The organism is Rhizobium sp. WCS2018Hpa-16 (assembly GCF_031843705.1).
Taxonomy (GTDB): Bacteria; Pseudomonadota; Alphaproteobacteria; order Rhizobiales; family Rhizobiaceae; genus Agrobacterium; species Agrobacterium tumefaciens_C.
In genome coordinates this window covers 113,360-574,732 of the sequence record NZ_JAVTIX010000003.1, presented here as the reverse complement: position 1 = coordinate 574,732, position 461,373 = coordinate 113,360, and the positions used below count along the sequence as shown (strand labels likewise).

Sequence of the window (461,373 nt, the reverse complement as noted above, 5' to 3'; positions counted from 1 at the left end):
TCAGCGATATTTGTCATTGTCATTTCCTTACGCGGCGAGACCGCCGAAGCACACATATTTGAGTTCCATGAATTCCTGCAGGCCGTGGCGCGAACCCTCTCGCCCCAGACCCGATTGTTTCCAGCCGCCGAACGGAATAGGCGCGCCGGTGAAGGACGGCGTGTTGATGGCGACCATTCCGTATTCGAGCGTGTCTGAAAGGCGCATCGCGCGGTTGAGGTCGCGGGTGTAGACATAGGCCGCCAGCCCCATCTCGCTGTCATTGGCCCGGGCCAGCACCTCATCTTCGGATGTGAAACGAATGACCGGGGCAACCGGCCCGAAGGTCTCTTGCGAGGCAATCAGCATGTCGTGCGTGACATCGGCCAACAGGGTCGGAGCAACGAAGTTACCGGCTGCCGGATCAGGGATTTCACCAACGAGCATCCGTGCGCCTTTATCGACTGCGTCCTGAATGTGGAGGCGGCATTTCTCAACGACGGATTTTTTCGTCATCGGCCCGATATCGACACCGGCCTCAAACCCCTGCCCCATTCTCAGGCGGGCAACGCGGCTCTGAAACTTTTCCAGAAAGGCATCATAGACACCGTCCTGCACATAGATGCGGTTTGCTGCGAGGCAATCCTGACCGGATGTTGCGAATTTCGCGCCGACGCATCCATCGACAGCGGCATCGAGATCGGCGTCATCGAAGAGAATGAAGGGCGCATGGCCGCCCAGTTCCATCGAGATTTTTTTGACGGTGGAGGCTGCCTTTGCGAGCAGCAGGCGCCCGACTTCGGTTGATCCTGTAAACGAAAACGCCCTGACACGTTCGTCAGCGAGAAGTCCGCCTGTTAAAAGCGCTGGCTCGCCGGTCACGACCTGAAAAACGCCGCGTGGGAACCCGGCGCGGTGGGCAAGCTCAGCCAGCGCCAATGCAGATAAAGGTGTTTCGGGCGCAGGCTTGACGATGACAGGACATCCCGCAGCCAGTGCGGCAGCCGCTTTTCTGGCGATCATGGCGCTTGGGAAATTCCACGGCGTTACCGCCGCGCTGACACCGACGGGCTGCATGGACACGAACAGGCGGCTGGCGGCCTTGTGGCTGGGGATCGTTTCGCCATAGGCACGCTCGCCCTCAGCCGCAAACCACTCGATGAAACCGACACCGTAAAGGATTTCCGCCTCGGATTCGGCAAGCGGCTTTCCCTGCTCTGCGGTCAAGATCGTGGCGAGGTCTCCAGCATGCTGACGAATGAGCGAAGCCCAGGACAGAAGATATTGGCTGCGCTCGCGGGCCAGAAGAGCCCGCCATGTCTTGAAGGCGCTTTGCGCTGCATCAATGGCTTGATCGAGAATGCCCAGATCACAGTCGCCAACGCGGGCAATCTCATCCCCTGTGGCAGGGTCTGCGACACCAGTTGAGGCAGTCGTTTCGTGCCAAAACCCGGCAATGTAAGGCTTGAAGCGCAAGAGGTTCGGATCGTTCAGATCATTGAGAGCGCGTCGCGCTGTCTTCTCCATGTGTAACATTTAACGATCCCTTAACTCTGCACATAACGAAGTCTAGGCCGGTTCCTACGCAGGATTTGGTCTTCTAATCTGGTCAACACGCAGAAATCCTGCTTTATAACGGCACTCAACGACGAAATTATGCGGATAACTCAATGGACCTGGATCGCTTCGACGCTCGACTTCTCAGTCTGCTGCAAAACAACAACCGCCAAAGCAGCGAAGAGTTGGGCGCCATTGTCGGCCTCTCGGCCACCGCCGTCCAACGGCGGTTAAAGCGGTTACGCGAAAAAGGGGTCATCGAGGCCGATGTCTCCATTGTCACGCCGAAAGCGGTTGGACGCCCTATCGCGATGCTTGTTCTGGTTTCGCTTGAGCGGGAAAGAGTCGACATCGTTGACCGCTTCAAACAATCCATTCGCCAGACGCCAGAAGTGATGAATGGCTACTATGTCACGGGCGATTCAGACTTCGTTCTCATCGTAACGGCCGAGAGTATGGAAGATTACGAAGCCTTCACCCGGAAGTTTTTTTACGAGAACCCTGACATCAAAGGGTTCAAAACCATGGTGATCATGGACCGTGTCAAAACCGGTTTCTCTGTTCCGATTGATGTCGAGGCCTTTACTTAAGGCCCGACTTGTTAAAGCGAAAACTGAAAGAGCTCGTTACGGTTTAACCGAGCTTTCGCAAGCGGATATCGCCAGAAGCTGAGATGTTAGGTCTGCGCCTTGTGCGGGAAATTTGCCGTCCAGAGCGGAGGTGCCGACGGTGAAACCGGCAGCGCCAGATCTGCGGATCGTGTCGATTTGCTCGGGCCTATCGACAGACCCTGCAACGATGACCGGCTTGGATACAGCGCGACATACGGCCTGCATCAGCGCTGGCACGTCACCCTTCGAGCGGTAGGCGAGAAGATCGAGGCCTGAGACGCCATCACGGCTGGCCAGATTGACGGCGCTTGCAACGATGTCTTCCTGCGAGCCTTCAAGAATGCTGGGATGCCCGACGATGCGACCGGGGAAAGGATAGTAGCGAATGGCCGTTCCTTCCAGAAGCGGAAGCACATCGTCCACATGCGTGCCTCCTAGGAGATAATCCACCCCAAGCTCGACTGCCGATTTGACAGAGCGAATTTCGCTTTCCCGGTCCAGCGATACGACTTCGAGATAGGTGTTGGCACCGCCCTTACTGATCTGCTTTTTGAGGCCAAGGAGCTCTTCGAATGGCAAACCGATATCTTTAAAGCCGATGTGGCGGATGCCTGCCTGAAGTGCGGTTTCGACGTGAACGGCAGCGTCGGCAACGGTGCGGTCGTTGCGTGTCAGCATGAAAATGAAGTCAAAATCAGTCATAGCGTTTGAGCTTTCGAGTTGGAGAGAGCGGCCTTCAGCGTGACAGCGTAGTCGAATGCGGTCTCAAGACTGGTCGGGTCGGCTTTGCCGGACCCTGCAATATCAAAGGCAGTGCCGTGATCAGGGCTGGTACGCACGAATGGCAGACCGAGCGTGATGTTCACGCCGCGATCAAGCCCCATATATTTAACTGGAATAAGACCCTGATCATGGTACTGGGCGACTACAACATCGAAACGGCCTGTTCGAGCCTGCATGAAGACCGTATCACCCGGCCATGGGCCGGATGCGTCGATACCTTCGGCACGTGCGGCTTCAACCGCAGGCCGGATAATGTTGATTTCCTCATTTCCAAACAGCCCGCCTTCGCCCGCATGGGGGTTCAGTCCGGCAACGGCGACGCGTGGCTTGGCAATGCCGAGCGCTTGAGCGCCGGTATGGGCGAGCCTGATCGCGTCCATCTGCGCTGCAAAGTCACCCTTTGCGATCGCTTGCGACAGCGAGCAATGGATGGTGACGAGAACTGTGCGGATATCTTCATTTGCCAGCATCATGGCGACCTTTGGCGCACCACCGTAATCGGCCAATATTTCCGTATGCCCAGGATATTTCACACCAGCGGCAGAGAGCGCCTCCTTATGGATGGGCGCGGTGACGATGCCACTCACCTGCCCGTCTTTCGCGAGGCCAATCGCAGCCACAATCGCATCGAAAGCCGCCTTGCCGCTGATGGCCGACACTTCGCTGACAGGGGGCAAGGCTGAAAGATTTGAGGAGCAAAAGACGTTGATGGTGCCATCATCAAACACGGCCTGATCCAGCGTTGCGATGGGCCTGACCTGCACTTGGGCACCCAGAACTTCAAAAGCGCGGCGCATCACCAAGGCATCGCCAATAACGACCCAGTGGCGATTGTCGGGACGGCTCAGAAACATCTTTGCCACGATTTCGGGACCGATGCCCGAAGGATCTCCCATGGTGACGGCGAGCGGCATTTGATGGAGCGTCATGGATCATAACCCTTGTGAAAGCGGATTGGCCAAAAATGTTTTGGCGGCATCGAGCAGAGTGGATGGTGAACCGAACCCGCCAGCCTTCATGGCAATGCTGAGCGCTGCGCCATCCGGCAAGCGGGTTTTGCCGACGGGAAAGCCGGGCTCCAGCTCACGCGAGAGGAAGAAGCGGTTGATTTCGAGACGGTCGAGAATTGCAGCCATGGTTTCACCACCGGTGGCAATCACGACGTCAAAATCCCGCCGGGCAACGGCAGACGAAGCCTGCGCGGCAAGGTCTGACACCACGGCTTCTGCGCTGGCCTGCAGGAGAGACGGCGCACGAAGGCAAACCACGCGCGCATCCACAGGAGCATCGGCAAGCTGCGTGACGACAGGCACGCCATGTTCCTGCAAAACATCGCACTGCTGATGCGTCACGGCATTGGCGCTTCCAGCCACAATCAACACCCGGCTGGAAGCTTCGCCTGCTGCCGGGTGTTGGGTCGGCACGGGAGGAACAAGTGATGATAAGGCGATGGCCATTCCCGGAGACCCTACCCACAGAACGGATTGCGGATCCGGTATGCGAGCGACCTGTCGGTTGAGTGCGCTCTGGCTATCGGCATCGAGAATGAGGATGGTCTCGTTCGATGGCGGTTCACTATCTGAAGCAACGACGACCGCTTTACCCAGCGATGGATCGACCAGATCGGCGATGTTCGATGACCTAGCGGGATGAACCGGATCTCGGCCGTATGAACTTTCACTGACGGGGATGCCGTGGACCGCTTGAATGCCGCCAATGGTCAGGCGACCTGCCTCGGCAAAGGCTGGTGCAATGACAAGTCTGCTGCGGCCACTGGCACGAAACGCCGCAGCGATTTCCTGACATATGTGGCCGCGCAATGTAGAATCTATCGTCTTGAACAGAAAGTGTGCATTCGCAAGCGACGCGGCTGCTTCACCACTCACACGACTGGCCTCTGAAGCGGACAAGGCGCGGCTGTTCGTGTCTATGGAGATGACAGGCGCAGTGTCCTCAGCTGCATCGAGGGCTTTGATGAGTGGGACATATCCCTTCAACAGAAAGGCTCCGGCACCATCCGTGGCGCTGGTGAGGTCGTCTGCGATGATGCCGACTAGCGGTGAAACATTGTTGTCCATGACGGAAACATTATCAGATCGGCCACCGGAGATAATGCATATGATCTGACGAGTATTGGTGATATAGGATCACCAATGAAAAGATCAGAACTCCCATCTCTGGATGATTTGCGGGCCTTTCAAACCGTTGCCCGGCTCGGTTCCGTGCGCGCAGCGGCAGCGGAACTCGTGTTGACGCATGGGGCGATCAGCAGGCGTGTTTCAAAGCTATCCGCAGATCTCGGCCTGCAATTGCTTGAAGCGGATGGGCGCGGTGTTCGCCTGACGCCTGTTGGCGAGCGACTGGCAGAGGCGACAGGGCGGGCGTTTGCGACCATCACCGATACGCTCGCAGAGATCAGATCGAGTTCTGCTCCGGGGCCGATCATTCTGTCCTGTGAGCGATCGCTCGCGATGCGTTGGCTTATTCCGCGCCTATCGGGGTTTCAGGACCGGCACCCGGATGTCGAAGTGCATCTCTCCACGGGCGGTGGCGGCATCGATTTTGCGCGTGATCGTGTCACGCTTGCCATCCGCCGCCTCGATTTCTTGATCGATCCGGACTGGACAATCATCAAGCTGATGCCGGAGCGTGTCGGGCCGGTCATGGTGCCGTCTCTGCGCAAAGGGTTCGATGCCGGGAATTATGTTGCGCTCGGCTCCAGAACACGTCCGCATGCCTGGGAAAGCTGGTTTGCGCAGCACCCCGAAACGCCGCGCCCCCGCGCAAGCCAGCTTCTGGATCACCATTTCCTGATGGCAGAAGCTGCCCTTGGGGGCCTTGGGGTTGCGCTGGCGCCGCAGGCGATTGCCGCTGACGATGTTACCAATGGACGATTGGAAGCCCCGCTCGGCTTTGCACCTGACGGGACCCATTACGGGCTTATTCATCCCAAATCCATGCTCCTATCGACAGGCGTTCAGGCATTGAAGGACTGGCTGACCAAGGAATCCCAAACATGCGGTTCGTAAGATTGTAGCCTTGCGCTTCAGGCGCTTCCAACCTCAACGAGCGCGCGCTCGATGCTTCCGAGGAACTGGTCAACGTGAACACCCTCACAGATCAGCGGCGGGCGGATTTTGAGGGAATCTTCGTTGGCACCCGTGGTACTGACAAGGACGCCATCATCTCGCATGGCATTGACCACATCCAGAGCGAGCGAGCGTCTGCGCATCGCAGTGTCTCCCTCAAACCCTAGATCGACGCCGAAGAAGAGGCCTGCATTTCGGATGCCGCAAATTCCTGGCGTCTGAAGTGCTATTTTCTCCAGCCCGGCTCTCAGCCGCTGACCCATGGCAAGCGCGTTCTGGGCAATATGGTCGCGCTGAATAATTGTCAGCACGGCATCTGCGGTTGCTATTCCGATCGTGTTGCCCGCAAATGTATTGGAATAGCGAGCGGTTGCGCCGAATTGGTCTACGGGTGCTTTGCGCCCTACCACGGCACCGATTGGGAAGCCATTGCCCATGGGTTTGCCGAGGGTGACGAGGTCAGGGACGATACCGTGTCGCTCAAAGCCCCACATATGCGCGCCGGTTCGGCCAAAGCCCGGCTGGACTTCGTCAGCGATAACAAGGCCACCGGCCTCACGAACGGCAGCGACGCCTTTTGCGATGAAACCGGGAGGATCAACCCAGACACCATCGCTGGAGAAGATGCTGTCGATGAGAAGCGCCGCGACACCGGTGCCACGACGGTTCAAATCTGTGATGGCAGCACGAACCTGCGCCTCGAAAAAATTCGCTGCCTGCGATTCTGGTATGCCTTCTGGCCCATGCAGGGAGACCATGCGCACGGAGGGGCTGAGCTTGACCGCGGCGCCAAGGTTTGGTGACACGGCGGCGGTTGCGGCACTGGTGCCGTGATAGGCATAGGACGAGACAATCACGCCATCATTGCCGCTTGCCAGACGTGCGATACGCAACGCCAAATCATTGGATTCACTGCCCGTGCAGGTGAAAACGACACGGTCCAGCTCCGTCGGAAAGGTTTGGACCAGACGTTCGGCAAAATCGACGAGGTTCGGCTCCAGATAGCGTGTGTTGGCGTTGATCCGACCCGCCTGCTCTGCCATCGCCGCGTTCACTTCGGCGTTGCAATGCCCGAGAGACGGCACATTGTTGTAAAAATCGAGATAGGCGCGCCCGTCTGGATCGTAGAGCCACATGCCTTCACCCCGGACGAAATGGACGGGGTTGCGATACTGAAGGCGGTATGATGCACCAAGGACCTTGTTTCGACGCTCGATAAGCTCGGCCTCGCGGGCAGGAAGAGGAACTTCGCCGGGGACGTAGCGATTGGGCATGAGGTCTGTCGACATGTTCTTCAACCTGTTTGAAAGAGGACCGTAAGCAAGAGGAGCAATGTTCCGTTTATACCGGCGATGGATGGGGCAACGCCATCGCAGCCAGAACTGCCGCCTCCGCCTCATCGGCACTCAGAGTGGTTAGAATGGAAAGTCCGCGTTCGGCACGCGGCACGTTCTTGTTGATGTATTCGGCTTGCTCTGGGAAAAGATGCGTTCTCCAAGCGTTGACCAGCAGAAGTGCGCTTTGCCGTGCCCGCATCAATCCCACAAGGATTTTTGCCTCTACCGGCGACAGCGGGATGACGGAATGATAACCCGCAATCACATAGTCCGCGCCGCCCAAGGCGACCGTCGCGTTCTGGACCATGTGGCTGGCTGCCACGGCTAGGTCCTGTATTCTTGGGCCCCAGCAACCATCGCCAAAATCGATGAAGCCGATACCGCGATCGGTCAACAGCATATTGTGGGGGCTCGGGTCGTTATGGGTGATCTGCCATGCCACCTCGGCAAGGTGCGGTTCAACACATTCGGCATAGTTATCCATCGCTGCACGGACCTGTTCGGCGATATGTTGCGATGGCAGATATTGGCTGAACTCCATCAACCGCGACCAGCACTCAACATGCAAGAGAACGGGCCGCTGGCTAGATGATGCGCGCACGCCATCAAGCGCCAGATCCAGCCCGGCAAGCGAACATCCGATCTGGAACAGCAGGTCGGGCGTCATCGCAAGCTTGTGTAATGGAGTGCCATCGATCAACGTTTGCAGATATCCGCACGCGCCGTCTTCCTTAAACATCACCTCACCGCCATTCGTGCGCATGATCTGCGGTGAAACGAAGCCCGCAGCACCCTCCACTCCACTGATGGCTTCGGCCTGAAAACGGAAACTGCTTGATGTCTGCGGCCGTGTCGATGTTTTGAGAATGAGCCGCCGCCCGTCCGGCAGGGTGACCTCTTCCGTGCATTCAACCTCTGACGACAGGGTGGCGACAACTCCCGACAAGCCGTAGTGACGGTTGAGAAGTTTCGCGGACTGTTCGACGTCAGCAGGCATGGGATGCGCAGACAGTGTTGTCTTTGCAGCATGATAATTGGCTTCGCTCGAAGCCTTTGACCCCACCGCCTCGGGGTGGATAGTGTCTATGCCGGGATCGATAGGCAATTGCGGTCCTCACCTGATGAAGGTCGTTGCTCTCGGTATAAGCTGACCGAGAGCAGGCGTCGGACTGCTGCCGATGGCAGCAGTCCCTTGGATGTCAAAGCCCCACGACACCGGCAAGGCCTGAAATGTCCGAGATTTCGGTATAGCCATAATAGGGGTTTGCGGGTTCGTGGCCACGATTGACCCAGACCTTGTTTTTAATGCCCATATCGTGCGCCGACATCAGATCGTAGCGGAATGAGGAGGAGCAATGCAGGATCTCCTCCGGGCCGCAGCCGAGCATATCCAGCATATATTCGAATGCCTTGAGGTTGGGCTTGTAGGACTGCGCCTGCTCCGCCGTGTAAACCGCGTGGAACGGTGCGCCCAGTTTCTCGACATTCGACATGATCTGCGAATTCATGGCGTTGGACAGAATGACCAGGGGTATCTCTTTGGCAACCTTGGCAAGCCCGGCTGGAACGTCCGGGTGTGGGCCCCAGGTCGGTACGCGCTCATAAACGGTTTGCGCGGCTTTCGGATCGAAGGTCACGCCATTGCGCTTGCAGGTTCTTTCGAGCGCGTTGTGGAGAATTTCATTGTACGGCTTCCAGTCGCCCAGAACTTCATCAAGGCGATAGGCCGAGAAGTTCTTGATGAACTCCACCATGCGCGGCTCATCGAGTTGATCACCGTAGATGTCACGCGTTGCTTCCGCCGTCTGGAAGTTGATCAGCGTGCCATAGCAATCGAAGGTAATGTATTTCGGGCGAAAGTGAGCCATTGTTCGGTCCTGACTTATTGGTTTTCGTCTGAGACCATCCTAGGGGCATTGCGTGGCATAAACCGAACTGAAATCAGGATTGCCAAAGCACATTCTCTTATATCCAAAGCAGGCTTCGACAGATTGTGCGCCGGGCGCTTATTTCAGGTTTTTTGAATCAAGCCTTATCAGCCAGACCAAACATGATTCCGTTGGTAATTGCTTTCAACCGACATCAATTAAATTGACTTAAAATATCATATTTACTAAATCAGCGGCATCTCAACCTCTGGATCATTATCATGAAATCAATAATTAGCGGTCTCGCTGCAGTGCTGTCAGTCTTCGTATTTGCTGCGCCTGCAATGGCAGAAGTGAAGACGATTACCGATGTTATCGGGCGCGAGGTGAAGGTTGACCTGCCTGCAAAGCGTGTCGTGCTAGGCTTCTATTTTGAAGACTACATGGCTGTCGGTGGCGAGAAGGCGTATGATTCTGTCGTCGGCATCTCCAGAGAAGCATGGGTCGGCAAAATTCCAGCCAACTGGAAGATGCACGTGGCGCACCGGCCATCGCTTGCTGACATAACAGATGTTGGCGAAGTGGACACGCAGACCTTCTCCGTCGAAAAAGTCATGAGCCTGAACCCTGATCTGGTGATCCTTGCCGACTGGCAATTCAAGGCCTTGGGGCTTGATGCTGATAGATTGGTACAGCAGGGCATTCCAGTCGTCGTCGTCGATTACAATGCGCAGACCGTTGAGCGTCACGTTGCATCAACGCGACTCCTAGGCCAGGTGACCGGACAGGACCAGCGCGGCAACGAGATCGCCGATCTTTATCAGGGCGCGATGAAGGACATTGCGGACCGGGTTGCCAAATCCGGCAAGCCAAAGCCAAAAGTCTATGTCGAATTCGGCAATAAGGGCCCGGCGGAATATTCCTTTACCTACGGCAAGAACATGTGGGGCGCGATGTCGACACTGGCCGGTGGCGATAACATTGCCGCACCCTTCGTTGAATGGTGGGGTCCGATCAATCCAGAGCAGGTTCTGGTGGCAAAGCCGGACGTTATTTTCATTTCGGGACGTGAAGACAACAAGAACCCGGCAGCGATGCCAATGGGCCCGGGCGTGAAAGAAGCGGATGCGCGCAAGAACCTGAAAGCCTTCGAGACCCGTCAGGGCTGGAGCGAATTGCCTGCCATCAAGAACGGCAAGCTCTTTGGCGTTTATCAGGGCGCTTCGCGCACGGTGTCGGATTTTGCCTTGGTTCAGTACATTGCCAAGCAGCTCTATCCCGAGCAGTTCAAGGACGTAGACCCTATCGCCAACTACCTGGGCTACTACAAGAAATACCTGCCTGTGACGCCCGAAGGCACCTTCGCCATTTCCGTCAACGAATAAGGTGACGGCGAGATTTTTCTGCACGATCAGCTCGATAAGGGCGAGCGTGCAGATACGCCAATGCGCTGACGCCCTTTTGGGGGCGTCAGCCTTTATGACACTTACGGCACCACAGGTTATTCATGTCCATTGCTGACCGCAACGCTGAAGCTATCGGTACGCACAGGCTGCGCGAGCGCCGCCGCTGGCGCGTCATTCTGGTCTTTTTTGTCCTGATGGCGATCAGTCTGGTGCTCGATATCGCGACCGGCCCATCGATGCTCTCGCCTTCCGAAGTCGTACGATCCCTGACCGGCATCGGCATCCGCGAGACCATGACCGACTCCATCGTGCGCGGCCTGCGCTTGCCTATGGCGCTGATGGCACTGTGCGTGGGTGCCGCGCTGGGTGCAGGTGGCGCGCAAATGCAGACGCTGCTCAACAACCCGATGGCAAGCCCCTATACGCTGGGCATGGCGGCGGCGGCGGGCTTTGGCGCGGCGCTGGTTCTCGCTCTGGGTGGGCTTGGGCTGGATGCGATGATTGCGGTGCCTCTGGGTGCATTTGTCTTTGCCATGCTGGCTGCACTCTTCCTGTTCTTCCTCGCCTCGATGCGCCAGGTGGCAACGGAAACGATAATTCTCGGCGGCATTGCGCTGCTGTTTCTGTTCCAATCGCTCCTGTCGCTGATACAGTTCCTGTCTTCGCCGGAACTGTCTCAGCAAATTCTGTTCTGGCTGTTCGGCAGCCTCAGCAAGGCGACGTGGCCAACGGTGACACTCACAGCAGCTGTCACGGCGGTCTGCTGCATTCTGTTGATGGCCGATTGCTGGAAACTGACGGCTCTCAGAATGGGCGAAATGCGCGCTGCAAGCCTTGGCATCAATGTTCGTTTGCTGCGCATGAAAGTGCTCATCATCGTGGCCGTGATGACGGCAACAGCGACAAGCTTCGTTGGTGTCATTGGCTTTATCGGGCTGGTTGCCCCGCACATCGCACGCATGGCGGTTGGTGAGGACCAGCGGTTCTTCCTACCCATGTCTATCCTGTGCGGCGCGTTGATGTTGTCGATTGCATCCATTCTGTCGAAATCGATCATTCCCGGAGCCCTGTTTCCGGTCGGGATCGTAACCGCGATTGTTGGTGTGCCGTTCCTGCTGTGGCTCATCTTCGCTCCGAAGAGGCGAAACCGATGATGATACTCGATGACATCTCAATAGAGCGCGGCGGGCAGACGGTCGTCAAACGGCTGAGTGCGCAGCTTGCGGCGGGACAGGTCCATGCCGTGATCGGCCCCAATGGAACGGGCAAGACAACGCTGCTGCGCGCCATGTTCGGAGAGCTGCCGCTGGCCGAAGGCTGCATACGGGTTGGCGAGCGGACGTTGCGTGCCGGTGAAAAGCGGGGGAAGCGCGTGAAAAACTGGCGCGACACCTTCGCCTACATGCCACAGGATACGACCGTCGATATTGCGCTGAGCGTGCTTGAAGTGGTTGCTCTGGGCCGGTCGGGCCACCTGTCTCTGCATATCGATGATGAAACGCTGGATGCCGCGATGACACGGCTGCATCAGGCGGGCATTGGGCACCTCGCCAACCGCGATATATCTTCGCTGAGTGGAGGCCAAAGGCAGATGGCACTTTTTGCGCAGGTGCTGATGCGTGAGCCGCAGACGATGTTGCTGGATGAGCCCGTCAGCGCACTTGATCTCAGACACCAGGTCGGTCTTCTGGATCTGGTGAGAAGCGAAACCCGGACAAACAACTGGGTGACCGTGGTGGTTTTGCACGATCTGAACCTTGCATGCCAATATGCCGATAATCTTCTGGTCATATCGGACGGCACGCTGAAGCAAAGCGGCGCACCGCGAGACATCGTGACGCCAGAGCTGATTTCCGAGACCTACGGCATTGCCGTTGAGGTGCTGCGCGACCGTCGTGGAAACCCGGTTATTCAGCCCACCGGCGACGACATGGATTGCCGTGAACCGCTGGCCGACAGCAGCATCGAGCTATCCCGAGTCAGCGGGGCGTAAGGGCAATCGGGTGACGCCGTCAGGGTGGCGCAATGTCAGAAAAAGGTTGCCGTTCGCCCGCACGGCAGCAGATGCTGCTCTAACCGGCTTGCCGCGCCATTTTGTTCTGCATTGCTGCCATATCCGATACCAAATATGCTGGATTTTACGGTCTTATGACACGCGATGACGACGGTCGGAATTCGTCTTGTTGTCGCAAGTCTTCGCGCAGAGATGTCTGCGCCGTGCCCGTAAATGTGAGTGACGACCATGTCCAGTTTGAATGCGCCCTTTTTTACCGATGATGCTGTCGCCAGTCCTTTTTGGTGGGACGAGGCCCGCCCCGATGGTGCCAAGGCTGACGATATCTCACCTTCTACCGAAGTTGCCATCATTGGCGGCGGCTTTACCGGCCTTAATGCGGCTCTTGTGCTTGCCCGGGCAGGCAAACAGGTCACCGTCTATGATGCCGATGCACCGGGCTGGGGCGCATCATCGCGCAATGGCGGATTTCTGGGGCCAGGCTGGGCGTTTTACGATTCCGCCATGCGCTACGGCACGGATATGGCGAAACGCGTGGTGGAGGAAAGCTTCCAGTCTCTGCAATATGTCAAAGACGTCGTTGCTGCGGAACAGATCGATTGCGACCTGAAGGTCGTCGGATATTTTAAGGGTGCGATGACGCCGCGCATCTATGACAGCCTAGGCGCTAACCTCGACCGTATCAGCAAAGTCATGCCATGCGACGCCTATCTGGTTCCGCGTTCAGAACAGCGCAAGGAAGTGGGATCCGATCTCTACCATGGCGGTGTATCGATGCCCGGCTATGCGGGGCTGCATCCGGCAAAATACGTCAAGGGTCTTTCAGAGGCCGCGCAGCGCCTTGGTGTGCGCGTGTTCAGCAATGCCCGCGTGACCGATCTTCAACAGAAGGCCGGCGGGTTTGAGTTTAAAGTGCAGGGCCGTGATGTGACGGCACATCAGGTTTTGATCGCAACCAACGGATATAGCGGTGCTTTACTGCCTTACCTCAAGCGACGCATCATCCCAGTGGGCAGCGGCCTTGTGGCAACAGAACAACTGCCTGCGGAGTTGATGCGCACCTTGATGCCGAAGCAGCAAATGCTTGCAGGAAGCCAGCGCGTGGTAACCTATTACCGTCCTTCGCCAGACGGAACGCGCATCATTCTGGGTGGGCGCGTTCTGGATATGAGCGGCACGGTAAAGAGCAACACGGCGAATGCCGCATTTGTTCGCGGGCTGCTTTTGAAGATATTTCCGGAATTGAACGCGTATAAGATCAGCCATTACTGGCACGGCCAGCTGGGCTTCACCTTCGATTATTTTCCGCATGTCGACACGATCAAAGGCATGTATTTCGCGGGCGGTTACAACGGCACCGGCGTTGCGCGTTCAAGCTGGCTGGGTGCGAAAATTGCCAACACAATGCTTGGGAATGATGAGGGCAAAACCGTCTATAGCGACCTCAACTTCGAAACCCGCCCCTATTTCAACGGCAAGCCGTGGTTTCTGCCTTTGGCGGTCTGGTATTACGGCATGCTGGACCGGTGGGATCAACGGTAGTTATTAGCATTGGCGAAACAAAAAGCGCATCACCTCAAGAGGTTGATGCGCTTTTTTGTTGGGAAGGATCAAGCCGTTCTCACTCAGCGAAATAGCCGAGCATCGATTTTACTTCGAGATATTCAGCCATGCCTTCAACGCCATATTCGCGACCATTGCCGGATTGCTTGAATCCGCCGAAGGGCGCATGCGGATCCCATGCCGGGTAGTTGAGATGAACCTGCCCTGAGCGAATGCGGGATGCGACGTGTTTCACCGCCACTATTTCCTGACCCTGAACATGGGCACCCAGGCCATAGACCGTGTCATTGGCAATTTCGATGGCCTCATCGACACTGTCATAAGGGATGATGCAGAGGACCGGGCCGAAGATTTCTTCCCTGGCGATACTCATATCCGTCTGCACCCCAGAGAAAATCGTGGGTTTCACGAAAAGCCCCGTTTCATGCTCTTCCGGACGGCCAAGCCCACCGGCCAGGAGTTTTGCCCCTTCGTCCATGCCAACCTTGATCATCGTCTGGACACGGTCGAACTGCGCCCGGTTTGCCATAGCGCCATGCGTGGTTGCGGGCGCGAGCGGATCACCGACAACGATGTCGCCCAAGGCTTTCAATGCGATTTCTTCAACCGTCGACAATAAGCTGCGCGGCACGATCATGCGCGTCGGTGCGCTGCAGGATTGCCCGAGATTGCGAAATGCTGCGGCGATGCCCAGCGGGACGGCGCGATCAAGGTCTGCATCGGGCAGGATAATGTTTGGTGATTTTCCACCAAGCTCCTGAGCAACGCGCTTGACGGTTGGTGCGGCGGCTTGCGCGACCAGAACCCCGGCGCGGGTGGAGCCCGTAATGGACACCATATCGACATCGGGATGGCTCGCCATGCGCTGGCCGACAACGGGGCCATCACCATTGACCAGATTGAAAACGCCTGCGGGGAAACCTGCTTCCACAATCGCTTCGGCAAACATCAGTGCGCTCAGCGGTGCAAGCTCGCTGGGTTTCAGAACCACGGTGCAGCCTGCGGCCAAGGCAGGCGCAACTTTGGCCGTGATCTGATAGAGCGGCCAATTCCAGGGCGTGATCAAGGCGCAGACGCCAATCGGCTCATGGGCGATTGCGGTATGTCCACGCTGCGTGATGAACGGAAATGAGAGAAGAACTTCTCGCGCTGTGGCGACATGGGCGATGGCAAGTGGCACCTGCGCGCTTCGCGCATAACCAATGGCCGCGCCCATTTCCAGTGTCAGGCACTGCGCGATAAGCTCGCTGCGCTTTTCCAGAGCGATGCGGAGTTTCTCAAGGAGATCAGCGCGGTGTTCCGGCGTTGTCAGCGACCAGGAGGAAAAAGCATCTCTGGCTGCTGTGACAGCTGCATCGACATCCGCCACGCCTCCCATTGCGATATGCGCAACGACCTCTTCCGTCGCCGGATTGGTAACGGCGACCGTCTCGCTTGCCAGAGCCGGTGTCCATTCACCATTGATAAAAAACTGGCCCAGCCTGTTGTTTTGGACAAGATGCTGGAGAGGAGCGGTCATCGCATGAATTCCTTTGTATGGTAGGGGCAGCCGAGATGCGCTAGCTCAATGACTGGTTTGAGACGGCGTACATATGCGCTGGCGCCACAGGTCTTGGTAAATCGCCCCGAACCATCGACACCACCTCACTGACGAGTGGCAGGCCGAAGCTTTGCAGAAACGGGCTCAACCCATCTTCGGCGTAGACATCCATTCGGACGAATTGGCCGCCGAGCTTGGCCAGATGCGCGCGGATCAGGTGCTTCGCGTCGTCAGCATTGTTGGCAGCGACTGGCCCGATGACGTGGTCGCGACCAAATTTGCGGGCAATGGCATAGCCGAGCAGAGTTTCGCCTTGCGCGATCACCAGCGTATCGCCGATATCTGCAAGCGCGGTGACGACACGCTCTCGGTTCATTCCGATTGCGCGCTCATCGAAAGCTATAATGGCGTCAAGGTCACGTTCAGTTGCAGGACGGATCTGGCTGTGGGGCGCAACATCGGGCGCAACAGTCAAAATCGCCTGATGTTGCTGGATCTTGCCCCAGGGCGTAAAACCTCTGCGCTCATAAAGCGGCAAGCCCTCTGCTGTTGCATTGAGAAGTACGATCCGGCCCTGTGTTGCGTCCAGAAGGGCATTGAAAAGCCGTGAGCCTTGGCCTGTGCCTTGAACCTTTGCCGTCACGATAATCATACCGGCGGTCGCGTGTTCAGCGCCGTAATTCCACCAGAGCGCTGTGCCGACAACCTCGCCTGCCCGCTCCAGCACCAGCCCCTCACCCAGATTGGCGGCAAATTGCCAGTCTTCCAGACGGTATGGCCATGAAAATTCCTGAGAGAGCTTCAGCGCGCCTTCGAGATGCCTCGCCTCCAGTCTGGAAAGACTGATGTCGCTGCTGTCTGGGAGTTGAGCACTATGATTGTTCGTCATTGTTGGACGTCTCTGTGTTCGAAGGTTTGAAAGTACGGCCCAATATGCAGGAAGAGGGCGAGGCTCAGCCGCTATATACCGTGGCAAAAGAGGTTATTTGCCTCGTTTTCAACACCTCGTCAGCATTTCATGCAACCCACTGCCATCGCCGCGTTCTGGCTTGGCAGGGACTACTCTTTGAAGAGCGTGTTGATCGGCACATGGCGCTTCACGAAGGGCGACTTCATGACCACGAAGCTGAAATATTTGTCGATCCCGATATCGGCCTGAAGCAGCCCTTCCATCAATTCCTGATAGTCGCCAATCGTGGCTGTCACGAATTTGATCAAATAGTCATAGCCACCGGAAATCAGATGGCACTCGATGGCTTCCTCGATTTTCTCGATTGCCTGCTGGAAACGGGAAAAGTCGCTGTGGCGATGGCTGCTGAGCGTGATCTCTGCGAAAATCGTCACGGTTGGACCAAGCTTCGCCAGATTGATATGGGCCGAATAGCCGGAAATATAACCCAGTTGCTGCAGCTTTTTGACCCGGATCAGGCATGGGCTGGGCGAGAGATGCACAAGCTCGGACAGTTCCACATTGGTCAAGCGACCATTCTGTTGCAGCTCATGCAGTATCCGGATGTCGATACGATCAAGCTTCACGTCCGCCCCCTTTATGCAGCGCCCTGTACCGAGCGTTCAGGACGGCATGCGCCGTCTTGAACCATCGTTTTTGCACCTGATCAGGCAACTGTCACATAGATTTTGCGAACTGTTTCAATTGTCTTCCAGACGCCGACATAGCCTGGCTTCATGACAAAGCTGTCGCCAGCCTTGTAAACCACAGGCTCCTTGCCGTTTTCCGTCAACTCGATAACGCCCTGAAGGATGTGGCAGAATTCGAAGGTTTCGCCTTTGATGGAATGGGTTTCGCCGGGGGTTGCTTCCCAGACGCCGGTATCGACCTTGCCATCTTTCGCGCTGTCCTGCGCCCAGGTCTTGAGAGCCGGATTGCCGGAGATCAGACGCTCTGGCGCCGGGTTCGAATGTCTGGGTTCAAATGTTGGGTTGGGATCGATTGTTTTCAGAAGTGACATATAACTCTCCGGTCATGTGAAAATATTTTGGCTCGGGAGGCGAAGCGCCTCGCCTACCAGCTGACGGCGACGTATTTGGTCTCGAGATATTCCAGCATGCCATGGTGGCTGCCTTCACGGCCCAGCCCGCTCTGCTTTGCGCCGCCGAATGGTGCTGCAGCATCGGACACGACGCCACGGTTGATGCCCACCATGCCACTTTCAAGGCGACCGGCGACAGCGAGGGCGCGCTTGAGATTTCCGCTAAATACGTAGGAAACCAGCCCGTATTCGGTGTTGTTTGCCAGTGCGACGACATCATCTTCCGTTTCAAACTGGATGACCGGCGCGACAGGGCCAAAAATTTCTTCAGAAAGCATGTCTGCATCTGCCGAGACGTTGGAAAGGACCGTTGGCGGATAGTAGAAGCCATCGCCGTTCAGCCTGTTGCCGCCCGTCATGAGCGATGCACCCTTGGCAAGAGCGTCATCGACCAGTCGTCCGACCTTCTCGACGGCGGCGCGTGTGATGAGCGGCCCAAGTTGAGTGCCGGGCTCCAAGCCGGGGCCGACTGTGAGCGCGCTCATTTCCTCGGCAAGCCGTCGGGTAAAGTCGGCTGCAATTCCCTTTTGGACATAGAAGCGGTTGGCAGCCGTACAGGCTTCGCCGCCATTTCGCATTTTGGCGACCATTGCGCCCGCAACAGCGGCTTCCAGATCGGCATCATCGAAAACGATGAAAGGTGCGTTGCCGCCCAACTCCATCGAACAGCTGATAACCTGATCTGCCGCCTCTCGCAGAAGGGTTCTGCCGACACCGGTCGAGCCCGTGAAGGAAAGCTTGCGCACGCGCTCATCATGCAACATGGCGCTGACAACAGGCCCTGCATTCTTTGTCGTGACGATATTCACCACGCCGGCCGGAGCGCCAGCCTGCTTCATGATCTCCCCGATTGCCAGCGCGGTCAGAGGTGTCTCTGCTGCTGGCTTGAGGATGCAGGTGCAACCGGCCGCCAGAGCTGGGGCCATTTTGCGGGTGGCCATGGCTGCCGGGAAGTTCCAGGGCGTGACCAGCACGGCAATACCCATCGGCTCATGGCTGACGATGATATGATTGCTACCCGATGGGGCGGCACCGAACTCGCCGGATGACCTCACGGCCTCCTCGGCATACCATCTGAAGAATTCGGCAGCGTAAGTGACCTCGGACTTTGCATCCGGAAGGGCCTTGCCGTTCTCTATCGTGATCAGTTTTGCCAGCCAGTCCGCATGTTCGAGCATGAGGTGGAAGCATTTCATCAAAATATCTGAGCGCTGCCGCGCAGATGTGGCTTTCCAGCCTTTGGATGCAGCATGCGCGGCATCGACAGCCGCTATAGCATCCTGAACCTCACCATCGCAAACCTTGGCGATGACAGCTTCGGTAGAAGGATCGATCACATCGAAGGCCTGGCGACTTGCAGGGGAGACCCATTCGCCGCCGATAAAGAGTTGGGTGGGTGCACGGCTGACAATGGCCGCAGCGCCCAAATCGGCACCGGGATTTTGTTCATCTGCAGGATTGATTTTCACACTCGGCATGGCTGGTTACCAACATTAATTGACATGAGATCAATACTGGATTGGTAACATCATTGGTGTCAATGGAGATCAAATTGGTTGCGATATAAATTTTGGCAGAGGGATAGATTTATATGCATTGCTAAGTGAGTACGTCCAAAAACAAAGGATAAAAACGGACCTCGCCACACACGCCCGATGCTTTTTAAGGCAGCGTTCCACAGCCCCAACCAGTGCGAGCAACCAAAGCGTTGGATTCCACAAGCGCTGCCTTGTCGTTCTTAACTCGGGCCGAGCGTGTTTGTGCGCGCATCGACGATGTGGTCATACATGTGCGTTTCTGCTTCCTTGCTGTTGCGATCCTTGATCGCATCGAGGATCGCAACATGCTTGGCCGTATAGGCTGCGATGCGTTCAGGGCTGAGTGACTGCTCCTTCATCTTGCCCCAAAGCTTGCCCGATCTGACGGCGTGAATGCTCTCATAGAGCGATTCCAGCAGCCCGTTTCGGGCGCATTGGACGATGATTCGGTGGAAGACAGCATCCCATTTCTCAAATTCTGCATGGGTTTGGGCCGTTCTGGTCCGGTCAATCGACTTCTGCAGCTCGTCAATCTCCTGCCGCGTCGCCCTCAGCGCCGCCAGACCTGCGATCCGGGGCTCCAGTATGAGCCGCGCTTCGAAAACCTCGGCTGGATAGGTCCGCAAACCGTCAATCGCACCACCATGAGGCTGGCGCAGTGCAGACGAGCTTACGCCATTGCCGGCGATGAACGTGCCCCTTCCGACATGCCGGATAAGGCGTCCGTCTTTTTCCAGGTCGGCAAGCATCCGCCGCAACGCGGTGCGTGGAATACCCAACTTGACCGCCAGGTCCCGTTCCGGGGGCAGCCGGTCTCCCGGCTCCAAACCTTCGGCCTCGATGAAATCTTTCAACACCACTGTCATGGCTTCTCACAAAATATTTTGACAACCAATTTGATCTGGATTGACACCAATCTCAAAGACCAATCCTATATTGGACAGCGAAAGAATGCAAATTGGTTTAGAGCGACCGTGATTGCGAAATGGAAGTGCAAAGTAGTGCGGCTTCCAGGAAAGCGTCGAAAAAGACGTGCCGTCAAACAGTAATCCAATCCGCTGCCGAACCAGAGACTGTTGAAGAGAGGTATCTCCATGGCCGCAAGACTTGAACCTGCGACATTAGACGAAGCGGTACTTTCAGTGCGCGGTTTAACTGTGGCTCTGCCAAGCGGCATGGAGCGAACACACGCGGTGGAAGACATATCGTTTGATCTTCAGCGAGGACAGATTCTCTGCATCATCGGAGAATCCGGCTCTGGCAAATCTGTGACCGCAAACACGATCATGGGCCTCCTGCCCAAGGTCTTTCAGGTTTCATCGGGTTCGATCCACCTTGAAGACACATCTCTGGTGGGCGCCTCGCTCAAAACGCTTCAGGATATGCGCGGCCGAGCCGTATCGATGATCTTTCAGGATCCGCTTTCTGCACTCAACCCGCTGATGACGGTGGGCGATCAGATCATCGAAGCGATGGCGGCCCATGGTGTGGGCAGCAAGGCATCCCGGCGCGAGCGAGCCATCGAATTGCTGAATGAGGTCGGCCTGCCCGATCCGCAGCTTATGTATTTCCAATATCCGTTTCGATTGTCCGGCGGCCAGCGCCAGCGCGTGATGATTGCCATGGCGCTGGCGCTTGAGCCGAAAGTGCTGATCGCCGATGAGCCAACGACAGCGCTTGATGTGACGACGCAAGCGCAAATCCTCAAACTCATCAAGGACATACAACGCCGCAAGGGCATGAGTGTGATGTTCATTACCCATGATTTTGGCGTGGTCGCGGAAATCGCAGACAGCGTCGTTGTGATGGAAAAAGGGCGCATCGTTGAACAGGGAAGCGCCGAACAGGTTCTGAAATCGCCTGCGCATCCCTACACGAAGCGTCTGATTGCAGCCGTGCCGCGTTTGACGGGTGAAGATAGAAATCCTGGTGCCAAGGTCAGCCAAAACACGATCTTGAAAATCGAAGGACTTGTCAAAACCTACCGGAGCGGCAGCGCGCTGTTTGGCAGCCAGCGTATCGTGCCTGCCGTCGCCGACGTTTCGTTTAACCTGATACAGGGGCGCACACTCGGCATTGTCGGGGAAAGTGGTTCTGGAAAGTCCTCCGTCGGAAAGCTGCTGATCAAACTACAGGACAGTGATGCCGGTCGCATCCTGTTTGAAGGCAATGACATTGCCAAGCTTTCCGAGACGAGCTTTCGGCCGCTGCGGCCCCATATCCAGATGATCTTTCAGGACCCTTTCGCGTCGCTCAACCCGCGCTCGACGATTGGGCAAATTCTGACGGTCGGTCCCGTTGCCCATGGCACATCCTACAAACAGGCGAGCGCAGAAGCGCGGGCGCTGCTATCGCATGTGGGCCTCGATGCCGGTGCCTTCGACCGTTATCCGCATGAATTTTCCGGTGGTCAGCGCCAACGTGTCGGCATTGCCCGCGCTTTGATGTTCAAACCGAAACTGCTGATCGCCGACGAAGCGGTCTCGGCTCTGGACGTGTCCATCCAGGCACAAATTCTCAAACTGCTGGACCAGATTCAACGCGAGACGGGCGTCTCCATGATTTTCATCACGCATGATCTTCGCGTGGCAAGTCAGATCTGTGACGAGATTGCTGTGATGCAAAAAGGACGGATCGTTGAACACGGCCCGCCATCTCAAATTTTCCTGAACCCGCAATCGGCCTACACGCGCGAACTCGTGGCCGCAATTCCAGGAGAACGTCCAGACGTCCGGACGAATGCTGCAAGCCATTAAGCAACGGCGAAAAATCGCCAGAAGGGGAATAATAATGACCGAGGATCTTGCAAATACATCAAACTTTTCACGCCGCGACGCCTTGCGATTGATGGCCGCGGGCGGTCTCGCAACGTTGGTTGCGCCGAACCTGCTCGGCAAACCAGCCCTTGCTGCGGGGAGCGACAAGAAGCCGGCTGGCCGTGTGGTCGTGGGTCTTTCCCAGGAGCCGACTGTCTTCAATCCGCTGATGCCGCACATCGAAGTTGACGACGCGCTCCATTTCTCTCTCTTCGATGCGCTTTTCCGTATCGATCCCAAGGGCGTACTCACGCCCAATCTCGCCGCCGAAGTACCGACGGAGGCCAATGGCGGCATTTCGAAAGATGGTCTGGAGTGGCGCATTCGCCTGCGTGACGACGTGCGTTGGCACGACGGCAAGCCTTTCACCGCCGAGGATGTGAAGTTCACCATCGAACTTATCACCAAGCCCGGCTTCCGCGCATGGCGCACCGGCGGGCATTCTCTGGTCCGCGATATCAAAGTCGTGTCTCCGACAGAGCTGACATGGCGGATGGAGAGCGTTTTTGCACCATACCTGTCGTTCCTTGCAGAGACATTCATGGTGCCGAAGCATATTCTGGAGAAGGAAGCCGATCCGAATACCGCACCGTTCAATCAGGCACCGGTTGGAACGGGCGCATTCAAATGGGAAAAACGCACGGCGGGCGACCATATCGAGCTGGTTGCAAACACTGACTATGTGGGTGAAGGCCCCTATATCGAGCGACTGGTCTTCAAGTACATTCCCGATATGACCGTGCTCTACACGCAGTTCAAGAGCGGCGATATCGACCTCGTCGATCAGGCCTATATCAACGCCGACCATTACGAAGAAGCCAAGACCCTGCCGGATCGGACTGTCACACTTGAGCTTGGCGGATCGGTGGAGTCGATCTTTCTCAACCTCGAAAGACCCCAGTTCAAAGATCCGGCGGTGCGGCAGGCCCTCTATGCGGCCATGGATCGTGATGCCATCATCAACCAGATCTATTACGGTGTCGGCACGCTGACCGAAACCTTCATGCCGCAGCAATCGCGTTATTATAACCCCAACCTGCCCAAGCAGAGCTACAATCTCGACAAGGCGCGCAAACTGCTTGATGACGCAGGCTGGGCGCCGGGTTCCGACGGTATTCGCGCTAAGGACGGCGTGCGGTTGTCATTCAACAACTCAACGACATCGGGCAACAATCTGCGCGAACAGGTGCAGCAATTTCTGCAGCAGACATTTGCCGAGATCGGTGTCGAGATGAAAATCTCCAACCTGCCATCGGCTGTCATGTTTGGTGACTTCTGGCTCAAATCACAGTTCGACTCTGCCATCTCTGCCGTGAGCTATCTCATTGCGGCCGACCCAGATGTGACCAACCGTCTGCACACCAAGGCAATCGTCGCCAAGGGTGGAAAAGGCTCCAACACCGGGCAATATTCCAACCCCAAGGTTGATGCCTTGCTTGAGAAGGGCGCGCGCACATTCGATCCGGAAGCACGCAAGGCCATTTACTTCGAAGTGCAGGAAATCGTCCGTCAGGATCTGCCATTCCTGCCCCTCTTCGCTGCGACCTATGTGGTTGGCCGCAAGGGACGCCTCGACGGCTTCGTGCAGAATTCCAACACCCGCACGGCATCTTGGCATGCGGCCAGCTGGAACTGGAAAGGCTGACCTTCTCGCCCGCCGTCGCATATTGCGGCGGCGGCCCATACCTGACGCTGTCATGAGGAGAGCTGAATGCGCGGCTACCTATTAAATCGGCTTTCCCAGAGCCTTATCCTGCTTTTGATTGTTTCGGTCATTGGCTTTGTTGTTCTGAACCTCATTCCGGGCGGACCATTGGCCCAATTCGGGCTTGACCCGAGTATGACGCAGGACGACCTTGATCGCCTGAAAGAGCAACTCGGGCTCAATCGCCCCTTATGGATCCAGTATTTCGACTGGGGATGGCGCCTGTTGCAAGGCGACTGGGGTCACTCCTTCCGCGACGGCGCGCCGGTTCTGGACGTGATTTATCGGCATATCTTTGCGACCCTGCTTTTGATGGGCTCCTCAACCATCATAGCAATTGCACTTGGCACGTGGATCGGCATTCGGGGTGCAACGCACCGCTATTCGGTGTTTGACTATGCCGCGACAATTGGTTCGATGGTGGCGCTTTCCATTCCGACCTTCTGGTTCGGTCTTGTTGGAATTTATATATTTTCGCTGAAGCTGGGCTGGCTTCCCGCTGGCAACATGTACACCATCGGCGATGGTTCGGCGCTGAATTTCATCCATCACCTGATCTTGCCAAGCATCGTGCTCGCCCTGGTGCATGTCGCGATCTGGAGCCGCTATATGCGCTCCGCCACGCTCGATGTCATCAGCCAGGAGTTTGTTACAACGGCACGCGCCAAAGGATTGAGCGAACGGCGAATCCTGATGAAGCACGTTGTTGGCAATGCCTTGCTGCCCATGATCACACTTGCAGGCGTTCAATTGCCCAGCGTTCTGACGGGTGCGCTGGTGACAGAAACCGTGTTCACCTGGCCGGGCATGGGCCGACTGTTTCTGGATAGTCTGGGCTATAGCGACTACCCGGTGGTCATGGGGTTGCTGATGTTCTCGGCCATTCTCGTGATCCTGGGCAATCTCATCGCTGACGTTGCGGTCGCCATCATCGATCCCCGGATCCGTCTGAGTTAAGTTGCGTCTCGTGACGCTGAAGAAGGAGTCATGTTCATGACCGCCATAGCTGTAAATCCTGCCGGAGATCATTGGTGGAACAGCCGCACTGCGCGCCGCTTCAGGAACCATCCTCTCGCCCTGATTGGCACGGTGATGATAGTTGCCCTGACGGTGGCGTGTTTCATCGGCCCATACCTTCTGCCCTATGATAGCCTTTACATCGATCTGCGCGCGCGCTTCGCGCCACCCTTTACCGGCAGCCACTATCTTGGCACAGACCCATTGGGACGAGACCTCGCAGCGCGTCTTTTGATGGCAGGGCGGATTTCGCTCCTTGTCGGCTTTTCAGCTATGGTGTTGTCGATATTCGTCGGCACCGTCGTTGGCGTGATCGCCGGATATAAGGGCGGCTGGCTGGGCAAGGTGCTGATGCGCACCGTGGATGGCTTCCTGTCATTCCCGTCGATCTTTCTGGTGCTGGCTCTTGCCGCAGCATTGAAGCCCAGCCCAATGATGATTACGGTCGTGATTGCTGTGTCCAGCTGGATGGAAGTGGCACGAATTGTGGAAGCGGAGGTTCGCTCGCTGCGTGAACGGGAGTTCGTGCAGGCCGGTCGCATGTTGGGCTTGAGCGGAATGCACATCATGTTCCGCGAAATTCTGCCGAACACGATTGGTCCCATCATCGTTGCCGCAACGCTGACGGTGGCACGCGCAATCCTGATGGAAGCCTATATCAGCTTCCTCGGCTACGGCATTCAGCCGCCCTTGCCAAGCTGGGGCAACATGCTGAACGGTGCGCAGCAATATTTGAGCAGCGCACCGTGGTTGGCCATCATTCCCGGTGCCGCCATCACGATTGCCGTGACCAGCTTCAACTTCATCGGTGACGGTCTTCGCGACGCCTTCGATGTTCGCGGAGATAGCTGAGCCCATCATAATGGATCGGTTGGTCAGACAGCCGATCCACATCACCTCGATAATAGCCACGGCGGACGCCGGTTTGTCAGCCCAAAAGAGAACGATTTCATCGATGACCCAGACACCAATCGCAGCCAAGAACACACCCTACTGGTGGGAAGCGGCACCGGTAAAACCTTTGCCGCAGCAGCCACTAGCCAAGGACGTTGATGTCGTTATTATCGGCGCAGGATATACCGGGCTCGCAGCTGGTCTCGTTCTGGCCCGCGCCGGTCGCAGCGTTGTTGCAATCGACGCGATGAACCCGGGCGAAGGGGCCTCCACGCGCAATGGCGGCATCACCAGCGGCAGTATTCGTCCTGACTACGCCACGCTGACAAAACGCTTCGGTGAAGACGTTGCAATCGCTATCGAGAAAGAGGGCAAGATAGCCCGCCAGTTCCTTTATGACTTCATAGAAAAGGAAGGTCTGGACTGCGATTTCAAACTGACCGGCCAGTTCAAGGGCGTCATCGGCCACGACGAGTACGAGAAAACTGCCCGGTCTGCGGAAACGCTGGCAAAGCGCCTGGGAATTGAAGCCTATGCGGTGCCCTATGCGGAGCAGCAGCATTATGTGGGCACAGATTCCTATCGTGGCGGAATGGCGCGCATGGACATTGGCGGGCTGCATCCGGCAAAATTCCATGCGGAGTTGCTGCGTGTGGCGCTGGCTTCCGGCGTGGGCGTTCATGCCAATACCCGCGTTCTCGCGGTGAACAAGACCGGCGCAGGTTTCGAGGTCGTCACAGAGACTGGAACCGTCCGTGCGCGTCAGGTTCTGGCTTGCACAAACGGCTATACCGACAAAGCCCTGCCTGACTTGCAGCGCCGCCTTGTGCCGGTTCGAAGCCGTATTATCGTTACCGAGGAACTGCCGCCAGAACTGATGGCGAGGCTGATGCCGAAACAGATGATGCTGGTTGAAGGCAAGCAACTCGGCTTCTATTACCGCCCAACGCCGGACGGAAAGCGCGTTCTGCTTGGCGGTCGGGACAGTTCCCGCACAGGCGATCCCGACGCGCCAAAATTGCTTTTGCGCCGTGGCATGGTGGAAATTTTCCCGGACCTTAAACATGTTGGCCTTTCGCACAACTGGTTCGGCAATGTGGCCATGAACCGCGACATGCTGCCCCGGATTTTTGAAAAGGACGGTGTGGTCTACGCGACAGGTTTCTGCGGATCGGGCGTCGTCTGGGCTCCGTGGGTCGGCATGCAGGCGGCTCATAAGCTGCTCGGCAGCAAGGACGCGGCACGCAGTCCTTTTGAATTTCGTCCACCGGCATCCGTACCCTTTTACAATGGAGACCCATGGTTCATGCCAGCCATCATTCAAGGCTATCGAATGCAGGACCGCATTGCCCTCTCCCGCGCAAAGCGATGACATGGCCCATGCCTGAAACCACGCTTGAGAAAGATTTCATTGCCGAGTAGCCAATTGTTTCGGCAAGAAATACCGAGCGGCTGCTCAAATGCGGTCAATCCTGCTGCGAAAAAGGCATATCTTCCAAAGTGCGGCTATCCCGATAGCCGACCGGAGTGCTCAAACCATATCGCCGGTTTATCTCATGGGAGGGGTTCCAGTGGCAGTATCGGTCCGCGTGAAATCTTTTGATCTGGTCGCGCAAGACATCAGCGAGGCAGATGTGCAGGCGCTCCATGCGCTGTCCCTCGGCGTCGGTTGGCCCCACCGGCCAGCGGACTGGGAATTGCTGCGGCGTGTCGGACAAGGCATCGTTGCGGTTGATGAAATCGGCAGGATTTTCGGCAGCGCCATGTGGTTTCCACATGGAGAGGATTTTGCGACCGTTGGACTGGTTATCACAACCCCGCGTGCCCAAGCGAATGGTGCCGGTCGCTGGCTGATGGAACAGGTGATGGACAAGTGTCGTGGCCGGAGCCTCGCTCTCAATTCGACCAGAGCCGCCTATCCGCTCTATATGTCGCTTGGGTTCGACGCTGAGGGAAAGGTCTCTATGCATGACGGTGTCGTGTCGGCGGTGCCGACCTTGCCAAAGCCAGACGGCATTTTGAGCGAGCTACCCGCCCAATCTGTCCATGAAGTGAGCGCATTGGACAAGGCGGCATTCGGGACCGAGCGCGCACAATTGCTTCGGGTGCTTTCAGAGGCTGCAGTGACATGCGTGCTGCGAAGAGATGGTGAAGTTGCAGGCTATGCGATGCGCCGCAATTTCGGGGCGGGTCAGGTCATCGGCCCTGTGGTCGCCTCGAACGAGGCAGATGCAATGCAGATGGTCGCGTGGCATTTGGCGTCGCTTGAGGGCAAGTACACGCGGATTGACACCAGAGAGGAAGGGGCCTTCGCAGAATTTCTGGTGGCGTGCGGCCTTCATCCGACTGAAGTTACCACGACCTTGTCCAAAGGGCGAAGGTTCCTGAACAGGAGCCAAAATGCTCCCTGGGTTTACGGTCTGGCCGGGCACGCACTGGGTTGATGACCTTGCATTACTCCATCTGTCAGAAAAGGCACAAGGCTGAATGACGCTATTCGACATATTGCAAAAACTGGTGTCATTTCCCTCGGTTGTCGGCCAACCCAATGGCGATATCGTTGACTGGATTGCGGATTACGCCCGGAGTCACGGTGCGCATGTGACGACAGCCCTTGGCCCTGAAGGGGATCGCTCGAACCTCTTCGCAACCATTGGCCCACGTGATGTGCCGGGCGTCATTCTTTCCGGCCACTTGGATGTCGTTCCGGCGGGCGAAGCGGAATGGTCCAGCGACCCCTTTTCCCTGCGTGCCGATGGCGACACTCTCTTTGGGCGCGGCACCAGCGACATGAAAGGCTTTCTGGCCTGCGCCCTCGCGGCCCTGCCGGAATTTTCAAAAATGCCGTTGAAGCGGCCCATCCATCTTGCATTTTCCTATGATGAGGAAGCCGGTTGCAAGGGTGTGCCGCATCTTATCAAACTGATCCCCACGCTATGCGCGCTTCCAGACATGTGCATCGTCGGCGAGCCGAGTGGCCTGCGCGCCATCCAAGCCCATAAGGGCAAGGCGGCGGCGCGGATCACCGTCCGTGGGCGTTCTGGCCATTCCTCACGGCCTGATCTGGGTCTGAACGCCATCCATGCGATGAGCGAAATACTGACGAGCGCCGTGAATGCGGCAGATGCGTTCACGTACGGTCCGTTCGATCTGAATTTTGAACCGCCCTACTCCTCGCTTCAGGTTGGCAAGATCAGCGGGGGACAGGCGGTCAACATCATTCCTGACCTTTGCATTGCGGACATTGAGGCACGGGCAATTTCAGGCGTCTCGCCTGCGGGCCTGCTCCAACCTTTGCGCGATACGACCGAGGTGCTGCGAACCAAAGGTTTCGATGTCAGCTTCGAGACATTGAGCGAGTATCCGGCGCTGTCACTTTCAGCCGACGCACCCCTCACCGCACTTCTGCGCGAATTGACGGGCATCGAGCCGCTGGCCGCCGTTAGTTACGGCACCGAAGCCGGGCTCTATCAGGCAGCGGGTATCGACAGCATCATCTGCGGTCCGGGTGATATTGGGCGTGCACACAAGCCCAATGAGTTCATTACCCGAGACGAGCTAACCGCCTGCCACCGTATGCTGGTTGCGCTTGGAGCGGGATTGAGTGCCTGATGCTTTGAAAAACGGTCAGATGTGCTGAACGTCACCCCTGCGTCAGTGCATACTGCGGTTGGAAATACGCCACGTTGGGCGACTGAAAGACGAGGACCGGTGCATGACATTCCTATTCAATTCCGACGCAGCCCGCGCAAAAATCTTCGCGCAGCAATTTGCGCAGGACCTGCCTGACGTGCCGTTTGTATCCGACCCGGCCACCGTCGATCCTGAAAGCGTTCGCTATCTGATGACATGGACTGCGCCGACAGACCTTGCGCGCTACAGAAATCTGGAAATCCTGTTTTCCATTGGTGCCGGTATCGACCAGTTCGATACATCGGCCCTGCCCGGCCATGTGAAACTGGTGCGGATGGTGGAAGATGGCATCACGCGAATGATGCAGGAATATGTGACGCTTGGCGTTCTGGCGCTCCACCGCCGCCTGCCAGACTATCTGGCACAGCAGGCCAAAGCCGAATGGAAAGCATTGCCGGTGAAGCAGGCGCATGAGCGAGGTGTCGGCGTGCTGGGGCTTGGCCATCTTGGCAAGGCGGTGCTGGAGAGGCTGGAACCTTTCGGCTTTGCGCTTTCAGGCTGGAGCCGCAGCGAACATACAATCGATGGCGTTACCTGCTACCATGGCGCAGATCAGATCGACAGCTTTCTGGCGCGAACGGATATTCTGATCTGCCTGCTGCCGTTGACGCCTGAAACGCGTGGCTTTCTGAACGCGGAGCTTTTTGCGAAGCTGCCTGCTGGTGCAGCGCTCATCCATGCCGGGCGTGGGCCGCAGCTCGATCAGACTGCCCTGATAGATGCGTTGGAAAGCGGACATATCTCCGGCGCGATGCTTGATGTGACAGACCCGGAGCCGCTGCCTGCGGGCCATCCGCTGTGGCAGCACCCCGGCATCATGATTACCCCGCACATCGCCTCCGTGACCCAGCCGGAAACGGCAGCGAAAGCCGTCATCGACAATATCCGTCGGCATGAAAACGGCCTTGATCCCATCGGCCTCATCGACCGTAGCCGTGGCTATTGAACGGCAACGGTGCGCCAAACCATAACCCATTTGATCTTCAAAGCGGATGAAACCCATGAAAAACCATTCCATCGCTATCATTCCCGGTGACGGCATCGGCACTGCCGTGATTGATGCCGCCTGGACCATCTTGCAGGCAGCGGCGAAAAAGCAGGGTAGCTTCACGCTGAGCGGAACAACATTTCCGTGGTCCTGCGCCTTCTACAAGGAGACCGGCGCGATGATGCCGGCAGATGGGATCAATATCCTGCGTGGACATGATGCCATTCTATTGGGTGCCGTGGGCTGGCCAGCGGAAGTGCCTGATTCCGTTTCGCTGCACGGCCTGCTGCTGCCCATCCGCAAAGCTTTTGTTCAATATGCCAACATTCGCCCCCACCGGCTGCTGCCGGGTGTCGAGGGGCCGTTGAAGAAAGACGGTTTCGATATTCTCTGCATCCGCGAAAACACCGAAGGGGAATATTCTGGCGCGGGTGGCCGGGTTCATGTCGGCACGCCGGATGAAGTGGCGGTCGAAACCTCGATCTTCACCCGTACGGGCGTCGAGCGTATTCTTCGCTTCGGTTTTGAGCAGGCACGTTCCCGCCGCAAGAAACTGGCATCGGTTACCAAATCCAATGCCCAGAAATATTCCATGGTGTTCTGGGATGAGATGACGGCTCAAATTGCGGCTGACTATCCCGATGTCGAGGTGACGAATTATCACATCGATGCCATGGCGGCCCGCATGGTCATGGCACCCGAATCGCTGGACGTGGTGGTGGCTTCCAACCTCTTCGGCGATATTCTGACTGATCTGGGTGCGGCCATTCAGGGTGGGCTTGGCTTTGCGGCATCGGCCAACATCAACCCGGATCGTTCAGCGCCATCCATGTTTGAGCCCGTCCATGGCTCGGCCCCCGACATCGCACATCTCGGCATAGCCAACCCCATCGCGGCCATCTGGTCCGGTGCGATGATGCTGGATCATTTGGGCGAGAAACAGGCCGCCGCAGATATCATCACGGCCATCGAAGCGGCAACGGCAAAGGGGATCGGCACCGTGCCCGGCAAGGACAAGACTGAAACGATTACGGCAGCAGTGCTGGCAGCGATGCAACAATAAGCGCCTGCGGAGGATAGCTCCTCCTCAGCGCACGCCAATGCCAGCCGTCAGACCGCCATCGATGCGATGATCGGTGCCGGTGATGAAGGCCGCCTTGTCGGAGGCCAGGAATGCGACGAGAACGGCGACCTCTTCCGGCTCTCCAATGCGCCCGAGTGGATGGGCCGCGCCGAAGCGTTGGAACACCGCGTCGATGTCCGCATCCGGCCCCTCGAATGTGCGTGCAGCCAATTCGAGGATGGGGGTGCGGACAGAACCCGGACTGACTGAGACGACGCGGATTTGATCCGCCGCGAAATCGAGCGCCATGGCGCGTGTCATGGAATGGATCGCGCCTTTCGATGCAACATAGGCGGAAACGCCGCTCTGGCAGGCGTGCCCCTGCACGCTGGAAATATTGACGATCACGCCTTTTCCGCGCTTGCGCATCTCTGGAACGCCGAACTGCGCCGTCAGATGGATCGAGCCGACATTGACGGCCATGCAGCGCATGAATGTATCGAACGGGGTTTGGGTCGCATCGCCATAGGGGTGGACTGCTGCAGAATTGACGATGACATCGATCCCGCCGCCGAGCGCAGCCGCCTGTTCAAACGCAATGCGAACGGCTTGCGGATCGGACACATCGGTTTCCAGCACCAGAACATCAAGATCTTCAGCTTTTGCAAGGCTGGCCAGCTCTTGGTTGGCCGCGACATCAATGCCAAGGGCTACGACGCGCGCACCGCTGCGTGCCAAATTGAGCGTCACGGCGCGGCCAATGCCCGTGGTGCCGGTTACGACAGCAATCTTGTCAGCGAATTCACCCACGATATCGGTCCCTTATTTGCTCTTGGAATCCCGCGAAACGGTCGCATTTGGAATAAACACCAGACCTGCGCTCAAATGCCGGTCCATATGATAGGAAAAAGCGATCTTGTCCTTGCTGCGCAGGGCTTCGATGATCGACTGATGTTCACCGAAGACGCCTTTCAAGGTGGAGCGTTTCGACTTGCCAGCCATCATCAGCCGCTGGATCACCGGCTTCAACATGCCATAGGTTTCCGTCAGCGTCCGGTTTCCAGCCGCAGTCACCAGAAGCATATGGAACTTGAAGTCGAGTTCGGAGGCTTCTTCGGCACTGCCAGCCGTCAGGATCGCAGCATTCACAGCCTCAATCTCCTCAAGCTTATCGGGCGTCAGGTGTTCGCTCAGCAGATCGAAGAGGTTCATTTCCGTCAGACGGCGATAGCCCTGAATGTCCTGAAACGCATCCGCCGATACATCCATTGCAAAAGCGAAGAGATCACGCATGGCGTTGTGATGCTGGTCTGTCAGCACAGCGCCGAGCTTCTGGCGAGATTCGGCAATGCCATAGGCTTTCAGTGTGCGAAACGCTTCGCGAACGGTGTTGCGACTGGACGCAAACATTTCCGCAAGCTCCACCTCGCTGGGCAAAACATCGCCAACACCAAGGCCGCGCTCGCGTATCAAGGCTCTGATCTGACCGACGACTTCATCGACAGCTGACGGCTTGCTGTCCTGATCAGGCACTTTCAACGGGAACCTCCTCTGTTACTCAGCTAGCCATAATATGTTGGCCTTATTATTGCAAATTCATTTTTCTCTTGCCAATTTTCTCCCGCAATGCCTTTATTGTCCAACATTAAGGAATGGAGACGTCAATGTTGGAGAGTTGGCGGTGGTTCGGAAACAATGATCCGGTCACCTTGTCACATGCCCGCCAGGCAGGTGCTCGCGGTGTCGTCACGGCGCTGCATCACATCTATGATGGGCGCACGTGGAGTGTGGATGACATACTTGCCCACAAGGCGACGATAGAGCGTGCAGGCATGGTATGGTCTGTTTGCGAGTCCATTCCCGTCAATTCGGCAATCAAGCTGCGCAATGCGAAATGGCGCCAATATGTCGATAGCTGGAAGGACAGTCTGGCCAATCTCGGGCGCTCTGGAGTTCCCGTTGTCTGCTACAATTTCATGCCGGTGGTTGATTGGACGCGCACGAACCTGCGCTACCCCACAGAAGCAGGCGGTCTGGCGCTTCGGTTCGATATGGCTGATTTTGCCGCCTATGACCTGTTCGTGCTGAAACGTCGCGCCGCTGAGGAAAGCTACGCGCCTGAGCTGATCGAGGTAGCGCGCCAGCGCTTCGAGGCGATGACCGAGGACGAGCTTCTAACCATGGAGACCAACATCATTGCCGGTCTTCCCGGAAAGGAAGATACCCACACGCGCGAAACAATTCGCGAGCAGATCGCCAGTTTCGATGAGATATCGTCCGACAACATGCGCGCCAATCTGGTCGAGTTCCTCAAGGAAATTGTGCCGGTGGCGGTGGAATACGGTGTTCGCCTCGGCATCCACCCCGATGATCCGCCTTTTTCGCTGTTTGGTCTGCCGCGCGTCGTTTCGCAAGCGCAGGATATCGAAACGATCCTCGGTTCCGTCGATCATCAGGCGAACGGCATTACGCTTTGCGCCGGTTCCTATGGCTCTCGCGTGGGCAACGATCTGACGGAGATGGCGAAGCGCTTTGCAAGCCGGGTTCACTTCGCTCACCTTCGCAATGTGAAGAAAGAGGCTGACGGCTCCTTCATCGAATCCGACCATCTGGATGGCGACGTGAACATGGTGTCGCTGATCTCGGTGCTGCGCGGGGAAGAAAAGCGCCGCGACGCCGAAGGGCGGGCTGACAGCGTCATTCCGTTTCGACCGGATCATGGGCATCTGCTGATCGATGACCAGAATAAAACCGTCAACCCGGGCTATTCCTGCATTGGCAGGCTGAAAGGGCTGGCGGAACTTCGCGGTGTCATCGCCGCAGTCGACCAGCTCGAGCATGGCATCGGCGCGTGACGCAGCTTAGCTGAACGTCCGATATCCTGCCCATCCCACATCTCGTGTTGATGGGTCAGCGGTTCAATTCTGACGATTGGGGTGTAGGAGACCCAACCGTCAGTCCGACAGAAACTCAAAGGGAGGAGATACTATGAAGACCTTTATTACCATGACGGCTCTGGGCCTGATGGCCGGGACGAGCTTTGTCAACGCAGCAGACAAGCCGGTTGTCGCCAGCATCGTTTTCCAGGGTGACCAGTTCATGAAGTCGCTTCAGGCCGGCATGCGCAGCGCAGCCGAAAAGGCCGGAGCCGAAATACTCGAAACAAACATCGATGGCGACCAAGCCAAGGAATCGCAGGCAATCGACACCTACATCGCCCGCAAGGTGAACGCGATCGTCATTGCACCCGTTTCCGCCAAGAACTCGGCTGCCGCTCTCAAGCGTGCACGTGATGCTGGCATCACCGTTGTTGCCGTGAATGGTGGCCTGACCGACGACACGATTGCCCAGGCAACCTTCTCAACATCCAACAAGGATCTCGGCATGTCGACAGGCAAGGCTGCCGGTGCCTTCATCAAGACGACACTCGCGGGCAAAGCCAACGTTGCCATACTCGGCTTCAAGTCGCTGTTGCCTGAACAGAGCGGCGACCGGACAGGTGGATTCAAGACCGCCGCTGAAGCCGGCAACCAGGTCAAGATCGTGACTGAGCAGGACGCCTGGCTACCGGAAAAAGCCGTGTCGGTCGCAACCGACATTCTCACCGCCAATCCTGACGTCAACGTTATCTATGCAGCCAACGAAGGCGGCACCGTTGGCGCCATGCAGGCTGTGCGCAATGCTGGCAAAGCAGGATCGGTCTATGTGTTCGGCATCGACGGCTCAGAACAACTCGCCAAGGGTTTGATGGCGAAAGACAATGTTCTACAGGCCGTTACCGCCCAGTCGCCGTTTGATATGGGTGCTGCGGGCGTGAATGCTGCGCTTTCTATCCTCAAGGGTGAAAAGGTTGAGAAACAGACGACGGTTCCGGCCATTCTTCTGTCTCGTGCCGAGCCTGAGGGCATCAAGACCTTCGTCGAGTCCTTGAAGAAGTAGGTCTCCAAAACCCAAGCGTCTGGCGGCGCGGCGCAATCGGCGTCCGCTGCCAGATGTTACTGACTTGATGGGAGCAGGCATGTCGGCGGTTCTTCAACTGCGCGGGCTTACGAAGCGTTACGGCGCCGTGACCGCGCTGAGCGACTTCACCCACAATTTTTCACGCGGGCAGGTTCACGCTCTTCTGGGTAAAAACGGCTCAGGCAAGAGCACGTTCATCAAGATCATGTCTGGCGCGACGGAACCGAGCTCAGGCGAGGTGATCGTCAATGGCAAGCCCTGTCAATTTGCCCGTCCAGCCGAAGCGCTGGAAGCCGGTATCGTTACCGTCTATCAGGAACTCAGCCTTGTTCCGCACTTAAGCGTTGCCGAAAACATCTTCATCGGTCGCCTGCCCAAGATTGCTGGCACGCCGATCATCGACTGGAAGGCGCTGCGCCGCAAAGCGCGTACGCTGCTCGATGATATGGGCGCCGGAGATATCGATCCGGATGCGGCAGCCGGGTCCCTTTCGATTGGCCGCCAGCAGGTTATCGAGATTGCCAAGGCGATGTCGTTCAACCCATCGATCCTGCAGCTTGATGAGCCCACTTCTGCGCTGGCGCAGGCCGAAGTGAAGCAACTTTTCACGCTGATCAAGCGGCTGCGCGATCGCGGTGTGACCATCATTTATATTTCGCACAGGCTGGCCGAACTCACCGAGATTGCTGATACGGTGACCGCTCTTCGCGATGGCGTCCTCACCGGCTCCCGGCCCATTGCGGAGGCGACGCCGGATGTGATCCTCGAATTGATGTTCGGCGAAATCCAGCCGGTTAACAGACCGCTGCACAAAAAGGACAGGGGGCGGCCCGTTCTGCAGGTGCGCAACCTGTCGCTTGCACCAAAACTGGCTGATGTCTCCTTCGATCTCCACCACGGCGAAGTGCTTGGCATTGCGGGCATGCTTGGCTCTGGGCGCACCGAGTTGCTGCGCGCCATCTATGGCGCAGGTCCGATGGACGGCGGCGAAGTCATCGTCGATGGCAAGACCATCAAAGATGTATCCATCGCGACGATGAAAGCGCTGGGGTTGGGCTACACATCGGAAGACCGCAAGCACGGCGGACTGGCGCAAATCCTGTCGAGCCACGCCAACCTGTGTCTGGCGGCGATGCATTCGATCAGCAAGATGGGCTTTGTGACCGCAGCGCGCGAAAAACCCTTCGTTGATCGCCAGATCAGAGACCTGCTGATCAAGGTTGGCAACCCGTCGCTTCCCGTTTCGAGCCTGTCAGGCGGCAATCAGCAGAAGATCGTCGTTGGCAACTGGATGAACAATGATCCACGCATCCTGCTTTTTGACGAACCCGGGCGCGGCGTCGATGTTCTGGCCAAGCAGCAAATCTATCAGATCATCTGGGAACAGGCGACGCGTGGCCTTTCCAGCATCGTCGTTTCAACAGAACTCGAAGATCTGGTGAAATGCTGTGACCGCATTTTGATTTTGCGCGACGGCGTGATTGCAGACGAATTCATCAACGATCAGCTCGACCCGAAGGCGCTCTATGCAAGCTGCATGGTGCGTCAGGCCACAAGCTGACAAAGAGGATACCAACGATGACAACCTCCGACGGGACAGTCGGCGCATTCGTGCGGCGCAACTCGATGCTTCTCATCCTCATCGCCCTGTATATTCTGGTCGCGGTCACTGCTCGCGGCTTCTTCACGCTCGATAACCAGTTGAATATTCTGCGAACTATCGCCGTGCCGGGCATGATCGCTTTCGGGATGACCCTGTTGATCATTGTTGGCGAAATCGACCTTTCCGTCGGGTCCATGGTGGCCGCTTCGGCCTGTATTCTGGCCTGGCTCGTCAATGCGATCTCTGGCGGAGACTTCGAACCAAGCGTTTTTGTGGTCATCGTCGCCATGACCCTCACTTTTGCCTTTGGTGCCGCAGTGGGTATCTTCAATGGCTGGCTGCGGAACCGATACATGGTACCGACCTTCATTTCCTCGCTAGCGATGATGGCGACGCTTGCGGGCCTTGCCAACATGATCACCGATGGTACGCCCATCGAATCCTTCCCGTCCTGGTATTATTTCATCGGCAGCGGTCGGATTTTTAACATTCCCATGCCCGTCTATCTGCTGCTGCTGTCCTTTGCCATCTCATATGTTCTGGCAAACTTCACCAGCTTCGGTCGAGCAGTCTATGCCATCGGCGGCAATGCGGAAGCGGCACGCCTGTCTGGCCTTGCCGTTAACCGGACGCGTATGACCTGCCTCGTTATCACGAGCCTCTTCGCCGTCATGGGTGGCATCGTTTATTCGTCGCTCCTCAACTCCGGCAACCCGACGATTGCCAAGGGCATGGAACTGGAAGTCATCTCGGCTGTGATCATTGGCGGCGTCAGCCTGTTTGGCGGCAAAGGGTCGATCTGGGGCGCTTTCGTTGGCGTCCTCTTTCTCGGTGTTCTGCTGAACGCCATGACGCTTTGGGGCTTCAACCCCTATGCCCAACAGGTGGTTCGCGGAATACTGATCCTCGGTGCAGTCTTCATCAATCTGGTCATCGAGCGCCCTCACCTTGGCCATGCGTGACGTGACAGACCCGGACAACTCGTCCGTCCATATGGTTTGGGATTGCGGCGAAGCCTCGCTACAGAGCCTCGGCGGGATGCTTGGCCCGGTCACCTTCCGTCTGCCAGATGGAAGACCGGTCCAGCCGCTGCATGTCGCGCCTTGGGAAAACGAGGATCTGAGCGATCATCCACCCATCCTTCGCCGGCTGCGGGGCGAGTGGCCGTGTGTGCCGTTCGGCATGCCGCCCGAAGCTCCGCTTCCAGAGCGCTGGCAACTGGAGGCCGGATCGGCAAGCCACGCACCGGATGTTGCGGGCGCATATCCCCATGGTTTCGGTTCGAACCATTATTGGCGCTTGGCTTCTGACGGCGTTTCGCAAATGACAGCCGAAATCGAGTATCCGCCAGCCAGCGCCATCTCCCATATGCACCGCCGCATCACTGCAACACCCGGGAAAGCCGAACTGACATTCGAGCTCAGTATCAGCGCACGCCGCGATTGCCGTATGCCAATCGGCCTTCACCCGGTATTTGCCCTTTCCTCAGAGACGGGATCCATGCACCTTGACCCCGGCAATTATGCCGCCGTTCACAGTCATCCCCTGGAAGAATCTGCGGGTATCACGCCGTTTGAAAGTGGTTCTATATTCGCTGATCTTTCGAAGCTCCCGGCACGGGATGGCAGCTTTATCGATGCATGCAGGCTGCCCCTCGCGTCTCCTTCGGAAATCCTGTTGTTGCTGAGCGGCGCAAGTGGCAAGGCAGCATTGACGAATACCGCCGAAGGCTATGTTACGGAACTCGAATGGGATCAGCATGTGTTTCCCAACCTGATGCTCTGGATCTCCAATCGCGGCCGCACGCATGCGCCGTGGTCCGGGCGACATCTTGCGCTCGGCATGGAGCCCGTTCGCGCTGCTTTTGATCTTGGCGAGCAGGTTTCTGCGGCGAACAATCCGCTTCGGCAGGCCGGAATTGAAACGAGCTGGGCTTTTACTGCTGGCGAATGCCTGACGACGCGATACTCCATTCGTTGCATGCCGCGCCTTTGAGAACCGCAGATCGCCTTAAAGGCTGAATAACGGAAAAGGCGGGAAGGATATCTCCTCCCCGCCCTGTTATGTGTTCAATTGCTGCGCTTACTTGGAAGCAGAAACGATCTGGTTGACGAGCGCATCGCCATTTGCCGAAATGAAGCCATCCCAGACGGGGAGAACTGCGGCCTGGAAGGCTGCTGCATCGACATCGCGATTGACCTTCATACCTTCCTTCTCAAGCGCCGCGATCATGCCTTCTTCCTTGGCAATATTCATCTCGCGCTGCTTGGCCACGGCTTCTTTCGCCACCTCGGTGATGATCTTCTGCTCGTCGGCACTCATGCCCTTCAGGTTCTCGCTATTCATCACCATGGCAAGCGGCGAATAGGCGTGCTGCGTGAGCGACAGATATTTCTGCACCTCGTTGAACTTGAACGATACGACGATGCCGATAGGATGATCCTGCGCATCGACAACGCCCGTTTCAAGCGCGGTATACAGCTCGGCTACGGGGATCTGCTGCGGATTGGCATCCAGCAGCGCGAACATGTCGTTCAACGCGCGCGAATTGTTCACGCGCATCTGCAGGCCCTTCAGATCGTCCGGCTGGCGGATCGGGCCCTTATTGTTTGTGATGTTGCGATAGCCATTTTCCGGATAGCCGAGCACGGTCAGGCCATGCTTGCTAAACTGGCCGGAAATCCCCTGACCAATCTCGCCATCCAGCACCTTGTAGGCCACCTGGCGCGTCGGGAAAATGAAGGGCAGTTCGAACACGCCGGCCTGTGGCACCAGCCCTGTGAAATTGTTCAAGCCGGAAATCGTGATGTCGACAATGCCGGACCGCGCGCCATCAATCATCTGGGCATCGTTGCCCAGCTGACCCTGCGGGAAAATGGTGACCTTGATCGCACCCTTGGAGCGGGCCTCCACCTGCTCCTTGAAATAGATCGACATGGTCTGCTGGAGATCGCCCTCCGGTGCGGCATGGGCAAGCTTCAGCTGCGTCTCGGCAGAGGCTGACAGCGCGGTGCTAACGAGAAGCGCAGCGCACAGCCCGAAAGATTTGAAGAATGTCTGCATGTAGGTTCCTCCCAGGTTTGAAGTCGCATGCTTCACTTCAACGTGAACTGAAGCGGATAGGTTATGAGTTCGGGAAAGATCACGAACAGGGCCAGCAGCACGGTATAGGCAATCAGGAAGGGCGTGAGCCCCCGCATGGCAGCCGACATCGTGGTGCCGCCAACCCCGCATATCACGTTCAAGACAGTGCCGACCGGCGGCGTGATGAGCCCGATAGAGCAGTTGATGACGAACATCAGGCCGAAATAGACCGGATCGATACCGGCCATCTTGATGACCGGCATGAACAGCGGCACGAGGATCAGCACAGTCGGGCTGAGATCCATGGCCGTGCCCACGATGAAGACGATGATCATGATAATCGCCATCAATGTGCGGGGGCTGTCGAGGAAGGGTTCCAGCAGCCCGGCGAGCTGTTGCGGCAATTGCGCGACCGTGATCAGCCAGGAGACGACCATCGCAGCCCCTACCAAGAACATCACCATGGCCGTCGTGCCAACTGCAGCGACCAGCGTATGGTAGAGATCGATCCACTTCATCTCGCGATAAATGAACATCGACACGATGATGGCATAGACGGCTGCAACCACCGCCGCTTCCGTGGCAGTAAAGACACCGCTGCGAATGCCACCGATGATGATGACCGGCAAGAGCAGGGCCCAGAAACTCTCCTTGAGCGCTTTGCCCCGCGCAGGCCAGGACGCCTTTTCCATCACAACGAGCTTGTCCTTGCGCACGATGAACCACCACACGACAACCAGCGTCAGACCCATCATCAGGCCGGGTACGATGCCACCGATCAACAGCTTGCCAATGGATATGTTGCCAGCGACGCCGATGAGGATAAGCGGCAGTGAGGGCGGAATGACAGGCGCAATAAGGCCGCCAGACGCAAGCAGGCCCAAACTGGTTTCCTGCGGGTAACCCGCCTTCTTCATCATCGGATAGAGGATGGAGACAAGTGCCGCCGCATCTGCCACCGCCGAACCCGACAGGCCAGCCAGCACGATGGAGGTGAAGATGGCAACATAGCCAAGCCCCCCCTTGCGATGGCCGACCAGTGTCATGGCGAGCCCGACAATACGGGCGGACAGGCCGCCCCGCGACATGACTTCGCCTGCGACAAGAAAGAAAGGAATGGCAAGTAGGGTGAAACTGTCGACACCATTGATGAGCGACTGCGCCAGGATGTCCACGCTGAACAGATTCATCTGAAGCATCATCGCCACAGCCGACAGAAGCAGCGCAAATGCGACCGGGATGCCGAGCAGAATGGCGACGATCAGAACCGTAATGAAAATGAAAAGCGTCATGCCACGTCTCCGTCATGGCGAGCCAAATGGCCGGAGGCCGGATTGACGAGACGCACGAGTGCAATCACCACCATTGCGACCCCGCAAACCACACCTGAAAGATAGAAGAGACCCAGCGGCAAACCGGTCAGGGGCGATATATTGACCCAATTGGATACCGTAACCCGCCACGAACCAATGACGAGCATCATGGAGGTGCCCAGCACCACCAACCAGCTCAGCCTGTTCAGCCAGGGCAGCCAGCGGGGAAAATACTTCTCGGCGACTTCCGGCATGCCCAGATGTTCGCCCCGCTTCAATGCAGACACGGCACCGATCATGACGATCCAGACAAATGCCAGCCGGGACAGCTCAACCGAGACCCGCAGGCCGGATGAAAAGCCATAACGCATGACCACATTGGTAAAGACCAGCGTGATCATTGATAGCATTAGGACTGCCATCAATATATCAATCCAGGTCCAGAGAAACGACAATAGCCGGCCCATGGCACTCCTCCCACATTTTTCCCAGCCGCGTCATCCTTGGACAGCAGCAGTGACTCCACTCACATGTCGGAAATTGTTATCGTTAACATTCCACAGCGTCAAGCGGTCTCCTGCGAGAAGTTGCGGTGAGTTGATGAGGTTCCCGCCTCGTACCTTAGGATTGTTTTGCTGCCGCCGTAAATTCAATGCAAGCAAGCAAATGTGGTGACGTAGAGGATTGCATCATCTGCTAAACATCTGATTTTACTATCAAAACAGACCACAGTTCAAATTATTTGAAAAGATTGAGTTTTTTACAAAAATGTCTACATCGCCCAGCCACTCGACCTTACTTGGGGTCAAGAAGCTGAGAGACAAAGTGCTGTTATCGGAGGATTTGCGAGGATGATTCTGCGTGACGGATTAGTCAGGTCCGGTCGACCTCGGGCGTGCTGACGAGCGTGGCGGCGGCGAAATTGGCCGCGAGAAGAGCGTCCTTAATGGCTTTACCGGATGCAAGTTCGGCCGCGAGCACACCGATGAACTCATCTCCTGCGCCATGCGTGCTTTCAACTTTCACCTTGACGGCGCCTATCGCGATTTCCTCTCCATCATGATGGGCGTAGGCAAGGCCGGAACCGCCAGCGGTGACGACCACCTCTGGAAACAGTTTCGCAAGTTTGCGGGCCGCTTCCAGCGCGCCATCGAGAGTTTCTACCACGGCAACGCCTGCAAGCATTTCCGCTTCGATGGCGTTAACGACGAGGATATCGATGAGAGGTTGAAGATCGTTGGAGAGCATTCTGGCTGGTGCGGCGTTGATGAGAACGCGGCCACCGGACTGCTTCACGACCTTTGCGCCAATAACGTTTGCGGCATCGGGTATCTCATTCTGGAGAACAAGCAGCGACGTTTTGGCGAGAAGATCAGAAGCCGCCACGACATCCTCTTCGCCAAGAGTGAGATTACTGCCGGAGACGATGACAGCGCCGTAATCGCCTTCTTCATCAAAGATGGCGACGCTCATGCCGGTGGATCGGGCGGCATCGCGCCGGACGAAGGTGTGGTCAACGCCCTTGCTTTCCAGATTGGCCAGCAGGAACCGTCCGAAATTATCGTCTGCGACGGCACCGATCATTGAAGTAGGCATGCCGGTGCGGGCCGCAGACACGGCCTGATTTCCGCCTTTGCCGCCGCTTTTGGGATGCCAGGATGTGCCGGTGACCGTCTCGCCCTTGCGGGGTCTGGATGGGCCCATGACGGCGATATCGTAATGCAGACTGCCAAAGACGGTGACGTGGGCGGGGGATGTCATGAAAGTCTATCTTTCCGTTTGGATTTGACGGCGGCCATGGTGCGATCAAGATTGCGTTCCGCCGCTTCATAGTCGCGCTGCGCGACCGCCATGAAGACGGCGTCGAGAATATTCAGTTGCGCGATACGGGCAGCGGCGTTTTCTCCCATCAGGGGTGAGCCCTGCGCTGTCGAGCAAAGAACGACATCGGCAGCCTGCGCCAAGGCAGACGAGTTGTAATTGGTAACCGCAATCGTCTGTGCGCCATTGCGCTTGGCAATCTGGAGCGCTTCGATGATGGCGGTGGTGTTGCCGGAGTGCGAAAAGCCAATGGCAATATCACCCTCTGTCAGAAGGGCTGCGGACATCAGCATCATGTGCACATCATCGAACACGGATGCACGAACGCCGATGCGCAGAAACTTGTGAGAGACATCCCGCGCAATCTGCGCCGATCCGCCGACGCCGTAGAAATCCCGATGCTCTGCCCTGTGAATGAGGTCGGCTGCCTTGTCGAAGGCTTCCATATCCAGAATAGAAAGCGTTTCCTCCAAGGCATTGATAGATGTGCGAAAAACCTTCTGGACGATCTCTAGCGACGTATCGTTGACGGACAGATCCTGGTGCATTTCCGCAGTCGGCTGGCGATTATACTGGCAGACAGCTGTGCGGAAATCACGATAGCCGGAAAAGCCGAGCTTTTTGGTGATCTTGACCACCATGGCTTCCGAGACGCCAGCGTCATCAGCAATCTGTTTCAGCGATGTCTCATCGCTGAAATCGCGCATGGCAAACACGGTATCCACGACCTTCGCTTCGAGGGGCGTCAGCAAGGGCATCATCATGCGAATGCGCGGGCCAACTGCCTTTGTGTCGAAGCTTTCGGAATTCATTCTCTTCCCCTTGTCGCACGATCAATCATCATGGCGATAAGGATTATAAGGCCAGTGGCGAGCAGTTGATAGAAGGCCTGAACATTCATCAACGTCAAACCATTGCGCATGGCACCCAGGATGATGGCACCGAGGATCGTGCCGAGAATGCTGCCCTTTCCACCCATCAAGGACGCGCCGCCGATGGCCGCCGCAGCGATGGCATCCAGTTCCCAAAGGTTGCCGAGAATCGGTTCGGCGGCACCGAGGCGACCGATGAGGATGAGCGAGGCGAGCGAGGCCAGGCCGCCGGAAATAACATAGGCGGTGATCTTGGTGCGGGCTATCGGAACGCCTGCAACATAGGCAGCTTCCTCATTGCCACCAACAGCCATGAGATATTCGCCAATTGGTGTCTTCTTGAGCAAAACCCACGCGGCGATAGCAACAACGGCGACAATGAGAACAGGCGTCGGAATGCCAAACAGATTGCCGTTGAAGAGCGACCGGAACCCTGTGGGGATACCGAGAACCGGGTTACCGCCCGTATAGATCAGCGCGATGGCGCGGTATGTGCTGAGCGTTCCGAGCGTGACGATGAAGGGTTGCAGCCCGACATAGGCCACAAGACCGCCATTGATAAATCCGCAGAGGACGCCAACGCCGAGACCTGCGAGAATGGCGAGCGGGATCGGCGTGCCAGCCACGAGAAGGCTGGCCGTGACAACGGCGGAAATAGCAGCCGTTGGCCCGACCGACAGATCAATGCCGCCTGATATGATGACCAGCGTCATGCCGAGAGCCAGACACGCATTGATGCTGGATTGCTGGAGGATGTTGACGAGGTTTCGCTCCGACAGGAAGCCCGGAACGAGAGCGGCGAATACTGCCATGATGACGATAAGGCCGATCAGCGTTCCGGCATCGCGCAGCGAAAACGAGAAAAGGCGGAAGGCCGGGGCGGAGTTGGCGGGTGCGTTGGAAGTGCTGGTCATGGGTTGTCCTGTTAGTTTACACGGGCCGCGCAAGGCGCGCGTCATCCGCGTCGGCATTCGCCCCTGGAATGGCATGCGCGACAATCGCGCTTTCGCTCAGCTGTTCTCGCTCAAGGGTCGCGGCAATCCGCCCTTCGCGCATGACCAGCACACGATCTGAAAGGCGTATGACCTCCGGAAGCTCGGAAGAGACGACGATGATCGAATGCCCCTCGCGGGCGAGGTCTTCAATGAGGTGATAAATTTCAGACTTGGCCCCGACATCAATCCCGCGTGTCGGCTCATCAAACAGCAGAATTTGTGACTTGGCCGCCAGCCAGCGGGCAATGATGGCCTTCTGCTGGTTGCCGCCGCTGAAGAGGCGGATCGGGCGATCTAGCTGGAAGGGGCGAAGATTGACGCGCTTCAGCAGATCCTTTGCCGTGGCACGCAGCCTGGAATTGCTGATCATTCCACCCGATGAGAAGCTGCCGAGGGACGCCAGCGCCATGTTGGTGGCAACGGGGCGAAGGGGTATGATGCCCTCACGTTTTCGCTCTTCCGGCACCAGCCCGATGCCGGCGGCAATGGCATCACGCGGATTGGCGAAGCTTTGCTCCTTGCCGTCAATTCTGATCGTTCCTGCACTTAAGCGGTCGGCTCCCGCCAGCAGGCGTAACAGTTCCGTGCGACCGGAGCCGACAAGCCCGGCAATGCCGAGGACTTCGCCCTTGTGCAAATTGAAGGACACATCGCGAATTCTGGTGGCTGAGGAAAGGTTTCTGGCTTCAAGCTTGACGGTGCCGGTGACGAAGGAATTATGCTCTTCCTGCATCAATTCACGACCGACCATCTTGGCGATCACGTCCTTTTCCGAGACCTTGGCAAGATCAACAATATCCACCAGCTTTCCATCGCGCATAATGCTGGAGCGTTGGCAGATGCGGAACACCTCATCCATCTTGTGTGAAACATATATGATGGAAACGCCGCTTTGCGACAGGCTGGCAATGACCTCTGCCAGACGATCAAACTCGCTCGGTGTGAGGCTCGATGTCGGCTCGTCCATGGCGATGACCTTCGCCTTGTCGAGAAGCGCGCGGCCGATTTCCACGATCTGACGCTGCGCGACTTTCAGCGACGATATCGGCGCGGAAGGGTCAATGGTTTTGTCAATCATCGAGAGGGCCTCGGCTGCGCGGGCTTCCTGTTCACGACGGGAAACGAACATGCCGCCCATATGGGTCAGCGAATGGCCGAGAAACATATTCTGGGCGACGCTCAAATGCGGCACCTGCTGAAGCTCCTGATGGATCATCGCGATACCGGCAGCGCGTGCATCCATCGGCTTCTTGAAGGCAACCGCCTCGCCATCGACGAAGACGGTGCCGGATGTGGGGCGAAACACGCCCGACAGGATGCGCAGAAGCGTGGATTTGCCTGCACCGTTCTCGCCGAGAAGTCCGTGGATCTCGCCGGGGGCAACGTCAAAGGAGACATCCGTCAGCGCGTTGACGCCGGGAAAACTCTTGGAAATCGTCTCGAATCTCAGTCGTGGCGTCATCGTTCCACCTCTCAGGCTGGTGGGGAGGACGGCAAAACCGGCCTCCCCTGAGCATGCATTACTTGGCAGTCTTGGCATCTTCCATCAGCACGGCGCGCACATCGACGCCCTCGCCCTGATAGCGGCTGAGATTATCTGCGGTGATGAGGGCCTGCGGTGTGGCAACAACGCGCGGCAGCTTTTGACCAGCAACGAGGCGCAACGCGGTTTCGAGTGCGACTTCGCCTGTCAGAACAGGGAAACTATCCACGGTGCCGGTGAGTTCGCCTGCCTTGATCGACGCATAGGCATCGGAGATACCATCGGTGCCGAAAACCGCGACCTTGCCTGCAAGTCCGGCTGCCTTGACGGCTTCGACGATGCCAAGCGCCATGCCGTCATTATTGGCGTAGAAGCCAATCAGATCAGGGTGCTGGTTCAAAATGTTGGTCGCAGCATCATACGATGTCTGACGATCCCAGTTGCCGGGAACGCTGGCGACGACCTGGAACTTGCCGCCTTCGCTGATGGTCGACTTGAAACCATCGGTGCGCTGGACGGCGGCATAAACGCCAGCCTGGCCTTCAACGATGGCCACTTTGCCGCCTTCTGGGCGGTTCTGGATGAACCACTTGGCGACGCGCACACCATTGTCACGCTGCACGTTACCGACATAATGCTCGGCCTGCGGAATGACGGCGTCATTGACGTTGACCACCGGAATCTTGGCGGCCTTCGCCTGTTCGATAACCGGCTGCAGGTTGGCATCCGTCTGCGGTGATACGAGCAGCACGTTATAGCCCTGCGTGATCATGCCTTCGGCAATCGTCAGTTGCCCCAGCTGGTCGCCCTCGCTCTGAGCAGCCTGATAGGCAACGGGAACGTTGACCTTCTTGCCGAAGGCTTCGTAGCCCAGCCCAAGCGAACGCCAGTATTCATTGGTCAGCGTCTTGGAAACCGCACCGGCCTTCGTGCCCTCTGGCAGCTTGGGGAATGGGCCAAGCTTGGCTTCGAGCTGCGACCAGTCCATACGGTCCTTTTCCGTGTCGGAATTGAGCGGTGCAAGCTCCTGCGCAAAAGCGGCGCTGAACAGGAAGCTGGCGGCAAGGCCGGCAGCCATTGTCGTTTTCAAAAAGGTCTTCATCGGTTTCCTCCCGGATGGTTATTTTCGGCAAGCCTTCGGCCTGCCTTTGGTGAAAGGTTCAAATTTGGGGAATGTCAGCGGTATTGGTTCAGCCGAGCATGAGTTCCTGAATGACCGCCTGTGCTGAGACGGCGTCCTGACGCTCTACCGCGCCGGACAGGCGATTATCCTGCTCGATACGATCAACGATTTTCAGCATCCGCTTCACGGTCTGTATGTTCACTTCGCATTCGTGAACTGGGTCGAGGCCCGTCATGTCAGGGAAAGTGTCGAAATAGATCGCGCCATCATAACCGTCCTTGCGGATTTGGCGCAGCAGCTCGATCGTCTGCTGGGTATGAACAGCGCCAACCATCAGGCCATCGTCACGCTTGGCGTAACCATCATTCAGGTGCACACCGAGAACGCGGCTGTATCGGGCAATCAGTGCAGCGGCAAAAGCTGGCTGTTCGTCGGCATAGAGAACATGGGCAAAGTCCAGCGTTACACCCAGATTGGGCATGTCCACATCCTTGATGGCCAGAAGCGTGGTCGCACAATCGGGCATCAGGCTATAGGAACGCGGCTCGTTGGGCTTGTATTCAATGCTGACCAAGCAATCCGGATCATGCGCGCAAACTTCACGAATTCCATCGATCTCGTGTTGCCAAAGCGTGTGATAATCGGCCTGGAAGGCATAATCGAAACCATCTTGCCCCAGCCACAACGTCATCAGATTGCTGCCAGCGGCGCGGGCGGCGTCGATGCCCTTCTTCGTCAGATCGATTGCTTCACGCCGCACGGCAGCGTCTGGATTGGTGAAAGCGCCAATCTTGAAAGCGGGATTGGTGTAATAGCGCATGGCAAAACCGTTGATCGATAGCCCAAGATCACCAATCTGCCGCGCAAGAAGTGCCGGATCATCGGCGACATGGTCAGGATAGTTGAGGTCGAGATCCGTCAGACCCTCAACCTTCGCAGCGCGTTTTGCCATCTGCAACATGGTCGGCTTTCCGGAAAGATCTGGCCACTCGGCAGCAGGCTTGGAGGCAAAGGAATTCAGTCGGGTGGCGAATTTCAATGGGGTCACGGTCTTGCTCACTTCGATCGTCGTTGATGCAACTTCACAAATTAAAATGTTTTTGTAAAGCTTAATATGTTGTCCAGCGCATTAATTTGGCTTGAAAATGCTTTTTTTCGAGCGCGTCGCGCAATCTTCAGACGCGCGAAAGCGTGCCGCCGGGTGTGCGGCAGCCACGCATGATCAGGCAAATGCATTCTATTCAGTACGCCACCAGAATTCGGTGACGTCAGCGCGCCATTGCGGCTTCGATTTCAGAAAGCGTCGGCATTGCAGGAGCCGTGCCGCGCCTTGTTACGGCAATACCAGCTGTTGCGCATCCAAACCGGACGGCCTCTAGCCGGTCTGTACCCCGCGAAAGCGCGGCTGCGAAACCACCAACGAAGGCGTCTCCAGCTCCGGTCGTATCGATGGCAGGACCGCATGAGATGGCTGGGACATACACGGACTGTTCCGCCGAATGAAACAACACGCCACGCGCACCGAGCGTGATGATGGCCGCGCCGACACCTCGGGACAGGAAAATGTCTCCCGCCCGTTTGGCATCATCAAGCGTATCGATTGGAAAACCAACGAGCGTTGCAGCTTCCGTTTCGTTGGGGACAATAAAATCGCACACACGGTAGATCTCGTCTGGAAACGCTTCAGCCGGTGCGGGATTGAAAATGGTTGTGACGCCAGCGGCACGGGCAATCTCCAGCGCAAGCTGCGCGGCACTGGCGGGTTGCTCCAACTGCGTGACGAAGACTGCCGACTGCGTGATCGTGTCCCGCGCCTCTTCGACGTCATGGACATCAATCAGGCCCGCCGCTCCCGGATAAACTATGATCGCGTTTTCACCCGTCTTGTCGTTGACGTAGATGAAGGCAGCACCGGTGGGCTGATGGTCGAGAACAGTGATTTTTGTGCGGACGCCAGCCTTTTCATAGGTTTTTAGCGCGAGATCGCCAAAGGTATCATCACCGATCTTCGAGATGAACGTCACCTCGGCACCCGCCTGTGCTGCGGCCACCGCTTGATTGGAGCCCTTTCCGCCCGGACCGACGGAAAAGCCGCTGCCGGTGATGGTTTCGCCTATGGCTGGCATACGCGGCGCGAGATAGGCCGTATCAGCAACAAAAATGCCAAGGATGGAAACGCCAGACTTCATACCAGACCTCATTTTACGGCGCCTGCGGTGAGGCCCTTCACAATGTAACGCTCAAGGAAAACGCCAACAAGGATTAGCGGCATGATGGCCGCCGTGGCAATAGCTGCCATGGACCACCAGTTAATGCCCTGTGAACCCGTCTGGCTCGCAACCATGACCGGCAATGTTTTGGCATTCGAACTCGTCAGGAGTGCAGCGAAGAAATACTCGTTCCAGCACAGGATAACGGACAGAATGAACGCCGCGACCATGCCCGGAAGCGCGATGGGCAGGACGATGCGCATGAAGGCGCCCCAAATGGAGCAGCCATCCACCAGCGCAGCCTGCTCAAGCTCGACCGGTATCGTGTCAAACTGGTCGCGCATGATCCAGATGACGATCGGTAGCACCATCAGCGTATAGACGAGGATCAATCCGACCAGCGTATCGAGGAGCATCAGGTGCTTGTAAAGGACCAGAAACGGCATGGCCAGAACGACCGGCGGCAGGATGAGCTGCGACAGGAAGAAGAATGAGATGTCCTTGTTCTTCATCCAGAGGAACTTGTAGGAAAAACGGCTGAGGCCGTAGGCTGCCAATGAGCCGATGACCACTGCAAGGAACGACGCCCCGGCGGATGCGACGATGCTGTTGTAGAAACGGCGGATAAATTCATCCCGAACAGTGGATTGGGCAAAAATCGTATCCGGTGAAAGACCTAGGGAGCGCCAGCCTTTCCAGTCAGGTGTAAAATCCACGAAGGGAATGAGGTGCCCCTGCGTCACATTCACAGCCGTCTTGAAGGATGTGGTGATCGTCCAGTAGATCGGAAACAGCGAGACGAACGCCCAGAAGACCAGCGCCGCATAGATCAACAGACTGCTGGTCAAAAACTGCGGACGGCGCGACCAGAGGCTTGGGCGTGTCGTGGATGGTTCAACCTGTGTTGCCATGAGATTCAGCCTCAATTGTCGCGTTGCATCCACCGGCTCGCCCCTTTGAGGATGAGCGCGACGAAAATGATGATGATGACGAGATAGAATTCCGCAAGCATCGTGCCATAGCCGACATTCGAGCGGTCTCTATATTCGCGGAAGATAAAGCTCGACACGGTATCCGTCGCCCCACCTGGCCCGCCAGCGGTGACGTTGATGACGATATCGGCAAGCTTGAGCTGGAAGATGATGCGCAGGATGATAACGGTGATGCTGACCGGCAGCATGAGCGGAAAGGTGATTTCCTTGAAGCTCTGCCAGCCGGACGCGCCATCCACCTTCGCGGCTTCCTTGATTTCAGAAGGGAGGGCCTGAAGGCCAGCAAGCAGCAGGATCATCATGAAGGGAATGGACACCCAGGCATCCATGGCCATGATCGAAGAACGCGCGAGCCACGGCGTGGAGAAGAAAGCCGGATTATCCCAGCCCAGATGGCGCGCAAGCGTGGCGGCCGGGCCGAACCGGTATTCCATCAACGACTTGCCAATCATCCAGCTGACAGCAACGGGGCTCAGCATCAGCGGCAGCAGGAAAGCGACGCGGAAGAATTTGCGCGCCTTGATTTCAGCGTTAAGCAGCAGCGCCAAACCAAACGCGATGGCATATTGCACCAGAACCGACAGAACATAGAAGACCATGTTCAGCATGGCATTCCAGAAATACCGGTCTGCAAACAGGGTGCGCAGATTGTCGAGACCATTAAAACGGCGACCGGCAGCGGCACTGAGGTTCCAGTCCGTAAAGGCGATGTAAAGGCCGAAGACAGTCGGAAACACGACCATGGCGACGGTGAACAGAACCGCCGGAAGCACGAAGGCGGCCCGCTGGCCCGCCTCACCGCGGATCAATATCTGAGCGGCGCAAAGCGACGTTGCCCAAATGATGTAAGCATAGAGCAGCGGCTGCCAGCTGACGAAACCGAGCGCGGTCCAGCCCGCAGCGTCGGATATCTGCAAAGCGAGCACGGTGAAAAGCAGGATAGTAGCGGCCACTAGCAAGAGCTTGCCGCGTTTGGCAGCACTTGCCTGTACAGGCGCCTGCCCCACGGGCTGCAAAGCTGGCGTTATCGTATGCGACATGGGCAAACCTCAAGGCTGGAAAGCCGTCTTCAAGCGGTCTTTGCTCAGGCGGCACGTGATTGTGCCGCCTGAGACAATGGTTTCAGGGATCACACACCGAGAGACGCCTTGTAGAGCGCGATCTGCTTTTCTCGGCCCAACTGGTCGGTGATCTTTTCCCAAGCAGCGGCAATGGCATCTGCACCTGCCTGTGCCGTGGCCTGTCCGGCAAACACCTTGGCGAGTTCATCCTCCGCCACGCTGTAATACTGGAAAATACCCGGTATGCGTGGCTCGATGGCAGCGTTGGGGTGGTTGTAGGAGTTGGACTGGGACGCGAGATAGCTCGAGATGAACGCCTCGTCATAGCCCGCGGCAACCCATTCCTTGATGTTGAACTGGCTCTTGCGATAGCACTGGAAGCCGGATGGATAGGCAGCGGTCCACAGCGCGATATCCTTGCCGCCGAGATGAGCTGCGGCACTCCAGGCCGCCTTTTTCTTTTTCTCGTCGCTATCGACCCGGGCCATGACATAGACGCCCCAGCCGAGATAGGCCATGTTCGGCGCATAGTTGGGGCCGCTGGCAAGCGTGTCCCATTTGCCGGTCTTGGCATTATAGACATCATCAGAACCCGGCAGAATATCAAAGCCGATGGTCTCGCCGATAACGGATGTATCGCTGGTGCGTGCAGCCGCACCCACGTCACCCCACCAAGAAACCATGGAACCGGTGCCAGCCAGAAACTGCTGGAATGCCGCCGTGCCTGGATCGGCGTTGAGCTGATCGCCCGCTTCCGATGGCAATGCCTCGATCACGTCCTGAATGGCGCGCACCCAGGCAGGATTGTTGATGCGTGGCTTCATCGTATCGGTGTCGAACAGCCAGGCCTTGTCATCCGGATGCTTGGCATAAGCCGTTGCGCGGCTGCCGAGGAAGTAGAAGCCAAAACCGCCCCACGCCTTTGGCGAATCGAGATAGCCAATGGCATCTGTGCCGCCAATCTTCTTGCCCTTGAGGAACTTGGTAACTTCCTGGACCTTCTGCCATGTCTTCGGCACGCCCCACTCGCCCTTATGGCCTTCGTCTTTCCAGGCCTTGGCCAAATCTGGGTCGGTGAAATAATCCGTGCGATAGTTGAAGTTGTGGCAATCGCCATCGACAGAAACGCGGTAGGTCTTGCCATCCCAGGTTCCGACGGGCGCCTTCAGGTAATCGACGTAATCATCCATGTCGATCTGGGTTTTGACCCAGTCCGGCATTTCCGAAGCCAGTCCCCTGCCACAGACATCGCCTTCGAACGGCGCGCCCATCTCAAGAAGGTCGAAATCAACAGTGCCGGTGGCAATGGCCTGCTGAAGACGTGGGTTATAATCGGCCTGCGCCAGATCGATCCATGTGATCTTGGCACCGGTGTAATCTTCCCAGGGCTTGAGAAAGCCACGGAACAGAACGTTGTGTAGGTTCTGGTTGTTCAGCCCCATGAAGGAAAGCTCGACACCGGCGAATTCGCCTTGCTTTACGGTTTTCTTGGTGGCTTCAAGGCACATCTCGCCGACCTTTTGCCAGTCGGCATCGGTTGGGGAGCCCTTGCCGACACCCGGCACCTGCAAAATCTGCGTGCGCAAGGATGCGTCCTGCGCGTAAGCCGCACCGAACGGGCCGAGCATACTGCCCGCAGCCGCCACGGCACCAAGGCTTGCGCCTGTCTTCAACATGGCGCGGCGGCTCAGGCCGATCGCCATCATTCTCTCGAAATCGCTGACTTTCATGCGGTTCTCCTCCCGTTGATGTGGCGTCGTCACCGTCTCCTCACGGTGGCGACCAGAAATTCTAGTCCAGCCTCAACCCGCTTTCTCCATCGAAGAGATGGACCAGCGCGACATTTGGCGTCATCGCAATCGTGCCGCCTGCGGGCTCATCCACCCGGTCGCGGAACACACCAATGATCTTCTGTTGGCCGATTTTGGCAAATATCTGCGTTTCCGAGCCGGTTGATTCCACCACCGTAACCTGTGCCTCAACAGCGCCACCCAGCGTGAAATGCTCAGGCCTGATGCCGTAAAAGGCAGATTTTCCGTCGGAACCATCAGGAACACGTGAGAGCGGCAGGCGAATTCCATCATCGGTCTCGAAATAGGGTTCTGCGGCGCTACGGATGTGGCCCTTGATGAGGTTCATGGACGGAGACCCGATGAACCCGGCAACGAAGGTGTTGGCGGGCTTGTCATAGAGCGTCAGGGGTGAACCGATCTGCTCGACACGGCCATCACGCAGCACGACGATGCGGTCGGCCATAGTCATGGCTTCCACCTGATCATGCGTCACGTAAATCATAGTCGTGGCTAAGCGCCGCTGCAACTCCTTGATCTCGGCGCGCATCTGCACGCGCAGCTTGGCATCGAGGTTGGACAGCGGTTCATCGAACAGGAATACCTTGGGATCGCGAACGATTGCACGACCCATGGCAACGCGCTGACGCTGACCACCAGAAAGCTGGCGGGGATAGCGAGCGAGATAGGGTACAAGGTCGAGGATCTCGGCCGCTCTGCGGACACGAGCATCGATATCAGCCTTGGTCTCACCCCGCATCTTGAGTGCGAAACCCATATTTTCGGCAACGGTCTTGTGCGGATAAAGCGCGTAGCTTTGAAACACCATCGCGATGTCTCGGTCTTTGGGTGGCAGGTCGTTGACCACCTTGCCGTCGATCTGGATATCTCCGAACGTAATCGGCTCCAGCCCCGCGACCATGCGCAGAAGCGTCGATTTTCCGCAACCGGACGGCCCCACCAGAACGACGAACTCGCCGTCGGGTATTTCAACGGAAACGCCATGGATAACGGTCAGGCTACCATAGGCTTTTCCGACATTGACGATATTCATCGATGCCAAAAGCGTTTCTCCTCCCACGGTGCCGCGCACTCCTCGCGACATTGCGTCTTCCTCGTCCGCCAGCGGGTGCAGCTCCTCGCTGCACTGCCAAACATATATCCTTGGAAGGACGTCATCCGTCCATCAGACTTCACACATATCTATGCCGTTGTAAACTGTCGCTTTACCAAAGCCTCAGTTATTTCTGAAAGTGTCAGTTCAGACCGGACAAACCGATGCGCATATCAGCAATACTTGATAAATCAGGCAATCAGGGCGTGAGATCAGGTCCTTCTTCATTTGAGTTCATTGTCAGCATTACAAATTCGCGCTAAGTCGTGAAGAAGACAGTCGCCAATCCCGGGAGGAGAACGCAGTGCTCAAAGGGATAGACCCTATTATCAACGCTGACCTGATCCACGCCCTCATGCTGATGGGACATGGCGATCAACTGGTTTTATGCGACATCAACCACCCCGCGCAGACCATTGCGCGGCAAACGACCTATGGTCATCTTATTGATGTTTCCGGCTGTGGTTTGGAACGTGCTGCTGAAGCGATACTCAAGCTTTTCCCGCTGGACACATTTGTCGCAGCGCCAGTGAAGCGCATGCAGGTGGTTGGCGACCCAGAGGGGCAAGTTCCAATTTTTGCAGTGATGCAGGATGTCGTTGATCGGGCTGAGAGTCGGCCTATCGCCATCGAGGCACTGGAGCGTTTCGCATTTTACGAGGCGGCCAAGAAATCCTTTGCGATTGTGCGAACATCCGATCCCGGCCCCTATGGCTGCTTCATTTTTAGTAAGGGCGTTATCTGAGCGGCGTCAGGTCGAGGAGGGAAATATAGTCGCATGAAGCTGGCACGATGATGTGCCAGCCGCAGGTGTATTTGCTTTGCTTTCAGACAAGCGCAGTTTGCGGCTTGCCCAACGTTGCAGTCCGTCATGGTTTCATCCGTGACGTATGCCCTATTTGAACGCAGCCGGAAGCCAAAGTGATAGGGCGGGAATATAGGTCACCAATAACAGCACTACGATGCCTGCACCATAGAAAGGCCAGATGGACCGCATTGCCTCCCAGACGGTAATCTTGCCAACAGCACATGCCACGAACTGCACACCACCGACCGGGGGCGTATTGAGGCCAAGGCCGTAGTTCAGAATCATGATCACGCCGAAATGGACCGGATCGACACCGTAGGCTGTGGCGATGGGGAGGAAAATCGGCGTCGTGATGATGATCGTCGGGCCCATATCCATGAAGGTGCCCAGAACCAGCATGATGACATTGAGAAGCAACAGGATCACGATAGGGTTGTCAGAAAGCGTCTGCATCCAGATAACGAGCGTGGTTGGCACCCGCAGAAACGCCATCAGCCAGGAAAATGCCGCAGCGCAGCCGATGATGAGCAGAACCATGGCAGTTGTGCGCACAGCGCCCATGGTGGCGTGAACGAAGTCCTTCCAGCTAAGCTGACGATAGATGAGCGTGGTGACAAGAAGGGCATAGATAACAGCGACGCAGGAGCTTTCCGTTGCTGTAAATATTCCTGAACGCACGCCGCCAAAGATGATGGCGATGAGCAGCAGACCGGGAATGGCGGCAGCCAGAAGATGGAGCGCGACCATGACGCCTGGAAAGGGTTCGGTTGGATAGCCGCGTTTGCTGGCAACGATATAGGCAGTGATCATCAGCACGCCTGCAAACAACAGACCGGGGATGACGCCAGCGGTAAACAGGTCGGCAATGGAAATCTTGCCGCCCGCAGAAATCGAGTAGATGATCATATTGTGGGATGGCGGTAGCAGCAGTGCAATCAACGCTGCCATCGAGGTGACGTTGACGGCGTAATCGGCACCATAACCGCGCGCCTTCATCTGCGGAATCATCAAGCCACCGACCGCTGCGGCTTCAGCCACGGCAGATCCCGAAATGCCCCCGAACAGGGTGGATGTGACGATGTTGACCTGGCCGAGCCCCCCGCGAAGGTGCCCGACGAGCGATGCCGCAAAGGCGACAATGCGCCCGGCAATGCCACCGCGAACCATGAGGTCGCCCGAGTAGATGAAAAAGGGGATGGCCAGCATGGAAAAGACACTCATGCCGGAATTCATTCGCTGGAAAACCACCAGCGGCGGCAGGCCCATATATGCGACTGTCGCCAGGCTGGAAATGCCAAGACAAAATGCGATTGGCGTGCCGATCAACATCAGCAGCGTGAAGCTGCCAAACAGGATCCAGAGTTCCATCGTGTTATTTCCCCTTCACGACGTTGGATGAGTTTTTGTGGGCAAGATCGGCCGCGTCTTTGCGAACATCTGCGATGTTTTCGAGTTCGACTGCGATTTCCGTCGGCGCCATCTCATCAAGCGCTTCGTCGACCGGCAGGTTCATCGCCCGAGCAACGATGCGCTCCAGAGCAAAAATGCAGATCAATACCCCGCCGCCCACAAGAGGTGCATAATCCCACGCGCCTGAGATACCGAGCGCTGGCATGATGGTGTTCCAGGTCAACATAACCAGGCTGATGCCGTACCAGATCATACCAATGCCGAAGGCAAATATGACGACATCCGAAATCATCCGCAGCCATTTCTTCCCGGCTTTAGGAAGGACATATAAAAGGACGTCAAAACCCATATGGTTGTTCTCACGCACACCGACGGCGGCACCGAGAAAGATAAACCAGCTCATGAGAATGACGGCACCCGGCTCGCTCCAACTTGGGGAGTCGTTCAGGACGTATCGGCAAAAAACCTGCCACGCGACGATTGCAGTCATGAACACAAGGCCGATACCCGCAATGTAAAGAACCAGCGTGTTCAATCTTGTGAGAATTGGGAGGCTCGATTTGAGATGGGTAGACATGAAGATGCCTCCTGACCCTTCTGATGCTGAGAAAGGGCCCGACTAAAATGTCTGGAATGATGGCAGTTAGGTTCGACAAACACCCTGCCTGCTGAACTGAAAGGCAGGGTGTTCTCTCGGCTTACTTGGTAGCCTGAACGTCGGCGACAAGCTTTTTCAGCACGTCGTCTTTGACGTGCTTTTCGTAAACCGGCTTCATGGCGTCGATGAAGCCCTGCTTTTCGACTTCGTTGACAGCCACGCCCGCCTTTTCGATGGTCGCGCGCGACTGTGCTGTCTTTGCGGCCCACAGCTCACGCTGCTTGGCTACGCTGTCCTTCGCGGCCTGCTTGAAGATGGCCTGATCTTCTGGCGTCAGCTTGTCGAACGCAACCTTGTTCATGACGAAGACCTCTGGGAGGATCGTGTGCTGATCAAGCGAGTAGAACTTCGCAACTTCATAGTGCTTTGCGGTATCGTAACTTGGGAAGTTGTTTTCAGCACCGTCGATCACGCCTGTCTCGACAGACGAATAGACTTCGCCATAGGGCATAGGCGTTGCGTTAGCGCCGAGCGCAGTGGCCATATCGACAAAAATGTCGGACTGAATGACCCGGAATTTCAGGCCCTTCATATCTGCAACCGTTTTGATCGCCTTTTTGGAATTGTAGAAGGAGCGTGAGCCGGAGTCGTAGAAAGCCAGAGCCACCAGGCCAGCAGGCTCGAAAGCAGCCTTGATCTGTTCACCGATAGGGCCGTCCATAACCTTGTGCATATGGTCTTCTGAACGGAAAATATAGGGCAGAGCCGGAATGATGGATTCTTTCACAGTTCCGTTGAACGGTGCCATGGACACCCGATTGAGCTCGATAACGCCCGATCTGACCTGTTCGATTGTATCTTTTTCTTCGCCCAATTGTGCGGAATGGTAGATTTCAACTGAGTAACGACCGCTAGTGCGTTCTTTAACCAGTTGGCTGAAGTATTTCACACCTTCTACGGTTGGATAACCGTCTGGGTGGGTGTCTGACGACTTCAGAACTGTTTGCGCCCACGCCGAGCTGAGTGCAAGTGTGGACACCAGCGCGGCGCCCGTGAGCAGTTTGGTGATATAAGACATTTCCCCTCCCATGGCGAAAACAGGTTCGCCGGTGCTGCGATTTCCCCACCGAAAAGCACCGGCGAAATCGCCGGCAAAGAGCTTCTATTTGGAGCAGTCAGCCAATCCTCCATCGGCTGGGAAATTTCATACTGTTGTTCAGATATCGTGTCAACATATCTCTAAGTATAAGATATATGATGACTAGGGGTTATTCGTATGTCATCGAGGCGTCGGAGAATGGGGAGCTTGCCACTTCAAATTGTTGAAATGCGCGACAAATCCATCAAAGCTATTCGTCTGTGGCTTCAGTTTTGCTTAGCGCGTCTCATTGGCATACGATCTATGAGGTCGAATATTTCTACATCACTGACGACCTTCTCGCTACGAAGTTTGATGCCGCCATCCATGCCGACGAGAACGACCTGAAACCCGTCATTTTTGATATCAGCATCCGTCCTCAAATCCGCTGATTTCAGGGCGGGCGCGTCGCCATAGACTGCGCGGGCCTCGACTTCGGAAACCCTGATGACGACCATGTCTCTTTCGTCAAGCTCGGCCTTCTGGCGCTTGAGTATTTCAATCTGCTGAAGCAGCGTTTGATCAACCGCGCTGCCGAACACTAGAACCACGCGGTTCTTCCAGGCGAAATCCTTAAGGCTATCCATTGCGAACACCTGTGATGAGGAGAGTCCGATGAGAGACGCTATGAGAATTCGTTTCATATGACGGACCTCCCGTTGATCTCCTATTTATACGCGAAGTTGGTCAACGTCGGTCATCACGATCGTGTTTTAGAAACTTCTTGGACCCGAGTCCGGCCGGCACGACCAGCGCCGGTGAAGCCCATGCAGCTTGTTTAAGACCCCGAGGGTCGAATGCTTAACATCGCCAGCTGCAAGTCGATGCAGGACAACTCCGTGCTACGCTTCGATGCACAAGATGCTTCCAGTTGTTGAAAAATCCCTTATACACAAGACTGATAGTGAATCGGTGTCGCTTGGGCGCATTAAACATGACGTTTTATCTGCAAACATTTGGCCAACTGCAGCTCTTCGACTCGCAGGACGAAGCTGTTTCTTTCCCCGAGAAGGGTCTTTTGATCCTAGCCTATCTCCTGACAGCGCCAGAGGGCTCGGCTCATCGCACGACGATGGCCCAGTTTTTATGGGGCGATGAAAACAGGGAAGTTTCGCTCGTCAATTTGCGCTCAACCATTTCAAGAATCAAATCCCGGCAAGAAGAGCTTGGGGCCGATTTTCTTTCCTTTACCGGTAGCACAATTTCTCTTGGTCAAACGACGGTCGCCTGCGATCTGCTCTCGCTTCACAAGACGGATTCTGAAGACCCCCTCACCTGGCTGGGACGGCTTGTTGCGCTTTTCAACCGGACGTTCCTTGCAGCCGTGAACTGCCAGAGTCGCGAGTATGATGTTTGGCTGATACAGCGCAAAATTTACCACAGCGCCCTTCTTAAGGGGCTGTTGAAGGAAACGTCGAACTCAGCAAGAACACCCAAGGAAGAGGAGATCATTAAAAATGCCGCGATTCTCATCTTTCATACGGAGCCGGAAAATCCAGATACGCTTAAATTCCTTGTGCAGATATTCAATGCAGAGGAGGAAGTTGAGTATTTTCGGAAGCATCTTGAGCAGCGGAAACAGTCACTTTCCCGAGGCCTCGGTTATCTAGGCGCCAGCTCCGATGCAAATCCTGCAGAGACCGTTGCCCCAAAGGATTGGACCGAGCCGCTTTCTGCATCGACCAGAACCACGCCCGACGATCTCTTCAAGCCCGAAGAGGCCCTGAAAAGCGCCGTTCCTCGCCTCGCCTTGTTACCTCCCACGCACCACCATCTTGATCCGATGGTCGCAGTGGTCGCATCGTCATTGATCGAGGATATCACAATCGGGTTCTGCGCCCTGAATAGCCTTGAGATCATTGCTCCTCATACCGCAGTTCGGATCGGCAAAACATCAGAAGACAAGCCGAGCGTGTTTGAACGCTATGACATAACCTATGTGCTGGACACCCGGCTGAGCAGTCTGGAGACTGGTGGCCTATCGCTGTTTGTTCAGCTCACATATGTCAACAGCTCCGAAATCGTCTGGGCTGAGCGCTACAACCTCGAAAGCCTCAACCTGATAGACCGCCGTCGCGACCTGTTGCGGCAAATTACACTTTCGGTATCTGGACGAATTGAAAGCCATCAGATCACCCGTCCATATTTTGAGCGAAGCGCGGCTGCCTATCATCGATATCTTATCGGCCGCCACTATCTCAACCGCCTGACGCTTCCAAATCTGCGCCGTGCGCGAAAGGAGTTGAGGGGCGCCCTACAGGAAGACTCAAACTTCGCGCCGGCCTTGAGTGCCATTGCACGCACCTATTCGAAGGAATGGCTTCTAACCGCGCGTGGAGATATGGACCTGCTGGAGACCGCTTCGGAATACGCGACGCGTGCGATCGACGCGCGGCGTGACTTTGCAGATGGATACCGGGAACTGGGCGTTACAAAGCTTCTCATGGGTGAGCTTGAGGAAAGCGTAAGGACCCTGGAAGTGGCGGAGACGCTTAGCCCCCATTACGCTGACATTATCGCAGACCATGCCGACACGTTGAACCATTTTTCACAGCCAGATCTTGCGTTGCAAAAGCTTGAACGTGCGATGGAACTGAACCCCCTTGGCCCTGACTCTTACTTATGGACCGCAGCAGGAGCCAGCTATAGCCTCGGCAAGTTCAATGATGCCCTCGGCTACATCGAAAAGATGGTGGACGGCGACCTTGCCGATCGGCTTTCTGCCGCAAGTTGGGCCATGCTTGGCGACGAAAAAAAGTCTCGTTTCTTCGTTCGGCGGGCTCTTGAATCGAACCCCCAATTCGATATTGATAACTGGCTGGCCATCGTTCCCTTCAAGGAACAATGGCAAAAGGATATTTACCGGGAAGGTTTAAAGAAAGCCGGTTTTTAGTTATTGGAAAAAAGGAAGTTATTGAAATGGCAAATGTTGTTGTACTTGGCGTAGCAGATAAGCAGGGTCTCTGGGTTGTAGATTTCGATGCTGGAACTGTCACGCCACTGCCAGAACCCACGTCAGGAAATCTGAAGAGCGTCGTTGATCTACGTGCAGTTGGCGCATCGGTCATCAAGGGCGTTGACGTAGCCATCTCGGCAGCATCCGCTGCCGATGTCGCTGCAAGCCACATGGAATAATGATCCAGTTTTCGGTGAGGGGCTGAAAAGTCGGCCCTTCACCATCGACTTCGGTTTGCTAGAGATAGCATATACGGTGCCTGTTTTGGTGTTGGCATTCACACCTTGAAAAACATCAGCTCTTGGCAACTGCATAGATGAGTAGGTCGTGCGAGCCAGCACGAACATTTGTCGTTATATCCTGATTTTTCAGCTCATTCTCATGCGCCGCAAGGGCGCGTTTGGCATGTAGCAGTGGTTTGCATCCGTGCAATTTGGCCACAGCGCTTTTAATAATATCCCGCCTTTTCCGCACCCAGTGTTTTTTTGGTCTGGCTCTAACGCGTCCGCTCAATTAACATGATTAAAAAGATCATGTTAAATTCGCGTCGGATATCGCAACCAGCGTTGTGGTGATCTACGAAAAAGCTGTTGGATGTTGTCGGCTCATGAGTACAGCGTTGTTGCATCTTTTAAGAACGGAGGAGAGCAACCGCCTTTTGCGGTTCTTCCGCCACCGACTGAGAGATCGTGAAGATGCTGCAGACGCGATGCAGGAAACGGCACTGCGGGTTTTGCAGGTCTCCAAGACTGCGTCTATCGAAAACCCGCAGGCCTACCTTTTTCAGATTGCGAAGTCCGTTGCCCGGCTGACTGCTATCAGACAGTCGCGTGAACGGCCGCTGCTGGTGCCGTTGGAAGATGGGCTCGGTGTTGCCTGCGACAGGCCGGATCAGGAGCAGATCGTCACGGGTCGCCAGCATCTGGCGGTGATGGCTCATGAAATAGGTGCTCTTCCCAAACGTTGCCAGGAGGTTTTCGTCCTCAGCCGAATCCATGGATTGCCCAATGGCGAGATCGCAGAACGGCTTGGTATCTCCCGCAACATGGTGGAAAAGCATATTATCAAAGCGTTACTGCAATGCCGCCGGGCGCGGGCAAAAATAAACAGTCTTTAGACGTCAGGCGCTCGCATGTTTTTCACTCGATATATAAGGATGCTGACTAAAACCTGATTGAGAATAGCGATCTTCTATGCGTGACAAGAAAAGCGACAGAACTGAAGCGGGACTAGAAGAACAAGCGGCGCTTTGGGTGGCGCGCATGCATTCGGCAGATGCGTCGCCTACGGATCGTCAGGCATTTCAGGATTGGTTGAGGTTGGATACGTCCCACAAAGACGCCTATGATGACATGGCATCGCTCTGGGGCGACATGCGGGATGTTCAGCTCCCCTCGCCTTCCCATCGGGCACAAAAGTCGCGCCGGGCGGTGCTGACAGCGCTCTGTCTCCTCTGTCTTTTGGGGGGCACAGCCCTCGTGTCTCGACAAGCAGGCGTGATGGACCGGCTTCAGGCCGACCATTACACCTCGGTGGGCGAAACCCGCGTGCTGACGTTGGAGGACGGCACCAAAGTCAGCCTTAACTCCGACACGGCCATCGAAACGCGCTACTCCGACCATGAACGACGCATCGTCCTGCTACGCGGTGAAGCGTTCTTCGATGTTGCGAAAAATCCGCAACGTCCTTTCATTGTCGATAACAATGGCTTGAAGGCACAGGCGCTTGGCACCCACTATTCCGTCCGCGCTGGCAATGGATCATTGCCGCAAGAGGTGCAGGTTGAGGAAGGCGAGGTGGAGGTCAAGACCACGTCCGGCACTGCCAGGCTGGGAGCAGGCGATGTGGTGACGATGGATAGTGACGGAGCCATCGTCCATTCACGACAGGATGTGACCAACAATATGGCCTGGCGTGAAGGAAAGCTCATATTCTCCGGGCAGTCGTTGCGACAAGTACTTCAAATCCTCGCCCAATATCGCCATGGCAAAATTCTTGTTCTTGACGATGAAGCTTCGCGCTTGAGTGTCTCAGGCATTTTCGATCTTCACGACACCGATCAGGCGTTACGCATTCTGGAAAGCAACCTTCCAGTCAGCGTCACGAAGCTCGCTGGCATGGTGGTGCTTGTCCGCTCGCGATAATTTTTTCACAGAGCACGTCAGGAGGTCGGGCCTCTTCTCACTCTAGGTCATCAGAGAGCACTGCGGGCTTGCGCAGTGCGTTTGTTGATCAGGCGTTAAGGGACACGAGAATGATTTTTGCAGAGCGGGCACATAAGAGGCCGTGGCTGGCGACGACGGCGATGATCGGCCTTTCGATAACAACAGTGGCAGGAACGACGCGTGCGCAAGAGCAGACTGCGGCACCTGCCACCGCAACATTATCGGTGCCCGCCGGTCCCCTCGAAAGCGCCATCCTGACCCTTGGTCGCCAAGCCAATCTGCGCATGCTCTACCCCTCCGCGATCACCAAAGGAAAGACAACGGCCGGTGTCAAAGGCCCGCTTAGCGTTTCTGCAGCCGTGACACAGCTTCTGGCCGGTTCCGGCTTGAGTTTCACCATGGCGGGCGCCAACACCGTGCGTATTTTCGATCCCTCCACCACCGCGCAGCAGTCTGGCGTCGCCAATGATGGGTCGACTGTGCTTCAAACAATCGTTGTCGAAGGCTCAGGCACAGGCGGCGTCCCGGGTATTGTCGAAACGCAGGGTTACGTCGCAAAATCTGGCCGCAGTGCGACCAAGACGGATACGCCGGTGGCGGAAACCGCCCAGTCGGTATCGGTCGTTAGCCGGAAACAGCTGGATGATCGGCAGCCGCAAAATGTGACCGAGGCGATCCGCTATACACCAAGTGCGCGCGGCGGCCAGTATGGAGCAGAACCCCGCTTCGATGCGTTCAAGCTGCGTGGCATCGAGCTTACATATACAGGTGTGTTCCGCGATGGCTTGCGCCAGATCAGCAGTCCAAACGGCCTGTTCCGTATCGAGCCTTATGGCGTGGAAGCCCTGACCGTTCTGCGTGGCCCCGCTGCCTCTATCTATGGCGCCAGCAGCTCCGGCGGCATCGTTGATATCATCTCCAAGCGACCAACCGAAGAGACGCTACGGGAAGTAGAGGTGCAATACGGATCCTACGGTCGGGTCCAGGGTGCCTTTGATCTGTCAGGTCCCGTTACGGAAGATGGCTCTGTGCTCTACCGTCTGACGGGTGTCGGGCGCGATGGTCGCAACGAGATCGAAGCGATCAAGGATGATCGTATGTTGATTGCACCCGCAATGACGTGGAAACCGGACGAAGGCACCAAACTCACCGTTCTCGGCGAATATATGGATTCTACAACAGGCGGAACCTGGGGATATATCAATGACGCAAATGGCGCGACGCCGGTCTATGGTGGCGATGCCCGCTTCAATGATTTTACACAGAAGCAATGGCGGATCGGCTATGAACTTGAGCATGAGCTGACAGACACGGTCACACTGCATCACAAGCTTCGTTACTCAGACCTTTCCACCAGCCAAGAATACGCTTTTGGAGGATACCCCGGCGTTGTCTATGAAGACAATAAAGGTCTGGCGACAGATACCTATCTTGAGGCTGAGTTTCAAACCGGCGCTGCACAGCACAAGCTGATCGGCGGCATCGATTACAGCTACATGGAATATGAATCGCGCCAGGGCTACGGTGGCGCTCCGTTCACAAGCAGTTTTACATATGTTCCAGACATAACCGTCTTCCAGAACCAAAAGCAGAATGCCATCGGCGTCTATGTCCAGGATCAGATCGAGATCGATGCCTGGCGAATTGGTCTTGGCTTGCGTCATGATTGGCACGACAGTGAGTATTCGGCGGGGGGTGCGAACTACTCTCGCAACGACAGCGAGACGACATGGCGTGCCTCGATTGGCTATGTCACACCTTGGAATATCATGCCCTATGTCAGCTATGGCACCTCGTATGTGGCAAATCCGGGCGTTATCGTTTCATCGGGTGGGGGCTCATCCCAGGCGGATCCAACCCTTGGAACACAATATGAAGTCGGCTTGAAGTACGAAATACCGGACCAGAATGTTCTCATTTCTGCAGCCTACTTCGATATCGACCAGGAAAACGCGTCTGTTTATGCCTACGACTCAGCCACAAGCCTCAATGTGCTGCGGCAGTTGGATATGCGCTCGCGGGGTGTCGAACTCGAAGTTACCGCCTCGCTGGACAACGGCCTGAGCCTGACGGGCGGTTACTCCTATAATGATGTCAAAATCACCAAGCTGACACCCGAGACTGTGGGTCGACAGCTCAATTCCAGCCCCTATCACATGTTCTCTCTTTGGGTTGATTACGAGGTGCAATCTGGCGCCTTGGAAGGCCTCGGCTTGGGTGCAGGTGTACGCTACGTAGGCTCCAGCTTCGGCAATGATCTTCATACCCCGGTTTTCAACAATGGAGCCCGGACTTTTGTGGATGCCGCAGTTCGCTACGATCTCGGCAAACTGAATGACGCGATGGAAGGGGTGAAATTGCAGGTGAATGCATCCAATCTTCTCAACGAAGTCAATCAAGTGTGCACCACGGGCTTCTGCTACTTCGATGAGGGTCGCAAAGTGGTTGCCAGCCTGAAGTACAGCTTCTGATGATGCCGACCGCCCCTTCCGACATAAAGCCCTCACCGGTCTCCGTCTTTGCTGCGGTGGGCGGTCTATATGTCGGGCAAAGCGTGATTGGAGGACTAACCTTTCTTGGGCTTCCGGCGGTTTTGAGAAGTGCTGGCCTTCCGCTGGATCAGATCGGGCTATTGTACCTGATTGTCCTGCCATGGGCTTTGAAGTTTCTCTGGTCGCCCTTCATAGAACGTTACCGGCTGCCCCGCGTGGGGAAAAACAGGTCGCGGATCATTGTCGGCGCAGGCGTCGGGCTTTGCGCGTGCGGTCTCGTCATCCTCGCCTTCACCGGACCATCACCGGTCAGCACCGCGATTGTCGTGCTCTTCGTCGTCGCTGTGGTGACAGCGACTGTCGATATTGCCTGCGATGGCTATGCGGTCGAGACACTTTCGGCAAAACATCATGGCTGGGCAAACGCCGCTCAGGTCGGCGGCTCTTACCTTGGTTCTGCCATTGGCGCTGGGCTTTTCCTTGTTCTTGTGGATTGGTACGGATGGCGAAGTGCGACACTGGTCATGGCGGTCCTCGTGGTTCTCCTGGCATTGCCCTTCGTTTTCGGTCCTGCCGCCAAGGCAAGGGTTGAGACCCGCGACCAGACGCCATCTATCCGTCACGCGATCGCCAAGCCGCATATCAGAACCGGCCTCCTCATCGCTGCGATCTATGTTGCGGCCCAGAAATGGGGCCTTGCCATGCTGGGGCCTTTCCTCATCGACTACGGCTTTGATCTCGCAACGATGGGAACGTTCAATGGTATCGGAAGCATGATCGTGGGCTTTGGCGGCGCACTTCTTGGGGGGCTGTTGGTGCGCCTTTACGGCTCGTCACGGGTGCTTATCCTGTCGATTGCAGCACAGACCATCTTGCTCTGTGCCTTCGCGGCTTTCAGCCTCCATCGCGATATCGCCGATTGGATTGTCATGACTGTGGCCATCACCAGTTCATCCGGGGTGATGTCGATTGGTTTCGTTGCCCTTTATGCCTGTTTCATGGGTTGGTCTGACCCGCATCAGGCAGGAGTGGATTTTACTCTGTTCCAATGCATGGATGGCATCGTCAGCATGGCGGGTGGAATAGGCGCCGGTGCTATTGCGGAGCGTTTTGGCTATCATACCGCCTTTCTGGTCGCTGCCGGGGTATCCGCCATCGCCGCTCCCGCAATCGCGCTGCTTTCAAGGCGGAGTGCAGCTTTTTCCGCGCCATCATGACACCCACTTAGGCTGTATTCGCCCGCTATTTTTGGTTCGTTTCATAAGCTTGGCTTCCTCGGGACTGAACAGACACGATAAAATCATTTTTTTATTGCCGCGCAACTGTGCGCGCAAATTTCATAGTCCGAAAAGCGCTAAAAAATACTGATTTTACTCTATTATGTCACCAAAATATGCGCCGCTGACCATCCTCTCACTCATTCATATATATTTTACCCGCAAAAATCTGCGAATTTTATACTTGATTCTTTTAGTCACCTTTAAGATAACAATCACCTCAGTCGGAGGCGACAATGGACAATGCAATTTATGATTTTACTGGCGTCGGGCTCGGCCCGTTTAATCTTGGTCTGGCTTGCCTTGCAAAGCCGGTGCCTTGGTTACGGTCCGTTTTTCTCGACCGCAGCCGGGGCTTCAACTGGCATCCAGGCATGCTGCTGGAGAACGCGACCTTGCAGACACCGTTCATGGGCGATCTCGTCACTCTGGCGGATCCCACCAGCCCATTCACGTTCCTTAATTATATAAAAGAGCAGGGCAAAATTTACTCGTTTTACACACGTGAAGACTTTTTCCTTCTGCGCAACGAATACAATCTTTACTGCCAATGGGCGGCTACGAAACTGGACAATCTGAAATTCGGTCATACGGTGAAGGATGTCAGATACGATAAGGCAGCAAGCACCTACAGGCTGACAGTTGCCAACCGTTTGGGCGGAATCAAAAATATAGAAACCCGCAAGCTCGTGGTGGGAACGGGAACATCGCCGTCGATACCCGCCTGCTGCCAAAAGCTGGCTCCGCATATCACCCATTCCTCACACTATATGACGCACAAGAAGCAGCTTCAGGCGCGCAAATCCGTTGTGATCGTGGGAAGCGGGCAGAGCGCCGCCGAGATTTATTACGATCTTCTGTCGGAGATCGACAACCACAACTACAGCCTCGATTGGGTGACACGTTCGCCACGGTTCTTTCCTCTGGACCTGACAAAGCTCAATCTAGAGATGACATCGCCTGATTACGCCCGCTACTTCCATGGTCTGCCCGAGCAAACACGAGACCGGGTTTTGCAGGAGCAGTCGGCACTTTTCAAAGGCATCAATGCCAGCCTGCTGAAGGACATTTACGACCTTCTCTATCGCAAAAGCCTGAAGGGACGTGTCGAGACCAATCTCATTCCCAACAGCGAGCTGATCGATGCGCGCCACGCGCCCGGACGTCAGGAATTTTCTCTGGAGTTTCGGCAACGGGAACAGGACATCACATTCACGCTCCAGCCGGATGCCGTCATTCTGGCCACCGGATACGATTACAAGGAGCCGGAGTTTCTGGGCGGGATTTCCGAGCGCCTCCGGCGCGACAGCAAAGGAAGGCTCGATGTCGGCGCGAATTATGCGGTGGATCATGGGGCAAGCGAGGTCTTTGTTCAAAACCTTGATATTCACACTCACGGCTTCGTTGCGCCAGACCTTGGCATGGCATGCTTGCGTAACGCGACGATCCTGCGTGAAATCGCGGGTTACGAGGTCTATCCAATCGAACAGGAAACCGCTTTCCAGACATTTGATGTACGTGGTCTGAGCGACGTCAAATCAGCACGCGTGGTGGCGTGATGCTCAGACCAGCTTTATTGGCGATGACAGCCATCGCCGTTGTCAGTGACACGATGTTATTGCCCTATTATCCGCAACTGTTTGCGGCCCGCTTCAGTATTTCGTCCTCATTCACGGTCGGGGCGTACCTGGCGTCGATCTCGCTTGCGGTCATGCTGGCGTTTCCGGTCTGGGTTGCCATTGCCAAACGACGTGACACGATTGCTGTCCTCATCTGGACGCAATTGGCGGCGGCTGGTTTCAGCCTCGCTTGCTACGTGGCAGCGGACATTGCCAGTTTCTGGGTCTCATCGATTGTGATGGTGTGCTTCAAGGCAAGCTACCTGCTGATGTACCCTTACGTCATTGCCATGCAGCCGGTGGAAAAGCATGCCACGACAATCGGTGCGCTGGCCGTCATCGTCCATTTTGGGGGGATCATCGGTGCGGTCTCGGGCGGCCATGTCGTTGGTTCCTATGGATACGCAATACCCTATGTCATCATGGGTCTCGGCGATGTCATCCAGGCAGCTATCTGCGCCGTCTTGCTCAAAACAGCCTCCGTGGCCCGCGCCCGAAAATCCAGCCGCGAGGATGACAAAGGCATCATCGCGGTGACGCCTGAAGAGAGGAAAAATTTCGCCTCCCTTCTCGCGGTGATGTTCTTTTTCTATTTCGGATTTTACCTGTCGATGCCGTTCATGACCGTGTGGTGGCAGTCCGTGGCAAGAAACACCTCACCTGACATAACAGGTTTCGTCTACGCGATACCCGGCATCGTCGCTGTCGCCATATTGGCGCATGGGTTTTGGCGCGCAGGCACCGCCCAGGTCTGGCGGCGCAACGAAGCCGGTCTGGTCCTCACCAGCGCTGGTCTTGCGATACAGGCCGTTCCCGACCAGATCTGCATCATCATCGGTCGCATCATTTACGGTATCGGACTTTACCGCGTGACCATCGGCCTGGATGCCCTGTTTTTCGAACGCGCCCAAAAGGCTCACTACGCATCCGGCTTCAGCCTTCTCAACATTGCGCGCAACAGTGGCGTGATGCTGGCCGCCCTGGTCAGCGGAATGCTGACGCAGCGTTTTGGCGAAGGCCTTTCGTTTGCGGTCGCCGCACTCGTCGTGCTGGCCACGCTGCTTCTCTACCGAGCGACCTTAAGGGCACATATCGGGTTACCCAGCCCGCGCCCGCAACCCGCCTGATAAGGGAATTACGATGCTCAACACCAAAATCTCAACCAGGACAGAACGTCCGGTCGTCTTCACGCAACACCATCCACAGGTCAGCGATTTTTCGCTCTCCCTACTTGAGCCGGAAGCCGATAGCGCAAAGCTGCATGATTGGTTCACGCGCGATTATGCCCGTTTCTGGAACATGGGACATTATTCACAAAGCGAAGTCGCTTCCTTCTATGCGAAGCTCAATGCCAGCGGTCATGCCGCAAGTTACATGGGTTTCTTTGAAGGCGAGCCTGCCTTTGTCGTCGAGTCCTACGATCCCCGGCATGATCAGGTTGGCAAGCATTATGACGTGAAGGATGGCGATTGGGGTATGCATTTTTTGGTCGCGCCACCGCGTCGAAAAATTACCGGCTTCACACTTGCCATCATCCGCACGGTGTTGAGCTTCCACTTCGACAATCCGCTGATCAAGCGGCTTGTGGTCGAGCCGGATGTTCGAAACGAAAAGGTCCACGAGCTCAATCGCAAAGTTGGCTTCATCAGCGCACGCACGATCGAGCTTGAAGAAAAGACAGCCCTTTTGTCTTTCGCCACGCGCCAAGATTTTTACAAAACCCTTGAACAGGACATAAACGCATGAATATCTCCGCGTTCCCAACACCTTCCTTTTCTCCAGAAAAAGCATCGGCACATCTCGGGCTACTCGTGTGGGATGACGTCAACCGACATCTTGTGCATAAGGCGCTGGCAGAGTTTTCCCACGAGCTTCTTCTTTCGCCGAAGATGATTTCGAGTGAGGGAGATTGGGGGCTCTACGAGGTACGCCCCGAACAGGACAGTGCTATCGCCTATCGTTTCAAGGCCAGACGACTGGCGCTGGACCATTGGTCGATCAATCCTGAAACCATCGAAAAAACGATTGCGGATGAGCCGGAACCGCTCGATGCGCTGTCCCTGATCCTCGAATTCGCGCCTACGCTGGGCATCAAGGAAGCCATGCTGCCGACCTATCTGGAAGAGGTGTCCACGACACTTTATGGCGCGTCCTACAAACGCGAGGAGCGCCATATTTCCTCCAGACATCTTGCCGTGGCCGATTACCAGACAATCGAAGCTGGAATGACGGAGGGGCATCCGACCTTTATTGCCAACAATGGCCGCATCGGCTTTGACGCCATTGATTACCGCCTCTACGCGCCGGAAGCCGCGCACCCCGTCCAGATCATATGGCTGGCCGTGAGCAAGGAGCGGGCGATCTTCACCTCTGTCTCGGAACTGGACTATGCCAGCCTGATCGGCGGAGAGCTGGATGAAGCAACGCTGCAGAGCTTTGAAACACGCCTCACCCGACTTGGTCTCAACCCTGATGATTATTGGCTGATGCCAGCGCACCCGTGGCAATGGTTCAACAAGCTCGCCATCACCTTCGCCGCCGATGTCGCGCGGCGTTACATTGTCTGCCTCGGCTATGGCAGCGACAGCTACAATGCTCAGCAGTCGATCAGAACCTTTTTCAACACAACGGACAATCGCAAGCACTATGTCAAAACCGGAATTTCCGTTCTGAATATGGGCTTCATGCGCGGCCTGTCGCCCAAATACATGCGGGCGACACCAGCTATCAACGAGTGGCTTGATGACCTGCTTTCTGCTGACGACTATCTGCGCCAGAACGGCTTTAGCATTCTGCGCGAAGTCGCCGCCATCGGCTATCACTATCCCTATTACGATCAGGGACTGAAGCTGGATTCTCCCTATAAGAAGATGCTTTCGGCACTCTGGCGAGAAAGCCCTCTGCCGCGCCTGCGCGCCAACGAGCGCATCATGACGATGGCAGCATTGCTGCATAGAGACAAGGACGGCGTCTCGCTTGTGGCGGAACTGATCGCCACTTCGGGCCTTGATGCGCAAGACTGGATAGCGGCCTATCTGAAGGCTTATCTGGCGCCCCTCATTCATTGCTTCTATCGCTACGATCTGGCTTTCATGCCGCACGGCGAAAATCTCATTCTCGTCCTTGAAGACAATGTGCCGGTGCGCGCCATCATGAAGGATATTGGAGAAGAGATCGGCATCCTGAATGGCTCAATCGAGGTGCCAGAAGAGATATCTCGGATATGCTACACACTGGACGAAAAAATGAAGCCGAACTGCATCTTCACCGATGTGTTCGATTGCTTCTTCCGCTATCTCTCCGCGACATTGCATGAAACGGACACGTTGCACGAAGATCGCTTCTGGAGCCTGGTTGCAGAATGCTTCCGCACCTATCAGGCCGAACATCCTGGCTATGCAGACAAATACCAGCGCTACGATTTCTTCGCAGAGCGCTTCGTGCGCAATTGCCTGAACCGATTGCAGCTGAACAACAACCAGCAAATGCTGGACTTGCTCAACCCGGAAGACAGCCTGCAATATATTGGCGAGCTGGAAAACCCGCTGGCGCGCTTCCGCTAGGCAGAAAACCTCCCCACGCGCTTGCCCAACTCGGATATGGCGAGATGGGCGAGCGCAATCGTAATCTTCTATCCATCATCCATTCATAAAGCAGCCATGCCTGCTTCAGGGAAGAAACGCATAGTCCTGTTGTCGCTCGTAATGAGCAATCAAACAGGAGACACTTACATATGTGCTGGATAGCCAAGGCAACTGCCGTGACTGGAACTGCTCTGCTCATGACGGCCGGTGGCGTGAACGCCGTCGAGATTCACAACGGAACGATCACCGAAGCTGAAGTCATCAAGACCCAGGAAGCCTGGGGCGAGGCCCTCGTTGCGATTTCACGCGAATACGAGGAAAAAGGCGTGAAATCAGCGCAGGAAATGGCCGGGAAAGTGATCGATGCGGCCTATGGGTACCAGTTGGGCCCGGTGCTGTTCAAGCCGACGCTTACGCAGGAGCCACAGACCTTCCGGACCGACCGCGAGGGTGCACTATCCTACTTTGTCGGTCAGAACCCTAAATACCCTTCCGATACGGGGTTTGCCTTGAAGGGCTGGAAGGAAGTTGACGTTAAGAACGCTGCCATTCTTCTTGATGGTGAGTTTGCGACCACGCTCGGCAATGTCTCCTTTACCGATAAAGACGGCAAGGTGACGACGGTGGATAAATCATGGACATTCAAGAAGGATGACCAAGGCACCGTCCGTATCGTTCAGCATCATTCTTCGCTGCCTTATTCACCCAAGTAATGTAGCACCTACCGGCCCTGTTCGAGACGATAACCGATGCCGCGCACCGTCGTGATGCAGGATGAACTATCTGAAGGCCGGTCGATCTTTGCCCGCAGGCGGCGCACATAGACATCCACGACATTCGTCAGCGGATCTTCGCCTGCGCCCCAGATATTCGCCAAAATCCGTTCCCGGCTCAGCACTCTGCCGGGGGTGGACATGAACAATTCCAGAAGGGCAAGCTCCTTCGCGGTCATCGATATCTCGCTTCCCTCGACGGTAACGCGCATGGACTCCCGGTCTAGTTCCAGCGGCCCAACGCACAATATCTTTGTTTCCAGCGGACGCATGTCAACGGGGCGGCGCATCAGCGCCTCTATCCTTGCCAGCAATTCTTCGAACGAAAACGGTTTGACGAGATAGTCGTCAGCGCCCATTCGCAATCCTGAAATGCGATCATTCACAGAACCCAGCGCCGTCAGCATCAAGATCGGGGCCGATATGCCACTGGCGCGGAGCGTCTGGCAGACATCAGAGCCGTTGATGATCGGCAGCATGACATCAAGCAGAATGGCGCCGTTAGAGCCCGTGCTGCGCCATTCGTGCCATAAATCATGCGCCTTCTCGATGCCATCAGGGCCATCCCGGGCAACCGTGACGCTGTAGCCTTCGGCGCGCAATCCGCGCTCCAGAAAATCGGCCACCCTTGGATCGTCTTCTATCACCAATATGTTCACTTCGTCTTCTCCACGACGGGTTCAAGGACGGTTCGGGCGTGCGTCAACGGCAAGCGAAGCGTGGCTGCTGTTCCCTGCTCGCTGTTGCTCTCAAGCGAGATTGTGCCGTCATGGGCGGACGTCAAATGCCTGGCGATGGACAATCCCAGACCCGTGCCTTCGGGGCGGTGAAGCCTTGCATTGACGCCGCGGAAATTGCGTTCGAAAACATGCGGCAGGGCATCGGCTTCGATGCCAATTCCGTGGTCCCGAATAACCAGTTCCCACGCGCCTGCCGTGCCACGAGACCGAACATTAACCTGACCATTGGGCGGTGAGTAACGGATGGCATTATCAAGCAGGATCGCGATGATCTGCCGGATGCGAAACGGGTCTGCCGACACGATCATTTCAGTATCTTCAATATCCGTGGAGATTGTGATGCTTCTCTGATTGGCCAGTGTAGCGGCGCTTAGAAGGGCCTCTTCAAGCGGACCTGCAATATCGATCGGCTCCCTGTTGAGCGGTAATGTCTCATCTTCGCCACGCGACATCATCAGAAGGTCGTCAATCAGACTTCCCATCTGGCTGGCGGCCTGCCCGATCCGCCGGAGTGACGCGCGATAATCATCATCCGCCTTTTGGCCGCGCAAGGCGATTTCGGCTTCGCCCCTGATCGCAGTGGTGGGCGTGCGTAATTCATGGCTGATATCGCCCAGCAAACTGCGACGGCGCCCCTCAGAAGCGCGCAACCGGGATAGGGCATCTTCCAGAGCGGCAGTGCGCTCCTTGACCTGTTGCTCCAGAACGACCCTTTGGTTGGCTTCTTCGTTTCGACGAAGCAAAAGCTCGGATGCCATGCGATTGATGCTGGTCGCAAAGGCGCCGAACTCGTCTGATGTCGTTACCGGAATACGATGTTCCAAGTGACCAGCCTCATAAGCTTTCGCCCCTTCCGACATCTGCTGCAAGGGACGGCGGATGGCCTTGGCGACGACATAGGCCAGCCCCATGCCGATCACCGCTATGATGAGCGTCATGGCCGCGAGGACGCGATTGAGTTGTGAGAGCGCGAGATCGGCATTCGTACGCTTTACACTGAGCTGCGACCTTTCTTTGACAATCGTGTCATTGAGCACCTCACGCAGGTCTCGCCCTGCCCCTTGATCGAAAACAGTTTCTATAGAGGCCCAGGCGGTGCGCGCATCATCTGCGCCCGTATGGGATCTGATGTCTTCAATGGCGGGCTTCAGCGCGATAACGCTGTCGGAGATAAGCTGCAGCGCCTCGTCACGGACATCGTCATCATCGGTGGAGGCACCGGCCAAACGATCAAACTCCCGCGCATCCTTACTGATTAGCCTGATCTGCTGGATAATTTCCGCCATATGGGCGCGCAGCATTTCGCCATCGCCCGGTATGTGCGGCGCGCCAATCAGCGTTCTCAAAGACCAGGCCCGCAACCTCTGCTTGGTGGCGGAAAGCTCCAGCAAGCCGGACAGCAGGTCTCCCGCATATCGACCACGGAGGACCTGTTGTTCTGCCTGGTTGGCGATGTGACGATTGAGAACCCCCTGGGACACGATGAGAACTGCCAGCACCGCGAAAGCCGCGACCAGCCGCATCGTGAAGTCAAACCGCCTTATTGTCATAGCGCTCCATTCCAATCTGCTGGCCCAGCAAACCAGCCCAAAGGCTAGCCGTCATGCCTCATCGGGAATGACGCTCGAATTTATAGGAAGCTTCTTGCCCACTTTGAGGCAGCACGATTATCATTGGAAAATCGAGCTTAAACGCGACGCCTGTGAGAGCGAGACGGTGCGATTGAAGAGCCAGTCCACGCGATTGTGCTGGAAGCCGGGGCTGAAGACCTGTTCTCGGTTGGATCCAGTCTGTAAACAGACGCAACATCTCCACAATTCTGCGAAGGTGTTGTTACTTCATTATGCCAATTACTCCAAGAAAACGACGTCATTTCCGCTTTCTTCTTAAATTTCAGCGAAGGAAACCCCACACTAAACACACTCTTCGAGTATAGACCTATATCCTAATATAAACCATTGAAATAAAATCAATAAATTAATATACAAAAATGCTAATTTTAATATTCTTTGTTTACGAATATTACAAAACTCGATTTTGATTTTTCAAGAAATGATTTTCCAATATAAATTTCAAATATCGATCTACAATCGAATACAAATTTTGATATATGTCAATTCCTATTGGCTTTTCTACGTATTAAATAAAACAATAATCAATTAATTAACCTTATTAATCAATATTTGTATTTCCACGGGAAGCGGCCGGTCTACGCGCATTGAAGCAGCGTCCCGGCAAGCAACTAAGGGACGGAACATGAGCCTCGCCTCTTTTGTAAATGCAAAGACAACCGCCAGGACGCTCGCACTGGAGGCATTACAAGCCAATGTAATGATCGCGGATGCGGGGCTGAACATCACATACATGAATCCCGCAGTTGTCGAGCTCCTCAAAGAGGCGGAAAGCGACCTGAAGAAGGAACTGCCGAAATTCAGCGTGGCAACGCTGATCGGTGCCAATATCGATGTCTTCCACAAAAATCCATCTCATCAACGAAACATGTTGGCGGCACTAAAACAACGCCACAGCGCGACGATCACGGTCGGAACCCGTGTGTTCGATTTGCTCGTGACACCCTTGAAGCAGGGAGCCAAAACCGTTGGCTTCGTCGTTGAATGGGCGGATGCCAAAGCGCGCCTGCTCAATCTCGATTACACAGCCCAGATCGCTGCCATAGGCCGCTCACAGGCCATCATCGAATTCACCGTGGATGGACAGATCGTTGGAGCCAACGAAAACTTTTTAAAGTTGATGGGCTACACCCAAAGCGAAATCGTTGGCAAAAACCACAGCATCTTCGTTGACAAGGCCCATCAGTCTTCGGAGGACTACAGGAAGTTCTGGACCGCGCTGCGTGAAGGCCGCTACCAGGCGGCTGAATTTAAACGCAGGACAAAGTCTGGTCGGGAGGTCACTATCTCGGCCTCCTATAATCCAATCCTCGACATGAATGGGAAGGTCGTAAAGGTCGTAAAGTTTGCAACCGATGTCACAGACCGGGTGCAGACGGTCAGTTCGCTTGGCGATGCCCTGAAGCGTCTCTGTTCCGGTGATTTCGGCTTCTCGCTGACAGAACCCTTCGCGCCCGAATTCGAGTTTCTTCGGCATGACCTCAACCGGTCAGTTTCCCAGCTCTGCGATACCTTCAAGGAAATCTCCGTCAGTGTTGATGTGATCAACCAGGGCACGCGAGAAATCGGCCAGGGTGTCGGTGATTTGTCCAAACGGACGGAAAATCAGGCGGCAAGTCTGGAGGAGACGGCAGCGGCACTGGAAGAAATTACCGCCAATGTCAGCTCATCTGCGCAGCGAGCCCAGGAAGCACGTGAAGTGGCTGGCTCTGCCAAAAACAATGCAGAGAAGTCTGGCGATGTGGTGGCGCAAGCCGTTGATGCGATGAGCCGGATCGAGGATTCCTCCTCAAAGATTTCGAACATCATTGGCGTCATCGACGAAATTGCCTTCCAGACCAACCTGCTGGCCCTGAATGCGGGTGTAGAGGCGGCACGCGCCGGGGAAGCCGGCCGAGGTTTCGCCGTTGTCGCCCAGGAAGTGCGGGAACTCGCACAGCGCTCGGCCAAAGCCGCCAAGGAAATCAAGGAGCTGATTCAGAATTCGGCTTCCGAAGTATCGACCGGCGTAAAGCTGGTGTCTGATACGGGCGGTGCCTTGCGCACCATCAGCAAGCAGATCGTTGAAATCAACGACCATGTCGTGACGATTTCCACAGCCGCGCGCGAGCAGTCGACAGGTTTGCTGGAGGTCAACGGCGCGGTCAACAGCATGGATCAGACAACGCAACAAAATGCGGCCATGGTGGAGGAAAGCAGTGCCGCAGCCTCAACGCTCGCCAGCGAAGCGACGAAGCTTCAAAGCATGATCGGCCAGTTCAATCTGGGCGACCAAAGCCGCAATGCAGGCAACAGGCAAGCCGGTCAATACAGGTCAGACCGCGCAGCTTGAGCACGGTAGCTTACTTCACAACTCTACGCGGTGGGGCAATAAATCCATCGCGTAGACTTGCTTCACCAATCGCCCATTAGGTGAGGTAGAGAGCAGAATGAAGTTTGGCTCGCCCAATGAATTGGCTCTTGGAGAGAGATGGCGTCCACGAGAGGATTCGAACCTCCGACCCCAGGATTCATACCACTTCGGCTTTAACCGCCGCCCGAGGGCGTTCGTGGTCTGGACTGTCCCTTCACCATGGGCCGAGGCCTTTAGGTGTTGCCCATCCAGTCTCTACACCTTCAACGGATTTCTCCGAAGCTTGGCTCGGGATTGGCATGCTGAGAGTTCAGCGAAGCGTTCCCCGAATTTGAGCAAATCGACTACACACTTTCGTCGTGCAGCCCCCAATTTCCAACTAGGAATCCTGTGCTCTATCCTACTGAGCTACGTGGACATTTCGCAGGTTGGATAACGTATTTGGCAAAGTTGGGCAACGCCATTTTGGCGTTTCCCATCATTCGCCTCGAGGATATCGCTGGTTTTCTTCCAGAACATTGAGGTCCATGTGGTTTCGCATGTAACGCTCGGAGGCTTTCTGCAGGGGTTGGTAGTCCCAGGGATAATAGGCGCCATTGCGCAGGGCCTGATAGACGACCCTGCGGCGGGCCTGGCTTTCGCGGATGGACGAATCAAACATGCTAAGGTCCCAGCGGCTGTTTATCTGCGCCATCAAGGATGCGAGGACACTCTCGTACTGCGGATCATTGGCCAGATTGTTGCGCTCATGCGCATCTATTTCGAGATCAAACAGCATGGGAGGGTCTTGCTCGCAGATTGTGAGCTTGTAGCGCCCGTCGCGTATCGCCACCAATGGGGCCACCGAACCCTCGGCCGCATATTCCATGGGCACTGCGCTGCGCCCTTCTGTCTGCCGAGCCAAGCCTGAGAGGTTTTCACCATCCATCCATTGTTTCAACGATGTGATGTCGAGACCCGCGAGGGAACATAAGGTTGGCGTTACATCCAGCGTGGAAACGGGCGTTTCAACCTGCCTTGCACTCCAGCCGGGCGCAGCGATCATCAGGGGCACGCGTGCAGATCCCTCGAAGAAGCACATCTTGAACCACAGGCCACGCTCTCCCAGCATGTCGCCGTGATCCGACAGGAACACGATGATCGTGTCTTCATCTTGCCGCGTTCGTTTCAACACATCGAGAAGTTCACCGATCTTGTCATCCACATAGGATATATTGGCGAAATAGCCCTGCCGTGCTCGCCGCACCTGTTCAGGCGTTATATCGAATGCGCTGTGATCGCAGGCTTCAAGCAATCGCTGTGAATGCGGATCATGCTCCGCAAAAGGCAGAGCCTCGGCCTGCGGGTCGAGAGCCGGGCAGTTCTCATAGAGATCCCAATATTTGCGCCTTGCCACATAGGGATCATGCGGGTGGGTGAAACTGACAGTGAGGCACCAGGGGCGGTCGTCCAATCTGCGCGACAAGTCATAGAGTTTGCGGGTTGCGTGATAGGCAACCTCGTCGTCATATTCCATCTGGTTTGTGATTTCTGCCACGCCCGCCCCCGTGACGGAGCCTAGATTGTGGTACCACCAGTCGATGCGCTCACCGGGTTTGGTGTAATCAGGCGTCCAGCCGAAATCTGCGGGATAGATATCCGTCGTCAGCCGCTCTTCGAAGCCATGGAGCTGATCGGGGCCGACGAAATGCATCTTGCCGGAAAGACCGGTGTGATAGCCGGCAGAGCGCAGATGATGGGCATAGGTCGGGATATCCGATGCGAACTCTGCCGCATTGTCATAGACCCGCGTGCGGCTTGGCAATTGTCCGGACATGAAGGATGCCCGCGCAGGGGCGCAGAGAGGACTTGCCGTATAGGCATTGGCAAAGCGAACGGAGCGCTTTGCCAATGCTTTCAAATGCGGCGCGTGGAGGAAATCCGCAGGCCCATCAGGAAAGAACGTTCCGTTCAACTGATCGACCATGAGGATGAGTATATTCTGACGCGCCATCTATTTATCCTGAAATCAAAGGCCCACTGAAGCCTTTACGGCTTCCGCACCGGGTTTGCCATCCAGCGTGGTAATACCGGAAAGCCACGTATCGATGGCTTGCGGATTGGCTTTCAACCACGCTGTGGCGGCATCCGTCGCGGTCTGGCCATCCAAAATTTCGCCCATGAGCTTGTTTTCCATGCTGACATCGAATGTCAGGTTCTTGAGCAGAGCCGTAGCATTCGGGCATTGCGCCGACCATCCAGTGCGGGCCAGCGTGTAAACCTGCGCACCGCCGAAGTTAGGCCCGAAATAATCATCGCCGCCGGAGAGATATTCGATGGAGAATTTCTCGTTCATCGGGTGTGGCGCCCAAGCCAGAAAGACGATTCCCTTCTTGGATTTGCCCGCACGATCGACCTGAGAGAGCATCGCCTGTTCGCCAGACTCGACCAGTTCCCAGCCTTTCAGCCCAAACTTCTCGTCCGCGATGATTTTCTGGATGTTCTGGTTGGCAGGCGCGCCCGGCTCGATGCCATAGATTTTCTTTTCGAACTCATCGCCATGCTTTGCCAGATCAGCAAAGTCCTTGATGCCTTTTTCTGCCATGTAGGACGGAATGGCGAGGGTGAACTTGGCGCCTTCCAGGTTCTGGCCGATGACTTCCACGGCCTTGGCAGCGTTGAGATCATCCACGAAGGATTTCTGCGCGGGCATCCAGTTGCCCAAAAACACGTCTATGTCGCCGTTTTTCATGGACTGGTATCCAATGGGCACCGACAAGGTCTTGATATCCGGCTGGTACCCCAGCGCTTCAAGCACAACGGATGCGACGCCGTTGGTCGCTGTAATATCCGTCCAGCCGGGATCGCTCATGCGAATCGTCTTGCATTCAGGAGCATCGGCCGCCAGTGCAGGACCGGCACAGGATGCGGCAAGAAAGAGAATGCCTGACTTTATCTGCCCAATACGCGAACGTTTGTTCATTGCCACCTCTCCGATTTCTGATTTTTCAATGAACAACGGATTGATCTTTGCCGTGAAGCGGATAATTTTTGATAGCTAATAAAAGGAATCCTTATGGCAGAACGCCCTATCAACCTTGGATGGATGCGGATGCTGGAGGTGATTGGCCGACGTGGAAGCCTGACGGCCGCCGCGCAGGAGTTGGGCCTGACCCAGCCAGCGGTGAGCTATCAAATCCGTCGGCTGGAGGATGAGCTGGGTATCCGGCTTTTGAAACGGCAACACCGGGGGGTGGAACTCACGCCGGAGGGCCTGCGATTTTACGATGTCGTCAGCCGGCATGTGCTGGAGATCGATTCGCTCACTGGCGAAATCAAGGGCGTTTCGAGACCCACCGTTCGTTTGCATACCGATTATGCTTTCTCGTCTCTCTGGCTCATTCCGCGCATGCAGGAATTCAGGGCGCAATTTCCCGACATCCATATCCAGATCACGGCAAGCCAGAACCCGCCTCGCCACCCTGCGACCGACGATGATGTGCTTGTCGTTTTCGGTTCCCGCGCCGATGCCGGGGATGACGGAACCTTGCTGGTGCCAGAACGGGTGAGACCGGTCTGTGCGCCGGGCTTTCTTGACGGGAACCCTGACGGGGTTACGCCTGAGCAATTGGCCGGAATGAAGCTCATCCATCTGGAGAGTTCATGGTCATCGATATGGTTCGACTGGTCCAGCTACCTTGCAAGCCTGGGAGTGGCTAGAGCCCCGGAGCACGGGCGGGGTGACATCAGTTGCAACACCTATTCGCTTGTCATCCAATCAGCCATTGGCAAGCAGGGCATCGCGCTGGGGTGGGCAGGACTTGTGGACGACCTCGTGGCAAGCGGTGCACTGGTTGGCGTTGGGCCAACCCTGCAAGCGCCCGACCGTGGCTATTGGCTGGTGGGCTGCAAAGACAGGAAAGGAGCAGCGCTAAAACTCGCCGACTGGCTGCATGGGCTGGCGGCGCCGCAGTAGTGTTCCTGCGGACCTACGACACCGCAGGTTCCTTAGCCTGCCGCATACCTGAGGATTTGAGATAGGCGCTGGGAGAGCTGCCGAGCATACGGCGAAACATGGTGGTGAAGGCAGAGACGTTTTCATAGCCCGCATCCAGCGCGACATTCGTGACGGTTTCGCCGCTTGCCAAGCGCGGCAGAGAGGCAAAAATGCAGGCTTGCTGACGCCATGTAACGAAACTGACGCCGGTCTCTGCCCGGAACATGCGTGTGAATGTGCGGCGGCTCATGCCCAGCGTTTGGGCCCAATCATCAATGCTCGCATTTGCGGCGGGGGCGCTGAGAAAGTGGCGGCAGAGGGCCGCCATGCTGGGATGTGAGGGAAAGGGAAGACCAAGCGGCTTTTCTGGCAGCTGGCTGATTTCATCCATCAGCAGTTCCATCACCAATGCGCGTCTGCGCTCGCCCTTTCGTCTGGTATCCTCATCATGCACCAGTTCCGCGATGAGATTTGCCGCGAGCACCGTGACCTCGACCACACGGGGTCTGGCCGGATTGATAACGTGAGGATGCACATAGACCGAGTGCATTTCGACTTCGCTGATGACTTCGCTTGAATGCAGCAAGCCTGCGGGAATGATAAGGCCGTGGCCCGGCGGCAGCATCCATCGGCCATCGCCCGAGCTGACGATGACGACACCGCTTCGGGCAAACCACAGCTGTGTCTTGCGATGCGAGTGAACGGGGCTTTTGAAACCTTCCGCATAAAGGCGGCGAAGGGCCAGCAGGGATTCATTATTGCCATCGATGAAATCGAGCATCAGGTCATGCTCATCACCGCGCACTGAAATCAGAGGCTCTGCACCGACATCACTCATTTGGCCCACTCGCGTAAAAACTAGACCACAGCACAAAAGCAGGCCGCAGACAATGCGCGTACAAGGGCCGCAATTAAAATTGCCTTACGTGCATGACATCTGGAGAGAACCCCATGGCGAGTGTGAGCAGCACGAGCTTTTCTGCTGAAAAAACGACCTTTTCCATTATTGCGGCGGCTAGCTTCTGCCACATGCTGAACGATATCATGCAATCTCTGCTGACATCGCTTTACCCGCTGCTAAAGGAAAATTATGCGCTGGATTTCGTCCAGATCGGCCTGCTGACCTTTGCCTTTCAAGTAACAGCTTCGCTGTTGCAGCCTGCGGTGGGCATTGCCACAGACAAATGGCCGATGCCATTTTCTCTGCCGGTTGCAATGCTTTCCACCTGCGCGGGGCTGTTTACGCTGGCATATGCCCACAGCTTCTCGGTTCTGATCATCGGCGCCTGCCTGATCGGTATCGGCTCGGCCATTTTCCACCCTGAGGCATCGCGCGTGGCGCGCTCGGCCTCCGGCGGTCGCCACGGATTGGCCCAATCCTTCTTTCAAGTAGGTGGCAATACCGGCACGGCCATCGGGCCGCTTCTGGCCGCCTTCATCGTTCTGCCGATGGGCCAGCAGAGCCTCAGCTGGTTTTCGCTGATTGCGCTGGTGGGATTTGCCGTACTTTCATGGGTCAGCGTTTGGTACAGCCGCCACCGCCGCAGCACTGCAGGCCGTGCCCCTGTGAGCCGCGCCTTGCCTTTGCCGCGCAACACGGTGATGCTGACATTGCTGGTGCTGATTATTCTGACTGCCACCAAGAACGCCTATCTTGCAAGCCTTTCCAGCTACTTCACCTTCTATACGATCGAGAAATTCGGTCTTTCGGTTCAAAATGCGCAGTTGCTGCTGTTCCTGTTCCTCGGAGCATCGGCAGCGGGTGTGTTTTTCGGCGGGCCGATTGGTGACAAGTTCGGCTCACGCGTTGTGATCTGGTTCTCGATCCTCGGCGTGATACCCTTTGCGCTGATGCTGCCCTATGCCAACCTGGCCTGGACCATCGTTCTCGTCGTGTTGATCGGCTTCATCTTCTCCTCTGCGTTCTCGGCCATCGTGGTGTTTGCGCAGGAACTGGTGCCGGGGCGCGTTGGGCTTATCGCGGGCATGTTCTTTGGCTTTGCTTTCGGTTTCGGCGGCATTGGTGCGGCGGTTCTGGGCGTGTATGCCGACCGGGAAGGCATCGAATTCGTCTACCGCATCTGCTCCTACATGCCGCTTCTGGGCTTGCTGACGGTGTTCCTGCCGCAATTGCCAAGCCGCAAACGCGCAGCGTGAAGACACGAAAAGCCGCCCGGATGGAAATCAGGGCGGCTTTTTATTTATGCTCTGGTATCAGGCTGCGCGCAGATGTGCAGCGAGTGGAATTTCCACATCGATCTCCAGCACCGAGACATGCTCGTCGCTGTCCATCTTTACGTGAACCTTGTCACTATCGATCTGAACATGCTTGGCGATGACGGCGAGAATTTCCTCACGCAGCAGGGCCACCAGCTCGTTGCCAGCACCGTTGCGTTCATGGGCAAGCAGAACCTGTAACCGTTCCCGGGCAAGAGGTGCCGATTTCTGTTTGCGGAAAAGGTTGAAAATGCTCATGCGGCCCTCCCGAAGAACTTGGCGAAGATGCCACGCTTTTCGCCGGGGATGGTCATGGGAATGTCTTCCCCACGCAGACGGCGGGCCGCATCAAAATACGCCATCGCAGGCGGCGACTTGGCGTCTGCCAGCGTAACCGGCGCGCCGACGTTGGATGCGCGAAGCACGTCCATGCTTTCTGGAATGATGCCAATCAACGGAATGGACAGGATTTCCAGCACGTCTTCGACCTTCAGCATATCGCCACGCTCGGCACGGGCAGAATCGTACCGGGTCAGCAGCAGATGCTTTTCCATGCGCTCGCCGCGTTCAGCCTTGAGCGTCTTGGAGTCCAGCAGGCCGATGATGCGATCGGAATCTCGCACGGACGACACTTCCGGGTTGGTAACGACAACGGCGACATCCGCATGGCGCATGGCAAGCGTCGCGCCGCGCTCGATGCCGGCAGGGCTATCGCAGATGACCCAGTCGAAATGCTTCTTCAGTTCGCCGATGACCCATTCGACACCTTCGGGCGTCAGATTGTCCTTATCGCGTGTTTGCGAGGCCGGGAGAAGGAACAGGGTATCGAGGCGCTTGTCGCGGATCAGCGCCTGGGTGAGCTTTGCGTCACCCTGAATGACGTTGACCAGGTCATACACGACGCGGCGTTCCGCACCCATGACCAGATCGAGATTGCGCAGGCCGACATCGAAATCCACGACGACGACCTTTTCGTTATTCTGTGCCAGCGCTGCACCGAGCGCGGCAGTCGATGTGGTTTTGCCCACGCCTCCCTTGCCGGACGTAACGACAACTACCTTCCCCATACTGCTCTCCTGTTCGCTTTTGCCGCATGCGGCTTATTTGAGTTTGTCCGCTTTGATCGTGTCATCTTCCAGCCAAAGCTGGACGGCCTGACCACGAAATTTCGGATCGATATCTTCAGCAACCTTGTAGACGCCATCGATGGCCAGCAGCTCTGCCTCCAGCTTCTTGCAGAAAATCCGCGCCGAAGCGTTGCCGAGGGAGCCGGCCATGGCGCGGCCACGCAGTGCGCCATAAATGTGGATGGAGCCACCCGCGATGACCTCTGCACCAGAGGCCACCGACCCAACCACCGTCACATCACCCTCAGGGAAGACGATGGACTGGCCGGAGCGGACCGGTTCGCTGATCATCAACGACTGCACCACGCTACGGATTTCCGTCACCGCCGGGCGGACCGGTTCATCGGCAATCTCGACGGTGGCGAGCGAGACCGGCTCGACATCCGAGGCGGCCTTACCACCCTTCAACGCTGGCGGCATGCCAGGTTCGACCATCGAAGGGCGCGCACCCTCAATCCCCATAATGGCAACGTTGCGTGCGAAAAGCTCTGCCAGCAGGGCTTTCAGCCCCGCCTTGTCCAGCTTCAACTCCGCCACATCCAGCACAACCGGGCGCGACAGAAAGAACCCGGCAGACCGTGCTGCCAGATCGTCAAGCCGCTCCAGCCAGTGATCCAAAGGCTGTTCGGGCGAAAGCACGACCGCAAGAAACGAGCGGCCTTTGATACGGATGGAACGTGAGGTGTCTGTTAGCACTTTGGTCATCTTGGTAAACAAATCATTGATATTAGGTAGCGTAGATACGGTTAACAAATGGTTAACAAGTCCTGTTTCGCACCACTGAAATTAACCCCGAGACAGCCTTGACAACACCGGATTTAACGGAGCCAAAAAGCGCGCATAGTGCTGAAATTCCATGTGATTCTGTTTTCGCTTGATGCAAGCGATGACAGCTTTCCTCACTCGCATGGGCACTCCCATCGGCTGTTAGGTTAGGTGCTGTTATACGTTAGAAAAATATTCCAAAAAGCTGCATCTTTTTGCGTCTTTCTGCCGTTTAAACGGGCAGGAATTGTGAGAAGACATCACAAGAAAATCCTGAAAGGCACATTATGAATTGGCTCAAGACAATCACCACCGCGGCCGCTATCAATGCTGCGATGTTCGCACCGACATTTGCAGGCGAGAACCTTGACCAGATCAAGTCCGCAGGCGTTCTGAAGATCGGCACCGAAGGCACGTACGCGCCCTTCACGTTCCACGATGCAGCCAACAAGCTGGTTGGTTTCGACGTGGAAATTGGCGAAGCCGTTGCCAAGAAGCTTGGCGTGAAAGCCGAATTCGTGGAAGGCAAATGGGACGGCCTGATCGCTGGTCTGGATGCCAAGCGTTATGACGCGGTCATCAACCAGGTTGGCATTACCGAAGCGCGCAAGCAGAAATATGCGTTCTCCGAGCCCTACATTGCATCCAAGGCTGTGCTGATCGTCAGTGAGAAAAACACCGACATCAAGGATTTTGCGGATCTGAAAGGCAAGAAGTCTGCGCAGTCGCTGAGCAGCAACTTCGGCAAGATTGCCACGGAAGCTGGTGCTGAACTGGTTGGTACTGACGGTTTTGACCAGTCGATCCAGCTGGTTCTGACCGGCCGCGCCGATTCGACCATCAATGACAGCCTCTCCTTCCTTGATTTCAAAAAGAAGCAGCCGCAGGCTCCGGTGAAGATCGTGGCTGAAAAGCCCGGCGCTGACTATTCGGGCATCATCGTGCGCAAGGGTGACGATGAGCTGGTTGCTTCGATCAACAAGGCGCTGGCTGACATCAAGGCTGACGGCACCTACAAGGTCATTTCCGACAAATATTTCGGTCAGGACGTTTCCAAATAAGCTGACGTAAAGCCTGTTCTGCGTGAGTGAAACAGGCCATTATCCAGCAACATCACGGGTCCGGCGCATGGCGCCGGATTTCGCGTTTTCTGAAGGGGTTTGCCGTGCCGCACTGGCTTCAACTGATGATGGATTCTTTGCCAACGCTGCTCTGGGCGGGCGTGAAATTCACCATTCCTCTGACACTTCTGTCGTTTGCGTTCGGGTTGACCCTTGGTCTTGCCACCGCCGTAGCTCGGTTGTTCGGCCCTGCCCCGCTGCGGTTGCTGGCACGCTTCTATGTCTGGGTGATCCGGGGTACACCTTTGCTGGTCCAGCTTTTCGTGATCTTCTATGGTCTACCCAGCATTGGGATTCTTCTTGATGCCTTTCCGGCAGCCTTGATCGGCTTCACACTGAATGTTGGTGCCTATACGTCCGAAATCATCCGGGCTGCGATTTCATCCGTTCCGAAGGGCCAGTGGGAAGCAGCGTTTTCAACAGGCATGAACTGGCGTCAGGCCATGCAGCGGACGATCCTGCCGCAGGCGAGCCGGGTGGCAGTGCCGCCTCTCTCCAACACCTTCATTTCGCTGGTAAAAGATACGTCCCTTGCAGCAGCCATCACTGTGCCGGAGCTGTTTCAATCGGCCCAGAGAATCGTCGCCACCACCTATGAACCGCTCATTCTCTATATTCTGGCTGCCCTCATCTATCTCGTCTTGAGCTCTGTCCTCTCGACATTGCAGGCACGGCTTGAAGTGCGGTTTGCCCGGTATGGCGGCATAATGGAGAACAGCCGATGATCGAGCTTTCCAATATCGAAAAACGCTTTGGCGATGCGGTTATTCTGAAAGACATTTCGCTGAGCTTTCCAGATGGCAGCGTGACGGCACTCGTTGGCCCCTCCGGTGGCGGCAAGAGCACGCTGCTGCGCTGCATCAACCTGCTGGAACTGCCGACAGAGGGGACCGTGCGCATTGGCGACGATGCAACGACGTTTACCGCAGGCAGCAGAGTTTCATGGCAATCGATCCAGAAAATCCGCCGTCAGACCGGCATGGTGTTTCAGAACTTCCAGCTGTTTCCGCATCGTACTGCGATTGAAAACGTGATGGAAGGCCTGCTGATCGTCCAGAAATGGTCTCGCGAAAAGGCACGCGAGCGCGCCATGGAGCTTTTGACCAAGGTCGGCATGGCGCACAAGGCCGATGCATGGCCAGCCAATCTTTCCGGCGGCCAACAGCAGCGCGTGGCGATTGCGCGGGCGCTTGGCCCATCTCCGCAGGTGCTGCTCTGCGACGAGCCGACATCGGCGCTCGATCCCGAACTTTCCGAGGAAGTGGTTGATGTGCTGGGCCAGCTTGCCCGCGAGGGCACGACCATGGTCATGGCAACGCATGATCTGCGCCTCGCCTCCCGCATTGCCAACAATGTCGTGTTTCTGGAAGCGGGCAAAGTGGTCGAGACCGGTTCGTCCGATGCGATTTTCCGCGCCCCGAGCCAAGAGCGCACGCGCCGCTTCGTTTCATCGATCAACGCGGCACAGACAATTTGAACCGATAAAAATCGGCAATCGAGACCATCGTAGACTGTTTTCAATTCCGGATTTGATATCTAAGTCAGGATTGAAAACATTCGCATGGGGAGGCTGCATGCCGACGGTTCTTGAAGAAGTGGAAGCGCGCCGCGCACAGGCCAGATTGGGCGGCGGGCAGAAGCGCATCGATGCGCAACACGCCAAGGGCAAGCTGACGGCGCGGGAACGCATCGAGGTGCTGCTCGACGAAGGCTCCTTCGAAGAATACGACATGTATGTGACCCACCGCGCGGTGGATTTCGGCATGGAAAGCCAAAAGGTTGCGGGCGACGGCGTGGTCACCGGCTGGGGCACCATCAACGGCCGGCAGGTCTATGTGTTCAGCCAGGACTTCACCGTTCTGGGCGGATCACTGTCTGAAACCCATGCGCAGAAAATTTGCAAAGTCATGGATATGGCCGTGCGCGTCGGTGCGCCCATCATCGGCCTCAACGACAGCGGCGGCGCGCGCATTCAGGAAGGCGTGGCATCGCTTGCGGGCTATGCAGAGGTGTTCAGGCGCAATGCGGAATGCTCGGGCGTGATACCGCAGATCTCTGTCATCATGGGCCCTTGCGCCGGCGGTGCGGTCTATTCGCCCGCCATGACCGACTTCATCTTCATGGTTCGCGACACCTCCTACATGTTCGTGACCGGGCCGGATGTGGTGAAGACCGTGACCAATGAAATCGTCACGGCGGAAGAACTGGGCGGGGCATCCACTCACACCAAAAAATCATCCGTGGCCGATGGTGCTTATGACAATGACATCGAGGCGCTGGAGGCCGTTCGTGCGCTGTTTGACTTCCTGCCGCTCAACAACCGCGAGAAGGCACCGACGAGGCCGTTTCATGATGATCCGGCGCGGCTGGAACAGCGGCTGGATACGTTGATTCCTGATAGTTCCAACAAGCCTTATGACATGAAGGAGCTTATTCACGCGCTGGCAGACGAAGGCGATTTCTTTGAGATTCAGGAAGCCTTTGCTAAGAACATCCTGACCGGCTTCATCCGCCTTGAAGGCCAGACCGTGGGTGTTGTGGCCAACCAGCCGATGGTGCTGGCCGGTTGCCTTGATATCGACAGCTCGCGCAAGGCGGCACGTTTCGTGCGGTTTTGCGATGCTTTCAGCATTCCGCTGCTGACGCTGGTTGATGTGCCCGGTTTTCTGCCCGGTGTGGCGCAGGAATATGGCGGCGTGATCAAGCATGGCGCAAAGCTGCTGTTTGCCTATTCGGAAGCGACGGTGCCGATGGTAACGCTGATTACCCGCAAAGCCTATGGCGGCGCCTATGATGTGATGGCCTCCAAGCACATCGGTGCCGATGTGAATTATGCCTGGCCGACAGCGGAAATTGCCGTGATGGGGGCAAAGGGTGCGGCGGAAATTCTCTACCGATCAGAACTGTCCGATCCGGAAAAGATTGCGGCCCGCAGCAAGGAATATGAGGAGCGGTTTGCCAACCCCTTTGTTGCCGCAGAGCGCGGCTTCATTGATGAGGTCATCATGCCACACTCATCCCGCCGCCGCATCGCCCGAGCGTTCGCATCTCTGCGCAACAAGCAGGTGACGACGCATTGGAAGAAACACGACACGATTCCGCTGTGAGGAAAACCAGATGATCAAGAAAATCCTCATTGCCAACCGTGGCGAAATTGCCTGTCGTGTTATCCGCACGGCGAATGCCATGGGCATCAAGACTGTAGCGGTCTATTCCGATGCCGATGCCAATGCGCTGCATGTGCGGCTAGCCGACGAATCCGTGCATATTGGCCCCGCCCCTTCCAACCAGTCCTATATCGTCATCGATAAGATCCTCGATGCCATCAGGCAGACCGGCGCGGATGCGGTGCATCCCGGCTATGGTTTTCTTTCGGAGAATGCTGGTTTCGCTGCTGCTCTCGAAAAGGCCGGCGTGATCTTCATCGGCCCGCCGGTCAAGGCCATCGAGGCCATGGGAGACAAGATCACCTCGAAGAAGCTGGCGCAGGCGGCGGGCGTTTCCACCGTTCCCGGGCATATGGGGCTGATCGAGGATGCCGACGAGGCTGTCAGGATCGCGTCGTCCATCGGTTATCCCGTGATGATCAAGGCCTCTGCGGGCGGTGGCGGCAAGGGCATGCGCATTGCCTGGAACGATGCCGAAGCGCGTGAGGGCTTCCAGTCCTCCAAAAACGAGGCGAAGTCCTCTTTTGGCGATGACCGCATCTTCATCGAAAAATTCGTCAACCAGCCGCGCCATATCGAGATTCAGGTGCTGGGCGACAAGCACGGCACGGTGCTCTACCTCGGAGAGCGGGAATGCTCGATACAGCGCCGCAACCAGAAAGTCATCGAAGAGGCTCCTTCGCCGTTTCTGGATGAGGCGACCCGCAAGGCCATGGGCGAGCAGGCTGTCGCGCTGGCGCAAGCCGTGGGCTATCATTCCGCTGGCACGGTGGAATTCATCGTGGATGGCGAACGCAATTTCTACTTCCTTGAAATGAACACCCGCCTTCAGGTGGAGCATCCCGTAACCGAACTTGTCACCGGCATCGATCTTGTCGAGCAGATGATCCGCATTGCTTCCGGCGAGCCGCTCTCCTTTGAGCAGAGTGATGTGACGCTCAAGGGCTGGGCTATTGAGAGCCGCCTATATGCGGAAGATCCCTATCGCAACTTCCTGCCATCCATCGGCCGTTTGAGCCGCTACCGGCCACCCAAGGAAGGGCCGCAGCCGGATGGGACTGTTATCCGCAACGACACCGGCGTGTTCGAAGGCGGTGAAATCTCCATGTATTACGACCCCATGATCGCCAAGCTGTGCACATGGGCACCAAGCCGCCTCGCCGCTATCGATGCGATGGGAGAGGCGCTGGACCGGTTCGAGGTTGAAGGCATTGGCCACAATCTACCGTTTCTCTCCACCGTCATGCAGAACCCGCGCTTCAGGGAGGGAAACCTGACGACCGGGTTTATTGCCGAAGAGTTTCCGGACGGTTTTGCATCCATTGAGCCGCAGGATGATGGGGCCAGAAAGCTGGCGGCCATTGCGGCCATTATTCACCACCGCATCCAGATGCGTGCGGTGCAAATCTCAGGCACCATCGGCAACCATTGCCGGGTTGTGGGGGATGATTGGGTCGTTTCGCTGGGCAAGGCGGATCATCGCATATCGCTTCACAGCGAAGGCCATGCGGTATCCGTGCTGTTTGCAGATGGGGCTACGCTGAACGTTGAAACAGACTGGACGCCGGGGCAGACCTTGCAGCTGTTCAGCGTTGACGGGCAAAGGATGGCGGTCAAAATCGATCTGTCCGTTTCCACAATCCGGCTTCGTTGGCAGGGCATGGATCTGGCGGCGCGGGTGCGCAGCCCACGGGTGGCCGAGTTGGCGCGCCTGATGCCAGTGAAACTGCCGCCGGATACGTCAAAATTTCTGCTTTGCCCGATGCCAGGTGTGGTCACCTCCATTTCGGTGCAGGGAGGAGATCAGGTCGAGGCGGGACAGGCACTGGCGACAGTCGAGGCGATGAAGATGGAAAACATTCTTCGCGCAGAACGGCAGGGGCGAGTGAAGAAAATTGCTGTGCAGGCCGGTGACAGCCTTGCAGTCGATGCGGTGATTTTGGAGTTTGAATAGGTTCGCGGATCGTTTTAAACAGGCATTGCTTTTTGCCTGACACCAAAGGACCCATCATGCCCAGCGCAACTGACCGCATCGTTTATCTCAACGGTGAATTTCTGCCCGAATCCGAAGCCAAGTTGTCGATCTTCGACCGCGGTTTTCTGTTTGGAGATGGCATCTATGAGGTGACATCCGTGATGGAGGGCAAGCTCATCGACAGCGATTTGCACATGGCGAGGCTGAAGCGCAGCGCTGGTGAAATCGACATTCCTCTGCCCGTGACCACGGAGCAGGTCGTTGAAGCCGAGCGGCGCCTGATCAAGGACAACAATCTGACCGAAGGCCTGATCTACCTGCAGCTAACGCGCGGGGCGGAAGATCGCAATTTTCTGTTCGCGGACGATCTGGCACCGACACTCGTGATGTTCACGCAAGCCAAGAAGTTGGTCGGCAATCCGCAGGAGGAGACCGGGCTTTCGGTGAAATCCGTTCCCGACCAACGCTGGGCGCGGCGCGATATCAAATCCGTGTGCCTTCTGCCGCAAGTCATGGCCAAGCGCATTGCCAAAGCCGAAGGCTGCGACGAGGCATGGATGATCGAAGACGGTTTCGTGACCGAGGGTGCATCGTCTACGGCGTACATCATCACCGCTGACAGGAAGCTGGTGACACGCGGCAACAGCAACAAGACGCTGCCCGGCTGCACCCGTCAGGCCGCGCTCGATCTGGTGGAAGAAGCGGGCCTAACGCTCGAGGAACGCCCCTTCACACTTCAGGAAGCGATGGACGCGCAGGAAGCGGTTCTGACGAGTGCGGGCAACTTCGTGATGCCAGTCACCAAGATTGACGGCAAGCCGGTGGGTGATGGCAAGCCCGGCCCACTGGTGAAGCGCCTGCGCGAGCTTTACCTCGAAAACGCCCGCCGCACGGCGATCTGAAAACTCACGGCGCTCATCCTTACCGGGGTGAGCGCCGATATTCGATCATGCGGGCGCGGCTGGAGACGAGTTCCAGACGGTCATCTTCCAGAAGGTGCAGGCAGATGCGCTTCGTCCACGGGCCATCGTGAAGCGTGAACAGGAAGCGACCAGCGCCCAGCGCTTTCAAAGGCATGGATTGTCTGGTCGGGCCGATGCCCATGGACAGAGTACCGTTTTCGATCAGGAATTCAGCACCCTCATCGCATGTCCAGCGGCCGGAAAGCGTGGCTGGCACAGGATGATCACCAACGGGCAGAAAACGGCGCGGCGCGTGGCCCGCCTCTCCCACCAGCGAATCACCCTCAAGGCGAAGGCGCATGGGCGATGAGGCCGAGCGGGACGATGCAAAGCCATCGCCATCATCATAGAGCGTATCATCCGCATCGATGAAGGTGCAGGTGCTTCCCTTGATTTCGAGCCACCATGGCCCCGTTTCCGTAACATAGAGACCATCGGGTAGATCGCTGGTCGGTTGCGGCAAGGGCAGACCGGTCAGCGCAGCCATGCTTTCCAGCGCGATTTTGAAGCCGTTTGTATCTTCCCGGTTGGACACCACGACAAAGCCAGTCCCCTCTTCAGGGTCCAGAAGGAAATAGGTCTTGTAGCCGGGGTGAGAACCACCGTGGCCGACGAAGCGACGGGCACCGAGATGCGTCCAGCGCAGGCCCAGCCCATATTCGCTCATGCGGCCATCCTCTATCGGGCGCTCCGCCGACAGCGCTTCGAGCACACCAGCAAATCCCTGCTCACCATTCAACAGCGCCTGCAACCAGCGCACCAGCGCCTCGGCGCTGCCCGCCAGGCTACCGGATGCGGAAATGTGCAGGCCAGCGGATGAAAGCTGCCAGCTATCTCCAGACTTCCAGTATCCCGGCGCAAGTCCCGCCACGGAATCGTTCCATACATCAGGCGCTAGCAGAACCTGACCGAGGGGTGTGGCGATCTTTTCCTGCACGAAATCATCGAAGCGCAGACCCTTTCGCTCAAGGGCCGCTTCCACCAACCGGTAGCCGGTGTTGGAATAAGAAACCTCGCTTCCCGCCGGGAAATTGAGGCGCTTGAGGCGGGCAACATAATCCAGAAGCGGTGCCGCCTTCGTCTCGGTGTAGACCGAGAGGCCCAGCAGCGACAGGCATTCGCGCACATCCGGCAAGCCGCCGCTCATATCCAGCGCCTGCCCGACCGTTACATCAGCCAGCGGTGGCTGCAATTCTTCAATATGCTTGCCGAGCGGGTCATCGAGGCCGATGAGATGGCTGTTTTCCAATACCATGGCGCAGAAAACATGCTTGGTGACGGAGGCGTAGCGTACAACCGTTTTCGGCGAGAATGGCGCAAAACTCGAGAGGCTTTCAACGCCGCCGGAAACGGCAAAACGCAGGCCAGACAGGTCAAAACCGATCACAGAACCGCCGGGCTCATTATTGCCCCATTGAGAAACGAAGTCTTCCGCGACGTTTGAGGCAGCACCCCAATCCTGATTGTCCAGCATGTATTTTTCTCTCCAAATGGTCACGGCAGCGCAAACAGCCCTGTTCAGACGATGCGTTTGCACCTATCTGACGGCTACAGCAATGCCCTGTCAGACCTTCCGAAAGCGACCAACATATGACCGACCACACCGCAGTGCCCGTATTCGATGGCCATAATGACGTTCTGCTGCGTCTGAAACTGTCCGGCCATCCATCGCCGGAAACGCTGTTCATCGAAGGCGATACGGTCGGCCATATCGATCTGCCCCGGGCAAAAAAGGGCGGGTTGGCGGGTGGTCTTTGCGCCATCTTCGTACCGTCCCCCAATGGTTTTGACGCCGACCGCAATTTCATCCCACCAGCCCAGCCGGAGGCGCTGGCCACCACGCTTGGCATGGCGAGCCTGCTGTTTCGCATTGAGGCGGCATCTGCCGGAAAACTGAAGGTGTGCCGCAGCGCGGCTGATATTCGCGGTGCGATGGCTGAGGGTGCATTCGCCTCGGTCTTGCATATTGAAGGCGTGGAAGCCTTCGATACGGATCTTGATGCGCTGCATGTTCTGCATCAGGCAGGGCTTCGCACGCTCGGCCCAGTCTGGAGCCGCCCAAACGCCTTTGCCTATGGCGTTCCCTTCCGCTTTCCCTCCACGCCCGATATCGGACCCGGCCTGACGGATGCGGGCAAGCGGCTGATCACGACCTGCAACGCCCTGAAGATCATGGTCGATCTGTCACACATGAATGAGCAAGGCTTCTGGGATATCGCCAAGATTTCGCAAGCGCCGTTGGTGGCCTCCCATTCCAATGCCCATGCGCTGTGCAACCACAGCCGCAACCTGACCGACAAGCAACTGGATGCCATCCGCGAAACAGGCGGGCTGGCAGGTATCAATTTCGGCGTGCTGTTCGTTCGTCAGGACGGCGTCAAGAACCCGGATACGGATCTTGGCGAACTGGTTCGCCATGTCGATTACATGGTGGAGCGCATGGGCATTGACCATGTTGCCCTCGGATCGGATTTCGACGGTACGACCATTCCGGCAGCGATGAAGGACGCGAGCGACCTGCAAATGCTGGTCGATGCGCTGCGCAACGCCGGTTACGACCAAGAGTCACTCGAGAAAATCTGCCATGGCAACTGGATCAGAGTGCTCGAAAAAACCTTGGGCGCGTAGGCTGCGGAGCAATTTTCAGCCCCTACAGCCGCCGGTTTCTTGCTTTCAACGCAACGAGGGCTCTAATGCCCTCGCAAGGCCTTTTCTTGCTGTTTTGCACCGCTATCCTTTCAAAGAATTTATGAAATAAAAATCAAATCTCCGTATTTCTGAAAAATACAGCGCACTAGCGTCACAATGCTGTGGTTGCCAGACGCAATCTGATCGTGTGGAAATGCAGATGACAGAGAAGACAGAAGTTAAGCAAATTGAAGAGACCGAAGATGGTCTCGAAAGCTTTTTCGAGCGGTACAAATCGCACATCACGTCCATCGCGGTGACCATCGTCTTTTTGATGATGACCTTTACGATCTACAAGCTGACTTCCGAGGTCCGATATGACGACATCGTTGAGGCTCTTGCGGATACAAGCTGGAAGGCCGCCGCACTTGCGGTTCTGTTCACCGGCTTAAGCTTTGCGGCGCTGATCTGTTACGACCTTAACGCCATTGAATATATCGGCAAGAAATTGCCGCCGGTTTCTGTCGTTGCGACTGCATTCATCGCCTATGCTGTCGGCAACACCGCTGGGTTCGGCCCCTTGAGCGGCGGCGCGATCCGCTTTCGCGCCTATTCCCGAATGGGCCTGACCCCATCGGATGTTGCGCGTATCATCGCATTCGTTACCCTGTCATTTGGTCTCGGTCTGCTGGCTGTCAGTGCCATTTCTACGCTGATTGTCGCGCCTCGCATAGCATCCATCATCGGCGTCGAAGCGACGTGGCTCAGAGGCGGAGCGCTCGTCATCATCTTCATCATGACCGCACTGATGTTTCTGGGCCGCAATGGTCGCACCATTCAGATTAAGCGATTGAAGCTGCGCCTGCCCGACAGTCGCACATCTTCGCGCCAGTTCCTCGTTTCCGCTTTTGATATCGCGGCATCCGCGTCCGTTCTCTACGTTCTTCTGCCGGAAACCAACGTCGGCTGGCCGAGCTTCTTTGCCATTTACGCAACAGCGGTTGGCCTCGGCGTTCTCAGCCACGTGCCCGCGGGTCTGGGCGTTTTCGAAACGGTCATGGTTGCGGGTCTTGGTAATGCCATCAGCCTCGATCAATTGCTGGGCGGCCTCGTACTTTACCGCATGATCTACCATGTGCTGCCACTTGTGGTCGCCATCATCCTGATGCTGGTGACGGAAATGAAGCAATTCGCGTCAAAGCCCATCATGGCGGATATCGGCTATCTCGCAGGTCGGTTGGCGCCCTCGCTACTGTCCGCCGTCGCGCTCATTCTCGGCACCATGCTGATTTTCTCGAGCGTGACGCCGACGCCGGACAGCAATCTCGATTTCCTGTCTAACTTCGTGCCGCTGCCAATCATCGAAGCGGCGCACTTTCTCTCGAGTATTCTAGGCCTTGTTCTGGTCGTCGCCTCGCGTGGCCTCAGCCAAAGGCTTGACGGTGCGTGGTGGGTGGCAGTCGTCGCTGCTGCAGGCGGATTGTTCCTTTCGCTCATCAAGGCGATTGCGGTTTTCGAGGCCATATTCCTCGGCATCTTCATCGTCGCCCTTATCTTCAACATCAAAAGCTTCAACCGGCATGCCTCGCTTCTGCGTCAGGCGCTGGGGCCCACATGGCTTGCGGCTATGGCGGTCATCGTTGCGGGTGCGGCGACAATCCTCTTCTTCGTGTACCGTGATACAGACTACAGCCAGACACTCTGGTGGCAGTTCGAGTTTTCCGAGGAAGCGCCGCGCAGTTTGAGAGCTTTGCTGGGTCTGGTGCTGGCATCATCCACCATCGCCATTTTCAGCCTTCTGCGGCCGGTCATGTACCGCCCTGAAGAGATACATCCTGAAGACATTGAGAAGGCGACCGAGATCGTCAAAAAGCAGGATGTGGCCGACGCCAATCTGGTGCGCATGGGCGACAAGCACGTCATGCTGTCGGAAAGCGGCAATGCCTTCATCATGTATGGCATTCGCGGGCGGTCGTGGATCGCGCTGGCTGACCCTGTTGGCGACGAGAACGACTTTGCCGATCTCGTCTGGCAATTTGTGGAAACTGCCCGCGCATCTGGCGGCAGAGCTGTCATTTACCAGCTCTCACCTGCCATCCTGACCCATTGTGCAGATGCTGGCCTTCGCGCCTTCAAGCTGGGTGAACTTGCCATGGTTGACCTCACACGGTTTGAACTCAAGGGCGGCAAGCTCGCCAATCTTCGCCAATCGCTCAGCCGAGGCGCGCGCGATGGCCTGACCTTCTCCGTAGTCGATACACCGCAGGTTCCTGAAATCTACGATGAGCTGAAGCGGGTCTCTGATTCCTGGCTCGAACATCACAACACACGCGAAAAGACCTTTTCTCTCGGTGCTTTTGAAAGAGATTACATTCTGTCCCAACCGGTTGCCGTTCTGCGCAAGGACGGTCAGATCACAGCCTTTGCCAATCTTTTGATGACGGAAACGAAAAAGGAAGTGACCGTCGATCTCATGCGATTTTCGCCAGACGCACCGCGTGGTGCGATGGATTTCCTGTTTGTCAGCATTATCGAACACATGCGCGCTGAAGGTTATGCCTCGTTCAATCTCGGCATGGCGCCGCTGTCGGGCATGTCCAAGCGGGAGTCCGCTCCGGTTTGGGATCGCATCGGCGGGACATTATTCGAACACGGTGAGCGTTTTTATAACTTCAAAGGGTTGAGAGCGTTCAAATCGAAATTCCACCCGAAATGGGAGCCGCGCTATGTTGCAGTTTCCAACGGCACGAGTGCAGCGCTGGCATTGATGGACGCGACCGTTCTCATCAGCGGCGGCGTCAGAGGAGTGATTGGTAAATGACGAGCCTGACATATCTGAAAGCCGCGCTTCTGGCCGCAACGCTCTCCATGCCCGTGACCGCACTGGCGCAGGATGCCAACGGATTTCAGACAGGCATGATCCCGCCAGAGCATATCATGCTACCGGATGGCGACGTTTCAGCGAATATATTCCTTCTATCTGGTGAAGCCGGCTGGGGTGAAACCGAACAGGCGCAGGCGGACGCGCTGGTGGAAAAGGGTGCGGCAGTCGTCGGCATCGATCTGCCGAAATACCTTGCTGCCCTGAAGGCGAATGAAGACGAATGTATCTACATGATTTCCGACATTGAGGAGCTTGCGCAGGAAATCCAGCGCAAGGCCAATGTGTCAAGCTACCGCCCTCCCATCATTGCCGGCACCGGTGAAGGTGGTGCGCTTGCGCTGGCCATGATTGCGCAGAGCCCGGCTGCGACGATTGGTGAAGCCGTAGCGGTTGATCCGCTGGCGAGCATACCGCTTGGCGAAAAAATACTCTGCACACCGGCAACGAAAGAGCCAGACAACGGACGCACGATCTATGGCCTAACGGATGGCCCACTGCCCGCCCCGGTGAGCGTGGTGTTCACCGGCAAGGCAGACGCTAAGGGCCGGACGCATGTTGAGAACCTCGTCAAATCCCATTCCGATATTGACGTGAAGAATGTGGATGGCGATGCGCAGACAGCGCTGGGACAGGCCCTGCAAGACCGGATAGACGCTGCCGGAAATGCCGATAACCCGCTCGGTCTGCCGCCGACTGTGCTCGAAGCCAAGCCAACGATGGATACGATGGCAATCATCTATTCGGGCGATGGCGGCTGGCGCGATCTGGATAAGGATATTGGCAGCTTCCTCCAGCAGGACGGCGTGCCGACCATCGGCGTCGATTCGCTGCGCTATTTCTGGTCTGAAAAGAAGCCAGAAGAGATCGCCAGCGACATGACGCGGATCATCGATACCTACCGCAAGGAATGGAAGGTCAAGAATGTCTTGCTGATCGGCTATTCCTTCGGCGCGGACGTGTTGCCTGTGACCTACAATCTTTTGCCGGAAAAAGACAAAAGCCGGATCGTACAGATGAGCCTCTTGTCGCTCTCCCACGAAGTATCCTACGAAATCTCCGTGGGTGGATGGCTCGGCGTTTCTGGATCTGGCGAGCAGGACCCAGTGACGGATCTTGCAAAAATCGACCCGAAGATCGTTCAATGCGTCTACGGCACTGATGACGAGGACGCCGCCTGCCCGGCGCTCAAGGACAAGAGTGCGGAAGTGATCGGGATCGATGGCGGCCACCATTTTGACGAGGATTACGAAGCCCTGACCAAGCGCATCGTCGCCGCGCTGAAAAAGCGTCTGGGGCAATGACCTAGGCTCAATATTCTTGCCGACATATTGAATACAAGGCCTGAAAACTGTATCCCGTTGTCACCATGTCAACGAAAGATCCGCATATGTTTTCCGGTACCCGGCCAGCCATCATCACCGACGCAGAGCGCTTGGAACGGCTGGAGCGCCTGCGTGTCGTGATGGCCGAGCGGGACATTGCAGCATTGCTTCTGGGTTCAAGTGAGAGCCTTCGCTACTTTACTGGCCTTGTTTGGCACCAGAGCGAGCGGCTGCTGGGAGCGGTCGTGACGCAGGCAGGGCTGCATTACATCGTGCCGGGATTTGAAAAAAGCCGCGTCGATACGCTGCCTCACATCGCGGGTGACATTCACGTCTGGCAGGAAGAGGAAGCCCCTGCGGCGCTCGTTGCCTCGCTGGTTGGTGCGCGTGGGCTTGTTGCGCTGGATGATGCGCTGCCGCTGTTCATTTATCACAGCCTTGCCCGAGAGTTGGGGCCTGAACGGCTTGTAGACGGCAGCCCGTTGATCAGCGGCTTGCGGATCCGAAAATCAGCGGCTGAAATCGCCATCATTCAGTATGCAATGGATCTGACGATTGAGGTGCAGAAGCGCGCCCACGGCATGATGAATCCGGGCATTCGAGCGTCGGATGTCATCCGGTTCATTGATGAACAGCATGTTGAGCTTGGTGGCGAAGGCGGCTCCTATTTTTGCATCGTATCCTTCGGCTCAGCCACCTCTCTGCCCCATGGTGCAGAGGGCGACCAGATTTTGAGCGCGGGCGATGTCATTCTGGTTGATACGGGAACCCGTATCGATGGCTATCACTCTGATATTACCCGCACCTATATGCTCGACCAACCGACAGCGGAATTTGCAAAGGCCTGGGCAATAGAGCGGGAGGCGCAGCAGGCGGTTTTCGATGCCGCACAGCTTGGCGCGCCATGCAGCGACCTGGATGATGCCGCACGCCGCGTGATGGCGAGCCACGGCCTTGGGCCGGACTACAAGCTGCCCGGCCTTCCGCATCGCGCCGGCCACGGGCTTGGCTTGGAAATTCACGAAGCGCCATATATTGTGCGCGGAAACGCCATGCCGCTTGCCCCGGGAATGTGCTTCTCCAACGAACCGATGCTGGTTTATCCCGACCGGTTCGGCATTCGGCTTGAAGACCACATCTACATGAGCAGCGAAGGCGCGAAATGGTTCACGCGAGCTGCGACTTCGCCAACGCAGCCATTTTCCTGATTGACCATTAACTGTGCGTTACTTGCATCTATAATATATATGCTTTTTAAACACGAATCATATTGTGGAGCTATCAATGTCCGCTGCCGAAAAAAGGAAAACAAAAACACCTGTTCTGGTGGATCGGATCGCGGAATTTGTCGAGAATATCCAGGCCACACGAAATGCCGATGGCACCTTCGACACCAAGAAAATCAGCGCGCTCTGGAATGAAGAAGTGCGCTTCCACTTCGACAATGGCCGAACAGAGAAGACGCTCGAACTCTATATCGTAAAATATAGATATGCGCTGAAAGACGCCTTTGGCCCGAAGACGACGCCGCTGGCGATCTGCAACATGAAAAAGCTTCGTGAGCGCCTCGACACCTATATCAAGACCGCTGAATATCCCGTGCGTGGTGTGGCACATTCCATTAGGGAAAAACTTGAGCGGGCCGAATACAGCATGGTGGGACGCAAGCCCCGTTTTCTGTTGCGCGTCTCGGACTTCATTGATGCTACGAATGGCGTGACGACAAAGGCGGAGATGCAGGCGCTGTGGGATGCCGAGATGGCGTCCATGGGCGATAAGGCGCAGGCCACGGTCATTTCCTACATCACCAAATACCGAAATGCGCTGCGCGAAGCCTTTGGCGAAGAGCACCCCATGCTGCGCATCGCCGCCGGAACGCCGCAGCTCTATGATGAAGCGCGCAAGATCAAAATGGCGAAGATCGCCAACAAGCATGGCTCGCTGATCACGTTTGAGAACTATGCCGAGGTGATGCGGCGCTGTCGGCGCTACCTGCAATCCTCAGATATCATGACGGTCGCAATCGGCCTGATGGGCACCACAGGTCGGCGTCCCTATGAGGTCTTCACCCAGGCAGAATTAACGCCAGCACCCTACGGCAAGGGCGTTTCGAAATGGAGCGTGCTGTTCAACGGTCAGGCCAAGACGAAGCAGGGCGAAGGCACCAAGTTTGGCGTGACCTATGAAATTCCGGTGCTGGAACAATCCCGCATCGTTCTTGATGCCTACAGCCGCCTGCGCGAAAGCAGCGACGGAAAATCCTGGCTTGGGCTGAATGTGGACGATTTTACTGCCGAGGTGCGCCTGCCACTGCGCGATGCGGTGATCGCCAAATTCGAGGATATTTGGCCCAAGGAAGAGCCGCCGAAGCCTTACGGTCTGCGCCATCTTTATGCCGAAATAGCCTATCGTAATTTTGCGCCGCCCAGCGTGACCAAGAACAGCTATTTCGCCGCCATCCTTGGCCACAACAACAATGATCTCGAAACATCGCTGTCTTACATGACCTACACATTTCCCGAGGATGCGGCGCAATCGAAGGTGCGTGCCGAGCGTGTTGCGGAGCGCACCATCCAGCAGATGATTGAGGTGAACCGTATCCCAGGCATGCCGCAGGCTTGAGGCCATAACCCACGCCTTGACACCGACAAAATGCCGCTCTAGCAAGTTGGAACATATATTCCAAAATAGCTAGGGTTCGCATGTGCGTTCCATAAGCAGGCAACAGGATCGGGAGGATACGATGGTAACGAGATTGGCTTTGCTGGGTGCAGGTCGCATCGGAAAAGTGCACGCAAAGGCGATTGCCTCTGACGCCAGAGCAAAACTGGTAGCTGTCGTGGATGCTTTCCCCGAGGCCGCGCAGGCGATTGCGAATGAAAGCGGCTGCGAAATCAGCACCATCGATGCGGTTCTCGCCAACCCCGATATCGATGCCGTCATCATCTGCACGCCCACCAACACCCACGCCGATCTGATCGAGCGTTTCGCCCGCGCTGGCAAGGCAATCTTCTGCGAAAAGCCTATCGATCTGGATGTCGCCCGCGCAGCCGCCTGCATCGAGGTTGTCAAGGAAACCGGCGCGAAGATCATGCTCGGCTTCAACCGCCGTTTCGACCCGCATTTCCGCGCCGTGCGCAAGGCCATCGATGACGGCCAGATCGGCGATGTGGAGATGGTGACAATTGTTAGCCGTGACCCCGGCGCGCCACCACCTGAATATATCAAGGTCTCCGGCGGCATTTTCCGCGACATGACGATCCATGACTTCGATATTGCCCGCTTCCTGCTTGGCGAAGAAATCGTCAGCGTGTTTGCAACAGGCTCCGTTCTGGTGGACCCGAGAATCGGTGAACTCGGCGATTACGATAGCGCCAGCATCATCCTGACAACGGCAAGCGGACGCCAGGCCAGCATTTCAAACTCGCGCCGTGCGACATACGGTTATGATCAGCGGATCGAAGTGCACGGCTCGCTCGGCTCGGTCGCCGCTGAAAACCAGCGCCCCGTCTCCATCGAAGTGGCCACGAAAGATGGCTACACCCGCCCGGCGCTGCATGATTTCTTCATGACGCGCTATACGGAAGCCTATGCGGCAGAAATCAAGGCCTTCATCGATTCGGTCGAGAATGATGTAGCACCTTCCCCCTCTGCCCATGATGGATTAATCGCTCTGAAACTGGCAGATGCCGCACTGAAATCGGCTCGCGAGAAAGTGCTCGTCCAGATCGTCTAATACGCGCAAAGAAGACGGAGGCTATCTGCCTCCGTTTTTTAATTGTCGTTGACACCCAACACAAAAAACGACAGTTTCCAGACATTCCGAGGGGAGCATCTTAACGATGCTGAGATGGCGCTGAGCCGGACCCTTGAACCTGATCCGGGTCATGCCGGCGTAGGAACGGAACAGTCGCCACTGGCAATGCTTTTCTTTTCTCCGCTCGACCTGGATCTCCGTGATGATGCATCTGGAGATGATAGAGCATGGCGAGTTATCCAACGGCACAAACAGCCGCAGAGCTTCTGGTGCGGGTGCGACAACGACGACCGCGTGTCCATTGCCTGATGAACACCGTGGTGCAGAAGTTCACCGCAGATGGCATCACCGCCATTGGCGGCATTCCGTCCATGACATCGTCCGAAGAAGAAATCGAAAGCTTTGTTTCCAAGGTTGATGCTCTGACGATCAATCTGGGCACACTGGATGCGGCGCGCCGCAGCGTCATTCGCATTGCGGTTGGGATCGCAAACGAACACGGAAAGCCATGGATCATCGATCCAGTGCACTGCGACTACTCGCCATCCCGACTGGACTTTGCGCACGAACTGATTGGACTTCAGCCCACCATCGTGCGCGGCAATGCGGCTGAAATGGCCGTGATCGGTGATGTCGGCAAGGCGCTGCGCATTCAGACCGGGCCGGAAGACCTGCTGCGGGACGACCTCAGAAAGATCAAAGTTCAGAACGGCCACAAGTGGATGGCAAAGGTGACAGGCACCGGATGCCTATCCGGCGGTGTCATCGCGGCATTCATGGCGGTGGAGATTGATGCGATGCTGGCGGCAGCAGCAGCGCTTGTCGTAACAGGTGTCTCGGCAGAACTCGCTGCCCTGCATGCCCGTGGCCCCGGCACATTCGAGGCCGCATTTCTGGACGCGCTGAACGCCGTCACCGAGCAAGATATCTTGTCCCATGCGAGGATTGACCATGATGAAGATTGATTACCGGCTGAATGCGCTGGTCGATGCGTCGCTATGTGACATTGCACCATTGCCGGAACTGGCGGCGGTCGCAGCGCTGCACGGCGCAACAATCATTCAGTATCGCGACAAGCATGGCTCGACGCGGCATATGATCGAACAGGCGACGCTCATTCGAGAGGCGCTTGGCGCAACGGGCGTGCCCCTTGTGATCAATGACCGTGTGGATGTGGCGCTGGCATGCGGGGCAGATGGTGTGCATCTGGGCGCGGATGACATGGACGCCCATATGGCTCGGCGCCTTTTGGGTGACAATGCTATCATCGGCATGACCGTCAAGAACATGGAGGATGCAAAACGCGTCGCCGGTTCCCCGGCTGACTATGCTTGTATTGGCGGTGTTTTCGAGACCGTTTCCAAGGTCAATCCCGATGCGCCGGTGGGACTTGAGGGCTTCAGGCAGTTGCGCGCGCAGCTGAAACGCGACCGGGGCCATATGCCAGTGGGTGCCATCGCAGGCATCTCGCTGGAGACTTTGCCGGGTGTGATCGAGGCTGGTGCCGACGGCGTTGCTGTCATCTCCGCCCTGTTCCGCGCGGTTGATATTGCCGGTGCCACACAAGCTTTCCGCCATGCGGTGGATGCGGCTCTGGAGGCGCGCCAATGACAGCGATTGCCTTGACAATTGCCGGTTCCGACAGCGGTGGCGGTGCAGGAATACAGGCAGACCTGAAGACGTTTTCTGCCTTGGGTGTATACGGTGCCAGCGTCATCACCGCCATTACCGCCCAGAACACGCGGGGCGTGACGGCTGTTGAAGACGTCTCGACAAGGATGATCGGCGCGCAAATGGATGCCGTTTTCTCCGACATCAACATCGGTGCGGTCAAGATCGGCATGGTATCGCGGATTGAGACGATTGAGACCATCGCCGCTGGTCTCCGCAGCATCGACAAGCCCATCGTGCTCGACCCGGTGATGGTTGCGACATCGGGTGATCGACTGTTGCAGGAAGACGCTATCGAGACGCTGCGCAGCAGATTGCTGCCGCTGGCATGGCTTGCGACACCGAACCTGCCGGAAGCAGCCCTTCTCAGTGGCCAGCCGATGGCGGAAAACAACAAAGACATGGTGCGCCAGGCAGAGGCGATCTTGAAGACCGGCGCTCGCGCTGTTCTGGTGAAAGGTGGCCATGGCACGGGCTGCGATAGCGTCGATCTGCTGGTGGATGGTAACGAGGTGCAGGAATTCTCCATGCCACGCATTCAAACGCGCAACGACCACGGCACCGGCTGCACGCTGGCGGCTGCCATTACCGCACATCTGGCGCTTGGCAATACGCTGGCGGAGGCTGTTGGGCTCTCAAAAGAATATCTCCACGGTGCGCTGGCTGCAGGACAGAAGCTGAAAATTGGCGGTGGGCACGGGCCGGTGCATCACTTTTATCGCTGGTGGCATGCCTGAATTCAGCCCCTTGGCTTAGGGCTGGCCAGTGCGTTGCGAATGGCGAAGCTGGAATGAATGCGCGAAACGCCGGGCAGTTTCGAAAGTACGTCTTTGTGAACCCTCTCGAAATCACCGGCTGTTTCGACCTCGACCCGTAGGAAATAATCAGAGCCGCCGGTCATCAGATAGCACTCACGTATCTCGGGGTATTTACGAACGGCGCTTTCGAACCGATTGAGAAAATCTTCCGTCTGCCGGTCAAGCGTGATCTGGACAATCACCGAGATGGCTTCGCCGCCAGCCGCACTGCCCGTCAGTGCCGTATAGCCTCTGATAACCCCTTCCCTCTCCAGAATATCAACCCGCCGCAGACAGGCGGAAGCCGATAGCCCAACCTCTGCGGCAAGCTTGGCATTGCTGATGCGGGCGTTCAACCTCAGCACTCTGATGATATGGCGATCGGTAGCGTCCAAAGCTGACATGAAATCATTCCGTTCTGTCGCTGAATATTGCGCGAAATCAAATATCTTCGAACGATCCGCGCATCAAATTGCAGAAATTCGATGATCGTTGCAATACCATCTTGTAAAATAACAAGGGAACGATGATGGACATGACGATCAGTCGCCAAACGGCGAGTGGCGGTGCCAGCGGTTATCTGACCATAGATCTGGGCGCGCTTCGCGACAATTATCTAACCCTATGTCGGCTCGCTCCGAATGCGATGACCAGCGCGGTCGTCAAGGCCGATGCCTATGGTCTGGGTGCCGACGTCGTTGCCCCCGTTCTGTACGATGCGGGTTGCCGCCACTTCTTCGTCGCCCACATCGATGAGGGAATTTCGCTGCGCAGGCGCATTGCGGGTGATGCTGATATCTACGTTTTGAACGGGCTTCAGCCCGGCAACGAGACATGCTGCGCGGCCATGTCACTCACACCCGTCATCAACTCGCTGGAGCAACTGGCGCAGTGGACTGCCCATGCGAAGTCCCTTGGAAAGACGCTGCCTGCCACCCTTCAGTTTGATACCGGCATGTCCCGGCTTGGAATGGCGCCGTCTGAAGTCGAAGCGCTGAAGAATGCTCCCGAACTGCTGGATGGCATCGCGATCACCTTCATCATGAGCCATCTGGCCTGCGCAGACGAGCCTGAGAATGCCGCCAACGGCGCGCAACTGGCCGCGATGCGCAAGACGGCGCAGATGTTTCCTGATGTGCCGGTGTGTTTTGCAAACTCCGGTGGCGCGTTCCTCGGCGCTGACTTCCACAACGCCCTCATGCGCCCGGGCATCGCGCTTTATGGCGGCGCGCCTTCGACACTGAGGCCGAACCCGATGAAGCCTGTCGTGCGGCTGGACGTTGCGGTTGTGCAGACACGCACGGTGCCTGCCGATACCCTCGTTGGTTATGGCGGCACGCTTCGCACAGCCAGCGAAACACGGTTGGCAACGGTAGCTGCGGGCTATGCTGACGGCCTTCCCCGCTCTCTCAGCAATCGGGGCGCGGCCTATTTCAACGGCGTGCGTCTGCCTATTGCGGGCCGCATATCCATGGATAGTATCAGCCTTGATATCACGGCTCTGCCGCAGGGCACGCTGACCCATGGAAGTCTGGTTCAGCTCATCGGCCCGGACCAGACGCTGGAAGACATGGCCGAGGATGCCGGAACGATTGCCTATGAAATTCTGACCGGCCTCGGCCACCGGTATCGCCGAGCCTATATCCAGCCGCAGCAGCCTGACGTAATGAACGAGGGGGAGTGAGCCAACATGAACATCACAATTCTTGGAGCCGGTGTCGTCGGCGTCACGTCCGCCTGGTATCTGGCAAAAGCCGGTCACTCCGTTACCGTCATCGACAGGCAGCCGGGAGCGGCTCTCGAAACCAGCTTTGCCAACGCGGGCGAGGTTTCGCCGGGCTACTCATCGCCCTGGGCGGCACCCGGTATTCCCATGAAAGCCATGAAGTGGCTGTTTATGGAGCACTCTCCCCTCATCATTCGGCCAACGCTGGACCCGGCGGCCTTGCGGTGGATTGGCCAGATGCTTCGCAACTGCACGTTCCAACGCTACTCGATCAACAAGAGCCGCATGGTGCGCGTGGCGGAATATAGCCGTGATTGCCTGATGGCGTTGCGTGATGAAACCGGCATTCAATACGATCAACGCACGCAAGGCACGCTGGAGGTTTTCCGCACCCAGAAGCAATTCGACGGCATCGGCAAGGATGTTGCGGTGCTGAAGGCAGGCGGTGTGCGCTACGAGGTTCTGGACCGTGACGCCTGCGTTGCCGTTGAACCCGGCCTTTCTCTGTCCCGCGACAAGATCGTTGGCGGCTTGCGCCTGCCCGGCGACGAGACCGGCGATTGCTTCATGTTCACCACAGAGCTGGCAAAGCTTGCCGAACAGGCTGGCGTGAAATTCGTCTACGGCACCGGCATCATGCGCCCGGTAACCGAAGGCAACCGCATCAAGGCCATAGAAACCACCAAGGGGCTGGTGGAAGCGGACGTCTTCATTGGCGCTTTGGGAAGCTACACCCCTCACCTGCTCAGGCACCTTAACATCGACCTCCCCGTCTATCCGGTCAAAGGCTACTCGATCACAGTCCCCATCATCGACGCGGCGCGCGCGCCCATTTCGACTGTCATGGACGAGGCGCATAAGATTGCGATCACGCGCCTTGGCGACCGTATTCGCGTGGGTGGGATGGCCGAAATTGCCGGTTTCAGCACGGACCTGCCCGCCAAACGACAGGCGACCTTGACCCATTCCGTCGAAGATCTGTTCGGCGGTGCGGGCGACCAGTCACGCGCAAAATTCTGGAGCGGCCTGCGCCCCATGACACCGGATGGCACGCCAGTGATCGGGGCCACCCGCTACAGCAACCTTTACCTCAACACCGGGCATGGCACGCTGGGCTGGACGATGGCCTGCGGATCAGCCCGCGTTCTGGCCGATATCGTCAGTGGCAACAAGCCGGAGATTGAAACCGCGGATCTGGCTATTTCCCGCTACGCAGCGTGAAGTAGTTCAAAGCGATAGCGCATCTTTGAGGGCCAGCCCCTCCTTGTTGCGCAGGTCAAGATCGGCCTCGATGTGATCGATGTGGTGAAGCATGAGATGTTTGGCTTTCTCCGCATCGCCCGCCTCCAATGCATCGAGAATGGCGGCGTGATCGCCGTGGCCGCAGCTTGAAATGCCCGAGCGACCGTAAAGCGCAATAACCAGCGACGAGCGGGCGACGAGTTCCGCCATAAACTTTTCAAGAATGGCGTTGCCAGCAACCGCCGCCAGCATCAGGTGAAAATCACCGGATGCCTTGATTTCCGCGCGCCGTGCACTGGGACCGCGCTCGTGCTGGTGGCGCGTTTCCTCCTCAAGATGCACCCGCATATCCGCAATGACCTCAGGTGTCAGGCGCTCAATGGCGGCATTGACAATGCCGGGTTCAATGAGCCGCCGTGAGGCGAAGACCTGGAGCGCTTCATCCGGCGTCGGGTTTGAAACGAACGCGCCACGATTTCGCTCCGTCTTTACCAGCCCCTCGAAGGACAACATCTGCAGGGCAGCCCGAACGACCGTGCGGCTGACATCAAACAGCGTCCCGACCTCAGCTTCCGAAAGCTTGGTTCCGGGAGCCAGACGCCTGTCGACAATCGCATCCCGCAACGTATCGCGAATGGCCTGCGCCCGGTCTTCCTGGCTGTGGTCGTTTTCTGGGCTGATGTGAGCAATCGTCATGTCGGCATCCAAAGCTGCATGGCCCTTTCTACCCCGAAGTGACGGAAGTGGAAACAGCAAACGTTCTCATTCAGACCAGATGATTGAATACAATCCTTATGCAACATCGAAAACAATCGCTCGTTTTTTGGGCATCTGCGGATAGCTGCACGTGCCACAGACATCCATCGAATTAAAATACGACGTCATTTCATAATCTTAAGCGCCGAGCATCGAAACTGGCACGGCTTATGCAACGTCTTCTGCGACGAGCAGAGGAAAACACATGAGCAAAGCCGCCGAGATCGATATTGCTTCCGTGTCCAAGATATATGGCACCACGACGGCTGTCCACGCGATCAGCCTCAAGATACCGGCGGGAAGCTATTGCTGCCTGCTGGGTCCATCCGGATGCGGCAAAACATCCACCCTGCGCATGATTGCGGGCCATGAGAGCATTACCAGCGGCGATGTGCGGCTGGGCAATACCGTTGTGACCGACTTTCCACCTGCCAAGCGCGGCACGGCGATGATGTTCCAGTCCTATGCGCTTTTCCCGCATCTGGATCTCATCGACAATGTTGCCTTCAGCCTGAAGATGAAAGGCGTTGACAAAGAAGCCCGGCGCGCCAAAGCGATGGAAATGCTGCAACTGATGCAGCTGGAAGCCTATGCCAATCGCCGTCCCGCCCAGCTTTCCGGCGGCCAACAACAGCGCGTTGCGCTTGCCCGTGCGCTGATTACCGATCCTGAAGCGCTACTTCTGGACGAGCCACTGTCTGCCCTCGATCCCTTTCTGAAGATCCGCATGCGGGCCGAACTCAAGAAGCTTCAGACAACACTGGGCATCACGTTTGTTCACGTGACCCACAGTCAGGAAGAGGCCATGGCGCTGGCCGATGTCATCGTCATCATGAATGACGGTCGGATCGAGCAGGCGGCCACCCCGCGTGAGGTGTTCGAGCGCCCGGCAACCAGTTTCGTGGCGCGCTTCATGGGCAATCACAATGTCATCTCAGGCCGCGTCCGCGAAAAGAGCGGCGATCTCGTGACCATGGATGTTGTTGGTGGTGCGTCCTTCAGCGCAGCCGGTGATCCGCCAGAGGATGGGATAATGGACATTGCCGTCAGAACCGACCGCGTTCGCATAGGCCGCGAGGACGTACCGGGGCACGGCTTTACCGGCATCGTCTCCAACGTCGAATACCACGGCGCTACCGTCAAGATTGTGGTGACGGGTGCTGGAATCGAGGACTTCAACGTCATTCTGAGCGACGTCGCCTTCTTCGAAAAACCCATCAAGGTGGGGGAAGCCATACCCCTGTCCTGGAATGCGGCAGATGCCATCGTGCTCGGCCGGGTCAAGAAATAAACCTAAAAACAACCAGAGGAGAATGTGTCATGACCAATCCAACCAACACAAAAAAGGGCTTGTCCCGTCGCGGTCTTCTGAAAGCGGGTGCCGCCGCCACAGGTGCTGCCATCGGCTCCGGCCTCATCACGGGTTTCCCGACCATCTGGGCGCAGAACCCGATTACGCTGCGCCAGTTCGGCACCGGCGTGTCGAACCTCAACGCCATCGCGGATAAATGCAAGGCGGACCTCGGCATCACGCTGGAAATGACGGCAACGGATTCGGACGCCGCCGCCCAGCGCGCCGTAACGCAGCCGAACTCCTACGATATTGCCGATATCGAATACTGGATCCTCAAGAAGGTCTATCCATCCGGCGTCATCCAGCCGATGGAAATCAAGAAGCTGAAATATTACGACAAAATCGTTCCGCTCTTCAAAAACGGCAAGCTGACGCCGGACAGCGTAATTGCCCAGGGCACCGCGCCGCACACTGTCGGTTTCGTAGAAAAGCCGGGCGACAAGAAATTTGCCAAGGGTGAAACCGACTATTTCACCATGGTTCCGACCATCTACAATGCTGACACGCTCGGCATCCGCCCCGATCTCGTCGGTCGCGAGATCAACAGCTGGGCCGATATCATGGACCCCGCATTCAAGGGCAAGGCATCGATCCTCAACATTCCATCCATCGGTATCATGGATGCTGCGATGATCATGGAAGCCATGGGCAACCTGAAATATGCCGACAAGGGCAACATGACCAAGGAAGAGATCGACAAGACGATCGACTTCCTCATCAAGGCAAAGAAGGATGGCCAGTTCCGCGCCTTCTGGAAAAGCTTTGATGAAAGCGTCAACCTCATGGCATCTGGCGAAGTCGTCATCCAGTCCATGTGGTCGCCAGCCGTCGCAGCCGTGCGCTCCAAGGGCATCGCCTGCAAATACCAGCCTTTGAAGGAAGGCTACCGTTCATGGGGCGGCGGTCTTGGTCTTGCCAAGCACCTGTCAGGCGCAAAGCTCGATGCGGCTTACGAATATATCAACTGGTACACATCCGGCTGGGTCGGCGCCTATCTCAACCGTCAGGGCTACTACTCCGCCGCCATGGACACGGCCAAAGAACACATGACAGCTGACGAATGGGGTTACTGGGTCGAGGGCAAGGCAGCGCAGGGCGACATCATCGCTCCTGACGGCAAGGTCATGGAAAAGGCTGGCGCGGTGCGTGATGGCGGTTCCTTCCAGGAGCGCATGGGCAAGGTGGCCTGCTGGAACTCCGTGATGGACGAAGACCGCTACATGGTTCGTCGCTGGAACGAGTTCATCGCCGCCTGATCAGGTTTTCACGACAATGGGATATGCGGATTTCAATTCCGCGTATCCACCCACCAGAAGCGAGGAGACCGGCCGTGGTAACAGTGAGATTGATCGGCGTCAGCGACAAGAGCGACAGGAAGCGCCGCAGCTTTGCACTTGCGCCGAAGCTTGTCGCCTATATCCAGGCGGCACCGCTTGCCCTTATTCTCGGCTTTTTCCTCGCCTTGCCCATTCTGATGATCGCCATCGTCAGTTTCTGGGATTATGATTTCGCGCAGATGTATCCGGGGTTTGTCACCTTCAACTATGGTGAAACGCTCGGTTCCTGGGTCACATGGCAGACCTATCTCAACACGCTGAAATTTGCGGCTATGGTCTGGGCCATAACGCTGTTTTGCGGCTTCTGGGTCGCCTATTTTCTCGCATTTCACATTCGCACCACGACCATGCAGATGGTGCTATTCCTGGTCTGTACCGTACCGTTTCTCACCTCAAACATCATCCGCATGATTTCCTGGATACCGGTGCTGGGCCGAAACGGGCTGGTCAACAGCGCGCTGGTCAATATGGGCATCGTGCCAGCGCCGGTGGAGTGGCTGCTCTATTCGGATTTCGCGGTCGTCCTTGCCATGGTGCATCTCTACACGCTGTTCATGGTCACGCCGATTTTCAACACCCTGATGCGCATCGACAAGTCGCTGGTGGAAGCTGCGCGGGATGCGGGTGCCTCAAGCTGGCAAATTCTCTGGAATGTCATCATTCCCCTGGCCAAGCCCGGCATTGCCATCGGCACCATCTTTGTCGTGACGCTCGTCATGGCAGATTTCTCGACGGTCCAGGTCATGTCCGGCGGACAGAGCGCATCCGTGGCGCTGATGATGAAGAACCAGATGTCGCTGCTGCAATATCCGGCAGCTGCCGCCAATGCCGTCATCCTTCTCGCCCTCGTCCTCTCGATGGTGGCTGGCATATTGCGCGTCGTCGATATCAGGAAGGAGCTTTGACATGCATTCGGAAAAACGCGGTCGTGAGTTTTACGTGCTCTGCTTCTTTTTCGGCCTCTTTGTGCTGTTCCTCTATGGCCCGCTCTCAGCGATCCTTATTCTCGCCTTTCAGGGCCCCAATGGCGGCCTGACCTTTCCGCTGAACGGGGTCTCGCTGCACTGGTTCGCCAACCTCTTTCAGCAACAGGCGGTGGGTGATTTCGGCGGCTCCTTCCGCCGTTCACTCGTCCTCGGCATCATGGTCATGAGCGCCACGGTGCTGGTGTCGCTTCTGGCGGGCCTCGCCTTTCGCCGGAAATTCGTCGGTGCGACGCCGCTGTTCTATCTCTCCGTCGCCAGCCTTGTCGTGCCATCCATCATCATATCGCTCGGCATCGGTGTTCTGTTCCAGCAGCTTGGTCTGGAACCATCATGGTACACCTCCGCCTTTGGCGCCCATATGACATGGACGCTCCCCTTCGGGGTGCTGATCATGCTGGCCGTCTTCAACCGCTTCTCGCCATCTTATGAAGAGGCAGCGCGTGACCTTGGCGCGACCTCCTGGCAGACCTTCCGCGAGGTCGTGTTGCCGATGATTGCGCCGAGCCTGATCGGCATCGGCCTGTTCGGTTTCACTCTGTCCTATGACGAATTTGCCCGCACCTTGATGACATCTGGCACCTACAACACTCTGCCACTTGAGATTTACGGCATGACCACGAACGTTACGACGCCGGTGCTCTATGCCCTTGGTGCTGTCACGACGTTCTTCTCATTCCTGGTGATTGCCGCAACGCTCGGTCTCATCGTCTACCTAAACCGCCGCCAGTTGAAAGCCTGATCGACAAAATGCGCATTCTCATCGTCAATCCAAACACCACCGCATCCATGACCAAGACCATCGCCGCCGCTGCAAAAGCCGTTGCGGCACCGGGCACAGACGTCATGGCTGTCACCTCGCTGATGGGACCGGTGTCCATCGAAGGCTACTATGATGAAGCCTTTGCTGTGCCGGGCATGCTGGCGGAGATCGCCAAGGGCGAAAAGGCTGGCGCGCAGGCGGCGATCATTGCGTGTTTTGACGATACGGGGCTGGACGCGGCAAGGGCGCTGGCCTCCATCCCGGTCATTGGCATTTGCGAAGCAGCGGTTGCGACCGCATCCTTCATTGCGCAACGCTTCACCGTGGTCACCACCATGGAGCGTTCGCGGCTGCCAATTGAGCATCTAGTCGAACGCTATGGCATGGGCCGCCGTGCCAAGGTGCGCGCTGCCGATATTCCCGTGCTATCGCTCGAAGACCCTGCCTCTAATGCATTGGAGCGTCTTCGTTTCGAGATCAGCGCCGCAATCCGCGATGACCGTGCGGAAGCAATCGTGCTGGGCTGCGCTGGCATGGCGGACCTTGCCGCCCAGCTTTCCGCAGAGTTCGGTGTGCCGGTGGTCGATGGCGTTTCGGCTGCTGTCAAACATGCGGAGGGGCTGGTTACGCTCAGCCTCAGGACTGCGAAAAACGGAGCCTATGCCACACCCGTGGCAAAACCCTATCTCGGGATGCTTGAAAGTTTTTCTCCCGTTGAACCGCTGAAAGTCTAGGAAAAGCCCTGCCATACCTGCCTTTGCACTGCCACAATTCGTTCAGCGCCGGTTCAGCCGCAGGCCGCTAATTCTTAACCATTGAATAACAACTGGCAGATTTTCTGCCCTTTGGATGGAAAACGAAAATGGCCTCGTTTGCAGCTAAAACTCTTCTGGCTCTCGGAGTCTCTGCAGCCGTCATCGCCCCTGTTAATTCAGCCTCAGCCGACGATTGGGGTCGCCACCACCGCGACGACGCGCTGATCGGTGGCATGCTTGGTCTTGCCGCTGGTGTGGCAGTCGGTTCTGCGCTGGCACAGCCAAGGTACTCGGAAGAACGGGTCTATGACGAGCCACCCGTGCGCAGCTACCAGACCTATCAGCCACGCTACACCTATAGCGAACCTGATTACAGATATGAGCGGCCAGCGCCGCGTCCAGTCTACCGCGCCCAGCCGGTTTACGACACGCGCCCGGCTTACCAGCCACGTCCGCGCTACCGCACCATCGAGCCATGGTCTGAAGCGTGGTTTGACTATTGCTCCCAGCGCTACGGTAGCTTCAACGCCCGCACTGGCACCTATATGGGCTACGACGGACAGAGCCACTTCTGCGTTGCAGGCTGAAGCCTCGACTTAAACAAAAGCAGCCGCGCAGGCTATGATCCCTTACGGACATAGTCGGCGCGGTTGATGCTGTGCCGCTGCAGCTTGTCGTAAAAGGTCTTGCGCGCGATGCCCAGCGCGCCGATCGTGCCCGCCACATCGCCTTCGAATGTTTCAAGCGTCTCCCGAATGATCTGGGCCTCTTCCCGGTCAATGCGCTCCGAAAGCGTGCCTGATGTGTGCCGAGGCGCAGCAGGCGTCGTCTGAGCCGCCGTATCTTCCAGCCCAAGCACCACACGTTCTGCAAAGTGGCCGAGTTCGCGCACATTGCCCGGCCAGTCATGGTCGTTGAGGTGACGCGAAACAGATGATGTGATGGTGGGCATGGCCATGCCGAACCGCTTGGAAGCCTTTGTGACGAAGTGGGAAAACAGCAACGGGATATCGGCTTTGCGTTCTCGCAGTGGCGGAATGGAAAGCGTTACCACGTTCAGCCGATAATACAGGTCATCACGAAAATCGCCGCGCTGCTCCGGGTTTCCCAGATCCACCTTGGCAGCGGCAACCACGCGAATATCGACAGACCGCACCTCATTGGAGCCAACCGGCGAGACCTGCCGCCCCTCAAGCACGCGCAGCATTCTGACTTGGACTGCAGGCGGCATGCTTTCGATTTCATCGAGGAACAGCGTTCCACCGCTGGAATGTTCGATACGGCCAACGCGTTTCTTTTGCGCGCCAGTAAAGGCGCCGGCTTCATGGCCGAAAAGCTCGCTTTCGATGACCGTTTCCGGCAAGGCACCACAGTTGAGCGCAACGAAGTTGCCCTTGGCGCGGCGTGTGCTCCAATTGTGAAGGGCTGTGGCGACAACTTCCTTGCCACTGCCCGTTTCACCCGCAACCAGCACATCCACGTCCGTATCCGCGATATGCCTAAGTGTATTACGCAAGCGTTCCATGGCTGGCGTCTGACCAATCAGCGGCAGGTCGTCCTCTGCCTGCTGCGCGGCTTGCTTCAGCGCGCGGTTTTCCATGACAAGGCGGCGCTTTTCGAGAGCGCGGCGCGCACTTTCCACCATCCGCTCGGCCGGAAACGGCTTTGCAATGAAATCGTAAGCGCCGTTTTGCAGCGCCGCCACCGCCATGGGCACATCTCCATGGCCTGTAATGAGAATGACAGGCAGGTCCGCATCGATTTCGCGCAGCCGATCAAAAAACTGAAGGCCGTCCATGCCGGGCATGCGGATATCTGTGATGACGACGCCGTCAAAATCTTGCGATATCGCTTCCAGAGCCAACTCGGCTTTTGGAAACGGTGAGACCATCATGCCGTGCAGTTCCAGCGTCTGGCGCATGGCTTTGCGTAATTGCGAGTCATCGTCGACAAGGTAGACCGTGCCATGGATCGTCATATCATGCTCGCTTCAGGTGTACAGAGAAACAGGTTCCGGTCTCGCTGGTGACGACAGCAATGCGACCGCCATAATCGGACGCAATATCCCGCGAAATGACGAGGCCAAGCCCAAGGCCACCCTCCTTTGAGGTGTTGAATGGCGAGAACAATTGCCCAAGAATGTCAGGAGCGATGCCCGGCCCATTATCGGCAATTTTCAACACGATCTCACCCTCCGCATCCTCAGTGCGCACGGTCACGCTGCCATCCGGCTTATCCTCGACAGCTTCCAGTGCATTTTGCAGAAGGTTGATGACGATCTGCTCCAGCCTGATACGGCTGCCCGACACCATCACAGTTTCATCCGGTAACCGAATGTCCAGAGCATCCATGCGCCCGGCGAAACGACTGCGCAGCAGCACGACGGCACCTTCAATGACAAGGCGGATACTGACCGGCTCTGCCGCCGTGCGGCCTTTTCGCGCCAGTATCTTGAGATCACTGGTAATCACACCGATCCGCTCCGTCAGCGATGCGATACTTTCGAGGTTTTCGTCCGCTTCCTCCTTGCGATCCCGCTGGAGGAACACCCTTGCATTATCGGCAAAGGCACGGATGGTCGCGACGGGCTGGTTGATTTCATGGGCCACACCTGCTGCCACCTGGCCCAGAATGGAAAGGCGGTTGGCCTTGACCAGTTCGTGCTGAACGCTCTGCAACTCTTCAGCCGTCTGTTCATGGCGCACGATTTCGGCCTGAAGGCGATCCCGCGCCATCGTCAGATCAATCGTTCGCTCCTGCACGCGGCGTTCCAGTTCGGCGCGGTCCCGCTCTGCTGCGGCACGGGCTTCTGAGGCCTTTTGTCTGCGCCGAAACCATATGGCCGACAACGCAAAGACGGGCATGAGCCCTGCTGCAGCGATAATCCGGTTTTCACGAATGGCACCGTTCATCGTGGCCTGCACCGGCTGGAGATAATGCAACGACCATGCCGTTGATGGTACCGGCAGTTCCAGCCGCAAATATTCACCGGACAAGGCCGCAGGAGAGGTGACACTCACCATCGCCACCTCTGGCCCGGGTCTGGAGATTGTCTTCACCGGCATGGGGGAGAGTTGCTCATCCCCGAACTGGAGACTTTCTGAAATTGCCTTGCGTCTTGCATCATCAACAGGTGCCACCGTCTTGAACCGCCATTCGGGAATGCTGGTCATCAGGACAACGCCGTTTGAATCGACGATGTAGACCGGGCGGCCACCGATATTCCAGTCTGCCTCAAGGCGATTAAACTCAACCTTGGCAATAACGACCCCGAGAGGGCTTCCATCCGGCCCATCCACGCGCCGTGAAATGTAAAGACCTGGCCTACGACTGACATTTCCCAGCGCGTAATGCTCGGCCAGGCCCGTCTCCATCGCTCTCTTGAAATAGTCCCGAAACGCATAGTTGGAGCCGACGAAACTTTCAGGCGTTTGCCAGTTGCTCGAAGCAATCGTGACGCCATCCATATCTGCCACATAGATGACGGAGGCCTGCGTTCCTTCGATCAAGCCTTCGAGCTTTCGATTGAGTTGCTCCAAAAGAGGACCACGGTTCTGGAGTGCGTCGATCAGGTCTCGATCCTTCGAGAGCACGAGAGGAAGAACTCGCGGGCGCTCCAATGCCACATTCAGCAGTGCCGATTTCAGCTCGCCATCGGTACTGGCCGTGGCCAGCAAAGTCTTTGTGGCCTGAACCCGCCCCAACTTATCGGCAGCAACAAACACACCAAAGGCTATGACAAGCCACATGGCGCCGAAGGCGACCCAACGAAATCGAACTGTATCTAGATTACCAGCCATCGAAACCTCAAGTCAGATGGCTTCATTGTGTGGATTTCCGCACAAAATGCAAGAGTTCATGAGCGGATAAACGCACAAACGATGGCGGCGATCGCAGCATCATATTTTTCATTGTTCGAAATCAACAACTTAATTCTCAAGGCGGCGTTTGGCACAGTCTTTGCTGTCCTAACCTAGAAACGGTCTTTGACCGCGAGCCAGTTCGTCAAACCCGGGAGGCCATCAGGCAGGGTTGTGACCGAGGAGGAAAGAACATGATTGATAGCACCGCCGTGGCATCCAGCCACGTCAAACTCCCTTTTTATCGCCACCTCTATTTTCAGGTTATCGTCGCGATTATTGCGGGCATTGCGCTCGGCCACTTCAACCCGACCCTCGGTGAGCAATTGAAGCCACTGGGCGATGCCTTTATTCGCCTTGTGAAGATGATTATCGCCCCTGTGATCTTCCTGACCGTTGCCACCGGCATTGCCGGAATGAACGACATGAAGAAGGTGGGTCGCGTTGCCGGCAAGGCAATGATCTACTTCCTGACATTTTCGACATTGGCGCTGATCGTTGGCCTCATCGTCGCCAATGTCGTTCAGCCGGGCGCTGGCATGAACATCGATCCATCCACGCTGGATGGCAAGGCCGTCGCGACTTATGCCGCCAAGGCGCATGAGCAATCCATCACCGGCTTCCTCATGAACATCATTCCGACAACCATTGTCGGCGCGTTCGCGGAAGGTGACATTCTTCAGGTCCTGTTCTTCTCCGTGCTGTTCGGTATTTCGCTGGGCATCGTTGGAGATCGCGGCAAGCCTGTCGTCGATTTCATGCATGCCCTGATGTACCCGATCTTCAAGCTCGTCGCGATCCTGATGAAGGCCGCACCAATCGGTGCATTCGGTGCCATGGCGTTCACCATCGGCAAATACGGCATTTCGTCCGTTACCAATCTGGCGATGCTGATCGGTACATTCTACTTCACGTCGCTCTTCTTCGTCATCGTCGTGCTTGGTGCGGTTTGCCGCTACAACGGTTTCTCGATCTTCGCGCTTATCCGCTACATCAAGGAAGAGCTTCTGCTCGTTCTCGGCACGTCATCTTCTGAAGCCGCACTGCCGGGCCTGATGAGCAAGATGGAAAATGCAGGCTGCAAGCGGTCCGTCGTTGGTCTTGTCATCCCCACCGGCTATTCCTTCAACCTCGATGGCACCAACATCTATATGACGCTGGCTGCTCTCTTCATCGCGCAGGCGACCGGTATTGAACTGACTTGGGGTCAACAGATTTTGCTGCTGCTCGTAGCCATGTTGAGCTCCAAGGGTGCGGCGGGCATCACAGGTGCTGGCTTCATCACGCTGGCAGCGACCCTCTCGGTTGTTCCATCGGTTCCGGTTGCCGGCATGGCGCTGATCCTCGGCATCGACCGCTTCATGTCTGAGTGCCGCGCGCTGACGAACTTCGTCGGTAATGCTGTGGCAACGATCGTTGTTGCCCGCTGGGAAGGTGAGCTTGACGAGGCGCAGCTTGCCCGGGTGCTGAGCGGCGAACACATTCCCACAACAGGCGAAGTTGAGCCTGCCGCTATTGCACAACCTGCCGAATAAAGCATGTAGACCGCACACAAAAGGCCCGCCCGGTATCATCGGTGCGGGCCTTTCTTTTTGCTGAAGCGTTCTGAAAATTGAAAGACGGATTACCCGCCACTTGGGCCTCGGCTCGGCCGGGCATCCCGCGCTGCTGCAAGCCCTCGTACAGCATCGCGGTGGCCGGTCGATGCAGGGCCCTCGAAAACCTGAATGGCTTCCGCGTAACGCTGGAGATTAAGGTAGGCATATCCTCTGATCACCATCAGATCGCTGCGTTCCGTGGCAAAACGGGCACGTTGATCAAGCAGGATCAGCGCCTTTTCGTATTGCTTGCCCTGATATGCAGCCAAGGCACGGTCGGTGAGAATAGCAACTTGGAGTTCCGTTGCCTTCGTCTTGTCCATGCCGGATCTGGTCGCGGAAACGGCGGCATTGTCCGTCAGCCCCATGCGCAAATAGGCAAGGCTTTGGCCATAGGCGGCGTCGCTTCGAACGGTTTCCTGCCCGCCTCTGAGTGCCGAACCGAATGCTTTCAACGCTTCTGCGGGTCTGTTGGCATCCATCAGGCACCAGCCCTGCTGCAAAGCCTGTTGTGGCGCAAGACCATCCGGGTTCACGAATGTTGAGCAACGACCTGATTTGGACGTGGTCTGCGTCCGTGGGACGACACGGCCCTGACGTGCTGTGACAGCTGGCGGTGCGGTGCGGTAAACGACCTCCGCTGGCTGGGCGCTGGCGGCGCTGACAGGGGAACGGCTACCTGCCACCTCTTGGTTGATGGGGGCTTCGCGGCCATCAGCCGCGGTACGTCCGATTTCGAGAATGCGCTGCGATTGCGCACCCCATTGGCTCTGAAGCCGACGCACCTTCGCCGCATTGTTCAAATCCTGATAGGTCAAGGCCAGACCATAGGCAGACGCCTCGTCATCTGCCTTCCATCCCAAGGCCGTGCTGAACCATTGCATGGCCAGTTGCGGCTGTTTGAAGGCCCTCGAATACCAGCCAAATTCCTGGGCGGTGGCCGGATCTTTTTGCGAAACAGCTTCCTCGGCGATGCGCTTGAGGACATCCGCCTCAAGCGCGATCGGCGGATCCAGCGCCAGGAGATTTGCAGCTGCGGCGAGATAGGTCTTTCGCGCATCTTCGAATGAAGTGCGCCATTCATACATCACGTCTTCCGCTTCCAGCGGATCACCGCGTGCGATGAGCGAAAGCGCAAGGCCCTGCGACGCGGCAGCGGAATCTTCCGCAGCTCTGGCACCACGAAACCACTTTTCAGCGTCCGCAGCTTTATCACGCCGGATATTGTACCAGCCCAAGAGCAAAGCATCGCTTGGAAGCTTGCTGCTTTCGGCGACGCGCTCCATCCTCAGCAGATACGCAGTGGGTACTGTGATGTCCTTGTTTTCACCGGCATTGGCAACGAACTGGCGCGCAAGATCGTCCTTGATCGGATCGAACTCGAGCTGTCCATCAGCGCCGGGCCTCTCCTTGGACAGGAGGTCATCCATCATGGCAATAGGCAACAGAGTAGATGCCTTTTGCACCGTGGCAAGTCGCTCGGCTGCCCCATCGCAATTGCTCAGCACATAGTTATAGGCATCTCGTGCGCGCTCGGGTTTGTCGGTGCGCACGAAGGCTTCCGCCAGCCGCCATAAGACATCGACTTCGCTACAGGTCAGCAATTGCGGATTGGTGGCTGCCGTCTCCACCACGGCATTATACTGTTTGAGGTCCGAAGAATTGACGAGACGCTGCCGTGCTTCGGCAAGCTTCAGCATGTCGCTCAGGTTCGAAGGCGGTTGCCACGTGGGGTCCGCGACCTGACGGTCTGCAATTGCCTTTCGAGCCTCCGCATATCGACCATTGGCGTAGAGCTGCCACATCGTCTCCAGTTGCGCATCGCCCTGCTCGGGCACAGCCAGCGGATCTGCCGGTGGCGTCCAGTCCGGATAAAGCACTTTCAGACGCGCGATTTCGGCTTCCAGACGTGCCTTATCCCCCTGCGCTGCAAAATAGTGAAGGGCACTTTCATCCACTTTGACCGAGGAAGCAGGCGAAGCAACGGGCGGTGCTGGCGGGCGGGTAGCTTGCGAAAGCATCTGGCCCGCAGCCCCAACGGGCGAGGGCACGGTGACTGGCGGAGAAGGCTGTGTGTCATTCTGCGCGACGCGGATTGCATCGGGCAACAGCGATTTTTCGCCAAGCTGCCGATTGGTAAAAGCATCACTGCCAATCGACCCGGTGGTCTGAACCGTTGCGGTGCTTCCCATAAGCTGATCGCGCCAATGATAGGCGCTGCCCGCACCGATGGCCAAAACAGCCGCCGCTATGTAAACCGGTTTTCCGATCATAGGCATTCCTGACGCGTCTGCGTTGCAAAAGACAATGCGAGGAGATGCAACGTCGATGGATAGTAGAGTGTCGGCTTGAACGACCTCAGCTCTTCTGGAATGGGGGCATTAGTCGCCACGCAGGCCAACAGGGCCGGAATGATCTTGTAACCCGCATCTGACAGCACGTCCTTGGGGTTGCCGGTGCGCAGGTCGAATGTGGCCATGCTTCCGCCCTCCACCGTTGTCGAAGCGATCAGTCTTTGATTGAGCGCGGCATCCCCCAATCCGGACCGAACCAGATAGAGCGGTATTCTCACGGCATTATAGCCGAATTCCTGCGGAAATCCGTCAGCGGGGCGAGGTCTGGTTTTCAGGGATACCCAATCGGCGGGAAGCTTTCTGGGGCCAAAGACATAGGCTTTGATTTCGGCAAGACCATCCTTGCTCAACGCAGCCCAAAGAGGCGATGGTGCGACCTCGTTCAAGACGGGAAAGGCTTCGAAAATGAGATAGGACGGATTGACGACCGGGCCATCCGGGCGGTCAACTTCAGAAAATCCGACCGTGCCCGGCAGCAGGATCGTGCGCCCGGCCCGCTGAACAACCGTCTTGGCAAGAACGGTTTGAGCAATCGCGCGTGCCGCTTGGCTGTATTCCGGCTTGTTCCACTGCTTGGCGGCGAGCGCCAGAGCATAGGCAATCAGAATATCGCCATCTGTGGCGTTATTGATGTCGGATATATGCGGATCCGTCGCCGGGTCCCATTTCCATGCGGCAAGGCCGTCATCCCGGACCAGAAGCTCAGTTCTGGTAAAGGACCATATCAGCTCAAAATCGGCTGGACTATCCGCGAGAACCGCGAGCCACATGCCGTAGCCTTGCCCTTCGCTGTGGCTAATGCCTTTGTTGCCGGTATCGACGATGCGACCCGCTGGATCAAGAAAGGCCGTCTTGTATGCGCTCCAATCGGCTGGGCTAACCGAGGCGGCGGATGCGTGAGCGGGAATGAGCATCATGACGAACAGTACAAGAGTTTGGAGCCAAGGCGCGACGCGATGTTTCATTTGTGACGCCCCATACCGCGCAGCATCAGGTATGTGACAAAGCCGAGCAGCGTTAGAAATCCGATAAACACAAGAGAATAAGACAGGGTGTTCGAAGACAGCCAATTAGCCGCAATCAGGCGCCAGTTCCAGAAGCTGAAGGACCGTGTGACGATGAAGCTTGGCTGTTCGGCAGCGATGGTTTCCACCTTGTCAGCCGCTGCATCATAGGTGGCGACGCGTCCGGCGAGCGTGGTCCAGCGTTTCTGTTCCGTCATCGCCGCCATGCCGGTGCGCAGATCTGATGCGGTCGGTGCTGTGGCCATTGTCCACACGCCTTGACCGCCCGGGCTCAAACCCTGTGCCAGCATGAAAGTTACGTTGGCAGGCGGTGTATATATCTGCTCTGCACCGGGGAGAAAACGCAATGTATCGGAACTGATATCGAAATTCCGCTTCATCCACTCCTCGAATGAGGATACCTGCCCTTGCCACAGTCCACCATCCACCCGCTCCCGCCAGTCGTCAAAAAGCTGATCGGTCTGGGCTGGAAGTGTCGCTCCTTCATTTTCCTTCCACGCCACCTGACTGGCGGATGCCAGATCAAGCTGGCTGACCAGCGCTTGCGGCATCTGGCCTAACGTTCCGAAAAACAGCGCGTTTCTTTCACCAACTGCGGCAGGGGTTGCCACAATTTCGACATTGACGGGATGGCCGCCCGCGATGGCAAGTCGGCTGAGAAGTGTCGCAGCGGCAGACATGGTGTCGGTGTCCACCCGCTCCAGCCAAACGGCCACGGGCTGGGCGTTGGCCCGGTAAGGCTGGCCCACGCCATTCGTCGCCGCAAGATCAGGCGCCCTGCCAATCAGCGCGAAATTGGGCATGTGAAACTCTGTCGTATCGAACAGGGCAAAGCGCGGGGTCTGGGCTGCTGGCGCACCGGGAAGGCAGGCTGCGTCCGCGTCCGTGACAAGGATGGCCTCGATGGCCACAGTGTTCACGCCGGGCACGAAGTGGCGCAAGGTGACATTGATAGGCAGATGCCGGAAAATGCCGCCACCTCGATTTGAAATCGGCACCGTTGAGGCGATGTTGCCGTTTACGTAGACATCGATGTGGCTGCCGGGAAGAATTTCGTTTGAATAGGCTGCATCCAGAAGCAGCGTTGCCTCGCCATACGCGGAAGCGTAGAAATCGGCAGGCGTGCCGATGGTAAAGTCCGTTCTGAAGCGCCTGCCGGAAAACTCGCTGCTTCTGACGCCGAGGGTGGACAGGGCAATGCGTCGGTCCGACATGACCAGCGGGGCATCCGGCGTGTGCCAGGACCTTGTGGAAAGGGTAGAGCGCCCCGAACCCACCGGGCGCTCTACAGCTGCCGACAGCGTGTCGATTGCCTGCGCCAGCGCCTGCGGTGTCGGGCCACTGACCACCAAAGCCGAAGTGCCTTTGACGATATCGTTCTCAAAACCGGAGAAAGGGCCGACAAGCGCTTCTGGCGGAACGGCCTGCGTTGCAATTGCGATCTCGCGCGATGTCCCGACCAAAACAGTCAGCGTTCCAGGCTTCCTGTCAGGCGGCACCTTGGTATCAAACGTGAATTTCTGGTTCGGCATCTGCGTGCGCAAGGCAAGGGCCTGAGCCAGTTTGAGCAATGGTTGAGCAGAGGCAGGGTTTGAAAGCCCCGGCGCCACGATATTGATCGTCGTCGTGCCAGAAGCGTCCGCGCCTATCGCTTGAATGTCATCAACCGTATCAAACCGGTTGGCCACATCCCCATTGAAAGCAATGTATGTTCCAGCCGGGCTGACATCGGTCCAGAGATCATAGGTGGATTGCACCGTACAATCGGTGCGATGCCGCTGCTGGACGCCAAGCGAAATGGTGTTCGCACCAGCCTGAAGCGCGCCAGCCGGGAATGGCATCGAAACAATCCCTTCACCATCGGGCGAAGACACGCTTTTTCGGTCGAGTGCAACGTTGTTGACGGAAACCTGGAGGTTGGAGCTTTCAGGCGCGACCACGATGGCATTCTGATAGCCAATATTGAGCGAGACAGCCGCTTTTGCTTGCTCCGGCGTTAGATAAAGCGTCCACTGGCGCTGATCCATCTCCCCCGAAAGGCCAAGCTCGGGAAATGGCAGGATATAGCGGCGGCGGTCGTCCGTGCCAGCTGTCGCGGGCAAAGCGGCAGGTTTCGCAGGTGTCAGCACTGGTGCCGTGACCTCAGCAGGTCTTGGCACCGCAGGCACCACCGGCGCGACAGGCGCCACAGGCGCTGGCCGTGGCGGTGTCACCGGCGAAGGCGTTGGAGCCTGCGGCTTTTCAGGAGACATGTCGAAGGGCGTGGACTGCGCCAAGGCCACGCCTGAGATGGACGCAAGCAATGCGGCGAGAAGGATGGGTTTCATCATGTCTTCACCCTTTCCACCGTAGGCTTTGGCTTTTTCTCCGGCACGAATGAGCGGAACAGATAGAAAAGGCCACGATTCGTCTGGAACACCGCGATGGCGAGGAAGGTCGCCGTTCCCTTGATGAGGCCGGGGTTCTTTCTGCGGCTGCTTTGCAACTCGCTCCACTGGTCGGAATTGGCAAAAATGAGATCCGCGATCAGGCGATGGTCCACCGCCTGCTGGGGTGAAAATGTGCTGCCGACCGATGTATAGCCGTTCTGGCGAACCGATCTGACGATGTTAATCGGCATCGTCTCCGGCACGCCTTCACTATGCGGCTTGACGCGGATGACCGCTTTTGAACCCTTTTCGACGACTGACAAGCCTTCTTCGAAAATATGGATCAGCATGCCGTTCACAGACACGTTTTCGATGGTGGCGGGCATCCACGCATCGTTATCGCCAATCTGCAATTCACACCGGCGCTTGACAGTAACGCGGCGAGACGCGGACTTTTCACCGCGCTCGGAAACAACGCCCAAGGCACAGCCTGCGAATATGATGTTGAGCAGGTTCCACCCGCCCACAACCAAGGTTACGTCCGCCTTGTAGGGCTCTGCATAGACGCGATAAATCGCGAATATCATGGCGATGACCAGCACACCGAAGATCACGAAAAACGGCCTGCTGATTTCCGACAATCTGGCTTCGCTGATCGACTCGTCCTTGGCCGTAACCTTGAAGGTAGGCTTGGAAGGGTTGAAGATAACCGAGACGACAGCAGGCAACAGATGAACCGTCTGCACGTACTCATAAAGCTCTGAAATCCATGGCCAGCGGAAATTGCCAAAGAGGAAATTCTGCATCATGAGGTTTACCAGCATGTATGCAGCCGTGTAGGCGAGAAATTCGCCGCCGGATGCGACGAAAATCTGCAGGTCGAAAAACAGGTAGAACAGCGGTGCGAACAGGAAGATGGTGCGGGGAAACGGAAACAGCCAGAACAGCGTTGACGACATGTAGCAAAGCCGCTGCGTAAACGAGAGCCCACGGCGAAACAGTGGCTGGCGGAAAATCAGGATCTGCATCATACCCTGCGCCCAACGGCTGCGTTGGCCGATAAAGCTGGCAAATGTTGCAGGCTGAAGACCGGCAATCAGCGGCTTGTCGACATAGAGGCTGTTCCAGCCACGCGAATGAAGCGCCAGCGCCGTTTCGCAATCTTCTGTAATGCTGACGCCGCTGAAGCCGTCCGTTTCCTTCAGTGCCTGACGGCGCAGCACGGCGGCTGAACCGCAGAAGAATGCGCCATTCCATTTATCCAGACCGCGCTGAATGATGCCGTAGAACATTTCGTTCTCGCTCGGCATCGTTTCAAAGGTGCGCAAGTTCCGTTCGATCGGATCCGGGTTTAGGAAGAAGTGTGGCGTCTGGACAAGAAACAGGCGCTCGTCTTCTTCGAAATAGCCGACCGTTTCCTGCAGAAAATCTCGCGCAGGAGCGTGATCCGCATCGAAAACGACGATTAACTCTCCGGTTGAGTGATCAAGCCCGTTGTTCAAATTTCCGGCCTTGGCATGCACGTTGCGCTCACGGGTGAGATAATTGACACCCAGATCGGAGCAGAGCTTTTTCAGCTCTTCATGACGCCGCGTTGCGGCTTGCGCTTCAGGAACATTGGAGGCGTTGCGCTTCTGAACGCTTCCGCCATCGTCCAGCAACCAGACAACAAATCTGTCTTGTGGATAATCGATATTCTTTGCAGCAGCCAATGTGTTGGCCAGAAGCACGGCATCTTCATTATAGGTCGGCACGAAGATATCGACCGTCGGCACATAGCCGGGTGATCCGGGACGGGTTTTTCGCGATGGCAGAGGCATCGAAACGATGACAAGGCTGAGCGCCAGCATGAGCACGCTGTACATTTCCGCAAGATACAGCAGAAACCCAGGAATGAAGTTTTCCGGCTGATTGATGGGCGGCAACGTGCTGGTGGTTCGCCAATAGACGTAACGCAGCACGATGGCGGTTCCGAAACCTAGGCCGATCAGCCGCCATGCGCCTTTGCCGTTCAGGGATTTGATTGTGGCCAGAAGCACAAGCGAAATCGCTGTTGCAATCAGGTGAGCCTGCAAACTGACCGGCAGCGTGATGATGACGAGTACGCAAACGGACACGAACATCCAGATGATGACGGAAATAACCTTGCTCATCTGCAAACCCCTGTTTTCAAACCGGTACGAGGCAAAATGCCTCGACCTGGCCCGCAGTTTGACGGCGACGCTTTACAATAGCGCATTATAAATAAGTCAACGCTAAATATGTTAGTTGCATCTTTGCGACCCCTCCCCTGACGACACGCAATCAGGCGATGGAATGACGACACGTTTTGTCTCTTCGGCATTGACTGTCGATGAGGCGTCTGAAGGCCACGTGGCAGCCGCACCGCCGCCTGTGGGTGACGGTATCACGACGCGCGATGGTGCAGCCTCTGCAACAGGAATTGGCGTTGGCGCTGGCTGGGCTGGCAATGAAACACGACGGACCATCGGCTGTGCGGCCTGAACCTGTCGGGGTGCCGGCGTCTGCATGCCGGGCTGCATCGGAAATTCACTGGCAGTTACGGGGTAGATCGGATTTCCAGAACGACCCAGTCCCTCGGGCGGCTTCTGCGCTGTTCCATAGGGGTTCCAACCTTCAGCATCATAGCTTCCGGTGATCGTGTAATTATACATGACCGATAAGAGATCGCGTGTCGTCACGCCAGACTGGCACAACCGCAGCGTAACATTGATGCGTCCGAGGTTCTTGAAGCCCTGCCGCATATCTTCAGGCGAGCGTATGTGCTGCCACGCATAGAGACAGGCATCATCTCCGGCACCTCGACCGGAGGCGTATGAGAAAGCGCCATAGGCGTTCTGAAGATATTCAGCCGAAGGCGCGATCTGTGCGCCCGGAAAGGCCGTGCGGATTTCCCGGGAGATCGAAGACGCACGCAAGCCCCCGCTGGACAGGCCATCCCGGCCCGTATCTTCCGCACGCTGCGGGCCAAAAAGTTCGATCTTCAGGTAATTCTGGCCCGGCGTGCGCGCATCGGACCGCAGAATAACCTCCTGCTGAACCGCATTCGAATAGGTACGGCTGATGACATTGATGACTTCAGGACCACCGGGTGGCGGAAAGATGAGGGCCTCTTCGGGTGGCAGCATCTTTGGCGCACCTGATGAACGGATGCCGCCGGGGTTATTGCATCCCGAAAGCATCAGCGCGACGCCAGAAAATATGACAAAGGCGGCGAGTTTCCCCACCGCCGCTCCCGCCGCACCCCATATGCAGGCGAAGGTGCGCATAAACCGAATCAACCATGACCAAACCATGTTCATGGAATACGTGAGCATTGAAATTTAGCAATATTAAATCTTACCCATACGGGTCGCCTCTCGCCGCCAGCGCGCACCCAGAAATGTGGAACTCAACCCGCAAAATATAAGTTGGAGTTGGACTGCATTTATAAACCCGCCTAAGAATCCAACTGAAAAGAAGTGAAATGGCAGATCAAACAATGACCGCAACCAACCAGCTTTCAAATGAAGTCAAAAGGTTACGACGTTGGCTCGATGAAGATGCCTTGCGGCTCTGGTGGGAGGTCGGCGCGGCCAAACCCGACGGCGGTTTCCATGAACGCATCGGTCAGGATGGCACGCCGATGCTGGGTGATAACAGGCGCGCCCGGGTGCAGCCGCGTCAGGCCTATTGCTACGCCGCCGCGGGCCAAAACGGCTGGACCGGGAGCTGGCAAATCGCCGTTGACCAAGGCCTAAGCTGGTTTGACAAGGTTTATCGTCTTGAGAACGGGCTGTATGGAAATCTCGCGGATGCTTCCGGCACGCTGATCGATCCCACATTTGATTTCTACAATCAAGCCTTCGCGCTCTTTGCCGCCGCGCAGACCGCGATGGCGTTTCCAGACCGACGAGATGCAATGCGCGCCCGCGCCTTGGCCTTGCTCGATGTCTTGCAAACTGACTACGCCCATCCAGTCGCGGGCTTTGAAGAAGCAAACCCGCCGGTGGAGCCGCTCTGCTCCAACCCACACATGCACTTTTTCGAAGCGATGCTGGCATGGGAACAGGTGGACCCTGATGGACCGTGGCACAAGCTGGCAGATGAGATTGCAAAACTTGCCATGGAGAAATTCATCGACGCCAAGTCCGGCGGTCTGCGAGAGTTTTTCGATCATGACTGGAACCCGATGCCGGGCGAAAAGGGCCGCATCATGGAGCCCGGCCATCAGTTCGAGTGGGCCTGGCTTTTGGCACGCTGGGGAAGCCTGCGGAACGACGATGAAGCCATAGCCAAGGCAAAACGTATGTTCGAGATTGGCGAGACATACGGAATTTGTGCGCGCCGGAAGGTTGCGATCATGAGCCTCTATGATGATTTCACGGTCCATGATCCACTCGCTCGTTTGTGGCCACAAACCGAATGGCTAAAGTCCGCTTTGCGACTTGCCTCAGTCAGCCATGGCGAAGAACGGCACCGTTACCTGGCCTCTGCTCTGAAAGCCATTGGAGCCTTGCAGCCGTTTCTCGATACTCCGGTGTCTGGCCTCTGGTTCGACAAATGGCCCGAAGGAGCCCCCATGCTGGATGAGCCAGCACCTGCCAGCACGTTTTACCACATTGTCTGCGCTATCTATGAAGCAGAGGACATGCTGAAATTGCTTGCAAGATAAAAGCATTCGTTCGCCACCCTTGGTGATGCCCGTGGGTGGCGAACGAGGTAATTACGCCTCCAGGTACCGGACCTGCTCCGGCGTCAGCTTGATATCGAGTGCGGAAAGACTGTCTTCCAGCTCGGCAATCGTGCGTGGTCCTATAAGCGGAATGACCGGGAAGGGCTGAGCGATGACATAGGCAAGAGCGATATGGATAGGATCGCGTCCCAGTTCACGCGCCAGTTCAATGGCTCTATCGCGTCGCTGGAAATTACGTTCCGAATACCAGACGCGCACGATTTCCTCATCGTCACGCTTGTCCCTTCCGGCTCTCTCCGTAAAGAAGCCTCGACCTTGGCTTGACCACGCGAAGTTCGGGATTTGACGCTCCCGCTGCCAGTCCTTCCAGGCATCATCGGAAGCGGCGACACATCCCGCCCAAATGGGATCCAGCATTTCCGCAAGCGAGAAGTTGTTGGAAAGCGCCGCCGGTGCTGCCTTGCCGTTTTTGCGGGCGTAGTCTGCCGCCTCATCCATGCGCTCGCGTGTCCAATTGGAGCCGCCGAAAATGCTGCCGATGCGCCCGCGTTTCACCTCCGCATCCATCGCATCCACAAACTCGCCAACCGGCACGTTGGTGTTGTCGCGGTGCATGAAATAGATGTCGACATAATCCGTCTTCAGCCGCTCCAGCGATTGATCGAGCTGTTTTGCAATCATGTCAGGGTAGCAAAGCGGCGAGTGCGCACCTTTGCCGATGACGACGATCTCTTCACGCGGTACGTTGCGGCTGGTGTGCCAGTCTGCGAAAATGGCCTCGGTCTTGCCGCCACCATAGACATAGGCCGTATCGAAGAGATTGCCGCCTGCCTCGTAGAATGTGTCGAGCGTCAGCGACGCGGAGGCGAAATTCGGGAAGAATTCGAAGCCCAGCGCAACAACGGATGCGGGCTTGGCGACACCCGGAATAGTCCTTTTCGGAACCGAGTTTCCGGCAACAACCGCAGCACCGCTGATGTTGCGCACGCGCTTTGCAGCCGTTTCGACGCCATATTCCAGACCGACCGATTGACGCCACTGGTCCATGGCACGCAGGTTGCCGAGGCTGTCTGCCCAGCTCATGCCGGGATAGGTAAATTCCGTGTGACCGGCGCGGATTGCCTCACCTGCTGCATCAACTTCAAAGGAATAGAGCCAGCCGTCTTCCCGCACCTCGACGATTTGCCGCTCCGCGCCCTTGATGATCTCGATTTTGCCGACACCGCCTTTGTGGCCTGAGGCAAACCAGAAATTCTCAACCTCGATACGCCCTTCTGAGCCGATGATGCGCAGCACATTGTCCTGCTGAGCCATGATGGAGCACGAGACTTCGGCGACGATGCCATTTGGAAATTTCAAAACGGCAGACGCCCATTCATCCACGCCGGACTGGCCGAGATGAGCCACACCGGACACTTTCTCAGGCTCAAGAAAGGGCTTATCCGAAACGACACCAGCAATGAGCCGCGCCATGGAAACGGGGTAGCCGCCGACATCGAGAATGCCACCGCCAGCCGCATCATTGGCAAACAGGCGGTGCTCCGGCTTGAAGCCGCCCATGTTGAAGCCAAAGCTGGTCCTGATCAGGCGGACCTCACCAATTGTTCCGCGTTTGACGAGTTCGACGAGTTTCGCTGTCTGCGGGTGAAGGCGATACATATAGGCTTCGCCAGCGAAGACACCGGCCTTCCTTGCCTCGTGGAAAACTGCATCGGCATCATAGGCGGTCAGCGCAATCGGCTTCTCCACCAGCACATGCTTGCCCGCACGCACAGCTTTGATCGCCCATTCGGCGTGGCCAGTGTGGGGCGTTGCGATATAGACGGCATCGATGTCAGGATCAGCCAGCAGAGCCTCGTAACCGTCGATGATGCGCGCACCGGGGAAACCATCGGCAAGGCCCGGCTTGCCGGGATTGCGGCTGGCGATTGCCACGAGCTTGCCCGTTTTGGAGTGCGCGATACCATCGGCAAAGGTACGCGCGATTGTTCCGGGGCCGATGATGCCCCAACGGATGGGTTGAACGTCAGTCATTGCATGTCCTCATACTATTAATTCGAGATTGCGTTTTCAGCGCAGGCGCTGGCCCGTGCTGTCAAAAAGGAAGGTCCGCTCAGAGATCACAGAAACTGTCAGGTTCTGCGCCGCAGCAATGTGGCGCGTATCCGGGCGCTCGATGATGATGGGAGTGCCGCCTGCCATGCGGGCATAGATGTAGCTGGTATTGCCCAGATGCTCCGCAACATCGATCTCGACAGTGATATCTGCATCGCCGCGTCCAGCCTCGCCGAAACGCTCCGGTCTCACACCCAAAACGACCTCGCTGCCATCAGCGACCCATGAGGTGAGCGGCACCGTCAGTTGCACCGAAGGATCATCCACAAGACGCAGGGTCACACTGCCTGAGCCATTTGCGATGACCTTAGCTGGCAAGAAATTCATTTTGGGTGAACCGACGAAACCGGCAACGAAGCGGTTGGCCGGGTCGTCATAGAGATCCAGAGGTGCGCCGACCTGCTCGATGTGACCTGCGCGCAGCACCACGATCTTGTCGGCAAGCGTCATCGCTTCCGTCTGATCGTGGGTCACGTAGATCATGGTCGTGCCGAGTTGTTTGTGCAGTCTGGAAATCTCCACCCGCATCTGCACGCGCAACTCCGCATCAAGGTTGGAAAGCGGCTCATCAAACAGGAAGACACGGGGTTGACGCACGATGGCACGGCCGATGGCCACGCGCTGGCGCTGACCGCCGGAAAGCTGCTTTGGCCGGCGGTGCATCAGTTCGTTGATCTGTAAAATATGGGCAGCGCGGCGCACCCGCTGTTCCGTATCGGCCTTCGGGTTGCCGTTCATGCGAAGGCCGAAGGACAGGTTTTGCTCCACCGTCATGTGCGGATAAAGCGCATAGGACTGGAACACCATGGCAATGCCACGGTCTGTCGGCTCGGCATCATTGACGACCTTGCCTCCGATGCTGATCTCTCCGCCAGAGATATCTTCCAACCCGGCTATCATGCGAAGCAATGTAGATTTGCCGCAGCCAGATGGCCCGACGAAGACGACAAACTCGCCATCCTTGATGTCCAGATCAGCCCCATGGATGACCTCCAGAGCGCCATAGCGTTTGACGACATTTTTGAGCGAAAGTTCCGCCATTGGGTTTCTCCCGGATTACTTGACGGCGCCGGCAGAGATGCCGGCGATGAAATGGCGCTGCAACAGCACGAAGATGACGAGGATGGGCGCGGTGAGCAGCATGGCGCCCGCCATGATGCCGCCCCAGGAGACTTTGGTAAGCCCGATCAAGGTGCCAAGGGCGACCGGTGCCGTCATCATGCCTGGCTGGGAATTGACCAGCAGCGGCCAAAGGTAGTTGTTCCAGGAGGCAAGGAAGAGAATGATGGACAATGCCGCCATGGTGGGACGCGCCAGCGGCAAGGCAATGCGCAGGAATATCTGCCATTCCTTGACACCTTCGACGCGCGCTGCATCGAAAAGCTCGTTCGGCATCATGGAAAAGGATTGCCGCATGAAGAGTACGCCAAGCGAATTGAACAGGGGCGGCACGATGAGCGCGACCCATGTGTTGGCAAGCTTGAATTCCCGCGCCACCATGATGAACTGCGGGATGACCACAACCGCATAGGGCAGCGTAATCGTTCCCAGGATGATCGCCACCACGACACTGCGACCTGCAAAGCGGTATCGCGCCAGAGCCCAGCCCGCCATGGATGTCAGCATAACAGACAGGACCGTATAGATCACTGCCACGCCGATGGAGATGAACAGAGCGCGCAGAAAATCCGTATCCGCTTGAAGATTGCGGAAATTCTCCATAAAATGGGTTGAGGGCAACAGCACGATCTCGGGGCTGAAAATGCCCTGATCGGGCATGGTGGAAAAAATGAACATGACCCAGATGGGAAACAGCCAGATGATGGCAAGCGGCGTCAAGGCGGCATGCAGCGCGATTTTCTGCCACAGCAGGGACTTGGACTTCGATCTCATTTCGCTTCCCTCCCGATCCACAGGTTGAACATGGAGATAACGACGGCAAGCGCTGCAATCGTATAGGCGATTGCCGATGCGTAGCCGAAGTTGAGCGACGTGAAGCCTTGGCGATACAGGAAAATGCCAAGCGTTTCGGTTGCCCCACCCGGACCGCCTCGGTTGGTAATGAGGAAAGGTTCGGTAAACAGCTGCATGGTTCCGATGACGGACAAAACAACGCAGAACAGGATGATGGGCTTCAGCAACGGCAGCGTGATATGCAGGAATTGCTGGCGCTTGCTGACATGATCCAGCGTCGCCGCCTCATAGACGTCGCCCGGAATGGACTGAAGTCCGGCCAGAATGATGATGGCGTTGTACCCCGCCCAGCGCCATGTGACGGCGATGATGATGAGTGCCATGGCTGCGGTGGAATTATCAAACCACGCGATAGGGGCGAGGCCCACCGACGTGATGAGCTTGTTGATGATGCCGAAATCGGCTGAAAACATAAGCCTGAAAACAGCGGCATAGGCCACCTCGCCAACCACAACGGGTGCAAAGAACGCGAAGCGATAGAGCGGGCGCGCTTTCAGAAGCGGCGAATTCAACAACACCGCCATGATGGTGGCGAGCGCAATCATGATTGGGACCTGCACGATGAGAATGATCAGCGTGTTTTGAAGCGCGTTGTAAAATGCGGGGTCACCGATCAATCGTCCCCAGTTCATGGAAGGCGCGAAACGCCAGGGATTGATGCGCGTATTCTGGAAGGACATCAGGAACGAACTGATGATCGGCCACAGCCAGAATGTCGTGAAAATCAGAAGATACGGTGCCAGAAAGGCATAGGCGACCCTATTGCGCAAAGGCATTTCGACCTCACAAAGCCAGAGGGTTATGGGAGCCGGACGCCCGTGAGATGGGCGCCCGGCAACGGTCGGCTTGGGAGACTATTCTGCGATCGGCACGCCTGTTGCCGATTCGATCTGCTTGGCGGCATCATCGAGCGCGGTCTTGGCATCAGGGAAGCCGCCTGCCAGATACTTGGTCTGCGTTACGCGGTAGATGCCTTCGGCATCAGACTGAAAGGCTGTGCCGCGGCTGGGTACGATTTTCGGAAGTGTTCCCAAAATGTCGGCCCAAATGGCCTGCCCACCCCAATAGGGCTGCGCTTCCTTGGCGAAGGCGTCCTTGTCTGCTGTCAGCAGCGATGGCACCAGACCGAAGGATTTCAGCATGGTGACCTGACCCTCATTGGTCAGAAGCGCATAATCAACGAACTTCCATGCCGCTTCCTTGTTTTGGGAGGCGGAACTTATGGCCAGCGAAGAGCCACCAAGATTGGCTGCATGCGGGCCATCTGCGGTGATGCTCGGCATCGTGTAGACGCCCCACTTGCCAGCAAGATCTGGCGAACCGGACCGAATGGTGCCTTCATACCAGCCGCCATACATTTGCGTGGCGACTTTACCAGCGGTGTTGGACTGGATTTTCTCGTCCCAGATAGCGGCCGTAATGATGCCTGCATCTTTCATCTGCTTGAGCTTCTCAAGCGTCGCAACACAGGCTGGCTGGTTGATGGTTATGCTTTGGCCATCGGTCGAAAAGTAACCGCATCCCTGCTCATTGGAGATCATGCGGAACCATTCGCTATCACCGTTGAAATCGGCCTGCGTCATGACCGTGCCGGGATTGGCAGCCATGATCTTCTTTCCGGCGGCAATAAAGTCATCCCAGGTCTTGATCGTTGCGGGATCAACGCCCGCCTTTTCATAAAAATCGCGACGGTAGAACATGGTGACAGGGCCGCTGTCCCATGGAACGGCATAGGCAACGCCATCGACTTCAAGCTCTGTGCGCTTGAACTCGGGGAACAGTGCCTGCTTCTCAGGCGTGTAACCAAGCTTGGTTGCGTCCGTGAAGCAGTCCGGGAAACGGTTCCAGAAGACCTCGGCTTCATAGTTTTCGACGGTCACGATATCCGGCAAGCCCTGCCCACCAGCCGCGCAGGCCGCCAGTGCCTTGTCATACACCTGATTGTTGCCCAGATCCTGAACATCCACCTTGATATCGGGGTACTTCTTGTTGAAGCCCTCAAGTGTGGACTTCAAAGCAGACGCGGCAACGTTCCAGCTCCACACGGTAACAGTGGTGGATTGTGCGGCAGCGGGTGCTGCAGCCATGAGTGCCAGCGAGACAGACGCGCCGATAAATTTGAAATTCATTGAAAACCTCCCTTTTCAATTGCCGTCCTCCAACGACACGGGCAGATTAGCCGGACTTGAAATTCTGTCTCGTAAATTGGGAACATCGATTTGGCGGAAAGTAAGGTCGAAGGGAGAGCGCTTTATCAGCCGGGCGCCAGCAGCATTGAGGGCGCACCCAACCGGTTGGAGTTTTTCCGGGCTCATCCATCCATTATGCTGATGCCGCACTGGCATGCCCAGATTGAAGTGAACTACATCACTTCGGGCAGTGTCCATTACCGAATGGGGGACCATGCCTTGCAGCTGGACGCCGGGCAGATGTGCCTTTTCTGGGGTGGTCAGGCGCACAGGATGGACTGGTCATCAGACGATTCCTTTTACGCAGGCGCTCATCTGCCACTGGTTCATTTCTTTCGGATGCGTCTGCCGGTGGCCGTCTCGGCGAAGCTCATTGGCGGCGCCACGATGGTAACCTCTGTCACCGATCCGTCAGACGAGGAAAACTTTTCACGGTGGTTTCGCTATGCGAAATCCGGTGATCCGCTGAAGGCTGAAAATGCGGTGGAAGAGTTGCTGCTGCGGGTGGAGCGTATGTTTCTGGAGCCCTACACAGTCATATCGCCTCAGTCTCGCGACGTGAAATCCGGCGATGCCGAAAGCACTAGCTCGGCAAGCGTCGTGCGCATGTGCGACTTCATCGCCGCAAATTTTCTGGAGGATATCGACGCGACAGACATTGCTCGCTCTGCCAGCCTTCACCCCAAATACGCCATGAACCTGTTTAGAAAATCCACAGGCATGACCTTGATCAAGTATCTCACGCTGCTGCGTCTGTCCCGCGCACAGGCGATGCTCATCAAGGATAACGACAATATCCTGCAGGTGGCGATGGAGAGCGGTTTCGGATCCGTCAGCGCCTTCAACAAAGCATTTCGACAAGTGGCGGGCATGTCGCCATCGGATTTTCGTCGCGATATGCGTTTCAACAACACGTTGTGATCGCCAATCCGCTTTCCCGCTGCAAAAACTCGCACGCAATTCTTACGAAAATTTAACTGTTGCTCCAGCCGGAAAGATGGCTATTTTCCGTGCTGCGTTGCAGCATAGCCTCTCCTTACGCAACGCGGCTACATTATAGGCCGGTCACTCCGCTGGACCCCGGTTCCATTCAATGTCCATTCTAGGGAGATTATAATGACAATATCTGTTTCTCAGCCCCATTCCGGTGATCGCACGGATGCGCCCTTCGCAGCCAAGATTTCCGCAGCCAGAGGCGAGTGTGGTTACACAGTCGAACAACTGGCCATTACGTGTGGATTGACGACTGAAGAAATCGTCGCACTGGAAGACGGCTCCGATATCAATCCTTCCCACATTCAGCGTGTGGCAGCGGCGTTGCAAATCCCGCTTGCCCAAGCCGTCTAAGGCTTTCCCGCCCTTTTTTATAGCAGGGCAACGCCCTGCCCGTCACGCATGAGCTTTAAATCTTTGCAGGACGGGCTGGGACAACCGTTAATCCAACCAGTGATTTTCCGGACACCTATTACAAATAGGGTTTCTCCTTACCACATGCAGGGCTATTATCCGGCGCATAATCAATGATGCGCGCATACGAGTAGCCATGACTGTGAGATATAAATGACAGACGCAAACGCAGCTGACCTGTCTCTATTCGGCGCATCCAAAACCCTCTGGCCGTCCAAGCGATCTGCGATCCTCGACTGGCTGATGCTGGAAACCAGCGATCAACGTTTCATCGATAATCTTCTGGTGCAACTATGCGAGCGTTTGAATGAAGCCGGCATATCGGTAGCACGCGGCACGATCAATTTTCTCGTTGACCATCCGCAATGGAGCGGCGCACGCATGTTGTGGACAACAGGGCTTAAAGACGCCGAGTTCACGACCTACGCCTATGGCATGGAGAAAAGCGCCGAGTATCTGAACAGTCCCGTCTATGCGATCCAGTCCGGCATTGAAGAAATACGCCATCGCCTTGATACGGCAGCGGTTGAGGGAGAACCCGGAATCTATGCCGAACTTCGCGCTCAGGGCCTCACAGAATATTGCGCCTGGCCGCTGAAGCACACCCTGAACAAACGACATGTCTTGACGTTTTGCAGCGATGCTCCGGGTGGCTTTACGGACGCGGAGATTGAACTCTTGCGAACACTCGTGCCAGCTTTTTCACTGGTTTCGGAAATACGTCTCAAAAATCGCATCGCACGCACACTTCTGGAAACCTATGTAGGACCACATGCCGGTCAGGCCATTCTCGATGGCGCGACGCGGCGCGGTAGTGGCATCACCGTCAGTGCTGCAATCCTCATTTGTGACCTGCGCGATTTCACCCAGATTTCCGACATGTGGCCGCGAGACGACGTTATCGAATTGCTGAATGCCTTCTTCGATGCCATGTCGGACCCCATTGAGGAATTTGGTGGAGAGATTCTGAAATTCATGGGCGATGGGCTGCTTGCCATTTTCCCCCTCAGCGACGCCGACGCCTGCGCGAACATCATTACCGCAATTGAAAAGGCACAGGTTCAGCTGAAGGCGCTGAACGTGACCATTCGTGAGAGCGGGCGCGAACCGCTGGGATATGGCATCGGCGTGCATGTAGGGGATGTCATGTATGGAAATATCGGCTCAAAGAGCAGACTTGATTTCACAGTCATCGGCCCGGCGGTCAATATTGCATCCCGGCTGGAAACGCTGACCAAAACACTCAAGCGCCCGGTGCTGATGTCTGAAGACTTCATTGAACTGGCGGGTGATATCAGAGCGTTTGAAGGATTGGGCGAACACAAGCTTCGGGGCCTCGATACATCCTTCAACGTCTATGCCTTGCCCGACCCGGAAATCGTCGCAGAGGCCGTGATTGAGAATTAACATCGACCGCCATTTCCTTTAGACGACTGGCAGAACGCGTTAGCAATCGACAGGAAACGGCCCGGTGACGGAAGAAGCAGACATACCCACTGCTCCCACTGCAAGAATGCTGACATGGGTGCGCAACTCCACCATTTACCGGCTGGAGCGGCGCATGATGACCGAGCGGCAGTTGTTTGATGCCATCACTCGCAAAGCAAAACAGAAATTCGAAGACATCAGCCCCGAACAGATCGAGGCTCTGGGCCACGCAGCCGTGAAGTTCGCCTATGACATCAAGGCGCTGGATGACGTTGCCTATGCCGAAATCGCGACACGCTCAGCCATACGAGGGGGAAAATCCCGCAGGGCCATAGCCCAGAAACTCAAGATGAAAGGTGTTGCGCCTGATATAACCGAGCAGGCCCTCGTTGACACCGACGATCTCTATTCAGCCGTCATCATGGCACGCAAGCGCCGCTTCGGCCCCTTCCGCCGTGAGGAAGCCGATCAAAAAAGGATGAACAAGGAAATCTCGGCATTTGCCCGAAACGGTTACAGCTTTGAAATTGCAAGTCGGGTTTACAGAATGAGTGCGGATGAAGCCGAAGCCATCCTCGATGGTCAACAGGCCCTTTAATGTTTACTGCGGAGCGGGCACTGTTTTCATGTAGGCGATGAGATCGTTGATCTCATCCTCGCTCCAAAGGCCGAAGAACCGCATGGACGTGCCCGGCACGAGTTTCTTTGGACTATAGAGAAATGCCCGTAGATTATCCTCCGTCCAGACCATTCCTTTCGCCCCGGCATCCTTCATCGCGGCAGAGTAGTTGTAGTCCGCCACTGAACCGGCCGGTCGTCCCACGACACCCATTAGATGAGGACCCATGCGTGTCCGTGGGTTGTCGATAATGTGGCAGGCGGAACACTTGCTGAATGACCGCTCACCTCTGGCGGGATCACCTTCCGCATATGCAATGGCGACGGACAATAAAACCAAAACACCAGACAGGCATGCGCGTATCGTCGCCATCTAACCAAAACTCCGCTTTTGAAACCAAAACGCCCTTTTCATCATACGACGAAAAGGGCGCGAGGTTGTATGCGTCAGATTGACTTTATAAGGATCAACCGTTGATCGGCGTCAGCGTGACCGATGTGCCGGTCGCCGCAAGATTGAGGCCGACCTGACCAGTTACGCTGATGGTCTGGAGCTGGATGGAACCAGCTGTGCCGCCAACCAGAACGTTGGCACCAACGCCGAGACCAAGCGTGGCTTCAGCTGTAGCACCCTGGTAGAGACCGCCTAGCGAGCCGCGATGATATCCAGCTGTCGGGGCGAAGACGGCCCATACAAGTTTACCCTGCGTGGTGAAGCCTAGGTCTACACCCATTTTGCGAATGGCACCGCTATAGTGGTCTGTGCGACGCGCACCCATGGTAGACTGGAATGTGCAATCAAGTTCCTTGGACGAACCGATGACATAGCCAACGCCGCCGCCCACTTCGCAGGTCAGATAGCCGATTTTGACGCCGTTACGGTCATCCTGATCCTGCACCACAGGTGCAGAATAGGTCATATCGGCAGCGATTGCGCTTGCAGTTCCACCGAGGCCCAGTGTCATTGCGGCGAAAGTTACGGCTAAAGCCTTTTTCATTCTTTTTTTCTCCTGTTTGATCTTCTTATGTCCGCAGCAGCCCCGCGTACCCAATTCGGATCATGAATGGCAACGTCATAACGTTTGTTCCGCAAAAACGATCCATTTAAGGCATCAATCGCGTCTGACGGTGCCACAGATAGTCTCGACGGTTATATGAGATGCTATCTCAGTCCCGCTTGTAGTCGTCCTGTAAACGGATGATATCGTCGTCTCCAAAATAGGACCCGGTCTGGATCTCAATGATCTCCAGAGGAATTTTCCCATCATTGGCCAAACGGTGTTGCGCGCCAATCGGAATGTAGATGGACTGGTTTTCGGTCAACAGCTGGGTCGTGTCTCCAAGCGTTACCGTCGCCGTGCCACGGACGATGATCCAGTGTTCAGACCGGTGATAATGCTGCTGCAATGAAATCTTGTGGCCAGGCTCCACCTTGAGATGACTGACGCGGTAACGCGCACCAGAATCGGTCTGCTCGATGTGCCCCCATGGACGATAGGCGCGCCGGTGTATTTCGGTCTTGCGAGCGTGGTCGCTCTCTTTCAACGTCTCGACAAGACCCTTGACGCTTTGCACCCTGTCCTTCGGCATGACCAGAACAGCGTCTTTGGTGGCCACGACCATCAAATCCTTTGCGCCGACCACTGTTGTCAGAAGGCTGTTGGAGTGAATGAGGCACCCCTCCGAATCGATGAATATGCCCTGACCTTCAACCGCATTGCCGTTTTCCTGCTTGTCGGCGATTTCCCATATCGCATCCCAGCTGCCAATATCCGACCAGCGGAAATGCCCGCGCACGACGGCCATGCGCTTCGTGTTTTCAATCACGGCATAATCAATGGAGTTCTTCGGCGAGGCTTCGAAGCTTTCCTTATCGAGCCTGACGAAACCAAGGTCACTCTTGAAGGTTTCTACAGAGCGTGTCACCGCCTCCAGAATTTCAGGAGCATGGGCAGCAAGCTCCGCAATCATCACGTCTGATCTGAACAGGAAGTTGCCAGAATTCCAGAGATAGCCCTTCTCGACATAGGAGATGGCTGTTTCCTCATCAGGCTTTTCAACGAAGGCCTCGACCATGCACAAATCATCATTCCCATCGATAGACTGGCCGGGATTAATGTAGCCGTAGGAGGTGCGAGGCTCTGTCGGCGTGAGGCCGAAGACGACTATGTTGCCCTGTTCCGCCGCCTCCGCGCCGAGCCTCACGGCATCTGTAAACTTGTCATTGTCGAGAACCACGTGGTCCGCGGCCAATGCAAGAACAAGGGAGCCCGGCTCGCGTCTTTCCGCAAGCACTGCGGCTGCTGCCATGGCCGCTGCGCTGTCACGCCGGGCCGGTTCCAGCACGACGGTCGCAGGAATATTCACCTCCTCTGCCTGGCGGAGCGCAAAGAAGCGAAAATCCTCGTTGGTGATGACGTAAGGCTCGTCGTAGACCGTCTCGTCGCTGACGCGCATCAGCGTCTGTTGGTAGGTCGAGAATTCGCCAACCAATGGCTGAAACTGTTTTGGCAACTGGTCCCGCGAAACCGGCCACAAACGCGATCCAGCCCCGCCTGCCAGAAGTACGGGGATAATTCTTCGGTTTTGTGCGCTCACGTCATGCCCTTTCAAATTCCAATGCTTTATCTCGTAACGGCCATAAGCAAAACATGTGTGGGCGCCATTGCCAAGGTCGCATTCTCACAACCATGTCCTGCATCGCTTCTGCCTTTTGCACCAAGCCGTCTGATGACGAACGACGACAACCCGCTGTGGTTCCGATCAATCCGGAACGGCTAATCGATTGAAGTGTTCGACGCCCGTATGAATCTGTCGTTTTACAACATTGAATCCCGGTTCAAGGCTTGGCACTCCCTTCGATATTACCATAACTACGTCCAGAATTTTAAAATCAACGAATTAGGGTGGGGACATGCCAGACAAAACCAACTCCGCGACGGGCAAAACATCTGTGACAGATCAGGAGGCTCTGGACTTCCACTCGCAGGGCAGACCGGGAAAGCTGGAGATAACGCCTACCAAACCGATGGCGACCCAACGTGACCTTTCGCTCGCCTATTCTCCGGGCGTCGCGGTTCCCGTCAAGGCAATCGCTGAAAACCCCGATCTGGCCTATGATTATACGACACGCGGAAACATGGTCGCCGTTATTTCCAACGGAACCGCTATCCTGGGTCTTGGTAATCTGGGCGCGCTAGCCTCAAAGCCTGTAATGGAAGGCAAGTCGGTTCTGTTCAAGCGCTTCGCAGATGTCGATTCTATCGATCTCGAGGTCGATACGGAAAACGCCGACGAATTCATCAACTGCGTGCGCTATCTGGGCCCGTCATTCGGCGGCATCAATCTGGAAGATATCAAGGCGCCGGAATGTTTCATCATTGAAAGCCGCCTGCGCGAAATCATGGATATTCCCGTTTTCCACGATGACCAGCATGGCACGGCCATCATTGCAGCAGCCGGCCTTATCAACGCAATCGAACTGACGGGCCGCGATTTCAAGACCACGAAACTTGTCTGCAATGGCGCAGGCGCTGCAGCAATCGCATGTATGGACCTGATCAAGGCCATGGGTTTCAACCCTGCCAATATCACGCTCTGTGATACGAAGGGCGTAATCTATCAGGGTCGCACCGAGGGAATGAACCAGTGGAAATCCGCCCACGCCGCCAAAACTGACAGTCGCACGCTGGCTGAGGCCATGAAAGGCGCGGATGTCGTATTCGGTCTTTCCCAGAAGGGCGCCTTCAGCGAAGACATGATCCGGTCCATGGCGCCAAGGCCGATTATTTTCGCCATGGCCAACCCTGACCCTGAAATCACACCGGAAGAGGTTGCGCGGATCCGCGATGACGCCATCATGGCGACGGGGCGCTCAGATTACCCCAATCAGGTCAACAATGTTCTGGGCTTCCCCTATATCTTCCGCGGCGCGCTGGATGTGCGCGCCAGCCAGATCAACGATGCCATGAAGATCGCAGCCGCAAAGGCGCTGGCAGACCTTGCCCGCGAAGATGTGCCAGATGATGTGGCGGCAGCGTATCAGGGTGTGCGCCCGCGCTTCGGGGCCCAATACATCATTCCTGTTCCATTCGACCCGCGCCTGATCTCGGCAATTCCTGTTGCCGTGGCGCGTGCCGCCATGGAAACGGGCGTCGCCCGCAAGGGAATAGCCGATCTTGACGCCTACGCTCGTGAGCTTTCCGCTCGCCGCGATCCCATGGCGTCGACAACCCAGCGGCTCTATGAACGTGTCCGCCGTTCGCCCAAGCGAGTGGTTTTTGCCGAGGCCGAAGAAGAGCAGGTCATGCGTGCGGCCATCTCCTTCACGGCGCAGGGTCTCGGCACGGCAATCCTTCTTGGCCGTGATGATATCATACGGGCAAATGCCGAACGCGCGGGCATCGATCTCGACCGGCCGACCATCAAGATCACCAATGCACGCCTGTCCGAGCGGGTCGATGTGTACATTGATTATCTCTACGCGCGCTTGCAGCGCCAAGGTTACCTGCTTCGGGACGTCCAGCGCCTCGTTCACAATGACCGCAACCATTTCGCGGCCTGCATGGTGGCGATGGGCGACGCCGATGCCATGGTCACCGGCACGACGCGCAACTATTCCACCGCGCTTGAAGATGTGCGCCGTTGCATCAATACCAAGCCCGGCCACCGCGTGATCGGGGTTTCGCTGGTCGTTTCGCGAAATCGCACCGTCTTTGTCGCGGACACAGCCGTTCACGACATGCCGTCAGCGGAAGATCTGGCCGATATCGCCGTAGAGGCCGCTGGCCTTGCCCGCCGTTTCGGTTACGAGCCGCGTGTCGCCATGCTGGCCTATTCCACCTTCGGACATCCGCTCGGTGAGCGCTCGGAGAAGGTCCGCGAAGCTGTTCGGATTCTCGACAAGCGCAACGTCAATTTCGAAGTCGATGGCGAAATGGCCGCGGACGTGGCCCTGAATTATCAGAAAATGCAGAGCCAGTACCCCTTCTCCGGCCTTTCGGGCCCGGCTAACGTCCTCGTCATGCCTGCCATTCACTCGGCCTCCATATCGACCAAAATGTTGCAGGAACTCGGTGGTGCAACGGTTATCGGCCCCCTTCTCGTAGGGCTCGACAAATCCGTGCAGATCACGGCGATGGGCGCAAAAGACAGCGATATCGTCAACATGGCTGCCATCGCGGCCTATAATGCTGGCTAATAAACATGGCGCCCCCTCAAACCGGGGCGCCATCTTCTGCCCACGCACCATCCAAATATTATTCTGGAGTGCGGCGCTGCTTCATGGTTCCGCCACATAGTTCGGATTTGACACCGCAATCAGCCCGGCGCACTAGATTGCCACGTGGCATCAAGACGGACAGGGCATGCACATATATGAGAAACAGGCAGGCACAAGAACAACCGTGAAAGTAGCCGGGACACCGAAACGCCTGTTCAACGCCCTCGCCGAAAATCCAAACGCAGTCATTGCGCTTTTTGGTGCATATTTTCTGCTCCAGATCGTCATACGCCAGTTTACCCCTGCCACATTGCGGGTAGACGAGGCTCAGCAGGTGCTTTTTGCGCAATGGCTTGCTCTCGGCTACGATGCCCAGCCTCCCCTGTACAACTGGTATCAGCAGGGAATCTCCGCGCTGTTCGGCATGTCGATGTGGACGATTGCCTTTGCGAAAAACCTCATTCTGTTCCTGACCTTCGCCGTTTACATAAAGACCGCTGAACTGGTGCTCGAAAACAAGCGCTTCGTGGTCGTTTCCGCTCTCGCGCTTTTCATCATCCCGCAGGTCTTCTGGCAGGCGCAGCGCGATCTGACGCACACTGCAATGCTGATGCTGACCTTCGTGTCGCTGATTTATTGCAGCATCAGACTGATAAAGCGCCCCACCGTTGCCGGTTACGTTCTTGTTGGGGTGATCGCGGGCCTTGGAATGCTCTCGAAATACAATTTCGCCTTGGCTCTACCTGCTCTGCTGGCCGCTGTTTGGTTTCACCCACAGGGTCGTGAACGTCTGCTGGACAAGCGCTTCGCGCTGACCGTACTCGCAAGTGTGCTTGTATGTCTGCCCCATCTTTTCTGGTTGATGGATAACCTTGTTTTTGCCTCAGAAGTCACCCTGAAGCGGATGGCTGAAGACGCGCCCGAAAGCCGCTTTTTGCAGATCGCTCGCGGCCTTGCCCGCTTCATCTCAGGCTCGCTGGTCATCATCGCCATACCAGCATTGCTGCTTTGGCTCGGGACGCGCGCGGAAAAGAAGCTTCCAAAACAGGCACAAAGTGTCTGGCTTCGCTTTTTCCTCCACTATTTCATTGCCATAGCCGCATTGATGACGATCGTCATCTTGATGACGACGATGACCGAGCTGCGGGACAGGTGGCTGCTACCGTTGCTGATACCTGCGCCCATTCTGGCGGCACTTTATCTTGAGCGTTACCTTGCTGACCCCCAGCGTTTCGTTGCCAGGTTCTTGCGAATTCCCCTCATAGCGATGGCAATTATTCCCGTCGCATTGCTCATAGCGCACCCCCTGATGGCGGCGCTGGGGCGCACCTCCAATTCAAACTACGACTGGAAAGCTTTCGAGCGTCAGATCGTCGATACCGAAAAACTCTCTCCATCCGTCATCGTGACGCCCAACTGGCCGGCGGGGGGAAATCTGCGCTTTGTTTTCAGCGATGTGCCTGTCGCGACCACAACCTATGACGACTACGATCCGCCATTCACGATTTCCGATGAGCATCCGGCGCTTCTCGTTTGGGTGGGCGACGACAACCAACTTTCGCCACTCTCGACATGGATCGAGGAGCAGTTGAAGGCCAAGGTCAGGGTTGTGCCGATTTCGAGCCTCGATTTGCCTTTCTATTACCCAGTGAAAGACAAGACGATGCGGTTCAAATATGCCGTGGTTCGGCCTTCCGATATCGAGCGATAGGCAAAGTCTCACTGCATTACGCTTGTCGCTCTGTCGACAGTTTGCATTTAACTTGCTATCTCCATCCTATCAACTCTCGGGATGCTTGGATGAACTCTTCAGAAAAATGCGATGTTCTCGTCATCGGCACGGGCATCATCGGTGCCATGTCGGCTTTGTATCTGCAGAATGCGGGCAAGAGCGTCACGTTTCTTGAACGTGGCGAGATTGCGCGAGGCGCAAGCGCAGGCAATGCGGGAATCCTCGCTTTCCCGGAGATTATTCCGATCCCCGCACCCGGCATCATGAGAAAAGCGCCGAAGTGGCTGATCGATCCCCTCGGTCCGCTGAGCGTACCGCCTGCTTATGCATTGAAAATCATGCCCTGGCTCTGGCGCTTTTGGCAGGCCAGTTCGCCGCGCAAATTCCAGCATGGCCTTGCTGTCCAGAAAAACGTGATGCGCCTGGCTGCCAGCGAAATGCAGGCAGTGGCCGCGATGCCCGAACTGGCCCATCACATCACCAATACCGGTACGCTGGATCTCTACGATACAAAGGCAAGCTTTGATGCGGCCCAAAAAGATTGGGACGAGAAAGAACGCGCCGGGATTTCCTTCTCCCGGATTGGCAGAGCAGACATTGATCGCCTGCAATCGGGTCTCGCGCCGCAATTTCAGCATGCCGTGTTTACACCGGCAGGTTTGCAGGTTGGCGATCCCTATGAGTTTACGAAGTCGATTGCCGATCTGGTCATCTCGCGTGGTGCTGCCCTTCGCAAAGGTGAGGCCGTTCGCGTGGAGACCATCGGCGAAAGCACGATTGTAACGCTTTCCAACGGTGAGAAACTTGCCGCAGACAAGGTCGTGATCGCGTGCGGCGCATGGTCCAAACCTCTTGCCGCGTCCCTAGGAAATCCGGTGCCGCTGGAAACCGAGCGTGGCTACAACACCACGCTTCCAGCGGGTTCGTTCAACCTCACGCGCCAGATCTATTTTAACGACCATGCATTCGTTGTCACGCCGCTTTCTTCCGGCATCCGCGTTGGCGGTGCCGTGGAGTTGGGCGGCCTAGAACTCCCCGCAAACTTCCGTCGCTCCGAGGCGATGCTGAAAAAGGCCGGGAAATTCCTGCCGGGTTTGAAAACCGAGGGCGGTCAACAGTGGATGGGCTTCCGGCCATCCATGCCCGATTGCCTTCCCGTTATCGGCACATCCCGTGCTAGCAGTTCCGTCATCTATGCCTTCGGCCACGGTCATCTGGGGCTAACGCAGTCTGCGGCCACGGCAAAGCTTGTGACCGAACTTGCAACAGGCGTGGAAACATCCATCTCCATCGACCCATTCCGCGCAAGTCGCTTTGCCTGAACAAACACAAAAAGGCCCGCTCTCCGAACGGGCCTTTCATAGGTTTTGATTATCAGAACGGTGAGTCCGGGAAGTAGAAGCTCTCGGCATTTTCCTTCGTCACGAGTGTCGCGTCCAGGATATAGGTTCCGCGAACAGGAACCTGATCATAGAAGTTGGCGGCGGTGAGCTGCATCGCAGTCGCCACCATGGCTGGCGGATAAAGAACGTCGACGGGGATCATCTTGTCGCCATCCATGACTTTCTTGATCATATCCTTGGAACCGGCACCGGCAACGACATACTGAATGTCCGTGCGCTTTGCCTGTTCGATGGCCTGCAACACGCCAACCGCCATATCGTCGTCCTGGCACCAGACAACATCGATCTTCGGATACTTGGTCAAATAATCCTGCATGACCTTGAAGGCATCATCGCGGTTCCAGTTGCCGAACTGGCGCTCAAGAATTTTCACCTTCGAACCGGCAATACCCTTGTCGAATCCATCCTGACGCTGCTGGTCGATCGGAATCGGCAAGCCCCTGATGACAACGACCTGCGCTTCAGGTGTAGTATCTGCGATGTACTTGCCTGCGACTTCGCCCAAAGCCGGGTTGTTGCCAGCAACATAGAGATCACGAACCGTATCGTCATTCACGCTTGGCGCACGGTCTACCAGTGCCACGAATTTTCCGTTGTCCTTCACCTGCTTGATGGCGTTGACCAGTGGATCAGGATCGGATGGCAGGATGACCAAGGCATCGATGCCCTGCGTCTCCAGATCCTGCACCGCATTTGCCTGGGTTGCAGCATCAGGCGATGTCTTGACGATGACATTCAGGCCGGGATGCTCCGCCATCAAAAGTTTCGCAACGCGCTCGGCATGGTAGACCACGCCAGACGTCCAGCCATGGTCGGCGGCTGGAATGGAAACACCGATCGTCACTTTCTTGTCCTGCGCCTGCGCGCCGCCTGCAAGCGCCAAGAGCGCAACAGTCACTCCCAATAGTCTTTTTCGCATGTGTCTTCCTCCCAAACAATTAAAGGTCTTGGTTTCATCACCCGGGCGACCCGTAGACCCGGTAACTCTATGATCGCCTCATCAGCGATCGTTGTACGAGCATCGCGATGATGATGATCGCGCCCTGGATTGCGCCGATCAGATATTCGCTGATGAAGTTCGAAAGCAGCATGATGTTGCCGACAAGTTCCAGAATGAACGCACCGCAGATGGTACCCCAAACCCGGCCCGCGCCGCCCTTCAACGCCGTGCCGCCAACCACAACGGCGGTGATGGCCTGCAATTCCCACATCATGCCCGTAGTTGCAGAGGTGGAGCCAAGGCGTGGCACGTAAAGCAGTACCGCAATCGCCACGCATAGGCCCTGAATGACAAAAGCAATCGTACGGACGCGGTTGACGGAAACGCCGGAATATTTGGCGACATCCCGGTTAGAGCCAACCGCCGTTACGTGGCGTCCATAGCGAGTGCGATAAAGAATGAAAGCTGCGATGGCCGTCACAATCAGGATGACCAGAATGGGAATCGGCATGCCGAGAAATGATCCGAAATAGACGGGTCGGTACATGGCTTGGACCTGTGGATCGCGAAGCGTGATCGCCCCACCCTGCGATAGCCAGGTCGTCAAACCACGAAAGACACCCATTGTGCCCAGCGTAGCGATAAAGGGCTCGATCCTGCCGACTGTTGTGATCAACCCGTTCGCAAGCCCGCATAGCGAACCGGCCACCAGTGTAAACACAACCGCCAGCACCAGCATCAGTGCCGGATCAGAGACTGCGCCGGAGTTCATCAAAAGGATCATAAGACTGGCAACGAATGCAACCATCGAGCCGACCGACAAGTCCAGATCACCTGCGGAAATCACGAATGTAGCGCCCACCGCAATGATCGCGATGAATGCGCTTCTCGTCGCCACATTGGCAAGATTGTTGATGCTGATGAAATTCGGATTGACCATGGCACCGACAATCAACAGCAAGAACAACGCGACGAAAGGGGCAACAGCCCGCAGGTCTATATCGCGAAGCGACCTTTTCGCCAGATTCTCCTTGCCGTCTTCACTCTCACTCATACCCAAAACAGACCTCCCGCCCTGTAATACCGCCGCTACGCTGCTGCCTTAGATTTCAGACCCGCAGCATAACGCATGATTTCGCGCTCGTTGATTTCATCGCCTTCCAGCATCCCGACGATGCGGCCTTCGCGCATGACCGCAACACGGGTGCACAAGCCTATGACCTCCTGCATTTCCGACGATACGACAACGACCGAATGGCCATCCCGCGCCAAAGCAGAAATGAAATGGTAGATTTGCTGTTTCGTGCCCACGTCGATGCCACGCGTCGGCTCATCGATAATGATGATTTTCGGCTCAGTCTCCATCACCTTGGCAAGCAACAGCTTCTGCTGGTTGCCGCCCGACATGCGCCCGACGACCACCCTGCCATCGCGCACGCGAATATCGAAGCGCCGCCGCGCCCGCTCCAGCGATTTCGCTTCACTGGATGCGCTGAGATAGCCAAACTTGCCGTGCCGCTCCAGAGATTGCAGGGTAAGATTCAGCGCCATCCCCGCATTCAGTAGCAACCCCTTGGATTTTCGGTCCTTGGTCATATAGGCAAGTCCGGCATCAATGGACGCGTGCAAATCATGCGGCGGCAGGACCTTGTCGTTGACGATGACCTCGCCCGACGAACGACCCCGCAGGCCAACGATGGCTTCGGCGAGTTCGGTCCGACCAGATCCGATGAGCCCTGAAAAACCGATGATTTCGCCGCGTCGAAGCTCAAAACTCGCATCCTGCACGTAGCGCGTGGATAATCCGGTGACGCTGAGGACCAACTTTTCATCAACGTCAGGCTCGCGCTTGGCCGGATAGAGGCTGGCGAGTTCACGACCCACCATCAACTGGGCAATCGCTTCACCATCCAGCATGGATGTGGGTGCTGTCTTGACCCAGTGGCCATCGCGCAGAACCGTGACACGGTCTGTCAACTCCATCACCTCATCCAGCTTATGGGACACGAACACGAAGCTTGTGCCCTTGTCGCGCAATTTGCGGACCTGCTGAAAGAGGTAATTGGTTTCATCCCGAGACAAGACCGCCGTCGGTTCATCCATGAAGACGATGCGTGCATCTCGGCTAATGGCCTTGGCAATCTCAACCATTTGCTTTTCGGCGACTGACAGCGTGCCAATAAGCGCGTTCTCATCAACATGGCACCCGAGCTGATCGAGAACTCTGCGGGTTGAAAAACGCATGGCCTTGCGATCCAGCACGCCGAACCGCGTCAGCTCCCGCCCGAGAAACAGGCTTTCGCTTACCGTCAGGTGTTCGGCCAGATTGAATTCCTGGTGAATGATGACGATGCCGAGAGCTTCGGCAAGCCCATTGGCTGGAAGCTTTATGGGGGCGCCATCCAGCAAGATTTCACCGCTGCTTGGCTGCTCAAAACCTGAGAGAACCTTTACGAGCGTCGATTTCCCGGCACCGTTTTCACCCATCAGGGCGTGGATTTCGCCGGCCTTCAAGTCAAAATTGACACTGAAAAGCACCTGTACACCGTTAAATGATTTTGAAATCCGACGCGCAGACAGCACTATAGCGCCGCCTTCGGACATGTCCTCACCCATGATTTCCTCCAGACGTCTCCCTCGTCTAGAGGCTGATGTAAACCTTTACACAGATGATGTAAAGGTTTACATTGGCGTCATTCCACAGAATTGGCGTAATCTGCTTTGACGCATCGCCCTGTCTGTGTAGTGTCCCGGCACGCACATATCCGAGGCCTTCCTTGTCCACTTCCTCACCCGCCACAATCGAAGACGTTGCCAGAATTGCGGAGGTTTCCATCGCGACCGTTTCGCGCGCGATCCACAATCCTGAAAAAGTCGCGACTTCAACGCGATTGAAGGTCAATCAGGCCATCGCCGTGACCGGCTACACGACAAATGCCATGGCGCGCAGCCTGCGGCTGGGTCGCTCCAACATGATCCTTGTTGTCGCACCCGATATTGGCGATCCGAATTTTTCCAACATTCTCGTCGGGCTTGAGAATGAAGCGCGGTCGCACGGTTACGGCGTCCTGATCGGCCACACGCAGAACGATGCTCAACGCGGGTTGGAATATCTGAAGTTTCTCAACTCGAACCAAGCGGCCGGTTTAATCCTGTTCACCGGCATTCTGCCCTTTGGACATCAGGCCATGACAGCAAGGCTACCGCCAAGCGTCGGGGTGTTCGAACCGATCTATAATGGCGGCATTCCCTATGTGGGCGTGGATGACACGGCCGGTGCGCGCAAGGTGATAGATATGCTGATTGCCGAGGGGCATAAGCAAATTGCCTTCATCGGCGATTCCCGCGTCCGTCTCGCCTATGCCAGACGCCGAAAGGGATATGATGAGGGTTTGAATGCCGCTGGCCTGACGCCGAACCCGGCCATGATTGTCGAAGGCGATGGCACGCTGGAAAGCGGACGGTTGGCTATCGAGCAACTTTTCATGCGCGATACGCTACCGACGGCTTTCATGTGCGTGAATGATCAGACCGCAATCGGTGTCATGATCGGCCTCACAGCGCGTGGCTATGATATTCCCAATGACTTTTCCGTCACCGGCTTCGACGACATTCCCCAAGCGGTCTTCATGAACCCTGCCCTGACAACCATCCGCCAGCCGAGAACATCCATTGGCAAACACGCCATGGCACTGTTGCTAGACCTGCTTGGCGGGCAAAAAGCAGATCAGCCTGAGATACTGCTGACGCCGGACCTCATTGTTCGCAATTCTGTTGCTGCGCCCGCCAGACGATGGGCCCAGAAATAACAAACCTGGAAGCGCGGCTTCGGTTTTAGTTCGCGTCGCGGCGCGCTGGCTCGGCCTGCTGGCAGGCAGCCCATAGCAGCTGGGACTGAACCGCTGCCTGAAATTCCATAACTTCATGGCGCATGGCAAGCTCGTCATAACCAAGATTGGTGAGACGTGCGGCAAGCGCCCGGCACTCATCCCGCCAGAAACGGTTTGCCTCTTCGCCGTGGGTAACCTGAAGGGCCTGAACACATCGCTTGATGTCTGCGACGCGGTTTTTGGCAGGAAACGCAATTACTTCTGAACGCTTTGTCACACGCACACCTTACATCTTCGGGAATCACTCCCCTATCTTTACCCGTGACATAGTTAACGAAGTCTACAGACGCACTTCTGCAGCGAAGAACGTCCGCGACCACACAGCACATGGATGAAGGCGATGGGGACCAGTGCAATTTAATGCTTTCTCAACCCTGAGACCCGAAACGCAGGCGTCAAACGCTGAAGAATGGCGAAAGAGAACAAATTCGGGAAAATTTTACCAACAAAGATTACCAAAGTTTCATGCTGCACGCATTAAGGGAAGTATAACTTTGTTGAAATGGCACGCATTTCGTAATAATATCAGGTGAAAAGAAGGCTAGAAAAATGCATTTCTCTACAGGGAGGCAATGCTTAGCGGAGGAGAATAATATGTACGCCCCGCGCGTTTTCATCAGCATGATGTGCGCCTTGCTGGTTTTCGCTGTTGCGACGTACGTTATTCATGGCTCATTCTTCACTACCCTTATCCAGACATTGATCTGTCTTGTCATCATTCAGGTCGGATACTTCATCGGCGTTGTCGTTCTTGTCGCGAAAGAAAAACGCCGAATGAACGCAAGCTTCGGCTTCAAGAAAGATGTTCCGCCAGCGTTGGATAAGTCCGTTGCTGAAAGCATTACGGTTGTGCCGACCCACAGCCCGAAGCTGAGTGATCTCTGAGCTTCCATCTTTCGCCCATACCCTGGAAATTTTTGCAGGTGCGAAATAACGCTTGGACCTCCATACGCCTGACATTTTTTGCGTTAAATACATTGGTAACGCAAAGACGCAGGAGTTTTTATGGCCGGGGACTTGCAATCGATCTGTGTGATTATCGCTGCGAAGAACGCATCAGACACAATCACGACCGCGATCAAATCTGCCCTTAGAGAGCCTGAAGTCGCTGAGGTCGTCGTCATCGACGACGGTTCGACCGACGCAACATCTGCCATTGCCCAGTCCTGCGATGATGGAACAGGCCGGCTGAAAGTAGAACGCTTCGAGGTCAATCGCGGCCCCTCCGCTGCACGCAATCATGCCATCCAAGTCTCAACAGCCCCTCTAATCAGCATTCTTGATGCTGACGATTTCTTTTTCGCCGGTCGCTTTGCGGCAATGCTGGAGCATGATGACTGGGATCTGGTGGCGGATAACATCGCCTTCATCAAGCAATCGGTCGCAGGCGCTGCCTCCATGGTTCCAGAGACATTCGCGCCCGAAACCCATTTCCTGAAGCTAGCCGAATTCATCGAGGGCAATATTTCCAAGCGCGGCGTTGAGCGCGGTGAGACCGGATTTCTCAAGCCCGTCATCCGCCGCTCGTTTCTCGAAACACATGGCTTGCGGTATGATGAAGCTCTTCGCCTTGGCGAAGATTACGAGTTATATGTCAGGGCGCTCGCCTGCGGAGCACGATACAAGGTGATCCGCAATTGTGGCTATGGCGCCATCGTGCGTGGAGATTCGCTGAGCGGACGTCACCGGACCGAAGATTTGCGCCAACTTTACGAGGCGGATCGAAAAATACTCGCTGAGTACCCATTGGCCCCTGATGAAAAACGCGCTCTTGAGCAGCACGAGCGGCATATTCGCGAGAAATTCGAGCTTCGTGACTTTCTGGATGCCAAGGCGAGAAATGGTCTGGGCGGAGCCTTGTCGCACACTCTGAACCGGGTATCGGCAGCGCCGGCGATTGCGCAGGGTCTATGGCGTGACAAAACTGCGCGTCTCCGCAAAAAGCCCGTTGAAGTGGCAGATATCCGGTATCTGCTGAGGGCAACGCCGCTCAACCATTGAGGCGAGCGGCGTCTTTCGCGTTTAGAAATAGTCCCGCTTGATCGTTTCCAGCACAGCCTGAAAGCGCTCTTTGCGCTCTTCCAGCCGTCCATCAGGGCTAAGTCGGGGCTCGGCACGGCTTGCTTGCCACAAGGCCAGAGTTGAAGGCGCGGCAAGAACTTGCTTTGCCAGCTTTTTCACCGAGAACTGTTCTGTCTGCGGACGCACCAGCACGTCGCCGTCATGGTGTTGGGACGATTGCTCTACGACCTCTGGCGGTGGTGGCGGCGGGAAGCTCATGCCCCAGAATTTCGAACCCTTCTTGGCTGCTTCGGCACGGGTCGAAACAGGCACGTAGCGCGGCTCGTATTTGGTGCCCACGCTGCCAGCCCAATCGCTCCACTTGAAGCTGTTGATCGAGGTTGATGTGCTGACCGCAACCCATGGCACGCGAAACGCATCTGCCAGAATTGCTCCGTGCATGGACTCGGCAACGATGAATTCCGACTGTGCAATGTGCTTGATAACCGCCTTGGCCTCGCCACGCGGATCAAGATAGGTGAGCCCCGCAGGTTCGCAGACTGTTTCCCACATGCCGAATTCAGCCGATTCCCAATGGGGAATAAACGTCTTCTTGTGCAGCTTGGGCAGATTTTTGAAGTCCGGCATCTCGGTTACCATCACCGCCGGGTCTACAATCCCCATTTCAGCTGGCAATCCTAGCTTTGCGGCGGTCATTTCACCGCGCACACAACGAATATCCCACAATTCCTTGTTGGAAATATCCGGCACGGCACCGTAACCATAACCGCTGCCGATGATAAGTTTACGCTGAGCGGGTGGGAAAAGAACATCGTTCAGAACGGTACCGACGCCGACCAGCAACACATCCGGGTGGACATCACGCAGGCCCGGCAGAAGGAAATCCCAAAGCCAGAGGTTAAGGTCATCGCCAAAATTGCCGTGATGCGATTCCCAGTGATATGGTTTCATGGACTACTCCTGAATGAAAATATGGTTGGCAGGACAGCTCATTTAGGGCGGGCAAATTTGCCAGTTCCCAGTTCGAGCGCTGCCCGCAAAATAGCCGGGTCTCGCATCATCCATTTAAACAACAGGCCGAGCTCGGGTGCTTTGCGCTGCTTCAATTTGCCTGCCTGGCTCCAGAGCGCCTGCTTGCGCGCCGTGTTTTTATAGGATGCAATGGATGCAACATCGGCAGGACGCTTTGCAAAACGGCCCTGTAACGTGTCCAGCGCCACCCAGGTGTTGAACTGCTGGCGCAGGAACTCCGGCGAGGTATTGTCGATGCTGTGGAAAATGTTCACGCCCATACCGCGCATCGCGCCCGCATCATCGCACAGAAGCGTGCGCTTGGACGCCATGATGCAATCGCAGAAAAACAGAACGTCTTCCGCCGCCAACCGCAAGATCGGATCGAAACGGATCTTCTCGAACAATGGCCGGCCGATGACCATGCAGGAGAGATGCAGGAAGCTCCAGTTACGCAGCATGACGCTGGCCAGATCCGGCAGTTCGATCACCTTGGGCGATTCGGAAAGCCGGGTCGCGTCCTCGTTTTTCTCCAGCTCGGAAATCGCGAAGTGGTAATAAAACTCGTCGCTCGCCTGCATCGATGCCCAGTAGCACTCGCCACTGAAGGTTTCGAGGCTGTAGGCGGCATTTTTCAGGTGGTCAGGTATCCAGATATCGTCCGAATCAAGAAACGCGACATAGGACGTCTCAGCCGGAACATGATCCAACCCCGTATTGCGTGCACCGCCGGGTCCCCCATTGGCCTGCTTGACAACCTTGATGCGATCTTGCTGCTCTTGGCTCAGAGCGGCAATTTCATTTTCAATCGGATAGGGCGATTCGTCGTCAACGATGACGAGATCGAAATCCTGAACAGTCTGCGCAAAAACTGATGCCAATGCACGACCAAGAACGCCATGCTGCTTTTGATAATAAGGAATAACGACTGTAAATTTCGCCATTGTTTCGCCCCTTGTGTTGATCAAGAAGTGTCGGGCCCGATAATAAGCGGCCCCGATGAGTGGCTAGTCCCCCGCCAGCGTCCACCCCGCTGGCCTCCAAACGAATAGGATGCACGTATGCCCCCAGCTCCGAGCGTCAAGACGATTACCACGAATGTCGGTTGGAGCGTACTGTCAAAAACAGGCACATTCGGGCTTAAGTTTGTCACGGTACCAATTCTCGCCCGATTGCTGACACCGGAAGAATTCGGCGTTGTGGCCGTGGGCCTGACTGTTGTGCAGTTTCTGACCATGATTGCGGGCGCTGGACTGACCTCCGCGCTGATTGTGGAAAAAGAAGAAGACATGGATACGATCCACACCGTCTTCTGGGCAAATCTCGCGATTTCCTGCACCATGGCCGCAATCCTCTACTTTGGCGCGGAATTCTTCGGAGAGCTGCTAGGGGCTGTCGAAAGCGCGTATCTTCTGCGAATCATGGCGTTTCTTATCCCCATCCAACTGGCGGGCGATGTGGCCTACTCGCTGCTGGCAAGGCGCATGAATTTCAGCAAAGACGCCCTCTGGAGTATGTTGTCTGAGAGCATCGCAGCTGTTGTCGCTGTCATCCTCGCCTTGGCCGGTTACGGGGTCTGGGCGCTCATCATCCAGTTGTTCGCGGCGGCCTTCATCCGGCTGGTCGGTCTCTATGCCGTATCGCACTATCGTCCACGCTTCGTCATGAAGCCGAAGCGCCTCGTTCCGCTGTTGGGGTTCAGTTCGGGCCTGATGGGTTCGGAAATCGCCAACTTCGTCACCTTTCAGTCGCCGATGGTCGTGATCGCCCGACATCTGGGCCTTGCCGATGCGGGCGCCTACTCGGCGTCCAATCGCTTCGCCAGCATTCCCAATCAGGTGGTGCTCTCTGCCGTTATGGGCGTGCTTTTCCCAGCCTTCAGCCGCATGATGGATGACAAACAGCGCCGTCGCGATGCGCTGATGTTTTCGACTCAGGTACTGACCGTTCTCTTGGCTCCCATGATGTTCGGTCTGTGGGCGATTGCTGAACCCGCCATGCTGGTCATTTTCGGTCCACAATGGGCCTATGCCTGGCCAGTCCTCGGTCTTCTTGCCTTGTCCAAGGCAATACTCACGCCTTGCAGCACGTTTATCCCCTACCTCAAGGGCGCAGGCTATGGCCGCGTTCTGTTCTGGTCGGCAACCATCCGTGCCGTCGTCACCACACTTGTGGTCTGGCTTGCCGCGACGTACGGAACGTTGAATGACACCATGGTGGCGCTGTGCATCGTCAACGGCATCACGCTATTCGCCTACTCATGGGCTGTGTTCAAGGCGAGCGAAATGCCGCTTCTCAAAGGCCTTTACATCAGCAGCCGGCCGATGGTGGCATCCTTCGTCATGGCGCTTGCGGTGCGGTACAGCCTGCATTTGTTCGAAGCGAGCCTGCCCCATGCTTACATGCAGGTTATCGTCGGTGCAGTGGTCGGTGGCGTTGTCTATGCCGCGCTGATTCTGTTGACCGAACGGGAGCTGTTGAAGAAGATTCTAGGCATGGTGAAAAACCGCAAATCTCAACCCGCCACACCGTAGCGGTGCCCTTTTTCGCCACAATCCGTCAGTCGTTTCGTCGGTAGATGCGATCACGTGACCATTTTTTGCGCTTCAATTTGTGCAATGCAGCATATTTTGGGGTAGCTGTTTCCACCCGTGATTTCATGGAAAAGATCTGCGCAAGTCTTTTTTTCAATTCAAAAACAGTAACTTGAGATCGCTTTCGATAACTAGGAGCCTCGCCTTCCAGAGATTCACCCCTCATATTTCGAGATGCATTTTTCTCGCATTGCCACATTTTACCCTCATGTAAAACCGAGACTCTATTGGTGGGCTTACGTTCGCTCTTGGTTGTCATGCGGTGATGGGAGACACCGCCCAATAAAGGGGAACTGATGTGACTTTTGATCAGAACCTGTCTTCCCGCATCAATCTGATGCGCATAGTTTTAATTTCAGGCATTGTTTTCGTACATGTGCCTCATAATCCTGAAACCAGCCCCTTCCTCGGGCTGTATGGTTTTTTTGACTGGTTGCGGGTTTTCCTGGGCGATGCGCTATTTCGCGTCGGTGTGCCATGTTTGAGTGCCATCTCTGGTTATCTTCTGTTCCGTCGAGGCATGAGTGCGTTCGACTACTCAGCGACTGTAAAATCAAAGGCTAAAACCGTTCTGCTGCCATTCCTGCTATGGAACGGCGCGCTGTTTCTGGCCGTGCTTTTGATGCAGCGCATTGGCATGGGTAACGGCTACTTCCCTGACTTGTGGAATGCCTCGACCCGCGAAATTCTCAGCCATGGGGCCGCGGTTGAAGAACTTCCGGTCAATGTGCCGCTCTATTTTCTCCGCGACCTGTTCGTTTGCATTCTGCTGGCACCGGTCCTGGCATTTTTCGTGCGGCGCTTTCCGATAGCGACGCTCGGCGTGCTTCTTGTTGTGACTGCCTGGCCAGATCTCACGCTCTATATCGTGCAGAAAAAGTCCATTCTTTTCAGCTTTTCCCTCGGCATCGCGCTTGCCTTGTACAAGGTTGATCTAAAAACACTCGATCCTTACGCGGTCATCATCACCGCAGGGCTTTTCCTGGCTACTGCTCTTCTTGCGACAGGGCTCTATTTTACCGGACCTGAATTCACGTTCGAACTGAACCTGCTGCGCAATCTGCTAGCGGTATTTGGTGCGGTTGGTTTGTGGGCGTCGTCCTCGCTCCTGATCCAGAGCCGTATCGGGCAACGCCTTGCCAATACCGGAAGTCTGAGCTTCTGGATTTTCTGCGCCCACTACCCGCTCCTCGTCATCATGTGGATGGTTTGGAATAGAAGCGGACCTGATTTTTATCCCGCATTCTATTTTGGGGCTGTCCTACTTTCCTTCGTGATCCTGATCATCACCAATGCGCAGGTTCGCTCGAGGCTGCCCTCACTCTACGGGGTGTTGACGGGAAGCCGCGGCAAGAAGCCGAAGCCACCAACAAACAATTCCGCAAACGTGAAAGCCGATCCTCGCGGGTCGGCCGTCACGACACCCGTTCCACAAAGACAAAGGTGAACCCATGTCCGCACGTCTTAGCAGCGTTCACTCGCGCTTGATCATATCAGCTCTTCTCCTGTCTGGCCTCGGCGTATCCGTTGCCACAGCACAGGAGAGCAATGGCAAGTCCTTCGTCGAGAATTTCGACAGCATGGACCGCTCCTTCTGGTACGTATCCGATGGCTGGAACAACGGCCCGCATCAGAACTGCACTTGGTCTAAAAAACTAGTGAAGTTCGAAGAGGGCAAGCTCCAGCTTGGCTTTCAGGAAGGCAAGGCTGGCGATCGTGAGTTTTCATGCGGTGAAATCCAGACCAAAGGTCGCTATCGCTACGGAACCTACGAAGCCCGCATCCAGACCGCGACGGGTTCGGGCCTGAACTCCGCCTTCTTCACCTATATCGGCCCGACCGATAAGAAGCCGCATGATGAAATCGACATGGAAGTGTTGGGCAAGAACACATCTCAGGTCCAGCTTAACCAATACATCTCTGCCAAGGGCGGCAACGAGAAGCTGATGGATGTGGCTGGCGGTGCGGACAAGGCGTTCAATGATTACGCCTTCGTCTGGGAGCCGACACGGCTACGCTATTTCTTGAACGGAAAGCTCATTCACGAGGTGACCGATCCTTCAAAAATTCCACAGAACCCGCAGAAAATTTTCTTCAGCCTGTGGGGCACCGATACGCTGAAAAGCTGGATGGGCAAGTTTGCCTATAGCGGCCCAACGATCATGTCGGTGGATCGTATGGCGTTTACGGCGCTTGGCGATAAGTGCCAGTTCCCGGAATCGGTCGCCTGCCTGTCAAACTGACGAAACAAGAATGCCGTTTGATCGTTGATGCCAACATATTGTCCCAGGACCTTTTCATGACGCAAATTCTTTACCTCGCCCACGACCTTGCCGACCCGGCCATACGCCGGCGCGTCATGACGTTGCAGGCGGGTGGGGCTCGTGTCAGCCTTGCAGGCTTTACGCGCGGCGAAAACAGGCTTGCGACTGTGGATGGAGTAAGACCGATAGTTCTGGGCGAGACGGCAGATGGGCGGTTTGCGCAGCGGATCGCTTCGATCATCAAATCAAGCGCATCATTGCGCGGTGCACTGAACGCTGTACCGAAACCCGATGTAATCATCGCCCGCAATCTCGAAATGCTGGCGCTGGCCCGGCGGGCCTCGGCCATTTTTGGGTCAGATGTACCTGTCGTCTATGAGTGCCTCGACATTCACCGCCTGCTGCTGAACGAAGGACCGGTGGGCAAGTTGGTGAACGCCGCCCAGCGTTACTTCGCCGGTAACGCGAAATTGCTGATCACCAGTTCACCAGCCTTCGTCAGCCAGTATTTCGCGCCTCGATCCGGCCTTCATCTGCCGGTGCTGCTGCAGGAAAACAAGGTTCTGATGCTGGATGCCGGAATGCAGACGCAGCCAGAACCGCGTGCGCCTAAAGCTGGGGAGCCATGGAAAATCGGCTGGTTCGGCGCTCTTCGCTGCCGCAAATCGCTGGAAATCCTCGCGGATTTTGCCAAGCGCATGGATGGCAAGGTCGAAATCATTTTGCGCGGCCGTCCGGCTTATTCAGAGTTCGATGATTTCGATGGCTTTGTCGCGAAAGCGCCGCATCTCAGCTTTCAGGGTGCTTACAAAAACCCGGAGGATCTGGCCGCGATCTATAGTGAGGTGCAGTTCACCTGGGCCATCGACTTCTTCGAGGAAGGGCAGAACTCAAGCTGGTTGCTGCCCAACAGGCTCTATGAAGGCTGCCTCTATGGCACGCTGCCTATTGCCGTTGACGGCACTGAAACGGCCAATTTTCTGAAGACAAAAAACATCGGCCATGTGCTGGATATTGCCGATGCAACGACACTACAAGCGTTTTTCGAGAGCCTGGGAGAGCAAGCTTATCTCGAAAAATTCCGAGATCTTGCCGCGATCGACCCTAAATACTGGGTGACCGATCATCAGGATTGTATCCAGCTCGTTCACAAACTCGCCTCCCTGGCTGCGCCGCACAATGGCCGCGCCTTGGAAGCCAAGCTTTCAACAGTTTGACGGGGGTCAAAGTCATGAAGTCGCAACCTGTTCCAGACATCAAAACTCTCGTCGTCATCCCGTGCCTCAATGAGGCCAAGACGATCGATGATCTGCTGCTGAAGTTCGCCAGCACTCTCAACCACGCTGGCGACCGCGTCATCGTGGCCGATGGTGGAAGCACGGACGGAACCCGCGATATCGTGGCAGCTTTTTCACGGCAAGACCCTCGCGTCATCTTGCTGGCCAATCCGAAGCGGATCCAGAGTGCTGGCATTAACCTCGCCGTCGAGATGTTCGGGGAAGGTTACGACTATCTCATTCGCATCGACGCCCACGGCGACTACCCGGATGATTATTGCCAGCGACTGATCGAGGATGCTGTCAAAACCGGGGCAGATTCGGTTGTCGTCGGCATGGAAACAGTCGGCCATGGCACGTTCCAGAAAGCCACGGCCATGGCGCAGAACTCCAAACTAGGCAATGGCGGTTCCAAACATCGTGACGGTGCGAAAGGTCATTGGATCGATCACGGACATCACGCGTTGATACGCATATCTGCTTTCACCGCAGTGGGTGGATATGACGAAACGTTCAGCCACAATGAGGATGCGGAGCTGGATTACCGCTTGAGAAAGGCTGGCTTCAGGATCTGGATGACAGACAAGACGCGCATGACCTATTATCCTCGGTCCAATGTCAGGCCGTTGTTCAAACAATATATGGCCTATGGTCGCGGACGAGCTAAAAACCTGCTGAAACACAAGTCCTCGCCGAAAATCCGTCAGATGATTCCGCTTGCCGTGATGCCCGTAGCAGTCTTTGCATTGCTTGGTGTGTTCCACTGGGCCGCGATCATCCCACTCTGCCTTTGGATTGCCGCATGCGCTGGCTACGGGTTGTGGATGGCAATTGCACAGAAAAATCCATACGGTCCGCTTGTGGCGTTTGCAGCCATGGTCATGCATTTCGCATGGTCAACCGGCTTCTGGATTGAGCTTGCTGGCTCTGTCACCACACCTGCGCCCGTGGCGGGAAAGGCCGTATCATGACAGATACCCTGCCCGTGCCTACACCTCTTAAAATCGATATCGGCATCTGTACCTACCGCAGGCCCGCTGTCGTCGCGACGTTGACATCCTTGTTTGAGCTCGATGTTCCCGCGGGCGTTACCGTGCGGCTGATCGTGGCCGACAACGACGCAGAGCCCAGTGCCAAAGCCACAATCGACAATCTGCGGGCGGTCTCGCCCTTAGATATCATCTATGTTCACTGCCCGAAATCGAACATCTCAATTGCCCGAAATGCTTGCCTTTCCGCTTGCGAAGCGGATTACCTTGCCTTCATCGATGACGACGAGACCGCTCCAAGGGAGTGGATCTCAGAGCTGCTGAAAACCGCGCGGGAAACGAGCGCTGAGGCTGTGCTTGGTCCGGTGACCGCGATCTACAAGACAACGGTTCCGGGCTGGATGCGCAAGGGTGATTTTCATTCCACCTTTCCGGTCTGGGTCAAGGGTGACATCATCACCGGCTATACATGCAACACGCTGCTGAAAATGAGTGCACCTTCTGTATCAGGTCGACGCTTCGCCCTCTCCCTGGGGCAGAGCGGCGGCGAAGACACGCATTTCTTCTCGCACATGCACGCCGATGGCGGTCGCATTGCTTACGCTGAAAAGGCGGTTCTTTCCGAACCTGTGCCGGATACCCGCGCAAGCTTCAAATGGCTTGCCAAAAGGCGCTTCCGCTCTGGCCAGACCCATGGGCGCCTGCTGGCCGAAAGTAAGCCGGGGCTTCGACGCGTTCCACAAGCCACCACGGCAGGAGCCAAGGCTGTGGCATGCGCTGGCCTGGCGCTGCTTGCCATTTTTGATCCGGTTCGCCGTAACCGGCAACTGCTGCGTGTGGCGCTGCATCTCGGCTCGGTCAGCGGAGCAGTTGGTGTCAAGGAAATTCGCCAGTACGGCACAGTGGAGGCGACATGACGGAAGCCTCGATACAACCCGATGTTACATTCGTAATCGCAGCCTATAATTCGGCCGCGACAATTGTCCCGGCTGTTCAGAGCGCGCTGGATCAGGCGCTGGTTACTCTGGAAGTTATCGTGGTGGACGACAAGTCCAGCGACGCAACCCGCGAAATCGTCAACGCATTCACGATGAACGATCCACGCGTGCGCCTGATTGCGCTGGACGAGAATGTCGGCCCCGGCGGTGCGCGCAACGCCGGGATAGAGGCGGCAACAGGCAGATGGATTGCGGTGCTGGATTCCGATGACGTGATCCTTCCCGCACGCACTTCCAGAATGATCGCGCGGGCCGAGCAGACGGGAGCAACAATTGCGGTCGATAACCTCAATGTTGTTTACACGGATGGTCGGCCAACCGAGACGATGTTCGAAGAGGCGTTTTTACAGCAACGCGGGACGCTGACGCTTGAAGATTTCATTGCGTCCAACATCCTGTTTCGCTCGACGTTCAATTTCGGCTACATGAAACCGATGTTTCTGCGCGAATTTCTGAACGCGGAGGGCCTGCGCTTTCGGACTGATCTTCGCATTGGTGAGGACTATCTGCTGCTTGCATCCGCGCTCGCTGCTGGCGGTTCATGCGCCATCGAGCCTACGGCGGGTTATGTGTATAACATCCGCGAGGGTTCCATTTCGCGCGTCCTCGAGCTCCACCACGTAGATGCCATGATGTCGGCAGATGCGGACTTTCTGGAACGCTACACGCTCTCACCCGAAGCGACAAAGGCGCAGACCCTGCGCACGCGAAGCCTAGTGGAGGCACGGAATTTTCTGCTGCTGGTTTCCGGCATCAAACGCCGGTCAATCGGTGATGTTCTGAAGATTGCTGCACGCAATCCTGCGACGCTGCGCCATCTGCGCATGCCTGTAGAGGTGCGGTTGAAAAAACTTCGCGACTCGATCTTCTCATCACGCGCTCACAGGGCCGGCAAAAGGCAGCCTTCTTGAGTACGCGCACAACACATTTAATCAAGGAAACAACCGTGAAAACACACAAGGCTCCCCCAAAAGCGTGCAGCGTAGCGGGCATGATCATCGTGCCAGTTTCTCATCACGAGTGCCGCGTAAAAGCAGCCTGACGCAAACATTAATGGGAGGCGGGGAGGCAGGAGAACGGCCTTCCCGTTCGCCGTATTTAAGTACAAGGTGGGTCCATGCACCATAAGACCTTTAAATCGAATTTAAACTTTTCCGACGCGTCCAAGGACGCCGATACGTTCATCGATCTCGATCGGCTGTGGGCTGCGGTGATGCGCAGAGCCAAGATCATCGCAGCTTGCGTTATCGCGATGATGATCCTGGCGGGAGCCTATCTCCTCTTCGCCACGCCGGTCTATACCGCGATGACCCAGGTTCTGCTGGACGATAGCCTCTCCCGCTATGCCGAAGATGAGAGCCCCGTGCCTGCGGCCCAGATCGTCGACAATCGCATTGCCAGTGCCGTCGAAATTCTGAAGTCCAAGGAAATGGCCCTGACGGTGGTGGATAAAGCCGCCCTTGATGCCAATGACACCATCGTCAATCCACCAAAGTCACCGGTGGACCTGGTAAAATCGTCGATCAAGGTCGTGGTCGATCTCCTGACCCCGAACTCACCGCCCGCTTCCGAAGAAGCCATGCGCAATGGTCGCCGCGAAAAGGCTGCAGCGGTGATTCAGCAGGCGCTGACAGTCGAGCGCGTCGGGAGAAGCTCGGTCATCGCGATCTCCATTCGCTCCATTGACCGGCAACTTGCCACGCAGATCGCCAAGACCTATGCCAACTCCTATCTGACTGAACAGCTGAATGCGAATTTTGACGCCACCGAACGCGCTTCCGTCTGGCTTCAGGAGCGGCTGACAGACCTCAACCAGCGCTCTCAGGCCGCGTCGCTGGCTGTTGAGAAATATAAGGCTGCGAACAATATCGTGTCCTCACGCGGCGAGTTGATGTCCGAGAGTCAGCTTTCAGACTTGAACGGACAACTCATCGCAGCGCAGGCCGATGCGGCAACCGCCTCTGCGCGTTATACGCAGTATAAATCAATCACGGATCAAGGCCCTGACAATGCCGTCAACAATGCCATTGTTTCCGCGCGGGACACTGACAACACCGTAATTCAGGACCTTCGCAAGCGCTACATTGCAATTTCCGACCGGGAACGTGGCGTTGTCCAGCAGTTCGGCAAGGATCACCCTCAGGCCATCGCGTTGGAAAGCGAGAAAGGCGACCTCGCACGCCAGATCTATCAGGAACTGTTGCAGCTGACCGGCGGGTTCAAGAATGAGTTCGACGTAACCGAGTCTCGTGTCCAGTCGTTGCGCGAAAACATAGACCGCGTTGCAGGTCGCAACTCCGAAGCCAACATGACTTTGGTCAAGCTTCGTGAACTTGAACAACAGGCGGCCGCCCTCAAGACGCTCTACGAATCCTATCTCGGCCGCTTCGAAGAGGCATCGCAGAAGCAGTCCTTCCCGATTGCCAAGGCGCGTGTGATCTCAGAAGCTGGCCTGCCGACTGCGCCTTCCAGCCCGAAGAAGACCATGACCATGGCACTTTCCATCGTGCTTGGTCTGATGCTGGGTGGGGGCGTCGCTGCAATTCTCGAGTTCCGGGATCGGTATTTCCATACGGGCAATGATGTGCGCGACAATCTGCGCATGCGGTTTCTGGGGTACCTGCCCTTCATCGGTGAAAAAGGGGTGGAAACGACAAAATCCGAAACGGGGGCTGCCATGCCGGAAATCCCCGACACCGACATCGAGGATAACGGGCAGGTCTCGTTCCAGAAAATGTTGCGGCTCGCGGTCGATAGTCCGCGCTCCAGCTTTACCGAGACGCTGCGCAACGTGAAACTGACCGCCGACGTGGTCATTCAGGAAAAGCAGTGCCGGGTGATTGGCGTGATTTCCTGCCTGCCCAACGAAGGCAAATCCGTTGTGGCACTCAACCTCGCAGGCCTGATTGCAACGACCGGCAAGCGCACGCTGGTCGTGGATGCCGATATTCGCAACCCCGGCCTCAGCCGCATGCTGACGACGCGCCAATCTGCCGGTCTGGTGGAAGTGGTGCTGGATGAGGTACCGTGGACCAAGGCCGTGAAGATGGACAGCCGCACGAAAATGGGAATTCTGCCGGTCTCGACCAGCAATCAGTTCGCCCATTCCAGCGAACTTCTTGCATCGTCAGGCATGCGCAAATTTATGGAGTCGGCTCGCGAAGCCTGCGACTACATCATCGTTGACCTTGCCCCCGTGGTGCCGGTCATCGATGCCAAGGCATTTGCTTCGCAGGTCGATGGCTTCGTATTTGTCACCGAATGGGGCAAGACACCTATACAGATGGTTCAGAACCTGATGAACCACGAGCCGGAAATTGCCAGCAAAACGCTCGGGATTGTGCTGAACAAGACCGACATGACGGAGCTGCAACGCTATGCAGGGCCCGGCGGCTCGGAGCACTATCACGATCAGTTCTCGGCCTATTATGGCGACGCCAAAAAGCCGGTTGCCGAGCCGGTCTGATCCCCAAGCTGAAATGCCCGCCTTGTGCGGGCATTTTTTTGGACCTCAGAGCGCAATATTCGCTGGATTTGAACCGTTCTTTTCCGCATTGATGTGTTCGCATCATATCAGCGCAGGATCATCTTACCCATGGCGTCTCCCATTGCTTTCGTCTCCCGCTCGACCGACGCCGATGCAGAAGGGTGGGTTGCCATGCTTTCGCAAGCTCTTCCTGCCGAGGTCATCCTACCATTTCAATCCATGAATGATGAGCAACGGGCGCAGGCGCAAATCGCCATCGTAGCCAACCCGGACCCTGCCGATATTGCGAAGCTGACCGGGCTCAAATGGATTAATAGCCTGTGGGCCGGCGTCGAGCGTCTGGTATCGGAGCTTGGCACTCTTGCGCCACCCATTGTGCGCCTGACTGACCCGGAATTGTCACGCGTCATGGCGGAAGCTGTCCTGGCCTGGACCTATTACGTACACCGCGACATGCCTGCCTACCGGGACAACCAAAAACGCGCGCTTTGGCAGGAGATCGAATATCGTCATCCAAGCGATGTGACTGTCGGCATTCTGGGCCTCGGCGCTCTCGGCGTCGCTGCCAGCGAACGCCTGCGTGACGCAGGGTTTGAAACCATCGGCTGGAGCCGTTCGGCCAAGACGTTGGACGGCGTGGAAGCCCTTTCTGGCGAAGACGGTTTGTCAGAACTTCTGGAGCGCAGCGATATTCTCGTCTGCCTTGTTCCCTTGACGGTCGAAACACGCGGGCTGCTGAATGAACGCCGCATCAGACAGATGAAACACGGCGCATCCATCATCAATTTCGCACGCGGAGCCGTCATCATTGGCGATGATCTCATCAAGGCGCTGGACGACGGACACCTATCGCACGCGGTTCTGGATGTTTTCGAAACCGAACCTCTGGACCAGACTTCAGCCTTCTGGAACCACCCGAACGTGACTGTTCTGCCCCATATTTCTGCGCCCACAAATCGCAAGACTGCGGCGAAAATCGTGGCGACCAATATCCGTCGGTGGCGGGAAACAGGCCAGTTGCCAGCAACCGTGGATATGACCCGCGGTTACTGACGCAGCAAAGACCTTATCCACCCATCGCCTTGATGATGGCATCCCGCACGTCGCTCTCATTATAAGGCTTGCAGAGCAGAACTGAGCCTGCAGGGGCATTATCAGGCAAGAAGTTGTCGCCTGTAGCAAACACAACTCCGACAGACGGGCGGCGCTGCTTGATGGCAACACATAGATCGCCGCCGCTCATATCCGGCAGGCCGACATCGGTCATAAGCACATCAAACTCTTCTCGCTCGGTAAGATCGATGGCCTGTGTCGCGTTCGCCGCCTCGATGACGGTATGGCCGCTTTCCATCAGGATATCACTGGTGTTCATGCGGATGAGTTCATCATCCTCTACAAGGAGGATACGCATCGCTGGCGTCTTAGGCTCCGTTACTCTGACATCAGGCACGATGGTCCTATCCTTACCGGCTTCAATTCTCTGCTTCTGATTGGCAATAACGTGCCGCAGACGTCTGGCAAGGGCGTCTCGCGTATAAGGCTTGGACAAAAGCTCCACGCCCGCATCCAGCTTGCCGCCGTGAACGATCGAGTTCTCGGTATAACCCGAGGTGAAGAGGATCGCGAGGTGCGGCAAGCGCTCTTTGGCACGCCGTGCCATTTCGCTGCTCTTCAACGGCCCCGGCATCACCACATCGGTGAAGATGACGTCGATCGGTACGCCACTTTCGGCAACCGTCAGACCCGCCTGCGCATCCCTGGCCGTCAACACCCGATAGCCGAGATCCGTCAGCGTTTCGACAACGATGCTCCTGACCTCGTCATCGTCCTCGACTACCAGAACTGTCTCGCTGCCGCCAACCACAGGCCCGTCCTGCACAATGACTTCGCGATCTTCATCTGCAAGAGAGCGCGGAAGATAGACCTTTACGGTCGTTCCCTGCCCTATCTCGCTGTAAATCTTGACATGGCCACCGGACTGCTTGACGAATCCGTAGACCATCGAAAGGCCAAGGCCGGTGCCTTTGCCCTCGGGCTTGGTCGAGAAAAACGGCTCGAACACCTTGTCGACAATCTCTGGCGCCATGCCAGAGCCCGTATCGGTGACCGCCAGCATGACATATTGCCCAGGCTCAACCTCGGCATGGGTTCGTGCATAGTCCAGATCGAGGGACGCATTGCCGACCTCGATGGTGAGCTTTCCCGATCCCTCCATGGCATCGCGGGCATTGATGGCGAGATTCAGCAACGCATTCTCGACCTGCGCAGGATCGGCGAAAGTGTTCCACAAACCGCCAGCCGTAATCACCTCGACTTCAACAGCTTCACCAATGGAACGGCGCAAAAGATCATCCATACCGGCGACAAACCGCCCAATATTGATGACTCTCGGCTCCAGCGCCTGACGGCGTCCAAAGGCAAGCAATTGGCTGGCAAGCTTCGCGCCACGGCTAACACCCGCCAGCGCGTTGCCCACGCGCCGCTCTGCACGCTCATTGCCCGCAACATCCTTTGCGAGAAGCTGGAGATTGCCCGCGACAACCTGCAACAGATTGTTGAAGTCATGGGCGACGCCACCCGTCAACTGACCGATGGACTCCATCTTTTGCGCCTGTTGAAGCGCACGTTCCGCATGCTGGCGCTCGGCAATCTCGGTTGCGACGCGGGCTTCAAGGCTTTCATTCAATTGGCGAAGCTGGTCTTCCGCACGCTGGCGGTGACGGATCTCCCGCTCGAGATTGGCAGAATGCTCCTGCAGCGCCAACTCTGCCGCGCGCTGATCCGTAATGTCTGTATGCACGCCGACCCATTCGATGAGCGTAGCATTGTCATCCAGAATGGGCACGGCCCTGATGGTGAAAGTGCGATAAACGCCGTCATGTCGGCGGACCCGGTGTTCCCAGAGATAGGTGGATTTAGCCGCAACAGCTTCGTTCCAACTGCGGATCGAGCCTTCCTGATCGTCAGGGTGCACGGCATTTGCCCAGCCATAGTCCTGATACTCGTCAAGTGTCTGGCCTGTCAGTCCAGCCCAGCCGCTCTGGACGCCAAGCATCTTGCCGTCAGGGCTGTTCGTCCACAAGACACCGTGGACCGCATTGACTGCCGCCCTGAACCTGTTGTTGCTGATCTGAAGCTCGGTCTCGACGCGTTTACGAGCGTCGATGTCGATGATCAGCACATAACAACCATCAACATCGCCTTTTGCCGTGTAGCGGGGAACATGGCGTATCTCGACCGCACACAGTGTGCCGTCCGGACGCCGAATATCGGCATCATGGATGACGGTCTCTCCTGCCATTGCACGATTGATGAACGGCAGGCGGGCCTGATAAAAAGCCTCTCCAACGACGTCAACAGCCTTTTGGCCCAGAACGTCCTCCGGGCGCCAATTGAACCAGTTCAGATAACCCTGATTGGCGAACCTGTAGACATGATCCCTGTCAATGAAGCCGACAAGAATAGGGAGGGCATCGGTAAGCCTGCTGAGCTCTTCCCGACTGGCGGCAAGATCAGAAATGGCTTTCACCTTGTCGGTGTTTTCAAGCACTGTGCACAGAACGCCATCAACCGTACCAGCATCATTGTGGATAGGCGTGTAGAACAGGTCGAAGACGACATCTTCTGGCAGTCCGTTGCGCTTCAAAACCAGCGTCTGGTCGCGGAATGACTGAACGGCACCGCGAAAGCCGGCTTCGAGAATAGCGCTATTCCAGTCCCAAATTTCGGGCCATATATCCGGCACAGTACCGCCGAGCGCTCTGGGATGATAGCTCCCGGCGATCTCGATATAGCCGTCATTGTAAATCATGACGTGGTCTTTGCCCCACATTAGCACTTGTGGGATCGGTGAATTGACGACGGAATTCACCTTGTGGCGGAGGTTGGCGGGCCATGACGATATCGGGCCAAGCGACGTCTTGGACCAATCAAATGCGCGCACAAGCGCGCCAGCCTCGCCGCCGCCGATAGGCCATTGGCCCAGTCCAGAAAAATCAGTCATTCATGTCACCAATGGGAGCGCAAACTTCCGTACATCGCAGCTTCAGTCAAAGAAGCACATTGACTGATCTTACCACTTGATCCGAAGTCACTTATCAAGCGTTTTTTTCTAAAGTACGCAATACAGATCACACTATATGGTTATCCTGCCCGCACAAGCGCGTCCAAAACTCCCTTGGCGGCAAATTTGCCCGAAGCAAAACAAGCAGTTAGGAGATATCCGCCAGTTGGCGCTTCCCAGTCCAGCATCTCCCCGGCTGCAAATATTCCAGGTACTTTCGTCAGCATCGAACATGGGTCGATTTCACCCCAGTCGATTCCACCCGCGCTCGAAATTGCCTCGGCGATCGGGCGTGGTGATTCGAGTGTGATCGGCAGGGCCTTGATCAAGCCCGCCAGCTCTTGCGCAGAGATTATGCCGAGATTAGATCTTTGCTCCCGCAGCAATGCGATTTTGACCGGAGAAAGCCCAACAGCCTTTCGCAGTCTGTTGGAAAGGCTGTCCTTGCGGGGGTGCCGTTCAAGGTCTTTCGCAAGACGCTGCTCGGTTCGTCCCGGTGTCAGATCAACCAGCAAAACTGGCTTTTCACCACCTTGGAAACCATCGCGCACCGCCGCCGCGTGAGCGTAGATCAGACTGCCTTCGACGCCATGCCGCGTTACTACAAATTCACCCTCGATCCGCCCGGCTTGCGACGTGACGGCCACCGACTTTACGGGCAAGCCTGCGAAACGTTCCCGGAAATGATCGCTCCAGAGCGTATCGAAACCGCAATTAGCAGGTTGAAAATCGTTGATGACAACGCCCTTTTCCCGAAGCCACGGCACCCATGCGGCGTTAGACCCCAGCTTCGGCCAGCTGGCCCCGCCAAGAGCAAGCAGGACCGCGCCGCTTTTGACCGTGATGGGGCCTGTCGGCGTTTCAAATGCCAGCGCGTCGCCTTCAAAACCCGTCCAACGATGCCGCGTCTTGATTTCCACGCCCTGCGCTTCCAGCCGCTGCAGCCAGGCTCGCAAAAGCGGCGAGGCTTTCATGGAGACAGGAAACACGTGCCCGGATGTGCCGATGAAGGTTTCCTGTCCAAGAGAAAGCGCCCATGCGCGCAGCATCTCGGGCGTAAAATCATCCAATGCTGCTTGAAGCCTGCCCTGCGCACTCCCAAACCGGGTGGTGAAAGCGTCATATGCCTCGGCATGGGTAATGTTCAAACCAGATTTACCAGCCATAAGAAACTTGCGGGCGACGGTCGGCATGGCTTCATAAACAGTCACGCCAACTCCGGCTGCAGATAATACCTCCGCCGCCATAAGGCCGGCAGGCCCACCTCCGACGATTGTCACTTGCTTGCCGTGCATCATACAATTTCCAACGCATTTGAATTCCATACGCCTTATACCGATTTGCCAGTGCCGGTACATGCGCTATTGACCTGATATGTTCACGCTCAATCGCCCTGAAACCTTCTCGCAAGAGATCAAGAAAAGTCGCTTCATCGCTTTCGCAAGCCCGATTGCGGATGAAGATGCTGCTAGACATTTTATCGAGCAGAACTCCGATGCCTCAGCGACCCACAATTGCTGGGCATGGCGGGTTGGGCAGGTCTACCGCTTCAGCGATGATGGCGAACCCTCCGGGACAGCCGGCAAACCCATTTTGCAGGCAATAGACGGGCAATCACTCGATTGCATCGCGGTAGTGGTCACCCGATGGTTCGGCGGCATTCTTTTGGGCAGCGGCGGGTTGATGCGGGCCTATGGCGGCACGGCTGCGACATGTCTGCGAAACGGCGAGAAGACGCCGGTCATCCCGACGCTATCGACAGAAATTGACTGCATTTTCTCTGATCTTGCTCTGGTCAAATCGAGGCTCACAGCCGTTTCTCACCTGACGATTACGGCGGAAACCTTTACCGATCATGGCGCGAAATTAAGCCTATCCATACCGGTTTCCAGTGCAGAGGATGTTGCGAGAATGGTGATGGACCTCACCAGCGGGCGTGTTACCATTCCGCTTCCGTGAGCGGTAGCCACCGCTGGCCAATGGTCAAATCCATGCTATGAGGCAGCATGATATCTGAGCTTGCGAACCCGATCTACAATCCCCCGATGGAGCCGTATGTTTCCATCCTTCATCAGGATGACGACCTGCTCGTTCTGGACAAGCCCAGCGGGCTGCTGTCGGTTCCTGGCCGCGATCCCGCGCTTTCCGATAGCCTCGCGACAAGGGTTCAAAAGCAGTTTCCGAAGGCATTGATGATAAACCGGTTGGACAAAGACACCTCCGGCATTGTCCTGATGTCCCTCAACCGCCGTGCCCATGCGAGCGTGGCCTCGCAGTTCGAAAATCGGGCAACGACAAAGACCTATATTGCTATCGTGTGGGGGCATGTTGATGGCGAAACGGGGCATATCGATCTGCCGCTCGCCATTGACCCCGACAACAAGCCAAAGCACCGCGTTGATCATGAGAGCGGCAAGCAGGCCCAGACGGATTGGAAGTTGCTTGAGCGTCTTTCTTTACCGGCAACGCGGCTGCAGCTTCACCCGTTGACGGGCAGAACGCATCAATTGCGTGTCCACCTGAAAGCCATTGGCCACCCCATTCTGGGTGATGAATTTTACGCACAGGCAGATGCGCTTGCGGCGTCTGATCGATTGCTGCTGCATGCGCAAAGCATCAGTTTCTGCCACCCCGATGGACGTGATGTAAGCTTTACCGTGCCTTGCCCGTTTTGAGATGCCAATGACAAACAAAGATCGCGAAGACAGTTTCATCATCGATTTCGTGGGCGGCGCCGTCGGCCACCGCTTGCGGTCTGGTGAAGGCCGTGGGCAGGCGCTGGCAAAGGCCGCCGGTTTGAAGAACGGCAAAACGCCCGCAATCGTGGATGCAACGGCGGGTCTCGGCCGAGATGCGTTCTTGCTGGCATCTTTAGGGGCAGAAGTGACCTTGATTGAGCGGTCGCCCGATATGCACGCATTGCTCAAGGATGCGATCGCTCGCGCCGATGCAGAAGGAGGCATTTATCGGGAGATCGTCTCGAGAATGACGCTGCTTCACGGCGATTCACGCGTGGTGATCCCTACGCTCTCACCGGAGGTGATCGTGATTGATCCCATGCACCCTCCCCGGCAGAATACGGCCTTGGTCAAAAAGGAAATGCGTGTTCTGCGGGAATTGGTCGGGGCCGACCCTGATCAAACAGAACTGATGGAAATTGCGCTAGCCCACGCGAAGAGACGCGTCGTTCTCAAATGGCCAGCACGCGCAGAGCCGATGCCAGGCATCAGAAAACCTTCGCATCAGCTTCTCGGTAAAACGACACGTTATGACGTCTTTATGATTTTGGGCGGTGATCCCGCCTGACGCGTATCATCGAAAGTTTGGCTTGCGTTGAGCATTCATCAGCAGTTCGTGACGGGACGCAAAGTCGCCGAATAGTGTGCGCAAGCGTGATTCTTCACTTTCATCCAGCCGGTAGCGGCGGCAAAAATCCTCGACGCTCAGGATCGGCTTGATCTCCGTAGATTCGATTTCCCTGTTATCAAGAACTTGCATGCGGGCCTCCCAAGATTTGCGACACGGCTTAACTCGCTGAAAGGCTTGATGTTCCTTACTACTTTTCACCCGCCATATATAAGCACCCTATTATTTACACATTGGAATCAAGTTTTATTGAAACCCATGGGTTGAACGAAAAATCTCCCCACATGTTTGGTTCAAGCAAAGCTAACGGAAGGGAGACCAATGACGCGCGCTCAACACCTGCTGACATCAACCATTCTTTCAATGTGCCTCGCAGCACCCCTGGCACAGACCGCCCATGCTCAAACGCCTGCCCCAGCGGAAACGAAACCGGCAAACGCGCCTGACCAGAAACCCGCATTCGAGGGCCAGACGCGCGCAGCGCAGCCTGAAAAAATGCCGTCGCTCGTCAAAACGGTGGTTGCTGATAATCTCCCGCATTTGTGGTCGATGGAAATACTGCCGGATGGTCGCATGCTCGTTGCTGCCAAAGATGGAGCGATGCACATCGTGGCCGACGGCAAGGCTGGAAAAGCGCTTGAAGGTCTTCCGGAAGTGGCTTCAGACGGTCAGGGTGGCCTGCTGGATATCGCGCTTTCTCCTGATTTCGACACCTCCAAAATGATCTACTTCTCCTTTTCCGAGCCCCGGGATGGCGGCAACGGCACGTCAGTAGCCTCTACAAAACTTATAGAAAGCGGCGGCAACGCCGTTCTTGAAGACACGAAGGTCATTTTCCGCCAGACGCCGACCTATGATGGCGACAAGCATTTCGGATCCCGCCTCGCCTTCGGGCCAAAGGGTGAGCTTTACGTCACGGTTGGAGAGCGCTCCGACAAGGAGCCTCGCGTACAGGCTCAGGATCTTGGCAGTGGGTTGGGCAAGGTTTTTCGCATCGACAAGGACGGCAAGGCTTTCGACGGCAACCCGTTTGCAAATCAGAAAGATGCGCTGCCTGAGATCTGGAGCTACGGTCACCGCAACGTCCAGTCCGCAGTGGTTGATGGGCAGGGGCGTCTATGGACCGTGGAACATGGTCCCAAGGGTGGCGATGAGCTGAACTTGCCAAAAGCTGGTCTCAACTATGGCTGGCCTGTCATAACCTACGGCATGGAGTATAGCGGCGGTGCAGTTGGCGAAGGCCTGACGGCTAACGAAGGCATGGAACAGCCGACCTATTATTGGGACCCAGTGATAGGCCCTTCCGGCATGGCCGCCTACAACTCCGACGCTATTCCTGAATGGAAGGGCGCGCTCATCATCGGTGGGCTTGTCAGCCAGGGACTTGTTGTCCTGAAGATGGACAATGACAAGGTCGTCTCGGAAGGCCGGTTTCCGCTGGAAGCGCGGATCCGTGACGTGAAGATTGGTGACGATGGCGCTGTCTATGCTGTGACCGAGCAGCGCGGCGGCGGGAAGTCGCAAATTCTGAAACTCGCACCGGGCGCCTGACCTTAGCGAATAAAACATGAGAGCGGACCCAAACCGCTCTCATCTTGCTTCCCCTTAGCGGGAACGGATGCCAATCGGGCGCATTATTGCTCTCAAAGGTGAGGAGCAATAAAAACACATGAACCAGCTTCCAATTCGCATTCTGAAAAAAGTTGGGCTGACCTATGTCACCGATCAGCAGCCCGGTATCACCCGCGAGCGTCGCGGCAAAGGCTTCTCCTACAGGCTCCCAGATGGCGGCCTTTTGTCTGACAGAATTGAACTGACACGGTTGAAATCGCTCGGCGTGCCGCCCGCCTATGAGCGCGTCTGGATCTGCATAGACCCATCAGGGCATCTTCAGGCGACTGGCTTTGATGTGAGAGGCCGCAAACAGTACCGCTATCATCCAGACTGGCACGCGTTGCGGGGCGAGAATAAGTTCTATCAGCTCAAGACATTCGGAGAAGCTCTGCCTGCCATCCGCAGACGCGCGACTGCTGATCTTTCGACAAATGGCTACGGGCCCGAGGCAACACTTGCCGCGCTTGTGCTGCTGCTCGATGCCGCGCATTTACGTGTTGGCAACAAGACCTATCTCGAAACCAACGGGACCTACGGCGCGACGACCCTTTTGAAGAAGCATGTTTCGTTCGGTGAAACGATTGAGCTGCGATTTGCCGCAAAGGGTGGTCAGCGCGTCCAGCGCAAGCTTAAACACCCTCGGCTCCAGCGGATTCTCGAGAACATCGCAGACCTTCCCGGCAGGCAACTCTTTGTCTGGCAGGATGAGAGCGGCCTTGTTCACCCTGTCGATTCCAGCGCGCTGAATGCCTATATCTCCCAAAGCGCGGGTGAAGGAATATCCGCCAAGACTTTCAGAACCTGGGGCGGCACGCTTGCGGCCTTCGGGCACGCAACGCGCGCGCTGAACAGCGCGGAACGACCCACAATCAAGGGAATGTGCGTGGCTGCATCCGAAGAACTTTCCAACACGCCCGCCGTTTGCCGCAAAAGCTACGTTCACCCTGACGTGCTGGATCTTGCAACGGAGGAAAAATCCGTGAAGCGCCTTGAGAAGATATTGGGTAGCGAACTGAAACCCATCGCCGGGCTGAAAGCCGATGAGAGACGACTTATAGAGTTTCTGGCCTGATCACCGCATCGCCGCATCAATGATCATTCTGGGCGGATTGACGATTTCGTAGGTGCAGCGAAAGGCTTCTGCCGCCACGCGATATGTATCGCTTTCATCAGCCTCGACCTGCACGATGGCGTCGCCAGGTAAGGCGATCATGACCTCGTTCCAAGGCGCTCTGAAATTGAACGGCCCGATCTCATCACTCACGATGAAGTAGCTCATATTTTTGCCCTTGGGCCTGAAAGCGCGATATCCTAAGGCGTCGGCTTCCGAAAGCGGCTCACCATAACGGTCCGAGAAATTGCGCGCCTTCACCAGAATTTCCTCGTTGCCGGTTTCCTCGCAGCGATTGCGCACCACCCAGTCGCCCTTTTCGGCAGGCCGGGAGCGCGTTTCCACCCCCTGCCCCTTGATATAGGTGATCACGATTTCCCCCGGAGACGCAGGACGAGCATCCACATCCCTGGTCTTTCGGGCCACCCCGGCCATATCGCTTTTCTTGATCTGCGCCATCAACGCAATCTGGTCTCGGCTCGGCAGGTCCTCGCTTGCATAGGCGACAAGAGGAAACAGGAGCGACATCGAAATCAGCGTTTTCGAAAAGAGCAGCGAAGCCATCTGAATTCCATTCCTAGCGCGAGAACGGGCACCATCCGGCGACAGCAGAACGGCGCGTCCGGGGAGATCACGTAAGTTTGAATGTACAGATATGAAAACAAAGAAATACGGCACGTTTTAAAGGGTAGATTTTAACAATCGTTAAAACGCTCATCAGATGAGCATTTGCCTTCCATAAAGGCTCCCTCTGGCAACGTTCAGCTTCATGTCAGGTACATGACACATCCGCAGCAGTGAATGCACAAGCAGCGGAAAGTCAAACCTATGGCACTATCATACCAGACACTCAAAAGCGGACGTAGCATCCGGCGGCCAGTCATCGGCAGCGTAACGCTGAGTATTGCGACTTCGCTTTATCTGCTGTTTGTGGCCAACCATACGTTCTGGGCCAAGGTGAATACGTACCTCTCAGCCTATCCCATTGCTATCTTTGGTCTTTACATCGCGATGAGCGCCGCGTTTTCGGCGATCTTTATCTTCATGTCGGTCAAATATCTGACCAAACCTATCTTCGCGGCGTTGATCGCCATTGCCGTCGTGTCTTCGTGGTTTATGGACCGGTTCGGTGCCGTCATCGACACCGACATGGTGCGCAATGCTTTCGAGACCACCCAGGCGGAAGCTGGCAACCTGCTAACGCCTGCCTTTGCGCTCCACATCGCGATTTTTGCGGGCATCCCCATCGCTCTTCTAGCGTTTGTGAAGATCGACCACCGGCCTTTTTTCGGTAAGGTGCTGTGGAATACGATCAGCATCATCGGCTGTCTTGCGGTCGTCTTTTCGGTTGCTGCGGCAAATTCCAAGACATTCACGACGGCAGTTCGCCAGCACAAGGATATCCTTAAAAGCCTTAATCCAGTGACGCCCATCTCTTCGACAGTGCGTTATCTCTCACAAGCCGATCAGGAAGCGAAACTCACCGTTTCTCCGACGGGACTGGACGCCAAGGTCATGCCAGCACTGGGCGGCGTGACCAAGCCTCGCATCACAGTTATTGTCGCGGGTGAAACCGCCCGTGCAGTCAACTTTTCGCTTAACGGATATGCCCGGGAGACGAACCCCGAACTCAAGAAGCGCAACGTTGTCTACTTCCCGAACACCGTAAGCTGCGGCACGGCGACCGCAATCTCGATACCCTGCATGTTCTCTCGCTTTACGCGCTCCGAATACAGCCATAGCAAGGCACTTTCAAACGAGAATGTGCTCGATGTTCTGGTCCATGCCGGTGTTGATGCGCGCTGGTGGGACAACAATACCGGAAGCAAGAACGTGGCGGACCGGGTGCCCTATTTCGATCTTACCGCCGCACTCGATCCAAAGTTCTGCACAACGGGCGAATGCCGCGACGACATCTTTCTTGATCGCCTGGACAGCTGGCTCGATGGTGTGACCAAAGACAGTGTCATCGTACTCCACCAGTTGGGAAGCCATGGCCCGACCTATCACCTGCGCTACACCGACGAGTTTAAAAAGTTCACACCCGATTGCCAGACCGCCGAATTGCCGGACTGCAAGGACACCGAGATCGTCAACGCTTACGACAACACAATCCTCTACACAGACCATTTTCTGGCAAGTGTTATCGACAAGCTCAAGGCGCGGTCGGACAAGCTTGCAACAGGCATGATCTACGCCTCCGATCATGGAGAATCGCTCGGCGAGAACGGCATCTACCTCCATGGCGCGCCCTACTTGCTAGCGCCATCGGAACAGACCCACGTCCCGTTCATCGTGTGGTTCGATGATGATTTTGCAAAGTCCATGGGGCTGGATGCCAGCTGCATGATGAAAGAAGCGCAAGCGGGCGGGCGCTCTCATGACGACTTCTTTCACAGCATTCTTGGCATGATGAACATATCCACCACGGTTTACGATCCGTCACTGGATGTGTTCAGTGGATGCAGGCACCGGCCCAGCGCGTGACGATAGCGCGCTTGACGGAACAAAATGCGCGGCATACCCAATATTCACGGCCTGAAATATTCAGACCTGAAAGCGAGGTATGCTTGCGTGTTCTGCTTGTCGAAGATGACCATGTTCTGGGTGAAGCGCTCCGCGACCACGTAGCAGCTGCAGGCCATGCGGTGGACTGGTTCAAGACCGTTGGAGATTCCAGTGCGGCAACGGAGACAGTCGACTATGGCCTCATCCTTCTTGACCTGCGATTGCCGGATGGAGAAGGTCTTTCAATTCTACGAGCATTGCGCAAACGCAACGATCCCACACCAGTGATCATTCTCACTGCCCATGATCAGGTGTCCGACCGTATTGAAGGCTTGAATGCCGGGGCCGATGACTATCTCGTCAAACCCTTCAATCTCGGGGAGTTGACCGCGCGCATGCTCGCCGTATCGCGCCGCTATGAAGGCCGTTCAGCGCCTGTGGTCAAACTGCCCGGCATCGAAATCAATCAGGTCGCGCGCAACATCGCCGTCAACGGCACCGCGATGACGCTGAGCGCGCGGGAATGGGCCGTGCTGGAAAAACTGGTCGAGCACCCCGGAGCCGTTGTTTCCAAGGCGCAACTGCATGAGACGCTTTATGAATTCGGGGCGGAAATAGAGAGCAATACGGTTGAAGTTTATGTCAGCAGATTGCGCAAGAAAATAGGTGCCGACAGGGTGGAGACGGTGCGTGGCCTCGGTTACACAATCAGATAAACGTATGAAACGCAGCGACAGCATGACACGCCGCCTGGTGACGGCGCTGACGAGCGTGGTCGTCTTGTCCTGGCTCATCGCATCGTCGCTCGGCATCATGGTGATGCAGGACGAGTTTGCCGAAATTTTCGATAGTGGCGTGCAGGAAACAGCAGACAGACTTCTGCCGCTGATCGCCGACGATCTCAATGAACGCAGTCCGGAGGCGGAACGCCGGTTGGTTCAACCGGCCGGGGGTGAGGAATATCTCACCTATCAGGTACGCGACCGCGAGGGCGAGGTTCTTCTTCACTCCCACGACAGTCCGGCCGAGCCTTTCGACGTGCCTCTCTCTCCCGGCTTTGCGGACACGGCAACGCAACGCATCTATACGGTCGTGACTTCTGATGGCGGGCTCTATCTGCAAATGGCAGATGCATTCGCCAATCGCCGCGAAGCCATCATGGAGGCCGGGACTGCTCTCATCCTGCCTATGCTTCTCCTTATTCCCGCAAGCATGATTGCTGTCATTCTCGTTGTCCGGCGAACGCTGTCTCCTGTCCAAACCTTGCGGGATGAGATCAGCAGCAAGGATAGCGGCAACATGGTGCCTGTCGGTGATGCGCATTTGCCTGCCGAACTGCATCCCATCGCACGCTCGGTCAATCTGTTGCTGGAGCGGTTGCGGGCCGCGCTGGAATCTGAGCGCGCTTTCGCGTCCAACAGCGCCCACGAACTTCGAACTCCCATTGCTGGCGCACTTGCACAGGCACAACGATTGCAGGCCGATATTCCGGGTGAATTTAAACCGCGTGTCGACCAGATCGAACGTTCGCTCTCGCATCTGGCCCAACTGGCGGAAAAGTTGCTGCAAATGTCACGGGCTGAAGCAGGCATCGGCACATCGGGCACAGAGACCGATCTTGCACAGATCGTCGAACTGGTTCTTGAGGACATGGCGCGCTCGGAGACAGGGGCCAAACGCCTTCAGTTTCACCTAAAGAGCGATGGACAACTTCACGGCATGATCAATCCAGACGCCTTTGGCATCGTGGTTCGCAATCTAGTCGAAAACGCGCTGGTTCACAGCCCGGCAGGCACCCCGGTGGACATCTCCATCGGCAACGATAATTCACTCAGCGTTGTCAACCATTGTGCCACCATAGACAAGGCGCTGTTGCCGAAGCTGACGACGCGGTTCACACGCGGTGCAACGCAGGCCAGCGGGTCTGGCCTTGGGCTGGCCATCGTCCACCATCTGGTGCAGCAAATGAATGGATCGCTCCACCTCCTGTCTCCCGCAACCGGGCGCAGTGACGGTTTTGAAGCAAAGATTGTTCTGCCGGGGAACTGAAAACCGGGTAAAACCATATGAAAGCCAAAGGACAAATTGCTTTCATTTCTCGCGTCACCTATCAAAATTCATGCTTTACGATGTGGACCGACTGCCACTTTCCCTGCTGATGTTACCTGTGGCCCGCGCAACGGAGGCGGTGGCGCGGCTGGATGAACGCGTTTCCCAGTCGCCTTTCCGGGAAGGTTTTCTGGAAAGACAGGATTTCCATGAGACCGTGTCATCTCTCTGGGTCGACGGCGAGCTCGTTCACATCGAAGACCTTGTTCTCCATGACGCCCATATGGATATCCGTGCGCCAACCCATGAGGTCGTCATCGCCAGCCGTATTTTGCGCGCGCGCAGACGAATGTTTAGTCATGAACCCATCTGGGCGCTGAGTCCCACCGGCCTTTCCCGGCTGCGCGGTGAAGAGCTTGAACACAACGCGACAATCGCGCGGGATGTCGTGCCAGCGGATATCTTGGACGTTGAAAATGACGATCCAGACGACAGTGCCCTCAACGATGAAATGTCTACCATCGACCGGCTGATCGCACGAAGCTCGGCAACCCTCGACACCATAACGAAAGACAAGAAGACACCACCTCAAGCCCTGGCCTCTTCGCTCACCCGCGATCCTGACTGGAACGAGACGGACAGACTGAATGAATGGCGCACCGTGCTCCAGGGTAGCATCGGCTTGCCAGCCACTCTGCGAGCGGCCATAGCGCTGGACGCATGGCAGAGGCTAGAAGTCTTGCAGCGCAGCCCATGGCTTGGACGGCAGCTCGCATCCGCCCTGCTGCGGGAAGAGGCGCTGACACAAGCGCATCTCGTCACGACGAGTGTTGGTCTGCGTGCGATATCCAGAGAGCGTCGAAACGCAAGGACCGCGCCGGACCGCTTGATCGCCTTTCTGGATGCCATTTATGAAGCCGCGACGCTGGGGCTGAAGGAACATGATCGACTGTTGCAGGCCAAGAACCGCATTGAGCGTAAGCTCGTGGGGCGGCGCTCCAATTCGCGTCTGCCGGAGCTGATCGCTCTAGTGCTCTCACGTCCCGTTGTCTCCACGTCAATGATCGTCAAGGCGCTTGGAACGACACCACAGGGTGCCGTTGGCCTCGCCAACCAGCTGGAATTACGAGAAATGACCGGCCGTGGGCGCTTCCGCGCATGGGGCGTGCTGTGACCGCAATCCAAACGAAACCCGCCCGTCACAAGCGCGGGCGGATTTTATGTCTCGATAAGGGGTAAGAGTTGCTTAGAACTCTTCCCACTCGGACTTGACGGCAGCATTGCCGTTGAAGGCAGTCGCAACCTTGCGGCTCAGAGCGCGGGCTGGAGACTGAACCGGACGTTCAGTCTGCGTCACCATGCGCACCGGAGCTTCCGTGCTGCCACCTTGCAGTTTGAACTGGCCAAGCAGATCATTCAGCGAAGCAGCTTCACGGGCCAGGCCGTGGCTGGCAGCTGTCTGCTCTTCTACCATTGCCGCATTTTTCTGCGTATCCTGGTCCATCTGGTTTACCGCGCCATTGATTTGCGCCAGTCCAGATGACTGTTCCTGAGCGGCATCGACAATCGCCACCACGTGACGGTTGATTTCCTGCACTTCAGAGACGATGTTTTCCAACGCCCGGCCAGTTTCACCAACCAGTTGCACACCCTGCTGAACCTGAGTGTTCGATGTGTTGATCAGCGCCTTGATGTCCTTCGCGGCATTTGCGGAACGCTGAGCAAGTTCGCGAACTTCCTGCGCAACAACCGCAAAGCCCTTGCCCGCTTCACCAGCACGCGCAGCTTCAACACCGGCGTTGAGGGCAAGAAGGTTGGTCTGGAAGGCAATTTCATCGATCACGCTGATAATATTGGAGATTTCCGAGGAAGACTTCTCGATCTGCTCCATGGCAACTACAGCCTTGCGCACGACGACGCCAGATTGCTCTGCACCGCTGCGGGCGTTGGCAACCAGATGGCCGGCCTCCTGCGCACGTTTGGTCGAGTCATGGACGGTCGTGGTGATCTGTTCGAGTGCAGCCGCAGTTTCTTCTACGGATGCAGCCTGTTGCTCGGTGCGTTTCGCCAGATCGTCAGCGGCTGCGCGGATCTCATTGGCACCGGCATCGATAGCACGAGCGTTGTCTGCCACGCGTGTCAAAGCGGACTGGAGTTTTACAGCGGATGCGTTGAAATTGGAGCGCACCACATCAAGATGCTCGGCAAAGGGCTGATTGATGCGATAGGCAACATCACCATCCGAAAGACGCGCAAGAGCCGCTGCCAGATTTTCGACTGCGAAGCTGGTGTCTGCGGCTTCCTTTGCCTTTTGCTGTTCGTGAGCAATCCGTTCTTTTTCAGAGCGGCTACGGTTGGCCTCGGTTTCATCTTCCAGGCGCTGACGCTCCACGGCGCTCGTGCGGAAGACAGCGACGGCGCGCGCCATGTGGCCAATTTCGTCACCACGATCGAGCCCTGCCACTTCCTCCTTAGTCTCACCTGCGGCCAGCGAAACCATGCGCTCACGCAACTGCTCGATTGGCTTTGTGATGCCGCGTGCAGACACAAAGAGTGCGCCGAAAATCGCCATCAAAAAGAAGACACCCAGCGTCACAATAGATGTGAGAATGGTGGAATTCGTCTGGGCTGCCAGCTCGACTTTCTTCTCATCCACGAGCTTTAGATTGCTGTCGGTGACGGCACGAAGATCCGCACGCCATTGCGCGATCATCGGACCAACTTCCGTCAGGTGCTTGCGCGCAGTTTTAAAATCACCAGCCTTGGCGCTGCTCCATACCTTGTTGCCCGTTTCGCCAATCGTTTTGACCCGGGTAATGAGCGAGCCCATGTCGCTCGCCAATTCCGGCAACCGCTTCGTTGCCTCTTCAAGGCGCGTAACGATGAGGTCCAGATCAGACTTAAAGCTTTTTTCCAGTTTCTCCGTATCACCGGATTGCTCAAGCAACACAAGCCCGAGTGTCGCTGAATAACCAACAGAAACAATCGCTGTATTGGCACGCACCAGTTCCATTGAGCCCATCACGTTTCTCGCGATGAAATCAGAATAGTTCGTATCGGCACTCTTATAGTTCATTGAGACGACACCGACGCCAATTAAACCTGTGAGTGCAACAATGATAACAAATGAAAGAATCTTAGTGCTGATTTTCGCTTTTTTGAGAAAAGACATGACACCCCGGAATTTACTTTGAGCAAACCGGCCAACACATCTGCCCGGCTCTTTGACAAGCAGGCGAGTTACATCGTGCTTCCGGAACAGGACTTACTTCGTCATGAAGCGTCAGTGATGACAGGTTATATTACTATTATTGTTTCAACGAAGTTAACAGAAACCGGAAATGCTAAATAACCTAATGAATACATAGCGTCATTTTAGATTTTACTAAATTTAATTTATTTGGCTATACTTAAAAGTATGATTTTTTACCGCTAAATTCTCACAATTTTAGCCAATTTTTGCACATAACCCCTGTAAATCCACGGGCATTACTCCTCTCTGAACGCCATCATGATTTGATCTTCGAACGGCTTCACCAGGTAGGAAAGCGCGGTCCGGTCCTGTGTTTTCACCATTGCCTCAGCTGGCATGCCTGGAACGATCCTCAAATCCGTGAATTTTTGCGCTTCGGCTTCATCAACCGAAAGATGCACTAAATAGTAACGCGCTCCGGTTCGCTCGTCTGCATCAAGATCGGCGGCAATGCGCGTTACATGTGCCTGAAGTTGCGGAGTGGTTCTCTGGCTGAAAGCAGACATGCGAAGCATGGCCTGCTGCCCAAGACGGACCTGGTCGATATCTTTGGGAGCGATCTGCACCTCGAGCGAAAGAAGATCATCATCCGGCACAATCGACATGATCGCCTGTGCAGGGCTTATGACACCGCCCACCGTGTGAACGGCAAGTTGGTGGACGATGCCCGACTGCGGAGCGATAATATCAATCCGCTTGAGGCTGTCTTCAGCCGAGATGCGGCGTTCGACATACTCCCCCATCTGCGCCTGTATCTCACTGCGCTCCCGTCCAACTTCGGATTTCAGGTCCTGATCGATCTGAAGGATCTGAAGTCTTGTCTCCAGAATGCGTCCGGCCGCCTGTGCCTGAAACGCGATTTTTTCGCCCCGCTCCCCGCCAAATGTCGCGGCCTGCGTTTTCAGGCCGTTGAGCCGCTGATCCGAAACGATGCCCTTTTGTTTGAGTGAACTCAGGGCTGTGATTTCGGTGGTGAGGACCCGCAGTCCCTCTTCATAAGCCAACTCTTGCGCCTTCAGCCCGTCAATCTCGTGCTCGAATTGCGTGATCCGCTCCAGAAGCTGTGCCCGCTTGACACTTCGCGACTGCCTGCGCGCTTCGAAAAGCTGTGTTTCGTTGCTGATGACAGCAGCAACATCCGGATTGTCCCCGCGCGCCAGAAGGTCCGCCGGAAAGACAAGCTGAGCCCGGTCATCCTGTTCCGCCTGAAGCCGGGCCATTCGTGCTCTCATCTCATCCAAACGTTTCGTGACAATTGCGAGATTGGCGCGGGTCTGCGTTGCATCGAGCCGCATGAGAAGCGTACCGGCTTTGACATGGTCGCCATCTTGAACGAGGATTTCGCCAACAACTCCGCCGGTCGGATGCTGCACGGTTTTTACATGGGAGCCGACGACGAAATGGCCCTGAGCAACCACGGCTGCCGAGAGCGAGGTGGCGGCAGCCCAGGCCCCGGCACCTCCGACCAGCACAACACCCGCGACACCCCCACCAATGATATGGCGCCAGATGGAACGGGAGACATTGAAAGGTTCAGCGTTACGCATCATCGCGCTCCTTCACGTCGACAGGCTTCGATCCAGCGTCTCCTTCAGCTGTGGGCTGATGCACGGCGGCGCGCAGTGGTTTGGCGCCGTAAGCCACCACAGGAAAACCCTTGGGCGCAACACGCGCCGGGACGCTGTCTTTCAACACTTTCGAAAGAACATCATCGCGCAGGCCGAACATTTGCTGGCGACCACCGTCCATGACCAGCACATGATCAACCGCGCCGATGGCGCTTGGCCTGTGCGCGACGACGACTGCGATGCCGCCGCGTGCACGCACTGCGGCAATGGCATTGACGACAGCAGCTTCTCCCTCCGCATCCAGATTGGCATTGGGCTCATCCAAAACCACCAGAAACGGTTGTCGATAAAGCGCGCGCGCAAGACCAATGCGCTGCCTCTGGCCTGCGGACAGGGATGAACCACCCTCTCCAATCGGGGTTTCGTAGCCCTTTTCAAAACGGAGAATGAGGGCATGCGCGCCAGCAGCCGTGGCGGCCTCCACGACAGCACTGGAATTGGGATCATTCTCAAAACGGGCTATGTTTTCGCCAATGGTGCCATCGAATAGCTCCACGCCCTGGGGCAGATAACCGATATGGCGGCCAAGCAGTTCTGGATCCCACTGATCAAGGCTTGCGCCATCAATCCGAACCTTGCCGAAACTGGGTGGCCAGGCATTGACCAGCGCACGGACGAGCGTCGATTTTCCAGAGCCGGAAGCGCCGATGATTCCTAGGGCACTTCCAGCCTCCACCACAAAATTCAAACCCGCGACAGTCGGTATCTTTTGGCCCGGCGGCACGATGGTGACATTCTCTGTTCTTAGCTCTCTTGAAGGTGTTGGCAGGACCGTATGCTGCGAGGACTGCGGCACACGCGCAAGCAATTCTCGCAAACGGCTCCAGCTCTGCCTTGCCATGAGAAACGGCTTCCAGTTTGCGATGATCAGATCGACCGGGGCCAGCGCCCGCCCCATCATGATGGAACTGGCGATCATCACACCGCCGGTGGCCTCCTGACCAATGACAAGATAGGCGCCCACGCCCAGGATTGCGGATTGCAACATGACACGCAGCGTTCGAGATGCGCTGCCGAACCCGTTGGAAATATCGCCCGCCACACGGTTGGCGGTAAGGTAGTTGCTATTTGCAACACGCCAGCGCTCTGCAACGCGCGAGCCCATGCCCATGGCCTGCACCACTTCCGCATTGCGTCGTGCTCCATCCAGGAGCGCATTGCGGCGCATGTTGTGCCCCACCGTCTCGCGCACCGACTTTCGCGAAAGACCATTTGTCATGAGCGTGACGGCAACAAGAACGAGTGCGCCGATCAGGGCGGTCATTCCGATCCAGAAATGAAAGAGAAAGCAGATGAACAGATATAGCGGCATCCATGGCAGATCGAAAAATGCGGTTGGCCCCTGCCCCGACAGAAATCCCCTGATATTGTCCATATCCCGCAAGGGCTGCAATCCATCTCCCGGCAGCCGCGACAACAATGGCGACCGCACGACAGCATTATGCACCCGACCCGACATTCTGTTATCGAAGAGTTCGCCAACCCGCAGCAGAACACGTGCGCGAATGATTTCAAGCGCGCACTGAACGGTAAACGTGGCGGCGGCGAGAACGGCAAGGCCGACCAGCGTGGGAACGCTGCCGCTGGCCAAAACCCGGTCATAGACCTGCAACATGAACAAAGGGGAGGTCAGCGAGAGAACGTTGACAATACCGCTGATGAGGGCTGTCGCGCCTAAAACCCATTTCAGAAGCGCTGCATCCGCACGCGCATCATCCGGTGGCCTATGCTCCCGAGAAGTTTCAACCACATTCGTGTCCACGGGTTCAAGCGATGGGTTCGACGATACCGCAATCCAGACCGCTCCGGTATCATCCACTGATAGGACAGCCACAAGCCCCAAACGGGCAGGCCTCCTTGAGAGAGCGCCCAACCCAACGGCGCCGAGGCGCTAGGGTCATCGCCGTATATTAGGGTATGCGCGCGCTCCACTCGCTGTAAACCCTCATACCGTGCGAGTAGAAATTGAGGTAGACAAGAGAACTTGCATTGCGGCGATGAGTCGCTAACATGCCAGACAGGTTATAGGCAGGTGAGGCAAATATGGACGCTGCAACCACGATTGAGCGCGGAACATCACTCGCGGCCAAGATCAGCACCGCACTGCGGCGCGATCTGGTTGGCGGCGTTTTTCGCCCTGGCGACAGGCTGCCCAGCGAAAGCGAACTGACCCGTGAATATTCCGTGAGCAGAACAGTCGTGCGCGAGGCCATAGCGATCCTGCGCGCTGATGGCCTTGTGGAGGCTCGCAAAGGTGCAGGCGTCTTCGCGCTTCAGGTGCAACAATCCAAGGACGAGCCCTTCAAGGACCTGACGACCGAGAGAATCTCCTCTGTCATAGAGCTTCTGGAACTGCGCACAGTGTTTGAAGTCGAGTCTGCCGGGCTTGCAGCATCGCGCCGCTCAGCAACCCAGATCGAAGCCATTCTTGATGCTCACAACACGATTGCTGCCTGCCTTGCTGAGGGTAAATCAACCCGTGACGCGGATTTCGACCTTCATTTTAAGATCGCAGAAGCCACGCAAAATCAGCGTTTTCCCGAATTTCTGCGCCTCATCAGATCAGGCATTATCCCCCGAGGGGAATTGCAAGGCGCAGAACCGGGATCGCGTCCGAAGGATTATAATCTGCATTTGCAGGAAGAACACGCCCGTATCGTGGACGCGATCATCGAAGGCGATGCGGACGGCGCACGTGAGCAGATGCGCATCCATTTGCGCGGAAGCCTAGAGCGATACAAAGCGCTTTTGCGCTCAAAAACGGCGCATGCTGAAGACAAAGCTTAACGAGCTTTGCCGGAAACAACTTTAGCGGAAGCACCGCCATTGAGAGACGCTGGCGTGATAGATGCGCGTCGTCTTGTAGCGCACGCCCCGTCTCCATCACCTTCCAAAGATGTGCTTCATCACCGCAATGGCTTGCTTGACAGATAAGATGACATGTGACAGGTTTTGTGAAACTTGTCAGACATGAGGTCCACACCTCAAGCGAACTGGCAGAGGGAGGATAGATGATCATTCGAAGCCCGCGCCTTTCCGGCGTTGCCGGGCAAATCGGCACCATTGCGATAACGCTGCTCGGCTTGCTTTTGCTCACCTTCTTTATAGGGCGAATGATGCCAGCCGACCCGGTGCGCGCCATCGTCGGCGAGGATGCGACCCGCGAAACCTATGAACAGGTTTTCCGGTCGCTCGGTCTGGACAAGCCCGTCTGGCAACAATTCTTCTATTATCTTGGTGATGTCTTCACCGGTAATTTCGGCACTTCCATCAGAACGGGTCAGCCTGTCATTCAGGATATTCTGCATGTCATGCCCGCCACCATAGAGCTTGCAACATTTGCCATCATGATTGGCGCTGGGCTTGGCGTTCCGATGGGTGTTTTTGCGGCTGTGAACAAAGACCGCTGGCCAGACCATCTCGTGCGTGTGGTCAGCCTTTTCGGCCACTCCATGCCCATCTTCTGGACCGGCATGATCGCGCTGATCGTGTTCTATGCCAAACTCGATCTTGTCGGCGGCAGCGGACGCATGGACCAGTTTTACATCGGGCTCGTCGATGAGCGAACCGGTTTTCTGCTGATCGATAGCCTTATGGCTGGCGACATGGATGTCTTCTGGTCAGCCGTCAACCACCTCATCCTGCCCGCTTCACTATTGGGATACTCTTCATCCGCCTATATCACGCGAATGACGCGCAGCTTTATGCTCGACCAGTTGGGACAAGAATATGTGACGACGGCCCGCGTCAAGGGACTGTCCAGCCGGCAGACGATCTGGCGGCATGCCTTCGCCAATATCCGCGTCCAGCTCGTCACCATCGTGGCGCTTGCTTATGGCTCGTTGCTTGAGGGCGCTGTGCTCATCGAAACCGTGTTCGCATGGCCGGGCTTTGGTCAGTATCTGACCAGCAATCTGATCACTGGCGACATGAATGCCGTGATGACCTGCGTTCTCATCGTGGGCGTCATCTTTATCGGGCTCAATCTTCTGTCTGATATTCTTTACCGCTTCTTCGATCCAAGGACACGCTGATGACCGCGCATGCCGAGAAAATCAGACTGCCAGCCTCCGTCAACGCGATGAAGAATATCGTGCTCTTCCTTCTTCGCAGTCCCACCTCCACCTTCGGGCTGATCGTTCTTGCCATTCTTATTCTGGCGGCAATTTTCGCGCCGCTGCTTGCCACACATGATCCCTATGTTCAGGACCTGACAAATGTGCTGAAGGCACCGGGGGACGGGCACCTATTCGGGACCGACGAACTAGGCCGCGATATCTTCAGCCGTCTTGTGTTCGGGGCGCGCATCACGCTCACCATCATCTTTTTGGTTTCCATCGTCGTTGGTCCAATCGGTCTCATCATCGGCACGGCTTCGGGCTATCTTGGCGGCAAGTTCGATACCGTCATGATGCGGATTACCGATATATTCCTCTCCTTTCCAAGCCTCATCCTGTCGCTGGCATTTGTTGCAGCGCTCGGCCCGAGTCTCAACAATGCGATCATTGCCATTGCGCTCACCTCCTGGCCGCCCATTGCGCGTCTCGCACGGGCCGAAGCCATGACGTTTCGCAATGCTGACTATATCGCAGCCGCCAGGCTTCAGGGTGCTTCACCGGTGCGCATCATCGTGAAGTCGATCATGCCCATGTGCCTGCCATCCGTCCTCATTCGCCTCACGCTAAACATGGCGACCGTCATCCTCACCGCTGCGGGCCTTGGTTTTCTGGGTCTAGGGGCACAACCACCACTGCCGGAATGGGGTGCGATGATTGCCACAGGACGGCGCTACATGCTGGACAATTGGTGGCTGGTGACATTTCCGGGGATCTCCATCCTCACCGTCAGCCTGGCATTCAATCTTCTGGGCGATGGCTTGCGGGACGCGCTCGATCCCAAGCAGATGAACCGGAGATAGTTCATGGAACAGACCATTCTCGACGTCAAAAATCTCCGCATTCGCTATGGCGGGTCTGAGGCGGAAGCGGTGCGGGGCGTATCCTTCACCCTTGGCCGAGAACGGCTTGGCATTGTTGGCGAAAGCGGCTCCGGCAAATCAACAGTGGGGCGCGCCCTGTTACGCCTCCTGCCTGGAGCTACAATCACCGCCGACACATTGCGCTTCAACGAACTTGATCTTCTCAGCCTGTCTGAAAAGGAGATGCTGAAGGTTCGCGGCAAACGCATGTCGATGATCCTGCAAGACCCGAAATTCTCACTTAACCCCATTCGTCGGGTTGGTGATCAGGTGGCTGAAACCTTTCTGCGCCACTTCAAATGTTCCAAATCCGACGCCAAGATGCGGGCACTGACCATGCTGGAAGCGGTGAAGATCCGCGATGCCGAACGGGTCTATGCGCAATATCCGCACGAAATTTCCGGCGGCATGGGGCAGCGCGTGATGATTGCGATGATGCTTCTGGCAGATCCCGATCTGGTAATAGCAGATGAGCCGACGTCGGCGCTTGATGTTACGGTGCGATTGCAAGTTCTCAACATTCTCGATGGACTTGTTCGAGACCGCGGTATTGGCCTGATCATGATCAGCCACGACCTTAATCTGGTGCGTAATTTCTGTGACCGCGTCCTCATTATGTATGCGGGACGGGTTGTCGAGACGCTCGCTGCGGGCAATCTTGAGGCCGCTCAGCATCCCTATACACGCGGCCTTATCGCAGCGCAGCCGCGCATCGGCGGCAGCCGCGCACCGCTTGCTGTGCTGGACCGGCGCCCCGAATGGCTGGAGGACCATGCCTGATGTCAGTTTCTGTTGAAATTCGCGACCTTTCCATCAGCTTTGGCGAAGGCCCATCGGCTGTGAAAGTGCTGCCATCCGTGTCGTTTTCCGTCGAGCCGGGGGAATGTTTCGGCCTCGTTGGCGAGTCAGGTTCTGGGAAATCCACCGTCCTGCGATGCGTTTCGATGCTGACCGATTTCTGGAAGGGCGACGTGTTGATCGATGGAAGATCCGTGCGCGACATGGCGCTGATCGACCGTTGCCATACATTGCAAATGGTGTTTCAGGACCCGTATGGATCGCTGCACCCACGCCAATCTGTCAGGACCGTACTTAACGAGCCTTTGACCATCCACAAGCTTGGCAACAAGGAGGATCGGATGCGTCAGGTTATTACCGATGTTGGCCTTCCGATCTCGTTTCTGGATCGCTTTCCGCACCAGCTCTCTGGCGGACAGCGCCAGCGCGTAGCCATCGCGCGAGCGCTCATTCTGGAACCATCACTGCTGTTGCTGGATGAGCCGACATCAGCACTGGATGTCTCGGTGCAGGCCGAAATTCTCAATCTCCTCCAGCGCCTGCGAAAAGAGCGGGGATTTACCTATATCATGGTCACGCACGATCTGGCCGTTGTCGACCATATGTGCGACCGATTTGCAGTCATGCTGCGCGGTGAGGTGACCGAAATCCTGCCCCGTTCCGCTATCGCACAGAACGGTGCGACGCACCCCTACGCCCGCGAGCTGATTGGCGCATCACTTGAGTATGAGGGCGTGAGGACCTGAGGTAAAAGCCTCAGTCCACATCTGGATCATATTCTCTCGGGCTGTCGTCTTTCGAGAAAAGTACGCATGGTCCGCGCGAGCCGCGAGGATCGTAGGAGTAGCCTTTCAAGGCTAGCGCCTGAGTAATGTCGCGAATACCCGCCAGATGATAGAGGTGATCGTGAAGTTCCACGAATATACGTTCCACGCCATCCAGCCGGGCGTTCTGCAGCAGGTCATGCTCCGCACCTTCGATGTCCATCACCAGCGCATTGATACCATGGCGATCAATGAAAGCATCAATGTTCTCAGATGGGATTTCGATGCGCTTCTCATAGGGGCCCTGGTTCTCATCCATGGATGACATCCAGAGATCTTTGCGAACGTAAAACGCATGGACGTGGGGCGCATGCGCCGTCAGCAACCCTTGGGAAAACACCACGTTATCAGCAGGGCAATTGGCTTTGATCACGCGTTCTGCCAATGCAGCGGTTCCGGGGTTCGCCTCAAAAGCCCAGACCGACACATCTTTTATCCCTGCAATGATGGATGTGATGATGCCGATGCCCGAACCCAGTTCCAAAACCCGGTCTCCCGGCTTGATGGCCTTGAGGATGCTGCGCGCTTCCTTGGCTTCGTAACTGCCATCCTCCAACGCGTTCCAGATAATAGGGGAAACTTCACCTTTGGCGAGATCAAGTTTGATCCCATGCACGTTCAGCCGTTCCATTCACACAATCCTCAGCAGGCCACAGCCTGTACTAACAACAAGAAACACCGAATGATCCATCAACGTCGAAATGCGCTGAGTTTTTCGGCGGGCGCCGGACGACCAATCAGATAGCCCTGCATCTGGTCGCAACCAAGCCGCGTCATGCATTCGAACTGTTCTTCCGTTTCAATACCTTCGGCAATCGTCGTCATGCGCAAGCTCTTGGCCATGCCCACCACGAATTCCACAATCGCCAGCGCATCTGTATCCGTTGCGACATCGCGAAGGAATGCCTGATCGATCTTGATCTTGTCGAACGGCACGCCGCGGAGGTTTCCAAGCGAAGAGTAGCCGGTTCCGAAATCGTCCATCGCTATCTTGATACCCACATTCTTCAGCTTCTCGAGCGTTTCGATCGTGTCATCGCTCTTGTTGAGTAGAACCGACTCCGTGATCTCAAGTTCCAGCCTGCTCGCATCGAGGCCGCTCTTATCGAGCGCATCGACCACGTTCTGAACGAGGCTGGTGCTATGAAACTGGATGGGTGACAGGTTGATGGCAATTTTTAGATTGCCTTTCCATGTCTTGGCCTCCTGGCACGCGACATCCATAGCCCATTTGCCAAGCGAATGGATCAACCCGGTTCGTTCTGCTACTGGAATGAATTCCGACGGCGGAACCTTGCCGCGCACTGGGTGTGTCCAACGCAACAGCGCCTCAAATCCGCAGATTTCACGGGTTTTGGTGAACATCTGCGGCTGGTAGTAGACTTCCATCTCATTGTTCTGCAGCGCGGTCTGGAGATCGGCCTCGAACGATCTTTTCTCGGCCAATTGCTGCTGCATATGGGGCTGGAATACACTGATGCGGCCAGGCCCAAGGCGTTTGGATTCGTAAAGAGCCAGGTCGGCACGCTTGAACAATTCATCGGCTGTCGTCACATCGCTGGAAACGGCAATACCCACGCAGGTCCCGATCTTGATCTCCAACTCGCCGAGATTATAGGGTTTGCTGATCTGCAAAATAACCTTTTCCGCAAAAGAGAGCGCGTCCTCTTCATCCCGCGCACTAGTGATGAAAGCAAACTCATCGCCGCCCAAGCGGCACACGATATCTGCATCTTCACGCATGGAAGACAGACGCGTTGCAACCGCCTGCAAAAGTGCATCCCCGACATCGTGGCCGAGCGTATCGTTGATATCCTTGAAGCCGTCGAGATCGAGCAGCAGAATGATAGATGTTCCGGCGTCGACCGATGTCAGCCGCTCGTTCAACTCCTTGCGGAACAGTGAGCGATTGGGCAACTCTGTCAGAGCGTCATGATAAGCATCGTGCTCCAGACGAGCATTATTGGCCTGAAGCTCAAGGGTCGCGGACCGGAGCTCATCCGTCAAACCGCGTGTTTCCTTGTGGGCGCGGTGCAATAGATTGTTGTGGCGGTTCAACAACAGGATGAGGGCCACGCCACACAGGATGAGACCTGCAGCAAGGGCAGTGAATATTGTGTGGAGTTCACGCACTTCGGAATGCGCGTTGTCTACCACCTCCACGTCATAGGCGACGGACGACGAGGCGAGCGTGGTCAATGGACCATCAAGCACGCTCATAGTCTCGAGAATGGGCTCGACATCTGACGGCTCAAGGGTGTCAATCCGGCTATCGAGATCGGAAAGAACCGTGGTCAGCCGCTTGACCAACTCATGCGACTCCGGCCTGTCACCGATAAAGGCTCCCAGATTTCCCTGTTTGAGGAGCTCAAGCCTGCCCAGCATGAGATCCATGCGCAGCCGCAGATCATCGCGGGTCACGCGTTGAGGGTTGGCCAGAAATCCATACAGATTGTTCTGAAGACGCAGATACTCAGACACGGTCTGACTGACCGCCCAGGAATCGTTATATCTGGCAAACTTTTGAAGTGCGGTCTGTCGCTGCGCAATGACGTAGGCAATGTAGCCTGTAGCCAAAACGAAGCAGCATATGATAACCGCCAAGACCTTTCGCAATCGGCACCTTTAATTAATGATAAGCTTTGCAACCTGCCAGGCGGAGCGGGTATAATATGTTTGAGTTTGAAGTTCTGGAACAGTATCGTAGGGGTATATTACGAACAAGGGGCCTTTTTCACGAACCTCCATATAATTCCCATCTCTCTTCATAGCCAGTATAACATTGAACTTATCAAAATCTGCCATCGGTATGGTGCTGACATAGTCATTGAGCGCCACAGCCGTGACTGTTGTGCCCTTGGCGCCGACAAATTTCATCAGTTTGCTCAGCGAAACGCCTTCAAACGTGGTGATTCCGTCATACCATGGCGAATGCGTTTTCACAGTCACGAGACCCAGGCCTTCAAGCATATCCCTGTCAAATCGAGCGACACCATCCGCATTTGTTTTGGAGATGTTACCCGAAATCGTGAGAATCGGCTTGCCGACAGGCTGTTGAAAAGTCTCCGCCCGTGCCGAGGATAACCAAGAGATCGTCAAAATAGCGCTAAGAACCAACCGCATGAAACGCATCGTCTTGTCCTTCGATGGATTTGTTTGAGCGACCTCAGATTCTACCAACATCTTATATCAGTGTTTTAAAAGATAGCTGCATCAAAAATTGCCAATAGAAATATCGGCTGTGCCATACGCCAAATATTGCAACGACTCATTATCCGGCCGGGTTAAACCATAATAACGGTTACCGAATGTTTCAGTATCTCGTTAGCAAAATCGTAAAATCCATTCGAAATGGTTTAGGAAAGTAAAATACAGAAACACCGGACGTGGCATATGCCGCGCCCGGTGCTATCCAGAGTTAAATCTTACGCATGGAACTGTTCAGCCACAGTACAGTGGTGAAAAGCGCAGCATTTAGATTAGGTCGAAACGATCCGCGTCCATGACCCTGTTCCAAGCGGAAACAAAGTCCTTCAGGAATTTCTGCTTGGCATCTGCTGACGCATAAACCTCTGCAAAAGCTCTCAGCTGCGAGTGCGAGCCGAAGATGAGATCGACGCGGGTTCCCGTCCATTTCACTTCGCGTGTCTTGCGGCTGCGCGCTTCGTAAACGCCTTCCTTGCCAGCCACTGGCGACCATTCGAGGTCCATGTCCAGCAGGTTGACGAAGAAATCGTTTGTCAGCGCTTCAGGCTGAGATGTGAACACGCCATGCTCTGGCTGACCGACGTTGAGTACACGCAATCCACCCACAAGAACAGTCATCTGCGGACCACTAAGCGTCAGAAGCTGCGCACGATCGACCAGCGCTTCCTCCTGCTTCATGAACTGATGGCGTGTCTTGTTCACATAGTTGCGGAAACCATCTGCGCGTGGCTCAAGCGCGGCGAAGGATGCAGCATCCGTCTGCTCCTGCGAAGCGTCGGTGCGGCCAGGCGTGAACGGAACGGTGATGTCGTTTCCACCAGCCTTTGCCGCCTTCTCGACGCCAGCCGCGCCTGCCAGCACGATCAGGTCGGCCAGTGAAATCTTCTTTCCACCGGTCTGAGCAAAGTTGAAGTCGCGTTGAACGCCCTCAAGAACGCTAAGAACCTTTGCGAGCTGCTGCGGCTGGTTGGCTTCCCAGTTTTTCTGTGGCTCAAGACGGATGCGAGCGCCATTTGCGCCGCCACGCTTGTCGGAACCACGGAATGACGAAGCGGAAGCCCAGGCTGTAGAAACCAGTTCCTGAACAGAAAGACCTGTCGCCAGAACCTTGGCCTTCAGATTGGCAATATCCGCGTCATCGACCAAGGCATGGTCAACCGCAGGAACGACGTCCTGCCAGAGCAGGTCTTCGGCAGGCACTTCAGGTCCAAGATAACGGGCCTTTGGTCCCATATCGCGATGGGTCAGCTTGAACCAAGCGCGCGCAAAAGCATCTGCGAACTGGTCGGGATTTTCAAGGAAACGACGCGAAATCTTCTCGTAGGCCGGGTCAACACGCAGCGCCAGATCAGACGTCAGCATGGTTGGCAGGTGCTTCGTGGAGGGGTCGAAGGCGTCGGGGATGGATGGCTCTGCATTCTTGGCAACCCACTGCTTTGCGCCGGCAGGGCTTGTCGTCAGTTCCCATTCGAATGCAAAGAGGTTCTCAAAGAAGAAGTTGCTCCACTGCGTCGGCGTCTGTGTCCATGTCACTTCGGGACCACCGGTGATGGTGTCTTTGCCGAAGCCAGTTCCATGGGTGCTTTTCCAGCCAAGTCCTTGAGCTTCAAGCTCGCCGCCTTCCGGCTCTGCACCGATCAGGGATGGATCGCCTGCACCGTGGGTTTTACCGAAGGTGTGACCACCTGCGATCAGCGCGACGGTCTCTTCGTCATCCATGGCCATGCGGGCAAATGTCGAGCGGATATCACGCGCAGATGCCAATGGATCAGGGTTGCCGTTTGGACCTTCCGGGTTGACGTAAATAAGGCCCATCTGCACGGCACCGAGCGGCTCCGCCAGTTCGCGTTCGCCGCTGTAACGCTCATCGCCAAGCCATGTGCCTTCGGGACCCCAGAACAGTTCTTCTGGCTCCCACACGTCAGCACGACCACCGGCAAAGCCGAATGTCTTGAAGCCCATGGATTCCAGCGCGACATTACCGGTCAGGATCATCAGATCTGCCCAGGAAATGCTGTTGCCGTATTTCTGCTTGATAGGCCACAACAGGCGACGCGCCTTGTCGAGGTTGGCATTATCAGGCCAGCTGTTGAGGGGAGCGAAACGCTGCTGACCTGCTCCGGCACCACCGCGACCATCGGTAATGCGGTACGTGCCTGCGCTGTGCCAGGCCATGCGGATGAAAAGACCACCGTAGTGACCAAAGTCGGCTGGCCACCAATCCTGCGAATCCGTCATCAAAGCATGGAGATCGCTTTTCAGCGCATCAAGGTCCAGCTTCTTGAATTCTTCAGCGTAGTCAAAATCCTTGCCCATTGGGTCAGCAAGCGCCGAGCCATTGTGCAATATCTGGATATTGAGCTGGTTTGGCCACCAATCCCGGTTTCCACGAACGGCCTTTGGCGCCTGAGTCGGCGTCTGGCCGTGGGCGACGGGACATTTACCGGCTGTCTCGGGTGTCTGGTCCATAATTATCTCCATGTCACTTTTGCGTGGGCGTTAAAAAAGGCTCTTGCTGTCAAAATTGCAGGATTTCAGTTGACCTGGTCGCATCACGCGACCTGAAGACCGTAACCTCGCCTCAAGGCCTTTTAACGACTTAGTTCCATAAATAAAAGTTGGATTTTCTGATTGATACGATAAGCTATGATTATGAAGAATTTGACCCTCAAACAGATGCGCTATTTTGAGGCTTTGGCGCGACACAAGCGTTTTCGTGTCGCAGCAGATGCCTGCGCCATCTCTCAACCTGCCCTTTCCATGCAGATCAAGGAGATGGAGGAGGATGTCGGTCACGATCTTTTTGAGCGGTCCGCGAAAGAGATAAAGCTCACAGCGTTTGGGGAAACCTTTGCCGTGCGGGTGCGCGAAATCCTTCGTGCCGTGGACGAGCTGGCAGAACTCGCGCGCGCCTCAAAAAACTCTTTTCTGTCCCGCCTTCGCATTGGAGTTATCCCCACCGTTGCCCCCTATCTACTGCCGACCATCATCAACGATTTGAACAGGGCCTTTCAGGGCATCGAAATCCAGATCCGAGAAACGCAAACGACGAAGTTACTGGATGAATTGAAGCAGGGAGACCTCGATCTTGCCATTGTCGCCCTGCCCGTTTCAGAACCCTCACTGACAGAACTGAAACTTTTCGATGAGGAGTTCGTACTCGTCCGTCGGCATGAAGATGAAGGCAAGCCGGTGCCGGAGAGGACGGCACTGCCCAAGATGCGGCTGCTGCTTCTAGAAGAGGGACACTGCTTCCGCGATCAGGCCCTTTCCTTTTGCCATGTCGGCTCATCGCAGCCAAGAGAGGTCATGGAAGGTAGCTCACTTTCGACACTCGTTCAGATGGTGAGCGCCGGAATTGGCATCACGCTAATACCGGAAATGGCGGTTTCCATGGAAACACGCTCCGCGCACGTTTCCATTTCCCGTTTTGAAGCCCCCGCTCCTTCACGCACTATCGGCATGATCTGGCGAAACTCGACGCCGCTCAGCAAACAAATCCACGAAATATCGGGCGTTGTCCGCGGCTCCGCTGAACAGGTTAGAGCGAACTGGAATATCGAGCATTCCGCGAACCCCAATTAACAACCTGATTTACATACACAATTTTTTGTGATTGTGTTTTACTTGATTAAAAAAACGAACGTTCGTATTTGAACCTCAATTTAGGACGTATTGATATGGCAAGAACCCGTAAGATTAGCGAGAATGATATTTTGGACGCCGCCGAGAGGGTTGTCTTGCGCGAAGGCGCTAGCGGCCTGTCGATCGATGCCGTCGCACAGGAAGCCGGTGTCAGCAAATCGCGGGTCGTTTACGATCACAAATCCAAGTCAGCCCTGCTCGAAGCCCTGATCGAACGACGCCTGGCCTCTGAGGAGGAGCACGTGCGCGCCGCCGTGGATGAGAGCAGCCATCTCCCGCACCCGGAACTCTTCGCTCGCATCTCGGTGGCCGAAAAAGTGCCTGAGGATATCGACAAGGCTGTCTGCATTGCCATCAGTGCTGCCATGTCAAGCGACAAGAATATTCATGACAGGATGAGCGAGTGGACCAGAAAAGATCTCGCCGCCATGGAAACCAGCAAGAAACCGAAAGCGGCTCTGATCGCCTATCTGGCGCTTTCAGGCTTCTACTGCACGGAATATTTCAATTTTCATCAATGGGAGCCGGAGGAAAGACTGGCGATACTTGATGGCATCCGCGCGATATACACCAATTTTCCCGAAGAAAAATAACAATCACCTTAGGTGATGCAATGAGGACACGACCATGCAAAGCAGAATAACTCTGCCGCGATTTCTACACATGATGACCGCCGCTGTCCTGGCAATGGCGCCGACCACTCTCTTCGCTCAGGAGGGGATGCAAATGCCGCCACCTGCCGTGGGCGTTCTCGAACTGACTGCAAAATCCGTTCCCGTCATCAACGAGCTTCCCGGTCGCGTTGCTGCGACACGGGTTGCAGAAGTGCGCGCAAGGGTTTCCGGGATCTTGCTGGAACGCGTATTTGAACAGGGAGCGATGGTTCAAAAGGATGACGTGCTCTACCGCATTGACCCACGGCTCTTCAAAGTCCGGGTAGCCAGCGCTGAAGCCTCCTTGCAACGCGCAGTGGCGACAAAAAGCAATGCGCGCCAGCAACTTGAGCGTCAAAAGAGCCTGCGCGAACGCAACGTTTCGACCGGCATCGATTTCGATACGGCAGCGGTTAATCTGGCTCAGGCCGATGCCGATGTCGCACTTCAACAGGCGGCTCTCGATGAAGCCCGTATCAACCTCGAATATACCGAGGTTCGTGCACCCATCTCCGGCATTATCGGAGCGGCTCTGGTGACCGAAGGCGCGCTGGTGACGGCAGACGGGACGCAGAACCTAGCCTTGATCCAGCAGATCGACCCAAGCTACGCCGATTTCACCCAGTCCGCACAGGACATGATGGCGCTGAGACGCGCTGTCGAGGCTGGCAAGCTGGCGGGCACCGCGCCGGATCAGGCCAGCGTACGGCTGGTCTTTGATGATGGCTCTGTCTATGCCGATCCTGGCCGACTTCTGTTTTCCAGCGCCAGCGTGGATTCCACCACAGGCCAGGTGACGCAGCGCGCGGAGTTTCCCAATGCCCGCCGTGACCTTTTGCCCGGAATGTATGTTCGGGTCAGAATCGAGCAGGCGGTTCGGGAAAATGCTGTCGTCGTGCCGCAACGGTCCATCGTTCGCGCTGCCGATGGCAAGCCTCTCGTCTATGTGGTCAAGGCCGATGATACCGCAGAGGCAAGGCCCGTCGAACTCGGGCAGGCACTGGAAACGGAATGGGTGGTTGAAAAAGGTCTGAACGCTGGCGACAAAATTGTCGTGGACGGCGCACAGAAGGTTCAACCCGGCGGCAAGATCAAGCCAGAGCCCTGGCAGGCTGAAAAACCAGCTGACGCACCCGCGCAAGCACCGAAGCAGTAAGGTCCACTCATGGCACAGCTCTTTATCAGACGGCCGATCCTTGCCTGGGTCTTTGCGCTGTTCATCTCCATCGCGGGCGTCATTGCGCTCCCCTTCCTCCCCATTGCGCAATATCCAAAGGTTGCGCCACCACAGCTGACGATCTCGACGAACTATCCAGGCGCCTCGCCTCAGGACATCTATCAGGGCGTCACGAGGCTCATCGAGGATGAGTTGAATGGCGTGGATGGATTGATGTATTTCGAGTCCACCTCGGATACATCAGGCCAGGTCTCGATCAACGCAACCTTCGAAGCCGGCACCAACATCAACCAGGCATCGGTTGATGTGCAGAACGCGATCAGGCGCGTCGAGTCCCGACTGCCCTCCGCCGTGACTGCACAGGGTGTTACGGTGGAAGAAGCGTCTTCAGGCTTCCTGCTGTTCATCTCGCTAACCTCGACAGACGGCACCATGGATGAAGTCGCGCTTGGCGACTACATGAACCGCAATGTGCTGGGAGAACTCCGACGGATCGATGGTGTCGGTCGTGCCCAGCTGTTTTCGGCGCAGCGCGCCATGCGCGTGTGGATCGATGCCGACAAGCTCGTTGGCCTCAAACTCACGACGGCAGACATTAACGCTGCCATCACAGCACAGAATGCGCAGGTTGCCGCTGGCCAGATCGGCGCGGCTCCAAACCCGATCAGTCAGGATCTGACAGCCACCGTTCTCGTCAAGGGTCAGCTGACCGACACCGAGCAATTCGGCAACATCGTTCTGCGTGCAAATCCGGATGGCAGCACAGTTCGGTTGAAGGACGTTGCCCGTCTTGAACTGGGCGCGGAAGCCTACAACCAATCCAGCCGTCTGAATGGGCAGGCGAGCGCTGCTGTCGGTATTCAGCTTTCCTCAACGGGCAATGCTGTTGCAACGTCCACGGCTGTGGCGGCAAAGCTGGAAGAACTGTCCCGGTTCTTCCCCGAAGGCGTTGCCTATTCCATCCCTTACGACACAAGCCCCTTCGTCTCAGCATCGATTGAGAAGGTCCTGCACACACTCATCGAAGCGATCATCCTCGTTTTCGTTGTCATGTTCGTCTTCCTGCAGAACTTCAGATACACCGTCATTCCGACGTTGATCGTGCCGGTCGCACTGCTCGGCACCTGTGCGGTGATGTATGTGACGGGGTTCTCCATCAATGTTCTAACGATGTTTGCCATGGTGCTGGCGATCGGTATTCTGGTCGATGATGCCATCGTTGTGGTTGAAAACGTTGAGCGCATCATGGCGGAGGAAGGGCTTCCACCAAAGGAAGCCACCCAGAAAGCCATGAGCCAGATCACCGGCGCCATTCTTGGCATCACGCTGGTGCTCGCCTGCGTGTTCATTCCCATGGCCTTCTTCCCCGGCTCCACCGGCATCATCTACCGTCAGTTCAGCTTGACGATGGTTGTTTCCATTCTGTTTTCAGCTTTCCTGGCGCTGTCGCTCACCCCAGCACTTTGCGCAACGTTCCTGAAACCCATCAAGAAGGGTCACCATGCAAAAGGTGGTCTTGGTGGGTGGTTCAACCGCAAGTTCGATGGCCTGACGAATGGCTATACGAAGGTGGCAACAGGTGGCGCGCGCCGCGCGGGCCGCATGATGGTTATCTATCTGGCACTGGTTGCCGGGCTGGGTTACCTCTTCATCAACCTTCCAAGCGGCTTCGTGCCCGCCGAAGACCAGGGCTTCCTGATCGTTGATATTCAAGGACCGCCTGAGGCCAGCGTAAACCGCACCAACGCATCGATCCAGCAGATCGAGAAGATCTTCCAGGCTGATCCAGCGGTGAAGGATATCATCGCCATTCAGGGCTTCAGCTTCTCCGGCAACGGCGCCAATGCAGCACTGGCCTTCATTACCCTGAAGGACTGGAGTGAACGAGGTGCCGGCAGCTCGGCTCAGGAAATCGCCGACCGCGCCAACATGCAGTTGTTCGGCCTGAAAGATGCGCAGACATTCGCGTTGTCGCCACCGCCTATCGAAGGCTTCGGAACAACAGGTGGATTCTCTTTCCGCCTGCAGGATCGCAACGGCATCGGCCAGGCAGCCCTGTCAGCTGCGGCAGGGGAGCTTATGCAGAAGGCCAGCAAGAGCCCTATTCTTGCGGGCATGCGCATCGAAGGCCTGCCTGACGCGGCCCAGATTATGCTGGTAATAGACCGCGAAAAAGCCAACACCTTCGGCATCACCTTTGCCGATATCAACAACACGATCACGGCCAATCTCGGATCGTCCTATATCAACGACTTTCCGAACGCCGGACGCATGCAGCGCGTTGTCGTGCAGGCGCAGGACCGCGACCGTCTTCAGGTCGAGGATCTGCTGAAACTGAACGTCCGCAATGCCAGCGGTGGCATGGTGCCTCTCAGCTCCTTTGCAATCGCGCAATGGCAAAAGGGCTCTCCACAGATTGTCGGCTACAATGGCTATCCGACCATCCGTATCTCGGGCGAACCTGCGCCCGGCAACTCCACAGGCGTCGCCATCACGGAAATGGAGCGTCTTGCATCTGAACTGCCTGCGGGCATCGGCTATGAATGGACAGGTCAGGCTCTGGAAGAAATCAAATCCGGATCCCAGGCACCATTCCTCTTCAGCCTCAGCATTCTCTTCGTGTTCCTGCTGCTGGCAGGCCTCTATGAGAGCTGGTCCATCCCGCTTGCCGTTATGTTGGTCGTTCCCTTGGGCATCATTGGTTCCGTGCTGGCTGTTCTTCTTCGGGATATGCCCAATGATATCTACTTCAAGGTTGGCCTCATCGCGATCATCGGCCTCTCTGCAAAGAACGCGATCCTGATCGTGGAATTTGCCAAGGACTATTATGCGGAAGGCAAGACGCTGCTCGATTCAGCCGTACAGGCGGCGCGCATCCGCTTCCGGCCGATCATAATGACCTCGCTTGCATTCACACTCGGTGTCGTGCCGCTTGCGATTGCGACCGGCCCAAGTGCGGCAAGTCAGAATGCCATCGGTACCGGCGTTCTGGGGGGAATGATCTCAGCCACGATCCTTGCAGTCTTCTTCGTTCCCGCCTTCTTCGTCTTCGTTCTGAAGCTGATGCGAACGAAAAGACCGGAGGAGAAAGTTACCCCGGAAGACGCAAAGACTTTAGAACCGTAAAAACAAAGACGCCGCAGACCAAAATCTGCGGCGTTTTCATATTCAGTCAGTGGAAGCCAGAATGGCTCCTATCAGCAATCCCGGCCATTTGCATAACCGTCGACAATGCACACCGAGCCGGGCATGGGCTGTGTGACGCTGCGGCGGATGCTGTAGGATTTCTTCGGCTGTTCGACACGGTTTATAGAACCCGTGGAGATCATGTCGAGATTGTCAGGCATCTGAGCGAAACGCGCGGGCGGCATCTTGCCAGCCAACATCGGCGTTACGATCAGAGAAAGGGCGATGGCAACCATACCAAACAACAGAGCGACGTTTAATACACCGATTTTGCGCGATTTTTCAGAATAGGACCGACGGCCCTCCACTGTTTTCCAAAAATCCTCGTTCATATTAGGCCTCGCTACGCGCCATTTACCAATTCTTCAGCCTTTTAATGTGCCAGAGGGTGATAAACGAAAGGTTAATGGCGGCCCGTTTTGAGGCATCGCAGGCGCCTGAAAGCCTTTATTCACTATATTGTTTACAGCAGGTCCTGAAGATAGGGGATGAGCGGCTCATCGGCCGGCGGCATGGGATAATCCCGCAAGGCCTGAGGCTTAACCCATTTTATGGCCTGGCCCTCGGCCCCACGTGGAATGCCTTCAAAGCGGCGGCAAACATATAGCGGCATCAAGAGATGGAATGTCTCATAGGAGTGGCTGGCGAATGTCAGCGGCGCCAGACACGCTATCTTGGTCTTGATAGCGAGTTCTTCTTCCAGTTCGCGAACCAGTGTTTCTTCCGGCGTCTCGCCGTTTTCAACCTTGCCGCCCGGAAATTCCCAAAGGCCAGCAAGCGATTTACCCTCTGGTCTTTGCGCCAGAAGAATACGTCCATCCTGATCGATCAGCGCGCAAGCGGCAACGAGCAGTATCTTCCGGCCTGCCCCCTCCATCACTCAGCCTCTTTGCGCCAGTAGCGATAGGTGTAGGCCGTTTTAAAACCGAATTTTTCATACAGCGCGATGGCAGGGCGATTGGTGGAGACGACCTGAAGCCACGCGGTCGATGCCCCGCTGATACGGGCCCAACGGAGTGCGGAGGTCAGGATTTGTGTGCCGGTTCCCTGCCGCCGCAATGGTGCCGCCACATCCAGCGAAAGAATTCCAGCCAGATCATTATCCTGAACGCAGATCAACGTGGCCTGCGGCTCGCCTTCAATCTCTTCCATCGTGAACAGCCCGAGCGTCGGCTTGATGGAACTAACAATCTCTGCGATCGGTGAGCGCAAGGACGGGTCTACACCGCTGACCTTGAGACTTGCTTCCACAAAGCGCCCAATATCATGGCTTGGAATGTGTGAGACGGTTTCCGGCAATTCCGCATTGGCAATGTCGGCGGTCATCACGTCGACATTTTCAAATACGCTCCAGCCATTATCCGTCAGGTGCTGGCGCAACTGCGGAGGCATCAGCACCGTTTCCCTGATGATGAGCTGGCGTCCGAAATCCTCAAAGCGCTTGCGCGCTTTTTCAAGACGAAGGTCGCAATTGCCGTAGTCGGAAGGATCGAGCGGCACCACGCAGTTGATACGTTTGGACGGATGCGATCCCGTCAGCCTTATCTGCCAGCTGCCATCATAGACAACTGACGATGCAGGCCATGCCCGAAAACTGACTGCTTCCAGACGACGGACCAGAGGTAGGTTGGTGGCGACACTTTGCATACCGGACGTCTCCAACATCAGCTCCGATAGTCGCCATTGATTTCGACATATTCCTTAGTCAGGTCGCAGGTCCAAACGGTGGCGGTGCCGTTCCCAAGACCGATATCAACCTTCACTGGAATATCCTGGTTCTTCATCACGGCGGTGGCTTCTGCCTCAGAGTAGTCAGGGTCGCGTTCTCCATTAACGGCCACGCGCACATGTCCAAACCAGATTGCGAGGCGATCGCGATCCGCCAGCTCGCCGGATTTGCCGACAGCCATCACGACACGACCCCAATTGGCGTCTTCGCCAGCAACGGCTGTTTTGACCAGCGGCGAGTTGGCAATGGAAAGCGCGATGCGCTTGGCAGCCACATCGCTCTCGGCACCGGTCACAGTGATTTCCACCATCTTGCGCGCACCTTCGCCATCACGGACGACTTGCAGCGCCAAATCTTTCAGCAGGTCATTCAGAGCATCGCGGAAGGCGGAAAGCTTAGGATCATTGGCATTGTCGATATGCGTCTGTCCGTCAGCGCGGGCAGCGCCCGTGGCAAACAGCATCAGCGTATCGGATGTTGAGGTGTCACTGTCGACTGTGACCGAATTGAACGTCGGACCAACGCCCGCAGACAAGAGATCCTGCAAAGCAGAAGCCGAAATATCGGCATCCGTCACCACGAAGGACAACATGGTCGCCATGTCGGGCGCAATCATCCCCGCACCCTTCGCTATGCCGTTGATGGTGACTGTGACACCGTCAATTTCGGCGGTGCGAGTCGAAACCTTCGGATAGGTATCGGTTGTCATGATGGCCTTGGCAGCTTCTGTCCAGAAATCGCCCGCGGCATCATTATTCATCTGGCCAAGAACGCCAGCAAACTTGGTGGCGTCAAGCGGCTCACCGATCACGCCTGTCGACGCCAGAAACACTTCGCTTTCCGAGCAACCAACAGCTTCAGCTGCAGATTTCGCCGTCAACTCTGTCGCCGCTCTGCCCTTTACGCCTGTGAAGGCATTGGCGTTTCCGGAATTCACCACCACTGCGCGCGCAACGCCTGCTGGCAGATTAGCGCGGCAAAAATCGACTGGAGCCGACGGGCAACGTGATTTTGTGAAAACACCCGCGACAGCCGCTGGCTCGTCAAACACCATCATCAGAACGTCGGTACGGCCCTTATACTTGATACCTGCAGCCGCCGTTGCCATTCGCACACCGCGCAAAGCGGGCATATCTGGATAGGATTTCGGGGCGAGTGGAGAGACGGCAGCGGACATGGGCAAGAACCTGCATATTTGCAAAAGTTGAAATGAAACAGGGCGGCTCTAAAGCCGCCCCGTCAATTGAGGACATTACTGCTGGGCAGGTGGCTCGGCTGCCTGCTGCTTGCTGGCATCGTCATAGGCCTTGCGCATCGCCGCGTCAGGAATGTCGATCTTCTGCTCGGCCTTGGCCTTTTCAATCAGGGCAACATATTTGTCGCGCATGACAAGCTGACGAACCTGCGCTTCAACCTGCTCATAGGCCGGTGGCGGTGCAACGCGCTTGTCTTCGAGCTTGATCACGTGAAAGCCGAACTGCGACTTGACCGGAGTTTTCGTGTAGGCGCCCTTTTCAAGCGTGAAGGCAGCCTCTTCGAATTCAGGAACCATACGGCCCTTGCCGAACCAGCCGAGATCACCGCCGTCATCCTTGTTGGAATCGGTGGACTTTTCCTTGGCCAGCGCTGCGAAATCCTTGCCAGCGTCCAACTGCTTGATCACATCCTTGGCTTCCTCTTCGGTCGCAACGAGAATGTGGGCAGCCTTGATTTCTTCTTCCTGCGGCAGCGCGGCGACTTCCTTGTCGTAGCGAGCCTTGACCTCTTCATTGGTCACAGCGTCAACAACATGCTTGCGGAAATATGCGTTGTGGAGTTCGCGATCCGTGATGAATGCAAGGCGCTTCTTGAAATCGTCGGTCTTCTCTAGACCTTCGGCTGTGGCGTCCTTCACCAGCAGCTTCACGTCAATCGCGCCGGAAAGGGCCGCAACCTTTTTCTGCTCATCAGGAAGCTGTGCGAGCTGCGGATCAAGATTGCTCATGGCAAGATCCAGTTCAGACTGGCGAATCTCAAGATCGCCAACCTTGGCAACAACGGCATCTTCCTGCGCGAAGGCAGGAAACTGAAGACCGAGCGTCGCCACGATGACAGCCGCTGCAATTCTATTATAGCGCAACATATTAAACCTTTCGGAGACAATGCCGGCTCCAGACGTGGTTTTCCGGCTGAAAAAACTTCCAAACACCGGAATGTGGCCATTCTGTAACGGGCAGAACCGTTGACATCATTTGCCCCCCCTCTTATCTGTCGCTCAACCTCGCGTCCAGATACGTTTGAGGGTCAAGTCTGTCATTTGCACGGAAATGCGAAACCAGATTGCGATGCCTCGGTAAACGGAATTTCAGAAAGGGCCACTAAGATGGTCAGTCTCGGCGGAATAGCCCGCAAGTTGTTCGGTTCGGCAAATGAGCGCCGTGTCCGCTCCTATCGTAGCAACATCACGGCAATAGGTGCACTCGAGGCGGAGATGAAAGCGCTCTCCGATGAGGCACTGGCAGCAAAGACGGTTGAATTCCGTCAGCAGCTGGCCAATGGCAAAACCATTGACGACATCCTCGTTCCGGCTTTCGCCGTGGCACGCGAAGCATCGCGCCGTGTACTCGGCATGCGCCCCTTCGATGTTCAGCTGACCGGCGGCATGATTCTTCATTCCGGCGACATCGCCGAAATGAAAACAGGTGAAGGTAAAACGCTCGTTGCGACCCTTGCCGTGTACCTCAACGCCCTTGAGGGCAAGGGCGTCCACGTCGTGACCGTCAACGACTATCTTGCCCAGCGTGACGCCGCCACCATGGCGCGGCTTTACAATTTCCTAGGCCTCACCACCGGCGTGATCGTTCATGGACTTGACGATGACCAGCGCCGCGAAGCCTATGCCTGCGATATCACTTACGCGACGAATAACGAACTCGGCTTCGATTATCTGCGCGACAACATGAAATACGACAAGCAGCAAATGGTGCAGCGTGGCCACCATTATGCCATCGTCGATGAAGTCGACTCGATTCTTGTCGATGAGGCACGCACGCCTCTGATCATCTCTGGTCCATTGGATGATAGGTCTGATCTCTACAACACGATCAACGCCTTCATTCCGATGCTTTCGCCCGAAGATTACGAAATCGACGAGAAGCAGCGTTCTGCCAACTTCTCCGAAGACGGCACCGAAAAGCTTGAAAACCTGTTGCGTGAAGCAGGTCTTCTCAAGGGCGAATCACTCTACGACATCGAAAACGTGTCGATCGTCCACCACATCAACAATGCGTTGAAGGCCCATAAGCTGTTCCAGCGCGACAAGGATTACATCGTCCGTAACGACGAAATCGTCATCATTGACGAGTTTACCGGCCGCATGATGCCGGGCCGTCGTTATTCGGAAGGTCAGCACCAGGCTCTTGAAGCCAAGGAACAGGTGCAGATTCAGCCTGAAAACCAGACGCTGTCTTCTGTTACCTTCCAGAACTATTTCCGCATGTACAAGAAGCTCGCCGGCATGACCGGTACAGCATCAACGGAAGCGGAAGAGTTCAACAACATCTATAGTCTCGATGTGATCGAGGTTCCGACGAACCTGCCAATCCAGCGTATCGATGAAGACGACGAAGTTTACAGAACGGGTGAAGAAAAGTTCAAGGCCATCATCGAGCAGATCAAGGCCGCACATGAGCGCGACCAGCCGGTTCTTGTTGGTACCACATCGATTGAAAAGTCCGAGCTTCTAGCAACTATGCTGCGCCAGACGGGCTTTGAAAATTTCCAGGTGCTAAACGCTCGTTACCATGAGCAGGAAGCTTACATCGTTTCGCAGGCTGGCGTTCCCGGCGCCGTGACCATCGCTACCAACATGGCTGGCCGCGGTACGGATATTCAGCTGGGCGGCAACGTCGAGATGCGTCTCGACCGCGAGCTTGAAGGCATGGAGCCCGGCGAAGAGCGCGATGCGACCGAAAAACGCATCCGCGAAGAGATAAAAGTCCTCAAAGACAAGGCGCTTGCCGCCGGTGGTCTTTTCGTCATCGCCACAGAGCGCCACGAAAGCCGCCGTATCGACAACCAGCTGCGCGGTCGTTCCGGTCGCCAGGGTGACCCAGGTCGCTCCAAATTCTACCTGTCGCTTCAGGATGACCTGATGCGGATCTTCGGCTCCGATCGTATGGACAGCATGCTGCAAAAGCTGGGCCTTAAGGACGGCGAAGCCATTGTCCATCCCTGGATCAACAAGGCGCTCGAGCGCGCCCAGAAGAAGGTGGAAGCGCGCAACTTTGAAACCCGCAAGAACCTTCTGAAATACGATGACGTCCTCAACGATCAGCGCAAGGTGATCTTCGAGCAGCGCCTGGAGTTGATGGAAGCCGATAATATCGGCGAGACCGCGACGGATATGCGCAACGAAGTCATCGAGGGGCTTGTAACCAAGCATGTCCCTGAGAACGCCTATGCGGAGCAATGGAATATCGTTGGCCTGAAAGCTGGCCTCGAGCAGTCTCTCAACCTTGATCTCCCAGTCGATGAATGGGCGAAAGAGGAAGGCATTGCCGAAGACGATATTTTGCAGCGCATTACCGAAGCAGCAGACAAGGTGATGGCAGAAAAGGCTGAGCGGTTCGGCCCCGAAGTCATGACCTATGTTGAGCGCTCCGTGATCTTGCAGACGATCGACCATTTGTGGCGCGAGCATATTGTCAACCTCGATCACCTTCGCTCCGTCGTCGGTTTCCGTGGTTACGCCCAGCGTGACCCATTGCAGGAATACAAGGCAGAAGCTTTCGAACTATTCCAGGCGCTGCTTGCCAACCTGCGTGAAGCGGTGACGGCACAGTTGATGCGTGTGGAACTCGTCCGTGACCAGCCAGAGCCAGAGCTGCCGGAAATGACACCTCACCATATAGACCCACTCACCGGTGAGGACGAGTTCGGCAACAACCAGCCAGCACCCGTAGCGTTCGTTCCACCAGAGCAGCGCAACCCGGATGACCCGTCCACTTGGGGCAAAATCAGCCGAAATGAGGCCTGCCCTTGCGGTTCCGGTAAGAAGTACAAGCATTGCCACGGGATTTTCGACCAGGCTTAGGCCTGTTCGAAAATATACGAAAATCCTTAAATTATCTTAACCATAGAGCCACAGATGATTATTGCCTGCGCGACAGATAGAAACTACTCTGAACTCGCAGGAGTGTTGGTTAATTCCATTGTCATGAACGGCGACGTTCCTGACGCGAAAATCATCATCTGCGACTTCGACTTGCGCGAAAAAGACAGGGAAAACATCCGAGCCTGTGCGATGGGCAGAGAAGTCGCTTTCATCAAAATTGAAGACGAAGTAAAAGCCAAGCTTTCCTCCTATCGGCGGACCGTATCATGGTCACGTGCCATGTACTGCCGACTCCTTCTTCCTGACCTGATCAGCGACACAGGCCGTATGGTTTATCTGGACAGCGACATGGTGGTGTTGCAAAGCCTGCGGCCGCTTTTCGAAATGCCTATGAATGGCTCTGCCGTTGGTGCGGTACCGGATGCAGGCCGCCCAGACAACATAAAACGTCGTAATCTGCGTCTCAAGCGCGATGAGAATGCCCGATATCTGAATTCAGGGACATTGCTGATCGATCTTGAAAAATGGCGAACCGATAACTTGGGTGAGAAATGCCTTTCCTTTCTCGACCATACCTCAACGGGCTATCCTGATCAGGATGCTCTGAATGTCGCACTTGGCGACTCTTGGGTTGAGATCGAAAGAAAGTGGAATTTCACCGAACTCGTTTCAACTGAGTTTCCTAAAGAGCATTATCTTCAGGCGGCTGTCCTTCATTATACATGGCGCAAACCCAATCTTGCCCATTGCGAACACCCTGCTCGTGACCTCTATCTGGCGCAGCGTCAAAACACACCGTGGAAGAACAAGCCACTGGTCTCGAATACGAAGCGCCGCATGAAGCGTGAGCTGAAAAAGCTGGACGTCCTTTTCGAGAAAATTGTCAAGCGGGCCCGATTGGCATTTTCCCGCTAAGAACATCATATATTGGCGATAGGCCGACCCGATCATGGTCGACCTATCCTCTGTCAATGAAACTGTTGCCAAGTTTTTTCCCGCATTCTTCGACTTTGCCGCAAGCCTGCCGCTTACATACACACTGAACTACACAATTCGTTTGACGTCATCATTGCTCTTTCGTAACCGTGCGCTTCGCATCATCCGTCGCCGGACATAAACATATGAAACCCGCACAACTCGCTGCCTATCTTTTTCTCGCTGTAGCGTGGGGGTTCTCTTTTCTGCTCATCTTGCATGTCGTGGAAGCATTTGGCTGGGTGGGTGCGGTCACATTGCGTTGCTTCATTGCGAGCGCAGCTTTGCTTGTCATGGCCCGGATTTCGAAACGGAAACTTGATTTCAGCGCAGGCTGGCGGGCATTCACGGCTGTGGGAGCTACGACAGTAGCCGGTCAACTCATCGGCCTGTCCTATGGCACGCCCATCATCGGCACAGCGATGGCTGCCATTCTGGTCGCCAGCATCCCGCTGTTTTCCATGCTAATCGGCCAGTTATGGGGTCTTGAAAAAATCTCGCTTCAGAGCCTGCTAGGCATGATTCTCGGCTTCAGCGGCATCGTCGTCCTCGTGGGTTTTCCTGCCGTTCCGATCACATCCGCTTTTTTGGTTGGCTGCCTTGCCGTCATTCTGGGATGTATCTGCGCTGCTTTCGGAAGTAACTATGCCAATCGCCACCTTAAAGGTTCAGGTGCATGGGAGATCACGATCGGCTCGTTTCTTGCTGGTGGCATTTTGACACTGCCATTACTGCTTATTGTTCCAGTGCCGGGCCAACCAAGCTTCTTTGATGTCGCCTATCTTGCTGGATTGGCGGTCTTTATGAGCTCTTTAACCTATGTCACCTATTTTCGGTTGGTATCGCAGATCGGAGCAACGAAAGCCATTAGCGTCGAGTTTGTTGTGACGGTGATTGCCGTCATCATCGGTGCGTCTGTCCTGGATGAACCGATATCAGTCATGCAACTTTTCGGGACCGTCATCATCCTTTCAGGATGCGCACTGGTTCTCGGACTTTATCCAAAACGCAGAGATGCGGTGATCTTGCCTTGAATGAACTAAACATGACGCTTTTCTGAAATAGCTGTTTTACTACCAATACGCACTCAACATTTCCAACGTTTCCATGTATAATTGAAAGACTGAATTCTAAAAATTGGTATTCATCGGTTGCCAGATTGCGACAACGTGCCTAATTAACACGCGGCTTTCAGCAACTAAAATGTCACGGAATGTGTGACAGGGATGGTATAGGCAGGCATGGCAAGCGATCCGAATGATACAGATTTGCGAGACAGCCGTTTCGCCATGCTGCTATCGACACCGCTGCCGGAGCGTCCCGTTGCAGATAGCAGTATCCGTGTTGGCCGCACCGGGCGAGAATTTTGCATTTATCCGGCGCAGCTTGGCTATGATCTCCAGGAAGAACTGGATTTCCTGTCTAACAGGGTCATGGAACCCAATATTTTCTTCACAGGCAAACTTCTGGCGCCGGCGATGCCACGCGTTGATGAGAAGTCAGTCCGCTTCGCTTTGATGCGCGATGAAAATGGTGCACGCAGTCGCATGCGGTTTCTGATGCCTTTTACCGTCGAAAAGCCCGGCTTTTCTGTCGGACCATCGATTTTGCGTGGCTGGGCCAACCCTTTCGGACCGCTCGGTACCCCGCTTGTTGATGCAGAAGGCGCGGCGGAAACCATCGACAATCTTCTCGATGCTTTAGCGCAGCCTGAGCTTCGGTTGCCCGATATCCTCGTTCTGCCTCAGCTTCGGTTAGATGGTGCATTCGTGCGAATGATCAAGGCCATCGCTCTCAGCCGCAACTTGCCGCTGGCGACCGCGGAGCCGCACCAACGGATGATGCTTGAGAGCAAGATCGATGCGGGCCTCTATCTGCAAAACAACCTTCCGGCTTCACACATTGAAACCTTGCGCAACCATTGGCACAAGCTGGGCGCAGGTGGCGTTCTCACGCACGACATCGCCCGCCAATCGCAGGATATTCGCCTGCGGACGGAAGAATTTCTGGCCTTGGAAGCCAGTGGCTCGAAGGGTCGCAGGCGCTCCGCGCTTGCCAGCGACAGATACCGCGCGGCCTTTGCCCGCGAAGCCATTACGAACCTGGCGGAAATTGACGCTGTCCGTATTCACACGCTGAACCTTGACGGTGTTGCCATCGCATCGGCAGTTGTCTTCATGACAATGGGTGAAGCCTATGTCTGGAAACTGGCGGTGAATGAGGATTATCGGCACCACGCCATTGATCAGCTCTTGATGGAGCGACTGACCGAATGGCACCTGGATGATGCCAACATCCTTAAGACAGACAGTTGTGGTGCGGATGAAACCGGAGCGCTGTCCAACTTCTGGTCTGAAAAGGCTGAGATGGGCACGCTGATCATCGGCCTCGCACAAAACAGCGACCGCGACGTGCGACAAGTGGCAGCGCAGGTGCACATGTACCGTAATACCCGCAACCTTGCCAAAGCACTGCGTGAACGCATCATGTCAATTGGCCGTAAATCCGGCAGTGCTGCCTAAATTTCCGGTAAAAAGGGGCGACAATGCACCCCTTTTTATGGAAATTCATGTCAGCGTGACGCTGTCTGAATCATGCGACAAAGTTGCGTCAACGCCGCATCATAGCCCCCGTTCAGAATATCCGCACAACGCTTGACCAGCCTCACCTGCTGCGAGCGTGACATGTTGTTGTAGGATACAATGGCATCCCGCACGGCGCCGGGTGGCATTGTTCCCGGGCTGATAGGCCCAGTAGGCGTTCCGGGGGTGCCAATACCTACGCCAACATTCACGTCTACGCCGGCCTTCCCTCCAACACCGACATTTGCGTTTGTATTGAGGCCCCGGCTGCCACCGACCGATGCATTAACATCCGCGTTCAGGCCGTTGCGTCCCCCGACGCTGGCGCTGGTATTGGCGTTAATGCCACCACGGCCTCCCACCGAGGCGTTGACGTCGGCACCCAAACCGCCGCCGCTTCTTCCGCCCACATCAGCGCCGGCATTGATGCCACCACTTCCTCCAACCGAAGCATTGGCGCTTAGACCGCCTCTGTCATTTCCACCCACACTTGCACTGACGCCGCCGACGCTAACATCCAGCGCAAACGCCTGAAATGGCAGTGTAATGCAGGCGGACACGAATAAAGAACATGCTACTTTTCTCATGGTCTCTCCTCCTCACGTGGGTGCGTTAAACATCGACAGTCCTCTAACCCACTGGAGGGACTAATATATAAGCAATAGCTTTATTTTAGAAGTCTTATATTTAAGTGATGCCTAATATTTGATTGCCAGCATTTCCCCATATGCTTCTGAATGGCACAGAGTGGACCAAGATCCGCGATAGACGAGCTCCCCCTCCCCCGGATGAGAATTCTCCCGGCACTGGCCTGTCTGCAACAATCATTTTTCTCCTGTCTAAATGTAGAAAATCCGTTGCTGTCACACGCGTCGAATCTCGTGGACACTTGGCGTCACTCGGTCCTAAACTGCGCCTGTATCTCTGCGGCGCTGACACTGCCCTTTCCACTTCGGAGTTATCGATGCCCACAACGCAGTTTTCACGTCGCACTCTTCTGCAAACGATATCCCTGCTGGTCGCTTCAACGGCACTCTCGCGTCCTCAGTCCGCCTGGGCAGCGCATGGCACCGGGCGTCTTGTGGTTGCAGCTGATTCAGAGCCGAAAAACCTCAACCCCGCGATCGTTGCGTCCAACGGCGTTTTCTACATTTCCAGTAAAGTGATCGAGCCGCTGGCCGAGGCTTCGTACAAGGGAAAAGACGGACTGGAGCCGCGACTTGCAACCTCTTGGGAAGGCTCCGACGATGGTCTCAGCGCTACATTCAAGCTGCGCGAAGGCGTGACATGGCATGATGGAAAGCCTTTTACCTCGGCAGATGTGGCCTTTTCTGCGATGTCCGTGTGGAAGCCACTGCAAAATCTCGGCCGGCTGGTGTTCGCCAATCTTCAGTCAGTCGATACGCCTGACCAACACACGGCAATCTTCCGGTTTTCAAAGCCAACCCCGTTCCAACTCCTGCGCAACGCCCTGCCCGTGGTGACCAGTGTCATCCCAAAACACATTTATGAAGGCACGGATATTGCCACGAACCCCGCAAACACGAAGCCAATCGGGACAGGCCCCTTTGTCTTTGCCGAATACAAGCCGGGCGAATATTACCGCCTAACCCGCAACACGTCCTACTGGCAAAAAGACGCGCCTAAACTTGATGAAATCATTTATCGCATCCTGCCAGATCGTGCTGGCGCGGCAGCGGCACTTGAGGCAGAAGAAATCCAGCTGGCTGCCTTTTCAGCCGTCCCGCTGTCCGATCTTGCTCGTATTGCCAAAGAGCCCGGCATCAAAGTCATTGCCGATGGCTATGAGGCATTGACCTATCAGCTTGTTGTCGAGATCAACCATCGCCGCAAGGAGTTGGCCGATCTGAAGGTTCGGCAGGCCATTGCCCACGCTATCGACAAAAAGCTGGTGATCGACACTGTCTTTTTAGGTTACGCAACAGCATCCACCGGGCCAGTGCCAATAAACGCACCGCAATTTTATACGGCAGATGTTGATCGCTACGATTTCAACGTGGCCAAGGCGAATGCGATGCTCGATGAGGCTGGCTACACGCGTGACAGCACCGGCAACCGTTTTTCTCTGAAGCTGTTGCCCGCGCCCTATTTCAACGAAACACGCCAGTTCGGGGCATATCTGCGCCAGGCGCTGGCGGCCATTGGCATAAAGGCTGAACTTATCAACAACGATGCCGCCGCTCATCAGAAGGCGGTCTATACCGACCATGCTTTCGATCTCGCCATTGCCCCACCGGTCTTCCGTGGAGACCCAGCCATCTCCACAACCATCCTTGTCAGATCCGGCACGCCCGCCGGTGTCGGCTTTTCCAACCAGGGAGGTTACGAAAAAAAGGCGCTGGATGCGCTGATCGATAATGCAGCGGAAACGATTGACGAAACCAAGCGCACGGAGCTTTACAAAGAGTTTCAGAAAGAGGTCACGCGCGATCTGCCGCTTATCAATGTTGCGGAATGGGGCTTCATCACAGTTGCGCGCGACAGCGTAGCGAATGTCGCCAGCAATCCGCGCTGGGCCGTTTCAAACTGGGCGGATACTGCATTGTGGGCGGACCAGTGAGCGGTGCAGCAGGCATAATCCAGCGGAGGTTGCTCAGCGCGATACCTGTGCTGGTCATCGTTCTGCTGGCGACATTTCTTCTGCTCGAAAATGCATCTGGTGATGCGGTGGACGCCTATCTTGTCTCGATTGGCGGCGGCGATGCTGCCCTGCGTGACACGTTGCGCAGTCAATATGGCCTCGATCAATCCATGCTGGCACGGCTGTGGCTCTATCTTTCGTCCGTGGCACGGCTTGATCTTGGCTGGTCTGTCGCATTTGACCGACCGGTCTTGACGCTTATCCTCGAACGGCTTCCCAACACACTATTGTTGATGACAACCGCCACGGCACTATCATTCGTGATGGGCTCTGCGCTCGGCATCATCGCGGGCGCAAAACCCGGGAGCCTGCGAGATAGGGCATTGTCGACCATATCACTCGCACTTTGTGCGATGCCCGGCTTTTGGCTCGGGCTTGTGCTCGTCATCGTCTTTTCCGTTAGTTTGCGTTGGTTGCCGACATCGGGCCTTGAGACAATTGCCTCTGGCAAACAGGGCATAGATAGGGCGCTGGACATAGGCCGCCACCTCATCCTGCCTGTGGTCAGCCTTGGGCTTATCTATCTGGCATTGTTTCTGCGTGTCATGCGCAATGCAATGGCAGATATCTGGCCTTTGGAGTTCGTGGCATTCGCACAGTCGAAAGGTCTCGCACACAGACGCATCGTTCTGCGCCATGTGGCACGCAACGCCGCCCTGTCGCTCATCACAGTCCTTGGCCTGCAATCGGCGGCCATGCTGGGTGGAAGCGTGGTGGTTGAAAGCGTGTTTGCCATTCCGGGTTTCGGCAGACTGGCCCATGAAGCCGTCAGCGGCAGAGACACGCCATTACTGATGGGCATCATTTTATCGAGCGCTGTCTTCGTCATTCTCATCAATCTGGTTGTTGATTTGCTGTATGCTGTGCTTGATCCGCGTATCGGCGCGCAGGGCGGCAGCACATGAAGCTGCTTCAATCGGCCACGAGGAGTGTGGAAGGCAAGCTGGGTATCGCCATTCTCGGTGTTATCGCTGGCGTAGCTCTCGCCGCACCCCTCCTCTTCCCGCAAGATCCGTTGTCGATAGTCGCATCACCGCTCATCAGGCCCTTTACCGATGCCAATTTTCCGCTGGGAACAGATAGTTTGGGCCGGGATATGCTGGCCGGCCTAGTGCATGGCGCACGTGTTTCGCTAACGGTTGGCCTGATCGCTGCTGCGGCTGCACTCTTCATCGGCATGGTCGTTGGCACACTGGCGGGCTTTGCAGGCGGGATGATCGATGAGGCCTTGATGCGCGTGACGGACGCCTTTCAAATCATACCCGGCTTCCTGCTCGCGCTTGCCTTCGTCAGCACTATCGGCCCTTCCACGCCCATTGTTGTCGTGGCGATTGCGCTCAGCGCCTGGGCGGATCCCGCCCGTCTGACGCGGGCGCAGGTACTTTCCATTCGCGAACGGGACTATGTCGCCTCCGCCCGCGCCATTGGCATGCACCCGCTGGAAATCGCATTTCGACAAATCCTGCCAAACGCACTGCCACCGGTTTTGGCGCTGGCGGCCGTTATTGTCGCTGCTGCCATTTTAACCGAAGCCGCACTTTCATTTCTAGGCCTTGGGGACCCCAATGTTGTCACATGGGGCTCCATGATTGCAGAGGGCCGCAATCTTCTTCGCTCGGCTGCCTATCTGTCTGTCATCCCCGGCGTCGGACTTCTGGCCACGGTGCTGGGTGTTTATCTCTTGGCAGAAGGCGTCAACCAGGCTTTGGCCAGACTGGGAAAGACGCCATGAGATCACGGCCCATCTGCACCGTGGAAAACCTCATCGTTACCTATGCGAGGATGGAGCAGCCCGCATTGGAAAATATCTCGCTGACAATCCGTGCCAACAGGCGTCTGGCCATTATCGGCGAAAGCGGCTCTGGCAAGAGCACACTTGCAAAGACGCTCGCCAGGCTTTTGCCCAAAGGCGCAAAAGCCATGGGCGATCTCATCTGGAATATGCACCCAGAGGGAAGATCCGACGCCTCGCCGCCCAAACCGGGCCTCGATATTGCCTATGTTTTTCAAGACCCGGGTGCCAGCCTCAATCCGGTCCTGACCATCGGGGAACAGGTTGCCGAAAGCGCAGTTCATCATCTCGGCATGTCGTGGGCGAAGGGCTTTGCGCATGCGCGCATCATGCTCGACCAGGTCGAGCTTCCAGCCTCTGCCACGCTTCTGAACGTCTACCCACACCAACTCTCCGGAGGGCAGCGCCAGCGTGTTGCCATTGCGGCGGCGATGTGTGCCGGTCCAAAAATCCTGATTGCGGACGAAGCGACAAGCGCCCTCGACACCATCACGCAGGCCGCAATCGTGCGGTTGCTGGACCGGTTGGTGCAGCAAAATGGAATGACCCTGATCTTCATCACCCACGATATTGCGTTAGCTTCCTCGCTCGCGGATGATATCGCCGTGCTGAAATCCGGGCGGCTACAGGAGGCCGGACCAGCGGCGTCCATTATGAACAACCCGCAGACACCCTATACCAGACAGCTTGTTGAAGCCCATCTCGACCTTTCCACACCGCCACTGATCGGGAGCCTGTAGCCATGGCTCCCCTTTTATCAGTCGAGACCCTTGCCAAAACCTATCGGGCCCAAGGCCAGGTAAAACACGCCGTTCGGGACATTTCCTTCACGCTTTCGGAAGGCGAAACATTAGGCCTTGCAGGGCCATCAGGCTGCGGCAAGTCTACGCTCGCTCGTCTCATCATGCGCTTGGTAGAACCAGACGCGGGCACCATCTCCTTTCGTGGAGAGAACTGGCTGGCACGCCATGGCCGCCAACTTCGACAGGCGCGAAGGCACATGCAGATGGTGTTTCAGGATTCCCATGCCGCCTTCAACCCGCGATCCACAGTCGCGTCCGTCATTTCCGAGCCGCTGCGCATTCACGGTCTCTTCGCCGCAAAAGCGTTGGTGCATGAGGTCGAAAGACTTCTCGACCGCGTCGGTTTGCCAGCAGACTTATCGCCTCGGCCGATACTCGACCTTTCCGGCGGGCAACGGCAGCGCGTCGCAATCGCCCGCGCACTTGCCACCCGTCCCTCCCTGCTCGTCATGGATGAAGCCGTCTCGGCGCTCGATGTGTCTGTGCGCGCTCAGATCCTTTCCTTGCTGGTATCGATACAGCGAGAGACAGGTCTCTCCTGCCTGTTCGTTTCGCATGACATTGCGGTTATCCGCGCCGTTTGCCACAGGGTTGCCATCATGGAAGCAGGCCGTATGGTCGAATATGGCGTGACCCAGCAGGTGATCTCTGCCCCTCAATCGGAGATGGCGCAACGGCTCATCGCAGCGGTTCCGACATTTCAAATCGATAAGGAGAACCATAATGCCTGATCGTCACTGGGATCACCTGCTAGACATCCCCTCCTTCCCAGTTGATCACTACGGATCGCTGGCTTACCGACTTGCAGCCCTGATGGGCACGAGAAACGATGTTATCCTTGTGCAGGCCGAAGCTGTTGTTGCGCTGGAAGCGGTTGCGACAAGCCTTGCTCGACCAGATCTTCATGCCCTGAATATCGTCACCAGCCCCTATGGCACGTGGTTTGGAAACTGGCTTCAACGCGGGGGTGCCGATGTGGTCAATCTCTGCGCAAAACCGGCTCAACCCATCACCGTTGAGGCAGTCCGCGCAGCGCTGGATGCCAATCCAGATATTGCAGCTCTTGCAATCGTTCATGCGGAATCGGCCAGCGGCATTCTCAACCCGCTCGAAGACATTGTTGCGCTTGCCAGCGCGCGCGGTATTCTCACTATTGTTGATGCGGTGGCATCCATAGGCGGCCATGCCCTCGACGTGGATAGGCTCGGCATTGATATTGCAGTGATCGGCCCGCAAAAATCCCTCGCCGGGCCTGCTGGAGTATCTGCCGTGTCCGTCAGCCAGCGGGCATGGACGACGCTCGCACATGACAAGGCACCGAGGAACTCCATCCTCTCCCTTATGGACCAGAAGGAGCAGTGGCTGGACACCGGTCGCCTAGCCTTGCCGGGTACGCCAGCACCTCTAGAGTTCTTTGCCCTTGAAGCGGCACTCGATCGAATCGAGACCGAAGGCATCCATCAGGTCATCAGTCGCCACCAACGGGCAAGCGCTGCAACCCGGTCGGGCCTGCGCGCACTCGGGGCACAACTATGGGCACAGGACATGGCCGCTTCTGCGCTCATAACCACAGCAGTCCTGCCTGCTGATATCAACCGCACCGATTTTCTATCACGCCGAACAATAGCCGGTTCAGATCTGAGCTCAGGCGTGGGCCCCGGAACGGACCTGCTAGTTCGACTGAACCATACAGGCCAGCGCGCTTGCGAAGAAGCGGTTCTGGCAAATTTGACCGCATATGCAAAAGCACTTGAGACCGGCGGACACTCCACCAATCTTGAATATGCGTTGCTCGCCGCTGTGGATGCCTACCGCCTTTGAGCGTCTAAGTGCGGGAATGACGGCTCAGGAATAAAGCATTGGCGATCCGGCAAGCGGCGAAATAGTTTTCTCTGGACGGAGCCGATGTTCAGGAAAGGAATCCCTGCGGCAATCTTGACGAAAACATGGCAATGCGCAAAACTTAACCTCTCGTTAACAACTGTGACGAAGAGGAACAGAAATGGTTGCTGGCTTCGATATGCTATCCTTTGACCTGTTCGGACTTGGTCGCAAGGCCAGGGAAGATCGGCTCAACCGAGAGCGTGGTGTCACGTCTGAGCGAAAATCAGAAGAAAACTCATCGGAACAGAAGGACCGTGATCAGGAACATGAGCTGTTCTTCTGGTCGCTTTATCCAGTGATCTGATTTCGGTTAAAAACCGAGTTTATTGTTATCGACGCCGCGAGGGGTAATTCCTTCGCGGCGTCGAATGTTTTTGGATCGCACGTTCCACCCGGCAGACCCGGGAGCACGCAAACCTTATCCAGCCTTTGCCAGCTTCTTGGCAGCGACGCGCGCACGAATGGATTCCACGTCGGACTTCGGCGTCGCGGCAAACAGCGAGCGTGTGTAGGCGTGTTGCGGGTTGCTGAAGACCTGTTCGCGGGAGCCGTATTCAACAGCCTCACCGAAATACATGACCATGACCTCATCCGCGATGTATTTCACGACCGACAGATCGTGCGAGATGAAAACATAGGTCAGGCCAAACTCGTCCTGCAGATCGGCCAACAGATTAAGAACCTGCGCCTGAACGGAGAGATCGAGTGCCGAGACAGGCTCGTCCAGCACCAGCAGCTTCGGGTTCAGCATCAACGCGCGCGCAATGGCGATGCGTTGGCGCTGTCCGCCTGAGAACATGTGCGGATAGCGATTGTAGTGCTCTGGGCCAAGACCCACACGCACCAGCATGTCGTTGGCCTTTTCACGCCGCTCGGCAGCCGAGAGTTTCGTGTTGATCAGCAGAGGCTCACCCAACACATCGCCGATCTTCTGGCGTGGGTTCAGCGAACCATAGGGGTTCTGAAACACGATCTGCACCTTCTGGCGCATTTCAGCTGTCAGGTGGCCCGGACGCGTATCAACCTTCTGTCCATCGATCAACAAGTCCCCCGATGTGGGCTCGTCGATGAAGGTCAGCATCCGGGCAAGCGTAGACTTGCCGCAACCACTTTCGCCAACGATGGCGAGGGTCTTGCCGGTTTCCAGCGCGAAGGAAACACCCTTCACCGCATGAATGATCTTTTCAGGTTTCATGAAGCCGCCGGGAAGGCGATAATCACGCTTCATATTGCGGATTTCGAGCATAGTGTTGTTGGTGGTCATGCCGTTTCTCCTGCTGTGCTGGAGGCCGGTGTGGGCGTGCCATCGAAGAACTGCGACACAGTTGTCAGGCGGTCACCTGTCGCATTTTCAGGAAGGGCTGCCAGAAGTGCTTTGGTGTAATTGCTCTTGGGGTTTTCAAACAGCGAAAGCACGTCGGCCTCCTCCATCTTTTTACCCTTATACTGTACCACCACGCGGTCGGCGGTTTCGGCCACAACACCCATATCGTGGGTGATCATGATGAGGCCCATGCCATTTTCGGTCTGAAGCTTCATCAAGAGATCGAGGATCTGCTTCTGGATGGTCACGTCGAGCGCGGTTGTCGGCTCGTCGGCGATGAGAAGTTTCGGATTGCAGGCAATCGCGATAGCAATCATCACGCGCTGGCACTGGCCACCGGACATCTGGTGCGGAAAGTGCTTGAGACACTCTTCCGGGTCCGGCAGGCCGACGAGCTTGAACAGTTCGATGGCACGCGCGTGACGCGTCTTCTTGTCCATGCCCATATGGATGCGCAGGACTTCCTCAAGCTGGAAGCCAACCGTAAAGCATGGGTTGAGGCTGGCAACTGGCTCCTGGAAGATCATGGCAATATCCTTGCCAATCAACTTGCGGCGTTCAGACGCACCGATGTTCTGGATATCCTTGCCTTCAAACAACATCCGGTCAGCGGTGATCTTCGCGGTCCAGGGCAAGAGGCCCATGACCGCGAGCATCGAGACCGATTTGCCTGAACCGGATTCTCCGACGATGGCAAGAACCTCGCCCTTTTCGACGGAGACGGAAATACCGTCGACTGCACGAAACCAGCCGCTGGCGGTTTCGAACTCGACGGTGAGATTATCGACTTGCAGAAGTGCCATATCAGGACCTCTTCAGTTTCGGGTCAAGAGCATCACGCAGACCATCGCCCACCAGATTGATGGCAAGAACGGTGATCAGGATGGCAAGACCAGGGAAGGTGACGACCCACCATGCGCGCAGAATAAACTCACGCGCTTCGGCAAGCATTGTGCCCCATTCAGGCGCTGGCGGCTGTGCCCCCATGCCAAGGAAGCCGAGAGCGGCAGCATCAAGAATGGCATTGGAGAAGGACAGCGTTGCCTGAACGATGAGAGGACCCATGCAGTTCGGCAAAATGGTCTTGAACATCAGGCGCAACGGACCGGCACCAGCCAGACGTGCGGCGGTAACGTAGTCGCGTTCCTTTTCCGTCATCACGGCGGCACGCGTCAGTCGCACGAAGTGCGGCTGGAGAACAAGCGCAATCGCAATCATGCCATTGGTGAGGCCCGGGCCGAGAATGGCGACGAGAACCAGTGCCAGAAGCAGGGACGGAAATGCCAGGATGATATCCATCAACCGCATGATGACCGTATCAAGCCAGCCGCGATAATAACCGGCGATGACGCCGATGATGATGCCTGTCGACAGAGACAGGGTGGTGACGAAAACACCGATAAACAGCGAATACTGCGCACCGTGGATGAGGCGAGACAGAATATCGCGGCCCAGCGGATCTGTGCCCAGCGGATAGCTCCAATTGCCGCCTTCAAGCCAGGCCGGCGGAAGCAGAATGACCTCACGGTACTGCTGGAAGGGCGAATGCGGTGCAATCAACGAAGCGAAGATGGCGACGAAGACGATGATTGCGAAAACATAGAGGCCGATAACGGCGCCACGGTTTTCGGAGAAATAGTGCCAGAATTCGGAAAGCATCTGACGGCGCATTGCCGCGCTGCTCACCGGCTGGCTTTGAGTGGTTTCAGCCATGGGAATACTCAACCTTCTAGTGGCGGATGCGCGGATTGATCAGGCCATACAGCACGTCGACAATCAGATTGACGAACATGATGATACCGGCGATGAGCAGCAATCCACCCTGAATGACGGGGTAGTCGCGGCGGAAGACACTGTCGACCATCCACTTCCCAATTCCCGGCCACGAAAAGATGGTTTCGGTCAGGATCGCGCCTGCGAGCATGACACCGATCTGCAGACCAATCGTGGTGATAACGGGTATCAGCGCATTGCGAAGCGCGTGAAGACCCACCACACGAAACGGCGAGAGACCCTTGGCGCGCGCGGTGCGGATATAATCATCCGACAGCACTTCCAGCATGGCAGAACGGGTCTGACGCGCGATGACGGCGAGCGGTATCGTTGCGAGCACAATCGATGGCAAGATCAAATGGCTGACCGCAGAAGAGAACGCACCCTTCTGACCTGACAGAAGCGAGTCGATCAGCATGAAGCCGGTAACGGGCGGGAAGTAGAACATAAGCGAGATGCGCCCGGACACTGGCGTCCATTGCAGAATGCCCGCAAACAGGATGATCAGCAGCGGCCCCCACCAGAATATCGGCATGGAGTAGCCGACAAGCGAAACGCCCATCATCGTCTGGTCAAAGAACGAGCCACGCTTGATGGCTGCGATAACACCGGCAGGAACACCAATGGCGATGGCCAGGAGGATAGCACAGAGCGACAATTCGACGGTCGCTGGAAACAGCGCGAAGAACTGGTCGATAATGGGTGACTTGGAAACGATGGATGTTCCGAAATCACCTGAAAGGATGCCCTTCAGGTAATCCAGATACTGGATGACCATGGGGCGGTCCATGCCAAGAGCGGCACTGATCTGCGCGTGTCGCTCTGGAGACATGACCCGTTCACCCGACAGCAGGGCGACAGGGTCGCCCGGCAAGAGCCGGATAAACATGAATGCGATGATAGAAACCCCGATGAATGTCGGGATGAGCACGGCTATGCGCCGCACGAGAAAGCCAATCATGAAAAACCTTCGATCTGTTCCGCCTGGAACCTATGCGCTGGTAGTAGCGACCTTTTCGGTCTGCTTCTTTGTTGTTTAGAGATACTTCAGAACGCAAGTGCCGCGCGCCTTGAGACAAGACACGCGGCATTTTCAGATGCGTTGAATATTACTCGGCGATATCAACGTTTTCGAATGTGAAGTCACCCAATGGGCTCTGCACGAAACCAGTGACTTCCTTGCGCATTGGAACAACAGACAGGGAGTGGTCGATGGTGGCCCAAGGTGCCTGCTTCTTGAAGACAACCTGTGCCTCTTCGTAAAGCTTGGTACGCTCGGCCTGGTCGGTCGTGACCTTTGCCTTCTTCACGAGAGCGTCGAACTCCTTGTCGCACCACTGCGCACGGTTGTTGCCACCAACAGCATCGCAACCCAGCAGCGTATCAAGGAAGTTGTCCGGATCACCATTGTCACCGGTCCAGCCGAGGAACACGGCACCGTCGCGGTCCTTAGCCTTGGAACGATCGAGATATTCGGCCCATTCGTAGGAAACGATCTCAACCTTAACGCCGATCTTGGCGAAATCATCCTGGATGACTTCAGCGGCGCGGCGAGCGTTCAGCATGTAAGGGCGCGAAACCGGCATCGCCCAAACCTTCATCGAAAGGTCCTTGACGCCTGCGTCTGTCAGCATCTTCTTGGCTGCTTCCAGATCGTAAGTGTCGTCTTGAACCTTGTCGTTGTAGGACCACATTGTTGGTGGCAGTGGGTTCTTGGCAGGTGTTGCCATGCCCTGGAATACGGCGTCAACAATAGCCTTCTTGTTGATGGCTTTGTTCAGCGCAATGCGCACTTCCGGCTTATCGAAAGGAGCCTGCGTCGTGTTGTAAGCGAGGTAGGCAACGTTGAGGCCTTCCTGCTCCAGGATCGTCAGGCTCTTGTCAGCCTTCATGGACTGAACGTCAGCAGCGTTCGGGTAAGGCATCAGGTGGCATTCGCCAGCCTTGAGCTTCTGGTAGCGAACGGCAGCATCGGTCGTGATCGCGAAAACGAGATCGTCAACCTTTGGCGCGCCGCCCCAATAGTCCTTGTTGGCCTTGAAGCGGATGACGGCATCCTGCTGGTAGGCAACGAAGGCGAAAGGACCGGTGCCAACTGGCATCTGGTTCAACTGAGCCTGCTTGCCATCAGCGGCCAGCTTGTCCGTGTATTCCTTCGAGATGATCGAAGCGAATGGCATTGCGAGGTTGGCGAGGAACGGTGCTTCAGGGCGGTTCAGCGTGAACTTGACCGTCATGTCGTCAACTTTTTCGACAGACTTGATCAGCTTGGGGAAGCCCATGCCTTCAGCATATTCCCAGGACGTGCCTGGTACATACTGGTGCCAAGGGTTGTCGGTCTTGATCTGACGATCGATCGACAGGATGACGTCGTCTGCGTTGAGATCACGCGTTGGCGTGAAGAATTCTGTAGTCTGGAACTTAACGCCCTTGCGGAGCTTGAACGTGTAGACAGTGCCGTTCTCAGACACTTCCCAGCTCTCGGCAAGACCGGCAACAGGCTTGGTTGTGCCTGGTTCAAATTCCAGCAGGCGGCTGTAAACTGTGTGGGCCGAGGCATCAAATGTCGTGCCTGCGGTGTAAAGACCCGGATCGAAACCTTCTGGCGAACCTTCCGAGCAATATACGAATGTCTTCGCGCTTGCGGCAGGCGCAAAGCATGTCGCCGAAAGCAAGGCTGCAGCGATTAGGCCAAGTTTATATCTCATCAATGAGCTCCCAATTTTTGTATTCGGCTCGCTTATTCTGCGACTACCGATGCGTCGTGGTTATAAGAAACTTTGCACATACTCAAGCGGGCACGCGGAGCCTTCACAGTAGTTTTTGTTCAAAAGTTTAACTTCGCGTGATTTTGATACTAATTTAGGCAAAAGAATTAGAATTCTGTCCTTCCCATGGAAGAATTCTACGTCCTGGTTTTTTGTAAGAGACTGCGGCAGGAAGAGCAATCCAGCCCAGCGCCACAGAGCGAAAAAACTGGGCGCTTCACACAGAATCACCGGCTGAACCTCAGCCGGTGATAAGTATTTTCACGTGTTGTTTAGTGGTTGTCGCGTGGCACGCCCTTTGTCTGGGCAATACGCTGGTACTTGATGGCAGGCTCGAGAACCGCGCCCGATTCCATCTGGCCAACGATGCCGCGCTGGATTTCCTGCCATGGCGTCTGGTGGTCTGGATACTTGTATCCTCCAGCCGCTGCCAGTGCCTCGTAACGGGCAGCCAGCTCCTCGGCAGAAATCACGATATCGGCCTTGCCCTTGCCCACATCGATACGGACCTTGTCGCCCGTCTGGAGAATGGCAAGACCGCCACCCGCAGCCGCTTCTGGCGACGCGTTCAGAATGGACGGGCTGCCAGACGTGCCGGACTGACGGCCATCGCCGATGCATGGCAGCGAGGTGATGCCCTGCTTCAGCAGGTAATCAGGCGCGCGCATGTTAACGACTTCTGCCGCACCCGGATAACCGATTGGGCCGGCACCACGCATGAATAGAACCGTGTTGGCATCAATGCCCAGCGACGGGTCGTCGATGCGGTGGTGGTAATCTTCCGGACCGTCGAACACCACAGCCTTGCCTTCGAAAGCTTCAGGATCGTTGGGGTTGGAGAGATAACGCTCACGGAATTCAGGCGAGATAACGCTGGTCTTCATGATAGCGGAAGAGAACAGGTTTCCACGCAGAACGCGGAAGCCAGCACGCTCCTTGAGCGGCTGATCAAACGGACGAATGACCTTTTCGTCTTCGATAATCGCGCCACGGCAGTTCTCGCCAATGGTCTTGCCATTGACGGTCATCGCGTCTTCCTTGATCAGGCCCTGGCCCATCAACTGGTTGACGACAGCTGGAACGCCGCCCGCGTGATAATAGTCTTCACCGAGATATTCACCAGCAGGCTGAAGGTTGACCAGCAACGGAACCTCTTCGCCATATTTCTGCCAGTCATCCACCGTCAGCTCGACGTCAAGGTGACGCGCCAGACCGTTCAGATGGATTGGCGCATTGGTGGAGCCACCGATGGCCGAGTTGACACGGATGGCGTTGATGAACGCATCCTTCGTCATGATGTCGGAAGGCTTCAGGTCTTCTCTGACCATTTCAACGATACGCAGGCCCGTGAGGTAGGAAATTTCCTGACGGTCGCGGTACGGAGCCGGAATGGCGGCAGAACCTGGCAACTGCATGCCGAGTGCTTCAGCCAGCGAATTCATGGTCGTGGCCGTACCCATGGTGTTGCAATAGCCTGTGGATGGCGCGGAGGATGCAACGAGCTTGACGAAACCGGCATAGTCGATCTCGCCCTTTGCCAGCAGTTCACGTGCCTTCCAGACGATGGTGCCGGAACCTGTACGCTCACCACGGAACCAGCCATTGAGCATGGGGCCGACAGACAGCGCGATAGCTGGAATGTTGACGGTAGCCGCCGCCATCAGACAGGCAGGCGTGGTCTTGTCACAGCCGATTGTCAGCACAACGCCGTCAAGCGGGTAGCCGTAGAGCACTTCCACGAGGCCGAGATAGGCGAGGTTACGGTCGAGACCAGCTGTCGGACGCTTACCGGTTTCCTGGATAGGGTGAACCGGGAATTCGATGGCGATACCACCAGCTTCGCGGATACCTTCGCGCAGACGGTGAGCCAGCTCCAGATGGTGCCGGTTGCACGGAGACAGGTCCGAACCCGTTTGCGCGATGCCGATGATGGGGCGATCCGACTGCAATTCGGCCTGGCTGAGACCGAAATTCATGTAACGCTCCAGATAAAGCGCTGTCATGTCAGCATTGTCGGGATTGTCGAACCATGCGCGAGAACGCAGCTTACCGCCCTTAGCCTGCGTTGCGGGTGGGTTGGTCAGGTCTTTCATAGCTTTGGTCTCCAGCAGAAATGGCAAATGGGTACGACACAGGATGCGACGACCTTATGATGAGGAAAAGAGAGAAATACGGCCATAAGACGCGCAAAGCAGGTATGGCTTTGAAAAGCCCCTGTTTAGGTCGACCTTTTGAAGACAGTCGATGACGATCGTCACGAAATTTCCGCCCTGAATTCTTCTTTTGTCTGCTCTCATCTGCGACAATTGACGCAAGCCGTCAATCGTCACGATTAGCAGTGTATATTCGTATTACTAATTTGCGCAAAGGTCGCTTGTCAAGGCGAGTGCGGGTGCGGTTTCGCATCCGTTAAAAAAATATTACGTGATGTTTTTCTATTGTAAACCCTCACTAATTTTAAGTTTTTACAACTCTGGCTCATTGTTCAGCACAAGAAAATGCTCGCATAGCACTTTTCAAAGGTAATACTATATGCTCATATCAGCTTGTCTTAGCCGAATTCATCTCTGGGAGGATTACAGATGAAAAAAGCACTCGCGGCGGTTACCGTCGCTCTTTCCGCATGTCTGGCTTCAGGCGTTTCCGCAAAAACCCTCACCGTTGGCTTCTCGCAGATCGGCTCCGAATCCGGTTGGCGCGCTGCTGAAACCACTGTGACCAAGCAGCAGGCTGAAAAGCGCGGCGTGACGCTGAAATTCGCAGATGCGCAACAGAAGCAGGAAAATCAGATCAAGGCTATCAGAGGCTTTATCGCACAGGGCGTCGATGCCATCTTCATCGCACCCGTTGTCGCAACCGGCTGGGATGCCGTGTTGAAGGAAGCCAAGGAAGAGAAAATCCCGGTTATCCTGCTCGACCGTCAGATCGAAGCTCCCGACAGCCTTTACCTGACAGCCGTAACATCCGATCAGGTTCATGAAGGCAAGGTCGCTGGCGAATGGCTTGCCAAGGACGTTGGCTCAAAGAACTGCAAGGTTGTCGAGTTGCAGGGCACAACAGGTTCGTCACCTGCCATCAACCGCAAGAAGGGTTTTGAGGCTGGCATCGCGTCCCACGCCAATATCAAGATCGTTCGCTCGCAGACCGGCGACTTTACCCGCACAAAGGGTAAGGAAGTCATGGAAAGCTTCATCAAGGCTGAAGGCGGCGGCAAGGACATTTGCGCCGTTTACGCCCATAATGACGACATGGCTGTTGGCGCAATCCAGGCCATCAAGGAAGCTGGCCTGAAGCCTGGCACTGACATCAAGGTCGTATCCATCGATGCGGTTCCTGATATCTTCAAGGCAATGGCTGCCGGTGAAGCAAACGCGACCGTCGAACTGACGCCAAACATGGCTGGCCCGGCTTTTGACGTTCTTGAAGCCTATCTCAAGGACAAGAAAGAGCCTGCGAAATGGATCCAGACGGAATCCAAGCTCTATACGGCATCTGATAACCCGATGAAGGTTTATGAGGAGAAGAAGGGACTCGGCTACTAAGCCGGTTTCATCTTCGGGAGCGGCGCGCAGGCGCCGTTCCCACCCATATTCCGTGCAGGACCTGACCATGCCCGAAACCACCCCCCTTCTGGAAGCCCGCGCCATAGGAAAATCATTCCTCGGCATTGCGGCTCTCGATAATGTCGATATTTCCCTCCGACGTGGCGAAGTGCATGCCTTGCTCGGCGAAAATGGCGCCGGAAAATCGACGCTCATAAAAATTCTGACCGGCGTCTACCACCGCGACCGTGGCACGATCCGTCTGGACGGCGCAGAAATTGCACCCAAGACCGTTGCAGAGGCGCAAGACCTCGGTATCGGCACCGTCTATCAGGAAGTGAACCTGCTCGAAAATCTGACCGTTGCCGAAAACCTGTTTCTCGGGCGGCAGCCCCGTCGTTTTGGCATGATCGACCGGCGCGAGATGAGCGCAAGGGCGGCAAAATTGCTGACGCGCTACGGCCTTTCGATCAATGTCGATGCGCTCCTGTCAAGTTACTCCGTTGCGATCCGCCAGATTATCGCCATCGCCCGAGCCGTCGATCTTTCCGGCAAGGTGCTGGTGCTGGATGAGCCGACAGCCAGCCTCGACAGTCATGAAGTCGAGATGCTCTTTACCGTTTTGCGGCAACTGCGCGCAGAAGGCCTTGGCATTGTCATCATCACCCATTTTCTCAATCAGGTTTACGACATCGCCGACCGGGTCACTGTGCTGCGCAACGGCAAACTGGTTGGCACCCGCGAAATTTCCGAATTGCCGCGCGCCGATCTCATCTCGATGATGCTGGGGCGCGAGCTGCTGAGTGTGACCCATGAGCGTAAGGCTCACGACGCTGCGCCCGCGGAAGGCGAAGCTGCGATATGTTTCAAGGATTATGGCAAGCGCGGCAGCGTCGAGCCTTTCGATCTCAATGTGCGTCCTGGCGAAGTTGTCGGCATTGCCGGTCTCTTGGGATCAGGCCGGACCGAAACGGCTTTCCTGCTGTTCGGCATCGACAAGCCGGATGGAGGTAAGGCCACCATTGATGGCAAGACGGTTGAGATCACCTCGCCCGAAGCTGCCATTGAAAATGGCTTCGGCTTTTGTCCGGAAGAGCGCAAGACGGACGGGATTATCGGAGATTTTTCGGTTGCCGACAATATTGCCCTTGCCTTGCAGGCCCGGCAGGGATGGATGCGGCCGCTATCAAAGCGCCAGAAACTGGCATTGACGGAAGGCTTCATCACCTCGCTCGATATCAGACCAGCTGACCCTGAGCGGCCCATCAAGTTTCTATCCGGCGGCAACCAGCAAAAGGCTATTCTGGCACGCTGGCTTGCGACCGCACCTCGGCTCCTCATTCTGGATGAGCCGACACGCGGCATCGATATCGGCGCGCATGCGGAAATTCTGAAAATGATCGAGCGGCTCTGTCTGCAGGGCATGTCCCTCATCGTCATTTCGTCTGAACTGGAAGAGCTGACGGCTGTCGCACACCGGGTGATCGTGCTGTCTGACCGCAAACATGTCGCTGAACTCAAGGGAGGTGACGTGACCGCCGACAACATCATGCAGGCCATTGCCAGTGCGGCTAGGACGGAGGCCGCATAATGAGAAGCATCGCAGCACGCCTGAAGCGACTTGCACCGCAGATCGTTGCCCTTTTCATCATTCTCGCTGCCATAACGGTGATTTCGCCAGGTTTTCTGAACGTGTCGTTTCAGAACGGGCGGCTTTACGGCAGTGTCATCGACATTATGGTTCGAGCTGCACCCGTCGCGCTTCTGACCATTGGGATGACGTTGGTCATCGCAACCAAGGGCATCGACCTCTCCATCGGCGCCGTCATTGCCATCTGTGGCGCAGTCGCGGCAACGCTGATCAGCAGCGGCCAGTCCATTCCGGTCGTCATCGCCGTGTCATTGGCTGTTGGCATCGCTTGCGGCATCTGGAACGGCATTCTGGTTGCCATGCTGGACATACAGCCGATCATCGCCACGCTGATTCTAATGGTGGCCGGGCGCGGCATTGCGCAGCTGATTACCGAAGGTGTGATCCTGACGTTCAACGACGACAGCTTCTCTTCCATCGGCATCGGCGCTTTCGCGGGGATTCCCATGCCGATCATTATCTGGGTGGTGACAGCACTGCTGGTCGGCATTCTCGTGCGAAAAACGGCGCTTGGCTTCCTCATAGAAGCGACCGGCATCAATCGTCGCGCCGCAGCCCTTGCCGGCGTGCGCGCCCGTTTCCTGCTGTTCTTCGTCTATGCCATATCTGGCCTCTGCGCCGCCGTCGCTGGCCTGATCGTCACGGCCGACATCAGAGGTGCGGATGCAAACAATGCTGGCCTGTGGTTGGAGCTCGATGCCATTCTAGCCGTCGTGATTGGCGGAACGTCGCTCAATGGTGGACGCTTCTCCATCACCGCATCGCTGATCGGCGCGCTGATCATCCAGACCATCAACACCGGCATTCTCGTCTCGGGCTTCCCGCCAGAATTCAACCTCATCATCAAGGCCGGCATCATCATCGTCGTTCTGACACTCCAGTCACCGGCCATCGGCACGCTGATCGGCTTTGCAAGATCACGCAAGACGGCAAATCCCGGCACGCCCTCAACCACAGTCAACAATGAAGGAACGGCGCGATGATCCACACCCGCAACCTTCCGCTCCTGACAACGCTCGCGGTTTTCATCGTCGCCTATGTTCTATGCGTGATCCAGTATCCGGCGATGTTCTCCACGCGAGTTGTCGGCAACCTGCTGACTGACAATGCCTTTCTGGGTATCGCAGCTGTTGGCATGACCTTCGTCATACTCTCGGGCGGCATTGATCTGTCGATTGGCTCAGTCATTGCTTTTGCCAGCGTGTTCGTGGCGGTGCTGGTCGGCACATATAATGTGCACCCGCTGGTCGCCTTCGCCGCCGTACTGGTCATCTCCACGATCTTCGGTTGCCTGATGGGCGCGATGATCCGGTTTCTGTCGATACCGCCCTTTGTTGTGACGCTGGCTGGAATGTTTCTGGCGCGTGGGGCCGCCTATCTCATCTCGACACAATCCGTGCCGATTTCACATCCTGTGATCGATGCCATACAGGGCTTCTATTTCCGGGTGCCGGGCGGTGGTCGATTGACGGCACTCGCCATTATCATGCTCATTGTTTTTATCGTTGGCGGCATCGTTGCAAGCCGCACCCGGCTTGGTGCCAATATCTACGCGTTAGGCGGCAATCAGCAATCTGCGGAGCTGATGGGCGTGCCCATCGGCAAGACGATCATCAGCATTTACGCGCTCTCAGGCTTCCTCTCCGGTCTGGCTGGCATTATCTACACGCTCTACACATCCTCGGGCTATTCTTTGGCAACCGTCGGCATGGAGCTGGACGCCATTGCAGCCGTGGTTATCGGTGGCACATTGCTCACCGGCGGCACCGGACTAGTGGCGGGAACGTTTGTCGGCCTTTTGATCCAGGGATTGATCCAGACCTATATTGTTTTTGAAGGTACACTTTCGTCCTGGTGGACGAAAATCGTGATCGGCATACTGTTGTTCATCTTCATCGTGTTGCAACGCGCTATCATCTGGTATTCAAACAGAAGATTATCCGGGGGACATCCGGCATAAGGGAATCGGAGATTTTTTTGGGCCTGCTGGAAACGACAATCACCGGACGAAAGCGACGCAGCAGCCACGCGCATGTCGTGGCTGAGCTTGGCAGCGCCATCGTTTCCGGTCGCATTCCTGAAAACTCGTTGCTGCCAAATGATGCAGAGCTTTCTTTACGCTTTGGTGTTTCCCGCACGGTGCTGCGCGAGACGATGAAAACGCTGGCAGCCAAGAGACTGGTGGAGCCGAAGGCCAAGGTCGGCACGCGCGTTCTGGAAAAATCTAGCTGGAATTTTTTCGATCCTGATGTTCTGGGCTGGCGGTGCGATGCGGGGTTGGACCCGGAATTCATCAATCATCTGGCCGATATCCGGCTGGCGCTGGAACCTGCAGCCGCCGCCGCCGCCGCCCGCCATGCCTCCAGCGAAGACATCGTTTCGCTCTATGCCATTGCGGCACGGTTCGATAACCCGGCCCACAGCCCGGAAACCATTGCGAAGGTCGATCTAGAATTTCACCTTGCCGTCGCCCGCATTTCCGGCAACCCTTTCATGCGGTCTGCCAGTGGCTTGATCGAAGCGGCGCTGGCCATATCGTTCCAATTGTCATCACCCGCCTCGGCGCCAGAGACGATCTCAGAAATCGCCGCAAACCATTTGCGCATCGTCCACGCCATTGCTGCACGCGATGAAACGTCCGCCATTAAGGCCATGAGACACGTGATCGAAGTCGGCAAGGATCGGATAAAGAACGCCATCTGCGAGTGACCACTCTTTCACCATCAGTGAAAGTTACGGCCCTTGACTGTGATATGCGCTTCGCTCTCTTCCGCCATGTCGGATCGCTTTGGCAGGCCCCGGCGGTCTGTTGACGGAATGCCGTGGTGAAACTCATCGCCTCTGCCATGCGGCAGCGGAAACGGCCCTTCCCTTTCGCCAACACTTCTCAGTTCGTTTGAAAGATCGGTAATGCGGTGGGCGACGAGATGAACTACCTCGCCTTCACGCTGGATTTTACCGTAGATACCCACCATTCCGGCTGACAGGATAACGGGACGAAATTTCTCGAAAATCTTGACCCAGACAACTGCGTTGGCAATGCCGGTTTCATCTTCCAGGGTCATGAATATGACGCCCTTGGCGGAGCCCGGTCTTTGGCGGATCAGCACGAGCCCTGCGATTTCCACCCATCGCCCATCCTTCGTTGCGCCCGCTTCAGCACAGGTGGAAATACGCCTTCGGGCCAGATCTTCGCGCAGAAAAGCCATGGGGTGTTGGCGAAGAGTGAGACCTATATGACCGTAATCCTGAACCACTTCGGCACCTGTTGTCATGGGCAGCAAGTGCACCTCCGGTTCGCTCTGTTCTGCAATGACGCTTTTCTGGCTCGCGGCAGCGGCAACGAACAAAGGCAGCGGCTCATCCCGCAACGCCTTGATGGCCCATAATGCTTCCCGGCGAGAAAGCCCCAGTGATGGGAGGAAGGCATCCGCCTCCGCAAGACAGACAAGCGCATCAACCGAAACACCAGCCCTTCGCCATAGATCATCAATCGAGACGAAAGGCCGATCCTCTCGGCAAGCAATGATGCGGCTTGCATGCTTGTTGGACAGGCCTTTGACGAGGCACATTCCCAGCCGAACGGCATTGCGCTCCCGCGCGACCGGCTCTTCCAGCGCACAATCCCAGCGGCTGGTGTTGATGCAGACCGGGCGCACGACAACACCATGATTGCGGGCATCGCGAACCAGTTGGGCAGGCGCGTAGAAGCCCATGGGCTGGGAGTTTAAAAGAGCTACGCAGAAAATATCCGGGTGATGGCATTTCACCCAGGCGGATGCGTAGGCAATCAGCGCGAAAGAGGCTGCGTGGCTTTCCGGGAAGCCGTAGCTGCCGAAGCCCTTGATCTGCTCGAAAAGCCGCTTGGCGAACTCTTCCGGGAAGCCATTGCCGATGAGGCCCTCGACCAACTGCTTTTCGAAGTTGGAAATTGTGCCGACATTCTTGAATGTCGCCATTGCCCTGCGCAACTGGTCGGCCTGATTGGGTGTGAAACCGGCGCAATCAATGGCGAGACGCATCGCGTGCTCCTGAAAGAGCGGAACACCCAGCGTCTTGTGCAAGACCTGCTTGAGCTTGGGGTGCTCGTACACAATCTCCTTGCCCTGCGCTTTCTCCTGCCGCCGCTTCAGATAGGGATGCACCATATTGCCCTGAATGGGACCGGGCCGGACAATGGCAACCTGAATGACGAGATCGTAAAGCACCTGCGGTCGCAAACGCGGCAGCATGGACATCTGCGCCCGGCTTTCAATCTGGAACGTACCGATCGTATCAGCCTTGCAGATCATGGCATAGGTATCAGGATCATTCTGCGGGACAGTGACGAGCTCATACCGCTGACCCTTCCGCTCCTCCAGCATATCGAAAGCCCGTCGCATGCAGGACAGCATGCCCAGCGCAAGACAATCCATTTTCATGAAATCGACGACTTCGATGTCGTCCTTGTCCCATTCGATGATGCGGCGATCAGCCATGGCTGCGGGAAATATGGGCACGAGTTCGTCCAGCCGGTCATGCGTCAGCACAAAGCCACCCGGATGCTGGCTGTGATGGCGCGGCGTGCCGATCAATTGCCTTGCCAGATCGAAGGCAAGCTTTACGCGGCGATCATTGAGGTTGATGTTGAGATCCTTGGCTTCTCCTTCGCCCACCCCTTCTGTCCACCACCAGATTTGCGAGGACATGAGCTTGGTCAGATCTTCAGGCAGGCCTAAAACCTTGCCAACATCGCGGATGGCGCCCTTGCCGCGGTAACGACTGATAACGGAACACAACGCCGCCTTGTCATGCCCGTAATGACTGTAGATCCACTGGATAATCTCCTCGCGCCTTTGATGCTCGAAATCCACATCAATATCAGGCGGTTCATCGCGATCTTCAGAAACGAACCGCTCGAACAGAAGGTCGCTTTCCTTGGGATCGATGGCCGTGATACCGAGAACAAAACAAACGGCCGAATTGGCAGCGGAACCACGCCCCTGACAAAGGATCTTCATCTTCCGCGCCTGACGGACAATGGAATTGACGGTGAGAAAATAAGGCGCGTATTTTTTCTTGGCGATGACGGCCAATTCGTGCCTGAGCGTCTTTTCCACCTTCGCAGGCAAGCCGTCTGGATAGCGGTTTGGAACTGCGCCCCAAACCGCTTTCTCAAGGGCTTGCTGGGCACTCAATCCCGGCTCATTGCTCTCTTCGGGATATTGATATTGCAATTCCTTGAGCGAAAATCGGCAGCGGCGCATGATATCCAGCGTACGTTTCAAGGCTCCCGGATAGGCAGAAAATAAGCGGTGCATTTCCTGTGGCGGCTTCAGATAGCGGTCGGCATGCCGTTCCCGCCTGAAACCGGCATCATCAATGGTGCAATTGTGGCGAATGCAGGTGACGACATCCTGCAACATGCGCCGCTCCGGCTCATGAAACAGCACATCATTGGTCACCACAGTCGCAACACCAACCTGTTCCGCCATCCGCGAGAGATCATGCAGCCGCACATGATCGTTCGGTCTGCGGCGCAGGCTCATCGCCACATAGGCACGATCTGCGAAATCCGCCTTGAGACGCCTCAGCCTTATGGACAAGGCTTCATCCACGCCATCGGGCAACAGGATCACCAGCAACCCATCACCAAAGGCCACCAGATCACTCCATTGCAGATCACATTTTCCCTTGGGTGCATGTCGTTTTCCGTGGGTCAGCAGACGACACAACCGACCATAGGCGGCACGGTCTGTTGGATAGACGAGCACGGAAACATCATCGGCAAGATCAAGCCTACACCCGATAACAAGCCGGATGCCGGTCTTTTCAGCCGCCTGGAATGCACGCGGTATGCCCGTCAGTGTGTTGCGATCCACAATACCAAGCGCTTCAATGCCGAGCGCCTTGGCCTGCGCAAACAAATCCTCGCAGGAACTGACCCCACGCAGGAAAGAAAAATGGGTCGTGACCTGAAGCTCGGCATAGCGGGGCTCGATACTCATCCGAACATCCCGTGCAGAAACCAGCCTTGCGACCCCGTATTGGCATGTTCACCATCGCCAGAGCGGAAAATCCAGAACCGCTCCCCGTTCTCATCCTCCACAATGAAATAGTCACGAACGGCCGCCTGCTCACGCTCGCGTTTCCACCATTCGCCAAAGACGCGCTCCGGCCCATCGGCGCGCTTTACCAGACGCCGAACGCCGCGCCATGTGAAGCTTTTGGGCGGATGATCCGGCAGCAGAGCCATCGTCTGGATGGGCTCGGGACGACCGAGGAGGCGCACAGGGCGCGGCCATTGATCGGGCCAGCCGAGCATATCGTCAGCCGATTGCGCAGCAACCATCTGAACGGAGCGCTCCGGCACATCGCTGGCGACAGCTGCATAGCGGTAGACCTTGTGGCCACGGTTGATGATGACATCAACGGTTTCACCAATATCGCCTCTGACATCCTCCAGAAGCGTGGAGCGCGTTTGCCCGACGACCAGAGGCTCCGCATGGGTCGCAGTCAGGATCATTTTCTCGATGCCGAAGCCCGGATTGATCGTATCGATCCTGTCCGTCAACAGGCGAGACAGTTGCTTGATATCGCGCACGGGTCTGGATGTGCCGGCCCGGATAGCCTGCACGCCACTATCAACACGGTGAAAGACGAGATCAACACGCCGTGCACCAAGGCCACGCTTTTCGAGTTCAAGACAGAGCTGCCGGACAAGCTTATCGGCGTAGCGTGCAATGGTTTCGGCAGCGCCGATGGGTTCGGCAAAGAAACGCTGCGTCTCCACAAGCTCCGGCACGCGGATCGGCTCGATCGGCTCGGACAAAAGCCCATAGGCCTGATCCAGCCTGCGACCAACCTGTGGCCCGAAACGCAGTGTCACCGGCGCTCGCGCCGTTGCCATCAACTCTCCGATACGTCGAAAGCCGAGAACTTTCAGATCTGCCACGGTTCTTGGCTCAAGCCGAAGGGCTGCCAATGGCAAGTTTTCCAGCGCGGCTGAGGCACCCGCTTGCGCAACGATGGTGGCCTCGTCTTTTCCGAAACGGGCAAGTGCATGTGCCACCCCCCAGCTATCGGCAATAGCCGCACGCGCCTTGAAGCCAAGCCCGTGCAGACGGTTGATCATGCCCGTTATCATCATCAGTTCATTGCCATGCAGATGATCGGCACCCGTTGTATCCAGCACCAGCCCGTCTGGCGGGTCGGGTGCTACGATGGGCGCATAAACGCGCAGAAACCAGAATGCGAGATCGCGAAGCGCCCTAAGATCATCGCCCGCTTGTAGATCTTCAACGATCAGCCCGGGCAAAATGGCTTGAGCCTTGCTGACGGGCATGCCGAGCCGCAGGCCCACAGCCATTGCGGCAGCATCCTGCGCTGCGATGACACGGCGGCTGCCTTGGCGTGCAATCATGACGACCGGTTGGTCAACCGGTGGCGCTTTGTTGCCAAGCGCCTTGCGATAGCGATCCGTCGACCATGTTGGCAGGTAGAGCGAGACGACCCTTTGCATCACAGGCTTCCACTTCAAATGTTGCACATTCGCCGCCACGGCACCGCAAAAGCTCCAGAAACCAGCGCGCCCGCCCAACCCCCTGCACAGGCAGCGGCGTAGAAGGACGCACGGAAATTCTCCATCGCGTCACGGCGGCCGTCGGCTGACCGAATTCGGCAGCACCGGACAAATGACGCCAACGGCGAATGGCAAGACCGACGACACCGGAACTTTCTGCCACCAGTTGCAGCCGACGGGACATATTCATCGGCAGTCTCGATACCTCACCGATAACAGCACCAAAACCGTTGCAGCGCAGACCTTCCTCAAAACAATCCAGCACACCTTTTTCATCACGGCACTCCACTATGATCAGACGGTTTTGCGAGAGACCGGCCTGCGTCAATGCGGGCATGAAAAGATCAGGCCGGGTTACGCACCAGAGAATTTTACCCGTCACACGCGCCGCAATTCCTGCCGAAAACAAAGCGGATGCCGCCCCATCAACAGCACCATTGCCGCCTCCGCTCACCTCGTGCAGACTTCCCATTTTCAAGCCTCCACCGGGCAGATGGTTGTCTATGGAAGGAATTCCGAATGGCAGATTATCATGCTGGCGCGTCGGGCCTTGCGTGATCCGCTCAAGCCTTTCCCGCAATTCTTCCACAACAAGTTGTTCGGCGCGTTTATGCATGACTGAGAACTCTTCAAAAGCATTTCACGCTAAAAGATTACTTGTTCACTTTTTGTTCCTTTTCCAAAAAAGAGTCAAGAAGAGTCTCATATGGCTTGTGGACAAGATGAAGAATGTATTGGGAGCTACCGCTTCAGGCCTGCCGCATCACGAAATCGGCCGCATGACCACACGGGACAAGACCGTGCTGCTAATGTCTAAGCGCTTCGGCAATGTCAGCTTGCCTGCGGCATAGTAAAGCAGGAATGAACCGATCTGGTAGGCGAAGATGATGTCGATTTCCACGAAGGAGCGCACGACGAAAAGCGCGCAAAGCGCAAACAGGATCAGCCCTTGTTGGTCTTGTCTTTTTATCAGAATGGAACGTAGATGCCCGATCAGGGTGCCGTAGAGGACGATGACAAGCAGCAACAGGCCTACAAAACCATTTTCCACGGTCGTTTCGATATAGGTATTGTGAAAATGGAAGCCACTTCGCGTGGTGATGAAGAAGTCGTTCCATAGGCGCTCGGCATCAAAAAAGCCCATGACCCAGAAACCTTGATAGCCCACACCCAGTATGGGTGACGCCTTGGCCGCTTCTATGCCTTGCTGCCAGAGGTAAGTCCGCCCTGTCAGCGTCGAATCCTTGCCGAAAATTCCAAGGATTGCATCGAGCAGACCGAATTGAAGGGCTGCCACGACAAACAGGCCTCCCACACCCACAAGCGCAAGGAAAATCATCTTTCGGTTGGCTGGTGACAGCATTCCCATCGGCAGGAAACCAATGACCAGGGCAACCACAGCGGCGGTGGTGATAACAGACGTTGCCGATTGCGACGCAAGCAAACAGTAGGCTGATATCAGTCCTGCGAAACCGGCAATGCCAAGCCAGAGAATGTCGCGCTGCCGCAACACAAGCACAGAGCATGCGGCAAAGATGACACCCAGCGATGCGTAAAAGCCCAACTGGTTCTTGGAGGAGAAAGCCCCCACAAAGCTGAACGTGCCATCCAGAGCATCAAACAGGTAGATACCGAACAGCAGAGAATAAAGAAGCACGACGATGATGCCGATCAAGGCACCTCGTGTGAGCGTCGTTATGGATATCACGCGCATGGCGATGAGTGCGCAGATGATATGCGTCATGTATTGGATTGATGCACGCAGCGTGACCGACATGGCGTCCGACCAGAAACTGGAAAGAATCGCCAGAACGCCAAAGCCGAAAATCCACCAGTAGCGGGTATAGTTGCCCAGCACACGGCGATAATCAACGACGATCAATGGTAGCCATACGCCGTAATAGGCGAGCACGGACACCATTCCGAATTTTGAGGAATAGGCGAAGACGAAGAACGACAGCGCGATAGCCGCCGTTCCGTAAAGGCCATTTTTATCCGGGTCGATCAGGGCCGATTTGGCAATCCGCATGCGGGCCTCACTGCATCAGAACGTCTGATGAGACCTTTATCACATCGCCAGGCTGAACCGTTGTCGTTTCGTCAGCCTTGATTTCCTTGGACTGACCGTCTTCCTCACGAACAATGATGTAGGTGATGGATGCGGATTTGCCCGATGGGTCGAAGCGAATGGCTTCAGCTGACTGCGCCAATGCCTCGGACATCAACTCACGGCTTGTGCCCAGCTGAAGGTTGAGTTTCTGCAATTCAGCCTCGGTATCCTGCAGTTCCTTGGAACGTTGTGCGACCCAGTCGTTGCGCAGGTTGATCTCGTCCTGCATGGCCTTGTTGATATCCTGCTTGGCGCGCAGCGTGGATGTGTCGATATCGAGAAGTGTCGACTCCACGTCAGCGGAGCGTTCTTCCGCCGAAATCCGCCGCTGAGCAAGGGCAAGCCCCTGCTCGTTAAGGCGATTTACTTTTTCGCGGTCTTCATTGGCCAGCTGAAGTTGGCGATTCTGGGTCTCGGCCTTCTTTTGCAGTGACTCCACCTCTGTTTCCAGAAGCTGCCTGAGATCGGTCAAAGCCTTCAGCTGAAGCGTGTAGCGCTCGCTTCGCGACTTCATGAGCGCGTTTTCACTCTCAAGCAGAGCGTCAATATTCAGGATTTTTTCAAGCGCGGGCGTCTTGGCTATTTCCGTATCGCCCCGAACCTCTGCCTGAAGCCGCGCCTGCCTTGCCAGAAGGCGACCGCGCTGGTCATCATAGACAGCGGCATCACCGCGAGCGTTGATGAAATCGCGAGCGAAACGCTGTCCCGCTTCGGAGCGGCGCAAACCACCCGAAAGGCTGACAGCCTTCAAAACGGTCAAATTGGGTGCATATGGATATTCGCCGGGCGTCTCAATGTCACCGGTCATGAAGACCGGGCGGAACTGGGCAATTTCCACCGATGCGGAAGGCAGATTGCGAAGCGCGAACTTGGCTTGCAACTGTGCACCGATCTGCTCACCAACCTCATCGATGGTCTTTCCTGCTACATCAAGCCGACCGATGAAAGGCAGGGAGAGAGACCCGGAAGCACCAACGGAATAATCACCGTTTATGACATCCCAATTTCGGATGGTGCCATCGGCAGGCTGCCACTCCGCAACACGGATGCGCAGCTTATCGGCAGTGCCGAGCCGGTACTGATTGTCCTGTGCGAGGGCGTGGAGGGGGCTTGAGGCGAGCAAAGTTCCAGCCACAAGAAGCGTGGCAACCTTGCGCAACGCACCATTAAGGCAAAATTCGGCGGCAGTGCCAACCATACTATACTCCATTGAAACGACCGCTGAGAGCGACCGGGTCACGACCAGCGTTGAAGCTGGTCGTAAATGCCACCGTTAGATGGCCGCAATATTATCGTGCTGCAAAACGCAAGAATACGAAATTGGTTCAATAGCTACCGCGTGACATGCACACGGCGGGAATTGTTTTAAAGATAATCGAAACATCCTGCATCATCGACCAAGTGCGTACGTATTGCGTATCGAAATCGACGCGCTCTTTGTAGGAAACATCGTTGCGACCACTGATCTGCCACAGACCTGTCAAACCTGGACGGGTGCTGAGATAATAGGAAGCAGCACCTTCGTAATAGTTGAGCTCTTCATCGACCACAGGACGTGGACCAACGACACTCATCTCGCCTTTGATGATGTTGATGAGCTGCGGAAGCTCATCAAGGCTCAGCTTGCGCAGAACATTGCCGATTGCGGTGACACGCGGATCGTTCTTCAACTTACGCGTTGCCTTCCATTCCTCTGCGGCTTCCGGATTGGCGGCGAGGTACTGTCGCAGAACCTCATCGCCGTTCGTCACCATGGTGCGGAATTTCAGGCAATGGAACATGCGTCCATTATGTCCAACGCGGCGGTGGCCATAAAAGGCAGGGCCGCGGTCAGTAAATTTCACCATAGCCATGATCATGAGGAAGATCGGGCTGAGGATGAGGATTGCTAGCAGGGCTGACGAAACGTCAAAGCTGCGTTTAGCGATTCCTCCGATCGGAAAGCTCAGATCAAACTCATCTGAACCACTAAGCGGCGAAACAGCCGATCGAGTCGCGGACTTCATAGAGAGGACTCCATTTATGTTTGCGATTGGTCGGTACCCGTTGGGCGCGTCATTTCAAGTTGGATCATCCAGCAAGGCTGTGACCAGAATTTGGTGCTTTTGAATTTTTTATGGGGCACCCCGCCTTAGTTCCCGGTTGCCGCCTCCCCACAAATACTCACAAAAGATCAGTCTTTAATATTAAAACACGCGATATCAACAAACAGATTGCCATCGGCTTGAACGATCTCCGCAACGGCAAAGTCGACTTATGTATTACTTGCATAGATAGAGTTGATTTATGCTTATAGCTTGCTCAAAACCGGCGAAAATCGGGAGGCAAGCTGGTCCAAAACAACGATTTTCAAGGTGAAAGTGCTATTGTGCAGCGCAATAAAATTGCGGCGACGCACACTCAAAAAGACATGCAATGTTCGAAAATTCGTAAAGAAAAATTCATCTCGTTTGCAAAAACTCGCAAAAGTCGTGAAAAATAGACGCAATCGTGACCCAAAAAAGGCAAAATTGTGGCAAATTCATTTTGCCAAGCTGTCAATTATGTTCGGCGAGTTCTCATATTCTTATTTAATCGATTGAGCGGGTGAATTTTGCGTGATTCCGGTATTTTATGACGCGCCGCTCACCACACGCATGGCGGCCCTCTGAACAAGACAAAAAAAGAGCCGTCATTTTCATGACGGCTCTCGCAGAAAAAAGGGATTAGGCGGCGCGGCGGTCGTGTCGGCCTTCCTCGACCTCCTCAACAATCTTCGCAACAAATGCTGGAAGGTCATCAGGCGACCGCGAGGTGATGATGCCCTTGTCTGTTACGACTTCTGCATCTTTCCAGATGCCACCGGCATTTTTCACGTCCGTCTTGATCGACCCGTAGGATGTCAGTTCAAGACCTTTGACGGCGTCCGCCTCAACCAGCAGCCATGGTGCGTGGCAGATGGCGGCGACAACCTTGCCGGACTTTACGAATTCACGCACAACACGCATCGCCGATTCATCCGTGCGCAACACATCCGGGTTGATCTGGCCGCCGGGGAGTACCAGCGCGTCAAAGTCATCGACCCGCACGTCTTTCGCCAAAAGATCAACCTTAATGGCGTCACCCCAGTCTTTCTCATCCCAGCTCTTGATTTCGCCGTTCTCGATGGACGCGATCTTTACGTCCGCGCCTTTACGCTTCAGTTCTTCGTAGGGAACGCGAAGTTCAGAGCGTTCATAACCGTCTGTTGCGAGAATCACAATTTTAGCAGCGTTGATAGCTGTCATGGTTGTCTCCTTAAAATGTGTTGATAGAGGCTAGGCCTCAGTTTTCCTCGTCGGAATTGACCGACGGCAGGAAGAACTCGACATCGTCGCGGCGCGACTTTTCGAGCACTTCGATCTTTTCCTGCCAGAAGCGCTCTGCCTCTTCAGGTTCTCCGTCATATTGACGGACGAAGGTTTTATTATCGTCTATCATCACCTGACGGGTTCCGCCGAGGAGCATGTATTCTTCCGCAAGCTTTCGCGTTTCGGTCTTTTCCATAACGTCCCCACTGGCTGGAGTTTCAGGTGTGGAGAGCACCGGATGGGATAGAAGCTCGTCTGCCATTTCGTCGGCCACCAGAAGAAAACGGAAAAATCCTGGTGTTCTTCGCTACCATCATGTCCGTTTGACACGGTGTCTCTCCTGCCAAGTGAACGTCACCCTGGAGGAATAGTTCCTTAAATTTCATTTGGAAAAATATGGAACGCTCAAGCGCCGAGAACCTGAACCTGACCCAGAAGCCTATCGGCTATTTGCAACGCGGTGCCGGTGGCAACAACCATTTGAGGAAGCAACAGCCATTCCAGCATCCATGCGCTACCTGACCGTTCCTGCTCATGCACCATGGATTGATGCAGCGCCGATATCTGGACAGCGTTGAAACGGGCAAGCGTGACAAGTGTTTCAGCGAGAACGGGGTTTTGCTTGTGCGGCATGGCCGACGACCCCCCGCCGCCCGACAGGCGGATTTCTTGTCCCGACTGGGCAAGAAGCGCGACATCCTGGCCAATTTTGCCAAGCGAGCCCGTTATGAGTGACAGTATATTGCCAAATTCCACAATGCCATCGCGTTGACTATGCCACTGTGGCGTATCGGCCAGCTCAAGCCGCCGCGCCAGTTCGGCACGGACCTCAGCACCTTTGGCACCAAATTTTTCCAGCGAACCCGCAGCGCCGCCAAATTGCAGGCAGAAGCCGGTTTGGCCGAAACTGGCAAGCCGTCCATGGTGGCGAATGAGTGGATGCCGCCAGCTCGCCAGCCGATCCTCAACAGTAATCGGAATGGCCGCCTGCATGCGTGTGTGCCCCATCAGGGCCTTTGAGCCATCGCGTGCGCCAACATTTTCCAGCCCTGCAATGCAGCCAGAGAGCCGGCGCTGAAGGATCTCTGCGGCAACCTTGAGCCGAAGCATCAGACTTGTATCGATCACGTCCTGGCTGGTGGCACCAAAATGCACGCTGGCAGTTGCGTCTGCTCCAACCGCCGCCCGCAATTGCCGAACCAGTTCAGGAATGACAACGCCGTCCTTTGAGACCCCGTCCCGCAATGCGCCGTAATCAATCGAGACAGTTGCGATGGCGCCAACAATGCGTGCCGCATGTGGCTCTGGAATAAACCCGACCGCCGCTTCCGCCTCAGCCAACGCCATTTCAAACCGAAGCATTGCCTGCACATCCGCCTCCGCGCCAAAGAGCGCGGAGATTTCAGCATCACCAAAAAGGCCACCCAGAAACGGATGTTCGAAGGGGGACAGGCTCATTTTCACCTCAGATGTCGAAGAAGACCGTTTCGCGTTCACCCTGAAGATGGATGTCGAACCGGTATACGTTCCCCTCCTCTTTCCTGGCAATTAATGTTGCAAGGCGCGACTTATGTTCAACGCGGGCAAGAACAGGATCTGCAGCATTCGCATCCACCTCTTCAGGGAAGTACATGCGCGTGTGCAGTCCGATATTGATACCACGTGCAACGATCCAGAATGTGATATGCGGTGCCATGGGGCGACCATCGTTAAAAGGCACCTTGCCAGGCTTGATGGTTTCAAACGTAAACTCACCCGTGTCCATATCTCCGGGCGAACGACCCCAGCCTGTAAAATTCGGGTCTGCCGTGCCGCGTGTTTCGCTTGGACTGTTGTAAAGCCCCGCGGCATCGGCCTGCCACATCTCGATCAGGGCATCTTTGAGCGCATTGCCGCCGCCATCATAGACGGTGCCACGGATGGTGATGCGCTCCCCTTTGGCACGGTCGTTATAAAGCGCGCCGGAGCCGAGATCTTTTGGGAAAACCCCCTCGATGCCCACGAAATTGGGCGTGCAACCGATATGGACGTAAGGCCCGGCGGTCTGCGAGGCGCTTTCCTTAAAGTAATGAAGCGGCTGAACCATCTCAATTGCCTTCCATGCGGTTTTCAAACAGGGTGGAGCGACGCCCGCGCAGCACGATATCGAACTTGTAGGCACGCATATCCATGGGGATTGCAGATGACATGTCGAGTGCCGCAACAAGGCCTTCGATAGCGGCCTTGTCTGGAATCGTTTTCACGATTGGACATTGCCAGATCATCGGGTCGCCTTCGAAATACATTTGCGTGATGAGGCGCTGCGAAAAGCCGTGACCGAAAACCGAGAAGTGAATATGCGCCGGACGCCAGTCATTGACGCCGTTCGGCCAGGGATAGGCTCCAGGCTGAATTGTCTTGAACCAGTAATAACCATCCGCATCGGTGATGGTACGACCAACACCGCCGAAATTGGGATCGACTGCGGCGAGATATGACTCTTTCTTATGGCGATACCGACCGCCGGCATTGGCCTGCCAGAACTCCACCAATGCGCCTTCGACGCCCTTGCCACGCTCATCGATCACCCGACCATGCACCAGAATGCGCGGCCCGATGGGCATTTCGCCCGGACGCGCATAGTTGAGAATGAGGTCATTATCCAGCGGATTGAGCATACCATGCCCGAAGACGGGACCGGTGATCTCGCTCTTGGTACCTTCCAGTGAAATCAGTGCACGCTGAGGCGAGCGCAGAACGGATGTCTTGTAACCCGGCGCAAATGCGGGCGGATGAATGCTGCGATCTCTGGCGAAAAAGGGGCCGGTTTCCGGTGGCTTGTTGGTCATTTCGTCTCCTCCTCACGTACGGACGCGGCCTGCATTTCGGCAAGGGCGCCCTTGGCAATTTTAAACGCATGATTGGCTGCGGGCACGCCTGCGTAAATCGCGACATGCATCAAGGCCTCGCGAATATCCTCCTGCGTCGCACCTGTGTTGGCAGTGGCGCGCACATGCATGGCGACCTCTTCATCATGCCCAAGCGCTGCCAGCAAGGCGATGGTCACCATGGAACGCTCACGTTTCGTCCAATGGGTACCGGACCAGACATTGCCCCAGGCAGATTCCGTTATCAGCCGCTGAAAAGGCTCATCAAACGGCGTCGCGGCCTTCTGCGCTCGGTCGACATGGGCATCACCCAACACGCTGCGGCGCGTCTTCATTCCATCGTCGAACCTGTTTGTCTTATCCGCGTCTGCCATGGTCAAACCTCCGGCAAGGATTTAAAGAAAGCATCGACAGCGCTGGAATAGGCCTGCGGCTGCTCGATGCACGGTATATGCCCGCAGTTTTCAATGATGGTGACCTGACTGCCGGGCACCAGCGCGGAAAGCGCACGAACGAGCTCCGGCGGTGTGGAGGCATCCCCGTCCCCCGCCACGCAAAGCGTGGGAACCGCGATGGTTTTTGCCACATCGGTGAAGTCACAATCTCTGATGGCGGCACATGTGGCGGCATAGCCATGCCGGTCCTGCCGCACGAGCATGGTGCGCGCGCCGAGAAACTCGGCATTGTCTTCCCGCCGAAATGCGGGCGTGAACCAACGTTCCATTACGCCATCAGCAAGCGGTGCAATACCATCGCGATGGATGTGCGCGATGCGGTCGTTCCACATGTCGGCACTGCCAATCTTGTGGGCCGTGTTGCTGAGCACAAGGGCGCGGACGAGATCGGGACGCCGCGCATAAAGACCCTGCGCAATCAGGCCACCGACAGAAAGACCCCAGATGATGGCCCTATCGACAGAGAGATGATCCAGCAGTGCGATGACATCATCGACGTGATCATCGATGGAATAGGGCGTGGAGCCAAGATCGGACAGGCCGTGGCCGCGTTTGTCATGGCGGATATAAGCATATTGATCGCCAAGTTTGTCCATAACATCGTGCCAGATCCGAAAATCCGTACCAAGCGAGTTAATGAAGACGATTACCGGCCGGCTCTGGCCCAATCCCTGAGCGCGATAATGAATCGCACCGCTTTCCGACAACAAAAACTGCATGGCTAGGTTCCTCCTGATCGGACATTGCAAGATCCGAACGGTTAAGTAAAATGAGTTTATTGGCAGCAATCATAACCGACAGATTATAATTCATGATCGATGCACGCTTGAAGTTTCGGCATATCCGAACGTTTGTGGAGATAGCACGCCAGAAAAGCGTCGGGCGGGCTGCGGCCATTCTCAGCGTCAGCCAGCCAGCGATCACAAAAACTGTTCGTGAACTGGAAGAGGTTCTTGGCGTCTCCCTTTTCGAGCGCGATGGCCGGGGCATCAAGCTCAGCCGATCTGGCGAAATTTTTCTCAAACATGCTGGCGCAACGGTGACCGCGCTGCGGCAGGCGGTCGATTCCGTTTCACCCGAGGCCGCAAAGATCGGCACACCATTGAGGATCGGAGCGCTGCCAACCGTATCCGTCAGCATCATGCCTGAGGCGATGGTCAGCTTTTTGAAAGAAAGCACCGGCAGCACCGTTAAAATTGTGACCGGCGAAAACGCTGTCCTGCTGGAGCAACTCCGCCTTGGCGATCTTGATCTCGTCGTCGGGCGTCTTGCCGCACCTGAGAAGATGACCGGATTTTCATTCGAGCATCTTTATTCGGAAAAAGTGCGCTTTGCGGTACGATCAGGTCATCCCCTATTGGTGGACAATGCAAACATTTTCGAAAAGCTCCATGAGTTTCCGATACTAACCCCCACCCGAAATTCGGTGATCGGCCCCATCGTTGACCAGTTCTTGCTGGCCCACGGCGTTGCGGCTTTACCAACCAGAATTGAAACGGTTTCCGACGCGTTCGGCCGCGCCTTCCTTCGCGCGACAGACGCCATCTGGATTATCTCGGAAGGTGTGGTGGCCGCCGACATTGCCGACGGCACCATTGCTGCGCTGCCACTGGATACGGCTGACACGAGCGGCCCGGTTGGATTGACCATCCGCGCCGACACGCAACCGTCCCTGCCACTCGCTCTCTTGATGCAGACTATCCGTGAAGCGGCGGCGGCTTTGATATCGGCACGCTCTTAATAGGGCAGGCCAACGTAGTTTTCGGCGAGCGAGGTGGACGCTGCACGCGACTGGACGAGATAATCCAATTCGGCTTCCTGAATCTTCTGACCGAAATCGCCAGAATCAGGGAAGCGGTGCATGATGCTCGTCATCCACCAGGAGAAACGAACTGCCTTCCATACTCTCGACAAGGCACGCGCCGAATAGCCATCAATTCCCGCTTCGGAGCGTTCATTGTAATATTCGATCAGAGCCTCGCTCAGATAATGCACATCGCTTGCTGCGAGGTTGAGACCCTTGGCGCCCGTCGGCGGCACAATGTGGGCGGCGTCCCCGGCCAGAAACATGCGCCCGAAGCGCATGGGTTCGGCCACGAAGGAACGCAGCGGCGCGATCGATTTTTCGAACGACGCAGCGGTTATCAGGGCCTCTGCATGTTGCGTGGGCAACCGGTTTTTCAACTCAGCCCAGAAACGATCGTCGCTCCAGTTTTCGACCTTATCGTCCAGAGAGCACTGGATATAATGGCGGCTGCGGGTTGGAGACCGCATGGAGCACAGCGCAAATCCGCGCGGATGGTTTGCATAGATCAATTCGTGATTGACGGGCGGCGCGTCCACGAGAATGCCAAGCCATCCGAAAGGATAGATCCGCTCGAATTCCTGTATGGCACCTTTCGGAACAGCCTTGCGGCTTACCCCGTGGAAGCCGTCGCATCCAGCAATGAAATCACAGTCAATACGGTGGGTTACCCCATCCTTTTCATAGGTGACATAGGATTTTGCGCTGTCGAAGTCATGTGGCTCCACATTGGCAGCCTCATAGATCGTTTGCGCGCCGGATTTCTCCCGCGCATCCATCAGATCATGCGTGACTTCCGTCTGGCCATAGACCATGACCCGCTTGCCGCCCGTCAGGTCGTGCAGATCGATGCGATGATCGCGACCATCAAACGCCAGCGAAAAACCATCATGCGGCAGGCCCTCGGCATGAAGCCGCGTCGCTACCCCGACCTTTTCCAACAGATGAACCGTGCCTTCTTCAAGCACGCCCGCACGGACGCGGCTCAGAATGTAATCCTTGCCGGCACGGTCCAGAATGACGTTGGCGATGCCCGCACCAGACAGTATTTGCCCGAGTAGCAGTCCGGCTGGACCGGAACCTATAATGACGACCTGTGTGCGCATTGCTTCCTCCCACTTGATTGCCTACCCCGAAACTGCGGCTTCAAAGCCTCTCGATCAATGGACATTTCAGATCAAGCATTGCACTATTCGACCATTACGGACTACGGGCCTGTTTCGATGACACGACAGATACACGACCAGCTTTATGGTGAAGCGACCGCGCAACAGGCGCCGTTTCGCTTCCATTGCGAAACGCTTTTTTCGCGCAGCAGCCTGCATCGGTTCGAAATCGACCTGCACCGGCATGAGAGTTTCTTGCAGATTCTTTGCGTTTCCGGGGGAGAGGGCGACGCCACGTTGAATGGCGACGTTGTCGCCATCAAGCCACCCTCCATCGTCATCGTCCCGCCAGGCTTCGAACACGGCTTTCGTTTTTCGCGTGATATTGCGGGCATCATTATCACGCTTATTCCAACGGCGCTTTCACCGTCAGCGCAGGCGGCGGCACGGCAGTATCTGGCGCGGCCCTCTCTGCTGTCGCTCACCGGCAACTCGCAACAGCAGAGGATCATAGACTGCTGCGATTTGATCTGGGGGGAATTTTCCAGCGGCCACCCAGCACGGCATGCAATGATGGAGGGGCTGATCACGACGCTGATCGTCCACCTGTCACGCGGGGTACAATTGAGTTTTCAAGGCGGGGAAACGGACAAGAATAGTAGTCGCCTGGATCTTTTGCTCAGCCTGATCGCCCGTCACGTTCGCGAACATAAGGACGCCCAGTTTTATGCCGAGAAACTTGGCCTATCCCAGACCCATCTGAACCGCCTTTTGCGACAGCAATTCGGAGTGAGCCTTCAGAGACTGATCGCCCAACGGCAATTGGATATTGCCAAGCAGGAATTGCTGTTCACGGTCTCGACGGTGCAGATGGTCGCCATTGGCCTTGGCTTCAGCGACCCCGCCTATTTCTCTCGTTTTTTCCTGCGGGAAACCGGCATGACGCCACGAGCCTGGAGACTTGCAGAACAGTATTCCCTTTCGAATGGCGCAGGATCGGTGGATCAGGCCAGCATTCTGGCCAATTCGGACTGAACGCTCAGCAGCGCAGGCAGATAACGCTCCACAAGGTCTTCCATCGACGCCGCCGATGCCGGCAGCCCCACATTCAGCGCCGCCACCGTCTGCCCCCTGACATTGTTGACCGGGACCGCAATCGAGCGCAAGCCCAGTTCCACCTCCTGGTCGATCAGCGCATAACCGCGTTGACGGGTCGCCACCAGTTCATCCATCAAGGCTTCGATTTCGATCAGTGTCAGCGCCGTTCTGGCTCGCCGGTCCGATTTCTCCAGGACGGCTCTTTGTTCCTCACGATCCAGTGCCGCCAGCAAGACGCGCCCCATGGACGTGCAGTAAGCTGGCAATCGTGAACCGGGCATGAGCGAAATGGACATGACGCTGCGCTGCGCTGCCCGGGCGACATAGACAATTTCTGTCTCATCCAAAATGGAAACAGAGGTGCTTTGGCCGATGGCTTCGGACAATTTGTCCAGAACCGGCTGAACGATGCGTGGCAGGGGCATGGTTGCAAGACAGCCGGTACCAAGCCGCAAGACCTTGGGTGTGACCGTGAAATATTTGCCGTCATAAGCAGCATAACCCAGCTCAGCCAATGTCAGCAGGCAGCGTCGGGTCGTGGCACGGTCCAGATCCGCAGCATCGGCCGCCTGGGAAATCGACAGGCGCGGCTGCTCAACCCTGAAGGCCTCAAGAACACGAAGGCCCTTTGCAAGCCCACTCATCAGGTCTCTTTCATTGGCCATGGCGACGATCCATTTGTGCGATATACGAACAAAAATCATATAACGCACAAACCATTTGCGGTCGAGGACATTTCGGTCTTACCTGCTCAAAAGCCAAAACTGGTTTCAAAGCTGTTCGGGAGGATTTTTATGGACAAGACCATCAGGAGCGCAGCCGATGCGGTGTCTGGTATTGGCGACGGCGCGACGGTGATGATCGGCGGATTTGGCGGGTCTGGTGCACCCATCGAGTTGATCCACGCTCTGATCGACAAGGGACCCAAAAACCTGACTGTCATTAACAACAACGCCGGAAATGGACGGATCGGCATTGCAGCGATGATCGATGCGGGCATGGTCCGCAAGATGATCTGCTCTTTTCCCCGCTCCTCTGATCCGCGGGCATTCACAGACAGATATCTGGCTGGAGAAATCGAGCTTGAACTCGTGCCGCAAGGCACACTTGCCGAACGCATTCGTGCCGCAGGGGCTGGCATTCCGGCATTCTACACCCCCACTGGCTACGGCACCGAACTGGCGAATGGCAAGCCTATAGCCGAGTTCGATGGACGCCATTATGTGCAGGAACGCTGGTTGAAAGCAGATTTTGCCATCGTAAAGGCTCACATCGGCGATACCCACGGCAACCTCACCTACTCCAAGGCTGGCCGCAACTTCAATCCATTGATGTGCATGGCGGCAAAGACGACGATCGCACAGGTATCAAAACTGGTGACTGCCGGAGGCATTGACCCCGAGCATGTGGTAACGCCCGGAATATTTGTCGATGGCGTCGTACAGATTGAGAACCCTCAACAGGAAGAAATTCTGATCCGTGCAGGAGCGTCCTACGCATGACCGAAACTCAACCCCTCAACACATTCGAAGACATCAAGCTTTCCAACGCACAGATCGCATGGCGTGCCGCGCAAGACATTGCCGATGGCGCCTATGTCAATCTGGGCATTGGCTTTCCTGAAATGGTGGCGGGCTACCAACCGCCCGGAAGAGAGGCGATTTTTCATACCGAAAACGGCATTCTGAATTTCGGTGAAGCGCCTGCAGAGGGCGAGGAAGACTGGGATCTGATCAATGCCGGCAAGAAGGCCGTCACTCTGAAACCCGGTGCCGCGTTTTTCCACCATGCGGATAGTTTTGCGATGGTGCGCGGCGGCCATCTGGATGTCGCCATTCTGGGAGCCTATCAGGTCGCGCAGAACGGAGACCTCGCCAACTGGCGTGTGGGTTCCAAAGGCGTTCCCGCCGTCGGTGGCGCGATGGATCTTGTGCACGGGGCAAAGCAGGTCTTCGTCATCACTGAACATGTCACCAAGAAAGGCGAGCCAAAGCTCGTCGAGACATGCGCATTTCCCCTGACCGGCGTTGGCTGCATCACGCGCATTTACACCAGCCATGCGGTGGTTGACGTCAAGGACGGCCATTTCGTCCTTCGCGAGAAACTGGCCGGTATGAGCTTTGACGACCTTCAAGCCATGACCGGTGCGAAGTTGCATATTGATGGCACTGTTGCCGATCTCGTCGCACCCGAACTGTAAGGTATGAAAAATGACTGATGTATTCATATGCGATTATATTCGAACCCCCATTGGCCGTTTCGGCGGGGCATTGTCATCCGTCCGGGCTGATGATCTCGGCGCTGTTCCACTGAAGGCGCTGGTCAGCCGCAACCCCGGAGTGGATTGGGAAGCGGTCGACGATGTGATTTTCGGCTGTGCAAACCAGGCCGGCGAAGACAACCGGAACGTGGCGCGCATGTCACTCCTTCTGGCATGCTTGCCGGTATCTGTCACCGGAACCACCATGAACCGTCTTTGCGGCTCCGGCATGGATGCCGTCATTGCTGCGGCTCGGGCCATCAAGTCCGGGGAAGCGGAACTGATGATTGCGGGCGGCGTCGAAAGCATGAGCCGCGCGCCATTTGTCATGCCAAAGGCAGACGCCGCATTTTCCCGCAATGCCGAAATCTACGACACGACCATCGGCTGGCGCTTTGTGAACCCGGCGATGAAATCGCTTTATGGCGTCGACTCCATGCCTGAAACCGGTGACAACGTCGCCATTGACTACAACATCTCCCGAGACGCTCAGGACGCTTTTGCCGTGCACAGCCAGCAAAAGGCGGCGAAAGCGCAGGCAAATGGCCGACTGGCCAAGGAAATAACGCCCGTCAGCATTGCACAGCGCAAAGGCGACCCAATCATTGTCAGCAAGGATGAGCATCCGCGCGAAACAAGCATTGAGGCTCTGGCCAAGTTGAAGCCGGTCAACCGTATAGAAGGCGCAACGGTGACGGCCGGAAACGCTTCTGGCGTCAATGATGGTGCAGCGGCTCTTATTATCGCGTCAAAGGCGGCGGTCGAGAAGTATGGACTGACGCCCATCGCCCGCATTGTCGGGGGTGCCACGGCAGGTGTTCCACCGCGTGTCATGGGCATCGGTCCGGCACCGGCTTCACAGAAGCTTCTGGCACGTCTGGGCTGGAGCCAGGAAGCCCTTGATGTCATCGAGTTGAACGAAGCCTTTGCGTCGCAGGGGCTTGCGACACTGCGCCAGTTGGGCGTTGCCGATGATGATGCACGCGTCAACGCCAATGGCGGAGCCATCGCGCTCGGCCATCCGCTCGGCATGAGTGGTGCCCGCATTGCAGGCACGGCTGCCCTTGAGCTTTCCTTCACCGGCAAAAGCAAGGCACTGGCCACGATGTGCATTGGCGTTGGCCAGGGCATCGCGATTGCGCTTGAGCGCGTTTAAACAAAGCTCAACACGACAGGGTCGCGCGCCGACCCTGTCGTGTTGAGGCGCTATAGCTCCATATTGGGGTTAGCCAAGGCGGCACGCAGTCTTTTGCCCATTGGAAGATTGATGTTGACGCCTATTCCCGGCGCAGTGCTCTCAAACCACCGCCTGTAGATCTCGGGCATGTCTGCGCTTTTGTAGATCTCGGCAAGGGCCTCGTTGACAGCAGTCGCAAACTCTTTGTCATCCAGGCGCATCATGAATCCGAACGGCTGAGCATCGGTGACTTTTTCCAGGGAAACGCGATAATCACTGGGATTTTTCGTTCGGGCGATCATGGTGCGGAGCAAAACCTCGTCCATGACAAAGGCCGACACTCGGCCATCCGTCACCATGTCAAATGCCGACTGGAGCGTTTCGGTCGGCACCACCGATACATTCAATTTGTTCGTTCGGTTGGCTTCATTGATGTCGCTGACGTTGACAGTGCCGCGGGCGACACTGACAGAACGACCCTTCAAGTCTGCCAGCGTCACCAGATTACTTTTGGTCAGCGACACAAAACGGGTAGCGCCGTAAAAATGGCTTATGGCGAAAATCGCACTTTTTCGCCGCTCTACAGTATTGGTGCTGGCGTTGCATTCTATGTCGATTTCGCCGCTATTGAGAAGTTGCACCCGGTTGCTGGGGGTGCGTGGCAGGTAGGCAATCTCGAGAGCGGGCAAACCGAGCCGGAGTTTCAGCTTTTCCGCGACGCGATTGCACAAATCGATCGAGTAACCCATGATCTGACCATTGCTTGCGGCAAAGGAAAACGGAGGCGTCGCGCCATAACCAATGCGGATTTTTCCGGTTTCCTTGATGCGCTCCAGCGTGGACTGGGTAAAGTCTGCCGCAGCAGCGCAGGAAAGTGAGATGAGCAAGGCAGCGGGCAACATGAAAAGTGTCTTAAGCGAACGCCTCATTTCAGATACTCCTGCGGATCATCAAAGGTCGCCTGGAGCTCCGCAGATATCGGAAGATTGAAATTGCGCCCTTCCGGTGGCAGAGGTGCCATGAACCACTTGTCGTAGATGTGATTGATTTCACCGCTGACGAAAAGCTGGCGCAACGTGTCATTGACGAGTTTTTGAAACGGCTCATCACCCTTGCGCATCAATATTCCATAGGGTTCTGGCGGCCCGAACGTTTCAGAAGACACCAAATAATCATCGGGCCTCTTTGAGAAAGCGACCTGCGCAGCCAGCAAAACCCCATCCATAACGAAGGCACTGGCCTTGTTATTCTCCACAAAGGCGAAGCCATCCGAATTTTGCTTCGCGAGCATCACTGAAATATTCAGTTTGTCTGCGCGATTGATGGTCTGCAACTGCTCGATATTGACGGTGCCAGTCGTGGCCGCCACCGTGCGTCCGGCCAGATCCTTGATGGTTTTTACCCCACTTGCTTTCTTTGCAACGAAGCGAGTGGCCGTGATGAAGTGGGGATACGAGAATGACACCAGTTCGCGTCGTTCTGCATTGTTGGTCGTGGCACTGCACTCGAGATCGATCTTGCCACTTTTGACCAGAACAAAGCGGGTAGCCGGGGTTGCTAGCACGTAATTGATATTGATTTTATCAAGCTTCAGGTGGCTGCGCACACGATCAGCAATGTGTTGGCAGAGTTCTATCGTGTAGCCAATCGCCCCACCATCTGGCCCCCTAAAGGCAAAGGGAACCTCGTCTTCGCGATAACCAATGGAGATTGTCTTGGTTTGGGCAATCTTATCCAGCGTGCCAATATCATGCGCCTGCACCGGGGAGGCGGCAACGCTGGCAATCTGGAAGAGAGCGAAGCCATAAAGACCAGCTCTCGCGACGATTTTTAGCAGCTTCTCACTCGCTGGCAGAACAACAGGATATCGCATTTCTTCACGCTCCTAGCGATGAGACCTTCCGGGGGTATAGGCTTTGATAGATATTTTGAATGTCTTGAATGTTTGCAGGCCGAGCGAGGTGGTAGCCCTGCCCTAGCGTGCAGCCTAGCAACCGCATGAATTCGAGCTGATATTCAGTCTCGATGCCTTCTGCAGTTGTCTGAAGCCCAAGGCTTTTTGCCAATTGCAGAAGATTGGTCACCACGGCACGGCTATCTGCGCGATCTTCAACGTGCATGACGAAGCTGCGATCAATCTTGATTTTGGTGATTGGCAGGTTGAGAAGGTAGCTGAGGCCGGAATAGCCCGTACCAAAATCATCCAGCGCAATGCCGATGCCGAGGTCGCGGAGTTCCTCAAGCATTTCCTTGCATTCAAGCGAGGAAATCTGCGCGCTCTCCGTCAATTCCAGTTCCAGCCTGTGTGCCGGAACGCGATAGGTCGACAATGCGGCTTTGACCTTGTCGGCAAAATTCCTCTGCTTGAGCTGAACGGACGAAACGTTGACGGCCACAAATGTGTTTGCGGGCAGATTTGCAATATCTGCGCAGGCCATCTTCATGACCCAATCACCAATCGCGATGATCTGTCCGGTCTTTTCTGCAACGGGAATGAAATCTGCGGGAGAAACCCAGCCAAGCCTTGGATGCTTCCATCTCAGCAAGGCCTCAAAACCAACCGGCTGCGGCTGTGCGACAGAGAAAATCGGTTGATAAAACAGTTCGAATTCATTGTTGCGCAACGCTGCGTCCAGATCGTGCTGGAGGACATGACCTCGCTCACCGGACATCTCCATGCCCGGCTTGAAGAAGCGAAATGTTCCCCGCCCCTCGGACTTGGCGGCATAAAGCGCGATATCCGCCTTGTTCAGTAGCTCTGAAATTTCAGTGCCCTCTGCCGTATCGAGGCAGATCCCGATGCTGGTGCCGACCGAGACTTGCTTGCCAAGCAGCATGAAAGGCCGGGCAACAGCGCGGATGACGTTTGAGGCGAGCTTGCTGGCTTCCACAAGAGCGTCTTTGCGCACCACTTGCAGCACCGCAAATTCATCGCCGCCAAGACGTGCGGCGATATCACCCGGTCGCATCAGCAGAAGCAGACGCTCGGCAAAGGACGTCAACAGTGCATCTCCACTGGCATGTCCAAGACCGTCATTGATGGATTTGAAACGATCGAGGTCCAACAGCATGATGTTGAAACGGCGGCCATTGTCTCCGGTCGGGGTCAGCAATTCCTCAAGCTTCTTGCCAAAGAATGCACGATTGGGCAATCCGGTCAGTGGGTCGTGATGGGCAAGGTGCTCCATATGCTTGGCAACATCCCGCACCTGCCGCAAATGCTCTCGCTCCACGACCGCTTCTCTCAGCGTTTCGATTGCCACCGCCAGACGGCCGATCTCATCATGCCTGCCCTGAAACGGGGTCACCATGCGTGTATCATCGCGGGCGATGCGGCTGAGCGCACCGACAAGGTCGGGAACGGGCTTGAAAACCTTGCGCATGATCAAGGTAACGGCCGCGCCTGTGAAAATCAGGATCGTCACAAGCAGGAGGGCAGAGTTGCGGAACAGCCTGTTCTGACTTTCGTGCAACAGCACCGCTTCACCAATGGACGTAACGACAGCACCCTGCAATTCGCTCTTTGATGTGAGGATGGGTACATAGGCAATGAAATGGCTGATCCCGCCCACATCAGCCAGACCAACAAAAAACTCGTCCGGATTGGTCTCCGGGGGTAGCGTCAAGCCGATACCGGTCGTTGATCCAAATGCTTCGGCCGAGCTTACGAAGCTCTGCTGTCCGGACGATTTCTGAAACAGCCAGATATTGTTTTTGGTCTGCGCTGCGGCCACGGCCAGCACATCTGCGGGGTTAAATCCCGTATCCAGTATCGACGCATCGTCGCCCAACGGGCGCTCACTGATGATCCTGGTGATCTGACCGTCATCGGCACTGTCAATCGCAATGAAGGTATATATGGAGCGGATGGCAGAACTCGTGACCTGAGCATTTAACTCGGCCTGCCTGCGCCACTGTTCCAGCGAGCCATGCTCAACCATGACCCAGCCGATTGTTGCGCCCGTAATATAGGCAAGCACAACGCTGGAGACGAGAAAGACGTTAATTTTCCAGAAGAGCGAATGATACCAAACAAGGCGCGTTTGACCCGACTGGAGATCGCCAATCTCCGCTTCAGCCTTGTTTCTGTCTTGTACCATGTCGGCCTGAGCCCTCTTCCCCCGAAGGCTGCGACCATAGAAGCGCGTGCCTTAACCCATGGTTTAAGAGGGTATGTGATGTGCTACTCGGCACAACCAATGCAAGACATGGCAAACAGAACCTAAAGACGGTGGCGGATATTTCATATTGGCGTCAAAGTGGAACGACGCATTGTCTCTCAAACAGAAAACCCGCCGGACGTAACTCCGGCGGGCTGTCTAGCTTGCGTTAATCAGGCGCGCCTGGAGCGCCAACTTTCAGCATAGTTTTCACGCGCCTCGCGTGCGTAAGGCGTTTGCGAGACGCGAACGCGGATCTTTGCCTGCTTGTGCGGTGTTTCGATCGACGTCTTGCGAGACCCACCATCTGGCTCTCCCCACACCAGAGTGAGAATGTCGCCAATCTTGACATCGGCGTTCACCACGCCCAGCGAAAGCATGCACCGTTCATTGTAGGAATACCCATTGAACATGGACATGCCGACCCTGTTTCCGGCGTCGTCGAGTATGAGATCGGCGCTGGTGGAAGCATAGTTGGCCACGGGGAAGTCGATCCACTTGTAATGGTCTTCACCCGGACGGAACGCCGATGCGATGACCTCCACCACGTCCTCCGCGTTCCACTCGAACGTCACCTTCTTGCGGTGCGCTTGACCCTTCTGCTGCTCAAGCGCCGACTTGCCGATGAAGTCGTCCTTTTTCCAGCCAATGTAGAAATCATAGCCAAGCTCGAACGGATTAAGATAGTAATCCTCGATATTTTCGGAGACAAAGCTGCCGCCAATCGCGCCGTTGGCTTCGTAGGAATCCACGCCCAACCACTCGCGATAGGCTTTCAACATGCCATCGCCCGTATAAATCCCAGGCAGTGGAGATGGGATCCATCCCGATTCAAGCGTGTTTGTGGAGTAAGCGCGGCTGCCACACCGCACCAGTTCGACCTCGGCCTCCTTGGCCGCTTCAAGTATGCAGGCGAGAACATAGCTCTTGTCTTCATAGGGGCCCCAGATTTCAAGCCCCGGCGCACCGGACATGCCATGCCGAAGGGCCTTTACCTTTTTCGAGCCGACATTGATCCAATCCACATGGAAGAATTTGATGTCAGGCACGGGGCCGCGGTTGAGTTTCTCGAAAATCTTCGGCGCTTCTGGCCCCTGTATCTGATAGCGATAATGCGTGCGAAGCACTCGCTCGCCTTCGGGGCGGGATGTGGAGCGCGGATCATGCTTGAGACGCACATTCCATTTCCCATAGGCCGCGCAAAACATCAGCCAGTTGGAGGTCGGTGCGCGCCCGACCAGGATGAACTTGTCTTGCCGCTCCCTAAAGATGATATGGTCGCCAATGACATGGCCCGCCGGCGTGACGGGAACGAAATGCTTTGCGCGATTGAGATCAAAGTTCGAAAATGAGTTGATGCCGTGATAGCTCAGGAATTTCTCGGCGTCCGGCCCTTCAACCGTCAACTCGTCCATATGGTGGGACTGGTCAAACAATACGGCGGAGTGGCGCCATGCCGCCTGCTCCGTTCGCCAATTACTGAACTCGGGCGTCACGACAGGGTATACATACATTCCGCTTTGTGAGTTTCTCAAACGCCCGACAATATCGGGATTCTCATTCAGAATGTCATCCAGACTCGTATTGGCCAATGCATTATCCTCCCAAGATATTCAGCATAATGTATACATTAAGGCCGAGACTCGGGCTTAATGCAAGCCCGTATTTTGCCGCCTTATCACATTAGCGATGGATCAGGGCGAGGCCTGGGATTTTGTCGAGCAAGGCGGGCTCCTCGTCGAAAATGTAATCAAGATTGTAGCGGGCGGTGCGCGCATGCTCCCGTGCCATTGCTTCGGCGCGCGCACCTTCACGGGCAGCGATTGCCTTAACGAGCTCATGATGCTGCGCCTGAGCGAAGCGCAGCGAACGCCAGAATGCCGAGATTTGCAGCCGATTGGGAACGAATGCGGAAGGCGATGCGAATGGAAGGGCGCAGGCGCGCTCAACTTCGCGCCTGATCACATCGCTTCCGGCAAGGCCCGCCAATTGCTGATGGAAGAGCGCATTGAGTTCTGAATAAGCATCGAAATCCACATCGTCCTGCGCCGCACCAAAACAGCTATCCAGCCTTGCCAGTGTCGCGCGGATTTCATCGAGAGCCTTAACCTCGACGCCTCGTTCTGCGGCAAGACGCGCAGCGGTGCCCTCCATCACGCCGCGCAACTCGATGGAATCGATAACGTCAGCATAAACAAAGCGGCGGACCACGAAACCGCCATTCGGGAGGCGATCCAGCAAGCCTTCTTCGCATAGACGCGACAGCGCTTCTCTGACCGGCGTGCGCGAAATGTCGAGCTGTGACGCCAGGGAAACCTCAAACAGCCGCATGCCGCCATGCAACTCGCCACTGAAGATTTTCTCCCGTAGCTCAACAACTGCCCGTCGCCCGTGCGTTGCAGTGTCATTTGCTTTCATTTTTGATAGGCTCCGCCGACTTCCTGATGCAGGACTATACACGCCAGATTGTATTCATGAAGACCTATTGAAAGTGTAATTTGCCTGAAACAAACGCACTCAATCCTCTCTTGTGAGACTGACCGTTGATGTATACATTTAGGTGCCGCCGGGGAGATGAACGCCTTGCTGAACGTTGAAAAAAATCCAGAGAATGAATTGCATCAAGGCCTGCCCGACGCCGCTGACCATTTGCTTGCGCGGTCGATTGAGGTGATGCCTCGAACCGCGGCCAAGATCGACAATTTCAAGACCATTCTTCCGGCAGGCACGCGCGTCTACATTGCGCACATCGCTGGCACATCGATAGACGACATGGTGAAAACCGCAGCCCGTATCACGGCGGAAGACTTTACAGCCATGCCGCATTTCCCGGCGCGTTCCATTCCCGACGCAAAGACGCTCGAACTGTGGCTGAAGCGCTATTCCCTTGAGGCGGGTGTGACAGAAGCGCTGCTTCTGGGTGGCGGCGATGCGCGGCCTGCAGGTACGTTGAGCAGTTCAATGGACCTTCTGGCAACTGGACTGTTCGACCAATATGGCTTTAAGCGCCTGCATGTTGCTGGTCACCCTGAGGGCAGCAAGCAGATTGACAGGGATGGCTCAACAACAGAGGTCGATGCCGCATTATCATGGAAGAATGACTTTTCTCGCCAGACCGACGCCCGGATGGCAATCGTCACCCAGTTCGGCTTCGATCCTAAGATCGTGACGGATTGGGCTGAGCGTATCCAGAAGTCTGGCATCACCCTTCCCATCCATGTGGGAATAGCCGGACCCACCAAGCTTCAAACCTTGATCAAATTTGCGATATCCTGCGGGGTAGGTCCTTCGCTTAAGGTCCTACAAAAGCGGGCAATGGATATCAGCCGCCTGTTCGTGCCTTATGAGCCAACGGAATTTGTGTCCGCGCTCACTGACTATAAAATGCGAAATCCGAATACGCTGATCGAGCAATTGCATGTCTTTCCGCTCGGTGGCATCGCCGCCGGTGCGGACTGGATGGCCCGGAACATCAGTGACCAAAGGAATGCAGCCAGCGCCTGACTGCATTCCTAGTCCATCCGATAATCAGGCTGGTGCTGTGCCCAAATAGCTTTCCATCAACGCCGGATTGCTGGAAAGTTCTGCAGCTGGTCCTGAGAGCTTCACCTCGCCCAGTTCCATAAGATATCCGAAATCCGCGATTTCCAGAGCAGCGCGAGCATTTTGCTCCACGAGCAAAACGGAAACCCCGGTATCACGCAATTCAGACACGATGCGCAAAATATCGGCGACGATGCGCGGTGCAAGACCCAGGCTTGGCTCATCCAGCAGCAGCAATCGCGGCCTGCTCATCAATGCCCGCGCCAGCGCCAGCATTTGCCTTTCACCTCCCGATAGCGTTCCCGCCAACTGCTTTCGGCGCTCTCCAAGTCTCGGAAACCGCTCATAGAGTTGCGCGCTGGTTTCGGCACGCTCCTGGCGGGATCGAAGAAATCCACCAAGTTCGATATTGTCTTCCACTGTCATGGTGGAAAACAACTCACGTCGCTCTGGAACGAGACAGAACCCGGCGGCTACCCTTGCCTCAACGGATGCTGGCACAGGTTTCCCGTCATAGTGAACAGTCCCGCTGCTGGGAATGATCCCCATCGCAGCATTGAGAAGCGTCGTCTTGCCCGCACCATTGGCACCGATGACGGTGACAATACTGCCTGCCTTCATGGTCAGTGACAGGCCATGCACCACTTGAGCGTGACCATAGGACACATTGAGGTCCTTTATCTCGAGAAGATGTGTCATACGGCACCTCCCAGATAGGCGGCGATGACGGCCGAATGGTTGCGCACCTCTTGCGGCTTTCCATCAGCAATCAACGTGCCAAAATCCAGGACCACAAGCTGGTCCACCAGTCCCATGACGAAGCCCATATCATGCTCGACAAGCAACACGCTGACGCCCTCCTCGCGCAGTTTCTTCAAAAGAGCGGCAAGCTCCTGCTTTTCCGCATGCCGCAGCCCCGCAGCTGGTTCATCCAGCAACAAGAGTGACGGGTCAGCCGCAAGAGCGCGTGCAATTTCCAGAATGCGTATCTGCCCAAGCGCAAGATCTCCCGCTGGCCTGTGCATCAATGCTGCAAGACCAACGCGCTCCACCTGCCTTGCAGCCTCCGCCAACAAGGTCGCTTCTTCTCCCCGCTCCGCCCTGATGAAACTGCGCAAGACACCCGCCGAGCCTCGCAGATGTGCGCCCAACGCCACATTTTCCAGCACGGACATGTCTGGTAGAACTTTGGCATGCTGAAAGGTGCGGGCGATGCCGTACCGGGCGATCTTACGCGGATTAAGGCCTGAAATCGGCTGCCCCCGATAAGTTACCTTGCCCGCTGTCAAACCAAGGATCCCGGTTATCAGGTTGAACGTCGTGCTTTTTCCAGCACCGTTTGGACCGATCAATCCGACGATTTCCCCGGCATTGATCCTGAAGCTGACGTCATTGACGGCAACCAGTCCACCAAACTGCTTGCGCGCATTTTCGACCGTCAAAAGCGGCGCACCGCGTTCTGGCATTGGGCGACGGTCAAGATCACCATGATTTTTCGCAAGCTTGCGCTCCGGCTTGCGCAAACCGGCCCACTTTGTGGCCAGTGGCCAGAGCCCGTCGCGCGCAGCTTGCAGGATTGCCACGAGCAGCAAGCCGAACACCACCATTTCAACGTTCGTCGCCGTTCCGACAAGCCCCGGCAGGAACCGCTGGAGAACCTCTTTCAGCACAAGAATGACGGCTGAGCCGAACACTGCACCCCAAACATGCCCGGCACCGCCAACCACGGCCATCAGCAGATATTCGATACCCATGTTCAGGCCAAACGGCGTTGGATTGACCGACCGCTGCATATGCGCATAGAGCCAGCCGGACAGTGCCGCGAGAACACCCGCCAGGACGAAGACCGTGAGCTTGGCGCGCACGATGTTAACACCAAATGCTTCTGCCGCCTGCGCACCGCCGCGCAGGGCGCGAATGGCGCGGCCGATGCGGGAGTCCAGCAGATTGACCGCCCCGATCGACACGAGGATGACGAAGCTCCAGATGATGTAGAAGATCGATTGGCTGCTGATGAAGGAATAGCCAGCCACAGATAGCGGTGGGATGGAGGTAATCCCGTCATAACTCCCCAGGAATTCGATTTTTCCGAAGAGATAATAGAGCGCCAGACCCCAGGCGATGGTTCCGAGCGGCAGAAAATGGCCTGACAGCCGCACCGTGATGAAGCCCAGTAAAAATGCCGTCAGGGCGCCTATTAGCAGAGAGAGCGGCAATGTCAGCCATGGAGAAACGCCATAGGCTGTGGTCAGAACAGCCGTGGTATAGGCTCCGAAGCCGCAGAAGGCAGCCTGGCCGAACGATGTCAGTCCGCCAACGCCCGTCAGCAGCACGAGACCGATGGCGACCAGAGAGGCAAGTCCGATATTGTTCATCAGCGTCAGCCAGAACGGCGGAACTGGCAACAGCGGAAAGATGGCAAGCACAAGCAGGCCCGAGAGAGGAAGAATGTGTGTTTTCGCGCTACGCATCATCATCAATCCTCCTCATGGTGGCCGGCACCGAAGGACAGCCATACCAGCACGGGTATGATGAGCCCGAAGACGATGACTTCCTTGTACGCGCTGGCAAAAAACGAAGAAAAGGCTTCCACAAGGCCGACGCCGATGGCCGCAATGGCCGTCAACGGAAAATTACCGAGACCACCCAGAATGGCGGCGACGAACCCTTTGAGGCCTATCAGGAAGCCCGTATCGTAGTAGATTGTTGTAACGGGTGCGATCAGAACGCCAGAAATCGCGCCGATAATGGCAGCGAGAATGAGCGCCGTTACGCCCGTCAACTGTGTGCGGACACCAACAAGCCTTGCACCCAGCCGATTGATGGCCGTTGCGCGCAACGCTTTGCCCAAAAGCGTCTTTTCAAAGAACAGGTACAGCCCGACCATAATGAGGATCGTGGTGCCGTAGATCCAGAGGCTTTGCGTTGTAACAACCACCGGGCCGACCAGAAAACTGCCATCCGCCAGTGGCTTTGCGCGCAAGCCTTCAGGACCGAAAAAGATCAACCCCAGCCCCATCATGAACAAATGGACGCCGATGGAGGCAATCAGCAGCATCAGCACCGACGCATCCACCAGCGGACGGTAGACGATGCGATAGATGTAGTATCCCATCGGAGCGATGATGATGATCGCCATTGCTGCGCGCAAAAGCGCAGGAAGCTGAAGCGGTGCAACAAGCGCAACCAAGGCGTAGATGGCCATCGGCAGGACAATGTTGATCAGCAGCGCACGCAGGAGAGACGGAAGGGCAAAACCCCGTCGCATGTCCCAGAGATCCAGCACCATCGCCCCAGCGCCGAATGCGATCAGCATCGGTGCCGTTCCAGGTATCTTTCCACTATCAAGCAGGGCAAGCGACAGCGCGCCATAGGCAACAAATTCGCCCTGCGGTATGAAGATGATGCGGGTTACCGCAAACACAAGAACCAGCGCCAACCCTAAAAGTGCGTAAATTGCACCATTGGTCACGCCGTCCTGGATCAGAAACGTCGCAATTGTTGCGTCCACGTCAGTTCCCCAATGTCTTGATTATGATTTTTTTGACTGCAAAGCGTCATGAAGCTGCGCAGCGTTTTTACGACGCAGCTCCACCGGTTGAGCGCGCTATTTGAGGAGGTTGAATTTACCGTCCTTTGCGGTCAGCAACACGATGCCACGGTCATCAAGCCCATAGTGATCCGTTGCTGAGAACTGGAAAACACCATGCGTTGCTGGAAACGGCCCACCGGCCTCAATGGCAGCACGCAAGGCATCGCGAAATTCCTTGGTGCCCGGCTTGGCCTTGGCAAGCGCCACAGGCACAGCCTTTTTCAGAATGATCAGAGCATCCTGCATATGAGAACCAAACTGCGTGCGCGTACCGGCACCATATTTGGTTTCATAGGCCGTTACATAGGCCAAACCTTCGGCTTTCGTTTCAGAGGTGGCAGGCTGATCTTCCGCAACCATGACGGGGCCGGACGCAAACACCGTGTTTTCAACGCTTTTGCCCGCAATGCGCAGGAAGTCGAAGGTGACAGCACCGATCGTCTGATAGATCGGTCCCGTAAAGCCGCGCTCACGCAACCCAAGCTGTGGAAGTGCTGCACCGGTGCCCGAGGCGCCAATCAGAACGGCATCCGGACGTGACGCGACCACCTTCAGAACCTGGCCCGCCACAGACGTATCCGGTCGGGCATAGCGTTCATCCGAAACCATGGTGAGCCCGTATTCGCCGCCAAGCTTCTTGAATTGATCAACCCACTGGTTGCCGTAGGAATCCGAGAAGCCGATGTAGCCGAGCGTCTTCACACCGTCAGCCTTCATTTTCGCAAACAGATGGCGGGACACGAGTTCAGCACTTTGTGGCAACACGAAGCTGTAGCCTTGCGCTACCGGCGGCGGCAATGGCGAAGGAGCCAGGTGCGGCACGCCAGCTTCCTTGGCAACGCCCGCAACGGCAATAGCCCCCGGCACCAGTGCGGAACCGATGATGACATCAGCCTTATCGTCATTGGCGAAACGTCGCGCATTCGTGGTGGCAAGCGATGGGTCACCCGCATCATCGAGCATGATCACCTTCAGCTTTTCGCCACCGATTTCAGAAGGCCAAAGCTCGACAGAATTCTTAAGCGGAATTCCAAGCGCAGCACCCGGGCCTGTTGTTGGAATGGTCACGCCGATGGTGATGTCAGCGAGCGCTGGTAGCGACGATAGCGTCAGTGCGACGCTTGCCAGGGCTCCCAACCTGATCAATGCACGGCCAGTCATAGAATGTCTCATGTCGTTCTCCCGTTAACATGCGATGTGAATGATGGAGAGACGCCGATCGCGCTCTCATATCGGCTGATTTCGTGGTGGTTTTCCTCAAGCGGCAAGCGCAGGGAAAGCCATGCAGCTACGGCATCCCACGCCGTGCGCATATATTGATCTGCATGGTAGAATGCAGCTTCCGGCTCGCCAGACAGGCGCTCCATGTTTTCTGTCATGGCCAGAAGTCGTGCCAGCGCATTGGTTGCCGCAGGGATTGCATCGTGCCGCGGCGTATTGGCAACGTCCCGCTCGACCAGTGTTTTGAACGCTGCGAAACCACGCCCTTCATCGCGCCATAGCCTGCGCGTCAGGAAATCCAACGCCTGCATGCCGGTTGTGCCCTCATAAATGGACATGATCCGGCTATCGCGCAGATATTGTTCTACCGGCCACTCTCGCGTGTAGCCCGCCCCACCCAGGACCTGAATGGACCGGCTGGCACAATCGAACCCGATCTCTGCTCCAAAGTTTTTGACCAGAGGCAGAAACCATGCGGCGAAATCGGCAAAGAAGGCACGCCGTTCCGCACTGTCGGAATGTTCTGCCAGATCCATCGCCGCTGCCAGTTCAAGAACGGCGGCGCGCAATGTCTCGGTCTGGCGGTTGATAATAAAGAGTTGCCGCTTCACATCGGGATGGGTGGCAATCGCAACAGGCTTCTCATTGGGCGCACCGCCTTGGCGCCGTTCCAGCGCATAGGCATGGGCTATGTCAGATGAGGCAGATGCAATACCTAAGCCTTGGCACCCTGTCGTCAGCCGCATCCGCTCTATCATGGTAAAAAGCTGCGGCAGCCCATTGCCTTCCTGACCCAGCAGAATGGCGTTGGCTGAATCGAAACGCAGGGTGCAGGTGGGGGAGCCGTGAAGCCCCATCTTTTCTTCTATCCGCTCAACCGTAATTTTATTGCGCGCACTATCGAAACGATCCGGCACCAGAAAAAGGCTCAGACCTTTTGTTCCCGGCTGGTCGTTGGTTCGTGCCAGAAGACAATGGCCGATCCTTGATGTGATGTCGTGATCACCGAAGGATATCCAGCACTTGGTGCCTATCACCTGCCACTGGCCGTGGCTGAGCGTGCCGCGTGTGCGCACCCGTCCGACATCGGAACCAGCATCCGGCTCCGAAATGCAGATGGTTGCCGACCACTCGCCGGACAGCAATTTGCCGATCCACTCGGCTTTCGTGTGTTCATCTGCCGCTCGCGCAAGCAGAAATGCTGCGCCACGCGATGAGCCTGCCAGCATCATCAGGGAAACACAGGCGCGCTCGAACAGCGGCGCACAGGCCGCCTGCAATGTTTGCGGCAGACCTTGACCGCCAACATCTTCAGGCAAATCCATGCCAAGCCATCCGGCTTCACAGAAACGGCGATACGCATCGGCAAAGCCCGGCGGGGTTTTCACCCTGCCATCTAGCAACCGGCATCCTTCGCGATCGCCTATGCTGTTGAGGGGTGCCAGCACCGTCTCGGCAAAAGCCGCTGCCTCAGAGACAACAGCGCGCACCGTGCTGTCATCCAGTTCGGGAAAGCGTGCGCCTACATCTTGCCAGCTGGGTGTTTTGGCCAGCAGATCAAGCGTTTTTTCGACTTGCTGTTCAAAACCCGTCATGGCGCCGCTACCTCGGCTGCATGCGAATGGCACCATCCAGACGGATGACCTCGCCATTCACATATTGGTTTTCGATCAGGTAACGCACCGTGTCGGCAAATTCGGCTGGATCCCCCAACCGTGCCGGATAGGGTATGGCAGCGGCCAGACTATCCTGTGCTTCCTGCGGCAAGCCGTGAAGCAAGGGCGTGAGGAAAAGCCCGGGAGCCACCGTGTTGACGCGAATGCCAAAACGGGCGAGTTCGCGGGCGGCGGGAAGGGCCATCGATACAATTCCGCCTTTCGAGGCGGCATAGGCCACCTGCCCTATCTGACCTTCAAAAGCGGCGACCGAGGCTGTGTTGACGATGACACCACGCGCCTTGTCCTCCCGCTCCTCAGCTTTCGCCATATGGGCCGAAGCGAGGCGCATCATATTGAACGTGCCGACAAGGTTGACGCTGATGACGCTTTGGAATGCCTCAAGCGGCATTGGCCCCTCACGCCCCAGAATGCGTGCGGCAGGCCCGATGCCCGCGCAGTTCACCAGAATTCGCAAGCCGTCGCCGGCCTGAGCCGCCTGCGCCAGGACCTTTTCTGCGTCTTCCTCACGCGTCACATCGCCAGCAACCGCTGAGCCGCCAATCTCACTTGCCACCTTGACGGCAGCGTCAGCGTTGCGGTCGAACACATGCACGATTGCGCCTTTGGAGGCCAGAAGGCGCGCAACGGCTTCACCAAGACCAGACCCGCCACCCGTGACGACAGCACTTGAGCCTTCGATTTTCATGCCGTGATTTCCTTTTCGGCCAGAATGACGTCGGACGATCCGAGATAAAGGGTTTCCACCAGATCCTTGCGGTGAGACAGCATGGCGCGCTGGTTCAGCGAACCCTTGTCCGTGATCTCACCCTTGTCGATACGAGGCGCTTCCCGGATGATGAGCAGACGCGCGACCCGTGTGGCAGAGCCGGTGGCGCGCATTTGATGGCTCTTCAAACGTGTCGCGAGCGCGTGCCTGACATCAGGATGCGCAAAAATTTCCTCATCCGTCATGGTGCTGGCCTCTGCCCCGATGATCTCACGCATTGAAGGTAATGAGGCAACGACCAGCGCGCCCAACTCCGCGCGGTTTTCGCCGGTGATGACGGCATCGCGTATCAATCCGCCGAAATCGTCCACCAGTTTCGCCCGCAACTTGCCGACGGAAACCCACGTGCCTGTCTGAAGCTTGAAATTCTCCGCAGTGCGGCCATCAAAGATGAAGCCTTTCGTCGGATCTGCGGGATCGGCAAAGCGAACGGCATCACCGATCTGGTAGAAGCCCTCCTCATCAAAGGCCTTCGCCGTTAATTCACGGCTGCGCCAATAGCCGGGCGTGATGTTCGGCCCTTTGAGGCGCAACTCATATTTATCCTCGTAAGGTACGAGCTTCATTTCCATGCCCTGGGCGGGAATGCCGATATTGCCCGGCTCGTCCTGGGGATCAGTGCAATATAGCGCAAATGGACCCGTTTCTGTTGCCCCGAGCCCGGTGCCTAGTGGAACGCGAGAGCCGATGGTCTGCTCGGCCATCACATTCAGGGCATCCCACGTATGCTGTGCCATTCCAGCACCCGCATACATCATCAGCTTCAAATCCTTGAAGAAGCTCTGGCGCAAGATCGCGTCATCACGCATGGCCTGCACGAGCATCTCATAACCCGCAGGCACGTTGAAATACCAGGTCGGCGAGACCTCACGAAGGTTGGCAATGGTTTTGCCGATCATCTGAGGAGACGGCTTACCGTGGTCAACATGATAGGTGCCACCATTGTAAATGGCATTGTTGAAAAGCTTGTTGCCGCCAGCCGTGTGGTTCCAAGGGCTCCAGTTCACGATAACGGGCGGCTCATCGCGCAGAAATGCGTAGCAATCCGCAATCATTTCCTGATTGGCACAGAGCATGCGCTGGGTCTGGATGACAGCCTTTGGAGACCCTGTCGTGCCTGACGTGAACAGGAATTTTGCAATCGTATCGGGCCCCGTCCGGCCAAAGGCCTCATCGACAGAGACGGTAGCAGATGTTTGCAGCAAGTCTGAAAACAGATGCGTGTTGCCGCGACCAGCTGGAGGATTGCGCAGCACGACGACGGGACTATTTGCCCCGAAAGAATAATCGACCGCATCCATAAAGCGGCTGCCGTCTTCAACAAAGACAAGGCCGGGCGTGACTTGATTGGCAATGTCGCGCAGCTTTTCAAACTCACCTGAGAATGATGCATAGCTTGGCGAAACGGCGGCTGAGGGAATGCCAACATGTTGCGCACCCAGCGCCAAAAGCGCATGCGCAAGGGAGTTTTCTGCCAGAATGACCAGTGGTCGCTCGACGCTCAGTCCCATATCGAGCAGGGCCTGACCAATCCGCCGGACACTTTGCAGCGCATCATGATAGGTCACACGCCGCCAGGCATCACCATCCCGTTCCGCCATCCAGATTCGGTCTGGCGCAACGCGTGCCCAATGCACGAGCCTTGCGTTCATCTTATCGGGATAAGCGCCAAGCGGGTCTTGCCGCCACACCTTGATTGAGCCGTCATCGCGCTGGCTCCAGCCGAGCTTCGGTGACCAGAATTTAACGCGTCCACTAGCGTTCTCGTTCATGACTCCTCCCAGACGTCAATCGCGTGTCTAATAGAGTTGCGCTCTGTCAACTCGTCAAATTTGTTTACAAGGAAACAATCTATCTGTAAACAATCAAATCAACGGAATGCAGATTTGTGTGGGAGGCTTTCACAGATGAGCAATGATCAGCATCGGGATTTTGTAACTTACGAACTGCGCGGCAACATCGCACTTGTGGGTCTCAACCGGCCAGAAAAACGCAACGCCATCAGCGACGCCTTCGTTGAATCGATTGCCCAGGCCGTGGCGCGCGCGCAAAACGAGGCGAAGGCAGCGGTTCTCTTTGGCCACGGCGACCATTTCTGTGCCGGTCTGGATCTGGCCGAGCATGTAAAGAAGACGCCGATCGAAGGCGTGCGCGGTTCGCGTCGTTGGCATGCCGTTTTCGCTGGCATCGAGCATGGCACCATTCCCTGGTTCTCGGCATTGCATGGCGCTGTGATTGGCGGCGGGCTGGAGCTTGCAGCATCAACCCATGTGCGCGTGGCTGATAAGGCCGCCTTTTTTGCGCTTCCGGAAGGACAGCGCGGTATTTTCGTTGGCGGCGGCGGCTCTGTGCGCGTTGCACGTTTGACCGGCGTTGCCCGCATGACCGACATGATGCTGACGGGCCGCGTGGTCTCCGCCGATGAAGGCGAACGTTGGAACATCGTTCAATATGTGGTTGAGGCAGGAACAGCTGTCGAAAAAGCCATTGCTCTTGCCGAGAAAGCAGCGAGCAATGCTGAAATATCCAATTACGCCGTGATTAACGCATTGCCACGCATTCAGGATATGGCAAAGGAAGATGGCCTTTTCGTCGAATCCTTCATTTCTTCGTTTACAGCGACAAGCCCTGAAGCAGAAGAGCGGCTAAGGGCATTCCTCGAAAAGCGCGTTGCCAAGGTAAAAGCGCCGGGCGAGGACTAGAATTCGCTGAGAACACGCAAGGATAAAGACATGGAAACGCTGGTCCGGACACCTGAAACCGTCAATTTCGGCCGCTTGAACACCGCCCCCGGCTTCCTGTTACGACTGGCGCAGCTCAGAGTTTACGAGCAGTTCTTTTCCGAGGTGGGAGAACATGGTCTCAAACCGGGCGAGTTTTCGGTTTTATGGGTCATTCGCAACAATCCGGGCATCAGGCAGAGCATTCTCGGCCAGAGCCTAATGATAAAGCGCGCCCATATGACCAAACTCATCCGCGCGCTGGAAGATCAGGGCCTGCTTTACCGCAACATTCCCGATGAGGACCGGCGAGCAGTAGAGCTGACGCTCACTGCGAAGGGACAAGAGGAAGCCGATATCGCCTCCGAATGGTTTTTTGCCTACGAGGAAGGTATCGCAGGTGCACTCACGCAAGCCGAGCGGGACCAGCTGCTTGTCCTGCTGCGGAAATTTATCGGCATTTAAATTCGTTCTGTGGGAGGACATGATGAACATTGACGAGCTGATCGCCATCGACGTGCACACGCACGCCGAGGAGCCATGCGGTTGCCAACGGGACGACGGTTACCACGAGTTTCAAGCTGGAATGGCGCGCTACTTCAGAAATCCGGCTGGCGCACAGGGCATGCTGCCCACGGTTCAGGAAACGGCGACCTATTACCGTGAGCGCAAAATCGGCTGCGTGATCTTTCCCGTGGATGCAGAGCGCGAAACGGGCTTTCGCCGTTACGACAATGAAGAGGTCGCTAAAATCGCGGCTGAAAACAGCGACATCATGATCCCATTCGCCTCTATCGATCCAGCGAAGGGCAAGACCGGGGCGCGTGAGGCGCGGCGTCTGGTCCGCGAATTCGGTGTCAAGGGCTTCAAATTTCACCCGACAATGCAAGGCTTTTATCCCAACGATCGCATGGCCTATCCGCTTTACGAAGCCATTCAGGAAGAAGGTGCGATTGCCCTCTTCCACACCGGTCAGACGGGCGTTGGAGCTGGCCTGCGCGGCGGGATGAGCATGCGCCTGAAATATTCAAACCCCATTCATCTCGATGATGTGGCCGTGGACTTTCCGGATATGCCGATCATCATGGCCCACCCTTCCTTTCCCTGGCAGGAAGAAGCGCTGGCCGTGGCAACCCACAAGCCGAATGTCTATATCGACATGTCTGGCTGGTCGCCAAAATATTTCCCGCCGATCCTCGTGCAGTATGCCAACACTATATTGAAGCACAAAATGCTGTTCGGCTCAGACTGGCCAGCGATAACACCAGACCGGTGGCTTGCTGATTTCGAGAAAATCGAGATCCGCGACGAGGTCAGGCCACTCATTCTCAAGGACAATGCGCGTAAGCTGTTCAAGCTTTAAGACTTTGGTGTCCGATGCAGCAATACTGCTGCATCGGACAAGACATTACATCGCAACAGGCATGGGGCCGATATAGCGCGACTGTGGGCGGATCAGTTTTCCCACGGTCTCTTGCTCCAGCACGTGGGCTGTCCACCCCGCCATGCGTCCGGCGGCAAAGACGTTTGTGAAGCTTTCCCGAGGCAAGCCAACGGCTTCCAGCACGAGGGCGGTATAGAATTCGACATTGGTTTGCAAAGGCCGATCCGGCTTTTTCTGCGCCAGCAACTCAAGCGCCGTTTTCTCCACGGCCTCGGCAAATGCGATGCGCCCACCATCTTTCCGCAACGCAGAAACGGCCTTCTTCAATACATCTGCACGCGGATCTCGGACGCGATAGATCCGGTGCCCAAAGCCCATCAACCTTTGTCCATTCGCCAGCGCATTGGCAAGCCAAGTCTGACTGTTGGCTTCATCGTCAATTGCATCGAGCATATCAAGCACGGGTCCTGGTGCGCCGCCATGCAACGGGCCTTTGAGCGCACAGAGTGCGCCGATAACGGAAGAAAACATTCCAGCCTTCGTCGAAGCAATCACGCGGGCGGTGAAAGTGGAGGCATTCAGCCCATGATCTGCAACCGTCACCAGATAGGCATTGAGAGCTTTGACCTTCTCAGGCGCCCCTTCCTGACCGTGCAACATGTACAGAAAATCTGCTGCATGGCCTAAGGCGGCACGAGGGGCGACGGGCTTCAGACCAGCACGATCACGAATGATGGCCGCAGCAAACACAGGAACACATGCCACCGCCAGAACACGATGATCGTCCGTCTCCGTATCTGCCAATGACGACAGAAGCAGTCTGAGCGCTTCGACCTGACTGAGTTCCTGCGTACTGGGCAAAAGCTTTTCGAGCCGCTGAAAAACCCGGCAACGTGCGCGCCCGAGCGCTTCTTGAATTTCGCGCTCATCGGACGGGCCGCTGCTGAAACCCTTCCAAAGCAAGCCAAGAACCGCCTCAAAACTCTGATCGGAGAGAGCGTCGAGATCATGGCCGCGGATGATGAGACGCCCCGCAACGCCATCGACGTGGCTGAGAACCGTCTCGGCCGCGACGACATTTTCAAGGCCAGGACTGACGAGGTCTGAAGCGAAGCTTGGCAATACAGGTTTCGATAGGTTTTGCATGATGATCCTCACAGATTGACTTCTGCAAGAATGATGATTGAATCAATATGATCAATCTTGATTCAATTAATCAATGTCGAGAAAATTTTGAACGCACAGGATCAGTTCATCGATGCCCAAGCCGCATCGCAAACCCTCGGCATCAGTCGAGCAACCTTATACGCCTATGTCAGCCGTGGCCTTGTTCGCACCACGCAGGCACCTGACGATCCACGTCGCCGGCTTTACAGCGTTCATGACATCGGCAAACTGAAGAAGAGCAAGTCTGTTGGCCGCAAGCCACGCGATGTCGCGGCAACTACGCTCGACTGGGGTTTACCGGTGCTGACGTCCGGCATCACGCTGATACAGGATGGCCGTTTATTCTATCGCGGGCAGGATGCGGTGGCATGGGCGAAGGACAAAACTCTCGAGGACGTGGCACGGCTTCTATGGGGATGCGGCGAGCACGATCCATTTTTGGTATCGAAAAACCACGGGTGGGACAGGTCGCTGGTCGAGCGCACACAGCATTTGCCTCTGACGGAACGGTGTCAGGCGCTGCTATCCTTCGTGGATGCGGGCCGCATGACATCCTGGCAACGGGAGCGGGGCAAAATATGGCCCAGCGCTGTGGCCTTGGTGCATGCCATCAGCGCCGCAGCAACGGGCACCCATCCGAGCCTTGAGCCAACCCACGCGCACCTGGCGAACGGCTGGGGTCTGGATGCGGCTGGCGCAGATATCATCCGTCAGGCGCTGGTTCTTCTGGCAGACCATGAACTCAATTCGTCCACCTTTGCCGTGCGCATCGTCGCCTCAACCGGCGCATCGCTGGGAGCGTGCCTGAACACCGGTCTCTCGGCACTCAGCGGACCTTTGCATGGCGGGATGACAAGCCTTGTCGAACTTTTGTTCGATGACATTGACCAAGCATCAGATGCCGAAGCAGTGGTGGAAAAACGGTTGCGGCGCGGCGACGGGTTGCCCGGCTTCGATCACCCCCTCTATCCGGATGGAGACCCGCGCGCAGCGGCGCTGCTGTGTCTGCTGCCACACAACGAAAAGCGGCAATCCTTGATCGATGCCGTTATCGACACCACAGGCAAACTGCCCACCATTGATGTGGCGCTGGTTGCCATTCGCAGAGAGCTAGGGCTTCCCCCGGGCTCGGCCCTATCTCTCTTTGCCATAGGCCGCACAGTGGGTTGGTTGGCTCATGCAATGGAGCAGTTTCAGGAGGAAAAATTGATACGGCCGCGCTCGCGCTATAGTGGTCCGCCACCTCAAAATGATGAGGGATTATAGATTCATATCGAATAAGTGTTGAAGAAAATGCAATTCGATTGTCGCTGTCCGCGCTCCACTTGCAAGCATCACGAATGACTGCAATGAAATCACCTTGACGTTGCTTTGCGGGAGGGTGTGGCATGACAATAATGACAGGTGCGAACATAAGACTTGGCGCTATTCTCGCCGAGGCTGAAAAGCAGCAGTCATTTCTCAGCGCTGCAAAACTGGAAGCAAACGGCCTCGTTCCCGAGACAATCGAAACAGGTATGGCAGCTCAGGCGATTTCGGCAGCTGCCATCGGCAAGGAAGTTGGCGGCTGGAAAGTCTCTTTCAGCGGCGGGCGGGCTGTCGCAGCACCTCTGATCGATGTCCACGACTCCAGAACTGGGACCGTTCCCAAAAAGGGTGCAGTGGGAGTGGAGATCGAAATCTGCTTTGTTCTGTCAAGCGATATTCCTGCCCCTGTTGAAGGACGGGCATATGAGCGCGACGATATTCTCGCGCAAATCGCATCTGTGCATTTGGGGGCAGAACTTGTCAGCTATCGCCTGATTGAAGAAAACAACGCACCCTTTCCGCTCTTTCTGGCGGACCGGCTGGGCAACCACTCTTTCGTCCTAGGGCCGGAAATCGACAGATCCCTCATCGAGCGTGTACTCCACGAAGATCAAACACTGCCCTCTCTTCGCCTGGAAGCCGATGGTGCGGTTCTCCTAGATGCGCCAGCCAAACATCCGCAGGGCGACGCCGTTGCTCCGCTCCTGGCCTATGCGAACAGTCCAATCGATCATCTCGGTGGTTTAACGCAGGGTCAGGTGGTGACAACAGGCAGCCTGTGCGGCCTCATCCGCCTGTCTGGGCAGACCACAATCAAGGCCAGCTGGGGCGAAATCGCGGCTCTCAACCTGTCTCTCCAGCATTGAGGCGCAGACGCCCTATCGCGCCATCTGGATGCCTCTGACGATTTTTTAATCGGCCTGAACACCCATGACTTTTCACAGGGTTCAACGGGCCATTATTCTCATTTTCGCCGCAAACGAAAATCGCATCCCTGTTACATTAGCATTGTCGGTGCACGGTGTAACAGGAGGCCAGTCGATGGCGAGCTCAATCATGAATGCTGTTGGGAAGCCGCTTTATTATAGCGACACCTCTACCGGCTTTTTCTCGGCAACCGGCTCCGGCCCGAACCTATATGGCACCACCAAAAACGATTCCATGTGGGGCGATAGCGGCGTCAATGTCACCATGCATGGCGGCACCGGTGACGATATCTATTATCTCTACTCGACCATCAATCGCGCCTCGGAAGCAGCGAATGCGGGTGTAGATACGATCAACACCTGGATGAGCTATACGCTTCCCACCAATATCGAAAACCTGATCGTTACAGGTGATGGGCGCGACGCTTTCGGAAATTCACTGGATAACATCATCCGGGGTGGCTCCGGCAAACAGACGATTGACGGCCGTGCGGGCAATGACGTTCTGACCGGCGGCGGCGGTGCCGATACTTTTGTCTTCGCCAAGGGCAACGGTACGGACCTGATTACAGATTTTGGTGCCGATGACACGATCCGGCTGGATGGTTATGGCGTGACCTCCTTTGATCACCTCATCAGCGCATCCACGCAAAACGGTGAAAACCTCTGGCTGAATTTTGACAATGGCGAAAGCGTCGTCCTTGCCAACACCACGGCTGACGACCTGAGTGCTAACCAGTTCAGGCTGACACTCGACCGGTCGCAGCTCACCGCAACATTCACGGATGAGTTTAACGCGCTCTCGCTGAGTGATGGCCAGAGTGGCGTGTGGGAACCGAAATTCTGGTGGGCGGGCGAGGAAGGTGGCAGCCTCCACACCAACTCGGAAAAACAGTGGTACATCAACCCAGCTTATCAGCCCACCTCATCGGTCAATCCATTTTCCGTTCAAAACGGCGTCTTGACCATCAAGGCCGCGCCGACGCCAGACCTGATTTCCGATGCTGTTGCCGGATATGATTATACGTCTGGCATGCTGACGACCCACCCATCGTTCTCGCAGACTTACGGCTATTTCGAAATCCGCGCAGACATGCCCAATGAACAGGGCGTTTGGCCCGCCTTCTGGCTGTTGCCGCAAGATGGCAGCTGGCCACCGGAGCTCGATGTGATCGAGATGCGGGGGCAGAACCCGAATTCGCTTATCCTGTCTGCCCACTCCAACGCTTCGGGCCAACAGTCCTCCAGCATCAACAACGTCACCGTCGCCAGCACGGAAGGTTTTCATAAATATGGAATGCTGTGGGATGCAGAGCACATAACCTGGTATTTCGACGATGTGGCTGTCGCGCAAATCGATACGCCTGCCGATATGCATGACCCCATGTATATGCTGGTCAATCTTGCCGTTGGCGGCATTGCCGGAACACCTGCGAACGGATTGCCAAACGGCTCGGCAATGAAAATCGATTACATCCATGCCTATTCGCTGGATGATCCCGCGACAACAGTCGCTCAGGCTTCGACCACAGACCACTTGTTAGTCTGATCCGAAACAGCGCCCTGCATAGTCGGGGCGCTGTCTCTTATTCAAAGCATATCTGAACCTACCAAAGCTTAACGTGGCGGTTCACATCCTTGTAGAGCAGGTAGCGGAACCGGCCAGGGCCACCGGCGTAGCAGGCTTGTGGGCAGAAGGCCCTCAACCACATGAAGTCACCCGCTTCGACCTCAACCCAGTCATTGTTCAGCCTGTAGACGGCCTTGCCCTCGAGCACGAAAAGGCCATGCTCCATCACGTGGGTTTCCATGAAAGGAATGGTGGCGCCCGGCTCAAATGTCACGATATTGAGGTGCATGTCGTAGCGGCCATCGCTCGGATCGATAAACCGCGTGGTCGCCCATTTCCCATCGGTTTCCGGCATTGCGGAAAGCTCATGCTCATCCTCATGCGTGAAAATGGCAGGAGGCAACTCAAGGCCTTCAACCGCATCGAAAACCTTTCTGACCCAATGAAACTTGGCCGGAACTGATCCCTCTGCTCGAATCTTCCATTCGCTCCCCGCAGGAATATAGGCAAAAGATCCCGCTCTCAGCGCATGTCGCTGGCCGTCATACTCGATACTCAATTCCCCATCGACAACGAAGATAGCTGCTTGTGCACGCGCATCAGGCTCCGGCCTGTCGCTGCCACCACCGGGCATGACTTCCATCACATATTGAGCGAATGTCTCGGAAAAGCCGGTCATGGGGCGCGCAATGATCCACGCCCGTGTGTCACGCCAATGGGGCAGCACGCTCGTCACAATATCGGACATCACACGCTTTGGAATGACCGCATAGGCCGTCGTGAATGTCGCCTTGCTTGACAGCAGTTCGGTCTGGCCGGGAAGCCCGCCAAAGTCTGAATAATATCGCCTGTTTTCCATGATGCACTCCAAAGCATGCTACGTCGTAAAATGCTTAAAGCGTTTCGGCAGCAAATGGAATCGCTTGCATCAGGATTTCAGCGCCGCCTCGTGCAGGCGGCGCGCTATGCCGTCTGTCGATGATCAATGCTTTTTACGGATCACGCCATAGACGATGTTCCGGTTCTCGCCGAAAAACACCTCCGCTTCGATGGTCGATGGATCGGCGCTGGCGTTGATGATGTTCCACATGTCCTGCTCGGTGCGCAGCAGCAATGCCCAGTTCATGAAACTTTCCATGTAACCATCAACGCCAATATCCTGCGAAAAATTGGCAAAGAGGAAGGTGCCACCGGGCTTCAGCATATCGAGGCAACGGCGCGTCAGCTTGATGGAGACCTTGTCCACGAGGTAGTCATAGAGGCCAGCGGCATAGACGAAATCAAACGTACCGAACTGCTGGCGGCCAGAGAGTATACCGCGAACGGAACCATCGACGGCCGTAATGCATGTATGACCAAAATCCCGGGTTATGGCACCAATGCTCAGAGGGTCCTGATCCAGCGCCACCCAGCGCTTGATCTTACCGTCTGCCAGCGCCTTGGACTGGTTGGCTTCCCGCAGATGCCCGGCAGCGATGGTCAAAATTTCTGTCTCTGGTCCGTGTCTTTCGGCCAGTTCATCGACATATTTTGTGAGAATGTCCCGCCGCTCCCTAACGGCGACCGAAGACGAGGCATCGCGGGTGTAGGCATAGAGTTCGGCGCCGATGGGAGACGCTGCGTCGATGCGGCTTTGGACACTGGGGTGGCCGTAAATGAAGTCCAGCAATTGCGCATCGCCAGAATATCCCCGCGGCTTCTCATGCGACCAATATGTGAAAGGATCCTGGAGAAAATATTCGGAAACAGAGTGGCTCTGGATAATAGGGACGAGGGTTAACCACACGCCGGAGTCGTATTTATTCCGCAGCTGATGTAGTCTTCCGGCTACTTCATGTATTATTTTGCGCGGCGCCTGCCCACTCGAAATCTGCTGGCTTGCGAGATTGAGGATAAGAGCGACCTCTGCTTTTCCAAGCTCGAAATTTTCTTGGAAATTGCCATTATCAGAAGAAAATATCTCCTTGGCCATGGCCTCTGGAGTAATAAGACTTTCACCATCAAAATTTCTATTCAAAAGCTGGGACACTCGCACTCTCCTGATTAACGTCTTGTTAACTAAACGTGAATTCAGACGTAATCAGTCTTCGTGTCAATCAAGGATTCGCCTATAAAGTGCTAATATTCGCGAAACTTCTTATTAAGGTAAATGCAATTTGGATTGTGCATTTGCCGCTCCTTAAAGAAAATTAAAAGGATAGAATTCATGCTTTGCGGGTGTTTCACTGCGATAGCCTAGGAGATCGGCCTCGTAGAGCCATGCAAAACGACAAGTGAATAGATAAATTTTCAAATATTCACGACAGCAGACATTCAGATTTATTACAACCTATAGGTAAGTGCATGACGCACACTTTGGTAGATGTGGTTGAGCTTGACTTGAACGGAGACGATACGCAAAAACGGTCTGAGAGTAATTTGCGTAAAGTCTTTCTCAAAGAAGCGGATGCCAAAAGGCGCACGGCCATAAGGCACGGGCTGTGGACAGCCGTGCCGCTCTATCTCCTCTTTTCAATCACCGATGTTCTTCTCATTCCCGATGTTTCAGCACACACAATGTTTGCGCGCTTCGTGGTCGGCATCGCAGCTTTGTTAACACTGGAGACGCAGATCCGCGCCAATGCGAAAACCAACCATTTGGATATCGCCTGCGCCATTGCACTAATCTGCGGATATATCGGCTGGGTCGTGCCAGCAATGATGACCAGCTACACCGTCAACATGTCCTATTACATGGTGTTCGGTGCGATTTTCATGATGGGCGCGAACCTGTTCTTCACCTTCAGTTTTTCACTGTCACTCGTCGCGTCAGCTGTCATCCTGGTGATCTATTTTGTCGCGCTGAGCCATATTCACAAAGACATCTATTACCAGATTACGTTCGGCACGTTCTACCTCACCTGCTTCGTCTTCACGTCCTATGTGAACCTGCGCCTCAACCGGGAACGCTATCAGGTGTTCCTCAATGCGGTTGAAGCCAATCTCCAGCAGCGGCAAGCGGAACAGCGTGGCGAAGCGCTGCTGCGCCTATCCAACACCGATCCCCTCACAGGACTGGAGAACCGCAGGTCCATTGACAGCAGGCTGCGTCATCTTTGGGATGAATGGGCGAGCAGCGAGCGAAACTTTGCTGTGTTTCTGATCGATGTCGATTTCTTCAAGAAGTATAATGATTATTACGGCCATCAGGAAGGCGACCGATGCCTTGTTCAGGTCGCTCAAACCCTTGAGACCAGTCTGAGCCGTTTCGATGCCGTGATCGGTCGATATGGTGGCGAGGAATTCATAGCGCTCGCCCATTTCAAGACGCTGAAAGACATCGAACATATCGCAGAGACGCTTCGCCATACTGTCGAAAACATGGCACTTGTCCATGAAAGACGGCGGGATGGCACATCGGTCATCACTGTCAGCGTTGGCACCTCCTACACGCGAAAGCAGCCAGACCCAAAACTGGAGCGTTTGATCAACGAGGCAGACAGGGCTCTTTATCTCGCGAAGGCAAACGGTCGCAACACAGTCAAACTTTTCGACCCGACGGATCCCCTCAACAGCGACGATACAGAAAATGTCGCCGCGTTGCTGAACATCGCGATCGAGAAGAAACTCGTGTCGCTGGTCTATCAGCCGATCAAAAACCTTTCATCGGGTGAGTTGAGCGGCGTAGAAGCCCTCATGCGGCTACATCTGCTCGATGGAACGTCGGTACCGCCCAGCATCTTCATCCCGATTGCCGAGCGCAACGGTATCATCATGGATCTTGGCCTGTGGGCCATCCGTGCCGTATGCCAGCAGGTTCTGCGTTGCGATTCCATGTCTGTCGTCAGCGTCAACGTATCACCTATGCAGCTGAAGAGCCCGGGTTTTGCGACATCGGTCGCCGGCATTCTCGGTGAGGTAGGTGTCGCGGGCAGCAGGCTTGCATTCGAGATTACCGAGGGGCTGGAGATGGATATGAACTCCGATGTCCTGCGCTGCATCAGTGATCTCAAGACCTTGGGCATCCGCATCTGGCTCGATGATTTCGGCACCGGATTTGCTGGTCTTTCCTGGTTGCGACTGATTGATTTCGACACCGTCAAAATCGATAAGTCCTTCCTCCATGATAGCCATACACCTCGCGGAAAGGCGATGCTCAAGGACATTATCAGCCTCATTCGCAATCGCGGCCACAAAATCCTTGTCGAAGGGGTTGAGACGCCTGAACAACTGGCATTGCTGCGAGAACTCAGGATCGATCAGGTTCAAGGCTATTACGTGGGCCGCCCGGGACCCATCGAAAATCTGCACGCACCGAAGTCGTATCGGATGCCCTTGTCCAAGCTGATGCGGGCAACCTGAAGTGAAGGCTCCCGCAGTCAGCGCCTGCGGAAGCCTTCTGATGCCTTCGTCAATCCACAGCGCCCGGCACTTCGCACAGTTCACGATCACCGCTTATGATGGAGCGCTTGCCCACATGATTGGCTGGCCCAACGATGCCTTCCTGCTCCATACGCTCAACCAATGAGGCTGCGCGATTGTAGCCGATGGACAGGCGACGCTGGATATAGGACGTGGAGCACTTCTTGTCGCGGAGCACCACCTTGACGGCCTTTTCGTAAAGGTCTGCGGTATCGTCCTCGGCCATGGCTGACTTGTCGAAGACGGCGCTGTCTTCTTCGGCACCCTCGTCGGCTTCATCGGCATCCTCGGTCACAGTGCCCAGATATTCCGGGCGCCCCTGCGTCTTCAGATGCGCAACAACCTTTTCGACTTCCTCGTCCGATACGAAGGGGCCGTGAACGCGTGAGATGCGCCCGCCACCGACCATATGCAGCATATCGCCTTGCCCGAGCAGATGCTCTGCGCCCTGCTCTCCCAGGATCGTCCGGCTATCGATCTTGGACGTGACCTGGAACGAGATACGGGTTGGGAAGTTCGCCTTGATCGTACCGGTGATGACATCGACCGAGGGGCGCTGGGTTGCCATGATGAGGTGGATACCCGCCGCACGTGCCATCTGCGCGAGCCGCTGGATTGCACCTTCGATTTCCTTGCCCGCAACCATCATCAGGTCGGCCATCTCGTCGACGATGACGACGATGTAAGGCATGGCCGTGAGGTCCATCTCCTCCTGCTCGTAAACCGCTTCGCCGGTGGCGCGATCAAAGCCGGTCTGCACGTTGCACATCACGGTTTCGCCCTTGGCGCGGGCCGAAGCCGCACGAGCATTATAGCCGTCGATGTTGCGAACACCCAGACGCGACATCTTGCGATAGCGGTCTTCCATCTCGCGCACGGCCCATTTCAACGCCATGACAGCCTTCTTCGGGTCGGTCACAACGGGCGTGAGAAGGTGAGGAATACCGTCATAAACGGAGAGCTCCAGCATCTTCGGATCGACCATGATCAGGCGGCATTCCTCCGGCTTCAACCGGTAGAGCAGCGACAGGATCATTGTGTTGATCGCGACCGACTTTCCCGAACCGGTTGTACCGGCCACCAGCAGGTGCGGCATCTTGGCAAGCTCCGCCACAACTGGTTCGCCACCAATGGTCTTGCCAAGGCAAAGTGCCAGCTTCATCCGCGTTTCGGAGTAGTCGGGAGATTCGATCAACTCACGGAAATAAACCGTCTCACGCACCGGGTTCGGCAATTCGATGCCGATCACGTTACGGCCGGGCACCACAGCCACGCGCGCAGAGAGCGCCGACATGGAGCGGGCGATATCATCCGACAGGCCGATAACCCGAGAAGACTTCACACCTGGCGCAGGCTCGAACTCGTAAAGGGTCACGACCGGGCCAGGCCGGACATCGATAATCTCGCCCTTGATACCAAAATCTTCCAGAACGCTTTCGAGAAGCCCGGCACTCTGCTCCAGCGCTTCAGGTGTCATTGTCGTTGTCTGGAGAACCTGCGGCTTTTGCAGCAGATCGATGGGCGGGAACTCATACTCGCCTTCACCGAACACCGGCGCATCCAGAAACATCGGCTGATTGGCGTTACGGGCTGCCGTTCGCATTTCGCGGCGCGGCGCTGCCACCAGCACGGGCTCAGCCATCTGCGGCTCGGCAACTGCCGCGACCGGGATTACCTCCTCGATTGGCTCGACGATGGGCATGGGCTCGACAGAGGTGTTTTCCACGGCGCGCGCAGGTTTGACGTCGACCTGCCGATACAGCGAGACCGCCGATCCCTCCAGCCGTGCGAATGCTGGCTTCTCAACGACTGGAAGAGGCTGGGCCACCACCTGCACAGCAGGCATTGGAGCCTTAACGGTAATGGCAGGAAATGTTGCGGCAACAGGCGTGGCGACAGTGGCCACGCGCTGGGCCTTCACCCGCACCAGTTCGGCCAACCGCAGTGGCTGTGTGGGCGGCAGAATTGCGGTGCCGACATCGAGGTTCATCATCTCCCAGAACATTTCGTCCGAAAGCACGTCCGCAAAGGCTGGCACATCGATGGGCGCATTGCGCTCTGCTGGGAAACAGGCAACATCGATCTGCTCGGCAACTGTGTCGACAACGGCCTCTTCTACCTCGGGGGCAACGGCTGCCTGTTCACGTTCCTTCAAGGCAAGCTCGCGGCGCAGCCGATATGTGAGTGCAAGCGCACCGATGGCACCCGGTGGCTGCGGCAGCACGGCCGGTTTGGCAATGCGGCGCTCGACGGGCTCTGGCTGAACAACTGGCATTTCCTCGCCAATAGCAGGCACCTCGACAGCGACAGAAGCCACAGCTTCATCATCGGCCTTGCCTGGCGCACCACCGGCGACCTGCTTTCCAGCGACAAGATTCTGTGGCGTGCGGGTAAAGCGCACATTCGGGCCCAGCGTAAATGCCTTCTGCCAGAGAGGCATGTCATCACGTCCCTCTACCGCATTTGCGGCGAATTGATCGGCATTATGTCCCATCACCGCCTTCTGATCAGCGGTCAATGGCACCATATCACGGGCGTCGCCCGGCTCCGCAACGGCTGGTCTCGGTCCCCTCTCTTCTATCGTATTGATGGAATGATTTAAATTTGAACGGGGAATACGCATCACAGCCTGTACACTCATCATAAACGGACATTTGGCACACCCAATTCAATAGAAAATAAAGGTTAATCACATGTTGCCAAAGCCCCCTTCCCGGTGATTTTTCCAGGCCTAATGTAAGGGTGTGTCTGGCGAGCAACGGCATCCAAGACCGTAAAAACCAGCGATTTGCGGCCTCAAAGGCAGCATTTTTGCGGTTTTCCGGGCGAATTTATGCCTCTACAGCAGCCTTCATGCAGGGCTAGGAAAACTTTAGGACAAAGTAACTGTTCTTATCTTTACAACTAACATGTTAATGGCGTATCAAGCTGATGTCAGTTTTGGAGGAGCAGGCATTTGACTGGTAAATTTGGCCTTTCGGCAGCACTTACGACACCCTTTGCGCCGGATGGCAGCATCGACACCGCAGGCTTGGTGAGCCAAGCCAAGCGCTCGCTAGCCGCTGGCTGTAACAGCGTTACCCTTTTTGGCACCACTGGCGAAGGCAGCTCGATCGGCGCTCGCGAACGTACTGATGTGCTAGCCGCCGCCGTCAGCGCGGGTATCGATCCGGGCAACATTGTCACCGGCGTTCTGGTCGATTCGGCGCAAGACGCCGCGGATCAGTCTCGCGAAGCCCTTGATATTGGCGTGCGGAACATTCTTCTGGCACCGCCCTCATATTTCAAGAATGTCAGCGATGACGGCCTTTTCGAATGGTTCTCAACGGTCTTCTGCCAGCTTGGCAGCAGCGCCCGCGACATTCTGGTTTATAATATCCCATCCGTTACAATGGTTGCCTTGTCGGTCGAGCTAATCGGTCGCCTGCGTCACGCATTTCCGGGCGTCGTCACAGGGGTCAAGGATTCCTCTGGCGACTGGCCATACACGCAGCGTCTTCTTGCAGAGCATCGCGATCTCATTATTCTGATTGGCGATGAACGCCATCTGGCGCAAGGCGTGCGTCTTGGTGGGCAAGGCGCAATCTCCGGTGTGGCGAACTTCCTGCCAAAAGAGGTTCGCTCCATGGCTGTTGATGGCGTAGACGACAAGCGCATTGAAGACCTGGTTGTTGAATTGCTGAAGTATCCGGTCACACCGGCAGTCAAGGTTCTGGTCTCTCACGTCACCGGCGAGCCAATCTGGCACTCGGTTCGCGCGCCACTGGTTTCCATTTCCGCAGAAAACCGTACAAAGCTATCTGCTGCATTCGAGCAGCTTTTCAACAGCAAAGCCGCGTGAAAAGGATAGTTCATGGATGAGACTGGCGAACAGACGACGTTGCGGGAGAAAGCGTATGAGAGCTTTACGCATCATCTTCTCGCGCGCGATGTTCGGCCCGGCCAGTTCATCTCACAAAGACGGTTGGTAGAGCTAACAGGATTGCCGCTTGGCGCAATCCGTGAGGCCATTCCGAGACTTGAGGCGGATGGGTTGATCATCACTGTGCCCCAACGCGGGCTACAGGTCGCACATATCGACATCAACCTCATCCGTGAAGCATTCCAGTTTCGTATTTTCCTCGAAAAGGAAGCCGTTGCGATTTTTACCCGAACAGCTTCCGATGAGGCGATCGGCAAGATGTTGAGCGATCACCGGGATATCGCAGAGGCAGCCGAATTGGGAAAAGGCTCGCCTGAGCTGGATGCCCGCGCGCAGGCGGTCGACTGGGGCATGCACGACGCTTTCATCGATTCACTGGGAAATTCCATCTTATCCAACGCCTACCGGGTCAACTCCATCAAGATGCGCCTCATCAATCAGGAGCGTTTTCGCATCGCGGGCCATGTCAAATCCGTCATGGCCGAGCATCTGACGATCCTCGAAGCCATCGAGCGTCGTGCGCCGGAAGAAGCCGCCGAAAGGCTGGTCGCGCACATAAAGAATGCGCGAGACAGGGCGCTGGCAGTTTAGACGATCGGTTGATCCGATAGGAACATGCATAAGCAATCGGCCGGAGGTGAGGAGATTTTCGGCCAAACAGGAGGAGGAAGATATGACACATTCATTGCTCAAGCCGACACGGCGGGCATTCATGGCGGGAACGGCAGCCATTGCCGTAACTGCTGCGTTCGGCATTCGCCCCGCTTCGGCTGCTGTCGATTGGAAGAAACATGCCGGCACGACGCTGGAGGTCAATCTCGTCAAGAGCCCGCGCAGCGAAACGCTTTTGAAATACATCAAGGAATTCGAAGAACTGACCGGCATCAAGGTCAATGCCGAGGCCACGCCTGAGCAGCAGCAGCGCCAGAAGGTCGTCATCGAACTGTCCTCCGGCAAGCCAAGCTTCGACGTTGTTCACCTGAGCTATCATGTGCAGAAGCGCCAGTTCGAAAAAGGCAAATGGCTGGCCGATATCAGCGGCTTCCTGAAAGATCCGTCCCTGACAGATCCGTCCCTCACCGAGAGCGATTTTGCCGAGGCCGGGATGCAGTTTGCCAAGGACAGCGACGGCGTCCTGCGTTCGCTCCCATTCTCCGTGGACTACTGGATTCTCTACTGGAACAAAGAATTGTTCGCGGCAAAGGGGCTGAAATATCCGGAGACCTTCGAGGAGCTCGTCACGGCGGCAGAAACGCTGACAGATCCTTCCACCAACACCTATGGTTTCGTGGCACGCGGGCTGAAGAACGCCAATACGCCTGTCTGGACATCGCTGATGCTGGGCTATGGTGCCGCTCCGATTGTTGACGGCAAGATCGATGCACAGTCGAAAGAGGCGGTGGAAGCGGCAGCGCTCTATCAACGCCTGATGACAAAAGCCGCACCTCCCGGTGTTTCCGGTTTCAACTGGGCTGAAGCGCAGTCCGCCTTCCTTCAAGGCAAGATCGGCATGTGGCTGGATGGCGTGGGCTTTGCACCGCCAATCGAAAATCCGGAAAAATCCCGTGTTGTCGGCAAGGCTGGCTACGGCGTCATGCCAAAGGGCCCGGCTGCGCAGGCCGCAGGCACATTCGGAGATGGCCTTGGCGTTGTCGAAGCCAGCCAGAAGAAAGAGGCAGCTTATCTGTTCTGCCAATGGGCAATTTCCCATGACATGGGTGCCCGTCTTCTGCAGGCTGGTGCCGGCGTGCCGTTCCGGCAGTCCATTCTCGAAGATGCCAAGGTTCGCGAAGGCGTAAAAATGCCTGCGGAGTGGCTGGATGCCGTGGTCGGCTCCGGCAAGGTTTCCAAGCTCGCGCTTCCGGTCATCATTCCGGTGACGGAGTTCCGCGACATCTATGGCGTAGGCCTCACCAACATGATTGGTGGCGCAGATCCGGCAGCCGAACTCAAGAAGGCGACCGAACAGTTCGCACCTGTTCTGGCGCGCAGCGAGGGATAAAAGTGTCCGTCAGCATAGCAAACACCGTCAAAACGACGAAGGTGATCAGAAGGAGCAAGCCCACGCGGCTTGCTCCCAACTACTGGCCTTTCGTCATTCCCGCACTCGTGGTCATCGCAGCCGTTATCGTTTTTCCGTGGGTCTTTACCCTATGGATGAGCGCGCAGCGTTGGACACTGGGGCAAGAGCAGAGCTTTATCGGCTTCGACAACTATATCCGTCTGGCCAGTGATGCCCGATTCTGGGAATCCCTATGGAATACGCTTGTCTATACGACCCTGTCCGTCGTGGCTCCGCTATTCCTGGGCACCTTGGCGGCGTTGCTTTTCGATGCGCAGTTTCCGCTTCGTGGCTTCCTACGCGGCGTCTTCGTCATGCCCATGATGGCAACCCCGGTTGCCATCGCGCTTGTATGGACGATGATGTTCCACCCGCAGCTCGGCGTGCTGAACTATCTTCTCTCATTCGTCGGCATCGGCCCATTGGAGTGGATCTATAACCAGTCCACGGTCATCCCATCACTGGTGCTGGTGGAAACATGGCAATGGACCCCGCTGGTCATGCTCATCGTGCTCGGTGGTCTCGCAGCCGTTCCGCGCGAACCTTATGAAAGTGCCGAGATAGACGGCGCAAACGCCTGGCAGAAGTTCCGTTTTCTGACTTTGCCGATGATCGCCCCGTTTCTGATGATTGCCGTCATCATCCGCTCGATCGACGCCGTCAAGAGTTTCGACATTATCTACGCCATGACCCAAGGCGGACCCGGCACGGCATCCGAGACGATCAACATCTATCTCTACAACACCGCCTTCGCCTACTACGACATCGGTTATGGCTCAGCCATGGCAGTCGTCTTCTTCATCGTCATTGTCGCGCTGTCCTTCGTGCTGCTGATGGTGCGCGCCCGCAGTCAATGGAACGAGATGGAGGACCGCTGATGAAACGCAAGACACTCGACCAGATCGGCCTGTTCTTCGTCGCACTCGTCATGATTTCACCTGTCATCCTGTTCTTTCTCTGGATGATTTCGCTTTCGCTGAAATATGAGATCGACAATGGGGCCTATCCACCGATCCTCATTCCAGAACGCTTCGCATGGTCGAATTATGTGAAGGTGTTTGAGGAAAACAACTTCTTCCTCTACTTCTGGAATTCCGTGCTCGTCACCGGCGCGGCAACATTCCTGGCCCTCATCATCGGCGTACCCGCAGGCTATGGCATTGCACGGCTGAAGGCCGAAAAAGCGGCCATCGTCATCATGATTGCCCGAATGACCCCCGGCCTGTCCTTCCTCATTCCGTTGTTTCTCCTGTTCCAATGGTTGAACCTGCTGGGCACGCTCTGGCCTCAGATCATCATCCATCTAGTTGTCACAGTCCCCATCGTGGTCTGGATCATGATCGGCTATTTTGAGACAACGCCGAAGGAGCTGGAAGAGGCCGCGAGCATCGATGGCGCAACGTCCTGGCAGGTCTTCCGCCTCGTGGCGCTGCCAATCGCCAAGCCCGGCATCGTCGTTTCCTTCATTCTGGCCGTCATCTTCTCATGGAACAACTTCGTGTTCGGCATTGTGCTGGCCAGCCGTGAAACCCGAACCCTGCCTGTTGCGGTTTACAACATGCTGTCCTTCGAACAGGTCAGTTGGGGTCCGCTGGCTGCAGCCGCGCTCATCGTCACCCTGCCGGTGCTGCTGCTGACCATGTTTGCGCAAAAACAGATCGTTGCTGGCCTGACCGCCGGCGCAGTCAAGGGAGGCTAGCGCCCTGCCCCGGAAGTCCAAAGGATTTCCGGACTGGACACCGCGCCACCTCAACCACTTATCATTACGGGATCAACATCATGGCACCGGTCAATATTCAGAATGTGCAGAAGCGCTTCGGCGCCGTCAACGTCATCCAAGGCATCGATATCGATATACGCGACGGAGAGTTCGTCGTTCTCGTGGGTCCCTCGGGATGCGGAAAATCAACCCTGTTGCGCATGATTGCCGGTCTTGAAGAGGTCAGCGGCGGAGAGATCCATATCGGGGCGCGGGAGGTGAGCAATCTACGCGCTCGTGATCGCGATATCGCCATGGTGTTCCAGAACTACGCCCTCTATCCGCATATGACAGTCCGGGAGAATATGGGCTTTGCCCTGAAGCTCAAGAAAGCCAGCGCAGATGAAACGGCTCAGAAAGTGAACCGGGCCGCCGACATTCTAGGACTAGACAAGCTGCTCGATCGCTATCCCCGCCAACTTTCAGGCGGGCAGCGCCAGCGTGTTGCCATGGGCCGGGCACTGGTGCGTGATCCGCAAGTGTTCCTGTTTGACGAGCCGCTTTCCAACCTCGACGCCAAGCTGCGCGTGCAGATGCGCGGGGAAATCAAGGCGCTGCACCAGCGCATCGGCACCACCACCATTTATGTGACGCATGACCAGGTCGAGGCCATGACCATGGCCGACAAAATCGTGGTGCTGCATGATGGCGTCATTGAGCAGATCGGCGCACCGCTGGAGCTTTACGACCGGCCTGCCAACCTGTTCGTCGCCGGGTTCATTGGTTCACCCGCCATGAACTTCATTCGCGGACGCATTGAGGAAGGTGTGTTCCGTACCGCAAAGGGCTTGACGCTGCCCCTTCCACCCTCAGCAAATCCAGCCGTATTAGGCGGACGGGACCTTGTCTATGGTATTCGCCCTGAACATATCAGAGTTAGTGCAGACGGTATTGAAGGTCGCGTCGAACTGGTCGAAGGCACCGGTTCGGAAATCTACGCGAAGTTGAATTGCGCCGGTGAAGAGATTGCCTGCCTGTTTCGCGAGCGTCTGGACATCCGGTTCGGTGACCACGTGAAGATCGCCGTTGATCCGGCAACCGTGCATCTGTTCGACCGGGAGACGGGCAAGCGTATCTGAAAACCCATGCGTGACGATATCATCCCCTCCAAGCGTGTCCTCTGCGTCGGCGCTGCCGTGCTCGACACATTGTTCCGCGTGCATGACATGCCGACCGGTCAAGGCAAAGTCCTGCCCTATGACATGCTGCAGATTGCCGAAGGCATGGCATCCAGTGCGGGCTACACGGTCCATCGCATGGGTGGTCGTGCCAGTCTCTGGGGCGCTGTCGGCGATGACGAAACCGGAAGCCGCATTCTGCGCGAACTGGCAGAATGCGGCATCGACATGTCAGGCATGACGATCGCCAAGGGTGCACGCTCCGCATTGTCCACCATCATCATTGATGACCACGGCGAAAGGCTGATCGTTCCATTTTACGATCATAAGCTTCATGAGAATAAACGCTCCTGCACGGCAGAGGATCTGTCACCTTTCGATGCAGTTCTGGTCGATGTGCGTTGGCCGGAACTCGCGCTTGATGTGCTGACTCTTGCCGCCAGCCTTGGCAAGCCTGCCATTCTCGATGGCGATGTTGCGCCGGTGGAAACGCTGGAAATGCTGGCGCCCGCAGCAACGCACATCATCTTTTCCGAGCCAGCGGCTCAGCGTCTGACCGAAACGGGAGATGTCGCGGCCATGTTGCCGATTCTCCATGCACGTTACCCTGAAACCTTCATTGCGGTCACGGCAGGCCCGGCTGGCTGTTACTGGACCGAGCCCCATAATCCCCAGGTTCACCACCAGCCGACATTGGCGATCAAGGCCGTGGACACGCTGGCTGCGGGAGACGTATTCCATGGCACCTTCGCCCTTGCCGTGGCACAAGGTCTCGAAAGTCGTGCGGCTATTCAGCTCTCTTCCGTTGCGGCTGCGATGAAATGCGAGGTCTTCGGGGGCCGCGCCGGCACGCCGACGCGCGCGCAGACCGAAATGCGCCTTACCGAGTGGCTTTCAAACCCGGCTTGATCGGTCTGAACGTAAGAGCCGCAAGGCCAACTTGCCGCCCTTCTGCTTCTCATTCCTGCATTGTTGCCTGCTCGATCCCTGTTGTCGGAAATGTCAGCCGTGGGGAACTTGTGTCAGTCCCCAATGATGTGCTGATATCTGCGCCGTACAGAATTTCATAATGGGAGGAATTATTATGATGGTCGAATTGCTGATTGCGGGAAAGAATCAGGCAGCGCAGGAGAACCGGACATTTGATCGGTTGGACCCCGTAACAGGAACCGTTGCGACGACAGCGGCAGCGGCCAACGTCACAGATGCACGCATGGCTGTGGATTCCGCATCGCAGGCGTTCGAAGCCTGGTCCAAAACTGGCCCCAACCAGCGCCGCGCTCTGTTGATGAAGGCTGCCGAGGTTATGGAGAGCAAGGTCGGTGCCTTCATTGAAGCCATGATTTCAGAGACGGGAGCCACCGGCATGTGGGCTGGCTTCAACGTGAAGTTTGCGGCCAGCATCATCCGCGAAGCGGCGTCTATGGTGACCCAGCTTGGTGGAGAAATCATTCCATCTGACAAGCCAAACACATTGGCAATGGGAATGCTGAAACCCAAGGGCGTTTGCCTCGGCATCGCGCCATGGAATGCTCCGGTGATTCTGGGAACACGTGCCGTTGCGATGGCGATTGCCTGTGGCAACACCGTCGTTCTCAAATCATCCGAACTTTGCCCGGCAACGCACCGGCTGATTGGCGATTGCTTTACAGAGGCAGGTTTTCCAGCAGGCGTTTTGAACGTTGTCAGCAACAGCCCTGCTGACGCGGCAAGCGTGGTTGAAGCCCTGATCGCGGATGCACGGGTTCGCCACGTCAACTTTACCGGATCATCCAAAGTTGGACGCATTATCGGACGATTGGCAGGCGAGAATCTCAAGCCTGCGCTGCTTGAACTCGGTGGCAAGGCACCCCTCGTGGTGCTTGATGACGCCGATATCGATGGGGCCGTCAACGCCGCCATCTTCGGTGCCTTCATGAACCAGGGGCAGATCTGCATGTCGACTGAGCGGGTCATCGTTGATCAATCCATCGCGGACGAATTCGTTGAAAAGCTCTCGGCTCGCGCTAGCGCACTACCAGCCGGAAATCCGCGTGAAAAAGTCGTTCTCGGCGCTCTCGTTACGCCTGAAGCGGCAGAGAAGATGGATGCGATCATCGCCGACGCAGTCTCGAAGGGCGGCAAGATCGTGGCTGGCGGCACCCGTGACAACACGGTTGTCAGTGCAACACTGATCGATCACGCAGCGCCCGGCATGAAAATCTATGAGGAAGAGTCATTTGGCCCGGTCAAGCCGGTGATCCGCGTGAACGGTGAGGCTGAGGCAGTGCGCGTGGCCAACGACACGGAATATGGACTGTCTTCTGCGGTTTTCAGCCGCGATGTTGGCAGGGCCATGCGCGTTGCCGGTCAAATCCAGTCCGGCATTTGCCACATCAACGGTCCGACCGTGTCCGACGAGCCGCAAATGCCATTCGGGGGCGTCAAAGCATCCGGTTACGGACGCTTCGGTGGAAAGGCAGCCATTGCCGAGTTCACGGACCTGCGCTGGATCACCATTGAGGATGCCGACCAGCACTACCCCTTCTGATGGATTGAACCGAACCTCAACCAACCTTGGGAGTATGTTTTCTCAAAGCGACATATTCCCAGGTTGCGACGATCAAAAGCACCGCAACAGCCGCGATCTGTAGAACATAGAGCGGCGTTGCGCCCAAAAGGAACAGAAGCAACAACGCGAAAATTCCGACGAAATGGGAGACGGGTCGCATGTGGGACGCGGCAATCTTGACGCCGATATTTCCTGCCAAGAAAAGGATTGGCCCACCAATGATAGCGATGGCTTCGCGCCACGAAGAACTTTCATGGCTGTGCGAAAGGCTGAAATCTTCACCGACAGCCGTCAGAATAATCCCCGCAACGATGGGCAGATGGCCGTAGTTGAAAAGCCCATGGGCTATTTTTTCCGGCTCTTCGGAGTTCTCGATTTTTTCGGAGGCTTTTTCCTGCGCATGGTGGAAGTAAATCCACCACATCAGGATCGTGCTGGTGAACGCCGAACAGAACACAATAAAGCTCAGGCTTGTGTTCATATGATCGGCGGCTGTGCGCCCCGTGGTCAATATCGTCTCACCCAGACAAATGATGACAAACAATGCGCAGCGTTCCGCCAGATGCTCACCTGAAAGGTGAAGCTTCTCATCGTCCCCAGCCTGAAAGCCGGGAACGAAATATTTCACGGCGGGGCCGAGATATTCTATGCCGATTGCAACCAGCCAGAACCCAATCTGCCATCCCAGGCTTTCAGAAACGCCTCCCATGATCCAAAAGATACTCGAGGCAGCGAGCCATACTGCCATCCGCCCGAAAGTCTTTGAGTTTTCATGGTCGATCCCCTTGAAAACATAAAGAGCAAAAAGGGAGCGCAGCACCTGCATGCCACTATAGATCAAGGCGAACGTGAAGCTTTGGTGGTCGAAAGCCTTTGGCAATGCGATTGCCAAAAGGACCCCTAGAAACATCATTGAAAATAGAAACAGCCGAACGAGGCCAGCTTCGGTGTTCAACAGATTTGTAAGCCAGGTGATCTGAACCCACAGCCACCACAGTGCTAGGATAATGATTCCTGCTTCAAGCAACGCGGTAGAACCAAAATCCTCGGCAAGCGTGTGGGATAGCTGGATGAGCGCGAAGACGAAAACCAGATCGAAGAACAATTCGGGAAATGTCGGCTTTCCAGCGACAGCCTCGTCTTGGCGAACCAGCCGCAACTTACTGGCGCTTGCGCCAGATGGCTTGATGTCATTTCCCATGGATGGTGTGGTCTCCGGCAGCGATCAAACGGTTCTTATTTGGATGCGTATTGTGAACGGGCCTCTTCGCGCTTCAGGGCATCCGCACGACCGAACAAGGCAACTTCTTTGGAGTTGTCCGGAAAGAAGCGTTGGCCGACGAGACGAACCTGACGACCTTTGACATCGATAATGTGACCCGGTCTCGTTTCAGACACCACTCCGCGTTCAACGTCCTTGTTCACGCGCTTCACGTCCAGACTGCTAACCTCGATATCCTGCGCTACCGCAGCCGTGGCAAAACAAAACATAGCGCCTACAACGGCAATAACGGCAACCCGTTCCATCGACAATCTCCTGAATTTGCTGAGCTTTTGTAGCCCAACAACACAAGCGACCGGAGTTTGGTTCCAATTGTTTTATCAGCACGCACGACTACACTGTAATTGGCGTTTTTTTACCACGCGGGCGCGCCAGACGCTACTATCGACCGCGGGCCTTGCGCCACTCAGCAAATTCCTGCCGTGGCGCATCGCTTGTGGCCGGATAGAGGCCAATAATCGTTGCACCAGCGAGAACCTTCTCGGTCACGAAATCTTCGTAGGCCGTCATTTCTACTGTTTCATCGGCAATCTCGTCGGCAATGTTGGCCGGAATGACGATAACGCCCTCGTCATCACCAACGATCACATCGCCGGGCCAGATCGCCACGTCGCCGCAGCCGATCGGAACATTGATATCGATGGCCTGGTTGAGGGTGAGGTTGGTGGGTGCCGATGGCCGCTTGTGGTAGGCGCGAATTTCCAGATCAGCAATCTCCGGGCTATCCCGAAAACCGCCATCCGTCACGACGCCCACAACGCCGCGCACCATCAGGCGTGAAACAAGAATAGACCCTGCGGACGCCGCGCGAGCATCCTTGCGGCTGTCCATCACCAGCACGCAACCTGGTGGGCATCGCTCCACTGCGGCCCGTTGAGGATGCTCGGGGTTCTGGAACACGGTGAGCGGGTTCAGGTCTTCCCGCGCTGGAATATAGCGCAAGGTAAACGCCTGTCCCACCATGTTTTTCTTCTTAGCCGACAAGGGTTGCACATCCTGAATGAACTGGTTGCGCAAGCCACGTTTATAGAGCGCTGTGGCGATGGTCGGTGTTGCAACGCCCATGAATTTCTGGCGCGTTTCATCGCTTAAAACAAAGTCTGTCATCTCTTGTCCTTTGATCAATAGATATCAGGTTCGGGAGCGTTGGGACCGAAGCCGGCCTCCAGAAAATCAAAGTCGGCACCGGTATCGGCCTGGGCCACGTGGCGCGCGAACATCCAGCCATAACCCCGCCTGATTTTATCTGCTGGCTGAACCCAAGATGCGCGGCGACGCGCGAGTTCGTCTTCATCGACCAGCATATCGATGGTGCGAGCCTCAAGATCGAGTTTGATGATATCGCCGTTGCGCAAAAGCGCCAGCGGGCCGCCAATATGCGATTCCGGTGAGACATGCAAAATGCAGGCGCCATAGCTCGTGCCGCTCATTCGCGCATCGGATAACCGCAACATGTCACGGTGGCCCTGTTTCAGCAGAGCCTTTGGAATGGGCAGCATACCCCACTCAGGCATACCCGGCCCGCCTTGCGGGCCTGCGCCGCGCAAGACCATGACGTGATCGGGCGTGATATCGAGGTTCTCATCATCCACTGCCGCCTTCATGTCCGGGTAAGTGTCGAAAACGAGCGCTGGCCCCTGGTGCTTGTGAAATCTCGGGTCACAGGCAGCCGGTTTGATGACGGCACCGGTCGGTGCCAAATTGCCTTTGAGGACAGCAAGTGAACCTTCATGATAAACCGGATTGTCCAAAGAGCGGATGACATCATCGTTGAAGCACTCCGCGCCCTTCAACGTTTCGCCCAGTGGCAGGCCGGATACGGTCATTGCGGATAGATCGAGAAGATCTCCCATCTTTGCCATGAGCGCACGTAGGCCACCGGCATAGTAGAAATCTTCCATCAAATAGGTTTTGCCAGTTGGCCGGATGTTGGCAAGGACCGGTGTCGTGCGGCCAGCGCGATCAAGATCGTCCAGCGTCAGCATCACCCCTGCCCGTCGCGCCATTGCCAGCAGATGCACCACGGCGTTGGTGGAACAGCCCGTTGCCATCGCGACAGCCGCAGCATTGTTGACGGATGCCTGGGTGAGTATCTGATCAGGCGTCAGGTCTTCCCACACCATCTCCACGATGCGGCGACCACAGGCAGATGACATGCGTATGTGATTGGCGTCGGGTGCTGGAATGGAACTCGCGCCGGGCAGCGTCAGCCCAAGCGCTTCAGCAATGGCTGTCATGGTGCTGGCGGTGCCCATGGTCATGCAATGTCCATAGGAGCGCGCAATGCCTGCCTCTACCTCGACCCATTCATTTTCCGACAAATTGCCAGCGCGACGCTCATCCCAGAACTTCCAGGCATCTGAACCCGAGCCAAGAGGCTTGCCCTGATAATTACCGCGCAGCATCGGACCCGCTGGAAGATAAATCATCGGCAGGCCCATGCTAATCGCGCCCATGACGAGACCGGGCGTTGTCTTGTCGCACCCGCCCATCAAAACGGCACCGTCAACAGGGTGTGAGCGCAAAAGCTCTTCTGCTTCCATAGCCAGCATGTTGCGGTAGAGCATGGTCGTGGGTTTGACGTAGCTTTCCGACAGCGAAAGAGCGGGCAGTTCCAACGGAAATCCCCCCGCCTGCAAGATGCCGCGCTTCACATCTTCCACGCGGTGCTTGAAGTGGGCATGGCATGGATTTGCATCCGACCAAGTGTTGAGGATGGCAATGATCGGCTTGCCCATCCATTCCTCTAGCGCGTAGCCCATCTGCATGGTGCGGGAGCGATGGCCCGAGCTTCTCAGGTCATCAGGCGCAAACCAGCGTGCGCTGCGCAGCATGTCTGCGGATTTCTTCTTGCTCATGATGCTTTCTGCAACTCCCGCCACGAGTGCGCCACCTTCAGCAACACCCCGTCCTCCTCAAGACAGTTCATTGAAGCACTAAAACATCAGTGCATCAATGGATAAATTATGCTGTAGTGCAACCGTGGCCAGCGGGCGGAAGGGTGATGAGATATGGTGAGAGGCACAATGCTGGACAGGTCACGCCAGGTGGCGCTTCAGATCTATGAGATACTGCACAAGCGCATTCTCAATGTGGAACTGGTGCCCGGCACGGTGCTGTCGCGTGCGGCCTTGCAGATGGAATTTGGTGTAAGCCAGACCCCTGTTCGTGATGCGTTGATCCGGTTGCAGGAAGACGGCGTTGTCGATGTCTATCCCCAATATGCGACAGTTGTCGCCCGGATAGACATTCGGCACGCGCAGCAGGCCCAGTTTCTGCGTCTTTCGCTGGAATTGGAAGCCATCCGAACACTATCAAGCGAAAACCCTGCGCAGACAGCGGCAGAGCTTTCGGCAATCGTCACAAGGCAGGAAACCTTTGCATCACCGGAATCCTATGACAGTTTTGACGCCTGCGACCAGGAATTTCACCGCAAACTCTACGAACGCGCAGATATTCTCGATCTCTGGACAAACGTGCGGCGACAGAGCGTTCATCTGGACCGGCTGAGGCGGCTTCACCTGCCGATGCCCGGCAAGATGCAAACGGTTCTTGCCGATCACCGGGCAATCGTTGACGCCATCCAGTCGGCAAATCCTGAAGAAGCAACAGCGGCGCTGCGCAGGCATCTTTCTGGGACCCTGTCGATCACGGACATGATCCGGCAACGGTTCCCCGAATACATCAAGACGTAAACCAGCCTGCAAACTTGCCATATTATAGAAACATGATATTTCTAGTCATCTATCGCATAAATCGCTGAAGAGCCTGATGTCATGCCAATGCGTGAAACCGGGCTCAGCTTTTGCATTTTCGGACGTGCAATCGTCGCACCGGATGAGACTGGTTTTATTTGTGACTTACCTTCACTCCATGACATGTTTCACGGATGGCATCCGCGCTCTGGGGCCAGCCAAATGGCGCGGCCTCGACGGGCTGATCAGCGTGTTCTGGGATGCCGAGGGACATGCAGGCGCAACGGGTTACTACCTATCCCCCGACCCGCGCATCGTCATTTTCTTCAATGATGTCTCCTCGCACATCCTGATGAGCAACCGCCAGGAAGGCGCCGCCGAACATTACCGCCCGATGAAGAGAGCGATCTATGTGCCGGCTGGCGTGCCGCTGTGGACCAGTTTCACGTCTTTTCACCGTTTTTCGCATGTCGACATACACCTGCACAAAGACCGGATGCTGAAATATCTGGCACCATCCGTCGGAACATCGGTTGCGCTCAGCGCATTGCGCAGGCCTGTTGAAATTCAGGATGCGAAGGCGGTCGAGATACTCGCAAGTCTTTTGGTTGATGAACTTTCGACGCCCACAAAACATGCAGCCTATGCTGAAAGCCTTGTTGGCAGCATCATCGCCAACCTGCTGGATTTGCAAGAGGGCGAAACGGACGATCAGGCCAATGCGCGGCTGACGCAGGCGCAGTTGAACAAGCTGATATCCGTGGTCAATACACGGGCGGATTACCGCATGACAGTCAGCGAAATGGCAGAAACCGTCGGACTTTCGGAAAGCTGGTTCGCAAACGTCTTCAAACAGACCACCGGCAAAACACCACTGCAATGGCAACTGAGCAGGCGCGTCGGCCTTGCCCAGAACATGCTGGCCGAAAGCGACCTCAGCGTAGCAGCCATTGCTGCCCAGCTTGGGTTTTCCGACCAGGCACACCTGACGAAAACGTTTCGGCAGGTGGCCGGTGAAACACCCGCCGCATGGCGTCGCATGCGGCGGATTGGGTAATGCCGAGCCTTACCAGGTCTGGCGCAAAGTGGCGTAAACCGCGCGACCGGGGTTGTAATACTGTCCACCGGCGTCCTGGCTGGCAATGTGCTTCTCATCAAACAGATTGCTCGCATTCAGCTGTAGCGTTGTGTTCTCTTTGATCTTGTATGTGAATGCAGCGTCGAACACGACAGCACTTTCCGAAGCAATCGTATTCTGGATGTTGGTGAAATAGCTGTCGGAATAGCGGGCACCGAGACCGAACGTCATGTCTCCGCGCGGACCTTCGCCGGGCAGCGTATAAGTACCCCACAGCGAGACCATGTTCTTAGGAACGCGCATAAGACGATTGCCATCATTTGCGCCACCCGGTTCATCGATGTTGGAGTCGATATAGCTGTAAGCCGCGATCATATCGATATTGTCCGTCAGCTCTGCCTTCGCTTCAAGTTCAAGACCGCGATGACGCACTTTTTCGACCGATTGGGGGATATATGTCACCTGATCGAAGACAGTGATATTGCCCTTTGTGAGGTCGTAGACAGACGCTGTGAACAGGGCTGGGAAAGCCTCTGGTCGATACTTGACGCCGACCTCGTACTGCTTTCCAGTCGTCGGGTCACTGCCAACAGCGGGTGGCGCAGCGGATTCGGCGTAGCTGGCATAGGCGGCCAGCTCCTCTGTAACTTTGTAGCTCACACCAACGCGCTTGGTAAATTCGCTATGGCTGGCTGCTTTCGTACCAGCGCCGAACAGGTCGGTCTCACTGAGGTCGAGCCAGTCATTGCGCAGACCGAAGCTTACCGTCAACTTGTCGAAAAACGTCAGGTCTTCCTGAAGATAAATCGCCTTTGTTTTCTGATCATTCTTCGTGCCATAGTTCGGCGCAGTCGACACTGGAGCGCCAGAAAAGACCGGGTTCTGCCAGTTGATCGTTGGAGCGCTCGTATAAAGCCCGTAGTTCTTCGATTTGAAATCGCTGTATTCCAGGCCCGCGAGTGTGCGGCTTTCAACATTGTCGAAGCTGGTTTCATAGAGCAGGTTCGCATCTATCACGAACTGTTCAGTCGTCTTGTCGCTGCCGAAGAAATAGCGGTTAGCAGGATTTCCGCCTGCAAGTGTTGTCGCGTCAAGATATGCACTACCAAACGCGTCGTTGGATTTATTGTAGCGGGCATGCGACGCAAAACTCAGACCGTCGCCAAAGTCATGATCCAGCATCAGGCTATAGGTGTTGCGGTTGACGGTGCGGAAATAGTAATCCGGCTCACCGAAGAATTTGCTTCTGTCGAAATCCGATCCAAGCGGATGGCCGCCGCTGCCGGGCACGCCGTCTTTGTTGAGATGATCGAAGACGAAGGAAAGGCTTGTTACGTCAGTAGGACGCCACGTCAGGCCACCCATGACGAACTTCTCATTATCCTTCGAATAATCATATTCGGCATCCGCGTCCTGGAATTTTCCAGTTAGGCGATAGGACAGCGTATCGTCTTCGGTGATGTTGTCACCAAAATCCAGGCCAAGCTCTTTGTGACTGAACGATCCCCCGGTGACATAGGCTTCGCCAAAACGTTCGCTCTTGGGCAGCTTCGTAACGTAATTGACAGAACCACCGGGCTCAGACGCGCCAAAGCCGGAAGAGCTGGTGCCCTTCTGCACTTCAATACGCTCAAATGCGTAGGGCTCTTCCCGAATGCCAGCAAAGGTCCGGCCGATCGCCAGGCCATCACGATAGGTGTAGGGGGTAAAGCCGCGAATATCGAAATAGTCGTAGCGATCATCCGAGCCGTAGAAATCCGTAACGACACCAGATGTATATTGCACAACTTGCTCAACACTGGTTGCGCCGCGCTCCTTGATCTCTTTCGCGGTGATGACGGAAACGGAGGCGGGTGTTGTCAGGACCTCGCTGGGCATTTTGCCAGCGCCCGTCGTCTGCCTTGCAACAATCGACTTCTCATTGTCATCGGTACCAGCGCCTTTGATGACAATGGCTTCGAGCACGGTGCTTCCGCCCTGAGCTTGCGCCTCCTGAGCGATCAGGCGCGCAGGTGCTAATGCAACAAGCGCCGTGCATCCCAGCAAAATCGCTTTCCGATACCGGCGTTGAGAGCGTTCGTCGCCTGCGCTTGTCGTGTCATTCTTCATGATCAAATTCCAGAAGTCGTGTTGCAATGTCTGGCAACCCGGCAAAGCCCCGGTGCCCCCTGTTGTGCTGATAACTTGAGGGCATTAGTCTGGTATTGTAAAATTCCACGGTTTTGTAGAAAACCACGGAAACTTCGTCGCACTTCGCGGCCAGTCATCACATCAGTCTTGACGTACCAGAGTGAAGCTGAGACTTCAGGTCAACTTTAAACAACAAGAGGTCTCGCCAATGCTGCGCTTCGTTCGCACTTTTGCGCCCATTGTAACATTTCTGTCTGTCTTCGTTTTCAGCAGTGCGTCGGCGCAGGATGAAGCCTCATATCCCATTGTCGTCAAACACGCCTTGGGCACAACGACGATTGAGAAAAAACCGCAGCGGATCGCCACTGTGGCATGGGCCAACCATGAGGTGCCGCTGGCGCTGGGTATCGTCCCGGTCGGTTTTGCCGCAGCCAATTTCGGCGACGATGATGGCGATGGTCTTCTTCCCTGGGTGGCGGAAAAGCTCAAAGCTCTTGGCGCTGAAAAGCCGGTACTTTTTGATGAGGGCGATGGCATCGATTTTGAAGCCGTTGCCGCGACCAAGCCGGATGTGATCCTTGCGGCCTATTCGGGCCTCAGCCAATCCGACTATGACACATTGAGCCAGATAGCCCCGGTCATCGCCTATCCGGAAGCACCATGGGCAACCGACTGGCGGGAGATGATTTCCTTCAACAGCAAGGCCCTCGGCATGGCCAAAGAGGGTGAGGCTTTGATCAAAAGCATTGAGGGCGAGATTGCCAATGTCGTCGCAAATGCCCCACAGTTGAAAACCAAGACGGCGATGTTTGTCACGCATCTGGACACCACCAATCTTAGCACGGTCAATTTTTACACCGCCAATGATACCCGCGTCAGGTTCTTCAACGATCTTGGCCTCTCATCTCCCAAGAGCGTTCGGGAGGCAACAAAGCCGGGGCAGTTTGCCTCGAGTATCAGCGCTGAACGTGTCGATGCTTTCGATGATGTCGACATCATCGTCACCTATGGCGGGCAGCCACTGCTGGATGCCATTAAAAAAGATCCACTTCTGTCCAGAATGCCCGCCGTTCAACACAACGCCATCGTCATGCTGGGCCGTAATCCCGTTGGAACAGCAGCAAACCCTACCCCCCTATCCATCTCCTGGGTGCTGAAAGACTATGTGGCCTTGCTAACCGCTGCTGCAGACAAGTCTGCCGGAAAGCCATAATGGCGTTTAGATATGCCAGGCAGTGCGCGCCGCGTGCAGGTTTCGCGCGATCAAACCGGCTCAGAGCACTCGGATTTTTGGGCATGCTTGTTGGTCTGGCAGGGCTGGCCATGCTCTCCGTCGCCATAGGCACCCGCGATGTGGCCTGGGCCGAGATCGTATCAGCGCTGGGCGGACAGGTTGAAACCATCGGCCAAGCCGCCGTTTCAGTGAGAATACCGCGAACGCTGCTTGCCATTATTGCTGGCGCAGCACTGGGTCTTGCCGGTGCCATCATGCAGGGCGTGACACGCAATCCGCTGGCCGACCCCGGCATTCTTGGTGTCAATATGGGTGCATCGCTGGCGGTGGTTGTCGGCGTTGCATGGTTCAACATCGCCTCGGCTCAGGCTTTCATATGGGCAGCTATTCTAGGCGCGGGGTGTTCTGCCGTCTTTGTTTACACCATTGGCTCGCTTGGCCGCGGTGGCGCGACACCGCTCAAACTGGCGCTGGCCGGGGCCGCGACCTCAGTGGCTTTTTCATCGCTGGTTATCGCAGTCGTGCTGCCGCGCAACGATATTGCAGGCGGTATTCGCTCATGGCAGATCGGCGGCGTTGGCGGGGCAACATTCGACCGGATCTGGAATGTCCTGCCATTTCTTGCCGTTGGCTTCGTCATCAGCCTCTTGTCAGCCCGCAAGCTCAACTCGCTGGCCTTGGGGGATGAGCTAGCTGCGGGCCTTGGCGAACGCGTTGCCTTTGCACGGGCGATGTCAGCGCTCGGCGCTATCCTGCTGTGCGGCGCGACAACCGCCGTCTGCGGGCCTATCGGTTTTCTCGGGCTTGTGGTGCCCCATATCTGCCGTCTGCTGGTCGGGGTCGATCATCGCTGGCTGCTTCCCTTTTCGGCCCTTTGCGGCGCAAGTCTTCTTCTTGCCGCCGATATTGTCGGTCGCATCGTCTCCCGTCCGGCAGAGCTTGATGTGGGAATTGTAACCGCCCTGATCGGTGGACCCTTTTTCATCTGGATCGTCAGGCGCCAGCGGTTGAGGGAATTATAATGCTTCAGTCTCGTATGGTCAGCGCCCTGATCGGGCATCGAGCCCAACATTCGCAAAAGCGATTGCGTGTGCTGACATTTCTGATCGTGCTCATTATCGCGATATTTGCACTGACGCTGGTGCTGGGCCAGTCCTTCACGCCACCGCTCGATGTCATCAGGGTCTTAGCTGGCCATGATGTGCCGGGCGCGAGTTTCAGCGTTGGGCAGTTGCGTTTGCCAAGAGCGCTTATGTGCATTCTCGCTGGCTTCAGCTTTGGTCTGGGCGGCGTCGCGTTTCAGATCATGCTGCGCAATCCACTCGCAAGTCCGGATATTATCGGCATCAGTTCCGGCGCAAGTGCTGCCGCCGTTTTTGCCATTGTCGTCTTGTCTCTGAAAGGCCCGATCGTTTCGGTTTTCGCTGTCGTGGCGGGGCTCGGCGTCGCACTATCGGTCTATGCACTTTCGTCGCGCAATGGCGTGGCGGGCACGCGGCTCATTCTTGTGGGCATCGGAGTTTCCGCGATGCTGGAAAGCGTCATCGCCTACATTCTATCAGGCGCTCCGGCATGGAGCCTGCAGGAGGCGATGCGGTGGCTGACTGGCAGCGTCAACGGCGCTCAACTCTCGCAGGTCATCCCGCTTCTGCTGGGGCTCGTTGTTTTCGGAAGCCTGCTGTTCAACCGGCAGCGGGACCTGGAAGCCATGAGACTGGGCGACGATACCGCAGCCGCGCTTGGTGTGCGCATCGGGTTGACCCGCATTCTCGTCATCATTGCTGCTGTTGGAATGATTGCCATTGCAACCGCCATTACCGGGCCGATTGCCTTCGTGGCCTTTCTGTCCGGTCCGATCGCGGCCCGTATCGTCGGCAATAGCGGTTCATTGCTGCTACCGGCCGCACTCATCGGCGCGTTGCTGGTCCTTGCCGGTGATTATGCGGGGCAGTTTTTGCTGCCAAGCCGCTATCCAGTCGGCGTCATCACCGGCGCGCTGGGCGCACCTTACCTGATATTCCTGATTATCCGCGTCAACCGGACCGGAGGCTCGCTTTGACATCTCACACCCTGACAGTCGAACGACTCGCGGCCGGTTATGGCGAAACCGTTATCCTTGATGGCCTTGATCTTGTGATACCCGATGGCAAGATCACCGTTATCGTTGGTGCCAATGCCTGCGGAAAATCGACGCTTCTGCGCACCATGTCGCGGCTCATTGCGCCCCGGCGAGGCCATGTTTTGCTGGATGGGAAATCCATTCACAGCATAGCGCCCAAAAAACTGGCCAGAACACTCGGCCTCCTCCCCCAATCCCCCATCGCGCCAGAAGGCATCACCGTCGCAGACCTTGTCAGCAGAGGCCGCCATCCGCACCAGAGCCTGTTATCGCGCTGGAATGTGCGTGATGATGAAGCCGTTGCAGCGGCGCTGGAAGCAACCAGAACATTCGATCTGGCGGAACGTCCCGTCGATGAGCTTTCTGGCGGCCAACGGCAGCGCGTCTGGATTGCCATGGCACTGGCCCAACAAACCGAAATTTTGCTTTTGGACGAACCCACGACATTTCTTGACATCAGCCATCAGGTCGAGGTTCTGGACTTGTTGATCGACCTCAACCAGGAGCGCGGCACCACCATCGTCATGGTGCTGCACGATCTCAATCTGGCTGCGCGTTACGCAGACCATCTGCTAGCAATGGCATCTGGCCGTCTGCACGTCATGGGAACGCCGGAAGAGGTTCTGACACAGGACAATGTCCGTGACGTTTTCGGCCTCGAAAGCGAAATCATCACCGACCCCACCTCGGGCCGCCCGATGATGCTTCCCATCAGCCGTCATCGTATGCGGCAATCACAGCTGTTGCATTTTACATGAATGCACCTCCGCCTCTTCCCAAGGCTACCGACTTGCGTTAGAAGCCGCAACCGTAATCCGGTCGCAGCCCACCCGGTCAAAACAAGGGATCCAACCTATGAAAACCATCGTCATCTGCTCCGGCGGATTGGACTCTGTTTCGCTTGCGCATAGAATCGCGGCGGAACATCAACTGATTGCACTCGTCTCGTTCGATTATGGCCAGCGCCATAAAAAGGAACTGGAGTTTGCAGCGCTCTGCGCACAACGGCTGTCGGTGCCGCACCATATTATCGATATTACAGCTATCGGCGCGCATCTGACAGGCTCGGCCCTGACTGACGATGTCGAGGTACCAGATGGCCATTACGCCGAGGAAACAATGCGTTCCACGGTCGTGCCCAACCGCAATGCCATCATGCTGACGATTGCCTTTGGACTGGCGGCAGCACAGCTGGCCGATGCCGTGGCCATTGCCGTCCATGGCGGCGACCACTTCATCTACCCCGATTGTCGCCCCGGCTTCATCGACAGTTTCAACGACATGCAGCGCCACGCTTTGGATGGCTACGCAAACGTCAAGCTGTACGCACCTTATGTGGAAGGCTCCAAAGCCGATATCGTCACCGACGGTGCAAAGCATGACACCCCCTTTGGTGAAACATGGTCCTGCTACAAGGGCGGCCTGCGCCATTGCGGACGTTGCGGCACCTGCGTGGAGCGGCGCGAGGCTTTTCATCTCGCTGATATTTCCGATCCGACCGATTACGAAGACCCGGAATTCTGGAAGGCCGCGACCAGCGCCTATGCGGCGCAGGAGGTGCGCTGATGTTTCGTATCACCAAGGAATTCCATTTTTCGGCTTCGCATCAGCTCAAGGATTTGCCCGCAGACCACCAGTGCGCGCGTCTGCACGGCCACAACTACATTGTAGAGGTGGAACTTGCCGGTGAGGATTTGAACCAGCACGGCTTCATCCGTGATTATCACGAACTGTCGCCACTGAAGCGCTACATTGACGACCACTTCGACCATCGTCACCTCAATGACGTTTTGCAGAATGACATGGTGACAGCCGAGCGCCTGGCCAAGCATTTCTATGACTGGTGCAAGGAGCGTCTGCCTGAAACGAGCGCGGTGCGTGTGAGCGAAACGGCAAAAACCTGGGCCGAATATCGTCCATCGGGCCGTCCATGAGTGCGGCGAAAGACACAACCATCCGCATCAGCGAAATCTTCGGTCCGACCATACAGGGTGAAGGGCCGCTTATTGGGCTTCCGACGGTCTTTGTGCGCACCGGCGGCTGCGACTATCGCTGTTCGTGGTGCGACACGCTGCATGCTGTTGATAGTCAGTATCGCGATGACTGGAAGCCTCTTTCCGTCGACGCGATCTGGCACGAGGTCACCACGCTTTCCGGCGGCAAGCCTCTGACCGTATCTCTTTCAGGCGGCAATCCTGCCATTCAGCCATTGACTGACCTGATCGCCAAAGGGCATAGCGAAGGCTATCGTTTTGCACTGGAAACCCAAGGCAGCATCGCTAAGGAATGGTTCGCCGATCTGGATTATCTTGTGCTGAGTCCCAAACCGCCGTCCAGCACCATGCAGACGGACTTTGGCAAGCTCGAAGATTGTCTTGCGGCTGCAGGCACCGGTCCGCAGATATCGTTAAAATTCGTGATTTTCGATGATGCAGATTACGTCTATGCAAAAGATGTATCGGCGCTTTATCCCCGTTTGAACGTCTATCTCCAGCCCGGCAACCATACGCCGCCGCCACCGGAAGATGATGACGCTCTGGTGGATATCAACGGCATCATGGACCGGATGTTATGGCTAATTGAGAAGGTGAGCAACGACCGCTGGTTTGACGTTCGGGTGCTACCGCAACTGCATGTACTGCTGTGGGGCAACCGGCGGGGCGTCTGAAAGGCATCACACCTTGCGGATATGAAAACGGTGGCCAAGGCCTGTCGGCACAACCGCGATGAGCACATGGCCGTCTTCCCTGCACATATGCGGGATATCGATGACAGCGAGCTGATCGGTGGTTTCCACCCAGAGCTCCTCCCCTGCAGCGATAGTCGCTAGCTTCTTACGGCTCTTCAAAACAGGAAGGGGGCATTTGAGCCCCCTCAGATCATAGACGTCGGCAACCGTAGGCGTCACTGCTTTGACCAGAATTTCCAGAACGGTTTCTTCTGCGCATCATCTGGCTGAGCCGGTGCCGAAAATGCGAGCGGATTGAGGGCTGGAACAGGCACGCTCTGTGGAGCCGCAGCAGTCTGGTTTGCCACCGCAGGGGCTTGGACAGGCGCTGACGCGACCATGACCGTTGGAGCCACACGTGCAGTAGGTGCTGCAGGGCGCGCAGTTCCAACTGTCGCTGCCGTGGTTGCGCCTGGGTTTGAAGCAGATGCCATGGCTGTCGCGGCCTGGCCGGAAATTCCGTTGGTCGCCTTTTTCTCCATCAGCGCAGCGAATTCGGTTTCCTTCATCAGCCTGCCGGCTTTCAAAGCCGATCCGGTTGGGGCATAGGCAGGCTCGCGGCCCTTGCGCTTGGCTGCAACGACTGCCTTTCGCTCGGCTTCGCTCGGGTCATACCACACCATACCATCGAGCTTGTTCGTTGCCTTGGTATAGGCCAGTTCATAGGTCTTGGCATAGCTTTGAAGCGCGCTGGCGAGTGCCGGTGGCGTGCTCATTTTCGGGCAGGACGCAGCAGCGTTGAACTGACCGCCCTCGACCTGCTGGTTGAAGACATACTTCTTTTCGCACACATTCACCTCAGGCGGGCGTTTGGTGACTTCGAAGTTGTCATATCCAACTTTGAGCATTTTCCAGAATTCGTAATGCTCGCTCTTGCGATGACGCGCCATATTTTCCGCCGTCATACGGAATGGCAGAGCCTGCAACTGCACCGTTTTCTGGCCGCCCTTGAAGGCGTCCCGTGCAAAGCCGTAGATCTCGAGCACCTGCGCGTCCGTCATGGAATAGCAGCCTGACGAAGAGCAGGCGCCATGAATCATCAGGTTGGTGCCGTTGCGGCCATTGGCCTGATCGTAACGGTTCGGAAAACCGGTGTTGATCGCCAGGTAATAATTGGAGTTCGGGTTGAGATGCCCCGGCGTCAGATTATAAAAGCCTTCAGGCGCCTGACGGTCGCCTTCCTTGACCTTGGGGCCCAGCTTTCCAGACCACGCGCAAATATCGTAGGAGGCAATGACCTCAAAACGATTATCGCGGCGAGCTTTCCAGATCTCGAGCTTGCTCTCTTCCTTGACAATACGGATCATGATCGGCGCATTGCGATCCATGTTCTTCTTGTCCATTTCAGCAAGAATGGACGAAGAAAGCGGGTAATCTACCTTGTTCTTGACATGGGAAACATCACGCTCGACCGTTTCAAGCGTTTCACTACAGCCGACCAGCATGAATGCGGTGCAAGTAAGAAGCGCGATATGTCTCAAACGCATGGCGTTTTCACCGATTTTACAGAAGGTTGCACGTTGGTAAAATATTTCAGATTTGAATACAAGTCTGCGGACCTGCCCCCAGATGGTTTTTAGCCTGGCGCGCCCACACCCCTGCGCATCAAATCCGTCGGCTTATCCTCAAGACTGTCATCATACATAGCTTACAAACTCTTAACAGATCACTAGCCGATGCCACTGTGGCGATGCCGCTTGCGGCATGATCCAAGTCGACTATATTCGCTATATGATTGATCTTCTTAACGCTTATTGGCCCCATATACTAGCAACAGCGTCTATCCTCGTAGGGGCGGTTGCGGCCATTCATGCAACGATGACAAAGCAGGAGGTGCGCACAGCTCTGGGCTGGGTTGGCGTTATCGTGCTGTCTCCCTTCATTGGCGCCGCGATCTACGGCATTGCAGGCATAAACCGCATCCGCCGCAGTAACCTTGGGCAGCAACGGTCTTTGATGCATGGCACGATCATGGAGCGTGTTGCGCTTTTCGATGCCGCGGATGATCTGGTCATCGCACGGTTCGGACGCCGCTTCGCCGCCATGAAGAATGTCGGCGACCGCGTTACACGCAACGCTCTGACGACCGGCAACACCATCGAGCCGCTGCTATCGGGCGACGAAACTTATGCGGCCATGCTGGACGCCCTGGCAAATGCGAGACGCTCCATCATTCTGGAAACCTATATCTTCGATCAGGACCGAACGGGAGAGCGCTTCGTTCAGGCCTTAGCAGATGCTCAGCATCGTGGTGTCGAAGTTAGGATTTTGGTGGATGCGGTCGGCGCTCGTTACTCTGTTCCCAGCATCATGCGCGGTTTGACAAAAGCCGGCCTAAAGGCCGCTGTCTTCAACGGCAATGTCATCATCGGCTTGCGCTTGCCCTATGCGAATCTGCGCACGCACCGAAAAATTCTTGTCGTCGATGGTCGGGTGGCCTTTACCGGCGGCATGAATATTCGGGAAGGCTTCACGGCTGAATTTGCCGGGGACCGCCATTCGCGTGACACGCATTTCAAGGTGACCGGGCCGTTGGTTGCGGATCTTTTCACAGTCGCCGCCGAAGACTGGCTTTTCACGACACGCGAAAGACTGGATGGGCCCGTGTGGGACGTGACCCTTCCCGAAGGCAAGCCCGGCTCCCCGGTTCTGGCACGGGTTGTCGCCTCCGGCCCGGATAACAGCATAGAAACCAGCCACAAGATGCTGATGGGCGCCTTCTCCATAGCCCGGTCGTCCATCCGCATCATGTCGCCCTATTTCTTGCCGGACAGAGAACTGATTTCGGCATTAACGACGGCGGCAAGGCGCGGTGTTCAGGTGGATATCATCGTTCCTGCGAACAATAATCTCACACTCGTAGACCACGCCATGACGGCGCAATTCGATCAGATCCTGAAAAGCAATTGCCGCATATGGCGCGCCACGGGCCCGTTCAATCACTCGAAACTCCTCGTCATTGATGATCGTTGGTCATATGTTGGCTCGTCAAATCTTGATCCGCGGTCATTAAGATTGAACTTTGAGGTGGATATCGAAGTTATCGATGAGGGCTTTGCTGGCGCGGTTTCAGAACGCATCAACGAAGCATTGGAAAACGCCAGGCAGGTCAAGCTCGAAGAATTACGGGCAAGGCCGTTTTTGTTGAGGCTTTTCGAGAAGATCTTGTGGCTTGCCTCGCCATACCTATGAGAAACGCGACACGCGGTCGTAAAGCGCGCAAAATTTGATGCAATGGTCGCTTACAAAGTCGGAACTGGGTAATCGTGAATGCAAGACAAAAAGCTAGCGCGTACAAAATCCGAGAGCCTTTCATCTGTTCTGATGACATCTTTCCGCAACCGCAAGACATTGCCGCCCCCCAGTGAAGCCTCGAAGGCGGAAGGCCATCCCGTTATCGCCTCTTACAACGTCCACAAATGCGTTGGACGAGACCGCAAGTTCGACCCGGACCGTATCTGCCATGTCATTCAGGAAATAGGCGCTGATATCATGGCGCTCCAGGAGGCTGATAGCCGGTTTGGAGAGCGCACTGGTCTGCTGGACCTGGGAAGGCTGGAGCGGGAGTGCGGCCTTTCGCCCGTTCCGATCTCGGCAGGCACAAAAGCACATGGCTGGCACGGAAATGTTGTTCTGTTCAAGGAAGGTGCCGTTCGCGACGTCCATCCGCTGAAACTACCGGGCCTTGAGCCACGCGGTGCGCTGGTCGTGGAGCTCGACCTTCAACAGGGAGGAACGCTGCGCATTATCGCGGCCCATTTCGGCTTGTTGCGACATTCGCGCGCCCGACAGGCAAAAGCATTGGTTGAACTGCTAAACACACGAGACGAGCACCCGACTATCTTGCTCGGTGATCTCAATGAATGGCGATTGGGCAATGGTTCATCTCTCAACACATTCCGCGATGCTTTCGGCAGCTTGCCGCCCGCGGTTCCGAGTTTTCCCGCCGGCATGCCCGTGCTGGCCTTAGACAGGATCATCTCCAACCGCGCAGGGCTGGTTGATAATGTGACCGCGCATAACAGCGCTTTGTCGCGCATAGCCTCGGATCACTTGCCTTTGAAGGCGACGGTCAGAACCGACATTCTTTTGGGACAACAGGCTGGATAAGTCGGCGGATGCATTTGCTGCACCCGCCGACTGCCATTTATCGCAGCAGAGCCTGCGCTTCTTCGATGCCCAGCGCTGCAGGCTGGGTGCAGGTGGTCGTCAACTCTATGAAGCGCCCCTCTTCGCCGGACTTCAGAATCGATGTCATGACATCAATCCCGTGGAGCGAGCGATCCAGCGAGCAACGCGCATCGCGTCCTTCGATCAGCGCGAGCACCATGTCGGCAAGACCCGCCGTGCGATAGTTCGCGCGCGCGCCCTGTGGGCTTTCCTGATTGGCAATGCCAAAGGGATGATCCCAGTTTTCCAACGGCTTGATGTCCTTGTCACGACCACTCGCCTCGACAACCCCACCAAAGAAGTTGGGATCCGGCACATAGAGGGAGCCCTCAGTGCCGTAAAGCTCCATATTGGCATGGCGATGCGACCACACATCCCAGCTTGCCGACAGGGTGATTGTGGCGCCGTTCACGAACTCCAGCAAGGCGTGGATGTTCGTAGGCGTTTCAACCGGAATGACCTGCCCGTTCAAGGGCTGGCTGGTCACCGTGCGTGTCGGGTTTGCCATGGAGGTCAAGGCGCCCACGCGCTTGACCGGGCCGATGAGGTTGATGAGATTGGCAACATAGTAAGGGCCAAGATCAAGAATCGGGCCGCCGCCTTCAAGGAAGAAGAAGCCGGGATTGGGATGCCACATTTCCATGCCCGGGCTCATGACATGGCATGTGCCTGATGTGATGCGACCGATGCCGCCTTGATCGATGTATTGACGCGCCAACTGATGCGCACCGCCCAGAAATGTGTCGGGCGCGCAACCGACAGCAAGGTTCTTTTCCTTTGCGAGACGGCGCAACTCCTCGCCCTCCTCCAGTGTCAGCACCAGAGGCTTTTCCGAATAGACGTGCTTACCCGCTTCGAGGATGGATTTCGAGACGGCAAAATGCGCCGCCGGAATGGTGAGGTTGACCACCACATCGATTTCGTCGTTGGCAAGCAGTTCCTCGATGGACTGCGCCTTGACCCCATATTCTTCAGCCCGCAGTTCCGCCGCACTGCGGTTGAGGTCGGCGCAGGCCAGAACTTTCAAACCACGAAACAGCGGCGAGAGGGAAAAATAGGTCGTTGAGATATTGCCGCATCCAATGATGCCGACGCCAAGTTCCTTGGCCATGTCTTGAACTCCAGATTGGTGAATTAATAGGCGTTGAAAGATGTGATGGACCGTGTGATCAGACGGTCGACGTCCTTGGGATTGTCATGCTCGACGACATAATATTTGACGGCCGTTTTCTTGAGCACATCGACCAAGCCCTTCCAGTCCACTGTGCCGTGGCCGACATCGGCCCAACCGTCTTCATCGGTATTTTCGCCCGGCGAAGCGATGTCCTTGACATGCACGGCGGTAATACGGCTGGCGTAGCGTTCGATCCACTCAAGCGGATCGGCTTTACCTCTGATAATCCAGGCAATGTCTGCCTCCCATTCCAGCTCGGGTCCACCAGCGAAAATCTGTTCCTGTGGCGTGGAGCCATCTTCAAGCTTCACGAACTCGAAATCGTGATTGTGCCAACCGAAGGCCAGTCCGGCGTCACGGAATGGTTTGGCAGCCTCCTGAAGGCGCTTGCCGAATGCAAGCCAACCCGCAGCATCGCTTGGGCGTTGGTCCGGCATAAGATGAGGGCAATAGATGGCCTTGATGCCGAGCGTGCTGGCAATGTTGAGCGCCTTTTCAGGCTCGCTCTCCAGCATATCGATACCAAAATGGCCTGTCGGCATGGTGAGATTATTGGCGTCGAGATCGGCACGCAGAGCTTTCAAGCCGGCATCGTCAAGCGAACCATAGATACCGCCGAAGCCTTCAACGTGGGCATATCCCGCCGCTGACAGTTTTTTCAGGACGTCTGAAAGCGGCGGAAAATTACGGGCACTATAGAGCTGGAAACCAAGTTTCGTCATCTGTCTCTCCTGACATTGGGACTGTGTCTGGTGGAAGGGTGGGTGAATTCAGATGCGGTCTTCGGTCTTCGCATCGAAAAGGGACGCCATGGACATATCAAAGGCAAGCTTGACCTTGGATCCGGGCGCGTAACGTCTGTGCCCGCCAACCCGCACTGAAAGCGTGTGACCGGCAAGCTTGAGCCATATGAGGTTATCGGCCCCCATTGGCTCCTCAATATCAACCACGGCATCATGAATCTCACCGCCGGTGATATCTCCGTCCACCCGCACGTGCTCCGGGCGAACGCCGAGAACAGCGCCTGTTCCGGGTGTGAGCGCGGTCGAGGCGTCATAACCATCGAGGGTGAAGCTGACGCCATGGGTCTTGAAGACGACCTTGCCTTCTTGCTCAGCAAGTTCTCCATGGAGGAAATTCATCGATGGTGAGCCGATGAACCCTGCAACGAACAGATTTTTAGGCTTGTTGTAGATGGAGACAGGATCGTCCAGCTGCTGGATAACGCCACTCTTCATGATCGCGATACGATCTGCCAGCGTCAGTGCCTCGATCTGGTCGTGGGTCACATAGATCATCGTATTTTTCAGCGCCTGATGGAGGCGCTTGATTTCCACGCGCAGTTCCGAGCGCAGCTTGGCATCGAGGTTCGACAAAGGCTCATCGAACAGGAACACATCAACGTCGCGAACGAGCGCGCGCCCGATGGCAACACGCTGACGCTGACCGCCGGAAAGCTCCGCCGGTTTGCGCTTCAAAAGCGGTTCGATCTGGAGAATACCGGCGGCGCGCTTCACGCGCTTGTCGATCTCTTCCTTCGGCATTTTGGCAACCTGCAAACCAAAAGACAGGTTCTTTTCCACCGTCATCTGCGGATAAAGCGCATAGGACTGGAACACCATGCCGATGCCGCGATCCTTTGGCTCTTCCCAGGTGACATTGCGATCCTTGATGAAAATCTGCCCTTCCGTCGGTTCTAGAAGGCCAGCAATGCAGTTGAGCAATGTCGACTTTCCGCAGCCCGAAGAGCCAAGCAGAACAAGAAACTCCCCTTCATAAATATCGAGATTGAGATCCGACAGCACATTGACAGCGCCAAAGGACAGGGACAGTTCGCGAATGGAGACGCTTTTATTCATGAAGCTTAACCTTTGACTGCGCCAGCGGCGATGCCGCGGACAAAAAGTCTGCCTGAAACGAAGTAGACGAACAGCGGAACAGCACCGGTCAGAAGGGTCGCCGCCATATTGACGTTGTATTCCTTCACACCCTGAACAGAGTTGACGATATTGTTGAGCTGAACCGTCATCGGATAATATTCCGGCCTGGTGAACACGACGCCGAACAGGAAGTCATTCCAGATGCCTGTGACTTGCAGGATCATCGCGACCACAAAGATCGGCAGCGACATCGGCGCCATGATGCGAAAATAGATCTGCCAGAAATTCGCGCCATCGATGCGCGCCGCCTTGAACAATTCTTCCGGCAGGCCCGCAAAGTAGTTGCGAAACAGAAGCGTCAGGATCGGCATTCCAAAAATCGTGTGGACGATAATCAGACCGGTCAGCGTACCGTAGACACCCATTTCACGCAGCACGATCACGATTGGATAGATCATGACCTGATAGGGAATGAACGCTCCGATGATGAGGATGGAGAAGAAGAACTCCGAGCCCTTGAATTTCCAGTTCGCCAAGGCGTAGCCGCTGACGGATGCAATCAGGATCGACACGAATGTCGATGGCACCATGATACGCACGGAATTCCAGAAACCACGCGAAAGTCCGTCGCAATTCAGACCCGTGCAGGCGTTCGACCATGCTTTAACCCATGGCTCGAATGTGATTTCGACCGGCGGGGCAAAGATATTGCCCATGCGAATTTCCGGCATGCCCTTCAAGGATGTGACGATCATCACATAGAGCGGCAACAGGTAATAGATCGCCGCTACGAATAGGCTGCCATAGAGAATGATGTTGCGGCGGGAAATCCGTTTGCGTGGTTTGCGGCCACGCGGCCCTTCAAGTCGAGAGGACACAGCATCAGTTGCGACAGCGACCGTGTTGAATGTTGAGATATTAGCCACGCTTGCGCCCTCCGAATTCGAGGTAAGCCCATGGGACAATGATGATGGCCACTGTCAGCAGCATCATGGTGGAGGCGGCAAAGCCCTGCCCCAGGTTTTGCGCCTGAAACATGTAGTCATAGACATATTTTGCCGGCACTTCCGACGCTATACCCGGGCCACCGCTCGTTTGAGCCACCACGAGATCGTAGACCTTGACGATGCCGCTGGCGATGATGACAAGCGTCGTGATGAAGACGGGCCGCATCATGGGAATGACGATGAGAATATAGGTCTTCCACATCGGAATTCCGTCAACGCGCGATGCTTTCCAGATATCCTCATCGATACCACGCAAGCCAGCAAGCATGAGGCACATCACGAGGCCGGTGCCCTGCCAAAGTGCTGCAATAAGGATGCCGTAAATGACGAGGTTCGGATCATAAAGCGGATCGAACGTGAAGTCTTCCCAGCCCATTGAGCGCACGACCGACTGGATCCCGAATTCAGGGTTCAGCAGCCACTGCCAGACAAGGCCGGTGACGATGAAAGAAAGAGCAAAAGGATAAAGAAAGATGGTTCGGAATGTATTCTCAAACCGTATTTTCTGATCCATCAGCGCGGCCAGAACGAAGCCGATAACGAGACTGAAGATCAGCGACAGTATGCCGTAGATAGCAAGGTTCTGGATCGAAATGATCCAGCGAGGCGCTGCCCAAAGACGCTCATATTGCTCAATGCCAATGAACGAGGCGCGCGGCAACAGTTTGGAATTGGTGAAGGAATAAACGACTGTCCAGATCGTTCCACCCATGAAGATGACCATCGCGGTCAGGATCATGGGTATCGATGCAATCTTTGAATTCAGATTGCGGAATAGCTGGTTTGGACGACCAGAATGGCTTTTGACCGCCATGTCCCACTCCTTATCAATCATAATGGTTGATCGTGCAGCGAACCGCGAAGGACTCACGTCCGCAACACATGTCCTCGGAGCGCCATGAAACCACTGTTTCCAGCAGCACATTTAGCCGGCTGGTCCATCCAACCGGCTAAAGGCGAGCCTTGTATCAGTCGGCAGAACCGATGATCTCGGCGAAGCGCTTCTGCGCTGCATCCGCGGTCAGGGATGGGTTCGCAAAGAATTCGGACATCAAGTCCTCCTTCTGCTTTTGCGTATCTGCGGAGATAAGCTGGTCGGTGCTCTGGAGAACCTCACCCTTTGCAAGGATGGCAAGGCCCTTCTTCATGCAGTCATTGGCTGTACCAAGATCGACGTCGCCTCTGATGGGAAGCGAACCCTTCTTCAGGTTGAACGCAACCTGGGTCTTGGGATCAACGATCACTTCTGCCAGAACCTCCTGCGCCTTCGATTTCGCCTCATCTTTCAGAAGAGGGAAGTAGAAAGCATCGCCATTGGCTGTCAGCAACTCGTTCAGGCCAAGGCCGGGAAGGCAGGTGTAATCAGTTCCGGCCTTCTGGTTGGCAAGCTGAAACTCACCCTGCGCCCAGTCACCCATGACCTGACCGCCAGCTTTGCCGGTGATGACCATGTTCGTTGCCTGGTTCCAGTCCTGAACATTTGAGCCTTTCGCAAGCTTGCGGGCTTCGTCCGCAGCCACGAAGATCTTCTTCATTTCCGGTCCGGCAGCAACCTCGGCATCTTTGTCCTTGTAGATCTTTTCATAGAGGTCCTTGCCAGCAAGTGAAATCAGCAGCGTGTCGAACAAGCCATTGGCCTGCCATGCCTGACCGCCGAGGGCGAGAGGCTGAATACCCGCCTTTTGCAGGGCTGGCGCCGCTGCAACGAATTCAGTCCAGTTTTTAGGAACCTCTACACCTGCCTTTTTGAAAGCGGCGTTGGAAAGCCATAGCCACTGCCAGGAGTGGATATTGACCGGTGCGCAATAAATCTTGCCATCAATTGTGCAGCTTTCCAGCAGGCTTGCTGGCTTGATGACGTCTTTCCACTTGCCCTTTTCAGCAACATCCGTGAGATCGCGCATCAAACCGGATTGCGCAAGCTCTTCGGCCTGGCGTCCGTGGTTGAATTGGGTTGCACCCATCGGATCACCACCGGTGATCCGGCTGATCATGATTGGACGAGCGGTACCGCCAGAGCCGGCAATCGCGCCATCCACCCATTTATTCCCGGTTGCATCGAATGCTTTGGCAAGCTCCCCCACTGCCGCGGCTTCACCGCCTGACGTCCACCAGTGCGTTACCTCTAGATCTGTAGCCCCTGCGATGGTTGCAGGCACCGTGAAACCGGCCAACAGAGTGGCCAAAATGGCAGTCGTACGCATGAGTCTCCTCCCTCACTGAAACGTTGCCGTAAAAACCTATGCGAAACATTCCTGTTCCGCAACAGCGACTGCAATAAAAAATTAATTTTGATTTTTAATGTTTTCTATCAGTATGTTAGCCCTATATCGCCGGTGCGGATACTCAAAAAGCTTACGGAAAAAAACACGCTGGAGCAGAAAACAGGGCTGAACATGAGCGTGAGCAAGGGAAGGGTCGGCAGGGACACCAGATCGGAATGAAAGCGAGCTGACAAGGTATGTTTATAGTAACAGGAAGAAGAATGCTTTCGTTACTCCCCCTAGGTTCTAACTGTGTTTTGAATAAAAAGATCAATATATATTTCAGGTAGTGAACGGCTTATATTCAACCTTGTCTTCTATCAATCATGTCAATATGCCTCAGTTCTTAAAACCCCCCGACTAATCGCAACCGGTCTTAACGCGCCCTTAACCGTTTCGAGGATATCACTAAGCTAATATGATTAGCGAAAACAATCGATAACGACGATATCGTCGAGGTTGTACCAATCGTAGCGGGTTGCATGATGTCAACTCGACTTTCACACAATGTAGAGATTGGAACGTTGTATCGCCTCCGGGTGATTGCGAACCCATAGCTGTATCTCACTGCCAACCGAATGCGTGAAAATGGCGTTCTGGCAGACGGCAAAACTGTGTCTGGCTCCGCGAAGGCGCGCTTGTCGCCGCTCTGCGCGCCCGGACGTCCGGACAAACAGGCACGGACGACCAACTGACACGAAAGCTGTCGTCAAACCGGCAACTCTAACACAGCATGGTACGAAATCACTGATGTCGCGGGCATGAATTGAAGCCAACCGGGGAAGTTAAGGTCTACTGATGACACCAGAACTAATCAATTTGCCCTCCCAGCTTTCCGTGCGCAACGCATTGGCTGTGCATGAAACCCTGCTTGAAGCACTGCAGATGAACAGTGCCATTACCGTCGACATACCCGAGGATGCGCAAGCCGATCTGAGCTTCATCCAGCTTATCGAAGCATCGCGGCTCTATGCCCGAACTGAGGGCAAATACATCACACTCACGAAACCGGCCTCGCCAGAGATAGTCGAAACATTACGGCGCGGCGGTTTCCTCACGACTATGGACGAGGCTTCCCGCCTCTTCTGGCTGCACGGAAAGGAAATCCAATGAGCGCCAACATTCTCACCGTCGATGACTCTGCGAGCATCAGGATGACAACGAAAATCGCCCTGTCCAACGCAGGTTATCAGGTGACGGAAGCTGTTGACGGCGCGGATGGCCTCAGCAGGGCCAAAAGCGGCTCATTCGATCTTATCGTCACGGATTTGAACATGCCAAACATGAATGGCCTGGAAATGATCGAGGCGCTACGTCAGTCGCCAGCGCATACGGGCATTCCCATCATCTTTCTGACCACTGAGTCAGACGCTGACATGAAATCCCGCGCGAAATCCGCGGGCGCCACCGGTTGGGTCACGAAGCCGTTCGACCCTGAAAACCTCGTTAAAATCGTAAAAAAGGTTCTTGGTAGATGACAATACTGGACCCCATTCAGGTTTTCAGAACAGAGGCAGCAGAACTTTTTGAGCAGATCGAAAACGGCTTGCTCGACCTGCTGCATGATCTGTCCAACCAGGGACAGATCGATGCCGTGTTTCGCGGCCTGCATACCCTCAAGGGGTCCGGTGCCATGTTTGGCTTTGAGGCACTGGCTGCCTTTACCCACCATTGCGAGACCGCCTTCGACCGCGTCCGCAAGGGTGAAGTTCCTGCGAGCAGCGAGCTGATCGCAGCAGTCCTCGAGGCGCAGGATCACATGCGTTGCCTCGTCGACAACCCTGCGAGAGCACTTCCCGAAACTGGCGATCGTCTGCTTGCAAAACTGCAGGCCGCCGTCGGAACGAATGAAACCGCAAACGTCCACCATCTTCCCGTCGCGGCTGCGCCGAAGGCCGAAGCGCCATCTGTTACCACATGGCAGATCGACTTCAGCTTGCCTGCAAATTCCATGGCCAACGGCACGAACCCTCTGGGTCTTCTGAACGAATTGGCCGACCTTGGGGATTGCGTCATCGCGGCCAACACAAGCGCAATCCCAGCGCTTGACCATATAGATCCCACCAGTCTTTACGTCTCATGGTCGGTGACACTGACCACCGATCAACCGCGCTCGGCCATTGATGACGTGTTCATTTTCGTCATGGACGACATGGCGATTGAGGTCAAAAAACTTTCTGCCGAACAATCAGAGTCTGCCGAAATTGTGCCGCCTCTTGCGCCGGTCGAAGAGGCTGCCAAGGCAAATCCTGCAGCAGTTCAGGCACAGACAGACAGCAAACAAAACAAGGGCGCAGAAAACGTCCGCGTTCCGGCTGAACGCCTTGATGAACTGATGGACCGCGTCGGCGAATTGGTGATTGCCCAATCCCGACTTTCGCAGCTGGCCAACTCCAGCGTCGATATTCAGCTTCGCTCCGTTTCGGAAGATGTGGAGCGACTTTCTGGTGAGTTGCGCGACACGATGATGGTGCTTCGCATGGTGCCCATCGCTCAGCTCTTCAGCCGCTTCCGTCGTTTGACGCATGACCTGGCACGAGAAACCGGCAAACAGATTGAACTCGTGACCGAAGGTGAAACAACCGAAGTCGACAAGGTCGTGATCGAGCGCCTGGCTGATCCTCTGGTTCATCTTGTTCGCAACTCCTGCGACCACGGGTTGGAAACACCGGAAGAGCGTATTGCGGCAGGCAAGAATCCTGCCGGACAGGTAACCCTCGTCGCACGTCAGACCGGCGGCGATGTCACGATCACCATTCGTGACGATGGTCGCGGAATCGACCGTCAGCGCGTTCGTGCAAAGGCGGAGTCTTCCGGGCTCATCGCACCCGGTGCGACGCTTACCGACCAGGAACTGTTGCAGCTGATTTTTGAGCCGGGCTTCTCTACGGCCGCTCAAGTCACCAATCTTTCGGGGCGTGGCGTTGGCATGGATGTGGTCAAGAAGACCATTGAAGCGCTGCGCGGCACCATCAATGTTACGAGTAATCCGGGCATGGGTTCGGAAATCACGCTCGCAATTCCGCTCACCCTCGCCATTATCGATGGTCTCTTGGTGCGCGTTGGTACGGGCTGCTATGTCATCCCGCTTTCGGCGGTTGAGGAGTGCCTCGAACTATCACAGGAACATGACGTGCAGTCCCGTGGGCGTTCGTTCATCTCGCTGCGCGAAAGCCTTGTGCCGTTCATCCGTCTGCGAGAACTGTTCCAGACAGGGACCAAGCCCGATCAGTTCCAGAAGGTCGTCGTCATCTCGACAGGCTCTGAGCGAGTCGGCCTTGTCGTTGATCAAATCATTGGCGACCATCAGACCGTCATCAAGGCCATGTCGAGGCTGCACCATGATGTCGCAACTTTCTCCGGCGCGACAATTCTGGGCGATGGCAGTGTAGCCCTTATTCTCGATGTGTCGCACCTCGTCATATCCGGACAGCAGCAGGAGGCGCAGATGCGTATCGCCCGATGATGAACCAGCCTCATTTTCATCCGTCCGATGCTTTGTGGGCAGATCGTGAAGACCTGGAGGTGCTGACATTCAGCATCGAGGGAGAGACATTCGCAATCGAAGCCGTCCTGGTGCAGGAAATTCTCGACCTGCTACCGGAAACCGCAGTTCCCGGCAGCATGCCCTTTGTGGCCAGTGTCATCAACTTCCGTGGCAAGGTCATTCCGCTGGCCGATATCCGCTTGGCATTCGGCATGGGCGCTGCGGAAAAGACCATCGACAGCCGCATCATCGTGATCGAACTCGCGCTGGAAGGTGAACTGACACTCGTCGGCCTTCGCACGGACAAGGTCTACGAGGTCACCAGCTTTTCTCGATCAGCCAGCGAGCCGCCGCCCAGTGTCGGCATGCGTTGGCGGCCGGATTACATTCACTGCCTCATCAAGCGAGGAGCGCAGTTCGTCATCATGCCGAACCTGAATGCGATTTTCACGGCTCCACGTGAGACTTCAGGCTTCAGAAGCCAATCTCGAAGCAATGTTATCGAACTCACGAAGGAATTTTGACATGCGGTTCACGATTAAACTGAAGCTCGCGATCGCGTTCGGCTTCCTGATCTTCATGCTAGCGGGCACCGCTGGTTACGGCATCTACAGCCTTGGCGTTGCAAAAGACGCCATGGACGAAGTGGTTGAAGGTACGGTCGTTCGTTTGGACAAGGTCCATCAGATGAATACCGTTTCTCTCGTTGTTGTCCGCGCGCAGAAAAATCTGCTTCTGGCACCCACACCGGCGGACCGTGAACCGCTGATAAAGGCCGGCAACGAAGCCCGCAAGGAACTGAATGATATACTGGAGGAAATGAGTTCGACCGCAAGCGCGCAGACACGCGCCTATTGGGCCGATCTTGTGACGATCAACAAGGCATTCGATGATAGCGACGATCAGGTACGTAAACTGATCCAGGAGGGAAGTATCCCCGCCGCTATTGCATATTCATCGGGCGAAGGTCGTGCGGCCGCCAATGCGCTTACCAATAAGCTACACGAAGGCGTGGAGATGAACCGCGCAAGACTGAATGACGCCAAAAACGCGGCAACAGCCGAATATGAACAAACACGCTTGTTGCTGATCGCCGCATCGATCATCGCCGTTATCGTCGCCATCGCCACTGCACTATGGATTGCCCTTGGCATCAGCAGCGGCCTGCGCAAAATCATGGTCGTGGCTGAGGCTGTTTCAGTCGGCGATCTCGACCAGAACGTTGAAATCAATACAAATGACGAGATCAAGGATCTGGTCACCCGCATCAATGTCATGACTGGAAATCTGCGCAATACTGCAAGTGTCGCCAACGAGATCGCGGACGGCAATCTTTTCGTCACGCCAACCCCTCTTTCCAACAAGGACATATTGGGCCTGTCCCTTCAGCGCATGGTCGAACGGCTCCGTGGCGTTGTATCCGATGCGCTGACGGCCGCTGATAACGTTTCCTCGGGAAGCCAGGAACTGTCCGCAAGCTCCGAGCAGCTGTCTCAGGGTGCAACGGAGCAGGCCTCTTCCGCGGAAGAAGCATCTGCCTCCATGGAGCAGATGGCTGCCAACATCAAACAGAACGCTGACAATGCCGCTCAGACGGAGAAGATTGCCCGCCAGTCCTCCAAGGATGCGGAAGCAAGTGGTGCAGCCGTTGGTCGCGCGGTTTCCGCCATGCGAACCATTGCCGACAAGATTTCCATCGTTCAGGAAATTGCGCGCCAGACAGACCTTCTCGCTTTGAACGCCGCTGTCGAGGCTGCACGTGCCGGTGAGCATGGTAAGGGCTTTGCGGTGGTTGCGTCCGAAGTCCGTAAGCTGGCAGAACGCAGCCAGGCTGCTGCTGCCGAAATCTCATCGCTATCAGGTGAAACAGTCCAAGTCGCAACAGAAGCTGGTGAGATGTTGAACCGTCTGGTGCCCGATATCCGCAAGACAGCGGAACTGGTTTCGGAAATTTCTGCGGCCTGTCGTGAACAGGACATTGGCGCAAGCCAGATCAATGAAGCGATCCAGCAATTGGACGTCGTGACACAGCAGAACTCCGGTGCGTCCGAACAAATGTCTGCGACCTCAGAAGAGCTGGCAGCACAGGCCGAAGAACTACAGGCCAGCATCGCCTTCTTCCGGGTGGAACGTGCGGAAGGCAACGGACAAAAGTCCCAGACAGCTTCACGCGCTGCCGGGCCTAACTCTCGGCCATCGGCGAAACCGGCAACTCCGACCCGTCGCCCGATCCAGGATAAGTCTATCCAGGCACAACAGGCGCGAGCAAAGGGTTTCGCTCTTGATATGTCGATGGGCGGACCTGACTCAAATGATGCGGATTTCCGCGAAAGTGCTTGAATTAAAATCTTCCCAGCTTCGACAAATCCATCGAATCTGGGAAGTCAAAATTGTAAAAAGTGCAGTATTTCCAGCCAATTGACGGAAGAGGACAGGTACGTCCTGCCTTGATTTCCAGAGGGAACGTTTTCCATGCATCTGACCATAAAATTAAAACTGGCAATGGCTTTTGGCATTATCATTCTGATGATAGTGGGCACATCGGTCTACTCATTGAATAGCCTCAACATTCTGAATTCTGCGGCTAGCGACATCGTCAGAGGGCCTGCGGCCCGCCTTGAGACAGCCCTGGAACTGGGCCGCGTCCAGCTTCGTTTCGTACGAAGCCAGATGAACATTGCTACAGCTGACAATGCCGCAGCAATGGAACGATCGATCCAGAACAGCGATAACTATCGCAAGGAATTCAAAGAGAAGACTGAATGGCTTCAGAAAAACGCCGCAACCGAACAGGGCCGCGCTCAATGGGTTGAAGTCGCCGATATGGCCCAGGATTTGTTTCGCATGGATGACACGGTACGTCAGCTGGCGAGAGCGGGAGACATGGATGGCGCTCTCAAACTGGTCAAAACTCAAGTTCGCGAAATCACTGACAAGATAGCGGAAGCTATCGACCAGCGCGTCGATTCCAACAAAGCCATGATGCATAAGGCTGAGTCAGATGCGAACGATCTCTTCGCCAACGCGTGGTTGATGGTAACCAGCGTATCAGTCGCCGTCGTTCTGATTGCGATAATCGCAGGACTGGTCATTTCGATTGGCATCGCCAAAGGCCTCAACAAGGCAACCGCTGCGGTTCGTAAAGTCGCCGATGGCGACCTCACGACGCTCAGCGAAATCACCACACGAGATGAAATCAGCCGCGTTCTTGAACATGTCAACCTCATGATCGAACGCCTTCGTGGTGTGGTATCCGACTCTCTTTCTGCTGCGGACAATGTGTCATCTGGTAGCCAGGAGCTTTCTGCAAGCTCGGAGCAGGTCTCGCAAGGCGCAACCGAACAGGCATCCTCGACCGAAGAAGCCTCCGCATCGATGGAGCAGATGGCCGCCAATATTCGCCAGAACGCTGAAAATGCTGCACAGACCGAGAAGATTGCCCGTCAGTCTTCGACGGATGCCGAAGCAAGCGGTGCTGCAGTTGGCAAAGCCGTCGTCGCCATGCGCACGATTGCCGAAAAGATTTCCATCGTTCAGGAAATTGCACGCCAGACCGACCTTCTCGCCCTCAATGCGGCCGTTGAGGCAGCACGCGCCGGTGAGCATGGCAAGGGTTTCGCCGTCGTTGCATCGGAAGTGCGCAAGCTCGCTGAACGCAGCCAGTCTGCCGCAGCCGAAATCAGCGCCATGTCAAGCGAAACGGTGACCGCTGCGGCAGAAGCAGGCGAGATGCTGAACCGTCTCGTGCCAGATATTCGCAAAACGGCTGAACTTGTTGCCGAGATTTCTGCTGCATGCCGCGAACAGGATATTGGCGCCAACCAGATCAATGAGGCTATCCAGCAACTCGACCGCGTGACTCAGCAGAACACGAGCGCATCCGAGGAAATGTCTGCGACATCCGAAGAGCTGGCAGCCCAGGCTGAAGAACTGCAAGCGAGCATTGCCTTCTTCAAGGTTGAGCGTGCATCGTCCAGCCGTGCGGCACCCCAGAAACATGCCCCGCAGCGCACCTCTGCCCCAGCCCATGCTTCCAATCCAAATGTGCGCCGGCAGAGCGATAACTCGATTGGCGGGCAGCAGGCGCGCGCAAAGGGTTTCGCGTTGGATCTCTCCATGGGTGGCCCGGATGCAGCCGATCAGGATTTTCGTCAATCCGCATGACGCCATAGGCAATCCGGCGCGGGCTTCTTGCGCCGGATTGCGAGCCTCGCAAGAGGCACATCGAATCTGACTGAATGACCAGGGACTTTGGAGAAAACGTAAATGGCGAGCCCGTCCACTCAAACTCAATACGTGACTTTTAGTCTTGGCGAAGAAGTCTTTGCTGTACCCGTGGATGTCGTGCGCGAAATTCTCGATCACGAAGAAGCGTTTAAAATTCCCAACGGACCGGACTATCTGCTCGGTCTGCGGGATGTGCGTGGTCAAGGCGTTCCGGTGATAGACCTTCGTCTGCGTCTGGGCATGTCGAAGACGGTCAAAACGCCTCATACGCGCATACTGGTTCTCGATATTCCCTTTGGCGAAAAGCTTCTGGCTTTGGGACTGGTTGCAGACAAGGTCTTCGAGGTCACGCCTTTTAACATCGACCAGGTCGAAACAGCCCCTGATATCGGCATTCACTGGAACTCCAGCTACATCGCAGGCGTCGTTCGTCGTGAAGGCGATTTCGTCGTCATCATCGATCTTGCCCAGTTGTTTTCTAGCGAAGCGAAGGATCTTGCCCAGATCAACGCCGGGCCGATGCGGGCTGCGTGAAAGGAATACAAGCGTTGAGTAATGCTGCAAGCGTAAATTTTGATGACACTCTGAGTGCGCGCGATTTTCGCGAGGTTTCGAATTTCATTTATGAGTATTGTGGCATCAAGATGCCGGAAACCAAGCGCTCCATGCTGGAAGGAAGGCTGCGCAAACGTCTGCGCGCCACAGGCTATCCAACTTTCAGCGAATATTGCGACTATTTGTTTCGACATGGCGGAATGGAAGCGGAATCTGTCTTTCTGATCGACGTCGTGACAACCAACAAAACCGACTTCTTCCGCGAACCAAACCATTTCGACTACATGGAACAGACGGTCCTCCCAACCTTGGGACGAAAAGGTGTCGGTCGTATTCGCGCCTGGAGCTCAGCTTGCTCGACGGGTGCCGAACCTTACACCATGGCAATGATCCTGGCGGAAGCCGTGGAAAAAGGCACGATTCCCGATTACTCCATTCTGGCAACAGACCTTTCCACGGAAGTTCTTCAGAAGGCGCGCAGCGGTATCTATGCTCAAGACCTGGTTGATCCAGTGCCACCTGATCTGCGCCGGAAATACGTAATGCAGGCAAAGGAGCGGCAGCGCAACGATGTTCGCATTACGCCCAAGCTACGATCCAAGGTCGGCTTTGCCCGCATGAACTTGATGAACCCGACATATGACATCGGGGAGCCTGTGCATATTCTGTTTTGCCGCAACGTTTTGATATATTTCGATAAAAAGACACAGATTCACGTGCTGACGCAATTGTGCAAATGCATTGCGCCGGGCGGCTATCTCTTTATCGGGCATTCTGAAACTCTGACCGGAACTAATCTACCAGTAAAGCAGGTTGCCAACACAATATTTGTGAAACAGTGATGCCAAATACAGTCAAGAAGATCAGGGTTCTTATCGTCGATGATTCCGCCAGCGTTAGACAAACGCTGACGGCAGTCCTTCAGTCTGACCCCGCTATTGAGGTCATAGGCGCAGCGTCTGATCCCTTCATGGCTGCGAAAAAGATTCAGGAAGACCTGCCTGACGTCATAACGCTGGATGTTGAAATGCCGCGTATGGATGGCATCACTTTCCTGCGCAGGATCATGGCGCAGCACCCCATTCCCGTCGTCATGTGCTCGTCGCTGACTGAAGCCGGTTCAACAACATTGCTTCAGGCATTGGAGGCAGGCGCAGTCGACATCATCCTGAAGCCAAAGATTGGCGTTGCCGACCACCTCGCTGAATCTGCACAGCGGATTTGTGAAGTGGTCAAAGCCGCCGCTTATGCGCGTGTGAAAGGTCTGAGAACGCCATCTCGCCACGCCCTCCCTTCGATGACTCCACAGGCAAAGCTGACAGCAGATGCCGTTCTACCGCCTCCCTCCGGCAAGCCCATGGCACGAACGACCGAAATGGTTGTGTGCGTTGGAGCATCGACCGGCGGCACTGAGGCTTTGCGGGAAATGCTTGAAAAGCTGCCCGCGAATGCTCCTGGCATGATTATCGTTCAGCACATGCCTGAGAAATTTACGGCAGCCTTTGCACGGCGTTTGAATACGCTCTGCGCCGTTGAAATCAAGGAAGCTGAAGATGGCGACACGGTCCTGCGCGGGCATGTGTTGATTGCACCCGGCGACAAGCACATGCTGCTGGAGCGTCAGGGTGCACGTTACTACGTTTCCGTGCGCACTGGCCCCCTCGTCTCTCGCCACCGCCCCTCTGTCGACGTGCTGTTCCGTTCGGCTGCACGCTCGGCTGGCGGTAATGCCATGGGTGTGATCATGACCGGAATGGGCGATGATGGCGCGCGCGGAATGCTGGAAATGAAGCAGGCCGGAGCATTCACGATAGCCCAGGATGAGGCGACCTCAGTTGTTTTCGGCATGCCAAAAGAAGCAATTGCCCATGGAGGTGTGGACAAGATCGTGCCGCTGGACCAGATCGCACGCGAAATCCTAGCGGAAGACCACAGGCGCTGAGAGAAATTGGACTGTTGCTTAAGTAAGCATTAACCATATTGCTTAATGATCGTGACACGCCATGATTTCGGTGTATCGATTGGACGATGATCGTCTCAGGCTTTTATCGGATGCATCATGGCGGTCATTACATTTGCAAACACCAAGGGCGGCGCAGGCAAGACAACGGCCGTGCTGCTGCTGGCCTCGGAGCTTTCGAGGCGCGGTTTGAGGGTTTGCGTTATCGATACCGATCCGCAGCGCTGGCTCTCCAAATGGCGTGAGGCAGCTGATCCACGCGTTGACCTATCTGTCATCACCTATGTTTCAGCCTCGAGCCTTCAGCAGCATGTTCTCGACAACCGCCGCAAGTTCGATCACGTGATCATTGATCTGCCCGGCGCGCAATCGCCTCTGCTGGCCACGGCGGTCGGCCTTTCAAACCACGTCCTGATACCCGTGCAGGGTAGCACCATGGATGCACAGGGCGGCGCGCAGGTGCTGGAACTGCTGCGTTATCTCGACGACCGGGCATCCATCAAGATTCCCCATTCTGTCGTTCTCTCACGCGTTAATTCGATGGTGACGACGCGCGCCCTGCTGGCCGCCAAGGCACTTCTGGCCAAGCGCAATGTGCATGTGCTGGATACGCCCATCATCGAGCGCGCCGCTTTCCGCGACATGTTCGAATTCGGTGGCTATCTGCATATGATGAACCAGTCACAGGTCAGCAATCTCGACAAGGCCTTGCACAATGCAAGCGCGTTTGCCGACGAAGTCATCCGGCTTCTGCCTGCACAATCTGCCACGCGCTACTCATCCGCCGCCTGATACCGCAGCCTTTGGACTTATGATTTCCGCCGCAAATCGTCGTTCTTAACGCCGAAATGCTCGACGATCATGTCCACGTTGCGACGGTGAGACTTGAAGTAGACATCAAACAGATCGCCCACGAGCGGTACGCTACCGACCACTGCGTCGAGGCCGATATTGCCGATCATCCGTACAAGCTTCTCCCTTGGCACGCCCATGCGCCGCGCTTCATTGACGATGTAGAGGCCAACGAGCGCACCAGCGCCATCTCCCAGCACTGGAACAAGCCCCAGAACGGAGTCGGCGCCGAAGCGGAAACGTGTGCCCGGTATCCCCACGGCCGTATCCATTAAGCGGGCAATTCCGGCCAATCGACGCAACCGGCGAACGCGCTCTGCGCCATCCAGAAAATCTTCAGATGTGCTCTGCCCAGTTCCACGTGCAGTCCAGGTTTTAGCAGCCATCGGGTACTCCGCCCACAAAGAGAAATCACACGTCCTAAGGAGTGGTGATGCCACAACCTCACTTCAAGTCTCTCCATGCCCGAAGGTTCCGCCCTGCAGCAGCACATTCGGAACAATAGACGTTTATGTCGGTTAGCCGAGGCAGGGTAATTTGCACCCGTGAAACAGAAAGGACTGCTCAATGACCACGTCCAAAGACAACAAGGGTTCGCTCGAAGACATTCATGATGATGCTAAGGGCCAATTTGCCCGCGGGCTGAAGCGGAGTGACAATAACGGCGTCGATAGCGCCAAGCCAAGGGTTATCACCGGCTCAGACGACGCGACCGCCCATAAATACCCGCCGGGCACGAAGCCTGCGAAAAAAGAATGGGATGTGAACTACGATGAACGGGAAACGAACGAAGGCGATTTCCGCGGATAATGCGTTGCGCGCTGCGGCATGACTGCAAGCGGTCATGCCGCAATATTCCGGTAGCTATCCACTGGCTCGCACGCCAGCGAGAAAGCCCAGTGCCACTGCCAGACCGAGAGAAACGAGCGGGAACTGGCGCACCGTATCCCTTGCAGAGCGGGCGGTTGTTTCGGCACCAGCCTTTGCCGATTGGATCATGCGATCCTGCATCTCCCCTGCTCTCTGCGAAACGCTTTCGACTTCGGCACGCAAAACCGCAACGTCTTCGCCAACCGCTGTGCCAATGCTTCTATCGTGCTCGGCTACCTGCTGTAGGGCCATGTCGACCAGCGGTGCGTCGACTGGTCCAGACAGAGCATCGTTTGGCGTGTTGTTTTCGGTCGGCGCTGTATTTGAGGCGTGTGGATAGGTATCAGACATTTTGACGCTCCATTGCATTGCAGCCTAACAAGAATGAGTGTCGATTGTTCCTATCGATTACAACGACTACTTCTAGCCTAACGTGGGCGCCTATGTTCCGGCGTCCCTCGCCGCATTCGCAAGCGCATCCGCGCGGTCGTTTCCTTCGTTGCCATCGTGGCCTTTGCACCATTCGACCCGAAGACTTTGATGGGTTTCAAGACAGTCGGAGAGCCGTTGCCAAAGGGGAGCATCGACAAGCGCGCGATTGCGCGATCTCGGGTTAGGGGAATACCGCTTCCAACCATTATTCTTCCAGATATGTCGCCAGCGGTCACAACCTTCAAAGACGTGACGGGAGTCCGTCCAGATGATGACCTGCTGAGCTGCCGCCTCGGCAACGGCCCATTCGGAGGCCTGAAGCGCTGCCAAAAGCTCAATCGTATTGTTGGATGTGACCTCGCATCGACCGGATCGTGTCTCAATGACCGTATTACCGGCAACAACGACGAAAGCCCATCCGCCGCGCTTCAATGCGGGGTCATAGGAGCCGTCTACGTAAATATGGAATGGGCCAGAGATGGCAGGATTCGCCAATTGGTTCATCCCACTACCTCTGGCCGTAAAACATGATCAGGACTTCGCAATTTCGCTTCACATGGCTAGAGACATGCCAGCATTGTCGGTGGTGGAGAAAGGGTTTGCGAGCGCCTCAAACGTAGGCCTTGCCAGAACATAACCCTGAATCAGATCAACGCCGAGGTCACGCAGGACTTGAAGTTCTCCAAGCGTTTCTACACCCTCGCAAACAGGCGTAATTCCCAGTTCGGTGAGCATTGCCAGAGTATGCTTGATGACGGTGCGACGAACGCGGTCGCGATCGATGCCCCGGATCAAGTCCATATCCAGCTTGACAATATCCGGTTGGAATTGGGTCAAAAGACCTAAGCCCGCGTGACCTGCGCCGAAATCATCGATGGCGGTCTTGAAACCCAAGGTGCGGTACGTTCTGAGAATATTCAGGAGGTGGTTCGTATCGAGCTGCTCGTTTTCGGTGAACTCGAAAATGATCCGGTCCGTTGGGAAGCCGGTCTTCATCGCGGTTGCAAGCGTCACGCGAATGCAGGCACGGGGCTCATACACGGCATTGGGCATGAAATTGATCGAAAGCATCGTGTCCAGCGACTTGTCGAACAGTTTGGATGCAAGCTCGATGGCCTTGACCCGACATTGCTGGTCGAACGCATAGCGGTTGTCAGGACCCACATTTTCCAGGACAAAGCCTGCGCCTTCTCCGTTAACGCCACGTACCAATGCTTCGTGTGCGAAAACACTGCCCTTTGAGATATCGACGATAGGCTGAAATGCCATCGAAAACGGCAGCGGAAATCCTTCGGCACCATCCCGGCACCCCACACAAGTCGTCATCGCCACGCTCCTTACTTTTGAACATCGACAGTAAGGGCTGATCGTTAACTTAGCGTCTCCCAGAACACGAAAATGTGCTTGTAATGGCGCTTTCCCCACAAGCTATACGCAACTGGCCCTGTTTCTATCGGCTGCTTTCGCGCACGATGAGCTGCGGCTCGATGGTGATATGCGGCATCTCGTTCGCGCCAGTCAAAAGATCCAGCATCAAAGCGCCAGTTCGTTCACCTATCTTTCGGGCATGGGCGTTGATGGTCGTGAGCGCAGGAACAGAGATTGCACCGATCTCGTAGTCACCAAAACCACCAATGGCGATCGTCTCGGGCACGGCAATGCCCCGCCGCTGACATTCGGTAAGCGCGCCGAATGCCGAAAGGTCTGAAACACAAATTACCGCATCGGTATCAGGATATTCTCTCAAAAGGCGAGCCATGGCATTCGCGCCCTCGCGCATGGAGATCGGTGGTGTACCCGCATCAATCAGCCGTGAAGCATCCAGGCCAAGGTCGTGCAGCGCGTTGACAAACCCAAGCCGGCGATTGGTGCCGCGCGTATCACGGCTGGCATCGCCACCGATAAAGGCGATGCGTCGATAGCCGACCTTTACGAAATGATCGACCATGCTGCGCACGGCATCCGCATTTGAAAAGCCGACGAAATGACCAATTGGGTCCGCTGGCACGTCCCATGTTTCAATGACCGGGATATTCGCGTTTTCCAGCAATCGGCGCGCACGGCGCGTGTGCATGCCGCCTGTTACGGCTATTGCCTGCGGTTTGCGGCGCAGGAGATGCTCAATAAGCCTCTCCTCTTCCTGCATATCATAATTCGTGTACCCCAACAGGATCTGAAATCCGTGCGCACTCAGAACATCTGACAGCCCGCCGACAGTGTCTGCAAAATTGGCATTGTTGATCGACGGGATCGTGACCGCGATGAAATCGGTCTTTTTGGAGCGCAGATTGGATGCCGTCGAGTCGAACACATATCCAAGGTCTTCCGCAGCTTTTAAAATCGCGTCACGCGTCTCCTTTGTCACAAGCCCACCGGACTTGAACGCCCGCGAGACGGTCATTGGTGAAACGCCCGTGGCACGCGCGATGTCTGCCATCGTCGGCGTTCTTTCTCTGCGCATTCAGGCTACCTCACTCCAATACCGCCGCGAAAGCGACGTCTATGAATCCACTCTAATATGGCCACGTATCGCAAGCGAGACCGAATAGACAGATGTTGTTGCCGTGATGAAAAGCCTGTGCCCGTTGCGACCGCCAAAACAAACGTTGGACACAGTTTCTGGAACGAGGATCTTACCGAGACGTCGGCCATCGGGAGCGATGCAATGCACGCCATCACCGGCAGAACACCAGAGGTTGCCATTTTCATCGACTCTGAACCCGTCTGCACAACCGGGTTCAATGACGTGAAAAACGTCTCCGCCCGTCAACTCCCATCCGGGGCCAACGGTGAACACACGGATATGGCAGGGATCGCCAGCGAAAATCCGTCCCGTATCGGCAACATAGAGACGTTTTTCATCCGGGCTGAAGGCCAGACCGTTGGGGCATCGAAAATCTGTCAGCACCGCCTGAATGTCCCGAGACACGGGATCAACGCGATAAACATTGCATGGCAGCTCCTGCGTCGAGCGAAACCCTTCATAATCCGTGGAAATTCCGTAGTGCGGATCGGTAAACCAGATCGCACCATCAGACGCGACGATGACGTCGTTGGGTGAATTCAACCTTTTTCCGTCGAAGCTGTCCGCGATGACGGTGATTGACCCATCATGCTCCGTGCGTGAAACGCGCCGCGTCCCGTGCTCGCAACTGATCAGCCGTCCCCGACCATCGCGCGTATGGCCATTCGAGAAATTCGATGGCTCGCGAAAGATACTGGTTCCGGTTGAAGGGCTCCAGCGCATGATGCGGTTGTTGGGAATATCGGAAAACAGAAGGCAATCGTGGTCACCGAACCAGACGGGACCCTCCACCCAGTCAAAGCCACCGGCCAGCTTTTTCAGCGGCGCGTTGCCCAGGACGAAGGTGGAAAAAACCGGGTCCTCAGCTTCGAAAAAAGACAATTCTCCACACTCCATGTCATCTCAAATTCATCGCACGATAGCCATGAGGTGGCGGGCGGCAAGACCGCCACCCGCCAATCCATGAGTTTTACTTGCCCCAGATCTTCTTGTACTGATCGCGATAACCATTGTCGGGATCAAACGAGTTCTTCGGACCGCCATCGAATTCGACGTTATCGACGGTGACGACGTGCAAAGGTGAAACATAGCCGGACCATTTCTCACCCGAGAAAGCGCGGTTCAACTCATCCACAAGCTGCCAGCCCTGCAGGTTGAGTGGCTCTGCCACTGTCACGGACTGATACTGCTTGGCACGGATACGCTGATAGGCGCTTTCGGATCCATCGCCTGCTGCAACGCTTTTCGGTGCGCCATCTCCTGGAATACCGGCAGCGGAAAGCGCCGGGCCCATGAAGTCGAAATAGATGTCGTTGATTGCCAGCGAATGTGTCCACTTCGCACCGTACTTCTGCAGCAGTGTGGTCGTGAGCTGTGGCATGCGCTGTGATGTCTCGGCGATTGGCGTATCGACGTACTCCAGCACGGTGCCGCCAAGCGCTTGGATTTCGGCCTTCATCTTATCGGCCTTGGCAATCGCGATAGCATAGGTCGAGTCCGTGAAAATGATGACGCCGGGCTTGCCGCCTGCATCGACAAAAGCGTAATCGGCCGCGGCCTTGGACACTTCCATCGCATCGGTGGTGACGTTTGCAAACACGCCCACTTCATCGACCGGACCGACGGCAGGCGCTGCGTGCCAGGCCACCATCGGTATTTTCGCCTTCTTGGCTTCAGCCATGGCAGGCTTCTGCTCGACCGCATCAAAGCCTGCGATGATAATACCATTCGGCTTCAACGTCAGCGCCTGTCCAAATGATGCCGTACGACCCTCCACCGATCCGGCACTATCAAGCACATTGACCTTCCAGCCCATGGCCTTGGCGGCCTCTTCGATGCCATTGACGACGCCCAGGATGCCGCCATTCTTCATGTCGGCGGCAACAATGACCACCGCCTTGTCGGCAGCGGCCTTCGGTCCGGTTGTTGGGCCGTCCCACTTTTCGACCTTGCTGGCATATTTATCGACCACGGCCTTTGCGTCAGTGATGGCGTCTGCAAATACCGGGCCTGCCATCAGAATGGCGAAAGCGGCGGTGGTGAGTAACTGTCTGCGTTTCATGGTTCATCCTCCCGTTGAACGTTTTATTTCAGTGTTTGTATGCCTTAAGATGGGTCTTCGACGACCTTCGGAGGCGCACCCTTTGGCTTCAATGCGCCGGCAATGCCGCGTCGGCGCTGGGCGTAACCAGCGATACCGATGGCCACGAGCAGAGTGACGCCATTGAAGAGGGGTTCTACAAAGAACGAGCCGCCGAACTGTTGAATGCCTGCAATGCCAACCGCAAGAATGATGACACCGGTCATTGTGCCCCAGACATTGACGCGTCCGGGCTTGATCGTGGTGGAACCCAGAAACGCTCCAACGAGCGCAGGCAGCAAATATTCAAGACCGACGCTTGCCTGACCGATGCGCAGCCGCGATGCGAGCAACACACCGGCAACAGCCGAGAGCAGGCCCGAGACGATAAAGGCACCGACGACGAAACGGCGAACAGGAATACCGTTCAAGGCAGCCGCCTTGGGGTTGGCTCCAATGGCATAGGTGTAGCGCCCGATAGGCAGATACTCCAAAACGATCCACATCACCAAAGCCAGCGCCAGCACGTAGAAACCGGTGATCGGCAAACCAAACAGCTGGGTTCCATTCAAGGCCAGAAAGCCATCCGGCAGAACGCCCACCACCTGTCGGCCGCCCGTGTGCCAGAGTGCCAGGGCGTAGATGACGGTGCCGGTTCCAAGCGTTGCAATAAAGCTGTCGATCTTGGCGACTTCAACGAGCACGCCATTGAGCAACCCCGTAAGACCGCCCAGTATCAGAACGGTCAAAACAGCGATCGGCCACGGAAATCCGTACATGGTTTGCAGACTGATCGCCAGAATGTGCCAGAGCACAATGCCATAGCCGATCGTCAGATCGATGCGCCCGCATGCCATGGGGATCATAGCCGCAAGAGACAGAATCGCAATGATCGTCTTGTTGGCAATGATCGAGCGCAGGTTCAGCGCTGTCGGGAATGTATCCGGCAGCATCACCGAGAAGAAGAGAATGAGCAGGGCCGTCAGGATCACCAGACCATAGACCGGCAGCAGGCGCCGCAGCCTCTCAGCGGTGGAAAGGCCCTGCAATTCCGAACGAGTCGGTTCAAGTGCGTTGGACTGGATGGATTGCATCTTCGTTCTCCAGTAAATCAGGCCGCTTCAGAAGCCGATGCCGCAGCAATGACGGCGGATGTGGTCAAGTCGTCTCCACTCAGCTCGCGCACGATACGACCGCGAGAAAAGACGAGTGCCCTGTGGCAAATGTGAGCGATTTCTTCAAAATCCGTGGAAATGACCAGAACAGCCATACCCTCTTCGACCGCCGCCGCGATCAGGCGATAAATATCCGCCTTGGCACCGACATCGACACCGGCGGTCGGGTCTTCGGCAATCAGCAATTTGCGCCCGGTGGCCAGCCACCGTCCGACGACAACCTTCTGTTGATTGCCTCCCGATAGAGCTTCGATGGCCAGTGACTGGTCGTTGGGCCGCAGCCCAACCTTTTCACCAATCGACCAGGCTTGTGCGGCTTCTCTGGCTGGGGACAGAAACGCGCCGAGTTTACGACCCGAGGCACCGGGATTGATGAAAGTGTTTTCACGCAGTGACAACGACATGGCGACGGACTCTTCCGTGCGGTCGCGCGCAATGAGACCAATCCCGGATGCGATTGCGGTCTCCGCTGACCGCAGATCCGGCTTCTTGCCACGGATCGTTACCTCGCCTGTGGCTTCCTCAACGCCGAACAAAGCGCGCCCTATCAACTCCTGTCCGGCACCACGCAGACCGACCAGCCCTAGCAACTCACCCTGCCGCAGATTGAAGGACACAGGCCCCGCGCCCCGGCATGCAAGACTGTTGACGGTGACAAGCGTTTCGCCCGGCTCCGTGTGTGCCTTGGCAAACAGTTGATCCGCTTTTCGACCAACAATCATGCGAATGAGTTGATCGGGGTTTGTATCGCTGACGGCGCTTTCACCAACCAGGCGGCCATCACGCAGGACAGCAACACGGTCTGCGATTCGAAAGATTTCATCGAGGCGATGGGAGACATAGATCATCGCCACTCCCCTCTCCTTTAACGGCCTGATCGCATTGAAAAGGCGGTCGACCTCATCGGCGGGCAGGCTGGCCGTTGGCTCATCCAGCACAAGAACATCGGCTTCAACGGCTAGTGCACGGGCAATCGCGACCAGCGACTTTTCGGTGCGCGTCAGGCTTTGAATGCGGGTGGTCGGGTCAAAATCGCAGCCGACCAGTTTCAACGCCTCGGCGGTCCGCCGTGCGGTCTCATTCCAGTCAATGAGCTTCCGCTTGAGCGAGAAGCCTTGGGCAAGGCCCACATTTTCCGCCACGGTCATCCATTCGATGAGGCCGAGGTCCTGATGGATGAACGCGACGGGCTGACGCTCGTTTGGCTTTGGCGGCCTGTAATGATAGGGCTCGCCACGGAAAAGTATTTCACCCGCGTCCGGCTTGTAGATACCCGCCAGCGTCTTGATAAGCGTGGATTTGCCAGCGCCGTTCTCACCCAGCAAGGCCATAATCTCACCCTGCCGCACCTCAAGCGAAACATCGGTCAGAGCTTTCGTGCCGCCGAACTCCTTCGAAACGGAACGAAATTCCAGAAATTGATCAGCTCCCATTCGCTCCTCCCAAAGCTTGAGAGTTAACGCTATGATAACGATAACATAGGAGTCAAGCGACATTTGTGGACCGAACTCTTTCATCGGATCAGAGGACACTCTGCACCCAATTTAGGCTGGACAAAGCGATTTCCCGAACTTATGTTATCGATAACAAAACATTGGAGGAATGCTTTTGGGCAAGGTTCATATTCTTCAGGCTGGCGCATATCCCGCATGGGACGAAGAGCGTCTGAACGCCAATTTCACAGTGCATCGCTATTTCGAAGCCAGCGACAAGGGACAATTTCTGTCAGATCATGGCAGCAATATCAGGGCTATAGCCACGCGCGGCGAACTTGGTGCAAGCCGTGAGCTTATCGAGGCGCTGCCTAATCTCGAAATCATCAGCATCTATGGTGTCGGCTACGACGCCGTTGATCTGGCCGCTGCACGAGAGCGCAACATCCGCGTGACGAACACACCCGATGTGCTGACCAAGGATGTCGCAGATCTCGCAGTGGGAATGATGCTGGTTCAGGCACGCGGCATGATCGGCGGCGATGCCTGGGTCAGAACCGGTGACTGGACCAGAGGCGCATATCCGCTCAAATCCCAAGCCCATGGCAAGCGTGTCGGCGTGCTCGGCCTTGGCCGTATTGGCTTTGAGGTTGCAAGACGCCTCGCGGGCTTTGATATGGACATCGCCTACTCGAGCAAGGCCCCGAAAGACCATGCGGGTGACTGGACATTCATTGCAGACCCAGTCGAACTTGCGGCCCGGTCTGATTTTCTGTTCGTCACGCTCGCAGCATCTGCTGAGACACGCCATATTGTTGACCGCAAGGTTATCGAGGCGCTTGGGCCTGAGGGCATGTTGATCAATGTTTCCCGCGCCGCCAATATTGATGAAGAGGCTTTACTCGATGCGCTGGAAACCCGAACATTGGGTTCCGCCGCACTGGATGTGTTTGCCGGGGAGCCACACCTCAACCCTCGCTTCCTGAAGCTCGATAACGTGCTGCTGCAGCCACATATGGCGTCAGGTACGTTCGAAACCCGCAAAGCCATGGGCGCTTTGGTGTTTGACAACCTTTCGGCACATTTTGATGGTCGTACCCTCCCGACCCCTGTTCTTTGAGGTATTAAAAATGAAAGCCATTGTCATCCACGCGCCCAAGGATTTGCGTATCGAGAAGCGAACTGTCGAGGCGCCCGGCCCCGGCGAGGTCGACATCCGCCTTGCGGCCGGTGGAATATGCGGATCGGACCTGCACTATTACGCCCATGGCGGTTTCGGGACCGTCCGTTTGAAAGAGCCGATGATCCTCGGTCATGAGGTTTCGGGCTACGTTGCAGCCCTTGGTGAAGGCGTATCTCATCTGGCCGTTGGAGACCTCGTGGCAGTTTCGCCATCGAGGCCTTGCGGCTCTTGCGAATATTGCCACAAGGGCCTGCCGAACCATTGCTTCAACATGCGTTTCTATGGTTCCGCAATGCCATTCCCGCACATACAGGGCGCATTTCGCGAACGGCTAATTGCCAATGCCAGCCAGTGCGTCAAGGCCGATGGCCTTACCCCTGGCGAAGCTGCCATGGCAGAGCCGCTTTCGGTAGCCTTGCACGCAACGCGGCGCGCTGGCGAGTTGCTGGGCAAGCGCGTGCTTGTGACGGGCTGCGGACCGATCGGAACATTGTCGATTCTGGCTGCGCGCCGCGCGGGTGCGGTGGAAATCGTGGCTGCTGATTTGTCAGCGCGTGCCTTGAGCTTTGCAAAGGCTGCAGGTGCTGATCGGACAATCAACCTGTCCGAGGAGCGCGATGGCCTGGCAGATTTCAGCCTGAACAAAGGCTATTTCGATGTGCTTTACGAGTGCTCCGGCGCCCAACCGGCGCTGGTCGCCGGTATTCAGGCGCTGAGACCCCGTGGCGTGATCGTGCAGCTCGGTCTGGGCGGCGATATGTCCCTGCCGATGATGGCGATCACCGCAAAAGAGCTCGATCTTCGCGGCTCCTTCCGCTTCCATGAGGAGTTTGCTACCGCCGTGAAGTTGATGCAGGGTGGCCTGATCGACGTCAAACATCTGATTACCCACACCTTACCGATCTCGGAAGCCTTGAAAGCGTTCGAAATCGCTTCGGATAAGGGGCAATCGATGAAGACACAAATAGACTTCAGCTGATCTACGTCTGGGAGACACTATGAGCATTCAACTTTTCGATCTGACCGGCAAGCGCGCGCTCGTTACGGGTTCGTCACAAGGCATTGGCTATGCGTTGGCGCAAGGCCTCAAGGCTGCGGGGGCAGACGTTATCTTGAACGGCCGCGACGAGGCGAAGCTGAAAGCTGCCGCAGAGGCGCTTGGCACAAAGCACATGCTGTGCTTTGACGCGACAGATCATGAGGCTGTTCGCACGGCAGTTGATGCCTTCGAACAAGACACAGGCTCAATCGACATTCTCGTCAACAATGCCGGCATGCAGCACCGTTCCCCGCTTGAAGACTTTCCGGCGGACGCCTTCGAAAGACTGCTGCGAACCAATATTTCCACGGTGTTTAATGTTGGCCAGGCCGTTGCACGGCACATGATCAAGCGCGGTGCGGGAAAGATCATCAATATCGCCAGCGTGCAGACGGCTCTTGCCCGCCCCGGCATCGCGCCCTACACCGCCACAAAAGGCGCGGTGGGCAATCTGACGAAGGGCATGGCCACCGATTGGGCTAAATACGGCATTCAATGCAATGCCATAGCGCCCGGCTATTTCGACACCCCCCTCAACGCAGCGCTTGTTGCCGATCCAGCTTTCACGACATGGCTTGAAAAGCGCACACCGGCCGGTCGTTGGGGAAAGGTCGAAGAGCTTGTCGGCGCGTGCCTGTTCCTATCGTCAAACGCCTCGTCCTTCGTCAATGGACACGTCCTTTATGTGGATGGCGGCATCACAGCATCGCTGTAACCGATTGAAGAGGGTGCCCCTGAAGAATGGGGCACTCATATTTTCGAAAACTCTGGGAGGAGGCCACTATGACGAACAGGGTCGCACTGATTGGTGCAGGCGCCATGGGTGGCGCAATCGGCAGCCGGTTGGTCGAAACCGGCAATCATCTGTCGGTCTTTGATCTCGACCGCGAAAAGGTCCAAGCGCTCGTCGATAAGGGGGCCGTCGCTGCCGCTACGGCAGCGGATGCTGCCCGGGCGAGTGACTACGTGATCCTCAGCCTCAATTCGCCCGAGGTCATACGCCGCGCCATTTTTGGCGATGCAGGTGTGGCCGATGGCGCAAAAGCCGGGACATTGATCATCGACATGTCCTCGATCGATCCCGACGCTACGAAAAAGCTTGCGGCTGATACGGCGGAAAAAGGCTTACGCTGGGTAGATAGCCCGCTATCCGGCGGCGCACCCAAAGCCTTGATCGGCCAATTGACGCTGATGGCAGGTGGCTCCGATGCGGACGTCGAGGATGCTCACACCGTGCTGAAGCATGTGGCGAGCAACTACACCCACATGGGACCAGTCGGTGCGGGGCAAACAACCAAGCTCATCAATCAGGTGCTGTGCGGCCTTGGATTTCTGGCGGTTGCTGAGGCGACGCAGCTCGCGCTCGACGCTGGTGTGGATGCGGCCAAGATTCCGCAGGCGCTGAAAGGCGGACGGGCAGACAGCGCAATCCTGCAGGAATACATGCCGCGTTATGTTGCGAAGGACTACCGACGCACCGGGCGTATCGACAACATGGTCAAGGACCTCAACGGCGCGCAGGATCTTGCCCGCCGGACCAACACCAGCATGCCGCTGACCGCAATCTGCGCCGAAATTCACCGCATGATGACAGCCTCCGGCTTCGGGGCTGAGGATCAGGCTGCGCTGATGGAATTTTTCAAGGGACCCAACAAGGAAACATTAGAATGATTACGCGCTACGCTCTTTTTGAAGGAAAAGTCAAAGACGGCCATACCGAAGCTTTTCGCAAAGCCGTGCTGGAGCGAATCCTGCCAAAGTGGCAGCAGTTCCCGCATGCGACAGATGTGCGCATCTCATTTGCAGAAGCCCGTGACGATGGCGCACCGGAACTGCCGATGATCCTTGCCATCAACTATCCAAGCCTGGAAGCTGTCGAAGAAGCACTCGCCAGCCCCGTTCGCAGCGAGGCGCGCGCAGCAACTGAAGCCGTTCTGGCCGAATTCTTCGAAGGCCGTATTCACCACCACGTCACCCTCGCAAACGAATACAAGCTCTAAACATTTCTGGTGAAATGCGTGGACGGTGCCAGCGTAGGCGGCACCGTCCACCCCATCGCCCCGGTTCATATCAGCTGTCCCAAACACATCAGAACAGTGGCTGCGGCGGCACGACGTCGCGCCGATGGATACGCCGAAAGCCGGTGTCGATCGCCACTCGGCAGATGATCGCGTTATAGCATCTCAAAATATGCTTGCCTAAAAATCATAATACGACTTTAATGCTTAGATAGTATCTATCTGGGCGGTGGGAGTGCGCTCAGGGCTTGAGCATTTCTGCAACGGGTTCAGATACTTCACCGCCATCCCCTCCCAAGACATCTCGCCAATCGCCTTCGTGGCGATGTATGCACCCAAAAGGGAATTCTAGTGAAAATCGCCATTGTAGGATGCGGGTCACGTCACAAAATGTTTCGCGATTCCGTAACGGAAGACTACTCGGACAAGCATGAAATCGTGGCTCTGTGCGATAGCAATGGCCATCGCCTGGCCGAAGCCGCAAAGGCGCTTCTCAAACCGGGCACAAACGGTGTCCCCACATATCTCGCCGAAAATTTCGATCAGCTGATCGCGGAGCAAAAGCCGGATACAATCGTGGTCGCAACGCCGGACTTTCTGCATTCCGACTATATCGTCCGCGCCTTTGAAGCGGGTTGCGATGTCATTTGTGAGAAGCCACTGACGATCGACCTATCGCGGTTGAAACAGATTGTCGATGCGCAGGCCCGTACAGGCCGCAAGGTCATGGTCACGTTCAATTATCGTTACTCCCCTGCCCGCACGCAGATCAAGGAAATCCTGTCATCAGGCGTTGTCGGCACGATTACGGCTGTCGACTTTCGCTGGCATCTCGACCGCGTGCATGGCGCAGATTATTTCCGACGTTGGCACCGGCAGAAGGAAAATTCCGGCGGGCTGCTCGTCCACAAGTCGACGCATCATTTTGATCTTCTCAACTGGTGGCTGGCGTCTGCACCAACAGAGGTCTTCGCATCTGGCCAACGCGCATTTTACCGGCCAGAGACAGCCGTGGAGCTTGGGTTGGAAGACCACGGCCCGCGTTGTGCCGACTGTCCGGTGGCGGATAAGTGCGCTTTCCGTCTCGATCTCTCTGCCGACGACCAATTGAAAGCCCTCTATCTCGACGCTGAAGATGATGATGGCTATTTCCGCGACAGGTGCGTGTTCGATGCGGATATCGGCATAGAAGACACGATGCAGGCTCACATTCGCTACGCATCCGGCGTTACCGCCAATTATACCCTCACCGCATATTCGCCATGGGAAGGGCTGGAAATTCGCTTTCAGGGCACGAAGGGCGAAATCACGCACAAACATGTTGAAGTCCACGGCGTGTTCGGTGGCGTCCGCGACCATGCCGACGAAGAGGCAATCACCACTGAGCTGCATTTGGCAGGTGAAAAGCCCAGGATGATCGCAGTGCCCAAGGCTGCAGGAAACCACGGGGGCGCAGACCCAGTCATGCTTGGCTATATCTTCGCGCCTGACACACTGGAGCCGGATCGCTTCAACCGCGCCTCGGACCATGTCTCCGGTGCATGGTCGATTCTCACGGGAATTGCGGCCAATGCTTCGATAGAAACAGGATCAGCCGTCAGCATCCAAGCGATGCTGAAATCTCGTGATATCAAGATTTGAAGGGCCCAAAAAGGGAAAAGCCTGCCGCGGGAGGAGGTGCGGCAGGCTTTAAACTTGATCGACAACTGGGAGGAGGAGTGCTGTCGATCCACATCTCGCGACGCGGGGAGGAGGAGTGCGTCGCTTCGATGGCTTAAATATAGCTTAGCTCACAAAAATTAACAGAGCATCTCTCGCAATGCAGGCATGCAGTTTTGCATAGCTGGACGATCCCTGCCGCCTTTTTCATCAACCTGTCGCCATCTCCACGCTTACACCTCGCGGTGGACCTGGAAACCGGCGAACGACTGATTGACCGGCATAAGCTCTATGCTGTTGATGTTGATGTGCTTGGGCTGCGAAGCCACCCAGTGGATCGTATTGGCAATATCGTCTGGCAGGATGGGGTTCACACCCTTGTAGAGCGTGTCTGATGCATCCTTGTTGCCGCCGGTGCGCACAACGGTGAACTCGGTTTCGCACATGCCCGGCTCAATCGACGTGACGCGAACGCCCTTGCCATGCATGTCTGACCGCAAACCTAGCGAGAACTGACGCAGAAAGGCTTTGGTGCCGGCATAGACATTGCCGCCAGCATAAGGCCAGTGGGCCGCAACCGACGACAAGTTAATGACGATGCCACGGCGCTCAATCAGGCCCGGCAGGATGTGATGCGTGATGTTCAGCAACCCGGTAATGTTGGTGTTGACCATTGTGTGCCAGTCTTTCAACGGCACATTGGGCGCGGTGCCTGTTCCGAGTGCAAGACCTGCATTGTTGACGAGGATATCGATACCCTGAAATTCGGAAGGAAGCGCTTCGAAGGCCGCTGCCATCGCCGCTTCATCCGTGATGTCAAAGACCATGCCGTGAAATGCGGTTCCGAGTTCTTCACCCAGCTTGGCAAGGCGATCTGCCCGGCGACCCGTGCCGATGACTTTCCATCCGTCTTTGGCAAATAATCTGGCTGTCGCCTCGCCAAAACCCGAGGTCGCGCCTGTGATGAGGATGGTTCCGCTCATGTGTAACTCCGTATTTTTTAATCTCTATGCTTCAGCAATGCGTCAACGGCATGCTGCAGGCACTGCTTGAACGCGCTGAGATCGGTGTAAATCGCATCTGCAGGCGCATCGCCGACCACGACAACGCCGCCGCGCCTGATGATGCCACCATGCAGCATAAGATTGTCCGCCATGTCGAAATTCTCGATGGAAAGTCCGTCCGGCCCACGATAACGCCCGGTCTCATCCTGCGTTGGCGACTTTCCATAGTGATCAACGATGCGTGTGAAGTGGTTTGCTGCAACATTCGTATAGGCAAAGACTGGCTTGCCAAGGGCGCACATGAAGCCAAGCTCGTAACTCGTGCCAGTATCCGCGGCGATGCCCCGAAACGGCGTCAGGTTTGCAATGATGGCATCTGCCTCCAGCATCATCTGCTCGTCTACCGCATTGATATTGCAGCCATGGCCGACTTTCGTTTCTGCGGGCGGTATCTGGAGATCGCCGGGTGACAGAGGCTCAAATCCGGCTTGGCGGGCAAGCTCCGCCTTGGCATCGAGCATTTCACGGGCATTGGGCAGGAAAACTTCCGGCCCGGCGAGGTAGACTTTGACTGGCATGAGATGCGGCACTTCTTTCGAAATTGAACGACTGTGCCAGACTAATCCTTTCGTCTGGCAGTGCACAAGGTACAGGATCGCTCGAAAAGGATCATGACATGGTATCGCGACCAACCACTTTCGGCTATAGGGCCATCGACAATCCAGCAGTGGAGACAGAAATGGCAGCGAAGATCCGTTATCACGAAGGCGATATCTCAAAAGAAGACGCAGGCCGTTATACCGGCGCTGTCGCTATCGATACGGAAACGCTTGGCCTTGTTCCAAGGCGCGACCGCCTATGCGTCGTTCAGCTTTCACCCGGCGATGGCACCGCAGATGTTATCCGCATCGCAGCCGGCCAGAAAGAGGCCCCAAACCTCGTCACCTTGCTCGCAGATCCGGCCCGCCAGAAGATCTTTCACTATGGCCGCTTCGATATTGCCGTTCTTTTCCACACTTTTGGCGTGACATCGGCACCGGTCTTCTGCACCAAAATCGCCTCGCGCCTTTGCCGCACCTATACGGATCGCCATGGATTGAAGGATAATCTCAAGGAATTACTGGAGGTCGATATCTCCAAGGCGCAGCAATCGTCTGACTGGGCCGCCGAAAAACTGTCGCCTGCGCAACTGGAATATGCGGCATCTGATGTGCTGCATCTTCATGCTCTTCGAGACAAATTGACGACGCGCCTCATTCGCGATGGCCGCTACGAACATGCTGAAGCGTGCTTTGCCTTCCTGCCGACACGCTCCAAGCTCGACCTGCTGGGCTGGGAAGACACGGATATCTTTGCTCATAGCTGAGTGTCGCGCTTTGCCTGTTGTACCAAAACCGGATTGAAGAAACGATGGCACTTAGCAAATCGTTAATCTTTCAGGATCATGCTTCACTCAGATGATTCGCGTAATTTTGCTCCATTCGACCGTACAGATGCATACCGGATCTCGGCAATGCGCCGCATGAGCGGACGATAATAACATCTGCGTCGCCGCCAAAGCCCTGTTGAAACCGGGCCTGTTCAAGCTGACATGTTCTGGCAGCCATAGCTGACACCTGTCACCAAGAAGGGAGCGTATCATGCTACCGCCGGTCAGCCCCGTGTCTGCCACCGATGTTTCGTTCTCCATGGCGAAGCCACCGCAGGATACAGCCTCGACACTGCCAGCGCCGCTTCCCTTGGCTCAAGGCACGACATCAGAGAGCGCCAAACTCGCCTCTGGCACCGGTATTCGTGCCGTGTCAGGCGAGTTACAATTATCGAGCAATGTCAGCGTGCTTGCCGAGACACTTGGCAAATTGCTCAACATCCAGCGTATGGATGGTGAGGGCGCCGAGGCATATGTCAATCGGCTGGTTGAGATCATCAAGACGCTCCCCATGGATCAGAAAGGCGCGTTGGAAAAAGCCCTCGGCAGCGTGTTACGTGGCATCACCCTTGATATGTTATCCACTGCTTTGAAAAGCTCTGCAGGGCCGGAAGCGGCACGACTGGCCGTCATGTTCGAGCTTTCGCGCTCCAGCGGCACCAGCCGAACGGCAAAACCTTCCATCCCGGCCTACCTTCAGGATATCCTACCGGACAGCCCGGTTATTCCGCAAATAAGAACACTGGCCAGCTCACCTGCCACCGTTGCAAACAAGATGCCAGCTCCACAGGTCGCCCTTGCCACCTATCTGCTTGGAGAGATTGGTCCAGACCCATCCGTGACGCCGTCGTCCACAACGGCGCAGCCGGGCAAATCTGGCGCCATAGTCGCACCCTCAAAGGTGCCGACAGCGCCAACCGGCACGCTGCCGACCCCAATCACCCCAATCAACGCTGCCGCTGTTAAAGGGCAACGCCCTCTCGACGGGCCATCGACACCACCTGCACAGCAACCGAACGTTATACCTGCTCCAATTGGGCTTACCGAGCCTGCTCTGGCGACGCGGCCACAGATGACGGAGCAGCAGCGGACAGCTTTGATCGCGCAGCAAGCGCCTTTGACTGTAGAAGTGACGGCAGAAAACGAGCGCCCAACGCCGATACCGGTCGCCAATATTGCCGAACGCCAACCCAATTTGCCCACAGGCGGCGCTTTTTCCAAGGCCACACCCAAGGAGATGGAAAAGCTCCTTCTCGCTGTCGTCCTCGGAAAGCTGCCCGAGCAGGCCGAAACCATAACACCGCAGATCGTCGCCAGCCTGCTAACCGAGCAAGACCCGCAGCACATCTCAAAATCATTGCTGGCGGCTAAGTCCGACCTTCATACTGGGAGCGTGGACCAGACAGCCGAAGACACCGTCCTGGCAGCCCAACGGCAGGAGACGCTCGCAGCACAGCGAAATGCGGTTGCCGAGGATATCAAGGCGGCACTGCTAGAACAGCCGACGCTTCATTCCGCTCTTGCCGCCATCGTCGGGAAAGAAGCCATCCCTCTGCCTTATGTTCCCTATCCAGCCGCCAAGGACGAAGAGGAATCGGATGCGCCGCCGCGCGGCAGCATGCATTCGTCTCAGGGCGATTCGGAAGACGCGAACGACGGCAGCGAGAAGGACGAAAACGACCCTCCTCAGGAGGAGCGGATTGCCGCCAATGACGTGTTGACTGACCAATCGCTTTCGCAGGGTGAGAACAAAGACGGTGCAACTGATAACGCAGAATCCTATTATCTTCGGATGAGCGGCTATTCCTGAAACCCACATAGTTCAGCCCAATAAAAAACCCGCCGGATCGCTCCGGCGGGTTTCTCATTTCAGGCTATTGAACGATTACTCGGTACGGTTCTTGAGAGCCGCGCCAAGGATGTCGCCGAGCGAAGCGCCGCTGTCGGACGAACCGAACTGTGCAACTGCTTCCTTCTCTTCTGCGATTTCCAGAGCCTTGATCGAAAGCATAACCTTGCGATCCTTCTTGGAGAAGTTGACAACGCGTGCGTCGAGAACCTGGCCAACCGAGAAACGCTCTGGGCGCTGATCGTCACGATCACGTGCGAGATCGTTACGACGGATGAAGGATGTGAGGTCTTCGTGTGCAACGAGCTTCACTTCGATGCCGCCTTCGTTCACGCCGATAACTTCAGCGGAAACAACAGCGTTCTTGCGAAGTTCGCCAGTCGTAGCAGCGTCACCGACTGCATCCTTGCCAAGCTGTTTGATGCCGAGCGAGATGCGTTCCTTCTCGACGTCTACGTCAAGAACAACAGCCTTTACGGTGTCACCCTTGTTGTATTCCTCGATGACCTGTTCGCCTGGACGGTTCCAGTCGAGGTCGGACAAGTGAACCATGCCGTCAACGTCGCCTTCGAGACCAATGAACAGGCCGAATTCGGTCTTGTTCTTGACTTCGCCTTCAACTTCAGTGCCGGCCGGATGGCTGAAGGCAAATGCCTGCCATGGGTTTTCCAGCGTCTGCTTGAGGCCAAGCGAAATACGACGCTTGGAGGGATCGACTTCGAGAACAACAACGTCGACGTCCTGCGTTGTGGACAGGATCTTGCCGGGATGTACGTTCTTCTTCGTCCAGGACATTTCGGAGATGTGGATGAGGCCTTCGATGCCTGGCTCCAGCTCAACGAATGCACCGTAGTCGGTGATGTTGGTGACGGTACCGGAGATCTTCTTACCAACTGGGTACTTGGCAGAGATGCCATCCCAAGGATCAGACTCGAGCTGCTTCATGCCGAGCGAGATACGGTGGGTTTCCTGGTTGATGCGGATGATCTGAACCTTGACCGACTGGCCAATGTTGAGGATCTCAGAAGGATGGTTCACGCGGCGCCATGCCATGTCGGTCACGTGCAGCAGGCCATCGATGCCGCCGAGGTCAACGAACGCACCGTAATCGGTGATGTTCTTGACGACGCCGTCAACAACCTGGCCTTCTTCGAGGTTCTGAACGATTTCAGAACGCTGCTCGGCGCGGGACTCTTCGAGAACCGTACGGCGCGAAACAACGATGTTACCGCGACGCTTGTCCATCTTGAGGATTTCAAACGGCTGCGGGTTGTGCATCAGCGGAGTTACGTCGCGGATTGGACGAATGTCCACCTGCGAACGTGGAAGGAACGCAACAGCGCCATCCAGATCGACGGTGAAGCCACCCTTGACCTGGTTGAAGATAACGCCTTCGACGCGTTCACCAGCTTCGAACTTGGCTTCGAGCTTGACCCAGCTCTCTTCGCGGCGAGCCTTCTCGCGCGACAGAACGGCTTCGCCCAGAGCGTTTTCAATGCGCTCAACGTAAACTTCGACTTCGTCGCCGACCTTCAGGCCGCCGTCTTTCGAACGTGCGCCGAATTCCTTGAGCGCGATGCGGCCTTCAACCTTGAGGCCGACGTCGACGATCGCAACGTCCTTTTCAATCGCCGTGACGATACCTTTGGCTACATAGCCTTCAGCAAGGTCATTCGACGCAAAGGACTCTTCCAGCAGGGCTGCGAAATCGTCGCGCGTGGGGGTAGCTACTGACATTAAATCTCCTGAGAGCATCCACTATGGGACACAAAGCACCGGGGGTTCGCGTTGATCATTCCTAAAAACAATGCCCGCCTCTTTCTTCGAGGTTTTCCGGTGCAGGACATGCTTTCAGGATATTCCAGTCTAAACGAGGGCCGGACTCGCCGGTTCCACGCACATATTATCTCTTCAAGGCAGCATCGACAATCGACTTGGCTGCTTGAAACGCCGCCTCTATACCCATTTTAGACGTATCAAGCAAGTGCGCGTCTTCAGCTGGTTTCAAAGGGCTGTCGCTGCGCCCCATATCGCGCTCGTCGCGTTTCTTCACATCCGCAAAAATCGCCTCGTAATCGGCAACGCCGCCCCCGGCAATGATTTCGTCAAACCGGCGACGCGCACGCACATCGGGGGCTGCAGTCACGTAGAGTTTCACCGGCGCATCAGGGCAGACAACGGTTCCAATGTCGCGCCCGTCGAGGACAGTGCCGGGCTGCCGCATTGAGAATGCGCGTTGCGCCTCCACCAATGCGCGGCGCACCGAAGGCATGACGGCGATCCGTGATGCCGCTTCGCCAACCTCGTGCCGGGCAAGCACAGTCCGGTCCATGGCAGCAAAATCCAGACCAAGCGCCACTTTCTCTGCAACAGCTTCGTCGTCCAGCGGCAAGCCGGCATCCAGCAGCGCCTTTGCGGTCGCACGATACGTCAGGCCTGTATCCAGGTGATGAAATCCATAGGCGTTGGCAATGTGTCGTGACAGCGTACCCTTGCCTGCGGCGGCCGGTCCATCAATGGCAATTACAAATGTCATAATTCTCCCGTCCTGCTGCCCAACGGCAAAACATTGCCGCCTGCGGTTTATTACAGAGGCCGAACCGGATCATCAAGCGATGGAGCTGTGTCATGCAGTATACGTGGCTTATAAAGTTTATCTTTGACAGGAAACGCATCAGCGATTAATGGGACCGGCTAGAATTTTACCGTCTACTGCCGGAAATACGGCGTAAACACCGAACTCATCTCACAATTTGAGGCTTAGACATTGGCAAAAGTGGACCTTGGAACCAAGCGTACAGATCCTGATACAGGCAAGAAGTTTTACGACCTGAACCGTGATCCGATCGTGTCTCCTTATTCCGGCAAATCCTGGCCGCTTTCCTTCTTCGAGGAAACGACTGCAGCCAAGAAGATGGAACAGCAGGCTGAAGAGGAAGAGGTAGCCGAAGTCGATACCGAAAACACGGAAGTCGAACTCGTGCCTCTGGAAGATGCGGATGCTGACGCCGCTGGCGACGACATTCCCGATATCGAAGGCGACGATGACGTCGAGCTGGATGATGACGACGACACGTTCCTGGAAGCGGACGAAGACGAAGACGATGACGACGTCTCCGGCATCATCGGCGTAAACGGTGACGACGACGAGACCTGATTTCCACAGGAATTATCGCCCGGCGTCAAAAAAATGTCGTCGGGCGAATTTTTCGGCTTGCCATTGTGCAGAAGCACAAGTATCAAGCCGCCACCGACGCAAACAAATGCTTCGGTTCCCGGAACCGGATAAACATACCGGAACCCTTATGGGGCTATAGCTCAGCTGGGAGAGCGCTTGCATGGCATGCAAGAGGTCAGCGGTTCGATCCCGCTTAGCTCCACCAAATTCCCCAACGTTAGATATTTAATAATAATATCAAGCGACTAGATGAAGCTTTACCTTCACGCTCCGACCAATTCCGACCGACATTTCCGACCAAGTTTTAGAAAAGGCGGTCTTTGGGTAAACTTCAGCACTGAAGACGTGAGAATCGACAACGCACGAATTCACGGTGGAGGCATCTAGCAGTCGAAAAAGCTGACGCGGATTACACGCGTTAGCAATAGGTGGGAGCCAACCGCGCGGTCATGGCGTTTCTTAATTAGAGACGGGCAACGAATCAAATCTAGCTGCAACTTTTCAGAGGAAGGAAGTTTGACTGCGAAGCGACCATCAATGCCGTAATCAGAGAGCCAAGTTTGCAATCTTTGACTACATCCATTGAAACTATCGACTGAATTGCAACGGTTATTCGTTTGTGTCCTGATCGTGTGATTGCATGTCAATGGTACTCACGTCGCAATTTCAGAAATGCGGACGCCGTAAAGTTTCTCAAAATTGACCTCTGCCCAGCTTTGCCACTCCGATGACTGGTGTTTTTCTGAAAGCCACCTGAAATCGAATTTGAATGGACCATCTTCGAGTATCCATTGACGGGTGAGATCAAATAGTACGCAGTTACCAAAGAACACATTCAGGGTGCTCAGAAGTGCCTCGTTGCTTCTCCCTGGAAACTCTCTGATGAAGATGCCCCCGTCGTTAGCTTTATCCGAAAACAGCGAAAGGTGCTTTAGCCAAAGTTGCGTTGTTTCGCTGCTGGGATTGGCCTTCCAATATCCTGGCCAACAGAAGAACTCGGGATGCGCAGATTTGTCAGCAGTGAATTCGATGAAATGAGAGAGGAGAACGCGAAGCACCAGGTTGGTGGGAGCGAATTCAAACGTCTCACGCTCCCTCAGCAGTTGCTGAACCTGTGGTGACAAGCTCTTCCATCTAGCTATTTCTTGCCAGCCTTCTGATAGATGTCGTAAGCCACACATCTCCGAGAGGCGCTGTGAAACATCCAGATACTCCGTTTTCGAATACTGCTGTATCGCATGTGCGAAGGAATGCGGTTCGCTTGCGATCGCATGACATATGACTTCGAACCGAATGTTGGGATCGGCGGACAAAACAAAATTTCCGTAGTCTACGATATCACAAGGGAACCCCTCAACGGGATTCATCGCCAGGTCGATTACTAGCAAGAAGAGCCCAATGCGCGAATCAACTGCGCTTGTTGGTATTTCAATTCCTGTCATTTCGAAGAATTTAAGGAAAGCAGCCTCGTATACGCCATACAAAATACCGGCTTTGCGAAAATCGTCCAATGTCATAGACGGGCTTACATGAGTGAGAAATTGCATTTGGCTGAAAGACGCCTGAGCCTCCCACAATTCTGCTAAGGATGTATGGCGGCGCACAATAGGCGATCCATAATAATAGCCGGTTCGGTTCGCTTCGGCCAGTTCACGAAAATTGAGTACCCACGTGTTTTGGTCCGGAAGGAAGCTCGACGACGGATCAATTATGGGCTGAATATTTGAGATAAGGCCATGGTAGGCCATTTGGAAGCAGTGACCTTGAGATTCGAAATAGGGGTCGTCAAAAAGATTAGTGGATAGCTCAGGCCTCAAGAGCCATATCTTGAAGAACTGTATGTCCATAAAATTGTTAGTAATTGTGTTCGCTAACGCCTGAGCGCTGTCCAAGTGTGTATTGCCGCCGAGCTCGCCCTTGTAGGACCAAGCTTTTATCGATTTGGAAGGGCGACTAACCTTGCACCACTCAGCGATATCATTGAAATTCATGTGAGTTTGATTAGGAAAGCAGGTACTCAACAGGAGGCCAGTTGTGCTTCCGACATGTTGCCACCAATGGATGGTTTCGTGTAGATACGTTGAGTATGCTTGCAGTGTCTCGATCGACACCTCTGAAAGAGCGTGCCCGCCCGTGCCGATTTGATCGATCAATTCGTGATTGCGGGGACTAAGTCTGAGAACAAATTGCTCTGTGTTATACAATCCGTGCGCGTTTAGAACTGCATTGAATTCGTTCATTCCGCTAGTGGAAAGTAAATTTAAATCCAGTTTCATATCGCCCAAGCCATTTAGATATTGCAAAAAAATATAACCATCTAGCCCGTCAAAATCGTAAAGACAGTCACAGGAAAGGTAGTCGAAGATTTAAGATCCAAGCGCTTACTAAATTGCCCGATGGCAAGTTTGGGCTGTAGTACTCTCAAGTTGTATAATTCGATATTTCCATGTAGTCAGAGACGTGTTTGGACTGGGAGAATCGGCGTGGGGCTTCCTCGGACTTTCGTAGGTTTCAGCAGTACAGATATTCATTACTACAGGCTAATGCTTGCTTGGAAAGAGCACGAGCATATCGAATTCAATTTCACCAACTGTCAATTGTCGACGGAGATAAACTCAGAAAACGAAGCGTACATAAAGCGAAAATGTCGCGAGCGAATCGACATGGCCGGAACCTTTGCAGTACTAATTGGCAAAGACACGCGAATTAAGCACAAGTACGTGCGTTGGGAGATTGAGGTAGCTATCGAGAAGGGGTGCCGAATTATCGGTATTAATATCGATGGAGCGAGAGCAATAATGGATTCGACGTGCCCGCCAATCATACGCAACATTGGTGCAGTATTCGTGCCATTCTCTCCGAAAATAGTCGCCCACGCGCTAGCTAACTGGCAACGTGCCACAAAGGACGACTGGCACTATAATTCATCAGTATATCAGAGCCTTGGCTATAAGTGAGAATTGCTAATGCGTGAAGCGGATTTTCCGGCGCTCTACAAGACTGCAGACGAGTTGTCCGCCACATCACAAAAGCACTTCTTTCGGGCGCTGCGTTTACATCTCGTGGTTCTTGTTCTTGCTGCCGTCGCGTCGCTGATAACTATATCTCACTGGTCAGTTGCTGCTCTCCAACTGCTGGCACTATTGTTGGCCTTGGGCTGCTCAATTTACCTCTTCAGCGTGAGGCCCGATCGTTTATGGTACGCAGGTAGGGCTGCAGCGGAGTCTATAAAGACGATCACATGGCGCTATATTTGCCGGGCCGAGCCCTTTCAAAATGAGGTGTCGGCGGCTAGCGATTTCAGAAATACTCTCAAGGCTATAATCGATCAAAATCGCGAAGTATTTCAGGCGCTCACTGACGAAAATACCGGAGCGCAAATTACGGAGGCAATGATCGAAGGCCGGAGCAAGCCTCTTGAGGCGCGACGGGCGATTTATGCCGAGAAGCGGATCTCAGATCAACTAAGATGGTACGCAAAGAAGGCCTCCTTCAACCGCCGAATGTCTAGCGGCTTTTTTTGGTTCCTAATTGCGATAAACGGGGCGGCGGTGATCGCTGCGGTATTGAGAATGGCCAATTTAGGCGGACCATTTTGGCCAACTGACGTTCTGGTGGCTGCTGCAGCTAGCGTCCTTAGTTGGATGCAAGCAAAGCGGTTTTCGGAACTTGCGGCATCGTATTCATTGGCATCGCACGAAATTAGCCTGATAAGGGAAAAATCACTTTTACCTGATACCGAAGACGCGTTCTCTGTTTTTGTCGGAGACGCAGAGAATGCGTTTTCCCGTGAACACACTCAGTGGGTCGCCCGGAAGGACGTATAACGTCAGATCGCACAATAGGTTACTAAGGACTAATGTTTAATCTCATAGTTAGAAGCATGGATTGGCACTCTGGCGTCGGAACGATGCCCTTAGAAAGGATGTTCGAATACACAGACAAAACTCTTGAGCAAGCACATAGGCAGGATGGAGATCCGCTTCTTGCTAAGCTAGAGAATTTTCCTTGCCTGTTTATGCACGAAGGAACCGATGATCAGCTAGCGTACGTTGGCCGGATATATCGAGCCCGTATAAACAATCATGAGGTCTCGTTTCAGTTCACATTGGACGCTGACGTCCCCGCGCTACCAAATAGTGCAATTTTCGCACAGCGCACGCTTTTGGACATTACAAATGACTTCGAGTTTCATCGCAATCATTGGGCACTGAAGGAAGTTGATCTATATCGCTTTTTGCTCCGATCGGTGAGGCCGCGTCGCCAGCGTCCGAACGTTTTTGAGATTCCCGAGCACGAGAACATTGAAGAGATTCTCGTATCTGTAATGATGCCGTTCAGTCCAGCTTTCAATTCCGTCTACGAGAGCATACAGGCCGCCGCTGCCGGTGTTGGGTTACGCTGCAGACGGGCGGATGATATCTGGGAAAATCCTGCTGTCATTCAAGATGTTGTGTCGCTTATCGATCGCTCTCGCATAGTTGTCTGTGATTGCACAGCGCGAAATCCTAATGTCTTTTATGAAGCAGGTATCGCTCACACGTTGGGTCGGGAAGTCATACTAATAACCCAAAGTGAACAAGACATCCCCTTTGATCTCCGCCACCTGAGATATGTTCGATATTTGGATAATGGGGAAGGTCGAACAGCGTTAACTGCAGCGCTACAAATGCGGATGAAGAACATTGTTGGGACCTAAATATCAAACTGTAATGTAATCTAAGTGTCGTCATACTGGCTGCCTCAAGTCCAGGCTGTTTAAAACGTGCCGCAAGCTGCGCACGCCAAATGCTCCTAATGTTTAGGCTGCGAGGGTCCAAAATGCATTAGTGGCAAGACGACGCTGCAAAGCGACCTCAATGGCTTGATCTACAAAGCCTTTAGCAAGAGTGTGGAAGAGTGAGGATATTCCATTCAGAAAGAATTGCGAGCACTGGCCTACAAGCTTGGCTAAGGCCTAGTAAGCTAGTACAGCGTTCGTAATCTTGCGACCTCTTCCTTAGATCCGAAAGTACGCCGCGCACTCCCGCCCCGGCGTTTTCTTGAAGCTAGCCAATAAAGACAGTTGTTCGATGGTGCTTCAGATAATTTATATTTCCGTCAGTGAGCTCAGTTAATCGAATACCTAGATGTAAACCAAAGGCCTTTTGCGCTCCGGCGCTAATCCGTGTCGAAATCAGAATTACGCCTTCCTCATCGAAGGAGATTAGTCCAATATCGAAGAGGCTATCGAGATGGACCACCAAAAGGAGACCATTGTCTGGGTCGAGTCGCTCGGCTCCGCTTGATTTGCTCCAAGGCTTGATATGGGAAGCGCGCAAAACCTCCGGCATTTCGATAGAGGTCAATGCGCATCTACCCTTATACCGTTCCAGAAGCGCTCTTCGAAATTTTTGCTGCCCTAAGCGCGCCGCTCGTGTGACCTCGGTTTCCGTGACAGGATCAACTTCAGCCCCACCCGGTTCCGAAATTTGCACGGCGGGAGGCTGCGCGCTTGTCAGAACACCGAGGAAGTCGGAAAGAGCAGTCGTTCCGTCAAAGCCGAAATCTAAGCCGTAAGGTATTTCCTCTCTTCCGCCATTGAGCCGTTGAGGGAAGCTCCTCATGGTCGAGTTGTGGTAATAGAAGCGGTCGTCTGGCCGAAGCCCACCTGCAGACCTCAGGTCCGTCATCCGCTCTTCCCACTCCGGCCCAATAACAAGGGGAAAGGACCTGGTGAGGCGCTTTGCGTAAATAGTTAAGTTTCCCCGTGTGGCGCGCTGGGTGTGAACACCTGGAGGGTCGAGCGTAAAGCCAGCTCTTCCCAAAGCGGCGGGTAGCTCGGGGTTCGCGTTTCTGTCAGGGAATGACCAATGAATTGTTACGGGTTGCGTATCCAGCACTTGTATTGCTTGGCCCTGCCCAGCGTAAACGAAAGGAGCTCTGTCCTCATATCGGTAGAAGATGTGGACCGAGTATCGTCCTGCCTCCAGTCTTTCAATTTGCGGTTGGTTAACATTTGTTCCGCTCTTGGCGCGCCAAACCAGCGTCTCGCCGTCCCAATAATTGTCGTAGTCATGTCCAGTTCGTCCCGCTACCCCGATGTTGCAGAAGATGAAGAACTCGTTTTGATATTGGGTATAGCCTGTATCCCAATCGCCACCACGAAGGTTGTCTGGTACCTGCAGCGCTTCCTGCAATGTGGTCCGCGTGAATATCTGTCCCGGCTGTCCTTGAAATGGCATATTTTTTCCCAGAGTATCGATGAGTCCCAATCCTAAGTTGTCTTGATTTCAGAAATCTCTGAAAAAAATGACAACAAAATCACGCAATGCGCGCGGAGCAGCCTCCCTCTATGGTCGATGCGCAGGGTGAACTTTGGGTGTGTCTCCAAGAAACCCGCCTTCGCTATGCCTGAAAGACTAACGGTCCAGCTAAATAAAACCGCTAAAAAGCGACCGACTCAAAACGAACAAAAGACGTCAGTGTCACGCGGACATAGAAAGCGCGATGATAAAATGTTTGGTAGAAAAATGTGAGCACCTGATCTGACAAGTGGCTCGCGGGGAACTCCCCCGGTACCCCTTGCCGTTCACCTGACCGCCTACCCATCTTTCTCCGCGTCGATCACGCTATAGGATGCACCCGTCCCCGTTGTGGAGTTCTTCTGCGCCAGCTCGTCAAACAGGTACTTTGCGAACATCGCCCCGCCCCCTAGAACTATCCACAGGGGAACGCCTATCGCTGTTCCCAATGCCGCAATCCCGGCATTCGCCCCACCGAACAATGCAACGCCGGTGGCTGCCGCTCCCATTCCAATACGCTGTGCCGCAGATCGGTTGTCCCAGCCGTGTAGCTTGGACTGCCTCGCAACGATCTTCAGCACCGGCAGTACGACTTTGCTGGAAGCCGTCAGGCCAACTGCTTGCTTCGCCTTCGCGTACGAAGACAGATCGCTTTCTCGGATACGGAGAAGCTCCTGCACCCAAAGCCTGAGAGCATCTGCTTCGCTATCGCTGGCGCTGCGGGAGATGGTGATGGCAAGTTGCCGCTGCCTCGTGTCATCATCGCTCATGCCGCCGTCTCCTCTACCCAAAAGCTGATTTCACGATAGCGGCGATGTCGGTGGATTGAAAGGGAGGCCGCTGCCAACTGTCCACTAAGTTTACATTTTGGACACTCCCCACTTGACTGTCCATTTTGCGTCCACTAACTATATGTCCACATTTCTCTTAGAGTGAGGACACATCATGATTGTTGGCTACGCAAGAGTTAGCTCTACCGGCCAAGACCACAAGACCCAGGTTGATCGATTGAAGGAATCTGGCTGCGAGAAGGTATTCAGCGAGAAGTTGAGCGGCCTTGATCGCGACAGGCCTGAACTTCAGAAGGCGCTAGAGTTCGTCAGAGAAGGTGATGTGCTGATCATCACTAAGCTGGACAGGTTGGCACGTAGCGCCTCTCACCTGCATCAGATAATCGATGGTCTGACAGCTAAGGGCGTCGGCTTCAAGGTGCTGGATGACAGCGGCATAGATACCACGACCCGCTCGGGCAAATTACTCTTCGGGATCCTTGCCTCGTTTGCCGAGTTCGAAACCGCTTTGCGACGTGAACGTCAACTGGATGGGATTGCGAAGGCGAAAGCCGAGGGAAAGACTGGAGGTCGGCCAGCGCTCATTACCCCTGAGATAAAAGGCCAGATCGTGAATCTGAAGAAAGAGGGTGCCAGCGTTCGACAGATTGCGGCTCAGGTCGGGTTCAGTAAATCAGCTATTCAGAAGGTGATCGAGGAGACACGGTAAGGAGAGGCAAACCCGCTCGAGCCCATTCAAGAGCGCGTCCGTGTCCCTCGGGATAGGGTCAATTTACCTCGCCCGGCCGCATCACGGGGCCAGTTTCGAAAAAAAGTTTGTCTCAAGATGTGGCATTTTTTGTCACAACGGTGATCGCAACGCCCTGGTAGGACTGCATCGCCGGGAGACTATACATCTAGCGTGTCTACCAAATAACTGATTTCATTGATTTTTATCACTTCTCGTCATTGACTGAAGCGCCTTATGACGCCATCTTACAACCACCGCAGAGAACACAGATCAATCACCCGGAAGGCAAGCGCCTCCGGGAACAGAGAAGTGCGCACTGACGGTCAGGCCGGTGACCAACCGGGGCAACAGCAGCAGCGGGGACCACCCCAGGCAAGATGACTAACTCCGTGAAAGTCCGGGGTCGGGTGGGTCGAGTAGCCCCGAACCAAGCCCCGGTATCATTGGCCTGAAGTTCAAAACAATTTAGATAACAGGAGCATCCATGTGCCGTGTTGACGGCTGTTTAAAAACTGCAACGAAGTTTAGTCAACTGTGCGAACGGCACCGCAATGTCGCTCGCGTTCACGGTGACCCTCTTCAGAGAGGCATCACCAAGGCAGACCTCAAGCCATACCTCAAGGTCATACGCGACTACCTCCACAAGCGATCTGGCCCTCGCACAGAAGCAATCATTGCCAAAGACTGGGCGCGCGTACTGTCGAGCAGCAGGGCGTACTTAGAGAGGGCTAAACGGGGAGAGCCCCACAATCTCCATTTGCGCAACGCGGCGCTAGTCGTTGTTGATGTGGATGGAGAGCAACAGCCCACAGAGATTGCCGTGACGCTAATGGCGCTTGGCTATTTCTACAACGACCAGCCCCGCCGTTGGGCATCTGATCAGGGCTTCCAATTCCAAGCCGTTCGGATGTTCCGTAAGCTCGCCAAACATCAGGCTGACTATTCATGGACGAGAACGGGCCAGATGATCCGCAGTTCGGCAAAGCGCTGCCCCCAAGGAACCACAAGAGCCTTGTGGCAGTACATCGCCGATACCGGCTTTCATGGCTACGGGATCCACATTCAAAGACAACTGGAGAAAGAAAGACGAATGAGACAGAAAGACCATATAGCAGATTTGCGCGAGATCCTTGGAACTCAAGCGGTCACCACTTGCGAAACTGCTGAATGAAAACCGGCATTATCCGCCTAGATGCCCTCGTGATGGACCCGGCTCTTCAAATCCGGAGCACGACCGCACCGTCGACGGTGGCGGAGTATCGCGACGCTATGAGGACGGGTGTAGAGTTCCCTCCAATCACCGTTGCTGCCATCGACCCTACGGATCAGCTCAAAGGGTTTAGGCTTATTGACGGATGGCACCGTGTCCTAGCCGCACAAAGGCTCGGTATAGAACGGTTTAGCGCCACTATTGTCGACGAGAGTGACCCTAAGCGAATGCGGTGGTTAGCAGCTACGGCTAATCGCAGCCATGGTCTTCGGCTCAACCGAAAGGATCGTAGGTCCGTCTTCAGGGCGTACGTTCAGGCAGGAGAACATCGACATAAAGATCGAGGACAACGGGTCAAGCCAGCTCGCGAGATGGCGCGGGATCTTCAGGGAATTGTCAGTGACCGTCGGATCCCCGATTGGATGAGGCAGGATTTCCCCAAAGTCTACGAAGCTATGCAGAGGGGTGGACTAGAGGAAAATCCAGGTGCGGATTTCGGCAAGAGCCATCCCGATGAGCGCCATATAGAATTGGCCAACTACTCTCTCGCGCAATTTACTGCAGCATTCCGAGCAATTCGCTCAGACATCCATAGGGCTGCATTGCTCAACAGCATCACGCACGCCGCTCGCGATGTTTCCTTGATCACAATCGGCAAAGACACAGCCCCTACGATTGAGCCTGACGATTTCTGAAAAATCTCAGCAGCATCATACGCTTAGAGGAAAACCGCGAAATTTCGCGTCACCGGGGGCGCAACTGCGCCTCCAACATACTGCTTCTATTGGGTAATCGCGGATATGCCCAGGTTTTAAGCCAACCGCTGACACCCCTCGCTTCCAACGCTCATATACAAGGAACACCTGTGCCAAAATCACTTGCGAACAAACATGACATTTTCATCCTCGTACACACCGACGGTGCTTGTTCAGGAAACCCGGGCCCAGGCGGGTGGGCAGCGGTGTTGAGAAGATACGAGAAAGGCGTCGAACGAAAGGTGAAGCAGATAAGCGGATCGGATCATCAAACCACTAATAACAGGATGGAGATGAACGCCGCGATTGCCGCGCTCGGGGCAATCAAAAATAACGCTCACGGTCGGCTAATCGTCATCCGGAGCGATAGTCAGCTGCTTATTAAGGGAATGACGACTTGGCTGGCGAGCTGGAAACGCAACTCTTGGCGGAAGTCCGACAAAAGACCCGTCGAGAACCAAGATCTTTGGATGCGCTTAGATGAACTCGCGGAAGGGAAGAACCTCCAGTGGGAGTGGATCCGGGGTCACAACGGCGATCCTCACAATGAGGAAGCGGACCGGCTCGCTACTCAGGCAATGCGGGCGGCACTGATTTGAAAGAACAACTAGTCAAAGGGCACGAGATGAAATTGGAAAACGTCAGCTTCAAGATAATCACGTTGTGTTGGAAGAATGCTGATTCCAGGGATGTGATGGAGTTCGAGGTCGCTTGCTGTCCGACTGACAATAATGACGACCCAATCGTATCCTCGAAAATTGCGTCACTTCGGGGCTGGGTTCTGGATCTGGGATATTTCCCGACAAGCAGCGATTATGATGTTCTCGATCTCTTTGATATGCGGAGTGGTCACGCAGAAGAAGCGTTCCACATCCTCACGGGCAAACGCCCCATGATAAAACGCTCCCTACCAGATATTGACTTCAAATCCGCGGGCAGCGTTCTTCATTTGGAGGAACTAGCTGTTGACGAGAACTTTCGTGGGAGGCGACTTGGGCTACGGTTGATAAGGGAGACCAAAAATATGTTCGCGCGGCACGGCACGGTGTGTATTGTGAAAGCGCATCCTAAGGGCGCGGAACCGTCTGGAGATGAATGTCGAAAGCTTGCAGATTACTATTCCTCCGACTCCGCGACCCACTTCCGACCAATTTCCGTTCGAGCTCTCCCAGGGTGGCTAGCCGCGCACTGGGACGAGCCCACCGTTAACGGCAACGATGGTCCGCACTGGGAGTTTCTGTAGACGTCGTCAGCAACCGTTGCGACGAAACGTAAGATTTACTAGCGCAGCCCTGCTAGATCGGGCTTGTTGTCTGCTCGGACCGTCTATCCGAGCCCCTGTCGGATTATTAAATTGTGGTATTCTAAACTCTTGTCAGAAATGGTGTGGCCATCAACGGCTTCAATATCGGCGGAGTTCAGCACAATAGCCCCAAAATCGAGCATCGCGTGATGATTGGGGCATACCACGATGATGTTTGATGGCACGTCTGGTCCTCTATGTGGAGCGCCTAGAGGTATTATGTGATGTGCCTCCGCATAGGCTTGACCATTGTTGAGCTGAATCGAGTCTCCACATATCTGGCACTTAGACCGATGCAGGGCTTTCACCTTCCTAGCCATAACCGTGTCGCGGATTATACGATTGGTCGTGATCATAACCGTCGGAGCTGGCTCGTCAGAAGCAGGTGGAGCGATATCTGACGCAGGAGGCTCAGCAGCGATCAGGGATCGTAGCCCCCAAATCCCCTTGCCGATTCCGTGCACGCTAAAAAATATATTGCGGATTTTGCGCCAGTTGCTGCTGTCGGAAGAGTTATACTCAAGCTCCTTACGTATGACTTCCTCAAGCCGGGCTGGAGTCGTATCACCATCAGCGACGCGTACTGCCCTGACCTCCCGGTATATGTCTCTGAGCGGGGCGGTACCACCGAGATTTTGAAGCGCCTTTTCTACTGACTGCCACCACTGCATACATTCACCTACTGCTTGATCAACACTATTACATGATGGCTTGACACCTTCTGTTAGTGCATACTAACACGTGCCACGTTACCAATTTTACAACGGTGGCGCGCGCCCAAACTATGTCGAGACAGTCATCAAATCGGTGTTTCAGCATGGACGCTCGTCTCTGAGCTCTTTAGCCAACTCTGCGACCAGATTACTTTGTTACGGCTGTATGCTTTAACGATGAGGCAGACTTATCGCGTTAACACAAGCTTCCAGCTGCTGCCAAGCAGGTCCGCCAGAGTACACGCCGAGCGTCACCGACCTGCGACCCTCCTCGTGTCCCACGACAGACGATATGGTGCTTTCAGGGATACCCGCTCGTTCTGCCTCGGTGACGAACCAACGACGAAAAGAATGGAAATTGACCAAGCTGCGGCGCTGCCCAGGTCGCTTATCATCTACTCCAAGCTTCTCCCGATAATTGGCAAACCGTTTTCCAAAAACATCACCTGCGTTTCGTTCATCAGCGAGTTCGTGAAAAAGCCAATCTTGAGGTTTTTTTCCCTTCTTCCTGCGCTTCACAATCTCAACGACATCCGGGTGCATCGGCACACGTCTTGCGGCTGCAGCAGTTTTGCCCTGTCTAATATCAAAGAAGCCCATGCCCGCTTCATCAATCGGGCATTCCTCGACCCAGAGAGTGACAAGTTCTGCTAAGCGGAGGCCTGAAAGAGCCGCGATGCGGATAGCGTCATGTATTTGCGCTTCAAACGCCTCGCGCATACCCCGAGGGTATGCTGAATACAGCAGTGTTTGGATTTCCTCCTCTGTAAACGGACGCTCCTCTGCCTTGCCCCCACGCTCGACTCTTCGGCCCCTATCAGGCATTCGCTGGCCTTCCCACGGATTGGCTCCACCCACGTGCCCCCGCGCGATAAGGTAGTCCCAATACAGCTTGACGCTTCCGTGGTGTTTACGAGCAGTGCGTTCATTAAGTGGTGCGATCGCCTCGGAGAAATACCGGCCAGCCTTTGCGCGATCTACGTCAGTGAGCGAGAAGCCCTTGAGCTTTGCCCAGTTGCTAAACCGTCTTATGAGACTACGTCGCTCGTCTGTTGTCTTTGGCGCGAGTCTAGCCTCTTTGAGGAAATCCTCGACGTAATGGTCAACATCAACTCTACCGTGGACAATGTCCATAAAGCGGCTTTTTGCCTTCGAGCCATGCCGCCGCCCGATATCCTCAGCGTGGTCTTCTGTGAAGTCGTCAGCCGTCAGCAACTCTTCCTCGGACACGTGCGCAACATGTCGATTGGAAATAGCCGCTGTCCACGTCAATGGGTCCGCTCGGCTGACCTCCAGTTCCTTCACCCAGGCATTAGCAAGGTCCGAGATAGCGTCCTCAGAACCTTTGAAGGGGCGACCCTCCCGCGCAGCACGAAATAGCTTACTGGTCTCTGCTACTATCTCATCCCGCCGCGCCATAGCAGCATTGACGTCACCTGTTTCAAGGTTGACCAGATAAGCGGTTCTTCCTCCAAAGTGCGAGCGGATCGCTTCGGGGATATCCCTAGTAAACCAATATTTCCGTCCTTTGAGGACTAGATGCCTCTTTGCACGGCTCCTGCGTTTTGTTGTCATTCCGACCAATATTTCCGACCAATTTTTCTGATAAAATATCATTGTATATCAGTCGTTTCAATACCTTATTCAGCATTAGTGGAGGCCCCGCTTAGCTCCACCAAACACCTTCGAGGTGCAATCCTTCTTTTAGAACAAACAGATACACCTTTCTCGCTTTCTGCCTCGTAACCAACATTTCGAGCATCATAAGACCCCGAGCAGCCAAGTTTTGCTTGGATACTCGCATGCTTGAAGCGCCGTTTCTGTGAGGCAAAATGCTGCGCTTTTGGCTAGGGCCGCAGCCCTGCTTGTTCTATTTCCGAGTGGCCGTTGCGCAGAGGCGATCCGAATCACTGGCCACGGCATCCCAGCTTGCCATCGCTGCCCTGACGGCACCGCGGATCGATGGAATCGAGACGCCATCGCGGGCTTGGATGGAGACGCCGAGCAAAATTGCATCATAGAGCGAGACCAAAGCGGAAATGTCAGTTGCCGTTTTCAATGCGCCTGTTGAAACTCCATCGGTGATGCAGTCTGCGATCGCTCTTCGGGTTTCTTCGCGGTGACCTGCGGTCAAAGCCTGCAGCGTCACACCGTCCTTCGAGAGGATCGTCGCCGAAAGCGTGATCATGCAACCAGATGGATGAGACGCCTCGGTCTGCACATCCACCGAAGCAAGGAGCGCCTGCTCTAGCCTTTCACGCGCCGGAAGGCTGGTGTCGCGAAGAGCGTTCACGACACCGCCATGCTGGTCCAGATAAAGCTGCAGGCTTTCACGAAACAGCATTTCCTTCGAACCGAAGGCCGCGTAGAAACTCGCAGACGAAATGCCCCCCATGGCGAGCCGCAATTGATCGGTTGATGCACCCTCGTAGCCATGCTGCCAGAAGAGATGCATCGCATTCGTGACTGCCTCATCACGATCAAAATTCCTTGGCCTGCCTGTTCTTGCCATCGCCGTCTACCTTCCTCTTCTGGAGTAATCATTCCAGATTTGCTTGACAAAGCAAACTCTAAAATGCGACTTCCGGAATGAACGACCCAAAATTAAGGAACCGCATGGCAGAGACAGTGGCAATCCCGGGCGGAAGAACATTTGCTACGCCACAAGAGCGCCTGCCAGTGGCGGCTCTGCTCGTTCTTGCCATGACGGGATTTACCGCAATCCTCACGGAAACTCTCCCTGCTGGCCTGCTGCCGCAAATGGCAAATGGTCTGGGCGTTTCGCAGTCGCTCGCGGGTCAGACTGTGACTGTTTATGCGGTTGGCTCTCTCGTCGCTGCCATCCCGCTGACCTTGTGGACGCAAGGCTGGCGTCGCAAGCCTGCCTTGCTCCTCGCCATTGCCGGGTTCCTGATTTTCAATACGATAACGGCCCTGTCCACGTCATATGCCATCACACTTGTCGCTCGTTTTCTGGCCGGCATGGCAGCCGGGCTTGGCTGGGGTATCGTGTCTGGTTATGCAAGGCGACTTGTGATCGAGCGCCTGCAGGGAAAGGCACTGGCAATCGCCATGGCAGGCACACCGCTGGCACTCGCGCTTGGCGTGCCCGCTGGCGCCTTCTTTGGTGCAACGGTCGGCTGGCGAGCAGCTTTTCTGTTCATGTCTGCAACGACCTTGGCTCTGTTGCTGTGGGTCATCTGGAAAATGCCGGATTTTCCGGGCCAACCTCCTGCGCGGCGCCTGTCTCTCACCGGCGTCATGCGGACAATGGGTGTCAGGACGGTCCTCACCGTGTTGTTTCTGTGGGTGACCGGGCACAATATTGTCTATACCTACATCACGCCTTTCGCGGCTCTTTCGGGCCTGAATGACGAGATTGACCTCCTGCTTCTTGCTTTCGGACTGGCGGCCATTGCGGGTATCTGGTTCACCGGAGCATTTGTCGACCGGTTGTTGCGGGCGCTTATTCTCGGCAGCCTCTGCGCTTTCTGTGCAACGGCTCTTTCGCTTGCCTTGTTTGCAGCCACCACGCCAGTCATGATTTCGGCCATGGTCGTCTGGGGCTTTTCCTTCGGTGGGGCGGCTACGCAGCTACAGACAGCGCTTGCCGATGCGGCTGGCGAGGGTGTGGATCTCGCCAATGCCATGCTGACGACCGTGTGGAACGGCGCCATCGCCGCAGGCGGCCTCATAGGCGGCATTCTGCTCGATAGCCACGGCGCTGGGTCCCTCGCATGGGCCGCTCTCCTGCTGGGGTCAGGGGCCTTGATCATCGCGACCACCGCACGGGCTCACGCATTTTTACCGGGTCCTCGTACCCACCACAAATCCTGAGGAGTAAAGTTCATGAAGGCCTACCAGATCGGTGACCAAAATGGTCTCGAATATTTGACTGCGACAACCCGTCCAGACCCTGTCGCAGGGCCAGGACAGGTCATCGTTGCGCCGCAGCTGATCAGTCTTATCAGCCGCGATATACAAATCCTGCGTGGGGTCTATGGACCACGTCAGGCGTCAGATCGCATCGCTATGTCGGAGGGTGTCGGTATCGTTGTCTCCGTTGGGGAAGGTGTAAAAAGCGTTGCACCAGGTGACCGCGTCGTATGTGGACACTTCGCCGGATGGCTCGATGGTCCTTTCACAACGGACGTCTTCGCCCATGATGTCGGCGTGACGCATGATGGCTGGCTGGCGCGGCAAGTTGTACTGCCGGCCGAAGCCGTCATCCGCGTCCCCGACCAGCTTGCCGATCATCGCGTTGCGGGGCTTGCGTCCGTCGGCCTTACCGCATGGAATGCGCTCATTGAAGTTGCGAAGGTAAAGCCAGGCGAGCTTGTCTTGTGCCTCGGCACCGGCAGCGTATCGCTCTTTGCCTTGAAACTGGCGAAAGCGCTGGGCGCGCGTGTTGCGATCACATCTTCCAGCGACGCCAAACTGGCAATCGCACGAGATATGGGCGCCGACATTCTTATCAACTACCGTACCCATCCCGAATGGGGCGTCGAACTGATGACGCAAACCGGCGGAGCCGGTGCCGACATCATCATCGAAACCGGTGGTCAGGATACTCTCGGACAATCCATTGCGGCGACCGCCGCCAACGGACGTATCATCATTATCGGCGTAACGCCTGGAACCACCTCACCAATTCCCGACTACACTGCGCTCATTCTGCGCAACATCACCATACGTGGCATCGCCAACGGCAATCGAAGCATGTTCTCGGATCTTCTGGCCTCGATGGATCGCCTCGGCATTGAACCATTGACCGACTGTACCTTCCCGTTCGACAAGGCGAAGGAAGCCTTTGCCTATTATGCAGCAGGGACGCATATCGGCAGAGTGATGATATCGGTTCAGAGCTAACGATGGCCGCATCTGGCCGGTCGAGTTGGGTGCCGTCTGCAACCTCGGCGGTTCCCACTCGGCGGCTAGGCTGCCCGCGCCTGTTTGGACTTTGACCCTTCAGCAATTTCAAAGCGATCAACCATCATGCGCAAGTTTTGGGCCTCATCGTCCAGCACGGCAGACGCGGCGTTGGTCTCTTCTACCATTGCAGCATTTTGCTGTGTCATCTGGTCCATGTGGTTCACAGCCGTATTGATTTCGCTCAGCCCCGCAGCCTGTTCGCGGCTGGCTGCAGAAATGGTTTGGATGAGACCGTTTATGGACCGCACCTGATCAACAATACGCGTGAGTGCATCTCCTGTATCGTTCACAAGGTCAACGCCTTGCCTGACCTGTTCGCTCGATGTGGAAATCAGTTCCTTGATCTCTTTGGCCGCATTCGCCGAGCGCTGGGCCAGCTCTCTGACTTCCATTGCAACAACAGCAAATCCCTTGCCAGCCTCGCCAGCACGTGCGGCTTCCACACCGGCATTCAAGGCCAGCAGATTGGTCTGGAAAGCGATTTGATCGATCACGCTTATGATCTGCGACATCTTGTTTGCAGATTCCTCGATAGTCTCCATCGCCCCGATTGCATTGGCAACGATGGTGCCTGAGACTTCCGCATCTTTGCTTGCGCCGTTGACTTTCTCTGCTGCAAGACCGGCAACGGCCGCGCTCTCCGTCAATTTGTGGCCGATCTCATTCAGTGCTGCCGCCGTCTCCTCCAGACTTGCAGCTTGCTGCTCGGTTCGGCGCGACAACTGGTCGGAACTGCGGCTGATCTCATTCGTGCCAGCGGTCAAAGCGGTCACGGTGTTGTTCAAGCTTGCGATTGTGTCGTGCATGCTCTCAAGCGCGGAGTTGAAGTTTGTACGCAATTCCGCATAACGACCCGGAAATGTCTCAGAGATGCGGTAGGTAAGATTGCCATTGGAAAGCGCCAGAAGCCCTTTTTCCAGGCTCTCGACGACAAGCTTCTGGGTTCGCACCGTTTCCGCACGTTCAGCCTCGGTCTGCCCGCGCTCCAGCTCTGCTTCCCGCCGCTCCCGCTCAGCCACAATCTCCAGCGTCCTGCCATTTTCCAGCTTGTGCCGGAAGGCTTCGAGCGCCTTCGACAGGGCGCCGATTTCGTCTGCGCGCTCACAGCCTTCAACGACATGCTCGTAGTTCCCATTGGAAAGACGGGCGACTTCTCTCAACAGCATGCCAATGGGTTTTTGAATGAAGATGCGAATGGCGAGGAAAAGCGAGACGACCACGGCCAGCAGAATAAACAGTCCGCCAGCAACGAGAATCTTCGTCTGTTCATTCACAATGGCCGAGATGGCTGCGGCTGGAACATCTTCGACGATGAACCAGCGGCTGTTCAAGCCGGGCAGTTCGAAGGGGTAAACGACGCGGTAAACACTCTCGCCTTCTTCGCCCTGAACATTTTCGATAACAGCAGGCCCCGCACCTTTGACAACGGACTGGACGATATCGAGACCCTTTGCACCGTACGGCTTCATCACCATGGCGGCATCAGGCGCGGTCAGCCATGCACCGCTTGCGGAAAGCAGATAGACCCGGCCTGTTCCGAATGGCCTGTAGGCTTTCAAGGAATCCGCAATCGCACCGAGGCCGATATCGACGCCCGCAACGCCACGCACAACCCCTTCGACCGCCACAGGATAGGCAATGCTCATCATCAGCAAGCCACCGGCCGTATCCTCCACATAAGGCTCAGTGACCGCGGGCTTGCCGGAGCTGGCCGCGAGCCGAAAATAAGGCTGACTGTAGTCGATCTGATCCGGCAACACGAGTTCAAGTGCATTACCAGCTCGGGTCCAATAAGGAGTAAACTGTCCAGAGCTATTGGTTCCAGATGCCGCATCCGCAAGAGGTCCGCGCGCTCCGTCAAATCCAAAATCAGCTTCGAGAAACCAAGACCCAAACACGAGGTCGAACTTTTTGACCAAAGCCGGCAATGTGGCGGTGATATCCGCACGCGTAATCGTCTTGTCCTGAATGGCTTGCTCAAAGGTCCCAGCAATCGAAGCGACCCCTCCGGAAAGGAGAGAGATCTTGGCGTTGAAAGCTTCGCTGATCGCTTTGGCGTCCGCTTTGGCCTGCTCGATCGTGATCAAAGTCGCGCTGTGCCGTACCTGGTACACAACAACTGCAAAGGTCAAAGCAAGAAATAGAGATATCGCCACAGCACTCACTGCCAGCAACTTCATTGCCACGGACGATTTACGAGGAGCAGCTTTCATTCTCGGGTGACCTCAAAGGATAAGTGCAGTTTTGACACGCATGAGATTTCACAATGAGATGCATTGCGGTGAAGCATGGTGCCACTAAAGAGCCAGATGACAATATTATTCCTAATATTTATATAACTTATACATAATAGGAGCCTAACGCCCCTTTGTGAGAGAAAGTTACTCCTGCGCTAAGATCTGGCCTTTCATGCTGTCAAAATTCTAATCTAACGATCTCGATATGCATTACCCCGCGCAAGACTGCGCCTTGGGACGACACAGGTGCGCTCGGAACCAAATTCTGCTCGACATTGCCGGACAAGGACGTTGACCGTCGCTCACTCATGCAAAAAGACACCTCCCTTGTCTGCAAGGGAGGTGTCCTGACAAAGTCTGTGAAAGCTGGGTTGGTTTAAAACTCTTCCCAGCTCTTGGTTTTGAGGGCTGCATTACCTGAGAATGACGAGCTCACCCGATTCAGCAATTGCCGGGCAGGCGATCGTGTTTGCGCTGACTGACGCTCTGTCGCGCTCGAAACGGCAGATCTTGCTTTTGCATCTGTCTCGAATTTGCCGACGAGAACAAACAAGGCTTCGGCTTCCCGTGCAAGTGCGTGGCTTGCCGCGGTTGATTCCTCCACCATTGCAGCATTTTGCTGGGTGCCCTGATCCATCTGGGACACGGCCTGATTGATTTCCTTGATGCCAGTTGTCTGCTCACGCGATGCTTCGACGATAGACAGAACGTTAACGCTGATTTCCTTGACCTGCTCGACAATCTTGCTGAGAGATTCGCCTGTCTGCGCGACAAGGCCAACGCCGCTTTTGACGTGCTCCCCTGATTTCGCAATCAAGGCCTTGATGTCTTTTGCAGCACTTGCAGAACGCTGGGCCAGCTCTCGCACTTCCTGGGCAACCACGGCAAAGCCCTTGCCAGCCTCGCCCGCTCTGGCTGCCTCTACGCCCGCATTCAGCGCAAGCAGATTGGTCTGGAATGCAATCTCATCGATGACGCCGATGATGTTGGAGATTTCGCTAGACGAAGTCTCAATCGCATTCATCGCATTGATGGCTCTCGTTACCACCTGCCCGGAATGCTCGGCATTCTCGCGCGTCTCAATCACGAGACGACCGGCTTCTTCAGCCCGGCGGCTGGTATCGGCAACCGTTGTCGTAATCTGCTCCAAAGCAGCGGCGGTCTCTTCAACGGATGCAGCCTGCTGCTCGGTGCGCTTGGCGAGATCATCCGCCGAGGCGCGGATCTGGTTTGAACCAGCGGAGATGGCTTGCGCATTGCCGCTAACATCAACGATGGCATCCTCAAGACGCTCGATTGCACCGTTGAAGTCCACACGGATTTTATCAAGACGGGTCGCGAAGGTCTGGTTGATGCGGTAGTTCAACGTGCCATTGGCCATCGCGCCCAGACCTGCCGCAAGAGTATCGACCGCGAACTGCACTTCTGCATTTTCGGCGGCTTCTTTTTCCTGCTGCTGGAGCCGTTCACGCTCTGAAAGCGCGCGGTTGGCCTGCGCTTCCGCTTCCAGTTGCGACCGTTCCTGTGCATTGGTTTTGAACACTTCCACGGACTTCACCATCTCACCGATTTCGCTGCGATCGGCAACGACGCTCAGTTCAGCGTCTGCATTGCCATCCGCCAGTTCGCGCATCGTCTTCACGAGGCGGGTAACCGGGCTTGTAATGGAGCGGGTTACGATTGTGGCAAGCACTGCAACAAGGGCAAGAACGCCAATGGAGATGGAAAGGGAGATAAGGAGGGCATTGTACTGTTTGGTAGCAGAGGCAGCGGCGAAATCGCGCAGTTCGAGGCCGGTTTTGTCTTCGACAGCCTTGAGCGCGTTGATCCGGTTGGTCGAAGCCTTGTACCAGTCTTCGCCACTCACGCTGTTCAATTTGCCTCCAAACGCACTGGCCATCGCTATACCACGCTGGCTTTCGACAAGTTTGCCAGCATCGCTACTCAAGGCTTCCCTCAATGCTGCGCGCTCGTCTGCGCCCGCATAGCTGTTGAAGTCCGAGAAAAAGACATTTTGCATCGCACCGAACTTGACGAAAAGCTGATAGCTTTCCGGGCTGAAGCTGCCAGATGTGAAGGCTGCAGTGCCAATCGTACGCTCTTGCCCTGCCCGCTCCTTGCCTTGCAGCAGTGCAGAATATGCAACAATTCTGTTGGATATGGTGCTGTCGGTCGTCAGGGAACTCATCGATTCAATGATTTGGATGAGGCTGCCGATGGTGTCGGCAAAGTAGGAGGCAATCTCGGGCACACCGGCCTTAAGCGACGTCACATCCTGCCGCATGGCTTTCAGCCTATCCAGCTTGGCTTGCGCGGCGGCGGCCAGTTCTTTCAAGGCGGGAGCCATGTCATTATTCTGGTCGGTCAGGCCCAGAGTCTTGAAGCGCTGGATTGCAACGTCCGCTGCTTCTCTTTGCTTTTCAAGAAGGGGACCGAACTCACCCTGGCCTTTTGCTCCAACGAAACCCGCAGAGGCTCCGCGCTCCTTTTGGACTTCGTGAATTGTGGCGCCCAGCACTGGCGCCATGGACGCGATATCGGCGACGGACCTTGCTTCCGCAGCAACGGTCATGCGCTGGATGTTGTCCTGCAACGCGGCAGCCACAAGCGCTATGGTTGGAATCGCGGCAACGAGAATAATGCGCGTACTGATTTTAAGATTGCCGAATATGCTCACTTTTTGGCCTCTGATGGGGGTGATGCATCAAGCGATTGAAATGCCTGTGCGTTTAGGGAGGGATTGCCTCAACCCTATAAGTACCGACCATTGAGAATTGGTTATTTTCACGCTTAAATAATGAGCCTTGCCTATTTACTATGCATAGTTGTAGGTGCGAAAATTAGGATTTTCACACTGACGTAAGGTGAATGCAGCGACATCCTTGCAGTCTTCCTGCCGATGTTGGCCGACATCTCGCCGGGTTGATCCCACGCCGAAAGCGCAACACTCCTGATAGGATCAGTTGCCCTTTTTGAAATAACCGAGATGACTGATGACTAGGTTCTGGAGACTTTTCTGCTGGCTGCCGCAAAGCGCAATTCGACGGCTGCCGCCGTGACGGGCAATTGCAGCAGTCGAGAAAGACCTTGGTGTCCAGCTTTTCGTGCGAACGACCCGGCAGCTATCGCCGACAACAGATGGCGTTTTTTGCCGCGCAGATTCAGCCAGCGATCTAGGCCCTTGAAAATATTCGTAACGCCTACAAGGCTGATCAGGGCCGCCTGCGGAATAGCGCCCTGTCCTGGTTTGGCAGGGCTATGCCGCAACCGATCTTATCCATAATGAACTGAGGCTGACACAGGACGTGCAGCTCAGGTACGATTGAGCGTATCTTTATTGCTCTCATCGCTACGGCCAGAGAACCAGTTTGCCAGCAAAGCGCCCGAGATGTTGTGCCAAACGCTGAAAATGGCGCTTGGAACAGCAGCAAGAGGTGAAAAATATGCGGTCGCGAGCGCAGCGCCCAAACCAGAATTTTGCATTCCGACCTCGATGGCGATTGCCTTGCGCTTTGCAAGCGACAGGCCAGTGGCTTTTGCTGCGAAATATCCCAGCAGGTAGCCAAGACCATTGTGCAACACCACGACCGCAAAGATCATCAGCCCAGACTGAACGATGGCACCTTTCGAAGCACCGACCACGGCAGAAACGATCAGGACGATGCCGATCACACTCACAAGCGGCAATGCTGGAACGGCAGCCTTGACGACACCGGGCAGCAGCTTCTGCAAGGCGGCACCGAGAGCCAATGGCACCAGAACGACCTTCACGATGCTCATGAACATCGCCCAGCCATCAACAGGGAGAAACTGGCTGGCAAACATCCAAACGAGGAATGGCGTTACCAGCGGCGCTGCAAGCGTTGTGACAGAGGTGCAGGCAACAGAAAGCGCGACGTCGCCTTTCGAGAGATAGGTCATCACATTGGATGAGGTGCCGCCCGGGCAGCAACCCACAAGAATGACGCCAGCGGCAACTTCCGGCGGCATCGGAATGAGCCGGGTCAGCAAAACCGCCAGCAACGGCATGATAATAAACTGACCCAGCACGCCTATGGTGACATCGAAGGGACGCTTCACGACTTCGCGGAAATCATCAACCGACAGGGTCAGCCCCATGCCGAACATGATGATGGACAAAAGCGTGACAATCCAGGGTCCAATCTGCTTGAACGTATCCGGGAAGAAGAAGCCAAGAACCGCGAAAAGAATGACCCAACCGGCAAATGTTTTGCCCACGAAAGCCGAGATTGTTGTCAGTGATTTCATGTTCTTACTCCAAACCCACAATTGAATGTGACGTCTAGTTGCAGGTTCTGCGGTGTCAAGGCATGCATCACTCCGCATGGTCTTGATCCACTGACTTACCGCCTAAAAGACGCGAAGGCATGCTCAAACAGGTCAACTTCTGTCAGAGCGAGCGAATGGCTTAGAAAGTCGGCCTACCTCACCCGAAACAGCGTGAGCAGCTGCTGGCAGGCGCAATCGGTGTGAACAAATAGTCGCAAACATCAACGATGCGCAGAAAACGCAATGCCATGCTCAATCATTGTCGTTTGGAATGTTCAGCAAATGGCCGCAAGCCTTGCAGTGAACAGCGTCAACTTCGTGCCGCTGGAGGCCGCATTTCTCGCAAGGATACATGACCTTGTAGGGCCGAACAATGGATTGCGCGAGCCTGACGAACAGCGAGATGCCAACGATCATCGTGACGACGGATGTTAGTTTCCCCAAGGGTCCAGGCAAGGTGATGTCGCCGAACCCTGTCGTTGTCATCGTTGCGACCGTGAAATAAAGCGCGTCAACAAAGCCAATGAGACCGCTCTGGTGATAGAAAAACGTGGTGTAGACGAAGCCCGTTACCATGAACAGGAAAACGAAAAAGTTCAGCGATGCGCGAGCGACGTCCCTGTACTGATGGCAGCCTAGCCGCTTGAGAATGAAGGCAAAGAGCGGGCTCTCTCCGACTGCCCATAGTCGCATTGCCCGCAGAAATGCGAAATTGAACAGCGCATTGGGAAACAGAAGCGTTGCCAGTATGACAAGGTCGATCCATGTCATCGGTCGCTTGAGAGATGCCACGACAGAGCCGGCCGCGAAAGCTCTTGCGAGAATTTCAGCGAGAATCCAGATCGCGATGAGATAATCGATGATCAGATATGACGGCCCACTGCGCAGGAATGGGCCGAAGATAAAGAACGCAATGATGCTGACGTCGATCACGGCGAGCACCGCCTGCCAGCGTAAAGCCCATGTGTCACGTCCGCGTTCAATACGGCGCAGCTTGCTCTGCAGCTGCTCGATCCGCCCTGGCAACGGGCTTTTGGCTTTTACATCTGGCATCATTCTTAACGGATAAAGGTCCGCCACCATCAGGTCAACGTCAAGCGCTGCTCACTCAAATCGAACTGATCTGAGTGTGAGACGACCACCAATCTGACGGATGCCAGCAGATCAATGGTCGTCATTTTAAAGTCCGGCTTAAGCCAGGGAGAAGATCAGTCCCGATATTGCAAAACCGAGGAGACCAACCATCGTCTGCATGACGGTCCATGTCTTGAACGTCGTTTTGATGTCCATGTTAAAGAATCGGCCGACAAGCCAGAAGCCGGAATCGTTGACATGGGATAGCATGACCGAACCCGATGCGACTGCGATGACGATGGCCGCCAGCTCCACACCCTGGTAACCGGCCGCCTGAACAGCAGGCTGAATCAGTCCGGCAGCGGCGATGAGGGCAACCGTTGCAGACCCCTGCGCAACGCGCAACGCTGTCGAAATCAGAAAGCCTGCGACAAGCACGGGCATGCCGATGTCGGCCAGCGCGCTTGACAGCGCGTTGCCAATGCCCGAGGCGCGTAGAACGCCACCAAACATGCCACCGGCGCCGGTGATCAAGATGACCGAGCAAACCGGGCCCAAAGCGGAATCGACAATACGCTCTACCTTGAGAGGGTCTCGACCGCGCATCGGCCCGAGCACAAATGCAGCCACCAAAACCGATATCAGAAGTGCAATCGGCGTCGAACCTATAGCGCGCAGAAGCTGGAACCAACCGGCATCCTTGCTCACCCATTGCTGAGCGCGCGCGAAATCCAGACCCGTATTCATGAAGATCAACAGCAGTGGCAGAAGCAGAAGCGCAATGACCAGCCTGGAGCTTGGCAAGGACACATTATCCTCAACCGACTTTTCTTCCGAAAAATCAGGTACCGGCAAGAAAACACGTTTTCCAATCCACTTACCGTAGAAATGGCCGGCAATGATCCAGATGGGCACAGCAACCAGCAGACCAACGATAATCAGCAAGCCGACATCAGCGCCAAGCAACTCAGACGCGGCTACCGGTCCAGGATGCGGTGGCACGAAAATGTGCATGCAGGAAAACGCGGTCGCAACCGGTATGCCGTAAAGAAGTAGGCTGCCACCAAGACGGCGAGCCACCGTAAACATCACGGGAAGCATAACGACGAGGCCTGCGTCAAAAAAGATCGGAAAGCCGAAGAACAGCGATGCTATGCCCAACGCCATGGGCGCACGTTCCTCGCCAAAACGGGCGATGAGATCGTCGGCCAGCGCCTGCGCGCCACCGGAAACTTCCAATAGCCTGCCCAGCATAGCACCAAGCCCAACAAGAAGCGCCACGCCACCGAGCGTGGAGCCAAAAGCTGTGGTGAGCGTGTTCATGATGTTTGCAGTTGGAATGCCCGTGACAAGCGCGGTCAAGAAACTGACGAGAATGAGTGCCACAAAGGCGTGAACACGAAATTGGATGATGAGCAACAACAGAAGGGCCACCGCGCCCACTGCTATGGAAATCAAGGTACCCGCAGACAATGTCTGTTCGAATTCCGGCAAATGAATACTCCTTAAATGCGGACGCTGACTTTCGCCAACCGCTCCAAACGGTCGCTTGATGGACCTGTGGTCTGAACTCGCAACGAACCAGATGGTCCCGTGTAGGACAAAGCGCCTGCCCGCTTCAATGCGAGAGATCGATTCAGAAGTAACATTACGGAGTGCAGGCAGGGTTATCCACTGGCTGGTCCGGCGTCACTCTCTCCCGCCACCAGTTCCAGCGGCCAGATAATTTGCTGCTTCTCATCAGGGTAAAGTGATGCGTAAGCGGGCATTCTGGACAGCAGCGTCTTGCCGACCGAAACACCCAGATCTCTCAAAGACAGGCGAAAGCTCGTGAGTGGCGGCTGGAGAAACCGACCGCGCGGCTCTTCGCGAAAACCGATGACGGCCAGATCGTGACCGACTTTCAAGCCCACCTCGGCAAGCCTGCGATAAAGTCCAAGTGCCATCAGTTCATAGATCAGTACCACAGCCGTTGGGCGCCGCCGCATATGCAGCAATTCGCTACCCGCATGGTAGCCACCCTGTTCGCTGGATTTTGCCTTGATGACGAGCGATGGATCGAAAGAAAGCCCGTTTTCTTCCAGCCCCTTCTTGTAGCCTTCCAGAAAAATATAACCAAGATTGATGTCGTTATCGGGAATGGCGACTGCAATGCGCTTGTGACCATTTGCAGCAAGGCGGTTCACCGAAGCGCGTGCCACGCCGTCAAAATCCAGATCAACCCAAGGGTAATTGCCACCGGATTGGGAGCGGCCGAGTGCAACGAAAGGCACGCCTGCCTTGACCAGAAAGTCGATCCGCCTGTCGATTCTGCGGGTGGAGGAAATGATCATCGCATCCACCAGACGCCGCGCCACCATGCGTTTGAGATATTCTTCCCGGTCTTCGTCGTCAGAGCAAGGGAGTATGACGAGATCAAGCTTGTGAGGCGCAAAAACGCTTTGTAGCCCGTCTGTTACGCCCATGAAGAAGTTGTCGGAGTTTTCCACGGTCTCCGGATTGCTCCCCATCATCAAACCGATAACGTTTGTGGTGCCTTGGCGCAGACTGCGGCCGGATTGATTTGCGACGTAACCAAGCGCTTCGGCGGCCTCCAGCACACGGGCGCGGGTTTCTTCGCTCACATCGGGCTTGCCGTTCAATGCCCGGGAAACAGTGCCTATGGAGATGTCGAGATGCTCGGCCAGCTGGCGTATTCCCTTCATGTCTCTACCCATTCCCCATCTCGTCTATTCCTCACGTCTTATACGCCTCTTGACACAAATAGCATTTTCATCATAGCGTCGTAAACGTTTACGGAACATCGCATCTTGAGGAGTTTGATGCGAAAACCGGGAGGAAATCGTGATATTCAATGCCGTTTTATGCGGATGCGGAGCTATGGCTAAAGGCTGGTTGCGAGCAATTGCCTCGACACCGGAGCTTGCTGCTTCCATCAAGATTGTGGGCCTTGTGGATTTGAACCGCGACACAGCGGAAGCTCTGGCGCGAGAGTTCTCTCTGTCAGAGGCCGTCATCGGCACCGATCTCAAACAGGTGCTTGAGACAACAAAGGCCGACCTGCTGTTCGACGTCGTCATTCCCGTTGCGCGTTTCAATGTCGTATCCATCGGCCTTGCCGCTGGATGCCACGTACTGAGCGAAAAGCCGATGGCCTCTTCGCTTGAAGAGGCACGGGAGCTGGTCGCGCTGGCCGAGAACGCTGGCAAGGTCCATGCCGTCGTTCAAAACCGCCGCTTTATCTCCGGGATTCGTCGTCTTCGGCGCGCAGTCTCGGAAGGCTTGATCGGCACTCTCTCGGGCATTCATTGCGATTTCTTCATCGCACCGCATTTCGGCGGCTTCCGTGAAGAAATGAAGAACGTGCTGTTGCTGGATATGGCCATTCATACCTTCGATGCCGCACGGTTCGTTGCTGATGAAAAGCCGCTTGGCGTCTATTGCCTAGAAACCAACCCTTCCGGGTCGTGGTATTCGCATGGTGCAGCGGCCAATGCGGTCTTTGAGTTTTCCAACGATGTCGTCTTTACCTATCGCGGCTCGTGGTGCGCCGAAGGTGAGCGGACCAGTTGGGAAAGCCAATGGCGGCTGGTCGGCTCCAAGGGCATGATGACATGGGACGGCGAAGAGAACTTCGTCGCAACGCTTGCCGGAAGTGAGACCGGACTTCTGCGAGGTTCAAAATCCGTAAACGTTTCTGACGTGCCCAATATCGAGGAAACGCACGGCCATGCCAGCGTGATCTCGTCCTTCATTTCCGCCATCCGCGATGGTGGCGTGCCGGAGACGGCTTCTTTCGACAACATCAACAGCCTTGCCATGGTGATTGCCGCGATTGAAAGCGCGCGTCTTCGCCAGCGGGTTTCCATTGCAGCGTAAGGATACAACAGTGAGCAATCCGGCAAAATCCATTCGCATCGGCACCATGGTCAGCGCAACAAATGGGAATGCGGCAGAACGCATCTCCCAGATCGCCGATATGGGGTTTGAGAGTTTCGAACCATTCTTCTGGCAGACCACCAGCGGGCAAGATATCGCGGAACTGGGCAAACGCTGCCTCGATGCCATTGGCGATCGCGACATAACCATCTCCACGCTTGGCATGTTCGGCAATCCGCTGGAAGAAACCGAAATGGACCTCGCGACTCTCCAAGGCTGGAAAGACTGCATCGATAACGCCCACCACTTTGGCGCGACATGCGTTGCCGGTTTCACGGGTCGTCTGCGCGGCAAGCCGCTGCCGGAAAGCCTGCCACGGTACAAGGCAATATGGAGCGAATTGGCCAAGCGTGCAGCGGAGAAGGGCATCAAGATCGCGTTTGAAAACTGCGCGATGGACGGCAATTGGGCAAGTGGTGATTGGAACATTGCCCACAACCCGGATGCCTGGGAACTGATGTTCAACGAGACGCCCGACGATAATATCGGCATCGAATGGGAACCCTGCCACCAGATGGTCTATCTCATCGATCCGCTGCCGCAGATCCGCAAATGGGCCCCGAAGATTTTCCACGTCCACGGCAAGGACGCGACCATTCGCTGGGATGTCATCAAAGAGCACGGCATTTTCGGCAAGGAAAAATTCGTTTTCATGCGCACGCCGGGCTTTGGTGATAGCAACTGGACAGATGTCATCTCGGAGCTGCGTTTGGCCGGCTGGTCCGGCTCCATCGATATCGAGGGCTGGCACGATCCGGTTTATCGCGACGCGCTGGAAATGACCGGCCAGGTTCATGGCCTGAATTATCTGAAAGCATGCCGCGGCGGTGATTTCATCGTCGATCCGGTATGAGACGACTGCGCGGCTCAGGAGGTGGGCCGCGCCTGAACTGCAATAACGATAACCACAGAGGAGGAGATCATGGGTATCGCTAAGGGCATGATGTTGGGCGCACTGGCGCTAGCAGGCGTTTCATTTGTCGCGATGTCGGCAAAGGCTGAGGACGTCAAGATAACGGTATGGTCTCTGGACCGGGATATCCAGCCAGCGCCCAATCTTATCAAGGATTTCAACGCACTTAAAAACGGTATTCAGATCGAATATCGCCAGATTCAGTTCGATGATGTGGTGAGCGAGGCCATGCGCGCCTATTCTACAGGCAACGCGCCGGATATCATCGCCATCGACAATCCCAACCACGCAATGTTTGCAGCGCGTGGTGCGTTTCTGGATGTCACCGATAAGATCGCTAAATCGGATGTTATCAAGCCTCAAAACTATTTCCCCGGTCCGCTCAAATCCGCGACATGGGACGAGAAATATTTCGGTGTGCCGAAAGCGACCAACACTATCGCGCTTTACTATAACAAGGACCTGTTCAAGGCCGCAGGGCTCGATCCCGCAAAGCCACCAGTAACATGGGACGAACTTGTTACTGCCGCCAAGAAACTGACGGACCCCGCAAAGAACGTCTATGGCATCGCCTTCAGCGCCAAGGCGAATGAAGAGGGCACCTTCCAGTTCCTGCCATGGGCGCAGATGGCCGGTGCAACCTATAAAAACATCAACACCGATGGCGCGGTAAAGGCGCTGGAAGTGTGGAAGCAGATCATGAGCGAGAAACTGGCCTCGCCGGATACGCTCACCCGAAGCCAGTGGGACGCGACCGCAACATTCAACGCCGGTAACGCCGGGATGGTGATTTCCGGACCATGGGAAATCGACCGCATGCTAAAGGATGCCAAGTTCGATTGGGGCGTGGCGCTGCTTCCTGTTCCAACACCGGATGCGCCGCGCTCCTCGGCCATGGGTGACTATAATTGGGCGATTTTCTCCAAAACCAAACATCCCGACGAAGCGTTCAAGGTGATCGAGTATTTCGCCTCGCAGGACAAAGACATGTTCAAGAGGTTCGGGCAGTTGCCCGCTCGCTCTGACATTGCCATTCCACCAACCGGAAATGCGCTGAAGGATGACGCCCTCAAGGTGTTTGTGGAGCAGCTGAAATATGCCCAGCCGCGTGGCCCTTCTCCCGAATGGCCAAAGATTTCCAAGGCCATTCAGGATGCCATCCAGGCTGCATTGACCGGCCAGATGTCGCCCAAGGAAGCTCTCGATCAGGCTGCCAAAAAAATCAAGGTCGTTGAAAAATGATCGTGGCTGTGCTGCTGCCATGATCAGGTTGCGGCATGTCACCTTACCTGTTCCTCCCGGCGGGTTGTCTGTCGCTCATGGCGGCTGGCAACCCTATCCGGAACATCCATCTGTCGGAAACAAGGGCATCTCATGAAGAAGCTATTTTCCAGCGTGAGCGATGGTCGCGGCTTTGATATTGTGCTTGTGGCTTTGCCGCTCGCATTCCTGTTCGTCATGGCCGGCCTGCCGCTGATCTACAACATCCTCATGAGCTTTCAGGAAGTTGACATGTTCAGCCTTGGCAGCTTCGTTCGCCCGTTTGTTGGCTTCAAGAACTATATCGATCTGTTCAATCAGCCCGAAACCATTCCCATTCTCACCAATACGGTGATCTTCGTCGTCGCCTCCATTGCCGGTCAGTTTTTCTTCGGCTTCGGGCTGGCGCTGTTCTTCTGGACGAACTTCCCGGGTGCGTCCTGGTTGCGAGGCCTGTTTCTGGTCTCCTGGGTCATGCCCGGGCTTGTCGTCGGCGCCATCTGGAACTGGATATTGTCTGGCGATTTCGGCGTGCTGAATTTCATTTTGCGTGAAAGCGGCATTGTAGATGCGAATATATTCTGGCGCTCGGACCCGAATTTCTCGCTCTGGGCTGTGGTTCTTGCCAATATCTGGCTGGGCACTTCGTTCAACATGATCCTGCTGTCCGTTGGCCTTGCTGCCATTCCCGCTGATCTCTACGAAGCCGCGGAACTCGATGGCGCGAACGCATGGCAAAGGTTCTATACCATCACACTTCCCATGATGCGCTCGACAATCGGTGCCATCGTGTCGCTGGGGCTGATCTTCACCCTCCAGCAGTTCGACCTCTTTGCGGCCATTACCGATGGCGGGCCGAACAACACGTCCAACGTCGCGCAATATTGGGCGTGGGACCTGTCTTTCCGGCAATATGATTTCGGCAAGGGTGCGACCATTTCGGTCATCATGATCGTCTTCGTCATGCTGGCGTCGGTCGTCTACGTTCGCTCCACACGCCATGAGGTGCGCGGATGAGCCTTGCGACACGAAACCGCTTCATGTTGGCCATCGCCCTTGTCATGGCCGCGATCTATCTGTTCCCGCTCTACTGGATGTATGTGACATCGCTCAAGGGCGGCTCGGAGATGTTTGCCAATCCGCCGAGCTTCTGGCCGGCTGCACCGCAATGGGAAACCTATGCCTATGTGTGGGAAAGCCGCAATATGGGCCGCTATCTGTGGAATTCCATTTTGATTGCAACCGGCGCCGTCAGTCTCATCACCGTTCTGGGTGTAGGATGTGCCTATGTGCTGGCACGCTATCGAAACCGCTGGGTTGATGCCGGGCTGTTCCTGATCCTGATGCTTCAGGTTTTGCCTGCATCCTTGATGATCACGCCCATCTTCGTCGGTTTCTCGCAATTCGGCCTTCTGGATTATCCACGTTTTGCGGTCATTCTGGCCATTGCTGCCAAGAGCATGCCGTTCTTCGTCATTCTGGTGCGCGCAACCTTCATGGCCGTGCCGCAAGAACTGGAGGAGGCAGCGCTTGTGGATGGCAATTCCCGTATCGGGGCTTTCTTCAACATCGTTCTGCCGCTTGCCCGCAACGGTATTGTGGTTTCCGCCATCCTCATCTTCATGCAGGCCTTCGGTGAATTCGTCTATTCGAAATCCATCATTCAGGCCGTGGAATTGCAGCCCGCAAGTGTTGGATTGAATTCCTTCATGGGGCCAAACACCAGCGAATGGAACAACATCATGGCCTACGCCACGATGTATGTGACGCCCATTCTCGCCATTTTCATTCTCTTGCAGCGCCGCATCGTTTCCGGCCTGACATCGGGAGCACTCAAATGACCCTTCAGATCGAACTTTCCGGTGTGAACAAATATTATGGCGCTTTCCACGCGCTGAAAAACATCGACCTCTCCATTGAGAAAGGCACCTTCGTCGCACTCGTCGGCCCATCTGGCTGTGGCAAATCCACCCTGCTGCGCTCTCTTGCCGGGCTGGAAAGCATTTCGGGCGGCGACATGCGCATTGCGGGCAAGCTGATGAATGGTGTGCCGCCGCGCAAACGGGATGTGGCAATGGTGTTTCAATCCTATGCGCTTTACCCGCATATGACCGTTGAGGAAAACCTCACCTATTCGCTGCGCATTCGCGGCGTGAAGAAGGCTGATGCCCGTAAGGCTGCCGAAGAGGTTGCCGCCACCACTGGCCTTTCGCAACTGATGAAGCGCTATCCTCGCGAGCTTTCTGGCGGCCAGCGCCAGCGCGTTGCCATGAGCCGCGCCATCATCCGTGACCCGCAAGCATTTCTGTTCGATGAACCTCTTTCCAACCTCGATGCTGCGTTGCGCGTGCATATGCGCAAGGAGATCAGATCGCTACATGACCGTCTGCACGCGACCTCCGTCTATGTCACGCATGACCAGATCGAGGCCATGACCATGGCTGACCATGTTGTGGTGATGAAAGATGGCGTGATCGAGCAGCAAGGCTCGCCCATCGAACTCTACGACCACCCGGTCAACCGCTTCGTTGCCGGGTTCATCGGCTCCCCCGCCATGAATTTCGTACCCGCTTTGGTTGGCGATGACGGCGGTCATGTGTCATTGCAATTTGCGGGCGGCTTGGCCGCAGGAAACATTCCGCTCATTCATCCACGCACGGCGGGTTCGCGCGTGACGGTCGGCATCCGCCCCGAACATATCGAGCTGACGGGTACGTCGGATGCGCAATTCAGCCTGCCTGTGGCAGCTGTAGAAACAACCGGATCCGCGACCTTCATAACAACCGCCACCGAGCCCGAAGTTTCAATGGTCATTCAGGGCAGAAGCACCGTCAAAGCCGGTGAGCAGCTTGGTTTCGCCATCAATCCTGCCTCCCTTCATCTCTTCGATGAGACGACCGGCATGCGCATATGAAGACGAGACACAGGCCTTACAAGACCTGAATCACTGTCAGAACCTCCCGGGCGAAGCCTTGCAACGCTTGCCTCACAGGCTTTGGGGTGACGCATGCGCTCGCTCCACTCTGACTTGCAACTGCGTGCCATCCACATATGGTCACAGCACTCATCATCACAAAAGTATGCTGAGGTCGCCACAACCCCAAGTCACTGCTAGCCTAGTCCGATCCGAGCGATTACAGTGAAAAATCTGAGACGCCTCGTCAGTCTATCTCGACCCTGCACGTCACCGTGAAAGACAATAATAGAGACAGTTTCAGGCCTTGATCACAACCTAGGTAAGCCAGTTCCTATGTCCAGCATGATGCCACCGCTTAACCCGTTAAGAACCTTTGAGATCGCTGCCAGGCTCAACAGTTTCACCTTGGCAGCGGACGAGTTGAACGTTTCTCAAGTCGCGGTCAGCCGACAGGTCAAAGCACTGGAGGATTATCTGGGTGTGGCGCTGTTCAATCGCTTGCACCGCGGCCTTGTGCTGACGCGGGAAGGGGAAGAACTCTATAGCGGGATTTCCGAAGCCTTCCAGCAGATTGGAAACGCGGCAAGACGCGTCTCCCGCAGAGGTCGCCGCGATATACTCGCCGTACAGGCCTATACGACGTTTGCGCAGAGATGGCTGATCCCGAGGCTGGCGGCCTTCCACACGGCGCATCCTCGTATTGAAGTCCGCCTCTCCTCTTCCGCGACTGCGGCCAATTTCGATACGCAAAACCTCGATGCAGCCATTCGGTCCGGCAATGGAGAGTGGCCGGAATTGCATGCTGAGCGTCTGGTCGATGTGGAGTTGATACCGGTTTGCTCGCCATCGTTTCTGGAAGAATTCCCCTTGAAGGAACCGTCCGACCTTTCAAATGTCCGCCTTCTATATTCGATGGCGAGACCGCATGATTGGAATGCGTGGGCTGCAAGCGTTAAATGCAAGTTGGTGTCACATCATGGCGTGAAGTTCGAGAACTCGGCCCTGGCTTACGAGGCTGCCTCTGTTGATGTCGGCGTTGCCATTGCCGTGCGCGTTTTCGTTGAGCGCCATCTGCGGACAGGCGTTCTGGTCGCGCCATTCGAGCAAACATGCCGAACAGGTGACGGCTATTATCTGACATGGCCGAAAGACAAGCGACCATCGCAAACGCTCATGCAGTTTCTGAACTGGGTTCGCAAGCAGATGGAAGAAGACACCGCACGTTTGAGCGCATCATAGCTTAAACAACGATGCTGAAGCCAAAAGCGCCGACACGGTCCGGTCGGCGCTTTTGATTTTAAAACATGTCCTCGGCTATTCGCCGATGACAACAAGCGCGTCTCCGGCCCTCACGCCCTGGCCTTCCGGCAAGACGAAAACAGGATTGATTTCGGCCTCAACGAGGCGGCCATCAAGCGAATGCGCCATGTCCGCGAAGGACAGGATCGTGGAAATCAGGCCATCCGTATCGGCTAGCGGCTTGCCGCGAAAGCCCTTGAGAAGCGGTGCGCATTTCAGATTATCGATCATGGAGACTGCCTGCTTCCTGTCGATAGGCAGCAACCTCAATGTGACATCCTGATAGAGCTCCGTCGTGACGCCACCCGCGCCCAACAGAATATAGGGGCCGAGCTGTGGATCCCGGTTGAAACCAAGAATAAGCTCCACCCCGCCGGTTATATATTCCTGCACCAAAAAGCCATCGATCCGGGCATCAGTGGCAGACCGGACACGCTCCAGCATGTCGTTGCAAACCGTCAGCACCTGATCTTGCGCGACACCGACAGCAACGCCGCCGACTTCAGACTTATGGAGGATCTCATCGGACAATATCTTGATGACAACATGGCCGCCGAAGCTCTTTGCCGCTTCTGCAGCCTCCACAGCCGTTGCAACAGCAACCTCCTTGGTGACGGGAACGCCGAAGCGTGCGTAAAGCGACTTGGCATCGGCCTCGTTCATTGACCCGGCGACAATGTCCGAGCAATCGATGTTCTGTTGCTCGCGGGCGTCTACGCTTTCCGATTTTCCGACCTTCAACAAGGCGGCAAGCGCGGATGCGCAACTCTCCGGCGCTGCAAATGCCGGAATACCGCTGGTGTTGAGATGGCGCACGATGCTTGGAGCTTCCGGGCTGACATAAGCAATAAGAGGCTTATCCGTCATTGCCATCGAATCCAGCAGGGGCCGTGCCACGACATCCGGCTGAGCAATGGAAGACGATCCCAAGACGACGACAATCGCATCGAAACTTGGGCTTTCTGCCAATATCTTGATGATGGACCGGAAGAGATCGGGGCGCAAACCTGCAAGCGTCACATCGATGGGATTGCGATCCAGAACCGCCTCTTTCAGCTCAAGCGCAAGCAGCTTTTCCGCCGTTTCCTTGTCAGGGCTAGGCATTGCAAGACCAAGGCAGCCGACATTATCGGCAACGATAGTGGCCGCACCGCCGGTAGATGTTACGATTGCGACCCTGTTGCCAGCCAGTCTGCGTCCAGACGCTAGAATCGCCGGAATATCGAGAAGATCGGCGAAAGTCTGCGCCCTGATGATGCCAAGCTGGTTAAACAGCGCATCGTAAACTTCATCGGCACCGGCCAACGCACCCGTATGCGACACGGCGGAATTGGCACCGGATTCAGACTTTCCAACCTTATAGACAACGATGCTCTTTCCAGCATCGATCACCCGCTTTGCCGCAGCCCTGAACTTGGCAGCGTTGCGAATGGTTTCGAGATAAAGTGCCACCACCGTGGTGGCATCGTCCTCTGCGAAACCGTCCAGAAAATCCGATACTTCCAGATCGCATTCATTGCCTGTTGCTACAAGCTTGGAGAAGCCGATACCGCGTCCGGCAGCACGCGACAGAAGCGACCCCATGATGCCGCCGCTTTGAGACAGAAGCGCGATGGAACCCGTCGGGAAGTCAGCCATCTCCATGGCGCCAGAGGCCGTCAGCATGATCTTGTCGGTCAAGTTGACAAGACCGATGGTGTTGGGTCCGAGAATACGCATCTCGCCAGCGGCTTCCAGAAGCTGCTGCTGGCGCGCCCTGCCTTCTTCGCCGCTTTCACCGAATCCAGATGCGAGAACGACAGCGGCTTTTGTGCCAGCTTCCGCCAGTTGCCGGACGGATTCGATAACGCGGTCGGCACCCACGAGGACGAGGCCAAGATCCGGCGTGCTCGGAAGATCGCGCGGATCCGCATAGGATTTCAGCCCGGCGATGGTGTCATAGCGCGGATTGATCGGATAGATATCGCCTGCAAAACCATGCCGTTGCAGATATGCAATCGGGCGACCTGTCAGCTTGGCTGGATCATTGGATGCACCAACGACCACAACGCTGCGCGGATTGAGGATCGAATTGACAATGCTCATATCATCCCCTCACTTCGAAGTCTTGTTGAGGAAGTCCTCAACGGATTGGCGGTGCTCAGCCGTCGTGTAGCAGATAGCCTGAGCTTCACGGCCCAAGGCAAAGACCTGCTCGTCCGTGCTTTCAAATGTCTTGTCGAGGATCGACTTAGTCAGCGCGATGGCGGCTGGCGAACCAATGCACAGCTCTTCTGCCCAGGCTTGTGCATCATTGATCAACGTATCGGCAGACGCCACGCGGTCTACCATGCCGATGCGAAGCGCCTCTTCGGCTTCAAGCACACGTCCCGTCAGAATGAGTTCCTTGGCCTTGGAAAGGCCGACACGGCGTGGGAGGAAATACATGCCGCCGCCATCGGAAACGAGGCCGCGCTTGATGAAGCTCATCGACAGCTTTGCGCCTTCCGTTGCAATGATGAAATCGCAGGCCAGAGCCATGTCCAGACCCAGACCGAAGGCAGCACCGTTGACAGCGGCGATAACGGGCTTGGAAATGCCGTGAATGGCTGCGACGCCGCGGTGGGTGCTTTGTTGTCGTTTCCATCCGTTGAACGCCACTTCGCCTGCCGGTGCATCGAGTCTGGCGCGCATACCGCCGACATCGCCACCAGAGCAGAAGCCCTTGCCAGCGCCGGTCAGGATGATGCCGCGCACCTGCTTGTCGGCACCTGCCGCTTCAAACGCTGCAATCAATTCGGCACGCATCTTGTCGTTGATCGCGTTGCGGACGTCCGGCCGGTTGAGCGTGATCGTGGCGATACCGTTCTTTTCGCTTACCAGCACGAACTCGGCTTGGCTTGTGGCAATGTTCATCGTGTGCTTCCTCGAATGTGATGATGCGAACGGCCGCACTCCTCCGCGCCGTTTTGGCATTGTTCATGATTAGAGAGAGAGGCAGTAATGCCGCAACCGAGGATCGCGTCAGCCTTGGCCAACATTAGGTTGGGCAAAAAAGCCCGCCTGTTGCGGCAGCTCAGAGCCTGCCAAAATCCGGGTTCGCAAGGCCGCAATCTGCGGTTCGGGCAGGACCTCCGCTGCCAGTTCATCGAACTTCTGAACAAGCTCGTTCATGCTCAAGGGATCTTCGGGATCGCCTTTTCTCGTCTCCTGAAGATGGTCGAAACTGCGCCCATCGGTGAGGTGCACAGCTAGCTTCGCCATGCGCTGTTTGGGGTAAAGGCTGGCAAGGGCTGGATCCACGCCCACCATAACCTTTGGCATCAAGGCACGAATATCGGGATGACTGAGGGCCACATCTTCGAAGGCGTTCAACCGTACCGCCCCCAGCACCATGTCGGCGCAAATGCAATATTGCGCGCTGAACCGAGCATCCGATGCATTTTGAGGGTTGGGGCGATCACACATGCTTTTCGTGGCATCATAGCCGTCAAGCCGGATGGAACTGATATCGCGCCATGTAAATCCATGTTGCTGGCGCAGAAGCCGCAGGCCATCAAGTGCGGGGAAGATATGACCGCAACATCCATGGTTCTTGATTGTCATGTGCTCAATCGGGGTCCACTCACCCAGCCCCTGCAAGGCGGAGACCCAATCTCCGGTCGACGCGCTTGTCGCGGCGGCATAACCGGTCTTGCCATGCAATGCGTCTGGAGAGCCTGTCATGCCGCTGGAGGCGGCAAAGGCGGCCAGCATACCGGCATCGGCTGCATGGCCCGCATGCAAAGCTTTCGCCATGCCCCCATTTTTCAGGTTCTGCTGGTGGCCACCGGCAAAGCTGCTGGCAATGGAAATGGCATGCGCAATCTTGTCCGCATTACATCCCAGCAGCATGGCGCAGGCTGTGGCAGCGCCCATGGTGCCGATGGTGGCGGTAGTGTGCCAGAACGCATAATGGCTTGGCTGGACCGCCAACGAAATTCGGCAACCGACTTCATATCCACCAATGATTGCGCGATGAAGATCGGCCAAAGGCCGGTTCAGATGTTGTGCAAGAGCAAGCGCTGCGGCAATCGTTGAGCTGCCGGGATGGTAACCGCCATCGCGGAAAATATCATCGAACTCGACAATATGGCTTGCCGTCGCATTCAACAGCGCCGCCGCTCGGGGAGAGCGCATCGCATCATCTGCATAGCAAATCGATCGGCCGGGCGTATCCTCCAACTGAACAGCACGCAGAAGCGCAAGCGAGGCCTCCTCCCGGCTTCCCGGAAGCGTCGTTGCAAACCAGTCGAGAATTGCACGTCGTGCAGCAGCCTCCAGTTCCGGTGACAGCTGAGCGGACCGCCAGCGATCCGCTGCGCCTGCGAGCACCAACAAAGGATTTTCCATGAAACATCTCTCAAAAGATTGAGGAACTATCGCACTCGCGCCTTCGAGGATGTCCATGGCTGACGCGAAAGCATGGCGATGTGGCCGACCGAGTTAGCGCTTACGCAACCGTCCGCGCATTGATGCCGTCAGCATGTGCCATGTGCATCGGTCCGCCCTTGTGGCGCGGAAAACCGTAACCGTTGACCATCACGACATCGATATCATCTGCGTTCTCGGCAATGCCTTCAGTCAGCACGGCCATCCCCTCTTTCTGGATAGTAAGAAGGATGCGGCTCATAATGTCTGCTTCGGTAAAAGAGCGGCGGGTGATGCCGGCGCGCTTGCTTTCATCCAGAATGATATCCCTTGTTTCATCATCAAGAACAGGCTTGCTGGAGCTGTAATCATACCAACCCTTGCCAGTCTTTCGGCCCAATCTGCCTGCTTCACAAAGCCTGTCGGCGATATGGGCAACGCGCGCACCGCTTGGTCTTGATAACGCCTTGGCCTTGCGCTGCGCCCAGGCAATGTCGAGACCGCTCATGTCCTGCACCTCGAAGATACCCATTGCGAAACCGAAATTGCGCATGGCAGCATCGATCTCGTTCGGCAGGGCGCCCTCCTCCAGCATGAATTCGCAGTCACGGCGATAGGCTGCCATGATCCGGTTGCCGATAAAGCCATCGCACACGCCGGAAACGATCGGGATTTTCCGCAATCGCTTTGCCAACTCATAAGCCGTTGCCAGCGCAACGGAGCCGGTTTGCGCTCCCCGCACGATTTCCAACAGCTTCATGATGTGGGCAGGCGAGAAGAAATGCAGACCCAATATCCTCTCCGGATGGTCCGTAGATGCCGCCAGCAGGTTCACGTCCAGATAGGAGGTGTTGGTGGCCAGCACAGCCGTATTCGGCATGATGGCATCGAGTTTCGAAAAGACTGCCTTTTTGACGGCCATATCTTCAAACACCGCCTCGATAACGAGTGGGCAGCCTTTCAGAGCCTCATACTCCACGACTGCGAAAAAGCGCTGCATGGCCTCCTCGGCTTTCTCGGCGGAAATCACCTTTCGCTCTGCACTTTGGGAAAGCGTCGTCTGGACCCGGTCTCGCGCTTTGTCCGCGGCTTCTGCCGTCTGCTCAACAAGAGTGACGGTTGAGCCGGAGAGCAGCAATGCAGTGGCAATCCCTGCCCCCATGGTTCCGCCACCGATGACACCGACATGCGATAGATTGACAGAGGCGGCATTCAGGTTCTTGAGGCTCTGCCCAGCACTCCGTTCCGCAAAGAAGATATGCTTCAAAGCTCTGGATTCGTCCGACAGTGACAACCGCAGGAAACGTTGTCTCTCCTTGACGAGCGCCTGTTCGGGATCAAACATTGCCGCATCTTTGAGGGCACCAAATGCTTCGAGCGCAGCTAGAGCGCCCCGCGCCTTGGACGTGACTGACCGCCGGGCAGCGTCCCAATCCATATTGCCTGCATCTTTGACGTCGCGCTCAAGTAAAGGCGGCACAGGGTTTTCCAAGAGTTTGCGCGCGAAGCGCTTTGCGTCCGCCAAGAGATCGACATCTGCAATCCGGTCAATCAGACCCGAGGCCAGACCCTCCTGCGCTGAGATCGGTTTGCCAGTGGTGACAAGATTGATCGCCTTTTCCAATGGGATCAACCGGGGAAGCCTGACAGTGCCACCCGAACCCGGAATAACTCCGAGAGTGACTTCAGGCAGGCCCAGTTTCGTTCCCTTCGCCGCAACGCGTCCATGGCATGCCATGGCAAGCTCCAGTCCGCCGCCAAGCGCGGTACCATGCAAGGCCGCAACCCATGTCTTGGCGGATTGATCAATCTTCTGAAGCACGTCCGGCAAATACGGCTTTTGCGGATTTCCAAGTTCATGAATGTCTGCACCGGCGACGAAGGTTCTGCCTGCACACGAAAGCACCACCGCGTCGACAGTCTCGTCTGCTTCGATTGCCTCTACTGCGGCAAGAAGTTCCTGACGAAGCTGCTGGTTCAGGGCGTTCACCGGCGGGTTATCAATCGTGACAACCGCAATACGATCTTCAATTTTGAAATCTACCAACGCCAATGTCAGCCTCCTGGTATCGGCCTCTCCCACTGCGTTCCAGCGGCCGAGAGGAATAAAAAATGCGGTCGTGAGTGCCGAGACTTCGCTTCCCGCCACTCACAATTGTCTGTTTCAGTTCACGGGATCATTTCTTCAGTTCGGCAACAGCCTGCTGCACATAGCTGGCATCGAAGTAGGTCTCGGGCGCTCCTGCGATCTTTGTTCCCTGCAGGTCACCCAGGAATGTCATGACACGACTGACGGTTTCGGCAGTGATGACAGGCGTTTCAGGATAGGTACCGGCATTCGATTTCCATGCGGCTTCGAACACTGGATCGGAGGTCGATTCAAAGCGCTTGCGAATAGCTGCCTTGGCTTTTTCGGGATTATCCTGAATGAGAGCATCAGCCTTGGCGATGGCGCGAAGGAACTTGACGGCTGTCGCGCGATTATCGGCAAGCCAGCTATCCTGGGCAGAGATTGCAATCGAAGGATATCCGGAAAGCGGTTCATACTGCCCCGATGACATATCGATCAGCATCTTTCCCTTGTGATCCAGCACCGCGATATCCGATGTGGGCGAAGACAGAGCAAACCCGTCGATACGGTCACGATCAAAGGACGCCAGCATGGCGCCGCTGTCGTTCATGTAAAGAAGGCTCATATCGCTTTCAGGAGAAAGCTTGGCGGCTCCTGCCAGGTGGCGCACCAGAAAGTCTGCACTGCCGCCGGCACCGGCTGCGGCGATTTTCAGGCCCTTCAAGGCTGCAAGACGCTTTTCCATCGGCATATCCGGTGTGAGGCCAATGCGCTTTGCGGTCTCTTCCGTGACCACGATGTTGGATGCGTATTGGTCGATCATCGCGCCGATCAGTTTGACCGGCGCGCCTTTTTCAGTCGCGTTGATGGCGTTCTGCACGGAGCAGGAGCAAATCTCGACGCTGCCGCCAACGAGACCAGACATGGCTGCGCCGCCGCCCTTGAACTTGACCAGTTCAACATCAAGGCCCTCCTCCTTGAACAGGCCTCCATCATAGGCGACGAACAGGGGAAGGTGGACGAAGCCATCGGTGCCCAAACCGACCTTGAGTGTCTCAGCTGCGTGTGCATGGCCGCCGATGAGGCCAACTGCCATCGTGATGGCAGCGATAAGTGAACGAGTTTTCATAATTTCCTCCCAGATTTTATAAGATTATTTGCCGTCTATGATGACTGAACTCAGATCGTCAGTTCACGATCATTCGCCACGGTTTTCCAAGGCATCAGTTTCTTCTCCGCGAACTTCACAGCGGTTTGCAGGCACAAGGCAAGGAAGACGATCGCGATCAGAGCTGCGAATACGCCACCGGTATCGAGCTGGCCTGCGGCATCCTGCAACAGGTAACCAAGGCCACGGTTGGACGCCATGATCTCACCGACAATCGCGCCGATCAAAGCATAGGGAACCGAAAGCTTGAGGCCGGTGAAGACCCATTGGATTGCTGATGGCATGATGACCTTCGCAACCAGATGGCGTTCTTTCGCACCCATCAGGCGAAGAATTTCGATCAGTTCGCCACTGACGCTTCTGACACCGCTATAGGTATTGAGAAACACAAGAAAGAAGACGATGGCGGCTGTCAGCATGATCTTCATTTCGATGCCGATCCCGAACCACATGATAAAGAGCGGGGCTAGAGCGACTTTCGGCAGGCTGTAAAGCGAGACCAGAATAGGATCCAACAGCTTTGCGAGTGTCTCATTTCGCCCGAGGATCAAGCCGACCGTGATGCCTGCTGCCGCGCCGAGCGCAAATCCGCCGAGCGTTTCCACCAAAGTGATCCAACCGTGGTCGAACAGTCGGCCTGTCTTCAAGAGAATCCAGAAACGTTCTCCAACTTCAACTGGATTGCTGACGAAGAATGGATCGGCAAATCTGCCGGAGGCGAACTGCCAAAAGCCAAGAAGCCCCAATATCAGCGCTACACGTCCAAAGAATATTTTCATTATTTCCTCCCGGAATCAGTTATCGCACCTGCACTTCCCGAGGTCAGTGCGCAGCATTCATTGAAGGTGCAAGAATGTCCCAGAGATCGGAGCACAGTTGCTGGTAGGTTGGATCCTTGCGCAGCGCGAGGATTGAGCGCTCTCTTGGAAGCTGAACCTCGATATTCTGAACGATGGTGCCAGGTCGGCCCGAAAACACCAGGCATCGGTCTCCCAGCGCCACGGCCTCGTCGATATCATGGGTGACGAAAAGCACTGTTTTCTTCAGGCGACGTGACAACTGAAACAATTCTGTCTGCATCTTGATCCGGAGCTGCGCATCGAGAGCGGCAAAGGGCTCATCAAGCAGCAGCGTTTCAGGGTCGTATGCCAACAGTCGTGCCAAGGCTGCGCGCTTGCGCATGCCGCCGGAAAGCTGCGTGGGGTAAGAGTTCAAAAACTGCGTCAACCCGACAAGCTCGGCCAGCTCTTCAACGCGCGCGTTCCGGTCGGCTTTCGACATTCCACGGATTTCGAGCGGCACAGCGATGTTGCCCGCAACAGTGCGCCAGGGAAGAAGGTGGTCGCTCTGTGTCATATAACCGGTGCGACCATTCACATCAGTAATGGGCACATTGCGATAGGTTACAGTTCCAACGGTCGGTGCAAGCAGACCAGCCGTGAGGTTCAGCATAGTAGACTTTCCGCAGCCGGAAGGACCAACAATCGTGACGATTTCCCCTTCACGGATATCGACATTGATGTCTCTGGTCGCCTGTATCTCCGCAGCACCGGCCTTAAATGTCTTGCCGACATCTTTAAACGAGATGACGACCTCGGCCTGCGTCTGGACAGGAGCCAGGGACACTTTTTTTGTGATTTTTTCGGTAGACGACATAAATCCTCCCATGCATGCGTTGGAGCTCATCGTACCGTTGAACGTCAGCTTAGATGGCTCAGGATTGGCTAGATACGCGGAAGGGTCGATGGACAACCGCAATCATTCGACTGCTTGATTTGGTTATCACGACCAGAGCCTCCCAACTCATCGCGCGCAATCCCTATGCTGTGAGGGTGAACTTTCCGCCATGAAGCCGCAATAAACTTTCATGGGCTGCATGCCCAACCTTTAGTTGGGCAAGACGATCTTGGCGTAAACGGAGATACCGAGCCCGAGGGACTACGGATATAGGACGACAGTCACGACATCGAAAGAAGAAGATCCATAACGAGGTCGGGGCGATCCACCATGGGATCATGGCCGCAGTCTGGCAATATCGCCGTTCGCCAAGAGGGATCTGCCTCGCAACGCGCCAGCGCTTCATCAAAATAGGGCTGAGGAAACAACGGCGTGCGCACATAGAGTTTCGATGGAACACGCTCTCGCGCACCCGTCAGCTGGAGGCGTTCGAGCGAAACGCCGATGGGTTGCGGGGTGATCTTGGAATCGACCCATGCTGCTTTGACCGGATCCTGTATGCGCAGGGCAGCGGATGTGGGGCCGGCTCTGGAGGCTTCATTTCGTTCAAGCGCCTGCGAAAACGCCTCTTTCTGTTTTTCGTTGAGGAAATCGAGACCCCGATTTTGATCTTCCGGCAGAAAGGCATCGAGATAGACGATGGCGTTGACGCGACCTTCCAGTTTCTCAACAGCGCCGCTGATAACCCATCCGGCGTAGGAATGACCAACCAGGATAACGTCTTGAAGCTCCTCCCACAAAAAGAGATTAGCGACGTCATCAATGTGCGTGGAAAGCGTTATGTCCGAACTCATAAGGTGAGACCGTTCTCCGACGCCTGTCAAAGTGGGCGTAAAGACCCTGTGACCGGCGGCAAGCAGACCTTCACGCAGCTCGCGCCAAACCCACCCTCCATGACCCGCACCAGCGACCAGAACGAATGTTTTCGAGGCTTGAGATGACATCAGCATAATCCTTCAATGGAGGTAGGTGTTTTCGTGCAGAACCTAAGCAAATTGCTTGCTCACGCCGTCTGGCAATGGAAGATCGAAAGCGGTCACGGTCATGGCAATCATAGTGTAGTAGCCAATGATGCCGATGAGATCGACCATCCCATCCTTACCGATAAGGCCGAGGGCTGAATGATAGGTTTGCTCAGACAAGACGCGATCTTTCACCAGTTCGGTCACGACCCGGTAAACTGCCAGGGCTGCTTCGTCCTTGAAGTCCGGCTCCTCATCACGCCTCAGTGCCTCAATCACGGAGACGTCGACGCCATGGTCAACCGCATCTTTCTGATGGGAATACCAGGGAAGCTCTGCCCGCCAGATGCTGGCCAGTGCCAAAACGGCGATTTCAGAAAGCATCGGCGGAAGGGACGAGCCATAACGGCAATATTCGCCCAGCGCTTGCGCATGCCGGGCCAGTTGTGGCCTGTGCAGCCACAGCGCCAGCGGGCCTCTTACCCTGCCGCGCGGCCCCTGCAAAATCTCGTCGTGGACGGTCTGTTGCTCTTCGCTATACTCATCTGGGCGAGGTGGATTCAGTCGCATATCATGGCCTCCAGAGATAAAAACGAGTTGCAGATATCTGTTGCCGATAGAGTTTCGGTCTGCCCGCAGCTAGGCGGCTAAGCTTTCAGAAAAGCAATATCTGTCAACAACTTGTCACCGTGCAATATGTTTTCTTTCAACGCTGTCTGCGCCTCGTCGCCAAGAGACGCAGTCAACTCCATGAATTTATCGGAGAGTTCACCATCGGACAGCGGATTCTCCGGATCTCCCTTACGGGTTTCCTGATAGTGCTCTAGTAACCGACCATCTTGCAGTTCCACCCGGATTTTTGCCTGGCGCAGACGTGGGTAACGTGCTGCAATCTCATCGTCAGTGGTCACCGTAATGCGGTTCATGAACTGCCTGATAGCCGGATCGCCAAGCGTTTTTTCCGTGAAGGCAGCCAATCGTACATTGCCGGTGACGAGGAGTGCAGAGACGCAATATTGCAAGCTGAACCGAGCATCGCGCGCGCTTTCCACCTGCATTCGATCACAGATCGATTTCGTCGCTGCGTAACCCAAGACATGGATGTGCTTGATATCATCAAGGGAGAATCCATACGTCTCCTTCAGGATCGACAATCCGTCGAGTGTTGGAAAGATATGGCCGCAGCAGCCGTGGTTCTTGAAGGTCATCCTCGTGATTGGCGTCCACTCTCCAAGCCCTTCAAGCGCGGCTTCCCAATTGCCTATGTCATCACTGGTGGCAGCGGCATAGCCGTGAGGAGCATGCAGGCTGTTGAGTGACCCTGTGATTCCAGCGGCGGAAGAAAGGCCCGCGAGAACACCGGCATCCGCAGCGTGACCGCTATGCAATGGCTTGGTCAGCCCTTCACCCTGCAGGTTTTCCTGATGCCCGCCAGCAAAGCTGGTGGAGATCGCGATAGCGTGCGCGATGGTTTCTGCTGACCCACCTTTCAACATAGCCGTGGCCACGGCAGCACCGATTGTGCCGACTGTACCCGTGATATGCCAGTTGCGATAATGGCTCGGTTGCAGTGCCAGCGCGATGCGGCACCCGACTTCGAAGCCGCCAATAACCGCTCTCAGGAACTGCTCATAGGTAGCGCCGACGTCCTGCGCGACGGCCAGCGCCGCTGAAATGGTCGGGCTGCCGGGATGATAACCGCCATCACGGTAGATATCATCGAATTCAACCGTGTGGCTTGCCGTGCCATTGAGAAGGGCGGCATGTCGTGCCGAACCTGCAAGCCCGTCAACATAACATATCGCATTGCCTTGACCCCGTTGGGAAACGAGAGCTTTGGCCAACAGCGGTGCGGGACCTTCACGGCAGCCAGGAATAAGTGCTGCGAACCAGTCAAGCACAGCACGTCTTGCGTGGTGTTCAACATCACCATCAAGCGGCTTTTCATTCCATGCAGCCGCAGCCTCTGCCAAGACTATCAAGGGGTTGATCGTCATTATCTTGTCTCCACACCCTGCTTCCTGCCTAGCCTCTTTTGAGAAGAAGACCACCGTCGACGGGCAGAAGAACACCTGTGACATAATTCGCTTCATCGGAGGCGAGATAAACGGCAGCATGCGCTACGTCCCATGCGCTCCCCATGTAGCCGATAGGGACAAGACCGTCTCTCTCTGCCCTGATCTCATCATGCGTTCGTCCGGTCTCTCTCACCCGCCGCTCGATGGCCATGGGCGTATCGATCAGTCCCGGAACGATGACATTTGCCCGCACGCCAAAACCTGCATTCTCTGCAGCGAGATGCTGGGTGAACGTATTGATGGCGCCCTTGGAGGTCTTATAGGCAACCGTCGGGCGCTTCGAAAGCGAAGATGTCGATGAAATATTAATGATCGACCCGGCCTTTTGCGCGCGCATGATGGGAAGCGCATGTTTGCAGGTCATGAACATGCTCTTGAGATTGACCGTCATGATCCGGTCCCAGTCTTCAACGGCAAGATCCGGTGTCGCGCGATCCCCGGTCGATGTTCCAATATTGTTATGCAGAATGTCAATGCGACCATAGCGCTCGACTGCGACCTCGATCAGCCGCTTACACGCCTCCTCGTCGGTGACATCGGCTTCGAAAACGGTGGAGCGGTCATCCATGGTAAGCGATTGCCGTGTCTCTTCAGCCCACTCAGCGTTTCGATCGACAAGCAGACATGTCGCGCCTTCCTGCGAAAATCGGATCGCAGTTGCCCGCCCATTCCCCATGCTGGAACCGGGCTGCTGCCCCGCCCCGACAATCACCGCAATCTTACCGCTCAATCTCCCGCCCAAAACTTCCTCCTCCATGCTAGTCTTCCTCAAGGGAAGGGTATCAGGGGGCACCCATGTGTTTGCCTGATGTTTAGTCAGGCCGGTGCAGCGTTACCTTTGCAATCGCGGCCGGCCCGCATGGTCATCCATGTTACGCGCCGAGAAAAACTCTGGCACCTCGCCGACCTGTTCCAACAGCCAGTCGATAAAGCGCTTGGTCTTCACGTTAACGGAGACACTTGTGGGCCAGACAACGTAAAACGCGGATCCGGTGGGAACAGGCCTGTTCAGCGGACGAACCAGACGCTTTTCCGCAATCGCCTCATCGATGATGCCGATCTGCCCCAGCGCCATCCCGAACCCCTTTTCCGCTGCCGAAAACGTCAGGAGAGAACTATCGAACTCCATGCGTTGATGATGTGCCAAATCGACATTGAGCGCTTCGGCCCATTGATCCCAGGCCCTTCGGCGATAACGTGAGTGGATCAGGTTGCAATGGGCGATGTCGTCGGGCTGCGCGAGCGGGCCGACGGTCTCAAGATAGCGCTCGCTGCAGACGACATCGATTTCCTCATCGAACAGCTTACGGCATCGTGAATCACGCCAGTTTCCGGAGCCGAGCTGGACAGCAACGTCGAGATGGGTGCCGCGGAAATCGAGCGGCTCCACACGCGTATCGAAGCGGATGCGAATGTCTGGGAATTTCGCCGTGAAATCCACCAGCCGGGACATCAGCCAGTAGTTTGCGAATGTCGGGTAAATTCGCAGATTTATGGTGCTGTCCGTTTCCTGATTGATGATGCGCTGGGTGGCCATTTCGATTTCATCGAAAAGACCCGATATTTCCTGACCAAAGGCACGTCCCACTTCGGTCAGCTTGGCAGATCGCGTTCCCCGTTCAAACAGGCTGACGTTCAGATAATTCTCCAATATCGAAATCTGCCGGCTGACTGCGACCTGACTGACGCCAAGCTCTCGTGCCGCGGCGGTAAATGTCTTGTGTCGGCAAGCGACTGCGAAAGCGCGCAGCGGGTTGAGCGGTAAGTTAAGTCGCCTCAAATGCATAATGTCAGGTTTCCCTAGAGCAACGATTGGGCAGTGGAACTTTGCACGGCACCCTGTCATTTGTGAGCAACAGGCGGACGGCAGGCTTGTTTTGGAAGGTCCGTTGCCTCAACCAAGGCGTCATGCGTCTCAATTCTCTCATGCGGAAGGAAACTCTCCGATGACACAGCTTCGCCGGGTTCCAGTGGATCGGCCGGCCAAGATCGCCATTCTGGACGACTATATGGGTGTCGCCCACCAACTCGCGGATTGGAGGACGCTGCAACAAAGGGCGGACATCAGGTTCCTGACGCGACCATTGACGGACCCGGCCACGGAGCTTGCCGAGTATGACGCGATTTGTCTCTTGCGAGAACGAACCGCAATCCCATCCGATTTGCTTCATTCTTTGCCCAATCTTCGTGCAATCATCGCAACCGGCCGACACAACCGTACCCTGGCCTACGACGCTGCTGAAAAGCTCGGCATCAGCGTGATGTCCACGACGGGCAGCGGCAACGGGCAATACGCGACCGTCGAGCTGGCATGGGGCCTCATCATTTCTCTCATGCGCCATATTCCGCAGGAATCTGCGGCGATGAAGTGCGGAGAGTGGCAGAGCAGGCTTGGCAGCAGCCTCTACGGCAAGACGATCGGTATCATCGGGCTTGGACGGCTGGGAAGCCGCATGGCCCATGTCGCAAAGGCATTCGGCATGACTGCTCTGGCCTGGAGCCCCAACCTGACTGCCGAGCGCGCCGAGGCCGGAGACGCTGTCTTTTCCTCCCGCGACGATCTTTTGCAGCAGTCTGACGTGGTCAGTCTTCATCTCGTGCTTGGCGAAAGCACACGCGGCATTATCGATGCGGACGCCATCTCGAAAATGAAACCGGAAGCGATCCTCATCAACACGGCGCGCGGACCGCTCATCGATCAACAAGCGCTGATCGCCGCGTTGAAAGAGCGGCGTCTGCGGGCAGCTGGTATCGATGTTTTCGATCATGAACCCCTGCCTGCCATTCATGCGTTACGGGAAATCGACAATGTCTTGCTGACGCCACATCTCGGCTATTCGGTCCGTGAGACATTCGAAAGCTTCTACAAGGAAACTGTCGAGCATCTGGAAAACTGGCTCGACGGCACGTCTGTCACCTAGGCTCTGCGCCAAAGGACAGGCGCTAAATGCCCGTAAACGCCCGGAACGCCAGGCGCTTACGGCTTATTTTACGTCACTGCGCGACGATGCTGCGCTCCTGCGCCAACTTCACCCAGAGGTCCATTTCCTTTTCGATCTGCGCTTTGAATTCCGTTGCCGACCCGGAGCCGGGCTGAACGAAATTGTCTGCTAGGACTTGTTTGAAACTGTCCTTCTCCAGTGCCTTGTGCATATCGGCGTTGATCTTCTCAACGAGTTTGGGATCCATGTTGCCGGGGCCAAACAGACCATTCCAGCCGTCGATCTCAATGCCCGTGACGCCGTTTTCGCCGCTGGACTGCACATCTGGCAATGCGTCGTAGCGGTCTGGCCCAAGGATAACGAGTGGCTTCACCTGCCCGTTGTTTACATATGGCATCACGCTTGCGGTGTTGCTGATATAGACATCGGCATGACCGCCCATCAGGTTGACCTGCGCTTCACCGCCGCCAGCAAAATGAACCACATCACCCGGAATATTGCCCTGCTGCATCAACAGTTCAGCAGCAAAGTGGCTCGAACTTCCCACACCCGCTGTGGAGAAGAACATGGGGCGCTCTTTCGCTTCCTTCAGGAAGTCGGCAAAGTTGTTGGACTTCACATTTGCGCCTGCCACGGCCATATAGGGGCTGGTCGCGACCATGCCGATTGGCGTGATGTCGGTTCTGGGGTTGAACGGCAAGGATTTCTGGACAGCCGGAGCAGCGGCATGTGCAGCCGTGTTCACAAGCAATGTGTATCCGTCCGGCTTTGATTTCGAAAGAAAGGCCGTGCCGATCATCGATCCGGCACCCGGGCGGTTTTCAACGATCACGGGCTGACCCCAAATCTGGTTCAACTCGTGTGCCAACTGGCGGGCGATGAGATCGGTCGAGCCGCCTCCGCCATAGGGGATGATGATCGTAACGGTCTTGTTTGGAAAGTCCTCAGCCACGGCTGTACCAGCAGCAGCGACGAGACCCAGCAATGCGAGCTTTATAAATTTAAATTTCATTCGTTTTTCCTCCCTTTTCATTTGATGATGGCAGGGCCGATTGAACCGCCCTGCCGATTTTTCACTCCCGCCCCTCCGTGGCGAGAGTTTCGAAACGAAGCTTTTCCCTCTTTCGTTGACGAAGCGCCGCAATCACGTTCCAGATCAGAATGGCTGCGGTGATTGCGAGGATGATGCCTGTAATAGGGCGCTCGACGAGGTGCGTGATGTCACCTCTTGCCAGAACCATGGCGCGGCGGAAGTGCTGCTCGATCAAAGGACCAAGAACGAAGCCAAGCAAAAGCGGCGCGGCGGGGAAACCGAATATGCGCATGACATATCCAAGGAAACCAAAGCCGCAAACGACCATCACATCAAAGGCACTATATTGAACGCTGTAAGCGCCGATGCAGACGAACATCACAATTGCCGGGTACAGCATCTTGTAGGGCACAGAAAGCAGTCGAACCCAAAGACCGATCAAGGGCAGATTGAGGATCACGAGGAGCACATTGCCGATCCAGAAGCTCATAACGAGACCCCAGAAGAGGCTTGGCTGCTCGCTGATGAGCTTCGGGCCGGGATGGATGCCATGCACCATCAGCGCGCCGATCATCAGCGCCATGGTGGCGCTACCGGGAATGCCAAGCGAAAGGGTCGGGATAAAGCCCGTCTGGTCCGCGGCATTATTTGCGGTTTCGGGAGCGATAACACCCTCGATTGCACCCTTACCAAAACGCTCCGGCGTTTTCGAGATGCGCTTTTCCACGGCATAAGCCACGAAGGACGCAACGGACGGGCCGGTGCCAGGCAAAGCCCCGAAGAACGATCCGATTGTCGAACTGCGGAACATTGGACCCCAAGACTGCCGGATATCGTCACGCGTCGGCATCATCGAGCGCATGTTGAAGGCTTTTGGATTGAGGCTCGACGTATCCGTTTTGCGAACGGAAATCATGATTTCCGTAATGCCGAACAACCCCATGGCGAGCGCACTGATGCTGAGACCATCCAGCACATCAAGAGAGCCGAACGTAAAGCGTTCCGAGCCGCTCTGCGGATCCATGCCCACAGTCGCAAGCAGGATGCCCAGCACGACCATGGCAAGCCCTTTGACAACCGAGCCGTCTGAAATGGCCGATGCCGAGACAAGACCAAGAACCATCATCGCGAAATATTCTGCCGAGCCGAACGAAAGAGCCCATCCGGCAATAAGGGGCGAGAAGACGCTGAGCACGATGATCCCGTAAATCCCACCATAGAACGAGCCGATTGCCGTCATCGCCAGCGCAACACCGGCTCTTCCCTGCTTGGCCATCGGGTAGCCATCGAGGCAGGTCACGGCACTGGACGTGCCGCCCGGAATGTTCAACAGAATGGATGCCGTGCTGCCGCCATAGGCCGTGCCATAATAAATGCCCGCAAGCATGATCAGCGCGGTCGTCGGCTCCAGATGAAATGTCAGCGGAAACAACATGGAGATCGCTGCAAGGGCACCGATGCCGGGCAATACACCCACGAGCGTTCCCAGGAACACGCCGATAAAGCAATACAGCAAATTGACAGGCGTCAACGCGGTCTCAAGACCGAGTGCAAGATTTGAAAGCAGATCCATCACAGCGACCAATCAATCAGAGGAATGGGAAGCTGGAGACCAACAATGAAAATCAGCCAGGCCATGACACACAGCACGACGGCCAGCGTCAGGCTAAATAGCGGGCGAAATTTCTCTTCGGCAAAAGTGGCAACGATTGCGCTGCCAGCGACAGCAGGAATGAGGCCGAAAGGCTTGATCAAAGCGCCGAAGACGAGAACGCTGCCGAGCACGATAATGGGCACGATCCAGCGAATTTCAGTCGGTTCTGCAATGCGGAAAAAAGCACCGATTGCGATGACCGCTCCGAAGACCGCCAGCAGACCTCCCAGGGCGACAGGTATCATGCCCGGCCCCATTCTGGTCACCGTCCCTGTCGAATAATGCAATGCAGCATAGGCAGCAAACGCCACCCCAAGCGCCAGCAAGAATAGTCCTCCGGCGAATTCTCGCCTATCCATATTCATCACGTGACGCTCCTCCTCTTCGCTACGTAACCCTCCACGGTCTTGCATTGATGAGGAATGCGCCGCCGACATTCAACTTGCAAAAAGGGCATGTCTGCATAACCAAATGTCAGTCTAACTTTTTCGTCCCGCGTGATCTTCTGGAAGAGTGAGTGGATAGGAGGCTGCTGTTTTGATCAAAGACCTGATGGATGCAGGATGGATTCACGATCCATCCGAGGGATTTATTGCTTATCTGGGAGGCGTGTGGATCCGGGATACAAATGGTAAAAAGGAGTTCGGGTTTATCGCGGAAGAACGCCATGCCAACCGCAACGGCGTTGTTCATGGCGGCATGTTGATGACCTTCATGGACCGCGCCTTCGGAATGACGTCACGCCTCACATCAGGTGCCATTCGGGCTGCAACGATCAGCCTCAGCCACCAGTTCATGACACCGATGGAGATCGGCCAGTTCGCCACTGTGACCCCTCGAATATCCAGAGCAAGTGGCCGCACATCCTTCGTTGACGGAACCCTTTTCCATGGCGAAACTCCCATCATGCACGCGCATGGCGTATGGCGGATCTCCTCTCGACCAGAGAGCTGAAACCTTCAGAATTTCAACAGGCTAGGCACGTTTAAAGAACGCATGGCCGAAGGATATCTTGCCCTTCATCGCTGGTGGCCCAATAGAGTGGGCCACCCAGCCAGCGGGGAAATCCGAAGCCATTGACCATGACGACATCTACATCGCCTGGTGTTTCTGCAATGCCTTCCTCCAGAACGCGTTCAGTTTCACGCACCATAGCCGTGAGCGCCTCGCGCTGTATGTCGCCCTCGGTGAGCTTGGCTTCAGAAATTTCCAAATCCACCTCAGCAAAGCGCTCACCATTCACAGCCAATGGTCCACCGGCAAAGCCGAAAGCTATGAGCGCTTCATTGATTTTTAGCGCGGATACGCCTTCAGCCGCCATTGTATCGCAGGCATTGCGGTAAGCTGCATGAATGCGCTGACCGATGAAGCCGGGGGCATTCCCGGCGATAACTGCCTTGTAGCCGCACGCCCGTGCAAAAGCGACGCCCTGCGCCAGCGAAGACGCCGAGCTTGTCTCCGTCCTGATGACTTCAACAGCACCATCGCGGTCCCATGGATTGATGAAATGAAGGTCAACAGAGCTTTCGGGAGCAAGGGTGAGGGAAAATAACCGCGATCCGGTGCGTGAAAGCACTGATGTTCCGGCGGCGGTGCTTTCGTCTATCGCCGTAATCACGCTTTCGCACTTGGACAGACCGCCGATATCGCTCTCCACTGATAGGCGGCCCCTGGCAGCTTGAGCATTTGCGACAGACAGAGAACCTTCGTTGACTTTTTCACGAAGCCCGACGTCGATGGATGCTTTGAGAGACTCTCGATCCGTATCGAAAATCGTCACATGCCGTCCGGCAAGGAGACCTGCCAGCGCGATAGCACAGGCCGCCTCGCAAGCACCCATCATCGCAAGCCTCGACGGCATTCTGGCTTTGAATTCCGTAGGCACTCGCCCGGCAGCTCTCTCCGCGAAAAAGACATGGCGATATGCTCTCGCATCGAGAGACGTTCGAAACTTCTGGAAATCCTCTCTTTCGGCCATAAGACCTTCGTCAAAGGGAAGATTGCCGACAGCTTCGATATGGCGAATGGCGGACAGAATGTGAGGCCGTCGACGCCCGGTAGCCACAGCACGTTCCTCGGCGGCAAAGATGTCCGCCTCATGTTCCGGTGGCACAGGCTTTTCAACCAGCCGGCGTTTGTTATTGAGGGCTTTTGCTGCCGTGATCGCGGCGAGCCGCAGATCGCCTTTCACGATCTCATCGATCATCCCCAGTGCTGCGGCCTCAGACGCTTCGATCCGGCGCGATGAGGTTATCAGTTCGATAGCGCGAATTCGCCCGATCAGCCGCGTCAACCGCTGAATGCCCCCAGCACCGGGGATCATGCCGAGCCCGCATTCGGGCAGCCCGACCATCGTACCGGTGTGCGCGACGCGCATATCGCAGCCTAGTGCCAGCTCAAAGCCACCGCCCAAGGCTGCTCCGTGCAGGGCCGCTATCCACTGCTTGGCGCTGTGCTCGATGGCTTCTATGACGTTGGGCAATTGCGGCGGGTCCAGCGGAAGATCGAATTCCTTGAGGTCAGAACCTGAAATAAAGGTGTTCCCAGAGCCGATGAGAACGCCTGCTATGAGGGAAGGGTCAGCATCGACGCTTGCGATACAGTCCAGCAATCCCTGCCGGACCGCCGCAGAACCTGCGTTGACCGGCGGGTTGTCTATGACGACAATACCAATGTCTCCCTCACGTTCGAGACGAACCTTGATCATCAGGCAATCCTTTTTTGAAAGATGGACGCTGTGCAGCTTACGCGGCCATTATTTGCGCTGGTCGAAACGTCTTTCGAAGACATGTTCGGCTATTCTGTTCTTCATCATCTCGATGGAGCCGCCAGCTATCATCCAGCCTCGCGTTCGCTTGACGCAATATTCAACGAGGCTCTCGGTCGAATAACCGTAGCCGCCCATGACCTGCATCGCTTCATTGGAAACTTCCCAACCGGCCAGATTGCAGGCAAGCTTTGCCATCGCGGTATCCTGCGCGCTCGGAAGCTCACCATCCGGGATATTGGCAGCACGATACAAAAACATCTGTGCGGATTCCAGCTTCATTGCCATGTCTGCAAACTTCCACTGTATCCCCTGAAAATCGCAGAGCGGGCGGTCAAACTGCTTGCGGTCAAGCGCGTGCTGTTTGGCGGTCTCAAATGCATATCGACCAAGTGCCAGTGCGCGTGAAGCATTGCCAAGGCGCTCGATGTTGAACCCGGCGATCTGGCGTTTGAACCCGCCTCGCCCGAGCAATATGTTGGATTTCGGTATGCGGCAATTATCGAAATAGAGAGGGCACCACTCCTCACCACTCATGAATGAAGAGCGCTCTCCAACAACAAATCCGGGCGTTCCGCGCTCAATCAGCACGGATCCGATTCCATCGACACCCGGTCCAAACCGGACATAGATCAGGAAAAGCTTCGCATCCGGGCTGTGGGTGGAAAATACTTTCGAGCCATTGATGACGATATCGTCACCGTCTTCCCTGGCGGATGTCGTCAGTTCGGTCACTGCGGAACCTGCATCAGGCTCGCTCATTCCGAGCGATATCAGCATCCGGCCAGCGATGAGGTCCGAAAGCCAACGCTGCTTCTGCTCCGGCGTTGCATATTCCACGAATGTGCGGATAGGGCCGAAATTCCCCGCCTGTACAATATCGGCACTCTTCGGGCAGGCGCTTGCAACGGTTTGAATGGCGAGGACGGCATCCATGAGTGTTCCACCCACGCCCCCGTCTTCCGCACCAACAGTGATACCGAGAAGACCCATGCCAGACAGTTTCTCCGCCACATCCCAAGGGTATTGCCGGGAATGCGCGCGCGCCAGAGCACCCGGCGCGAGTTCGGCCTGCGCAAATCGCTTGATCGCATCGACAAGCCCGTTCTGTTCCTCTGTGAGCATCTATCCCAACCTTTTTCCAATCAATCTGGAAGGTTTTGGGATAGTTCTTCGAGCGCAACAACTTCCGTTACATAAGCCAAGCCAAACATCTGATTATGGCCGCTGGCGACAGAGATCAGCTGAAACCGAAGAAACTCCGGGGGTTTTCGACCAGAATTTGCGCAAGCGCCGTCTCGCCCGCAACATCTGCCAGCGTATCGACAAGATCACCATCATTGGGCATGGGGCCGGAAAGATTGACATGCGGCCAATCCGTTCCCCACAGAAGCCGTTCCGGCGCGTGCTGGACCAGCCGTCGCATATAGTCCAGCACGTCGTCAAATGGCGTTCCTTTTTTGGAAAGACGCTCCACCCCACTCAGTTTGAGCCAGAACCGCCCGGTGTCCAGCAGCTTGAACAGCGTGCGCTCCACCTCGGCAAAGTCAACGCTGTCGATGTCGGGGCGCGCCATGTGATCGATCACTACCCGGACAGGAAGATTGCGGATGACACTTTCCATCTCCATCAGGCCTTTGCCGGAGACGTGAACCGCCGCATGCCAACCGTAAGGTTGAACCATATCGGCAACTTTCACGACGCCCGCAATATCCGGCTTCTTCAAATGCGAGACAAAGCTGAAACGGACACCGCACACACCGGCCTCATCGAACTCGGCAAGCCTGTGGCCGTGAGTTTCCGGATCGATGACGGCGACACCTTTGTAGCGATCGGGATTTTCTCGCAACGCCGCCAGCATAGGTTCATGGTCATGGCCGTGGCCCTGGCTGTGAACGATGACGGCGCGCTCGATGCCAAGTTGGTCATGAAGACGACGCAGATTGGCTTCCGGCGCTTCATGCGGCGTGAAGGTTCGATCTGCCGGCAGCGGAAATCGGCTAAAAGGGCCATAGATATGGCAGTGGGAATCGCAGGAGTTGGCTGGCAGCGAAACGCGCGGCTCGCGAGCGTCGGAAACTGGCGGCAAGCCCTGCGGCTCAGGGGTGGGGCTGGTGATAGTCTGGTTCAAGAGATTTCTCCTTAATCGCAGCGGGCGACCATGCCACCATCTACGATCAGTTCGGTGCCTGTGACGAAGCGGGCCTCATCGGATGCCAGAAACAGCGCAGCATTGGCCGTATCTCTGCCATCACCCATGAAACCGAGCGGAATACGGGCGACGCGTGACTGCAGCAGCGCATCCACATCACCGCCTGCACGCTGTCCGGCGAGCCGTGCTTCCACCATGGGCGTGTGCATCTGGCCGGGAACGACTGTGTTCACGCGGATGTTTTTCTTCGCATATTCCACCGCTGTGACACGGGAAAACTGGATGATGGCGGCTTTGCTGGAAGCGTAGGCCACCTGTGGCGCGCCGGTATAGCGGATGCCAGATGTGGACGCCGTATTCACAATGGCACCGCCGCCGACCTTCTCCATTTCGGGAATGACATGCTTGCAGGTCAGAAACACGCTCTTCAGGTTGAAATCCAGTTGCTTGTGCCAATTCTCTTCCGAAAGAGCGACGGCACCGCCGGGCGAAGATCCGCCAACATTGTTGATGAGAATATCCACGCGACCGAAAACCTCGATACAGCGGCGGACCATGGCCTCCACTTCGTCGTCCTTCGTAACATCGCAGAGATGTGTTTCGATGCTGGCCCCGGTCTCCTTTGTCCGCTCGACAGTCTCAACCATCGTTTCCGCACGCAGGTCGACAGCGAAAATCTTTGCTCCTTCACGACCGAACCTTACCGATGCGGCGCGGCCATTGCCCCATCCGGGACCGACACAGCCTGCACCTGTGATAATCGCTACCTTGTCTTGAAGACGTCCTGCCATAATTCTTCTCCCATTTCGCATTGAGGTCGCCCATGACGACATGATGTGGTTGTCAGTGATCGAGCTCGAGCGGCTCACCATCCGGCGGCATGATTTCGAAGGCGTTCAGCGTCATTGAAACCAGCGTGTAGTAGCCAAGCAGACCCACCAACTCGACGACGCCCTGTTCGCCCAGCTGATCGACAGCGAGCCTGTGCGTTTCAGCGGAAACGATTTTCTTGTCGAGAAGCTCTGTCACGTAGAGGCGCAATGCCTCGGCCTTTTCATCGGCAATCGGCGCTGCACTGCGTGCCGCGATGGCGTCCACAACATCAAGTGATAGCCCAGCCTTCAATGCCTCGCGCTTGTGGATGTACCACTCGTAATGAGAGGTCCAGTGCCGGGCGAGCAGCAGGATTGCCAGCTCCGAAAGCATTGGCCCCAAAATTGTGTCATATCGCAAAAACTCACCGAGCTTTTGCGCCCGCTCGCCTAATTCCGGGCTGTGGATCCAGGCACGCAGAGGCGCTGGCATGCGGCCACGCTTGCCAGATGCGGCCTCTTCCGCGACACGTTTTTGCGCCTCGTTCATGTCGTCCAGGGATAGATCACGGATTCTCATTCAGTTTCCTCCATTTGATGTCTTGGCGATCGACGCTTGCGCGATGGACGGCGGACGCGATATTGAGCGGACCTTGGCTGCAAATCCGAGCCATGGCCTCGGATGGCGAGATGCTCGATTTCTCTGGAAAGTCACCGACAGATGGACATCAGGACACTTCGATATTTCGTGCAGGTGGCGAGGGCAGGCAGCTTCAACGCTGCTGCAGGGCTGTTGAACATTGCCCAACCCGCGCTGAGCCGGCAAATCAAGAAGCTTGAGGACGAACTTGGCGTCGGGCTTCTCCTGCGCCATGGAAAGGGTGTCGAAGTCACCGAAGCTGGCGCAAAGCTCCTGACGGAGGCCGAGGACCTTATCGATCACTTTGCCAGAACGATCACTTTGGTGAAGGCGGATGATAGAAGCTTTGCCGGAAACATTTCGCTCGGCGTTCCGCCAACATCCGGCATGCTGATTGTTCCAGAAATATATAAAATCTTTTCGCAGCGATGGCCGGACGCAACGCTTGGTATCCGCGAAGGCATAACCAGTTCTCTTGAGGAATGGTTGCTGGACCGCCGCATAGACATGGCCATCCTTCACAACCCTGTCCCCATGGCCGGCATCCAGCTCAAACCGCTGCTTCAGGAGCAGATGGTTCTTGCAACGGCGCCGAACCCCGACTTCGACAGTGATAGCGTGATCGGCTTCAACCAGCTTGCCCAATTGCCGCTGATCCTTCCCAGCCTTCCGCACAGCAACAGGAGGCTTCTGGAGCGATTGGCGCTCCAGAACAACACCCGCCTCACGGTCAAGCTGGAGGTCGACAGCATTCCCTTGATCAAGGCCCTTGTGAAAAATGGTGCCGGAGCGACAATCCAGACCTATGCTGGCGTCGCTGCCGAGGTCGAACGGGGAGAACTCTCCGTCCGCATTATCGACAGACCGCGCATCTTCTCCACGGTTGCCATCGCAACGGCGTCCGAGAACAAGACCCGCTGGTTGACAACCGAGCTGGAGCGGCTTGTCCGCGCGCATGTCACCCACCTCGTCTCGACTGGACAGTGGGCCAATGCGAAAATTCTCGAGAACAGATGACATGGCCAACTCTTATGCGTGCGAGTGTGTCGCCGCAGGCGCATGCACTGTTTCCGGCTCCTCTTCCACGTCAGTCTGCTGGAAGTCATACGCATCCCACTTGGACTGGTCGAAGGACTTTTCCCAGTTCGCGATGTAGATGGTGGCCACAGTGTTGCCAACGACATTGGTCAGCGCGGTGCAGGTTGCCATCAATCGATCGACGCCAAACAGAAGCCCGAGTCCACTCACCGGCAGGGTCTTCACGGTCTGAAGCGTTGCGGCAAGCTTGATGAATGCGCCGCCAGCAACTGTCGTGCCGCCCTTGGATGTCAGAAGCAGGATGGCAAGAACTGCCAGTTGTTGTCCAAGCGAGAACGGCGTGTCCGTGGCCTGCGCGATAAACGCAACGGCAATTGCCATATAGATCGACGTTCCATCGAGGTTGAAGCTGTAGCCGCTCGGCACGACAAAGCCGACGATAGAGCGATCACAACCGGCACGCTCGAGCTTGCGCATGATTCTTGGGAGGACCACTTCACTGGACGCCGTGCCGAGAACAAGCAGAAGTTCATCGCGGATCATGCGGATCGCCTTGAACAGCGATAGCTTGATCGAGGCCATGACGAGCCCAAGGACCACCACGACGAAGAAGAGCGAGGTTGCCCAGTACAGGATGACCAGTTTTGCCAGATAAAGGAGCGTCGCCGCGCCGAATGCACCAACGGCTGCTGCGATGGCACCGAACGCGCCGATGGGTGCGAGCCTCATGATAAAGCCGAGGATGCGGAAGAGAACATCCTGCGCCTCACCGATACCGCGGATAAGAGCCGAATTTTTTGTTGCGCCACCGATGCTGAGTGCCGCGCCCGTCAGGACGGAGATCAACAGAACCTGAAGAATTTCACCCTTGGCAAAGGCGTCAACCAGCGTCGATGGAATGATGCTCATGAAAAAACCAAGAGCGGTGAAATGCGATGCATTATCGGCAATCTTGGTAACATCCGCGCCAACAACGAGGTTGGTTGCGTGCAGGCCGACACCGGGCTCGAACACATTGACGGCAACGAAGCCTATCCCCATCGCAATGGTCGTCAGCACTTCAAAATATATAATTGACTTAAGCGCAAGACGACCAAGCTGCTTCATATCAGCAATGTGCGTGAAGCCATGCACGATGGTACAAAAAATGATGGGCGCAAGCATCATGCGCAGAAGGCCGATGAATGCGTCTCCCAAGGGCTTCATGGCAACGCCCGTCTGCGGCGCAATGATGCCCAGGGCAATACCTGCCAGAATCCCGATTATAACTTGAACATAAAGCTGTTTTAAATATCGCATGCTATGCCTCCTCCCGGCTTGTTAGCCATCCAGAAAACATACGGGCGCGAATATTCCCGTCCAATACTATCGGCTCATGCCAAGCCATGCCGTTTCGGCATGACACCCCATTCAACCCATCCAGCCAATATCCGAGAGTGTGTTAGCCATAAATGAGAGGCCTGCCTGAAGTTCCTCGCGGCTCACCGTTCCCCCGAGGCAAACTCTGACATGTTCATCCGGAGCGCCAAGGACGGTGAAGGCATCCGATGGCATCAATCCCACATGGCGCCCTGCCATACGACCCATCAACTCGGCTCGACTGGCACCCATTGGCAATTTCAGCCAGATGTTGAAGGCCTCAGGCTCTCCCAGAAACTCGTACCCTCTCAACGTCTCGGAGGCGATCTTCTGACGAACCGCACTTTCCGTGCGAACAAAGCGGCGGATGGCGTCCGCCGTACCGTCCTCAATCCATCGTGTTGCAAGGGCCATACAAATCGGAGAGGGCATGACCGCACTGGCTCGCAGCGCTTGCGCGAGCGCATAGGCAGCCTTGGCGCTTGGCGCGACCGTATAGGCAAGGCGCAGACCGGCACCGAGGCATTTGGCCAGCCCGCCGATGTGCCAGGTGAGATTGGGTGCCATGGTGGCGAATGGAGCTGGAGCCGACGCCGGAATGAAGCCGTAAGCATCGTCCTCGATCAGGGTCAGCCGATGGCGGATCAGCACTTCGGCGATCTCCATGCGACGCGCCTGCGGTATCGTTATTGTCGTGGGGTTCTGGACGGTGGGATTGAGGTAGAGTGCCTTGGGTTCATGGAGATGGATGGCGGCATCCAGTTTGTCGGGAAGAATTCCCGCACTGTCCATGGGTATGCCGACCAGCTGAAGTCCCATGCGCGCCGCAATGGCCCGCAGACCGGGATAGGTGATCGCCTCGCAAAGTATGACGTCACCCTGCCGCGTCATCGTCGACAATATGGCCGTCATCGTCGCATGTGCACCGGGCGTAATGGCGATGCGTTCAAGGCTTGGGACCATTCCTCTTTTGGAAAGCCAGGACGATGCTGCCGCCTTATCCTGATTGCCGCCAATCGTTGATTGATATCGAAGCAGCGATATCAGATTGGCCGATACCGTGCGGAGGCCGTCCTGCATCCGCGCAATGAGTTCACCATCCTGCGGTTCAGGCGGCATGTTCATCGACAGATCTTCATCCCGGGAACGGTGCGGGTTGGCCTCATGGCGGGAATGAGCCGGGGCGCAAGCGAATGTGCCACGCCCGACATGGCTTTCCACCAACCGTCTCGCATTCGCCTCAGCATAAGCGCGGGTGACGGTTGTAAAATCGATGCCCAGCCGCTCCGCCAGCTTGCGTTGGGGTGGAAGCCTCTCGCCCGGCGAAAATTCACCGCTTTTTATGGCGGCTTCAATGGCATCCACAATCTGCAGATATCGCGGCTTTCCATCCGGCTTTAATATTGGAGGCCAACTCGGCATAGGCTTTGGATTCTCACATCGGTTTCGAATTGTTTGATATTGTATGGATCAGTGAACGCGATTTCAAGCGAGATGTTTGCCACTTTTCAAATTTAAAAATCGCGCAATATTTCGCCATTTTGCGCCTATTTTCTCAGCAAACAGCATCAAATCTTTGCATTACCGCAGAATCAATCAGCCATTTCAGCTTTTATTGTATGGATATTACACTTGTTATTGATTCATACAATTTTCGTCGTACGCTTCAGCATCCAAACCGCAAACAAGGAGCGAGATAGATGCCTCAGGTAACGCAGGAAGCCCATAAGGACGGCGATTTCTTCGTGGATTACGAGTCCAAGGTTTTTGAAGATGTGAAGGCAGATCCGGGCGAAAAAGCGCTTGTTACCTTCCACACAGTCGCTTTCGAAGGCTCTATCGGCCTCGTCAATATCCTCAACGCGATCCGCCTTCAGCGTAAGGGTTATGAAACCTCTATTCTACTTTACGGCCCGGGCGTTACGCTTGGCATCCAGCGTGGCTTTCCCAAGCTTGGCGACGAAGCATTTCCCGGCCACCTGAATTTCAACAAGAACCTCGAACGCTTCATGAAGGAAGGCGGCAAGATCTACGCGTGTCGCTTTGCCCTTCAGGCGCTCTACGGTCACGGCGAGCCATCGCTGATCCCCGGGATCATCCCCATCCTCCCGCAGGACGTGCTTGACTGCGTGTTGATCCACAAGAAGGCCAACGCGCTGATCATTGATACTTGGACTGTGTAATCGACGCTTGCGCGGCGCGACTGTTTCGCGTCGCGCGCCAGCCTGATGATCGTAAAGGAGCCAGCCGTGTCCAGAATCGTTCGCGCCGCCGCCGTGCAGATATCGCCCGACCTCACATCGCGTGCAGGTACGATGGTGCGAGTGCTTAACGCCATCGGCGAGGCCGCTGACAAGGGCGCGCAATTCATCGTCTTTCCCGAGACATTCGTCCCCTGGTACCCTTACTTCAGTTTCGTGATGCCGCCGATGTTGCAGGGTGCCGAACACCTTCGTTTGTACGAAGAGGCGGTCACCGTTCCGTCAATGGAGACGATGGCGGTTGCGGATGCGGCACGCAAAAAGGGCGTTGTTGTTGTCCTCGGCGTCAATGAACGCGATCATGGCTCTCTCTACAACACCCAGCTGATCTTTGATGCAGACGGAAGCCTGAAACTCAAGCGCCGCAAGATCACGCCAACCTACCATGAACGCATGATCTGGGGCCAAGGCGATGGCTCTGGCCTGAAGGTTGTTGATACCGCCGTTGGCCGTGTGGGCGCACTGGCATGCTGGGAACATTATAACCCCCTCGCCCGATATGCACTGATGGCTCAGCATGAGGAAATTCACGCGGCTCACTTCCCCGGCTCACTGGTCGGCCCGATTTTCGGTGAGCAGATCGAGGTCACGATGCGCCACCATGCGCTCGAAGCCGGTTGTTTTGTCGTGAATGCAACGGCATGGCTGAGCGAGGATCAGATCGCTTCGATCAATCCTGATCCAAAACTACAAAAAGGCCTGCGAGACGGCTGCATGACCTGCATCATCACCCCGGAGGGGCGCCATGTCGTGCCGCCCCTTGTCGATGGGGAAGGCATACTGATTGCTGACCTCGACATGAAGCTGATTACAAAACGCAAGCGTATGATGGACAGCGTTGGACACTATGCGAGACCGGAGCTTCTGCACCTCGTCCACGACGCGCGGCCGGCGCAACCGCTTGAAATGTTCCAACCCGAGCTTGCCCCGCGCGATGCCAATGACACCCCCGTAAAGCAGGAGCGTGAAGATGCGTGATAATGCTGGCACAGCCATTCCCGAGCTGATCAACGACCTGCAGACAAAGGGCATGCGACTTGTCGATCCGCGCGCCGGACATGAGAGCCGCCGGGGTGGAGCTGGCCCTTCCGACCACAAGGCTGTGAGCTTCGGTGACACGACGGTCATGATCCCTGTTCACACCGCGCCTGCCTTCAACAGCCCCTATCTCGTGGAAGCGCCTGATCTGGAAGGGCGCTCGAGGGTCACCAAACACGGTGAGGAGGTCGCCAAGATCCGCTTCCCGAACCGGCCGAAATTCTACGATCTGACAACCGAAGACGGCATTCCCTATAACAAGATTGCGGTGCTTCATTCCCGCGACGTTCTTGCCACCACGGTGCTGCAAACCTGCATCCGCTATGAGAGCCGGAAAAAGACGTGTCAATTCTGTTCCATCGGGCAAAGCCTGGCGGCTGGAAGAACTATTGCCCACAAGACACCCCAGCAACTGGCTGAAGTTGCAAAAGCTGCGGTCGAGTTGGATGGCGTGAAACACATGGTCATGACGACAGGTACACCACCGGGGCAGGATCGCGGCGCGTCGATCCTTGCGGACAGTGCGCGTGCTGTAAAAGCCGTCGTCAACCTGCCCATTCAGGTCCAGTGCGAGCCACCGGAAGACGATGTGTGGCACCAACGCATGAAAGATGCCGGCGCCGATGCGCTGGGCATGCATCTGGAGGCTGTCACGCCTGATGTTCGCAACAGGATCATGCCGGGCAAAGCCTCGGTGCCGCTCGAGAAATACTTCAGCAGCTTCGAAGCCGCGGTGAAGGTTTTCGGACGCGGTCAGGTTTCTACCTATATTCTGGCAGGCCTTGGCGATACAAGCGAAGCGATCCTTAACATCTCGGATCGGCTGGTGCGAATGGGCGTCTATCCCTTCGTCGTTCCATTCGTTCCGATTTCCGGCACCCCGCTGGAAAGCCACGCTGCGCCCAGCTCCGAGTTCATGGCCAGCATCCTGAAGCCATTGTCGCAGATCATCGTGGATGGTGGGCTGCGAGCAACGGACATCAAGGCTGGCTGCGGCAAATGCGGTGCATGTTCAGCCCTTTCAACCTATGAAAAGCTGAGGGTTCCAGCATGAGCGGAATAAGCCACTCATCCTTCATCAGCCCGGAATTCATCATTCGTGCCGCCACCGAAAATTGGGAACTTCAAGGCGTTGCGCGGCTTCGCCATGCCGTGTTCGTTGATGAGCAGGGCATATTCAAGCTGCACGACCGCGATGAAATCGACCAAGTCGCCATCCCTCTTGCGGCCATAACGACAATGGCGGCAGAGCCAGCCGAAATCGTGGGAACCGTCCGCATTCATCAGCCTTCGCCAGGCATCTGGTGGGGATCGCGTCTGGCCGTCGATCAACATTACCGGCGCGTCGGAAAGCTTGGCGCAGAATTGATCCGGCTTGCGGTCTGCTCTGCAAACGGAATGGGATGCACCGAATTCAACGCTCATGTTCAGGAACAGAACGTACCCCTTTTCCGCCGCCTGCACTGGGATTGCGTGGAGACTGTCCAGCTTCACGGCGTCCCTCACATGCATATGCGCGCTTCGCTGGCCCATTACCCCGCAATCCTCAGCCCCGAAACAGGATGGTGCACCAGACCGCGGAGGGTGGGATGACGCTGGAAGCGCTTGCAAAAGAGATTGCCACTCATCCCTCGATACGCAGCAAGCTTGATATTGCGTCGTCCACCAAAGCTCTTGGGCTAAACGCAGCAACGATTGGCCTTCCCGGCGATGATGCCGCCGTTATCGCGCGACCTGAGGGCGGCTTCGATCTGTTTGCGGGCGAAGGTTTCATACCGCAATTCGTCAGTGACGATCCGTGGTTTGCGGGCTGGTGTGGCGTCATGGTCAACCTGTCCGATATTGCAGCAATGGGCGGTCGCGCAACAGCACTTCTGGACACGATCTGGGCACCGGATGTTGCGACCGCCGCCCCTCTTCTCAAGGGCCTCAGGGATGCGGCAGCAGCCTATGGCGTGCCCATCGTCGGCGGACATACGAACCTGCAGACCTCAGAGCCCAGCCTTTCGGTTTCCGTCCTTGGCCGGGCAACGCAGTTGATCTCCAGCTTTACTGCTAAACCCGGTGACGTCCTCGTCGCAGCGATCGATCATCGCGGCCATTATCGTCCACGTTTCGATAATTGGTGCGCGGCACTCGATGCACCTCATGACCGCCTTCGCGGTGACTACGAGCTATTGCCGCAATTGGCTGAGGCCGGGCTCGTCACGACAGGCAAGGATATCAGCCAGGGCGGGATAGCAGGCACGGCATTGATGCTGGCCGAATGCTCACGCTGCGGCTTCGACATTGACCTGGACGCGATCTCTCTGCCTGAGGGCGCCGAATTGGGCCGATGGTTGCGAACATTCCCCAGCTTTGGCTTCCTGCTGTCTGTCGATCCAGCCCATGCCGAGCGCGTCTGCGCGACATTCGCTGCACGTGACATATGCGCTGAGGTCATCGGGCAAGCCACGGCGAGTGAGCAGGTCAATTTCAAGCGCGGAGATTCAATCGCCCCGTTCTGGGACTACGGCGCTGCCCCTTATCTCTCTCTTCCCAAGGAGGTTTCCCATGCCTGAAGTTCACTTCACGATCCGCTGGCCGGATGGGTTGGAAGAGCAATGTTACTCTCCCTCGACTGCCATAAGGAGCCACCTGCAGACAGGGCAGACCTATCCGGTTCCCGAGTTTCTGCAACACGTACGGGCCGGTCTCAATGAGGCATCGGATCGTGTCGCTGCCAAATATGGTTTCGCCTGCTCCTCCGCGATGGATCAGTTGGCCAGAATTGAACAGACAGCTGCAAGCCAGGCCCCCGATGGCCACGTTTCTTGCCTGTCATTTTCCTGAAGGAACAAGACATGACTGAACGGCGAGAGTCGAATATTCCGGTTATCATCATCGGAGGCGGTCAGGCTGGCTTGTCCGTTAGTTGGTACCTGACCCGTGAAGGTATTGAACATGTGGTGATAGAGCGCCACAGCCGGTTTGAGAGCTGGCGCAACAATCGCTGGGACAGTTTCTGTCTGGTGACGCCGAACTGGCAATGCCGTCTGCCGGGTTGGAACTATAACGGCAAGGATCCGAATGGCTTTATGCGCAAAGACGAGATCGTTGATTATCTCGACGGCTTTGCGCAAAGCTTCAACCCGCCTTTGATCGAAGGCGTGGATGTAACAAAGGTCGAGCCTCGCGCCGAGGGCGGCTACCGTGTCGAAACCACGGCGGGTCATTGGCTGGCCGATCAGGTTGTCATCGCCACTGGTGGCTACGATCATCCCATCGTGCCTGATTTTGCAAGGGACATCGATCCTTCAATCGTGCAGATTCACTCGCGCGAGTATCGCAGGCCCTCGCAACTGCCAGACGGCGCGGCCCTCATCGTCGGAACGGGCCAATCCGGTGTTCAGATCATGGACGATTTTCATCTGGAAGGTCGCCCGGTCCACCTCGCCGTCGGTCCTGCTCCGCGTAGCCCGCGTAAGTATCGCGGCCGTGACGCAACGGACTGGCTCTATGATGCCGGCATTTATGATGTGACCATTGATAAGCACCCGGATCCTGTAAAAGCGCTGACGCAAACCAACCATTACATGTCGGGCAGAGATGGCGGGAAGGAAATCGACCTGCGAAAATATGCAAATGAAGGGGTCAAGTTGTACGGCTCTGTCGCGGGCGGCGCGGGGTCCATCATGAATTTCCTTCCGGACCTTGAGAAAAATCTCGATGACGCAGACCGGAGCTATCTGGGAATCTGCAAGCAGATCGACGCGTGGATCAGTTCCCAAGGCATCGATGCACCCGAAGAGCCACCCTTCGAGAAGGTGTGGAGACCGGAGCGCGAAATCGAGGAGGTCGATATTGCGGCAGCGGGGATATCATCGATCATCTGGGCCATCGGCTTCCGCCCCAACTATTCCTGGCTCAAGGTCGATTGCTTCGATGAACGTGGCAAGCCGAAGTTCCAGCGCGGCGTGACCAACGCGGCGGGCCTTTACTTCATTGGTCTGGGTTGGCTTAACACATGGGGTTCGGGCCGCTTTCTCGGGATCGATGAAGATAGTCAGTTCCTCGCCAAGGAAATTGTCGCGCGCCAAAAGGCAAGGTTTGCAGCATGAGTCTGAGGCCATGCCCGACGCAGTCGCAACAGGACGAAACAGAGAGCCATGTCCTCGGCATGGCCGAAATGGGTTATCGCGGCCTTTCCGAGCAATGGCTTCTGAGAAGGGCGGGTGATCTGCATTGGCGGCTGATTGCAAAAGCAATGGGCCAGCAGGAGGCGCAGTTCAAATGCGCGAAAGGGGAGCCGCTTTACGCAGCCTTCTGCTCCACAAGCCTGCGCTTGAGCAATCCCGACATTCCCTCTCTCGGGGGACGTCTTGAAGTATCAGGAGAGTTGTTCCGCACATCGCAGCAACGGCTCGCATCCCGGCTAAGGGTTAGGTTCGAAGGAGACATCATCGGTGAGCTGATACTTGCGTCTACATTTGTCGGACGGTCTGCCGATGGAACCAACCACACGATTGTTCGGCGCAGCCCGAAAGTCATGGCGGTTCCGCCAGATGCACCATTGTCGGTGCAGCGCAGTGTTGACAGAGGCGCGGCGGCGGCCCGTTCGATCCTTCAGAAAAATCGAACCGGGCTGGACACATTCACTGAAGAAAAAATCCTTCCCTGCCCGGCGACGGACTTCAACGCCGCTGCCCTTCTTTACTTTCCGTCCTATAGCGCAATCGCAGACCGCGCCCTCTTCCAAGCCGGGGAAAGGCGACCGGAGCTTTTAGCCTCCAGACACGTGTCTTATGTGGGCAATGTGGAGCCGGGAGAACCGATATTGGTCACATTCAAGCGCTTTTACCGAGGTTACCTCATCAATTTCTTCGGCGCTAGAGATCGACCCCTCGCAACTATGCGAATCCGTTTGCAGCCATCGAGACGCCAGTCGAACAAGGCCGCGCTGCGATCCTGAGAAAAAGGCAAACGTAGTTGCAGTCAGTTCTGCATTTATCGCAAAGCACTCATGCCGGGGCTACCCGGACGGGAATGGACTTCGCCGCCGGTGTCTTGCTCTCCTCATCGTGCTGCCACAGTGGAATGAGTGAATTGCATTCCGGGAAGTAGCCCGCGCAGGTGCCGGGCGGCAGATCGTAGTCGATGAGTTGCATGCCGGTCAGCACGCGCACAATGCCATCATCTACTGCGGTGGTGATGCTGGCCAGCCCATTCTTGGCAATTCCCAGTCGGACACGATCGTCCGCATTGATCATCAGGATCATGCGAGATTTGTGGATGCCGCGCAGCCGGTCGTCATATCCATAGACAGTGGTATTGAACTGATCATTGGACCGCAGGGTGATAAGGCTCAGCACATTGCGATCTTCGCCCGTCGAGAAGCCGGAACAGAGTGCCTTCGGCAGCTTGAAATTCGCCTTGCCTGTGTCCGTTTCCCACACACGGTTTCTGGCCGCAACGGGACGCGGGAAACCACCGGGAATATCGAGACGCTTGTTGAAGTCCCGGAAAGGCTCGGGGAAAGTCGCCTCGATGGCATCTCTCACAAGCGCGTAATCTCCAACCCATGCATCCCATGGAACCCTTGGATTGGGCGTGAGCGTCTGTTTTGCAATTTCGGCCACGATCCGGGGTTCTGATAACAGGCTTTCGGCGGCAGGCTTGTATTTGCCGCGTGAGGCATGAATGCAGGTGGTTGAGTCCTCTATCGTGACGATCTGCGGGCCGGTTGCCTGTTCGTCGATTTCCGTTCGCACCAAGGTTGGCAAGAGATACGTCGTTGCACCCGTTATCAGATGACTTCTGTTGAGTTTTGTTGCGATCTGTACCGAAAGATCCAGCCCGCGCCATTTCTCTTCCATCAAGGTCCGCTCGGGAATGGCGCGGACGAAATTGCCGCCCAGCCCGATGAAGGCCTTGATACTGCCGTCGATGATGCCTTCACACGCTTCGACCGTGTTGACGCCATCCTTGCGCGGGGGTTCGAAGCCATATTGTTCTGCCAGCACATCGAGCGGAACCAGCTTTGTCTTTTCGGATATGCCGACCGTTCTTTGACCCTGCACATTGGAGTGGCCACGCACGGGACAGATACCGGTGCCGGGTCTGCCAATATTGCCGCGCATCAGCAGGAGGTTGATCAACATCTGAACATTGCTGAGGCCGTAACGATGCTGTGTGAGACCCATTCCATAGATGGCGATGACGTTGCGGGCCTGCGCATATGTCCTTGCCGCCGCCTGAATAGAAGAGTGGCTAAGGCCGGACGTGGCAAGAATATCAGACCATGACGTGGTGCGGACGTAGCGTTCAAATTCTGCAAGACCGTGGGTATGTTCTTCGATAAATGCGACATCAAGGACGCGCGCTTCCCCCGCCACGATAGCTTCATCATCCCATTCAAACAGACACTTTGCCATACCGACCATCGCAGCGACGTCGCCGCCCGCACTGACCTGATAATATTGTGTGGCAATATCGGTCGGTTTGTTGGTCAGCATCTGCCCGGGGCGCTGTGGATTGACGAATTCCAGCCAGCCAAGTTCTTTCAGAGGATTGAATACCACGACAGGCGCACCTCGTTCCCGCACCTCCTGCAAGCTGTGAAGAAGCCGGGGCGCATTTGTGCCGACGTTCTGACCGAATGAGAGAATGCAGTCCGTATGCTGGTAATCCTCCAGCAGGACCGTTCCGACTGGAGTTCCAATGCTCTGCGGCAGCGCAACGGAGGTCGTTTCGTGGCACATGTTGGAACTGTCTGGAAGATTATTGTTGCCATAGAGGCGTGCCAGCAACTGATACATGTAGGAAGTTTCAAGCGAAGCGCGGCCGGACGCATAGAAGACGACAGACTCTGGATCATAGGCTTTGAGTTTACAGCCGATATCCGCAAATGCGTCCGCCCAAGTGACTTGCTGATATCTGTCGGTCGCCGCATCGTAACGCATCGGGTGCGTCAAACGGCCTTCGTTTTCCAGATCGAAATCGGACCATTGGAGCAGTTCGGTGACCGTGTGTTTAGAGAAAAACTCCGGCGTGGTGCGCTTGGCCGTCAGGTCCCAGAACGTCGCTTTGGCGCCGTTTTCGCAAAACTCGGCCAGATGCGGTTTGCCCGGCTTGGCCCAGGCACAACTGGTACAGGCATAACCACCCTTCTTATTGTGGTCGGTCATCAGACCGGGAGCGGTCCTGACAGCCTTTTGCGTTACGGCGTTTTTGACGACGGATTTGATGGATCCCCAACCACCAGTGGGCATCGTGTACGGCGCATATTTGACTTTTTTCACTGGGCCAGCCTTGTCTTGTGCATCGGTGGCAAACCACGGCAGGGCCGAGTTGTTCCACGCAACGAGGCATTCCTGCGATCGTACTCCGTCGGATTTCATCGCCGTCTTCGCTCGCGCGCTTTTTCGATGGGATTTCAAGATTTTGGTCGGGACATGTGCTAAGGGGATACATCATCACCCAATTGTCGGTGACGTTTGGGGAACATGAGATGAAACTGAAACCGACTTTTATTCGCAAGCAGCAGGAAAGCATTTCCTACGAACCCTCAGATTTTGCGAAGAGACACGGCATCCCACTGGACGATGCCAGACGGATTCTGGCGCTTCACAAGGGCGATCACGATTCCTCAAACAGAGCGGCGCATAATCTCAACGGGCTCAACTAACGGCGAAACATTTTACCGCCCTCCAACAGTTAGTGCGCCTCCCGATTTCATATCGCTGAGGCTGCACTCAGATGCTATTGGAAAGCGGCATGCTCGCAACAGAGCATCGCAAAGAGTGTATTGAGAACCAAAGCGGGTTAGATCGTATGGCCATTTTGAACAGACCACGAAGCTCAGGGCCTTATCCTGACAGGGATATTGCCTGCCAGGAGGCAGTGGAGCAGTCATTTCTGCTGATTGCTCAAGGTTTGAAGCCCGATGACATCACAGCTGCTGCCGGCGGTAAGCTCGTGCCACAGCTCATGGCTCTTGCAAGGCAGGCCGAAAGCGTTGGCTGGAGCCTCGAGGAAGCGGAAGTCGCAATCAGTGATTTGTCGCAGAACCTGCTGGACGATATGGCGCAGATGTAGAGACCACAAGATCGTCGAGCGGCCAGCCCGCCGAGCGATCTTTGTCCATAGAACTCGCTGCCCCCACCGGTCCCGACTGAACCCGTATTCACGATGTCCAGTCAGGCCGGTTAGGGAAACCACGTGCAGTTCAACTCTCGCTAACCTCAGGCAGCAGTCGCAGGTGCCAGCTCAAACTCGGCTGCCGTGAAATGTGTCTGCCGTGCCAGATGCCCCTCCAGTATCGACAGAATATCGCCATCGACGTCCTGTTCGAATTTGCGTGCAAAGAAATTGTGGCTTGACGTCAAGGCCGCCGCGTCCTCACGCCCGTAGGTCCTTGGTCGCAATTTTATGTCGCCATCCGGCACCCAGTCGATCATGCGCAGATCATCATTCACGATCTCGCCATGCACGGGGTTGTTCATCATAACGGTCTGGAAGAACCCCTCGTCGGCAATGAAGGTGTTGCGGTAAAATGCCTTGTAGCGATCGGCACGGGCATCGTGGCATACGAAATCGCAAAACGCCCGGCTGACGATCATCCACTGGTTGCCAATGTAAGGTGTAGCACCTTCGATGAACGGCCGCATCGTCAGCGTCTGTTCAATCTGGCCGCCTGTTTCGATAACGAACTCACCAACGCGGCGCATCGTGTCCGGCCGGATTTTCTCCTGATCGAGAACCTTGATATATTCCCGAGCCGGATGATCCGTCAGATAGGCCATGATCTGCGCTTGCGTTTTCAAGGGAAAATCCTGCCCGCTCAGATTGATGAAGTGGCTCCACTCGCAATTCATCGCCAGCAGGTGCTCCATCCCGCGTAGTTCAGCATCAACGAGGCTGTAACCGCCCCACAGCGCCGCGTGACCCTCCATCACTTCGGCATTGGAATAAGGCTTCAGAAAGTTGCTGATATCAGCATTGAGCGCCTCGCCGGAGTTCTTGTCGACATGGACCACATAGCTATTGCGCGGATCATAGATCGCATTGAAAAGACGTTTGAACTGCTTGGGAAACCGGTGAACGAGAATCAGATATCCGATCATGCCTCGACACCTGACATCTTTGCGCGCATCAACGGTGAATATTCCTGCGTCTCTTCGTAAGCTGCAGGGTTCGCGGTGTTAGCAAGAGTTACCATAATAGGATCCTTTCAGGATCGATGCCCGGGATCACCGCACTATGCATCGCGCCTGTCGTCAGTCGACGACAAGCGGGGGCATTGATTGGTTGCATGGACAAGCGTCACGGACACACCGACATGGGAAAAACCATGTCTTGTTGCATCAGCGAATTGGGTAGATGGACACCATCTATAGCACCCAACCCGTATTTAACCGCATGATTCTGCGCTAAAGGAGAGCCCGTACAGGAATTTATCCACCAGAAGCAGAGCCAGTTGCGATATGAGAGGCATTTATGCTGACTTTGCTCCTTCACATCGGGCAAGATTTGCTATATGTGCCCGTCAAAAGGTCTTGTAGGGCGATCTTTCTGTAAAAAAAATGCAGGAGAAGATCGACCTTCAGCGCCAAGCAATCTATGAAGGCGGTTCAGACAAAGGGTGGGAAGTGTTTTCTCACCGCAAGCACCAATCCGCACCATGTGCGGGACTAAAGAGATGAGGAACTAAATTGAAGGTAGATGTGCGTGATAACAACGTTGAGCAGGCCCTGCGCGTGCTCAAGAAGAGAATGCAGCGCGAAGGTCTCTTCCGCGAAATGCGTCTGCGCGAGCATTTTGAAAAGCCATCGGTAAAGCGTGCCAGAGAAAAGGCAGAAGGCGTTCGCCGCGTTCGCAAGATGGCTCGCAAGAAGCTGGAACGCGAAAGCGGTATTGCTGCTCCTAAGAAGGCAAGCAGACCTGCTCGTTAATTTCTAAGACGAGCAGACGGCAGATTTCTGCCAGATATTTTGAAAAAGTCCGGCCGCATTCAATCTCTTGATGCTACCGGGCTTTTCAGCCATGTGTACAGCATGGCCGTGCGCCGTTTACGCAAGTAGCCGAATGAGTTAAGATGTCGGCCTTCGCGCCCACACTCTTGGCGCTGTCCATTCCGCTGTATTGGCTGGCTCGCTGGAAAGCGTACCGTAAGGCTTCATGCGGTTGCGACCGCAAATATTCAAAACATCCCCCAATAAACTCCTGACCGCATCAATCTGATGCCGCCGAAATCGGTCTGTGGCAAATTTCGCTTCGCGCCGATAGAGCGCTTCTGCGCGCACGCGCGTGACACGCCACCAAAACTTCTGATTGCGATCCACAACGAAAGAGCGCATACCAGATTTCGCTCAGCAGCTCTCCTTCGGACGTTGCTCGCAGCTTTCGTCAGGATTGCCACATGAACGTGCAAGAGATGACGACGCCTGAATGCCAGGCCATGCTTGAAGCCAACAGCATATGTCACTTGGGCTGCATTGCAGCCGGAAAACCCTATATTGTGCCGCTCCAGTATATTTATCGCGGCGGTATGCTTTACGCCTTCTCGATGCCGGGAAAAAAGATTGAGAGCCTGCGAGCGGATCCGCATCTCTGTCTGCAACTGGATCAGGTCGAGACAAAACAGGAATGGCAAAGCGTTCTAGTCGAAGGACGTTACCAGGAGTTGCCAGATGATGAAAAATGGCACGGGGAGCATATGTATGCCTGGTCGCTTCTTCAAAAGAAGAACGACTGGTGGGAACCCGGCGCCTATAAACCAGCTGGGATGGAGCCTCCCAAACCCGCATCTCTGCCGGTCTTCTTTACCATAGAAATTGAAACCCTGTCGGGCCGCCGTGCGAGAAACGATTAGGATGATCAGATGCTTGAACTGTCGGATCACCGTCATCAAAGTCTGCGACCGGGCGACGGAAAACTCCTGACATTCAATGCTGGTTCGTCGTCCATCAAACTGGGTCTTTTTAGCCTGGCAACGGGCACTCCCGAAAGAATCGGCAAAGGCACAATCGATTTCCAACGAAAGTCTTTAAGCTTCCATATTGAGGGTTCTGGGACATCTGAGATCGCACTTGCCCATAGTGGTGAGACGCATCCCGATGCGATTGTTGAAGCCGTCTTTACAAGTCTGACTTCCCATATCGACATCGCACACATCGCAGCCGTCGGCCACCGCATGGTACATGGCGGTGACCTGTTCCACGGTGCAGTGGCGATGGACAAGCCAGCGCGGACATCAGTGGAAAGCCTACTTCTGCAGGCTCCTCTCCACCAGCAGCACAGTCTTGAACTGATTGACGCCGTCTTGAGACTGCACCCACACATGTTCCAAACCGCGTCTTTCGATACATCCTTCCACAACACCAATTCTGCGCTGGTGAGGCGATACGCCCTGCCCCGTGCCCTGCATGATCAGGGCATAAAGCGTTTCGGTTTTCATGGCTTATCCTATTCATTCATTGCCCGGGAGTTGACCCGTGTGGCACCGGAGATCGCCCATGGAAAAGTCGTCGTCGCCCATCTTGGCAGCGGCTCCAGCCTTTGCGGGATGGACGGCGGCCTGAGTCGCGATGTCAGCATGGGATTTTCGACGCTGGACGGCATACCGATGGCCACGCGCTGCGGCGCGCTGGATCCCGGCGTCCTGCTTTACCTGCTCACCGAAAAGAACCGCAGCCCTGCAGAACTGGAGCATCTCTTATATCACGAAAGCGGTCTCCTGGGCGTTTCAGGCATCAGCTCGGACAGCCGCGCCCTTCTTGAAAGTGATCGCCCTGAGGCAGCGGAAGCCATTGATCTCTTCGCGTTTCGCACCGCTGGGGAGACCGCACGGATCGTCAACACTCTGGGCGGAATAGACGCCTTCGTGTTCACCGCTGGAATAGGCGAAAATCAACCCTCGATCAGGGCCGCCATATCGTCTCATCTCAGCTGGCTCGGTCTCCACATCAACGTCGAGGCGAATGCGGCAAACGCCCAGATCATCAGCAGCACAGACAGCGGGATCAAGGTCTTTGTTATCGCAACCGATGAAGAGCAGGTGATTGCAGACGATACCTTCCGCTTGCTGCAAGCACTGCAAACGAACTGAGCCAGGCCAATAGGCTGGACGCCAAGCAGCCACGTTTTCACGCGCACGACAAACCTCTTGGTTTCCGTTTTCAAGCCGCAATACCAGATGCCACAGGAGCAACTATGGATCATCTCAATCAGACGGCGCAGCCACTCGGTGGTGAGGAACTTCACAAGATCGATGCGTGGTGGAGGGCCGCTAACTATCTCAATGTGGGGCAGATTTACCTTTCAGCCAACCCTCTTTTACGCGAGCCTCTGAAGATCGAGCACATCAAGCCGAGGCTGCTGGGGCATTGGGGCACGTCTCCCGGCCTGAATTTGATCTATGCGCACATGAACCGCCTGATCAAGAAATTCGACCTCAACACTATTTACATGGCCGGCCCCGGCCATGGTGGCCCTGCGCTGATTGCAAACGTCTATCTTGAGGGAAGCTACACCGAGTTTTACCCTGATGTGACGCAGGACGAAGCCGGTCTGCTGCGCCTGTTCCGGCAATTTTCGACACCCGGCGGCATACCCAGCCATGTCAGCGTTCCCACACCGGGCTCGATCCATGAGGGCGGGGAACTTGGTTATGTTCTGGTCCACGCATTCGGGGCGGTCATGGATAATCCTGACCTTCTTGTCGTTGCCGTGGTGGGTGATGGCGAGGCGGAAACCGGCCCACTGGCTGGAAGCTGGAAAAGCATCGACTTTATCAATGCCGCGCGCGACGGAGCGGTTCTCCCGATCCTGCACCTCAACGGCTACAAAATCGCTGGTCCAACAGTCCTTGCGCGTCATAGCGATGAAGACTTGCGGAAGTTTTTCGAGGGCCAGGGCTACGAGCCCTATTTTGTCGAGGGCGACGTGCCAGAGGTCGTCCATCAGCTTTTCGCTGGTGTGGCCGAGCGCGCTGTCTCTGAAATCCGCGCCATACAATTATCGGCGCGCAATGGCAGCGCAACCAGCAGGCCGCGTTGGCCAATGATCGTCCTACGCACGCCAAAAGGCTGGACGGGACCCAAGGTGGTTGATGGCATTCCCATCGAAGGCACGTTTCGGGCCCATCAGGTGCCGGTGTCTGAGGTTCGGACAAAGCCTGAGCATCTCACTATTCTGGAAGACTGGATGCGCAGCTATAGACCGGAAGAGCTGTTTGATGACAATGGAACGTTCCGCGCAGAATATGCGGATCTTTCTCCCGAGGGAACGTCGCGCATGGGGTCAAATCCGCATGCCAATGGCGGCACGCTGACCAAGCCTCTCGATCTGCCGGACTACAGGTCCTATGCCGTTCAATTGGAGCGACGTGCGGCGGAGCGCATGGGGTCTACGGCTGTGCTCGGAGACTATCTTCGCGATATTTACATCAAAAACCCGCACACTTTTCGTCTGTTTTGCCCCGACGAAACCAATTCCAACCGGCTCGGAGCCATCTTTGAAGTCACGGACCGCTGCCTGGTGAGCGAGATACTGCCGGGGGATGACCACGTCTCCCATGATGGTCGTGTCATGGAGGTGTTGAGCGAGCATTGCTGCCACGGATGGCTGGAAGGATATACGCTGACAGGCCGCCATGGTCTCTTTGCAACCTACGAAGCCTTCGCCATGATCGTCGATTCCATGTCGATGCAGCATGGCAAGTGGATGGAACATGCAAAACGTGTCCCTTGGCGCGCCGATATTCCGTCGCTGAACTATCTTCTGACATCGACCTGCTGGCGGAATGATCACAATGGCTTCAGCCATCAGGGACCGGGCTTCATCGACACGATCATCCACCGCAAACCAGCGGTCGCCCGTGTTTATCTTCCGCCCGATGCCAATTGCCTTCTGTCCGTGGCCGACCACTGTTTCCGCAGCCGCAATTATCTCAATCTCATCGTCATCGACAAGCAACCGCAGTTGCAATGGCTGACGATGGATGAGGCCCGCGAACACTGCGCGAAAGGTGCTGGCATCTGGGATATGTACAGCAATGCGCCCGATGAGCCTGATGTCGTGCTGGCTTGCGCAGGCGATATCCCGACACAGGAAACGATTGCCGCCGCATGGCTGCTTCGTGAAAAAGCGCCGGGATTGAAAGTCCGCATCGTCAACGTCATCGACCTGATGCGTCTATGCCCTGCAAACAAGCATCCCCATGGCATGAGCGACATCGAATTTGCAGAGATTTTCACGACAACGGCACCTGTCATCTTCACCTTCCACGGCTATCCGGGCGTCATCCACGATCTCTTGCACGGACGTGAAGCGCACGACCGTTTCCACGTGCGTGGCTACCTCGAAGAAGGAACCACCACGACGCCGTTCGACATGGTCGTCCTGAACAGGATCAGCCGCCTGCATCTTTGCCTTGATGTTTTGAGATACGTGCCGAAAATGCTGATCGATGGCGCCGACCTCCTGACCCATTGCACCGACACACTGGCGAAACATCACGATTATATCCGTGAGCATTTTGATGATCTGCCTGAAATCAAAGACTGGGTGTGGACGGATTAAGGCGCTTTAAAATGCCGCCATGCGCGCGTGATCGACAATCATCACGCCGTAAGCCACGGCAACAATGAGTGTCACCCGCAGGCGCAGCATCCAGTACCAACGGCGCTCCGCCTGCCGGGCCAGACTCTTTAAGTCGACCAGAAGAAGAAGGCCGAATACCGCCAATTGCACAATGAGAGTGGCAAACGAAAGCCCGGCCACGACGGTGCCGAAGGCGATCAATGCCAGGACATTGCTCACCACGATGAGCAACACATCACCCCTCTCGGTCTGCGCACGCCCCCACAGGGTCCCCGCCATGAAGGAGCTGATGATCGCACCATAGGCAACGAACGCCGATCCCGTATCGATGCCCGCAACGGTTTGCGGCGCGAGCATCAGAAACCAGAACGGCAAGGCACCGGCATAGGTGAGCATGATCGAGATATTGCGGGATACGGCGTTCATTCTGCTACCTCTAGAATACCCTGCAGAGCATCTCCAAGCCCCGCTCCGCTGAGAAAGGCGGCCTCGACGCGGCCAGCGATACACCAGTCTCCGCATGCAGCAAGCTGCGACGCCTGATCGAGCAGGAAGGCTTTTCCAGCAGGTTGCTGCACATTGGCATAACGCCAGCGATGAATGATGGCATCTTCGGCCTCGGCCATCTCGATCGGAATATGATTTCGTAGAGCATCGAGCATATGTCCGCGAATGATGTCGAGCGGTTTGTCGATGTTGAGGTCGGCCCATAGCGGATTTGAATTGACCACCAGACAGGCTGACTCGGAACGACCCTGTTTGGTCTCATTGCGGGCAATCCATTCGATGACAGGGTCATCAATACGGGCTGCCGCAAATGGTATGCCCGCGCCGTCCTTAAGCTTGATCATCAATGTGAAACATGCGTTCATCTTGACGAGGCAAAGGGCTTCATGATGCGCGAAACGCGACGGTAACAGCGCTGCCGATTGCGGCGCTGGTGCTGCGGCGATGACCCAATCGAACGGCCCTTCCCGCCTGTCCTGCATGTCAAGGTACCATTGGCCGGGCTCGCCGGTAATGGCCGTAACCTGCACATCGTGCAGAATATTGAGACCGGCGGACATCAATTTCGGGAGCGCATTCATAGACGGACAGCCGACATATCTTGGTGTGCTTGAGGCGCTCGCTGTCACAGCGCCACCCTCTCCCAGACGCACTAGATCGCCATCCCACGCCTGCACGATCCCCGCCTGTCGGGCGGCCTCCAATTCATCTCGGAAACGGTCATCTCTGACGGTGAAGTATTGCGCACCGTGGTCGAAGGCGGCATCCGCCAGCCGACGCGTCGCCATTCGGCCTCCGACACCTTTGCTCTTCTCGAAAATGCTGACATCAGCTGTCCTGGACAGGGCTTTCGCCAGTGTCATTCCGGCCATTCCAGCGCCGATGATCCCAATTCGTTGCCGTCGTACCATTGGCTGCTCCAGTTCCGGTTCTTCAGGAGCCATCTTGTGTTGGCTCGAACGTGTCTTGTTGTAACGGTACAGACTTTACATACCTTCTGGCGCGGCGATCCGCCTTCTATAACCTGCGGAGTTGGCCTTTGACGATATACCCTTCTACGAGGTCTCGCTCAGCCGCGAAAGGATGGCCGCTCCATCCTTCGTGATTGAAACCGGCCAGCAGAACGGTGTCATCATCGTCAGCAACCTCGCCGATGACATAGGAGATCGCAATCAGGCCAGAGCTTGGGACGACATAGTTGCTAATAAGCCGTGCCTGAAGCTCCTGATCAATCTGGTCGTGATATCGGCGCGGTATCACCGTCAAAGTCTTTGCAGACTCTGTGGCAAATTGGGCAAATTCGCTCGTGTAGTCATCACAAAAGTCATCCAGGTCAGGATAGTGAACAGCAAGCCTTGGCTTCAACTCGGCAAATTTCTCACAGTCACGAACACACCAGATGCCGGAAGCAAGGCCAATTGCCGCCTTCTCACGCCAGGCGCTTTGTCTAATCATCGCGCTGGCGGGGCGCCCCGTATTGCAGACTGCAACCACATCGGTTCGCGATCCGCCATCACCGACCGATCGACAGTCGTTGAAACGGATGACCAGATCACACCTGTCAATGGCGTCTGCGTCGGATCGAGCAAACGAACCGTTTCCTACAATTGCAATATGACGTGCCACATCGAAATCCTATCAAATGGTCGTTATACGAGGCGATCAAGAGAACGGATCAAACAGGCCTGCCGGAAATTTTCACTGGTGGCAGGATGTGGGCCCTATTGGGCTGAAGTTCGGTCTTTGCGACGGGTAATGCAGGGCCAGATAGAATTCGGCCCTGCATCGATTTTATCAGATCATTATTCATGTCCAGCCACGAAGTCGTCACCCATTCAGAGGCGTATCAATAGGACAACTTGATCACTTTCTTCGGCTCCGACTGAGTCCATTCCGGCAGCCAGTCGCGATGGGCAAGCAGCAGATCATCGACTAGTGACCAGATCTGGTCGAGGTCGAGTTCGGCAGCCGTATGCGGGTCCAGCATGGCGGCGTGGAAAATATGCTCCCTGTTTTGCGTCATCAGCGCGGCAACGGTCAGTTCCTGCACGTTGATGTTGGTGCGCATCAGCGCCGTCAGCTGCGGCGGCAGATCACCGATAAAGGTCGGCTGGATGCCATTGTGGTCCACAAGGCACGGCACTTCTGCGGCACAATTGGCTGGCAAAGAGGTTATGCAGCCATTGTTGCGCAGGTTGCCATAGATCACCGAAGGCTCGCCCGTCCAAACAGAGTTGATGATCGAGGAGGCATATTCCTTGGATTGCTTGACTTCGATCTTGTCTGCCGAACGATAGGCCTTGGCCTGCCCTTTCCAGCGCTCGATCTGCTCGATGCAGCGCTTTGGATATTCATCCAAAGGAATGCCGAATTTCTCGATAAGGTCTTCCCGGCCTTCCTTGATGAAGTAGGGCGTATATTCGGCAAAATGCTCGGAACTTTCGGTGACGAAATAGCCGAGGCGCGTCAGCATCTCGTAGCGCACCTTGTTGACGCAGCGCGGGTTCCAGCCGGGTTTCGGCGCACGGCCTTCGCGGTAGGCACGCATGAGGTCGGGGTAAAGGTTGCGGTAACTGCCATCCGCCTGGCGATGTTCGAATTCCAGAAAGAACGCCATGTGGTTGATACCGGCGGAACGATAGCGGATTTCATCGTAGGGAATGTCGAGATCTTCCGCGAGCTCCATCGCCGTTCCCTGCACGGAGTGGCAAAGCCCGACCTGCCGGATCGTGGGGTATTTTTCGGCAATCGCCCATGTATTGATGGCCATGGGGTTCACATATTGCAGCATGATGGCCTGCGGGCAGACGGCAAGCATATCCTCACAGATCTTCCACAGATGGGGCACGGTGCGAAGGCCGCGCATGATGCCGCCAACGCCGAGAGTATCTGCAATGGTCTGGCGCAAGCCGTATTTCTTGGGCAACTCGAAATCGGTAACCGTGCAGGGTTCATAGCCACCGATCTGGAATGCGACGACGACGAAGTCTGCACCGCTGAGCGCCTTGCGCTGGTCGGTATGAGTTTCGACAGTCGCCTTTGCGTCCAATGTCGAAATCAGCTTGTTGGCGACGACAGCGCTTTCTTCCAGCCGCTGTGGATTGATGTCCATCAGCGAAATCTTTGCACCGGAAAGTGCGGGGCGTTGCAGCACATCGCCTATGATATTCTTCATAAACACCGTCGATCCGGCACCGATGAACGTGATCTTGGGATTTCTAGCCATATGTGTCTCCGATAGCGGTTCAGGCGATTTCAAATGCGGCTTTCACGAGCCGTTGAGTGTAGGCAGTCTGTGGATTGGCCAGCACGTCTTCCACCGGCCCCTCCTCCACAATGCGACCGTTTTGCATGACGATGACGCGGTGGCAGAGCGCGCGCACGACCTTCAGGTCATGGGAAATGAACAGGTAGCTCAGCCCCCTTTCGTCCTGCAGCTTGCGCAAAAGCGCGATGATCTGGGCCTGTACCGACAGGTCCAGTGCCGATGTCGGCTCATCCAGCAGAATGAATTCCGGCTCCAGCGCGACCGCACGGGCAATCGCGATGCGCTGACGCTGGCCGCCGGAGAATTCATGCGGGAAACGCGAGAGAATATTGGTGGGCATGCCGGAGGCCGCCAGCGCATCGCACACCCGCTCCAGCCGTTCCGCCCTGTTGGCGCCCAGCCCGTTGATAACAAGGCCTTCCTCGATGATCTGGCCGATAGTCATGCGGGGATTGAGCGATGAGAACGGATCTTGAAACACCACCTGCATCCGCGACCGCAAGGGACGCATTTCAGCGCGCGACTTGTCGTGGATCGGCTCGTTGTCGAAGAGGATCCTGCCGCCTTCCGGCTCATTCAGCCGCAGCAGAGATTGACCGAACGTCGTCTTTCCCGACCCGGATTCGCCAACGAGGCCGAGCGTTTCATGTCTGCGAAGTGTCAGCCCCAGACTATCAACCGCAATCAGCTCCTTCAGCTGAGGTTTGAACAGACCACCATGTCGCAACATGAAGGACACCCGCACGTCGCTGGCTTCCAGCAAAGTCTTTGAGCCAGCCGGCAGCGGCCTGGCCTGCCCTTGCGGCTCGGATTCGAGAAGCTTTTTGGTATAGGGGTGGCGGGGGGTCGTGAAGATGTCTTCGGTCCTGTTGTGCTCCCGCACCTTGCCATGTTGCATGACGTAAACATAATCGGAGAACTTCCGCACGATGGTCAGATCATGCGTGATGAGAACCACTGCCATGCCGCGGGCATGCTGCAGCTCGCGGATCAGATTGAGGATTTGCGCCTGCACCGTCACGTCAAGCGCCGTTGTCGGCTCATCGGCAATGAGCACGTCTGGATCGTTCGACAAGGCCATGGCGATCATCACGCGCTGACGCTGCCCGCCGGAAAGCTGGTGCGGATATTGTTTCAGCCGCGCTTCCGGATCGGGAATCTGCACCTGCTTCAGCAGTTCCAATGCCCGCGCCTCGGCCTGCTTGCGGCTCATTCGGTTGTGAACGCGGATGGCTTCGACAATCTGGCTGCCGATGGTGTAAATCGGGTTCAGCGAACTCATCGGCTCCTGAAAAATCATCGCCAGACGGTTGCCACGCATGGCGCGTCGCGCACGCTCCCGCAATGTCAGAATGTTCTTGCCCTCATAGGAAACCGAGGCGGCCTTCGAAACGACGGCGCGTTTGGACAAGAGCCCCATGATGGTTCGCGCCGTCACGGATTTGCCGGAACCAGATTCACCGACAATGGCAATTGTCTCACCGCGATAAAGCTGGAACGAGACACCTTTCACCGCATCGACGGTTCCATGCTCCACCTTGAAATTCACAGCGATGTTGCGCGCATCAATGATCGGCGCATCCTGACGCGATGCGTGGTCGAAGCGTATATCCGGCGCAAATGATGCCAGCGAGGACGTCACCATTTCAGTCTCCTCTCAATAGGGATCGACAGCATCGCGCAGGCCATCGCCCAGCGCGTTGAAGGCAAAAACAGTGACCAGAACAAAACCGACCGGAGCCAAAATCCACGGATAGGAACCGATGACGGAATAGGTCGCGGTATCCTGCAGCATCAGTCCCCACGAAATCAGCGGAGGTTTGACGGCAAAGCCGAGAAAGCCGAGGAAGGATTCCAGCAGCACGATACTTGGAATATTCAGCGTGACGGCAACGATGACGTGGCTCATCACATTGGGCAGAATGTGCTGGAAGATGATGCGTCGGTCCGTAGCCCCAACCGCCATGGCGGCCCGCACATAATCGATGCGCGCCAGCGCCAGCGTTTTGCCGCGTACCTCGCGTGACATCTGCGCCCAACCCAGCGCCGACATGACGACCACGACGAAGGTCAAAAACACATGGGTCGGAGCCGTGACCGGGATCAATGATGTCAGCGCCAGATAAAGCGGCAATTGCGGAAAAGCGAGAACGATTTCCACGAAGCGTTGGACCCAGGCATCCACCGCACCGCCGAAGTAACCGGATATCAGGCCGACGCTTGTACCAATGACCGTAACGATGAACACAACGCTCAGCGCTATGGCAAGAGAAATACGCGAGCCGTGAATAGCCCGGGAGAGGACATCGCGCCCGAACTTGTCGGTACCCAGAAAATGAACCGCTTCCCCATTCACGGAGCCGAAGAAATGCCGCTCCATCGGAATGAACCCGAAGAGATCATAGGGCGCGCCTTTGACGAGAAAGCCGAGATAAAGGGGATTATCGTAATTGGGGCCAACGATAGGCTGGAAGGTGATCGGGTCGAGCTCTTCTGTTTCCGCCATAGCATAGACCCGCGGCCATATGCTGAAACCACCATCTTTTTCGGTCAGGCTGATACCCTGCGGCGGGGTGAAACTTGCGCCCGTTACCCTTGGGTCCATGGGCGCAAAGAAATCGGCGAAAACAGCAATGAGGATCAGAAGAACGACCAGAACCAGCCCCACCATACCGGTAAAGGAACGCCGCAATCGACGCCAGACAAGCGCCATGTAGCTCTCGTTTGCACGCTGCTCCGCAACGCTGACGACCTGCTCCTGGCCTGTGGAGGAATGAACGACAACCATGTTATGCCCTCCCCAATTCGCGCACACGTGGATCGAGCAAAGCCAGCAATATGTCAGCGATGATGTTGCCGATAATCAGCGTGCCGGCCAGCACTATCATGAAGGTGGCTGTCACATAGACATCGCCAACCGCCATGGACCCGACAATGGCAGGACCAACCGTTGGCAGAGCGAAGATGATGGCTGTTTCGATCTCTCCCGTCAGCATGTAGGGCAGGACGACGCCCTGATACATGACAAGCGGATGCAGGGCGTTTGGAACGGCATGACGCATGATGACGGCGCCTTCCGAAAGGCCCTTGGCACGCGCCGTCTCGACATATTGCGCGTTCAGCGTATCCAGCAAATTGCCGCGCATGACGCGCATATTATAGGCAAGCCCGCCGAATGTGGCGATGGCGACTACCGGCCAGATATGGCTGACCAGATCGACAAATTTTGCCCAGGACCATGGCGCACCGCCATATTGCGGAGAAAAGAAGCTGCCGATTTCCGCAACATTGAAATGGAACACCATTAGGTAGACCATGATCAGCGCCATCAGAAACCGCGGTATCGTCATGCCCAGAAAGGCGATGGTGGACAGGAGATTATCCACCCAAGAATATTGCCGTGTTGCGGCCCATATGCCGAACGTTATGCCAAGTATGGATGCAAAGAGGTGGCAAACAAGTGCCAGAAGAAGCGTGCGGGGAAGGCGCTCACCCACCACTTCGGCAACAGGCTTGTTGTAATAGAAGCTGTAACCGAAATCACCGCGTGTCACGATGCCGCCAATCCAGTTGAAATACTGCACCACGATTGGCTGATCGAGACCATGCTCGACACGGTAGGCTTGCGCTTGCGCCTCGGCCTGTTCGAACGATGCGCCGCCCTGGTTCATCAGCTGCGAGCGAATATAGTCAGCATAGTCACCGGGTGGCGCCTGAATGATGGCGAATGTCACGATACTGAGAATCAGCATCACCGGCACTGCGGAGCTGAGGCGAACGAAAAAGAACCTGAGCATTACAAGATATCTCCCTGCATTGCGGCCCCGCTTTTGAGCGGTTCCGCGTCTTCTCCCGGTCCGGCCGCGCTTCACGCGCGACCGGTCTTGGTATCTCCGGGAGGGAGCTAGTTTATTGGGCCTTTGACACCGGGCTTGCCGGGCAGTTGCTCCGGGAAGAGTTCGTATTTGCCCTGCTTGTCGGCAGCGACCCAGACACGTTCCCGCATGATCGAATCTTCCGCCCAGTTGAACATGAAGATCGGCGTTCCCTGCGGCACGTTGGAGAAGCGTTTGTTGACAATCAGCGCGCCGGGATATTCCGTCAGTCCTATGGTGTAGAGGTTCTGCGTGTATATCTTCTGATATTGCTTCATCAGTTCGGCCCGTTCCGCATTGTCCTGTGAGGCGATAAAGCGGTTGACGAGATCGACCATTTCTTTTTCAAACGGCATCAGGTCCACTTGCTTGCCTTCCGGTGCACGGTGGTTCCAGCTGGTGCGAGGACCAACGGGCGCAAGCTGTTCGGTGTTCTGCACCACAGAGGCAAGCTCCGTCGTGTTGCGGCGCACCAGCCAATCGAACCGGCCACTATAATGCGCGTCATCACGCTGGTTGCCATCAAGGGAATTGAGAACCACCCGCAGACCGAGCTTCGCCATCTGGCCCACCAGACCTTCCGCAAGGCTCTTGTCCGTCGTGTAGGTGTTGTTGACCAGCAGAACGATCTCGACATTCTTGCCACCTACAGTGCCTGCCGGGAAGTTCACAAAGCCGTCGCCGTCTGTGTCCTTCAGGCCCACCTTGGCAAGAGCTGCCTTCGCCCCTTCAAGATCATAGGGGTAATAGACAGTCGAGTTGCGGTCATAGAAACTCGTACCAGAGGAAATGCCGCCTGGATAGATTGCCGTGAACGGGCCTTTGACCAAAGAGTCCCCGACTGCCTTGCGGTCGATGGCCGATGTGACAGCCGCGCGGAAATCCTGATTGCGGTTCAATTCACGAATGGCCTGTTCACGCTCATCCGGTGAACCCCAGCCATTGCCCGAGAAATTCATTTGAAGGTTATAGCCGATCAGACGTGGGCCGAAGGCAAGGCGGGCGGGTGCCTTTTCATCGGCGGCGCGCTTGAGAGAGGCCACAAAATTTTCCGGTTGCTCCAGATTGGAAAAATCGCCCGATCCGGCCACGGCCTGCACATCGCGGTCCGCCCAGGTGGACAGCTTGTAGTGGATTTCATCGAGATAAGGCAACTGGTGGCCCTTCTCATCGACTTTCCAGTAAAAGGGGTTGCGCCGCAGGACGATCAGATCGTCGGGGCGGTATTCCACCGGTGCCCATGCACCCATAACCGGCATATTCATATATTCCGGCGGGAATGCATTCTTGAACTGGTTATACGTGTTTTTCGAATATTTCGGGTGTTGCGGTTTCAGAATATGCGCGGGGCCCGGGCAAAAATTCGGGTAGGCCATCGTGTAGAGATACTGCTTGGGAAAGGCGCTCTTGAATGTCCATTGAACCGTGTAATCATCGATCTTGGTAAGCGTTGTGCCCTCTCCAAATGCTTCCGGTGACGCACCGCCGCCAAGCGGCGAGACATTCGGATCAACCACACCATCGTCCCAATAGAACATGATGTCTTCAGACGTGAAAGGCACGCCATCCGACCATTTGGCACCCTTGACCAGATGCATCGTCAGCTTGTGGCCATCCTCAGACCATTCCCAGCTCTTGGCCAGGTTTGGCAATGGCTCTGTATCCTTGGCATCCACCTGAAACAGTGGCGCGGTGCGTGTCAGGCATTCCGAAAGCGCAATATCGATGCCGCCCCAGCCTTGCGTCTGGCCAGCCATGTAATTCCAGCCTTCGGGCCGCCCACCGATGACATGGCGCAGCGTATCGCCATAAACGCCAACGCCGTCAGGCATATTGCCGGTCTTGTAGACGAGTGGCTCTTCAGGAAGACGATCCTTCAGCTGCGGCAGTTTGCCGGTCTTTTCGAATTTCTCGGAAACCCAATCGGGTTGGCTGTATTTTGGCAGCGCCTTGAATTCCAGAATGGAATCCCGCTCCACATATTTGATCTTGCCTTCAGCGGGAAACTTCGCTGGCTCAGGCGGTGCAGATGTTTGAAAAGCATGGGCATTCATCGCAATCAGCGAAACACCGAAACCAAGGCATGCACTCAAGAAAATCTTGCGTTTATGTTGCATCGTCATGTCCTCCCAATGGCGCGACCAGGCACGCCCTCCCTGATGGTTCCCAGAAACTGGCAGCACCGACGCCTCCTCGCGCCGGTGCTGCCGCAGATAAATCAGACCGCTTCTTTCAGTGCCGCCTTTTCAACACGCAGTTCTTCAATCGTTCGAACATCACGACGTGCAGCACCTGCCCAATCGCGTGTCTTGACGGTGGATCTGGACAGACGATCCTGTGCGGCGGGCACGGCATGCGCATATTGAGGCAACCAGCGCGCCTGCGCGACCACCATCTCATCGACCATTTGCCAGACCTCTTCCGGTGTCGACACGGCACCCACCAGCGGGTCGTGCAGAACGGCCAGTTTCAGCAGGTCGATATCGCCGGTAACGGCGGCATGAACCGACATACGCTGAACATTGATCGACGCCATGCAGGTTGCAGCACAGGCTTCCGGTATGGTGATGCCAGAGACCATGTTGATGCCGAAACGGTCCACGAAACCGGGGGATTCGATGATGGCATCCTGCGGCAGATTGGCGATGACGCCGTTATTCTTGACGTTGAAGTGGCCGCGATACACACGCCCCGTTTCCAGCGCTTCCAGAATGTGGCTGGCATGTTCATTCGAGCGTCTGGCTGGATCAAGAGGCTTCGATGCGGATTCCAGAAACTGCGGAAACTCTGTCTGGAACCAGTTGCGGGTTTCGGTCGAATGCCGCAGATAACCGCCGGTCTCGCCGTGAATCCAGTCAGACATATCGATCCAGCGGGCAATTTCATCCGGACGCTTGCGATACCATGGCAGATATTCGGACAGGTGACCGTTGCTTTCGGTGGAATAGACGCCGAAGCGCTTCAGCACATCGATACGCAGCTTTTCCTGTTGTGAAAAAACCGGATGCGCTTCAAACGCCGCAATCAATTCATCCTTGCCTATCTTGCGACCATTCAGCTTCAGATCGACAAACCATGTCTGATGGTTGATGCCGGAGCAGATGTAATCCAGCTCCGAAACAGACTTGGCACCCAGCACTTCGGCAATCTGTTCTGCGCCGTGCTGAACGCCGTGGCACAGGCCGACCGTATCGACCTTGCCATATTCAATCGCCGCCCATGTGTTCATGGCCATGGGGTTGGCATAGTTCAGGAACTTTGCACCCGGCGCTGCGACCTCACGGATGTCCTTGCAGAAATCCAGAATGACGGGAATGTTGCGCTGACCATACAGAATGCCACCCGCACAAATCGTATCGCCAACGCACTGGTCGATACCGTATTTCAGCGGAATGCGAATATCATCCGCATAGGCTTCAAGTCCGCCAACCCGCACGCAACTGATGATGTATTTTGCACCTTCCAGAGCCCGGCGGCGCTCCGTCGTGGCGGTCACCTTTACCGCCAAACCGTTGGATTCGACGATGCGATCAAGGATCGCTTTAATCATCTCAAGATTGTGTTGGCTGATATCGGTCAGCGCGACTTCCACATCGCGAAATTCTGGCACGCACAGGAGATCGGTGAACAGTTTTTTGGTAAAACCGACGCTTCCTGCGCCAATGATAGCGATTTTGAAACTCATGTTGGCACCTTCGTTTGCGAAATGAATGCGAAAGATGGGCAGGCAACGTGATCACGAAGGAAGGAAGATAGTATTAGACAATGACTGAATAACAAGGATTTCCCTCCCACTTCCCCACTTGATCGTCTCCTCGAGGCGGGATTATGCTGATAATATCCGCAAGGGCCAGAGAAGGATTATGCTTTTATGGGTAATTTTGTGCTGCAGGATTTGATCGATCAGGGACCTGCCATGCGCACGGTTTCCTTGCCGCGCGGCAGGCAAACCCTGCACACAATGCCCACCAGTAGCGGTTACGAAATTCGCCGCGGCAGCGGTTATGACTGGGATGGACGTAAGCGCGGGCAGACCCCTTTCACCGTTCTGCAACACTGCATCAGCGGCAAGGGAAACCTGCGATATGAGAACAACACTTACGCCGTCGGACCCGGTGAAACCTTGCTTCTGCTCATCCCCCATAACCACCGGTATTGGCTGGGGGAGAACGGCCATTGGGAGTTTTTCTGGATATCCATGAATGGTGAGGAGGCGCTGCGCATCCATCGTGACATTCAGGCTGTGACAGGACCGGTGATCAAGCTTCAGGCCGATACTATCGATCATCTCGCGCAATGTTGCTCGCGTCTCGTCAACGGCGCTGAAACACCCGGTGCTGCCTCAGCGGTCGCTTATGAAGCGGCCATGGTGCTTTATGACGACGTGTTCGGCTCTCACCCCTCATTCGGTGGCGAATACCGCACGATGCAGCAAGTGCTCAGTTACATCGATAGCCATCTGGACCAGAGCCTGTCCGTCAATGAACTCGCCGCCGTTGCCGGTCTCAGCCGGGCGCATTTCTCCCGGATTTTCGCGGCCAATGAAGGTCTGCCGCCAGCCGAATTCGTTTTGCAAAGGCGGCTTCGGCGTGCGGCCAAACTTTTGACGACGGCCGCCAACATGCCCATCAAAGAGGTCTCAGTGCGCTGCGGCTTTGAAGACCCGAATTATTTTTCCAAGGTCTTTCGGCGGCTCTATGGCATCAACCCCAGCGAATTCAGAAGCACCGGCATGTATTCGAGTGTGCGATCGCATCCATAACACGGCATCAACACGCGCTGGGTAGACATGCCGACGCCCGGAGTGTGTCTGCCCCGGGCGTCACCTGCTCACTGGGAAGAGCAGGCTCATCAACGCTCGTTCAGAGCGCAGAGAGTGGTGGCACGCGATGCGCCCAGGGTTGCGCCTGTTCCAGTTGGGCAGCCAGCGCATAAAGCAGGCGTTCGCCACCGAAGGCTGCGGCGAAATGGGAGCCGATGGGCAGGCCCTGCGCATTCCAGTAAAGCGGAACGGACATGGCCGGCTGGCCGCTGGCATTGAACAGCGCGGTGAAGGGCGAGAAGGAATGGAAGGTCTCGATGAGATCCGAAATAGACTGATGTTCTTCGACCTTCATCGTGTCGATCAAGACCGGAGGCTGGGCCATCGTCGGGGACAGAATGACGTCGAACCGGTTCATGAGACCACCCATGCGGCGTCCGAATGCGTGCAAATAGTCCACGGCCGCGCTGTAATCTGCGCCGCTCATCTGACCCTTTTTCTGGAGCAACAGCCGGTGGCGCGGCTCTAGCGCCTGTTCGTCCATCGGATGGCCCGCCATGCGGCCCATCATGGTCAGCATGCTGCGGGTCTGCGAACCGATAATCGTGAAAACGGTATCGTAGAATTCCAGCGCATCGACGGGCAGCGCCACCTCTTCGACGTGATGACCGAGATCTTCGCAGAGCTTGGCCGTGTTCGATACCGCGTCGACGCAATCGGCGTGGCTGGTCCAGGGCGACAGATGCTTGACCAACCCGATCCGCAACCCCTTGGGCGGCGCACCGGTTGCTGCAGACAGGAACGTGCCGTCATAATGAGGCGCGGCATAGGGTGCGCCAAGATCGGCACCAGCCAGTTGGTCCAGTACTGCTGCACTGTCGCGCACCGAAAGCGTGATCACATGGCTCGTGCTCATGCCTGCCCAGCCTTCGCCCACGGCAGGCCCCATGGGGGTCAGCCCACGCGAAGGCTTCAGGCCGAATACGCCGCAGGCTGAGGCTGGAACGCGCAGCGAACCGCCGCCATCATTGCCATGGGCAATCGGAGAAACGCGTGCGGCAACCATGGCAGCCGCCGCGCCGCTCGATCCACCGCAGATGTGATCTGTAGACCAGGGATTGCGGCTTGCGCCGAACAGACGCGACTCCGTCGTATAGGAACTGCCGAATTCTGGCGACGTCGTGGTTCCGAAAATAGTGAACCCGGCCTTTCGGATGCGGGTGACGAGTTCTGCATCGAAGGGTGCCACCACATCCTTGCACAGCAGGGACCCATTCGTCATGCGCGCGCCCATGACCGGCGTGAAAAGGTCCTTGACGAGGATCGGCACGCCACCGAAGGGGCCTTCAATCGGTCCGCTTGCCACCCGTTCCGCCGCCTGCTCGAACAGTTCTTCGGCGATGGCGTTGAGTTGCGGGTTGACCTTCTTCACCCGCTCGATGGCATCGTTCAGCGCTTCACCGGGGCTCAAGATGCCCTTGCGGATCTGCTCGGCCAAAGCAAGGCCATCGGACGGTGCGGTCTGTGCGGACATATTCATTTTCTAATAGCCTTTCCTTGACATGGGTGTGAAGGCGGACCGGTTTCCCAGTCGCCTTCACGAAGTAAATGCATCAGCCGGCAGATGCAGTATGGATGGCCTGCCGACCGCGCGACAATCCGACAGCAGCCCACAGGCTAGCAATCACAACGGTAAAGCAGGCCCATGCGATGATGGCCGAGGAGAGGCCGACCGGCATGCCACCGAAGAAGCCAGCCAGTGCCACGATGATCAGCGGGCTGGAAAACTGTCCAAGATAGAGGCAGGACGTGAACCCGCCGACCCCACGGGCACGCAGCCGGGGCGGAAGCTTCAGCAACAGAGGCAGCGAGGCATTGGACACAAGGAACCCGGCACCGAGCCCTTGAAGGACCATGGCAACCAGCACAACCTGATAGGATGGCGCAAGCGCGAGAACGAAGAGCGCCGCTGCCATCAGCGACAGCATAACGGCATTGACGCCTGCAATGCCGATCCGGTCGCGCAGGGCAGGCCACGCGATGGAGCCGCCCAGGGTTGAAAGAATGGAAAGGCCAGCCGCCGCGCCAATGAGTGAGGTAGACGTCACGCCGATCAACACCAACACTGTCGGCATCATCACCGTCACCACAAAGCATGTCACCATGCCGGCAAAAACGAGGAAATAGGCACTGGCGATGGTCAGGCCGAGCCCGGCCGGGGCGGAAGCCGTCGACGAACCGGTTTCCTCTGCACGGCGATCCGGCTCCCACAGCAAAGTAGAGATAGCAGGCAGCAACAGGAGCGGAGCGAGATAGAGGTAAAATGGCGTGCGCCACGAACCTTCACCTGCAATGCCACCAATGACGAAAAACAGGGCGCCGACGATGCCGATGGTTATGACCTGCCGGTTGATGTAGCGCATACGTTCAGTCGGCGCCCAGTAATCGGCAATCAGCGTGGTGCAGCACGTCATGATGATGGCTTCGGCACAGCCAAACAGCAGGCGCGATCCCAGGATGAGGTGCAGATCGGACAGCAAGGCGGGCATGAACCCGAAGAGCGCGTAAAGCAGGCATCCGATGATGAGCATCGACTTGCGGCCAAACCGGTCTGCCAGCAAGCCGGCAATCGGTGCAAACAGCGTGATTGCCAATGCAGGCCCGGCCACGATCAGCGGGATCAGTTCCAGCGAACCGGGCGTGGACGCCGAAAATTCCTCGGTAATCTTCGGCAGCATCGGGGCAATCATGACCGAACCCATGATCGTCAGGCTGCTGGCAAGCTGAATGATCAGGCCCTGCTTTCCAGTTGCTGTGCGCGGTTGTGAGGTGGACAGTGACATGGGTCATCCTCCTCAAAAGGTCATGGAGAGACGCAGGGCGACATTGTAGCCTTCTGCGCGGTTTTCCGCACCGAATTCCTTGAACGCATGCAGCGAGACCATGGGCAGGCCGGGCTGGAAGAAGTTGACTGCAGGCCCAAGAGCAAAGACGCGGGCGCGATTGCCATCACCGGAGCCCGGACCCTTGTCATCGCTGATCTGCTGGTAGACATAGCCTCCCACGCCTGCCGTCCAGGGGCCGATATGCTGACCGACGCCAAATTCCTGTCGGTACTCGATGCCGCTCGTGTAATCGGTATCGGGGTTCACCGTGTTGAAGTTCACCGTCACATTTGTGGAAACTTCGAAGCCAGAATCGGTGATGTAAGTCCCGGCAACAAACGGCGTGATCGTCCAGTGATTGACGCCTGCATTGAAGGCATTCGATACGTCATAGTCGCCGGTGGGCAACTGCACCTGAAGACCGGCATTGACGAACAGATTTGGCGGTGCCTGCCAGGCGAGCATGAGGGGAAAGATGTCCACGTCGCCCAATCCGAAATCGCTGCCTTCGATTGCAAGTTGCCCAAAAGGCGTTGCAACGTTCACGCTGCCTTCAATATCGATGAGCGGCAGAATACCACCGAAGCCAACCGACGCTCCGAAAAGCTCCCACTCGGTCATGTAGAAATAGGCGAGCGAGACAGACTTAACGTCAAGTTCAAAGTCGTTCGGAATCTTATCGCCCTTGGCGTCCCTCAGCGTTTTCGCGGAGTAGTACGAGGTACGCACCCCTACCGTGCCATAGGGCGAAGGCGGTGGAAGCATGCCTGCGCTGAAATCCGTGATCCCCATTGGCGTAATGGTGCCGCCCTGCTCAACCGCATGAGCTGGCGAGATGGCAAGAGAGGTGACAGATAGAATGGAGGCAAGCGAAAGGGTGGCGCGATTGATCGCGCGCGGAAAAATATACATCGTCGTTCCCCAGGTTTCTTGAATGAACCAATGGGGAGATAGTAAAAACGCAATTACTCTTTGCGTTATCCGTTTTGGGAAGTGGTTATCCGATTAAACTATCACTGCGTGTTTTTCTCGGCGGGCCGCAGTGTTTCGGACGGCAGTTCCCCGAACATATCACGGTAATCGGCAGCAAAGCGGCTGAGATGCCAGAACCCCCAGGCTGCAGCAACGTCACCGATGGAAATGACACGACAGTCCCGACGGGCATTGCAGAGTTCCAAGCGCACCCGGTTCAAACGTTCAGCACGCACGAACTCCTTTGCCGACAGGCCAACGGAACGATTGAAGCAGGTTTGCAAATGCCGTCTGCTGATACCGAGATGCGTTGCCACCTCCGCGACAGTCGGTGGTTCGTTGGTGTTTTCCATCAACATCATGCGTGCGCGATCAATCAATTGCTTGTTGCTGGTTTCGCGCATGGGCTCAACCTTGTGGCTTGAGGTCAGCGCGGCGATGAGGTGATCGAGAACAAGGCTTTCGGCCAGTGAAAGATCGGGCGAAATCTCTGACTGTGCGGCGGACACGCGGGGGCCATCGTCAAACAGGCAGGTAAACAGCCTGTCCAGACGTGCGCTACGATCATGCCAAAGCGCAATCGAGGAACAGCAGCGGATCCGCTCGGCCAGCTGGCCATAACCACGATCGCCCACCCGGCTGGCAAGCCATTGTCGATCCACCGCGATATAGACCAGATCAAGGGCGTGCGGCGTCAAAATCTCGGGCAGCCTTTGCCCATCCACCATCAGGCTGATCTCCGGGTCCACCTCATGCCCGGAGAGCCAGCCGGTGCCCTCTGCATTCACAGCCAGGCTAAAAATCAGCGAACCGGACCAGCTGATCCCCCTTTTCAGCAGCATCTTGTCCGTTTTCTCGCGAAAAATCTGGAAAGGGCCGAATTGCATGGCTGAGAGAGAATATTCGATCCGGCCGGGCGACATCTGCATAAGCTCCAGCCGCCAGCCGTTCATGAGACGCATGCCATCCTCCAGCGAATGGACGGTCGTACAGCCCAAGCGCGAGGTCGCGGAGCGACCTGACAGTCCGACATCAATGACCACGACAGGCATCCTTTCGATAACGAATAAAGGAAACAGTCTCACGCTCTCGCCAAGGTCACCCGATGGGTAGCCGGCAGCTTACCTATCTGGCCATGCTAGATGGCCGTTGTCCAGTCGGTTTGATAATCTCAATCCGTAGCGCGACTGACACTTGTTTCCATCCAGATTTTTGATACATATCCACTATCAAAAGAGGTGAACAATTGAGCAGCCGTTTTCTGATGATCACGCCGGATGACGGTGCCGAGGTTCTCAAATGCCTTGCCGCGCCCGCCCGCCTTTCCATATTGAAGATCCTTCACGCGAAGGGTTCTCTCAATGTCAATGAGATCGCCGAGCTGCTCGACCTGCCGCAATCGACAACCTCAACGCATATAAACCAGATGGAAGAGGCGGGGCTGATCCGCACCGAGGTTCAGAAGGCACGCAAAGGAAACCAGAAGATCTGTCACGCCGCGCATGATGAGATCGTGCTCAGCTTCTCCCGCCCAAGCGAGACGGTTGACGAGACCATCGAGGTCGCGATGCCGGTCGGCCTTTACAGTGGCTATGAGGTGTTTGCGCCCTGCGGCATGTGCTCGAATGAGGCGATCATCGGCTATCTCGACAATCCCGATACATTCCTGTCGCCAGAGCGCATGAAGGCAGGACTTGTGTGGTTCACGCGGGGCTATGTCGACTACCAGTTTCCCAACAATGCCCGCATCAAAGGCGCTCCCGTGCGGGAACTGGAGCTGTTGATGGAGCTGTCGTCGGAAGTGCCAGGAACCTCTGCAAACTGGCCCTCCGACATCACCATATCAATCAATGGCCAGCCAATAGCCACATGGACCTCGCCTGGCGATTTCGGCGACCACCGGGGCAAATTTACGCCTGACTGGTGGAAGCTGCGCGGCAGCCAGTACGGCGTTCTGAAGAGCTTCCGCGTCACCGAAGGTGGCACCTTCATTGACGGCGTCCGCGTTTCCGACACCAATCTTGACGATCTCGACCTCCTCCAGCACCGGTCTATCCGGCTGCGGATAGAGGTGCCCGATACGGCAGAACACCCCGGTGGAATCAACATTTTCGGTCGTGGCTTCGGCAATTACGACCAGGACATCGTCCTGCGCGTCAAGACCTGAAAAAACACCCCTGTTCAAACAAATATTGCCGGATTGACGTCTGGATGATCCCGTGTATCATATCGCCAATTATGATATATATCCATAAAATGGATACAAAGAGGGGGAATTCACCATGCGGGCAGTTGGCACCGTTCACCGCGACTTCAAAATCAGCACGATTGACCCACGTCTTTACGGCTCTTTCGTCGAACATCTCGGCCGCGCGGTCTACACTGGCATCTATGAACCCGATCACCCTACTGCAGACGCTAACGGCATGCGGCAGGATGTGATTGACCTCGTGCGCGAACTGGATGTTCCCGTCGTGCGCTATCCCGGCGGCAACTTCGTCTCGGCCTATAATTGGGAAGATGGCATCGGCCCGCGCGAAGACCGGCCCGTCCGCCTCGATCTCGCATGGCATACATCCGAGTCGAACCAGGTCGGCATCCATGAATTTGCCGATTGGGCAAAGGCCGCAAACACCGAAATGATGCTGGCCGTCAATCTCGGCTCGCGTGGCCTAGACGAAGCCCGCGCCTTCCTCGAATACGTCAATCATCCGGGCGGCAGCTATTGGTCGGATCTGCGCCGCAAGAATGGTCGTGAGGAGCCTTGGAACGTCAAACTCTGGTGCCTGGGCAACGAAATGGACGGCCCCTGGCAGATTGGCCAGAAGACGGCAGAAGAGTATGGACGTCAGGCTTTCGAGACTGCCAAGGCCATGCGCGCTTTCGACAAGTCTATCGAGCTGGTCGTCTGCGGTTCATCGACACCAAAGATGCCGACCTATCCAGCCTGGGAATCCACGGTTCTCGATTACACCTATGAGAGCGTGGATTATATCAGCCTGCATATGTATTTCGAAAATGACGCCGGCGACACCGCAGCCTATCTTGCCCAGAACGCGCGCCTTGACGACTACATCGAAACGATTGCCTCCGTCATCCGCGTGACGAAGTCGAAGAAGCGCTCCAAGAAGGACGTCTATATCAGCTTTGACGAATGGAACGTCTGGTATCATTCCAAAGAAGCAGACCGGACAGTACTCGAAGGTCGTGACGGCTGGCCCCACGCCCCTGCCCTTCTGGAAGACATCTACAATTTCGAAGATGCTCTTCAGGTCGGCTGCATCCTCAACACCTTCATTCGCCATGCAGACGTCGTCAAGATTGGCTGCCTGGCCCAGCTCGTCAACGTCATCGCCCCGATCATGACCGTGCCCGGCGGTCCGGCTTGGCGTCAGACGACCTTCTATCCCTATCTCTTTGCATCTCGCTATGGCCGCGGCACGTCCTACCAGCTGTCGATCGATTGCCCTGTTTATTCGACTGACTTTGCCAAGGACGTACCCTATCTCGATGTCTCTGCCGTCGAGAGCGACACGGACGGCGCGCTGACTCTCTTCATCGTCAACCGCCACCAGACCGATGCGATTAGTCTTGACCTCGCGCTCGAAGGCTTTGGCAACCGCAAGGTCATCCTGGATCAGGTCCTTTCAGGCCATGGGCTGAAGGTCGTGAACGGCCCGGAGGCTCAGACGATCGTACCGCAGGATGGCAGCGGCATCACCGTGGAGGGTGGACGCCTGAAGGGCGAGATCGCGCCGCTTAGCTACCGGGTCATCCGGCTCGGCCAGTAAACCGATAGACGACGGGGAGGAGAAACCATGTCGGCTTCGATTGAGATCGATAATGTCACCAAGCGTTATGGCGCGCTGACTGTTCTGGACGAAATCTCGCTCTCGATTGGTGCGGGCGAATTCGTCGTATTTCTGGGCCCCTCGGGCTGCGGAAAATCGACATTGCTGCGCATGATCGCGGGGCTGGAGGATGTCACAGAAGGTACGATCCGGGTCGCCGGAGAGCGGGTGGACACGCTTCCACCCGGCAAGCGCGGGGTGGCGATGGTCTTCCAGTCCTATGCACTTTATCCGCATATGACTGTGAAACAGAACATGGCGTTTGGGCTTGAAAACATTCAGATGCCGAAGGAGGAGATCGAGCGTCGTGTCTTGTCTGCTGCAGACACGCTGGAGATCGGACATCTTCTGGATCGCAAGCCGCAGAAGCTTTCAGGCGGACAGCGTCAGCGCGTCGCAATCGGCCGCGCCATCGTCAAGGAGCCCAAAGCCTTCCTGTTCGATGAACCGCTTTCAAACCTGGATGCGGCCTTGCGCGGCAGAACGCGGCTGGAGCTTGCGCAGCTTCATGGTCGGCTGGGTTCGACAATGGTCTTCGTCACCCATGACCAGGTCGAGGCGATGACGCTCGCTGACCGGATCGTCATCATGAATGCGCGCAAGATCGAACAGATCGGCACGCCGATGGAGGTCTATCAGCGACCGGCAACCCGTTTCGTCGCCTCCTTCATTGGGTCTCCCGCCATGAACTTCCTGCCCGTTCAGGGTTGGGAGCACGGCCAGGCAGGTCTGATTGTTACGACTGCAGCTCTCGGGCAAGCGCAGACAGGCTTCACCGCCCCAAACAACCTCAGCCCCAATGGTGCCGTTCTCGGAATCCGCGCCGAAGACGTCTCTGTCTGCCATAATAGTGAGGCTGGCGTCCCGCTTAAAGCCGAAGTCATCGAGCGCCTCGGGGATCGGACCCTGATCTACGGCGTACTCGGCGATGGCACAAAGCTCACCGTCGAAGCGGATGGCCGGTCTCTCGCTAAAGCGGGGGACGTGGTCAACATCAAGGCAGACCCGCAGGCATTCCATCTTTTCGACGCGGACGGACATTCCCTGCAAAGGGAGGGCTGCTGACATGGCAGAGAGCTATCGCCGCAGCCAATGGAGCCACGGGCTTTTCATCCTGCCCTATCTTCTCGTCTTTATAGCCCTGCTGGTTTTTCCGCTCTTCTGGGGCATCTGGCTCAGCCTGCACAAGGTTGACCTTTTCGGCCCCGGACGCTTCGTCGGCATCACCAATTATGTAAGGGTTCTGGCCGATCCCATCTTTCGCCAAGCACTCTGGAACACTGTCATCTTCGTGCTGGTCAGCGTTCCCTCGCTGGTCGCACTCGGGCTGTTTCTCGCGCTGGCGCTTAACCGCACGACACGCACAACCAGCTTCTTCCGGGGCCTGTTCTTCTCGTCCTCTGTCCTGTCGGTCACCATCGTCACCTTGATCTGGCGCTTCGTGTTCATTCCGGGCGATGGTCTTCTGTCGGTTCTGTTCGAGCAATCCGGCATCGACCAGATCAACTTTCTCTCGACCAAGGGCTGGTCCCTCTTTTCGGTCGGCGTTGCAACTGTCTGGTGGTGCATTGGCCTGCCCATGATGCTGTTCCTTGCAGCGCTCCAGCAGGTGCCGCAGGATCTCTATGAGGCCGCCGCCCTCGACAACGCCAGTCCGCGCCGCGTGCTGACGCGGATCACGCTGCCGTCAATCGCGCGCACCATCATGCTGGTCACGATCATCCAGATCGTCATGCAGTTCCAGCTTTTCGGTCAGGCGCAGCAGATGACCAATGGAGGGCCGAACGGCAGTTCACGTCCGCTCGTCATGTATATCTATGAGGTCGGTTTCATTCGCTGGGATGTGGGCCGCGCCGCCGCCGCCTCGCAGGTTCTGTTTCTGATCATCCTCGTTGCGGCAATGGCCCAGTATTTCGTGTCCGCACGCAAGACGGAGGACGGCGCATGACCCGCAAAGACGAGACTTACAAGCCAGATGTGCTGACCGCAAACCGCCCGCTTCTCTGGGGTGCGGCCTTCCTTTCGGTCATCATGATGGCGCCTGTCGCGTGGCTGGTGGGCCTATCGATCAAGAACAATCAGGAACTGATGCTCGGCACGGACTCGGTCTTTCGGGCTCCCTATACCATCGCCAACTTCCTGAATATCCTGCATTCGTCGCAGGTCTTCGGCTGGTTCTTCAACAGTTTCGTGGTTGCAACCGGCCAGACCCTGATGGTGCTCGTTCTGTCGTCACTCGCAGGCTACGGTTTTGCCCGTCTGGAATTTCCGTTTCGTCGCACGCTGTTCATCCTCGTCCTATTCGGCCTTGCGGTGCCGGAACAGGCTGTCATCATCGCCCGTCACCAGATGTTCAACTGGGTGGGCCTGCACAACACCCATCTCGGATTGATGTTGCCCGGCCTGTCCTCTGCCTTCGGCGTATTTCTGATGACGCAGTTCTTTCGCGCCATCCCGAAGGACATTGACGAAGCGGCCCTGCTCGACAATGCCTCCCAGTTTCGCATCTTCTGGAAGATCATGCTGCCACTGACGCTACCGGCGCAAGCGACGCTCGGAATCTTCACCTTCCTGCATGCCTGGAACGACTATTGGTGGCCGCTGATTTCGGCGACGAAGAAGGAAATGTACACGCTGACAATCGGCATCGCCTCGTCGCAATCGAACTTTGCCCAGAGCGAAGGCCTCGGCTTCCTCGCCGCGCAGGCGGTCTTTGCCAGCCTGCCAGCGCTCATCGTTTATCTGATCTTCCAGAAACACATTGTCACCGCCGTCTCCGGCGGCGCGGTGAAATAAAGCCTACCCGGCCGGGGAGGAGCTGGCCGGATTCGTTGAACGGGGCGAAATGCCCGACAAAGGGAGTGAGACATCATGAAACGCATTCTATGGACCACAGTTGCGATGATTGCGCTTGGGGTTGGCACCTCGGCGCAGGCACAGACCAAAATTGAGCTGCAGCGCTTCTTCGGCGCCTGTGAAGCAGACTATGGCAAGGTTACTGACGTATCCGCCGCTGTCGGCGAATGCGGCATTGTCACCGCGCTCATCAACAAGTTCGAGGCCGACAATCCGGATATCGACGTCAACGTAACCACGGTCGAATGGCCGGGCTATGACCAGCTCAATGCACAGCTCGCCTCCGGCGCTGCCCCCGATGTGGTTTCCATGCATTATTCGGCCATTTCCGACTATCAAAGCCGTGGACTGATCGAGCCTATCGATAAAGTGTTGGCCACACAGGGTGTCACACCTGAAAGCTTTACCGATGCCAGCCGCGCCGGCGTTACCAAAGATGGTCAGCTCTATGGCCTGCCATTCGATAACTGGACCATGCTTTTTCACGTCAACCTGAACCTGATGAAGAAAGCAGGTCTGGTCAACGCCGACGGCACGCCGGTGCTGCCAAAATCAGGTGCGGAACTGATCGCCCAGGGCAAGCAGTTCAAGGAAAAGACCGGCAAGCCCTATCTCATCCAGATTATGGCCAACGAGACCGCGTCCTACACCCGTGTCCTCTACACCCTGCTGCAGCAGCAGAATGCTGATTTCTTTGCAGATCCGACGGCCATCAAGCTGAATACGCCTGAAGCCAAGGCCGCCGTCGAATTGATGAAGGCAACGAAGGACGAGGGCATTTCGACGACCGGCCTCGACTATGCCGCCGCCGTTTCCGCCTTCGCCAATGGTGATGGCGGCATCTCGGTCAACGGCACATGGCTGATCGGCGATTATGCTGCGCAATCGGAAAAGGATGGCACGGCACTTTCGAAAGGCTACACTGTCTATCCGGTCCCGCAGCTCTTCCCCGCACAGGACAGCACCTATGCGGACGGCCACAGCTGGGTCATGCCGAAGAAGGATCGCTCGCCGGAACAAGTTGCTGCTGTCGGCAAACTCTTCAAGTTTCTGGCGGATAATGATTTCCAGTGGGCCCGTACCGGCCACCTCCCGGCGGTCAAGGCGGTCTTCGACATGCCGCAATTTAAGGCTCTGCCGCATCGCGATAACATCGCAAAGATCGCTCAGACCGGCCGCTCGCTACCGGCAGAAGTTCAACGCCAGTTCCCGATCCAGGATATTATCGGTGAAGAGGTCGGAGCAGCAGTCAATGGCGACAAGCCAGTCGATGAGGCGCTGTCTTCTGCTGAAACACGCATCAACGAGTTGCTGGGCGATCTCTGATCAAGCCACTCACCTGACCCTAACGCATGCCCGCGCATTCCGATGCGCGGGTTTTTTGCGTGACTCTTAGATTTTACTCTCAGAGCTCTCAGAAATTGAGCTCAAGCCCATCTTCGCAGAAATCGAACTTGGCAGGCTCAGATTCACTGCCGTCCGCGTAGGTCGCCTTTACCCATTGACTGCAGTTTTCGCTATTTGTGCTCTGGTCCCATTCCAGATTAACGGTCTTGCCAGGTTTGATCCCGGAGCCAATCTCGAAATAACCCCAGTCCTTTTTATTTTCCGACACGAAAATCTTCGTGATGGTCGATGCGGTTGTATTGCTGGCTGTAAAAGAATATTCCTCAGCCTTAGCAGATGTGCTCACGCCAACGGCAGTAAGTGCAATGGCGAGAAAATGTAATCTTGCGTTGAACATGATTATTCGATCCTGAACGGTTCTGATGCAAGGTCATCATCTCCCATTACTGGCAATGTAAGTCCAACACATTTTTTGAAACGAACAGCCTTCCCGATTGCGGAATTATTATTTGGATAATACTTCCT

The 461,373-nt window shown here is 56.1% G+C and carries 403 protein-coding genes, 1 tRNA gene, 2 pseudogenes and 1 riboswitch (1 of these 407 running past the window's edge); of the genes and pseudogenes, 210 read left to right on the top strand and 196 right to left on the bottom strand.

The genetic code is table 11. The annotated features are described in order from the left end of the window. Positions 1-17 carry the 5' end (the start) of an aspartate aminotransferase family protein gene (locus RQI55_RS13765; RefSeq protein WP_409233728.1) on the bottom strand. It extends 1,384 nt beyond the left edge of the window, so the window shows 17 of its 1,401 coding nt (coding positions 1-17); the start codon lies at positions 15-17; the stop codon falls past the left edge of the window. Between the two features lie 10 nt (positions 18-27). After that, positions 28-1,506, bottom strand: a complete 1,479-nt coding sequence (locus RQI55_RS13760; protein ID WP_311272915.1) for an NAD-dependent succinate-semialdehyde dehydrogenase — start codon at positions 1,504-1,506, stop codon at positions 28-30. Between the two features lie 143 nt (positions 1,507-1,649). On the opposite strand from RQI55_RS13760, the gene RQI55_RS13755 reads away from it, so the two are divergent. After that, the gene (locus tag RQI55_RS13755; protein WP_042618799.1) at positions 1,650-2,126 is read left to right on the top strand and encodes an Lrp/AsnC family transcriptional regulator; all 477 of its coding nucleotides are present in this window, start codon (positions 1,650-1,652) and stop codon (positions 2,124-2,126) included. 36 nt (positions 2,127-2,162) lie between these two features. On the opposite strand, the gene RQI55_RS13750 is transcribed toward RQI55_RS13755, so the two are convergent. Genes RQI55_RS13750 through RQI55_RS13740 form a run of 3 tightly spaced genes read right to left on the bottom strand, consistent with a single transcriptional unit; the run spans position 2,163 to position 5,008 of the window. Then, entirely contained in the window at positions 2,163-2,849 is a 687-nt protein-coding gene (locus tag RQI55_RS13750) for a 4-hydroxythreonine-4-phosphate dehydrogenase (RefSeq protein WP_311272857.1), read from the bottom strand. Continuing rightward, complete coding sequence (gene pdxA / locus RQI55_RS13745) at positions 2,846-3,859, bottom strand: 4-hydroxythreonine-4-phosphate dehydrogenase PdxA (protein WP_311272856.1); 1,014 nt, start codon at positions 3,857-3,859, stop codon at positions 2,846-2,848. Before pdxA ends, RQI55_RS13750 begins: the two co-directional genes overlap by 4 nt. A 3-nt stretch (positions 3,860-3,862) precedes the next feature. Beyond that, positions 3,863-5,008: a four-carbon acid sugar kinase family protein gene (locus RQI55_RS13740; RefSeq protein ID WP_311272855.1), complete on the bottom strand. Its 1,146-nt coding sequence runs from the start codon at positions 5,006-5,008 to the stop codon at positions 3,863-3,865. Positions 5,009-5,083: 75 nt separating this feature from the next. Between RQI55_RS13740 and RQI55_RS13735 the strand changes: the two genes are divergently transcribed. Further along, on the top strand, positions 5,084-5,959 hold the full coding sequence (locus RQI55_RS13735; RefSeq protein WP_311272854.1) for a LysR substrate-binding domain-containing protein: 876 nt from the start codon (positions 5,084-5,086) through the stop codon (positions 5,957-5,959). Positions 5,960-5,976: 17 nt separating this feature from the next. Here RQI55_RS13735 and RQI55_RS13730 read toward each other — a convergent pair whose 3' ends face one another. The 3 genes from RQI55_RS13730 to RQI55_RS13720 all read right to left on the bottom strand — a co-directional run bounded on the left by RQI55_RS13730 (position 5,977) and on the right by RQI55_RS13720 (position 9,224). Further along, on the bottom strand, positions 5,977-7,308 hold the full coding sequence (locus RQI55_RS13730; RefSeq protein WP_311272853.1) for an aspartate aminotransferase family protein: 1,332 nt from the start codon (positions 7,306-7,308) through the stop codon (positions 5,977-5,979). 52 nt (positions 7,309-7,360) lie between these two features. Then, on the bottom strand, positions 7,361-8,461 hold the full coding sequence (locus RQI55_RS13725) for a phosphotransferase (RefSeq protein WP_311272852.1): 1,101 nt from the start codon (positions 8,459-8,461) through the stop codon (positions 7,361-7,363). A 94-nt stretch (positions 8,462-8,555) separates the two neighbouring features. After that, on the bottom strand, positions 8,556-9,224 hold the full coding sequence (locus RQI55_RS13720; RefSeq protein ID WP_311272851.1) for a haloacid dehalogenase type II: 669 nt from the start codon (positions 9,222-9,224) through the stop codon (positions 8,556-8,558). Between the two features lie 281 nt (positions 9,225-9,505). On the opposite strand from RQI55_RS13720, the gene RQI55_RS13715 reads away from it, so the two are divergent. From RQI55_RS13715 to RQI55_RS13700, 4 genes are all read left to right on the top strand, one after another. Next, entirely contained in the window at positions 9,506-10,609 is a 1,104-nt protein-coding gene (locus RQI55_RS13715; RefSeq protein WP_192064562.1) for an ABC transporter substrate-binding protein, read from the top strand. Between the two features lie 122 nt (positions 10,610-10,731). Further along, the gene (locus tag RQI55_RS13710) at positions 10,732-11,784 is read left to right on the top strand and encodes an iron ABC transporter permease (protein ID WP_311272850.1); all 1,053 of its coding nucleotides are present in this window, start codon (positions 10,732-10,734) and stop codon (positions 11,782-11,784) included. Further along, positions 11,781-12,623 carry an ABC transporter ATP-binding protein gene (locus tag RQI55_RS13705; protein ID WP_311272849.1) on the top strand — a complete coding sequence of 281 codons (843 nt, stop codon included), beginning with the start codon at positions 11,781-11,783 and terminating at the stop codon, positions 12,621-12,623. The genes RQI55_RS13710 and RQI55_RS13705 overlap by 4 nt, the downstream gene beginning before the upstream one ends. A 249-nt stretch (positions 12,624-12,872) precedes the next feature. Continuing rightward, positions 12,873-14,186 (top strand): FAD-binding oxidoreductase, encoded by a 1,314-nt coding sequence (locus RQI55_RS13700; RefSeq protein WP_311272848.1) that lies wholly within the window; start codon positions 12,873-12,875, stop codon positions 14,184-14,186. A 79-nt stretch (positions 14,187-14,265) separates the two neighbouring features. Here the strand turns inward: RQI55_RS13700 and RQI55_RS13695 are convergent, their stop codons facing one another. The 6 genes from RQI55_RS13695 to RQI55_RS13670 form a co-directional block, all read right to left on the bottom strand. Then, positions 14,266-15,726, bottom strand: a complete 1,461-nt coding sequence (locus tag RQI55_RS13695) for an aldehyde dehydrogenase family protein (protein ID WP_311272847.1) — start codon at positions 15,724-15,726, stop codon at positions 14,266-14,268. A 40-nt stretch (positions 15,727-15,766) separates the two neighbouring features. Further along, the gene (locus tag RQI55_RS13690; RefSeq protein WP_311272846.1) at positions 15,767-16,636 is read right to left on the bottom strand and encodes a GNAT family N-acetyltransferase; all 870 of its coding nucleotides are present in this window, start codon (positions 16,634-16,636) and stop codon (positions 15,767-15,769) included. Between the two features lie 170 nt (positions 16,637-16,806). Continuing rightward, positions 16,807-17,283, bottom strand: coding sequence for an Lrp/AsnC family transcriptional regulator (locus tag RQI55_RS13685; RefSeq protein ID WP_042618787.1), 477 nt, complete (start codon positions 17,281-17,283; stop codon positions 16,807-16,809). Between the two features lie 80 nt (positions 17,284-17,363). Continuing rightward, complete coding sequence (locus RQI55_RS13680; protein WP_042618786.1) at positions 17,364-17,717, bottom strand: cupin domain-containing protein; 354 nt, start codon at positions 17,715-17,717, stop codon at positions 17,364-17,366. 53 nt (positions 17,718-17,770) lie between these two features. Further along, positions 17,771-19,276, bottom strand: a complete 1,506-nt coding sequence (locus tag RQI55_RS13675) for an NAD-dependent succinate-semialdehyde dehydrogenase (protein WP_311272845.1) — start codon at positions 19,274-19,276, stop codon at positions 17,771-17,773. 260 nt (positions 19,277-19,536) lie between these two features. Beyond that, on the bottom strand, positions 19,537-20,202 hold the full coding sequence (locus RQI55_RS13670) for a FadR/GntR family transcriptional regulator (protein ID WP_042618784.1): 666 nt from the start codon (positions 20,200-20,202) through the stop codon (positions 19,537-19,539). A 228-nt stretch (positions 20,203-20,430) separates the two neighbouring features. On the opposite strand from RQI55_RS13670, the gene RQI55_RS13665 reads away from it, so the two are divergent. The 9 genes from RQI55_RS13665 to RQI55_RS13625 all read left to right on the top strand — a co-directional run bounded on the left by RQI55_RS13665 (position 20,431) and on the right by RQI55_RS13625 (position 31,512). Continuing rightward, on the top strand, positions 20,431-22,092 hold the full coding sequence (locus RQI55_RS13665) for an ABC transporter ATP-binding protein (protein ID WP_311272844.1): 1,662 nt from the start codon (positions 20,431-20,433) through the stop codon (positions 22,090-22,092). Between the two features lie 34 nt (positions 22,093-22,126). Continuing rightward, a complete protein-coding gene (locus RQI55_RS13660) occupies positions 22,127-23,797 on the top strand; it encodes a peptide ABC transporter substrate-binding protein (protein WP_311272843.1) in 1,671 nt (556 codons plus the stop codon). Between the two features lie 66 nt (positions 23,798-23,863). Then, a complete protein-coding gene (locus RQI55_RS13655) occupies positions 23,864-24,814 on the top strand; it encodes an ABC transporter permease (RefSeq protein ID WP_042618781.1) in 951 nt (316 codons plus the stop codon). Between the two features lie 36 nt (positions 24,815-24,850). Beyond that, on the top strand, positions 24,851-25,726 hold the full coding sequence (locus tag RQI55_RS13650) for an ABC transporter permease (protein WP_042618832.1): 876 nt from the start codon (positions 24,851-24,853) through the stop codon (positions 25,724-25,726). 103 nt (positions 25,727-25,829) lie between these two features. Further along, positions 25,830-27,140, top strand: coding sequence for an FAD-binding oxidoreductase (locus tag RQI55_RS13645; protein ID WP_311272842.1), 1,311 nt, complete (start codon positions 25,830-25,832; stop codon positions 27,138-27,140). Positions 27,141-27,339: 199 nt separating this feature from the next. Beyond that, positions 27,340-28,212: a GNAT family N-acetyltransferase gene (locus RQI55_RS13640; protein ID WP_311272841.1), complete on the top strand. Its 873-nt coding sequence runs from the start codon at positions 27,340-27,342 to the stop codon at positions 28,210-28,212. Between the two features lie 43 nt (positions 28,213-28,255). After that, positions 28,256-29,380, top strand: coding sequence for an acetylornithine deacetylase (argE, locus tag RQI55_RS13635; protein WP_311272840.1), 1,125 nt, complete (start codon positions 28,256-28,258; stop codon positions 29,378-29,380). A 103-nt stretch (positions 29,381-29,483) separates the two neighbouring features. Beyond that, a complete protein-coding gene (locus tag RQI55_RS13630; RefSeq protein WP_311272839.1) occupies positions 29,484-30,407 on the top strand; it encodes a glyoxylate/hydroxypyruvate reductase A in 924 nt (307 codons plus the stop codon). A 55-nt stretch (positions 30,408-30,462) separates the two neighbouring features. Then, positions 30,463-31,512 (top strand): tartrate dehydrogenase, encoded by a 1,050-nt coding sequence (locus tag RQI55_RS13625; protein ID WP_311272838.1) that lies wholly within the window; start codon positions 30,463-30,465, stop codon positions 31,510-31,512. Positions 31,513-31,536: 24 nt separating this feature from the next. Here RQI55_RS13625 and RQI55_RS13620 read toward each other — a convergent pair whose 3' ends face one another. Together RQI55_RS13620 and RQI55_RS13615 are read right to left on the bottom strand one after the other, a co-directional pair. Further along, a complete protein-coding gene (locus RQI55_RS13620; RefSeq protein ID WP_311272837.1) occupies positions 31,537-32,322 on the bottom strand; it encodes an SDR family oxidoreductase in 786 nt (261 codons plus the stop codon). Between the two features lie 12 nt (positions 32,323-32,334). Next, the gene (locus RQI55_RS13615; protein WP_311272914.1) at positions 32,335-33,045 is read right to left on the bottom strand and encodes an FCD domain-containing protein; all 711 of its coding nucleotides are present in this window, start codon (positions 33,043-33,045) and stop codon (positions 32,335-32,337) included. A gap of 131 nt (positions 33,046-33,176) precedes the next feature. Here RQI55_RS13615 and uxuA point away from each other — a divergent pair, with 131 nt between their 5' ends. From uxuA to RQI55_RS13590, 5 genes are all read left to right on the top strand, one after another. After that, on the top strand, positions 33,177-34,367 hold the full coding sequence (uxuA, locus tag RQI55_RS13610; RefSeq protein ID WP_311272836.1) for a mannonate dehydratase: 1,191 nt from the start codon (positions 33,177-33,179) through the stop codon (positions 34,365-34,367). 133 nt (positions 34,368-34,500) lie between these two features. Next, positions 34,501-35,451 carry a substrate-binding domain-containing protein gene (locus RQI55_RS13605; RefSeq protein WP_052496877.1) on the top strand — a complete coding sequence of 317 codons (951 nt, stop codon included), beginning with the start codon at positions 34,501-34,503 and terminating at the stop codon, positions 35,449-35,451. A 79-nt stretch (positions 35,452-35,530) separates the two neighbouring features. After that, a complete protein-coding gene (locus RQI55_RS13600) occupies positions 35,531-37,033 on the top strand; it encodes a sugar ABC transporter ATP-binding protein (protein WP_311272835.1) in 1,503 nt (500 codons plus the stop codon). Positions 37,034-37,050: 17 nt separating this feature from the next. Further along, positions 37,051-38,037, top strand: a complete 987-nt coding sequence (locus RQI55_RS13595; protein WP_311272834.1) for an ABC transporter permease — start codon at positions 37,051-37,053, stop codon at positions 38,035-38,037. Next, positions 37,985-39,070 (top strand): hypothetical protein, encoded by a 1,086-nt coding sequence (locus RQI55_RS13590; RefSeq protein ID WP_155398911.1) that lies wholly within the window; start codon positions 37,985-37,987, stop codon positions 39,068-39,070. The genes RQI55_RS13595 and RQI55_RS13590 overlap by 53 nt, the downstream gene beginning before the upstream one ends. Before the next feature lie 87 nt (positions 39,071-39,157). Here the strand turns inward: RQI55_RS13590 and RQI55_RS13585 are convergent, their stop codons facing one another. The 14 genes from RQI55_RS13585 to RQI55_RS13520 all read right to left on the bottom strand — a co-directional run bounded on the left by RQI55_RS13585 (position 39,158) and on the right by RQI55_RS13520 (position 54,882). Then, positions 39,158-40,138, bottom strand: a complete 981-nt coding sequence (locus RQI55_RS13585) for a DctP family TRAP transporter solute-binding subunit (RefSeq protein ID WP_311272833.1) — start codon at positions 40,136-40,138, stop codon at positions 39,158-39,160. Positions 40,139-40,170: 32 nt separating this feature from the next. Next, positions 40,171-41,451 carry a TRAP transporter large permease gene (locus tag RQI55_RS13580; protein ID WP_042618772.1) on the bottom strand — a complete coding sequence of 427 codons (1,281 nt, stop codon included), beginning with the start codon at positions 41,449-41,451 and terminating at the stop codon, positions 40,171-40,173. After that, a complete protein-coding gene (locus RQI55_RS13575; RefSeq protein ID WP_311272832.1) occupies positions 41,448-41,894 on the bottom strand; it encodes a TRAP transporter small permease in 447 nt (148 codons plus the stop codon). The genes RQI55_RS13580 and RQI55_RS13575 overlap by 4 nt, the downstream gene beginning before the upstream one ends. A gap of 451 nt (positions 41,895-42,345) precedes the next feature. Beyond that, complete coding sequence (locus RQI55_RS13570) at positions 42,346-43,233, bottom strand: ribokinase (RefSeq protein WP_311272831.1); 888 nt, start codon at positions 43,231-43,233, stop codon at positions 42,346-42,348. Continuing rightward, positions 43,230-44,105, bottom strand: a complete 876-nt coding sequence (locus RQI55_RS13565; RefSeq protein WP_311272830.1) for a MurR/RpiR family transcriptional regulator — start codon at positions 44,103-44,105, stop codon at positions 43,230-43,232. The genes RQI55_RS13570 and RQI55_RS13565 overlap by 4 nt, the downstream gene beginning before the upstream one ends. Next, positions 44,102-45,079 carry an ABC transporter permease gene (locus tag RQI55_RS13560; protein ID WP_311272829.1) on the bottom strand — a complete coding sequence of 326 codons (978 nt, stop codon included), beginning with the start codon at positions 45,077-45,079 and terminating at the stop codon, positions 44,102-44,104. Before RQI55_RS13560 ends, RQI55_RS13565 begins: the two co-directional genes overlap by 4 nt. A gap of 16 nt (positions 45,080-45,095) precedes the next feature. After that, positions 45,096-46,622: a sugar ABC transporter ATP-binding protein gene (locus RQI55_RS13555; protein ID WP_311272828.1), complete on the bottom strand. Its 1,527-nt coding sequence runs from the start codon at positions 46,620-46,622 to the stop codon at positions 45,096-45,098. A 58-nt stretch (positions 46,623-46,680) separates the two neighbouring features. Then, positions 46,681-47,745, bottom strand: a complete 1,065-nt coding sequence (locus RQI55_RS13550) for a substrate-binding domain-containing protein (RefSeq protein WP_311272827.1) — start codon at positions 47,743-47,745, stop codon at positions 46,681-46,683. An 88-nt stretch (positions 47,746-47,833) separates the two neighbouring features. Beyond that, complete coding sequence (locus tag RQI55_RS13545; protein WP_311272913.1) at positions 47,834-48,805, bottom strand: sugar phosphate isomerase/epimerase family protein; 972 nt, start codon at positions 48,803-48,805, stop codon at positions 47,834-47,836. Between the two features lie 229 nt (positions 48,806-49,034). Beyond that, a complete protein-coding gene (gene rbsK / locus RQI55_RS13540) occupies positions 49,035-49,955 on the bottom strand; it encodes a ribokinase (RefSeq protein WP_311272912.1) in 921 nt (306 codons plus the stop codon). 8 nt (positions 49,956-49,963) lie between these two features. Further along, the gene (locus RQI55_RS13535) at positions 49,964-50,887 is read right to left on the bottom strand and encodes a carbohydrate ABC transporter permease (protein ID WP_192064589.1); all 924 of its coding nucleotides are present in this window, start codon (positions 50,885-50,887) and stop codon (positions 49,964-49,966) included. Positions 50,888-50,898: 11 nt separating this feature from the next. Continuing rightward, the gene (locus tag RQI55_RS13530) at positions 50,899-52,008 is read right to left on the bottom strand and encodes a carbohydrate ABC transporter permease (RefSeq protein ID WP_243257184.1); all 1,110 of its coding nucleotides are present in this window, start codon (positions 52,006-52,008) and stop codon (positions 50,899-50,901) included. An 89-nt stretch (positions 52,009-52,097) separates the two neighbouring features. Then, positions 52,098-53,759 carry a sugar ABC transporter substrate-binding protein gene (locus tag RQI55_RS13525; RefSeq protein ID WP_311272826.1) on the bottom strand — a complete coding sequence of 554 codons (1,662 nt, stop codon included), beginning with the start codon at positions 53,757-53,759 and terminating at the stop codon, positions 52,098-52,100. Positions 53,760-53,820: 61 nt separating this feature from the next. After that, entirely contained in the window at positions 53,821-54,882 is a 1,062-nt protein-coding gene (locus tag RQI55_RS13520) for a sn-glycerol-3-phosphate ABC transporter ATP-binding protein UgpC (protein WP_311272911.1), read from the bottom strand. A gap of 355 nt (positions 54,883-55,237) precedes the next feature. Here RQI55_RS13520 and RQI55_RS13515 point away from each other — a divergent pair, with 355 nt between their 5' ends. Continuing rightward, positions 55,238-55,678, top strand: a complete 441-nt coding sequence (locus tag RQI55_RS13515) for an RbsD/FucU domain-containing protein (RefSeq protein WP_311272825.1) — start codon at positions 55,238-55,240, stop codon at positions 55,676-55,678. A 150-nt stretch (positions 55,679-55,828) separates the two neighbouring features. Here the strand turns inward: RQI55_RS13515 and RQI55_RS13510 are convergent, their stop codons facing one another. The 4 genes from RQI55_RS13510 to RQI55_RS13495 all read right to left on the bottom strand — a co-directional run bounded on the left by RQI55_RS13510 (position 55,829) and on the right by RQI55_RS13495 (position 59,531). Continuing rightward, positions 55,829-57,109: a TRAP transporter large permease gene (locus tag RQI55_RS13510; RefSeq protein ID WP_311272824.1), complete on the bottom strand. Its 1,281-nt coding sequence runs from the start codon at positions 57,107-57,109 to the stop codon at positions 55,829-55,831. Between the two features lie 4 nt (positions 57,110-57,113). Next, on the bottom strand, positions 57,114-57,728 hold the full coding sequence (locus tag RQI55_RS13505) for a TRAP transporter small permease (protein WP_192064593.1): 615 nt from the start codon (positions 57,726-57,728) through the stop codon (positions 57,114-57,116). 121 nt (positions 57,729-57,849) lie between these two features. After that, complete coding sequence (locus RQI55_RS13500; RefSeq protein ID WP_311272823.1) at positions 57,850-58,827, bottom strand: TRAP transporter substrate-binding protein; 978 nt, start codon at positions 58,825-58,827, stop codon at positions 57,850-57,852. Positions 58,828-59,114: 287 nt separating this feature from the next. After that, positions 59,115-59,531, bottom strand: a complete 417-nt coding sequence (locus RQI55_RS13495; protein ID WP_311272822.1) for a DUF4174 domain-containing protein — start codon at positions 59,529-59,531, stop codon at positions 59,115-59,117. 290 nt (positions 59,532-59,821) lie between these two features. On the opposite strand from RQI55_RS13495, the gene RQI55_RS13490 reads away from it, so the two are divergent. The 11 genes from RQI55_RS13490 to RQI55_RS13440 all read left to right on the top strand — a co-directional run bounded on the left by RQI55_RS13490 (position 59,822) and on the right by RQI55_RS13440 (position 73,693). Continuing rightward, on the top strand, positions 59,822-61,780 hold the full coding sequence (locus RQI55_RS13490) for a hypothetical protein (RefSeq protein WP_311272821.1): 1,959 nt from the start codon (positions 59,822-59,824) through the stop codon (positions 61,778-61,780). Positions 61,781-61,806: 26 nt separating this feature from the next. After that, positions 61,807-62,022 (top strand): hypothetical protein, encoded by a 216-nt coding sequence (locus RQI55_RS13485; RefSeq protein ID WP_311272820.1) that lies wholly within the window; start codon positions 61,807-61,809, stop codon positions 62,020-62,022. A gap of 428 nt (positions 62,023-62,450) precedes the next feature. Further along, a complete protein-coding gene (locus RQI55_RS13480) occupies positions 62,451-62,960 on the top strand; it encodes an RNA polymerase sigma factor (protein ID WP_042616423.1) in 510 nt (169 codons plus the stop codon). A gap of 76 nt (positions 62,961-63,036) precedes the next feature. Next, positions 63,037-63,987, top strand: a complete 951-nt coding sequence (locus tag RQI55_RS13475) for a FecR family protein (RefSeq protein WP_311272819.1) — start codon at positions 63,037-63,039, stop codon at positions 63,985-63,987. A 110-nt stretch (positions 63,988-64,097) separates the two neighbouring features. Further along, positions 64,098-66,479, top strand: a complete 2,382-nt coding sequence (locus RQI55_RS13470) for a TonB-dependent siderophore receptor (RefSeq protein WP_042616425.1) — start codon at positions 64,098-64,100, stop codon at positions 66,477-66,479. A 2-nt stretch (positions 66,480-66,481) separates the two neighbouring features. Next, entirely contained in the window at positions 66,482-67,717 is a 1,236-nt protein-coding gene (locus RQI55_RS13465) for an MFS transporter (RefSeq protein ID WP_409233732.1), read from the top strand. 296 nt (positions 67,718-68,013) lie between these two features. Beyond that, complete coding sequence (locus RQI55_RS13460) at positions 68,014-69,336, top strand: lysine N(6)-hydroxylase/L-ornithine N(5)-oxygenase family protein (RefSeq protein ID WP_042616427.1); 1,323 nt, start codon at positions 68,014-68,016, stop codon at positions 69,334-69,336. Beyond that, the gene (locus tag RQI55_RS13455; RefSeq protein WP_082249803.1) at positions 69,336-70,523 is read left to right on the top strand and encodes an MFS transporter; all 1,188 of its coding nucleotides are present in this window, start codon (positions 69,336-69,338) and stop codon (positions 70,521-70,523) included. The genes RQI55_RS13460 and RQI55_RS13455 overlap by 1 nt, the downstream gene beginning before the upstream one ends. A gap of 13 nt (positions 70,524-70,536) precedes the next feature. Further along, the gene (locus tag RQI55_RS13450) at positions 70,537-71,142 is read left to right on the top strand and encodes a GNAT family N-acetyltransferase (protein WP_042616429.1); all 606 of its coding nucleotides are present in this window, start codon (positions 70,537-70,539) and stop codon (positions 71,140-71,142) included. Further along, positions 71,139-72,959 (top strand): IucA/IucC family siderophore biosynthesis protein, encoded by a 1,821-nt coding sequence (locus RQI55_RS13445; protein WP_042616430.1) that lies wholly within the window; start codon positions 71,139-71,141, stop codon positions 72,957-72,959. Before RQI55_RS13450 ends, RQI55_RS13445 begins: the two co-directional genes overlap by 4 nt. A 170-nt stretch (positions 72,960-73,129) precedes the next feature. Next, a complete protein-coding gene (locus tag RQI55_RS13440) occupies positions 73,130-73,693 on the top strand; it encodes a hypothetical protein (protein ID WP_042616431.1) in 564 nt (187 codons plus the stop codon). An 8-nt stretch (positions 73,694-73,701) separates the two neighbouring features. Here the strand turns inward: RQI55_RS13440 and RQI55_RS13435 are convergent, their stop codons facing one another. Further along, positions 73,702-74,412, bottom strand: a complete 711-nt coding sequence (locus tag RQI55_RS13435; RefSeq protein ID WP_042616432.1) for a response regulator transcription factor — start codon at positions 74,410-74,412, stop codon at positions 73,702-73,704. Next, a complete protein-coding gene (locus tag RQI55_RS13430) occupies positions 74,409-76,043 on the bottom strand; it encodes an ATP-binding protein (RefSeq protein ID WP_202905896.1) in 1,635 nt (544 codons plus the stop codon). Before RQI55_RS13430 ends, RQI55_RS13435 begins: the two co-directional genes overlap by 4 nt. A gap of 706 nt (positions 76,044-76,749) precedes the next feature. On the opposite strand from RQI55_RS13430, the gene RQI55_RS13425 reads away from it, so the two are divergent. Beyond that, the gene (locus RQI55_RS13425) at positions 76,750-78,456 is read left to right on the top strand and encodes a PAS domain-containing methyl-accepting chemotaxis protein (RefSeq protein WP_042616433.1); all 1,707 of its coding nucleotides are present in this window, start codon (positions 76,750-76,752) and stop codon (positions 78,454-78,456) included. A gap of 499 nt (positions 78,457-78,955) precedes the next feature. Here RQI55_RS13425 and betC read toward each other — a convergent pair whose 3' ends face one another. Next, complete coding sequence (gene betC / locus RQI55_RS13420) at positions 78,956-80,470, bottom strand: choline-sulfatase (RefSeq protein WP_042616434.1); 1,515 nt, start codon at positions 80,468-80,470, stop codon at positions 78,956-78,958. Positions 80,471-80,485: 15 nt separating this feature from the next. Continuing rightward, on the bottom strand, positions 80,486-81,439 hold the full coding sequence (locus RQI55_RS13415; RefSeq protein ID WP_311272818.1) for a choline ABC transporter substrate-binding protein: 954 nt from the start codon (positions 81,437-81,439) through the stop codon (positions 80,486-80,488). A 93-nt stretch (positions 81,440-81,532) separates the two neighbouring features. On the opposite strand from RQI55_RS13415, the gene RQI55_RS13410 reads away from it, so the two are divergent. Then, positions 81,533-82,432 (top strand): choline sulfate utilization transcriptional regulator, encoded by a 900-nt coding sequence (locus RQI55_RS13410; RefSeq protein WP_311272817.1) that lies wholly within the window; start codon positions 81,533-81,535, stop codon positions 82,430-82,432. 13 nt (positions 82,433-82,445) lie between these two features. Here RQI55_RS13410 and RQI55_RS13405 read toward each other — a convergent pair whose 3' ends face one another. Continuing rightward, positions 82,446-83,291 carry a helix-turn-helix transcriptional regulator gene (locus tag RQI55_RS13405; protein WP_311272816.1) on the bottom strand — a complete coding sequence of 282 codons (846 nt, stop codon included), beginning with the start codon at positions 83,289-83,291 and terminating at the stop codon, positions 82,446-82,448. 113 nt (positions 83,292-83,404) lie between these two features. On the opposite strand from RQI55_RS13405, the gene RQI55_RS13400 reads away from it, so the two are divergent. Continuing rightward, a complete protein-coding gene (locus RQI55_RS13400) occupies positions 83,405-84,610 on the top strand; it encodes an MFS transporter (RefSeq protein ID WP_311272815.1) in 1,206 nt (401 codons plus the stop codon). A 57-nt stretch (positions 84,611-84,667) separates the two neighbouring features. Here RQI55_RS13400 and minE read toward each other — a convergent pair whose 3' ends face one another. The 3 genes from minE to minC are packed head-to-tail and all read right to left on the bottom strand — an operon-like array spanning position 84,668 to position 86,502. Beyond that, positions 84,668-84,928, bottom strand: a complete 261-nt coding sequence (gene minE, locus RQI55_RS13395) for a cell division topological specificity factor MinE (protein WP_042616439.1) — start codon at positions 84,926-84,928, stop codon at positions 84,668-84,670. Next, entirely contained in the window at positions 84,925-85,737 is an 813-nt protein-coding gene (gene minD, locus RQI55_RS13390) for a septum site-determining protein MinD (protein WP_042616440.1), read from the bottom strand. The genes minE and minD overlap by 4 nt, the downstream gene beginning before the upstream one ends. Positions 85,738-85,770: 33 nt before the next feature. Continuing rightward, positions 85,771-86,502 carry a septum site-determining protein MinC gene (minC, locus tag RQI55_RS13385; protein ID WP_042616441.1) on the bottom strand — a complete coding sequence of 244 codons (732 nt, stop codon included), beginning with the start codon at positions 86,500-86,502 and terminating at the stop codon, positions 85,771-85,773. A 347-nt stretch (positions 86,503-86,849) separates the two neighbouring features. On the opposite strand from minC, the gene RQI55_RS13380 reads away from it, so the two are divergent. The 6 genes from RQI55_RS13380 to RQI55_RS13355 all read left to right on the top strand — a co-directional run bounded on the left by RQI55_RS13380 (position 86,850) and on the right by RQI55_RS13355 (position 93,727). Further along, positions 86,850-87,623 carry an amino acid ABC transporter substrate-binding protein gene (locus RQI55_RS13380; RefSeq protein ID WP_042616442.1) on the top strand — a complete coding sequence of 258 codons (774 nt, stop codon included), beginning with the start codon at positions 86,850-86,852 and terminating at the stop codon, positions 87,621-87,623. Positions 87,624-87,727: 104 nt separating this feature from the next. Continuing rightward, positions 87,728-88,408 carry an amino acid ABC transporter permease gene (locus tag RQI55_RS13375; RefSeq protein WP_243257679.1) on the top strand — a complete coding sequence of 227 codons (681 nt, stop codon included), beginning with the start codon at positions 87,728-87,730 and terminating at the stop codon, positions 88,406-88,408. Continuing rightward, positions 88,405-89,160, top strand: coding sequence for an amino acid ABC transporter ATP-binding protein (locus RQI55_RS13370; protein WP_311272814.1), 756 nt, complete (start codon positions 88,405-88,407; stop codon positions 89,158-89,160). The genes RQI55_RS13375 and RQI55_RS13370 overlap by 4 nt, the downstream gene beginning before the upstream one ends. 97 nt (positions 89,161-89,257) lie before the next feature. Beyond that, positions 89,258-90,790 (top strand): acyl-CoA carboxylase subunit beta, encoded by a 1,533-nt coding sequence (locus RQI55_RS13365; protein WP_311272813.1) that lies wholly within the window; start codon positions 89,258-89,260, stop codon positions 90,788-90,790. Between the two features lie 10 nt (positions 90,791-90,800). Next, positions 90,801-92,804, top strand: a complete 2,004-nt coding sequence (locus RQI55_RS13360; RefSeq protein ID WP_311272812.1) for an acetyl/propionyl/methylcrotonyl-CoA carboxylase subunit alpha — start codon at positions 90,801-90,803, stop codon at positions 92,802-92,804. 56 nt (positions 92,805-92,860) lie between these two features. Continuing rightward, on the top strand, positions 92,861-93,727 hold the full coding sequence (locus RQI55_RS13355; RefSeq protein WP_311272811.1) for a D-amino-acid transaminase: 867 nt from the start codon (positions 92,861-92,863) through the stop codon (positions 93,725-93,727). 19 nt (positions 93,728-93,746) lie between these two features. On the opposite strand, the gene RQI55_RS13350 is transcribed toward RQI55_RS13355, so the two are convergent. Beyond that, on the bottom strand, positions 93,747-95,261 hold the full coding sequence (locus tag RQI55_RS13350) for a serine hydrolase (protein ID WP_311272810.1): 1,515 nt from the start codon (positions 95,259-95,261) through the stop codon (positions 93,747-93,749). 116 nt (positions 95,262-95,377) lie between these two features. On the opposite strand from RQI55_RS13350, the gene RQI55_RS13345 reads away from it, so the two are divergent. From RQI55_RS13345 to thiD, 9 genes are all read left to right on the top strand, one after another. Continuing rightward, the gene (locus RQI55_RS13345) at positions 95,378-96,415 is read left to right on the top strand and encodes a dipeptidase (protein WP_311272809.1); all 1,038 of its coding nucleotides are present in this window, start codon (positions 95,378-95,380) and stop codon (positions 96,413-96,415) included. Positions 96,416-96,635: 220 nt separating this feature from the next. Beyond that, complete coding sequence (gene mprF, locus RQI55_RS13340; RefSeq protein ID WP_311272808.1) at positions 96,636-99,236, top strand: bifunctional lysylphosphatidylglycerol flippase/synthetase MprF; 2,601 nt, start codon at positions 96,636-96,638, stop codon at positions 99,234-99,236. Beyond that, a complete protein-coding gene (locus RQI55_RS13335; protein ID WP_311272807.1) occupies positions 99,233-100,600 on the top strand; it encodes an AcvB/VirJ family lysyl-phosphatidylglycerol hydrolase in 1,368 nt (455 codons plus the stop codon). Before mprF ends, RQI55_RS13335 begins: the two co-directional genes overlap by 4 nt. Positions 100,601-100,686: 86 nt before the next feature. Then, a complete protein-coding gene (locus RQI55_RS13330) occupies positions 100,687-101,829 on the top strand; it encodes a Xaa-Pro peptidase family protein (protein ID WP_042616701.1) in 1,143 nt (380 codons plus the stop codon). A 76-nt stretch (positions 101,830-101,905) separates the two neighbouring features. Further along, on the top strand, positions 101,906-103,243 hold the full coding sequence (locus tag RQI55_RS13325) for a telomere resolvase (protein WP_311272806.1): 1,338 nt from the start codon (positions 101,906-101,908) through the stop codon (positions 103,241-103,243). Between the two features lie 121 nt (positions 103,244-103,364). After that, positions 103,365-104,357, top strand: coding sequence for an inositol 2-dehydrogenase (iolG, locus tag RQI55_RS13320; RefSeq protein WP_311272805.1), 993 nt, complete (start codon positions 103,365-103,367; stop codon positions 104,355-104,357). 79 nt (positions 104,358-104,436) lie between these two features. Further along, positions 104,437-104,540: riboswitch (TPP riboswitch) on the top strand. A gap of 65 nt (positions 104,541-104,605) precedes the next feature. Next, entirely contained in the window at positions 104,606-105,343 is a 738-nt protein-coding gene (locus RQI55_RS13315) for a hydroxyethylthiazole kinase (RefSeq protein ID WP_311272804.1), read from the top strand. Beyond that, the gene (thiE, locus tag RQI55_RS13310; protein WP_311272803.1) at positions 105,330-105,989 is read left to right on the top strand and encodes a thiamine phosphate synthase; all 660 of its coding nucleotides are present in this window, start codon (positions 105,330-105,332) and stop codon (positions 105,987-105,989) included. The genes RQI55_RS13315 and thiE overlap by 14 nt, the downstream gene beginning before the upstream one ends. Continuing rightward, the gene (gene thiD / locus RQI55_RS13305; protein WP_311272802.1) at positions 105,986-106,786 is read left to right on the top strand and encodes a bifunctional hydroxymethylpyrimidine kinase/phosphomethylpyrimidine kinase; all 801 of its coding nucleotides are present in this window, start codon (positions 105,986-105,988) and stop codon (positions 106,784-106,786) included. The genes thiE and thiD overlap by 4 nt, the downstream gene beginning before the upstream one ends. 2 nt (positions 106,787-106,788) lie before the next feature. Here thiD and RQI55_RS13300 read toward each other — a convergent pair whose 3' ends face one another. Beyond that, positions 106,789-107,250, bottom strand: coding sequence for an Lrp/AsnC family transcriptional regulator (locus RQI55_RS13300; RefSeq protein WP_311272801.1), 462 nt, complete (start codon positions 107,248-107,250; stop codon positions 106,789-106,791). A 125-nt stretch (positions 107,251-107,375) separates the two neighbouring features. Between RQI55_RS13300 and alr the strand changes: the two genes are divergently transcribed. Both alr and RQI55_RS13290 read left to right on the top strand, forming a co-directional pair. Continuing rightward, entirely contained in the window at positions 107,376-108,530 is a 1,155-nt protein-coding gene (alr, locus tag RQI55_RS13295; RefSeq protein WP_311272910.1) for an alanine racemase, read from the top strand. Between the two features lie 6 nt (positions 108,531-108,536). Continuing rightward, the gene (locus tag RQI55_RS13290; protein WP_311272800.1) at positions 108,537-109,793 is read left to right on the top strand and encodes a D-amino acid dehydrogenase; all 1,257 of its coding nucleotides are present in this window, start codon (positions 108,537-108,539) and stop codon (positions 109,791-109,793) included. Between the two features lie 6 nt (positions 109,794-109,799). Here the strand turns inward: RQI55_RS13290 and RQI55_RS13285 are convergent, their stop codons facing one another. Beyond that, positions 109,800-110,510, bottom strand: a complete 711-nt coding sequence (locus RQI55_RS13285) for a GntR family transcriptional regulator (RefSeq protein WP_042616702.1) — start codon at positions 110,508-110,510, stop codon at positions 109,800-109,802. A 265-nt stretch (positions 110,511-110,775) separates the two neighbouring features. Between RQI55_RS13285 and RQI55_RS13280 the strand changes: the two genes are divergently transcribed. The 6 genes from RQI55_RS13280 to RQI55_RS13255 all read left to right on the top strand — a co-directional run bounded on the left by RQI55_RS13280 (position 110,776) and on the right by RQI55_RS13255 (position 116,349). Beyond that, positions 110,776-111,861 carry an ABC transporter ATP-binding protein gene (locus RQI55_RS13280; protein ID WP_042616460.1) on the top strand — a complete coding sequence of 362 codons (1,086 nt, stop codon included), beginning with the start codon at positions 110,776-110,778 and terminating at the stop codon, positions 111,859-111,861. 29 nt (positions 111,862-111,890) lie between these two features. Beyond that, positions 111,891-113,180, top strand: a complete 1,290-nt coding sequence (locus RQI55_RS13275; protein WP_311272799.1) for a PotD/PotF family extracellular solute-binding protein — start codon at positions 111,891-111,893, stop codon at positions 113,178-113,180. 74 nt (positions 113,181-113,254) lie between these two features. After that, positions 113,255-114,166 (top strand): ABC transporter permease, encoded by a 912-nt coding sequence (locus RQI55_RS13270; RefSeq protein ID WP_311272798.1) that lies wholly within the window; start codon positions 113,255-113,257, stop codon positions 114,164-114,166. 1 nt (position 114,167) lies between these two features. Beyond that, the gene (locus RQI55_RS13265) at positions 114,168-114,986 is read left to right on the top strand and encodes an ABC transporter permease (RefSeq protein ID WP_311272797.1); all 819 of its coding nucleotides are present in this window, start codon (positions 114,168-114,170) and stop codon (positions 114,984-114,986) included. Positions 114,987-114,994: 8 nt separating this feature from the next. Beyond that, positions 114,995-115,741: an aspartate/glutamate racemase family protein gene (locus RQI55_RS13260; RefSeq protein WP_311272796.1), complete on the top strand. Its 747-nt coding sequence runs from the start codon at positions 114,995-114,997 to the stop codon at positions 115,739-115,741. 128 nt (positions 115,742-115,869) lie between these two features. Then, a complete protein-coding gene (locus RQI55_RS13255) occupies positions 115,870-116,349 on the top strand; it encodes a BA14K family protein (protein WP_311272795.1) in 480 nt (159 codons plus the stop codon). A 32-nt stretch (positions 116,350-116,381) separates the two neighbouring features. Here the strand turns inward: RQI55_RS13255 and RQI55_RS13250 are convergent, their stop codons facing one another. Both RQI55_RS13250 and RQI55_RS13245 read right to left on the bottom strand, forming a co-directional pair. Continuing rightward, positions 116,382-117,740 (bottom strand): sigma-54 dependent transcriptional regulator, encoded by a 1,359-nt coding sequence (locus RQI55_RS13250; RefSeq protein WP_311272794.1) that lies wholly within the window; start codon positions 117,738-117,740, stop codon positions 116,382-116,384. A gap of 1 nt (position 117,741) precedes the next feature. After that, a complete protein-coding gene (locus RQI55_RS13245) occupies positions 117,742-119,562 on the bottom strand; it encodes a sensor histidine kinase (protein WP_311272793.1) in 1,821 nt (606 codons plus the stop codon). Between the two features lie 254 nt (positions 119,563-119,816). Here RQI55_RS13245 and RQI55_RS13240 point away from each other — a divergent pair, with 254 nt between their 5' ends. After that, the gene (locus RQI55_RS13240; protein WP_311272792.1) at positions 119,817-121,157 is read left to right on the top strand and encodes a dicarboxylate/amino acid:cation symporter; all 1,341 of its coding nucleotides are present in this window, start codon (positions 119,817-119,819) and stop codon (positions 121,155-121,157) included. 89 nt (positions 121,158-121,246) lie between these two features. Here the strand turns inward: RQI55_RS13240 and RQI55_RS13235 are convergent, their stop codons facing one another. The 5 genes from RQI55_RS13235 to bcsN form a co-directional block, all read right to left on the bottom strand. Next, the gene (locus RQI55_RS13235) at positions 121,247-123,499 is read right to left on the bottom strand and encodes a cellulose synthase (protein ID WP_311272791.1); all 2,253 of its coding nucleotides are present in this window, start codon (positions 123,497-123,499) and stop codon (positions 121,247-121,249) included. Then, positions 123,490-124,539: a glycosyl hydrolase family 8 gene (locus RQI55_RS13230; RefSeq protein ID WP_311272790.1), complete on the bottom strand. Its 1,050-nt coding sequence runs from the start codon at positions 124,537-124,539 to the stop codon at positions 123,490-123,492. Before RQI55_RS13230 ends, RQI55_RS13235 begins: the two co-directional genes overlap by 10 nt. Then, positions 124,536-126,929, bottom strand: coding sequence for a cellulose biosynthesis cyclic di-GMP-binding regulatory protein BcsB (locus RQI55_RS13225; protein ID WP_311272789.1), 2,394 nt, complete (start codon positions 126,927-126,929; stop codon positions 124,536-124,538). The genes RQI55_RS13230 and RQI55_RS13225 overlap by 4 nt, the downstream gene beginning before the upstream one ends. Further along, the gene (gene bcsA / locus RQI55_RS13220) at positions 126,926-129,121 is read right to left on the bottom strand and encodes a UDP-forming cellulose synthase catalytic subunit (protein ID WP_042616472.1); all 2,196 of its coding nucleotides are present in this window, start codon (positions 129,119-129,121) and stop codon (positions 126,926-126,928) included. Before bcsA ends, RQI55_RS13225 begins: the two co-directional genes overlap by 4 nt. A gap of 111 nt (positions 129,122-129,232) precedes the next feature. Continuing rightward, the gene (bcsN, locus tag RQI55_RS13215; RefSeq protein WP_409233727.1) at positions 129,233-130,258 is read right to left on the bottom strand and encodes a cellulose biosynthesis protein BcsN; all 1,026 of its coding nucleotides are present in this window, start codon (positions 130,256-130,258) and stop codon (positions 129,233-129,235) included. Between the two features lie 197 nt (positions 130,259-130,455). On the opposite strand from bcsN, the gene RQI55_RS13210 reads away from it, so the two are divergent. Then, positions 130,456-131,643 carry an AGE family epimerase/isomerase gene (locus RQI55_RS13210; protein ID WP_311272788.1) on the top strand — a complete coding sequence of 396 codons (1,188 nt, stop codon included), beginning with the start codon at positions 130,456-130,458 and terminating at the stop codon, positions 131,641-131,643. A gap of 51 nt (positions 131,644-131,694) precedes the next feature. Here the strand turns inward: RQI55_RS13210 and RQI55_RS13205 are convergent, their stop codons facing one another. The 5 genes from RQI55_RS13205 to RQI55_RS13185 form a co-directional block, all read right to left on the bottom strand. Further along, positions 131,695-133,698: an aldo/keto reductase gene (locus RQI55_RS13205; RefSeq protein WP_311272787.1), complete on the bottom strand. Its 2,004-nt coding sequence runs from the start codon at positions 133,696-133,698 to the stop codon at positions 131,695-131,697. Between the two features lie 36 nt (positions 133,699-133,734). Next, positions 133,735-134,820, bottom strand: coding sequence for a sn-glycerol-3-phosphate ABC transporter ATP-binding protein UgpC (locus RQI55_RS13200; RefSeq protein WP_311272786.1), 1,086 nt, complete (start codon positions 134,818-134,820; stop codon positions 133,735-133,737). Positions 134,821-134,835: 15 nt separating this feature from the next. Continuing rightward, complete coding sequence (locus RQI55_RS13195) at positions 134,836-135,672, bottom strand: carbohydrate ABC transporter permease (RefSeq protein WP_311272785.1); 837 nt, start codon at positions 135,670-135,672, stop codon at positions 134,836-134,838. Then, entirely contained in the window at positions 135,669-136,529 is an 861-nt protein-coding gene (locus tag RQI55_RS13190; protein ID WP_311272784.1) for a sugar ABC transporter permease, read from the bottom strand. The genes RQI55_RS13195 and RQI55_RS13190 overlap by 4 nt, the downstream gene beginning before the upstream one ends. Before the next feature lie 78 nt (positions 136,530-136,607). Next, complete coding sequence (locus tag RQI55_RS13185; protein ID WP_311272783.1) at positions 136,608-137,882, bottom strand: sugar ABC transporter substrate-binding protein; 1,275 nt, start codon at positions 137,880-137,882, stop codon at positions 136,608-136,610. 90 nt (positions 137,883-137,972) lie between these two features. On the opposite strand from RQI55_RS13185, the gene RQI55_RS13180 reads away from it, so the two are divergent. The 4 genes from RQI55_RS13180 (at position 137,973) to recX (ending at position 141,375) form a co-directional block, all read left to right on the top strand. Continuing rightward, positions 137,973-138,863 (top strand): helix-turn-helix domain-containing protein, encoded by an 891-nt coding sequence (locus RQI55_RS13180; RefSeq protein WP_042616479.1) that lies wholly within the window; start codon positions 137,973-137,975, stop codon positions 138,861-138,863. A gap of 195 nt (positions 138,864-139,058) precedes the next feature. Further along, positions 139,059-139,289 carry a helix-turn-helix domain-containing protein gene (locus RQI55_RS13175; RefSeq protein WP_042616480.1) on the top strand — a complete coding sequence of 77 codons (231 nt, stop codon included), beginning with the start codon at positions 139,059-139,061 and terminating at the stop codon, positions 139,287-139,289. A 213-nt stretch (positions 139,290-139,502) separates the two neighbouring features. Further along, positions 139,503-140,756 carry an adenylate/guanylate cyclase domain-containing protein gene (locus tag RQI55_RS13170; protein ID WP_311272782.1) on the top strand — a complete coding sequence of 418 codons (1,254 nt, stop codon included), beginning with the start codon at positions 139,503-139,505 and terminating at the stop codon, positions 140,754-140,756. A gap of 64 nt (positions 140,757-140,820) precedes the next feature. Then, positions 140,821-141,375, top strand: a complete 555-nt coding sequence (recX, locus tag RQI55_RS13165; protein ID WP_311272781.1) for a recombination regulator RecX — start codon at positions 140,821-140,823, stop codon at positions 141,373-141,375. A gap of 3 nt (positions 141,376-141,378) precedes the next feature. Here recX and RQI55_RS13160 read toward each other — a convergent pair whose 3' ends face one another. The 3 genes from RQI55_RS13160 to RQI55_RS13150 form a co-directional block, all read right to left on the bottom strand. Then, positions 141,379-141,768, bottom strand: coding sequence for a cytochrome c family protein (locus RQI55_RS13160; RefSeq protein ID WP_311272780.1), 390 nt, complete (start codon positions 141,766-141,768; stop codon positions 141,379-141,381). A 94-nt stretch (positions 141,769-141,862) separates the two neighbouring features. Next, positions 141,863-142,393 (bottom strand): DUF992 domain-containing protein, encoded by a 531-nt coding sequence (locus RQI55_RS13155; protein WP_042616483.1) that lies wholly within the window; start codon positions 142,391-142,393, stop codon positions 141,863-141,865. A gap of 169 nt (positions 142,394-142,562) precedes the next feature. Beyond that, entirely contained in the window at positions 142,563-143,993 is a 1,431-nt protein-coding gene (locus RQI55_RS13150; RefSeq protein ID WP_311272779.1) for a mannose-1-phosphate guanylyltransferase/mannose-6-phosphate isomerase, read from the bottom strand. A gap of 316 nt (positions 143,994-144,309) precedes the next feature. On the opposite strand from RQI55_RS13150, the gene RQI55_RS13145 reads away from it, so the two are divergent. From RQI55_RS13145 to RQI55_RS13135, 3 genes are all read left to right on the top strand, one after another. Continuing rightward, positions 144,310-146,595, top strand: coding sequence for an NADP-dependent malic enzyme (locus tag RQI55_RS13145; RefSeq protein ID WP_311272778.1), 2,286 nt, complete (start codon positions 144,310-144,312; stop codon positions 146,593-146,595). Positions 146,596-146,800: 205 nt separating this feature from the next. Beyond that, on the top strand, positions 146,801-148,327 hold the full coding sequence (locus tag RQI55_RS13140) for a glycosyltransferase family 39 protein (protein WP_311272777.1): 1,527 nt from the start codon (positions 146,801-146,803) through the stop codon (positions 148,325-148,327). An 89-nt stretch (positions 148,328-148,416) separates the two neighbouring features. Continuing rightward, positions 148,417-149,670, top strand: a complete 1,254-nt coding sequence (locus RQI55_RS13135) for an FAD-binding oxidoreductase (RefSeq protein ID WP_311272776.1) — start codon at positions 148,417-148,419, stop codon at positions 149,668-149,670. Positions 149,671-149,722: 52 nt separating this feature from the next. Here RQI55_RS13135 and RQI55_RS13130 read toward each other — a convergent pair whose 3' ends face one another. The 3 genes from RQI55_RS13130 to RQI55_RS13120 form a co-directional block, all read right to left on the bottom strand. Then, the gene (locus RQI55_RS13130; RefSeq protein WP_243257289.1) at positions 149,723-150,670 is read right to left on the bottom strand and encodes a substrate-binding domain-containing protein; all 948 of its coding nucleotides are present in this window, start codon (positions 150,668-150,670) and stop codon (positions 149,723-149,725) included. A 67-nt stretch (positions 150,671-150,737) separates the two neighbouring features. Then, positions 150,738-151,745 carry an ABC transporter permease gene (locus tag RQI55_RS13125; protein WP_311272908.1) on the bottom strand — a complete coding sequence of 336 codons (1,008 nt, stop codon included), beginning with the start codon at positions 151,743-151,745 and terminating at the stop codon, positions 150,738-150,740. Between the two features lie 35 nt (positions 151,746-151,780). Next, positions 151,781-153,307, bottom strand: a complete 1,527-nt coding sequence (locus RQI55_RS13120; RefSeq protein WP_311272775.1) for a sugar ABC transporter ATP-binding protein — start codon at positions 153,305-153,307, stop codon at positions 151,781-151,783. Between the two features lie 161 nt (positions 153,308-153,468). Between RQI55_RS13120 and RQI55_RS13115 the strand changes: the two genes are divergently transcribed. Then, the gene (locus RQI55_RS13115; protein WP_311272774.1) at positions 153,469-154,500 is read left to right on the top strand and encodes a LacI family DNA-binding transcriptional regulator; all 1,032 of its coding nucleotides are present in this window, start codon (positions 153,469-153,471) and stop codon (positions 154,498-154,500) included. A 25-nt stretch (positions 154,501-154,525) separates the two neighbouring features. On the opposite strand, the gene RQI55_RS13110 is transcribed toward RQI55_RS13115, so the two are convergent. Beyond that, a complete protein-coding gene (locus RQI55_RS13110; RefSeq protein ID WP_311272773.1) occupies positions 154,526-154,798 on the bottom strand; it encodes a DUF6074 family protein in 273 nt (90 codons plus the stop codon). A 377-nt stretch (positions 154,799-155,175) separates the two neighbouring features. On the opposite strand from RQI55_RS13110, the gene RQI55_RS13105 reads away from it, so the two are divergent. Together RQI55_RS13105 and RQI55_RS13100 are read left to right on the top strand one after the other, a co-directional pair. Beyond that, positions 155,176-155,466, top strand: coding sequence for an exopolysaccharide production repressor protein (locus RQI55_RS13105; RefSeq protein WP_311272772.1), 291 nt, complete (start codon positions 155,176-155,178; stop codon positions 155,464-155,466). A gap of 120 nt (positions 155,467-155,586) precedes the next feature. Continuing rightward, positions 155,587-156,582: a glycosyltransferase family 2 protein gene (locus tag RQI55_RS13100; protein WP_311272771.1), complete on the top strand. Its 996-nt coding sequence runs from the start codon at positions 155,587-155,589 to the stop codon at positions 156,580-156,582. 21 nt (positions 156,583-156,603) lie between these two features. On the opposite strand, the gene RQI55_RS13095 is transcribed toward RQI55_RS13100, so the two are convergent. Both RQI55_RS13095 and RQI55_RS13090 read right to left on the bottom strand, forming a co-directional pair. Continuing rightward, positions 156,604-157,554: a polysaccharide pyruvyl transferase family protein gene (locus RQI55_RS13095; RefSeq protein WP_192064671.1), complete on the bottom strand. Its 951-nt coding sequence runs from the start codon at positions 157,552-157,554 to the stop codon at positions 156,604-156,606. Between the two features lie 38 nt (positions 157,555-157,592). After that, positions 157,593-158,558, bottom strand: coding sequence for a glycosyltransferase family A protein (locus RQI55_RS13090; RefSeq protein WP_311272770.1), 966 nt, complete (start codon positions 158,556-158,558; stop codon positions 157,593-157,595). Positions 158,559-158,675: 117 nt separating this feature from the next. Between RQI55_RS13090 and RQI55_RS13085 the strand changes: the two genes are divergently transcribed. From RQI55_RS13085 to RQI55_RS13045, 9 genes are all read left to right on the top strand, one after another. Continuing rightward, the gene (locus RQI55_RS13085; protein ID WP_311272769.1) at positions 158,676-160,148 is read left to right on the top strand and encodes a lipopolysaccharide biosynthesis protein; all 1,473 of its coding nucleotides are present in this window, start codon (positions 158,676-158,678) and stop codon (positions 160,146-160,148) included. A 358-nt stretch (positions 160,149-160,506) separates the two neighbouring features. Then, entirely contained in the window at positions 160,507-161,655 is a 1,149-nt protein-coding gene (locus RQI55_RS13080; protein WP_311272768.1) for an acyltransferase, read from the top strand. Between the two features lie 4 nt (positions 161,656-161,659). Further along, entirely contained in the window at positions 161,660-162,451 is a 792-nt protein-coding gene (locus tag RQI55_RS13075; protein WP_311272767.1) for a glycoside hydrolase family 16 protein, read from the top strand. 56 nt (positions 162,452-162,507) lie between these two features. After that, positions 162,508-163,689 carry a glycosyltransferase gene (locus tag RQI55_RS13070; RefSeq protein WP_311272766.1) on the top strand — a complete coding sequence of 394 codons (1,182 nt, stop codon included), beginning with the start codon at positions 162,508-162,510 and terminating at the stop codon, positions 163,687-163,689. A gap of 14 nt (positions 163,690-163,703) precedes the next feature. After that, on the top strand, positions 163,704-164,720 hold the full coding sequence (locus RQI55_RS13065; RefSeq protein WP_311272765.1) for a glycosyltransferase family 2 protein: 1,017 nt from the start codon (positions 163,704-163,706) through the stop codon (positions 164,718-164,720). Continuing rightward, complete coding sequence (locus RQI55_RS13060; RefSeq protein WP_311272764.1) at positions 164,717-165,655, top strand: glycosyltransferase family 2 protein; 939 nt, start codon at positions 164,717-164,719, stop codon at positions 165,653-165,655. The genes RQI55_RS13065 and RQI55_RS13060 overlap by 4 nt, the downstream gene beginning before the upstream one ends. Further along, complete coding sequence (locus tag RQI55_RS13055; protein WP_311272763.1) at positions 165,652-166,647, top strand: glycosyltransferase family 2 protein; 996 nt, start codon at positions 165,652-165,654, stop codon at positions 166,645-166,647. Before RQI55_RS13060 ends, RQI55_RS13055 begins: the two co-directional genes overlap by 4 nt. A gap of 206 nt (positions 166,648-166,853) precedes the next feature. Next, a complete protein-coding gene (locus RQI55_RS13050; RefSeq protein WP_311272762.1) occupies positions 166,854-169,202 on the top strand; it encodes a polysaccharide biosynthesis tyrosine autokinase in 2,349 nt (782 codons plus the stop codon). A 129-nt stretch (positions 169,203-169,331) separates the two neighbouring features. Next, the gene (locus tag RQI55_RS13045) at positions 169,332-170,276 is read left to right on the top strand and encodes a glyoxylate/hydroxypyruvate reductase A (RefSeq protein ID WP_311272761.1); all 945 of its coding nucleotides are present in this window, start codon (positions 169,332-169,334) and stop codon (positions 170,274-170,276) included. Between the two features lie 13 nt (positions 170,277-170,289). Here RQI55_RS13045 and RQI55_RS13040 read toward each other — a convergent pair whose 3' ends face one another. Both RQI55_RS13040 and RQI55_RS13035 read right to left on the bottom strand, forming a co-directional pair. Next, positions 170,290-173,226, bottom strand: a complete 2,937-nt coding sequence (locus tag RQI55_RS13040) for a PAS domain-containing protein (RefSeq protein ID WP_311272760.1) — start codon at positions 173,224-173,226, stop codon at positions 170,290-170,292. Between the two features lie 140 nt (positions 173,227-173,366). Further along, a complete protein-coding gene (locus RQI55_RS13035) occupies positions 173,367-174,581 on the bottom strand; it encodes a TIGR03862 family flavoprotein (protein WP_311272907.1) in 1,215 nt (404 codons plus the stop codon). A gap of 79 nt (positions 174,582-174,660) precedes the next feature. Here RQI55_RS13035 and RQI55_RS13030 point away from each other — a divergent pair, with 79 nt between their 5' ends. Genes RQI55_RS13030 through RQI55_RS13020 form a run of 3 tightly spaced genes read left to right on the top strand, consistent with a single transcriptional unit; the run spans position 174,661 to position 176,592 of the window. Further along, the gene (locus tag RQI55_RS13030; RefSeq protein ID WP_311272759.1) at positions 174,661-175,245 is read left to right on the top strand and encodes a YigZ family protein; all 585 of its coding nucleotides are present in this window, start codon (positions 174,661-174,663) and stop codon (positions 175,243-175,245) included. A 47-nt stretch (positions 175,246-175,292) separates the two neighbouring features. Then, positions 175,293-175,961, top strand: a complete 669-nt coding sequence (locus RQI55_RS13025; protein ID WP_311272758.1) for a pseudouridine synthase — start codon at positions 175,293-175,295, stop codon at positions 175,959-175,961. 7 nt (positions 175,962-175,968) lie between these two features. Beyond that, the gene (locus RQI55_RS13020) at positions 175,969-176,592 is read left to right on the top strand and encodes a class I SAM-dependent methyltransferase (RefSeq protein WP_311272757.1); all 624 of its coding nucleotides are present in this window, start codon (positions 175,969-175,971) and stop codon (positions 176,590-176,592) included. A gap of 6 nt (positions 176,593-176,598) precedes the next feature. On the opposite strand, the gene RQI55_RS13015 is transcribed toward RQI55_RS13020, so the two are convergent. After that, positions 176,599-176,784 (bottom strand): hypothetical protein, encoded by a 186-nt coding sequence (locus RQI55_RS13015; RefSeq protein WP_042616506.1) that lies wholly within the window; start codon positions 176,782-176,784, stop codon positions 176,599-176,601. Positions 176,785-176,973: 189 nt separating this feature from the next. Here RQI55_RS13015 and RQI55_RS13010 point away from each other — a divergent pair, with 189 nt between their 5' ends. Together RQI55_RS13010 and RQI55_RS13005 are read left to right on the top strand one after the other, a co-directional pair. After that, positions 176,974-178,203 (top strand): PQQ-dependent sugar dehydrogenase, encoded by a 1,230-nt coding sequence (locus RQI55_RS13010; protein WP_311272756.1) that lies wholly within the window; start codon positions 176,974-176,976, stop codon positions 178,201-178,203. A 118-nt stretch (positions 178,204-178,321) separates the two neighbouring features. Then, positions 178,322-179,338, top strand: a complete 1,017-nt coding sequence (locus RQI55_RS13005; RefSeq protein ID WP_311272755.1) for a DNA topoisomerase IB — start codon at positions 178,322-178,324, stop codon at positions 179,336-179,338. Here the strand turns inward: RQI55_RS13005 and RQI55_RS13000 are convergent, their stop codons facing one another. Continuing rightward, positions 179,339-179,941: a hypothetical protein gene (locus RQI55_RS13000; RefSeq protein ID WP_243257319.1), complete on the bottom strand. Its 603-nt coding sequence runs from the start codon at positions 179,939-179,941 to the stop codon at positions 179,339-179,341. A 264-nt stretch (positions 179,942-180,205) separates the two neighbouring features. Between RQI55_RS13000 and RQI55_RS12995 the strand changes: the two genes are divergently transcribed. From RQI55_RS12995 to RQI55_RS12980, 4 genes are all read left to right on the top strand, one after another. Next, positions 180,206-181,864 (top strand): phosphoethanolamine--lipid A transferase, encoded by a 1,659-nt coding sequence (locus RQI55_RS12995; RefSeq protein WP_311272754.1) that lies wholly within the window; start codon positions 180,206-180,208, stop codon positions 181,862-181,864. Between the two features lie 83 nt (positions 181,865-181,947). Further along, positions 181,948-182,601 carry a response regulator transcription factor gene (locus tag RQI55_RS12990; RefSeq protein WP_311272753.1) on the top strand — a complete coding sequence of 218 codons (654 nt, stop codon included), beginning with the start codon at positions 181,948-181,950 and terminating at the stop codon, positions 182,599-182,601. A 4-nt stretch (positions 182,602-182,605) separates the two neighbouring features. After that, complete coding sequence (locus tag RQI55_RS12985; RefSeq protein WP_192064689.1) at positions 182,606-183,934, top strand: HAMP domain-containing sensor histidine kinase; 1,329 nt, start codon at positions 182,606-182,608, stop codon at positions 183,932-183,934. A 70-nt stretch (positions 183,935-184,004) separates the two neighbouring features. Next, complete coding sequence (locus RQI55_RS12980) at positions 184,005-185,108, top strand: RHE_PE00001 family protein (RefSeq protein ID WP_311272752.1); 1,104 nt, start codon at positions 184,005-184,007, stop codon at positions 185,106-185,108. A 72-nt stretch (positions 185,109-185,180) separates the two neighbouring features. On the opposite strand, the gene RQI55_RS12975 is transcribed toward RQI55_RS12980, so the two are convergent. The 3 genes from RQI55_RS12975 to RQI55_RS12965 all read right to left on the bottom strand — a co-directional run bounded on the left by RQI55_RS12975 (position 185,181) and on the right by RQI55_RS12965 (position 190,565). Beyond that, entirely contained in the window at positions 185,181-187,106 is a 1,926-nt protein-coding gene (locus RQI55_RS12975; RefSeq protein ID WP_311272751.1) for a HAMP domain-containing methyl-accepting chemotaxis protein, read from the bottom strand. A gap of 317 nt (positions 187,107-187,423) precedes the next feature. Next, the gene (locus RQI55_RS12970) at positions 187,424-188,734 is read right to left on the bottom strand and encodes an HlyD family type I secretion periplasmic adaptor subunit (protein WP_311272750.1); all 1,311 of its coding nucleotides are present in this window, start codon (positions 188,732-188,734) and stop codon (positions 187,424-187,426) included. Beyond that, positions 188,727-190,565 (bottom strand): type I secretion system permease/ATPase, encoded by a 1,839-nt coding sequence (locus tag RQI55_RS12965; protein ID WP_409233726.1) that lies wholly within the window; start codon positions 190,563-190,565, stop codon positions 188,727-188,729. Before RQI55_RS12965 ends, RQI55_RS12970 begins: the two co-directional genes overlap by 8 nt. Before the next feature lie 293 nt (positions 190,566-190,858). Here RQI55_RS12965 and RQI55_RS12960 point away from each other — a divergent pair, with 293 nt between their 5' ends. From RQI55_RS12960 to RQI55_RS12940, 5 genes are all read left to right on the top strand, one after another. Then, positions 190,859-191,602, top strand: a complete 744-nt coding sequence (locus RQI55_RS12960; protein WP_042616515.1) for a FadR/GntR family transcriptional regulator — start codon at positions 190,859-190,861, stop codon at positions 191,600-191,602. A 224-nt stretch (positions 191,603-191,826) separates the two neighbouring features. After that, on the top strand, positions 191,827-192,849 hold the full coding sequence (locus tag RQI55_RS12955; protein ID WP_311272749.1) for an ABC transporter permease: 1,023 nt from the start codon (positions 191,827-191,829) through the stop codon (positions 192,847-192,849). Next, on the top strand, positions 192,849-193,733 hold the full coding sequence (locus RQI55_RS12950) for an ABC transporter permease (RefSeq protein ID WP_311272748.1): 885 nt from the start codon (positions 192,849-192,851) through the stop codon (positions 193,731-193,733). Before RQI55_RS12955 ends, RQI55_RS12950 begins: the two co-directional genes overlap by 1 nt. A gap of 3 nt (positions 193,734-193,736) precedes the next feature. Continuing rightward, the gene (locus RQI55_RS12945; RefSeq protein WP_311272747.1) at positions 193,737-194,573 is read left to right on the top strand and encodes an ABC transporter ATP-binding protein; all 837 of its coding nucleotides are present in this window, start codon (positions 193,737-193,739) and stop codon (positions 194,571-194,573) included. Further along, positions 194,573-195,337, top strand: a complete 765-nt coding sequence (locus tag RQI55_RS12940; protein ID WP_311272746.1) for an ABC transporter ATP-binding protein — start codon at positions 194,573-194,575, stop codon at positions 195,335-195,337. The genes RQI55_RS12945 and RQI55_RS12940 overlap by 1 nt, the downstream gene beginning before the upstream one ends. Before the next feature lie 10 nt (positions 195,338-195,347). On the opposite strand, the gene RQI55_RS12935 is transcribed toward RQI55_RS12940, so the two are convergent. The 4 genes from RQI55_RS12935 to katG all read right to left on the bottom strand — a co-directional run bounded on the left by RQI55_RS12935 (position 195,348) and on the right by katG (position 201,091). Beyond that, entirely contained in the window at positions 195,348-196,046 is a 699-nt protein-coding gene (locus RQI55_RS12935) for an FkbM family methyltransferase (RefSeq protein WP_311272745.1), read from the bottom strand. 59 nt (positions 196,047-196,105) lie between these two features. Next, the gene (locus RQI55_RS12930; RefSeq protein ID WP_192064698.1) at positions 196,106-198,031 is read right to left on the bottom strand and encodes a bifunctional diguanylate cyclase/phosphodiesterase; all 1,926 of its coding nucleotides are present in this window, start codon (positions 198,029-198,031) and stop codon (positions 196,106-196,108) included. Between the two features lie 9 nt (positions 198,032-198,040). Beyond that, positions 198,041-198,547 (bottom strand): oxidoreductase, encoded by a 507-nt coding sequence (locus RQI55_RS12925; protein ID WP_311272905.1) that lies wholly within the window; start codon positions 198,545-198,547, stop codon positions 198,041-198,043. Positions 198,548-198,889: 342 nt separating this feature from the next. Beyond that, positions 198,890-201,091, bottom strand: a complete 2,202-nt coding sequence (gene katG, locus RQI55_RS12920) for a catalase/peroxidase HPI (RefSeq protein ID WP_311272744.1) — start codon at positions 201,089-201,091, stop codon at positions 198,890-198,892. Positions 201,092-201,274: 183 nt separating this feature from the next. Between katG and RQI55_RS12915 the strand changes: the two genes are divergently transcribed. The 4 genes from RQI55_RS12915 (at position 201,275) to RQI55_RS12900 (ending at position 207,223) form a co-directional block, all read left to right on the top strand. Further along, entirely contained in the window at positions 201,275-202,207 is a 933-nt protein-coding gene (locus RQI55_RS12915) for a hydrogen peroxide-inducible genes activator (RefSeq protein WP_243257340.1), read from the top strand. Between the two features lie 95 nt (positions 202,208-202,302). After that, positions 202,303-202,860 carry a TetR/AcrR family transcriptional regulator gene (locus RQI55_RS12910; protein WP_042616523.1) on the top strand — a complete coding sequence of 186 codons (558 nt, stop codon included), beginning with the start codon at positions 202,303-202,305 and terminating at the stop codon, positions 202,858-202,860. A gap of 70 nt (positions 202,861-202,930) precedes the next feature. Then, the gene (locus RQI55_RS12905; protein WP_311272904.1) at positions 202,931-204,076 is read left to right on the top strand and encodes an efflux RND transporter periplasmic adaptor subunit; all 1,146 of its coding nucleotides are present in this window, start codon (positions 202,931-202,933) and stop codon (positions 204,074-204,076) included. A 9-nt stretch (positions 204,077-204,085) separates the two neighbouring features. After that, positions 204,086-207,223 carry an efflux RND transporter permease subunit gene (locus tag RQI55_RS12900; RefSeq protein WP_311272743.1) on the top strand — a complete coding sequence of 1,046 codons (3,138 nt, stop codon included), beginning with the start codon at positions 204,086-204,088 and terminating at the stop codon, positions 207,221-207,223. Positions 207,224-207,294: 71 nt separating this feature from the next. Here the strand turns inward: RQI55_RS12900 and RQI55_RS12895 are convergent, their stop codons facing one another. The 5 genes from RQI55_RS12895 to RQI55_RS12875 all read right to left on the bottom strand — a co-directional run bounded on the left by RQI55_RS12895 (position 207,295) and on the right by RQI55_RS12875 (position 211,134). Then, positions 207,295-207,615 carry a hypothetical protein gene (locus tag RQI55_RS12895; protein WP_042616526.1) on the bottom strand — a complete coding sequence of 107 codons (321 nt, stop codon included), beginning with the start codon at positions 207,613-207,615 and terminating at the stop codon, positions 207,295-207,297. Positions 207,616-207,746: 131 nt separating this feature from the next. After that, positions 207,747-208,160, bottom strand: coding sequence for an 8-oxo-dGTP diphosphatase MutT (gene mutT / locus RQI55_RS12890; protein WP_042616527.1), 414 nt, complete (start codon positions 208,158-208,160; stop codon positions 207,747-207,749). Next, positions 208,160-208,930, bottom strand: a complete 771-nt coding sequence (locus RQI55_RS12885) for an N-acetyltransferase (protein ID WP_042616714.1) — start codon at positions 208,928-208,930, stop codon at positions 208,160-208,162. The genes mutT and RQI55_RS12885 overlap by 1 nt, the downstream gene beginning before the upstream one ends. Before the next feature lie 17 nt (positions 208,931-208,947). Continuing rightward, positions 208,948-210,189 (bottom strand): bifunctional glutamate N-acetyltransferase/amino-acid acetyltransferase ArgJ, encoded by a 1,242-nt coding sequence (gene argJ / locus RQI55_RS12880; RefSeq protein ID WP_311272742.1) that lies wholly within the window; start codon positions 210,187-210,189, stop codon positions 208,948-208,950. Positions 210,190-210,264: 75 nt separating this feature from the next. Next, positions 210,265-211,134, bottom strand: coding sequence for a peptidylprolyl isomerase (locus RQI55_RS12875; protein WP_243257346.1), 870 nt, complete (start codon positions 211,132-211,134; stop codon positions 210,265-210,267). A 240-nt stretch (positions 211,135-211,374) separates the two neighbouring features. On the opposite strand from RQI55_RS12875, the gene secA reads away from it, so the two are divergent. The 4 genes from secA to RQI55_RS12855 all read left to right on the top strand — a co-directional run bounded on the left by secA (position 211,375) and on the right by RQI55_RS12855 (position 217,604). Beyond that, positions 211,375-214,086: a preprotein translocase subunit SecA gene (secA, locus tag RQI55_RS12870; protein WP_311272741.1), complete on the top strand. Its 2,712-nt coding sequence runs from the start codon at positions 211,375-211,377 to the stop codon at positions 214,084-214,086. Positions 214,087-214,140: 54 nt separating this feature from the next. After that, positions 214,141-215,022 carry a glycosyltransferase family 8 protein gene (locus RQI55_RS12865; RefSeq protein WP_243257349.1) on the top strand — a complete coding sequence of 294 codons (882 nt, stop codon included), beginning with the start codon at positions 214,141-214,143 and terminating at the stop codon, positions 215,020-215,022. Between the two features lie 206 nt (positions 215,023-215,228). Further along, positions 215,229-216,116: a DMT family transporter gene (locus RQI55_RS12860; protein WP_311272740.1), complete on the top strand. Its 888-nt coding sequence runs from the start codon at positions 215,229-215,231 to the stop codon at positions 216,114-216,116. 207 nt (positions 216,117-216,323) lie between these two features. After that, a complete protein-coding gene (locus RQI55_RS12855; RefSeq protein WP_409233725.1) occupies positions 216,324-217,604 on the top strand; it encodes a GNAT family N-acetyltransferase in 1,281 nt (426 codons plus the stop codon). 50 nt (positions 217,605-217,654) lie between these two features. On the opposite strand, the gene RQI55_RS12850 is transcribed toward RQI55_RS12855, so the two are convergent. After that, positions 217,655-218,251, bottom strand: coding sequence for a hypothetical protein (locus RQI55_RS12850; protein WP_311272739.1), 597 nt, complete (start codon positions 218,249-218,251; stop codon positions 217,655-217,657). 377 nt (positions 218,252-218,628) lie between these two features. On the opposite strand from RQI55_RS12850, the gene RQI55_RS12845 reads away from it, so the two are divergent. The 7 genes from RQI55_RS12845 (at position 218,629) to RQI55_RS12815 (ending at position 225,109) form a co-directional block, all read left to right on the top strand. After that, positions 218,629-220,245, top strand: coding sequence for an ABC transporter substrate-binding protein (locus tag RQI55_RS12845; protein ID WP_311272738.1), 1,617 nt, complete (start codon positions 218,629-218,631; stop codon positions 220,243-220,245). Next, positions 220,242-221,231: an ABC transporter permease gene (locus RQI55_RS12840; RefSeq protein ID WP_311272737.1), complete on the top strand. Its 990-nt coding sequence runs from the start codon at positions 220,242-220,244 to the stop codon at positions 221,229-221,231. Before RQI55_RS12845 ends, RQI55_RS12840 begins: the two co-directional genes overlap by 4 nt. Continuing rightward, positions 221,228-222,058: an ABC transporter permease gene (locus RQI55_RS12835; protein ID WP_311272736.1), complete on the top strand. Its 831-nt coding sequence runs from the start codon at positions 221,228-221,230 to the stop codon at positions 222,056-222,058. The genes RQI55_RS12840 and RQI55_RS12835 overlap by 4 nt, the downstream gene beginning before the upstream one ends. Beyond that, entirely contained in the window at positions 222,055-222,858 is an 804-nt protein-coding gene (locus RQI55_RS12830; protein ID WP_311272735.1) for an ABC transporter ATP-binding protein, read from the top strand. The genes RQI55_RS12835 and RQI55_RS12830 overlap by 4 nt, the downstream gene beginning before the upstream one ends. Positions 222,859-222,860: 2 nt before the next feature. Further along, positions 222,861-223,652 (top strand): ATP-binding cassette domain-containing protein, encoded by a 792-nt coding sequence (locus RQI55_RS12825; protein WP_311272734.1) that lies wholly within the window; start codon positions 222,861-222,863, stop codon positions 223,650-223,652. Next, complete coding sequence (locus tag RQI55_RS12820; RefSeq protein WP_311272733.1) at positions 223,645-224,742, top strand: aminotransferase class V-fold PLP-dependent enzyme; 1,098 nt, start codon at positions 223,645-223,647, stop codon at positions 224,740-224,742. Before RQI55_RS12825 ends, RQI55_RS12820 begins: the two co-directional genes overlap by 8 nt. A gap of 181 nt (positions 224,743-224,923) precedes the next feature. After that, positions 224,924-225,109, top strand: coding sequence for a hypothetical protein (locus tag RQI55_RS12815; RefSeq protein WP_311272732.1), 186 nt, complete (start codon positions 224,924-224,926; stop codon positions 225,107-225,109). A gap of 114 nt (positions 225,110-225,223) precedes the next feature. On the opposite strand, the gene RQI55_RS12810 is transcribed toward RQI55_RS12815, so the two are convergent. From RQI55_RS12810 to RQI55_RS12785, 6 genes are all read right to left on the bottom strand, one after another. Further along, a complete protein-coding gene (locus RQI55_RS12810; RefSeq protein ID WP_311272731.1) occupies positions 225,224-226,069 on the bottom strand; it encodes a dipeptide ABC transporter ATP-binding protein in 846 nt (281 codons plus the stop codon). Beyond that, positions 226,066-226,932, bottom strand: a complete 867-nt coding sequence (locus tag RQI55_RS12805) for an ABC transporter ATP-binding protein (protein ID WP_311272730.1) — start codon at positions 226,930-226,932, stop codon at positions 226,066-226,068. Before RQI55_RS12805 ends, RQI55_RS12810 begins: the two co-directional genes overlap by 4 nt. 1 nt (position 226,933) lies before the next feature. Further along, on the bottom strand, positions 226,934-227,842 hold the full coding sequence (locus tag RQI55_RS12800; protein ID WP_243257368.1) for an ABC transporter permease subunit: 909 nt from the start codon (positions 227,840-227,842) through the stop codon (positions 226,934-226,936). Between the two features lie 16 nt (positions 227,843-227,858). Further along, positions 227,859-228,863 carry an ABC transporter permease subunit gene (locus RQI55_RS12795; RefSeq protein WP_192064720.1) on the bottom strand — a complete coding sequence of 335 codons (1,005 nt, stop codon included), beginning with the start codon at positions 228,861-228,863 and terminating at the stop codon, positions 227,859-227,861. 148 nt (positions 228,864-229,011) lie between these two features. Next, positions 229,012-230,610 carry an ABC transporter substrate-binding protein gene (locus tag RQI55_RS12790; RefSeq protein ID WP_042616544.1) on the bottom strand — a complete coding sequence of 533 codons (1,599 nt, stop codon included), beginning with the start codon at positions 230,608-230,610 and terminating at the stop codon, positions 229,012-229,014. A 332-nt stretch (positions 230,611-230,942) separates the two neighbouring features. After that, positions 230,943-232,763, bottom strand: a complete 1,821-nt coding sequence (locus RQI55_RS12785) for an IlvD/Edd family dehydratase (RefSeq protein WP_042616545.1) — start codon at positions 232,761-232,763, stop codon at positions 230,943-230,945. 489 nt (positions 232,764-233,252) lie between these two features. On the opposite strand from RQI55_RS12785, the gene ytfQ reads away from it, so the two are divergent. From ytfQ to RQI55_RS12760, 5 genes are all read left to right on the top strand, one after another. Next, the gene (ytfQ, locus tag RQI55_RS12780; protein WP_042616546.1) at positions 233,253-234,212 is read left to right on the top strand and encodes a galactofuranose ABC transporter, galactofuranose-binding protein YtfQ; all 960 of its coding nucleotides are present in this window, start codon (positions 233,253-233,255) and stop codon (positions 234,210-234,212) included. 67 nt (positions 234,213-234,279) lie between these two features. Further along, a complete protein-coding gene (locus RQI55_RS12775) occupies positions 234,280-235,803 on the top strand; it encodes a sugar ABC transporter ATP-binding protein (protein WP_311272729.1) in 1,524 nt (507 codons plus the stop codon). Beyond that, entirely contained in the window at positions 235,803-236,846 is a 1,044-nt protein-coding gene (locus tag RQI55_RS12770; protein ID WP_311272728.1) for an ABC transporter permease, read from the top strand. The genes RQI55_RS12775 and RQI55_RS12770 overlap by 1 nt, the downstream gene beginning before the upstream one ends. Then, a complete protein-coding gene (yjfF, locus tag RQI55_RS12765; RefSeq protein ID WP_311272727.1) occupies positions 236,843-237,823 on the top strand; it encodes a galactofuranose ABC transporter, permease protein YjfF in 981 nt (326 codons plus the stop codon). Before RQI55_RS12770 ends, yjfF begins: the two co-directional genes overlap by 4 nt. A gap of 17 nt (positions 237,824-237,840) precedes the next feature. Then, entirely contained in the window at positions 237,841-238,572 is a 732-nt protein-coding gene (locus RQI55_RS12760) for a FadR/GntR family transcriptional regulator (protein ID WP_042616549.1), read from the top strand. A gap of 14 nt (positions 238,573-238,586) precedes the next feature. Here the strand turns inward: RQI55_RS12760 and RQI55_RS12755 are convergent, their stop codons facing one another. From RQI55_RS12755 to pcaD, 13 genes are all read right to left on the bottom strand, one after another. Further along, complete coding sequence (locus tag RQI55_RS12755) at positions 238,587-241,850, bottom strand: error-prone DNA polymerase (protein ID WP_311272726.1); 3,264 nt, start codon at positions 241,848-241,850, stop codon at positions 238,587-238,589. Further along, positions 241,847-243,364, bottom strand: coding sequence for a DNA polymerase Y family protein (locus RQI55_RS12750; protein ID WP_311272725.1), 1,518 nt, complete (start codon positions 243,362-243,364; stop codon positions 241,847-241,849). The genes RQI55_RS12755 and RQI55_RS12750 overlap by 4 nt, the downstream gene beginning before the upstream one ends. Beyond that, complete coding sequence (locus RQI55_RS12745) at positions 243,279-244,040, bottom strand: ImuA family protein (RefSeq protein WP_311272724.1); 762 nt, start codon at positions 244,038-244,040, stop codon at positions 243,279-243,281. Before RQI55_RS12745 ends, RQI55_RS12750 begins: the two co-directional genes overlap by 86 nt. Positions 244,041-244,187: 147 nt before the next feature. Next, positions 244,188-245,453: an O-antigen ligase gene (locus RQI55_RS12740; RefSeq protein WP_311272723.1), complete on the bottom strand. Its 1,266-nt coding sequence runs from the start codon at positions 245,451-245,453 to the stop codon at positions 244,188-244,190. A gap of 7 nt (positions 245,454-245,460) precedes the next feature. Then, positions 245,461-246,732 (bottom strand): polysaccharide biosynthesis/export family protein, encoded by a 1,272-nt coding sequence (locus RQI55_RS12735; protein ID WP_311272722.1) that lies wholly within the window; start codon positions 246,730-246,732, stop codon positions 245,461-245,463. 127 nt (positions 246,733-246,859) lie between these two features. Continuing rightward, positions 246,860-247,540, bottom strand: coding sequence for a sugar transferase (locus tag RQI55_RS12730; RefSeq protein ID WP_311272721.1), 681 nt, complete (start codon positions 247,538-247,540; stop codon positions 246,860-246,862). Between the two features lie 699 nt (positions 247,541-248,239). After that, on the bottom strand, positions 248,240-248,800 hold the full coding sequence (locus RQI55_RS12725) for a type 1 glutamine amidotransferase domain-containing protein (protein WP_042616556.1): 561 nt from the start codon (positions 248,798-248,800) through the stop codon (positions 248,240-248,242). A 37-nt stretch (positions 248,801-248,837) separates the two neighbouring features. Then, a complete protein-coding gene (locus tag RQI55_RS12720) occupies positions 248,838-249,059 on the bottom strand; it encodes a hypothetical protein (RefSeq protein WP_042616557.1) in 222 nt (73 codons plus the stop codon). A 209-nt stretch (positions 249,060-249,268) separates the two neighbouring features. After that, a complete protein-coding gene (locus RQI55_RS12715) occupies positions 249,269-250,321 on the bottom strand; it encodes a 3-carboxy-cis,cis-muconate cycloisomerase (RefSeq protein ID WP_311272720.1) in 1,053 nt (350 codons plus the stop codon). A gap of 7 nt (positions 250,322-250,328) precedes the next feature. Further along, on the bottom strand, positions 250,329-250,949 hold the full coding sequence (gene pcaG, locus RQI55_RS12710; protein WP_311272719.1) for a protocatechuate 3,4-dioxygenase subunit alpha: 621 nt from the start codon (positions 250,947-250,949) through the stop codon (positions 250,329-250,331). A 1-nt stretch (position 250,950) separates the two neighbouring features. Continuing rightward, positions 250,951-251,691, bottom strand: coding sequence for a protocatechuate 3,4-dioxygenase subunit beta (pcaH, locus tag RQI55_RS12705; protein WP_042616560.1), 741 nt, complete (start codon positions 251,689-251,691; stop codon positions 250,951-250,953). Continuing rightward, complete coding sequence (gene pcaC / locus RQI55_RS12700; RefSeq protein ID WP_042616561.1) at positions 251,688-252,104, bottom strand: 4-carboxymuconolactone decarboxylase; 417 nt, start codon at positions 252,102-252,104, stop codon at positions 251,688-251,690. Before pcaC ends, pcaH begins: the two co-directional genes overlap by 4 nt. Before the next feature lie 2 nt (positions 252,105-252,106). Next, positions 252,107-252,904 carry a 3-oxoadipate enol-lactonase gene (gene pcaD, locus RQI55_RS12695; protein WP_311272718.1) on the bottom strand — a complete coding sequence of 266 codons (798 nt, stop codon included), beginning with the start codon at positions 252,902-252,904 and terminating at the stop codon, positions 252,107-252,109. Between the two features lie 92 nt (positions 252,905-252,996). Here pcaD and pcaQ point away from each other — a divergent pair, with 92 nt between their 5' ends. After that, positions 252,997-253,926: a pca operon transcription factor PcaQ gene (gene pcaQ, locus RQI55_RS12690; protein WP_311272717.1), complete on the top strand. Its 930-nt coding sequence runs from the start codon at positions 252,997-252,999 to the stop codon at positions 253,924-253,926. Here pcaQ and pobA read toward each other — a convergent pair. Beyond that, positions 253,923-255,095 (bottom strand): 4-hydroxybenzoate 3-monooxygenase, encoded by a 1,173-nt coding sequence (pobA, locus tag RQI55_RS12685; RefSeq protein ID WP_311272715.1) that lies wholly within the window; start codon positions 255,093-255,095, stop codon positions 253,923-253,925. The genes pcaQ and pobA overlap by 4 nt on opposite strands. A 117-nt stretch (positions 255,096-255,212) precedes the next feature. Here pobA and RQI55_RS12680 point away from each other — a divergent pair, with 117 nt between their 5' ends. Next, positions 255,213-256,130, top strand: a complete 918-nt coding sequence (locus tag RQI55_RS12680; protein ID WP_311272714.1) for a helix-turn-helix domain-containing protein — start codon at positions 255,213-255,215, stop codon at positions 256,128-256,130. Here RQI55_RS12680 and RQI55_RS12675 read toward each other — a convergent pair. Then, positions 256,100-256,858 carry an IclR family transcriptional regulator C-terminal domain-containing protein gene (locus tag RQI55_RS12675; RefSeq protein WP_311272713.1) on the bottom strand — a complete coding sequence of 253 codons (759 nt, stop codon included), beginning with the start codon at positions 256,856-256,858 and terminating at the stop codon, positions 256,100-256,102. The genes RQI55_RS12680 and RQI55_RS12675 overlap by 31 nt on opposite strands. 129 nt (positions 256,859-256,987) lie before the next feature. On the opposite strand from RQI55_RS12675, the gene RQI55_RS12670 reads away from it, so the two are divergent. The 3 genes from RQI55_RS12670 to pcaF are packed head-to-tail and all read left to right on the top strand — an operon-like array spanning position 256,988 to position 259,609. Further along, positions 256,988-257,695 (top strand): 3-oxoacid CoA-transferase subunit A, encoded by a 708-nt coding sequence (locus tag RQI55_RS12670; protein WP_192064740.1) that lies wholly within the window; start codon positions 256,988-256,990, stop codon positions 257,693-257,695. Beyond that, positions 257,692-258,393 carry a CoA transferase subunit B gene (locus RQI55_RS12665; protein ID WP_311272712.1) on the top strand — a complete coding sequence of 234 codons (702 nt, stop codon included), beginning with the start codon at positions 257,692-257,694 and terminating at the stop codon, positions 258,391-258,393. The genes RQI55_RS12670 and RQI55_RS12665 overlap by 4 nt, the downstream gene beginning before the upstream one ends. Positions 258,394-258,403: 10 nt before the next feature. Further along, positions 258,404-259,609, top strand: a complete 1,206-nt coding sequence (gene pcaF, locus RQI55_RS12660) for a 3-oxoadipyl-CoA thiolase (RefSeq protein ID WP_311272711.1) — start codon at positions 258,404-258,406, stop codon at positions 259,607-259,609. A 50-nt stretch (positions 259,610-259,659) separates the two neighbouring features. Here pcaF and RQI55_RS12655 read toward each other — a convergent pair whose 3' ends face one another. From RQI55_RS12655 to RQI55_RS12635, 5 genes are all read right to left on the bottom strand, one after another. Further along, on the bottom strand, positions 259,660-260,532 hold the full coding sequence (locus tag RQI55_RS12655) for an amino acid ABC transporter substrate-binding protein (RefSeq protein ID WP_311272710.1): 873 nt from the start codon (positions 260,530-260,532) through the stop codon (positions 259,660-259,662). 23 nt (positions 260,533-260,555) lie between these two features. Continuing rightward, on the bottom strand, positions 260,556-261,392 hold the full coding sequence (locus RQI55_RS12650) for an amino acid ABC transporter substrate-binding protein (RefSeq protein ID WP_236727890.1): 837 nt from the start codon (positions 261,390-261,392) through the stop codon (positions 260,556-260,558). Between the two features lie 115 nt (positions 261,393-261,507). Next, on the bottom strand, positions 261,508-263,730 hold the full coding sequence (locus tag RQI55_RS12645; RefSeq protein ID WP_311272709.1) for an EAL domain-containing protein: 2,223 nt from the start codon (positions 263,728-263,730) through the stop codon (positions 261,508-261,510). Between the two features lie 233 nt (positions 263,731-263,963). Beyond that, complete coding sequence (locus tag RQI55_RS12640; protein ID WP_311272708.1) at positions 263,964-265,382, bottom strand: aminomethyltransferase family protein; 1,419 nt, start codon at positions 265,380-265,382, stop codon at positions 263,964-263,966. 91 nt (positions 265,383-265,473) lie between these two features. Then, positions 265,474-266,208: a GntR family transcriptional regulator gene (locus RQI55_RS12635; protein WP_311272707.1), complete on the bottom strand. Its 735-nt coding sequence runs from the start codon at positions 266,206-266,208 to the stop codon at positions 265,474-265,476. Positions 266,209-266,364: 156 nt separating this feature from the next. On the opposite strand from RQI55_RS12635, the gene RQI55_RS12630 reads away from it, so the two are divergent. Beyond that, positions 266,365-267,294, top strand: a complete 930-nt coding sequence (locus tag RQI55_RS12630) for a methylenetetrahydrofolate reductase (RefSeq protein WP_409233724.1) — start codon at positions 266,365-266,367, stop codon at positions 267,292-267,294. A 24-nt stretch (positions 267,295-267,318) separates the two neighbouring features. On the opposite strand, the gene RQI55_RS12625 is transcribed toward RQI55_RS12630, so the two are convergent. The 7 genes from RQI55_RS12625 to RQI55_RS12595 form a co-directional block, all read right to left on the bottom strand. Beyond that, on the bottom strand, positions 267,319-268,032 hold the full coding sequence (locus tag RQI55_RS12625; protein WP_311272705.1) for an ABC transporter ATP-binding protein: 714 nt from the start codon (positions 268,030-268,032) through the stop codon (positions 267,319-267,321). Continuing rightward, the gene (locus tag RQI55_RS12620; protein WP_311272902.1) at positions 268,029-269,804 is read right to left on the bottom strand and encodes a branched-chain amino acid ABC transporter ATP-binding protein/permease; all 1,776 of its coding nucleotides are present in this window, start codon (positions 269,802-269,804) and stop codon (positions 268,029-268,031) included. The genes RQI55_RS12625 and RQI55_RS12620 overlap by 4 nt, the downstream gene beginning before the upstream one ends. 5 nt (positions 269,805-269,809) lie before the next feature. After that, complete coding sequence (locus tag RQI55_RS12615; protein ID WP_311272704.1) at positions 269,810-270,844, bottom strand: branched-chain amino acid ABC transporter permease; 1,035 nt, start codon at positions 270,842-270,844, stop codon at positions 269,810-269,812. 96 nt (positions 270,845-270,940) lie between these two features. Continuing rightward, the gene (locus RQI55_RS12610; protein ID WP_311272703.1) at positions 270,941-272,098 is read right to left on the bottom strand and encodes an ABC transporter substrate-binding protein; all 1,158 of its coding nucleotides are present in this window, start codon (positions 272,096-272,098) and stop codon (positions 270,941-270,943) included. Further along, positions 272,095-273,741: an acyl-CoA dehydrogenase family protein gene (locus tag RQI55_RS12605; protein ID WP_311272702.1), complete on the bottom strand. Its 1,647-nt coding sequence runs from the start codon at positions 273,739-273,741 to the stop codon at positions 272,095-272,097. The genes RQI55_RS12610 and RQI55_RS12605 overlap by 4 nt, the downstream gene beginning before the upstream one ends. A 7-nt stretch (positions 273,742-273,748) precedes the next feature. Beyond that, a complete protein-coding gene (locus RQI55_RS12600; protein ID WP_311272701.1) occupies positions 273,749-274,510 on the bottom strand; it encodes an SDR family NAD(P)-dependent oxidoreductase in 762 nt (253 codons plus the stop codon). Further along, positions 274,507-276,363: a feruloyl-CoA synthase gene (locus RQI55_RS12595; RefSeq protein WP_311272700.1), complete on the bottom strand. Its 1,857-nt coding sequence runs from the start codon at positions 276,361-276,363 to the stop codon at positions 274,507-274,509. The genes RQI55_RS12600 and RQI55_RS12595 overlap by 4 nt, the downstream gene beginning before the upstream one ends. 135 nt (positions 276,364-276,498) lie before the next feature. On the opposite strand from RQI55_RS12595, the gene RQI55_RS12590 reads away from it, so the two are divergent. The 3 genes from RQI55_RS12590 to RQI55_RS12580 are packed head-to-tail and all read left to right on the top strand — an operon-like array spanning position 276,499 to position 278,674. Then, complete coding sequence (locus RQI55_RS12590) at positions 276,499-277,293, top strand: crotonase/enoyl-CoA hydratase family protein (protein ID WP_311272699.1); 795 nt, start codon at positions 276,499-276,501, stop codon at positions 277,291-277,293. 30 nt (positions 277,294-277,323) lie between these two features. Continuing rightward, positions 277,324-277,776 carry a MarR family transcriptional regulator gene (locus tag RQI55_RS12585; protein ID WP_243257420.1) on the top strand — a complete coding sequence of 151 codons (453 nt, stop codon included), beginning with the start codon at positions 277,324-277,326 and terminating at the stop codon, positions 277,774-277,776. A gap of 22 nt (positions 277,777-277,798) precedes the next feature. Continuing rightward, the gene (locus tag RQI55_RS12580; protein WP_082249808.1) at positions 277,799-278,674 is read left to right on the top strand and encodes an amidohydrolase family protein; all 876 of its coding nucleotides are present in this window, start codon (positions 277,799-277,801) and stop codon (positions 278,672-278,674) included. Between the two features lie 45 nt (positions 278,675-278,719). On the opposite strand, the gene RQI55_RS12575 is transcribed toward RQI55_RS12580, so the two are convergent. Next, positions 278,720-279,841, bottom strand: coding sequence for a citrate synthase/methylcitrate synthase (locus tag RQI55_RS12575; RefSeq protein ID WP_311272698.1), 1,122 nt, complete (start codon positions 279,839-279,841; stop codon positions 278,720-278,722). A gap of 87 nt (positions 279,842-279,928) precedes the next feature. Between RQI55_RS12575 and RQI55_RS12570 the strand changes: the two genes are divergently transcribed. The 3 genes from RQI55_RS12570 (at position 279,929) to RQI55_RS12560 (ending at position 283,645) form a co-directional block, all read left to right on the top strand. Further along, a complete protein-coding gene (locus RQI55_RS12570; RefSeq protein WP_311272697.1) occupies positions 279,929-281,128 on the top strand; it encodes a citrate/2-methylcitrate synthase in 1,200 nt (399 codons plus the stop codon). A gap of 122 nt (positions 281,129-281,250) precedes the next feature. Further along, positions 281,251-282,036 (top strand): 2-keto-4-pentenoate hydratase, encoded by a 786-nt coding sequence (locus RQI55_RS12565; protein WP_311272696.1) that lies wholly within the window; start codon positions 281,251-281,253, stop codon positions 282,034-282,036. 175 nt (positions 282,037-282,211) lie between these two features. Continuing rightward, positions 282,212-283,645, top strand: a complete 1,434-nt coding sequence (locus RQI55_RS12560) for a family 16 glycosylhydrolase (protein ID WP_311272695.1) — start codon at positions 282,212-282,214, stop codon at positions 283,643-283,645. Between the two features lie 58 nt (positions 283,646-283,703). On the opposite strand, the gene RQI55_RS12555 is transcribed toward RQI55_RS12560, so the two are convergent. After that, positions 283,704-284,525 carry a bifunctional allantoicase/(S)-ureidoglycine aminohydrolase gene (locus RQI55_RS12555; protein ID WP_243257428.1) on the bottom strand — a complete coding sequence of 274 codons (822 nt, stop codon included), beginning with the start codon at positions 284,523-284,525 and terminating at the stop codon, positions 283,704-283,706. Positions 284,526-284,648: 123 nt separating this feature from the next. Next, the gene (locus RQI55_RS12550) at positions 284,649-285,638 is read right to left on the bottom strand and encodes a class I SAM-dependent methyltransferase (RefSeq protein WP_311272901.1); all 990 of its coding nucleotides are present in this window, start codon (positions 285,636-285,638) and stop codon (positions 284,649-284,651) included. 371 nt (positions 285,639-286,009) lie between these two features. Here RQI55_RS12550 and RQI55_RS12545 point away from each other — a divergent pair, with 371 nt between their 5' ends. Continuing rightward, positions 286,010-288,007: a GGDEF domain-containing protein gene (locus tag RQI55_RS12545; RefSeq protein ID WP_311272693.1), complete on the top strand. Its 1,998-nt coding sequence runs from the start codon at positions 286,010-286,012 to the stop codon at positions 288,005-288,007. Between the two features lie 49 nt (positions 288,008-288,056). Here RQI55_RS12545 and RQI55_RS12540 read toward each other — a convergent pair whose 3' ends face one another. Further along, positions 288,057-290,561 (bottom strand): DNA translocase FtsK, encoded by a 2,505-nt coding sequence (locus RQI55_RS12540; RefSeq protein WP_311272692.1) that lies wholly within the window; start codon positions 290,559-290,561, stop codon positions 288,057-288,059. Positions 290,562-291,023: 462 nt separating this feature from the next. On the opposite strand from RQI55_RS12540, the gene RQI55_RS12535 reads away from it, so the two are divergent. The 8 genes from RQI55_RS12535 (at position 291,024) to RQI55_RS12500 (ending at position 299,458) form a co-directional block, all read left to right on the top strand. Continuing rightward, entirely contained in the window at positions 291,024-291,908 is an 885-nt protein-coding gene (locus RQI55_RS12535) for a dihydrodipicolinate synthase family protein (RefSeq protein WP_243257433.1), read from the top strand. Positions 291,909-291,920: 12 nt separating this feature from the next. Next, positions 291,921-292,580 (top strand): GntR family transcriptional regulator, encoded by a 660-nt coding sequence (locus RQI55_RS12530; RefSeq protein ID WP_311272691.1) that lies wholly within the window; start codon positions 291,921-291,923, stop codon positions 292,578-292,580. Between the two features lie 82 nt (positions 292,581-292,662). Next, on the top strand, positions 292,663-293,991 hold the full coding sequence (locus RQI55_RS12525) for a sugar ABC transporter substrate-binding protein (RefSeq protein ID WP_311272690.1): 1,329 nt from the start codon (positions 292,663-292,665) through the stop codon (positions 293,989-293,991). Further along, positions 293,988-294,929 carry a carbohydrate ABC transporter permease gene (locus RQI55_RS12520; RefSeq protein ID WP_409233731.1) on the top strand — a complete coding sequence of 314 codons (942 nt, stop codon included), beginning with the start codon at positions 293,988-293,990 and terminating at the stop codon, positions 294,927-294,929. The genes RQI55_RS12525 and RQI55_RS12520 overlap by 4 nt, the downstream gene beginning before the upstream one ends. After that, complete coding sequence (locus tag RQI55_RS12515) at positions 294,929-295,750, top strand: carbohydrate ABC transporter permease (protein ID WP_192064764.1); 822 nt, start codon at positions 294,929-294,931, stop codon at positions 295,748-295,750. Before RQI55_RS12520 ends, RQI55_RS12515 begins: the two co-directional genes overlap by 1 nt. 80 nt (positions 295,751-295,830) lie before the next feature. Then, entirely contained in the window at positions 295,831-296,889 is a 1,059-nt protein-coding gene (locus tag RQI55_RS12510) for a sn-glycerol-3-phosphate ABC transporter ATP-binding protein UgpC (protein WP_311272689.1), read from the top strand. A 6-nt stretch (positions 296,890-296,895) separates the two neighbouring features. Beyond that, positions 296,896-297,837 carry a sugar kinase gene (locus tag RQI55_RS12505; RefSeq protein WP_311272688.1) on the top strand — a complete coding sequence of 314 codons (942 nt, stop codon included), beginning with the start codon at positions 296,896-296,898 and terminating at the stop codon, positions 297,835-297,837. Positions 297,838-298,012: 175 nt separating this feature from the next. After that, entirely contained in the window at positions 298,013-299,458 is a 1,446-nt protein-coding gene (locus tag RQI55_RS12500; protein WP_311272687.1) for an aldehyde dehydrogenase, read from the top strand. A 16-nt stretch (positions 299,459-299,474) separates the two neighbouring features. Here the strand turns inward: RQI55_RS12500 and RQI55_RS12495 are convergent, their stop codons facing one another. From RQI55_RS12495 to araD, 4 genes are all read right to left on the bottom strand, one after another. Then, positions 299,475-300,680 (bottom strand): low temperature requirement protein A, encoded by a 1,206-nt coding sequence (locus RQI55_RS12495; RefSeq protein WP_311272686.1) that lies wholly within the window; start codon positions 300,678-300,680, stop codon positions 299,475-299,477. Between the two features lie 35 nt (positions 300,681-300,715). Continuing rightward, complete coding sequence (locus RQI55_RS12490) at positions 300,716-301,006, bottom strand: hypothetical protein (protein ID WP_311272685.1); 291 nt, start codon at positions 301,004-301,006, stop codon at positions 300,716-300,718. Between the two features lie 136 nt (positions 301,007-301,142). Further along, positions 301,143-301,868, bottom strand: a complete 726-nt coding sequence (locus RQI55_RS12485) for a ribonuclease activity regulator RraA (RefSeq protein ID WP_192064769.1) — start codon at positions 301,866-301,868, stop codon at positions 301,143-301,145. 14 nt (positions 301,869-301,882) lie between these two features. Further along, positions 301,883-303,619 (bottom strand): L-arabinonate dehydratase, encoded by a 1,737-nt coding sequence (gene araD, locus RQI55_RS12480; protein WP_311272684.1) that lies wholly within the window; start codon positions 303,617-303,619, stop codon positions 301,883-301,885. A gap of 168 nt (positions 303,620-303,787) precedes the next feature. Here araD and RQI55_RS12475 point away from each other — a divergent pair, with 168 nt between their 5' ends. Beyond that, positions 303,788-304,456, top strand: a complete 669-nt coding sequence (locus tag RQI55_RS12475; RefSeq protein ID WP_243257457.1) for a GntR family transcriptional regulator — start codon at positions 303,788-303,790, stop codon at positions 304,454-304,456. 160 nt (positions 304,457-304,616) lie between these two features. Further along, positions 304,617-305,513, top strand: a complete 897-nt coding sequence (locus RQI55_RS12470; RefSeq protein WP_155398742.1) for an AraC family transcriptional regulator — start codon at positions 304,617-304,619, stop codon at positions 305,511-305,513. A gap of 9 nt (positions 305,514-305,522) precedes the next feature. On the opposite strand, the gene RQI55_RS12465 is transcribed toward RQI55_RS12470, so the two are convergent. Further along, a complete protein-coding gene (locus tag RQI55_RS12465) occupies positions 305,523-307,643 on the bottom strand; it encodes a TonB-dependent siderophore receptor (RefSeq protein ID WP_311272683.1) in 2,121 nt (706 codons plus the stop codon). Between the two features lie 229 nt (positions 307,644-307,872). Between RQI55_RS12465 and RQI55_RS12460 the strand changes: the two genes are divergently transcribed. The 7 genes from RQI55_RS12460 (at position 307,873) to queE (ending at position 313,685) form a co-directional block, all read left to right on the top strand. After that, positions 307,873-308,877: an iron-siderophore ABC transporter substrate-binding protein gene (locus RQI55_RS12460; protein ID WP_311272682.1), complete on the top strand. Its 1,005-nt coding sequence runs from the start codon at positions 307,873-307,875 to the stop codon at positions 308,875-308,877. After that, positions 308,877-309,920 (top strand): iron ABC transporter permease, encoded by a 1,044-nt coding sequence (locus tag RQI55_RS12455; RefSeq protein WP_311272681.1) that lies wholly within the window; start codon positions 308,877-308,879, stop codon positions 309,918-309,920. Before RQI55_RS12460 ends, RQI55_RS12455 begins: the two co-directional genes overlap by 1 nt. Then, complete coding sequence (locus RQI55_RS12450) at positions 309,920-310,957, top strand: iron chelate uptake ABC transporter family permease subunit (RefSeq protein WP_311272680.1); 1,038 nt, start codon at positions 309,920-309,922, stop codon at positions 310,955-310,957. The genes RQI55_RS12455 and RQI55_RS12450 overlap by 1 nt, the downstream gene beginning before the upstream one ends. Further along, positions 310,954-311,775 (top strand): ABC transporter ATP-binding protein, encoded by an 822-nt coding sequence (locus tag RQI55_RS12445; RefSeq protein WP_311272679.1) that lies wholly within the window; start codon positions 310,954-310,956, stop codon positions 311,773-311,775. The genes RQI55_RS12450 and RQI55_RS12445 overlap by 4 nt, the downstream gene beginning before the upstream one ends. Positions 311,776-311,872: 97 nt before the next feature. After that, positions 311,873-312,583, top strand: a complete 711-nt coding sequence (queC, locus tag RQI55_RS12440) for a 7-cyano-7-deazaguanine synthase QueC (protein WP_311272678.1) — start codon at positions 311,873-311,875, stop codon at positions 312,581-312,583. Further along, positions 312,583-312,951, top strand: a complete 369-nt coding sequence (queD, locus tag RQI55_RS12435; protein WP_311272677.1) for a 6-carboxytetrahydropterin synthase QueD — start codon at positions 312,583-312,585, stop codon at positions 312,949-312,951. The genes queC and queD overlap by 1 nt, the downstream gene beginning before the upstream one ends. After that, positions 312,948-313,685, top strand: a complete 738-nt coding sequence (queE, locus tag RQI55_RS12430; RefSeq protein WP_311272676.1) for a 7-carboxy-7-deazaguanine synthase QueE — start codon at positions 312,948-312,950, stop codon at positions 313,683-313,685. Before queD ends, queE begins: the two co-directional genes overlap by 4 nt. A gap of 6 nt (positions 313,686-313,691) precedes the next feature. On the opposite strand, the gene RQI55_RS12425 is transcribed toward queE, so the two are convergent. Further along, on the bottom strand, positions 313,692-313,925 hold the full coding sequence (locus tag RQI55_RS12425; protein WP_311272675.1) for a sulfurtransferase TusA family protein: 234 nt from the start codon (positions 313,923-313,925) through the stop codon (positions 313,692-313,694). Continuing rightward, positions 313,922-315,232 carry a L,D-transpeptidase family protein gene (locus RQI55_RS12420; RefSeq protein ID WP_311272674.1) on the bottom strand — a complete coding sequence of 437 codons (1,311 nt, stop codon included), beginning with the start codon at positions 315,230-315,232 and terminating at the stop codon, positions 313,922-313,924. The genes RQI55_RS12425 and RQI55_RS12420 overlap by 4 nt, the downstream gene beginning before the upstream one ends. Positions 315,233-315,476: 244 nt before the next feature. Here RQI55_RS12420 and RQI55_RS12415 point away from each other — a divergent pair, with 244 nt between their 5' ends. Next, complete coding sequence (locus tag RQI55_RS12415) at positions 315,477-316,937, top strand: phospholipase D-like domain-containing protein (RefSeq protein ID WP_311272900.1); 1,461 nt, start codon at positions 315,477-315,479, stop codon at positions 316,935-316,937. 78 nt (positions 316,938-317,015) lie between these two features. Continuing rightward, on the top strand, positions 317,016-317,855 hold the full coding sequence (locus RQI55_RS12410; RefSeq protein ID WP_042616607.1) for an endonuclease/exonuclease/phosphatase family protein: 840 nt from the start codon (positions 317,016-317,018) through the stop codon (positions 317,853-317,855). A 37-nt stretch (positions 317,856-317,892) separates the two neighbouring features. Here RQI55_RS12410 and RQI55_RS12405 read toward each other — a convergent pair whose 3' ends face one another. The 6 genes from RQI55_RS12405 to RQI55_RS12380 form a co-directional block, all read right to left on the bottom strand. Further along, positions 317,893-319,026, bottom strand: coding sequence for a Gfo/Idh/MocA family oxidoreductase (locus RQI55_RS12405; RefSeq protein WP_311272673.1), 1,134 nt, complete (start codon positions 319,024-319,026; stop codon positions 317,893-317,895). A 23-nt stretch (positions 319,027-319,049) separates the two neighbouring features. Further along, positions 319,050-319,811 (bottom strand): sugar phosphate isomerase/epimerase, encoded by a 762-nt coding sequence (locus RQI55_RS12400; RefSeq protein ID WP_311272672.1) that lies wholly within the window; start codon positions 319,809-319,811, stop codon positions 319,050-319,052. A 48-nt stretch (positions 319,812-319,859) separates the two neighbouring features. After that, positions 319,860-320,948 (bottom strand): ABC transporter ATP-binding protein, encoded by a 1,089-nt coding sequence (locus tag RQI55_RS12395; protein WP_311272671.1) that lies wholly within the window; start codon positions 320,946-320,948, stop codon positions 319,860-319,862. 5 nt (positions 320,949-320,953) lie between these two features. Next, positions 320,954-321,895: a carbohydrate ABC transporter permease gene (locus tag RQI55_RS12390; protein WP_311272670.1), complete on the bottom strand. Its 942-nt coding sequence runs from the start codon at positions 321,893-321,895 to the stop codon at positions 320,954-320,956. Next, positions 321,888-322,790, bottom strand: coding sequence for a carbohydrate ABC transporter permease (locus RQI55_RS12385; RefSeq protein ID WP_042616729.1), 903 nt, complete (start codon positions 322,788-322,790; stop codon positions 321,888-321,890). Before RQI55_RS12385 ends, RQI55_RS12390 begins: the two co-directional genes overlap by 8 nt. 154 nt (positions 322,791-322,944) lie before the next feature. Continuing rightward, positions 322,945-324,180: an ABC transporter substrate-binding protein gene (locus tag RQI55_RS12380; RefSeq protein ID WP_192064787.1), complete on the bottom strand. Its 1,236-nt coding sequence runs from the start codon at positions 324,178-324,180 to the stop codon at positions 322,945-322,947. 858 nt (positions 324,181-325,038) lie between these two features. Here RQI55_RS12380 and RQI55_RS12375 point away from each other — a divergent pair. The 10 genes from RQI55_RS12375 to RQI55_RS12330 all read left to right on the top strand — a co-directional run bounded on the left by RQI55_RS12375 (position 325,039) and on the right by RQI55_RS12330 (position 335,261). Further along, positions 325,039-325,353 carry an STAS domain-containing protein gene (locus RQI55_RS12375; protein WP_311272669.1) on the top strand — a complete coding sequence of 105 codons (315 nt, stop codon included), beginning with the start codon at positions 325,039-325,041 and terminating at the stop codon, positions 325,351-325,353. Further along, a complete protein-coding gene (locus RQI55_RS12370) occupies positions 325,350-325,718 on the top strand; it encodes a response regulator (protein ID WP_042616614.1) in 369 nt (122 codons plus the stop codon). Before RQI55_RS12375 ends, RQI55_RS12370 begins: the two co-directional genes overlap by 4 nt. Continuing rightward, positions 325,715-327,706 carry a chemotaxis protein CheA gene (locus tag RQI55_RS12365; RefSeq protein ID WP_311272668.1) on the top strand — a complete coding sequence of 664 codons (1,992 nt, stop codon included), beginning with the start codon at positions 325,715-325,717 and terminating at the stop codon, positions 327,704-327,706. The genes RQI55_RS12370 and RQI55_RS12365 overlap by 4 nt, the downstream gene beginning before the upstream one ends. Beyond that, the gene (locus RQI55_RS12360; RefSeq protein WP_042616730.1) at positions 327,706-328,251 is read left to right on the top strand and encodes a chemotaxis protein CheW; all 546 of its coding nucleotides are present in this window, start codon (positions 327,706-327,708) and stop codon (positions 328,249-328,251) included. Before RQI55_RS12365 ends, RQI55_RS12360 begins: the two co-directional genes overlap by 1 nt. Position 328,252: 1 nt before the next feature. Then, on the top strand, positions 328,253-330,067 hold the full coding sequence (locus RQI55_RS12355) for a methyl-accepting chemotaxis protein (protein WP_311272667.1): 1,815 nt from the start codon (positions 328,253-328,255) through the stop codon (positions 330,065-330,067). A 132-nt stretch (positions 330,068-330,199) separates the two neighbouring features. Further along, positions 330,200-331,891 carry a methyl-accepting chemotaxis protein gene (locus tag RQI55_RS12350; RefSeq protein ID WP_192064791.1) on the top strand — a complete coding sequence of 564 codons (1,692 nt, stop codon included), beginning with the start codon at positions 330,200-330,202 and terminating at the stop codon, positions 331,889-331,891. A gap of 102 nt (positions 331,892-331,993) precedes the next feature. Further along, on the top strand, positions 331,994-332,488 hold the full coding sequence (locus RQI55_RS12345) for a chemotaxis protein CheW (protein WP_042616618.1): 495 nt from the start codon (positions 331,994-331,996) through the stop codon (positions 332,486-332,488). A 14-nt stretch (positions 332,489-332,502) separates the two neighbouring features. Then, positions 332,503-333,351 carry a CheR family methyltransferase gene (locus RQI55_RS12340; protein ID WP_192064793.1) on the top strand — a complete coding sequence of 283 codons (849 nt, stop codon included), beginning with the start codon at positions 332,503-332,505 and terminating at the stop codon, positions 333,349-333,351. Further along, positions 333,351-334,451 (top strand): chemotaxis response regulator protein-glutamate methylesterase, encoded by a 1,101-nt coding sequence (locus RQI55_RS12335; RefSeq protein ID WP_192064794.1) that lies wholly within the window; start codon positions 333,351-333,353, stop codon positions 334,449-334,451. The genes RQI55_RS12340 and RQI55_RS12335 overlap by 1 nt, the downstream gene beginning before the upstream one ends. A gap of 117 nt (positions 334,452-334,568) precedes the next feature. Further along, positions 334,569-335,261, top strand: a complete 693-nt coding sequence (locus RQI55_RS12330) for a ParA family protein (RefSeq protein ID WP_243257489.1) — start codon at positions 334,569-334,571, stop codon at positions 335,259-335,261. A 17-nt stretch (positions 335,262-335,278) separates the two neighbouring features. On the opposite strand, the gene RQI55_RS12325 is transcribed toward RQI55_RS12330, so the two are convergent. Then, positions 335,279-335,707 (bottom strand): DUF4112 domain-containing protein, encoded by a 429-nt coding sequence (locus tag RQI55_RS12325; protein WP_311272666.1) that lies wholly within the window; start codon positions 335,705-335,707, stop codon positions 335,279-335,281. Between the two features lie 181 nt (positions 335,708-335,888). Here RQI55_RS12325 and RQI55_RS12320 point away from each other — a divergent pair, with 181 nt between their 5' ends. After that, the gene (locus tag RQI55_RS12320) at positions 335,889-336,131 is read left to right on the top strand and encodes a hypothetical protein (protein ID WP_311272665.1); all 243 of its coding nucleotides are present in this window, start codon (positions 335,889-335,891) and stop codon (positions 336,129-336,131) included. A gap of 54 nt (positions 336,132-336,185) precedes the next feature. Here the strand turns inward: RQI55_RS12320 and RQI55_RS12315 are convergent, their stop codons facing one another. The 8 genes from RQI55_RS12315 to RQI55_RS12280 form a co-directional block, all read right to left on the bottom strand. Further along, a complete protein-coding gene (locus tag RQI55_RS12315; RefSeq protein WP_311272664.1) occupies positions 336,186-336,542 on the bottom strand; it encodes a hypothetical protein in 357 nt (118 codons plus the stop codon). Positions 336,543-336,632: 90 nt separating this feature from the next. Further along, complete coding sequence (locus RQI55_RS12310; RefSeq protein ID WP_311272663.1) at positions 336,633-337,127, bottom strand: ribonuclease H; 495 nt, start codon at positions 337,125-337,127, stop codon at positions 336,633-336,635. A gap of 48 nt (positions 337,128-337,175) precedes the next feature. Next, entirely contained in the window at positions 337,176-337,949 is a 774-nt protein-coding gene (locus tag RQI55_RS12305) for an EAL domain-containing protein (RefSeq protein WP_042616626.1), read from the bottom strand. Positions 337,950-338,073: 124 nt separating this feature from the next. Beyond that, complete coding sequence (locus tag RQI55_RS12300) at positions 338,074-339,084, bottom strand: LacI family DNA-binding transcriptional regulator (protein WP_311272662.1); 1,011 nt, start codon at positions 339,082-339,084, stop codon at positions 338,074-338,076. A 39-nt stretch (positions 339,085-339,123) separates the two neighbouring features. Continuing rightward, entirely contained in the window at positions 339,124-340,029 is a 906-nt protein-coding gene (locus RQI55_RS12295; protein WP_311272661.1) for an SMP-30/gluconolactonase/LRE family protein, read from the bottom strand. Positions 340,030-340,117: 88 nt separating this feature from the next. Next, complete coding sequence (locus RQI55_RS12290; protein ID WP_311272660.1) at positions 340,118-341,209, bottom strand: substrate-binding domain-containing protein; 1,092 nt, start codon at positions 341,207-341,209, stop codon at positions 340,118-340,120. A gap of 44 nt (positions 341,210-341,253) precedes the next feature. Continuing rightward, on the bottom strand, positions 341,254-342,321 hold the full coding sequence (locus RQI55_RS12285; RefSeq protein WP_042616630.1) for an ABC transporter permease: 1,068 nt from the start codon (positions 342,319-342,321) through the stop codon (positions 341,254-341,256). A gap of 17 nt (positions 342,322-342,338) precedes the next feature. Beyond that, the gene (locus tag RQI55_RS12280) at positions 342,339-343,835 is read right to left on the bottom strand and encodes a sugar ABC transporter ATP-binding protein (protein WP_311272659.1); all 1,497 of its coding nucleotides are present in this window, start codon (positions 343,833-343,835) and stop codon (positions 342,339-342,341) included. 175 nt (positions 343,836-344,010) lie between these two features. Here RQI55_RS12280 and RQI55_RS12275 point away from each other — a divergent pair, with 175 nt between their 5' ends. The 6 genes from RQI55_RS12275 (at position 344,011) to RQI55_RS12250 (ending at position 349,716) form a co-directional block, all read left to right on the top strand. Then, on the top strand, positions 344,011-344,955 hold the full coding sequence (locus RQI55_RS12275; protein WP_311272658.1) for a 2-hydroxyacid dehydrogenase: 945 nt from the start codon (positions 344,011-344,013) through the stop codon (positions 344,953-344,955). A gap of 10 nt (positions 344,956-344,965) precedes the next feature. After that, positions 344,966-345,997: an L-idonate 5-dehydrogenase gene (locus RQI55_RS12270; protein WP_311272657.1), complete on the top strand. Its 1,032-nt coding sequence runs from the start codon at positions 344,966-344,968 to the stop codon at positions 345,995-345,997. A gap of 19 nt (positions 345,998-346,016) precedes the next feature. Beyond that, positions 346,017-346,772: an SDR family oxidoreductase gene (locus RQI55_RS12265; RefSeq protein ID WP_042616633.1), complete on the top strand. Its 756-nt coding sequence runs from the start codon at positions 346,017-346,019 to the stop codon at positions 346,770-346,772. 68 nt (positions 346,773-346,840) lie between these two features. Continuing rightward, positions 346,841-347,728: an NAD(P)-dependent oxidoreductase gene (locus RQI55_RS12260; protein ID WP_311272656.1), complete on the top strand. Its 888-nt coding sequence runs from the start codon at positions 346,841-346,843 to the stop codon at positions 347,726-347,728. After that, positions 347,725-348,057, top strand: a complete 333-nt coding sequence (locus RQI55_RS12255) for a hypothetical protein (protein ID WP_311272655.1) — start codon at positions 347,725-347,727, stop codon at positions 348,055-348,057. The genes RQI55_RS12260 and RQI55_RS12255 overlap by 4 nt, the downstream gene beginning before the upstream one ends. A gap of 369 nt (positions 348,058-348,426) precedes the next feature. Then, complete coding sequence (locus RQI55_RS12250; RefSeq protein WP_311272654.1) at positions 348,427-349,716, top strand: Gfo/Idh/MocA family oxidoreductase; 1,290 nt, start codon at positions 348,427-348,429, stop codon at positions 349,714-349,716. Between the two features lie 251 nt (positions 349,717-349,967). Here the strand turns inward: RQI55_RS12250 and RQI55_RS12245 are convergent, their stop codons facing one another. Together RQI55_RS12245 and RQI55_RS12240 are read right to left on the bottom strand one after the other, a co-directional pair. Continuing rightward, positions 349,968-350,717, bottom strand: coding sequence for an SDR family oxidoreductase (locus RQI55_RS12245; protein WP_311272653.1), 750 nt, complete (start codon positions 350,715-350,717; stop codon positions 349,968-349,970). Between the two features lie 17 nt (positions 350,718-350,734). Beyond that, positions 350,735-351,316: a nucleoside 2-deoxyribosyltransferase gene (locus RQI55_RS12240; RefSeq protein ID WP_311272652.1), complete on the bottom strand. Its 582-nt coding sequence runs from the start codon at positions 351,314-351,316 to the stop codon at positions 350,735-350,737. A gap of 161 nt (positions 351,317-351,477) precedes the next feature. Here RQI55_RS12240 and RQI55_RS12235 point away from each other — a divergent pair, with 161 nt between their 5' ends. Together RQI55_RS12235 and RQI55_RS12230 are read left to right on the top strand one after the other, a co-directional pair. Next, complete coding sequence (locus tag RQI55_RS12235) at positions 351,478-352,104, top strand: ribonuclease D (protein WP_042616639.1); 627 nt, start codon at positions 351,478-351,480, stop codon at positions 352,102-352,104. Between the two features lie 274 nt (positions 352,105-352,378). Continuing rightward, the gene (locus RQI55_RS12230) at positions 352,379-353,977 is read left to right on the top strand and encodes a hypothetical protein (protein WP_311272651.1); all 1,599 of its coding nucleotides are present in this window, start codon (positions 352,379-352,381) and stop codon (positions 353,975-353,977) included. 75 nt (positions 353,978-354,052) lie between these two features. On the opposite strand, the gene rpsA is transcribed toward RQI55_RS12230, so the two are convergent. Continuing rightward, positions 354,053-355,753 carry a 30S ribosomal protein S1 gene (gene rpsA / locus RQI55_RS12225; protein ID WP_042616641.1) on the bottom strand — a complete coding sequence of 567 codons (1,701 nt, stop codon included), beginning with the start codon at positions 355,751-355,753 and terminating at the stop codon, positions 354,053-354,055. A 166-nt stretch (positions 355,754-355,919) separates the two neighbouring features. Further along, complete coding sequence (cmk, locus tag RQI55_RS12220) at positions 355,920-356,552, bottom strand: (d)CMP kinase (protein WP_311272650.1); 633 nt, start codon at positions 356,550-356,552, stop codon at positions 355,920-355,922. Positions 356,553-356,783: 231 nt separating this feature from the next. Between cmk and RQI55_RS12215 the strand changes: the two genes are divergently transcribed. Further along, a complete protein-coding gene (locus tag RQI55_RS12215; RefSeq protein ID WP_042616643.1) occupies positions 356,784-357,173 on the top strand; it encodes a TIGR02300 family protein in 390 nt (129 codons plus the stop codon). Between the two features lie 150 nt (positions 357,174-357,323). Beyond that, positions 357,324-357,399: transfer RNA gene (locus tag RQI55_RS12210), tRNA-Ala, on the top strand. Positions 357,400-357,847: 448 nt separating this feature from the next. On the opposite strand, the gene RQI55_RS12205 is transcribed toward RQI55_RS12210, so the two are convergent. Further along, a complete protein-coding gene (locus RQI55_RS12205) occupies positions 357,848-359,470 on the bottom strand; it encodes a hypothetical protein (RefSeq protein WP_311272649.1) in 1,623 nt (540 codons plus the stop codon). A gap of 120 nt (positions 359,471-359,590) precedes the next feature. Here RQI55_RS12205 and RQI55_RS12200 point away from each other — a divergent pair, with 120 nt between their 5' ends. The 3 genes from RQI55_RS12200 to RQI55_RS12190 all read left to right on the top strand — a co-directional run bounded on the left by RQI55_RS12200 (position 359,591) and on the right by RQI55_RS12190 (position 361,893). Beyond that, positions 359,591-360,151, top strand: a complete 561-nt coding sequence (locus RQI55_RS12200; protein ID WP_311272648.1) for a TIR domain-containing protein — start codon at positions 359,591-359,593, stop codon at positions 360,149-360,151. A gap of 9 nt (positions 360,152-360,160) precedes the next feature. Beyond that, positions 360,161-361,021 (top strand): DUF4231 domain-containing protein, encoded by an 861-nt coding sequence (locus RQI55_RS12195; protein ID WP_311272647.1) that lies wholly within the window; start codon positions 360,161-360,163, stop codon positions 361,019-361,021. Positions 361,022-361,119: 98 nt separating this feature from the next. Beyond that, positions 361,120-361,893, top strand: coding sequence for a hypothetical protein (locus RQI55_RS12190; protein ID WP_311272646.1), 774 nt, complete (start codon positions 361,120-361,122; stop codon positions 361,891-361,893). A gap of 349 nt (positions 361,894-362,242) precedes the next feature. On the opposite strand, the gene RQI55_RS12185 is transcribed toward RQI55_RS12190, so the two are convergent. Together RQI55_RS12185 and RQI55_RS12180 are read right to left on the bottom strand one after the other, a co-directional pair. Then, positions 362,243-363,448 (bottom strand): HNH endonuclease, encoded by a 1,206-nt coding sequence (locus RQI55_RS12185; RefSeq protein ID WP_311272645.1) that lies wholly within the window; start codon positions 363,446-363,448, stop codon positions 362,243-362,245. A 329-nt stretch (positions 363,449-363,777) separates the two neighbouring features. Beyond that, positions 363,778-364,248, bottom strand: coding sequence for a hypothetical protein (locus RQI55_RS12180; RefSeq protein ID WP_311272644.1), 471 nt, complete (start codon positions 364,246-364,248; stop codon positions 363,778-363,780). A gap of 175 nt (positions 364,249-364,423) precedes the next feature. Between RQI55_RS12180 and RQI55_RS12175 the strand changes: the two genes are divergently transcribed. From RQI55_RS12175 to RQI55_RS12155, 6 genes and pseudogenes are all read left to right on the top strand, one after another. Next, positions 364,424-364,978, top strand: coding sequence for a recombinase family protein (locus RQI55_RS12175; RefSeq protein ID WP_113170916.1), 555 nt, complete (start codon positions 364,424-364,426; stop codon positions 364,976-364,978). Positions 364,979-365,483: 505 nt separating this feature from the next. Continuing rightward, on the top strand, positions 365,484-366,170 hold the full coding sequence (locus RQI55_RS12170; RefSeq protein ID WP_113170917.1) for a hypothetical protein: 687 nt from the start codon (positions 365,484-365,486) through the stop codon (positions 366,168-366,170). Next, positions 366,167-366,427: pseudogene (locus RQI55_RS24230) on the top strand (ParB/RepB/Spo0J family partition protein); the annotation flags it as partial. The gene RQI55_RS12170 and the pseudogene RQI55_RS24230, both read left to right, overlap by 4 nt. 204 nt (positions 366,428-366,631) lie before the next feature. After that, a complete protein-coding gene (locus tag RQI55_RS12165) occupies positions 366,632-366,904 on the top strand; it encodes a hypothetical protein (RefSeq protein ID WP_311272643.1) in 273 nt (90 codons plus the stop codon). Positions 366,905-367,074: 170 nt separating this feature from the next. Further along, complete coding sequence (rnhA, locus tag RQI55_RS12160; protein WP_113170919.1) at positions 367,075-367,563, top strand: ribonuclease HI; 489 nt, start codon at positions 367,075-367,077, stop codon at positions 367,561-367,563. Continuing rightward, positions 367,560-368,207, top strand: a complete 648-nt coding sequence (locus RQI55_RS12155; RefSeq protein WP_311272642.1) for a hypothetical protein — start codon at positions 367,560-367,562, stop codon at positions 368,205-368,207. The genes rnhA and RQI55_RS12155 overlap by 4 nt, the downstream gene beginning before the upstream one ends. Before the next feature lie 83 nt (positions 368,208-368,290). Here the strand turns inward: RQI55_RS12155 and RQI55_RS12150 are convergent, their stop codons facing one another. The 3 genes from RQI55_RS12150 to RQI55_RS12140 form a co-directional block, all read right to left on the bottom strand. Then, positions 368,291-368,938, bottom strand: coding sequence for an HNH endonuclease (locus RQI55_RS12150; RefSeq protein WP_113170921.1), 648 nt, complete (start codon positions 368,936-368,938; stop codon positions 368,291-368,293). Between the two features lie 213 nt (positions 368,939-369,151). Continuing rightward, positions 369,152-370,555: a tyrosine-type recombinase/integrase gene (locus RQI55_RS12145; RefSeq protein WP_311272641.1), complete on the bottom strand. Its 1,404-nt coding sequence runs from the start codon at positions 370,553-370,555 to the stop codon at positions 369,152-369,154. A gap of 295 nt (positions 370,556-370,850) precedes the next feature. Next, a complete protein-coding gene (locus RQI55_RS12140; protein ID WP_311272640.1) occupies positions 370,851-371,492 on the bottom strand; it encodes a TetR/AcrR family transcriptional regulator in 642 nt (213 codons plus the stop codon). Between the two features lie 104 nt (positions 371,493-371,596). Here RQI55_RS12140 and RQI55_RS12135 point away from each other — a divergent pair, with 104 nt between their 5' ends. Together RQI55_RS12135 and RQI55_RS12130 are read left to right on the top strand one after the other, a co-directional pair. After that, positions 371,597-372,817: an MFS transporter gene (locus tag RQI55_RS12135; protein WP_311272639.1), complete on the top strand. Its 1,221-nt coding sequence runs from the start codon at positions 371,597-371,599 to the stop codon at positions 372,815-372,817. Positions 372,818-372,829: 12 nt separating this feature from the next. After that, positions 372,830-373,849, top strand: coding sequence for an NAD(P)-dependent alcohol dehydrogenase (locus tag RQI55_RS12130; RefSeq protein ID WP_311272638.1), 1,020 nt, complete (start codon positions 372,830-372,832; stop codon positions 373,847-373,849). A gap of 65 nt (positions 373,850-373,914) precedes the next feature. Here RQI55_RS12130 and RQI55_RS12125 read toward each other — a convergent pair whose 3' ends face one another. Beyond that, positions 373,915-375,810, bottom strand: coding sequence for a methyl-accepting chemotaxis protein (locus RQI55_RS12125; protein ID WP_409233730.1), 1,896 nt, complete (start codon positions 375,808-375,810; stop codon positions 373,915-373,917). Between the two features lie 127 nt (positions 375,811-375,937). On the opposite strand from RQI55_RS12125, the gene RQI55_RS12120 reads away from it, so the two are divergent. Beyond that, positions 375,938-376,135 carry a hypothetical protein gene (locus RQI55_RS12120; protein ID WP_311272636.1) on the top strand — a complete coding sequence of 66 codons (198 nt, stop codon included), beginning with the start codon at positions 375,938-375,940 and terminating at the stop codon, positions 376,133-376,135. Positions 376,136-376,525: 390 nt separating this feature from the next. Here the strand turns inward: RQI55_RS12120 and RQI55_RS12115 are convergent, their stop codons facing one another. Next, positions 376,526-378,826 carry a nitrate- and nitrite sensing domain-containing protein gene (locus RQI55_RS12115; RefSeq protein WP_311272635.1) on the bottom strand — a complete coding sequence of 767 codons (2,301 nt, stop codon included), beginning with the start codon at positions 378,824-378,826 and terminating at the stop codon, positions 376,526-376,528. A 327-nt stretch (positions 378,827-379,153) separates the two neighbouring features. Here RQI55_RS12115 and RQI55_RS12110 point away from each other — a divergent pair. Further along, positions 379,154-379,428, top strand: a pseudogene (locus RQI55_RS12110) (LysR family transcriptional regulator); the annotation flags it as partial. 33 nt (positions 379,429-379,461) lie between these two features. Here RQI55_RS12110 and RQI55_RS12105 read toward each other — a convergent pair. From RQI55_RS12105 to RQI55_RS12090, 4 genes are all read right to left on the bottom strand, one after another. After that, the gene (locus RQI55_RS12105; RefSeq protein WP_311272634.1) at positions 379,462-380,418 is read right to left on the bottom strand and encodes a bile acid:sodium symporter family protein; all 957 of its coding nucleotides are present in this window, start codon (positions 380,416-380,418) and stop codon (positions 379,462-379,464) included. A 273-nt stretch (positions 380,419-380,691) separates the two neighbouring features. Beyond that, complete coding sequence (locus RQI55_RS12100; RefSeq protein WP_311272899.1) at positions 380,692-381,492, bottom strand: ion channel; 801 nt, start codon at positions 381,490-381,492, stop codon at positions 380,692-380,694. 138 nt (positions 381,493-381,630) lie between these two features. After that, positions 381,631-383,007: a GntP family permease gene (locus RQI55_RS12095; protein ID WP_202905897.1), complete on the bottom strand. Its 1,377-nt coding sequence runs from the start codon at positions 383,005-383,007 to the stop codon at positions 381,631-381,633. Positions 383,008-383,180: 173 nt separating this feature from the next. Beyond that, entirely contained in the window at positions 383,181-384,218 is a 1,038-nt protein-coding gene (locus tag RQI55_RS12090) for a LacI family DNA-binding transcriptional regulator (protein ID WP_311272898.1), read from the bottom strand. A gap of 139 nt (positions 384,219-384,357) precedes the next feature. Between RQI55_RS12090 and RQI55_RS12085 the strand changes: the two genes are divergently transcribed. The 7 genes from RQI55_RS12085 to gcvA all read left to right on the top strand — a co-directional run bounded on the left by RQI55_RS12085 (position 384,358) and on the right by gcvA (position 391,781). Then, the gene (locus RQI55_RS12085) at positions 384,358-385,392 is read left to right on the top strand and encodes a Gfo/Idh/MocA family oxidoreductase (protein ID WP_311272633.1); all 1,035 of its coding nucleotides are present in this window, start codon (positions 384,358-384,360) and stop codon (positions 385,390-385,392) included. A 10-nt stretch (positions 385,393-385,402) separates the two neighbouring features. Further along, positions 385,403-386,305: a sugar phosphate isomerase/epimerase gene (locus RQI55_RS12080; RefSeq protein WP_311272632.1), complete on the top strand. Its 903-nt coding sequence runs from the start codon at positions 385,403-385,405 to the stop codon at positions 386,303-386,305. Positions 386,306-386,374: 69 nt separating this feature from the next. Then, positions 386,375-387,607 (top strand): sugar ABC transporter substrate-binding protein, encoded by a 1,233-nt coding sequence (locus tag RQI55_RS12075; protein WP_311272631.1) that lies wholly within the window; start codon positions 386,375-386,377, stop codon positions 387,605-387,607. 132 nt (positions 387,608-387,739) lie between these two features. Further along, positions 387,740-388,642, top strand: a complete 903-nt coding sequence (locus RQI55_RS12070) for a carbohydrate ABC transporter permease (protein ID WP_192064820.1) — start codon at positions 387,740-387,742, stop codon at positions 388,640-388,642. Further along, entirely contained in the window at positions 388,639-389,466 is an 828-nt protein-coding gene (locus RQI55_RS12065; RefSeq protein ID WP_311272630.1) for a carbohydrate ABC transporter permease, read from the top strand. Before RQI55_RS12070 ends, RQI55_RS12065 begins: the two co-directional genes overlap by 4 nt. Then, a complete protein-coding gene (locus RQI55_RS12060) occupies positions 389,463-390,539 on the top strand; it encodes an ABC transporter ATP-binding protein (protein WP_311272629.1) in 1,077 nt (358 codons plus the stop codon). Before RQI55_RS12065 ends, RQI55_RS12060 begins: the two co-directional genes overlap by 4 nt. 336 nt (positions 390,540-390,875) lie before the next feature. Next, positions 390,876-391,781 carry a transcriptional regulator GcvA gene (gene gcvA, locus RQI55_RS12055; RefSeq protein WP_042616654.1) on the top strand — a complete coding sequence of 302 codons (906 nt, stop codon included), beginning with the start codon at positions 390,876-390,878 and terminating at the stop codon, positions 391,779-391,781. Between the two features lie 75 nt (positions 391,782-391,856). On the opposite strand, the gene RQI55_RS12050 is transcribed toward gcvA, so the two are convergent. The 12 genes from RQI55_RS12050 to RQI55_RS11995 form a co-directional block, all read right to left on the bottom strand. Continuing rightward, positions 391,857-393,926, bottom strand: coding sequence for an acetate--CoA ligase family protein (locus RQI55_RS12050; protein WP_311272628.1), 2,070 nt, complete (start codon positions 393,924-393,926; stop codon positions 391,857-391,859). Positions 393,927-393,935: 9 nt separating this feature from the next. Then, positions 393,936-394,736: an enoyl-CoA hydratase/isomerase family protein gene (locus tag RQI55_RS12045; protein ID WP_042616656.1), complete on the bottom strand. Its 801-nt coding sequence runs from the start codon at positions 394,734-394,736 to the stop codon at positions 393,936-393,938. 108 nt (positions 394,737-394,844) lie between these two features. Beyond that, positions 394,845-396,212, bottom strand: a complete 1,368-nt coding sequence (locus RQI55_RS12040) for an MmgE/PrpD family protein (protein WP_311272627.1) — start codon at positions 396,210-396,212, stop codon at positions 394,845-394,847. Between the two features lie 100 nt (positions 396,213-396,312). After that, on the bottom strand, positions 396,313-398,283 hold the full coding sequence (locus tag RQI55_RS12035) for a 3-hydroxyacyl-CoA dehydrogenase NAD-binding domain-containing protein (protein ID WP_311272626.1): 1,971 nt from the start codon (positions 398,281-398,283) through the stop codon (positions 396,313-396,315). A gap of 124 nt (positions 398,284-398,407) precedes the next feature. Beyond that, positions 398,408-399,430, bottom strand: coding sequence for an ABC transporter substrate-binding protein (locus RQI55_RS12030; protein ID WP_042616658.1), 1,023 nt, complete (start codon positions 399,428-399,430; stop codon positions 398,408-398,410). A 50-nt stretch (positions 399,431-399,480) separates the two neighbouring features. Next, positions 399,481-400,248 carry an ABC transporter permease gene (locus tag RQI55_RS12025; RefSeq protein ID WP_311272625.1) on the bottom strand — a complete coding sequence of 256 codons (768 nt, stop codon included), beginning with the start codon at positions 400,246-400,248 and terminating at the stop codon, positions 399,481-399,483. Between the two features lie 43 nt (positions 400,249-400,291). Next, entirely contained in the window at positions 400,292-401,125 is an 834-nt protein-coding gene (locus tag RQI55_RS12020) for an ABC transporter ATP-binding protein (protein WP_042616660.1), read from the bottom strand. Between the two features lie 302 nt (positions 401,126-401,427). Next, positions 401,428-402,150: an alpha/beta fold hydrolase gene (locus RQI55_RS12015; RefSeq protein ID WP_311272624.1), complete on the bottom strand. Its 723-nt coding sequence runs from the start codon at positions 402,148-402,150 to the stop codon at positions 401,428-401,430. Between the two features lie 42 nt (positions 402,151-402,192). Further along, positions 402,193-402,738 (bottom strand): carboxymuconolactone decarboxylase family protein, encoded by a 546-nt coding sequence (locus RQI55_RS12010; protein WP_311272623.1) that lies wholly within the window; start codon positions 402,736-402,738, stop codon positions 402,193-402,195. A gap of 77 nt (positions 402,739-402,815) precedes the next feature. Continuing rightward, a complete protein-coding gene (locus RQI55_RS12005; RefSeq protein ID WP_311272622.1) occupies positions 402,816-404,165 on the bottom strand; it encodes an MmgE/PrpD family protein in 1,350 nt (449 codons plus the stop codon). 28 nt (positions 404,166-404,193) lie between these two features. Further along, entirely contained in the window at positions 404,194-405,003 is an 810-nt protein-coding gene (locus tag RQI55_RS12000; RefSeq protein ID WP_311272621.1) for an SDR family NAD(P)-dependent oxidoreductase, read from the bottom strand. A gap of 75 nt (positions 405,004-405,078) precedes the next feature. Continuing rightward, positions 405,079-406,032 carry a LysR substrate-binding domain-containing protein gene (locus tag RQI55_RS11995; RefSeq protein ID WP_192064831.1) on the bottom strand — a complete coding sequence of 318 codons (954 nt, stop codon included), beginning with the start codon at positions 406,030-406,032 and terminating at the stop codon, positions 405,079-405,081. A 160-nt stretch (positions 406,033-406,192) separates the two neighbouring features. On the opposite strand from RQI55_RS11995, the gene RQI55_RS11990 reads away from it, so the two are divergent. Beyond that, on the top strand, positions 406,193-407,167 hold the full coding sequence (locus RQI55_RS11990; RefSeq protein WP_311272620.1) for a D-2-hydroxyacid dehydrogenase family protein: 975 nt from the start codon (positions 406,193-406,195) through the stop codon (positions 407,165-407,167). Between the two features lie 73 nt (positions 407,168-407,240). On the opposite strand, the gene RQI55_RS11985 is transcribed toward RQI55_RS11990, so the two are convergent. The 3 genes from RQI55_RS11985 to RQI55_RS11975 form a co-directional block, all read right to left on the bottom strand. Next, the gene (locus RQI55_RS11985) at positions 407,241-408,200 is read right to left on the bottom strand and encodes a tripartite tricarboxylate transporter substrate binding protein (protein WP_311272619.1); all 960 of its coding nucleotides are present in this window, start codon (positions 408,198-408,200) and stop codon (positions 407,241-407,243) included. A 61-nt stretch (positions 408,201-408,261) separates the two neighbouring features. After that, positions 408,262-409,794 carry a tripartite tricarboxylate transporter permease gene (locus RQI55_RS11980; protein ID WP_192064834.1) on the bottom strand — a complete coding sequence of 511 codons (1,533 nt, stop codon included), beginning with the start codon at positions 409,792-409,794 and terminating at the stop codon, positions 408,262-408,264. Then, entirely contained in the window at positions 409,794-410,240 is a 447-nt protein-coding gene (locus RQI55_RS11975; protein WP_311276915.1) for a tripartite tricarboxylate transporter TctB family protein, read from the bottom strand. The genes RQI55_RS11980 and RQI55_RS11975 overlap by 1 nt, the downstream gene beginning before the upstream one ends. Positions 410,241-410,412: 172 nt before the next feature. Between RQI55_RS11975 and RQI55_RS11970 the strand changes: the two genes are divergently transcribed. After that, a complete protein-coding gene (locus tag RQI55_RS11970) occupies positions 410,413-410,829 on the top strand; it encodes a PaaI family thioesterase (RefSeq protein ID WP_311272617.1) in 417 nt (138 codons plus the stop codon). Positions 410,830-410,860: 31 nt separating this feature from the next. On the opposite strand, the gene RQI55_RS11965 is transcribed toward RQI55_RS11970, so the two are convergent. The 5 genes from RQI55_RS11965 to RQI55_RS11945 form a co-directional block, all read right to left on the bottom strand. Then, positions 410,861-412,582, bottom strand: coding sequence for an enoyl-CoA hydratase-related protein (locus RQI55_RS11965; RefSeq protein ID WP_311272616.1), 1,722 nt, complete (start codon positions 412,580-412,582; stop codon positions 410,861-410,863). Between the two features lie 48 nt (positions 412,583-412,630). Then, positions 412,631-413,767: an acyl-CoA dehydrogenase gene (locus RQI55_RS11960; protein WP_311272615.1), complete on the bottom strand. Its 1,137-nt coding sequence runs from the start codon at positions 413,765-413,767 to the stop codon at positions 412,631-412,633. Between the two features lie 115 nt (positions 413,768-413,882). Beyond that, on the bottom strand, positions 413,883-414,773 hold the full coding sequence (locus RQI55_RS11955; RefSeq protein ID WP_311272614.1) for an amidohydrolase family protein: 891 nt from the start codon (positions 414,771-414,773) through the stop codon (positions 413,883-413,885). Between the two features lie 11 nt (positions 414,774-414,784). After that, complete coding sequence (locus tag RQI55_RS11950; protein WP_192064839.1) at positions 414,785-415,585, bottom strand: SDR family NAD(P)-dependent oxidoreductase; 801 nt, start codon at positions 415,583-415,585, stop codon at positions 414,785-414,787. 52 nt (positions 415,586-415,637) lie between these two features. After that, the gene (locus RQI55_RS11945) at positions 415,638-416,186 is read right to left on the bottom strand and encodes a carboxymuconolactone decarboxylase family protein (RefSeq protein WP_311272613.1); all 549 of its coding nucleotides are present in this window, start codon (positions 416,184-416,186) and stop codon (positions 415,638-415,640) included. A 141-nt stretch (positions 416,187-416,327) separates the two neighbouring features. Between RQI55_RS11945 and RQI55_RS11940 the strand changes: the two genes are divergently transcribed. Continuing rightward, positions 416,328-417,263, top strand: coding sequence for a LysR family transcriptional regulator (locus tag RQI55_RS11940; protein WP_311272612.1), 936 nt, complete (start codon positions 416,328-416,330; stop codon positions 417,261-417,263). Between the two features lie 12 nt (positions 417,264-417,275). Here the strand turns inward: RQI55_RS11940 and RQI55_RS11935 are convergent, their stop codons facing one another. Both RQI55_RS11935 and RQI55_RS11930 read right to left on the bottom strand, forming a co-directional pair. After that, entirely contained in the window at positions 417,276-418,583 is a 1,308-nt protein-coding gene (locus RQI55_RS11935; RefSeq protein ID WP_243257550.1) for a cation:dicarboxylate symporter family transporter, read from the bottom strand. Between the two features lie 111 nt (positions 418,584-418,694). After that, positions 418,695-420,065 carry a PLP-dependent aminotransferase family protein gene (locus RQI55_RS11930; protein WP_192064843.1) on the bottom strand — a complete coding sequence of 457 codons (1,371 nt, stop codon included), beginning with the start codon at positions 420,063-420,065 and terminating at the stop codon, positions 418,695-418,697. 278 nt (positions 420,066-420,343) lie between these two features. On the opposite strand from RQI55_RS11930, the gene RQI55_RS11925 reads away from it, so the two are divergent. From RQI55_RS11925 to RQI55_RS11890, 8 genes are read left to right on the top strand one after another with little or no spacing between them, the layout of a single operon-like run. Continuing rightward, complete coding sequence (locus RQI55_RS11925) at positions 420,344-420,826, top strand: MSMEG_0572/Sll0783 family nitrogen starvation response protein (RefSeq protein ID WP_042616674.1); 483 nt, start codon at positions 420,344-420,346, stop codon at positions 420,824-420,826. 45 nt (positions 420,827-420,871) lie between these two features. Beyond that, entirely contained in the window at positions 420,872-421,882 is a 1,011-nt protein-coding gene (locus RQI55_RS11920) for a Nit6803 family nitrilase (RefSeq protein ID WP_311272611.1), read from the top strand. Further along, positions 421,875-422,996: an MSMEG_0568 family radical SAM protein gene (locus tag RQI55_RS11915; RefSeq protein ID WP_042616676.1), complete on the top strand. Its 1,122-nt coding sequence runs from the start codon at positions 421,875-421,877 to the stop codon at positions 422,994-422,996. The genes RQI55_RS11920 and RQI55_RS11915 overlap by 8 nt, the downstream gene beginning before the upstream one ends. Then, positions 422,993-423,535, top strand: coding sequence for an MSMEG_0567/Sll0786 family nitrogen starvation N-acetyltransferase (locus RQI55_RS11910; RefSeq protein ID WP_311272610.1), 543 nt, complete (start codon positions 422,993-422,995; stop codon positions 423,533-423,535). Before RQI55_RS11915 ends, RQI55_RS11910 begins: the two co-directional genes overlap by 4 nt. After that, positions 423,532-424,503, top strand: a complete 972-nt coding sequence (locus tag RQI55_RS11905; RefSeq protein WP_311272609.1) for a sll0787 family AIR synthase-like protein — start codon at positions 423,532-423,534, stop codon at positions 424,501-424,503. Before RQI55_RS11910 ends, RQI55_RS11905 begins: the two co-directional genes overlap by 4 nt. Further along, a complete protein-coding gene (locus RQI55_RS11900) occupies positions 424,496-424,774 on the top strand; it encodes an MSMEG_0570 family nitrogen starvation response protein (protein ID WP_311272608.1) in 279 nt (92 codons plus the stop codon). Before RQI55_RS11905 ends, RQI55_RS11900 begins: the two co-directional genes overlap by 8 nt. An 11-nt stretch (positions 424,775-424,785) precedes the next feature. Then, the gene (locus RQI55_RS11895) at positions 424,786-426,042 is read left to right on the top strand and encodes an MSMEG_0569 family flavin-dependent oxidoreductase (RefSeq protein WP_311272607.1); all 1,257 of its coding nucleotides are present in this window, start codon (positions 424,786-424,788) and stop codon (positions 426,040-426,042) included. Then, positions 426,039-426,893, top strand: coding sequence for a Pnap_2097 family protein (locus tag RQI55_RS11890; protein ID WP_311272606.1), 855 nt, complete (start codon positions 426,039-426,041; stop codon positions 426,891-426,893). The genes RQI55_RS11895 and RQI55_RS11890 overlap by 4 nt, the downstream gene beginning before the upstream one ends. A gap of 49 nt (positions 426,894-426,942) precedes the next feature. On the opposite strand, the gene RQI55_RS11885 is transcribed toward RQI55_RS11890, so the two are convergent. Beyond that, positions 426,943-429,192, bottom strand: a complete 2,250-nt coding sequence (locus tag RQI55_RS11885; protein ID WP_311272897.1) for an FdhF/YdeP family oxidoreductase — start codon at positions 429,190-429,192, stop codon at positions 426,943-426,945. A gap of 239 nt (positions 429,193-429,431) precedes the next feature. On the opposite strand from RQI55_RS11885, the gene RQI55_RS11880 reads away from it, so the two are divergent. Further along, on the top strand, positions 429,432-429,608 hold the full coding sequence (locus RQI55_RS11880) for a hypothetical protein (protein WP_311272605.1): 177 nt from the start codon (positions 429,432-429,434) through the stop codon (positions 429,606-429,608). A gap of 89 nt (positions 429,609-429,697) precedes the next feature. Further along, positions 429,698-430,018, top strand: a complete 321-nt coding sequence (locus RQI55_RS11875) for a hypothetical protein (RefSeq protein WP_311272604.1) — start codon at positions 429,698-429,700, stop codon at positions 430,016-430,018. Positions 430,019-430,164: 146 nt separating this feature from the next. Here RQI55_RS11875 and RQI55_RS11870 read toward each other — a convergent pair whose 3' ends face one another. Continuing rightward, on the bottom strand, positions 430,165-431,046 hold the full coding sequence (locus RQI55_RS11870; protein WP_311272603.1) for a beta-1,6-N-acetylglucosaminyltransferase: 882 nt from the start codon (positions 431,044-431,046) through the stop codon (positions 430,165-430,167). Positions 431,047-431,634: 588 nt separating this feature from the next. On the opposite strand from RQI55_RS11870, the gene rpsU reads away from it, so the two are divergent. The 4 genes from rpsU (at position 431,635) to RQI55_RS11850 (ending at position 436,504) form a co-directional block, all read left to right on the top strand. Further along, positions 431,635-431,874, top strand: coding sequence for a 30S ribosomal protein S21 (gene rpsU, locus RQI55_RS11865; protein ID WP_042616682.1), 240 nt, complete (start codon positions 431,635-431,637; stop codon positions 431,872-431,874). A 482-nt stretch (positions 431,875-432,356) separates the two neighbouring features. Next, a complete protein-coding gene (locus RQI55_RS11860) occupies positions 432,357-432,794 on the top strand; it encodes a pyridoxamine 5'-phosphate oxidase family protein (protein WP_311276914.1) in 438 nt (145 codons plus the stop codon). 9 nt (positions 432,795-432,803) lie between these two features. Beyond that, positions 432,804-434,030 carry an acetate/propionate family kinase gene (locus RQI55_RS11855; RefSeq protein ID WP_311272601.1) on the top strand — a complete coding sequence of 409 codons (1,227 nt, stop codon included), beginning with the start codon at positions 432,804-432,806 and terminating at the stop codon, positions 434,028-434,030. 104 nt (positions 434,031-434,134) lie between these two features. After that, positions 434,135-436,504 carry a phosphoketolase family protein gene (locus RQI55_RS11850; protein WP_311272600.1) on the top strand — a complete coding sequence of 790 codons (2,370 nt, stop codon included), beginning with the start codon at positions 434,135-434,137 and terminating at the stop codon, positions 436,502-436,504. A 6-nt stretch (positions 436,505-436,510) separates the two neighbouring features. Here the strand turns inward: RQI55_RS11850 and RQI55_RS11845 are convergent, their stop codons facing one another. The 9 genes from RQI55_RS11845 to RQI55_RS11805 form a co-directional block, all read right to left on the bottom strand. Next, positions 436,511-436,951: a DUF3429 domain-containing protein gene (locus RQI55_RS11845; protein ID WP_042616685.1), complete on the bottom strand. Its 441-nt coding sequence runs from the start codon at positions 436,949-436,951 to the stop codon at positions 436,511-436,513. Further along, on the bottom strand, positions 436,948-437,943 hold the full coding sequence (locus RQI55_RS11840) for an FAD-dependent oxidoreductase (RefSeq protein WP_311272599.1): 996 nt from the start codon (positions 437,941-437,943) through the stop codon (positions 436,948-436,950). Before RQI55_RS11840 ends, RQI55_RS11845 begins: the two co-directional genes overlap by 4 nt. Before the next feature lie 106 nt (positions 437,944-438,049). After that, the gene (locus tag RQI55_RS11835; RefSeq protein WP_311272598.1) at positions 438,050-438,658 is read right to left on the bottom strand and encodes a Urease operon accessory protein; all 609 of its coding nucleotides are present in this window, start codon (positions 438,656-438,658) and stop codon (positions 438,050-438,052) included. 220 nt (positions 438,659-438,878) lie between these two features. After that, complete coding sequence (locus RQI55_RS11830; RefSeq protein WP_311272597.1) at positions 438,879-440,258, bottom strand: alpha-glucosidase/alpha-galactosidase; 1,380 nt, start codon at positions 440,256-440,258, stop codon at positions 438,879-438,881. A gap of 19 nt (positions 440,259-440,277) precedes the next feature. After that, the gene (locus tag RQI55_RS11825; RefSeq protein ID WP_311272596.1) at positions 440,278-441,945 is read right to left on the bottom strand and encodes an ABC transporter ATP-binding protein; all 1,668 of its coding nucleotides are present in this window, start codon (positions 441,943-441,945) and stop codon (positions 440,278-440,280) included. Positions 441,946-441,957: 12 nt separating this feature from the next. Further along, entirely contained in the window at positions 441,958-443,088 is a 1,131-nt protein-coding gene (locus tag RQI55_RS11820) for an ABC transporter permease (RefSeq protein ID WP_311272595.1), read from the bottom strand. A 1-nt stretch (position 443,089) separates the two neighbouring features. Further along, complete coding sequence (locus RQI55_RS11815) at positions 443,090-444,097, bottom strand: ABC transporter permease (RefSeq protein ID WP_311272594.1); 1,008 nt, start codon at positions 444,095-444,097, stop codon at positions 443,090-443,092. Positions 444,098-444,204: 107 nt separating this feature from the next. Next, a complete protein-coding gene (locus RQI55_RS11810; protein WP_311272593.1) occupies positions 444,205-446,292 on the bottom strand; it encodes an ABC transporter substrate-binding protein in 2,088 nt (695 codons plus the stop codon). Between the two features lie 101 nt (positions 446,293-446,393). Beyond that, a complete protein-coding gene (locus RQI55_RS11805; protein ID WP_192064861.1) occupies positions 446,394-447,860 on the bottom strand; it encodes an alpha-glucosidase/alpha-galactosidase in 1,467 nt (488 codons plus the stop codon). 186 nt (positions 447,861-448,046) lie between these two features. Between RQI55_RS11805 and RQI55_RS11800 the strand changes: the two genes are divergently transcribed. Further along, the gene (locus RQI55_RS11800) at positions 448,047-448,937 is read left to right on the top strand and encodes an AraC family transcriptional regulator (RefSeq protein ID WP_311272592.1); all 891 of its coding nucleotides are present in this window, start codon (positions 448,047-448,049) and stop codon (positions 448,935-448,937) included. 100 nt (positions 448,938-449,037) lie between these two features. Here RQI55_RS11800 and RQI55_RS11795 read toward each other — a convergent pair whose 3' ends face one another. From RQI55_RS11795 to RQI55_RS11780, 4 genes are all read right to left on the bottom strand, one after another. Further along, positions 449,038-450,471, bottom strand: a complete 1,434-nt coding sequence (locus RQI55_RS11795) for an amidase (RefSeq protein ID WP_311272591.1) — start codon at positions 450,469-450,471, stop codon at positions 449,038-449,040. 79 nt (positions 450,472-450,550) lie between these two features. After that, entirely contained in the window at positions 450,551-451,780 is a 1,230-nt protein-coding gene (locus RQI55_RS11790) for an MFS transporter (RefSeq protein WP_192064863.1), read from the bottom strand. Positions 451,781-451,792: 12 nt separating this feature from the next. After that, complete coding sequence (locus RQI55_RS11785) at positions 451,793-452,734, bottom strand: transporter (RefSeq protein WP_311272590.1); 942 nt, start codon at positions 452,732-452,734, stop codon at positions 451,793-451,795. A 101-nt stretch (positions 452,735-452,835) separates the two neighbouring features. Continuing rightward, complete coding sequence (locus RQI55_RS11780; RefSeq protein WP_311272589.1) at positions 452,836-453,837, bottom strand: helix-turn-helix domain-containing protein; 1,002 nt, start codon at positions 453,835-453,837, stop codon at positions 452,836-452,838. A gap of 203 nt (positions 453,838-454,040) precedes the next feature. Here RQI55_RS11780 and RQI55_RS11775 point away from each other — a divergent pair, with 203 nt between their 5' ends. From RQI55_RS11775 to RQI55_RS11750, 6 genes are all read left to right on the top strand, one after another. Then, positions 454,041-454,961 carry a transcriptional regulator gene (locus RQI55_RS11775; protein WP_042616698.1) on the top strand — a complete coding sequence of 307 codons (921 nt, stop codon included), beginning with the start codon at positions 454,041-454,043 and terminating at the stop codon, positions 454,959-454,961. A 115-nt stretch (positions 454,962-455,076) separates the two neighbouring features. Next, on the top strand, positions 455,077-456,585 hold the full coding sequence (locus RQI55_RS11770) for an alpha-N-arabinofuranosidase (protein WP_192064866.1): 1,509 nt from the start codon (positions 455,077-455,079) through the stop codon (positions 456,583-456,585). A 27-nt stretch (positions 456,586-456,612) separates the two neighbouring features. Further along, positions 456,613-457,710 carry an ABC transporter ATP-binding protein gene (locus RQI55_RS11765; protein ID WP_042618939.1) on the top strand — a complete coding sequence of 366 codons (1,098 nt, stop codon included), beginning with the start codon at positions 456,613-456,615 and terminating at the stop codon, positions 457,708-457,710. 1 nt (position 457,711) lies between these two features. Then, a complete protein-coding gene (locus RQI55_RS11760; protein WP_042618938.1) occupies positions 457,712-458,593 on the top strand; it encodes a carbohydrate ABC transporter permease in 882 nt (293 codons plus the stop codon). Then, on the top strand, positions 458,590-459,441 hold the full coding sequence (locus RQI55_RS11755; protein WP_042618937.1) for a carbohydrate ABC transporter permease: 852 nt from the start codon (positions 458,590-458,592) through the stop codon (positions 459,439-459,441). The genes RQI55_RS11760 and RQI55_RS11755 overlap by 4 nt, the downstream gene beginning before the upstream one ends. Positions 459,442-459,516: 75 nt before the next feature. Then, positions 459,517-460,827, top strand: coding sequence for an extracellular solute-binding protein (locus RQI55_RS11750; protein WP_042618936.1), 1,311 nt, complete (start codon positions 459,517-459,519; stop codon positions 460,825-460,827). A gap of 88 nt (positions 460,828-460,915) precedes the next feature. Here the strand turns inward: RQI55_RS11750 and RQI55_RS11745 are convergent, their stop codons facing one another. Further along, entirely contained in the window at positions 460,916-461,245 is a 330-nt protein-coding gene (locus tag RQI55_RS11745) for a hypothetical protein (RefSeq protein ID WP_052496892.1), read from the bottom strand. Positions 461,246-461,373 lie beyond the last annotated feature (128 nt).

Excerpts from the sequence above, each read along its gene's own strand:
- RQI55_RS12460 (WP_311272682.1), top strand. The coding sequence starts at position 307,873 with ATGCTGCGCTTCGTTCGCACTTTTGCGCCCATTGTAACATTTCTGTCT.
- RQI55_RS12015 (WP_311272624.1), bottom strand. The coding sequence starts at position 402,150 with ATGTCATCTCAAGCCTCGAAAACATTCGTTCTGGTCGCTGGTGCGGGT.
- RQI55_RS13560 (WP_311272829.1), bottom strand. The coding sequence starts at position 45,079 with ATGACCAGCACTTCCAACGCACCCGCCAACTCCGCCCCGGCCTTCCGC.
- RQI55_RS13735 (WP_311272854.1), top strand. The coding sequence starts at position 5,084 with ATGAAAAGATCAGAACTCCCATCTCTGGATGATTTGCGGGCCTTTCAA.
- RQI55_RS12785 (WP_042616545.1), bottom strand. The coding sequence starts at position 232,763 with ATGAAAGACCTGACCAACCCACCCGCAACGCAGGCTAAGGGCGGTAAG.
- RQI55_RS13425 (WP_042616433.1), top strand. The coding sequence starts at position 76,750 with ATGAGCCTCGCCTCTTTTGTAAATGCAAAGACAACCGCCAGGACGCTC.
- RQI55_RS13130 (WP_243257289.1), bottom strand. The coding sequence starts at position 150,670 with ATGCGAAAAAGACTATTGGGAGTGACTGTTGCGCTCTTGGCGCTTGCA.
- RQI55_RS13675 (WP_311272845.1), bottom strand. The coding sequence starts at position 19,276 with ATGCCGAGTGTGAAAATCAATCCTGCAGATGAACAAAATCCCGGTGCC.
- RQI55_RS13380 (WP_042616442.1), top strand. The coding sequence starts at position 86,850 with ATGAATTGGCTCAAGACAATCACCACCGCGGCCGCTATCAATGCTGCG.
- RQI55_RS12960 (WP_042616515.1), top strand. The coding sequence starts at position 190,859 with ATGGACGCTGCAACCACGATTGAGCGCGGAACATCACTCGCGGCCAAG.
- minE (WP_042616439.1), bottom strand. The coding sequence starts at position 84,928 with ATGAGCATTTTCAACCTTTTCCGCAAACAGAAATCGGCACCTCTTGCC.
- RQI55_RS12065 (WP_311272630.1), top strand. The coding sequence starts at position 388,639 with ATGAGCCTTGCGACACGAAACCGCTTCATGTTGGCCATCGCCCTTGTC.
- RQI55_RS12795 (WP_192064720.1), bottom strand. The coding sequence starts at position 228,863 with ATGATTGGCTTTCTCGTGCGGCGCATAGCCGTGCTCATCCCGACATTC.
- RQI55_RS13200 (WP_311272786.1), bottom strand. The coding sequence starts at position 134,820 with ATGGCGGAACTTTCGCTCAAAAATGTCGTCAAACGCTATGGCGCTCTG.
- RQI55_RS12450 (WP_311272680.1), top strand. The coding sequence starts at position 309,920 with ATGCTTCAGTCTCGTATGGTCAGCGCCCTGATCGGGCATCGAGCCCAA.
- RQI55_RS12180 (WP_311272644.1), bottom strand. The coding sequence starts at position 364,248 with ATGAGCGATGATGACACGAGGCAGCGGCAACTTGCCATCACCATCTCC.
- RQI55_RS12580 (WP_082249808.1), top strand. The coding sequence starts at position 277,799 with ATGAACATTGACGAGCTGATCGCCATCGACGTGCACACGCACGCCGAG.
- RQI55_RS13405 (WP_311272816.1), bottom strand. The coding sequence starts at position 83,291 with ATGAGTGATGTCGGTGCAGAGCCTCTGATTTCAGTGCGCGGTGATGAG.
- RQI55_RS13355 (WP_311272811.1), top strand. The coding sequence starts at position 92,861 with ATGCCCAGCGCAACTGACCGCATCGTTTATCTCAACGGTGAATTTCTG.
- RQI55_RS12540 (WP_311272692.1), bottom strand. The coding sequence starts at position 290,561 with ATGGGACATAATGCCGATCAATTCGCCGCAAATGCGGTAGAGGGACGT.
- RQI55_RS11880 (WP_311272605.1), top strand. The coding sequence starts at position 429,432 with ATGAAACTGAAACCGACTTTTATTCGCAAGCAGCAGGAAAGCATTTCC.
- ytfQ (WP_042616546.1), top strand. The coding sequence starts at position 233,253 with ATGAAAAAAGCACTCGCGGCGGTTACCGTCGCTCTTTCCGCATGTCTG.
- RQI55_RS12670 (WP_192064740.1), top strand. The coding sequence starts at position 256,988 with ATGGACAAGACCATCAGGAGCGCAGCCGATGCGGTGTCTGGTATTGGC.
- RQI55_RS12545 (WP_311272693.1), top strand. The coding sequence starts at position 286,010 with ATGACGCACACTTTGGTAGATGTGGTTGAGCTTGACTTGAACGGAGAC.
- RQI55_RS11985 (WP_311272619.1), bottom strand. The coding sequence starts at position 408,200 with ATGAAATTTAAATTTATAAAGCTCGCATTGCTGGGTCTCGTCGCTGCT.
- RQI55_RS12415 (WP_311272900.1), top strand. The coding sequence starts at position 315,477 with ATGATTGATCTTCTTAACGCTTATTGGCCCCATATACTAGCAACAGCG.
- RQI55_RS12070 (WP_192064820.1), top strand. The coding sequence starts at position 387,740 with ATGAAGAAGCTATTTTCCAGCGTGAGCGATGGTCGCGGCTTTGATATT.
- RQI55_RS12240 (WP_311272652.1), bottom strand. The coding sequence starts at position 351,316 with ATGCCAGTCAAAGTCTACCTCGCCGGGCCGGAAGTTTTCCTGCCCAAT.
- RQI55_RS13465 (WP_409233732.1), top strand. The coding sequence starts at position 66,482 with ATGCCGACCGCCCCTTCCGACATAAAGCCCTCACCGGTCTCCGTCTTT.
- RQI55_RS12420 (WP_311272674.1), bottom strand. The coding sequence starts at position 315,232 with ATGCGTTTGAGACATATCGCGCTTCTTACTTGCACCGCATTCATGCTG.
- RQI55_RS11820 (WP_311272595.1), bottom strand. The coding sequence starts at position 443,088 with ATGGTTGTCGTTCATTCCTCCACAGGCCAGGAGCAGGTCGTCAGCGTT.
- RQI55_RS12360 (WP_042616730.1), top strand. The coding sequence starts at position 327,706 with ATGAACCAGCCTCATTTTCATCCGTCCGATGCTTTGTGGGCAGATCGT.
- RQI55_RS13325 (WP_311272806.1), top strand. The coding sequence starts at position 101,906 with ATGTCCGCTGCCGAAAAAAGGAAAACAAAAACACCTGTTCTGGTGGAT.
- RQI55_RS13485 (WP_311272820.1), top strand. The coding sequence starts at position 61,807 with ATGGCAAATGTTGTTGTACTTGGCGTAGCAGATAAGCAGGGTCTCTGG.
- RQI55_RS12770 (WP_311272728.1), top strand. The coding sequence starts at position 235,803 with ATGAGAAGCATCGCAGCACGCCTGAAGCGACTTGCACCGCAGATCGTT.
- RQI55_RS13755 (WP_042618799.1), top strand. The coding sequence starts at position 1,650 with ATGGACCTGGATCGCTTCGACGCTCGACTTCTCAGTCTGCTGCAAAAC.
- RQI55_RS12865 (WP_243257349.1), top strand. The coding sequence starts at position 214,141 with ATGATTATTGCCTGCGCGACAGATAGAAACTACTCTGAACTCGCAGGA.
- RQI55_RS12555 (WP_243257428.1), bottom strand. The coding sequence starts at position 284,525 with ATGGAAAACAGGCGATATTATTCAGACTTTGGCGGGCTTCCCGGCCAG.
- RQI55_RS13415 (WP_311272818.1), bottom strand. The coding sequence starts at position 81,439 with ATGAACAAACGTTCGCGTATTGGGCAGATAAAGTCAGGCATTCTCTTT.
- RQI55_RS13195 (WP_311272785.1), bottom strand. The coding sequence starts at position 135,672 with ATGAGATCGAAGTCCAAGTCCCTGCTGTGGCAGAAAATCGCGCTGCAT.
- RQI55_RS13230 (WP_311272790.1), bottom strand. The coding sequence starts at position 124,539 with ATGAAACATCGCGTCGCGCCTTGGCTCCAAACTCTTGTACTGTTCGTC.
- RQI55_RS13600 (WP_311272835.1), top strand. The coding sequence starts at position 35,531 with ATGTCGGCGGTTCTTCAACTGCGCGGGCTTACGAAGCGTTACGGCGCC.
- RQI55_RS13085 (WP_311272769.1), top strand. The coding sequence starts at position 158,676 with ATGCCCCCAGCTCCGAGCGTCAAGACGATTACCACGAATGTCGGTTGG.
- RQI55_RS13410 (WP_311272817.1), top strand. The coding sequence starts at position 81,533 with ATGGCAGAACGCCCTATCAACCTTGGATGGATGCGGATGCTGGAGGTG.
- minC (WP_042616441.1), bottom strand. The coding sequence starts at position 86,502 with ATGACCAAAGTGCTAACAGACACCTCACGTTCCATCCGTATCAAAGGC.
- pcaQ (WP_311272717.1), top strand. The coding sequence starts at position 252,997 with ATGATCGATGCACGCTTGAAGTTTCGGCATATCCGAACGTTTGTGGAG.
- RQI55_RS13050 (WP_311272762.1), top strand. The coding sequence starts at position 166,854 with ATGCACCATAAGACCTTTAAATCGAATTTAAACTTTTCCGACGCGTCC.
- rpsA (WP_042616641.1), bottom strand. The coding sequence starts at position 355,753 with ATGTCAGTAGCTACCCCCACGCGCGACGATTTCGCAGCCCTGCTGGAA.
- RQI55_RS13585 (WP_311272833.1), bottom strand. The coding sequence starts at position 40,138 with ATGCAGACATTCTTCAAATCTTTCGGGCTGTGCGCTGCGCTTCTCGTT.
- RQI55_RS11855 (WP_311272601.1), top strand. The coding sequence starts at position 432,804 with ATGCTTGAACTGTCGGATCACCGTCATCAAAGTCTGCGACCGGGCGAC.
- cmk (WP_311272650.1), bottom strand. The coding sequence starts at position 356,552 with ATGACATTTGTAATTGCCATTGATGGACCGGCCGCCGCAGGCAAGGGT.
- RQI55_RS12040 (WP_311272627.1), bottom strand. The coding sequence starts at position 396,212 with ATGGAAAATCCTTTGTTGGTGCTCGCAGGCGCAGCGGATCGCTGGCGG.
- RQI55_RS11850 (WP_311272600.1), top strand. The coding sequence starts at position 434,135 with ATGGATCATCTCAATCAGACGGCGCAGCCACTCGGTGGTGAGGAACTT.
- RQI55_RS12130 (WP_311272638.1), top strand. The coding sequence starts at position 372,830 with ATGAAGGCCTACCAGATCGGTGACCAAAATGGTCTCGAATATTTGACT.
- RQI55_RS13235 (WP_311272791.1), bottom strand. The coding sequence starts at position 123,499 with ATGCCTATGATCGGAAAACCGGTTTACATAGCGGCGGCTGTTTTGGCC.
- RQI55_RS12525 (WP_311272690.1), top strand. The coding sequence starts at position 292,663 with ATGACACATTCATTGCTCAAGCCGACACGGCGGGCATTCATGGCGGGA.
- RQI55_RS13245 (WP_311272793.1), bottom strand. The coding sequence starts at position 119,562 with ATGGCTGGTAATCTAGATACAGTTCGATTTCGTTGGGTCGCCTTCGGC.
- queD (WP_311272677.1), top strand. The coding sequence starts at position 312,583 with ATGTTTCGTATCACCAAGGAATTCCATTTTTCGGCTTCGCATCAGCTC.
- mutT (WP_042616527.1), bottom strand. The coding sequence starts at position 208,160 with ATGGAGGGGGCAGGCCGGAAGATACTGCTCGTTGCCGCTTGCGCGCTG.
- RQI55_RS11990 (WP_311272620.1), top strand. The coding sequence starts at position 406,193 with ATGACACAGCTTCGCCGGGTTCCAGTGGATCGGCCGGCCAAGATCGCC.
- RQI55_RS12455 (WP_311272681.1), top strand. The coding sequence starts at position 308,877 with ATGGCGTTTAGATATGCCAGGCAGTGCGCGCCGCGTGCAGGTTTCGCG.
- RQI55_RS13275 (WP_311272799.1), top strand. The coding sequence starts at position 111,891 with ATGACCAATCCAACCAACACAAAAAAGGGCTTGTCCCGTCGCGGTCTT.
- RQI55_RS12075 (WP_311272631.1), top strand. The coding sequence starts at position 386,375 with ATGGGTATCGCTAAGGGCATGATGTTGGGCGCACTGGCGCTAGCAGGC.
- RQI55_RS12165 (WP_311272643.1), top strand. The coding sequence starts at position 366,632 with ATGAGGCAGGATTTCCCCAAAGTCTACGAAGCTATGCAGAGGGGTGGA.
- RQI55_RS11900 (WP_311272608.1), top strand. The coding sequence starts at position 424,496 with ATGCCTGAAGTTCACTTCACGATCCGCTGGCCGGATGGGTTGGAAGAG.
- RQI55_RS12135 (WP_311272639.1), top strand. The coding sequence starts at position 371,597 with ATGGCAGAGACAGTGGCAATCCCGGGCGGAAGAACATTTGCTACGCCA.
- RQI55_RS12500 (WP_311272687.1), top strand. The coding sequence starts at position 298,013 with ATGATGGTCGAATTGCTGATTGCGGGAAAGAATCAGGCAGCGCAGGAG.
- RQI55_RS12625 (WP_311272705.1), bottom strand. The coding sequence starts at position 268,032 with ATGACACATCTTCTCGAGATAAAGGACCTCAATGTGTCCTATGGTCAC.
- pdxA (WP_311272856.1), bottom strand. The coding sequence starts at position 3,859 with ATGACGCTCCATCAAATGCCGCTCGCCGTCACCATGGGAGATCCTTCG.
- rbsK (WP_311272912.1), bottom strand. The coding sequence starts at position 49,955 with ATGAAGTCTGGCGTTTCCATCCTTGGCATTTTTGTTGCTGATACGGCC.
- RQI55_RS13240 (WP_311272792.1), top strand. The coding sequence starts at position 119,817 with ATGATTGATAGCACCGCCGTGGCATCCAGCCACGTCAAACTCCCTTTT.
- gcvA (WP_042616654.1), top strand. The coding sequence starts at position 390,876 with ATGTCCAGCATGATGCCACCGCTTAACCCGTTAAGAACCTTTGAGATC.
- RQI55_RS12270 (WP_311272657.1), top strand. The coding sequence starts at position 344,966 with ATGAAAGCCATTGTCATCCACGCGCCCAAGGATTTGCGTATCGAGAAG.
- RQI55_RS12370 (WP_042616614.1), top strand. The coding sequence starts at position 325,350 with ATGAGCGCCAACATTCTCACCGTCGATGACTCTGCGAGCATCAGGATG.
- RQI55_RS13020 (WP_311272757.1), top strand. The coding sequence starts at position 175,969 with ATGACAAACAAAGATCGCGAAGACAGTTTCATCATCGATTTCGTGGGC.
- RQI55_RS12820 (WP_311272733.1), top strand. The coding sequence starts at position 223,645 with ATGCCTGATCGTCACTGGGATCACCTGCTAGACATCCCCTCCTTCCCA.
- RQI55_RS12140 (WP_311272640.1), bottom strand. The coding sequence starts at position 371,492 with ATGGCAAGAACAGGCAGGCCAAGGAATTTTGATCGTGATGAGGCAGTC.
- RQI55_RS12495 (WP_311272686.1), bottom strand. The coding sequence starts at position 300,680 with ATGGGAAATGACATCAAGCCATCTGGCGCAAGCGCCAGTAAGTTGCGG.
- bcsN (WP_409233727.1), bottom strand. The coding sequence starts at position 130,258 with ATGCGCACCTTCGCCTGCATATGGGGTGCGGCGGGAGCGGCGGTGGGG.
- RQI55_RS13160 (WP_311272780.1), bottom strand. The coding sequence starts at position 141,768 with ATGGCGACGATACGCGCATGCCTGTCTGGTGTTTTGGTTTTATTGTCC.
- RQI55_RS12030 (WP_042616658.1), bottom strand. The coding sequence starts at position 399,430 with ATGAAAACTCGTTCACTTATCGCTGCCATCACGATGGCAGTTGGCCTC.
- RQI55_RS12715 (WP_311272720.1), bottom strand. The coding sequence starts at position 250,321 with ATGAGCCTGTCCCCCTTCGAACATCCGTTTCTGGGTGGCCTTTTTGGT.
- RQI55_RS11870 (WP_311272603.1), bottom strand. The coding sequence starts at position 431,046 with ATGATCGGATATCTGATTCTCGTTCACCGGTTTCCCAAGCAGTTCAAA.
- RQI55_RS11810 (WP_311272593.1), bottom strand. The coding sequence starts at position 446,292 with ATGCAACATAAACGCAAGATTTTCTTGAGTGCATGCCTTGGTTTCGGT.
- RQI55_RS13690 (WP_311272846.1), bottom strand. The coding sequence starts at position 16,636 with ATGACGAACAATCATAGTGCTCAACTCCCAGACAGCAGCGACATCAGT.
- RQI55_RS12745 (WP_311272724.1), bottom strand. The coding sequence starts at position 244,040 with ATGCATAAACGCGCCGAACAACTTGTTGTGGAAGAATTGCGGGAAAGG.
- RQI55_RS13120 (WP_311272775.1), bottom strand. The coding sequence starts at position 153,307 with ATGGGTGAGGACATGTCCGAAGGCGGCGCTATAGTGCTGTCTGCGCGT.
- RQI55_RS13315 (WP_311272804.1), top strand. The coding sequence starts at position 104,606 with ATGGCGAGTTATCCAACGGCACAAACAGCCGCAGAGCTTCTGGTGCGG.
- RQI55_RS13360 (WP_311272812.1), top strand. The coding sequence starts at position 90,801 with ATGATCAAGAAAATCCTCATTGCCAACCGTGGCGAAATTGCCTGTCGT.
- RQI55_RS13070 (WP_311272766.1), top strand. The coding sequence starts at position 162,508 with ATGACGCAAATTCTTTACCTCGCCCACGACCTTGCCGACCCGGCCATA.
- RQI55_RS12875 (WP_243257346.1), bottom strand. The coding sequence starts at position 211,134 with ATGTTGCGCTATAATAGAATTGCAGCGGCTGTCATCGTGGCGACGCTC.
- RQI55_RS13260 (WP_311272796.1), top strand. The coding sequence starts at position 114,995 with ATGCGCATTCTCATCGTCAATCCAAACACCACCGCATCCATGACCAAG.
- RQI55_RS12335 (WP_192064794.1), top strand. The coding sequence starts at position 333,351 with ATGCCAAATACAGTCAAGAAGATCAGGGTTCTTATCGTCGATGATTCC.
- RQI55_RS12105 (WP_311272634.1), bottom strand. The coding sequence starts at position 380,418 with ATGAAATCACTGACAACAATCTCGGCTTTCGTGGGCAAAACATTTGCC.
- RQI55_RS12410 (WP_042616607.1), top strand. The coding sequence starts at position 317,016 with ATGCAAGACAAAAAGCTAGCGCGTACAAAATCCGAGAGCCTTTCATCT.
- RQI55_RS13470 (WP_042616425.1), top strand. The coding sequence starts at position 64,098 with ATGATTTTTGCAGAGCGGGCACATAAGAGGCCGTGGCTGGCGACGACG.
- RQI55_RS12740 (WP_311272723.1), bottom strand. The coding sequence starts at position 245,453 with ATGCGGATTGCCAAATCGGCCCTGATCGACCCGGATAAAAATGGCCTT.
- RQI55_RS13580 (WP_042618772.1), bottom strand. The coding sequence starts at position 41,451 with ATGACGCTTTTCATTTTCATTACGGTTCTGATCGTCGCCATTCTGCTC.
- queE (WP_311272676.1), top strand. The coding sequence starts at position 312,948 with ATGAGTGCGGCGAAAGACACAACCATCCGCATCAGCGAAATCTTCGGT.
- RQI55_RS13135 (WP_311272776.1), top strand. The coding sequence starts at position 148,417 with ATGAACTCTTCAGAAAAATGCGATGTTCTCGTCATCGGCACGGGCATC.
- uxuA (WP_311272836.1), top strand. The coding sequence starts at position 33,177 with ATGTTGGAGAGTTGGCGGTGGTTCGGAAACAATGATCCGGTCACCTTG.
- RQI55_RS12020 (WP_042616660.1), bottom strand. The coding sequence starts at position 401,125 with ATGTCGTCTACCGAAAAAATCACAAAAAAAGTGTCCCTGGCTCCTGTC.
- RQI55_RS12150 (WP_113170921.1), bottom strand. The coding sequence starts at position 368,938 with ATGCAGTGGTGGCAGTCAGTAGAAAAGGCGCTTCAAAATCTCGGTGGT.
- RQI55_RS13125 (WP_311272908.1), bottom strand. The coding sequence starts at position 151,745 with ATGAGTGAGAGTGAAGACGGCAAGGAGAATCTGGCGAAAAGGTCGCTT.
- RQI55_RS11930 (WP_192064843.1), bottom strand. The coding sequence starts at position 420,065 with ATGCCGAGTTGGCCTCCAATATTAAAGCCGGATGGAAAGCCGCGATAT.
- RQI55_RS13290 (WP_311272800.1), top strand. The coding sequence starts at position 108,537 with ATGAACATCACAATTCTTGGAGCCGGTGTCGTCGGCGTCACGTCCGCC.
- betC (WP_042616434.1), bottom strand. The coding sequence starts at position 80,470 with ATGGCGCGTCAGAATATACTCATCCTCATGGTCGATCAGTTGAACGGA.
- RQI55_RS13190 (WP_311272784.1), bottom strand. The coding sequence starts at position 136,529 with ATGCCTTTGCGCAATAGGGTCGCCTATGCCTTTCTGGCACCGTATCTT.
- RQI55_RS12620 (WP_311272902.1), bottom strand. The coding sequence starts at position 269,804 with ATGCGTAGCGCGAAAACACACATTCTTCCTCTCTCGGGCCTGCTTGTG.
- RQI55_RS12385 (WP_042616729.1), bottom strand. The coding sequence starts at position 322,790 with ATGGCGGTCAAAAGCCATTCTGGTCGTCCAAACCAGCTATTCCGCAAT.
- RQI55_RS13710 (WP_311272850.1), top strand. The coding sequence starts at position 10,732 with ATGTCCATTGCTGACCGCAACGCTGAAGCTATCGGTACGCACAGGCTG.
- RQI55_RS12395 (WP_311272671.1), bottom strand. The coding sequence starts at position 320,948 with ATGAATAAAAGCGTCTCCATTCGCGAACTGTCCCTGTCCTTTGGCGCT.
- RQI55_RS12235 (WP_042616639.1), top strand. The coding sequence starts at position 351,478 with ATGGCAGCGAAGATCCGTTATCACGAAGGCGATATCTCAAAAGAAGAC.
- RQI55_RS11785 (WP_311272590.1), bottom strand. The coding sequence starts at position 452,734 with ATGTATATTTTTCCGCGCGCGATCAATCGCGCCACCCTTTCGCTTGCC.
- RQI55_RS13205 (WP_311272787.1), bottom strand. The coding sequence starts at position 133,698 with ATGACTGACGTTCAACCCATCCGTTGGGGCATCATCGGCCCCGGAACA.
- RQI55_RS12045 (WP_042616656.1), bottom strand. The coding sequence starts at position 394,736 with ATGAACATTGCCACAAGCCAAGCCGAGTTCGTGCTGGTAAGCGAAAAG.
- RQI55_RS11940 (WP_311272612.1), top strand. The coding sequence starts at position 416,328 with ATGGACATCAGGACACTTCGATATTTCGTGCAGGTGGCGAGGGCAGGC.
- RQI55_RS13700 (WP_311272848.1), top strand. The coding sequence starts at position 12,873 with ATGTCCAGTTTGAATGCGCCCTTTTTTACCGATGATGCTGTCGCCAGT.
- RQI55_RS13460 (WP_042616427.1), top strand. The coding sequence starts at position 68,014 with ATGGACAATGCAATTTATGATTTTACTGGCGTCGGGCTCGGCCCGTTT.
- RQI55_RS12855 (WP_409233725.1), top strand. The coding sequence starts at position 216,324 with ATGGCAAGCGATCCGAATGATACAGATTTGCGAGACAGCCGTTTCGCC.
- RQI55_RS13695 (WP_311272847.1), bottom strand. The coding sequence starts at position 15,726 with ATGACCGCTCCTCTCCAGCATCTTGTCCAAAACAACAGGCTGGGCCAG.
- RQI55_RS13155 (WP_042616483.1), bottom strand. The coding sequence starts at position 142,393 with ATGAAAAAGGCTTTAGCCGTAACTTTCGCCGCAATGACACTGGGCCTC.
- RQI55_RS13175 (WP_042616480.1), top strand. The coding sequence starts at position 139,059 with ATGACAATATCTGTTTCTCAGCCCCATTCCGGTGATCGCACGGATGCG.
- RQI55_RS13660 (WP_311272843.1), top strand. The coding sequence starts at position 22,127 with ATGACCGAGGATCTTGCAAATACATCAAACTTTTCACGCCGCGACGCC.
- RQI55_RS11995 (WP_192064831.1), bottom strand. The coding sequence starts at position 406,032 with ATGCATTTGAGGCGACTTAACTTACCGCTCAACCCGCTGCGCGCTTTC.
- RQI55_RS13370 (WP_311272814.1), top strand. The coding sequence starts at position 88,405 with ATGATCGAGCTTTCCAATATCGAAAAACGCTTTGGCGATGCGGTTATT.
- RQI55_RS12300 (WP_311272662.1), bottom strand. The coding sequence starts at position 339,084 with ATGCGCAGAGAAAGAACGCCGACGATGGCAGACATCGCGCGTGCCACG.
- RQI55_RS12375 (WP_311272669.1), top strand. The coding sequence starts at position 325,039 with ATGACACCAGAACTAATCAATTTGCCCTCCCAGCTTTCCGTGCGCAAC.
- RQI55_RS12200 (WP_311272648.1), top strand. The coding sequence starts at position 359,591 with ATGGCAAGTTTGGGCTGTAGTACTCTCAAGTTGTATAATTCGATATTT.
- RQI55_RS13480 (WP_042616423.1), top strand. The coding sequence starts at position 62,451 with ATGAGTACAGCGTTGTTGCATCTTTTAAGAACGGAGGAGAGCAACCGC.
- RQI55_RS12850 (WP_311272739.1), bottom strand. The coding sequence starts at position 218,251 with ATGAGAAAAGTAGCATGTTCTTTATTCGTGTCCGCCTGCATTACACTG.
- RQI55_RS13300 (WP_311272801.1), bottom strand. The coding sequence starts at position 107,250 with ATGTCAGCTTTGGACGCTACCGATCGCCATATCATCAGAGTGCTGAGG.
- RQI55_RS13455 (WP_082249803.1), top strand. The coding sequence starts at position 69,336 with ATGCTCAGACCAGCTTTATTGGCGATGACAGCCATCGCCGTTGTCAGT.
- RQI55_RS12940 (WP_311272746.1), top strand. The coding sequence starts at position 194,573 with ATGTCAGTTTCTGTTGAAATTCGCGACCTTTCCATCAGCTTTGGCGAA.
- RQI55_RS12285 (WP_042616630.1), bottom strand. The coding sequence starts at position 342,321 with ATGCAATCCATCCAGTCCAACGCACTTGAACCGACTCGTTCGGAATTG.
- iolG (WP_311272805.1), top strand. The coding sequence starts at position 103,365 with ATGGTAACGAGATTGGCTTTGCTGGGTGCAGGTCGCATCGGAAAAGTG.
- RQI55_RS12280 (WP_311272659.1), bottom strand. The coding sequence starts at position 343,835 with ATGGGAGCTGATCAATTTCTGGAATTTCGTTCCGTTTCGAAGGAGTTC.
- RQI55_RS12585 (WP_243257420.1), top strand. The coding sequence starts at position 277,324 with ATGGAAACGCTGGTCCGGACACCTGAAACCGTCAATTTCGGCCGCTTG.
- RQI55_RS13280 (WP_042616460.1), top strand. The coding sequence starts at position 110,776 with ATGAGCAAAGCCGCCGAGATCGATATTGCTTCCGTGTCCAAGATATAT.
- RQI55_RS13015 (WP_042616506.1), bottom strand. The coding sequence starts at position 176,784 with ATGCAAGTTCTTGATAACAGGGAAATCGAATCTACGGAGATCAAGCCG.
- RQI55_RS11950 (WP_192064839.1), bottom strand. The coding sequence starts at position 415,585 with ATGGCAGGACGTCTTCAAGACAAGGTAGCGATTATCACAGGTGCAGGC.
- RQI55_RS12895 (WP_042616526.1), bottom strand. The coding sequence starts at position 207,615 with ATGAACGAGGATTTTTGGAAAACAGTGGAGGGCCGTCGGTCCTATTCT.
- RQI55_RS11965 (WP_311272616.1), bottom strand. The coding sequence starts at position 412,582 with ATGATCAAGGTTCGTCTCGAACGTGAGGGAGACATTGGTATTGTCGTC.
- RQI55_RS13490 (WP_311272821.1), top strand. The coding sequence starts at position 59,822 with ATGACGTTTTATCTGCAAACATTTGGCCAACTGCAGCTCTTCGACTCG.
- RQI55_RS12805 (WP_311272730.1), bottom strand. The coding sequence starts at position 226,932 with ATGGCACTTCTGCAAGTCGATAATCTCACCGTCGAGTTCGAAACCGCC.
- RQI55_RS11805 (WP_192064861.1), bottom strand. The coding sequence starts at position 447,860 with ATGAGTTTCAAAATCGCTATCATTGGCGCAGGAAGCGTCGGTTTTACC.
- RQI55_RS12170 (WP_113170917.1), top strand. The coding sequence starts at position 365,484 with ATGTGCCGTGTTGACGGCTGTTTAAAAACTGCAACGAAGTTTAGTCAA.
- RQI55_RS12485 (WP_192064769.1), bottom strand. The coding sequence starts at position 301,868 with ATGACAGACTTTGTTTTAAGCGATGAAACGCGCCAGAAATTCATGGGC.
- RQI55_RS13055 (WP_311272763.1), top strand. The coding sequence starts at position 165,652 with ATGACGGAAGCCTCGATACAACCCGATGTTACATTCGTAATCGCAGCC.
- RQI55_RS12305 (WP_042616626.1), bottom strand. The coding sequence starts at position 337,949 with ATGACGACTTGTGTGGGGTGCCGGGATGGTGCCGAAGGATTTCCGCTG.
- RQI55_RS12610 (WP_311272703.1), bottom strand. The coding sequence starts at position 272,098 with ATGAGACATTCTATGACTGGCCGTGCATTGATCAGGTTGGGAGCCCTG.
- RQI55_RS12925 (WP_311272905.1), bottom strand. The coding sequence starts at position 198,547 with ATGCGTTTCATGCGGTTGGTTCTTAGCGCTATTTTGACGATCTCTTGG.
- RQI55_RS12845 (WP_311272738.1), top strand. The coding sequence starts at position 218,629 with ATGCCCACAACGCAGTTTTCACGTCGCACTCTTCTGCAAACGATATCC.
- RQI55_RS12720 (WP_042616557.1), bottom strand. The coding sequence starts at position 249,059 with ATGGAAAAGACCGAAACGCGAAAGCTTGCGGAAGAATACATGCTCCTC.
- RQI55_RS13500 (WP_311272823.1), bottom strand. The coding sequence starts at position 58,827 with ATGTCTTATATCACCAAACTGCTCACGGGCGCCGCGCTGGTGTCCACA.
- RQI55_RS12995 (WP_311272754.1), top strand. The coding sequence starts at position 180,206 with ATGGCACTATCATACCAGACACTCAAAAGCGGACGTAGCATCCGGCGG.
- RQI55_RS12645 (WP_311272709.1), bottom strand. The coding sequence starts at position 263,730 with ATGGTACAAGACAGAAACAAGGCTGAAGCGGAGATTGGCGATCTCCAG.
- RQI55_RS13475 (WP_311272819.1), top strand. The coding sequence starts at position 63,037 with ATGCGTGACAAGAAAAGCGACAGAACTGAAGCGGGACTAGAAGAACAA.
- RQI55_RS13605 (WP_052496877.1), top strand. The coding sequence starts at position 34,501 with ATGAAGACCTTTATTACCATGACGGCTCTGGGCCTGATGGCCGGGACG.
- RQI55_RS13090 (WP_311272770.1), bottom strand. The coding sequence starts at position 158,558 with ATGGCGAAATTTACAGTCGTTATTCCTTATTATCAAAAGCAGCATGGC.
- RQI55_RS12950 (WP_311272748.1), top strand. The coding sequence starts at position 192,849 with ATGACCGCGCATGCCGAGAAAATCAGACTGCCAGCCTCCGTCAACGCG.
- RQI55_RS12100 (WP_311272899.1), bottom strand. The coding sequence starts at position 381,492 with ATGCCAGATGTAAAAGCCAAAAGCCCGTTGCCAGGGCGGATCGAGCAG.
- RQI55_RS12665 (WP_311272712.1), top strand. The coding sequence starts at position 257,692 with ATGACCGAAACTCAACCCCTCAACACATTCGAAGACATCAAGCTTTCC.
- RQI55_RS12790 (WP_042616544.1), bottom strand. The coding sequence starts at position 230,610 with ATGAGATATAAACTTGGCCTAATCGCTGCAGCCTTGCTTTCGGCGACA.
- RQI55_RS12050 (WP_311272628.1), bottom strand. The coding sequence starts at position 393,926 with ATGAGCATTGTCAATTCGATCCTCAATCCGCGCAGCGTTGTGGTCGTT.
- RQI55_RS13505 (WP_192064593.1), bottom strand. The coding sequence starts at position 57,728 with ATGTCTACCCATCTCAAATCGAGCCTCCCAATTCTCACAAGATTGAAC.
- RQI55_RS13555 (WP_311272828.1), bottom strand. The coding sequence starts at position 46,622 with ATGACGCCACGACTGAGATTCGAGACGATTTCCAAGAGTTTTCCCGGC.
- RQI55_RS13525 (WP_311272826.1), bottom strand. The coding sequence starts at position 53,759 with ATGAAAGTCAGCGATTTCGAGAGAATGATGGCGATCGGCCTGAGCCGC.
- yjfF (WP_311272727.1), top strand. The coding sequence starts at position 236,843 with ATGATCCACACCCGCAACCTTCCGCTCCTGACAACGCTCGCGGTTTTC.
- RQI55_RS12505 (WP_311272688.1), top strand. The coding sequence starts at position 296,896 with ATGCGTGACGATATCATCCCCTCCAAGCGTGTCCTCTGCGTCGGCGCT.
- RQI55_RS12230 (WP_311272651.1), top strand. The coding sequence starts at position 352,379 with ATGCTACCGCCGGTCAGCCCCGTGTCTGCCACCGATGTTTCGTTCTCC.
- RQI55_RS11895 (WP_311272607.1), top strand. The coding sequence starts at position 424,786 with ATGACTGAACGGCGAGAGTCGAATATTCCGGTTATCATCATCGGAGGC.
- pcaC (WP_042616561.1), bottom strand. The coding sequence starts at position 252,104 with ATGGCAGACGCGGATAAGACAAACAGGTTCGACGATGGAATGAAGACG.
- thiD (WP_311272802.1), top strand. The coding sequence starts at position 105,986 with ATGACAGCGATTGCCTTGACAATTGCCGGTTCCGACAGCGGTGGCGGT.
- RQI55_RS12025 (WP_311272625.1), bottom strand. The coding sequence starts at position 400,248 with ATGAAAATATTCTTTGGACGTGTAGCGCTGATATTGGGGCTTCTTGGC.
- RQI55_RS11825 (WP_311272596.1), bottom strand. The coding sequence starts at position 441,945 with ATGGTGACGTCCTCGCTGGCATCATTTGCGCCGGATATACGCTTCGAC.
- RQI55_RS13255 (WP_311272795.1), top strand. The coding sequence starts at position 115,870 with ATGGCCTCGTTTGCAGCTAAAACTCTTCTGGCTCTCGGAGTCTCTGCA.
- RQI55_RS13740 (WP_311272855.1), bottom strand. The coding sequence starts at position 5,008 with ATGGACAACAATGTTTCACCGCTAGTCGGCATCATCGCAGACGACCTC.
- RQI55_RS11830 (WP_311272597.1), bottom strand. The coding sequence starts at position 440,258 with ATGGCTAGAAATCCCAAGATCACGTTCATCGGTGCCGGATCGACGGTG.
- RQI55_RS11815 (WP_311272594.1), bottom strand. The coding sequence starts at position 444,097 with ATGCTCAGGTTCTTTTTCGTTCGCCTCAGCTCCGCAGTGCCGGTGATG.
- RQI55_RS13400 (WP_311272815.1), top strand. The coding sequence starts at position 83,405 with ATGGCGAGTGTGAGCAGCACGAGCTTTTCTGCTGAAAAAACGACCTTT.
- RQI55_RS13530 (WP_243257184.1), bottom strand. The coding sequence starts at position 52,008 with ATGTCGCATACGATAACGCCAGCTTTGCAGCCCGTGGGGCAGGCGCCT.
- RQI55_RS12060 (WP_311272629.1), top strand. The coding sequence starts at position 389,463 with ATGACCCTTCAGATCGAACTTTCCGGTGTGAACAAATATTATGGCGCT.
- RQI55_RS12755 (WP_311272726.1), bottom strand. The coding sequence starts at position 241,850 with ATGAGTATCGAGCCCCGCTATGCCGAGCTTCAGGTCACGACCCATTTT.
- RQI55_RS13010 (WP_311272756.1), top strand. The coding sequence starts at position 176,974 with ATGACGCGCGCTCAACACCTGCTGACATCAACCATTCTTTCAATGTGC.
- RQI55_RS12345 (WP_042616618.1), top strand. The coding sequence starts at position 331,994 with ATGGCGAGCCCGTCCACTCAAACTCAATACGTGACTTTTAGTCTTGGC.
- queC (WP_311272678.1), top strand. The coding sequence starts at position 311,873 with ATGAAAACCATCGTCATCTGCTCCGGCGGATTGGACTCTGTTTCGCTT.
- RQI55_RS11760 (WP_042618938.1), top strand. The coding sequence starts at position 457,712 with ATGGCAGAGAGCTATCGCCGCAGCCAATGGAGCCACGGGCTTTTCATC.
- RQI55_RS11745 (WP_052496892.1), bottom strand. The coding sequence starts at position 461,245 with ATGTTCAACGCAAGATTACATTTTCTCGCCATTGCACTTACTGCCGTT.
- RQI55_RS12830 (WP_311272735.1), top strand. The coding sequence starts at position 222,055 with ATGAGATCACGGCCCATCTGCACCGTGGAAAACCTCATCGTTACCTAT.
- RQI55_RS12630 (WP_409233724.1), top strand. The coding sequence starts at position 266,365 with ATGAACGCCTTGCTGAACGTTGAAAAAAATCCAGAGAATGAATTGCAT.
- RQI55_RS13035 (WP_311272907.1), bottom strand. The coding sequence starts at position 174,581 with ATGCACGGCAAGCAAGTGACAATCGTCGGAGGTGGGCCTGCCGGCCTT.
- RQI55_RS11790 (WP_192064863.1), bottom strand. The coding sequence starts at position 451,780 with ATGTCACTGTCCACCTCACAACCGCGCACAGCAACTGGAAAGCAGGGC.
- RQI55_RS11840 (WP_311272599.1), bottom strand. The coding sequence starts at position 437,943 with ATGGTACGACGGCAACGAATTGGGATCATCGGCGCTGGAATGGCCGGA.
- RQI55_RS13570 (WP_311272831.1), bottom strand. The coding sequence starts at position 43,233 with ATGACATCCCCCGCCCACGTCACCGTCTTTGGCAGTCTGCATTACGAT.
- RQI55_RS12320 (WP_311272665.1), top strand. The coding sequence starts at position 335,889 with ATGACCACGTCCAAAGACAACAAGGGTTCGCTCGAAGACATTCATGAT.
- araD (WP_311272684.1), bottom strand. The coding sequence starts at position 303,619 with ATGAGCAAGAAGAAATCCGCAGACATGCTGCGCAGCGCACGCTGGTTT.
- RQI55_RS11925 (WP_042616674.1), top strand. The coding sequence starts at position 420,344 with ATGCCTCAGGTAACGCAGGAAGCCCATAAGGACGGCGATTTCTTCGTG.
- RQI55_RS13510 (WP_311272824.1), bottom strand. The coding sequence starts at position 57,109 with ATGGAACTCTGGATCCTGTTTGGCAGCTTCACGCTGCTGATGTTGATC.
- RQI55_RS11975 (WP_311276915.1), bottom strand. The coding sequence starts at position 410,240 with ATGAATATGGATAGGCGAGAATTCGCCGGAGGACTATTCTTGCTGGCG.
- RQI55_RS13495 (WP_311272822.1), bottom strand. The coding sequence starts at position 59,531 with ATGAAACGAATTCTCATAGCGTCTCTCATCGGACTCTCCTCATCACAG.
- RQI55_RS13595 (WP_311272834.1), top strand. The coding sequence starts at position 37,051 with ATGACAACCTCCGACGGGACAGTCGGCGCATTCGTGCGGCGCAACTCG.
- RQI55_RS13445 (WP_042616430.1), top strand. The coding sequence starts at position 71,139 with ATGAATATCTCCGCGTTCCCAACACCTTCCTTTTCTCCAGAAAAAGCA.
- secA (WP_311272741.1), top strand. The coding sequence starts at position 211,375 with ATGGTCAGTCTCGGCGGAATAGCCCGCAAGTTGTTCGGTTCGGCAAAT.
- RQI55_RS12315 (WP_311272664.1), bottom strand. The coding sequence starts at position 336,542 with ATGTCTGATACCTATCCACACGCCTCAAATACAGCGCCGACCGAAAAC.
- RQI55_RS12005 (WP_311272622.1), bottom strand. The coding sequence starts at position 404,165 with ATGACGATCAACCCCTTGATAGTCTTGGCAGAGGCTGCGGCTGCATGG.
- RQI55_RS13060 (WP_311272764.1), top strand. The coding sequence starts at position 164,717 with ATGACAGATACCCTGCCCGTGCCTACACCTCTTAAAATCGATATCGGC.
- RQI55_RS11920 (WP_311272611.1), top strand. The coding sequence starts at position 420,872 with ATGATCGTAAAGGAGCCAGCCGTGTCCAGAATCGTTCGCGCCGCCGCC.
- RQI55_RS12905 (WP_311272904.1), top strand. The coding sequence starts at position 202,931 with ATGATGACCGCCGCTGTCCTGGCAATGGCGCCGACCACTCTCTTCGCT.
- RQI55_RS12380 (WP_192064787.1), bottom strand. The coding sequence starts at position 324,180 with ATGCGTACGACTGCCATTTTGGCCACTCTGTTGGCCGGTTTCACGGTG.
- RQI55_RS12595 (WP_311272700.1), bottom strand. The coding sequence starts at position 276,363 with ATGAACGAGAACGCTAGTGGACGCGTTAAATTCTGGTCACCGAAGCTC.
- RQI55_RS13575 (WP_311272832.1), bottom strand. The coding sequence starts at position 41,894 with ATGGCAGTCCTAATGCTATCAATGATCACGCTGGTCTTTACCAATGTG.
- RQI55_RS11860 (WP_311276914.1), top strand. The coding sequence starts at position 432,357 with ATGACGACGCCTGAATGCCAGGCCATGCTTGAAGCCAACAGCATATGT.
- RQI55_RS11755 (WP_042618937.1), top strand. The coding sequence starts at position 458,590 with ATGACCCGCAAAGACGAGACTTACAAGCCAGATGTGCTGACCGCAAAC.
- RQI55_RS13450 (WP_042616429.1), top strand. The coding sequence starts at position 70,537 with ATGCTCAACACCAAAATCTCAACCAGGACAGAACGTCCGGTCGTCTTC.
- RQI55_RS12530 (WP_311272691.1), top strand. The coding sequence starts at position 291,921 with ATGGATGAGACTGGCGAACAGACGACGTTGCGGGAGAAAGCGTATGAG.
- pcaD (WP_311272718.1), bottom strand. The coding sequence starts at position 252,904 with ATGCAGTTTTTGTTGTCGGAAAGCGGTGCGATTCATTATCGCGCTCAG.
- RQI55_RS12860 (WP_311272740.1), top strand. The coding sequence starts at position 215,229 with ATGAAACCCGCACAACTCGCTGCCTATCTTTTTCTCGCTGTAGCGTGG.
- RQI55_RS13075 (WP_311272767.1), top strand. The coding sequence starts at position 161,660 with ATGTCCGCACGTCTTAGCAGCGTTCACTCGCGCTTGATCATATCAGCT.
- RQI55_RS11980 (WP_192064834.1), bottom strand. The coding sequence starts at position 409,794 with ATGGATCTGCTTTCAAATCTTGCACTCGGTCTTGAGACCGCGTTGACG.
- RQI55_RS12775 (WP_311272729.1), top strand. The coding sequence starts at position 234,280 with ATGCCCGAAACCACCCCCCTTCTGGAAGCCCGCGCCATAGGAAAATCA.
- RQI55_RS13065 (WP_311272765.1), top strand. The coding sequence starts at position 163,704 with ATGAAGTCGCAACCTGTTCCAGACATCAAAACTCTCGTCGTCATCCCG.
- RQI55_RS12490 (WP_311272685.1), bottom strand. The coding sequence starts at position 301,006 with ATGGAACGGGTTGCCGTTATTGCCGTTGTAGGCGCTATGTTTTGTTTT.
- RQI55_RS13045 (WP_311272761.1), top strand. The coding sequence starts at position 169,332 with ATGGCGTCTCCCATTGCTTTCGTCTCCCGCTCGACCGACGCCGATGCA.
- pcaF (WP_311272711.1), top strand. The coding sequence starts at position 258,404 with ATGACTGATGTATTCATATGCGATTATATTCGAACCCCCATTGGCCGT.
- RQI55_RS13040 (WP_311272760.1), bottom strand. The coding sequence starts at position 173,226 with ATGACTGATTTTTCTGGACTGGGCCAATGGCCTATCGGCGGCGGCGAG.
- RQI55_RS11875 (WP_311272604.1), top strand. The coding sequence starts at position 429,698 with ATGCTCGCAACAGAGCATCGCAAAGAGTGTATTGAGAACCAAAGCGGG.
- RQI55_RS12310 (WP_311272663.1), bottom strand. The coding sequence starts at position 337,127 with ATGAACCAATTGGCGAATCCTGCCATCTCTGGCCCATTCCATATTTAC.
- RQI55_RS12985 (WP_192064689.1), top strand. The coding sequence starts at position 182,606 with ATGAAACGCAGCGACAGCATGACACGCCGCCTGGTGACGGCGCTGACG.
- RQI55_RS13105 (WP_311272772.1), top strand. The coding sequence starts at position 155,176 with ATGTACGCCCCGCGCGTTTTCATCAGCATGATGTGCGCCTTGCTGGTT.
- RQI55_RS13550 (WP_311272827.1), bottom strand. The coding sequence starts at position 47,745 with ATGAAGACCTTTTTGAAAACGACAATGGCTGCCGGCCTTGCCGCCAGC.
- RQI55_RS12465 (WP_311272683.1), bottom strand. The coding sequence starts at position 307,643 with ATGAAGAATGACACGACAAGCGCAGGCGACGAACGCTCTCAACGCCGG.
- RQI55_RS12900 (WP_311272743.1), top strand. The coding sequence starts at position 204,086 with ATGGCACAGCTCTTTATCAGACGGCCGATCCTTGCCTGGGTCTTTGCG.
- RQI55_RS12405 (WP_311272673.1), bottom strand. The coding sequence starts at position 319,026 with ATGGCCAAGGAACTTGGCGTCGGCATCATTGGATGCGGCAATATCTCA.
- RQI55_RS11935 (WP_243257550.1), bottom strand. The coding sequence starts at position 418,583 with ATGCGATATTTAAAACAGCTTTATGTTCAAGTTATAATCGGGATTCTG.
- RQI55_RS13345 (WP_311272809.1), top strand. The coding sequence starts at position 95,378 with ATGACCGACCACACCGCAGTGCCCGTATTCGATGGCCATAATGACGTT.
- RQI55_RS12355 (WP_311272667.1), top strand. The coding sequence starts at position 328,253 with ATGCGGTTCACGATTAAACTGAAGCTCGCGATCGCGTTCGGCTTCCTG.
- RQI55_RS12750 (WP_311272725.1), bottom strand. The coding sequence starts at position 243,364 with ATGCAAAGGGTCGTCTCGCTCTACCTGCCAACATGGTCGACGGATCGC.
- RQI55_RS12205 (WP_311272649.1), bottom strand. The coding sequence starts at position 359,470 with ATGAAACTGGATTTAAATTTACTTTCCACTAGCGGAATGAACGAATTC.
- RQI55_RS11890 (WP_311272606.1), top strand. The coding sequence starts at position 426,039 with ATGAGTCTGAGGCCATGCCCGACGCAGTCGCAACAGGACGAAACAGAG.
- RQI55_RS13750 (WP_311272857.1), bottom strand. The coding sequence starts at position 2,849 with ATGACTGATTTTGACTTCATTTTCATGCTGACACGCAACGACCGCACC.
- katG (WP_311272744.1), bottom strand. The coding sequence starts at position 201,091 with ATGGACCAGACACCCGAGACAGCCGGTAAATGTCCCGTCGCCCACGGC.
- RQI55_RS12245 (WP_311272653.1), bottom strand. The coding sequence starts at position 350,717 with ATGAGCGGAACCATCCTCATCACAGGCGCGACCTCGGGTTTTGGCGAG.
- minD (WP_042616440.1), bottom strand. The coding sequence starts at position 85,737 with ATGGGGAAGGTAGTTGTCGTTACGTCCGGCAAGGGAGGCGTGGGCAAA.
- RQI55_RS13005 (WP_311272755.1), top strand. The coding sequence starts at position 178,322 with ATGAACCAGCTTCCAATTCGCATTCTGAAAAAAGTTGGGCTGACCTAT.
- RQI55_RS13265 (WP_311272797.1), top strand. The coding sequence starts at position 114,168 with ATGCATTCGGAAAAACGCGGTCGTGAGTTTTACGTGCTCTGCTTCTTT.
- RQI55_RS11770 (WP_192064866.1), top strand. The coding sequence starts at position 455,077 with ATGCGGGCAGTTGGCACCGTTCACCGCGACTTCAAAATCAGCACGATT.
- RQI55_RS13430 (WP_202905896.1), bottom strand. The coding sequence starts at position 76,043 with ATGACAATAAGGCGGTTTGACTTCACGATGCGGCTGGTCGCGGCTTTC.
- RQI55_RS13025 (WP_311272758.1), top strand. The coding sequence starts at position 175,293 with ATGATATCTGAGCTTGCGAACCCGATCTACAATCCCCCGATGGAGCCG.
- RQI55_RS13350 (WP_311272810.1), bottom strand. The coding sequence starts at position 95,261 with ATGCTGGACAATCAGGATTGGGGTGCTGCCTCAAACGTCGCGGAAGAC.
- RQI55_RS12575 (WP_311272698.1), bottom strand. The coding sequence starts at position 279,841 with ATGCAAAACCTATCGAAACCTGTATTGCCAAGCTTCGCTTCAGACCTC.
- pcaG (WP_311272719.1), bottom strand. The coding sequence starts at position 250,949 with ATGGTTCAGCCGCTTCATTACTTTAAGGAAAGCGCCTCGCAGACCGCC.
- RQI55_RS11945 (WP_311272613.1), bottom strand. The coding sequence starts at position 416,186 with ATGAGAATCCGTGATCTATCCCTGGACGACATGAACGAGGCGCAAAAA.
- RQI55_RS12980 (WP_311272752.1), top strand. The coding sequence starts at position 184,005 with ATGCTTTACGATGTGGACCGACTGCCACTTTCCCTGCTGATGTTACCT.
- RQI55_RS13095 (WP_192064671.1), bottom strand. The coding sequence starts at position 157,554 with ATGAAACCATATCACTGGGAATCGCATCACGGCAATTTTGGCGATGAC.
- RQI55_RS12010 (WP_311272623.1), bottom strand. The coding sequence starts at position 402,738 with ATGCGACTGAATCCACCTCGCCCAGATGAGTATAGCGAAGAGCAACAG.
- RQI55_RS12510 (WP_311272689.1), top strand. The coding sequence starts at position 295,831 with ATGGCACCGGTCAATATTCAGAATGTGCAGAAGCGCTTCGGCGCCGTC.
- RQI55_RS13680 (WP_042618786.1), bottom strand. The coding sequence starts at position 17,717 with ATGTCACTTCTGAAAACAATCGATCCCAACCCAACATTTGAACCCAGA.
- RQI55_RS12090 (WP_311272898.1), bottom strand. The coding sequence starts at position 384,218 with ATGAAGGGAATACGCCAGCTGGCCGAGCATCTCGACATCTCCATAGGC.
- RQI55_RS12265 (WP_042616633.1), top strand. The coding sequence starts at position 346,017 with ATGAGCATTCAACTTTTCGATCTGACCGGCAAGCGCGCGCTCGTTACG.
- RQI55_RS12735 (WP_311272722.1), bottom strand. The coding sequence starts at position 246,732 with ATGGTTGGCACTGCCGCCGAATTTTGCCTTAATGGTGCGTTGCGCAAG.
- RQI55_RS13365 (WP_311272813.1), top strand. The coding sequence starts at position 89,258 with ATGCCGACGGTTCTTGAAGAAGTGGAAGCGCGCCGCGCACAGGCCAGA.
- RQI55_RS13000 (WP_243257319.1), bottom strand. The coding sequence starts at position 179,941 with ATGGCTTCGCTGCTCTTTTCGAAAACGCTGATTTCGATGTCGCTCCTG.
- RQI55_RS12190 (WP_311272646.1), top strand. The coding sequence starts at position 361,120 with ATGTTCGAATACACAGACAAAACTCTTGAGCAAGCACATAGGCAGGAT.
- RQI55_RS13565 (WP_311272830.1), bottom strand. The coding sequence starts at position 44,105 with ATGAATTCCGAAAGCTTCGACACAAAGGCAGTTGGCCCGCGCATTCGC.
- RQI55_RS13630 (WP_311272839.1), top strand. The coding sequence starts at position 29,484 with ATGACATTCCTATTCAATTCCGACGCAGCCCGCGCAAAAATCTTCGCG.
- RQI55_RS12325 (WP_311272666.1), bottom strand. The coding sequence starts at position 335,707 with ATGGCTGCTAAAACCTGGACTGCACGTGGAACTGGGCAGAGCACATCT.
- RQI55_RS12605 (WP_311272702.1), bottom strand. The coding sequence starts at position 273,741 with ATGACGGGTTTTGAACAGCAAGTCGAAAAAACGCTTGATCTGCTGGCC.
- RQI55_RS12955 (WP_311272749.1), top strand. The coding sequence starts at position 191,827 with ATGATCATTCGAAGCCCGCGCCTTTCCGGCGTTGCCGGGCAAATCGGC.
- RQI55_RS12935 (WP_311272745.1), bottom strand. The coding sequence starts at position 196,046 with ATGGAACGGCTGAACGTGCATGGGATCAAACTTGATCTCGCCAAAGGT.
- RQI55_RS11910 (WP_311272610.1), top strand. The coding sequence starts at position 422,993 with ATGAGCGGAATAAGCCACTCATCCTTCATCAGCCCGGAATTCATCATT.
- RQI55_RS11750 (WP_042618936.1), top strand. The coding sequence starts at position 459,517 with ATGAAACGCATTCTATGGACCACAGTTGCGATGATTGCGCTTGGGGTT.
- argJ (WP_311272742.1), bottom strand. The coding sequence starts at position 210,189 with ATGTCCGCTGCCGTCTCTCCACTCGCCCCGAAATCCTATCCAGATATG.
- RQI55_RS12350 (WP_192064791.1), top strand. The coding sequence starts at position 330,200 with ATGCATCTGACCATAAAATTAAAACTGGCAATGGCTTTTGGCATTATC.
- RQI55_RS11800 (WP_311272592.1), top strand. The coding sequence starts at position 448,047 with ATGGGTAATTTTGTGCTGCAGGATTTGATCGATCAGGGACCTGCCATG.
- RQI55_RS12475 (WP_243257457.1), top strand. The coding sequence starts at position 303,788 with ATGCTGGACAGGTCACGCCAGGTGGCGCTTCAGATCTATGAGATACTG.
- RQI55_RS12910 (WP_042616523.1), top strand. The coding sequence starts at position 202,303 with ATGGCAAGAACCCGTAAGATTAGCGAGAATGATATTTTGGACGCCGCC.
- RQI55_RS13535 (WP_192064589.1), bottom strand. The coding sequence starts at position 50,887 with ATGGCAACACAGGTTGAACCATCCACGACACGCCCAAGCCTCTGGTCG.
- RQI55_RS12815 (WP_311272732.1), top strand. The coding sequence starts at position 224,924 with ATGGTTGCTGGCTTCGATATGCTATCCTTTGACCTGTTCGGACTTGGT.
- RQI55_RS13225 (WP_311272789.1), bottom strand. The coding sequence starts at position 126,929 with ATGATGAAACCCATCCTTCTCGCCGCATTGCTTGCGTCCATCTCAGGC.
- RQI55_RS12175 (WP_113170916.1), top strand. The coding sequence starts at position 364,424 with ATGATTGTTGGCTACGCAAGAGTTAGCTCTACCGGCCAAGACCACAAG.
- alr (WP_311272910.1), top strand. The coding sequence starts at position 107,376 with ATGGACATGACGATCAGTCGCCAAACGGCGAGTGGCGGTGCCAGCGGT.
- RQI55_RS12975 (WP_311272751.1), bottom strand. The coding sequence starts at position 187,106 with ATGTCTTTTCTCAAAAAAGCGAAAATCAGCACTAAGATTCTTTCATTT.
- RQI55_RS13210 (WP_311272788.1), top strand. The coding sequence starts at position 130,456 with ATGGCAGATCAAACAATGACCGCAACCAACCAGCTTTCAAATGAAGTC.
- RQI55_RS13170 (WP_311272782.1), top strand. The coding sequence starts at position 139,503 with ATGACAGACGCAAACGCAGCTGACCTGTCTCTATTCGGCGCATCCAAA.
- RQI55_RS12145 (WP_311272641.1), bottom strand. The coding sequence starts at position 370,555 with ATGACAACAAAACGCAGGAGCCGTGCAAAGAGGCATCTAGTCCTCAAA.
- bcsA (WP_042616472.1), bottom strand. The coding sequence starts at position 129,121 with ATGAGCAAGGTTATTTCCGTCATCATCTGGATGTTCGTGTCCGTTTGC.
- RQI55_RS13665 (WP_311272844.1), top strand. The coding sequence starts at position 20,431 with ATGGCCGCAAGACTTGAACCTGCGACATTAGACGAAGCGGTACTTTCA.
- RQI55_RS12635 (WP_311272707.1), bottom strand. The coding sequence starts at position 266,208 with ATGAAAGCAAATGACACTGCAACGCACGGGCGACGGGCAGTTGTTGAG.
- RQI55_RS12400 (WP_311272672.1), bottom strand. The coding sequence starts at position 319,811 with ATGACGAAACTTGGTTTCCAGCTCTATAGTGCCCGTAATTTTCCGCCG.
- RQI55_RS12365 (WP_311272668.1), top strand. The coding sequence starts at position 325,715 with ATGACAATACTGGACCCCATTCAGGTTTTCAGAACAGAGGCAGCAGAA.
- RQI55_RS12600 (WP_311272701.1), bottom strand. The coding sequence starts at position 274,510 with ATGAAAATCGAAGGCTCAAGTGCTGTCGTCACGGGTGGCGGGTCTGGT.
- RQI55_RS13730 (WP_311272853.1), bottom strand. The coding sequence starts at position 7,308 with ATGTCGACAGACCTCATGCCCAATCGCTACGTCCCCGGCGAAGTTCCT.
- RQI55_RS13330 (WP_042616701.1), top strand. The coding sequence starts at position 100,687 with ATGTTTTCCGGTACCCGGCCAGCCATCATCACCGACGCAGAGCGCTTG.
- RQI55_RS12680 (WP_311272714.1), top strand. The coding sequence starts at position 255,213 with ATGACACGACAGATACACGACCAGCTTTATGGTGAAGCGACCGCGCAA.
- RQI55_RS13670 (WP_042618784.1), bottom strand. The coding sequence starts at position 20,202 with ATGACAGTGGTGTTGAAAGATTTCATCGAGGCCGAAGGTTTGGAGCCG.
- RQI55_RS12255 (WP_311272655.1), top strand. The coding sequence starts at position 347,725 with ATGATTACGCGCTACGCTCTTTTTGAAGGAAAAGTCAAAGACGGCCAT.
- RQI55_RS13645 (WP_311272842.1), top strand. The coding sequence starts at position 25,830 with ATGACCCAGACACCAATCGCAGCCAAGAACACACCCTACTGGTGGGAA.
- RQI55_RS12000 (WP_311272621.1), bottom strand. The coding sequence starts at position 405,003 with ATGGAGGAGGAAGTTTTGGGCGGGAGATTGAGCGGTAAGATTGCGGTG.
- RQI55_RS12290 (WP_311272660.1), bottom strand. The coding sequence starts at position 341,209 with ATGAAACGCAGACAGTTACTCACCACCGCCGCTTTCGCCATTCTGATG.
- RQI55_RS11795 (WP_311272591.1), bottom strand. The coding sequence starts at position 450,471 with ATGTCCGCACAGACCGCACCGTCCGATGGCCTTGCTTTGGCCGAGCAG.
- RQI55_RS12655 (WP_311272710.1), bottom strand. The coding sequence starts at position 260,532 with ATGTTGCCCGCTGCCTTGCTCATCTCACTTTCCTGCGCTGCTGCGGCA.
- RQI55_RS13760 (WP_311272915.1), bottom strand. The coding sequence starts at position 1,506 with ATGGAGAAGACAGCGCGACGCGCTCTCAATGATCTGAACGATCCGAAC.
- RQI55_RS12810 (WP_311272731.1), bottom strand. The coding sequence starts at position 226,069 with ATGACCACCAACAACACTATGCTCGAAATCCGCAATATGAAGCGTGAT.
- RQI55_RS12885 (WP_042616714.1), bottom strand. The coding sequence starts at position 208,930 with ATGCAAAGTGTCGCCACCAACCTACCTCTGGTCCGTCGTCTGGAAGCA.
- RQI55_RS13285 (WP_042616702.1), bottom strand. The coding sequence starts at position 110,510 with ATGACGATTGCTCACATCAGCCCAGAAAACGACCACAGCCAGGAAGAC.
- RQI55_RS13100 (WP_311272771.1), top strand. The coding sequence starts at position 155,587 with ATGGCCGGGGACTTGCAATCGATCTGTGTGATTATCGCTGCGAAGAAC.
- RQI55_RS11885 (WP_311272897.1), bottom strand. The coding sequence starts at position 429,192 with ATGCCCACTGGTGGTTGGGGATCCATCAAATCCGTCGTCAAAAACGCC.
- RQI55_RS12970 (WP_311272750.1), bottom strand. The coding sequence starts at position 188,734 with ATGCGTAACGCTGAACCTTTCAATGTCTCCCGTTCCATCTGGCGCCAT.
- RQI55_RS13715 (WP_192064562.1), top strand. The coding sequence starts at position 9,506 with ATGAAATCAATAATTAGCGGTCTCGCTGCAGTGCTGTCAGTCTTCGTA.
- pcaH (WP_042616560.1), bottom strand. The coding sequence starts at position 251,691 with ATGACCAACAAGCCACCGGAAACCGGCCCCTTTTTCGCCAGAGATCGC.
- RQI55_RS11765 (WP_042618939.1), top strand. The coding sequence starts at position 456,613 with ATGTCGGCTTCGATTGAGATCGATAATGTCACCAAGCGTTATGGCGCG.
- RQI55_RS12195 (WP_311272647.1), top strand. The coding sequence starts at position 360,161 with ATGCGTGAAGCGGATTTTCCGGCGCTCTACAAGACTGCAGACGAGTTG.
- RQI55_RS13250 (WP_311272794.1), bottom strand. The coding sequence starts at position 117,740 with ATGACGATCCATGGCACGGTCTACCTTGTCGACGATGACTCGCAATTA.
- RQI55_RS13440 (WP_042616431.1), top strand. The coding sequence starts at position 73,130 with ATGTGCTGGATAGCCAAGGCAACTGCCGTGACTGGAACTGCTCTGCTC.
- RQI55_RS12565 (WP_311272696.1), top strand. The coding sequence starts at position 281,251 with ATGACAATAATGACAGGTGCGAACATAAGACTTGGCGCTATTCTCGCC.
- RQI55_RS12675 (WP_311272713.1), bottom strand. The coding sequence starts at position 256,858 with ATGGCCAATGAAAGAGACCTGATGAGTGGGCTTGCAAAGGGCCTTCGT.
- RQI55_RS12800 (WP_243257368.1), bottom strand. The coding sequence starts at position 227,842 with ATGGCTGAAACCACTCAAAGCCAGCCGGTGAGCAGCGCGGCAATGCGC.
- RQI55_RS13335 (WP_311272807.1), top strand. The coding sequence starts at position 99,233 with ATGACGAGCCTGACATATCTGAAAGCCGCGCTTCTGGCCGCAACGCTC.
- RQI55_RS13625 (WP_311272838.1), top strand. The coding sequence starts at position 30,463 with ATGAAAAACCATTCCATCGCTATCATTCCCGGTGACGGCATCGGCACT.
- RQI55_RS13145 (WP_311272778.1), top strand. The coding sequence starts at position 144,310 with ATGCCAGACAAAACCAACTCCGCGACGGGCAAAACATCTGTGACAGAT.
- RQI55_RS11915 (WP_042616676.1), top strand. The coding sequence starts at position 421,875 with ATGCGTGATAATGCTGGCACAGCCATTCCCGAGCTGATCAACGACCTG.
- mprF (WP_311272808.1), top strand. The coding sequence starts at position 96,636 with ATGACAGAGAAGACAGAAGTTAAGCAAATTGAAGAGACCGAAGATGGT.
- pobA (WP_311272715.1), bottom strand. The coding sequence starts at position 255,095 with ATGCGCACACAGGTCGTCATTATAGGTTCCGGTCCAGCCGGACTGCTA.
- RQI55_RS12730 (WP_311272721.1), bottom strand. The coding sequence starts at position 247,540 with ATGAAGTCCGCGACTCGATCGGCTGTTTCGCCGCTTAGTGGTTCAGAT.
- RQI55_RS11845 (WP_042616685.1), bottom strand. The coding sequence starts at position 436,951 with ATGAACGCCGTATCCCGCAATATCTCGATCATGCTCACCTATGCCGGT.
- RQI55_RS13185 (WP_311272783.1), bottom strand. The coding sequence starts at position 137,882 with ATGAATTTCAAATTTATCGGCGCGTCTGTCTCGCTGGCACTCATGGCT.
- RQI55_RS12550 (WP_311272901.1), bottom strand. The coding sequence starts at position 285,638 with ATGGCCAAGGAGATATTTTCTTCTGATAATGGCAATTTCCAAGAAAAT.
- RQI55_RS13655 (WP_042618781.1), top strand. The coding sequence starts at position 23,864 with ATGCGCGGCTACCTATTAAATCGGCTTTCCCAGAGCCTTATCCTGCTT.
- RQI55_RS11905 (WP_311272609.1), top strand. The coding sequence starts at position 423,532 with ATGACGCTGGAAGCGCTTGCAAAAGAGATTGCCACTCATCCCTCGATA.
- RQI55_RS12825 (WP_311272734.1), top strand. The coding sequence starts at position 222,861 with ATGGCTCCCCTTTTATCAGTCGAGACCCTTGCCAAAACCTATCGGGCC.
- thiE (WP_311272803.1), top strand. The coding sequence starts at position 105,330 with ATGATGAAGATTGATTACCGGCTGAATGCGCTGGTCGATGCGTCGCTA.
- RQI55_RS13650 (WP_042618832.1), top strand. The coding sequence starts at position 24,851 with ATGACCGCCATAGCTGTAAATCCTGCCGGAGATCATTGGTGGAACAGC.
- RQI55_RS13030 (WP_311272759.1), top strand. The coding sequence starts at position 174,661 with ATGTTCACGCTCAATCGCCCTGAAACCTTCTCGCAAGAGATCAAGAAA.
- RQI55_RS12560 (WP_311272695.1), top strand. The coding sequence starts at position 282,212 with ATGGCGAGCTCAATCATGAATGCTGTTGGGAAGCCGCTTTATTATAGC.
- argE (WP_311272840.1), top strand. The coding sequence starts at position 28,256 with ATGACGCTATTCGACATATTGCAAAAACTGGTGTCATTTCCCTCGGTT.
- RQI55_RS12725 (WP_042616556.1), bottom strand. The coding sequence starts at position 248,800 with ATGACAGCTATCAACGCTGCTAAAATTGTGATTCTCGCAACAGACGGT.
- RQI55_RS12515 (WP_192064764.1), top strand. The coding sequence starts at position 294,929 with ATGAAACGCAAGACACTCGACCAGATCGGCCTGTTCTTCGTCGCACTC.
- RQI55_RS13705 (WP_311272849.1), top strand. The coding sequence starts at position 11,781 with ATGATGATACTCGATGACATCTCAATAGAGCGCGGCGGGCAGACGGTC.
- RQI55_RS12915 (WP_243257340.1), top strand. The coding sequence starts at position 201,275 with ATGAAGAATTTGACCCTCAAACAGATGCGCTATTTTGAGGCTTTGGCG.
- RQI55_RS12330 (WP_243257489.1), top strand. The coding sequence starts at position 334,569 with ATGGCGGTCATTACATTTGCAAACACCAAGGGCGGCGCAGGCAAGACA.
- RQI55_RS12835 (WP_311272736.1), top strand. The coding sequence starts at position 221,228 with ATGAAGCTGCTTCAATCGGCCACGAGGAGTGTGGAAGGCAAGCTGGGT.
- RQI55_RS12945 (WP_311272747.1), top strand. The coding sequence starts at position 193,737 with ATGGAACAGACCATTCTCGACGTCAAAAATCTCCGCATTCGCTATGGC.
- RQI55_RS13720 (WP_311272851.1), bottom strand. The coding sequence starts at position 9,224 with ATGGCTCACTTTCGCCCGAAATACATTACCTTCGATTGCTATGGCACG.
- RQI55_RS12260 (WP_311272656.1), top strand. The coding sequence starts at position 346,841 with ATGACGAACAGGGTCGCACTGATTGGTGCAGGCGCCATGGGTGGCGCA.
- RQI55_RS11960 (WP_311272615.1), bottom strand. The coding sequence starts at position 413,767 with ATGCTCACAGAGGAACAGAACGGGCTTGTCGATGCGATCAAGCGATTT.
- RQI55_RS12590 (WP_311272699.1), top strand. The coding sequence starts at position 276,499 with ATGAGCAATGATCAGCATCGGGATTTTGTAACTTACGAACTGCGCGGC.